Raw genomic sequence first — 395,022 nt, forward strand, 5'->3', positions numbered from 1 at the left:
CGTACCCCGCCCCCTTTGGTTGTGTGTGGGGGGGGGGGGGGGGGGGGGGCGGCCCCCCCCCGGGCCCCCCCCCCACCACCGGTGCGGCGGGCGGTCCGCGTCAGCCGTGCGCCGAGAGGTCGAAGCCGATGTACTCGGCGGCGTCCTCGGGGTTGGCGAACAGCAGAGTGCGGTCGTCCAGGTGCACCATGCGCCCGTAGTGGGTCGAGCTGATCTCCTCGAAGATCGAGCCGTCGAACGGCTGGCCGAGGGCGTCGGTCAGTTCGGCGTAGTCGAATTCGAGCAGCTTCGTGCCGTCGACCCGGATCATCGACGGGTACTCGACGAGCTCGACGCCGTCCTTGGCGCCCATCACGTCCGCGACGACGCGGCCGATCGGCGTGTTCATCAGGGTGACGCCGCACATGTTCGACGACCCCGCCTGGGAACCGAACTGCAGGGGACTGCTCACTGGTCCAACTCCTTCGGAACGTCGAGCCCGATCTCCTCGAGCAGCTGGGCGAACTTCTCCTTGGTCGCGGCGAGCGAGTCGGCGAAGGTCCGCGTCTTCTCGGCGGGCTGCGACCAGATCGGCTGCAGCGCGTGCGCGGCGTCCAGGCACCGCGGCACCCAGGTCGAGAGCCACCGGCCGAACAGCTCCTTGTTGCCGTCGGCGAACTGCTCGTCGCGGGTGAGCAGGCGGAACAGCGCGCGGGTGTAGGCGAGGTCGCGGCTGTAGTCGTGCTCGCCCGTGCCGACGAGGGTCGGGGTGATGTAGTCGCCGTTCTTGGCGGAGATCTGCATCACCAGCTCCGAGCGGAAGAGCTGGCCGACGAGCTGCTCGAACACGACGTTGGTGGCGAAGAGCAGCTCGGCCCAGTCACCGACGGCGGTCAGCTCCTCGACGACGCGCCGGGTGGGCTGCCACTCCTCGGCCGACTGCCAGACCTCCTTGTGGACGCCGCCGTCGAAGGTGTCGAGCGACTCGGCCAGGTCGAGGTTGAACAGCGCGAGGTCCTGGGCGAAGCGCATCTTGTGGGCGGCGTTCACCGCGACCGCGGTGTTGATCATGTTCGTCGGACCCGACCGCTGGATCGAGGTGAACACGTGCAGCGCCATCCCGTTCTCCGCGTGCATCCAGGCGCCGAGGTTGCGGGCGATGAACTTCTGCCAGGCGGGGTTCCAGCCGTCGTAGGCGTTGGCGCGCTTGGCGTTCTCCAGCCCGAGCGCGACCTGCCGGACCACCGCGGAGTTGTTCCGGTAGAGGGTCTGCTCCCACTCCTCGTTCGGGTCGAGGAAGGCGTGCCAGTTCGACGACTTGGCCTGGGTCCACTCCTTCGGGTAACCGCCGGGCCCGTCGCCGAAGCCGTAGATCCAGCCCTGGGAGAGGTGCCGGTCGGGGTCGGGCTGCACGTCGACGGTCACGTCCTCGTACACCGTCGCCCGCAGCTTGGCCGGCTTGAAGTACGAGTACGCCCGGCTCTTGGAGCTCGGGAACTCCAGTGCGCCGGCTTCGGAGTCGGTGAACTCCACCTTCGGGAAGCTGCGCACCTTCGGCGCGGGTGTTGCCATCTGTTGTGTCCTCTCACTCATCGTCGTTGACCGAGGTCGTGAACTTGTCGTAGAACACCTGGTCGTCCGGAACGCCCTGGCGTGCGGCCAACGCCAGTGCGGCGTCGACCATCGGCGGTGGGCCGCACAGGTAGACCTCGCTCCGGTGCAGTTCCGGTTCCCCGGCCTCGGCGACGTCGGTGACCATCCCCCGTTCGGCGCGCACACCCAGCTCGCCGGCGCCGTCGCCGGATTCCGAAAGGGCGACGACGAACTCGAAGTCCGCCAGCCGCTCGCCCAGCGCGCGGATCTCGTCGAGGTAGAAGAGGTCCGCCGGGGTGCGGGCGCCGTAGTAGAAGCGGATCCGGCGGGTGTCGCCGGTTTCGCTCAGGTGCCGCAGCAGGGCGAGCACGGGGGCCATGCCCGCCCCGCCCGCCAGCAGCACCAGCGGCAGCACGTGCCCCTTCTTGAGGGTGAAGTTGCCGTACGGGCCGCGCAGGTCGATCGGGTGACCGACCTCGATGCCGCTGTCGAGCAGCGACGAGAACTTCCCGCCCGGGTACTTCTTGATGACGAACTCGACATGGTCCGTTGTGGACGGTGTGGTCGCCATCGAGAAGGACCGCTTTTCCCCGGTGCCCGGGATGGTCAGCTCGGCGTACTGCCCCGGCTTGAACTCCAGCGCCGCGGGTTCGACCGGCTTGAGCTTGAGACCGACGATGTCGTGCGTGTGCTCGACGATCTCGACGACCTCGGTCCGGACGTCCTGCAGCGGGGCGGAGTTGAGCAGCTCCTCCTCGTCGAAGTTCAGCAGCTCGATGGTGCAGTCGCTGAAGGCGTGCGCGCGGCAGAGCAGCACGTAGCCTTCCTCGACCTCGGCGTCGTTGCAGGCGAACGTCGAGTAGCGCTCCATCTGGATTTCGCCGTCGAGGACGTAGGACTTGCACGCCGAGCACTGGCCCTCGCGGCACCCGTGCATGAGGTGGATGCCCTGGCGGAAGGCGGCGTCGAGGATCTTCTCGTCCTCGCCGACCTCCATTTCGATGTCGACCGGTTCGAAGGAGATGCGGTGCTTGTCGGCCATCGTTCTCTCGATTCTCGGAGGCGGCCGGCGGGCGCGCCGGAGGCAGGCGCCCGCCGGCCGCCGGCCATCAGGCGACCGTGACGTTCGGGTTGGCGCGGTAGGCCGCGGCCCACTGCTCGCGCTCGGCGTCCGACATCACGTTGAGGGTCACGTTCGGGCTGGCGAACCGGATCCCGCGCAGGTCGTCGAGCGTCCACAGCTTCTTGGGGTCGTCGAGGTCCAGGTGCGGCTGCGGGATCAGCGTCCTGCCGTCGTCGCGGACGTACCCGAGGTCCTTCACGATGTCGGCCAGATCGCGGTCGTGGTGCAGCGTTTCCCACTCGCGCTGCCCGGTGAGCCGGCCCATGTTCGGCGTGGCCCGGCCCTCGTACTCCGGCCGGAACGCGACCTTGTCGGTCCAGGCGCAGGTCTCCGAGCAGTAGGTCCGCCACTGGTCGTCGACCTTGTCGACCACCAGGTCCTCGCGGACCAGGCACGGCACCATGCAGGTCCAGCAGCGGTGCGGGTACTCGTAGCCGACGTCCTCGAACGCGATCGGCTTGTTGCGGCCCGGGCGGCTCAGCCGGTTGTAGGCCTCCCACCACTTGCCGAACTGGTCGTACCAGCCCGGGTACTTGTGCTCGAACCACTCGAAGTCGGCGTCGGTCATGCCGTCGATCCGCCAGTAGTTCACCGGCCACCCGGTGGCGAAGAACTGCGCGACGCGGTGGACGTAGAACTTGTTGGTGATCCGGTTCCACGCCTCCTCGACCAGGTCGTGCGGGATCACGAGGCCGTACTTCTCCAGCGGCAGCAGGTAGCTGCGGTAGTAGTCGTCGTAGATCCAGCGGCGCCACATCTCCGCGTAGGACTCGCGGTCCTTGCGGCGGTCCTTGGTGCCGTACTCGATGAACGTCCCGATCGCCGCGTCCACCACGCAGTGGTTGTTCCACCACGCGTACCGCAGGTCGCGTTCGAGCAGCGGCCGGTTGCGCTCGTCGGCCAGCGCCATCAGCAGGATCGAGTAGCCGTTGCTGATGTGGCGCGACTCGTCGGACTGCACCGAGTGGAACACCGTCGGCAGCAGGTAGTCGCCGTTGGCGGCCGCCTCGTCGGGCATGGCGACGAACAGCGTGTTCGTGAACGCGGTTTCCGCGACCACCGTCAGGTAGATGTTCGCCGCGGTGATCGCGTCACCGGTGATGAACCCCTCGCCGAACTGCCGGCCGATCGTGCCCGCGTAGTTGTTCGCGAACGCCTTCTCCGTGATGTCGAAGCCCGCCGGGTCGATGTAGTTGTTCATGTACAGCTTCTTGAGGTTCATCTGGATCGTCGAGTGGCGGACCTCGTCGATCATCTGCACCGCGAGTCCGTTGTGGATCTCGGGGTTCGGCACCGCGTCGATCGCCATCGGCATCGCGCGGGCGGCCGAGATCTCCGGGAACGGGATGATCGAGAGGAACAGCTTCTGCCATTCGAGCCAGCGCTGCTGCACCTGCCGGAACATGTTGCCGCGGATCGCGCCGTCCATGGCGCCGAAGACCCGGTTGTCCTTCTCCTCCTCCATCGGGAAGTAGGAGCGCATGATCTGCTTCAGCGGGTCCTTTTTGGGCGCCTTCTCGAACGTGTAGTCCGTCCCGAACCGGGTCGCCGGCGTGGCGAACGTCGGCTCCCACGACAGTTCCGTGATCTTGTTGTGCGCTTTGGTGAGACTCTGCCTGCTCAAAATCGGCCTCCTCGAAACCGGGGTCTCTCAGCCCGGCCGGTCGTCTGACGGAGGAGAGTGTGTTGCCGATCGCACCCGGGTTCTGTCTCAATGTGAGATGGAGCGGGACGCGGTTGTGGGCGACGATGTCCGGAACGGGCAGGGCCACCACACTGTCCGAAGGCACCGACCGTCAAAGGAGACGCTGGTGACGACGCGAGGAGACCGGCCGGGAGCGCAGCCGATGCGCCGCCTGCGTGAGATGTTCCTGTCTTCCGCTCCCCTGCCCGAGGTACCCGGCGTCCGCGACGTCATCAGCGCGTCGTGGCGCCGCGCGCTCGCCAACCGGGTCGACAGCGAGGCACCCGACCCGGTGTTCGTCACCGACCGCGACGAAGAGAGCCTCCTGGTCCACAGCGCGACACCCGTATTGGCGAACCTGTCGGAGGAGATGGCCAACCACCCCGTGGCGATCCTGCTGACGGACGCGGACGGGCTCGTCGTCAGCCGGCTGAGCACGGATCGCGCCCTGACGTCCGGTTTGGACACCATCTCACTCGCCCCCGGGTACAGCTATGCGGAGGAGTCGGTCGGCACCAACGGCATCGGGACCGCCCTCGAGTGCCAGAAGTCCGTGCTCGTCTCGGGCTTCGAGCACTTCAACGGCCGCCTCACCGAGTTCGAATGCGCCGGCGCCCCGATCATTCACCCGATCCGGGGTCACCTGGTCGGCGTACTCGATCTCACGTCGTGGGCGGAAACCTCCGGTCCCCTGCTCCTGACGCTGGCCCGCACGACGGCGAAGCGCATCGAGGAGGCGATGCTGGCGAGCACCGGCGCCCGGGAGCTGAGTCTCTTCCGCGAGTACCTCGCGTCCTGCCAGCGCGGCTCCGGGGCGATCCTGGCCGTGAACCAGGACGTCGTCATGGTCAACAGCCACGCCGAGGAGCTCTACGACGTGACCGACCGGGCCGCCCTGATCACCCACACCGCCGACCTGGTCGGCTCGACGAAGCCGGTGACCGTGGTCGCCGACCTCCCGTCGGGAGTGGTCGCCCGGTTGGAGTACCGGCCCGTCTACAGCGGATCGACCCTCGCGGGTGGCGTGTTCCGCGTGAAGAACCAGGCCCACACCCGGCGCGGGGCCCGCCGCAGCGAGGTGCAGCTACCCGGCGTCGCCGGCAACAACCCGCAGTGGCGGCAGGCGTGCGCCACCGCGGACACCAGCTTCGCCGAGCGGAACTGGCTGGCGCTGAGCGGCGAGAGCGGCGTCGGCAAGGCCGCCATCGCGCAGGCCGTGGCGCTCCGGCACGGCCGCCGCGCGCTGGTGGTCGACTGCCAAGCCGTCGCCGGCGACCACGAGGAGTGGGCCGAGGACCTGGCCGACGACGTCGCCCGCGGCGAACCGCCGGTGGTCGTCATCCGGCGTGCCGACGCCCTCACCGGCGACGCCCTGCAGCGGCTCACGAGCCTGCTGACCAGCTGGCAGGGTGCTCCCCCGGAGCGCACCCCGGCCTGGGTCGTCATCACCCTCGGCGAGGAGCCCGCGGGCTCGGACGTCCAGGGTTGCCTCATGCCGTTCTTCGCGCACACCGTCGAGGTGCCGCCGCTGCGCCACCGGCTGGACGACCTGCCGCACCTGGTCCCCCACCTGCTCGCCCGCCACGCGACCAGCCGGCCCCTCACGATGTCGGACGCCTGCCTGCGCCAGCTCATGCGGCTGCCCTGGGCCGGCAACGTCCGCCGGCTCGACCAGGTCGTCGCCGAAGCGGCGCGGCGTCGACGCAGCGGCACGATCGAGATCCCGGACCTGCCCGCCGAGTGCCGCACCTTCACCCGCCGCCAGCTGACCAAGCTCGAGGCGATCGAACGCGACGCGATCGTGCACAGCCTGGCCGCCAACCGCGGCAACAAGGAACGCGCGGCGGCCGAGCTCGGCATGTCGCGCGCCACGATCTACCGCAAGATCCGCGCGTTCGGGATCGTCGCCGAGCACACCTAGGGTGGCTTGGTGCCGGGTCTGTTCTCGGGCGTCAGCGCCGTCCGCCCGCCGCGACGACGTCGTGTTCGACCCGGCGCATCCACCGCCAGAACTCCGCACCCCGGCCCGGGGCCAGCAGCCCCAGGTGGCGGCCGGGGACCGTGGCGGCGAGGAAGGCCGCGGTCGTCCAGTCGCACCACGCCCCGGTCGCGTCCTCGGTGGCGACGGGATCGTCCTCGCCGCACAGGGCGGCCAGCGGGCACCGCACCGGCGTCCCGGCCGGGCCCCGGTACGCGGCGGTGAGGGCGACGTCGCGCCGCAGCAGGTCCACCGCGTACGCCCAGACCTCGAAGGACGCGCGGTTTCCCCGGTCGGGAACGAACCCTTCGCCGCCCAGCACCTCGAGCAGGCTGTCCTCGCCGAGCCGCCGGTAGCGTCCGCGGACCCGCCGCTGCGGCGCCGGCGTCCCGACGGCGACCACGGCCGCGGGCAGCGGGCCGCAGCGGGTGCGCAGCCGCTGGGCCAGCTCCACCGCGACGAACGCCCCCATGCCGAACCCGGCCACGACGGTCCGCCGGACCCACGCGGGGTCCCGGACGAGCAGCTCGCCGGTGAGGTGCTCGGCCAGCTGCTCGAGCGACGCGGCCGGCGCAACGTGCAGCCGCTCGCCCCGGCCCGGGTACTCGGCGTCCCACACCTCGGCGCCGCCCGCGGCCCCGGCGACGTGCCGCAGCGTGCCGACAGTGCCACCGGCCGGCGGGAGAAGCAGATACCGGCACTCGTCCGTGCCACGCCGGTTCCCCGGGGACAACGACCTGATGGCAGCGGACATGACGAATCCTTCGGTGCACGGCGTCGGCACTTTCCCGGTTTCCGGAAAGGAAATCGGCAATCGAGGCACGGTTTTCGGATGTCGACCGATGTCGATCATCGTCTTCCCGAAAAGATACGACTCCGCCGGAGCGACGCGCGTAACGGTTCGGTCGCGTTGCCGGAAACGTGCCGGCCGTTCTCGGCGACGTAACTACATCGGCGACAGGTGGCACGAGGAGGCCGGATGGACCACGGACCAGACGACGAAGCGCGCTGAGCCGATGACCGGGCCGCTGCCGTTCGTCGGCCGGGAGGCGGTGCTGGCCGAAGCCGGCGCCGTGGTGGCGGGCGCGCGGGCCGGACGTGGCGGCCTCGTGCTGCTGACCGGGGCCGGTGGGGCCGGCAAGACGCGGCTCGCCGCGGAGATCGCCGCGGCCGCGGCCGGCTTCCGCACCGTGTGGGCGTGGTGCCCGCCGGGCGGCGACGCGGCCGCGCTCGGGCCGTGGGCCCAGGTGCTGCGCGACCTCGTCGGAGCCGACGTCCGCGGCGGCCGGGTCGCGCGGGGCTCGCCGGAACTGCGGGCCGTGGTGACCGGCCGGGCGGCCGACGACAGCGCGACCGACCCCGAAGAGGCCAGGAGACGGCTGGGGCGGGACGTCGCCGCCGTGCTGCGGGCCGGTGCCGCGGAAACCCCGCTGCTCGTGGTCCTGGACGACGTCCACGAAGCCGATGCCTCGTCGCTGCGGCTGCTGGCCGAGACCGCGGCGACGGTCCGGACGGCCCGGGTCGCCGTCGTGGCGACCGCCCGCGACGACGACCGCGCCTGGCGGGGCCGGGTCCAAGCGCGCGCGGACCTGCTCGGCCGGGCCCTGTGCCTGCCGATCGGGCCGCTGCGCGAGGACGACGTCGCCGAGCTCGTGACCGCGGCGACCGGGCGCCCGGCCACCCCCGCCGAGGTCGGGTCGATCGTGGCCCGCACGCGCGGCGAAGCCTTCTTCGTCACCGAGCTGGTGCGCCACGGCATCGGCACGACCGTGCCGGCTTCCGTGCGCGCGGTCGTCCAGGCCCGGATCGCGGCCCTGCCCACCGGCCACGCGGACACCCTGGACGCGGCGGCGGTGCTGGGCGTGCGGTTCCGGCTCGACCTGCTCGCCGAAGTCGTCGGCAGAGGACTCGCCGACATCCGCGCGATCCTGGGCGACTCGGCCGCGGCCGGGCTCCTCGGCGAGCTGGACGCGGGCTCGGCGACGTTCCGCCACCAGCTGCTGCGTGACGCCGTGTACGACGCGGTGCCCCCGGCCGAGCGAGCCGGGCTGCACGCCCGGGCGGCCGCGGTCCTGGCGCGCTACGCCGAACGCGGCCGCGACGCCGGGCCGGCCCAGGTGGCCTACCACTTCCTGCGGGCGGGGCCGGAACACGCGCGGGCGGCCGCCCGGTACGCGCGGCTCGCGGGGGACCACGCCGCGGAGCTGCTGGCCCACGACGAAGCTGTCGCGTGGTACGAGCGCTGCCGCGAGCTGCTCGGGGCGGCCCGCCCGGCGACCACGGACGAACCGGCACCGGCGGGCGGCGACCAGCCTGGCGCCGAAGGGGACCTCGCTTCCGGCACTGCGCGGCTCGGCGGGGGCACAACCGACGAGGACCTCGCGAGCCCACTCACTTCCAGCACCACCCGACTCGCCGCCGGCACCGCGGACGAGGATCTCGCCGGCCTGCTCATCGCTTCCGGCACCGCCCGGCTCGGCGCGGGCGACCGAACCGGCGCGCGCACCGACTTCCTCGCCGCCGCGACCCACGCCGCCTCCCGGCCCGAGCTGCTCGCCCGCGCCGCGCTCGGGCTGGGCGCCGGTGCCTCCGGGATCGAGGTCGGGCTGCTCGACCGCGATCAGATCGCCCTGCTCGAGCGGGCGCGGGCCGCGCTGCCCGCCGGGGACTCGGCGCTGCGAGCGGCCGTCACCGCGCGGCTCTCGGTCGCCACCACCCTGCTCGAACCGGACCAGCGGCGGCTCGCGCTGGCCGAGGAGGCGCTGGCGATCGCCCGCCGCGTCGGCGATCCGGCCGCCACCGCGCAGGCCTTGGCGGCCTTGTGCGACGCGAAGCCGGGCCCCGGGCACTGCACCGACCGGCTCGCCTGGGCGGGTGAGGTCGTCGAGCTGGCCCGCGGCTTGCGAGACCCGAAGCTGGAGCTGCTCGGACGGCGGCTTCGGCTGGTCGCGTTGCTGGAGACCGGCGCCGTGGCCGAAGCGGACGCCGAGGCGCTGGCCTTCGAAGGTGTCGCCGCGGGGCTGGACCAGCCGTTCTACCTCTGGTACGGCCCGCTGTGGCGGGGCATGCGGGCGCTGCTGGAAGGCCGGTACGACGACTGCCGGGCCACGCTCGCGCGCACCGAAGAGCTGGCTGAGGTGTCCGGCAGCGCGAACGCCCTGGTGCTCGCCGCGACCCAGCGGTGGTGCCTGCTCGCCGCCACCGGCGACCGCGACGGGCTGACCCGGCTGTTCGCCGAGGTGTCGCTCGAGGAGCTGCCCGGCGTCTGGCCGCGCGTCACCCTGGCGCTGGCCGCCGCCCAGTTCGGCCGCCTCGACGAGGCGCGTGACCGGCTCTCGGCGGTCGCACCACGGCTGGCGACCGCGCCCCGCGACTCGGAATGGCTGCCCATGCTGGCCCAGGCCGCCGAAACCGTCGCGCTGACCGGGCCGCACCCGGTCGCCCGGGCGGTCTACGACTGGCTCCTCCCCCACGCCGGCCGGTTCGTGGTCGAGGGCATCGGTGCCGCGGTCCGCGGGCCGGTGCACCGGCACCTCGCGCTGCTCGCCCAAGCACTCGGCGAACCGTCCGGCACCCACCGCGCGCACGCGCTCGCGGCGGCCAAGGCGATCGGCGCGACGGCACTCGCGGCCACGATCGAAGCGGAGTCCGGCACGGCGACCGTGCCCGCCGGGGACACGTTCACCCGGGACGGCGACCTGTGGGTGCTCCGGTTCGCCGGCCGCGAGGTCCGGCTCGCCGACGCGAAGGGCCTGCACGACCTCGCGTGCCTGCTGGCCCGGCCGGGCGTCGCCGTCCCGGCCGTCGAACTGGCGGCACCGGGCGCGCCGCCGCAAGGCGACCTCGGCGACGTCGTCGACGCGTCCGCGCGCGCGGCCTACCGCACCCGGCTGCGAGAACTCGAAGCCGCCGCGGACGCGGCGGACGAGGCCGGCGACGCCGCCCGTTCGGCGGAGATCGCCGCCGAACGGGCGGCGCTGCTCGACCAACTGTCCACCGCGTACGGACTCGGTGGCCGTCCCCGCCGCACCGGTTCGTCCGCCGAACGGGCCCGGACCGCCGTCACGGCCCGCGTTCGCGCGACCATCGACCGGATCGGCCGGGTGCACCCCGAGCTGGGCCGGCACCTGCGCGCCGCCGTCCGCACCGGCAGCCTCTGCGCCTACGAACCGGAGACACCGCACACCTGGCGGACCTGACCGCACATCGTGCGGCCGGATCTCACGCCTTCGGGGTGAGACCACTTCCGTCCGTGAGGAGACGCCATGCCCCGCACCACGAAAGCCGAAGCCACGCTGTCGGTCGACGAGCCCGCGATCGAAGGCCGTTACGCCGAACTCGGCGGGTACACCGTCGGCTACGAAACCCACAAGGCCGACCTGGACCCGGCGCCGCTGTTCCAGGGCCTGCCGGAGGACCGGTGCCAGTGCCCGCACTGGGGCACGGTCGTCCGCGGCAAGGTCGTGTTCCGCTACGCCGGCCACGACGAGGTCTACCAGGCCGGCGACACCTACTACGGCGCGCCCGGCCACCTGCCGCTGCTGTTCGCCGGCACCGAGGTGGTCGAGTTCAGCCCGACCGCCGCCCTGACCGCGACCATGGACGTCGTCGGCCGCAACCTGGCCGCCGCGAAGGCGCGGTGAACGTCGTGTACCTGGCTGCCTACCACTTCGACGGCGCGGCGGAAGACCTGCTGCCCGCCTACGACAAGCTCTTCGCCGCGTTCCCGCCCGACCGGATCCTGCTGCACACGTGCGTGGTGCGCGACGGCGGGATCACCGTCTTCGACAGCTGCCCGGACGAAGCCACGTTCACGGCCTTCAGCGGCGACCCCGGCTTCGCGGCCGCGATCGCCGGCGCCGGCCTGCCCCGGGCCAGGATCGAACCGCTCGGCGAAGTCCACGCCGTGCGCGGCACCCGGACGGTGGCACCGTGACCGATCTGTCCACTATGGACGCGACGGCGCAGGCCGCACTGGTCCGTCGCGGTGAGCTCACCGCGACGGACCTGGTGGAAGCCGCGATCGAGCGGATCGAGCGCCTCGACCCGGTGCTCAACGCGGTCGTCACGCCGATGTTCGGCACCGCGCGGGAAGCCGCGCGGACCGCGACCGGCCCGTTCGCCGGGGTGCCCTTCCTGCTCAAGGACCTCGTCGCCGAAGTTCCCGGCGTGCGGTTCACCGAGGGCTCGGTTTTCCTGCGGGACAACGTTTCCCGGTTCGAGTCCGAACTGGTCCGGCGGCTGCGCCGGGCCGGGCTGGTCCTGCTCGGCAAGACCAACACCCCGGAGTTCGGCATGGTGCCCGCGTGCGAACCGGTGCTGCACGGCCCGACGCGCAACCCGTGGGCCCCGGACCGGTCGACGAGCGGCTCCAGCGGCGGGTCGGCGGCCGCGGTGGCGGCCGGCCTGGTGCCGATGGCCCACGGCAACGACCTCGGCGGCTCGCTGCGCTTCCCGGCGTCCGCGTGCGGGCTCTTCGGCCTCAAGCCGACGCGCGCCCGGATACCGCTCGGCCCGGAGTACGGCGATGTGCTCGGCGGCTGGGCGGTCGAGCACGCACTCACCCGCTCGGTCCGCGACAGCGCGGCGCTGCTCGACGCCATCGCGGGCCCCGCGCCCGGAGACCCCTACCCGGCGCCGCCGCCCGCCCGGCCGTACGCCGCCGAAGCCGGCACCGATCCGGGCCGGCTGCGGATCGCGTTCAGCCCCCGGCTGCCGGACGGCTCGCTCGGCCACCCGGACTGCGTCGCCGCCCTGGACGACGCCGTCGAACTTTGCACGGAACTGGGTCACGAACTGGTCGAAGCCGACCTGCCCGGCCTCACGCCGGCGGTGGGCGACGCCATCGGCACGGCGTTCAACGCGGCGACGGCGTGGATCGTCGAATACTGGATCCGCCGGCTCGGCCGCCGTCCCGAACCCGGCGAGCTGGAACCGCTGACCGAGGCGTACTGGGCGGCGGGCCGGCGCGTCAGCGCGGCGCAGTACCTGCTGGCGACCGAGGACCTGCAGGCGTTTTCCCGGGTGGTGGCGCGGTTCCTGGGCGACTTCGACGCGTGGCTGACCCCGACGATGTCGGCGCCGCCGGCCCGCATCGGCGAGATCACGTCCACGCGCGAGGAACCGTTGCGCGCCCTCGAACGCGGCGCACCGACGGTGGCGTACCCGGCGGTGGTCGCGAACATCACGGGCAACCCGGCGATGTCGATCCCGTTGTGGCGCACCGAAGAGGGGCTGCCGATCGGCGTCCACTTCCTCGGTCGTTTCGGCGACGAGGCGACGCTGTTCCGGCTGGCCGGCCAGCTCGAAACGGCCAAGCCCTGGCCGGTCGTCGCACCGGAACTCGCGTCCCTTTGACCGGCCAGTGGCACAAGAAGGGACTCCCCGGGCAATCCGTCACCGGGTGTATCAAGCGCGATTCGCCTGTCTCCGTCCGGCAAGCGACCTCGCCAAGTCAGCGGCCGGCCACGAGGGCGGCCGCGACGCGGGCCACGGCCGGGTCCTCGTCGCGGGTCAGCTGCCGCAGGGTGTCGTGCGCGAGGGGTGGCGGCAGCTCGGCCAGTGCCTGGGTCAGGCGGATCCGCACCGCCGGGTCCGCGGTGTTCGCCAGCTCGGTGGCGAACGCGCTCATGACCTGGTCCGCGCAGCCGTGGTCGGTGGCGAGGGAACTCAGGACTTCGGCGGCCTCGACGTCGTTCGTCCCTTCGACGACCATGCCGGCGAGGATCGGGACGGCCGCGCTCTCGCCGCGGTTGCCCGCCGCCAGCGCGGCCGGACGGCGCACCGCCGGGTCCGGGTCGCCGAGCGCGCCGACCAGCGCCGACGCGGCTTCGTCCCCGGGCAGCTCGGCGATCGCCCGGATCGCGCGCCGCCGGATGCCGGCGTCCGGCGAGCGCAGGCCGGCGGCCAGGCTCGCCACGGCGTCGCCGCCGGCCCGCGCGAGCGCCCACCGGAGCGCGCCGGCGACGTTCGCGTCGGACTCGGCGAGGACCGCCTTGGCCAGCACGTCGGCGGGCACCGGGCCGTCCTCGGCCGGGGCGAGGACGGCCTGCTGCCGGCGCGCGGCGTGGGGCGAGTCGAGCCCGTGCAGCAGTTCGACGACGCGCAGGACGTCCTGCCAGCCGCCGGGTGCCGAGGAATCGATCGCCCGGAGCCGCTCGAGCAGCTCCTGTTCCCGCTTGAGCCGGTCCTCCGTCCGCCGGATGAGGTCGCCGACCAGCACGGCGGGCGGGAAGTCCGGGTCCGCCAGCGCGTCGCCGATCTGCCGCAGCGACAGCCCGAGGGAGCGCAGGCCTTCCACGTGGAAGATCCGGCGGATGTCCGCTTCGGAGTATTCGCGGTAGCCGCCGACGGTGCGGCCGGTCGGCCGCACCAGCCCGAGGGAGTCGTAGTGCCGCAGCATCCGCGTGCTCACCCCGGACCGGCGCGCCACCTCACCGATCAGCACGCCGCTCCCCCGGCGCGCTCCGGGCCGAGCGCGACGACCCGCTTCGCCTCGTCGACGGCCAGGTCGAAGCCGGCGTCCGGGTCGTGCAGGAGCCGTTCCGTGGCCCGGGCGTGGGCGCGCACCACGGGGTCGGCGGCGGCCAGTGCCGCCCGCAGGACCGGCTCGATCACGTCCCCGAGCGCGACGAGGGCCCGGCTGAGGCTCAGCCGCGTGTCCCGGTCGCCGCGGCCGAGCTGGGCGGTGAGCCGTTGTGCCAGCTCTTCGCGGTCTTGGTCCGGCACGAGGACGACGGCGGCCCGCCACGCGCTGCGCTTGACGTCGTCGTCGGCGTCGGCGAGCAGCGCCGGCGTGATCGCCGGCCACGCGGTGCGGTCGCCGATCTTCGACAGCGTGTGCAGCGCCTGGCTCCTGGCCTGCGCGCGCCCCGAACGGAGCTCGGCCAGCAGCCGGGGGACGGTGCTTTCGGCGGGCAGCCGGGTCAGCGCCCAGGTGAGCATGTCGCGCACGAAGAAGTCCGGCTCGACCGCGCACCGGGCGACGAGGGCGTCGGCCAGGCCGGGGTCGGCGTGCGTGCCGGCGGCGAGCGCCGCCTCCAGGCGCGTCGAGGAGTTGCCTGCCGCCAGCGCGGCGAGCAGGCGTGGGTCTGGGTTCCGGTTGATGGGGATCACCTCCTGCCGCCAGTGAAGACCTTGTCACAGTGTCAAGGTCAAGCGCGGGCAGGCGCCTCAGCCGAAACCGTTCAGGTGAACGTCGGTCAGGCGGGTCGTGCGGGTCGTGCGGGTCGCCCACGCCGACGCGTGGCCGGCGAGGGCCAGCGACTCCACCCAGCCCTCGATCGTCGCGTGCAGGGGGGCCAGTGGTCACCGTCCAAGCCGAACTCGCCGGCCGGTCCGATGACGAAGCCGTAGGGCGCCGGCGGGAGGGAGATCCCGCCCCAGCGATCGTGGAACGCCACCGCGCGGTCGATCTGCGCGGCCGGGATCCCGGCGCGCAGCCAGGGGGCCCGGTACGGCTCCAGCGAGCCCACGTCGAGCCGGACCCCGTGCCGGGCCACGAACCGGCGCGCGCGAGCGCTCAGTTCGGCTCCGGGCACGGACAGGTCCACGCGCCCACGCCAGCGCGGAACCGGTCACCCGGGAGCCGCGCGCTCCCGGGTGACCGGAGACCCTCAGCTCACCTGCAGGTCGATGCAGCTGTAGAACGCGTTCGTCGTGTCCGCGATGTTCCACACCGCCAGCACCGTCTGGCGGCCCGTGTGGTTGCCCAGGTTCACCTGGTGCGACACGCTCGCCGGCGGCTGCTGGTTGTTGCCGCTGATGTCGGCGACCTTGTCGTTGCCGATCCAGTACTCGTAGTTCGACGTGCGGTGGCGGGCGGTGAAGGTCCACGTGAACGTCGCCGTGCGGCCGACCGGCGAGGCCTTCCAGCCCTTGCCGTTGTCGTTCAGCTCGGCGAACTGGGAATTGCCGCCGTTGCAGGACTTCAGCCCCTTCGGGCCTTCGACGCTCTGGGGCTCGTACTTGATGTTGCCGCAGGACACCGTGCCCTGCGCGCACTGGGCCTGGCGGCTCGCCGGGGAGTTGACGTAGCCGTGCGCGCTCGCGATGCCGGCGGGGCTCACCACCACCAGGACCGGGGCCAGGAGTGCGCCCGCCGCGGCCGCGACCAGTTTGCGGTTCATACCAGCTCCTTCGGGGACAGGCTCGCTTCCCGGGCACGACGAAGTCGCGGCGGGGTTGGCCCACCACGGCCGGGAAGGGGGTTCGAGCGAAGGAAAATTGTGGTCTAGACCATACGGCGAATCGGACATCGGGTCAACAGCTGGCAAAGTCGCGGTTTCTGTTGGTAAGACGCCAACTGTCACCCGATGTTCCGGTCAGCGGGACCCGCCGGAGCGACCTTGCCGCACCGCGCGCCACGCCTGCCTCTAGGATTCGCCGGTGACCACCTACGACGACACGTTCGAGCACCTCGACGCCTCGGCCCTGCCGGAGCGGCAGCAGAAGATCCTGGTCGTGATCCGGGACTGGGTGGTCCGCCACGGCTACTCCCCCAGCACCCGCGAGATCGGCGAGGCCGTCGGCCTGCAGTCGACGTCGTCGGTGTCGAAGCACCTGGCGAGCCTGGAGGACAAGGGTTTCCTGCGCCGCGGCGCCACGGTGTCGCGCCCGATGGACGTGCGCGCGTTCCTGCACGGCAGCGCACCCGCGGCGGACGCCGACTCCGTGCCCGTGCCCGTCGTCGGCGACATCGCCGCCGGCACGCCGATCTCGGCGGTGGAGCACGTCGACGACGTCCTCAAGCTGCCGCGCGACCTCACCGGGCGCGGCACCGTCTTCGGTCTGCGCGTGCGCGGCGACTCGATGATCGACGCGGCCATCTGCGACGGCGACATCGTCGTGGTCAAGCAGCAGACCGAGGCCCACTCCGGCCAGATCGTCGCGGCGATGATCGACGAGGAGGCGACGGTCAAGGTGTACCGCCGCCGCGACGGTCACGTCTACCTCGAGCCCCGCAACCCGGCCTACGCCGTCATCGACGGCGACCGGGCGGCGATCCTGGGCGTGGTCGTCTCGGTGCTGCGCAGCGTCTGACTCACCACGTGACCGGCAGCTCGTAGACGCCGTACACGGACCCGTCGTGCTTGAACGGGACCCGCTCGACGTCGGTGGCCAGTGCGAGCGTCGGGATCCGGCGGTACAGCGTGCCGTAGACGACCTGCAGCTCGAGCGAGTCGCGGGTGAGGTCGAGCCGGTCGCCGTCGGGGAACACCTCGGGGTCGCGGTTGGCGACGTCGTTGGCCAGGATCAGGCCCTCCCCCGCGCGGATGGTCTCGCCGGCGACTTCGATGTCCTCGAGGGCGACGCGGCGGCGGCCGTTGTGCGTGATGTTCAAGTACCGCAACAGTTCCTCGACCGCCGACGCGACCAGTGCCGGGTCGGCGGACTCCCGCAGCAGCGCCAGCTGGTCGGGGTGCTCAAGCAGGGCCAGGGTGCCGAGCGCGATCATGTTCGCCGTCGTCTCGTGCCCGGCGATGAGCAGCAGCACGCCCATCTGCGCCGCCTCGGTCCGCGACAGCTCCCCCGCGTGGACGCGGCCGGCGAGCCCGGACAGCAGGTCGTCGCCGGGCGCCGCGAGCTTCTCCCCCATCAGCCGGTCGAGGTAGCCGACGAGCGCCCGGTGCCCGGCCGCCCGCTCCTCGGGCTTCGCGTCCCGCCGGATGATGACCTTGCTGTTCTCCTGGAAGAAGCCGTGGTCGGTGTACGGGACGCCGAGCAGCTCGCAGATCACCAGTGACGGCACCGGCAATGCGAACGCTTCGACGAGGTCGGCCGGTTTCGGCCCGGCCAGCAGCCGGTCGATCTGCTCGTCGACGATCCGCTGCACCGCCGGGCGCATCGCGGCGACGCGGCGGATCGTGAACGGCGCCGTCACCATCCTGCGCAGCCGCGCGTGTTCCGGGTTGTCCATCAGGATGAAGCTGATCCCGGTGCCGCCCTTCGGCAGCGGCGCCGGGCTCGGGTAGCCGGGGCGGGTGATGTCGGCGCTGACCCGCGGATCGGCCAGCAGCGACCGCTGCTCGGCGTAGCGCGTCACCAGCCACGGCGTGCTGCCGTCCCACAGCCGGACGCGCGCGAGCGGTGCCTCCGCCTGCAGCGCGCGGGCCGCGGGCGGCGGGTCGAACGGGCAGCCGGCGGCGCGCGTCATCGGGAACTCGGGGATCTCGGCGGTGCTCGTCATCGTTCCTCCGCGGTGGCCGTCGGTTCGTGATCAGTCAACCGAAGGCTGCTACGCTAAGTCAAGCGACTGATTTAATTCAGCTACCCCCGGAGGACTCTTCGTGCCCGACCCATCCACGCCCGCGAGAGAGGCGTCGCCGCGGGCGAACCTCGTCGTCGGGGTCCTCGCGCTCGCGGGCATCACCGTCTCGCTGATGCAGACGCTGGTCATCCCGCTGATCCCGGCCCTGCCCGGGCTGCTGCACGCCTCCGCGGCCGACGCCACCTGGGCGATCACCGCCACCCTGCTCGCCGGCGCGGTCGCGACGCCGACCATGGGCCGGCTCGGCGACATGTACGGCAAGCGGCGGATGCTGCTCGTCAGCCTCGGCGCGCTCGTCGCGGGCTCGGCGATCGGCGCGCTGTCGGACAGCCTCGTGCCGATGGTCGCGGGCCGGACACTGCAGGGACTGGCCGCCGGCGTCATCCCGCTCGGGATCAGCATCATGCGCGACGAGCTGCCCGCCGAACGGCTCGGCTCGGCGACCGCGCTGATGAGCGCGTCGCTCGGCGTCGGCGGCGCGCTCGGCCTGCCCGCCGCGGCGCTGCTGGCCGAGAACGCCGACTGGCACGTGCTGTTCTGGACCGCGGCCGGCCTCGGCGTGGCCGTCACGGCGCTGGTCGTCGCGCTCGTGCCGGAGTCGCCGGTGCGCACCGGCGGCCGGTTCGACGTCCTCGGCGCGGCCGGGCTGTCGGTCGCGCTGGTGTGCTTGCTGCTGGCCGTCTCCAAGGGCGCCGACTGGGGCTGGGGCAGCGGGGCCACGCTCGGCCTGTTCGCCGCGGCCGTGCTGGTTCTGCTGCTGTGGGGCCGGTGGGAGCTGCGCACCCCGCGGCCGCTGGTCGACCTGCGGACGAGCGCGCGGCGCCAGGTGCTGCTGACGAACATCGCGTCGGCCGTCTTCGGCTTCGCGATGTTCGCGATGTCGCTGGTGCTCCCCCAGCTGCTGCAGCTGCCGGCCGCCACCGGCTACGGCCTCGGGAAGTCGATGCTGGTGGTGGGCCTGGTGATGGCGCCGTCGGGGTTGGTCATGATGGCGCTGGCGCCGGTGTCGGCGCGCATCACGGCCACCAGCGGCCCGAAGACGACGCTGATGGCCGGCGCGGTGGTCGTCGCCGCCGGGTACGCGCTCGGCATCGTGCTGATGAGCGCGACCTGGCACCTCGTGCTGGTGTCGAGCGTCATCGGCGCGGGCATCGGGCTCGCCTACGGCGCGATGCCCTCGCTCGTGATGGGCGCGGTGCCGGTGTCGGAGACCGCGGCCGCGAACAGCCTCAACACGCTGATGCGCTCGATCGGGACGTCGGTCTCCAGCGCGACGGCGGGGCTGGTCCTCGCGCGGCTGACCATCCGGTTCGGGCCGGTGGACCTGCCGTCGCAGAACGGGTTCCGGCTCGTACTGGGCATGGGCTCGGCCGCGGCGCTCATCGCGCTCGGCGTCGCCGCGTTCCTGCCCCAGCGCTCGCCGGCGACGCCGGAGCCCGTCGCGGCCGGCCGCTGACGCTCGTCCGGGCGGGCGGTTCGCGCGCGGTGCGCGTCCGGTCAGCGCCGCGCGGAAACCTTCGGACAGCGCCGGGCCACGACGGCCCGGCACCGACCCGGAGGAGCCGGACATGACGAAGAACGCTTTGGTGACGGGGGCTTCGCGCGGGATCGGCCGCGCGATCGCGCTGCGGCTGGCCGCCGACGGCGCCGTGGTCGCGGTGCACCACGGCGGCAACGAGGTCGCGGCCAAGGAGACGGTCGCGCTGATCGAGGCCGCCGGCGGGCAGGCGTTCCCCGTGTGCGCCAGGTTCGGCTCGGACGGCGCCGTCGACCGGCTGGCCGACGCCGTCACCGAGGCGTTCGACGGCTTGGACGTCCTGGTCAACAACGCGGGCATCGGGTCCCACAGCCGCATCGGCGAGGTGACGGAGGAGGAGCTGGACCGGCTGCTGGCGGTCAACGTCAAGACGCCGATGCTGCTGATCCGGCGGCTGCTGCCGCTGCTGAACGACGGCGGCCGGGTGATCACGGTCGGCTCGATGGCTTCGCGGATCGCGGTGCAGAGCCAGATCGCTTACACGGTCAGCAAAGCGGCGGTCGAGGCGCTGGCGCCGACACTGGCCAACGAGCTCGGCCACCGCGGGATCACGGTCAACACGGTCGCGCCCGGCCCGATCCGCACCGACCTGACCGAGCCGCTGCTGGCGATCCCGGAGGCGGCGGCGGGGCTGACCGCGATGACGGCGCTGGGCCGGATCGGCGAGCCGGAGGACGTCGCGGGGGTGGTCGCGTTCTTGGCGGGACCGGACGGCCGGTGGATCACCGGCCGGACGCTCGACGTTTCGGGCGGCACGTACCTCGGACCGATCGGGTGAGCCGGTGTGGCCGCCCGGGTTTGGGGCGGCCGCTGCCCAGGTGTGTGGCGCCAACACTCGGGCGCCTTGGTGACAAGGCGCCCGAGTGTTGGCCGAGGCCGGGCGTCGCTTGACGGCTACTCGTTTTGGTCGCGGGCCGCGCGTTCGCAGGACCGGGGCGAGTCAGGATCGGGCGGCCAAGCCGTCCAGGTGCAGCACCCCATCCGTGTGGTGCGCGGCGACGAACTCCGGCCCCTTGGTCACGAGACGCGCGATCGCCGTCGCGTGGCCGTGGCCGAGGCCGTGCTCGGTCTTCAGCCAGGTGACGATTTCGCCGTGCTTCGTGAGGTTCTTCTCCGCGGCCAGGTCGAGGAAGGCGCGCGGGGTGATGCCGGTCTGCTGCTCGGCGTTGTCGAGGTAGGCCTGAAAAGACATCGGTGACTCCCAGTTCGGCCCGAAGGTTCTTCGGTCTGTCGTGCTTGCCACCAAGATCTCACCGACAACTTTTCTTGTCAAGCTTTCTTCGCCGCGACCGCCAACGTCGTGTACTCGAGCGTGAAGCCACCGCCGAGCGCGTCGATGGCCGCGCCGACGCCGCCGAGGACGTCCGCCAGAGCGTCGGGCTCGAGCCGGGTCAGGCCGCCGGTCGTGGGCAACAGATCGAGCCATTCGTCGCGGGTGTAGGTCCGTTCCCACGCGAACGACCACCGCTCGGGCGCGGCGAAACCACCAGCGTCCCGGATCCCGTCGGCGAACTTGGTGAACATGACCTCGTAGAGTTCCGCAGCCGTTCTCGACTCCCCGGCGAACGGCGAATCGGGCAGCACCCGCCGGATGCCGGCGGCGAGGGCTTCCGCCACCGGGGCCGGCGGCTGGAACACGTGCGCGAACACGGCGAGCAGGCCGCCGGGACGCAGGAGACCGGCCGCCTTGGCCGCGCCGGCGACGGGATCGACCCAGTGCCAGGCCTGCCCGGCGACGACCGCGTCGAAGGTCCGTCCGGCAGCGTCCCAGTCCTCGAACTTCGCGACCTCGACGTCGATCCCGGTGCCGCGCGCGAACGCGGCCATCCGCGGATCGGGGTCGACGCCGAGCACCCGGCAGCCGGCCGCACGGAACTGCCGGGCTTCGATCCCGGTACCGCAGCCGACGTCGAGGAAGCCGGTTCCCGGACTCGCGTCGACGACGCGCCGCACGAGTTCGGCGGGGTACTCGGGCCGGGCCCGGTCGTAGCGTTCGGTGTCGACACCGAAGGATTCGGCGAAGTGGCGGGCTTCATGAGGCTGAGTGGGCATGCGCCCATTCTAATGGGCAGTTGCCCACTAGGGCAACCGCCCGCGCGTTCGCCGCGGGCGTAACGGAGAATGGGGCCATGCCGACCGGTGTCCACTTGCGGGATGTACGCAAGCAGCTGTTCGAGGCGGCGGAGCGCGTCCTGCTCCGCGAGGGCCCGAACGCCTTGACGAGCCGGGCGGTGACGGCCGAGGCGGACGTGGCGAAGGGCGTACTCCACCGCCACTTCGCGGACTTCGACGCGTTCCTGGCGGAGCTGGTCCAGGACCGCATCGCCCGCCTGGCGGACCAGTCGGCGATCCTGGAGGCCTCGGCAGGAACGCGCACGGTGTCCACGAACCTGACGGACGCCCTGACAGAGCTGTTCGACCCAGTCTCGATAGCACTGACGAGCTTGGTGTTCTTCCGAGACGAGCTGCGAGAACGCCTTCGCCGCCCGGGCAACGGCCTGCCGTTCCTGACAGAGGCAAGGGAGATGCTGTCGGCCTACCTGACAGCAGAGCGTGCACAAGGCCGCATAGCGCCGGACGCGAACGTGGATTCCCTTGCCCTGTCACTGATCGGCGCAAGCCACCTGCTGTTCGCGGGCCGCAAGAAGCACACGCTCCCGGACGAGGAGGAACTGCAGAAGCTGGTGAACACGGTAATCGCCGACGTGATCCAGCGCCGCCTTCTCTGAAAGTCCACTAAGGACAAACCGCCGGCCGAAGTCGCCACTCGACCACACGCGGGGGGTCCGGGGGCTTGCCCCCGGCGGGGGTGTGGGGGCTCGGCCCCCACAAGACACAGAACGAGAGAGCCCCTGTTCGCGCATTCCGCGAACAGGGGCTACCCCGAATCGAGTGGGCGATACTGGGATCGAACCAGTGACCTCTTCGGTGTGAACGAAGCGCTCTCCCCCTGAGCTAATCGCCCGTGGTACGAACTTCCACGAGATCCCGGGGGTGGGCTCGTGGTGCGCGATACTGGGATTGAACCAGTGACCTCTTCCGTGTCAGGGAAGCGCTCTCCCGCTGAGCTAATCGCGCGCTGCGGAACTCCGTACTTGCTGAAGCATATCGGATGGTTCCGGAGCGTCAGCAGGGGGTCCCCTGTGACGGCGGGCACTGCGGAAACCGCCGTGACACGAAGGCGACGGAACGGGCAGACTGCAAGAAGACCGCACGCCTTCGCCCCGGCCGTCGCCGGGCCCGTGCGCCCGACCGAGAGAGCTTCCGCCCCGATGACCGACACCGTGTCCACTCCGCCCGCCGACCTGGAGCGCGCTCCGGCGCGGCCGGGGCTCCTCATCGGGGTCCTGGTGCTGTCCGCGTTCGTGATGATCCTGAACGAGACGATCCTGAGCGTCGCGTTGCGTGACCTGACCGTCGACCTGCGGGTGCCGACGACGACCGTGCAGTGGCTGACCAGCGGGTTCCTGCTGACGATGGCCGTGGTCATCCCGACGACGGGGTTCCTGCTGGAGCGGTTCTCGCCGCGGCAGGTGTTCTTGTTCTCGCTGTCGGCGTTCAGTCTCGGGACGCTGCTGTGCGCGCTCGCTCCCGGGTTCGGGATGTTGATGGCGGGGCGCGTGGTGCAGGCGTGCGGCACGGCGGTGATGCTGCCATTGCTGATGACGACGGTGATGCGGCTGGTGCCGCCGGAGCGCCGGGGCGCGACGATGGGGACGATCACGATCGTCATCGCGGTGGCGCCGGCGATCGGGCCGACGATCGGTGGCGCGGTGCTCTCGTCGCTGGGCTGGCGCTGGATGTTCTGGATCGTGCTGCCGCTGTCGGTGGCGGCGCTGGTGACCGGTGCGCTGCAGCTGCGGCTGGACAGCGAGACGCGGCGGGTGCCGCTGGACGTGCCGTCGGTGCTGCTGTCGGCGATCGGGTTCGGCGGGGTGCTGTACGGGCTGTCGTCGAGCGGCGAGCAGGCCGGGGCGGAGCCGCTGGTGCCGGCGTGGGTGCCGATCGTCGTCGGTGTGGTCGCGCTGGTGGTGTTCACGTGGCGGCAGCTGCGGTTGCAGCGCCGTGACCGGGCGTTGCTGGACCTGCGGCCGTTCACGCACCGGAGTTTCGTGGTGGCGCTGGTGCTGACGGCGCTGCTGTTCGTGTGCCTGATCGGCGCGGCGGCGATCCTGCTGCCGCTGTACCTGCAGACGGTGCTGCACACGAGCACGTTCGTGAGCGGGCTGGCGGTGCTGCCGGGCGGGCTGGTGCTGGGGCTGCTGGGCCGTCCGGTGGGGGCGCTGTTCGACAAGGTCGGGGCGCGTCCGCTGGTGATCCCGGGTGCGGCGGCGATGGCGGCGTCGCTGTGGCTGTTCACGACGCTGGGGCCGGGTTCGCCCCTGATCGCGGTGATCGGGATCCACGTGCTGCTGATGGCCGGGCTGGGGCTGATGATGACGCCGCTGTTCACGGAGTCGCTGGGCGTGCTGCCGGATCACCTGTATTCGCACGGGAGCGCGATCCTGTCGACGCTGCAGCAGGTGGCCGGCGCGCTGGGGACGGCGGTGTTCGTGAGCGTGGCGACGCTGTGGAGTTCCGACGCCGCCGCCTCGGGGCCGGACGCTTCCGGGCTGCGGGCGGCGTTCGTCGTGGCCGGGGTGATCGGGTTGGTCGCCTTCGCGGGTACTTGGCTGATCCGGAAGTCCGCGCCCGGCGCCAAGGCGGCTCCGCACCACTGACGGCGCCGGACCGTCCACTGAGGACAAAAGTCCCGCTTCCGCTCAGCGAAGGCTGGGGGGAACCTGCGAGCGGAAGCGGGAGTTCGAGGTCGGTACGGGGGTCGCCTCGCGGCGAGTGGCGCTACGCGGCTCCAGCCGGACTGGATCTCCGTGAAGGCAAGGGGTGAGGCCCGGGGACTCCTGTCGTACCGACACCCAGTACAACGCCACACGAACGCGGGTGTTCCCGACGTGACCGGGCTCATGCCAGCATCCGCCCCAGCAGGACGCCCAGCCGGTTGCGGTCCGCCGTTCCCAGCGCGGACGTCAGCGGTGCCATCTTCCGCGACACCTCCGCCGTCAGCTCCCGGGCCAGCGCCCCGCCCGACGGGGTCAGGCTGACGCGCACCGAGCGGCCGTCGTCGCGGCTCGCCTCGCGAGCGACCAGCCCGCGGCGGACCGCGCGGTCGACCAGGCCGCTCACCGACGACCGGTCCAGTCCCAGGTGCGTCGCCAGCTCCGCCATCTTCGGCGTGCGGTCACGCAGGATGCCCAGCACCCGCAGCTGCGTCAGGGAAAGCTCGTGCGCCGCCGCCACCTGGCTCAGCACGGCCATCACCGCGAAGGACACCTGGGCGAGGTTGTCCAGCACCTCGTCGGGTTCGGTCATGCCGTCGAGACTACCTTGAACTAGTTGGTATTGCCATCTAAAGTAGTGGGTATTACCAACTAACAGGAGCCGTCATGCGCGCAGCCGTCGTCACCGAGTTCGGTACTCCGCCCACCTTCCGCGAGTTCGCCGAGCCCCGGCCGCGCACCGAAGACGAGGTCGTCGTCGACGTCCTCGCCGCCGGGCTGCACCCACGGGTCCGTTCTCAAGCCGGCGGCGAGCACTACACCGGAAGGGGTGAACTTCCGCTCGTCCCCGGTATCGACGGCGTCGGCCGGGCCCCTGACGGCACGCTCCGGTACTTCGTCCTCCCCGACACGTCACTGGGCTCGATGGCCGAGCGCACGGTCGTGGACCTGAGACGCAGCGTCGTACTGCCCGAAGACGCCGATCCGATCACCGTCGCCGCCGGCATGAACCCGGCGATGTCCGCCTGGATCGCCCTGCGCCGGCGGATCGGGTTCGCCGCCGGGCAGGACGTCCTGGTCCTCGGCGCCACCGGCAACGCCGGACGGCTCGCCGTCCAGGTGGCGAAGCACCTCGGCGCCGGCCGGGTGATCGCCGCCGGCCGCGACCCGGAAAAGCTCGCCGGCGTCCACGCCGACGACGCCCTCACCTTCGGCGAACTGGCCAAGGCCGCCGACGTCGACGTCGTCCTCGACTACGTCTGGGGCCCGCCGACCACCGGAGCCCTGCGCACGATCGTCACCGAACGCGCCGACCGGGCCCGCCCGCTGACGTGGGTCGAGATCGGCTCGGTCGCCGGGCCGTCGATCGAACTCCCCTCGGCCGCGCTCCGGGCGGCGCGCCTGCAGCTCGTCGGCAGCGGTCAGGGCTCGGTGCCCACGAAGGACATCGTCGCCGAGCTGCGGGCGCTCGTGCCGGAAATCGAGAGCTTCCGGATCGACGCGCGCCCGGTGCCCCTCCAGGACGTCGGACCGGCCTGGCGGGACACCAGGAGCACTCAGCGCGTCGTCGTCACTCCTTGACCTTCGGCGTCGCCCGCACGCCGGAGTGCAGGTACCGCTCCCCCGTCGGCAGCGTGTAGAACGTCACCGACACCCAGCCACGCATGCCCGCCGGGCTGTAGGCGAAGTGCGCCGGGCCGACCGGCACCAGCTCGTCTTCGGTCGTCGGCTCCGGCACCAGCTCGGCGAGCGGGCCGGTGACGGTCTGCCGGATCCACAGCTTCCCGTCCCGGTCGAGGACCTCCGTGCGGACCGACTCCCGCTCATAGACGCCGAGGAACTCCGAAGCGTCGACGTCGGGAGCCGGCACTGGCGGTTCGAGCGGCTGCGGCATCGCGACCCCCGCCAGCTCGGCGAAGATCTCGCGGTAGAGCTCTTCGTACAGGTCGTGGGTGCTGCCGCCGTTGGTGAGCAGCGTGACCGCCAGCCCGTGCCCGGGCAGGATCCGCAGGAACGCCGCCTGCCCGATCGTGTTGCCGTCGTGGCCGTACACGCGGTGGCCGTCCCAGCCGAAGCGGATCCAGCCGAGGCCCCACGAGTCGCCGAGGGTGTCCTTGTCCGGCATCTCGAACTGCTCTTCGGTCATCGCCTGTGCGGACTCGGCCGAGAGCACGCGGGAGCCGTCCGGGCCGAGGCCGCCGGTCAGGTGCATGCGCGCGAACGCCAGGACGTCGTCGGTCGAGGCCGTGATGAGCCCGGCCGGGCCCGCCGAGCGCTGCAGCCCCCACACCGGAGCCGGCTCGGGCTCGGCGTCCCCGGCCGCGACGTGCCCCATCGCCGCGCGGTGCAGGAGCGCCTCCTCCGGCAGGGTGGTCGTCCGCTTGAGGCCCAGCGGGGTGAACAGCCGCTCGCGCAGGGCCGCGTCCCAGGTCTTGCCGGTCAGCTTCTCGATCACCCGGCCGACGAGGACGAACCCCGAGTTGCAGTAGGACAGCGTCGCACCGAGGGGGTGGGTCTGCGCGGCCTGGTCGAGGATCGCGACGTACTTCTCGAGGCAGTCGTCGCCGCGGCCGGTGTCGGTGAAGACGTCGCCGTCGATGCCGCTGGTGTGGGTCAGCAGGTGCCGCAGCGTCACCTTCTTCGTGACGTCGGGGTCGGCGAGCCGCAGCTCGGGCAGGACGTCGGCGATCGGCGCGTCCAGCTTCAGCAGCCCTTCGTCGACCAGCTGCATCGCGACGGTCGCCGTCCACACCTTGGTGATCGAACCGATCTGGAACACCGAGTCGTCGGTGACCGCGACGCCGGTCGCCTTGTTCAGCACGCCGTGGCTCACCTGGACGACCTCGTCGCCGTCGAGCCGCAGGATGCCCAGCGCCGCACCGGGAACGCGGTGCTTGCGCGCGAGCTCGGCCAGGCGCCGTCGCCAGTGCGCGGCGTCGAGCGGCACCCGCGCCGGCTTGCCCGGCTCGCCCGCGTACTGCTCGACCCAGTCGACGACGCGGCGGTTGAAGTCGACGCGGTGCGACGGCTTGCCTTCGAGGATGAACAGGTGCGACGCGCCGGGGTAGAGCACCAGGCGCGTGGGCACGCCCTGCTCGCGCAGCGCGGTGAACCACTGCTCGGCCTGGCCCGCCGGGCACCGGTCGTCATCGGCGCCGTGCACCACCAGCGTCGGCGTGCGCACCTTTTCCACCTGTGCCAGCGGGGAAAGCGCCGCGTAGTGCGCGCGGTTCTCCGACGGGACGGCGCCGAGTTCGGCGACACCGAGGTAGTGGCCGCTGTCGGACGTGCCCGCCATGCTGACCGGGTCGCTGACCACGCCGCCCGCGACCGCGGCGGCGAACCGGTCGTCGCGGCTGGTGAGGTAGCAGGTCATGAAGCCGCCGTAGCTGTAGCCGGTCACCGCGAGCCGCCGCGGGTCCGCGACCCCTTCGGCGACGAGGTCGTCGAGCGGTTCGAGGAAGTCCTTGGCGTCGGCCACGCCCCAGGCGCCGACCGCGGCGGTCAGGAACGCTTCGCCGTAGCCGTCGCTGCCGCGCGGGTTGAGCAGCAGCACCGCCCAGCCGCGGGCGGCGAGCTCCTGGTGGTGGACGTGCACGGCGTCGGCCGTGCCGTTCCACGCGTTGTGCGGCCCGCCGTGGATGTCGAGCAGCAGCGGGAGCGGGCCGGTGCGGGCGGGGTCGCGCAGCAGCCAGCCGTGCACGACCGTGCCGTCGGAGACGGTGAACTCCCGCTCCTCGCGGGTGAACAGCTCGAGCTCGGCCGGGCCGTGGGCGGTGTGCACCCGCGCCGCTCCCCCGGTGAGGTCGACCGTCGCGACCTCGCCGAACGACGTCGGCGTGGTGAGCACGACCGCCGCGGTGGTCCCGGCGACGCTCAGCCCGTCGACCGCGCTGCCGGCCTCGCCGAGGACGCGCCGCGGCTCCCCGCCGGTGACGTCGACGGCGTACAGGTGCGTGCAGCCGCGGTCCCGGACGCAGAACAGGACCGTCGAGCCGTCGCCTGCGAGCTGCGGGACCGCGCCGGGGTAGCCCGGGCCGCCCGGCATGACGTTGCGGTCGAGCGACGCGGCGAGGTCGACGGTCTCGCCGCCGTCCAGCGGCACGCGCAAGAGGCCGGCGTGGCCCGGCTCGGTGTCGCGCCTGCCGATGACGAGCAGCGCTTCGCCGTCCGCGGTCCAGGTGACAGTCCCGGCCATGCCGTCGGCCGAGCCGGCCAACCGGGGTTCGGCGGTGCGGTCGCCGGGGTCGAGAACGTAGACGCCGGAGCGGAACGTGAGGTCGGCGTCGGCGTCGCGCGCCGCGGGGAAGGCCAGCCTGCCGCCGTCCGGCGACCACGCCGGGTCGCCCGCGTGCCAGTCGCCCGCCGTCACCCGCCGGACCTCGCCGGTGGCGACGTCGAGGACGTGGACGTGCTTGCGCAGCGTGCGCAGGAATCCGGCGCCGTCGGCCTTGAAGTCGAGCCGGTCGGCGACGATCGGGGCGCTCGCGCGGCGGCCCTGCGCGCCGTCGTCTTCGCCTTCCTCGGCGGCGAGGTCGATCGGGGCGCTGAAGGCGATCTCCGCGCCGTCGGGCCGCCACACCGGGGTGCCCGCGCCGAGCGGCAGCGTGGTGACCTGCTCGGGCTCGCCGCCGTCGGCCGGCAGCAGCCACAGCTGCGCCGGGCCGTCCTGGGCGCGCAGGAACGCGATCCGCGTGCCGTCCGGCGACCACACCGGGGCCGCGTCGGCCCGGCCGCGGGTCAGCCGGCGGGCCTCGCCGCCGTCCGTGGCCACCTGCCAGAGCGAGCGGGTGTCGGTGTCCTTCTCGCGGTCGGCGGTGCGCACGGCGTAGACGATCCGGGTCCCGTCGGGCGAGATCGCCGGCTGTTCGGGGAACTCCAGTGCGTACAGGTCGTCGGTACCCAGACGTCGGGTCATGCGGGATCTCCTTGTGGGAAACGGGTTCACGCGGCGAAGTGGCAGGCCGCGCGGTGCGGCCGGTGGGCGGCGTCGGCGGCCGGGTCGGCATGGGTGCAGAGGGTGCGGTCGGTGTGCACGAGCGGGCCGATCGGGCAGCGCGGGTGGTAGCGGCACCCGGCGGGCGGGTGGTGCGGGTCGGCGGGTTCGGTGTCGGCGAGCGGGTCGTCGGTGTCGGCGAGCAGGTCGCGGTGCGTGGACGGCGCCGAGGCGAGCAGGTCCCGTGTGTACGGGTGCTGCGGGTCGGTGAGCACCTGCTCGGCCGGCCCGGCCTCGACGATCCGCCCGAGGTACATCACGGCGACGATGTCGCTGACGTACCGCACCACGGCGAGGTTGTGCGAGATGAACAGCATCGACAGCGCCAGCCGCCGCTGGACGTCGCGGACGAGGTTGAGCACCGCGCCCTGCACCGAGACGTCGAGCGCCGAGGTGATCTCGTCGGCGATCAGCACCTTCGGCTGCCCGGCCAGCGCCCTGGCGAGCGCGACGCGCTGGCGTTGCCCGCCCGACAGCTGCCCGGGCAGCATCCCGGCGCGTTCCGGGTCGAGGTGCACCAGCTCCAGCAGCCGGGCCACCTCGGCGCGGCGGGCCCCGCGGGCCGTGCCGCGGGGCATGGCCTCGGTGATCGACTCGCCGATCGCCATCCGCGGGTCCAGCGACGAATACGGGTCCTGGAACACCATCTGCAGCGGGCGGCGCCGGGGCAGCCGCCGCACGTCGGTGCCGTCGAGCAGCACCCGGCCCGCGCTCACCGGCGCGAGCCCGACCGCGGCCTTGGCGAGCGTGGACTTGCCCGAGCCGGACTCGCCGACCAGGCCGACGACCTGTCCGGAAGGGACGGTCAGGCTCACGCCGTCGACGGCGGTCAGCCTGCCGTACCGGACGCTCACCCCGGCGAACTCCAGTGCGCTCATGCCGCCCCCTCCTCGTGCGACTGTCCGGAAAGGACACTCACCTGCGGGTGCCAGCAGGCGACCCGGTGGCCTTCCGCGGCCGGTTCCAGCACCGGGTCCTCGGTCCGGCACCGGTCCGACGCCAGCGGGCACCGGGCGGCGAACGCGCAGCCCTCCGGTACCTGGTCCGGCTCCGGCGGGCGGCCGGGGATCACGGCCAGTGGCTCGTCGCGGTCGGTGTCGAGGTCGACCGTCGTGGCCAGCAGCGCCCGCGTGTACGGGTGCTGGGCCGGGCTCCCGGTCGGCAGGTCCTCGACCACGCGCCCGGCGTACATCACCAGCATCCGTTCGCACGTCTGGGAAACGACGGCGATGTCGTGGCTGATGAGCAGGATCGCCGCGCCTTCGGCTTCGCGGGTGCGGGCGAGCAGGCGCAGGACCTGCCGCTGCACGGTGACGTCGAGCGCGGTCGTCGGCTCGTCGGCGATGACGAGCTTCGGCTGTCCCATCAGGCCCATTCCGATCATCGCCCGCTGCCGCATGCCGCCGGAGAACTCGTGCGGGTACTGCCGGGCGCGCCGGGCCGCGGCCGGGACGCGCACGGCGGCCAGCCGGTCGACCGCGCGGGCGAACGCCGCCCGCCGCGACAGGCCGTGGTGCTGCTCGGACACCTCGGCGAGCTGCCGCCCGACCCGGCGGGCCGGGTTGAACGACGTCATCGGGTCCTGGAACACCATGGCGAGGGCCGTGCCGAGCTCCCGGTCCGGGGCCTTGTCCACGGGCTTGCCGTCGAACTCCAGCCGGTCCGCGGTGACCACGCCGGGTGCCTCGATCAGGCGCGACACCGCCAGCGCGGTCAGGCTCTTGCCCGAGCCGGACTCGCCGACGACGCCGATCGCCTCGCCCGGGCGGACGCTGAAGCTCACCCCGCGCACCGGCACGGTCCAGCCGCCCGGGCCCGGGAACGCGACCCGCAGGTTCTCGACGACCAGCACGGCGTCCCCGGCGGGTGCGGCCGCGACCGCCGGGGGGACGGACGGCAGCGGGCCCGCTCCGCGCCGCGACGTGCGGGTTCGGACCCCGACCACGCCGGCGACGGTCTCGCCCACCAGGTTGAACGCCAGCCCGGCCAGTACGACGGCACAGCAGGGCGCGAGCGCGGCCACCGGGTTGACGTAGATGCCGTCGAGGCCCTCGCGCAGCAGCCGGCCCCAGTCGAAGTCCGGGGCCTGCACGCCGATCCCGAGGAACGACAGCCCGGCGAAGGCGAGCAGCGCCGAGCCCGCCCCGATCGTCGCGTTGACCACCAGCGGTTCGCCGATGTTGGGCAGCACGTGCCGGGCCAGCAAGCGGACCCGACCGACGCCGGAAATCCTGGCCGCGGCGACGAAGTCGCGGCCGCTGACCGACGCGGACAGCGTCTGCACCAGCCGCGCGAACGCCGGCGCCACCGCGAACGCGATCGCCAGCACCGCGCCCTGGGTGCCGACGCCGAAGATCACCGCGAAGAACAGCGCCAGCAGCAGGCCGGGGAACGCCACCGCGATGTCGACCACCGCGGTGAGCAGCCGGCCCGCCCACCGCGGCAGCACCGACGGCAGCGTCCCGAGGACGACCCCGATGCCGACGCCGATCGCGGTGGCCAGCACGGCGAGCCCGACCGAGAGCCGGGTCGCCACCAGGGTGCGGAAGAACAGGTCGCGGCCGAGGGCGTCGGTGCCGAACCAGTGCGCCCCGGAGGGGCTCTGGCCGATCGCGTCGGTGTCGATCGCCGCGGCGGCGTCGCTCCACAGCAGCGGGGCCAGCACCGCCAGCACGACGACGCCCGCCAGCAGCACCGCCGAGCACGCGCCCACCGGCGTGCGCACCGCCGCCGCCCAGGCCGATCCGCGTCGCGCCATCTCACGCCTCCCGAATGGCCGAGCGCGGGTCCAGCAGCCCGAGCACGACGTCGACCAGCAGGTTCACCAGCAGCACGCCGACGCCGTAGACCAGCACGATCCCCTGCACCAGCGGGTAGTCCTTCTGCAGGATCGACTGCACGATCGTCGAGCCGAGGCCGGGCCAGGCGAACACGTTCTCCACGAGCACGGTGCCCGCCACCATCCCGGTCAGCATCAGCCCGCCGAGGGTGAGCGTCGCGGTCAGCGCGTTCGGCAGCGCGTGCCGGACGTACACCAGCCGCGCGGGCAGCCGTTTCGCCCGCGCGGTGCGGACGAAGTCGGCGCCCAGCACGGAAAGCAGCTCCACCCGGATCATCCGGGACAGCACCGCCGCCGGCCCGATCGCCAGCGCCGCCACGGGCAGGACGTACGCGCTCGGGTCGTCGCTGCCCGCCACCGGGAACCAGCCGAGGCCGACGGCGAGCAGCGCCACCAGCCCGACCGCGATCAGGAACTCCGGGACGGCGGCCAGGAACACGCTCACCGAGGTGAAGCCCAGCTCCGCGCCCCGCCGGCGGCCGCCGCGCGTGAGCACCGCGAAGCCGACGCCCACCGGGACCGCGACGACGACCACGACCGCGAAGGCCAGCACCGCCAGCTGCAGCGTCGAGGGCAGCCGGTCGCCGATCACCTGCGCCACCGGCTGCCCGCTCGCCATCGACGTCCCGAAATCCCCGGACAGCAGGTTGCGCACGTAGTGCCCGTACTGCACCCACAGCGGGTCGTCCAGGCCGAGCTCGGCCCGCTTCGCCGCCACCAGCTCCGCGGGCGCGGTCATGCCGAGCGCGGCGCGCACCGGGTCGCCGGGAACCAGGTGGATCATCAGGAACGCCGCGGTGAGCACCGCCCACACCGAGACGGCGAACCGGGCCAGCCGCCGCGCGGCGAACGCCGGCCAGGGGCTGCCCCGCACGCCGGCGGGCGCCGCCGCCGTGGTCATTTCGCGTACATCCGGATCGAGGACGGCGTCAGGCTGCCCTGGCTGAGGGTGAACTTCGCGCCGCTGGCGTAGAACGGGACGACGGAGTCGAAGTACGGCACCGCGTCCACCCGCTTGATGAGCGCGGTTTCCGCCGCGTTCCAGTCCGCGCAGCTGGCGTCGCCGGGCTTCGCCGCGGCCTGCTGCACCGCCTGGTCGTACGCCGGGTTGGCGACGTGGGCGAAGTTCGTGCCGTCGGGCGCGGCCGGGCCGGAGACGAACGGCACCAGCTGGCTCGGCAGCGAGAACCCGACCGGCCCGAGGGAGACCTCCCACTCACCGGTGCCGAACAGGACCTGGCTGAGGCCGGGGCTGTCGACGGCCTTGAGCGTCACGTCGGCGCCGAGGGACTTCCACTGCTGCTGGACCAGTTCCGCGGTCGGCGCCATCGTCGGGCCGAGCTGGGTGCCGTAGAGGACGGTGAGGGAAAGCTTCTTGCCGCCCTTGGCGCGGACGCCGTCCGCACCCTTCGTCCAGCCCGCGGCGTCCAGCGCGGACGCCGCCGCGGCCGGGTCGTGGGCCGGCAGGTTCCCGGTGACGGTGTCGCCGGGGCACACCTCCGGCTCGTTCGTGATCATGCCCTTCGACGGCTTGCCGGCGTCACTGGTCAGCACCTTGCCGAGCTGCGGCAGGTCGAGGGCCTGGGTGAGCGCGCGGCGGACGGCTTCGTCCTGGCCGGGCCGCCCGGTGGCCTGGTTGTAGAAGATTTCCCCCATCGGGGCCGTGAAGTCGGTGTGGAAGAGCTTGCGCGCCTCCAGCCGCTGGCGGTCCGGGCCGTTGATCTGGGCCGCGTTCAGCTCGCCGGACAGCAGCAGGTTCGTGGCCGTCGTGGTGTTCGGGATGACGCGCACGACGACCTTGTCCGGCAGGCCGGTTTCGGCCTTCCAGTCACCGGGGCCCCACGCGTAGTCCTTGCGGCGGGTGAACGTGTAGTGGTCGTTGGGCACGGACTCGGTGACGGTGAACATCCCGGTGCCCGCCTCGCCCTTGGCGAGCAGCTTGCGGTCCGCGAGCCCCTTGGCGCAGGCGATCGGCACGCCGCCGACGTTGCGGGCCAGGAACGCGTCCGGCTTCCCGCTGGTGACCTTGATCGTGCCGGCCGCGTCCGCGGTCGCCTTGGTGCCCGGCGCGATGTAGAGGCCGGCGATGGGCGACTTGTTCGCCGGGTCGCCGATGAAGTTGATGTTGGCCGCGACGTCGGCGGCGGTCAGCGGGGTGCCGTCCGCGCACGTGAGGCCCTGGCGGAGGGTGAAGGACGCCGTCGTCGTCGACGCCTCCCACTTCGCGGCGAGCCCGGCGACGGGCTTGCCGGCGTCGTCGAGGTTCAGCAGCGTGTCGTAGAGGAACCGGTCGACCTGGATGGCCACCGACAGCACGGTCATGTGGGGATCGAGGCTGCCCGGGTCGGAGCCGACGCCGAGGCTGAACGTCTTGCCGTCGACCGGCGTGCCGCCCCCGCTGCCGGCGCTGCCCGAGCCCCCGCAGGCGGTCGCAGTGAGGGCGAGCACCCCGAGCACGACCCCCGCCGTCCGAGTCCTGGTCATGGTGTTTCCTTCCGGAGGTGGTCCACGGCGAGGCGGGCGGCCTTGCCGATCGCGGCGTCGACGGCGGGCTGCCGCTCGGCGAGGGAGTCCGCGCGGGTGAAGACGGCGACGGCGAACCGGCGGCCGTCCGGGTAGGACACGACGCCGGCTTCGTTGCGGACCGCCGGGAGCGTCCCGGTCTTGGCCGCGATCGCGACGTCGGAGCCGAAGCCGGAGGAGATCCGGTGCGGCCAGATCTGCTGCGCCATGATCGTGCGCACCCGCTCGCACGCGGCCGGGTCCCCGGCGCGGTCGGTCCAGATCGCGTCGAGCAGGGTGGTGATCTCGCGGGGCGTCGACGCCGTCGTCCGCTCCGGGTCGAGCACCGCGAGCTTCCACGTCCGCTCGGGTGTCGCCCCGGCGAAGACGGCGTCGAGATCGGCGTCCTCGGCCGCGCCGAGGTCCGCCAGGACGGAGGCGAAGAGGTCTTCGCAGCAGCCGATCAGCCGGGTGCGGTGCAGGCCCAGGTCGGTGAGGACGCGGTCGACGGCTTCCTGGCCGACGCGGTGGTAGATGACGTCGGTGGCCGCGTTGTCGCTCATGGTCAGCATGAACAGCGCGAGGTCGCGCCAGCTCATCTCGACGTCGTCCGCGCAGCCCGCGGTGCCGATCCCGCCGATCCGGTAACGCTTTCCGACGCGGGTGCGCTCGGTCTCGTCCAGCCGGCCCGCGACGACCTCGCGGGCGTAGGCGACGGCGACCGGGATCTTGAACACCGACGCGAGCACCACCGGGTCGTCGGCGCCGACCGCCACCTCGCCTCCGCCGCCGATCTCCCGCGCGTGCACGAAACCCCGCGCGCCGGCCGCCAGGAAGGCGTCCGCGATCCGCCGTTCGACCTTGCTCACGCGCTCACCCGCCGGTCGGCGCGGCCGGTGTGGAGGTACAGCGCGCGGCCGGTGCCGTCGTCGCCGACGAAGGCGTGCGGCAGGTACATGCCCTGCATCGGCTCGGCCAGGATCAGCGTGTCGCCGTTCATCGCGACCAGCTCCGTCTTCTCCGGCTTGGCCAGCTCGGCGAAGATTCCCTTCGGCACGCGCTCGACCCAGATGCGGCCGTCGTCGTCCTGGCTGACCGTGATGTCCGCGACGGACGAGGAGTACTCGCCGACGTACCGGGTGGCGTCGATCCGCGGCGCGGCCGGGTCCGGCACCGGCGGCACCTTGAGCTCGATGCCGGTCAGCTCCTTCAGCAGGTGGCCGACGACTTCGGTGTAGACGGCGATCGGGTTGCCGCCGTTGGTCAGCAGCGCCACGGCGACGTCGTGCCCGGGCGCCAGCCGCAGGAAGGCCGACTGGCCGATCGTGCCGCCGTCGTGGCCGACGACCTCGCCGCCCTCCGACAGCGACCAGCCGAGCCCCCACGCCTCGCCCATCAGGCCGAGGTCGGGCAGCTCCACGACGCGTTCGCGCATGGCGCGGGCGCTTTCCGCGCTGAGCACGCGGGTGCCGTCCGGGCCTTCGCCGTCACGCAGGTGCATGCCGGCGAACGTCACCAGGTCGCGCGGGCGCATCGCGAGCATCGAGCCGGCCGGGGCGTTGGACGCCGCCAGCGCCCAGACGCCGGCGGGCTGCGGGTCGGCACCGGGCTCGGGCGTGAGGTGACCGAGCGCGGCCCGGAAGCGGATCGCCTCGTACGGGCTGGCCGCGGCGTGCGTCAGTCCCAAGGGGACGAACAGGTGGTCGGCCAGGCAGTCGTTGTAGGACTTGCCGCGCAGCACCTCCACGACCCGGCCGAGCACGCAGAACGCGGCGTTGTTGTAGGAGAACATCTCGCCGGGCGCGAACAGCTGCGGGACGTCGCCGAGGGTGGCGACGTACTTCTCGACGCAGTCGGCACCCCGGCCGGTGTCGGTGAAGATGTCGCCTTCGAAACCCGAGGTGTGGCACATCAGCTGCCGGACGGTGATCTTCGCGGCAGCTTCCTCGTCGGCGATCGTGAACTCGGGCAGGTACTTGCGCACCGGCTGGTCGAGGTCGAGCAGGCCCTCGTCGGCGAGCTGCAGGGCCAGCGTGGTCGTCCAGATCTTGGTGATCGACCCGATCTGGAACAGCGAGTCGGTGTCGGCCTCGACACCGGTGCCCTTGTTGAGCACCCCGGCCGCGTGGTCGATGATCTCGCCGCCGGCGTACACGGCCACGGCCGCGCCGGGCACGTCGTGCTCGGCCAGGACGGCGGGGAGCCGGCTTTCGAGCCAGGCGGCGAGTTCGGTCAGTTTCGACATGGTTGCCTCTCGTGGCGACGGTGGGGAACCGGCGTTGCGGGGATGCTAGGACTGCGACCGGGGCGGCCGATTCGTCGAAACCGACGAGACCCGGCGGAACTTTCATCGTGGGGGACGAATCACCGCGGGTCGCGCGGCCGGAACCGCCGCGGCGGCGCGGCGCGCACCGCCGCGCACGCCACCGCGACCCGGACCCGCACCTTCGACGTGGCGACCGCCGCCTTGAGCGCGTACTCCCGGACCCGCGCGGCCACCGCGTCCACTGTGGTCACGACGCCAGCCAGGACTTGGCCGTGGTCACCTCGGCGAGCCGCTCCGGGATCGGCGTGACACCGAGGCCCGGACCGGACGGCACCGGTAGCCGGCCGCCCTCGAGGACGAACGGCTCGGTGATGTCCCTGGTGTAGAAGCGGTCCGACGCCGAGGTGTCGCCCGGCAGGGTGAACCCGGGCAGCGACGCCAGGGCGACGTTGGCCGCCCGGCCGAGCCCGGTCTCGATCATCCCACCGCACCACACCGGGACGCCGTGCGCGGCGCAGACGTCGTGCACGCGCCGCGCTTCGAGGTACCCGCCGACGCGGCTCGGCTTGATGTTGACGATCCGGCAGGCGCCGAGCCTGATCGCGTCGGCGGCCGAGCGCGCGGAGACGACGGACTCGTCCAGGCAGATCGGCGTCCGGATGTGCTTCGCGAGCTCGGCGTGGCCGAGCACGTCCTCCTCTTCGAGGGGCTGCTCGATCAGCAGCAGCTCGAAGGGGTCGAGCCGCTGCAGCTGCGGCACGTCCGAGAGCGTGTACGCGGTGTTCGCGTCGACCTGCAGCAGGACGTCGTCGCCGAAGCGTTCGCGGACCGCGCGCACCGGCTCGACGTCCCAGCCCGGCTCGATCTTCAGCTTGATCCGCACGTACCCGGCGTCCAGGTAGCCGCCGACGACGTCCAGCAGGCGCGGGATCGTGTCCATGATGCCGACCGACACCCCGCACGGTACCGAGTCCTTTGTGGACCCCAGCGCCGTCGCGAAGGACACGCCGTGCGCGCGGAGTTCGGCGTCGAGGACCGCCATCTCCAGCGCGCCCTTGGCCATCCGGTGGCCCTTGAACTTCGCCAGCAGCGGCGCGACCTTGTTCGCCGTGAGGTCGTCGGCGGCGAGCAGCGCGGGCACGAGGAAGGTGCGCAGGACGTGCTCGACGCCGTCGACGTACTCCGACGAGTACAGCGGGTCGACCATCGCCCCGCACTCGCCCCAGCCCTCGCCCTCGGACGTCACCGCCCGCAGGAGCAGGAGTTCGCGTTCGGCCTGCGTGCCGAACGACGTCCGGAACGGTGCCACGAGGGGCATCCGGACGCGCAGGAGTTCCACCCCGGTGAGTTTCACGACGACTGCTCCTTCGCGACGACGTACCAGCCGGCCCGATCGAATCCGATGACCGAGGCGCCGCCGGCGAGCAGGCCGCCGAGCACCTCCCGCAGTGCCACCCGCCACGCCCGGCCCCGCCCGGGGTCGGCGCGCCGGAGCGCCTCGATGTCCGCCGGCACGGCGACGAGCACGACCGGCGCGTCGGCGGGCCCGGTGACCGGGCCGCCGCCGGCGTCCGCCGCCAGCGCGACGGCGGCGCCCTGCCGCCGCAACGCGGCCGCGTCGAAGGGCGCCGGCGAGCCCTCGGCCGCCGACCGCACGGCCGGGCTCGCCAGGTCCCAGACGGCCATGATCCGGTCGGTGTCGCCGGCGCCGTTGATGCCGTCGTGCATCGGGCCGTAGAAGTCGGGCAGGTACTGCTCCGGGCGGGCGGCGAGCTTGGTCAGGTTGAAGTGGGCGTTGCGGCGCACCAGCGGGTCGAACGTCCAGGAGATCACCGGGACGTCCTGGCGCAGCGCCCATGCGCGCTGGTGCAGCTTGAGCGCGAAGCCGATGCCGCGGCCGTGCCCGGCGGTGGCGACGCCGGCGATGTGGCTGTGCAGTCCCCCCTTCGCGGGTCCGCCGAAGAACCCGAAGCAGGCGCCGAGCAGTTCGGGGCCGTCGAAGGCGCCGGCGACGTAGTTGCCCGCCGAGACCATGGCCCGCAGCAGCTCCGACGTCACCGGCTGGTTGCCCGGCGCCGGGCGCCAGATCGACTCGAAGAGCCGGGTCACGGCGGTCAGGTCGGCGACCTCGGCCAGGGTCCGGACTTCGACCCCCGAGGCCGTGGCGGCGGCGGTCGCCGCGGCGGCCGCCTCGTCCCGCAGCGGCGGGGCTGTGTTCGTCACGACTTCTGTCACCCCCCGATCCTGTCCGGTGCGCATCGGCGGGTCACCGTTGTCCCGCACCGGTTTCGCCCCGCGCGTTGGTCGGCGCGGACGAACTCCGTTGCGACAGCACGGTTTCGGCGAGCGCGGCGAGCAGCGCGGTGCGGCGGGGCAGCTCGGCGACGACGACGTGCTCGTCGTCGGCGTGGGCACCGCCGCCGACCGCGCCGAGGCCGTCGAGCGTCGGAATGCCCAGTCCCGCGGTGAAGTTGCCGTCCGACGCGCCGCCGACCGCGGCTTCGACGAGGGTCCCGCCCGCGAGTTCGTTCGCCAGCGCGAAGAGGTCTTTCGACGCGGGCGCGTCGAGCGGTGGCCGGTTGATGCCCCCATCGATGTGGATCCGCGCCCCTTCGTGCACCGGCGTCAGGTTTCCGATGGCCCGGTCGACGCGTTCCTGTTCGGCCGCGTCCCACACCCGCACGTCGACGGCGACGCTCGCCTTGGCGGGCACGGTGTTCGTCGTGGTCCCGGCGGTGAGTGCGGTCGGGACGACGGTGGTGCCCTTCGCCGGGTCGGCGAGCGCGGCGATCGCGAGGATCTGGTGGGCGACCTCGATGCCCGCGTTGACGCCCTTCTCCGGTTCGAGCCCGGCGTGCGCGGCGCGGCCTTCGACCTCGACGCGGTACAGGGAAACACCTTTGCGGCGCGTCTTCAGCGCGCCGCCGTCGGCCGAGGCTTCGAGCACGAAGACCGCGTCGCAGCTCTTGGCTTCCTCCTCGATGAGGGGCCGCGACAACGGCGAGCCGATTTCCTCGTCGCCGGTGACGAGGATCGAGAGGCCGTCGCGGTCGGGCAGCGCCGCGGCGGCGTGCAAGGCCATCACGACCCCGGCCTTCATGTCGAAGCAGCCAGGCCCGCGCAAGATCCCGTCGCGGACTTCGCAGGGGTGCGTGCGCAGGGATCCCAGTGGCCACACGGTGTCGTGGTGGCCGAGCAGCAGCACCCGCGGGTCGCCGTCGCCGAACCGCCAGCGCAGGTGCGTGCAGCCGTCGGTGACGATCCGTTCGGGCTCGACGCCGAGCAGGCGCCGGCCGATCGCGGCGACGACCTCGGCGCTGCGGGCGACCGCCTCGTGGTCCTTGGACGGCGATTCGCAGCGGACGAGCGTCTCGATGTCGTCGATCACCGCGGCTCACCTCGCAACGGCTGTCCGGGCAGCGCGTCGGTGTTCAGGTTTCCTTCGCTGACCACGGGAACGCCGGCGACGTAGAGGTGCCGGACGCCCACCGACGGGCGGGTCGGGTCGGTGTAGGTGGCGGTGTCGGTGATCGCGGCGGGGTCGAGGACGACGAGGTCGGCGTCGGCGCCGGCACCGAGGTGGCCCTTGCCGCGCGCGGCGGGCGCGACGTCGTCGAGGAGCCGCGAGGGCAGGTACGAGCAGCGGCGGAACGCTTCGAGCCAGCTCCACTCCCCGGTTTCGCGGACCATCAGGCGCAGGGTCTTCGCGAACGTGCCCGCGGTCCGCGGGTGCGTCGTGCCGCCCGGGGGCAGCGGCCACTCGGTGCTCTCGGTGCGGCCGTCCTTCCAGTACACGGGCATCGCATCGCTGGCGACGACGGCGTCGGGGAAGGCGAGGGCCTGGTGCAGCAGCCCGCGATCGCGGGGGTCGGTCTCGTCGAGGAACTCGAGGAGGCAGGGCGCACCCGGGTCTTGTTTTCGCAGCTGCCGCAGGCGGGCTTCGTCGCGCACCCGCTCCCCCGTCTCGAGGATGACGACGCTCGACGGCTTCAACCCCTTGAGCCGCAAGCGGTCCGGCTCGATGAAGGCGGCACCGACGGCCGTGCTGCCCGCGCCGTAGGGATAGGCCTCGACGGTGACGCGCGAGCCTTCGCTCCGGGCGGTTTCGAGCGTGGCGAGCACGCGGTCGATGTGGTGGCCGGAGGTGCTGTTGACGTGGCAGTGGTGCATCGCGGCCCCGGTCTCGCCCGCGGCGGCGACGATCTCCACGGAGCCGTCGACCGGGATCGCCGGGTCGACCTCGACCAGCTCGCGGACGTGGGTGTAGGTCGGCACGCCGGCCTTCGCGGCGAGGTGCGCGACGGCCAGGAACTCGCCGGGGTCGGTGGCGGGTGCGTAGCCCATGAGGATGCCGATGCCGAGAGCGCCTTGCGCCAGCTCGCCTTCGAGCAGCGCGAGCCACGCGGCGAGTTCCTTCTTCGACGAACTCCGTTGCCACTGCGGGTTTCCGAGGATCGCGAGCCCGCTGTCGATGCCGGCGTCGGGGGCGATGTTCGCGAGCACCTGGGCCCGGGCGGCGCCCCAGGAGGCGGAGAAGCCGTAGTGCAGCGGCCGTCCGGCTCGCGCGGCTTCGGCGTAGGCCCGCTCGATGGGCATGAGCCCGGCTTCGAGGTCGAGGGCGGTGGTGACGCCGTCCATGGCCTGCAGCCGCTGCCCGGCGACGGAGTGCACGTGGCTGTGCAGGTCGACGAACCCGGGCCCGACGACGAGCCCTTCGACGTCCACCTCGGTGGCCCCGGGGGCGTGGAGGCCGGGTCCGACGGCTTCGACGCGGTCGCCGTTCAGCAGGACGTCGGCGACGCCGTCGAACCCGCTCCCGGGGTCCACGACCCGGCCGCCCCGCAGAAGTGTGTGCACCCGTCCGCCTCCTCGTCGTCGCTTCCGGGCGACGTTAGGAGGATTTCGGGCCAGGCCGTTCGTCCGCGGCGACGAACCGGAGCGGCGCGGTTCAGCCGGGCGGACGAACCGGGGTCACCGGGGCCAGGAGCAGGCCGGTGATCGCGTCGATCAGTCCCGTCCCCGCGTCGTCCCACGTCGCCCTGGGGGTCGCCGTCCCCTCCGCCAACGCGCGCTCGCGCTCGGCCACCATGTGGATCATCAGCTGGCGGGCCATGTCGCTGCGCTCCGCGCGGACGTCCGGGGGCAGGTCGCCGAGACAGCGGTTCAGCCCCTCGACCGCGCGGGCCAGCGCCGGCGAAGCCAGTGACTCCTCCGCGATGATCTTCCGCAGCGCCGGGTCGGTCATCACCTGGGCGCTGAACCGGGCGAACCACGTCGGGGCGCCCAGCTCGCGCAGGTACCTCGTGCTCGGGAGGACCAGGCAGGCCACCCAGCCGCGCAGGTCACCGTCGCCGTCGATCGACTCGACGAGCTGCGCGCGCAGCCGTTCCATGGGCTCGGCGTGCCGGCGGACGATCGCCCGCACCAGGTCGACCTTCGTGCCGAAGTGGTAGTTGACGGCGGCGTTGTTGCCCTGCCCGGCGGCCTCGCTGATGTGCCGGTTGGACACCACCTGCACCCCGTGCTCGGCGAACAGCCGCTCCGCCGTCACGAGGATGCTTTCCCGCGTCGCACTCGCGCGGGCGGCCTTCACGTTCATTTTCGAACCCACCTGATCATCCACTGGCCCCCCACTTTACGGAGCCGCCGCGATGGCGAGAAACCGGCGGATCCTGGCCGGACGGCCACTGGCCGGCCCGAGCGGTCCTTCCTAGCGTGGTGGATCATGATCGCAGTGCTCGCGCCGATCCTGATCGGCCTCCTCTACGTCGTGCTCAACTCCCTCATCGCCGAGCCGCACCGGCGGAAGTTCAACGCCGTCATGGTCGGCGGCGCCGGCGCGGCCTACCTCTCCGGCGGCGCGCTCGGGCCGTGGGAAGTCCTGTTCTGCGCGGTCATGACCTACGTCGCCTTCCGCGGGCTCGACTCGTGGACGTTCATCGGCATCGGCTGGCTGCTGCACACCGGCTGGGACGTCGTCCACCACCTCAAGGGCCAGCCGATCCTGCCGTTCGCGCACGACTCGTCGTTCGGCTGCGCCTTCTGCGACCCGGTGATCGCGATCTGGTGCTTCACCGGCGGCCGCTCGGTGTGGTCCCGGCTCCGGCGGGTTGGCGCGCCGGAGCCGCGGGTACCCGAAGGAGCATGAGCACCGACGTCGAACGCGCCGCGCACGCCTTCTGCCCGCGGTGCCACCCGGACCCGCGACCGGGCGAAGTGCTCACCGCGCTGTGCGGTGCCCGGCACCCGTACCACGGGCGCCGGGACCGGCCGGTGAACACCTGCCCGGCGTGCGTCCGGCTGGCGTCGGCGTCGGTCTACGCGTGCGGTCACCCCGGCGGCTGAGGGGCGGTTGTGTGAGCGCGAACAACCGGCTAACGTGAGAATCCTTCACGATCCTGCCGGCTGTTCCCGCTCCCCCGCCACGGAAGGAACACCGCCTTGCGCAGAGTGTTCACCGCCTTCGCGACGGCCCTGCTGGCCGCCTCCGGGCTCGCCGCGACCACCCTCCCCGCGGCCGCCGGCGGTACGTTCGGCGTGCTGACCTACAACGTCGCCGGGCTGCCCGAGGGCATCTCCAGCGCCCCCACCCCGCGGGCGCCGAGCACGACCGCGATCGGGCAGCGCCTCGGCCCGTACGACGTGGTGCACGTCCAGGAGGACTTCAACTACCACGCCAACCTGTACGCGGCCGACGCCCATCCCTACCGGACGCCGACCAGCGGCGGGGCCGGGATCGGGAGCGGTCTCAACAGCCTGTCGTCCGTGCCGTTCGACGAGCTGGAGCGCGTCCGCTGGGACTCATGCCAGTTCGACTCCGGCGACTGCCTGACGCCGAAGGGCTTCACGTTCACGCGGCTGCGGCTCGCCGAGGGCGTCTACGTCGACGCGTACAACATCCACACGAACGCGGGCACGAACGACGGCGACCTCGCGTCGCGCGCGGCGAACCTGCGCCAGCTCACGGCGTACATCGCCACGCATTCGGCGGGCAACGCCGTCATCGTCATGGGTGACACCAACACGCGGTACACGCGGGCCGCCGACACGATCCGGGCGTTCGCCGCGGACAACGGCCTGACGGACGCGTGGGTCCGGCTCGAACGCGGCGGCGTCCCGCCCGCGGCGGGCAGCGATCCCCTGGTGTGCGACGAAAGCGCGGTTACGAACGCCTGCGAAGTCGTCGACAAGGTGCTCTACCGCGGCAACAAGCAGATCTCCCTGGACGCGACGTACTACAACAACGAGCACAACGCGTTCCTCGACGCCTCGGGGGCGATGCTGTCGGACCACGATCCGGTGACCGTCCGGTTCGGCTGGTCCGCCGACCCCGCGTACCGGCTGAGCGACCGCTTCGGCGGCCCGCACGGAACGCCGTTCACCGACCTGGACGGCGTCCCGCCCGCCGCGCGCGCCACGACGCTGACCTTGAGCGCGGGCAGCCGGGTCGACCGGATCGGCTTGACGCTGGCCGGCGGCACGACGTTCAGCCACGGCGGAACCGGCGGTACCGCACGGAGTTACCAGCTGGCCGACGGCGAGTACGCGGTGTCCGCCGAGTTGTGCCGCGGCACCTACAACGGGCACACGCGGATCTTCTCCGCCCGCATCACGACCAACCGGGGCGGCGTGCTGGCGGGCGGCACCACGACATCGGACTGCACCACGGCCACCGCCCCGGACGGGTGGCAGATCGCGGGCTTCCACGGCCGGGCGGGTGACGAGGTCGACCAGCTGGGCCTGATCTACACGCGCCGCTGACCGGCGTACGTCCACAAGGGACCGCGCAGCGACCGGACCAGGACGGGCAGCACCGCCAGCAGGGCGATCCCGCGCACGGCCGCCGCCACGAGGTACGGCGCCCGCAGCCCCAGCTCGTGGGCCACCAGCCCGCCGGCCAGCGTGCCCACCGGGATCAAACCCCAGGCGAGGAGGCGGTACGCGCTCGTGACCCGGCCCAGCAGCTCGGCCGGCACGAGCTGCTGGCGCAGGCCGACGGTGACGATGTTCCACAGCGTCGTCACGAAGCCGGTCACGGCGAGGAACCCGCCGAGCACCACGGGATCGCTGCTCAGACCGGCGCCCGCGAACGCGCCGACGTTGGCGGCCAGCGCGACGAGGAGCGCGGCCCGGGCCCCGATCCTGACCAGGATCCGGGCGTTGACCAGGCCACCGAGCACGCTGCCGAGCGCCGCCCCGGCGAGCAGCAGCCCGTAGCCGCCGGCGTCGAGGTGCACGACCTGGGTGGCGAGCAGCACCAGCGTCGCGCCGGCGAGCTGCCCGCAGAAGGTGTTGACGCCCACCAGGATCGCCAGCGTGCGCAGCAGCCGGTGCCGCCAGAGCCACCCCAATCCCTCCCGGACGGCGGAGCGCGTCCGGACGACGTGGGCTCGCCGGGGCAGCGTCGCCACCAGCACCGCGGAGAACGCGAAGGAAACGGCGTCGAGCGCGAACGGCAGCGCCGCCGCGACGCCGAACAGCAGGCTGCCCAGCGGCGGGCCGGCGAACTGCTCGGTGACCGTCATGACCGCCTGTTGCCGGCCGTTGGCGCGGGGCAGCAGCGCCGGCGCGACCAGGTCCGGCAGGATCGCCTGGGCCGCCATGGTGAAGACGACCTCGCCCGCGCCGAGCCCGAACGCCGTGACGACGAGGACTCCGACCCCGGCCGCGCCGCAGGCGGCGAGGACCGCGGTCACGGCGACCAGCGCCGCCTGCACGGCCTGCGCGCGCCACATCAGGCCGGCCCGGTCGTGCCGGTCGGCCAGCGCCCCGGCCGGCAGGGACAGCAGCAGCCACGGCAGGTAGGCGGCGGCCGAGACGAGGGACACGAGCCTCGGGTCGCGGGTCACCGTCACGGTCAGGAGCGGCACCGCGGCGGTGAACGCGCCGGTGCCGAGGTTGTCGATGCCGGTGGCCCACCACAGCCGCCGAAACGCTTTCGGCAAGGTCATGATCTCCGACCCTGCCGACCCACGCCGGACCCGGACACCGTTTAGCGGAGTGCTACATACTCGGGACCATGGCCCTGACGATCGAACTCGGCGTCGCGGAGCTGGCGGCGACGCGCGTCGCGATCTCCCCGCTGTCGGAGACGGTCGCGTGCCTCCGGCAGCTGGGCGGGTACGAGCGGCAGGCGACCACGCTGCCGTGGCTGCGCTGGGCGGCGGAAGAGCTCGCCCGCGTGCCGCTGGACCTGCCGTGGACGTGGCCGCTGATCGTCAACGACCGGCCGAACTGGCCGGAGTTCCTGGTTCCCGCGCCCCGCGGTTCCGGTCCGTCCATAGAGGACGATCTGGCCGCGCTCCGGCGGACCACCGCACGGCAGGTCCGGCGCAGTCTCGGCCGGGTCTTCGGCACGGAACTGTCCGGAACGACCGCCGACCTCGCCGAGCGGCCGGCGGCGGGGTTGAAGGCGATCGCCGCGGAGCTGCGCGAGGCGCACGACCGGCTGGTCGCCCCGCACTGGCCGCGGATCCGGGCCGTCCTCGACGCCGACGTCGCCCACCGCGCCCGGGTGCTCGCCACGGGCGGCGCCGCGAAGCTGTTCGACGGCCTGCACCCGGACCTGCGCTGGTGCGACGGCGGGCTGCTGCTGTCCGGCGACCGCCCGGTGCACCGGGGTCCCGGCGGGCTCGTCCTCATCCCCGTCGTGCTCGGCTGCTCCCACGTCCTGGTCAAGCGGAACACGTCCACGCAGACGACGGTCCGCTACCCGGCGCGCGGCCGCGGCGCCCTGTGGACGGCGGGGACGCGGCCACCCGCCGGCGGCACGGTCCGGCTGCTCGGCCGGGCGCGGGCCGGGCTCCTCGAAGCCCTGCGCTCCCCCGCCACGACGACCGAGCTGGCCCGCGCGCTCGGGGTGACGCCCAGCGCGGTGGCGCAGCACCTGACGGTCCTGCGCGAAAACGGCCTGGTCGAACGGGAACGTTCCGGGCGCCGGGTGCTGTACCTGACCACGGCGCTCGGAACGTCCCTGCTCGACGGCTAGCCCAGCGAGCTCAGCGGCACCGCGAACACCGCCCGGCCGCAGACCTGGTCCTTCGCCGCGCAGTCCGCGGTCGACCACTCCGACTGCGACCACACCAGCCCGGTCGACCAGTCGTACGTCAGCGCCTCCGGGTGGATCGCCCAGCAGGCCGTCGTGGCACCGCAGGTCGCGGACGTGCTCGCCGCCGTCGTCTGGGCCCAGAGCTGGCCGTTGATCGTCGCGGAGCTGTGGGCCACGTACCACTTGCCGTCGTGGGACAGCACGCCCTGCATGTTGCCCACGGAGCTGCGGAACGCCTCGGACGCGGTGCCGGTCAGCAGGTAGTCCGTGCCCGTCGGGAAGCGGTAGAGGCGGCCGTGGAGGCTCTGGTCGGAGAAGTACTCCGTCGTCACGATCGACGCCGGGCTCGTGCTGCGGTCCAGCGACAGCGACGAGAAGCACGGCACCCCGGTGTCGGACGCCATGCTGCACGTGCCGCCGGCGTAGGTGTAGTAGCCGATCTGCATCATCGCGTACTTGTACGTGTACGCCGCATACCCGCCCGAGGTCTTGCCGATCGCGTTGGACGTCGTGTCGGTCAGCTGCAGGATGTGCTTGGTGCTGAACACCCGGATCGCGGTCGAGGTGTTGCCTTCGGCCGTGACGTAGATCTTGTCGCCGTACCAGGCCATCCCGCCCATGTGGGCCTGCGCGGCGGAGAAGCTGCTGCCGGTGCTGTTCGGCACGGCCAGGTACATCATCCGGTGCGCGGCCGACGCGGGGTCGTCGTAGTTGATCGCCTGGATCCGCGCGTCGTTGTAGCGGCCGAGCGCGTCGGTGCCGTGCCAGCCGGACAGGATGATCTTGTCGGCGCCCCACATGCCGTCGTCGTCCGCGTCGCCGGAGGTCGTGATGCCCTGCGGGACCCAGGTGGTGCTGCCCGCGCGGTCGGCGTCCCAGCACAGCGACTTCGTGGCCACCGGCGCCTTGGGCAGCGCGGCCTTCTCGGCGGTCGTGCAGCCGGTCATCGCGTAGCTGGGGTCGTTGACGACGGTGTTGAGACTGACGTTCGGCAGGGCGTTGTCCAGCGCCGTCAGCGCGGCGGCCGGCGTGGCGTGCCAGACGAGGTTCTGCTTGGTCGTCGTGGTGAGGGGGTCGCTGTAGGCGGCGCTCGCCGCCCCGGGCAGCGCCAGCGCGCCGGCCGCCACGGCCAGCGCGAGGAGGAGGACTCTACGGATTCGCATGGGTGACAGTGCGCCACACGCGGATCCAAAATTCGTACAACGCTCGTACTAGTGGGTGGTGGTCAGGGAACCAGCACCACTTTTCCTTCGACTTCGCGGTTTTCCAGACGGCGGTGGGCTTCCGCGGCTTGCTCCAGTGGCAGCGTGACGACCTCGGGCTCGATGGCGCCGGTGGCCAGTTGCCCGACCAGCGCCGCGATGTCGGCCCGGAATCCGGCCGGATCCTTGTCCACCGCGCTTGCCACGGTGTGCACGGCCACCCGGGGACCCGGCGTGAGCTTTGCCCGCAGGAGGGCGCCGACGGTGCGCGCCATGGCGCCGGCCTTCGAGTAGCCGGCTCCGGTGGCGAAGCTGAACCCGTACGACACGACCACACCCGACGGTTTCGTGACACGCCGGGAGCGCGCCAGCGAAGGGCCGCCCACCGGGTCGAACGCGGCCGCGACCGGCACGGGCACCGCGGCCTGGTCCGCGACCCAGGTGGCGCCGCCCGCCTGAACCCGGCCGCGCCGGCCCGGGCTGGAGGTGCCGTAGACCTCGACCCCCGCCGACCTGGCGATCTGGGACAACGCCGACCCGACTCCTCCGGCGGCCCCGAGCACCAGCACGGCCTCGCCGGGCACCGGCCTGGCCACCCGGTGGAACATCTGCCAGGCCGTGAGGTAGTTGAGCATCAGCGCGTCGAGGTGTCCGGCGGGAGGTCCCTCGGGCAGTGGGGCGCTCCGCAGCGCCGGCGCCAGCACGTGCGTCGCGTACCCGCCGGCACCGGTCAGCGCACCGACGCGCTGGCCGACGGTGAATTCCGCGACGCCCGCGCCGACCCGTGCGACGTGCCCGACGACATCGAACCCTGGGACCTCCGGGAGGGCACCGGGGGTGAGACCCCGGCGGGTCGAGATGTCGTGGAACGCCACTCCCGCGGCCTCCGTGGTGATCAGGATCTGTCCGGGGCCCGGTTCGGGCACCGGCATGGCCTCCACCCGGAGCACCTCGGGACCTCCCGTGGAGGTCAGTCGTACCCGTCTCGCACCTGCCGTAGTGGTCATGCTCTCAAGATACATGAGAATCTCAAGGAACTGCTCAACTAGTCTTGCCTACCGGTCGGCGAGTGCCTTGGCCAGCAGGGACTGCAGGAGCAACTGTTCCTCTTCGCCGAGGTGAGCGAAGGGCGAGTGCCGGGCGACGACGGCGAGGAGCCGCTCGCGCACCTTCCGGCCTTCGGCGGTCGGCACCAGCGTCCGGACGCGCCCGTCCCGGGGATGCGGGCGCCGCTCGGCGAGCCCGCGTTCCTCCAGTTGCGCGCTGAGCAGGCTGATGTTGGAGGGGTCGCATCGCATGAGGGTGGCCAGCTTGCGCAGCGGCTGCGGCTCGGCATCCGGGTCGAGGATCCACAGCAGGTTCGCCGTCGGCCCGGTGAGCTCCAGCCGCTCGAGGCCGTCGTGCATCCGGCCGGCGACCTCTCCGGCCAGGGCCATCACCTGGTACAGCAACGAAGCCGCGAGCTCATCGACCGCCATGCACCGAGCTTAGCTTGAGATACTCCTGGAGTTGCTTCACCACTAGTCGGCCAGCGACAGCACCGTCCGCGCCTGCTCCACCATGGCGACGTCGAGGAAGGTCCCGTCCGGCAACGCGATCGCGCCGACCCCGGCGGCCGTCGCGCCGGCGACGCGCGCGATCACCTCCCGCGCCCGCGAAACCTCTTGCGGCGTCGGCAGGAACGCCGTCCGGATCGTGTCGAGCTGGACCGGGTGGATCGCCGTGCGGCCGCGGAACCCGAGCGCGCGGCCGGCCCGGCAGGACGCCGCGAGCCCGTCGAGGTCGCGGACGTTCGCGTAGGCGGACATCGCGGGCGGCGCGAGCCGGGCCGCCCGCGCCGCGACGATCACGCGGCTGCGCGCCCACGTCAGCCCGGCGTCGTCGGCCACGCCGAGGTCCGAGCGCAGGTCCGCCTCGCCGAGCCCGATCGACGCGATCGCCGGGGACGCCGTCGCGATCGCCAGTGCTCGTTCGACACCCAGCGCCGACTCGATCAGCGGGTGCAGCGCCCGGCCGGGCAGCACGGCCTCGACGGCCAGGATCTCTTCCGGTGTCTCGACCTTTGGCAGCCGCACGCCGACCGCGAGCGGCAGGCGCGCGACCGCCGCCAGGTCGGCGTCGTGCCACGGCGTGCTGGGGTGGTTGACGCGCACCTGCACCGGCCTCGCCACGTCGGCGAGCAGTTGCACGGCGTTGTCCCGTGCTTCGCCCTTGCGGGCCGGGGCGACCGCGTCCTCGAGGTCCACGAGCACGACGTCGGCGGCCGAGTCCAGGGCCTTGGCCACCCGGTCGGGGCGGTCGGCCGGCGTGTAGAGGAAGGTCAGCGGCGGGCTCACACCGCACCCCGCTCGCGCAGTTCGGCGACCCGCTCGGGCGAGAACCCCAGCTCGTCCAGCACGGCGTCGGTGTCCGCGCCGTGCGGGCGGCCGGTGAAGCCTATGACGCCGTCGTGCCCGGACAGCCGGAACAGCGGGCCCTGCATCAGCATCGGGCCGAGTTCGGCGTCGTCGATCTCGTGGATCGTGCCGAGCGCGCGGAACTGCGGGTCGGCGACGATGTCGGCGGCGTCGTAGATCGGCGCGACCGCCGCCTGCGCCCGCTCGAACGCGGCCACGACCTCGTCGCGGGTGCGCTGCCCGATCCACTTGCCGACGGCCTCGTCGAGTTCGTCGGCGTGCCGGGCCCGCTCGGCGCCGGTGGCGAACCACGGTTCGTCGACCAGGTCGGGCCGGCCGACCATGCGGACCACGCGTTCGGCGATCGACTGGGCCGAAGTGGACACCGCGACCCACTGGCCGTCGGCGGTCCGGTAGGTGTTGCGCGGCGCGTTGTTGGTCGACCGGTTGCCGGTGCGCGGCTGGACGGTGCGCAGCTGGTCCCAGCGCGTGATCTGCGGGCCGAGCATGGCCAGCATCGGCTCGATGATCGCGGTGTCGACGACCTGGCCGCGCCCGGTGTTCGCGCGGGCGGCCAGCGCGACCATGATCGCGTACGCGGTGGCCAGCGACGCGACGCCGTCGGCGAGCCCGAACGGCGGCAGCGTCGGCGGTCCGTCCGGTTCGCCGGTCGTCGCCGCGAAGCCGCTCATCGCCTCGGCGAGCGTGCCGAAGCCGGGCCGGGACCGGTACGGACCGAGCTGCCCGAAGCCGGTGACGCGGGCGAGCACGAGCTTCGGGTTCCAGCTCGCCAGCTCGTCGTAACCGAGGCCCCAGCGTTCGAGGGTGCCCGGGCGGAAGTTCTCGATCACCACGTCGGCCGTGGCGGCCAGCGCGAGGAACACCTCACGGCCGCCTTCGCTGCCGAGGTCGGCGGTCACCGTGCGCTTGTTGCGGCCCAGGGTCTTCCACCACAGGTTGACGCCGTCCTTCGCGGCGCCGTGCGTACGCGACGGGTCCGGCTTGCGGGGGTGCTCGACCTTGATGACGTCGGCGCCCATGTCGCCCAGGTGCATCGCGGCCATCGGGCCGGCGAAGAGCGTGGACGCGTCGACGACGCGCAGCCCGGCCAGCGCCCCGGCCGAGGGGTCACGGGAAACGGTCACGCCGGCACCTCCCACGCGCAGCGGAAGCCGACCGTCGCGCTCCGCGCCAGCCCCAGACCGGGCAGGAGGAGCTTCACGGTGTAGTCCGGGGCTTTCCGCCCGCCTTCGACGTACCACTCGGAGCCTTCGGCCACGTAGTCGCTGCCGCCCTTGAGCATCACGAAGCGCGTGCGGCCGTCGGAGTGTTCGCTCTCGGTCCAGTTCCACACGGCGGGGGTGCCGCGGCGGAGCTTGTCCCCCGCCAGCTGCCATTCGTCCTCGGTGGGCAGACGGCCGCCGCGCCACGCGCAGTACGCACGGGCGTCGTCGAGGTCGACGTGGGTGACGGGCTCGTCCGGGGCGCCCGTCGGGGTCCAGTCGTGGCCGGTGGCGGCCGCGAACTCCGCGTACTGCGCGTTGGTCACTTCGGTGGCGGCGACCGCCACCGCGGTGGTCAGTTCTCCTTCGCGTTGCAGGGTTCGGGCGTCGTGCAGGCGCGGCGGGAGAGGCTTCCATTCGTCCACATAGGGCGCTCCCTGGTACATGCCGGTCTCGCGGGCGCGGTACCGCACGGTCAGCACGTACGGCCCGGCCGGGACGACGACGGCGTCCGCGTCGGGCTCACCCTTTGTCCGCTGTGGACTCACTCTTTTCGCGATCCGGTGCGGGAACCGGGCATCCGGGTCGTGGGGCAACGGCGGGAGGTCCGGCAGCCACCCCTCGACGGCGGCGCCGATGCCGTGCGCCGGTACCCCGCCGAAGAGGTCCGTGCCGGGCAGCGGGCCGTGGTAGTCGGTGTCGCCGCGGTTGACGAGTGTCCACAGTGTCCGGCCGTCGCGCTGCCAGCTCGACGCGTACACGCCGGCCGCCTCCGCCTCGGGCGGCAGTTCGGCCAGCGGTGTCCACTCCCCGTCGAGGAGCAGGTCCTTGGCCGCGCGCTGGAGCGTGACCATGCGGCGGACGGTGGCGGCGTCGCGGGGTGACCAGCCGACCCACACGCCGAAGACGACCTCCCAGACCATCACGCCGACGCCGTTGAGCCACGCGGACTGGAGTTCCTCGCTGTGGTCGCGGTGCCAGCGGCGGACGTGGTGCTGCATGTGCCGGCGCTCGTACCAGTGGGCGCGCAGGACGCCGGGCACGGGCGAGTCGGCGAAGAACTGGGCCCACGACGCCGCGTGGTCCTCGATCCGCTCGACCGGCAGCTTGGACTCGCCTTCGAGGACGATGCCGGGCCGGGCGGCTTCGAGGCGGTCGACGAAGTCGGGTTCCGCTTTCTTGAGCGTGTCGAGGAAGACGCCGTCCGCCTTCAGGTCTTTCACGAGCGCGGCCAGCTCGGTGAGATCGTCCTCGCCGCGGCGAGTGCCGACGTCCCAGGGGTTGTAGTCGACGAAGACATGGAGTCCTTCGGCGTGCAGGGTCTCGACGAGGTCGGTGAGCCCGGGGACGTCGCGGTAGAAGTCCCACTGGTTGCGGTCGTCGAGGCCGATCACCGGGTAGGCGTGCCAGAGCACGACGGCGTCGAGCCCGCCGAAACGCTCGCGGGCGTCGGCGAGGAAGCGGTGCGGGGTGAACGCGCGGTCCTCGAAGGAGTAGAGGAGTTCGTCCCAGAGCCAGACCTGGGTGACCGCGTAGCACGTCGCCGCCCAAGTCGATTGTGGACGGTCGTACGCCGCGCCGGTGTAGCCGTGGCGGCGCCGGGCGTCCGCACGCCACTCGTGGAGTTTCGCGCGCCACGCCGGGCGGTCCGCGGGATCGGCCGGCGCGGCGAAGATCTTGGCGTCGTCGAGGTCGGCGAGCGGGCCGCGGACCTCGGTGGGCCGGTCGATCGGCCGCGGGACGAGCGGGTCGAACTGGTAGGTCATGACGTCTTTCCTGCGACCTCGGCTGCGGTGGGGACGGCGGCTTGGGCGCCGGGTTTCGTGACGGCGAGCGCACCGGCGGTTCCGGCGCGCCGAGCGGCCTCGGGAAGGCTGTGCCCCTGGGCCAGCGCGGCCGCGAGCACGCCGCAGAAGGTGTCTCCGGCGCCGGTGGTGTCGACCACGTCGACACGGATGCCGGGGACCCGCACGGGTTCGCGGTTCTTCTGCAGGACAACGCATCCTTCGCCGCCGAGGGTGACGACCACGGCGGGCACGCGCTCGAGCAGTTTCTCGGGTTCCCCGGCGAGGTCGGCGGCTTCGTGCTCGTTGACGACGAGCAGGTCGACGGCGTCCCACAGCGAATCCGGGAGTTCCCGCGACGGCGCGGCGTTGAGGATCATCAGGGCTTGCGGTTTCCTGGCCGCGGCGGCCGCCGCCACCACGTCGAGCGGGATTTCCAGCTGGGCGAGCACGACGTCGGCTTCGGCGATGCGGTCGGCCTGGGCCGCCCCGATCTTGACGTGGTCGTTCGCGCCGGGAGCGACGACGATGGCGTTCTCGCCGTCGGGGGCGACGGTGATGAAGGCGGTGCCGGTGGGAGCATCGGCCCGCTCGACGAGGTCGGTCCGGACGCCGGCACCACCGAGGGAGACGAGGAGGAGGTCGGCGCCTTCGTCTTCGCCGAGCGCGCCGACGAAGGTGGTGTCGGCACCCCCGGCCAGCGCGGCGGCGACGGCCTGGTTCGCGCCTTTGCCGCCGGGACTGCGGCGCAGTCGGTCGCCGAGGACGGTTTCCCCGGCCTTGGGTGGCCTGGGGACATCGACGGCGAGGTCGACGTTGGCCGACCCGACGACCACAACGCGGCCGGCGGCCGAGGTCACGTGGTCGGAAGCAAATTCTCCGCCCTCCCGGACGCTGGGCACCGCTCGGCCAGCTGCCGGGCCATCGGGCACCGCCCAGCTGGTGGCCTGGGCCACATCCGTGCGGCCCGAACCGGAGCCGCTGGCCACCGCACCACCCTCCGGCTCGCCGGGCGCAGCCCGGCCGTCGGGCACTGGGCGGCCGGTCATCGCTCCACCCCCGCCAGCGCCGCCGTGCGGGCCGCCAGGTCCGCGATCCGCCTCTCCCCACCCGGCAACGATGTCGCGATCCGCCCGTCCAGCGGCTTGCTCCAGTACTCGTCCACCCCGCTCACCGCGCCGACCACTCCCCCGACCGTCGCGGCCGCGGAGTCCGTGTCCCAGCCCGCCGTAACCGCGATCGAAACGCTCCGCCCGAAGTCTCCGCCACCCGCCGCGAGCGCGTACGCGATCACCGCCGCGTTGTTCAGCACGTGCACCCAATGCAGGTGCCCGTAGGCCTCGTGCAGCCGGTCGAGTCCACTTGCGACAGTCCCCGAGGCAGCCGCCGATCGTCCGAAGTGGACCGCCGTTGCCAGGTCGCAGCCGGCCGGGAGCACCGTCGATGCCGCGTCGAGCACCTCGTCCACCGTGTCGCACACCATCGCCGCCGACGCCAGGGCCGCCGCCCACATCGCGCCGTACACGCCGTTGCGCGTGTGGCTCAGCCGCGCGTCCGTCCACGCCAGGCGCGCCGCCGAAACCACGTCGCCCGGGGACACCCAGCCGAACACGTCCGCGCGGATCAGCGCGCCGATCCACTCGCGGAACGGGTTCCGGAACGTCGCCGTGTCGGAACGCGCGTCCAGCAGGTTCCGGTACGCCGCCCGCTCCGCCGTGAACACCCGCCCGGCCGGCAGGTTGTCCAGCCACAGCTGCGCGACGTCGTCCGTCGTGAACGACCGGCCGTGCGCCTCCAGCAACGACAACGCCAGCATCGGGTAGTTGAGGTCGTCGTCCTCCGGCATCCCGTCGATGTTCTCCTCGAGGGACGTCGGCGCCGACCGGCGGTTCCACGGCCACCGCGCGGCGACGTCGGCCGGCAGACCCACCGCGGTGAACCAGCCGGTCAACGGCCAGCGCCCGGTCGCCCGCAAAATCTCCTCGATGCCCTCCCGCGGGATCTTCTCCACGGGCTTGCCGAGCAGGCACCCCGCGGCCCGGCCGGTCCACGCGGCCGGCTCACGCCCGCGCGATCCGCGCGGCAGCGAAGCCACCGCAGGCAACTCCAGTTCGTCCCACGACGGATCGGCGGGCGGCGCACCCAGCGAGTCCAGCAGTTCCCGCGCCAAGGGCCGCAACCCGGAAGCCGCCGGGCCCGCGCCGCTCACGGCCGGCGTCGGCGAACCACCTGCGGCGATCCACCGCTCCCGCACCGCCGTCACGTCCTTGCCTTCGGCGGCGGACTGCACCAGTTCGTGCGGGAGCAGGTCCTCGGGCTGGGCCCAGGTGAGCCTCACGCCGTCGCCTCCAGGAACTCGGCCCGGGCCGCGGCGCGCTCGCGGTCGGCCTTCAGGATGTCCGCGGCCGCCGAGGCGAGCAGCTGCCCGGTCTCCCGCAGGTCCATCCGGCTCGCCTCACCGATCTCGTCGACCCACTCGGCGGGCACGACCGCCGTCCCGCCGAGGCCGGCGCACACCGCACCCGCCATCACGGCGATCGAGTCGGCGTCCCGGCCGTAGTTGACCGCGGCGAGCACCGCGCCCCGGAAGTCGCCCCGGTGCGCGAGCACGAACGCCAGGGCCGCCGGCAGCTCCTCGATGGACTTGGTCCGCGACGGGCGCCGCGCGTCCATCGACATCTCCCGGTAGTGCGGCCCGACCGAGTCGAACGGCGCGACGGTCTCGCGGACGAGCGCCGCCAGCGCGCGTTCTTCCCCGTCGGTGGCCGGGGGAACGGACCGGCCACCGAACGTCTCCACCACCGCGCGCAACGCCGCCGCGGTCCCGTCGTGGGCCACGCCCAGCGCGGCCTTGACGACGTCGTCGAGCGACGCGCCCGGGGCGACCGCGGCCGCCACCATCGCGGCCAGCACGCCCGCCGCCTCCCGGCCGTAGCTCGACTGGTGCGCGCCGGTGAGGTCGATCGCCTCGGCGTAGGCCGCCCGCGGGTCACCCGCGTTCACGACGCCCACCGGGGCGACGTACATCGCCGCGCCGCAGTTGACCACGTTGCCCACACCCGCTTCGCGCGGATCGACGTGTCCGTAGTGGAGTCTCGCGACGATCCACTTCTCCGCCAGGAAGACCCGCTGCAGCAGCAACGCGGTCGACTCCAGCTCCGGCACCCAGCGCGGCTCGCCGATCATCAGCGGCACCAGGTCCTCGGCCATCGCGTACGCGTCGAGGTGCGCGCGGCGCTTGGCGTACACCTCGACGAGCGCCCGCGTCATGAGGGTGTCGTCGGTGATGTGCCCGTCGCCCTTGTGGTACGGCGCGATCGGCCGCGCGGTCCGCCAGTCGGGGTACCACGGCCCGACGACGCCGGTCACCCGGCCGCCGTGCCGCTCTTCGATCTGCTCCGGGGTCCACCCTTCGGTGGCGCCGCCGAGGGCGTCCCCGACGGCCGCACCGGTGATCACCGCGACGGCCCGGTCTTCCAGCCAGGTCACCAATCCGCTCCTGTCACTTGCTGACGCTCTTCCAGCCGTCCTCGAGCTGCTTGGCGAGGCCGGCGGCGTCGATCTTCTGCCCGAGGAACTGCTGGTACGCCGGGGTCGCAACGGTGTCCTTCCACTGCGCGTACTTGCCGGCGAACAGGTAGGGGGCCGAGGTCAGGTACTCCCCCGAAGCGAGGATTTCCTTCCAGCCGTTCTTCGCGCCGAGCTTGGTGGTCAGCGCCTGCCGCGCGGACGTCGTCGGCGGGATCAGCGCGTCGGCCTCGTTGATCGCGGCGAGGTTTTCGGTGCTGGTGAAGAAGTCGACGAACTCGGCGGCCTCCTTGACGTGGCCGGAGTCCTTGTTGACCGACAGCGTCTGCGGGTTGGCCGCCTGCTCGGGGCCGGCCGAACCGGCCAGCGGCGGCAGCACGACCCAGTCGAAGCCCTTCGGCGCGTCCTTCGCGATGTTGGCGGCCTGGTAGGACCCCTGCACGGTCATCGCGATCTGGCCGGCGTAGAACGGCGCGAGCGCCTTGGTGCCGGACTGCGTCAGCGTGACCGGGAGGATCGAGTGGTCCTGGTGCGCCATCGCGTCGACGAGCTGCGGCAGCGCCTGCTCGCCCTGGCCGACGCTCAGCTGCGCCTTGTCGCCGGTGCCCTCGAAGTACTTCCCGCCGAAGCCGGGGGCCAGCGCGACGAACGCCGCCGTCGGGCTCGACAGGCCCCAGCCCAGGCCGAACTTCCCGTCCTTTGTGGTCGCCTTGGCGATGTCGCGCAGCTGGTCCCAGGACATCGTGGCGCCGGTCGGGATCGTGACGCCCGCCTGCTGCAGCAGGGTCTTGTTCGCGAAGACCACATAGGACTGCAGCTCGGTCGGGACGGCGATCACCTTGCCGTCGACGGTCACCGAGTCCAGCACGCCCTTCGGGATGTCGGCGCGCTTCTGCTCCGGCAGGTACTGCGAGAGGTCCGCGAGGTAGCCGTCGGTGGCGAAGGGTGCGATGCCGGCGGCTTCGTAGTGCACGATGTCCGGCGCGGTGCCCGCGTTGAACTGGGTGATCAGCTTGTCGTAGACGCCGTCCCAGCCCGCCTGGACGATCTTGACCTGGACGTCGGGGTGGGCCTTGTTCCAGTCGCCGACGATCTTCTGCGTCGCGGCGATGGCGGCGGGCTGGTCCGACAGGGACTGGAAGGTGAGGGTGACGGGCCCGTTCCCGCCGTCCCCGCTTCCGCTGCTCCCGCACGCGGTGAGCAGCAGGCCGGCGACCGTCAGTGCGGTGGCGGCGATCATGCGTCGTGTCTTCATCGACCGACCTTTCGAGTGTTCCTTGGTGGGGTTCATCCCTTCACCGCCCCGGCCATCAGGCCGCTGGTGAGCTTCCGGCGCAGGATGCCGAAGAAGACGATGCTGGGGATGGCGGCGAGCACGGCGCCCGCGGCGAGCGGGCCGAGGGCGACCTTGCCCTCGCCGCCGACGAACATGTTGAGCGTGATGGGCAGGGTGTAGTTCTCCGGCGACTGCAGCAGCACCAGCGCGAAGAAGAATTCGTTCCACGACGAGACGAAGCTGAACATCGCGGTCGCGACGACGCCCGGAGCGAGCAACGGGAAGACGATGGTGCGCAGCACCGTCAGCCGGCTCGCGCCGTCCATCGCCCCCGCTTCCTCGAGTTCCACCGGGATCGCGGCGACGTAGCCCTGCAGCATCCAGAGCGCGAACGGCAGCATGTACGTCGTGTGCACCAGCGTCAGGCCGGCGAGGTTGTCGGCCAGCCCGAGCGCCCGCAGGATGAGGAACAGCGGCAGGATGATCAGCACCACCGGGAACACCTGGCTGACCAGGATCCAGCCGACGCCGGCCGCCCGTACCTTTCCCTTGAGCCGCGCGAGCACGTAGGCCGCGGGCACGGCGATCACGACCGACAGCGCGGTCGAGGTGAGCGCGACGATCAGGCTGTTGGCCGCGGAGCGCACCAGGCCCTGCTTGTTCAGCGCCTCGGTGTAGTTGTCCCAGTGCCACTCGCTCGGCAGCAGGCCGACCGTCAGCGAGTTCAGCTCACCCGACGACTTGACCGACGCGGAAATCAGCCACAGCAACGGAAAACCGAGGAACAGGATGTAGAGCGCGAGGGCCGCGTACTGGGCCGGGCGCACGAGGACCCGCATCAGCGCACCTTCCCGGCAGCGCGGTCGTCGCGGAACTGCGACCGCAGGTAGACGGCGAGGATGAGCACGACCACGACGACGAGCACCAGGCCCATCGCGGCGGCGTAGCCGATCTCGCGGTTCTTGAAGGCCTCCAGGTAGATGAACAGCACCGGGACCATCGTCTTGCCGCCCGGCCCACCCGCGGTGAGGACGTAGACCAGCGAGAACGAGTTGAAGTTCCAGATGAAGTTCAGCGACGTGATCGACGTGACGATCGGGCGCAGGCTCGGCCAGGTGACCGCGGTGAACCGCCGCCACGCGCCCGCGCCGTCCACCGACGCGGCTTCGTGCAGCTCGGCCGGGATCTGCTGCAGGCCGGCCAGGAGCGTCACCGTCGTCTGCGGCATGCCGACCCAGACGCCGACGACGATCACCGCGGGCAGCGCGACCGAGAAGTCGCCGAGCCAGTTGATGTCGTCGGGCAGGCCGACGCTGCCGAGGAAGGCGTTGAGCGGGCCGCCGTTGGCCGAGTAGATCATCTGCCACATGATCGCGACGACGACCGGCGGCATCGCCCACGGCACGAGCGCCAGCACCCGCGTCAGGCCCTGCAGCCGCAGGCCGGAGTTGAGCAGCAGGGCGAGACCCATCGCGGCGGCCAGCTGCAGCAGCGTCACGCCGACGGTCCAGATCATGCCGATCCGCAGCGAGTCCCAGAAGAGGTTGTTGCCGGCCAGCTTCGTGAAGTTGTCGATGCCGGCGAAGCCGTAGTCCGGGTGGCGGACGAGCCGCGCGTCGGTGAAGGCGAGGAAGATCCCGACGACGAGCGGGGCCACGCTGAGCACGAGGATCGGGATCAGCGACGGCAGCACCAGCGCGATCGCCTCGCGCCGTCGCGTGCGGGCCAGCGCGGGCTTCTTCTTCCCGGTCGCCGGCGCCGGACGGGTCAGGGTCGCGGTCACTGCGCACCTCCGGTCGACTCGCGCACGCGCAGCTCCGGGCCGACGGCCACCTGCTGCGCGGCGTGGTCCGGGTCGTCGGCGAGCCGGAGCATGATCCGCGCGGCCGCGCGGCCGCGCTCGGTCGAGCCGAGGGACACGCTGGTCAGGCTGGGCTGGAAGACCTGGCCGAGCTCGGTGTCGTCCATGCCGGTGATCGCGACGTCCCCGGGCACCGACAGGCCCGTTTCCCGCACGGCCCGGATCGCCCCGATGGCGAGCAGGTCGTTCGCGGCGACGAGGGCGTCGAGGCGCCCGCGGGCGAGCAGCCTCCGCGCGGCTTCGAGCCCGGCGGTGACGGTGAAGTCGGCGGCGACCTCCTGGTCGGTCCGGTCGAAGACGGTGGTTTCGGTGGCGGCGTCGAACCCGCGCTGCCGGGCGGCGCCGGGCGTGGTGTCGAGCGGGCCGTTGAGGAACCCGACCCGCCGGCGGCCGAGGGAGTGCAGGTGGCGCACAGCCGCGCCGATCCCGCCGGCGGAGTCGGTGGAGACGGAGCTGATGCCACGGTCGTCCAGGGCCCGCCCGATCACCACGACCGGGACGGGGGCCTGCTGGATCTCCTCGATCAGCCGGTCGTCGGTGCGCAGCGGGCTGACGATCATGCCGTCGACGAACCCGCTGTTGAGGCTGCGCACGAGTTCGGTGGTCGAGCGCGCGGTGTCCCCGGTGGACATGACGACGACCCGGTACCCGTGCGGCGCGAGGACTTCGTGGATGGCCCGCATCATTTCGACGTAGACGGGGTTCCCGATGTCGGCGACGGCGAAGGCGACCTGAAAGGTCTTCTTCAGCCGCAGCGACCGCCCGATGGCATCGGCGCTGTAGCCGAGCTCGGCGGCAGCGGCCCGGACACGCTCGACCATGGCCGGGCTGGCACCGGTCCCGTGCAGGGCGCGCGAGGTCGAGGCCAGGGAAACCCCGGCCCGCTCGGCGACCTGGAGCAGCGTGGCCCGTGTTGACGTCATCGGCTACCTCGGTGTGCGGGTTTGGAAACGTTTCCAAGTGCGGATCTTGGGGTGGAAACGTTTCCAATCGGATTAATCCTGATACTGACACTCGCTTGGCGGGCGTGTCAACATGGCACGGAGAGCACTCGGCCGGTCACCGCGGCGCGGGTCGGCGGGGCACTTGCGGGCGCGGCCTGCGGTCGACAGGTTGGGCACCGGGGCGGCGAGCATGCCGCCGGCGGTCGGCAGGGGGCAGCGGGCTCGCACCCGGCGGTCGGGCACAGGGCGGAGCCAGGGGCGCACGAGGGCGGCGGGGGCCGGAACTCCCGATTCGCGGCGCGCAACCGGCAGCCGAACAGAGCGGCGGGCCCAGCGCTCGCAACTGACCGCGCGCAGCCAGCGGTCGCACAAGAACGGCGCACGCTCGGCACTCACGAATCGCAACCGGCGGGCGGGCGCGGTCCGCTGGGTCCGCCACCCCGCGGCCGAGCCGGAACTCGACGCCGGCCGCGTCGCGGCGAGGGGCATTCGGCAGGCGGCTATCTCGCGGCCAAGCCGGCAGTGACCGCGGACGGCCGGCCTTCGAACGCGACCGGCGGCGCGCGATCGCGTGGTGTGCGCCGGCGAACTGCACACAATTCCGGCGGATTCGGTGTTGCACAACAGCAGTCACGACACGCGACTGGCTCCACGGGCCGACAGCGAGCCCCCGACCGTCCCCTCGCCGTCGGCGGTGACTTCCGCGGCTGCCCAGAACAAGCCGGTGCTCCTGAGCGGTGCTCAGCCGACGATGTCGATGTCGAACTCCTCCGCGGCGCTGTACTCGAGGTCGGCCCACACCGCGCCCGGCAGGGCGAAACGGCGGTGGGACGTCAGCCGGTCGTCGTAGTTGGGGTCGGACTTCGGGTTGTGGCCGACGCCCGTCTTGTCGGAGCCCCACGCGAAGATGTTGCCTACCCACATCGGCTTCGACACGCCGTCGCGGTTGATGCGGGGGCGGACGACGATGGCGGCGCCGGCGCTGCCGGACAGGTTGAGCCGCACGGTGTTCTGCCCGGCGTTGGGCGGGGTGACGGTGATGCGTTCCATGAGCTCCACTTCCGGTTCGGTGGTCAGCGACGCCGACGTGTCCACGCCGGGCCAGTAGTCCGCGACGACGGAGATGTCGATGCCGGGCTCGACGTCGAGCAGGTACTGCGCGGCGATCGCGCCGGCGGGGATTTCGGGTTTGCCGGTGGCCGTGGCGATCCAGTACAACGGCGGCTCGACGCCCTGGTCCGCGAATGCGGCCCGCACCTTCGGCCAGGTCGACCGGTTGCAGTAGATGACCGGGTGCGCGAACCCCGACTGGCGCCGCATCCGGGCCCAGCCCGGCGCTTCGGCGGGCGTGGCGTCGCCCGGCTCGACGTCGAGAACGTGCCCGTCGTTGGTCGACGCCTTCTTGACGATCCGCACCTTCAGCGCGTCGGGGAAGAGGTCCCAGTCCGCGGCGCTCCACGGCGCCAGCCTGATCCGGTCGATGTACCCGGCCACGAGCGCCGGCCGCCGGTCCTTCTTCAAGATGTTTCGCGCGGTGACCGCGTCGTACATGATACGCATCGGATCGCCTCGGAATCGTGGAACGGCGAATATCGGCGTATTCAGGATCGCCCAAAACGGAAAACGGCACCAGGGCGAATGGGGCGCCTTTTCGGGCAGGATCTGCTTGCCCGAAAAGGCTTTCCGCGTGACGGCCGGTCCCGGAAACAACCGGACCGACCGCCTTGCCCGCTCATTCCTCCCGCAGATTCTCCAGGCTCGTCGTCCGCCACAATGCGGGCAGTGTCAGCGCGGTGACGAGCAGTACCGCCGCGATCGCCGTCGCCGTCAGAACCGCGATGGCCGGACCGTCGACCAGCATCGGCCGGTGCACCACGAGGGTCAGCACCAGCCAGTCGAGGGCGAGCCCGGCCGGCACCGCGACGGCCACCGCGACCGCCACCGGGATCGCCAGCTGCCAGATCAGCGACCGGGCGAGCACTCCGCGTCCGACGCCGTTCGCCATCAGCGCGGCGAGGCTGCGCCGCCGTTCCCGCAGCTGCTCCCACGCGGCGACCAGCAGGCTGCCGGCGACGAACAGCAGCACCAGCACGGAGCCGACCGACAGCGCGCGGGTGATGAGCGCGTACGTGCCGTCGCTTTCCGTGCCCAGCGAGTACACGGTTCCTTGCCACCCCACCGTGTTCCGGACGCGCTCCACCAGATCCGCGTCGGCGGTGGGGACATCCGCGTTGACGGTCAGCGCGACGCCGGCCGCCGTCGCCAGCGCGGCCGGGGTGACGAGCAGCGCCGCCGTCTCGCCTCGGGCGCCGGCCACGCGGTGGACCGCCGGGACCGTCCACTGTGGAAGGGCGGGCGGGCCGGTGCGGCCGGCTTGGGAGAACCACACGTGCTCGCCGGGCGCGGGCAGGTAGCTCCCGGCCCCGGTGGCGTAGACGTCGCCGTCGCGGCAGTCGGCGAGCCCCGCCCGGGTACGCAGGTCGGCGCACGTCCCGACGGTGATCGAGGCCCGCTCCCCCGCCGCGTTCTCGATCAGTCCGTGGTTCCGCAACGGCGCGTCGCGCTGGCCGGGCAGCGCACGGAAGGCGGCGGCGAACGCCAGGGCGTCGGCGTAGCCGGTGGCGGAGTAGCTCGCGAGCACCTTGACCTCCTGCGGGGCGGGCCGGTCGCTCTCGGTGCGCGAGTAAACGCCTTGCAGCGCAATGGATCCGGCCAGCACGACGGCGACCCCGCTGACCAGGCGCGCGGCGGTCGCGCTGTCCAGCTGGAGGCGGCGGACGGCCAGCAACCAGGCGGGCGACCCGCCGCGCAGCAGGCCGGCGACCCGCTCGACGACCCATGGCAGCACGAGGGGCACGGCGGAGAGGATGAGGACGATGCCGGCGATCACGCCGGGGCTTTCGGCGCCGTCGGTACCGGTGAACAGCAGGGCCCAGCCGGCGGCCGCGGGCAGGAGGCGCCACCACAGCCGGCGCCGGATCCGCGTTCCCCGCCGCACGACGCCCAGCGGCTCGATGACGACGGTCCGCAGCGCGAACACCGCCGCCGCGCACGCGAGCACGGGCAGCACCAGCAGGGCCGGGACGCCGAGCCGCCAGTCGGGGACGACGTCGGTGCCGAAGAGGCCGCCGCGGAAGGCGCTGACGGTGATCCGCGGGACGAGCACCCGGACGAGCTGGAACAGCGCCAGCCCGGCGAGCAGGCCGGCGAACGAGCCGAGCAGGGCCTCGCCGGCCGCGATCCGGCGGACCTGCCCGCGGTCGGCGCCGATGAGGCGCAGTGCGGCGAGCCGCCGGTCCCGGGCCGCCGCCGCGAGCCGGGTGCTGGTGACGACGAAGACGAACACCGGGACGAGGCAGGTCGTCGCGCCGACCACGACGAGCAGCAGCTCGAGCGAGGTGAGGGCGCGCCGGTGGGTGTCGGCGCCGAACCGGCTCACCGGCGCGGCGTCAGGAAGCTGCGCGACGGTGGCGGAGCCGACGTAGAAGTAGAGCTCGTGCGGCCCGGTCAGCCCGGCGTCGCCGATGGTGCCGACGACGCGTTGGGGGAACCGCGGGCGCAGCAGTTCGCCTTCCGGCGATCGCAAGAGGTCCACGAGCGCCGGGGACAGGACGGCCTCCCCCGGCCCGGGCAGCCGATCGACGCCGGGCGCGGCGGGCGGGTGCGGCCCGGTGTGCTGCACGAGGTAGCCGCCGAGGCCGCGGCCGCGGTATTCGTCGGCGCGGGCGAGGAGGTACACGGGATCGACACCCGGAGCGGTGGCTTCCAGGTCGAACACGCGGGCAGCGGCCCGGTCGTCCCGCGCGCCGATGAGGTTCGGAATGGAGGTCGCGGTGAGCAGGACGACCACGCCGAACCCGACCCCGACGGCGGTGAGGGCGAGCCGCACGAGTGCGGTGCGCGCACCACCGCCGCCGAGGGCGAGGCGCATGCCGAGGAGGAGATCGGAAGTCCAGCGGCGGATCACCGGACCACCGCCGAGGTGAGGGCGCTGCTATCGCACGGGGCGATGCCGGGATGCGCGGCCGCGCGAGGTTCGCGCGAGGCCGCGGCGGCTGCTGGGCCTGGTATCTGGGCCGGCCCGCCTTCGCCGGGCTCGTGCGGAACCACCGCCGCACCCCGCGACCGCCGCCAGCCATCGCCACCGGACCCCCGCGAACCCGCCGCCGCACCCCGCGAGCGCGGCCAGCCACCACCGCCGGACTCCCGCGGAACCACCGCCGCACCCCGCGAGCGCGGCCAGCCACCACCGCCGGACTCCCGCGGAACCACCGCCGCACCCCGCGACCGCGGCCAGCCACCACCGCCGGACTCCCGCGGAACCACCGCCGCACCCCGCGACCGCGGCCAGCCACCACCGCCGGACTCCCGCGAAACCGCCACCGCACCTCGCGACCGTCGCCAAGCACCGCCGCCGGACTCCCACGAGCCCGCCACCGCACCTCGCGGCCGCCACCAGCCACCGCCGCTGGACTCCTGCCGAGCCGCCGCTACCCGCTCCCGGCTCCGGCCGCCGCGCCGCACGGCTCGCGGCCCCCTCACCGGGTCACCTCCAGCTCGCGGGTCCGCCCGTCCCGGACCACGACCTCGCGGTCCGAGTACGCCGCCACCCGGGGTTCGTGCGTTACCAGGACCACTGCCGCCTCGCGGTCGCGGGCCGCTGTGGTCAGCAGCTGCATCACCTGCTCGCCGTTCAGGGAGTCCAGTGCTCCCGTCGGCTCGTCGGCGAACACCACCCTCGGGTCCGTCACCAAGGCCCGCGCCACCGCCACGCGCTGGCCCTGACCGCCCGACACCTCGCCGGGGCGGCGGCCGGCGATGTCGGCCAGTCCCAGCTCGGCCAGCACCTCCCGCGCCCGGCGGGCCGACGCCCGGCCGCGCTCGCCGTTCAAGCGCAGCGGCAGGGCCACGTTCTCCAGGCACGTCAGCTCGGGGACCAGCTGGCCGAACTGGAACACGAACCCGAAGTCGGTGCGGCGCAACGCCGACCGGGCGCGGTCCGTCAGCGCCGCGAGGTCCTGGCCCTGGTAGCGGACCGTGCCGTCGTCCGGCCGGACGATCCCGGCCAGGCAGTGCAGCAGCGTCGACTTGCCCGCCCCGGACGGCCCCATCAGCGCCAGGACCTCGCCCGCGCACACCCGCAGGCTCGCCGCCGTCAACGCGTCCGTGTGGCCGTACGCCTTCCGGACGCCGACGGCTTCCAGCAGCACGGTGCTCACGCGATCTCCTTCGCCAGCTGGTCGAGCCGGGCCGCGGTCAGCTCCAGCCAGCGGAGGTCGGCCTCCAGGTGGAACAGCGCGTGGTCGCAGACCAGCTGGTCGACCAGGTCGCCCCCGGTCTTGCGGCGGGTCAGCTCGCGCATCGCGTCGAGGTGGGCCGTGCGCTGGACGTCGAGGACGTCGGCGGCCGGGCGGCCGGACAGCAGCGCGAGCACCACCTTCGTGTAGAGCGTGTTCTGCAGGTACGCCTCGGGTTTCTCCGGGGTCGCCAGCCACGCGCCGACGTCGGCGACCCCGGCCTCGGTGATCGCGTACCGCTTCCGATCCGGCCCGCCGCCCGCCTCGGTGCCGTCGGCCTCGACGAGCCCCTGCTTGAGCAGCCGGGCCAGGGTCGAATAGACCTGGCCGTAGTGGACGCGCCGGTCGTGCCCGAACCGGTCGTCGTAGGCGCGCTTCAGGTCGTAGCCGTGGCGCGGCCCGTTCTCCAGCAACCCGAGCAGGGTGTGTCCGATCGACATGCGGCCGACTGTACACGAGGTGTATAGCCGGAGTGCATAGTGATCACCCGATCAGGGAGCGCAGCGAGGTCGCGGGCCGGCCGAGCAGCTCTTCCAGCTCGGGACCGGTGGCGGCGAACTCGCCCCGGCGGGCCGCGCGGAACATGCCGAGCAGCAGCGTGGCCCGGTCTTCCGGAACCCCGTGCCCGACCAGGCCGGCCACCCATTCGTCGTCGTCGGCGACCACCCGGCGGATCGTCCGCCCGGTGAGATCGCTCAGCATGTCCGCGACGTCGGCGAGGTCGTGCGCGACCGGGGCGGTCAACGGCGGCGTCGCACCGTCGAACCGGCCCTCGTCGGCCAGGATGACCGCCGCGGCTTCGGCGAGATCGGCGTGCGCGGTCCACGAAACCGGCCCGTCCGCGGGCGCGACCAGCTCACCGGTTTCCCGGGCCCGGCCGAGCAGCAGCGGAACGGTGCTCGCGTAGAAACCGTTGCGCAGCGCGGTGAACACCCCGGCCGCGAGGTGCCGCTCGGTCGCCGCGTGGTCGGGCATCGGCGCGAAGAGCGAGTCCTCGGCCGCGGCCTGGTGACTGGTGTAGAGAACGCGCTTGGCACCCGCCTCCCGCGCGGCGTCGATCGCCGCGACATGACGGCGAACTGCCGTCTCCCCCGTTTCGTCCGTCGAGACGACGAGCACCTGAGAAGCACCCTCGAACGCGTGGGCAAGCGACTCCGGATCGGCGAAGTCGCCACGCCGGACGCGCACCCCCCGGTCGGCGAGGCCGGCAGCCCGGCCGGGCTCCCGCACGCTGACGCCGATCCGCTCGGCCGGCACGCGCCGGAGCAGCTCCTCGACGATCCCCGACCCCAGCTTGCCGGTTCCCCCGGTGATCACGATCATGGTCGATCCCTTCACGTTGGTTACCGACGATAATAACCACGTTAGTACCAGAGATAGCAAGTATGCGTTACCATTGGAACCATGTCAAAGGACCGGAGCGAAACGCGGGCGCACATCCTGGAAACCGCCGCGCGGCTCCTGCACGACGACGGCGCGGCCGCGCTCACCATCCGCGCGGTCGCCCAGGCCGCCGGCCTGCAGGCCCCCGCGCTCTACCGGTTCTTCGAGGACAAGGACGCGCTGCTCGACGCGGTCGCCGAGCACGTCTTCGCCGCCTACGTCAGCGAAAAAGCCCCCGACGAGGACCGGGACCCGGTCGACGACCTCCGTGCCGGCTGGGCCGCGCACATCGGCTTCGGCCTGGCCAACCCGGCCCTGTTCGGCCTGCTGGTGACGCCGGGCCGGACGTCGCCGGCGGCCGAAGCCGGGCTCGCCGTCCTGCGCGCGCGGGTGCGCCGCGTCGCGGAGGCCGGCCGGCTCCGCGTCCCCGAACCCTTGGCCGTCGAGCTGGTCCACGCGGCCGGCACCGGTGCGGTGCTCGCCCTGCTGACCCGGCCCACCGAAGGCCTCGCCGACGCCATGTACGACGCCGTGGCCGCCCGGATCCTGACCGGCGCACCGGCGCCGCCGGCCGTCCCGCCGGACCTGCCGATGCTCACCGGTGCCGAGCGCGCCCTCCTGCGGGAGTGGCTCGACCGCGGCTGAGCGGTTCGTGTGCATTTTCCGTCGCGTTGTAACAACTATCGGACTTCCGGCGCCATAGGGGACGGTCCGGTCCCCGCGCACCAGGAGTTCGCATGCTGCCTTTCCCGTTCCCCCGAAGATCGCGCCGCGCCTTGGCCGCGGCCGTCGTGGTCCCGGTCGCCGCCGCACTGGCGGTGGCCGTCGCGGCACCCGCCGCCGCGGTGCCCACCGGCTTCGCCGACACCGTCGCGATCGGCGGCCTGACCTCGCCGACCGCCGCCGCGTTCGCGCCCGACGGGCGCGTGTTCGTCGCCGAGAAGAGCGGCCTGGTCAAGGTCTTCGACTCCCTCGCCGACCCGACGGCGACGGTGTTCGCCGACCTGCGGACGCAGACCCAGGACTTCTGGGACCGCGGCCTGCTCGGGCTCGCCGTCGACCCGGCGTTCCCGGCCCGGCCGTACGTCTACGTCTCCTACACACTCGACGCCGTGCCCGGCGGGACCGCGCCGCGGTGGGGCGACACGTGCCCGACGCCGCCGGGCGCGACCGACCAGGGGTGCGTGGTCACCGGCCGCGTCTCCCGGCTCACCATGGGCCAGGACGGCACCGCCGTCAGCGAGAAACCCCTCGTCACCGGCTGGTGCCAGCAGTTCCCCAGCCACTCGGTGGGCGCTCTCGCCTTCGGCCCCGACGGCGCCCTGTACGCGGGCGGCGGCGACGGCGCCAGCTTCAACTACGCCGACTACGGCCAGACCGGCAACCCCTGCGCCGACCCGCCGTCCCCGGCCGGGACCAACCTCGCCCCGCCGAACGCCGAAGGCGGCGCGCTGCGGTCGCAGTCCCCGCGCCGCGCGGCCGGGCAGCCCGTGCTGCTCAACGGCACGCTGCTGCGCATCGACCCCGACACCGGCGACGGCTTGCCCGGCAACCCCTTCGCGAGCAGCACCGACGCCAACGCCCGCCGTGTGATCGCCTACGGCGCGCGCAACCAGTTCCGGTTCGGGTTCCGGCCGGGGACCGGCGAGCTGTGGGCCGGTGACGTCGGCTGGAACACCTGGGAGGAGATCAACCGCGTGGCGAACGCCGGCGACGCGGTGGCGGAGAACTTCGGCTGGCCGTGCTTCGAAGGTACCGCCCGCCAGGCCGGCTACGACGGCGCCAACCTCGACCGCTGCGAATCCCTGTACAGCTCCGGCGGGCAGACCGCGCCGTACTACGCCTACAACCACAACGCCAAGGTCGTCGCGAGCGACCCGTGCCCGACGGGCGGCTCGTCGATCAGCGGGATCGCCTTCGAGTCGGGCAGCAACTACCCCGCCGCGTACGCCGGCGCGCTGTTCTTCGCCGACTCGTCGCGCGGGTGCATCTGGGCGATGCAGACGGCCAACGGCCAGCCCAGCCCGAGCCTCCTGGTGCCGTTCGTGACCGGGGCGAACACGCCGGTGCAGGTCCTCACCGGCCCCGGCGGCGACCTCTTCTACGTCGCGCTGGGCAGCGGCGAGCTGCGTCGCGTGAGCTACCCGGGCGGCACCAACCGGCCGCCGGTCGCGGCGGCCACGGCGACGCCGTCGAGCGGACCGGCCCCGCTGACCGTCCAGTTCGACGGCACCGGTTCGACCGACCCGGACGCCGGGGACGTGCTCGCCTACGCCTGGGACCTCGATGCCGACGGCGCCTACGACGACTCGGCGGCCGCCAAGCCCACGTGGACCTACACCACGGCGGCCGCGGTCGACGCCGGGCTGCGGGTGACCGACTCCCACGGCGCGACGGCCACGACGACGGTCCGCGTGACGGTCGGGACCCCGGCCGGGCTCGACCCGGTCCCGGTCATCGACGCGCCCGCCGCGTCGCTGACCTGGTCGGTGGGCCAGACCGTCGCGTTCTCCGGCCGCGCGATCGACGCACAGGACGGCGAGCTGCCGCCCGCGGCGCTGTCGTGGCGGCTCGCGATCCGGCACTGCGCGGCCAACGGCACCTGCCACACGCACAACGTCCAGGACTTCCCGGGCGTCGCGGCGGGCACGTTCGTCGCGCCGGACCACGAATACCCGTCCTACCTGCAGCTCACGCTCACGGCGACGGACTCGACGGGCCGCACCGGCTCGAAGACGATCGACCTGCAGCCGAAGACGGTGACGCTGAACTTCACGTCGAGCCCCGACCAGGCACTGCTGACGGTCGGCGGGACGCAGCAGCGGACCCCGTTCTCCCGGACGGTGATCGCCGGTTCGACGAACTCGATCAGCGCGGACAGCCCGCAGAACCTGCCGCCGCTCAACCTCAAGTACGCCTTCTCGAGCTGGGCGCACGGCGGGGCGCGGACGCAGAACATCGTCGCTCCGGCGACTTCCGCGACCTACCAGGCGAAGTACCGGCTCTGCTGGCTGCTGCAGCCCTGCTGAGCGGGTGACCCGGCCCCGGTGCGGGGCCGGGTCAGCCCTCGGGGTTCTTCGTCTTGTCCGCCTTCTTCGACGCCTTGGCGGACTCCTTCGCGGCCTTGGTGGATTCCTTCGCCGCTTGCTTCGACTCCTTGGCGGCCTGCCTCGACTCCTGGGCCGCTTCCTTGTCCTTCGTGGCGTTTTCGTTCGCCTGCCCGGCGGGTCCGTTCCCCTGCGCGGCTCCGGACCCCTCGGCGGGCTCGTCGCCGGCGGCCGGTTCGCCGGACGCGGCGGCCGGAACGGAGGTGAGCTGCGGGTCGGCGGCCGCGGTCCCCCCGTCGCCCCCGGTCGTCCCGGGCCTCGCGGGCCGCGTGCCCACCGGCTGCGTGGTCGAGCCGTCCGCGCCGGTCGCCGGGGGCGAGGGCGCGACGTCGGACGTGCTCGCGCCGATGGTCACCGTCGTCACCAGAGCCGCGCTCGCCGCGGCCACCTTCGCCGCGGTCGCCCACGAGAGCGCGGAGGCCCCGGTGCTCGCGGCCGCCCCCGAGGAAGCGACGGTGCCGCCGGTCGTCAGCCAGTGCGTCACGACCGGGATGCCGAGGATGAGCGGGGCGACGGTGGCCGGCAGCTCCGCGTTCAGCTCCTTCAGCCCGACGGCCAGTTTCCGGCAGTCCGCGCAGCGGTCCAGGTGGGTCGTGATCCGGTGGCTCTTGTGGTCACCGACGCCGTCGCGCACCCACCGGGCGAGCTGGCCGGAGACGATCCGGCAGGTGCGGCGCCGGGCCTCCGGGACGTGCTGGTCCAGGTAGGCCTGCCGCAGCCCTTCCCGGGCGCGGTAGGCCAGCGCGGCGACGCTGTTCGGCGTCATGCCGAGGTCCTGGGCGATCCGGGCGGGCGACTCGCCCTCGATCTCGGTGCGCCACAGCACGGTCCGCCACCGCTCCGGCAGGCTCGCGAACGCGTCCGCGGCGACGGTGGCGTGCAGCCGGCTGCCGACCGGTTCGTCGCTGCCCTCGCCCGGCAGGACGTCCGGGACCTCCGCGACCAGCGAGACCGCCGAGTCGCGCCGGCGCCAGCTGATCATCGTGTTCCGGATCGTCGTCAGGAGGTAGGGCCGGAATTCTTCGTCCGGGCCCTCCCCGGCACGCAGGATCCGCAGTACGCGGGTGAACCCTTCGGCGATGAGGTCGTCCCGCTCCGCTTCGCCGGACGCGATCGCGGCCGCCACCCGGCGGGCCGCGACCAGGTGCCGGTCGTAGAGCCGGCCGTACGCGGCGAGGTCCCCACCACGCACCGCCTGGATCAAGACCGCGTCGCTCGGGACGTCCGCCGTCCCGGCCACCGCCGGTGCCACCTCGGTCACCCACACCCCCTCGCCCGTGCGCTTGCACGTGCAGAACGTCCCGCGATATTCGTCCACCGAGAGGCCCGGCGCAAGGTTTCGGCGCCGAAAGCCCATTTTCTTCCGCGGTGAGTGTCCCGCACCCCCGTCTTGTCAGGTGACTGAGCACTCCGGCGCCGTTTCGTTGCGGGCCGCCGGCCGGTCGTTGCCCCGGTGCCGCCGCCCCGGTAGAGACGAAAGGCGGTGGCCACCGCATCCTTGTCCATTGTGGACGGTCGCCGTCCACCGCCAGGAGGGTCTCCGAAATGCGCAGAGCAGCCTGCCTGCTGCTGACCTTGCTCCTCCCCGCCGTCGTGGCCACCGGCGTGGCCGCGGCCGCCCCCGCGCCCACCGTGACGCCGGTGCCCGCGAACGCCGGCCGGGGCTGGCCGGTCAGCGGCGCCGAAGGCGTCCTCGACCTCGCCTCCCGCGGGTACGTCGAACAGGAGTACCTGCTGTCCGGACAGGCCGACACCTACGCGCAGGACGGCCTCTGGACCGACGACGGCCGCTGGGCCACGCACGTCGCCACCACCGGAAACCCGTACACCACGCGGATGGTCGTGGTGCGGCCGGACGATCCGGCGCGCTTCAACGGCACGGTCGTCGTCGAATGGCTCAACGTCAGCTTCGGCGTCGACATCCCGGTCGACTTCTCCCAGTCGTACGAGCACTTCCTCCGCGAGGGCTACGCCTACGTCGGCGTGACGACGCAGAAAGCCGGTGCGGACAAGCTGAAGAGCCTCGACCCGGCGCGGTACGGCGCGGTGAACTTCAGCTCCGACGCGCTGTCCTACGACGTGTTTTCGCAGGCCGCACAGGCGGTCCGGACGCACCCGGAGCTGCTCGGCGGCCGGGCGCCGGCGGTCGTCCTCGGCACCGGGCACTCGCAGTCCGCGTTGCGGCTCACGACGTATGCGAACGCTGTTCAACCGGTACGCGGGGTCTACGACGGCCTGATGATCCACGGCCGGGCGGCCCTCGCGGCCCCGATCGGCGAGGGCGTCCTCGGCGCGCTGTCCGCGCACATCCGCACCGACCTGGCCGCGCCGGTGTTCGTGCTGCAGTCGGAAACCGACGTCATCGCCTCGAACTCGGTGCGGCAGGACACCGCGCGGGTCCGCACCTGGGAGGTCGCCGGGACGGCGCACGCCGACCAGTACGGGCTCGACCTGTACAACGCGGCCAACGCCCGGGACCGGTCGATCAACGACGGCGCGCCCACGACCTGCGACAAGCCCGTGAACAGCATGACGTTCCGGTACGCGGAGAACGCGGCGTTCGCCCACCTCGACCGCTGGGCCCGCGGCGGCGCGGCACCCCCGACGGCCACGCCGATCTCCCTGCTGCTGGGCCTGTTCATCCGCCGCGACGCCGACCAGAACGCGCTGGGCGGCATCCGCCTGCCCGACTTCGACACCCCGGTGGCCGCCTACTCCCCCAACAACAGCGGCGGCAACGTGGCGGGCGCCTGCCTGCTGCTGGGCACGACGACACCGTTGACCGCGGCGCGGATCCGGCAGCTGTACCCGGACCACGCCACGTACGTCGCGAAGTTCACCGCCGCGGCGGATCGGGCGGTTCGCGACGGGTACCTCCTGCCGGCCGACCGCGACGAAGCCGTCGCCCGCGCCCAGACCGCGCCGGTTCCGTGACCTGCCCCGTCGGTGAAACCTGTTCCCCTTCCCCGCCGCCGGGCACCAGCCCTTGCGTCAAGCCGGTTCAGCGCATAGAACTATAACGTGTTCTAGTCAGACGGCGGGGAAGGGACTCCGATGGGCGAATCGGCGATGCGGTATCCGAACCACCTCGGGCATCTGGTCGTCTCCGCCCTCAAGCGCCACCGGGACGCGCCGGTGATGGTGCTGGGCGAGACGACGATGACCGGGGCCGGGACCGCCGCGCAGGTCAGCCAGTACGCCCAGGCCTTCGAGGAGCTCGGGGCGGGCACGGGCGCGGCGGTGGCCCTGCTGTCGCTGAACCGCCCCGAGGTCCTGCTGATCATCGCGGCCGGCCAGCTGCAGGGGTCGCGGCGGACGGCACTGCACCCGCTGGGCTCGCTCGACGACCACGCCTACATCCTCGGCGACGCCGGCATCACGACGCTGATCATCGATCCGGTGCCGATGTTCGTCGAGCGGGCGCTCGGCCTGCTCGAGAAGGTCCCCGGCCTGCGGCAGGTGCTCACCATCGGGCCGGTGCCCGAGCCGCTGGCCCACGTCGGGCACGACCTGACCGCGACCGCCGCGAAGTTCGAGCCGGGCCCGCTCGAGCCCGCCGCCCTGCCGCCGGACCAGGTCGTCTCCATCACCTACACCGGCGGGACGACCGGCAAGCCCAAGGGCGTCATGGGCACCGCGCAGGCGATGGCGACGATGACCCAGATCCAGCTCGCCGAGTGGGAGTGGCCGGAGGCGCCGAAGTTCCTCATCTGCACCCCGCTTTCCCACGCGGGCGCGGCGTTCTTCGCGCCGACGCTGCTGAAGGGCGGCTCCCTGGTCGTCGTGCCGAAGTTCGACCCCGCCGACGTCCTGCGGATCATCGAGGAGGAGCGCATCACGGCCACCATGCTGGTGCCCACGATGCTCTACGCCCTGCTGGACCACCCCGACTCGCGCACGCGCGACCTGTCGTCGCTGCAGACGGTGTACTACGGCGCCGCGTCGATCAACCCGGTGCGCCTGCGCGAGGCGATCGACCGCTTCGGGCCGATCTTCGCGCAGTACTACGGCCAGTCCGAGGCACCGATGGCGATCAGCTACCTCGCCAAGGGCGACCACGACGACGCGCGGCTGTCCTCGTGCGGGCGCCCGTCGGCGTTCCTGCGCACGGCGTTGCTCGACTCCGACGGCAACCCCGTGGCCCCCGGCGAACCCGGCGAGATCTGCGTCGCCGGCCCGCTGCTGGCGGCCGGGTACTGGAACCTGCCGGAGGTGACGGCGGAGACGTTCCGCGACGGCTGGCTGCACACCGGCGACGTCGCCCGCGAGGACGAGGACGGCTTCTGGTTCATCGTCGACCGCGTCAAGGACATGATCGTGACCGGCGGGTTCAACGTGTTCCCCCGCGAGGTGGAGGACGTCGTCGCCGAGCACCCGGCGATCGCGCAGGTGGGCGTGATCGGCACCCCGGACGAGAAGTGGGGCGAAGCGGTGACGGCCGTCGTCGTGCTGCGCCCGGACGCGGCCGCCGACGACGCCGCGGTCGAGAAGCTGACGAGCGAGATCCAGGCGTCGGTGCGGGAGCGCAAGGGACCGGTGCACGTGCCGAAGCAAGTGATCATCGCCGAGTCGCTGCCGATGACCGGGCTCGGGAAGCCGGACAAGAAGGCGCTGCGGGCGAAGTACCAGCCCCGGCGCGCGAGCGTGTAGCGCGCCGGTATCGACAAGTCGCCCACCCCGCATCGGCGGAACCGGCCTGATCGGCACGAACGTGGTCACCCGGCTGGCCGAGCACGGCCACGAGGCGGTCGCCGCCGCCCCCAGCACCGGCGTGGACACGGTGACCGGCGACGGGCTGAAGGAGGTGCTGCAGGGCGCGGACACCGTGATCGACGTGTCGAACTCGCCGTCGTTCGCCGACGACGACGTGCTGCGCTTCTTCCGCACCTCGACCGGGAACCTGGTCGCCGCGGCGAAGGAAGCGGGTGTGACGCACTACGTCGCGCTGTCGGTGGTGGGCACCGACCGCCAGCCGGACGTCGGCTACTTCCGTGCCAAGGTCGCGCAGGAGCGGCTGATCGCGGAGTCGGGCCTGCCGTATTCGATCGTGCGCGCGACGCAGTTCTTCGAGTTCGCGGGCGGGATCGCGGACACGTCGACGACGGACGGCGTGGTGCGCCTGCCGGGCGCGGGCGTCCAGCCGATCGCGGCGGCCGAGGTGTCCGCGGCGGTCGCCCGGACCGCGGCCGGGCAGCCGGTCGGCGGCCTCACCGAGATCGCCGGCCCGGAGGTCTTCGGCCTCGACGAGTGGGTCCGGCGGGTGCTGACGGCGCGCCAGGACCCGCGCGAGGTCGTCACCGACCCGGCGGCGCCGTACTTCGGCGCGGTACCGGGCGCGGCGGACCTGCTGCCCGGACCGGGCGCGCGGCTCGCGGAGACGAAGCTGGCCGACTGGCTCGCCAAGTCGTGACGCCGGCCGCACGGGTGGCCGTCGTGCCACCCGCGCGGCCCTGCGCGCTAGACGCCGTCATGGTCCGGGTCGGCGTTGAGCACGATGCAGCCGACGTACCCGTCGCGCGCTTTGGTGACCTTGAGCAGCATGCTCGGCTGGTAGATGGAGTCGTTGTCGTTGAACGTGTCCCGGCCGGTGCGCTGCGCGTACGGCTGGGTTGCCAGCACCTCGGAGTTCAGCGCCTCGTCGAACATCAGCTGCGTGGTGAGCGTCTTTTCGTTGCCCACGTGCACCATCACGTGGACGTGGACGGTGCGGCCGCGGTACCAGCCCGGCCAGATGGTGGTGAACTCGACGATTCCGCGCTGGTCGGTGACCTGGGCCCCGCGCAAGAAACGCTTGTCGTCGGTGGGCTCGAGGTCGGCGTCACCGCCGGGCGGCGGGGTGCGCGTGGGCGGGGTCCCGGTCGGCGGTGGGCCGGTGGGCGGCGTGCCACCGCCACCGGACGCCGCCTCCGCGCCCGAGTACAGTCCGCCCGCGTCACAGTGCCAGATCTCGACGACCGCGTGCGGGATCGGCTTGCACGTCTCGCTGTCCTGCACTTGCAGGGCGAGCCGCAGCTTCGCGCCCTGCTTGTCCTCGCGGACGTCGCTGCGAATCTTGTCCGCGTCGAAGTAGTACGGGCCCTGTGTGGTGGCGGCGGTGAGGGTGCACGTCCGCGCGCCCGTGAACAACGCGGTGAGGTCCGCGTCGGTGACCGCCTGCAGGGCGACGGTCTCACCGGTGGACGTGGTGACCGGGCTCTTGCCCGCGCACGCCGTGACGAGCGCGGCCAAGCCGACCGAGCTCACACCGGTGAGCAGCCTTCGCCTGCTGACGCGTTGTCCCTCGTGGTCGTGATCCATGTGTGTCCTTCCGGGTAAAGACCGGTTGACGGTCGTCTGATCCGGCCTTGACTCAAGGTGACGCCCGGCCCTGTGCTGCGGCTGTGGTGAGGCTGTGGGTCGCCGAGCGGTCACGGACGGGGTACGCTGCTACTAAACTTTTTGACTAGGTGAGGTGAGGCATGACCAGCTTCCGGAAGGCCGTCGAGGCCCGTGACCCCGAGGCCATGGCCGCGACGCTGGCGGAGAACGTCGTGTTCCGCAGCCCGGTGGCGTTCAAGCCCTACCCAGGCAAGGCGATCACCGCCGCGATCCTGCGGGGCGTGCTGCGGGTCTTCGAAGACTTCCGGTACGTGCGCGAACTCAGCGGCGGCGAAGGCCGGGACCACGCGCTCGTCTTCGAGGCCCGGATCGGGGACACCCGCGTCGAAGGCTGCGACTTCCTGCACTTCGACGCCGACGGGCTGATCGACGAGTTCACGGTGATGGTCCGGCCGCTGTCGGCCGCGCAGGCGTTGTCCGAGGCGATGGCCGCGCAGTTCGACCGGATCCAGCGCGAGGCAATCAACTAAGTGAGTAGGTCGCTGCGGCACGCGCTGATGGCGGCGCTGCTGGAGGGCGAGGCGTCGGGCTACGACCTTGCGAAGGTGTTCGACGCGTCGGTGGCGAACTTCTGGCCCGCGACCCCCCAGCAGCTCTACCGCGAACTGGACGCGATGGCGGCGGACGGCCTGGTCCGCGCCCGCGTGGTCCACCAGGAGAAGCGCCCGGACAAACGCCTGTACGCGCTGACGGAGGCGGGCCGCCAAGCGCTGCGCGAGTTCACCGCGCGCGCCCCGCGCCCGGGCGTGATCCGCGACGAGCTGCTGGTCCAGGTTCAGGCGGTCGACGACGGCGACGGGGCAGCGGTCCGCCGGGCCCTGGACGAGCGGATGGCCCGCGCGGAGGCGAAGATCGCCCGCTACGAGCGGCTGCGGGCGGGCCTGCTGGACGGCCGCTTCGAGGACGACTACCTGGCCGAGGCCGAGCGGGTCGGCCCGTACCTGACGCTGATGCGGGGACTGGCGTTCGAGCGGGAGAACCTCCGCTGGTGCGAACAGTCCCTCAAGATCCTCGAACGCCGGGCGGCGCGCTAGCCCAGACCGGCGTCGTGGACCAGCAGCGCCACCTGGGTCCGGTTGGCGGCCTCCAGCTTGGCCATGATGTGTCCGATGTGGACTTTCACGGTCGACTCGCTCACCACCAGCGAGCGGGCGATCTCGGCGTTGCTCAGCCCGCGTCCGATGTGGACGGCCACGTCGTGCTCCCGTGGCGTCAGCACGGCCAGCCGTGCCCGGGCCCGGGCCCTTCCACCGCCGGAAGCGAAATCCGTCAACAGCCGCTTCGTGATCTTCGGCGACAGCATCGCCTCGCCCCGCGCCGCGACGCGCACCGCGTTGACCAGCTCACGGGGTGGCGTGTCCTTCAGCAGGAAGCCGGCCGCGCCATGGCGCAGGGCCGCGTAGACGTACTCGTCCACGTCGAACGTCGTCAGCACCACCACCGCCGGCGCCGCCGGGTGCGCCGCGAGCCGGCGCACCACCTCGATGCCGTCCACCTTCGGCATCTGGACGTCGGTCAGCACGACGTCCGGCCGGTGGAGGTCGGTCAGCTCGACCGCCCGCGCGCCGTTCGTGTCCTCGGCGACCACCTCGACGTCTTCGGCCGACTCGAGGATCATCCGGATGCCGCTGCGGACCAGCTCCTCGTCCTCCAGCAGCACGACCTTGACCGTCACTCGCCCTCCCCGACCGGGAACCGCGCCGACACCCGGAAGCGGCCGTCGCCCGTCGGGCCGGTGCGCAGCTCGCCGCCGGCCAGCTCGACGCGTTCGCGCATGCCCACCAGCCCGTACCCCGCCCCCGGGACGGCGCTGCCGTGCGGGGTCAGCCGGTTGGTCACCTCGACCGCCAGCCACTCCCCGGTGACGGCGAGCCGGACGTCGACGGCCGTGTGCGGCGCGTGCTTCCCCGCGTTGGTCAGCGACTCCTGCACCACCCGGTAGACGGCCCGGCCGACCTGGCCGGGCACCGCGGGCAGCGGGTCCGGCAGCGTCAGCTCGACCCGCGCGCCGGTCGCGACGACCTCCGCCACCAAGTCCTCCAACGACGCGAGAACGCCCGGCCCCGCGTCCGAGGACGGGGCGTCGTCGCGCAGCACGCGCAGGATGCCGCGCAGCTCGTCGAGCGCGGTCGCGCTGGTGGCCCGGATCGTCTCGGCGGCCTGCTCGGTCTCCTCGTCGGGCGCCCGCAGCGACAGCGCGCCCGCCTGCAGCGCGACCGCGGTCACGCGGTGGGCGACGACGTCGTGCATCTCCCGCGCGATCCGCCGCCGCTCGGCGAAGACGGCCTGGTCGGCGAGCAGCGTCCGGGTCCGCTCGGCCTCTTCGGCGCGCTCGCGCAGCACGGCCAGCAGCGCCGCGCGCTGGTGCATCCACAGCCCGGCCAGCACCGGGCCGAACACGAAGAACCCCAGCACGAGCACGACCTGGGTGACGCTCTCCGGCGCGCTCAGCGCCGGCACCACTTTCCCGGCGAGCACCGCGACGACGACCCCGAGCCCGGTCACCCAGTGGACGCCGTGCCGGGCCGCGACCGAGTACTGCGCCACCGTCAGCGGCAGCAGCGTCACCCCGGCCGGCAGGCACGCCACGGCGACCAGCAGCACCAGGAACGGCCACCGCCGCCGCGCCAGCAGCGCGAGCCCGGAGACGAACACCGCGGGCACGTAGAACGCCGGGTGCGGGTCACGCGGGTCGCCGCCGGTCAGCGTCACCACGATCACCGCCGCGGCCACCGCGACGTCGAGCGCGAGCAGGACGACGCGGCCGTCCCACCAGCTCAGCCACCGCTTCACCGTGCCCAGGTTAGGGTGCGCCGGATCAGCCGTCACGGCGAGCCAGGGTGAAGGTCGCCGCGCCCAGGGCGAGGACGACGAGAACGGCGAACACCGCGGTCCCCGGCAGCGCGGACGAGGCCGTGCCGCTGACGGGCAGCGCGGTCACCGGCACGCGGCCGAGCGCGGCCAGCGTCGTCTCCCCGACGAACGTCCACACCGCGAACGCGCCGACGGCGAGCCCGGTGTGCCGCAGCAGCCCGCCGAGGGCGACCCCGGCGAGTCCGGAAAGGACGGTCAGCGGCAGCACCGGGGCCACCGCCCTGCCTGCCGCCCCCGCGCCGGCAGGCAGGGCACCCCCGCCGGTCAGCACCCCGGCGGCGGTCAGCACCACCATCAGCACCCCGCCCAGCACCGCGAGCCCGGCGGTGACCAGGGCCCGCGCGGCGACGATCCGGAACGGCGAGCGCAGCACCAGCCGGGTCGTCGCGAGGGTGCCGTGCTGGTGGTCGAGCCCGAACGCGGCGATCCCGATCGCCGCGACCAGCACCGCGCCCAGCCGGTCGGCCGGCCCGAACGCCGAGGTGAACGCGTCGAGCGTGCCCAGGTCGCGCTTGCGGCCCCAGTACAGGCCGGACGCGAACTGCAGGACTCCCGCGCAAGCGAGCAGCAGCCACGTCGACCGCAGCGAGCGGGCCCGCACCCATTCGTAGGCCAGCGCGTGCTTCACGGCAGCTCCGCCCGGTGCCGGACGGCGGCCGCGGTCGCGGCGAGGAAGGCGTCCTCCAGCCCGCTGCGCCGCACGAACAGCTCCCGCACCGCGACCCCCGCCCGGACGGCGACCGCCGCCACCCTCTCGGTGTCGGCGGTCTCGACGACCAGGTCGGCGGCTTCCTGCCGCACGCGCACCCGGCGCGGGCCAGCGCGACCAGGAGCGCGCTGGGCCGGTCGGCGCGCACCACGACGTCGGCGTGCGCGTGCCGCCGGACGAACTCGCCGAGGGGACCGGCCGAGACGAGCCTGCCGTCGCCGATGACGATGAGGTCGTCGGCGAGCAGCGACATCTCGGCCAGCAGGTGCGACGACGCGAAGATCGTGCGGCCCTCCCCCGCCAGCCGCCGCAGCAGGTCGCGGATCCACCGCACGCCTTCGGGATCGAGCCCGGTGGCCGGCTCGTCGAGGACCAGGTACTCCGGGTCGCCGAGCAGCGCCGCGGCCAGGCCGAGCCGCTGCTTCATGCCGAGGCTGAACCGGCCGGCGGGCCGGCTCGCGACGGATTCGAGGCCGACGGCCGCCAGGACCTCCCGCACCCGCCGGGCGCCCACGCCGCCGCCCGCGGCGACCATCCGCAGGTGCGCGGCGGCCGGCCGGGCGGGGTGCACCGCGGCGGCGTCGGTGAGCACGCCGACCGTCCGAAGTGGACCGGGGACGTCCGCGTAGACCCGGCCGCCGAAGGTGGTGCGACCTCGGCCGCGGGTCAGGCCGAGCATCAGCCGGATGGTCGTCGACTTGCCGGCGCCGTTGGGCCCGAGGAAGCCGGTCACCACGCCGGGCCGGACGGTGAAGGACAGTTCCTCGACGCCGGCACCGCCGCGGTAGGTCTTCGCGAGCCCGTCCGCGACGATCACCGGCACGCCGGGAGGTGGGCGTCGCGGCGGCCGACCGCGAACCACAGCAGGCTGCCCAGGAACGGCGCGCAGAAGGCGAAGATCACCCAGACGAGCTTCATGCCGCCGGTGAGCCGCGAGCCGAGGATGCTGACCAGCGCGGCCACGAACAGCACGGCGAAGGCCAGCAGGACGGCGCCGGTCAGGCCGAGCACGAGCCAGGACCAGGTCTGTTCGTGGCCTTCGATCAGGGCGGCCGGATGCATGTTCCCTCTCCTCACGTCGGTGGTGCCACCCAAGATCGCCGATCGCGCGCGCCCGCACATCGGATCTTCGGCGAGTCCGGGATAGGCGGAAAGTACTAGGCCGGCCTGCCGCTTGTACGGCTCTTGTACGGCCGCCGCCCACGATCGCACCGGACATCCCGATGGAGGAAACGTGAGAACCACACTGAAGGCGGCGGTGGCCACGATCGGCCTCGGCGTCGCGCTGACCGGGTTGGCCGCGCCCGCGGCCCACGCCGCGTCGGCCTACCCCGTGACGACCACAGTGGACGGTCGGACCGTCAAGGACCCCGACGTCGCGGTGGGCGGGCAGCGCATCGCGAACATGTACCCGGCGGGCACTTCGGTGACGCTGGCGTGCCAGGACACCGGCCCGGCGTACGGCGGCAGCAGCATCTGGGACCTGACCACCGACGGCCTGTGGGTGCCGGACGCCTACGTCAAGACCGGCTCGACGGCGATGGTCGCCCCGCAGTGCACCACCCCGCACGCGTACCCGGCCAAGGCCGACCTCAACGGCCGCGCGCACAAGGGCGACGCGGCGGACGCGGCGGGCAGCGTGGCGGACAAGTACCCGGCCGGCGCCTCGGTGCCGGTGGTCTGCCAGGCCACGGCGTCGGACGAGATCTGGGACTTCACCGGCGACAACCTGTGGGTGCCGGACGAGTTCGTCAAGACCGGGACCGAGGGCTTCGTCGGCGGCGTCCCGCACTGCGACACCGACGGCCTCAAGCCGGGCGGCACGGCCTACCCGGCGGACCCGCGCGCCGACAGCGCGATCGCGTTCGCCAAGGCGCGCCTGGGCCACACGGACTGGAACAACCAGTGCGAGCTGTTCGTGGAACGCGCCTTCGGCACCAGCGGCCGGTTCGCTTCGGCCACCACGCACTACCAGTGGCAGAAGAACAACGGCCGCATCCACAGCGGCTCGGTCGCCCCGGCCGGCGCGGCCGTGTTCTTCACCAGCACGACCAGCAACGGGCACATCATGCTCGCGCTCGGCGGCGGTGTCGCGATCAGCACCGGCCCGTCGGTGTACCAGACGAGCACGTACGCGCAGCGCTCCGACTACCTCGGCTGGGCTTACGTGCCGTCGAGCTGGTAACGCCGTCGTCCTCGAAGTCGATCTGCCAGCCGGCGGGCACCAGGGCGCGCTCGAAGCACACGCGGTGCTCGCCGGGTCCGGGTTCGGGTTCGGGCTCCATGGCCGCGATCACAGCACGTCACCCGGGCCCCGCAGGTCTCAATGTGAGACGTCGCGAAAAGATCTTGCCCTTTTCACCGAGAAGCTGTTGCCCATTCACCCAGCCCGGTTCTACCGTGTTCCGGGCATTGATCGGACTACTGGGGGTCTCATGTCATTGCGCCACCGATTGCTGAACGCCGCCGTCGGCGCCGGCGTCCTCGCGGGCCTGGTCGCCGCGCCGCCGGCGGCCGTCGCCGCGGCCGGGCCGACCACCCTGCCCGCCTCGCAGTACACCCTGGCCGCGAACTACAACCAGTTCGACGCCGTCAACTCGGCGCTCGTCTCGACGCTGGGCACCGCGGCCGTGCACACGGTCATGGACAACGCGAACCACGACCGCACGGCGCTGCCGTCGTCGTTCTCCGTCGCCGGGCTCTCGACCGGGTTCCGGTTCGACAGCGGGGACAACTCCGACTGCACGAACTACCCGCAGGGCATCACCACCAGCCGGGACGCGGTCGGCACGGCCAACAGCGGCAACTACGACGGCCACCAGCTCGTCGTGGTCAGCTGGTACACCAAGGACGGCTGCGACGGCGGCCAGACCCGCAGCCGGATCACCCTGGTCGACTGGGACGCCACCTACCCGAACAAGTACCGCAAGGTCCTGCTGGTCGAGCCGACCGGCACCGCGGCGGCCCCGGACTTCAAGGACATCCCGATCCACGCCGGCGGCGTCTCCTGGTACGGCGACTACCTCTACGTCGCCGACACCGGCAAGGGCATGCGGGTCTTCGACATGCGGAAGATCCTCAAGACCGACACCGGCGGCACGGCCGACCAGATCGGGCACCAGAGCGGCAGCACCTACTACGCCCACAACTACGCCTACGTCCTGCCGCAGGTCGGCTCGATCACGTCGAAGACGACGTCCGGCACGAACCTCGCCTGGTCGTCGATCTCCCTCGACCGGGTGAGCAAGTCGATCGTGATGACGGAGTACACGTGCTCGTCCGGGTGCACGGACTACCCGAACCGCGCGCCGCGGGCGATCCGCTACCCGTTCGCGTCGACCGGCACGTTCGCGGCGACGACGACGGCGAGCCAGGCGTTGCAGCTGCCGTGGTACAAGCTGAACGGCGTGGCGTCGCACAACGGGCGCTGGTGGTTCAACTCGTCCGGCTCGAAGCAGCTCTACTACTGGACGCCGACGGCCGGGTCGTCGACGTTCGCGTGGGTGGGCAGCGGCGAGAGCCTGTCCTACTGGGAGGACGACACCGCGGCCGACCTGCTGTGGTCCCTGCAGGAGGGCGCGGGCAACCGCAACGTCTTCGCGGTCACCCAGGCCACCTACGGCGGTGGCTGAGGTAGCCTGACCACATCGGACGATTCGGACAGCGCAGCAACCCGGGGCGGTACCGCCGCCTCGGGTTGCTGCTTGCCGTCCTGCTGTTCTTCGGCGGGGCCCCCGTGGTCCAGCCGTGGTCGTCGTCGTCCGACGGCCCGGCGGTGGCGACCGCACCGTCACACGACCTCGTCTCGGTCCGCCCGGCTGCCCCACGCGGCCCGGCCACCACCCCCGTGCCGTGGGCGCTCACCCCGGCCTCGTCCACCGCCGCGCCGGTCCCGGCGTGGTGGCGCGCCGAATCCCCCGGCCCGGCACTCCGGGCCGTCGCACTTCCGGCTTCGCGGTCCACCCGCGCTCCGCCTGCCTTCGCGAGCTGAACCCGTTTCCACGGCGCCGTGCCCGGCGTCGTGCCCACTGCTGCGCGCGAAGGATTTTCGATGGTGTCTGTTGTCGTGTTGGCTCTGCTCCTCGCCGCTGTCGCGGTCTCCGTCGGGTTGATGGTGAAGATGTACCGGGACGACGAGCCGTTGCTCGGCGGGCTGGGGATCTGCCTGCTCGTCGGGCCGGGTTCGGTGCTGGCGTTCCTGTACGTGGGCTTCGCCGGCTAGCCCGGCCGTCCGGCGGGGCGGACAGCGGCGGGTCCGGTAGCCTGTGTTCACGAAGTGAACAGCCGTACCCACTCCCGGCGGAGGCTCCCGTGACCAAATCGACGCGGTCCCCGGATGCCCGCGCCGACCAGGCGGACATCCAGGCGGTGAGCCGCGTCAGCCAGATCCTGTCGCTGTTCGACCCCGCGACTCCCGAGGTCACCGCCACCCAGGTCGCCGAGCGGCTCGGCCTCAACCGCACGACGGCGTACCGGTACTGCACGTCCCTGGTCGCGGCCGGGCTGCTCGAGCGCAGCAACGAAGGCGGGTACGTGCCCGGCGGGCTGCTGCTGCAGCTCGGCGCGTTCGCCATCGGCCACCGCCGCGTCGTCAACCTCGCGCCGCGGCACATGCAGGCGCTCTCGCGCGCGACGCAGACGAGCGTCGTGCTCAGCCTGTGGGGCCTCACCGGCCCGGTGGTCTCGCGGGTCGAAGAGAACGCCTCGACGATCGTCATCGTGTCCGTGCGGGTGGGCAGCCACCTGCCGCTGGACACCGCGCAGAGCAAGGTCTTCCTCGCCTACCACGCCGACCAGCTGTCGATGGAACGGCTGATCGGCAACCTGTCCGGCACCGCGCGCGACGAGCTGCGCGCCGACGTCGACCGGGTCCGCGCGGTCGGGCACTGCTCGGCGATGAGCACGCCGGGGATAGTGGCCGTGGCTGCGCCGGTGTTCGACGAGTACGGCATCTGCGCGACGATCGCGATCGTGGGCCCGGACAACACGTTGTCGATGGGCGACGACACGCCCGAACTGCGGGTTGTCGTCGACACCGCGCGCGAGTTGACCCTGGAGCTGGGCGGGCACTACCGGCCCGACGACCTCCAGCGCGCGGTGTAGGGCAGCCACGCCGGCGACGGCAGCGGCGGGATGTCCGCGTACTCCCGCGTGTCGGGCAGCGCACTGCCGACGAAGTCGTCGGTGACCCCGGAAACGCCGTCGACCAGCTCCCGGAGCACGGCGGGGCCGCCGATCCACAACGCCGTCACCACTTCCACGGCCCGGGCACCCGCGGCGAGGAACCGCCGGACGTCGGCGGCCGTGCGAGCGCCGTTCGTCCCGATCAAGGGCACGTCGAGCCGCTGAAAAGCCTTGCCCACCCAGTAAAGGCTCATCGGCAGGCACCCGGGTGAGCTCCACGCGCCCCACGAGCCGAGCACCGAACCGCCTTCGAGGTCGGGCAGGAAACCCGGGTAGCGGCCGACCAGGCCGACCGCGTCCGCACCGGCCGAGCGGGCCGCACCGGCCAGCGCGACGACGTCCGACGCCTGGCCCGGCAGCTTCACGAACAAGGGGACGTCGACGGCGGCCCGCACGGTCCGCACCGCGTCGGCCACACCGTCCACTTCGGTCAGTTGCCGCACCGCGCGGGCCTCGCGGCCGTGCGGGGCGCCGATGTTCAGCTCGACCGCCGGGACGACCGAGGCCAGCGCACGTCCGATCCGCGCGGCCGCGGCCGGGTCGCCCAGGGTGATGCTGCCGAGCACCGGGCAACCTCGTACGGCGCCGTGGGAAACGGCGGAGGCCAGCATCGCCAGCCAGTCGTCGAGGTCCACGGCCGCGAGCCCGGACCGGTTGAGCAGGCCGTCGCCCGGCCGGCCCGTGCCCGGCGGCCGTACCTCTCCGCCGGCGGAAACGAAGGCGTAGTCCGCGATGGCCAGCTGCTCCCGGGCCGCCGCGCTTTCGTTCACCGACTTGGCCACCACCGCCCCGGCGCCCGCGTCGACGCACGCGGTGATCCCCTCCAGGGTCATGGTCAGCTCGGACGAGCCGACCCACACCGGGTTGGCGGTGGCCAGTCCCCCGACCTCCACACCGTCCATTCAGGACAGCTTCGGGATCGTGCTGTCGTCGGCCATGTCGACGTCCTTGGTCTCCGGGCCGAGGAAGCCGCCCAGGCTGATCAGCAGACCGGCGAGCACGATCAGGACCCCCGGGGCGAGGTGCGCCGGCATGAAGCCGTCGAACTGCTGCAGGTAGAACTGGTAGAACGCCGGGGCGATCAGCGCGAGGCTGTAGCCGACGCCGTAGCCGGTCGACCGGATGCTCGCCGGGAACCGCTCGGTCAGGTAGGCCGCGATCGGGCCGAACGTGCCGACGGTGAACACGCCGATGAGCACGCCGAAGCCGAGCGCCGCGCCGAAGCCGCCGTCCGAGGCCATCAGCAGCGTGTAGGAACCCGCGCCGAGCACGACCATCGCCAGGCCGTAGCCGATGTAGAACCGCCGTCGCCCGATGCGCTGGGACAGCATGCCGAACAGCGGGTACGACAGCGCCGCGGACGCGTTGATCACCAGCATCGTCAGCGTGACCTCTTTGCTGGACAGCTCCAGGTGCGCCTTCAGCTGCGCGGGTGTCACGGCCGCTTCCATGTTGGTCGCGAGCCAGGTGCCGGTCATCAGGATGAACACCTGACCCAGCGCCCGCGGGTACTTCTTCAGCAGCCGGACGAAGGGGAGCTTGTGTTTCTCGCCGGTCAGCTGGGCCGGGGGCTCGTGGACCTGCTTGAGGTAGTAGCGGAACAGCACCGCGGCCAGCAGCGCGCCGACGAAGAACGGGATCCGCCAGCCCCACTGCACGTACGCGCTGTGCAGGCCGGCGGCGGGCAGCAGCTGCAGCATGAGCAGCGTGATCGCGGCGATCACCGCGTACGCGGCCGGCGAGGTCGAGGTGATGATCGAAGCGTAGAGGCCGCGCTTGTGCTTCGGGCTCCACTCCATCGCCAGCGGCACCGCCGTCGTGTACTCGCCGCCGAGGAAGATCCCGTCGACGAACCGCAACGCGATGAGGGTGCCGACCGACCACATCCCGATCGTCTCGTGCCCGGGCAGGCACGCGGTCAGCAGCGTGATGGTGCCGAAGCCGCCCACCGCGACGAGCGTCGTGCGCTTGCGGCCGACCGTGTCGGCGAAGTGGCCGAAGATGATCGCGCCGAGCGGGCGGCCGATCAGCGTCGAGGCGAACACCAGGGACGCCAGCAGCGCCGTCGTGCTCGCGCTGAGGTTCGCGGCCTGGAAGTACGCGGTCGCCGGGGCCAGCACGACGATCGGCAGGTAGATGTCGAACTGGTCGACGAAGTACGCGAGCGTCCCGCCGCGGACCGCGGCGCGCACCTTCGCGGGGTCCGGGCCGTGCGGGGTACCGGGGCGAACGGCCGCCTCCGCGGCGTCGGGCGGTGTGGACATCGGTGTCCTCCGTTTTCGAACCTGGTGTTCACGAAGCGAACGTCAGACACTCTAAATACCGCCAACGGTGAACACAAGAGCGGTCACAGGGTTGACAGCCGGTCTTATAGTGAACTTTGACTTCATAATGCGAACGAGAGGCACGCTGATGAGCCCCGCCATCGCCGCCGTCCTGGACGGCCTGGTCGACATGCACGTCCACTCCGGCCCGAGCCCGTTCCCCCGGCGCTTCGACCACGTGGAGGCCGCTCAGGACGGCGCCCGCATCGGGATGCGCGCCATGGTCGCGAAGTCCCACCACCACAACACCCAGATGGACCTCCTCGCGATGAAGGGCCGCCTGGCCGACGTCAAGGCGCAGGCCTTCGGCGGGATCGCGCTGAACAGCACCGTCGGCGGGCTCAACGTCCACGCCGTCCGGATGACCCTGCGGATGGGCGGCAAGGTCGTCTGGTTCCCGACCATCTCCTCCGGCCGGCACATCGACTGCCACCCCGAGGACGGCGCCTTCCCGACCACGACCGTCCCGCTGACGCTGGAGCGCATCGACATCGTCGACGGCGAAGGCGCGCTCAAGCCCGAGGCGCTCGAGATCCTCGACGAGATCAAGGAGCAGCAGGCCGTCCTCAACGGCGGGCACATGTACCCCGAGTACATCAAGACGCTGTTCCAGGAGGCGCACGAGCGCGGCATGAAGCGGATGGTCGTCAGCCACCCCGACTTCGTCATCGGCGCCGACCCGGCCCTGTGCCGCGAGCTGATCGAGCTCGGCGCGTTCATCGAGCACGAGGTCGGCATGTACGACCCCGAGGGCACGCAGAAGTGGGACCCGAAGAACCTGCTGACCTGGATCGAGGCGCTCGGCCCGGAGCACACCGTGCTGGCTTCGGACTTCGGCCAGAAGGCCAACCCGAAGCCGGTCGACGCGTGGCTGCGCGTCGGCGAAGCCCTGCTCGACCTCGGCCTGCCGGAGAAGGACCTGCGGCGGATGGTCCGCGACAACCCGACGTACCTGCTGAACCTCGACGCCTGAAAGGACCCGCTCGTGTACGAAAAGGACGATCCCCGCTCCGGCCTGGCCACCGCGGCCCGGCCCGACAGCGGCGACGCCATCGCGGCCGCGCAGTACCTCGACCTGCGGGATACGCCGGTGGTGCGGGCGCAGAACGTCATCCTCATCCACACCGAGGCCCGCGACGGCGACGACCTCGACAACGGGACCCTCGAAGGGGAGCTGGCGATCGTCGTCACCGGCGCTTCGCCCGCGTTCACCGTGCTCACCGCCGATGGTGCGACCAAAGTGGACTCGCCAGGGCTCGTGGTGGTCCCACCCGGCGCGTCCCGGATCGGCGTCCACGGCGACGGGCCGCTGGTCCGGCTGGTCGAAGCGAGCGAACCCGCGTGGCGGGACCGCGTCGCCAATGCGGACGCGTATGCCCAGGACCACCCGCGCGTCGCGCTGCTGGAGCGCTGGCCGGCGCCCGCCGAAGAGCGCGTCCGCTTCTACCCGCTGTCGGACGTGCCGGACGACCCGAAGCGGTTCGGGCGGATCTTCCGCACGCGGTCGTTCATGGTGAACTTCCTGCCCCTGCAGAACGGGCCGCGCGACCCGCGCAAGCTCTCGCCGCACCACCACGACGACTTCGAGCAGCTTTCCCTGGCCGTGCAGGGGGAATACGTCCACCACATCCGCACGCCGTGGCTGCCCGACAGCACGACGTGGCGCGAAGACGAGCACGTGCGGATCGGGAGCCCGTCGGTGACGATCATCCCGCCGCCGACGGTGCACACCTCCGCGGCGAGCGACCCGGGCGTGAACCAGCTGATCGACATCTTCAGCCCGCCGCGGGTGGACTTCTCGGAGAAACCGGGCTGGGTCCTGAACGCCGACGACTACCCGATGCCGTGAGCGGGCGCACCGGGGGTGGGCTGTTCACCCGCCCGCGCACCCCCGTCGGGACGTGGCTGAAGATCGCGTCGACCGAGCCCGCCGAGATCATGGCGTTCGCCGGGTTCGACTTCGTCGTCATCGACCTGGAGCACTCGCCCCTGGACCTGGTGACGGCGTACCGGCTGATCAACACCGCCGCGGCGCTGGGCCTGACGCCGCTGGTGCGGGTGCCGGACAAGACGCCGTCGACGATCCAGAAGATCCTCGACGCGGGCGCCATGGGCATTCTCGTCCCGCACGTCGACACCGTCGAGGAGGCGGCCGCCGTCGGACGGGCGTGCCGGTTCCCGCCGCACGGCGTCCGCGGCGCCGGCGGAACCAGCCGGGCCGGGGCGTGGGGCCTGCGCCCGAACGCGGAGTACCTCGCGGCGGGCAACGACGACGTGCTGTGCATCCCGCAGCTGGAAAGCGTCGAAGCGGTCAAGGCCGCGCCGGAGATGCTCGCACTGGACACAGTGGACGCGGTGTTCGTCGGGGCCGCGGACCTGTCGATGTCGATGGGGTCGACGCCCGCGTCGCCGGACGTGCTCGACCTGATCGCCTCGGCGATTTCGGCCGCGCACGACGCCGGGAAGAAGTGCGGGCTCGCGTTCGGCGGGGTGCCGGAGAAGGCCGCGCGGGCGGTCCGGGACGGCTGCGACTTCGTGCTGCTCAGCAACGACACGACGATGCTGGCCGAAGTCGCCCGCGGGCTGGTCCGGGCGTTCCGGGACGCGACCGCATGACGCTCTCGCTGCCGCGCACCGCGTTGTCGATCGCCGAGCTGGACGACCTCGACCACGACGGGGTCGTCCGGTTCGTGCGGGCGCTCGAGGAGTTCGGCCACCGGATGGTCTGGATCCCCGAGGTCAACGGGCGGGAGGCCTTCACGACGGCGGCACTGGTCCTGTCCGCCACCGAACGGCTGGTCGTCGGCAACGGCGTCGCCCGGGCCCTCGAGCGGGTGCCGAAGTCGGCGGGCTCGGCGGCGCGGGACCTCGCCGACGGCTACCCCGGGCGGTACGTGCTGGGGCTCGGAGTGAGCGGGGCGGTCCGCGAACGCGGGGTCGGACCGCTGCCGTTCCTGCGGGAGTACCTCGACGGCGTCGACAAGGTGGCGTCCGGGGTGCCGAAGGTGCTCGGGGCGTACTCGGCGGGGATCACGCGGCTGGCCGCCGAGCGCGCCGACGGGCTGATCACGTTCCTCGTCACGCCGGAGCACACCCGCTGGGCGCGCGAGACGGTCGGGGACCTCTTCCTGTCGGTCGTCCAGTGGGCGGTGGTGGGCCGGTCGCGCGCGGCCGCCCGCGAGGTCGCCCGGGACCGGCTCGCCTACTACCTGACGCTCCCCCACCAGCTCGCGAAGCTGAAACGGCTCGGCTTCACCGACGCCGACCTCGCGCCGCCGGGGTCCGACCGGCTCGTCGACGCGCTCGTCGCCTGCGGCACGCCGGCCCAGGTGCGCGAAGCGGTGCAGGCGCAGTTCGACGCCGGCGCCACCCAGGTCGCGTTGACGCTGGCCGGCCCGCTCGACGACGCGAAGCTCGACGCCTACCGCGCACTCGCCTTGGAGGAGAACTGATGCGCCCGGCCGAAAAAGTCATCATCACCACCGCGATCACCGGCTCGGTGAACATCCCGTCGCAGAGCCCGTACCTGCCGCTGTCCGCCGACGAGGTCGCCGACGCCGCGCTGGAGGCGATCGAGGCGGGCTCGGCGATCGTCCACCTGCACGCCCGCGAGCCGGACGGCCGGCCGACCCCCGATCCGGACGTCTTCGAGAAGATCGTCGGGCGGATCACCGCGGAATCCGATGCCGTCGTCAACATCACCACGGGCGGCGCGTCCTCGATGACGATGGACGACCGGCTCGCGGCCGCCTACCGGCTGCGGCCCGAGCTCGCGTCGATGAACATGGGATCGATGAACTTCGTCTACTCCGGCATCGCCGACAAGGTGACGGAGTGGAAGCACGGCTGGGAAAAGCCGTACGTGCTCAACACGTACTCGAAGCCGTTCGTGAACACGTTCGACAAGATCGAGCACACGCTGCGGACGCTCGGCGAGTCCGGGACGCGGTTCGAGTACGAGTGCTACGACATCGGGCACCTGTATTCGCTGGCGTACTTCGCCGAGCTGGGCCTGGCGAAGCCGCCGTTGCTGATCCAGGGCGTGTTCGGCGTCCTCGGCGGGATCGGCGCCGATCACGCGAACCTGGAGCACATGGTGCGGATCGCGGACAAGCTCTTCGGCGACGACTACTGCTTTTCGGCGTTCGCCGCCGGCCGCGACCAGCTGAGCTTCGGCACGCACAGCGCGTGGCTCGGCGGGCACGTGCGGGTCGGCCTGGAGGACAGCCTGTGGATCGGCAAGGGGCGCCTCGCGGAGAGCAACGCCCAGCAGGTCCGGAAGATCCGGGCGGTGGTGGAGGATCTGGGCAAACCGATCGCCACGCCGGCCGACGCGCGCACGATGCTGGCACTGCGAGGAGGAGCGGCATGAGCTTGCTGACGGGCAAGGTGGTTCTGGTGGTCGGCGCCAGTTCGGGGATCGGCGCGGACGCCGCGCGGGTGTTCGCTTCGGACGGTGCTTCGGTGATGCTGGTGGCCCGGCACGAAGAGCCACTGTCCAAACTGGCGGCGGAGCTTTCCGACCACGACGTCGCGTACACGACGGGCGACGTATCTTCGGCGTCCGATGTGGACGCGTTCGTCTCGGCGACGGTGTCCCGCTTCGGCCGGCTCGACGGCGCGTTCAACAACGCGGCGATGGGCGGCGGCGGGCGGCTCGACCAGGTGTCCGAAGCGGACTTCGACCGGATCATGGCGGTGAACGTCAAGGGCACGTGGCTGTGCCTGCGGGCGGAGGTCGCGGTGATGGAGCGCCAGGGCGCGGGCTCGATCGTGAACGTGAGCAGCATCGGCGGGCTGCGCGGCAGCCCGGGCATGGGCGCGTACCAGGCGACGAAGCACGCGGTGATCGGCCTGACCCGCACGGCCGCCCACGACTTCGGGCCGCTGGGCATCCGGGTCAACGTACTGGCCCCGGGCCCGACGGAGACGCCGATGCTGGACGAGCTGCGCCGCACGATCCCGGGCGGCGTGGAGGCCCGGATAGCGGCAACGCCGTTGCGGAAGGCGGGCACCGGAACGGAAGTGGGCTCGACGGCGGCGTTCCTGTTGAGCGACCGGGCAAGCCACTTGAGCGGAGTGGTGGTCCCGGTGGACGGCGGCTTCACGGCGTGAGCGGTGGGGCGGCCCGGTGCCGCCCCACCCGGGAGTCATGCCAGGTCGGGGATCAGCTCGCCGACCAGCCGGATGCTCTTCAGCACCTTCTCGTGCGGGATGCCGCCGATCTGCTGGAGGCACATCATCCGGTCGATGCCCAGCTCCGCGTACGCACGCAGCTTCTTGCGGCACGTCTCCGGGCTGCCCACGATCAGCGAGTCCTGCGCGCTCAGCACCTCGAACACCTCGTCGTCCGGGACCTGCTCGCCCTGCAGGATCCGGGCGATCAGGAGGTTCGCCTCCGACGGCGCGTTCGCCGCCTCGCCGCGCAGGAAGTCGCCCGTCAGGCCCGGGGACTTCACCAGCTCCTCGTTGCGTGCGTTGGCTCGCACGAACTCCGTCGCCGCTTCGAAGAACGTCAGCGCCGTCACCGTGTACCAAGCCGCGGCCGCCGCCGCGCCGTTGCGCATGGCCTCCTCGTCGGTGTCCGCGCAGTGCACGAACGTGAAGAAGCCGACCTGGTCGTTGACGAACGCCCCGACCGGCTCGGTGCACTCCGCGGCCGCCGCGCGGTACAGGCCGACCAGGCGGCCCGCACGTTCCAGGGACTCCCACATCGTCGTGCCCAGCACGCCCACCCCGCGCCGGCCCGCCTCCTCGAACGACGCCGGGCTCGCGGCCGCCTGCCACAGCGGCGGGTGCGGCCGCTGCAGCGGCTTCGGCCCGATCCCGACGCCGTCGACGCGGTAGGCGTCGCTCTCGTAGGAGAACCGTTCGGAGGTCCACATCTTCGGCACCATCTCGAACGCCTGCTGCGTCTGGGCGCGCGCGTCGTCCGGTTCGATGCCGAACAGGCGCCACTCGGGGATCGTCGAGCGGGTCAGGCCCAGCTCCACGCGCCCGCCGCTGAGGTGGTCGAGTGTCGCCGCCCGCTCGGCGACGCGGATCGGGTGGTTGAACTTCCCCGGCGCGAGCACCGCGGAGTGCCCGAGCCGGATCCGGCTGGTGCGTTGCGAAAGCGCGGCGAGCATCAGCTCGGGCGCGGACGAGAGGCTGAACTCCCCCGCGCCGTGGTGCTCGACCTGCCACCAGCACCCGTAGCCGAGTTCGTCGGCGAGGACGGCCTGTTCGATGGCCTGCCGGAACCGCAGCTGTTCGTGCCCTTCGGGCCAGGGCCGCGGGTTCTGGATCTCGTTGAACAGGTCGATCTTCATCCACGGCTCCTCTTCATCGGGGTCACCGGAAGGTCAGTCTCCGAGAGCTACCGGGTCGTTACGGATGGTCACCCGGACGGAGCAGCTTGGTTCACGCGCCACCCCGGTGGCACGCTTTCCCGGACGAAGGGCGGTGCCCATGGCGATGCAGCCGAACGGGCCGCGGCGGGCCGAGGTGCTCGCCGCTCTTTCGCTCGCCATCGATCTCGGGCTCGGGCAGCCCATGGAGCACATGCTGCGCTCCGCACTCATCGCCACGAGGCTCGCCGACCGGCTCCGGCTCGACGACCACCAGCGCGGCACCACCTTCTACGCCACCCTCGTCGCCTGGATCGGCTGCCACGCCGACTCCCACGAACTCGCCGCGTGGTTCGGCGACGACATCGCCTTCCGCTCCGCGACCTACCGCGTCGACTGGGCCGGCCTGCCGTTCCTGCGGCTGCTCGCCACCCACGCCGGCCGGGACCGGACGCCGGTCGCGCGGGGTGTCGTCGCGGCCGCCTTCCTCCTGCGGGCCCGCGGCCGGCTCGCCGAGCTGATCCACTCCCACTGCTCGTCCGCCGGGCGGCTCGCCGGCCGGCTGGGGCTGGACGAGACCGTCGGCCGCGCGCTCGCCGGCACCTTCGAACGCTGGGACGGCAGCGGCCTGCCCACCGGCGCCCGCGGCGACCGCCTCCCGATCGAGGTGCGCGTCGTGCACCTCGCCGAGGTCGCCGAGGTGTACCTGCGGCGCGGTGGTGTCGCCGCCGCGCGAGCCATGGCCGCGGCCCGCAGCGGCAGCCAGTTCGACCCCGCCGTCGTCGCCGCGTTCACCGGCGCCGCAAGCGAAATCCTCGACGGCCTGCTCGACGCCGACGTCTGGACGGCCGCCCTCGAGCAGGCCCCCGACCGCGACCGGACGCTCACCGACGACGAGCTCGACGACCTCCTCACCGCGATCGGCGACTTCGCCGACCTCAAGTGCCCCTTCGCCATCGGGCACTCACGCGGGGTCGCCGACCTCGCCGCCGAAGCCGCCCGCCACAGTGGACTGTCCGAACCGGACGTCCGGCTCGTCCGGCGGGCCGGGCTGGTGCACGACCTCGGCCGGATGGGCGTGCCCAACAGCATCTGGGAGAAGCCCGGGCCGCTGTCGGAGGCCGAGCGGGAACGCGTCCGGCTGCACCCCTACCTGACCGGCCGGATCCTGTGCCGGGTGACGGGACTGGAGCAGGTCGCCGCCATCGCGGCGGCGCACCACGAGCGGCTCGACGGCTCCGGCTACCCCCTCGGCGCGCCCGGCGCGGCGCTGACCCCGCACGCCCGGCTGCTCGCCGCCGCCGACGTCTACCACGCGCTGCGCGAACCGCGGCCGCACCGCCCGGCGCGCGACGCCGTGGACGCGGCCGAGATCCTGCGGCAGCAGGCGCGGGAGTCCCGGTTGGACGCGCACGCCGTCGACGCCGTGCTGCTCGCCGCCGGGCACGCGCGCCGCCGGCCGGCGCACCCCGCGGGGCTGACCGGGCGCGAGGTCGAGGTGCTGCGGCTGCTCGCCGGCGGTGGCTCGAACCGGGAGATCGCGCGGGCGCTGTCGATCAGCGAGAAGACGGTCCGCAACCACGTCGAGCACATCTACGCCAAGGCCGGCGTGTCCAACCGGACCGGCGCCGGGCTGTTCGCGCTCGAACACGGCATCGCCGGCCTGCCCGGAAGATGAGGCATCCGCCCCATGCGCGGACGGCCGGGCGGGCCCGAGGCTGAGGCACACCGAAAGGAGCCCCCCATGCCCACCCGTGCCGTCGTCAGCCTCACCACCGGACTCGAAGACCCCGAAAAGGTCACCGTCGCGTTCCTCGTCGCGGTCGGTGCCGCCGAACAGCACCGACCGACCCTGATGTTCCTGACCAAGGAGGCGGTCCGGCTCGCCCTCGACGGGTTCGCGCGGGCGACGGCCTGCGAGGGCTGCCCGCCGCTGGCCGACCTGGTCAAGCGCTACGAAGCCGCCGGCGGCCGGTTCCTGGTCTGCCCGATCTGCTTCACCGCCCGCCACCTCGCCGACGAAGGCCTGGTCGCCAACGCGTCCCTCGGCGGCACCGTGCCGATGTGGGAGTGGATCGGCGACGAGCCCGTCACGACGTTCAGCTACTGACGCCATGACCACCGCAGGCGAGAAGTTCGCCCACGCCCTGGCGGCCCGTGACTCCGCCGGGCTGCGCGCGGTACTGGCCGGCGAAGTCGACTTCGCCGCGCTCACCCCGGGCCGGCACTGGAGCGCCACCGACCCGGCGGAGATCGTCGACGACGTGCTCCTCGGCCGCTGGTTCGGTCCCGGCCGCACGATCCACGAGCTGTGCTCGGTGACCACCGGCCGCGTCGCCGACTGCGAACACGTCACCTACCGGCTGCGGGTCGAGCGCGACGGCGTCGACCACCTCGTCGAACAGCAGGCGTACTACACGGCGCACAACGGCGAAATCGGCTGGCTGCGCGTCCTCTGCTCCGGCTACCGGCCACTCGCCGGCTGAGAATCCGATCACGTCGGCGTGGCTCACCGCGCCGCGGGGCCGTCCGCCTGCCATCCTCTTGCGATCAGGAAGACAGGCGGACGGAGGCACCCGTGGGCGTCATCAGCTGGATCGTGCTCGGGCTCATCGCGGGACTGATCGCGAAGGCCCTCATGCCGGGCAAGGACCCGGGCGGCTGCATCATCACGATCCTGCTCGGCATCGGCGGCGCGTTCGTCGGCGGCTGGGTCGGCAAGACCCTGTTCCACACGGATCTCGGCACGTTCTTCGATCTCCGCACGTGGGGCCTGGCCGTCCTCGGCGCGCTGATCATCCTGGTCATCTACCGGATGGTCTTCGGGCGAAGCCGCCGCGACTAGCCCCGCACTTGGTCGCCGCGGCCCGGGCGGCAGGTGATAATCCACGCCCATGAGCGCGGAACTGGACATCCTGCTGGTCGAGTACCAAGCCCTGCGCGAGGACGACCGCGGGACCTCCGGCAGCCAGAGCGCACTGGCCAGCGTGTTCGTGGCCCTGCTGGCGGGGCTGTTCGCGATCTTGGTCGGCGACTGCCGGTTCCGTGGCACGGCGATGACCGCGGCCAAGACCGCCGGAAGCTGTTACGACCTTCCGGAGCCCGTTTACGTAGCGGCTCCGGCCTTACCGTTCGCCGTGCTGTGCTACATCATCATGCTCGGCACGCAGGTGACCATCAAAAGCTTCTACATGCGCGCCATCGAGAACGAACTGCGGCGCCACCACATCGAGCTGCGCGCCATCCCGGGGATCCTGGCCGGCTCGGCGACCGAACTCGTCCTGGCGATCACGAGCCCGAGGCGCGGCAGGCGCTCCTACTTCGTCATGCTGCTCGTCCTCACCTTGAGCTTCGCCGTCGCCCTCGGTGGGTGGGTCGTGTTCGTGGCCCTCAGCCTGTCCGTCCCGGCCATGATCGCGATGTTCGCGCTCTACGGTCCGCTGCTGGCGCTCCTGCTACAGCAAGGAATCCTCACCAACACGGGTGGCCGGAAACTCCTGCACGGCGCGGCGGAACACCTGCGGAACAGCCGGGACTACCCCCTGACCCCTCTGGCACCGGAAGCCGGGCGGATCCGCCGGCCCGGCGAGCGATCACTGCTTTCCTACCTGGTGCTCCCCCGCCCGCTCGATACGGTCAAATGGACCTTCATCCCGATCGCCTACGCCGTGGGAGCGGTCACCGCCGGCCAGGGGCCAGGCGGGTCCGGCCTGGCGGCGGCGGCCGTCGGCTGGCTGGTCTTCGAGTACCTGATCTACCAGGGCCGCTACCAGTGGAACGACATCCGCGGCCTCGCCGACGACCAGAACCACCCGGCCCGCCGCGAACGCGGGCGGCTACCGGTGACCCGTCGGGGACCACTCCACTCCGTGGCGCTGAGCACCATCGTCATCGTGACCCGTGCCGTGCTGGCCGTGGTCATCGCGGTCACGGTCGTTCCGGCACCGGTCTCGGCCGTCGTCCTGGTGTCGTTCGTGGGCGTCTGGGTTCCCGCCTGGCTCTACGAGTTCCTCCGGGCCGGGACCTCGCGCCCCGGCAGCCGGGCCGCGGCGATCTGGCTGGTGGTGGGCGCCGGGTACGCCGTGCGAGCTGCGGCCGGGTTGGCGCTGGCCGGCGTTGTCCCCCATGGGCGAACCGTGGGCACGTTCTTCTTGTTCGGCGCGGCTGCCTGGGCGTTCGGGATCGTCTTCGTGACGATGACGTGGGTGTTGGAGGCCACCGGCCATTGCGGCCAGGCTGCCGACGGGACGCTCGAGAAGCCGGCCGGCCTGGTGGCGAAGCCGCATCTGGAGCGTCTGTTGCCCTTCACACCGTTCCCGTCGCGGCCGGTGCCGAATGCGGACGGTTCGGCGGCGTCGCTGCGCGCTCTGGCCGGGAAAACCGCGGTCGTGACGCCGTGGAACGCGGGACTCGTCGTCGCCACGGTGTGCGGGATCGCCGCGTGCGCGCACGGCGGGCAGCTGCTCCTCGCGGTGGTGGGTGGTCTGTCCGCGGGGTTCGTCGTCTTGACGCCATCGGTCCCGGCACGCTGGGTCGTCGCCGCGGTGACGGTCGCGGCGCTCGGCCTCACCGCTGCCTCGGTCGGCGACGGGCGCGGAACGGCCGGCGCGACCGCGGTGGCAGGGCTTTTCTTCGCCGTGTACTGCTTCTTTCGCCAGTCGGCGTACCAGGACCTCCGGGACGCTCTCAAGAAAGCGGGCGCAGCAGTCGCTTCGCTGAAGAACGGGGCGGCGAAGGCCGCGACCTGGCTGGTGATGCGGTTGATCGGCCGCCGGACGTGGGCGCTCGTGACCGGCTCGACCCCACCCGCGGAGTGACCCATGGCCGAGTGTCCGGCGGCCGACCTGACCGCGGTCAGTTCAGGCTGACGCCGTAGGCGCTCATCGCCTCGCCGACCGGCTGGAAGAACGACGTTCCCGAGCCCTTGCCGGACGTGATGCCGAGGCCGACGCTGCCGGCGAACAGGCAGCCGCCCGAGTCGCCCGGGTTGACCAGCGCGTTGGTCTGGATCAGCTGGGACACCGAGCCCTCGGCGTAGTTCACCGTCACGTTCGTCCGCGTGACCGAGCCCGACGTCAGGTGCGTGGTGCTGCCGCTCTTGCTGATCCGCTGGCCGACCGTCGCGGTACCGGCCGAGCTGATCCGCTGCGTCGAGCCGTTCCACAGGGTGACCGCGCCGGGCGCGCTGCCGGTGGTGTTGCGGATCAAGCCGTAGTCGTTGCCCGGGAAGCTCGAGCCCTGCGACGGGCCGACGTTCCACTGCGACACCGCGCGGGTGCAGTGGCCGGCGTCGAGGATGTAGTTCTGGCCGCCGCGGTTGGTGTTGAAGCCAACCGAGCAGCGCGTGCCGCCTCCGGTGATGGCCTCGCCGTTGTAGATCGCCGTGTGCATCTCGCCGGCGACCCGTTCCACCCGGACGCGGTCGCCGAGCGCCGCCGCGGCCGCCAGCAGGGCCTCGGTGCCCTTGGCCGCGTCCGCGACCGTCAGCACGACCTGGTTGGTCTTCGGGTCGAGCCCGACCGACGTGTGCGCGACCGCGGGCAGCGCCTGCAGGGCGTTCTGCGCGCTCGCGAGCGCGGCGCTCGAGTGCTTGACGAGCCGGGCCTGCGCGCCGGCCGCGGTGACCCGGTCGGCGGCCGCCTGGTCGAGGACGTTCACCACGGGTTTCGCGGCGGCGTCGAGGTAGCCGTCGGCCGCGCGGGCGCCGAGCGCGGCGGTGACCTGGTGCAGGGTTTCGACGCTCGCCGCCTGCGTCCGCAGCAGCGCGACCGCGGCGGACTCGCTGATCCCCGCCTCCGCGGCGAGGGACGCGACGGCGTCGCGCTGGACGTCGGGTGAGTAGCCGTCGACGGTGACCGCGCCGGCCGGGCTCGTCAGGAAGCCGGCGACCGCGGCGGTGGCCACCAGCGCGGTGGCGGTGCGGGCGAGCAGGTGTCTTGTGCGCATGCCGGTACTCGCTTTCACGGGGGAACCGGCACGAGGGATGGCCGCGCCGGTCGGGGTGGGGGTCCGGTGATCCGGTGGGCCCGAGGGTGATCCCGCGGCGTGGACCCGCGGTACCGACTTTCGTCGTACAGGACAAAAGATAGGTACCGGGCATTCCGGACACCGCACAGTAACCCCTGCGAACCACTCCCCGGCCGCGGTCCACTCGACCGTCCACATGCGACAGGCCGGCACGGCCCGGCGTGGTACCCACTTTCGACCATCTTCAAACAACGCACGGCTCGCGCCACGCCGTCGCCGCGCGGGTGGCAGGATGTGACCGGTGAGCATGCGGACCAGGAACAACGTCGTCGAGACCGGGCGCGAAGACGGGCCGGTCGTGCTGCTCGCCCACGGCTTCGGCTGCGACCAGAACCTGTGGCGCCTCGTCGTTCCCGCGCTCGCCGAGCACTACCGCGTCGTGCTGTTCGACCACACCGGCGCCGGGCGCTCCGACCTGTCCGCCTGGACCCCGGAGCGCTACGGCACCCTCGACGGCTACGCCGACGACGTCCTCGCCCTGTGCCGCGAACTCGACCTCACCGACGTCGTGCTCGTCGGGCACTCGGTCAGCGCGATGATCGCCGTCCTCGCCGCCAACCGCGAGCCGGACCGGTTCGCGAAGCTGGTGCTGCTCACGCCGTCGCCGTGCTACCTCGACGACGACGGCTACCGCGGTGGCTTCAGCCGCGAGGACATCGACGAACTGCTCGAAGCGCTGGAGTCCAACTACCTCGGCTGGTCGGCGACGATGGCGCCGGTGATCATGGGCAATCCGGACCGCCCGGAGCTGGGCGAGGAGCTGACCAACAGCTTCTGCCGCACCGATCCCGCGATCGCACGGGTCTTCGCGCGCGCCACCTTCCTTTCCGACAACCGCGCCGACCTGGCGGAGGTCTCGGTGCCGACGCTGATCGTCCAGTGCGCGCAGGACGCCATCGCACCGCCCGAGGTCGGGCAGTTCACCCACGACCGGATCGCCGGCAGCCGCCTGGTGACGCTCGACGCCACCGGGCACTGCCCGCAGCTCAGCGCGCCCGAAGCCACCGCGGCCGCGATCACCGCGTTCGTGAGCGGCCCATGATGTGCGCCGCCGGCGGCCGGGAGGACGCGGACCCGGCGTTTTCCGCGCTGCTGGAGGACAGCGCGGAGGACCTCTACGAGAACGCGCCCTGCGGCTACCTCTCGACGCTGCTGGACGGCACCATCGCGAAGATCAACGCGACCCTGCTGGGCTGGCTCGGCCACGAGCGCGAGGAGCTCGTCGGGCGGCGGCGGTTCTCCGACCTGCTGACCGTCGGCGGCCGGCTCTACCACGAAACGCACTTCGCGCCGCTGCTGCGCATGCAGGGCGAGCTCGGCGGCGTCGCCTTCGAGCTGAAGACGGCGAGCGGCGGCCGGCTGCCGGTGCTGGTGACCTCGACGGTCAAGACCGGCTCGGACGGCACGGCCCAGCTCATCCGCACCACGGTGTTCGACGCGCGCGACCGGCGCGCCTACGAGCAGGAACTGCTGCGGGCGCGCGACGAAGCCGAGCGGGAACGCGACCGCGTGCAACGGCTGGCGCGGACGCTGCAGCAGACGCTGCTGCCGCCGTCGCCCGCCGAGGTGCCCGGCATGCAGGTGGCGGCGTACTACCACCCGGCGTCGGCCGACCAGGTCGGCGGCGACTTCTACGACCTGTTCCCGGTCACCGGCGACACGTGGGGGTTCTTCCTCGGCGACGTCTCGGGCAAGGGCGCGCCGGCCGCGGTGGTGACGTCGCTGGCGCGCTACACGCTCCGGGCGGCCGCGGTCCACGCCCCGGACCCCGCCGTCGCGCTCGGCACCCTCGACACGTTGCTGCAGCAGGAGTTCCACAGCACCGACCCGCGCTACTGCACGGTGATCAACGGCCGCATCCGGCCGGACGGCGACCGCGCGACGGTCACCTTGGCCGGCGGCGGCCACCCGCCGGCGTTGCTGATCCCCGCCGACGGCGCCGCGCGGTTCGTGCCGCTGCGGGGCGGCCAGCTCGTCGGCGCCCTGCCCGGCGCGCGGTTCGTGTCGGCCGAGGTGCGCCTGGGGCCCGGCGACACGCTGCTGCTCTACACCGACGGCCTGACCGAAGCCCGCGTGAACGGCCGCACCCGCTACAGCGAAGAACAGCTTCGCGAGGACCTGGCCGGCCTGGCCCCGACGACGGCCCCGGCGGTGGTCGAAGCGGTCACCGCCCTGCTGGCCGGCTTCGGCGACGGCGTCGAGGACGACACCGCCCTGCTGGCGTTCAGCATTCCCCTGCCCGGAGGCGATCAGCGATGACGAGTCCGTTCTCGACCTCGACCGAGCCCGCCGACACGGGCCCGATCCTGACCGTCCGGGGCGAACTCGACGTCGCGACCGCGCCCCAGCTGCGCACCCGGATCGCGGAGCTGGTGCTGGCGGCCGGGCAGCTGCTGGTGGTCGACCTGGCCGGCGTGACGTTCTGCGACTCCAGCGGGATCTCGGCGTTGATCGCGGCGCGCAACGCCGCCGAGGCGGCCGAGGCCTCGATCGCGCTCGTCGCCGTGCCGGCCCGGCTCACCAGGACGTTCGCGCTGACGGGCCTGTCGGACTTCTTCCCGACCTACGCGACGGCCGAGGAGGCCGTCCGTCAGAGGCAGGGCGGCCGGTAGCCGTCCACGCGCAAGCCGCGGAACTCGAGCCGGTTCGGCGTCTTGCCGACGAAGACCAGGCCGCGCGCCTCGGTCAGCGCCGACGCGAACGAGTACGCCGGCGTCCCCAGCTCCGGCAGTGAAGTCCAAGCCCGGGGCCGGAAGCCGAAGAACTTCGTGACGAGCTTCCCGTGCGTCGACGGCACCGGGGTGAGCCACTTGTCGCCGCCGCTCCAGTGCGACGCCGGGCGCAGCTGGACGTAGAGGTCGTCGGTGGCGCGGTAGGTCAGCCAGAAGCCCGCCGACCGGGAGAGGTCGGCCTGCGCCTCGAACCGGTTCCCGAGCCAGACGACGGCCACGTGCCACTCGTCGTTCACGAAGTCGATCTTCGCCGTGTACCGGTGCCCTTCGCGCACGAGAAGACTCCCGGTGGCCGGGACGGTGGTGCCCTCACCGCTGGCGAGCCACTGCTGCAGCCGGTCGATCGACGGCGTCGCGCACTCGCACGGCGCCGCCGGCGACGCGTCAGCGGCCGGGGTGACCAGCGAAAACAGGAGGAGGGATGCGATGACCGCGAGCGTCCGGGCGAAGGCGAGGCGCATGCCGGGAAGCTAGCACACCGGATGTGCGCCGCGTCACGGAATGCGCGTCGATCTTGGGCGCTACACAGGGGTAGGAACCGATCGAACCCCAAGGAGGGCCATGTCCGCCACCAGCACGCCGGCCGAAGCGCCGACCACCCCGGTGGTCCCGGTGCTCGACGACTTCGACTTCGACCTCACCGACGGTGCGGCCTGCCGCATCGACGACCCGGACTGCGAAGCCTGCCAGTGAGCCGGCGTCCCCGGTGCGGTCCACTCCGCGCCGGGGACCGCGTCACCGCGGGTGGCCCGTAGCGGCCACCTGGACGAAGCCGCGGACCAGCGGGCTGCGGCCCGTCTTCGGCCAGGCCACCACGAGGTCGCTCGGCGGCCGGTCCGCCAGCGGCACGACGACGAGGCCGGCCGGCAGCGGCTGGTCGACCGGGGCGAGCGCCGCGGTTCCGTTCCACAGCACCGCCTGCAGGCATTCCTGGACCGTCCGCAGCACCGGCGCTTCCGCGTCCGGCGCACCGCCGGTCCAGTAGGCGGTCCACAGTGGATCGGTCCCGTCGGGCAGGCGGACCCACCGGCGGCCGGCCAGTCCGTCCGTCGCGATCGAGGACCGGCGGGCGAGCGGGTCGTCGTCGCGCACCACCACCCCGACCGGCACCGAGCGCAGGACGTGCGTGCCGATTCCCGTGGTGTCGAAGGGGGTCCGTGTCAGCGCGACGTCGACGAGGCCGGTGCGCAGGCCCGCCGTCGGGTCGCCGAGGCCGGCTTCGTGCACGCGGACGTCGACGTGCGGGTGGCGCTCCCGGAACAGCGGGACCAGCCGGGTGCCGACGTGCTCGGCCGCGTCGGCCAGGGTGCCGACGGTCAGGCTCGCCGCGCCCGCCGCGGCGGTGACCCGGCCGCGGATCCGGTCGGCCTGCTCGAGGAGCGCTTCGGCCTCGGCGTAGAGCGCCGTGCCGGCGGGAGTGAGGGCGACGCCCTTGGGGGTGCGCTCGAAGAGGGCGACGCCCAGCTCGTCCTCCAGGTGCCGGATCGCCCGGCTGAGCGGCGGCTGCGTCATGTGCAACCGGCTCGCGGCCCGGCCGACGTGCCGCTCGTCGGCGACCGCGACGAAGTACCGGAGCGCACGCAGGTCCACCACGACACGATACCCGTGCGGTATCGAGTGGACCGAGCCGGACTTGGACGCCCGGGGCCCGGGTGGCGAACGATTCGGGTATGGCTTTCACGATCGGGTGCTACCGGTACGACACGACGCGGGCGCTGTTCGACCGCACCGACGTCACGGTGAAGACGGCCGCCACGCTGCCGGAGATCTTCGAGCGGACGGTCCGCGACCACGAGTTCGACGTGGCCGAGCTGGGCTTGACGTTCTACCTGCGGTTGCTGGAGTCCGGGCTGCCGTACGTCGCGCTGCCGATCTTCCCCAACCGCGTGTTCCGGCATTCGTGCGTCTTCGTGAACAAGCGCTCCGGGATCACCGGGCCGGGCGATCTCGTGGACCGGACGATCGGCGAGTTCGGCACGTACGGGCAGGACTCCGGCGTGTGGGCCAAGGGGATCCTCATGGACGAGCACGGCTTCGCGCCCGCGCGCAACCGGTGGGTGATCGGCGGGCTGGACCGGCCGGCCGCGCCGTTCGGGTTCGTCCCCCACCCGCACCCGGACGACGTCCCGGTGACGACGTCCGACCGGGCGCTCGGCGACCTGCTGGTCACGGGCGAGATCGACGCGCTGTTCTCGGCGAACGTCCCGCAGTGCGTACTGGACGGCGCTCCGGAGGTGGGCCGTCTGTTCCCTGACTTCGAGCCGCTCGAGCGCGACTACCACCGGCGTACGGGGATCTTCCCGATCATGCACGCCATGGTGATCCGCCGTGAGCTGCTGGACGCCGCGGACGAGGTCTACCGGCTGTTCACCGCGGCCTTGTCGTCGGCCGCGGACGGCTACCGCCGTGACCGGCGGCTGTACCAGGTGCCGACGATGGTGCCGTGGATGAACGCGCTGGTCGAGCGCAACGAGGCCCAGTTCGGCGCGGATTGGTGGCCGTACGGGGTTTCGGCCAATCGTGCGACCTTGGAGACGTATCTGCGCTACCACTACGAGCAGGGGCTTTCCTCGCGTTTGTGGGCGGTCGAGGAAGTCTTCGCGCTACCCGACACGTGATTTTTTGTCGGTGGGGGCCGGTAGCGTCGGGCGCATGGCTCTTTCGACGGAGGAACGCGAACAGTTTCTGGCCGAACCCCACATCGGCGCACTGTCGGTGGTGGAGCGCCCGGACCGGGCCCCGCTGACGATACCGCTGTGGTACCAGTACACCCCGGGCGGCGAGCTGTGGGTGCGGACGCTGCCGGAGTCCCGCAAGATGAAGGCGATCTCGGCCGCCGGGCGGTTCAGTTTGATGGCGCAGCGGACTTCCCCGACGGTCCGGTACGTGTCGGTGGAAGGGCCGGTGGTCCGGACGGAGGAGGACACCCCTTCACGCGCGTGGGAGATGGCGGCCCGGTATTTGCCGGAGGAGAAGGTGGCGGGATATCTGGAGTTCGAGCGGAGCCGGATCGGGGAACACATCGTCGTGTTCTTGCGGCCCGAGCACTGGTTGTCGTTGGATATGGGGGCGGTTTGAGGGGTCCACTTCGGACTGATTCGGGGGCCGGGGTGCGCGGCTGCGCCCGGGAACAGGGGAAGCCGGGCAGCACGCAGTGACATGCCCGACAGCGGCGGCCGCCGCGCCTCTGGGCTTACATCGGCGGCGCCGGCCCTGGCGCTGGGCTGACAACGGCCGCGGCGGCCCTGCATCCCGGTCGCGTCGGCGGACGCCGCTCAGCGGTAAGGCGCTCCGCCCGGCGCCTGTCGTGCCCGTGGCGCCTGCGGCCGTGGCAGCTGTCCACGCGGGGGCACCTGCCCTCGTGGCGCCTGCCCTCGTGGCGCCTGGGCTCTCGGTGCCTGGGCTCGCGGTGCCTGGGCTCTCGGTGCCTGGGCTCGCGCCGCCTGCGTCCGCTGCGCCGCCGGTGGGGCCGTCCGCCGCACCGGTCGGCGCTCCGGCTCCGGGCGGGCCGATCCGGTCTCCTCCGGTGCCCGGGATGGCCGGTTCGCCCACGAATCGAACAGCAGGATCAAGCCCGCGAACGCCGCGCAGCCCAGGCCCAGTGCCACGTTGACCAGCGACCCGATGATGCCGGCCACCAGCAGCACCGGCAGTACCGCCATCAGGCAGTACGGGTCGATCCTGCCGAACTTCGGGCGGGACGGCCCCTCCCGGGGACTCACCGCGCGACCTCCGCTTTCCCTCGCGCCATGGTCGCAGTATGCAACTCCGGGCGCGGTGCGGCCACCTTCCCACGGCAAAAAACCGGACAAAGCGACCGATCACGCACGATCCCGCAGTGCGATCCCGGCCTCAGTGCCCGTCCGGCGGCCAGGGCGGACAAGAACGGACAGAATCCCCACTCCGCCGGGGACAAATCCGCCTTCCGTGGTGCACTGTCAGCGGTCCCCCGGCGCCGGAAGAGGTACGCGCAATGAGGAAACGGGTCCGTTCGGCACTCTTCGCGACGGTGATCGCGTGCGGCTCGATCGCCACCCCGGCGTCCGCCGCCGCGGCGCCGCCGGGCCTCGAGTTCGCGAACCCCGCCAGCCAGGCCCTGTTCGGCATCGCCTACCAGGAAGCGCTGGACAACCTGCTGCGCACCAACACCATCGGCTACGACGCGAAGTACGACAAGAGCGGCCTGCTCGACCCGGCCACCGGCATCGTCCGCGCGGGCGGCGGCTACCACCAGCCGTGGACGCGCGACGCGTCGGTCAACAGCTGGAACGCCACGAGCCTGCTCTCCCCCGCGCTCGCCCGGAACACGCTGTGGGCGGTCGTCGACAAGGACGCCGGCGGCGCCCTGCGCGTGCAGCAGGACGACCAGCAGTGGGACCAGGTCGTCTGGGCGACGGCGGCGTGGCACCACTACCTGGTCACCGGCGACACCGCGTTCCTCGCCGACGCCTACCGCACGACCGCGAACACGCTGGCCATCCGCGAACACGCGACCACGGCCGGTTACAACGCGAAGTACGGGCTGTTCACCGGCGCGTCGTTCTTCAACGACGGCATCGCCGGCTACCCCGCGCCGCCCGCCGACGCCACGGAGTCGGTCAGCACCGGCAGCATGCCGTGGCCGGGCGTCGCGAGCGGGATGTACCTCAGCACCAACGAGGTCTACTACGCCGCCTACGTCGACGCCGCGAACATGGCGGAGAAGCTGGGCCGGCCGGGCGCGGAGGTCGCCGGCTACCGGACCAGGGCGAACGCGCTGAAGACCGCGATCAACGCCCACTTCTGGAACGCGAAGACCGGCCTCTACGACTACCAGCTGCTCGCCGACGGCTCCCGCGGCGCCTACCAGGAAGGCACCGGGCTGGCCTTCGCCCTGCTCTTCGGCATCGCGAACCCGGCGCAGGCCCGGTCGATCGTCGCCAACGCCAGGGAGATGACCTGGGGCATGCCCGACACTTTCCCGAACTGGGCCCGCTATTCGGACGCACAGCCGGGACGGCACAACGCGATCGTCTGGCCGCTGGTCCAGGGCCTGTGGGCGAAAGCGCTGGCCGGGCAAGGCAACCAGAGCGCCTTCGCCGCGGAGGTGGCGCGGCTGGCCAAGCTGGCCGGCGGCAACAGCGGGTACTGGGAGATCTACAACGGCGGCACCGGTGTCGTCGACGGCGGTTACCAGCGGCTCGGCGACACCGTGAAGTTCCACTGGGGTTCCGAGCCGGACCAGACCTGGTCGGCCACGGCGTTCCTCGACATGATCCACACCGGCCTGTTCGGCCTGACGTTCACCGACCGCGGCCTGGTGTTCGCGCCCGATCTGCCGGCGGGCTGGGGCGACGTCACGCTCCGGAACCTCCGCTACCGCGATGCCACCCTGACGATCGCGCTGCACGGCGCGGGCACCGAGGTCGGCTCGTTCACCATCGACGGCCGGCCCGCGCCCGGCAACGCCGTCCCGGCCACGCTGACCGGCGACCACACCGTCGCGATCACGCTCACCGGCGCCGCCGCCGGCGACCGCGACGGCGACGGCGTGCCCGACGCCGCCGACCGCTGCGCCGACACCGCGGGCACCGTGAGCGGCTGCCCCGCCCCGAGCCACCTCGAAGCGGAGGACGCGCTCAACACCGGCGGCGTGAAGACGAACGTGAACCACACGGGCTACTCGGGCCGCGCGTTCCTCGACGGGCTGTGGGCGCAGGGCGCGGCTTCGTCGTTCACCCTGCACCGCGCGACGAGCGACCCGGCGACGACCGCGCTCACCGTGCGCTACGCCAACGCCAACAGCGACACCCGCACGATGACGCTGTCGGTCGACGGGCACCGGCTGCGGCAGGTGAGCTTCCCGAAGGTCTCCGACAGCTGGGACGCCTGGGGCACGGTGACCTTCGCCGACGTCCCGCTCACCGGCCGGGACCCGGTGGTCACGCTGTCCTACGCACCCGGCGACACCGGCGCGATCAACCTCGACTGGCTGGCCGCCGGCTGACGCCTCACCCGAACCAGTGAACTCCCGGCCCGGCCGTCACAGCCGGGTCCAGGTGCCCCTCTCGTTGTTCGTCGCGGTGGCCGGGCGGCACGCCCCCCGACCGGCCGGCCACCGCGCACACGCTCTGCGTGCGGCCGGCGCCGCGCCGACCGGTTAGGTCCGGGCCGGCCGGGTACTTCGCCGGGATGACGGAGAACCGAGACGCCGGCGCGTCGGTCCGGCAGTTCACCGCCGAGCTCGTCGAGGCGGCGACGGCAGGCGCGTACGACGACGTCGCCGACGCACTGGGCGTGCTCGCCGGGGCCCGCTCCTCCCGGGTCGCCGGCGAGGTACTCGCCGAGCTGGCCGGCCGCTGCGCTTCGGTGGTCCGCGCCCGCCACCCGGCCGATCCCGGGTCGGTCTTCACCGTGGCCGTGACCGACGACGAAGCCCGGCCGGTCGAGGTGGACCGGCTGCCGCCCGGGCCGCTCGCCGCCCTGCGAGCTCTGCTCGCCGACCTCGGCGAGGACCACGAGAGCCGCGACATCCAGCTGGAGCTGGCGGCCCGCGGCGAACCGGACGACGTCGTCGGCGTCGTGATCCACCTGCTCGTGTGGCTCGTGGAACTGTCCGGCAGCGAGGCGGCCACCCTGCCCCCGCTGAGCTGCTTCGCCCGATGAGCCCGGCCGGAGACGGCGCGGTCGAGGTCAGCGGCCCGGTGGACGGGACGGTGACCGTGCGCGCGCAGGGCGCCCCCGAGGCGACGGACCTCGCGGCCGCGCTGGCCGGCGCGACCTGCGGCGCGGCGACGGTGCTGCTGGACCTGGCCGGGGTCGACCACTTCACCACCGAAGCCGTCGCGGCGCTCATCCCGCACCTGCAGGACGCCGGCTGCCGGGTGATCGTCACCGCGTCGGCCGCGGTGGAGACCAAGCTCTCGCGGCTCGGCCTGGCCGGGATCGTCGCGCCCGCGACGGATTCCCGGCTCTGAGCCCGCCCGCGGATTGAGCCGCGGCGCAGCGGGTAACCGTCCTTTATGGGACCGGATGCCCTGCTCCAGAGCCTGACGCGCGTGGTGACCGCCCTGGACGGGACCGGTCTCCGGTTCGCCGTCGCGGGCGGCCTGGCCGTGTATGCCCGCGGCGGGCCGCCGTCGGACCACGACGTGGACCTCTTCCTCAAGCCCGGCGACACCGAGCTGGCCGCCGAGGTCCTCACCGCGGCCGGGCTGCGGCGGGAGCACCCGCCCGAGGACTGGCTCACGAAGGTCTACGACGGCGACGTCCTCGTCGACCTGATCCACCGGCCCAACCACCGGCCGGTGACCGACGAGCTGCTCGACCGCGCCGCGCTGATGCGGGTCGGCCCGACCGCGGCACCGGTCCTGTCCGGCACCGACCTGCTCGTGGACAAGCTGCTCGTGCTCGACGCGCACCGCTGCGACTTCGAGCCGCTGCTGCGGATCGCGCGCGATCTGCGCGAGCAGGTGAACTGGACCGAGGTCGCCGTCCAGGTGTCGGCTTCGCCGTACGCGCGGGCGTTCCTCGGCCTGCTCGGCGACCTGTCCGTGATCGACCCGAAGGAGGCTCTCGTGCCCGAACCGCCGCAGTACCTCGTCGCCCGCCTGAGCCGGGCACTGGCCGAAGACACCCGCACCGCCGAACTCGGCGTGCACGTGACCGTGCGCGGCGAGCACGTCCACCTGACCGGGGAGGTCACCTGCCCGGCCCGGAAGGCGGAGGTGGACGCGGTCGTCGCCGAGTACCTGACCGGGGAGCTGGTGCACAACGACGTCCGGGTCGCCGACGTCCGGGAACCGGCGAGCGCGGAGGAGATCAGCCGATGAGGATCGCCGCCGTCGGAGACGTGCACCTCGGCGAAGATTCGCGGGGCCTGCTGCGCCCCGCGCTGGAGCACCTGGCCGGCACCGCGGACGTGCTGCTGCTGGCCGGCGACCTGACCCGGCACGGCACGTGCGCGGAGGCCCGCGTGGTGGCCGACGAGCTCGCCGGGCTGGGCGTGCCGATCGCCGCGGTGCTCGGCAACCACGACCACCACAGCGACGAGGCCGAGGGGATCGCGGAGCTGCTCGGCGAGGCCGGCGTGGTGATGCTGGAGGGCACCGCCGCGCGGTTCGGCCTGCCGGACGGATCGCTGGGCGTCGCCGGCGTGAAGGGGTTCGGCGGCGGGTTCGCCGGCAAGTGCGCCAGCCGGTTCGGCGAGCGCGAGATGAAGGCGTTCGTCGAGACGACGATCGCGTCGGCGGATTCGCTGCGGTCGGCGCTGGCGTCGCTGGAGACGGACGTGGTCGTGGCGTTGACGCACTACGCGCCGATCCCCGGGACGTTGCACGGCGAACCGCCGGAGATCCACCCGTTCCTGGGGTCGTACCTGCTGTGCGAGCCGATCGACGAGGCCGGCGCGGACCTGGCGCTGCACGGGCACGCCCACTTCGGCTGCGAGCAAGGGGTGACACCGGGCGGGGTGCGCGTGCGGAACGTGGCCCAGCCGGTGATCCGGAAGGCCTACGCGCTGTACGAGCTGACCCCCGCGAAGCAGCCGGCTCGCCGCTGACCCCGGCTCACTTCCCGCGCCGGGCCCGGTCCGTGCGCCGCCGGTTCTCCTTCTCCAGCGCTGTCACCAAGTCCTCTTTGGACATCCGCGACCGGCCGGGGATGCCGAGCTGCTTGGCCCGTTCGTACAGGTGCTGCCGGCTCGCCGTCGCGTTCACTCCCCCGCGCGTCGGCTTGGCCGGCTGCCCCGCGCCGCGGGCGGCCTGCTCGTCCGAGGGGCCGCGTTCGGGCTTGGGCTCCCAGTGGTCACCGACCTTTTCGAAGGAGTGCTTCAACGCCGAGTACGCCGTCTGCTGCGCGCGGCGGCCGGGGCCGTAGGTCTCCAGCGCCGAGTCGTGCGCCGCCACCCACGTGTCCTGGGCCTTGCGTGGCGAACGCAGGAGCGTGCTGGGCAGGTCTTCGCGTCCGGGCATGCCGGCTCGGCTACCCGCGGGCGCGGGGCGCCAAACCGGCGATCTCCTCGTCGATCAACGGATCCGTGTCGAACAGCATCCCGGCGAAGTGCCCGGCCAGCTCGAGGGAGAGCACGCCGTGCAGGCGCGTCCAGAACGCCAGCGCGCGGTGCAGCACCGCGGCCGGCGCGGGGTGCCCGCGCGCCCATTCGCGGTGGTCTCCGAGGTGCGCGTCGAACGGCGTCTCCGGCCCCTCGCTCCCCAGCGCCCCGCACGCCTCGATGAGCACGGCCATCACCTCGAACGAGATCGCGGTCGTGTCGTCCGGAGCGTGGTAGCCGGGCACGGGCGTGCCGTAGATCAGGAAGTACCGCTGCGGGTCGCTGCGGGCCCAGTCGCGGATGACGCGCGCGAGCCCGGCCAGGTCGGCGCCGTCGTCGTAAGCCGCGCGGACCGTGTCGGCGATGCTCCGGTACGCGTCCCGGATGAGCGCGGTGATCAGCTCGTCCCGGCTCGCGAAGTACCGGTAGAGCGCCGGGCCGCTCATACCCAGCTGCTTGGCGATCGCGTTCAGCGACAACGCCGGCACGCCCGCCGTCGCGATCTGCTCCCACGCGTGCTGCTTGATCTCCGCGCGCACCTGCGCCCGGTACCGCTCGCGCGAAGTCGGTCCTGCGTCCGTCATGGCGGCCCCTTCCTGGCGAGTTAGAGACTATCACTTTTCTTATTGACACTAAGCGAGCCTTGGTTATAGCTTCTAACTACAGCGAGAAGCACTAACCAACCGAAAGGGAAACGCCATGTCCACCGTCAAATCCGCCCTGCTCGCCGTCCCGCTGGCCGCCGCGGCGCTCTTCGCCGCCGCGCCGGCGGACGCCGCCACGACGAGCCCGCTGACCTGCCGCGGCCAGGGCATCGACCCGGCGGCGCAGCTGCACTACGGCGCCGAAACGTTCGTCAAGGCGCCGGCGAGCACCGTCTGGAAGGTGCAGACGGGCGTCGCGGGGTGGCCGGCCTGGCAGTCCGCGGTCACCAGCGCGAAGCGGCTCGATCCGGGCCCCCTGCACCCCGGCTCGCGGTTCCGCTGGACGACGCCCGCGCCCGCGACGCCGTCCTCCCCCGCCACCACGCTCGTCATCACGTCCACGGTGCACCAGGTCCAGCGCGACCGCTGCGTCCGCTGGAGCGGCCCCGCGATCGGCGAGGGCCTGCGCATCGACCGGGGAGTCCACGTCTGGACGTTCACGCCGGTCCGGGGCGGGGTCGTCGTCCGCACCGAAGAGAGCTGGACCGGCGCGCAGATCGAAGCCGATCCCGCGACGGCCGTCCAGTACCTCGCGCCGGGCCTCGACCGCTGGCTGGCCGACCTCAAGACCGCGGCCGAAGCCGCGTGCTGACCCCCATCACCGAGGAGAAGAAGATGATCGCACCCACTCGCCCGTCGCGCGGCGTTCTCGTTGCCGCGTGGGCGTTTCCCGTCATGGTGCTCGGCCAGTTCGCGTTGCTCGCCGGCATCCCGGCGGCGATCGTGGTGGCGCGCGCGCCGCGCTCGGCGCCGGCGCGCTGGTGGACCGCGCTCGTGGCGACGGCCTACGTCGTCCCGCTGGCCGTCTGGCTGCTCGGCCCGGGCACGGCACCGAGCCTGTCGAAGTCCTTGAGCCCGGCGGCGACCGGCATCGTCGCCGCGGCCGGAGCCGCGGCGGCCGTCGGGCTGCACTTCGCCCGGCGGCGCGCCGCGGCGCCGTTGCCTACTTCGTGAACGTGAGGCAGTTGGCGGAGTGACCGCCTTCGCCCGGGCCGACGCGCACGCTCGACGCCGTGCACTCCAGCGCCGAGTTGTGCCGGCAGTCGGCCCGGGAGCAGGCGCCCACCTGGGCCACCACGCGGTCGAGCCCGCCCTTCGTGTTCAGCGGGACGAACGTGCCGCAGTCGGCCGACCCGTTGTCGCCGCCGACGGTGATCGCGAAGGCGTGGCAGCCGTCGTGGTTGTAGGAACAGCCGCTGACCGTGCATTCGTGCACGGCGGGCATCTCGGTGGTGGTCATGCGCGACTCCTGGATCCGTGGCGGGAAAGCAGTTCGGTCTCCCGACGCTGCCACCGGGTCCGGGGTCGCGCAATCCGCGGCAACTCGGCCGGGTGATCCACTCCGCACGCCCGGGTGAGGCGTCAGCGCAACGGCTCGAGCGCCTTCGCCAGCGGCTCCAGCACGGCCGGGGTGTGCGGCGGCGGGAGGTACACGATCGCGAGGTCGAGACCGGCTTCGCCGAGTGCCTCCGCTTCGGCGGCGACGTTGGCGTAGTCCCCGTCCGGGCTCAGCCGGACGTGCGAGGACAGCGTGATCTCGGCCGGGTCGCGGCCGATGTCCGCGCAGTGGCGGTGCAGGACGTCGCGCTTGTGGGCGAACTCCTCCGGCGTGCCGCCGACGAAGTTCCAGTGCTGGGCGTACTTCGCGGCCGTGCGCAGGGTGCGCTTCTCACCGCTGCCGCCGATGCAGATCGGCGGGTGCGGCGTCTGCACGGCCTTCGGTTCGCAGCGGGCGTCGGTGAGCTGGTAGTGCTCGCCCTGGAAGGTCGTCGTCTCCTGGGTCAGCAGGCCGACGAGCACCTCGCAGGCTTCCTCGAAGCGGTCGCTGCGCTCCTTGACCGAGCCGAGCCGCATGCCGTACGCGCCGGACTCCTCCTCGTTCCAGCCGGCGCCGATGCCGATCTCCAGCCGGCCGCCGGAGACGATGTCGAGGGTCGCGGCCATGTTCGCGAGCAGCGCCGGGTGGCGGTAGTGGATCCCGCTGACCAGCGTGCCCACGCGCAGCCGCTTGGTGGCCTGCGCGAGCGCGGTGAGGGTGACCCAGCCTTCGAGGCACGGACCGGTCGGGTCGGAGAAGATCGGGTAGAAGTGGTCGAAGGTCCAGCCGGACTCGAACAGCTCGATCTCGTCGGCGGCCTGCCACACGGCGAGCATGTCCGCCCAGGCGGTGTCCTGGGGCGAGGTCTTGATGGCGAATCGCATGATCGTGATCGTAGACCCGGAGTTCCTCCAGGTAGCGGCCCGAACGCCGGTCGCTCGATCCGGTGAAGCTCCTCATCGCGCCGCCCGCCCCGGGTACCCCGTCGTAAAGGAGGAGGAGACGATGCCCGACAACGAACTCCCGGGGTTCCTGATCATCGGCCTGATCTTCGTGGTGGCCGACGGCCAGATCCTCTACCGCGGCGGCCGCCGCTACCTGAGCGGCCCGGAAGGCGGCGAAGGCACCGGGTCGATGGCCTGGATGGTGGTGACGGTCTTCCACCTCGTCGCGTTCGGCGTGCTGGCGCTGCTGTCGGTGGTGGGCCCGGGCTGGTCGGGCACGACGGCGGCGCTGGTCGGCCGGCTGGGCGTGTTCCTCCTGCTGCTCGCGGTGGCCCACGCGCTGACCTTGGCGGTGCTCGGCCGCCGCCGGCAGGACACCATCGTGGAGACGCACTTCCAGGAATCCGAGCGGCCGTCCGAGGTGTACGTCCAGCCGGTGGGCGAGCGGCCGTCCGAGGTCTACGTCCAGCCGGTGCCGGAGCCGGCGCTCGAGCAGACGACCGTCACGCCGGTTCCCGGACAGAGCGGGCCGGCCCCGCGCGTGAGCCCGGACATCGCCAACCGCGGGCCCTACCGCGCCTGAAACCGCCGTGGTGGTCACATGACGCTGCGTGTTCGCCGCCGCCCGTCCAGGTAATCACTCTTCCGTGTGCGATCGGGCGCCGGCCCGCCTCGAATGCCGCAACGCGGGCTACTCCCCGGCCGGACGCGGGATCGCCGGTCCGAGCGTGACCGCTTCGGGTTGCCCACGGCGCCGGTGATCACTTTTCGCGATCCACGGGGATCGACGGCGCCGCAACGGATCCTTGCCCCGCGTAGCGATTTTGATAGCGTGGCCGGGCTTTCCCCGCCGCCGGGGCACGACCCCGCCCGCGGCTTCTCCCCGTTTTCCGTTCCGGCGAAAGGACTTTCCCCATGCGCACGACCCTGCTCCGAGCCGGGAGCCTGGCCGGGGTGACCGTCGCCGTGCTGGCCGGCTCCGCCGGTGTCGCCACCGCGGACGACACCGTCACCGGGTCCGCCTACGGCGCCTCGGCGAGCGTCTCCCTGCTCCCCGGCGTGCTCACCGGCGGCAAGGGCCTCACCGTCGACACCGGACGGCTGGCCGAGTCGAGCAGCGGCGGCCCCACCGAAGCGAGTGTCGCCGACGTGCCGCTCGAGGGCCTCGTCACCGCCAAGGCCGTCAGCAGCTCCGTCGTCGGCGGCGCCGGTTCCCTGGCCGCCAAGGCGAGCGTCGCCGAGGCGACCCTGCCGCTGCTCGCCGCGGCCGCCGGGCGCGTGCCGTCGATCCGGCTGATCAGCGCCCGCTGCGGGTCCGCCGACGGGCACGTCACCGGCAGCAGCGACCTCGCCGGCGTCTCCCTCGGCCGGCTCGGCACGCTCCCCGCCGCGACGTCGCCGAACCAGAAGCTGGGCATCCCCGGCGTCGCCGAAGTGACCGTCAACGAACAGCTCCAGCGCTACGACGGCGCTCTCGAAGTGACGGCCCTGCACATCAAGCTGCTGGGCGGCAAGACGGCCGGCGCGCTCGGCAGCGGTGACGTCAAGCTCGCGTCAGTCACCTGCGGCCCGTCGAAGGAACGTGCGCCCGAAGCGCCGCCGCGCGGGCCCGCCCAGGTCGTCGTCATCCCCGCCGGCGCGCCGCAGACCGGCGACGGCAGCCTGGCCGAGGGCTGAGCCGATGCCGCGTCGCGCACTCCTCGTCGCCCTCTCCGCGCTGCTGCTCGCCGGCTGCGGTGCGACGACTACCCCGGCCGCCGCACCGCCGCCGGCGCCGGCCGCGGCGGGCCTGACGCGGTCCCTGCCGACCGCGCTGGACGTCCCGGCGATCGACGCGAAGTCGACGCTCGTGTCACTCGGCCTGAACCCCGACCGCACGGTCGAGGTTCCGCCGGTCGACCAGCCGCTGCAGGCCGGGTGGTACGAGTACGGCCCGACGCCGGGCGAGGTCGGGCCGGCGGTGATCCTCGGCCACATCGACGGCGACCACCGCAAGGGCATCTTCTGGCGGCTGCACGAGCTGAAGCCCGGCGACCCGGTGCACGTCGCCCGCGCCGACGGCGGCGAGCTGACCTTCGAGGTGACCAAGGTCGACCAGATCGCGAAGAAGGAGTTCCCGACGGAAGCCGTCTACGGCAACACGAGCGAACCCGAGCTGCGCCTGATCACCTGTGGTGGCAAGTACGACGCGGCGAACCGGAACTACCTCGACAACGTCATCGTGTACGCCAAGCTGAAGCGCTAACGGCGGCCTGAGCGGCTCGCCTTCCGGAACTCCCGGTTGAGACTCGCGATGCTCGCGAAGGGAATCCCCTTCGGGCAGGCCGCGACGCACTCGCCGGTGTTGGTGCAGCCGCCGAAGCCCTCGGCGTCCATCGTGTCGACCATGTCCAGCACGCGTTGCGCCCGCTCGGGTTGTCCTTGCGGGAGCAGCGAAAGGTGCGTCACCTTCGCGGCGGTGAACAACGTCGCCGAGCCGTTCGGGCACGCCGCCACGCAGGCGCCGCAGCCGATGCAGGTGGCGTTGTCGAAGGCCAGGTCCGCGTCCGGCTTCGGGACGGGGGTCGCGTGGGCGTCCGGGGCGCTGCCCGTCGGGGCGCTGACGTAGCCGCCGGCCTGGACGATCCGGTCCAGCGCCGAACGGTCCACGACCAGGTCCTTGATCACCGGGAAACCCTTGGCGCGCCACGGTTCGACGTCGATGACCTCGCCGTCGCGGAACGAGCGCAGGTGCAGCTGGCACGACGTCGTGCGCTCCGGCCCGTGCGCCTGCCCGTTGATCACGACGCCGCAGGAACCGCAGATGCCTTCGCGGCAGTCGTGGTCGAACGCGACCGGCTCCTCGCCGTTCTCGATCAGCTCCTGGTTGAGCACGTCGAGCAGTTCGAGGAAGGACATGTCGGGGCTGACGCCGTCGACCGGGTAGGACACCAGCCTGCCCTCGGCCGCCGGGCCCGCCTGCCGCCAGATGCGGACGGTGAGGTTCATGTGTAGCTCCGCTGGGTGGGGTGGACGTGTTCGAAGGTGAGGTCCTCGCGGTGCAGCACCGGCAGGCCGTCCGGCCCGCCGTACTCCCACGCCGCGACGTAGGAGAACCGCTCGTCGTCGCGCCGGGCCTCGCCTTCGGGGGTCTGGTGTTCCTCGCGGAAGTGGCCGCCGCAGGACTCTTCCCGCGCGAGCGCGTCGACCAGCAGCAGCTCGGCCAGCTCCAGGAAGTCCGCCACCCGGTTGGCCTTCTCCAGCTCCTGGTTCAGCTCCGCGGCACCGCCGGGGATGCGGACGTCCCGCCAGAACTCCGCGCGCAGCTCGGGGACGCGGTCCAGGGCCTTCCGCAGGCCTTCGCGGCTGCGGGACATGCCGCAGTGGTCCCACATCAGCAGGCCCAGCTCGCGGTGGAACGAGTCGACCGACCGCGTCCCCTTGACCGCCATCAGCCGCGCGATCCGGTCGCGCACCTCGGTTTCCACCCGCGCGACCGCGTCCGGCGGCACCTCGCCGAACCGGTTCCCGCCGAGGTAGTCGTTCAAGGTGGCCGGGAGCACGAAGTAGCCGTCGGCGAGCCCCTGCATCAGCGCCGACGCGCCGAGCCGGTTGGCGCCGTGGTCGGAGAAGTTGGCCTCGCCGATGACGAACAGCCCGGGGATCGTGCTCTGCAGGTCGTAGTCCACCCACAGGCCGCCCATCGTGTAGTGGATGGCCGGGTAGATCCGAATCGGCACCCGGTACGGGTCTTCCGCGGTGATGCGCTGGTACATGTCGAAGAGGTTGCCGTAGCGGGCTTCGATCGCCGGGCGGCCCATGCGCTCGATCGCGTCGGCGAAGTCGAGGTAGACGCCCAGCCCGCCGGGCCCGACGCCGAGCCCGGCGTCGCAGACGTTCTTCGCCGCCCGCGACGCGATGTCCCGCGGCACCAGGTTGCCGAAGCTCGGGTACAGCCGTTCGAGGTAGTAGTCGCGCTCGTCCTCGGGGATCTCGGCGGGCGGCCGGGTGTCCCCTTTCCGCTTCGGCACCCAGATCCGGCCGTCGTTGCGCAGCGACTCGCTCATCAGCGTCAGCTTCGACTGGTGCTCCCCCGACCGCGGGATGCAGGTCGGGTGGATCTGGGTGAAGCACGGGTTCGCGAAGTAGGCACCGCGCTTGTGCGCCCGCCAGATCGCGGTCGCGTTGGAGCCCTTCGCGTTGGTGGACAGGTAGAAGACGTTGCCGTAGCCGCCGGTGGCGAGGACGACGGCGTCGGCCAGGTGCGTCTCGATCTCGCCGGTGACCAGGTCGCGGGCCACGATGCCGCGGGCCCGGCCGTCGACGACGACCAGGTCGAGCATCTCCGTCCGCGGGTGGAGTTCCACGTTCCCGGCGTCGATCTGCCGGGACAACGCCTGGTACGCGCCGATCAGCAGCTGCTGGCCCGTCTGGCCGCGCGCGTAGAACGTCCGCTGCACCTGCACCCCGCCGAACGAGCGGGTGTCGAGCAGGCCGCCGTACTCGCGGGCGAACGGGACGCCCTGCGCGACGGCCTGGTCGATGATCTGCGCCGACACCTGGGCCAATCGGTACACATTGGACTCCCGGGACCGGAAGTCGCCGCCCTTCACCGTGTCGTAGAACAGGCGGTAGACGGAGTCGCCGTCGTTGCGGTAGTTCTTCGCCGCGTTGATCCCACCCTGCGCCGCGACGGAGTGCGCCCGCCGGGGCGAGTCCTGGAAGCAGAACTGGACCACGTGGTAGCCCTGTTCGGCCAGGGTCGCGCCGGCCGACCCGCCGGCGAGACCGGTGCCCACGACGATCACGCGGTGCTTGCGCCGGTTGGCGGGGTTCACCAGTTTCGCGGCGAACTTCCGTTCGTCCCAGCGGTTTTCCAGCGGGACGGCCGGGGTCTTCGTGTCGGCGATCGGGTCGCCGGTCAGGTAGCGGTCCATCAGTCCACCAGTCCTGTCATGATCGCGACCGGGACGAGCGCGTAGCCGCCCGCGATCACGACCGCCGTCGCGTTGCCGAGGATCTTGATCGCCCGTTCCCGCCGCGCGCTGGTGACACCCAGCGTGCGTGCGGCGCCGGCGAAGCCGTGCTGGATGTGCAGGCCGACCATGACCAGTGCCGCCAGGTAGATCAGGTTGACCCACCAGACCTGGAAGTCCGCCACGAGGTTGTGGTACGGGTCGCCGGGGACGAAGTCGCGGTTCACCGTGCCGACGGTGAAGTCGAGGATGTGCCACACCACGAACAAGGCCAGCGTCGCCCCGCCCCAGCGCATCGTGCGCACGGCGAAGGTGGCGCGCACCGGCCGCCGGTGCACGTACGGGACCGGCCGGGCCCGGCGGTCGCGCCGCACCAGCTGGACGGCCGCCGTGACGTGCAGGACGAGCGCGACGAGCAGGACCACCCGCTGGATCCAGAGGAACCACGCGTAGTGCAGGACCGGCTCGCCGATCGTCCGCAGCCAGTGCGCGTAGTGGTTGAGGTCGTCGGCACCGAGGAACGTCTTCAGGTTGCCGACCATGTGCGCGAAGACGAAGGCGAGCAGCAGCGCGCCGGTCACCGCCATGACGATCTTCTTGCCGATCGTCGAGGCCCAGAACTGCCGGACGGGGCGCCGGGTCGCGAGGTCGTTCACCACCCGATCGACGTTAGGAGCGCGTCCACCAGAGGTCAAAGACATGATAACTCTAATGTCGATAGGCTGTGGCTATGCAGTTCCAGCAGCTCGCCTACTTCGTCGCCGTTGCCGAGCACCGGCACTTCACCCGCGCGGCCGAGGAGATGCGGGTCGCGCAGCCTTCGCTGTCCCAGCAGATCCGGGCGCTGGAGCACGACCTCGGCGCGCCGCTGTTCCACCGGATCCGCGGCAACGTCTCCCTCACCGAGGCCGGCGAAGTGCTGCTGCCGATCGCGCGGCGGATCCTGGCCGAGACCGAAGGCGCCCGGCTCGCGATCCGGGAGCTGGACGAGCTCGACCGCGGCCGCGTCCGGCTGGGCGCGCCGCCCAGCCTGTGCACCGGTCTGCTGCCCGCGATGCTCTCGGCGTTCCGCCGCCGGTACCCGGGTATCCAGCTGGAACTGCAGGAAAGCGGCTCGCGCGACCTCCGCCAGCGGCTGTCCGAAGGCGCGCTCGACCTGGCCCTGCTGGCCGGCGCGCCGGCCGACCCGAACCTGGCGGCGACGCCGTTGCTGCTGGAAGAACTGGTCGTGATCTCCCCGGCGGACGCGCCGGTGCGGCAGGGCAGGCTCGACGTCCGCGAGCTGGCCGACGTCCCGCTGGTGATGTTCCGCCGCGGCTACGACGTGCGGGAGGCGACGGTCAACGCCTGCCGCGCGGCCGGGTTCGAGCCGTCGTTCGCCATCGAGGGCGGCGAGATGGACGCCGTGCTGGAGCTGGTGCGCGCCGGCGTCGGGTCCGCGGTGGTGCCCAGCACCGTGGCGGGCGACCGGTTCCGGCGGACCCGGTTCTCCCCGGATGCGGGCATGACGCGGATCGTGCAGCTGGCCCACCGCAAGGAAGTCGAGCCGACGCGGGCGGTCCGCGCGCTGCGCACCGCGCTCGTCGGCTTCGTGGCCGACCGGGCGAGCCTGCCGCCCGGCATCGAGTCCCTTGTGGACAGAGGCGGCCCCCGACCATCGGGGGGTTGACCGGGGCGTGGTTCCGGAGTGGCATGGACGCCGTGAATCGTCTGCGCTCGGCCGCCGTGCTCGCCGCCCTCGCCGGTTCCCTCCTGGTCCCGGCCACCGCCACCGCCGCGCCCGCACTGGGGTTCGACCTCGACGCGGCCACCATCCCCGAACTGCAGCAGCGGATGGACCACGGCGGCCTCACCGCCGTGCGGCTGACCGCCGCCTACCTCCGCCGCATCGAAACGCTCGACCGGAAGATCCACTCGGTGGTCGCCGTCGACCCGGGTGCGCTGCGCGCGGCCGCCGCCAGCGACGCCCGCCGCCGCGCGGGCCGCACGCTCGGGCAGCTGGACGGGATTCCGGTGCTGCTGAAGGACAACATCGACACGCGCGCGCAACCGGCGACCGCGGGGTCGCGGGCGCTGCCGCGCAGCCGCCCGGCCGCCGACGCGGCGCTGGTGGACCGGCTGCGGCGGGGCGGCGCCGTGATCCTCGGCAAGACGAACCTGTCGGAGTGGGCCAACTTCCGGTCGACGCATTCGACGTCGGGCTGGTCCGGGATCGGCGGGCAGACGAACAACCCGTACGTCCTCGACCGCAACCCGTGCGGCTCGTCGTCGGGCTCCGGCGCCGCCGTCGCGGCCACGCTGGCCCAGGTCGCGATCGGCACCGAGACCGACGGCTCGATCGTCTGCCCGGCCGGCGCCAACGACGTCGTCGGCGAGAAGCCGACGCTCGGGCTGGTGAGCCGGACCGGCGTGGTGCCGATCTCCGCGGAGCAGGACACCGCCGGGCCGATGGCGCGCCACGTCGTCGACGCGGCCGTCACGCTGTCGGTGCTGCAGGGCCGCGACCCGGCCGACCCCGCGACGGCCGCGATCCCCGCGGGCCGGCCGCGGGACTACGCGGCGCTCCTGCGTCCGGACGCCTTGCGCGGCGCGCGAATCGGCGTCTGGCGGCTGGCGGGGTTGGACGCCGACGTCGACCGGGTCACCGGCGACGCCGTGCGGACGCTGACCGCCCACGGCGCCACGGTCGTCGACGTCGATCTGCCGTACCAGGACCGGATCGGGGCCGCGGAGACGCCGGCCCTGCTGACCGAGTTCAAGCGCGACCTGAACGCCTACCTCGAGCACCGGCCGGGGCACCCCGCGACGCTCGACGAGCTGATCGCGTTCAACCGCCGGGACCCGGTGGAGCTGTCGAAGTTCGGGCAGGAGCTGTTCGAGCAGGCCGCGGCCGCGCCGGCCCCGAGCGACCCGACGTACCGGCAACAGCGGGCGACGGCCACTTCGCTGGCGCAGCGGTCGATCGACGAAACCCTGGCCCGGCTGCACCTGGACGCGATCATGGCGCCCACGAACAGCCCGGCGTGGAAGACCGACTACGCGGCGGGCGACGCGTTCGTCCTCGGCTCGTCGACCCCGGCGGCCGTCGCGGGCTACCCGAACGTGTCGGTCCCGGCCGGGTTCGCGGGCCCGCTGCCGATCGGCGTGTCGTTCTTCGCCGGCCGTTGGGCCGACGCCCGGGTGCTCGCGTTCGCCGCGGCGTTCGAGCGGGCCGCCCCGGCGCGCCGGGCTCCCGCCTTCCTGCCCAGCGTTGGTTGAGGGCCGGCCGCGCTCACAGCCGCGGGGCGAGCCACTCGACCACTTGCCGCCAGCTCTCGTGCACCGGGTCGATCACCTGGAAGTGGTCCGTGCCCGGCACTTCCCGGTACTCCCCCTCCGCCACGCGGGAGGCGTACGTCCGGCTGAACACCGGCGGCACCACGTCGTCGGCATCCCCGTGCAACGCCAGCACCGGCACGCCTGCTCGGCCCATTTCGCTCGGCGAGGTCGTCGCGTACCGGTCGGGCAAGTCGGCCGCCCGACCGCCCAGCAGCAGGTTCACCACGCCCTCCCCGACCCCCTCCGCGACCGACGGCCAGAACTCCGGGTACGCCGGTTTCGGCGCCCCCGCCGGCCGCGACGCACCGAGGTCGGCCAGCACCGTGCCGAAGCCCGTCCGGTCGGCCGCCACCAGGTCCAGCACCCCCGCCAGCGAAACCGCCGCCACCGGCACCACCTTCGGGTCCGCGCCGACCGCGCCGGCGGGCAGGGCCGGCCGGTGCGCGGACCACGCCGCGAGGTGGCCGCCCGCCGAGTGGCCGATCACCGCCACCCGCCCGGGGTCGAGGGCCGGGCCCAGGTCCGCGACCGCGTCGACCGCCGTCGCGATGTCCTCGAACGTCGACGGCCAGCCGCCGCCGTCGCCGAGGCGGCGGTAGTCGGCGTTCCACACCGCGTACCCGCGGGCGAGGAGGTCGTCGGCCAGCGGGGTCGCCGTGCGGCGGTCGAACATCGCCGTCCAGTACCCGCCGTGCAGCAGCACGACCACCGGGAACGGCCCTTCGCCCGCGGGCACGTACAGCTCCCCCACCTGCGCCGGGTGCGGGCCGTACGCGACGGTGCGCACCGGACCCGGCGGGTCGTCGTAGCGGACGCCCCGGCGGGAGCTCACCAGCGCGTCGATCGTGGCGAAGAACTCCGCGATCCGCGGGTCGTCGCCGCCCTTGGCCTTCGACTCGTCCCACGCCGTGTCGTCGATCCACTCGACGACGTCCAGCCACGTCTCCGCGTCCAGGCGCACGAGCTTCGCCGAAACGAACCCGCGCCGCCCCTCGCGGAACGCGGCCAGCATCCCGGGCCGCGCGGCGAGCATCGCCGGGGTCCGCTCGGGCCGGACGGTGAAGGTGGTCAGCTCGATGACGGCCATGCCCTGCCCTTCGGTCGGTGCACAGTCACGACTGCGATTTTGGACTACTTGTCACCCGGACGTGCGCCCGCTCGCCCTGCCGCCCGACGAGGCTGAGGAACTCGACCGGCCCGGCGCTCGTCGCCCCGAACCAGTGCGGCGTACGCGTGTCGAACTCCGCCGCCTCCCCCGGCCCGAGTACCAGGTCGTGCTCGCCGAGCACCAGGCGGAGCGTCCCGTTCAGCACGTAGACCCAGTCGTGGCCCTCGTGCGTGCGCGGCTCGGGTTCGCGCTCCCCGGCCGGCAGCACGAACTTGTACGCCTGGATCCCGCCCGGCCGCCGGGTCAGCGGGATGATCGTCGAGCCGTCGCCGCACGCCAAAGGCCGCAACGTGACGCGCGGGTCGCCCGTCGGCGGCGCGTCGACCAGCTCGTCCAGCGTCACGCCGTACGCCCGCGCGAGCGGCAGGAGCTGCTCCAGCGTGGGCCGGCGCAGTCCGGCCTCGAGCCGGGACAGCGTGCTGGCCGAAACACCCGTCTGCTCGGCCAGGGCGGTGAGCGTGGTTTCCCGCTGCTGGCGCAGGCGCTTGAGCCGCGGCCCGACGGCGTCGAGGGCCCGGTCGATCGAGTCGTCCATGCCCGCCATTTTGCCGATCGGCAAGATACTTTGCCAGACCGTCGACGACACCGGCACCGTGGTCGGCGTGAACGACTTCGACCGGCCCTACTGGGACCAGCACTGGCGGCACGCCCGCCACCACGGCACCGCACCGAACCCGCACCTCGTCCGGGAGGCCGCCGGCCTCACCCCGGGCACCGCACTGGACGCCGGCTGCGGCCGGGGCGCCGAAGCCGGCTGGCTCGCCGCCCGCGGTTGGGCCGTGACGGCGGTGGACATCTCCGCCGAAGCCCTCGCCCACGCGGCCGCGAACACCGTGGCCTGGGTCCGGGCGGACCTGACGACCTGGACGCCCAGTACGCGGTTCGACCTGGTCACCACCCACTACGCCCACCCGGCGATGCCGCAGCTCGCCTTCTACGAGCGCATCGCGGGCTGGGTCGCGCCCGGTGGCACGCTGCTCGTCGTCGGCCACGCGCGAGGACACCACGTCGCCGAAGCGTCGGCCACGGCGGCGGACATCACCGCGCTCCTCGACGGGTGGGAGATCGTCACGGCCGGCGACCACGGCCACGACGTCGTCGTGCGGGCCAGGAGGACGGCATGAGCACCGTCGTCGACGACCCGCGCCGGCGCCGCGCGATCCTGCTCGGGGTCTGCCTCGCCCTGATGGCGGTGGTCGCGTCCGTCTCCGGGCTGAACGTCGCCCAGCCGCAGCTCGCGGTCGAGCTCGGCGCGTCGCAGACCGTGGTCCTCTGGATCGTCAACGGCTACGCCGTCACCCTGGTCGCGCTGCTCCTGCCGCTCGGCGCGGCCGGCGACCGGCTCGGCCGCAGACCCGTGCTCCTCACCGGGTTGGCGCTCTTCGGGATCGCCAACCTCGTGGCGGCCCTGGCACCGTCCGCCGGAACCCTGCTGGCGGCCCGGTTCCTGGCCGGGGCGAGCGCGGCGATGATCATGCCGGTCACGCTCGCGGTCATCACCTCGACCTTCCCGGCCGCGGAGCGGTCCCGCGCGATCGGCGTCTGGACCGGCGTCGCCGGCGGGGGCGGGATCCTCGGCATGTTCCTGTCGGCGGTCCTCGTCGACCTGGCCACCTGGCGGTGGCTGTTCGCGCTGCCGATCGCGCTGGCCGCGGCGGCCGCCGTCGTGACCCTGCGGTCGGTGCCGGACTCCCGCTCGGAAGACCGGCGCCGGTTCGACGCCGTCGGCGCGGGACTGTCGTCGGTCGCCGTCGTGGGGCTGGTCTTCGTCCTCCACGAAGGCCCGGACCGCGGGTGGACCGCGCCGGCGACCCTGCTGAGCCTCGCCGCCGGGGTCCTCGGCGTCGCCGGGTTCGCCGCGTGGGAACTGCGCCACCCGGCACCGCTGCTCGACGTCCGGCTCTTCCGGGGCCGCGGTCTGGCCGGCGGGTCCGGGACCCTGCTGGCGGTCTTCGGCGTGCAGGCGGGGATCTTCGTGGTCCTCTTCCCGTACCTGCAGGCGGTGCTCGGCTGGTCCGGCTTCCGCGCCACGTGCGCGCTGATGCCGACGGCGCTGCTGATGATGGCCGCGTCCGGCCTCGCCCCGAAGGTTGCCGCCCGGATCGGCGGCCGCCCGACCATGGCGGCCGGGCTCGTCGTGAGCGTGACGGGCCTGGGACTGATGGCCGCGTTCGTGTCCGTCGACGGCGGCTACGTCTCGATCCTGCCCGGGATGCTGCTCATGGGACTGGGCATGGGCCTGACGATGACCCCGGCGACCGAGGCCATCACCGGCTCGCTGCCCCGCGGACAGCAGGGGGTGGCGTCCGCGCTCAACGACGTCACGCGGGAGCTGGGCACGGCACTCGGGGTCGCGTTGCTGGGCACGATCCTGACCGCCGGCTACCGCGGCGGCGTCGAGTCCCGGCTGAGCGGAGCGGCGGCCGAGGTCGCGGGCCGGGGCGTCGCGACCGCCGTCGCGGCCGGTCCGGCGGTGGCCGACGCCGCCCGGGAGTCCTTTGTGGACGGCTGGCGGCAGTCGATGTGGGTCGGCGCGGGCGTTCTCGCGCTGATCCTCCTGCTCGTCAGCTGGCCCTTATCGATTCAGAAATCCTCTGCTAGCCTGCCTCGCGGGACGGCTCCGGCCGGCACCCTGGGGACCGACTCCGAGGAGATGGAATGACGGCAATCGCCCGTGTCCGTGGCCGTGAGGTGCTCGACAGCCGGGGCAACCCGACCGTCGAGGTCGACGTCGTGCTGGAGGACGGCTCGGTGGGCCGCGCCGCGGTTCCCTCGGGCGCCTCGACCGGCACGCGGGAGGCCGTCGAGCTGCGTGACGGCGACAAGGCGCGCTACCACGGCAAGGGCGTCCGCAAGGCCGTCACCGCGGTCAACACCGAGCTGGCCGAGGCGGTCGTCGGGCTGAGCGCCGAAGCCCAGTCCGAGGTCGACGCCGCGCTGATCGCCGCGGACGGGACGCCGAACAAGGCCCGCGTCGGCGCGAACGCGACGCTCGGGATCTCGCTGGCCGTCGCGAAGGCCGCCGCGGCGGCGAACACGCTGCCGCTGTACCGGTACGTCGGCGGGGTCTTCGCCCACCAGCTGCCGATGCCGATGATGAACATCGTCAACGGCGGCGCGCACGCCGACAACCCGATCGACTTCCAGGAGTTCATGATCGGCCCGGTCGGCGCGGAGACCTTCGCCGAAGCCGTGCGGATGGGCTCGGAGGTCTTCCACACGCTGCGCGCGTCGCTGAAGAAGGCCGGGCACGGCACCAACGTCGGCGACGAAGGCGGCTTCGCGCCCAACCTCGCCTCGGCCGACGAAGCGCTGGAGTTCGTCGTCCGCGCGATCGAGGAGAGCGGCTACACCCCCGGCGAGGACATCGCGCTGCTGCTCGACCCGGCCGCGTCGGAGTTCTACGACAACGGCGTCTACGACTACCGCGGCGAGGGCATCAAGCGCAGCGTCGAGGAGCACGTCGCCTACCTCGACGAGCTGACCAGGCGGTTCCCGATCGTCTCGATCGAGGACGGCCTCGCCCAGGACGACTTCGCCGGCTGGAAGCAGCTGACCGACCGGATCGGCGACCGGGTGCAGCTCGTCGGCGACGACGTCTTCTGCACCAACGTCAAGCTGCTGCAGGACGGGATCGACCGCGGGATCGGGAACTCGATCCTGATCAAGGTCAACCAGATCGGCACGCTGACCGAAACGCTGCTCACCGTCGACACCGCGCACAAGGCCGGCTACTCCGCGGTGATGTCGCACCGCTCCGGCGAAACCGAGGACACCACGATCGCCGACCTCGCCGTCGCCACCGGCTGCGGCCAGATCAAGACGGGTTCGCTGTCCCGGTCCGACCGCACGGCCAAGTACAACCAGCTCATCCGCATCGAGGAGGAGCTGGGCGCCGAGGCGCGCTACGCCGGCCGGGCGACCCTGCGCGGCGCCCGCTGATCGGCGAACCGGGCCGATCTGTAGTCACATAGGACGGGTGAGCTCTTTTCACTCTTTCGTGGACAAGGTGGACGACCGGCTCGGCGACGGGCTCGAGCACGTCCTGTGCGCCCACCACCGGCGGCGGCTGCGCCGGCTCGGGTGGCGGGACGTGCTCGAACCGGGTGGCGCGGAGGACCGCCTCGGCGGGCGGGCCGCGGTCCGCGACGGCAACCGCGTCGAGGTGCTGATCGACGGCGAGGAGACGCTGCCGTCGGTCGAGGCCGCGATCCGGCGGGCGAAGTCCCACGTGCACATCGCGAACTGGCACGCGAGCGCGGACTTCCGGCTGACGCGGGAGCCCGGCTCCCTCAGCCTGCGGGAGCTGCTCGCCGAGACCGCCGACCGCGGCGTCGAGGTGCGGGTGCTGCTGTGGGCCGGGCCGCCGTTCCCCGCGTTCCAGCCGTCGCGGAAACTGGCCCGCGGCGAGCAGCGGAAGTTCACCGACGGCACCGCCGTGCGCTGCGTGCTGGACGCCCGGGAACGGACCATGCACTGCCACCACGAGAAGGTCGTGGTGGTCGACGACGAGGTCGCGTTCGTCGGCGGTGTGGACTTCACCGCGCTGGAGGGCGACCGCCACGACAGCCCGGACCACCCGCCGCGGCCGATCGGCTGGCACGACCTCGCGTCCCGGCTCGAAGGGCCGGTCGTCGCCGACGTCGCGGACCACTTCCGGCGCCGCTGGACGGAGGTCGCGGGCGAGGACCTGCCGGCGCCGAAGGTGCCGGGGCCGGCCGGCGAAAGCCGGGTCCAGCTGCTGCGCACGATCCCGAACTCGACCTACGGCTTCGCGCCGAAGGGCGAGTTCACGCTCCTCGACGGCTACCTGCGCGCGCTGCGATCCGCGCGGCGGCTGGTCTACCTCGAGAACCAGTTCCTGTGGTCGCCCGAGATCGCCGAGGTGCTGCTCGACAAGCTGCGGAACCCGCCGGACGACCGCTTCCGCGTGGTCCTGCTGCTGCCGCGCAAGCCGAGCAACGGCTCCGACACCACCCGCGGCCAGCTGGGCCGGCTCCTCGACGCCGACGACGGGAACCGCCGGCTGCTCGCGACCACGATCAGCGCGCACGACGGGGAATCCGCCGCGCCGGTCTACGTCCACGCGAAGCTGGGCATCGTCGACGACGAGTGGCTGACCGTCGGGTCCGCGAACCTCAACGAGCACTCGCTGTTCAACGACACCGAGGTCAACATCGCGACCGACGACCCCGGCGTCGTCCGGGCGACGCGGCTGCGCCTGTGGGCCGAGCACCTCGGCCGGGACGTGGCGGAAGTGGACGGCGACCCCGCGGACGTCGTCGACCACCTCTGGCGGCCGCTCGCGCAGGAGCAGGCGGAGCGGGAACGGCGGGGCGAGCACCGCACGCACCGGCTGGTGCTGCTCCCCGGCGTCTCGCGGCGGGCCGGCCGGCTGCAGGGACCACTGCGTGGACTCCTCGTCGACGGCTGAAGCGAAGATCGCCCGCCCGCTCTAGATTGGGCGGCATGACTTCCACCGCCGACAAGGCCACCCGGCTGCAGGAGCTGCACGCCGCGCCCGAGCTGCTGCTCGTCGTCAACGTCTGGGACGCCATCACCGCCAAGGTGGTCGCCGAGACGCCCGGCACGCAGGCCCTCGCGACCCCGAGCCACGGCATCGCCGCCTCGCGCGGCTACCCGGACGGCGAGAAGATCCCGCGCGACGAGATGATCGCCGAGGTCGCGCTGATCGTGCGGACGGCGGGCGACCTGCCGGTCACCGCCGACCTCGAAGCCGGCTACGGCGACCCCGGCGGCACCATCGCCCGGGCCATCGACGTCGGCGCGGTCGGCGCCAACCTCGAAGACCAGATGAAGCCGCTGGGCGAAGCCGTGAAGGCGGTCGAAGCCGCCGTGGCGGCCGCGCAGAAGGCGGGCGTCGACTTCGTGCTCAACGCCCGCACGGACGCGTTCCTCAAGACCGACCCCGAAACCGCGCTGGAAGAGGCGATCACCCGCGGCCGCGCGTACCTCGACGCGGGCGCGTCCAACTTCTTCGTGCCCGGCAAGCTCGACGAGGACCAGGTCGCGCGGCTCGTCGGGGAACTGGGCGAGCGCAAGGTCAACCTCATCGGCATTCCCGGCTCGATCCCGCTGAAGCGCGCGCAGGAGCTCGGCGTCTCGCGCGTGTCCTACGGGCCGTGGAGCCAGAACGTGGCGCTGACCGCGCTGGCCAAGCTCGCCGAAGACGTCTACGCCGGCGGCGGCCTGCCCGCCGACACCCGCAAGCTCAACTGAGCTAGCGGATCCGCAGCTTCCGCATGAGCTTGAGCCCGGACAGCATGCTTTCGACGTACCTGTCGTAGCCCTGTCCGGGCCGCGGGCCCATCACCTGCTTCTTCAGCACGGCCAGGTTCTGGCCGTCGGTGTACTTGAGCAGGCCCTGGTCGCCGTGGCGGGCGCCGACCCCGGAGCTCTTGACGCCGCCGGACGGCGTCCCCTTGGCGGCGAAGGCCGTCGCGAGGATGTCGTTGATGTTGACGTTGCCGGATTCCAGGCGGGCGGCCACGGCCCGCGCGGCGCCGACGTCCCGGCTCCAGACCGAGGCGTTGAGGCCGTAGTCGGTGTCGTTGGCCAGCTCGACGGCTTCGTCGACCGTGCGGTACTTGTGCAGCGCGATCACGGGCCCGAAGGTTTCCGTGACGCCGCAGAGCATGTCCTTCGTGACGCCTTCGAGGATCGTCGGCTCGAAGAACGCCGGGCCGAGGTCGGGGCGCGGCTTGCCGCCGCACAGCACGGTCGCGCCCTTCGCGACGGCGTCGTCGACGTGCTCCTTGACCCGGCGCAGGTGGTCGGGCGAGACGAGCGAACCCATGTCGGGCCCGAAGTCGTAGGCCGCGCGGACGTCCAAGGCGGTCGTGGCCTTCACGAAGGCGTCCTTGAACTCGTCGTAGCGGGACTCCGGCAGGTAGATCCGCTCGATGTGCATGCAGATCTGCCCGGTGTTGCCGAACGCGCCGAAGATCGCGCCCCGCACGGCTTCGGCGATGTCGGCGTCGTCGAGGACGATCATCGGGTTCTTGCCGCCGAGCTCCAGGCAGCAGCCGATGAGGTTGCGGCCGGCCCGTTCGCCGATCACCCGGCCGGTGGCCGTGGAGCCGGTGAACATCACGTAGTCGGCCTGGTCGATCAGCGTCGGGCCGACGTCCGGGCCTTCGCCGCAGACGACCTGGAACAACCCCTCGGGCAGGCCGGCTTCCTCCAGCATCCGGATGCCGTACAGCGGCGAGAGCGCGGTCTTGTTGTCCGGCTTCAGGACGACCGCGTTGCCGGCCATCAGCGCCGGGATCGCGTCGGAAATGCCGGTGGCGAACGGGAAGTTCCACGGCGCGATGATCCCGACGACGCCCTTGGGCTGCCGGACCTCGGTCGAGCTCGTCAGCAGCGGCACCGGGCCGCCGCGCTTGACCGGCGCCAGCAGCTTGGCCGCCCGGCGCAGGTAGTGGCTCATCACCATCGCGGGGTCGCAGGTCTCTTCGATCGCCATCCGGCGGTTCTTGCCGCTCTCGACCTGGATGAGGTCGGCGACGTCCCGCGCGTGGTCGACGAACAGCGCGTGCGCCCGCTTGAACACCGCCAGCCGCTGCTTGAGCGGGGTGGCGGCCCACTTCCGCTGTGCCGCGCGGGCGGTGGCGAAGGCCTGCTCGATGTCGGCCGGCGTCGACTGCGGCAGGTCGACGAGCGCCTCGCCGGTGTAGACCTCGGTGAGCTGCCAGGTTTCGCCTGCCGAGCCGGGCACCCTGGCGACCAGTTGCTTCAGGAAGTCGTCGGTCACCGACGCCGGGCGGGTGAGCTGCAGCGGAGTCACGGTCACGATGCGCTCCCGAGGACGAGCCGCGCGCCCATCTCACCGATCATGATGGCGGGCGCGTTGGTGTTGCCGCCGGTGATGGACGGCATGATCGAGGCGTCGCAGACCCGCAGGCCCTCGACGCCGCGCACCTTCAGGTCGGGACCGACGACCGCGAGCTCGTCGACGCCCATCCGGCAGGTGCCGACGCCGTGGTAGACCGACGTCGCGCGGTTGAGGATCGCGTCCCGCAGTTCCTGGCCGCGCAGGTCCTTGCCCGGGTGGATCTCTTCCTTCACCGCGCCCTTGAACGCCTTCGACGCGAAGATCTCGCGGACCATTTCCGAGCCTTCGGCGAGCACTTCGAGGTCGGCCGGGTCGGAGAGGTACTGGAAGTCGATCAGCGGCGCGGCTGTCGGATCGGCCGAGGCGAGCCGCAGTGTTCCGCGGCTCTTCGGGTAGATGAGCGTCGACAGCACCGTGAGCGCCGGGCGCTTGTCGACGTCGTGGCGGATCGGTGCGTCCTGGTTGGGCGAGACGTACGCCCACGGCAGGAGGTGCAGCTGGAGGTCGGGGACGGCGCCGGCCTGTGACGTCCTGAGGAACGCGACGGCCTCGAAGACCGAGTTGGCCAGGAACGTGCTGCCGGGCTTCAGCAGCTCGCGGGCGAGGCCGCGGGCGAAGTACGGCGCCGAGCCCTTGTTCTTGCTGGAGGACACGTGGAACGTCAGCGCGTGGAACATGTGGTCGTGCATGTTGTCGCCGACGGGCAGGTCGGCGAGGACGTCGATGCCGTGCTCCCTGAGGTGCTCGGCGTGGCCGATCCCGGACAGCATGAGCAGCTGCGCGGAGCCGGCGAACCCGGCGGAGAGGATGACCTCCTTGCCGGCGCGGACGACCCGGCTCCCCCGGCCGTCGGCGACCTCGACGCCGACCGCGCGGCCGTTGTCGAAGAGGACCTTCTTGACGAGCACCCCGGACTGCAGCTGCAGCGTCGGCGGGGCGAGGTGGTGGATGTAGCCGCGGGAGGCGCTGTAGCGCAGGCCGTCGGCAGCGTTCTGCTGCATCCGGCTGACGCCTTCCTGCGATTCGGCGTTGTAGTCGTCGAGGATCTTGCAGCCGAGCGCGTCGGCGGTGGCGTCGACGAACTGCAGCGAGCCCTCCTGGGGGTTCTTGGCGCGGGTGACCCGGATGGGGCCGCCGGCGCCGCGGAACGCGTTCTCGCCGTCTTCGAAGTCCTCCATCCGCTTGTAGGCGGCGTTGACGCTGTCGGCGTCCCAGCCGGTGTTGCCCTCGGCGGCCCAGGAGTCGAAGTTGGCGCGGTTGCCGCGGACGTAGACCATGCCGTTGATGGAGCTGGAGCCGCCGACGACCTTGCCGCGCGGCACCGGCATCCGGCGATCGAGAACGTGTTTCTGCGGGATGCCGTAGAAGCCCCAGTCGAAGGGCTTCTTGAGCTGCGGCACGGCGTGCATCGGGCCGACCAGTCCGGGCTTCTTGATCAGCAGCCGCTCGTCGGTCTTCCCGGCTTCGAGCACGATCACGCTGGCCCCGGACTGGGCCAAGCGGCCCGCGATCGCCGCCCCCGAGCTTCCCGACCCGACGACGACGTAGTCGGCTTCGTCGCCGCGCGGCGCCCTGTTCGCCATGTCCGCTCCTCGGTCCCGCCCGCCACAAACTATAACCTGTTCTAGTTTGCTCACGGTATAGCGTCGCCGCCTCGGAGCGCAACGGGTACTCCTAGGACCCCTCCATGGCCTTCTTGATCTCCGCGACCAGCTTGCGGACCCGGCCGGTGTCCAGGCTGCCGTAGCAGAACGTGTTCATGTCGACCCGGTCGCCGCCGCTCGCGGGGTTCTCGACGACATCGGTGGACGCGCCTTCGACGGTGAAGGTCAGCCGTCCGGGGCGCGAGAACCCGGGTTCGGAGTTGCTGATGTTCTTGATCTTCGTGACGCTGAAGGTGTGCTTGCGGTCGTTGCCGAACAGACCGTCCTTGACCGCCGCGCTGATCGTGACTTCCGTGCCGCTGAACCGGATGGACCGCCGTCTGGCGCGCATGCTTCCTCCCCGCGGAAACCGGAGGAAAACTGTAAGCAGTCACCCCATCGAGCGACAAGCGGCCGGGTGTGACACCAGGTCACGATCCGCCACTATGCTCAGGCCGGGCGTCCATCCGGCGGCGTCCGGACGAGGGGGGCCGATGTCCGAGCAGCACCCGCTGAACCCACCGCAGTGGATGGTCGTGGCACCAGGGCCGCCCAAGCCACAGGGGCGCAACACGTTCGCGGTCGTGTCGCTGGTCATGGGGATCCTCGGCATCTGCGGGTTTTCGCTGGTGCTCGGGTTGATCTTCGGCATCGTCGCGCTGGTGCAGATCAGCCGCACCGACCAGCGTGGCCGCGGGATGGCGATCGCCGGGATCGTGCTGAGCCTGCTGTGGGTGGGCGGGCTGACGATCGGGGTGATCGCGGTGGTCAAGCGCGCGGAGCTGCTGGGCTCGACACCGACGCTCGTGGCGTTGAAGCCGGGCGAGTGTTACACGACCCCACCGGCGTACAGCCTGGACGCGACCAAGGTGCCGTGCACCGCGGCGCACGACGGGGAAGCGTTCGCGACGGTGCCGTTGAAGGGGTATTTGGAGGGCGAGTACCCGGGCGAGGACACGTTGGAGGCGCAGGCCAAGGCAGGGTGCGAGGCCAAGCGGGCGGCGGTGTTCGGGCCGGGGTACGCGCCACCGGTCGAGGCATCGGTGGGGGTGTTCTACCCGGACAGCAAGGCGTGGGCGGCGGGTACGAGGGCCGCGGTGTGCACCTGGCAGGCCACTTCGGAGCAGCAGTTCACGGGACCGCTGCGCCACTGACCGCGGGTGGCTTCCGGCGGCAAGCCAGTTACCGCAGGGTGCTCACCGACCGCCTGCCGGCGTCCTCGCCGACCGCGGCTGGAAGTGGTCAGGAGGCCGGCGAGCGGTGCCGGGCGACGTAGTCGTTGACGAGCCCGGCAGCCGTCTGCGCCCCGTCGACGGTCACGACGAACGCGCTTCCGGAACGCAGGCGCAGCACCAGGCCGTCACCGGCCCGGACCACGACCGCGGACCGGCCGGGACGCCGCCGCCAGCCCCAGCCGCCGTAGGCCAGCGGCACGATCCGATCGGCGCGCGCTTCGGCGATCTCGTCGTACGTCAGCGAACGGCGCGGCCACCCGAGCACCCCGATCCGCACGCGGACGCCGGACGGCCCGACGAGCACCCGCACCGACGAGAACACCAGCGCCACCAGCGAAACCAGCAGCCCGGCGAGCCACACGTGCGTACTCCCCAGCGCCGCGGCGAGGGCGGTCACGAGCGGCGCGATGGCGATCAGAGCGAGGTTGTGCGCGGTTCCCGACCAGACCGCTTGTTCGCTCGCCCCGAGACCGGCCGACGGCGCCGGACCCGTCGCCGCCGCCTCGGCCGGTTTCGCGGGTGCCAGGACCCAGCCAGCCGCGACGCCGGCCAAGCCCACCGCGACGATGCCGAGCGCCAGGGCCCAGCCGACGTGCCGGGCCCGCTCCCACGACGGCGCGTCGAGGTTGGCCCACAACCCCACCGAATGCGCGGTCAGGAGGACGCCGCCGAGGCCGTAGACCCCGCTCGCCGCCGACGCGGTCCGCGCCACGGCCGTCCACGCCACGCACCAGAACACCGCCGCGCCCGTGGTGACGAGCCACCACGGCGCATGGCCGTTGGGCACGCCACCCCACGCCCAGTGCACGGCGATCGGGTCGGGCAGCCGCGGCGCGAGGACGAGCGCCGGCACGACGATGGCGAGCAGCACCACGGCCGGAATCCCGTACCGCAGAACGGCGGACTTCATCGGGCCTCCCTGATCATGGCGACCAACTCCTCCCGCTCGATGCCGAGCCGTCGCGCCTCGTCGAGCAGCGCGCGGATCCGGTGGTGCAGCTCCGCCCGCTCCGGTCCCGCGGCCAGCACGGTCACCCCGCGCCCGCGCCGCATGGCGACCAGGCCTTCGTCCGCGAGCTGGGCGTAGGCGCGCAGCACGGTGTGCATGTTGACGCCGAGGGAGGCGCCCAGCTCCCGAGCGGCGGGCAGCCGCTCACCGACGGCGACCTCCCCCGCCGCGAGCGCACGCCGCAACCCCGCGGCGATCTTCTCGTGCAGCGGCGCGGTGTCCCGGTCGTCCAGTCGCAACAGCATTGTTCTACAGATACTAGAACAAGCCTGCACTCATCGCCAGGGTGGGTGGCCGGGCACCAGCGTCCAGGCCGCCCGTCGGCCGAGTCGGCCGCGGGGTTCCCGAGTCCGCGCACGAGCGCTCGCGCGGTGATTAACCTCCACCACGAAGAATCGGCAAACTTCGCTCAATTTGTCACATCCCGGATTTTCGGAACGATAGAAGTGTGACCCGATCGACGCCACCGAGGATGTGTTCATGACCGACCCGGAAAATGCGAAGAAGCCGACATCCGGCGGATTCGTCAAACGGTGGGCGGCCGCGCTGGTGCCGTCGACCACGGCTGCGACATTTCTGGGCGTCGTCTCCGCACTCGACCAGCTCTTCCAGCACCCGGCCACCGGAAGTTACCTGACCCTGTGGCTGGCTTCCGCCGCAACTCTCCTGCTCGCGCTCGGTTTCTCGGTCGTGCGGGCGGTGCGCCGGAAACGTCAAGGCAGGCCGATCCGCGTCAAGCACGTCGTTTTGTTCACTTTCGTGGTCGCGATCTCGCTCGGAGCCGGATTCGCGGGCGGAAGGTTCTTCTTCCCGCCGGCCGCCGACGCAAGCGACAGAACGGTGCCGCCGGCGCCCACGGCCGCGCCGACCTCGCCGATTTCCCTCACTTCCCCGCCGTCCTCGACGTCGGCTCCGACGACTCTGCCGTCCCCGCCCACGACGCTGCCGGGCCCGACCTTCGAACCGCCGACCACGAGGACGTCGAAGCCGGCTCCGCCCGCGCCGCCCGGCCGCGCGCACATCGCGGTCAGCGGCGACCACCCCGGCGGGTGCAACACGGAGTACGAGCTGTCCGGTGGCACGGACGGCGACCCGGCCACCGCGGGAAGCACACTCTGGCTGGTCACCCTGCTGCTGGCCGACGACGCGAACGGGAACAAGGACCACTTCTACGCCAAGGCACCGGTCGGCGACTCCTTCGCCGTCCGCATCGCGGCCAACACCGAGCCCGGCGCACGGAACAGCCGGTTCCTGCTGGTGGCCGCCGACGCCACCGCGGATGCCGAGCTGCGCGCCAACTACGAATCCGACCGGTACCACACAAACACCTACTCGGACGCCCAACGCGAAACACTGCCGCCGGGCAGCCGGGTCGTCGCGGAGACGCCGACGATCGGGCAGCGCTGCTGACCGCTACTCCGCTACCGGGTCCGGCTCCGCCCCGAGCACGTCGTCGGTCAGGCCGGCCGCGAGGGCGCGCAACGCCGCGTCCAGGTACACCACCAAGTCCGCGTCCGCGCGAGCCGACCAGCGGTCGTACGCCGCCCGGCAGGCCGCCAGGACCGCGCGCCCCACCACCAGCGGGTACAGCGATTCCTCCGGTTGACCCGAGCGGCGGGCGACGAACGCGCTGATCGCCCGCTCCCACGCGTCGTAGTGGACCGCCGCGCTCGCGGCCAGCTCCGGGACCGTGCTCAGCAGCGTCATCCGGCGGCGCAGCTCCGGGACGTCGGCCGCGCTGTAGTGGTTGGCCGCGAGGACCGCCCGGCGCACCGCTTCCAGCACCGGCAGGTCCGCCGGCGTCTCGGCGAGCAGTGACCGGATCGTCTCGACCTCGGTGTCGAACTCGTTCCAGAGGACGTCGGCCTTCGCGTCGTAGTAGCGGAAGAACGTGCGCCTGCTGACGCCGGCCGCCGCGGCGATCTGGTCGACGGTCGTCTCGTGGAAGCCCTGTTCGCCGAACAACCGCAGCGCGGCGACCTCGAGTTCGCGGGCACTCGTGCCCGGTGGACGGCCGCGGCGGTTCGCGGGGCGGGCGAGCACGTCATCGGTCATTCGGGTGCCGTTCCCTCGGGAGCCTTGATTATCGACACGCGGTGACATTACTCTCCCTGCCATTCGTCACTGAGTGCCGAAAATCATCTCTGCCGAAGGAGCCAGGATGAGCGAGAACCAGACCACGCCCGAAGCCGACGAACCCCTCACCGAGGAACTGCTGGTCGAAGAGGTCTCCATCGACGGCATGTGCGGTGTCTACTGAGGACGCGCCGGCGGGTTTCGACCTCGACGCCGCATGGCGCCTGGACGACCGGGTGTCGATCCGGCCCGAGCGGTTCGGCGCCCTGCTGTACCACTTCGGCACCCGCCGGCTTTCCTTCCTGAAGAGCCCGACGCTCCTGGCCGTCGTCCGCGGCCTCGCCGCGCAGCCGGACGCCAGGGCCGCGTGCACCGATGCCGGCGTCGGCCCCGGCGAGCTGCCGCGGTACCGCGCGGCACTGGCCGCCCTCGCCGACTCGCGCATGATCCAGCCGAGGAGTGCCTGATGTCCCTTGTGGACGAATTCCAGTACGGGCTCGACGCCCCCATCTGCCTCACCTGGGAACTGACCTACGCCTGCAACCTTTCCTGCGTGCACTGCCTTTCCTCCTCCGGGCGGCGGGACCCGCGCGAACTGTCCACGGCGGAGTGCAAGGCGCTGATCGACGAGTTCGAGCGCATGCAGGTCTTCTACGTCAACATCGGCGGCGGCGAACCGACCGTCCGCCCGGACTTCTGGGAACTCGTCGACTACGCCACCGAGCACCACGTCGGCGTCAAGTTCTCCACCAACGGCGTCAAGATCACCCCGGAGGTGGCGCGCCGGCTGGCCGGCAGCGACTACGTCGACGTCCAGATCTCCCTGGACGGCGCCACCGCCGAGGTCAACGACCACGTCCGCGGCCCCGGCTCCTACGCCACCGCGATCCGCGCCATGGAACACCTTTCCGCCGCCGGCTTCGAGAACTTCAAGATCTCCGTGGTGATGACCCGCCACAACGTCGGCCAGCTCGACGCGTTCAAGGCCATCGCCGACCGCTACCGCGCCCAGTTGCGGATCACCCGGCTGCGCCCGTCCGGCCGCGGCGCCGACACCTGGGACGAGCTGCACCCGACCGCCGCCCAGCAGCGGGAACTGTACGACTGGCTGGTGGCCCACGGCGAGAACGTCCTCACCGGCGACTCGTTCTTCCATCTCGCCGGCTACGGCGACGGCGGCCTGCCCGGGCTCAACCTCTGCGGCGCCGGACGCGTCGTGTGCCTGGTCGACCCGGTCGGCGACGTCTACGCCTGCCCGTTCGCCATCCACGACACCTTCCTGGCCGGCAACGTCCGCGGTGACGGCGGCTTCACGTCGGTCTGGCGCGAATCGGAGCTGTTCACGTCGCTGCGTTCGCCCCAGAGCGGTGGCGCCTGCACGTCGTGCTCGGCGTTCGACGCCTGCCGCGGCGGGTGCATGGCCGCCAAGTTCTTCACCGGGCTGCCGTTGGACGGCCCCGACCCGGAGTGCGTGCGCGGCCACGGCGAACTCGCTCTCGCCGGCGTCACGAGCGTTCCTAAGCCCTCGCTGGACCACTCGCACCGGCGGGGCCCGGTCCCGGTCACCATCGGGCTGCGCCGTCCGCCGGAACGCGCGTGCGACGAGAACCCGCTCGCCGGCTTCAGGCGCTGACCGTGCGGCTCGCGGATCTGTCCTGGCCGGACGTCGCCGCACGCGCGGCGATCCTGGCGGTGCCGGTGGGCGCGACCGAGCAGCATGGCCCGCACCTGCCGCTGTCGACCGACACGGACATCGCGCTCGCGTTGTGCGATCGGCTGGCGGCGGCGCGCACAGACGTGCTGGTGGCGCCGCCGGTGGCCTACGGCTCCAGCGGTGAGCACGCCGGGTTCGCCGGCACGCTGTCGATCGGCCAGGAGGCGACCGAGCTGCTCTTGCTGGAACTGGGCCGGTCGGCGGCGGAGACGTTCCCGCGGATGCTGTTCGTCTCCGCGCACGGCGGCAACGCGGCACCGGTCGCCCGGGCCGTCGCGCGGCTGCGGGCGGAGTCGCGGGACGTCGGGGTGTTCCAGCCCCGCTGGGACGGCGACCCGCACGCCGGGCGCCCGGAAACCGCGCTGCAACTGACGTTGCGGCCCGCCGGCGTCCGGATGGACCGGGCGGTCGCGGGCGATCGGCGTCCCCTCGCCGAGGTTCTGCCGCTGTTGCGGGAAGGCGGGGTCCGCGCGGTGAGCCCGACCGGCGTGCTCGGCGACCCGACCACGGCGACGGCGGCGGACGGCCGGGCGCTGCTGGCCGGCCTGACCGCACAGCTGCTGTCCTATGTGGACGGCTGGACATGAGGACCGCGCTCGTCACCGGTGCGGCGCGCGGAATCGGGGCGGCGACCGTGCTGCGGCTGGCGGAGCAGGGTTACGCCGTGCTCGCGGTCGACGTCGCCGCCGATGATCCTGCGCTGCCGTACGCGTTGGGGAGCGAGGCGGAGCTGAGGGCGGTCGCGTCGAAGTCGGGGGCGGAGCCGTTCGTGGCCGACGTGCGGGATCCCGAGGCACTGGCCGCGGCGGTGGCCTGGGCGGAGGACCGGTGGGGTGGCCTCGACGTCGCGATCGCGGCCGCGGGGGTGATCGCCGGGGGCGTGCCGCAGTGGGAGGTGCCGCCGGAGCAGGAGGACGCGGTACTGGACGTGGACCTGCGCGGGGTGCTCAACCTGGCGCGGGCGGCGATCCCGGCGTTGCTGCGCCGTCCGGCGCCGAGGTCGGGCCGGTTCCTCGCGGTCGCCTCCGCCGCCGCCACGCGGGGGTTGCCGATGCTGGCGGCCTACTGCGCCGCGAAGGCGGGGGTGGCGGGACTGGTGCGCGCGCTGGGTGCGGAACTGGGCGGGACGGGGGTCACGGCCAACGCGGTCAGCCCCGGCTCGACCGATACGCCGATCCTCGCCGAGAGCGCCCGCTTGTACGGACTGCCGGGTGCGGCGGATTTCGCCGCGCAGCAGCCGGTCGCGCGGTTGCTGGAGCCGGCCGAGATCGCGCGCGTGCTGGCGTTCCTGGCCGCCCCGGAGAGCGGCGCGACGACCGGTGCGGTGGTGCCGGTGGACGGAGGGTTGGCCCTGTGACCGCACCGCCGACTCCCGGCTTCCGAGTCGCCGAGGTCGCCCGCCAACCGAGGCCTGGCCGGGTCACCGCGCTGCCGACCAAGGCCGCCGCTTCCCCGCACGGAGGGCCGGCTCGATGACCACCGCTCCCCTGCCCACCGGCTTCCGGATCGTCCTCGATCCCGACACCAAGCAGCTGCGCGACGACCTCTGGTTCGGTGGCTCGCCCGCCCGCGTCCTCCGGCTCACCCCGACCGGCCGGAAAGCCTGGCAGGAACTCGCGGCCGGGCCCGTCACCTCCCCCACCGCCGGGGCGCTCGCGCGGCGGCTCACCGATGCCGGCTTCGCCCACCCCGTCCCGCCCGCGCCCAGCGGCCCCGCCGATCTCACCTTCGTCGTCCCCGTCCTCGACCGGCCCGGCTCCCTCGCCCGCTGCCTGGCCTCGCTCGGCAACCGCCACCCCGTGCTCGTCGTCGACGACGGCTCGCGAGACCCCGAAGCGATCGCGAAAACAGCCGCCGCGCACGGAGCCACCCTCGTGCGCCGGAACGAAAACGGCGGTCCCGGCGCCGCCCGGAACACCGCGCTGGACCACCTCCACACCGAACTGGTGGCCTTTGTGGACAGTGACTGCACCGCCCCCGGTGACTGGGCCGACCGGCTCGCGGCCCACTTCGCCGATCCCCTGCTCGCCGCGATCGCCCCCCGCGTCCGCGCGCTGGCGCGGGACACCACGGCCGGCCGGTACACGAAAGCCGCCGGCAGTCTCGACCTCGGGGACCGGCCGGCGCGCGTCGCCCCGCGGACCCGGACCTCGTACGTCCCCACCGCCGCGCTGGTCGCCCGCCGGGCCACCCTGCACGAGATCGGCGGGTTCGATCCCGGACTCCGCGTCGGCGAGGACGTCGACCTCGGCTGGCGGCTGCACGCCGCCGGGCACCGCGTCCGGTACGCCCCGGACGTCCACGTCGGCCACCACGAACCCGGGACCTGGCGCGAACTCCTCGGCCGCCGCGCGCGGTACGGCACGTCCGCCGCCCCGCTCGCGCGGCGCCATCCCGGGAACCTCGCGCCGCTCGTGCTGCACCCGTGGCCGGCCCTGACCGTCGGCGCGCTGCTCGCCCGGCGGCCCCTGCTCGCGGCCGGCGGCTTCGGCGGCGCCGTCCTGAGCATGCTCAAAACGCTGCAGGACAACGACATCCCGACCGAGGGCGTGGTCCGCGCGATGGGCGCCGCCGTCCACCAGACCTGGCTCGGCGCCGGCCGCTACGGGACGCAGTTCGCCGCGCCCGTCCTCGCCGCGCTGCTGGTCCCCCGCGGGTGGGGACGGCGGGCCGCGGTCGCGTCGCTGCTGCTCGGGCCGCCGCTGACCGCGTGGGCGCAGCGCAGACCCGCCCTCGATCCCGTCCGCTACACCGCCGGCGCCGTCGCCGACGACATCGCCTATGGCGCCGGCGTCTGGGCCGGCTGCCTGACCCACCGCACCGCCGCGCCGGTGCGGCCCGAGATCGCCTGGCGCCCGTTGCGCGTCGACAGCAAGGAAAAGCGAGGCCCCGCATGAGCAACGCCTGGTTCGAATCGATCGCCGAAGCGCAGCGGCGCGCGAAGAAACGCCTGCCCCCGTCCGTCTACTCGGCACTGATCGCCGGCTCCGAAAAGGGCCTGACGCTCAAGGACAACCTCGACGCGTTCGACGAGCTGACTTTCGCCCCGCGCACCGCGGGGCAGTCGGGCGAACGCGCGCTCGCCACCACCGTCCTCGGCCGCGAAATCGCGCTGCCGGTCGTCATCTCCCCCACCGGCGTGCAGGCCGTCCACCCGGACGGCGAAGTCGCCGTCGCCCGCGCGGCCGCCGCCCGCGGCACCGCCATCGGCCTGAGCTCCTTCGCCAGCAAGCCGATCGAAGACGTCGTCGCCGCCAACCCGGCCACGTTCTTCCAGGTCTACTGGACCGGCGGCCGTGACGACATCCTCGGCCGGCTCGACCGCGCCCGCCGCGCCGGTGCCGCCGGGCTCATCCTCACCCTCGACTGGTCGTTCTCGCACAGCCGTGACTGGGGTAGCCCGCACATCCCCGAGAAACTCACTTTCCGCGAGCTGCTGCGCTTCGCACCCGAAGGCCTGAGCCGCCCGCGCTGGCTGCTGGACTACGCGCGCACCCGGCGGCTGCCCGACCTCGGCGTCCCGAACATGGCCGAACCCGGCACCCCGGTCCCCACGTTCTTCGGCGCGTACGGCCAGTGGATGCAGACGCCGCCGCCCTCGTGGGACGACGTGGCCTGGCTGCGCTCGCAGTGGGACGGGCCGTTCCTGCTCAAGGGCGTCATCCGCGTCGACGAGGCCCGGCGCGCGGTCGACGCCGGCGTCAGCGCGATCTCGGTGTCCAACCACGGCGGCAACAACCTCGACGGCACCCCGGCCACGATCCGCGCGCTCCCGGCGGTCGCCGACGCCGTCGGCGACCAGGTGGAAGTCCTGCTGGACGGCGGGATCCGCCGCGGCAGCGACGTCGTCAAGGCGCTCGCCCTCGGCGCGCGGGCGGTCCTCATCGGCCGCGCCTACCTGTGGGGCCTGGCGGCGAACGGCCAGGCCGGTGTCGAAAACGTCCTCGACGTCCTCCGCAACGGCATCGACTCGACGCTGCTCGCGCTCGGCCACCGCAGTGTGCACGACCTGAGCCGCGACGACGTCCGGATCCCGGAGACGTTCGTCCGCGCATTGGGCGCCGGCACACGAAGTTCAGTGTGAGTGGGCTTCTTCCAGCGTCGCCCCGGCGAGGCGGGCCGCGACGCCGCGGCGGAAGTTCGGGCAGTCGTGGACGTCCTCGTGCGGGCAGTCCAGGCCGTGCGCGATCGCCGTGCGGGCGGCCTGGGCGCGGGCGATCCGGGCGTCCAGTTCGGCGAGCTTGCGCCGCTGCAGTTCGCGCCAAGCCGGCGCGGCCGAGGTGCGCACGGCGAGCAGCGTCTTGAGTTCGCGCACGGTGAACCCGACGTCGCGCAGGATCAGGATCTCGCCCACCTGGTCGACGGCCGAAGGCGGGTAACGCCGCTGGCCGGCGACCCGCTCGGGCGCGGCGAGCAGGCCCTGATCCTCCCAGTAGCGCAGCGCCGAAGTGGCCACGCCGGTGCGGCGGGCCAGCTCGCCGATCGTCAGCAGCTCCTCGGGCATTTGACTTCGAGCGTACTTGAAGCCGTTCACTCGCGGCATGGCGAAGACAGGTCTCAAGCACCGGATGATCGGGCAGTTCCACCACCCGCGCGGGCTCGGCGGGCGGGTGGCCGGCTGGGTGATGGCACACCGCGGATCCAACCGGCGGCGCAACATCTGGGCGGTCTCCCTGCTGGACGTCCGGCCGGACGAGCGGGTGCTCGAAGTCGGCTTCGGCCCCGGGATCGCGCTCGGCGAGCTGGCCGCCCGCGCGACCCGCGGCCGCGTCTACGGCGTCGACCACTCCGCGGTCATGGTGGCGCGGGCGGCGCGGCGCAACCGGGCCGCGGCCGACCGGATCGAGCTGGTGCACGCCTCGGTGGAGCACCTGCCGTCGTTCGGCGAACCGCTCGACGCGGTCCTCGCCGTCAACAACGCGGGCTTCTGGCCCGACCCGCCGGAGCGGCTGCGCGAACTGCGCGGCGTGCTGAGGCCGGGCGGGCGCATCGCGCTCGCGTCCCAGCCGCGGTGTCCCGGCGCCGACCGGGGCACCACGGCCCGGGCCGCCCGCGAGCTGCAGGACCTGCTCACCGAAGCCGGGTTCACCGAGGTGCGGGTCGAGACGCTCGACCTCGACCCGCCGGTCGCCTGCGTCCTCGGCGTCAACCCGCGCTGACCAGACACTCCGCGGCGGTCACCCCACGGTGAAGCTCGCCGTGAGCGTGGCCGCCGAGCTGGTGCCGACGTAGATCTCGATCTTGCCCGGCTCGACCCGGAACTGCGCGGCGTTGTCGTAGAAGCCGACGTCGTCCGGGGTGAGCGTGAACGACACCGTCCGCGACGCGCCCGCGGCCAGGGTCACCCGCTCGAACCCGCGCAGCCGCCGGACCGGCTGCACGATGCTCGCGACCGGGTCGCGCAGGTAGAGCTGGACCACCTCGTCACCCGCGCGGGAACCGGTGTTGGTGACGGTCGCGCTCACCTGGACCCGGCCGCCGCGCGGGGACATGCGGGTGCTCGACAAGCGCAGGCCGTCGACGCGGAACGTCGTGTACGACAGGCCGAAGCCGAACTCGTAGAGCGGGCCGGTCTCCAGGTCGAGGTACTTCGACGTGTACTTGTTGTCCGGATCGGCCGGGCGGCCGGTGTTCTCGTGGTTGTAGTAGATCGGGATCTGCCCGACCGCGCGCGGGAAGCTCACCGGCAGCTTGCCGCCCGGGTTGACCGTGCCGAACAGGACGTCCGCGACCGCGTGCCCGCCCTGCACGCCCGGCGCCCACGCCTCGAGGATCGCGGGCGCGTTGTCGTGCAGGTACGGGATCGTCAGCGGGCGGCCGTTGACCAGCACCACGACGAACGGCTTGCCGGTCTCCTTGATCGCGGCCACGAGCTGCTGCTGCACGCCGGGCAGGTCGATGCTGCTGCGTGCGGCCGCTTCGCCGCTCATCGCCGCGGTTTCGCCGACCACGACGACGGTCACGTCGGCCGCGCGGGCGGCCTGCTGCGCGGCGGCGAACCCGCTGGTGTCGGTGCCCTCGACCGGGCACCCGGCGGTGTAGGTGACCTTGGCTCGGGGTGCCGCGGCCCTGATCCCGTCCACCACGGTCACCGGCGGGGTCGTGCCGGCACCGGTACCCAGGCCGGCCCAGGTGCCGTTGAGGTCGTAGGTCGCCGCGCCGAGCGGGCCGACGACGGCCACCGAGCCCACGGACCGGGCCAGCGGCAGCACCGGCCCGTCGTTCTTGAGCAGCACCATGCACCGCCCGGCGGCCTGCCGCGACGCGGCCAGCGCGGCCGGCGAAGGCGCTTTCACCTCGCCCGCTTCGTCGACGTACGGCCGTTCGAAGAGCCCCAGCTCGACCTTGACCAGCAGGATCCGGCGGACGGCGTCGTCGAGCTGGTCGAGGGTGATCCGGCGCCGGTCCAGCAGCTGCCGGCCGTAGGTGACGTAGTTGGTGCTGACCATTTCCATGTCGACCCCGGCGGGCAGCGCCGCCGCCGCGGCGTCCGCGCCGTCGCCCGCGAGGCCGTGGTTGATCAGCTCTTCGACGCCGGTGTAATCGCTGACGACGAACCCGCGGAACCCGTAGGCGCCCTTGAGGACGTCGTGCAGGACGTAGCCGTTGCCGTGCGCGGGAACCCCGCTGATCGTGTTGAAACTGGCCATCACGGTGGCCACGCCGGCTTCGACGCTCGCCTTGAACGGCGGCAGGTAGAGGTTGTGCAGCCGCTGGAGCGAGACGTCGACGGTGTTGTAGTCGCGGCCGCCTTCCGCGCCGCCGTAGGCGACGAAGTGCTTGGCGCAGGCGGCGAGGCGGTCCGGGGACGAGTAGTCGCCGCCCTGGTAGCCGCGGACCTTCGCCACGGCCATTTGCGAGGCCAGGTAAGGGTCTTCGCCCGATCCTTCGGCGATGCGCCCCCAGCGCGGCTCGTGGGTGACGTCCATCATCGGCGCGTACGTCCAGTGGATGCCGCTGCGGCGGGCCTCCTTCGCCGCGACCGTCGCGTCGGCGGCGGGCACGCCGGGGTCGAAGCTCGCGCCCTGGGCCAGCGGGATCGGGAAGTTCGTGGTGTAGCCGTGGATCACGTCCAGGCCGAAGATCAGCGGGATGCGCAGCCGCGTCCGCTCGACGGCGATCTTCTGCAGCGCGTTGAGCTTCGCGGCACCCACGACGGAGAAGACCCCGCCCAGCTGCCCGGTCGCCAGAGCCGTCCGCGCGAGGTCTTCGGTGCCGACCAGCTGCAGCTGCCCGAGCTTCTCGGCGACGGTCATCTTCCCGAGCAGGTCCTCCACCCGCGGGTTCCGTTCGGGCCGGGCGGCGGGGTCCGCGGCGGCGGGCGGGGCGAGCGCCGAAGCGACTCCCCCGGCGGCGAGGAGACCGCCGACACCGGCGAGCAGGCTGCGCCGGTTGACGCCGTCGGCGGTCGAAGTGGCTGCGTGGCTCTCGGGCTGTTCCATGGCGGGGACCCTTTCGCGAGAGAACGAAGGCCGCCAGCATAAGCACGATCGACGGGGCCGGCCGGGTGGTTTTTCCTTCCCACGAAGGGTTGTGGTCCGGACCCGGGCGTCCTACGGTCGGATCCGGACCGACACGTGGAGGGGGCGCCGTGCGGGCGTTCGGAGCTGTCCTGGCAAGCGCTTTCCTGCTGACCGGGGCGACCCCGGCCCTCGCGGACGCGGCCTGGTCGCCGTCCCCGATCGCCTGGACGACCTGTCCGGACGACCCGGACAACCCCGGCGCGCCCGACGGCGAATGCGGGACGCTGCGGGTGCCGCTCGACTGGGACCGGCCGTGGGGGCCGTCGATCGGCCTCGCGGTGGCCCGGCACCGCGCCACCGATTCCGCCCACCGCCTCGGCGTCCTGTTCGCCGACGCCGGCGGCCCCGGCTCGTCCGGTGCGGAGATCCCGCTGTCCCCCGGCTACTTCGGCGCGGAGATCCGGGCCCGGTTCGACGTCGTGGGCTTCGACCTGCGCGGCACCGGCAACAGCGGGCACATCGACTGCGATTTCCCGGCGCCCCCGCCCGACAACGAACCCGCCGACCGGACGAGGTTCGCCGAGCTGCGGGCGATCAACCGCCAGGTGGTGGCCGGCTGCCGCGCCCGGAACCTGCCCGTCTTCGACCACGCCGACACCGCCACCAACGCCCGCGACCTGGACGCCGTCCGCCGCGCGCTGGGCGAGGAGCAGCTCAGCTTCCACGGCGCCTCCTACGGCACGCTGCTGGGCCAGCAGTACGCCGAACGGTACGGCGACCACGTCCGCGCGATGGCGCTGGACGGGATCATCGACCACAGCGTTGATCTCGTGCACTTCGTGGGTGACCGGGCCGCCGCCGTCGACGAGCTGTTCGGGCAGTTCACCGCCTGGTGCGACCGGACGACGACCTGCGCGTTGCACGGCCGGGACGTCCTCGCGACCTGGCGGCGGGCCCGGACCGCCGCCGACGGGATGCCGTTGCCGCACAACTGGTTGCGTGACCAGGTGTACGAGGACATGCGCATCCCGGACTGGGACGACGTGGCGAGGGTGATCGCCGAGACCACCGGCGGCGATCCGCCGGTGCGGGCGCGGTTCGTGCCCAACTACGAGTCGGTGCGGCCGGCCGTCGTCTGCCAGGACTTCGACCTGCGGATGCCGGACTTCGCGCGGTATTCGGCGATGTACGCCGAAGAGCTGCGCCGCTCGCCGATCATGCGCGGCAGCACGATCGGCCACGACGAAGCCACCGCCTGCCTCGGCGTCACCGGTCCGCCCGCCAATCCGCCGCACCGGCTGGACAGCGCGCGGGCGCCGCGGATCCTGCTGCTCAGCAGCCGCTACGACCCGGCGACGCCGTACGCCTGGGCCGTGAACGTCCACCGCCAGGCGCCGGCCAACACGACGCTGCTGACCTACGAAGGCGCGGGACACGGGGCCTACCGGCGCACCGGGTGCACCCGGGCGGCGGTGGACCAGTACCTGCTGACGCTGAAGACACCCCACCACGACTTCAGCTGCCCGGCCTGAGCCACCGCCGGCCGGTCCGGCTCAGCCGAGGTGCGAGCTGATGACCGAGTAGTCGTTGCCGACGTTGGTGTACACCCCCGGGAAGTCCCTGCGGGCACAGCCTTCGCCCCACGAGACGATCCCGGCGAGCTTGCCGTCGACGTAGGCCGGGCCGCCCGAATCGCCCTGGCAGGAGTCCTTGCCGCCTTCGGGGACGCCCGCGCAGAACATCGAGGCCTTGTCGTACTTCGCCCCGCCGGTACGGTACTTCTCGGCGCAGGTGTCGTTGTCCACCACCGGCACCGACACCTTGAGCAGCGTGTCGGAGACGGCGCCGCCCTCCGACGTCGTGCCCCAGCCGACCACCGTGACGTCCTTGCCGGCCTGGTAGGCCGCGTCCCCGGCCGACTGGACCAGCATGGCCGGCTCGTACGGCAGGTCCTTGTCCAGCGTCAGCACGGCGTTGTCGTGCTGCATCCCGCTCATGTCGAAGTCCGGGTTCTGCCAGACGTCGCTGACGCCCGCCTTCGTTCCGGAGGTGTCGCTGAACTTCGTCTGCCCGCCGATGATCTCCATCTGCGCCGCCTCGACCCGTCGGTGCAGTGCGCGGCGGTCAGCACCTTGTTCTTCGCGACCAGGGTGCCGGCGCAGTGCTGCGCGCCGTTGACGTTGAAGATCACGGTGGCCGGGAACTCCTCGATCGTGGTCGGCGTGCCGCCCACGATCCGCGGGTCACCGGCCGACGCACCGGGGGCGGCGACCACGACGACGGCGGCGGCCACGGCGAGGGCCGTCGCGGCCCGCCGGACCACGGAACGTCCGTCTACCTGCATGAACATCTCCCTTCGGGGACCTGGAAGTGGTACCCGGGAGCAGACCAGACCGGCCGTGACCGCGGTTAGCTACGAAAGTCGCTTTCTGACGTCTTGACGATGATGGTTGGTTTTTGTCCGACCTGAGTGGCGAATAATCACCGGGCACGGTAGCTCGCGGGTCAATCCTTGACATGACGCCAACAGGGTTCTACCGTTTGCTCACCGCCGCCGGGTTGTCCAGACCAGTTATGTTCTGCGAGAGGACACCTCGATGCGCGTGCGTTCCCTGCTCGTCCTGCTGGCGGTGCCGGCCCTCGTGGCCACCGCGGCCCCCGCGCGGGCGGCCGACCCCTCCGTGGCGCCCGGCGGCAACTTCGACCTCGGGATCTGGCAGCTGCAGGAGCCGGTCGGCTCCCCCGGTTCGCCGACCACCATCTCCTCGTCCCGGCTGCAGGGCCCGAACGGCTTCCAGGACAGCTACTTCTACACCGACACCCGCGACGGCGCGATGACGTTCTGGGCACCGGAAAAGGGCGTCACCACCCCGAACTCGAACTACGCGCGGTCCGAACTGCGCGAGATGAACCGCGACGGCTCGGCGGCGAACTGGTCGTTGAGCGGGTCGCACAAGCTGAGCGCGACCCTGCGGGTGGTGTCGGTGACGAAGAACGTGTGCGTCGGCCAGGTCCACCTCGGCACCGGCGGCTCGTCGACGAAACCGTTGCTGGAGCTGTACTACCACTCGAACGGCGACATCGTCCTCGGCACGGAGAACTCCCCCGACGGCGGCCAGACGGCGCACACGGTGGGGCACGTGTCGATCGGCAAGACGTGGACCTACACGATCGGGATCTCCGGCGGGAACACGATCGACCTGACCGTCAACGGCAGTACGACGCACTACTCGATCCCGTCGTCGTTCAAGGCGTACAAGCAGTACTTCAAGGCGGGCTCGTACAACCAGTCCTCTTCGGACAGCACGACCAAGGGCGCGCGGGTGGCGTTCTACGGCCTGACCGTCTCGCACGGCTGACGCCGTCCGGCCCGGTGGCCGCCACCACCGGACCGGCTCGCCGTCAGCGCCAGCCCAGCTCCGGGGCCACGTGGGTGAGGATGCTCTCCAGCACGTGCGCGTTGTAGTCGACGCCCAGCTGGTTCGGGATGGTCAGCAGCAGGGTGTCCGCGGCCTGGATCGCCTCATCCTCCTTCAGCTCCCGCACCAGCTCCTCCGGCTCGGCGGCGTACGACCGGCCGAAGATCGCCCGGGTGTTCTCGTCGATCATGCCGACCTGGTCGCGCGAGTTCCGGTCGCGGCCGAAGTACGCGCGGTCGGTGTCGTTGGTCAGCGCGAAGATGCTGCGGCTGACCGACACGCGCGGTTCGCGCTCGTGGCCGGCCTCCTTCCACGCCTCGCGGTAGGCCTCGATCTGCTTGCGCTGCTGGACGTGCAGCGGCTCGCCCGTCTCGTCGTCCTTGAGCGTGGAGCTCTGCAGGTTCATGCCCAGCTTGGCGGCCCAGACGCTCGTCGCGTTGGAGCTCGACCCCCACCAGATGCGGTCGCGCAGGCCCTCGGAGTGCGGCTCGAGCCGCAGCAGACCCGGCGGGTTGGCGAACATCGGCCGCGGGTTCGGCTGCGCGAAGCCCTCGCCCTCGAGCAGCTTGAGGAAGACCTCGGTGTGCTGCCGGGCCATGTCGGCGTCGGTCTCCCCCTCGGCCGGGGCGTACCCGAAGTAGCGCCAGCCCTCGATCACCTGCTCGGGGGATCCCCGGCTGATGCCGAGCTGGAGCCTGCCCCCGGAGATCAGGTCGGCCGCGCCCGCGTCCTCGACCATGTACAGCGGGTTCTCGTAGCGCATGTCGATCACGCCGGTGCCGATCTCGATCTTCGACGTGCGCGCGCCGATCGCCGACAGCAGCGGGAACGGGCTCGCCGCCTGCCGCGCGAAGTGGTGCACGCGGAAGTACGCGCCGTCGACGCCGAGCTCCTCGGCCGCGACCGCCAGGTCGATCGACTGGTGCAGGAAGTCGGCGGCGGAGCGCGTCTCGGAGTGCGGGCTCGGCGACCAGTGGCCGAACGAGAGGAAGCCGATCTTTTTCACGCCCGGTTCAGCGTCCGGCGGCCGGGTTTGATTCCCCGGTGTGAGCGGGCCGACCGCCGCCGCACCCCGCGCGCGGCGGCGGCCGGGGCACTCAGCCGCAGTGCTCGGCCTTCTCCTGGTCGGTCATCGGCGCGGTGTGCTGCGTGATGTCCCCGGTCGAGCCGGGCACGGGGCCGTCCGCGTCGAAGTCCTGGTACCAGATGTAGTGGTCGTAGAACCTGTCCGGGAAATGCATTTCGTAGGTGCCGTGCACCCGCTGCATCTTCGGCGCGCGTTCCACCCAGCCCTTTTCCCCCGGCCGGACGTCGACGTTGGTCGCCTGCCCTTCGGTGTGCGAAGACTCCCACGTGTGCTGGTAGGACGTTTCGATCGACACCTTGAACACTTCCGAGAAACCGTATTCGGCCGAAAGGGAAACGCCGAAGCTGTTCGACTCCCCCGTCGTGTCGGACCAGTTCACCGTGCTGCGCTGCAGATCACCGGTGCAGTTGTAGGCGGCTTCGCCGACCTGGTGGCCGGGTCCGGTGTGCTCTTCCGGCGGCCCGGCCGGGTGGAACACGCACGAATCGGTACCGTTGTCGCACTTGTCGAGCAGTTCGCGCGCCGTCGGCCCGCCGTCCGCCGAGGCGCCGGGTGCCGTCAGCACGAGGCCGGCGGCCGTCAGCAGGCCGAGGCCCGCCGCCGTCCACGCGTTTCGCTTGCCGGTCATGGTCACTCCTTCGCTCAGCTGAACCCGATGGACTGCGTGCGGTTGTCCATGAAGGACCCGACGTTGCCGGTGTTCTCCTTGAACGGGCCGTCCCGGTCCCCGCCGAGGTTCGGCTCCGGGTAGAGCCAGACCCAGCAGTCGCCCCACGGCTGCACGGACGAGATCTTGTTCTTCCAGTCGTCGCCGAGGTCGAACTGCCAGTTGACCCAGCCGTCCTTCTTGCACAGTTCGGGTCCGGTGATGGTCAGCGAGTTCCCGGTGTAGTCGGGGCCGTCGAAGAACGTGCCCTGCACGACCTGACCGGCCCCTTCCGCGACGAGTGCCGAACGCTCGGCGCCGCATTTCCGAACCCCGGTTTCGGAGTTCAGCACGCAGTGCCGGGTCGTCGTCGCGGCGACCGCCGGAACGGCACCGAGCAGGCTCACGCTCGCCGCCGCGGCGGCCGCCATGGTGGCTGTTCTGGTCCAATTGCGCGCCATTGTTTTCCCCTTTCCAGGGAATCGGGAAAGATCTTCCCTTCCGAACGTACGACGCTCCCGGCGGATAGGCGCGCGTGTTGCCCATCGGGGCATCGGGGTCTGCCCCATTCCCTCGTGGGCCCCGGAGCCGCCGTGCGGACCACCCGGGTTCGCGGTACAGTACGCCGTCCCGGTGACAGCCCCCGTCGATCTCGTCACCCTCGGTGACACGATCATGAAAATTCATCCCGCCATAACTTGACTCATTCCAGAGAAGGCCCCTAGGGTGGCCGACGTGATGACCGACTTCGAGGCGCAGCTGCGAGCGGTCTCGTTGCGGGTGACGCGGCCGAGGCTGGCCGTGCTCACCGCGTTGCGGGACCACCCGCACGTGGACACCGAGACGGTGATCGAGCTGGTGCGGGCCGAGCACCCGACGGTGTCGCACCAGACGATCTACGACGTCCTGCGGGCGCTCACCGACACCGGCCTGGTGCGGCGCATCCAACCCGCGGGCGCGACCGCCCGGTACGAGTCCCGGGTCGGGGACAACCACCACCACGTCGTGTGCCGCACCTGCGGCGCGATCGCGGACGTCGACTGCGCCGTCGGCCACACCCCGTGCCTGACCGCCTCGGACGACCACGGTTTCGTGATCGACCAGGCGGAGGTCGTGTACTGGGGCACCTGCCCCGAGTGCGCGGCCACCCGAACTCCCGAATGATCGCCGGCTCCGGAAGGAAGTAGATGAGCAACACCCAGGACAACACCCCCTCGAGCGCACAGGGTGTGGACCAGAAGGCGGCGGCCGGCTGCCCGGTCGCACACGACTCGGTGACCTCGCGCGGCAGCGAGAGCGAGAACCCGGCGATCGACTCGCCGACGTCGAAGACGGGTGGCCGTCCGCGCTCCAACAAGGACTGGTGGCCCAACCAGCTCGACCTGACGGTGCTGCACGCGCACTCGTCGAAGAGCAACCCGCTCGGCGAGAACTTCTCCTACGCCAAGGAGTTCGCGAAGCTCGACGTCGAGGCCCTCAAGCGGGACATCACCGAGGTGCTGACCACCTCGCAGGACTGGTGGCCGGCGGACTTCGGCCACTACGGCGGCCTGATGATCCGGATGAGCTGGCACGCCGCGGGCACCTACCGCATCTACGACGGCCGCGGCGGCGCCGGTGACGGCGGACAGCGCTTCGCGCCGCTGAACAGCTGGCCGGACAACGCCAACCTCGACAAGGCGCGCCGCCTGCTGTGGCCGGTCAAGCAGAAGTACGGCCAGAAGATCTCGTGGGCCGACCTGCTGGTGCTGGCCGGCAACGTGGCCCTGGAGTCGATGGGCTTCAAGACCTTCGGCTTCGGCTTCGGCCGCGTCGACACCTGGGAGCCCGAGGAGATCTTCTGGGGCCCCGAGGACGACTGGCTGGGCGACGAGCGCTACGCGAGCGACTCCGAGATGGTCCCCGAGCTCGGCGCGACCGAGATGGGCCTCATCTACGTCAACCCCGAGGGTCCCCGCGGCAGCGCGGACTTCGAGGCGGCGGCCCACTTCATCCGCGAGACCTTCGCCCGGATGGCGATGAACGACGAGGAGACCGTCGCCCTCATCGCCGGCGGCCACACCTTCGGCAAGACCCACGGCGCCGGCGTCGCCGACGACCACGTCGGCCCCGAGCCCGAGGGCGCCCCGCTGGAGGCCCAGGGCCTCGGCTGGCTGAGCACGCACGGCTCCGGCAAGGGCCCCGACGCGATCACCAGCGGTCTCGAGGTGACCTGGACGGACAAGCCGACCCAGTGGAGCAACCGCTTCTTCGAGATCCTGTTCGGCTACGAGTGGGAGCTCACCACGAGCCCGGGCGGCGGCAAGCAGTACGTCGCCAAGGACGCGCCGGAGATCATCCCGGACCCGTTCGACCCGAACAAGAAGCACAAGCCGACGATGCTCACGACGGACCTGTCGCTGCGCTTCGACCCGGTGTACGGCCCGATCTCGCGCCGGTTCATGGAGAACCCGGACGAGTTCGCGCTGGCGTTCGCCAAGGCCTGGTACAAGCTGCTGCACCGCGACATGGGCCCGGTCAGCCGCTTCCTGGGCCCGTGGGTGGCCGAGCCGCAGCTGTGGCAGGACCCGGTGCCGGCCGTCGAGGGCGAGCTCGTCGGTGACGCCGACATCACCGCGCTGAAGGCGAAGGTGCTGGAGTCCGGCCTCACGGTCTCGCAGTTGGTTTCGACGGCGTGGGCGTCGGCCGCGAGCTTCCGCGCCACCGACAAGCGCGGTGGCGCGAACGGCGCCCGGATCCGCCTGGAGCCGCAGCGCAACTGGGAGGTCAACCAGCCGGAGCAACTGGCGACGGTGCTCTCGAAGCTCGAGGAGATCCAGCGCGAGTTCAACGGGGCGGGCGGCGCGCAGATCTCGCTGGCCGACCTGATCGTGCTGGCGGGTTCGGCGGCGGTGGAGAAGGCGGCGCGCGACGCCGGCGTCGAGACCACGGTGCCGTTCCACCCGGGCCGCACGGACGCCTCGCAGGAGCAGACGGACGTCGACTCGTTCAAGGTGCTGGAGCCGCGCGCCGACGGGTTCCGCAACTACCTGCGCGCGGGCGAGAAGCTCCAGCCGGAGACGCTCCTGGTCGACCGCGCGTACATGCTGAACCTGACGGCCCCGGAGATGACGGTCCTGGTCGGCGGCATGCGGGCCCTGGGCGCCAACACGGGCGGCAGCCAGCACGGCGTCCTGACCGACCAGCCGGGCGTGCTGACCAACGACTTCTTCGCCAACCTCCTCGCGCCGGGCACGAAGTGGAAGGCATCGGAGTCCGAGGAGAACGTGTACGAGATCCTGGACGTGAGCACGGAGAAGCTGAAGTGGACGGCCACGGCGGTCGACTTGGTCTTCGGAGCGAACTCCCAGCTGCGGGCGCTGGCCGAGGTGTACGCCAGCGACGACGCGCGCGAGAAGTTCGTGTCGGACTTCGTGGCGGCGTGGACGAAGGTCATGGAACTGGACCGGTTCGACCTGGTCTGATGTTTTTTAGTGACGGGCCCGGCCGATCTTCGGCCGGGCCCGTTCGTTCGTCAAGATCGAGCGGCTTGTACGGCGGCGAAACGGTTCTTGACGTTGTCGGTGAGACGCTTCAAGCCGAGCAGTTCCAGTACCGCCCGCTGCAGAGCCTCCTCACCGACGTTCCCGTCCCTCTCCTCGACGTGGTCGAGCAGCGCCGCCAGCTCGCTCGGAGGAACCTCGTCCAAGGAGCGCGGTCCCAGCATCCTTAGGCGCACCTCCGGTTGGTCGGGAAGCCGATACGTGCGCGGCTTGATCCCGCGCTCACCGAGGGGGTTGTCCTCGACAAGCTGCCCTTCGCGGACGGCCTGAGCGATCGCCTTGTTCAATTCGCTCGCGACCAGCTTGGTGACCCGGACGGCACCGGATGCTCGGACGTAGGCGGTCTGCAGCCGACCGCCCAGTACCGGCCCCTCGGCCTCGACGATGTGCACGAGACCTTCCAGCAACTCCCTGCGTGACGCGGAACCGATTTGGCTCACCGTGCCGTCGAAGTGGCCGTAGGCCGCCAGCAGCGAGCCCGCGGCCGACGACACCGGCTCCTCGACCGTCACGGACCTCGAAGGGTCCTCGTGGGTCACGACTTCCTCGGCCGCCGCCGGTGCCGCCACTACCTGCTGGAGAGCCACCGGCTCCACCGCGATCGGTTCGGACTCCTCCGGTTCCGGCAGGACCTCGAGCCGCGGCGTGAGCACGGGCTCGACGACCGGCACACGTGGCTCGGCGGCCGAAGTGTCAACGGTGTCCGGAATCCATCCGGAGGGATGGATGTCGAGTTCCTGCAACGACTCCCACAACCGGGCCAACGCCGCCGGCCGGTCGGCGTAGAACTCCGACTCGCGGATGCGGAAGAACCGCCAGCCACACCTCTCGAGGTCACGTTGCCGGGCGAGATCGTGCTCGTACACGTCCGGCCCGTGCCACGCATCGCCGTCGCACTCGACCGCCAGCCGCGCCTTCCGGCCGACGACCACCAAGTCGATCCGGTAGCCCTCGACCGGGAACTGCGGAACAACGCTGTACCCGCGGTCCACGAGGCGGTTGAACACCCGTTGCTCGAACAACGAGTCGAAGGGCTCCACCCTCCGGTCTTCGGGCACGGCGGTGTGCCTCGCGTCGTCGATGCCCTCCGCGCGCCCGGACCACGCGTAGCAGTAGTCCAGCAACTGGAAACGCATGTCCTCCGGGTTGCCGAGGTCGGACAGGCGCAGGGAGTGGAACACCCACATCTGGTCCTTGGCGCGCGAAGCAGCGACGTTGAACCGCTGGACGTACATGTCCTGCGTCAGCGAACCGATCCGCTTTCCCGGCTCCGGCGCCTTCACCATGGACAGGAACATGACGTCGCGCTCCGAGCCCTGGAAATCCGCCGAGTCCCCGCACCGCAGCTCGCGCGCCTTCCACTCCTCGGGCGGGATGCGCTCCAGCAAACGCTTCTCGATCCGCTTCGCCTGAGCACGGCCGAGCAACGACACGACACCGAAGGTGAGCCCGTCGTACCGCGGGTCGGTGACGCACTTTTCGATCTGGTCGACGATGGCGTCCGCTTCCACCGGGTTCACCTTGTCGGTCACACCGCGCTCGTAGCCCGCCTCGAGGAACACCGCCTTGATCGGCTCCAGGCGATCCGCGCCGTACTGGCGTACCGGCACCAGCCGGATGCCGTCGGGCTCGTAGGCGATCCGGTTGGAGAAACCGATGATCTCGGGCACGCAGCGCCGGTGCTCGACCAACGTGGTCATGCCCTCGAAGCGCATCTTCGCCTCGTCGAAGAGGCTTCGCTTGGGGTCCTGCCAGGACGCGCGGTACGGGTCGTCCCACAAGTACTGCTCGGCGAGATCACGCAGTTGCTGCTGATCGGTGCCCACCGCTGAGGGTGAGACCTGCTTGTCGTCGCCGATGACCACGATCTTGGGCGCGAGGTACTGGAGGAACGTAGCTTCCAGACCCGCCTGCGACGCCTCGTCGACGATCACGACGTCGAACATGTCCGGTTGCACCCGGAACTGTTCGGCGATCCGGTAGACCGGCATGATCCAGACCGGCACCGCGGGACGGCAGCGGTCCATGGCCGCCTTGATGTCGGCCCGGCGCTTGTCGGCGTACATCCCGGTGCCCTTGCCGAGCAGCTTGACCAGCTGGGCGTACTGCAGAAGGTCGGCACGGGCCTTGCCGGAAAGCCGCTCCGGCGAGACGGCGTGCCCCCAAGCGCGTTCGGCGGCCAGCCTCTCGACGCGGCCGCGCAGCTGTGCCTCGAGCTCCAGCACTTCGGCCTGCAGGGTGTTCACGTCCTCGCCGCCGCGCCCGAGCACCCAGCCCCGCACCTCGGCCCAGACCCATGCCGCGTCCCAGTCCGCCAGCCGGTTGGCCCACACCGGATCGCGGGGATCCGCCGACACGGCCTCGTACAACCCAGGCAGGGACTCGGTCATGGCCGCCGCGATCTCGTCGCGACGGCGTACCAGCCTCGCCACCTCGCTCAGCCGGGCCAGGCGGTGGTGGGCGACCGCGTACCGCTCGTGGGCGCGCTCCTCCACAGCGGCTGCCAGGTCCTTCACGCACGGCGCGGCATCCGCCCACCGCGCCACGTCGCCGACGGTCCGCGCGAGTTCCACGAGCGGCGAACTGGCGGCCGTCCGGGCGTCCGACACGGCCGCGGCGTCGACGAGCCGCGCGTAGGTCTGGACGGCATCGAGGTCGGTCCAGTTCGGGCGTGGGAGTCCCAGTCCGGCGAGGCCGCGCTCCTCGGTCTCGAGGGTCTCCCCCAGTGCCAGGACGCGGCGCAGCTGCGCCAGTTCCGTCACGTGCCACTGCAATCGTTCGCTCAGCGTGTCTTCGGCGGGGATCCGCACCGAGTCCGGCCACGCCCGGTCCAACGCGTCGAGCATCCGAGACGCCTCGGCCCAGGTCAGGAACGAATCGAGCTGGGTCGCAGCGGTCGGCGGCACACCGTTGACCCGCACCGCTTGGAACAAAGGCTGCGCCTGTTTGACGGCCTTGGCGGCGAACGCTCCCGTCTTGGGTGATCCGTCCGGGTTCGTCTTGAGGGTGTTGCCGCCTCCGATGTGGGCGCGCAGCGCCTTGGCCAAGCCGACGAGCGCACCCATGTCGGAGGGAGCGACCCGTACGTCGGTGAGCGGGCCGAGACTGGTCACCAGAGGCCCCGCGTAGCCGATGAGCTGAGCGATCTGGTCCGCCCGCGACCGCCAATGGTTGGCTCGCCCGGCGAGCACGTCGGCGAGCGAATCGTTCATCCACGCTTCACGACGGCGCGAGAGTTCTTCAGCCTCTCGAGCGAACCCGTTGAGCCGCTGACGCAGCACAGTCCGCGTCGAGGGGTCCAGCCGGCGCACGCCCTCGAACGCGGTGTGGTGGGTCAGGGTGCGGTGGCTTTCCTCGACCGAGATGGCCTGCCGTTCCCCGGCCACCAGCGACGAGAACGCCTCCGGCGAGGGCACGTCGGCCAGGGGGATCAGCCGGAGCCGGGACTCGGGCTCGTCGCCCGCGAGCTCGTCGTCCACGACGCTCCGGTGCCACTCGACGAGGTCGCCGGCGGGGACCGGAGAAGGGGCGAAATCACTCGGGGAAACCAGATCGGCCACCCACCCGAACCGGTCCTGCTCCGCTTCGACGCGTTGCGCGATGGCAGCGACCGTGCCGTGGTAGCCACCCACTTCGAACTTCACGACCTCTTCCCCGCGCGCGTCGAGCAGGCGCCGGTACAACGCGGCACGTCGCAGGCGGAGGTCCTCGATCGCCGTGAGTTGGTCGTCGACGACCCGACGGGCGGCTGCCGCGTCGTATTCACCGGCCACGTGGCTGATCCGCTCCACCGCGACCTTGAGGTCTGCCAGGTCGGAACGCGAGGAGCCGACAACCGAGACGGCCAGCGGTGCGATCGCCGGTGGGAGTTTCGCCCGCACCTCCTTGAGGGCACGATCGGTGTGCGCGGTCACCAGCACGCGTTTGCCCTGCGCGAGCAAGTGGGACAGCAGAGCCGCGACGGTGTGGGTCTTGCCGGTTCCCGGTGGGCCTTGGACGAGGGTTTGCGCCTTGGCGTCGACTTGCGTGAGCACGCGCAACTGCCGCTCGTTGACCGGCAATGGCAGGAACGGGTCCGCATCGACCTCCACCAAGGCACCTGCCTCGGGCGAACGTTCCGAGACCGGCCGGTGATCGGGGTCCACCAGCGGGAGCAGGCCGTCCGGGACGACGCCGGACTCGCCGAGCTGGTCGGCGACCGCGTCGAGTATTTCGACGATCCCCTGCGTCGAGCGCCTCCGCAGGATCAACGCCGGAGCGAACGCCGCGACGGCGTGTGCGCCCGGCTTCTGCGGCTCGTCCTCATCGAGGTAGGCGGCGTCACTGTCGAGGGCGTTCACCAAGCGGCGCACCACACCGCCGACGCCTTCGCGGTCCACCACGGAGGCGTCGAATTCGCGAGCTTCGTTCCTGATCTGGACGACGTGCGGCGGATTGGCCACCCGGCCGGGATCGAGCATCTCCAGCTCGACGGTCAAGCCGGCCGCGACCTCGGTCTGGTGGACGGTCAGCCGTCCGGTGCCGTCGTCGAAGTTGATCGTGGCGGGCACCGTGACCAGGTGCCGCCGCACGACGTAGTCGCCGGGCGGCGCCCACGACAGGCAGCCCACCCCGACGACCAGTTCGAGTTCCTCGGCGTGCCCGGTGGCGGTGACGTACGCGGAGAAGAGTTCGTTGTAGACGTTTCGCGCCGGTCGGTCGGTGCGCTCGCGCTCGGCCCAGGCAGACCAAGCAGCTTCCCATTCGGCATGAGCCTCACGGATTCCCGGCGCATCCTCGAGGGCAGTGCTGTGCTCCCCTTCGGCCAGCGAGTCCCGCAGTGCCGGCGGAGTGACCGGGTCGTCCCACTCACCGTCCAGCCAGGGCCGCAGGTGCGCTTCGGGTTCCGGAGGCTCGTGGTGCGCGACCCGCTCGATCGTCAGCAGAGCAGCTGAGTCGTCACCGCCGGCGGAGCGGATTGCGGGATGCTCGGGCAAGCGCCCGAACCACAGCACGGACTCGTAGCTGTCGGTGGTGCGAGGCGGGTGGGACTTGAGCTGCTGGCTCCGGGCGAGGAACCGGAACAACCGCACCGCTCGATCGACCGCAGCACTCTGCTGTGCTGAAGCAGCGCCATCGTTCGCCACTGCCGCCCCCATTTCTTCACCGCCGAACAGACCATCGTGCTCATCGTTTCGGACGCGCCGGGCGATACGGCCGACATCACACCGTTACAAAATGCGCTCCAAAGCCACCCGATAGTGATCGACCCGGACCTCGAGCCCACACCGGTAAATCGGCCGGAGCCGTTCCGTGAAAGCGTGACTCAAACCGCCGTGATCAGCGGCGCGGCCTCGGCCGGCTTCCCCTCGGAGTCACTTCGCGCTGCGGCGAAGCAGGTAGTCGTGGCCAAGCCCGCCCGGCGGCTGTCGATAGGCCGTCCGGTTGAGATAGCACCTCAGCGGTTGTCCAAGTGGGTCATGCTGGGATATCCCCTTAACTCCGGAGGGCGAGGGAGGGGCGGGGTGACGTCGTGGAACGGCTCTGACTACCCCAGTTCCCTGGGGTTCCTCATCGACTGCCTGGAGCAGATCCCGTCACTGCGCGATCCCGGGAGCCGGCGCCTCTGCCTGGAGCTGCTGGCCGACCACCTCGGCATGCCGCTGGTCGTCGAAGAGCTGCCCACCACCCGGGCCAGCCTGATCGGCATCGTGCAGGCCTGCCGGCGGCAGCACCCGCGGGCGCTCGCCGCCTTCGTCGATGCCGTCGAGCAGATGGAGCCCGGTTCCATTCCCGTGCAGCGGGCTCGGTCCGCCGTCGAGGACATGGCCACTCTCGACCTCGTCACCGAATACGACCGCCAGGAACTGCTGCACCTGCTGGGCGAAAACCCGAGCAGCCGGCTGGCCGAGCTCGTGCGGGCGGCCGCCGGGCCCGCGGCCGAGCTGACCTCGGCCGACCACCGGCCGGCGGACGCGCTCGCCACGCTGGAACGGATGAACGCCCAACCCGACGGTGTTCCGCCCCTGCTGCTGTTCGTCGAGTACCTCGCCGCCTCCGCCGATTACGAGCGCGCCGAAGGGCTGCGCAATTGGAACGACCGCCAGGCCGAGCGGCTGGGGGTGACCGAGCAGATCCAGGCCGTCCGGCTGGCGCAGGCCACCGAACCCACCGCCCCCGAAGAGGTCGTCGCCTACCTCGTGATCCGGATCGAGCCGGACCTGCTGGACACGGGCATGTTCGTGGTGGTGCACTGGCGGCACAACGATCCGACCGGGTGGCGGCCGCGTCGGAGCGAGCCGTTCACCGGCGATCTCCAGGACGTCCGCGCGCACGTCGCCGACCTCGTCGCCGAGGCCGAAACCGGCTGGGCCAAGGACGCCGCGGCGATCCGGATCGAGTTCCTGCTCCCTTATTCGCTGCTGAACCTGCCCGTCGACCAATGGGACCTGGAGGCGGGCAGTCCGCTGCCGCGCCCGCTCGGCCTGCACTACCAAGTCGTCGTCCGCAGTCTCGACCGCGCGCGTTCGCCCCGCTGGCACCGCGAATGGCGGCGACGCTGGGACCTGCTCAAGAAAGTGCCTCCCGGGCTGACCACGCCGGAAGAGCACTGGTTGTGGAGCGACGGCGCCCGACGGCGGCACCTGACCGCGCTCGACGCGAAGCTGGCCGAGCAGAAGAAAGTCGTTTCCCTGGTGCTGCGCTCGCCGCCGGAGGGCCCGGACCCCGGCGAACTGCTCGTCGGCGTCCGGACGGGAATCCCGGTGATGATCTGGCACCGCACAGAGGGCGCGCGCGCGGCGTTCGAGGCGGAGATCAAGTCGCTGCAGGAATTCCTGCCCGAACTCGTCGAAAAGCTGCGCCTGCTGCGCAGCCGGGCCCGGCAGGTGGCCCGCCCCGATTCCCACGTGGGCAGCCGGGTTTCCCTCCTGTGGGACGACCCGGACAGGCCCGTCGAGCCGCAGGATCCCCCCGCGGCCCCGATCGAGGAGGTGCCCGCACGATGAGCGGTGCCGAGATCCCGCCCTGGTGCGTCTACCGCGGTCACGGGCTGCCGCCGCCCGCCGGCGAGGACGCCCCCGAGCTGCCGGCACCGCCCAGCTGGCGCACCTTCGACGGTGGACCGGCACTACCGGTCCCGACGGCGTCCGACGCCGAGTTCGTCCGCCGGCTCGGCGTGCCCGCCGTGGCGTCCGCGCGGGACGCGATGCTCGAAGAGGTGCTGACCGTGAACGCGGCGTTGTACCTGCGGCGCCCGCTTCTGATCACCGGCAACCCCGGCACCGGCAAGTCCAGCCTGGCCTACAAGATCGCGCGCGAACTGGGCCTGGGCCCGGTCCTGCGCTGGCCGATCAGCAGCCGCACGATTTCCCGGGACGGGATGTACACCTACGACGCCATCGGCCGGGTCCAGGCCGCCGCGGCCGAGGAGGGCGCCGACATCGGCGGGTTCGTCCGGCTCGGCCCGCTCGGCACCGCGCTGCTTCCCTACGACCGGCCGCGGGTGCTCCTCATCGACGAGCTGGATAAATCGGACATCGACCTGCCCAACGACTTGCTGGCGGTGTTCGAGGACGGCGACTTCGAGATCCAGCCGCTGGCCCGGATCGCCGCCACCCAGCCCGAGGTCACCGTCTTCACGCACGACCGCGGCGGCCGGGCGGTCGTGCGCGACGGGCACGTGCAGTGCCGCGCGTTCCCCGTCGTCGTGGTGACGAGCAACGGCGAACGGGACTTCCCGCCCGCCTTCCTGCGCCGCTGCCTGCGGCTGGACATGCCGCAGCCCGGCTTCGAACAGCTCGTGAGCATGGTCGCGGCGCACTTCCGCGACGTGCCGCCCCGCAGCGACGACCTCATCCACGAATTCCTCGCCAACAGCGGGCAGGAAGGCGGCCTGGCCAACGACCAGCTGCTCAACGCGCTGCACCTGACGACGTCGGGTGCGCACCAGCACGACGCGAACTGGGAGGTGCTGCGCGGCACTTTGTGGCGGCGGCTCAACGTCCTGGGAACGGACTGAGCCGATGGCCGACCCGGTCGACCGCCTCGCCACCGAGGCGCTCAACGCGGACGAGATCGCCGACGCGATCTGGCTCGCCGCCCGTATCGCGGCGAGCGAATCGCCAGCGCGCGCGGCTCCGCGTCCCGTTCCCCCGCCGCCACCGCCCCCGCCCCCGCCGGAACCCGAACCGGAACCGACGCCGCCGGTGGAGTCCCGCGTCGACCACCTCCCGCCGGGTCGCCCGGACCCGGCCCGGCCGGGCGATCACCCGGAACCTGCTCCGCTTCCCCTCGAAGCCATCCCGGTGCGGGCGCGAGCGCGCAAGCCCGCGGCGGCTTGGCCGGTCCGCACCGTGCCGCCGAGCCTGCCCCAAGGTCTGGCGAAAGCGCTGCGGCCGTTGAACCGCCTCGTCCGCCTGAAGCACAAGACCGAATTCGATGAAGAAGAAACGGCGGTCGCCGCGGCGGAGACGAAGGTCTGGCTGCCGGTGCACCGGGCCTCGCGAGGTCACCCGTTCGAGGTCGTGCTGGTCGTCGACCGCGGTTCCTCGATGGTGTTCTGGGAACGCACTTCCCGCGCTTTTCGCGCCATGCTGGAAAGGCAAGGCGCGTTTTCCGACGTCAAGACGGTTTCGGTGGACACCGACGAGCCGGTCGTGCGTTTCGTGGAAACCGCACCGGGCGCCGGCTGCGAACCGGCGCAGCTGGCCGATCCGACCGGGCGGCGCGTCGTCGTCGTGCTCAGCGACGGCGTCGGCCCCGCCTGGCGCAGCGGGTCGATGTTCGAGCTGCTGTCGTTGTGGGCCAAGACGTGCCAGGTCAGCCTGTTCCACCTCCTGCCTGCCGAACGCTGGAGCTGGACGGGTGTACGTGTGGTGTCACGGATTTTGCGCGGTGCCCGCCCCGGCACCGCGAACCCGATCCCGGTGCTGGAACTGGAACCCCGGCACGTGCGCCGCTGGGCCGAACTGATCTCCGGGACGCCCGCCGTGCGGCTCCCGGTGCTGGTTCCCCCGACGGAGGAAGACCTCGCGGACGACGGGGAACAGACCGAAGAACCGCCGTCACCCACCGAGCGGCTCGACCAGTTCCTCGCCACGGGCACCTCGCCCGCCATCCGGCTGGCCGGACTGCTCGCGGCGGCGCCGCTCACCCTGCGCGTCATGCAGGCGGTGCACGGTACCTTGATGCCCCAGGCCCGACCCGCGCACCTGGCCGAAATCCAGCTCGGCCGGTTGCTGCACCGCGTACCGGCGGACGGGGAGAGCCCGGTCGAGTACGACTTCGCGCCGGGACTGCGCCGCCGGCTGCTGGCACTGGTGTCGCGCGCGGACACCGCGCGGGTCCAGCGGGTGGTCCAGGACGTCCTCGGTCCGCAGGAGCCTGCGGTCGCGAATCTGCGTAACGCTCTTGAGGCTCCCGACGACGCCACTCTACCGGTGGTTACGTCGCGCACTGAACCGTTGTTGACTGTCCAACGTGACGTTCTAAGAGCACTGTCGGGGCCTTACACACGTCGAGCTAACCGATTGGGTGATGCCTTGGAACGGTTTAGGGGGTCCCGTAACGATGGCGGCGCGCGCGCGACTAGGACGTCGGAAGGCCTAGGGGCACCTCCAGGCCAACATCCGGTAGGGTCCGACCCGCAAGCTGAACCGATCAATCGAGGGATCTCAGTGACTACCACGAGATCGGAGCCGGGCACCGAGGTCCGCCACTCCGGCCAGCAGACCGCCGTCTGGGGCGGCGTTCCGCTGCGCAATGTCAACTTCATCGGGCGCGGGGACATCCTGCAGGCATTGCACGGTGAACTTTCCAAATCAACCCGTACAGCCGTACTGCCCGGCGCGCTGCACGGGATGGGCGGCATCGGCAAATCGCAGATCGCGGTCGAGTACGTCTACCGCCATGCCGATGAATACGATTTGATCTGGTGGATTCCCTCGGAGAACCAGTCGGAAATCCAGGCCTCGCTCGTGAAACTGGCGCAGCGGCTGGATCTTCCGGTGGAACAGTCCGTCGACACCGCGGTGCCCGCCGTCCTCGAGGCGCTCGGCAGCGGCGAACCGTACCGCCGCTGGCTGCTGGTGTTCGACAACGCCGACCGGCCCGAGGACGTCCGCAAGTTCTGGCCGCGGCGGGGTGAGGGCCACATCCTCGTGACCTCCCGGAACCCGCAGTGGTCCGAGGTCTCCCAGGCGGTCGAGGTCGACGTCTTCCGGCGGTCGGAAAGCCGCGAACTGCTCCAGCGCCGTAACAAGGACCTGGCCGAAGAGGATGCCGACCGGTTGGCCACCGTGCTGGGCGACCTTCCGCTGGCCGTCGAACAGGCTGCGGCATGGCGTGCCGAGACCGGCATGGCCACCGACGAATACCTCGCATTGTTCGAGAGCAAGCGCGCCGAGTTGCTCCGGTCGCGGCCGCCGGCGGACTACGACGTCGCGGTCGAAGCTGCCTGGAACGTCTCGTTGGACCGGCTGCGTGAAGACAACCCGGGTGCTCTGGAACTGCTTGAGGTTTGCGCCTTCTTCTCGCCCGAACCGATCCCGCGGGCCATGTTCAACGTCAGCGGTATTCGTGACGTACCGACCTCCGAGGCGCTGGAGCAGACGCTCGGTGACCCCATTCAGCTGGGCCGCGCGATCCGGGAAATCACGCGCTACAGTCTCGCCAAGATCGACCACCGTACCAACACCCTGCAGTTGCACCGCCTTGTGCAGCTGGTGCTGCGCAACAAGCTCTCGCCGGAGGAGCAGGAGCGGGTGCGCCACACTGCCCATCTCCTGCTCGCGGGCCGAGACCCGAAGCAGCCCGACTCGGTCGAATACTGGTCGCGCTACGCGGAATTGCTGCCGCACATCCGCGCCGTCGACGCCCGAAACTGCACCGATCGCTGGGTGCGCCGCATGGCGATCAACGCGGTCAATTACCTTTTCGCGTTCGGCGACCCGGCCGGCGCTCTCGAGATGGCTCAGGACTACGCGCAGTTCTGGAAGGAAAAGCTCGGCGAAAAGCACGCCGACACGCTTGTCGTTTCGCGCTGGTGGGGTCGCATGTTGCGGGCGCTCGGCCGATTCGAGGAAGGCCGCATCGTCGCCGAGCGGACGCTCGCGCTGATGCAGGAGACTTTGGGCGAGACCCACGAAGAAACGCTGCTCACGATGCATGGTGTGGCTTCGGACCTGCGGGCGAAGGGCGACTTCGAGCGGGCTCGCCAGATGAACGAGTTCGCCTACCTGAGCGCACTGGATCGGTTCGGCGACGAAGACCCGGACACCCTCGCCGCGGCCAACAACTACGCACTGAGCCTGCGGTTGGTCGGCGACTTCGCCGGAGCGCGCGACCTCGACGAACGTACGGCGCAGCGCAAGCAGATCGTCTTGGGACCTGATCATCGGCACACCCTGCTGACGCTGGACAACTGGTCGGTCGATCTGCGGGAAACGGGTGACTACCTGCGGGCGCGGACCGAGCAGGAGGACACCGTCCGCCGCATGCGAGCACAACTCGGCAGCCGGCATCCCATGACGCTCTCGGCCATCAAGAACCTCGCGATCGCGTACCGCAAAGCGGGTCAGCACCGCGACAAGAAGGCGCTCACCCTGGCCATGGAGGCCACCGACGGGCTGGTCACCAAGTACGGGGAATCCCACCCTGACGCGATGTCCGCGGCGATGGACCTGTCGATCGAGCACCGCCAAGACCGCAACCTCGTCGAAGCGCGGCGGCTAGGCGAACACGTCAAGAGCCTCTACGAAGCGAGCTGGGGCGAGAAGCACCCGTTCAGCGTGGCCGCCGCGACCAACCTAGCCGTCACGTTGCGCCTGCTCGATCAGGTCGGGCAGGCGCGGGAACTGAGCGAACGCGCAGTGGCCGACATGACCGAGGCGCTGGGCGAGGATCACCCGTTCACGCTCGTCTGCGCAACCAACTATGCGAGCGACCTGGCCGAATCGGGTGATTACGAAGCCGCGTATGCGCTCGATGTCGCAACGTTGGAACGCTCCGAGCGCGTGCTCGGAGCGGACCATCCTTCGACGCTGGCGCTCCTGGTCAACCAGGCGCTGGACCTGCGCGGGCTCGACCGCAGGGAAGAGGCGGACGCTCTCCAGCTGAACGCCGTCCAGCGCCTGCGCAATGTTCTCGGCTCGGAGCACCCGGCCACGACGGATGCGCAGTTCAACCATCGCGCCAACTGCGACATCGACCCGATGCAGATCTGACCCGCACACCGCAGCACGAAGCCCCTGACGGGGAAACCGTTAGGGGGCTTCGTGCGCCTGTCGGTCAGCCGAGCCAGCGAGCCAGCCGATCCGGATTCGGCGCCGCTCCTCGCTGATGCCGCACTTCGCGGTGCACAGCCGACACCAGTTCCGGACGGCTCACCAGCACTGGGTGCCGCGTGGCCAGCGCGAATCCGGCCCACGCGGCTGCGGAATCGGGCGTGGTCGTGAGCTGATGGCGGTAGCGCTCGGCCGCGGTCGTCGTGTCACCGTCCACGAGTGCCAGATCCGCGTCGGACATCCCGGCGATCTCGGCCATCGCCAGTTCCGGCTCGGCGCGGTAGACGTCGTACAAGTCCGGATCGGTCAGCCATGTCCGGGTGAGTGTCAACCGGGCGTTCCCGGCCGGTCCCGCTGCCGGCACCAGGCTCGGAGGTGTGGTCGGCACGAGCGGGCAGCGCCGGCCTCGCAGCCAGGCCTCGGTCAGCTCGGCCACGACCCCGTCCGCGACCCGCAGGTGCCGAAGGCGCCAGTACAGGCGGTGGTCGAGGTTCGCCCGGCCGGCCGCGTGCGTGATGTCGGCCGGCAGCGGCTCGGTCCCCCATTCGCGCAGCTTCTCCTGTGCCGTGGTGAGGAACCGGCGGCCCAGCGCCGAGGGCACCGCGTCGGCGAGCAATGTGCTGACGGCGTGCGCCGTCTGCTCGCGCCGGTACGCGAACTCGAACTGCGCCGCCCGGGCCGCCAGTCCCTTCGCCACCGGGTAGTGCTCGCGGTAGAACGCGGTCACGCCGAGGAACGAGTAGGCGCCGTGCAAGAGCCCGAGAGCCGGGCGCGGGTCGTCGCGCCAGGGGGCGTACAGCCGCGCGGAATCGTTGTCCCCGGCCGGATCGAGCAGATCGACCAGCACCAGCAGCACGCCGAGCTTGCTGTGCTGGAACTCGTGGACGAGGGTGGCGGCGAACGTCGTCGCGTCCGGCGGCCGGGACAGCACCAGGGAGCCGAAGACGTCGTTGTGCGACGCGCTGTAGGGGGTGAAGCGGTCGACCGCAGCCCTCGGCACCAGGGTGGTGAGCCCCGCGGCGAGCTCCGCCGCGATCGCCGGGTGGTGCTCGGTCAGCAGCCGCCAGGTGGCGTTCAGGATTTCCGCCCACCGCGCCACTTCCGCGGCTTCGAGCCGCCGCGGCGGAAGCGGTCCGTCGAACTCGCGGTACGGATCGATGTCGTCGAGGAACACCTCGCCGTCGCCGAAGGGCAGTGAGCGCAGGGGAAGCCAGCCGGGGCCTTCGGCCGAACTGTCGTCGGGCAGCTGCACGCTGCCGAAGGGACCCCGCACGAGGACGTGTCCCCGTTCGGCGTGCACCTGGGCGAAATCCCAGTCCCGGCGGCTGCGGACGTCGGCGAGACCGAGGGTCGGCAACATCAGCCGGCCGCGCCACACCGGGACGCGGAACCGGAAGTCGTGTCCGGCGCGGATCGCCGCGGCGGTCACCAGCCGGTGGAGACCGCCGAGGTCCGCCCACAGCGGCGGGTCGCCGGCCCCGCCTTTCCCCAGTCGCTGCAGGACGTTCGCCGCCCAGAGGCCCGTGTGCGGGTGCGCGAGGACGCGATCAGTCGCGGCCGGATCGCGTTGCTGCGCCTCGATCAGCAACGTCCACGCCTCGTCGAGCGGCGGCAACGGGGACATGGGGGGGTTCAGTTCCCCCGCGGCGTCGAGGACCGCCCGCAGCAGCGTCAGCCGCCGGCTGCGGTCGGCCTGACCGAGTTGCTTCACGACGGCCGCGTCACTCCGGCCCGCGGCCATCGCGTCGAGGTTGGTCAGTGACACCCGGTGGGTGTCCAGCATCGGGTCGTGGGTTCCCTAACCCCCCGCTCAGCGCGCGTCCGGCGCCTGGTTCTGGAGAACGCCGGTGCGGCTGCACTCGGCCCGCCCGGCGACCAGGCGAAGCGAGCGACGGAGCGCCGGATCGTCGCTCAAGCGCAAATCGGCCAGGGAAACGGTGGACAGATCGACCATCCTGGTGGTGACTTCGCCCCGCGCCTGTCCCATGTCAGGTCCTCCCTCACGACGAGCCCCGCGATCGGGGGGAGTAATCATCATGCAACAACAAACCGGTTTTGTGACCGTCCGCATGGCGGATCAATCCCGCCGGTCCGGATACTGTGCGTTTCCGGAAGGCGGCCGGTTCCGCTTGTCCGTCAGCTTCGAGCGGGGACTGCGGTGTGCTCACCGGCGCGCGGTGGTTCCCACTGCCACCGCGAAAACCGCCAGCACTACCGCCAGTCCGCCCAGGCCGAGACCGAGCGAACCGGCCGCTGCCAAAGCTCCGACGAACAACGGGCCGCCCGCGTCGCCCAGTTCGCGGCCCACCTCGGCCGCTCCCATCGTCTGGCCCAGTCTCTCCTTCGGGGTCGATGCCGCCAGGTGGGCGAACGCTATCGGGGTTGCCAAGCCCGTTCCCGCTCCGATCGTCACCGCCGCCAGCAGCAGTCCGGTGATTCCCGGGACCAGCGTTGCCGCCGCCAGGCCCGCTGCCGCGGCCGTGAGTCCCGCCGCCATGCCGGGTGCCGCGCCGATGCGGCCCGCGTCGTGGGCTCGGCCCGCCCAGGGTTGGACCAGTGCTCCCGTGGCCGCCAGCAGGGACACCACCGCTCCCGTCACGAGCGCGCCGCGGCCCGCGCCCGCCACCGGCAGGAAGCCCACGCCCACCGCCACCGCCGCCGTTGCCGCCGCCAGGGTTGCCGTCGGGCGCAGGAAACCGCCTGCCGTCAGGCGGCGGGCCAGGTCCAGGACCGTCTGGCGGGTGCGGGGCAACGGCGGCGCGACCGGGACCACCGCCGCCGCCCAGCCGGCGACCGCCACTGCGAGCCCGCCGAGCGTCGCGAACAACAACGCGTAGCCGCCGAAAGTGATCAAGACTCCGCCCAGGACCGGGCCCAGCGTGTAGCCGAGGCCCTTCCACGCGCCGTAGCCGCCGAATGCGCGGCCGTGGCCCGTTTTCGGCGTCAGGCGGGCCACCAAGGCTCCCGCCGCCGGGGAGAACGCGGCCGCCGCGGCGCCCTGGCCGAACCGGGTCACGCCGACCAGCGCCGGGTCGCCCGCGAGCACGAACGCCGCCGACGCGACGGCGAACGCCACCAGCCCGCCCAGCAGCACCGGACGCGGGCCGACGCGATCGGCCAGCGCGCCGAACACCGGCTTCAGCACGACTTCGGCGCCGTCGTAGACCGCCAGCAGCAGCCCCAACGTCAGCAGCGACGCGTGTTCGGCCTCGGCGTAGCCCCCGAGCCCGGCGGCGATGCTGTGGGCACCGAACGCCGTGACGAATCCCGCCGCGTACACCGGGGCCAGCTGTCTGGTCATCCGGCGTCACATCTGGTGCAGGGCACGGAAAACCCGGTCCGTGTACTCGGCCAGCCGGCCGGCGCAGTGCGCCAGCCGCTCGTCGGCGTCGGCCGCGGCCGGGGCGCCGAAGACGTCGCGGGCCTTGATGTCGCGGTGCCAGCGCCGCAGGCGCTCCAGGCTCTGCTCCTCCTCTTCGAGCTCGGCCATCGTGAACTTGCCGACGCGGATCTCCTTGTCGATCTCGGCGTCGAACTTGCCGCAGTCGGCCAGGAACTCCGCCCACTCCTCGGCGCGCTCGGCCGTGAACAACGCTTCCAGCCGGGCGCCGTCCGGCTCCGACCGGCCCGCGGCGTCCAGCACCAGCACTTCGCCGTCGCCGCGCCCGGCCAGCTCGATCACGCGCGCGACGCCGTCGGCGAACACCGGCACGTCCGGCACAGCCCAGACGCCCTGCCCCAGCGACAGCGCTCCGGCCCGCCGCAGCTCGCGCCACACGGCGACGCGGTGGCGGCTCGGTTCGGCGGGGACCCGCACCACGAGCACCGACCAGTGAGAAGACGTCACATCGAGAAATGTAGCACGTGTTACTTCGTCCGCAGTGCGTCGACGATCAGGTCGAGCAGCCGGCCGACCCGGGCCGCGTCCTGGTCGGCCGACGTCGACAAGAACACGCCGAGCAGCATCAGCGTGACGTCTTCCGGATCGGTGCCGGCCCGGAACACTCCGTCCCGCGCCCCCGCGGCGAGGATCGTGCCGATCGCCTCGGTGATGCGCCGCCGCGTCACCGGGGTCGTGATGCGGCCCGATGCCAAGCTCGCGCGGAGGACGTCGGCCATTCCGCGCTTGGTCTCGACGAACGCCGCGTACCGGTCCATCCACGCGCGCAGCGCCGCCTCGGGCGGCAGCTCCGCGAGCAGCGCCGGGGCGCTCGCCGTGACGTCGTCCAGCTCGGCCGCGTAGACGGCTTCGACGAGCGCCTCGCGAGTCGGGAAGTGGCGGTAGAGCGTGCCGATGCCGACGCCGGCCTCGCGGGCGATCGCTTCCAGCGCGACGGTGCCGTCGGCGGCGGCGAACGCGGCCCGCGCGGCCGCGACGAGCTTCTCCCGGTTGCGGCGCGCGTCGGAGCGCACCGGCCGGTCCAGGTCCGGGGAAGGCAAAGCGGAGGCACCTCCGGTTGTGCTACGGTCGGCTTAGCGGAGGTTCCTCCGCTTCACCATCATCGCACAGGACGGGATCACGCATGCCTTCCACGAAAACCGCCCGGCTCGCCGGCCGCACCGTCTCCCGCGTCGGCTACGGGGCGATGCAGCTCGAACGCCTCGACCGCGCCCAGGCCGTCGCGCTCCTGCGCCGCGCGTTCGACCTCGGCGTCGACCACGTCGACACCGCCCAGTTCTACGGCAACGGTTTCGTCAACGAGGTCATCCGCGAGGCCCTCCGGCCCGGGGACGACGTCGTGGTCGTCAGCAAGGTCGGCGCCGACCCCGACCCCGGCGCCCCGATCCCGCTGCGCCTCGCGCAACGCCCCGAGCAGCTGCGCGCGAGCGTCGAGGACAACCTCCGGGCGCTCGGGCTCGACCGCATCCCGCTGGTGAACCTGCGCCGCGCCGACCGGCGGCCCGGCGTGCTCGCCGAGGGCGACCAGGTGGTCGACCTCGACGACCAGCTCGCCGTCATGACGGCCCTGCGCGACGAGGGCAAGATCGGCGCGATCGGGCTCAGCAGCGTCACCCTCGACACCCTGCGCCGGGCGCTCCCGGCCGGCATCGCGTGCGTCCAGAACGCCTACAGCCTGGTCGGCCGCGACGACGAGGACATGGTCGAGCTCTGCGTCGCCGAGGACATCGCGTGGGTGCCGTTCTTCCCGCTCGGCGGCGCCTTCCCCGGCCTGCCGAAGGTGACCGACGAGCCGGCGGTCCAGGCGGCCGCCCGGGACCTCGGCCGCACGCCGGCCCAGATCGGCCTGGCCTGGCTGCTGCACCACGCGCCGAACGTCCACCTCATCCCCGGCACGGCCAGTGCCGAGCACCTGGAGGCCAACATCGCCGCCGGCGACCTCGAGCTGGACGCCGGCACCCTGGCCGCCCTGGACGCCGTCCCGACGCGGTCGATGGACGCCTCGCTCGGCTGACCCCGTCAGCGCCAGGGCAGGACGGCTCCGTCGCGGACGAGCTCGCCGTACTGCGCCGGGTCGACCGGCCGGAACACGAGGTCCAGCAGGGCATCCGCCGCTTCGGCGGGGCTCGGCGCGGTGCTGACGTCCCACCACAGCGCGGACGTCGGCGTGTTCATCATCCCGGGGCAGACGGCGGCGAGCAGGATTCCCCGCGCCAGGTCGTCGTCACGGCGCTGGGCGGCGAGCGCGCGCACGGCCGCGACCTGGCCGATCTTCGACGGGATGTTGACGAAGCCAGGCCAGTCGCCCGCACGGGCGCTGCCGTCCTCGACCGCGTCGCGCCAGGCGGCCACCTGCTTGTCCACCTCGTCCAAAGAGGACAGTTCGGCGAACCGGTCGTGCAGCGCGGGCGCCAGGTGCCGCAGCGTGCCGAACGAGCTGGCGACGACGAGGAGCCGGCCGCCGTCGCGCAGCAGCGGCGCGAAGGCGCGGAGCAGGCGGGTGGTGCCGAAGTTGTTGACCTCGGCGTAGTCGCGGACGATCGCGCGCGGGTCGTCGTCCGGGCCGACGCGCATGACGGCGTTGCCGATGACGACGTCGACGCCGCCGTGCCGCTCGGCCAGCTTCGCGGCGAGGCGGCCGGGCGCCGCGGGTTCGGCGACGTCGAGGACCTCGCCGCGGACCTCGGCCCCGCCGGCGGGCAGGGCTTCGACGGCCTGCGCGACGCGCCCGGCGTCGCGGCCGGTCAGGTAGACGGTGTCCTCAGTGGACAGGCGCTGGGCGAGCCCTTCGGCCAGCGCGAGGCCGAGGCCCTGCGTGGCACCGGTGACGAGGGCGACCTTCGGGGTCATGCGATTCCTTTGGCGAGCAGGGTTTCCGACAGGGTCCAGAGGCGCTCGGCGCCTTCGGGGTCGAGGGCGTAGCGGGCCACGCCCTCCAGCCGCGGTGCTTCGCCGCGGCGGTCGACGGTCATCGTTTCGTTGCAGTTCACGAAGTAGCGGCCGCCGATCCCGTCGAGCAGCGGCGACGTCGCGAGCAGGACCGACGTCGCCGCGCCCTGTTCCGGCGTCTTGATCAGCTCGGGCGGGACCTGACCGCTGCCGCGGCCGCCGGTGTGGCGCTGCAGGTTCGTGTGGATCGCGCCGGGCATCAGCGCGTTCGCGGTGATGCCGTCGCCGGCCCAGCGGCGCGTCGCCTCGACGGCGAAGAGCACGTTGGCGGTCTTGGACTGGCCGTAGGCGAGCCACGGGTCGTACGGCCGGAAGGCGAAGTCGACGTCGTCGAAGACCACCGGGGACAGCTGGTGGCCGCTGGAGCTGACCACGACGATCCGGGCGGCGCCGTCGGCGGCCAGCGCGTCGTGCAACCCGGTCGCGAGGGCGAAGTGCCCGAGGTGGTTGGTGGCGAACTGCAGTTCCCGGCCCTGCGACGTGTGCTGCTCGGGCGTGGCCATGACGCCCGCGTTGGCGACCAGGACGTGCAGCGGGCCGTCCCACGCGGCGGCGAACGCGTCGATCGAGGCGGGGTCGGTCAGGTCCAGCGGCGCGACGCGGACCGCTCCGGCGATGTCCGCGGCGACGCGTTCACCGGCGGCGACATCGCGGACGGCCAGGGTGACTTCGGCACCGGTGGCGGCCAGGGCGCGCGCGGTTTCGACGCCGAGGCCGGAGGACGCTCCGGTCACCACGGCCCGGCGACCGGACAGGTCGGCGCCCGCGACGACCTCGGCCGCGGTGCTGCTGAATCCGAAAGGGGTTTGGAGCAATGTCATAACTCGAAGCTAGGACGACCGGGGTCCATGCGGAAAGCGAAAGAACAGCAGACCTGGTATGCGTAGACGTCATGGCCTTCTCCGACGCCTCCCTCACCGCCCTGCGGGTCTTCCGCGAGGTGGCCGAGCGGGGCACGCTCACCGCCGCGGCCGCCGCGCTCGGGTACACCCAGTCCGCGGTCTCGCGGCAGATCGCGTCACTGGAGCGCGCCGCGGGGACGCCGTTGCTGGAGCGGCGCCACGACGGCGTGCGGCTCACCTCGGCCGGGCAGATCGTCGTGCGCCGGGCCGCCGGGGTGATCGACGCGCTCGACGCCACCGCGCGCGAGCTGGCCGGACTGCCCGGCGAGCAGGGCACGGTCCGGCTGGGCTGGTTCCCGACCGCCGGTGCCGACCTGGTGCCCCGGGCCCTGACCGCGTTGCGGCGGACGCACCCCGCCATCACCGTGCTCAGCCGGGAAGGCGGGACGCCGGCGCTCGTCCGTGCGTTGCGGGCCGGCACCCTCGACCTCGCGCTGGTCGCCTCGGCGCCGCCGTTCCGCCCGCCGGACACCGAAACGCCGGCGCTGGCGGTGCGGGTGCTCACCGAGCGCAGCCTGCGCGTGGCCGTGCCCGCGACGCACCCGCTCGCGCGTCGCGACTACATCGACGTCGCCGACCTGCGGGGGCAGCGCTGGATCGCCGGCTCGGGCGACGACCGCGTGCTGGGCGTGTGGCCCGGCCTCGACGAACGGCCCGAGATCGCCCACACGGCCCGCGACTGGCTGGCCAAGCTTCGGCTCGTCGCGGCCGGCTGCGGGATCACGACCGTGCCGGGCTCGCTCGACGCCGTCGTGCCGCCCGGGGTGCGCGTGCTGGCCGTGCGCGGCGGGCCCGGGGAGCAGCGGCGCGTGCTGCTCGCGCACCTGCCGCGGCCGCTGTCCGACTCGGCGAGCCGCGTCGCCGCCGCGCTGCGCGACGCCGCCGTCAGCGAGTGAGGGCCGGGCTACGGAAGCCCCACCACCACCCGCGGGGTCAACCGGCCCTTCTCCGGGACCCGGGTGATCTCGCCCGCCGTGATCGCGGAACCCAGCGCGCCGATCGCGTCCTCCGGGCGGTAGATCGTCTCCAGCAACGTGAACCGCTGCAGCTCCGCGACCGAACAGCTCCCCCGCCGCCTCAGCTCCGCCGACAACGCCCGGCGCAGCGGCAACAGCTGCGGCGTCAGGGAAATGTCGACCAGTGTCCGCTCCGGGTCGCGCGGGTCGCGGTAGCGGATGCCCGCGAACTCGTCCACCGCCCACAGCTCGCTCTTGAACGTCGCGAGGTGCTTCTCGTCCGGCGTCAGGAACACCAGCAGCCGCGCTTCGCCGTCGTCGGCGACCAGTTCGACCGCGCATCCCGCCGAGACCCGGTGGTCCCCCGCCGGCGCGGTGACCACCACCTCACGCCCCTTGCCGCGGGCCATCGGGGCGACCAGCGGCCACGCTCCGGGACCGTCCAAGTGGGTCAGCACCGGCCCGCTCAGCGCCAGCTCCGCCACCTCGGCGACCGTTCGCACGGAGAGTCCCGGCGGCGCCCCGGACGGCGCGGCCGAACCGACGACCACCAGCTCCAGGTGGTGCCCGTCGAGCCGGTCGGCGAACTCGCCGAACACGCGCAACGCGTCGGCCGCGAAGCCGCCGCACTCGACGTACGTGCCGCCGCGCTGGGACCGCAGTGCCTTCGCCGTCCACGCGTCGAGGTACCGCACCAGCACGTCCCGCTCCACCGCGGCATGCCCGGCCACGTATCCGGTTGTACTCCGGTGGATCGCTCGGCACCAGGGTCGCGGTGGGGGGGTTCAGCCCTCCGGGTAGAACAGGAACAGCGTGCAGCCGGCGGCGCTCGCGGGCACGTGCCACGAGCCGGCCGGCGCGTGCAGGAAAGTGCCCGCCGGGTAGTCGCGTGCGCCGTCGTTGAAGGTGCCCGAAACGACGAACACCTCCTCCGGCCCCGGTTCGTGGACGTCCCGGCGCGGCCACGACGTGCCGGCGTCCATCTCGAGGACCCCCGCGTGCGCGCCGGCCGGGCTGGTCCACAGTGGACGGAAGCGGATGCCGGGGAACAGCTCGCGCACGGGTGCTTCCCGTACGGTGGCGGAGGTGTAGCCCGGCTGGTCGAGGATCTCGGGGTGCATGACCGTCACGATGCCGCCGTCGAGGGAGGCTCGGCCAGTGTCCCGGAAGACACCTTGGGGTACTTTTCTGCCATGCATCGCGTGGTGGCACTGGTGCGGCCGGTGCAGTCGACGTTCGAACTCGGTTGCGCCGCCGAGGTCTTCGGCACGCCGCGCGACGGCGTGCCGCGGCACTACGAGTTCGAGGTCTGCGCGGAGACGCCCGGCCCGGTGCCGACGACCGCCGGGTACGCGATGGCCGTTTCGCGCGGCCTGTCGGCGCTGGACTCGGCGGACACCGTGATCATCCCGGGCTGGGCACCGGTGGAGGCACCGCTGCCGCCGCGCGTCCGCCGGGCGCTGCTGCGGGCCCACGCCCGGGGCGCGCGGCTGGTCACCATCTGCTCCGGGGTGTTCGCGCTGGCCCGCACGGGCCTGCTGGACGGCCGGTCGGCCACGACCCACTGGGGCCGCGCCGAGCAGCTGCGGCGGGAGTTCCCGCGGGTGCGCGTCGAGCCGGACGTGCTGTACGTCGACCACGGCGACGTCGCCACGAGCGCCGGGGCCGGCGCGGGTATCGACCTGTGCCTGCACCTCGTCCGCAAGGACCACGGCGCCGCGCACGCCGCGCTCGTCGCGCGGCACATGGTGATGCCGCCCCACCGCGAGGGCGGTCAGGTGCAGTTCGCCCCGCCGCCCCCGCCGCCGGAGGCCCTCGACGGGCTCCTCGGCTGGGCGGCCGAGCGGCTCGCGACGGTGTCGGTGACCGACCTGGCCGCGCACGCCGGCGTCTCCCCGCGCACGCTCGCCCGTAGGTTTGCCGACCAGCTCGGCACCAGTCCCGGGGCGTGGCTGCTGGGCCGGCGGGTGGCCGAGGCTCGTGCCCTGCTGGAGGACACCGACCTGCCGGTCGAAGCCATCGCGGCCCGGGTCGGCCTCACTTCGGCAGTCAACCTGCGCCGCCGCTTCCGCGCTCAGGTCGGTACGACGCCGGGCGCCTACCGGCGGGCGTTCCGGATGCGCTAACCGGTGGGTCACCTCCGGCTGACCACGGCCGCGGCGGTCAGCGCGACCGCGAACACCGCATACGAAGCGAACAACCCGCCCGCGGAGCTCAGTGCGCCGCCGATCGCACGGCCGAGCAACTGCCCGACGCACTCGGCCGTGATGACGGCGGTGGCCAGCTCCGTCGCGGTGAGCCCGCTCGACCCCGGCGTGCTCGCCCGGATGTACAGCGCGGGATACGCGAGCCCGACGCCGATCCCGGCCACCGTCCACGCCGCCAGCACCACCGGGAACGGGCCGCCGCCGATCGCCAGGACCGCCGTGCCGAGCGCCGTCAGGCCCAGGCCCGTCGCGGGAAAGTGGCGCCGGGCCAGGAGGCTCGTCACCGCCCAGGCGAGCGGGGCCGCGCTCAACACGATCGCCGCCTGGCCGAGGCCGACGTGGAAGCCCTTCGTCAGCAGGACCGTGATCAGGCTGTCCGCGCCGAAGTAGCCGACCGCGAACAGCACCATCGCGGCGAGCGCGGCGGGCGTCCCCCGGCGCAGGCGGGCGGTGCCCGCCGGGAGGATCGCGACCATCCCGGCCACGGCGACGACCGCGCCCGCGAGGGCGGCCGGCCACCAGCCTTCGCTCAGCACGACGCCCGCCGCGCCGAGGGGTACCAGCAGCGTCCGGCCGAGCGGCCGCGGCGACGGCTCCGGCTCGTCGGCGGCGGCGCGCACGACGAGCAACCGTCCGAAGAGGACGAACGGAACGGGCAGCAGCAGCGTCCAGCGCCAGCCGACGAGGTGCGCGAGGCCGAGCGTCACGGCGGGGCCGGCGAGGGCCGGCAGGATCCACATCGCCGACGACGCCGCGACCACCTTGACGCGCAGCCGGTCGTCGAGGTGGCGGATGGCGGAACTGACGCCGAACACCGCGAGCAGACCACTGGCGAGCCCGGTGGCGAGCTGGCCCAGCGCGAACGTCCAGGCGCTCCCCGAAGTGGCCGCCACGACGAGCCCGCCGACGTAGGCGAGCATTCCGGCGGCGAGGGTCGCCCGCGTTCCCAGCTTCGCCAGCACCCGGCTCGCGAGCGGCAGGGCGACGAACAGCCCGAGGGTCGAACCGGCGATGAGGAGGCCGAGCCGGTCCTCGGCCTTCAGGTCGCCGGCGACGAGAGGCAGCAGCGTGGAGGCGACGAAGCTGGTGACGGCGGCGGCGAATTCGAGCGCGACGATCCCGGCGGCGAGGGACCGCGGCCCGGCCCGGGTCACGTGTAGAGGTCGCGGTCGTAGACGTTGATCTGCACGGGCACGCCGTCGGGGTCGGCTACCCGGAGCGACTGGCCGAAGCCTTCGTCGATCACGGGTCCCGGGTGGTATCCGGCTTCCTGCAGGCGTTTCTTGACGTCTTCGAGGGGCTCGTCGGTCTCGAAGGCGAGTTCGCACCGGCCGTCTCCCCTGTGGACGGCCAGGGTGCCGCCGTCCGCCGGGAGCTCCACCCAGCCACCCGGCCGGGAAACGGCTCCGGTTTCCAGACCCAAGGCGGTGTAGAACCGCGTCAGGGCTTCGACGTCCGAGGTGTAGCGGATGGGCAGCACGCGCATCATGGGCGCTCCTCCGTGCGTCGCAGGTGGTCTTCGAGAACGCGTTCGACGTAGGCGGAGAGGGACTCGTCGGCGTCGACGGAGGCGTGTTTCACCCGCCGGATGAGGTCGACCGGCAGGTAGACGCTGAACTGCCGCTTGGCGTCGGCTGACATGCCCACATGCTAGCAAATGAGCAAACCCGCAGGAGGTGCGGCAACGGGCTCAGGCGGCCGCCACCGCCCCGGAGATCAGCAACGTCAGCCCGTGCGCGAGCGCCGGCGCCAGGTCGAGGTGCAGTGCCCGCAACGCCGGGTCCGCCTCGTACGCGGCGAGGGCGCTCGGCGACGGACGGCAGTGCGTCCACAGGCCGCCGGTCAGGATCATCGCCAGCATGCAGATCGACCCCGCCCGGTCGCCGACCTCCGGGACGTACCGGCACATCAGCTCGGCCATCGCGTCGAGTCCGGCGAGGGCGGACCGCTTGAAGCGCACGACCGCGTCGGTCGACACGTTGTGCTCCAGGACACCGGCCTGCGCGCCGATCAGGTCGCACAGCACCGTGCGCCGGGCCAGCGAGTGGGCGACCACGGAGGAGAACCGCTCGCCCCGCTCCCCCACGGACAGCTCCCGGTCGACGCCCTCGGCGAGTTCGTCCACCACTTCGGCCAGCCAGTCGCGCAGGGCCCGGTCGAGCAGTTCGAGCAGGACGGCTTCGCGGGATTCGAAGTAGCGCAACACGTTCGACTTCGCCAACCCGACCCGGCGGCTGAGCTCGTTGAGGCTCACGTCGGCCACCGGCATCTCGTCGAGCATCGCCAGCGCCGTGTCGAGGATCGTGCGGCGCCGCTCCTCCCGCTGCTCGGCACTGCGGGCTCGCTGGAACGTCATGCCACCCAGCGTAACGCCCGCCGCGCGAAATTGAAGACCGGCAGTCTCTTGACAACAGACCGCCGGTTCCTTACCGTCGGGGACATAACAGACCGCCGGTCCGCAAGGGCCGCCACGGAGGGAACCACCATGGGCGAGAACTGGACCGAGCGCGACGTGCCGAGCCAGAAGGGCCGCGTCGCCGTCATCACCGGGGCCAACACCGGGCTCGGGTTCGACACCGCGAAGACGCTGGCCGAGCGGGGCGCGACGGTGGTGCTGGCCGTCCGCGACGTCGAGAAGGGCAAGCAGGCCGCCGCCCGGCTCGGCTCGGCCGCCGACGTCACCGTGCAGGAGCTGGACCTCTCCTCGTTGGAGTCCGTCCGCGCCGCCGCGGCCGACCTGCACGGCTCGCTCCCGAAGATCGACCTGCTGGTCAACAACGCCGGCGTGATGTATCCGCCGCGCCAGACCACGCGCGACGGCTTCGAGCTGCAGTTCGGCACCAACCACCTGGGGCACTTCGCGTTCACCGGCCTGCTGCTGGACCTGCTGCTGCCGGTCGAGGGCTCGCGCGTGGTGACGGTCGCCAGCATCGCCCACCGCATCCGCGCGGCGATCCACTTCGACGACCTGCAGTGGGAGAACTCCTACGACCGCGTCGCGGCCTACGGGCAGGCCAAGCTGGCCAACCTGATGTTCGCCTACGAGCTGCAGCGCCGGCTCGCCCCGCACGGCACGACGGCGTCGCTCGCCGCCCACCCGGGCGTGGCCCGCACGGAGCTGATGCGCAACTCCCCCGCCATCGCCCGCGCGCTGTTCCCGGTGGTGGCCCCGCTGTTCACGCAGAGCTCGGCGGCCGGCGCGCTCCCGATCCTGCGCGCGGCCACGGACCCGGCGGCTCTCGGCGGCCAGTACTACGGCCCGTCGGGTCTCGGCGGCTACCGCGGGCGCCCGCAGGTGGTCGCGTCGACGCCGCAGTCGTACGACGCCGCCATCCAGCGGCGCCTGTGGGCGGTTTCGGAGGAGCTGACCGGTGTCAAGTTCCCGGTCGGCTGACGGCGAAGCGGGTCACCTAAAGCCAGTCGTGTTCGCGGGCGTAGCGGGCCGCTTCGTGGCGGGTGCGGGTCTGGGTCTTCTGCATCGCGTTGGACAGGTAGTTGCGTACCGTGCCCTCGGCCAGGTGCAGCCGGCCCGCGATCTCCGCCACCGAAAACCCTTCCCGCGTCGCGCGCAGGACGTCGATCTCGCGGTCGGTCAGCGGGCAGTCGTCCACGACCGCCAGTGCCGAGACGTCCGGGTCGATCCAGCGCTTGCCCGCGTGCAGCGTCCGGATCACCTCCGTGATGTGCGCCGGTTCCGCCGCCTTGCTCACGAACCCCTGCACGCCCAGCTTCAGCGCCTTCCGCAGCACTCCCGGCCGGGCGTGCCGGGTCAGCATCAGGATCACCTGGTCCGGCCGCGCGCGCCGGATCTCGGCCACGGCGCCGAGACCGTCCACTGTGGGCATTTCGAGGTCGATGACGAGCACGTCCGGGCGGTGGCGCAGCGTCGCCGCCACCGCCTGCTCGCCGTCCTCGGCCTCGGCGAGCACGGAGATCTCGCCCTCGAGCGGCAGCAGCGCCGCCAATGCCTTGCGGAGCAGGGCTTCGTCGTCGGCGAGCACCACGGTGGTCATCGGCCCTCCTCCCACGCCGGGACCGCCGCCGCGGTCAGGAAGCGGCCGTCCGTGCGCGCCACCCGCAGCTCGCCGCCGTGCTGGGCCAGCCGTTCGCGCAACGCCGAGAGCCCGCTCAACGGCGGCTCGCCGTCCTCGGCCGCGCCGTCGTTCACGATCTCGATACCCGACCGCGTCAGGGTGATCCGCACCTGCCGGGCCTGGGCGTGGCGCAGGATGTTGGTCGTCGTCTCGCGCAGGACCTGGCCGAGCAGCTCGCCCGCGCGGGCGTCCACTTCGGACTCCCGCGCGACGCGGACGTGGATGCCCGCCGCTTCGAACAGGTTCTTCGCGTTCTCCAGCTCGGCCGACAGGTTCAGCCGCCGCCGGCCGTGGGCGAGCTCCTTGGTCTGGACGATCGTGTCGCCGACCAGGTTGCGCACCTCCGCCAGCTCCGCGCGCGCCCGGTCGAGGTCGCTGTCCAGCAGCTTCTCGGCCAGCGCCACCTTCAGCTTCACCACGTGCAGCGTGTGGCCTTGGATGTCGTGCAGGTCGCCGGCGAAGCGGACGCGCTCCCGGGTCACCGCCAGTTCCGCCTCCCGCTCGCGCGACTGCTCCAGCTCGGCGATCAGGTCGAAGAACCGCTGGCTGACGAACATGAGCCCGGTCGAGACGAGCACGGCGACCGCGGGGATGGCGGCGTACTAGATCAGCCGGGGTCCGACGCGGTCGTCGTAAACCAGCACGTTCGCCGCGCCCAGGACCGCGACCAGCGCGGTGAACCCGGCCAGTGCCGCGACCCGGCGGCGCGGCAGCGGCGGGATGAGGAACGACCCGACCACGGACACGCCGAAGAACGCGGAGGGGTCGTTGGTCAGCGCCCCGGCCAGCCAAACCACCGCGGCGACGGCGAAGCTCGGCCGCGCGACGCGCAGGTAGTCCCCCGCCGTCCAGCGTTCGGCGGTCGCCAGCGCCGCGACCAGCCCGACGACCTGGACGGCGACGTGCCACCAGGTCCGGGCGGTGAGCAGGAGCAGGAGCAGGCCGATGATGGCCAGCGGCGGGATGGTGGTGATCAGGTTGAGCCGCCGCAGCCGTTCCTGGACCGCACCGCCGGTCCAGGTGCTCCTGCGCGCGATCGCCGGTACCTCCACGGGTCCGAGCGTATCGGGCCCGGCGGGCCGCACCAGTGACACCACGTCATGTTTCGGGGTGACGTCGGCACACTGCCGGGCGCGCGCCGATCCGGCTGGAATCGGGGCATGTCCACGACACCCGTCATCGACGTCGACCGCCTCACCCTCGCCTACGGCGGCTTCCCCGCCGTGAAGGACCTTTCGTTCCAAGTGGAACGCGGGGAGCTGTACGCGCTGCTGGGCACCAACGGCGCCGGCAAGACCTCGACCCTGGAAACCGTCGAAGGCCACCGCGCGCCGACGTCGGGGGCCGTGCGCGTGTTCGGCAAGGACCCGCGCGACCGCGCCGCCGTCCGGCCGCGGATGGGGATCATGCTGCAGGAGAGCGGGTTCTCCCCGGACCTGACCGTGCGGGAGACCGTCCGGCTGATCGGACGGCTCACCGAGCGCACCGACGACGCCGGACGCGTGCTCGGCCTCGTCGGCCTCGGCCCGAAGGCCACCACCAAGGTCGGGCAGCTCTCCGGCGGCGAGAAGCGGCGGCTGGACTTCGCCACCGCGGTGTTCGGCACGCCCGAGCTGGTCTTCCTCGACGAGCCCACCACCGGCCTCGACATCCAGTCGCGCGACGCGCTCTGGGACGCCGTGGACCGGTTGCGCGAGGACGGCGCCACCGTCGTGCTCACCACGCACTACCTCGAAGAGGCCCAGCAGCGCGCCGACCGCATCGGGCTCATGCACCAGGGCGTGTTCCACCGCGAAGGAACCGTCGCCGAGCTGACGCGGACCCTGCCCGCGACCATCCACTTCGGCCTGCCGCCGCGCGCGCCCGCGCCCCCGCTGCACGCCACCCGCCAGGCGGACGGCCAGTTCCTCGTCGAGACCTTCGGCCTGCAGAAGGACCTGCACACCCTGCTCGGCTGGGCGCAGGACCACGCCGTGGAGCTGCACGACCTGCGCGCCGGGCCGACCCGGCTCGACGACGTCTTCCGCGCCATCGACAACTCCTGAGAAGAGGACATTCCCATGTGGACGATCGCTCGCGGCGAGCTGATCCAGCTCTTCCGCAACCGGCTCGTGCTGGTCACCGCGCTCGTGCTGCCGGCCGGGCTCTGCGCGTTCTTCATCGCCAAGCACGACCTGTTCACCGAAGCCGGCAGCCTCGGCTACATCGCGACGCTCGCGCTGTTCTTCGTGGCGGGCATCGGGCTCTACACGACGTCGGTGACGACCTTGGCCTCCCGCCGCCAGAACCTGTTCCTCAAGCGCCTGCGCTCCACCGCGGCGCGGGACGCCGCGATCCTCGGCGGGCTGCTGCTGCCGATCACCGTGCTGTCGGTGCTCCAGATCGCCGTCGTCCTCGGCGCGCTGGCCGCGGTCGCCGGGGCGCCGGCGGACCCGGTGCTGCTGGTGGCGGCCGTCGTGGCGACCGTGGCCATGATGCCGGCGCTCGGCCTGGCGACGGCCGGGCTGACGAACTCCCCCGAGCACGCGCAGGTCACGACGCTGCCGGTCAGCCTCGGCGTCATCGCCGTGGCCGGCTGGGTCGGCGTGACCGGCACCGGCGAGCTGACGCTGCTCAAGCGCCTGCTCCCCGGCGGGTCGGCGACCGAGCTGGTGCTGAACGCCTGGAACGGCGGCAAGCCGCTCGCCGATTCGCTGGTCCTGTTCGCCCCGACGCTGGCCTGGGTCTTCGTCGCGATCGTGCTGGCGGCGCGGCTCTTCCGCTGGGAACCGCGCCGCTGAGCGCGGTGCGAACGAAAGGAATTCCGATGCGCAAAGCCATGCTGGTGGCCGCGATCGCCGTGCTCGGCGCGACGACCGCCGTGCCCGCGGCCTCCGCCGCACCGAACACCTTGACCTGGGGACCGTGCCCGGCGGGGGCGTTCCCGACGCCGGACCTGCAGTGCACGACCCTGAAAGTCCCGCTGGACTACCGCGAGCCGGGCGGGCGGACGATCGACGTCGCCGTGTCGCGCCTGCCGAGCAGGACCCCGGAGCGGCGGCGGGGCGTGCTGCTGACCAACCCGGGCGGCCCCGGCGGCGGTGGCCTGGACTACCCGCAGCTGCTGAAGTACGTGAAGCTGCCCCAAGAAGTGCTCGACTCCTACGACATCATCGGGTTCGACCCGCGCGGGGTCGCGCACAGCACCCCGGTGACGTGCGACCTGACGCCGGAGCAGATCGCGGTCGGCAACCTGCCCTACGCGAACGGCCCGGCCGACGTCGTGAAGCAAGCCGCCATCGCGAAGCGGGAAGCCGAGCAGTGCGCCGGGTCGAAGACCGCATCGATGCTGCCCTACGTCACCACGGCGAACACCGCGCGGGACATGGACCGCATCCGGACGGCGCTCGGCGAGCCGAAGGTGTCGTTCCTGGGCGCGTCCTACGGGACTTACCTGGGCGCGGTCTACACGACGCTGTTCCCCGAGCGCAGCGACCGGATCGTCCTGGACAGCAATCTCGGGCCGGGCGGCTACGACATCGACGCGATGCGCGGCTTCGGGCGGGGCATGGAGGACCGGTTCCCCGACTTCGCGGCCTTCGCGGCGAAGCACCCGGAGTACGGGCTCGGCACGACGCCCGCGCAGGTGACGGCCAAGTTCCACGAGCTGGCCGCGCGGCTGGACCGCACCCCGGTCGGCGGCGTCACGGGCTCGGTCTTCCGCGGCCTGACGTTCGAAGGCCTGTACTCGACGGACCTGACGAAGCTCGCCGAGGACTGGCAGGGGCTCGAGCAGGGCCGGGCCCCGAAGCCGCCGGCGGAACCGGTGACCGGGGTGGAAAACCTGCTGGCGTCCCGGTTCGCGGTGATCTGCGGCGACTCGGCGTGGCCGCGCTCGATCGCGAGCTACCAGCTGGACGTGGCCGTCGACCGGGTCCGCTACCCGCTGCTCGGCGCGGCGAGCGCGAACATCGCGGCGTGCGCGTACTGGGCGCCGCCCGCCGAGCCGCGGGTGCGGATCACCGGCCACGGCCCGGCGAACGTCCTGATGGTGCAGAACCAGCGTGATCCGGGCACGCCGCTGTCCGGGGCCCGCAAGCTGCGGGCGGCGTTCGGCGACCGGGCGCGGATGGTGACGGTCGACCAGGGCGGGCACGGGGTCTACCCGTTCACGCCGAACCGCTGCGCGAACACCGCGGTGACGGAGTTCCTGGTGACCGGGCAGCGCCCGGCGCACGACCTGGCCTGCGCCGCGGAAACCCCCTGACGAGGGGGTGGGGCCGTGCGGTGAGCGAGGGCTCGCCGCACGGCTCGTCAGTCCGCCGCCACCCGGATGATCGTCTTGCCCGGCACGCGACGGCGCCGGGTGAAGGCCTCCGGCGCCTCGGCGAGCGGGAGCACCTCGCCGACGAGGGGCTTCAGCCGGCCGTCCCGCACCCGCTGGGCCAGCTCCCCGAGCCGCACCCGGTCGGGCTCGACCACGAAGAACACCGCGCGCCCGTGCTCCGGCCACACCGTCGGCGGCTCGGCGATCGTCACGAGGGTGCCGCCGGGGCGGACCAGCGCCGCCGAGCGCGCGAGGACGTCGCCGCCGAAGACGTCGAACACCACGTCGGCGGGTTGCTCCCACTCGTCGCCCGCCAGGTCCGCGAACGCGTCGGCACCCAGGCCGAGCACGAGGTCGCGGTCACGGGCCCGGCCGGTGCCGACCACCCGGGCGCCGGCCTCCCGGGCGAGCTGGACGGCGAGCGATCCCACGCCGCCGGCGGCGCCGTGGATCAGCACCGTCTGGCCGGTGGTGAGCCCGGCGTGGTCGAACAACCCCTGCCACGCGGTCAGTCCCGAGATCGGGAGCGCCGCGGCCACGGTGTGGTCGAGGTCGGCGGGCAGCGGCGCGAGGTTGCGCGCCTCCACGGCCGTGTACTCGGCCAAGGAGCCGTCCCGCGCCCAGTCGGCGAACCCGAACACGCGCTGGCCGACGGTCAGGCCGGTCGTCCCGTAGCCGAGCTCGGCCACGACACCGGACAGCTCGTGCCCAGGCACGCTGGGCGCGCGGTCGTGGCCGGCGCGGTCGGTCCAGGTGGCCGGCCAGGACAGCTCGCCGGGCGTGAAGCCGGCGGCGTGGACCTCGACGACGACGTCGTTTTCGGCGGCGTGCGGGTAGGGCAGCTCGGCCGGTGCGAGCCCGCCGACGCCCGCTTCCCGATCACTCGCGGTGATGGCACGCATGTCAGCTCTCCCAAGCGGAACCGAGGATGCGCTCGACGGTCGTCGTGCGCTGGAAATCGGGCAGGAAGTGCGCGAGGACGTCGGCGTTGACGGTGCCGTTGGTGGTCTCCGGGCGGTCCTTCTGCCCCTCGAAGTAGGCGGTCAGGAACTCGTGCTTGAAGTCGCCCCGCGGGTGCGCGGCGACGATCTCCGCCACCCGGCCGGGGTCCAGCTCGCCGAGGCCGAACCCGACGACGTCGGTCAGCACGCCGAAGTGCGTCGCGGCGATCTCCGGGCCCATGCGGCCGGGGATGCCGGGGGTGGTGTGCAGCGCGATCGCCGTCCACACGGTGTCCGCGGCCGCGGCGGGGAAGCCGTGCTCCAGCAGGAACCGGCGCCCGTGGTCGGCGCCGTCGACCTCGAAGCGCTGTTCGACGTCGGAGAACGGCGTCGCCAGGCCGGTGTCGTGGAACAGGGCGGCCAGGTAGAGCAGCTCGGGATCGGGGTCCACGCCGAGCCGCTCGGCGTGGAGCCGGGCGAAGAAGTAGACCCGGCGGGAGTGGTGGTAGACGAGCGGGCTGGTGATGTCCCCGACGAGCCGTGCCGCTTCCGCGACCGCCGCCGTCCCGGGGACGTCCACTCCCGCGATGACCTCCGTCATGACCGTTGCCTTTCCTCCTCGAGAACCGCGACGAAATCGTCGGGACGGACCAGGAACGCTTCGTGATCACCGGGCACGGCGACCGGCTCGACCCCGAGCCGGCCAGGGAACCGCGGGCACCAAGCGTATTCGCCCGGCGGCATGGCCAGGTCGGCTTCGCCGGCCAGGTAGCTGACCGGGACCTCGAGCGCCGGCGCCTTCATCGGCTGCTCGAAGTAGCTCATCGGCTGCGGCACGAGCAGGTCGTACAGCAGCCGCCGCGCGGGTTCCGGGGTCTCCTGGGCGAAGGCGTTCTGCCAGACCTCGTACGGGAGGACGACCGAGTGGTCGCCCGACTCCCGGGCGAGCCGCCGGAACAGGTCGGCGTGCCCGGGCGGGACGTCGTCCACGAGGGCGACGCCGTCTTCCGGCACGAAGGCGCTGTAGAAGACCACTCGGCGCAGCCGTCGCGGGACTCGGTGGGCCGCCCCGAAGACCGGGTAGCCGCCCCAGCTGTGCCCGACGAGGGTGACGCCGGTCAGGTCGTTGCGCTCGAGCACGTCCGCGACGAAGTCGACGGTGTCGGCGAGGTCGAACCGGCGGGGGTCGTCGCCGTCCGCCAGCCCGGGCAGCGTGAGCGCCAAGACCCGGTGCCCGCGGGCCCGCAGCCGGTGCGCGACCGGGCGCCAGGACCAGGCGCCGTGCCAGGCCCCGGGGACGAGCACGTACGTCTCCATCGAGCGAACCACCTTCCCGCGGCACCGTTGCCGCGCAACCTGGGACCGACGCTAAGCCGATGTTTCGTTACAGTCAAGTACTGTAACCTATCTAACGCGGACCGCGGCGCCCGCGCACGGGGTCGCCGCGTGCGGGCGCCGGGCTCACTTGGTGGACGCGATGAAGTACACGACCACGCCGATCAACGCGAGGACCTCGCTCAGCACGAACGTCGAGTACCCGATCGTCTGCAGTTTCCCTCGCATTTCCGGCTGCCGGGCGGTACTATTGATAACGGCGGCGAAAATGAGGCCGACACCGATTCCCGGGCCGATCGCACCCAGCCCGTAGCCGATGGCGGCGAGGCCGGGGTTGAGGTTGACGGTTTGCGCCAGAACAGCATTGTTCATGGACATTCCCCTTCACATCGGTCCACGCGCACGCTCGCGTGGAGCAGCGGCTTCTGGTGTCGCACCGAACAAGCGAAGGCGCCGGAAAACGGCGGCCGGGTCAGGTCGAGGGCACTCGCCGGGCAGAATAATCGACGGGGCGGGAATTCACCGGAACCGATGGTTCGAACACGGCAAGGATATCAGAAAAAGGCATGGTCCGCCCCTGCACGGAATGCGTTACGCCGGTTCGCCGACAGCGAAGAAGCCGCTCAGTCCTCTTCGGCCGTCGCCGACAGGAACGCCGCCAAGTCGTCGGTGAACCGCAGCAGCAAGTCGTAGAACGTCCGGCGATCCTTCGGCGACCACCCCGACAGCGCTTCGCCGAACCAGCCGAGCAGCGTGGTGACGTACCGGTCGGCCAGCTCGGCGCCATCCGGGGTCAGCTCGACCAGGCGGGCGCGACGGTCGTCCGGATCGGCCAGCCCGCGCACCAGGCGACGGCGTTCGAGCACGTGCAGGTGGCGCGTGACGTGCGGCCCGGCGACCTGCATCCGGTCGGCGATCTCGCCGACGCGCATCGCCTTCCCGCCCGTGTGCAGGGCGAGGATGATCGACAACCCGGGGCGGTCGAGGTCGGCGCCGACCCGCTTCATCGCCCGCTCCCCCAGTCCGCTGCGGTTCATCAGGGTGCCCAGCTGCATCAGCCGGGGCAGCACGGAGCGCAGGTCGGACCCGTCGCCGGCGTCGGTGTCGGCCATCACACTCCCTTAGATAGCTAACTTAGGTATATAGTTGCGTCATGCCGCAACGTCCTCGCGGCATTGTCGCACCCACAATATAGATACCTAACTTAGCTATCGGGGGTTTCCATGAACACGGTCCTCATTTCCGGCGCGAGCATCGCCGGTCCCGCACTGGCCCACTGGCTGCGGCAGTCCGGCTATGCGGTCACCGTCGTCGAGAAGGCACCCGTCCTCCGCGACGGCGGCTACCCCATCGACGTCCGCGGGACGGCCCTGGACGCCGCGCGGCGGATGGGGATCCTCCCCCGCCTGCGCGACCTGCACGTCGCCACCCGCCGGCTGGTCTTCCTCGACACCGACGGCAGCGAGATCGCGGCGCTGGACCCCAACGCGGTCGCCGGCGGCACCGACGGCGAAGACGTCGAGGTCCGCCGCGGCGACCTGACCCGCACGTTGTACGACCTGATCCGCGACGACACCGAGATCCGCTTCGGCGACAGCGTCGAGACCCTGGCGCAGCACGCCGGCGGCGTCGACGTCACCTTCCGCAGCGGCCGGCAGGAGACCTACGACCTCGTCTTCGGCGCCGACGGCCTGCACTCGCGGACCCGCGGGCTGGTCTTCGGCGACGAAAAGCAGTTCCACCACTACCTCGGCTACAGCTTCGCCGGGTTCACCATGCCCAACGTCTTCGGCCTCCGCCGCGAGGGTCTCGCGTGGAGCACGCCGGGCAAGGGTGCGGCGCTCTATTCGGTCCTCGACAGCGAAGAAGTCCACGGTTTCCTGGTGTTCGCCCGGCAGGACCCGCCGATCGAGGCGTTCCGCGACCCCGCGGCGCAGCGCGACCTGGTCGCCGAGACGTTCGCGGGCGAGGGCTGGGAGACCGCGCGGATGGTCGCGGCGATGCGCGAGGCCGACGACCTTTTCTTCGACGTCGTCAGCCAGATCCACCTGCCACAGTGGACGGACGGCCGCGTCGCGCTCGTCGGCGACGCCGCCCACGCGCCGTCCTTCCTGACCGGGCAGGGCACCAGCCTCGCGCTCGTCGGCGCGTACGTGCTCGGCCACGCCTTGGCGACGATTCCCGACCACACGGCGGCTTTCGCGGCCTACGAGAGCCGGCTGCGGGACTTCGTCGAACGCAACCAGGCCACGGTGTCGGAAGGCAAGTCGACGCTGTTCCCCGCGACGGCGGCCGACCTCGAACGCCGCAACGCCGCCCTCCGGCAGCTGGCGAAGTCGCCGTCGGGGAGTCCGCGGCCCGAGCATTCGGCGTTGACGCTGCCGGACTTCCCCTGACCGGTCACCGGTGCAGGTGGGCGGCCAGGGTTTCGGCCGCTTCCCGGGGCGGGCACGCGCCGATCAGGACGTGCGCGGCGAGGCCGTCCACCAAGGCCGAAGCCGCCCGTGCTTCGGTGCCCGGCACGGGTCCGGTGGCGACGGCGCGCGTGCGGAGATCCCGGTGGAGCGCGCCGAAGCGTCGGCGCACCGGGTCGGCGAGGTCCGGGCCCGCGGCCGAGCGGACGAGCAGGCCCAGCCACGGCCGGTGCACGGCCAGGTCCGGCACCGGCTGCCCGGCCAGCGCACCGAGAAGGCCGGTCTCGTGCCGGGCGGCGGCGATCCGGCGATCGACGGCGTCGACGGTGTTGGTGAGGGTCAGCCGCAGCAGCAGCTCTTCGGCGGCGGCGTGGCGCACGGCCCACTCCGCGGGGCGCCGGACCTCGGCGGCAACGGCGGACGCGGTCACCGCCGCCAGCCCGTCCCGCGCGATGATCCGCACCACCGCGTCGGCCACTTCGGTCCTGCGCATTTCCCCGGCCCTCCCCGCCCTCGCTGCCTGTCCATGGTGGGTGCGGCGTCGGGGGTGGCGCGACGATTAGGGCAGCACCGAATCGTCGTGCAACAAGCCGGCGCCGCGCGCGGTGCGCTCGTACAGCACCACCCGGCCGCTCCGCCGCGAGCGCACCAAATGGTTCAGCCTCAGCACCGCGAGGTGCTCGCTCACCGTCGCCGGTGTCACTCCCAAGTGCTGCGCGAGTTCCGTCGTCGACCGGGGCAGGTCGAGCAGGGCCAGCAGCGCGGCCCGGCTGCGGCCGACCAGCTCGGCCAGCGGCGCCGGGGCCACCGGCGCCTCTTCCCAGAGCCGGCCGACTCCGCGGGCCGGGTAGCCGATCGAGACCTGGTCGTGGCCGTCGCACACGCTGAGCCGTGGCCAGATGAACGCGCTCGGCTTGAGCAGCACGCCGACGCCGTTCACCGTGTGCCGGACGTCGTGGTGCGGCAGCAGGACGCGCAGCACGTCGCCGGCGTACTCGATCCGCGGGTGGAGGTCCTCGAAGAGCCGGGCGAGGCCGCCGCCGGTCAGGGTGGCCGACCGGTGGGCGAGGTCGGCTTCGTGCAGCGCGCACAGCCGGGGCCAGACCGGCTCGATCGCCGCGCGCCAGTACGCGGCGAGCAGATCGCACAACGGGCCGAGTTCGCGCCCGGGGTCCTCGTACAGCGGGCGCAGGATCGCCGGGATCTCGCCGGGCGCCCAGCCTTCGTCGAAGTAGCACCGGACCCCGGCGTCGTCGGTGGCGCGCACGCGCTCGAGCTGGTCCGCGAAGGTTTCCCCGGGTTCGGTCAGCGGGTTGAGGAAGCCCGGGAAGCCGTGGTCGAGCGACAGCAGCGTGACGAGCACGGTGACGTCGAGGCCGGCCAGCCGGGACCGGGCCATCGTCACCCACGGGCGGTGCAGATCCACGCCGCGGCGGCCCGCCAGGACGTAGACGCTGTTGCGCAGCTCCTCCATCGGCGAGCGCGCGAACCGCACCTTCGCCAGGTCGAGCGTTCCCAGCACCAGCTCGATCACGGCTCGATGTTACGTCAGCGGCGCCGAAATCCGGTCGGGCGCGGACGCCTCCGTCGCGGATCCGCCGCAGTTCACGCCGTGGTCCCGGCCGATCGGGCAGCGCCCCGGCAGCGCACCGATCACGCCGACGTACCGAGCCGCTCGACGAGCATGCGCCGGACCTCGTCCGCGGTCTCCGTGCCCGCGGCCTGCGTCACCGCCTCGGTGACCGCCGGGACCAGCTCGGCGACCAGCTTCCCTTCGAGCGCCGTTGCGAGGCGGTCGGGGTCGACCGGGTGGGCCGGGCTGTCGGTGATCAGCTTCGTCACCGCGTCCAGCGAAGAGCCGAGCGCCGTGATCTTCGCGTCCATGTCCTTGATGAACTGGGCGTAGTTGCGGTTGCCCGCGCTGTCGAACGTGTTGCCCCACATCAAGCGGACGAAGTCGTCGTTGCTGAATGGCATGTCACCCTCCGGGTCGAGGTGGTTTCCGGTGTAGGACTCGTCGAAGTCGACCGCGCCCGCCGAGCCGGGCAGGCTGCCGCTGCTGGTGTACTGGTGGACGTCGTAGCGGCCCGGGTAGCGGCCCGCTCCCGGTGCTTCCGGCCGGGCGCCGTAGCGGGCGATCACGATCACCAGGTCCGGGACGTCCCACAGGTCCGGCCGCAGCGCGGCGGCGAACGACGCACTCAGGTAGACGGCCGGCCGGAAGCCCGCGGCCGCGACGCGGCGGCAGAACGCCGTCCCGAACGCCCGGGCCGCGCCGTCCGGGCGGAACGGCGCCTCGAGGTCCAGCATCGGCGCGACGCCGGTCGCGCCGAGCCGCCGGACCTCGGCCAGCAGCAGGTCGGCCTGGGCCTCCGGGCCGAGGGTCAGCTGGGCGTAGTGGTAGCCGCCGACGGGGATCCCGCGCGACTTCGCCCCCGCCACGTGCGTGTCCGGCCGGTACACCACACCCCCTTCCGCGCGCGTGTAGGGCGCTCCCCCGTCGGAGACCTTGACCCACACGAACGCGAGGTCGCTGACCTGGTCCCAGCGCACGCCGCGCTGGTAGAACGGATGGACGTCGGTTCCTCTTGCCATGGTCGGCACTCCCTTCGCGGACAACACCTTCCTTCACCAGAAGAAGATCCAGCGGCCGTCGAGGCGCACCCCGTGGCCCTGGTAGGTCACCCGGCGCTGGCCGGGCGAGAAGCACTTGGACGCCGAAATCCGGTGCCACAGCTCGGTTTCGGTGAACACCACCGTGCCGGCGCGGTAGGGCACCGTGACCGGCTCGCCGCCGCCCCGCCGGGCGGGCGGGGCGCCGGGCGCGTCGGCCTCCAGGTCCAGGCCGCTGCCGCCGTCCGGCAGGACGATCGGCACGGTGAAGTTGACCACCGCGGTGATCGCGGAGCGCCGGGCCACGAGCGACGGCACCTGCGTCTCGAGGGCGTCGACGTGCCAGCCGCCGCCTTCGTACTCGCCGGGGGCCGGGAAGCCGAACACGTGGAACCCGGGGACGGCCAGCTCCTCGGCGTACACGACCGGCAGTGCGTACCGGTGCTCGAAGAAGGCGGCCACCCGCTCGTGGACGAGGCGGAAGTGCCGGTACAGCACCCGGTTCTCCGCACGGGCGCGGGCCGCGTAGTAGTCCGGGCGGTCGCGGTTGCGGTAGAACGGTTCGCCGATGGTGAGCAGGCCGCCGGGACCGTCCCCGTGCCGCAGCCCGGCCGGCACCGCGTCCACGGCGGCGGCGATCTCCGCCACCTCCGCGGGGGTGAACAATTCGGCGGCGAAGGCCCGCGCGCCCCCGAACCGGACCTCCTCGACGGTGTCCATCGTGGTCATGCCGGACGCTCCTTGCACAACGCCGCCGCGGCGAGCAGCCCGGCGATGGCCGCCGCGATCGGCTGGCCGGTTTTCGATTCGTAGTAGGTGAACCCGGGCGACGGGTTGACCTCGAAGCAGTACCACTCGCCGTCCGGGGTCCGGCGCAGGTCGATGCCGGCCACCGGGAGCCCGAGCCGCTTCGCCAGGTCACGGCAGCGGGCGGCGACGTCGTCCGGCAGGTCGATCCCGGTCAGCACCGGAGGGCGCAGCCCCTGCGCGCGGGCGTAGCGGTAGTCGTCGGCCTCGCTGTCCACCTCGACGGCGAACACGTCGGTGCCCACGACGTGCACCCGCACGTCGGTGCCCGGCACGTGCCGCTGGAACTGGGTCGGGCAGGTCCGCACGTCCGGCAGCCGGACGGTGTCGGCAGGCCCGACACGGCGCACGCGGCTGCGGATCCCGCTGGTGGACTTGACGATGACGTCCCCGTGCTCGCCCAGGAACGCCGCGACCCGGGCCGGGTCGTTGGTGACGACGGTCGGCGGCACGAGGAAGCCCGCGGCCGCGACGATCCGCAGCTGGTAGGGCTTGGAGCCGTTGCTCGCCCCGGCTTCCGGCCGGTTCAGGACGTAGGCCGGGGTGCGGTCGGTCCAGGCGTTGAGCACCTGGTCCACCTCGGCCGCGTGCCGCCATTCCGGGGCGGCAGGCGGCCGCGTGCGCACGGCGGGCAGCCGCGTGCTGTCGTGCGGGCGCACGTAGGCGGCCCGGACGGCGTCGAGGTCGAACTCCTCCCCCGCGACGGTCACCCGGGTGCGCCCGGCCGAGATCCGCACGGTCGTGTCGAGCACGCGCCGCTGGTCGAGGAAGCGGACGGGGGCGTTCAGTTCCCGCAGCCGCGCGTGCACGGCGGCCATCGGGTCGTCGGCGAGCAGGCCCCAGAGCAGGATCGTCATCCGGCCACCGCCATGGCGTCGGGGACCACACCCAGCGCGGCCAGGACGGCGTCGGCCACCCCCGGGTCGGCCAGGTCAGGCCACGCCGAAATGTCCCGCACCCGCGCATGCGCCCCGCGACCGGACACCGTCGCCGTGAGCAACGGCGTGCGTGCCAGACGGCCCAGCTCGCACAGCCGCCGGCCCAGCTCCGGGTGGACGTCGCCGACGCAGACGTCGCCGACCACATGCGCGCGCACCGCGCGGTCCCAGTCCGGAACGGCGGCGGCCGGCGGTGCGGCCGGCAGCCCGACGCGGCGGCCGGCGGCCTCGACGCGCAAGCCTGCCGACGCCGCCACCTCGGCCCACTGCTCGGGGAACCACGGTGGTCCGTTGAGGCTGCGCGGGTCGGGCGGGTTCAGCACCGGGACGGGACACGCGTCGAGCCAGGCCAGCAGGAACGCGGTCAGCTCGGCCCCCGCGTACGCCCGGTCCGCCGAGCGCACCTCCGGCACGTCCGCCGCGGTGACCACGCCGAGCCGGTTCACCACGCCCGTCGCCGGGATCGGCGTTCCGGCGGCGTCCGCCAGCCCGGTGCGGACGCCGCCGTCGCGGTCCACCTCCAGGTGCCACCGGGTCTCGGCCAGTGCGCCGGGGGTGAGCAGGAGCGCCTCGCTCCCCCACCGCCGCGCCAAAGCCCGGGCGGAACCGTCGTGGGCATGGGCGAGGATCAGCAGCATCTCAGCCGTCCTCGCCGGCCAGCGCGTCCCGGCCCACCTCGGGCCGGTCTTCGAGGGAAATGAACGTGCGCTCGTCGCCTTCCGCCTGGTCCGGCGCGGGCGGCGGGGTGCCGGGCGCGGCGGTGCCGGCGAGGTCGACGAACTCCTTGCGCCCGTCCTTGCCGCGCTCCTTGTCGTCCTTGTCCTTGCTCTCCTTGCCCTCCTTCTCCTTGCCGTCCTTGCCTTCCTTCTCCTTGCTCTCCTTGTCGTCCTTCTCCTTTTCCTTTTCCTTCGTCTCCTTGGTCTCCGCCTTGTCCTTGAGGGGGTCGATCCGGCGGTCGATCGCGGTGATCTTCACCTGCAGCTCCTGGACCACCCCGAACAGCTCCAGCCGCAGCTCCTTCATGCAGTTGCTGACCGTCCGCAGGGCGTCGGCGATGCCGGCCAGGTCGTCTTCGATCGCGTGGAACCGGTGGTTGAAGCCGATCTCGGTCGGGGTCTCCCCGGCCTGCACCACGGTCACGCCGTCGATGAAGTCGGGGTGGCTGAACGTCGGTTCGAAGTGCAGCTCGCACTGGGGCGCCTGCTGGGGAACGTTGGTCTGGAACACGAACGGCGGCGTCACCGTCGTCGTGAGGCCCGGGCCCGACTGCCGGGCGATGGCGCGGCCGAGCACCGCGATGACGTCGTCCTCGGCGATCCCCGCGCCGCGCAGGGCGTCGACGATCGTGTGCGCCGGGACGCCGTAGACGAGCTGTTCGTCGTCGCTCATGAGCTTTCTCCCTGTCCTGCCCGCGCCGACGGCGCCAGGCGGTAGTGCCGGTAGGCCCGGGCGGCGGCGATGCCGAGGCCGGTGAACGCGCCGGAGCCGTCCACGTCCACGTGCCGCCGCCGGATTTCGAAGGTGTCGGCCCGCACTCCGACGGGCGTCACCAGCTCGACGATGTTGAGCAGGTGCTCGTACTGCCGCAGCGTCAGGAGCGTTCCGTCGGGCAATGAAGGCCGCCAGGTGTAGGGGTTGGTCCTGCCGGAACGCTGACCGACCACACAGGACACGACGCTGATGCCTTCGTTGACCACCGGGATCGTGACGACGGCGCCCCGCCGCGACGACAGGGTCGCGTGCTGCGGCCCGAGCCCGCGGACCTGCCAGCGGTGGATCAGGGTGTGTTCGCCGGCCAGGTTGCTGCCCGCCAGCGGCAGTCCCGCGACGCCGAACATCAGCGCCAGCGTTCCGCCGCCGGTGACCAGGGCGACGACGCTGCTCGCGCCGGCCGCGGCGGCCGTGGTGAACAACGGGCTCAGCAGCGTGGAGTTCGCGAGCACGGCCGAGGTGCGGGTGGCGCCGAGGTCGAAGAGCACGTAGTCGCGGGGCGAGACCGTGCCCAGCTGACGGCGGAACGCGGCGACGTCGGCCACCTTCGGCACGCTCCGGCCGTCCAGCGCGGCGTCCAGGCCGGGGACCGTGGACGTCGCCCGCGCGGTCGCCAGCACCGCGGCGGGGTCGGCGACCGGGGTCAGCTGCGCACCCGCCAGCGCGGTGATCACGTTCACCACCGGCACGTCGTGGCCGGGGTCGGCAGGCGAGACCAGCCGCGCGGTCAGCGTCAGCGGGACGTCGCCGTCGGAGTCGGGCTCGACGTCCACCACGAGCGGGCCCATCGGCGCGGTGCTGGTGAACACCGTGCCGTCGGCGTCGCGCTCGACCGTCCGCAGCCCGCACGCCTTGAGCAGCCACGCGCCCGCCGGGTCGGCCGAGCGCGGCACGGGCACCAGGTCCGGGTCCTTCAGCTGGGTGGCCGCGGTGACCGCCGCGTCGAGCTGGGCGGCGACGGGCGCGGCGAACAGCGCGCCGAACCCCAGCTCGAACCGCGAGCCGCCCGCGTTGTCCTGTCCTTTGAGGACTCGCGGCCACGGCCGCGCCCCCAGCTGGACGCAGCGCCGGTCGAGCGTGGCCAGCGCTTCGGCCACGGCGGGCGCCACGGGCTGGAAGGGCTGCACCTGCCAGGTGGCGAGCGCCGCGCGCTGGACGTCCACGCGGGCCACCTCGGCCGGGGGCAGCAGGCGGTGCGCGTGCGCGTCGTCACCTTCGGTGCTGCCCGCCGGCCAGATCAGGTGCACCCGCCGGACCGCGTTGAGCAGCTCGGGGATCTTGCCCGGCGCGCCGGGGGCGACCAGCCGCAGCGCGATCAGCTGCGGATCGGTCGCCTCGTCGACGGTCACCTTGCCCGACACGCCGACGTCGGCGAGGAAACCGCCGCCCAGCACGGAATCGATCCACGGCGTGCTGGGCAGCCGCAGCCCGCGCAGGACCCGCAGCCGCGCGCGGTAGGACGCGTCGTCCTCGCGGGTTCCGTCCGGCTGGAGCGGCCGGGTGGCGGGGGTCTGGTCCTCGGCGTCCCAGAACAGCTCGTCGGAGAACCGCGGGCAGGCGAGGTCGGCGCCGATCCGGTCGAGGGCGTTGCCGCTCGCCACGGCCAGGGTCCGCATCGCGCGGATCTGCCGGGCGGTGCGCCGGATCCGGCCCTTCTCGTCGAGCAGCACGGTGAGCAGCCGCCCGAGCGTGCCCTGGACCAGGTCGAACCGCACGGCGGCGAGCAGCTGCGCCGAGCTGAGCCCGGTACCGGTCTCGCCGCCGCGGATCCCGCGCGCCAGCACGGAAAACGGCGCGACGTCGGCGCCCTTGCCCGGCGCGGGGATCGCGGCCACCAGTGCGGTCCCGGCCGCGGTGTGCGGCGCGAACGTCAGCACCGGCAGGGTCTGCGGTGTGCCGTTGCCGGACTTCAGCGCGGGCAGGACGGTCAGTCCCTGGGCGTCCACATCGGACAGTACGGTGCACAGCACCAGGGCCTGCCGGGTGGGGACGTCGACGACGGCCTCGACCTGTCCCGGTGGTCCGGAAGCGTGCGACGGCAACGGTTTCGGGGTGGCGGCCGGGGACAGCGGGCCGATCAGCTCGGCCGCCGCCGCGGCGAGCACGCCAGCGCCGAGGCCGGCCGGGTCGAGCACGGAGGCGGGCACGGGGTTCGTCATGGCTCACCGCACCGTCAGCCGGCCGGGCGAGGAGACGAAAACCGCGATCTGGTCGGCGCCGATGATCAGGTTCTCGTCGACGTCGAGCACGTCGGGCGAGGTGTCGCTCTCCCCGCCGGAGCCCACGGAGTCGACCGAGTACGGGAAGCGCACCAGCTGCAGCCCGGTGACGTCGACGACGCCGGGCTCGGCCATCATCGCCGCCGACAGCGCCGCCGCCCGCACCGGCTCCGCGAGGGACAGCCCGTCGACGACACCGCGCAGCCGGGCCGCCAGCCGCTGCTTGAGCGCGAGCGCGCCCGGGCTGAGGTTGCGGACGGCGACCGAGCCGGACGGCAGCGGCACGCCCGAGGTCACCACGTCGGCGTCGACGGTGAAGAACACCTGCTCGGCCCGCACGACGTCGGGGAAGATCCCGACCGGGCGGACGTCGCGGATCGCCTGCTCTACCGCCGCGTGCAGCCCCGAAGCCCCCTCCCAGACCGCGGCTTCGGTCGGCGCGACGAGCACGGTGACGAAGAACGGCGACGACATGTCCCGGTCCGCCGCGAAGAGCCGCTCCAGGAAGGTGAACTGGCCGAAGATCGACTGGGACAGGTCGAGCCCGCCCCACCCGTCCCGCACCAGGACCTGCCGCACGCCGGGTACCAGCGCCACGGTGGCCGCGATGGCGTCCGCGGTCCACACCGACCGCGGCGCGTTGAGCAGCAGCGCGCGGTAGCGGTCGTCGTCGAACTGCGCGTTGCCGCCGGTCAGCGCCTGCGTGTGCTGCACACGCACCAGGCCCTGGCCGATCGAGGCGGCCGTGTCGAGGAAGCCGGCCGCCACGTCGGCGGCGATCATCGCGGTGAGCTTCGCGTCGGCGATCTCCCACCGGTCGATCCGCTGCGGGTGCCCACCACCGGCGTCGGTGGCGGCCGGGTCGAGGTTGCCGACGGGTCCCGGGTCGAAGCTCGTCACCGGCACGGACGCCGACGTCACGCCGGCGGTGAACTCGACCGCCGCGGCGAGCGCGACGCGGTGCCCGCCCGGCGTCGCCAGCCGGGAACCGCGCGGCAGCACCAGTTTCGGCACGCTCGCGGGCAGCGCCTCCGCCAGCGTCAGCGTGACCGAACCGGTCGCGGTGAGGAACGGCCGCGTGATGCCGAGTTCCGCGCCCAGTTCCGACAGCGCGCGGCCGCGGGCGGTGCTGACGAAGCTGTCGTCGTACTCCGCCGCCAGCGCCGCCCAGGTCCGCGCGTCCTCGAGGGCGGTGACCTCCAGGAGCTTGCGCAGGACACTGCCGCTCGACAGGTCCACGGCCGGGTCGATCAGCTGCTGCGCGAGGGCGATCTTCTCGGCCAGCAGCCGGGTGAACGGCTTGGGCAGGAACCCCGCCGGCGTCACGCCGAAGCTGCCGCTGCCGGTGGACCGCGTGACGGAGTCGTCGACGGCGAGGACGTCGGTCAGGTCGATGCTGCTGTCGGAGCTCATGGCGTCCTCCCGGTGGTCCCGGCCGCCGCGACGCCCGGGGTGTCGAGGGCGCCCCACTCGGCGCCGGTGGCGAGGCCGCCGGTGGCCAGCGTCGCCGGGTCGCCGGTGATCGCCTCGAACGAGACGGTGATGTCGAACGACCGCGAGGCGCGGCCCTCCGTCGGCGTCGGGGTGGTCAGGTCGACCACCCGCCGCACCCGCGGGTCGGCGGCGACCATCTCGATCACCGCGCTGCGCAGCCCTTCCCGCGCGAGCACCGGCGAGGTCTGGCGCACCAGCGGCGTCAGGCCCAGGAAGCCGAACCGCACGTTGAACGGGTCGCTGCCGCGCAGCGTGGTGAGCCCGATCGCGAGGTCCTGGCAGAGCGCGTCCACGCCTTCGACCAGGTCGAGGTCGACGCCGGTCGCCGTGGCGCGCAGCACCAGGTCGCGGGCGGTGTCCCCGGGGTCGGCCAGGTCGGCGCGTGGGCCGAACCCGAGCAGCTGGCGGCGCCGGACGGCGGAGTCGTCGCCCGGGGGCGGCGGGAGTGCGGTGGTCATGGTCGTTCCTTCACGAAGCGGTGAGCTTGTCCTGGCCCGCGGCGACCGTCACGGTGTTCGCGGGGTCCGGCGGTGGGGTGAACGGCGGGTTCTCGGTGGCCGCGTGCAGCGCGTCGAGCAGCACGGGATGGCCGTCGACGGTCAGCTTCCCGGCCGATCCCGGGTTGGGTGCGGCGGCGGGAGAGGTCGTCTTGCACGGCGTGGGAGGGGCGCCCTGCGGGAACGTGCACCCGACGTAGGTGGCGGGTGCGGCGGCGTCGGCGAAGAGCAGTACGGCCTGCTTGCCGACCGTGAGTTTCGCTTCGCCGGTCGCCGGCGTGCGGATCCCCTGGTGGGCACACGTGAACGTGCCGGCGATCGTGACGGGGAAGGCCATCAGCTCACGTCCATCGTTCCGCCGGCGAGCGCGACCCGGACGTCCTTGGCCTTGAGGTCGATCCGCCCGTCCCCGGCGTCGAACGTGATCGACGAGCCGGTCACCGACACGCTCCCGTCGGCGCGGAGCGTGATCCGCGCCGGTGTCCCGGATTCGGGCTTGGTCTCGATCACCACGCTGCCGGCCGGGCCGCCCGCGGCCGGGTCCGGCCGGTCCGGCACGTTCGTCAGGTTGGCCGGGTCGTCGACGACCCGAAGCACGAACCGCGCCGTCTCGATGACCCGGTTGCCCACCGCGTCGATCAGGTCGTGCGCGGCGGGGCCGTCCGGCGGCTGCTGATCCACTTCGGACGGTGGGCCGCCGTCGCGCGGCAGGTGCTCGGTGGCCGCGGCGTTCGCCGGCAGCGCCAGCCAGTAGTCCCCCGGTTCCGCGGCCGGGCCCGCGTTCACCGCCCACAGGGCGCCGACGTCCACGTACTCCCCCGGCCCGCCCGCGCCGTCGACCAGCAGCACCCGGGTGGCCGGGTAGCGCGGCAGCACCAGGCCGAAGTTGCCCCACGCGAACGGGGTCGCATAGGGCACCCGGTGCGCCTCGGCGGGCCGGTCCCGGCCGACCGAGGCCCGCTGCGCGGTGCTGCCCGAACCGTCGCCCGGGTCCCGGGACACCCAGAAGTCGCTGGTGTGCCGGGTTTCGGTGGCGGCGGCGCCCACGTGGTCGTGGACCAGGCCGACGTGCGAGCGCGCCCGCTGGGCGACCCCGGCGGTGAGGCTGGCCGTGGCGCTGCGGAGGCTGACGGCGAAGGCCTGTGCCGGGTCCGCGGCCGGCTCGCCGATCGGCGGCACCGCGCGGGAATCGGGCGCCGGGGTGACGCCGCCGACGTCCCAGCCGTCGTCGCCGTCGGCCAGCACGAAGGCCTTCGCGACGGTGATGAAGCCTTCCTCCCGCGAGATCCGGTGGGTGACCTCGGTGATCCGGCAGCGCACCGGCGTCGGGTCGGGGGCGAGGTCACCGAAGGGCCGCGTGTTCAGCGAGCCGAGCAGGGTCGCGCCGATGCTCGGCGGCTCGACCTGCGGGAAGTCCTCCGGCGGCAGCTCGACGACGAGCGTGTCCCCCGGTTTCAGGTCCGGCCGCCCGAGGGCGGTCACCGACACCGTCAGCCGCGACTGCGGCGCGTCCGGCCGGTCGCCCGCCGCCTGCTCCCGCGGGCGGGCGGACCCGCGCTCGATCGCGAGCAGGCCGCTGTCGTCGTCGAGCCGCCGGTCGACCGGCAGCCGCGGTCCCGCGGCGCCCGCCCACACCCCGACGTGCAGGACGCCGTTGCGGATCAGGGCGAGCGGCTGCCCGTGGAGCCGCAGCAGCTTGCGCGCCTGGTCCTCCAGCACCGCCGTCAGTGCCTGCAGGCAGGTCCCGTGCTGGACGGGGACCTTCACCGGCGCGAGCACCCCCGGCGGCGGCTGGAAGTCCGCGAGACCGTACTCCTGGACCAGCCGCACGCCGGCGCGCCCGGCGATCGCCCGCACGGCGTCCCGCAGGCCCGGCTGGGGTACCGGCACGACGTCGGTGCCCGAAAGCTGCGCCGTCACCAGCTCGCGCGCGCTGACCACGACCTCGAAGCGGCGCGGGCCCGAGCGGCGCCACAGCCGGTCGACGCGCAGGACGGCGACCAGGCTCAGCGGCGGCGGGTCCGGGGTGATCGCCCCGAGCGGGTGGTCGAGCCCGGTGAAGCGGGCCAGGTCGCCGGCCAGGCCGGTCGGGGAATCCTTCCACCACAGGTAAAGGGACGCGGCCAGGTGCCGCCCGCCGCGGACGTGGATCTTCTCGTAGTCCGCGTCCGTCATGCCCTCGAACACGACTTCGTAGGCACCGCCGGTGAGATCGGCGGGCAGGACGGCGGAAACCGAACCGGCGTAGGTCTCGCTGCCGATCGTGGCCAGCGCGGTCCCGGACTCCTCTTCGAAGAACACGACCGCCCAGGCGGGCACCGTGCCCGGCGTGACGTCGGGCCCTTCCGCGGTCGCGATCAGGGTGCCGAGGCTCATCGGTGACCTCCTTTCTCAGTCGCTGTCAGGCGTTCAGGGCGGGGATGCCGGGGTCGCCGGCCGGGCGCGGCGGGCCGGTGTCCGGTGCGGGCCCGAGGTCCCGCCAGCGCAGCGCGAGCCTGCTGGCGAACTGCCCGGGGCTGCGCAGCGTGCCGATCGTGACGACCAGCAGGTCGACGGTGACCTCGACGACCGCCACCGCGCCGAGCCGCAGCGCGGCCGGCACGCCGGCCACCACGGGGACCGTCTCGCCGATCACCCCGTCGGCCACCAGGGTCAGGCGGGGCCACGCGGCGCCGGCGTCCCGGGCGGCCGCCGGGTCGCCCGGCACCCGGGTGTCGAAGACGACGGCCTGCGGGTCGGCGGCCAGGACACTCCGCGCGACGCCGAGCGGGACGGCGAGCACGAGACCGCGCGCGCCGTCGAGGTCCACCCGGACCGGCAGGCCGGCGGTGAGCTCCTGCTTGAGCACCCGGGGCGCCGCGGGTCCGCTCGCCGGCACGTCGGGGCCCGGCAGCGGTGGCACGTCGAACGGCGGCCGGCCGATCAGGCCCGGCAGTGCGGGAAAGGTCATCGTCGCCATCCTCAGATCGGCAGCGCGTCGGTCAGGGCGCCCACCCCGACGGACGCGACCTCGAGCAGCTTGGCGAGGCTGCCCGGCCGGGGCAGGTGGATCAGCTGCATGGACACGTCGATCGCGTCGCGCCGGCCCGACGCCTGGGTGAACGTGAGCGCCTGGACGGCGAGGTCGGTGCGGATCGTGGCCGCGGTGATCAGCACCAGCCCGCCGACGGCGTTCTTGGTTAGCCGCGACAGCGCGGTGCCCTGCCGGCCCGACTCGGCCAGGTTCTCCAGCGCGACCTTCCACGCGAACCGCGACGGGCCGAGCAGCACGGCGCTGAAGCTCAGAGTGTCGTCGTGCGTGACGACGGCGACCCGCCGCCGGCTGCCGCCGATCTGCGGCACGAAGTAGGTCGAGGCGATGGACAGCTGGGTGACGGCCCAGAGCGGAACCGGCACGATCCCGTCGGACAGGATGGCGCTCGGCGTGTGCAGGCCGGGTTCGTAGCCGCTCACGGGGCACTCCCTTCGGGCAGTTCGATGCGGCGCTCCGGCGGGTAGGGGCCGGGCTCTTCGAGGTTCTTGAAGGCGAGGTATTTCTCCGCCGCGCCGGTCAGCCACGACAGCTCGCCGCCCGCGTTGGTGACGACCCGCCCGACGCCCTTGCGGGCGAGGATCTTGGTGATCCGGCGCTGCACCGCGTCGGTGGTGATGTCTTCGGGCCGGACCCGCGCGGCGTACGCGCTGACTTCGGCGGACGCCTCCCGGGCCCGCTGGATCGCGTCCGCGAGCTTCGGCGGCAACGGGACTTCGTCGCGCTGGAGCCAGGTCCCGAACTCGGCGACGTCGGCGGCCATGTTGTCGACGATGTTGTCGAGGAGGCTGCTGACCTCGCCGAGGCCGCGGGCGGACAACGCCTTGTTGTCGCCGAACCAGACCTCGCCGGTCCGCAGGTCCACCGCGGCGAAGTCGGTCCCGCCGACCGTGACGCCCAGGTCGGGCACCTTGATCACCCAGGCGTCGTCGGCGAGCTGGAAGGCGGCGGTGAGCTCGCCCAGCAGGCCGCGCACGTGCGACCGGGCCAGCGCCCGCGCGTACCGCTCCAGGGTCGCGACCGGCTTGCCCTCCCGCCGCTTCTCCACGGCGTACCGCAGCCACTTCTCGGCGAGTTCGGCCAGGTGTCCCGGGCTGCGCGCGGCCAGTTCGACGACGGCGGAACTGCGGCCCAGCCGCCGGGCGATCTCGTCCTGCGTCGGCAGCCCGATCTCGGTCGCCGCCCGGTCGAGGACGGCCGCCCGCGTCCGGGCCTGGACACCGCCGGTCTCGCCGGGTCCGGTGTCGTGCAACGATTCCCGGTGCACGTCGTTGAGGCGGCGCAGGGCGGCTTCGAGGTCGGTCCGCTGCTGCCCGGTGATGCCGTGCTCGGCGCAGAAGCGGTCGACGAGCCGGACGAGCTCCCCTTCGCTCTCCCGCAGCACCGCGAGGCGCAGGAAGTCCGGGTCGAGGACGTTGGCCCGGTTCACCAGGTCCCGTTGCGGCACCGGCAGTTCCCGGTAGGCGGCGTGCACCCGTGCCGTCGTGGCCTGCTGCCGGCCCGGGCCGGCGCCGAACGCGAAGTCCAGCCCCGGGTTCCGGATCTCGTCGAGTGCATCGGCGAGGTGCCCGAGCGACTCCTCGTCCATCCCCTGCTTCGCCAGCACGTCCCGCAGCGCCGCCTCCGCCCCGCGTTCGTCGCGCAGCGCGGCGTCCAGCCGCTCGGGCGCCAGGAGCTTGGCGCGCTCGAACGCGGCCCGCCGTTCCACGGCCAGCGCGCGCACCCGGGTGTCCCGCCGCGGCGGGGCCTGCGCCGGCGGGGCCGCGTCCGGCGCCCGCCGCTTGTCCGGCAGGTTCGGCCGGTCGCGGGCCCAGCGCTGCGGATCCGCCAGCGCCAGGACGTCCTCGGCCAGCGCCGCTTCGAGACCGCGCAGCTCCTGCAGGTCCGCCTCGGTCGCCGGGCCCGCGAAGAGCCGTTCGTAGATTTCGTGCACCCGCTCGCGCAGCCGGCCCACGCTCGCCATCGCCGCCTCGAAGTCCTCGACGTACCCGAGCCCGAGGACGTCCAGCGACGAGCCCACCGACTCGGTCCAGAGCTCCCGCAGGCGTTCCTCCGGCAACCGGGTGCGGCGCCGCACCTCCGCGAGGCCTTCCCGCAGCCGCGGGTGGTCGCGCAGGACGGCGGGGACCGGGTGCGGCCCGGTTCTCGTCGTCACGGCGTGTCCCGCCCGGCGGCGCGGGCCGCCTCGGCCATGACCGCGCGCAGGTACTCACGGGAGACCTCGCCGTGCGGGTCCTCGCGCACGACGGCGTCGATGAACCGGTCGATGGCCGAGGACAGCACGAGGTTCAGCACGTACCCCTTGACCGCTTCCCGCAGGAAGGCGCTCACCAGTTCTTCGGTGGTCGCCAACGCGAACACGTGCGCCGCCTCCTTCTTGGCGAGCCGGATCGCGGCGATGGCCGCGGCGCGCCGTTCGGCCCCCGGCAGCGCCAGCCGCACGGCGCCGGAGAGCCCGCGGCCGACCGGTTTCACCAGCGGGAGGAACGCGAGCGCGGCGCCGATCCAGGCCGCCCACAGCTCGGCCTCCACCTGCGCCCGGGTGATGATCTCGTCGCCGCCGAGCAGCGCCTTCCGGATCCCGCGGTGCTCGTACGCGGTCGCCAGCGCGCCGATCGCCTGGCCGGCGCCGACCAGGAACGCCGCCGGCGGGCAGAACACCGCCAGGAACGCGATGCCCCAGACGTTGAAGAACTCCGTCAGCTCGGCCTTCCCCTGTTCGGCGTCCGCGAGGGCGTGCAGGGCGTCGACGTACACGGCCTGGTAGGCGAACATCGGGCGCAGGCGCTGGTCGGCCAGCCGATGGATGCCGGTCAGCCGAGCCCCGATCTCGTCCGTGCGGTCCTCGGTGAAGCTCGCCAGGCCGAGCGCGATCGAGCGGTCCCGGCGCACCCGTGCCGTCCGGTCGAGGTTCTCCTGCCGGACTTCCTTGAGGACGGCGGAAAATTCGGCGTCCACGGCTTCGGTGACGGCGTCGCCCTGTTGCTCGCTGCGCGCGTCGTCGCGGCGCTGCGCGTCCTTGAGCCGGCTCACGACGTCGGACAGGTCCTTGATCTTCTCCAGGAAGGGGTCGATGCGGAACGCCTCTTCCCGGGCGGTGCCGATCGCCAGTGCCAGCTGGTTCTCGTTCCACCAGCGGCCCTGCGCGTCCTTGGCCCAGTACGCGCCGTCGAGGACGACCACCGCGCCCGCCGGCCGGCTGTCCGGCGCGGCCTCGCGGATGGCGGCCACGACGTCGGCGCTCGCCTGGCGCCATCCGGTGTGCACCAGGTTCGGGGCGCGCCAGGCGAGCGCGGGGTTGTGGTCGCGTGCCTTCGCGGCCCCGATCCGGCGGCGCAGGTCCTCCAGCTCGACGCTGCGCGAGAGGACGATCACCAGCAACGCGCGGGTGAACCGCATGTACCGCGGGAAGTTCGTACGGTCGAGCCTGCGGTGCAGCTCGGCCAGGCTCTGCTCCAGCACCTCGAGCAGGACGTCCTGGCAGGCCGACACGAACAGCTGACCGACGGCGTCCCGCCGCACCCGGAAGAACAGCTGGTGGAAGTGCAGCGCCCACTGTCCGCTGTGGCCGGCCACCGGGCACGGCAGGGACCGCGCGCGGTCGCCCGCGTACATCGCGTCGACGTACGCGGCCGCGAGGTTGGTGACCAGCACCGAGATCTCGGCCAGCCGGCGCAGGTCCGCCTGCCGGCCGCGGGTGCCGCCGCCGAGGAAGCCGAGCCCCTCGCTCTGCCTGCCGATCTCCTGCGTGGCGACGAGGACGAACGAGCCGACGTAGCCGCCGCTGTCCGGCAGTTCCAGCCGGGCGGTGATTTCGTCCATCAGTTCGGCGAAGTGGTCGCGGTCGGCCGGCCACTGGTCCAGGTGGGGCTCGCCGAGGTAGGGCACGCCGAGTTTCGCTTCGCCGTCGGTGGTGAGGTCCAGCGGCGCGCAGTCCTTGCCGTACTCCCCGGCCGCGACGTCTTCGGTGAGCACCGCGACCGGCAGCGTCCCGGTCGTCAGGCCCGCCGGTCCCCGGTACCAGCCGACGCGGGTCGGCCCGTCGAGGAACTCGTACCACGCGCCGGGTCTGGTGAACGGGAATCTCTTGGCCGCGGCCAGTGCCCGGTCGGCCAGCCGACGGGCGGGCACCGACTTCCGGAGTCCCGCGAGGTCTTCCAGGATCAGCTCGGCCAGCACCGCGTGCCACTGCGCTTCGGTGCTGAACCGGCGCCAGAACCGCAACCCGTCCGCGACGAGGCCGCCGGCCGGGCGCTCGGCGCTCCCGTCGCGGGTGTACTCGGTGAAGGGCGCTCCGGCCCGCACCAGGGGCGAGCGGGCCGGGCCGCTGAAGTCCACGACCCACTGCCACGGCCGGCCCCGCAGGCGGGCGAGGACGAGCAGTTCCCCCGGCGGCGCACCGCCGTAGAAGGCCACTACCGCGCTCCAGACGTCGGCTTCGTCGGCGAAGTCCCGGAGCCGCAGCTTCCTCGGCGCGCGTGCCGGCGCCTTCGCCGGCGGACCGCCCGCGGTCGCGGCCTGCAGGCGGGTGGCGGCGGCGTGCAGGCCGCTGCGGGTGGCGACGGCCAGCCCGGTGGCCAGCGGCGGCGGCAGCGGATCGCCGGTGAAGCGGACGGTCGTCGCGGGCGGCCCGCCGTCCCAGGTCGCGTCGCGGACCGCGGGCACTGCGCGGGCCCGCTCGGCCGCGCGGGTGGTGGCCCGCTCGGTCGCGTCGCGCAGCAGCCCGGCCACTGTCTCCGGCGACCGGGCCGGGTCGACGTCGAGCCGGACCCGCACCGGGATGCGCACGGTCGTCATGCCAGTCCCTCCAATGCCGCGGTCAGCCGGTGGATGGTGGTGTCGGCGAGCAGGTCGGGCCGCTCCGGCGAGACGAGCCGGACCTCGACCTCGACGGGGAACTCGAGGACCAGCTCGCCGGAGCGCACGGTGGGGTGCGCGCCCGTCTCGTCCCACCAGTCCCCGGCGGGCGACAGCAGCGCGCCGGCCGCTTCCAGGTCGTCGGCCACGAAAACCCCTCCCCTACAGCGAGGCCTGCAGCGGGCCGGACGTCTTGGCGCCGCCGGCGTCGGTCGCGTCGACCTGCATGGAGAAGCCGGAGAACGTCGCCTGCGGCGCGCCGAGCACGGTGGCCGCGGTCGGCGAGGCGCTGGTGATGACGCACCGGCTGAGCACGATCGTGGAGAACGACCAGTCGTCGCCGGAGCGCTCCTGCATCGAGATGCTGAACTCGGTCGCGTTCAGCGCCAGCGCGGTCAGCTGCGCGGTGGCCGGGCCGATCGCGTTGACCGTCATCGAAAAGGTCAGCGCGTACGGCTGGGTCACCACGCCGACGTGCGTGCGTTCGATGCTGTGCAACGGTTCCGCGGTCGTGGCGAAGGTCGGCGTGAACGACTGGATCGGCGAGATCTCGTGGTCGGTGCCCTTGTCGTCGGTGTAGTGCACGGCGAGGCGGGTGTTCCAGCTGGTTTCGGGACTCGACATCGTGGCTCCTGGTCGGTGCTCAGAACTGGGGGGCGAGGGTCACGTTGAGCCGGTGCACGGCGGGCCCGTACGTGACGCTGATGAGGACGGACACCTGCCGGGTCTGGCGGGCGGCCACCACCTGGGCCTGCTCGGCGGCGCTGCGGGCGCTTTCCGGAAGCGCGAGGATCGGCAGCAGCGGGATGGTGACGGAGAAGTCGTCGATCACCGCGCCGAGCCGCAGCGGGCCGAGGATGCCCTCCACCCGGACCCGCACGGCGGTGAGGCCGGCCTTGGTGATCCGCGCGTCCCCCACCGTGCCGATCAGCCCGGCCCGCAGCCGGAACTCGATGTCGTCGAGCACCCGGCAGATGTCGACGTAGTTGCGGGCCGGGTCGGCCGAGAACGTGCCGCCGTCGGCCAGGAACAGCCCGGTGCCGGGCACCAGCGCCGGGTCGATCAGCGGGATCACGCCCTGGCTCGCGAGCCCGGTGACCTCGGCGGGGACGTACTGCTGGGTGACCGGCACGGTGAAGCCGCGCACCTGCTTGAGCACGACGCTGGTGGCCGGGGCCTGGCCCGCGATCGCTCCCATCACGGCGGCGGCCGCGTCGGCCACCGGATTCGGGCTCGCCGTCTCGTCGGTGGTCGCGCCCCGCGCGGCGACGAGGATCATCCGGCCGGTGGCGCTCTTCAGCGCCCCGTAGGAGTTCGCCGCCAGCACGGTGTCCACATAGGTCGCGGTGCGGGCGATCGCCGGGTCGATCATCGCGACGGCCATCCGCCGGTTCCCCGCCGCGGACATGTTCTCGACGTGCTCGGCCAGCGCGCGCAGCCCGGTCGCCGGGGTGCCACCGCTGGTGGCCGCGCCGACCGCGGTTTCGCCGGCGAGGCAGACGAACGTGACGTCGTCCGCGGCTTCGAGACCGGCGAGCGCGGCCGCGTAGTTCCCGGCGGCCGGCGTGCGGACGCCGCAGACCTTGGTGGGCCGGGGATCCTGGGCCAGCACCAGGTCGAGGCTGCGGCTCAGCGCGGTCGCCGCGCCCGCCTTGCCGAACAGGGCGAGCGCGTCGGCGTGGCCGGTGACGACCAGCGGCGTCGACGCGGGCGCGGCGGCGCCGTCGGCGTTGCCCACCACGGCGACCACGCCGGGCGAGCGCTGCGCGGCCGGGACCAGCGCGCTGGTGTCGATGATGACGTCGACAAAGGGGAATGCCGGTTGCACGAGCGTGGCCATACCGATCTCCGTACTGGGTCGCGACGTGGTCGATGCGCGCTTGGCGCGGGACTTGGTGGTCATGTGGGCTCCGTGGTGGTGATGACGGCGACGCCCTGGCCGGCGAGCCAGCTCCGCGCGGCGCGCAGCCGGTCGGCTCGCCGCTGCTGCGGCGTCGTGTCGTCCGCCGCTCCCGGCCAGCCGGGGTCGTCGAACGCCGATTCGGGCACGACCCAGCAGACGAGCCGCTCGAACCGGCGGACCGGACCACCGGCGGGCAGGTCGGCGACCGGGTACCGGCCCGCGCCGAGCCGGGCCGCCGTCGTCGCCCGCAGCAGTTCCCGGGGGGACGGGGCCTCGCCGGCGGCGAGGAAGGCCACGAGGACGGGCAGCGGCACCGGCACCGGCGCGGGGTCTGCTTCCGGCGGGCTCATCCGCACCGTCGCGCCGAGCGCGACCGGACTGTCCACACCGGACTGATCGGCGGTGACGGCCACGATGGTCCCGTCCAGGACCGCCGTGCGCACCACGACCGCGCCCGCCCACACCGCGTCGGCGGCGACGGGCGGGATCTGCGCGGTGTCCCAGGACGCGGCGACCTCCCACGGCACCGGTTCGCCGGTGCGCCGGAACTGGGCCATCGCGGACGCGCGGGCGTCGAGCGGCACGGCGAGGTCGAAGCGGTCGAACACCGCCGTCACCGGCTCGGTCACCACGGCCGGGTCGAGTTCGTAGGCCACCACGGCGATCGCGAGCAGCGCGTCGGCGGTCAGCACCGACGCCCGCGCCACCGGATCGGCGAGCCGCACCACCGTCTCACTGGCGACGTCCATGTCCTCACCCCCGCGGTTTCCCTCGCTGTCACCCGAACTCTGCCCGCCGCGGACCCTCGGCGGCATCGGGTGACTCCCTCGACTGCGGCGTGCGCCCGTCCGGGAGCCCACCGTGGTCGCCCCGCGCGTTCAGCGCGTTCGTCAGTTGCGTGCGGGAGCGGACGCCGAGCTTGCGGTAGACCTGCGTCAAGTGGGCTTCCACGGTTTTGCGGGACAGGAACAGCATTTCGGCCGCTTCGCCGTTGTTGTGGCCGGCCGCCACCAGGCTCGCGATGCGCAGCTGCTGCGGGGTCAGGACGTCCGTCGCGACCGGCCCGGGTTTCGCGCCGGGGTGGTCGCCGGCGGCGGACAGCTCGGCGGCCGCCCGCTCGGCCCAGACCTCGGCGCCGAGGCCTTCGAACACCTCCGCCGCCTGGCGCAGCGCCGGCCGCGCGGCCGCGGGCCGGCGCAGCCGCCGGAGCACTTCCCCTTCGCAGAGCAGGGTTCTGGCGTACTCGAAGGGTGCCGTCCGGACGTCACCGGCGTCGCGGGCCGTCGCGAACGCGGCCGTCGCCTCGGCCGCGTCGGTGGCCAGCAGGCCCCGGCACCGCCACGCACCCGCCAGCTGGCCCCGCAGCCCCGCCCCCGCGGCCCGTTCTTCCAGCCAGGCGAGGACTTCCCGCGCGCGGGCGGGATTTCCGGACCGGGCATGGGCTTCGGCGAGGTCGGCCGCGAACGGCACCACGGCCGGGTTGCCGACCCCGCCGGCTTCGGCGTGCGACCACGCCGATTCGAGTGGCTCCAGCGCCGTTCCCGGTTCGCCCGCGGTCAGAGCGGCGAGGCCCCGCACGGCCGGCTCCAGCAGCAGGCGCAGGTCGACGCCGAGCGGGCCGGCCTCCTTGCGGCTGCGGGCCAGCAGTTCCGCGCACCGGTCCGGCCTGCCGCGCGCCGCCTCCAGCCGGGCGAGGGTCAGCAGCCCGAACGCGATCACGCCGTTCGGCGGTGTCCGGGCCGCGACGGCGACCGACTCGGCGGCGTCGGCGGCCGCGGCCGCCCAGCCGCCGGTGCGGAAGCCGAGATCGCCGCGGACGGCCAGCGCGACGGCGAGCAGGGCGGGCGCGTGGCCGCGGCGCAGCCGGCAGAGCGCGGCGTTGACCGCTGTCCGGGCCGGGTCCGGCCGTTCCGACCACAGCTGCGCCAGTGCCAGCCAGACCAGTGCCGCCGGGTCGCCCACCGACTCCGGCGGCGGGAGCTCGCCGGGCGGCAGGCCGTGCATCACGCGGGCGGCCGCGGCCGCCGGGCGCGCCCGGACGGGGAGGGGGACGCCGGCCAGTGACTCCGCTTCGGTGACGGCCACGCACGCCAGGCGTGCCTCCCCCAGCGCCAAGGCGGGCCCGGTCGCGGCGCACAGCAGGTCCGCCGCGCGTTCGGGGTCCCGGTGGGCGAGCCACGCGGCCGCGCCGGCCAGTTCGTCGAACGCCTGGCGGTGCCGGCCGGCGAGCCCCAGTCCCCGCGCGCTCCGTCCGGCCGCCGCGGCCAGGAACGCGGGATCGTCGCGCAGGGAGACGGCCTCGCGGCACCACGACGCCGCTTGCTCGCCGCGGCCGGCTCGCAGCGCCCCGGCCGCGGCCGCGAGCAGGCGCATCGCCCGCCGGTGCGGGTCGGCGGTCAGGTCGGCCGCGCGCCGCAGGAACCGGGCCGCGGCAACGGGATCGGCGGTGCCGCGGGCCAGCGCGGCCAAGCGGGCGGCGAGGTCGTCCGCCGGGCCGGTCACCGCGAACGACTGGTACCAGATCCGCTGGTCCCGGCGGGCGTGGGCGGAAAGCGCCGCGTAGACCGCCTTTCTGGCCGGCTCCGGCGCGTCGGCCAGCAGCACCGGGCCGAGCAGCCGGTAGCGCAGCCGCAGCCGGCCGCCCTCGGCCGCGGTCACCAGGCCCAGCCGTTCGCCCGGCACGATGTCGCGCACCGAGAGCCCCAGCTCGGCCAGCGCGGCCTCGACGGTGGCCGGTTCGGCGGGGCCGGCGACGGCGAGCACGGCCAGCGCCCGGCGCGCCGGCTCCGGCAGCCGGGCGAGCACGCCCCGCCACGCCGGCAGCGCCGACCGGCCGACCTCCACCGCGAGGTCGGCCGCCTGGTCCGGCGTCGCCAGCCGCCGCAGCGTTTCCACGACGGCCAAGGGGTTCCCGCCCGCCGCGTCGACGATCGCGTCGACGTCGTGGTCCGGCGCGAGGAACCCGTGCACCCGGGCCAGCCGGCGGCCGTCGGCGCGGTCGAACCCGGCCAGCCGCACGGCGGGCAGGTCCGGCGGCTCGGCGGCGGCGCCCGGCTCGTCGCGCAGGGCCATGACGAGCGCGACCCGCTCGCGGTCCAGCCGGCGCCCGAGGTACTCGAGCACGAGCCGGGACTCCGGGTCGATCCACTGCAGGTCGTCCACCAGCACCAGCACGGGCTCACGCGCCGACGCGGCGCCGAGCACCCCGAGCACGCCGGCGCACACGGCGAGCACCCCGGCGGCCGGGCCGTCGTCGAGGGCGAGCGCGACCTCCAGCGCGCGCCGCTGCGCCGCGGGCACCTTGCCGAAGTGGTCGGTGAACCCGCTCAGCAGCCGCGCGGCGGCGGCGTAGGGCAGCTCGGCTTCGGCCCGGCTCCCGCGCACCCACACGACCCGGTGCGGCGAGCGGCCGGCGAGGTGCTCCAGCAGGGCGGTCTTCCCGATCCCGGGCTCCCCGACGACGACCCGCGCGGACCCGTGGCCGGCCACCGCCCGGCCGAGCAGGCCGCTCTCCCACCGCCGGCCGGCGAAGGGAGCCGGGCGGTCGTCCCCCGGTCTCCGCCGCCACACCCGCCCGGCATCGGTTCTCCCCACCGCACACCCCCAGCTCGGCTCCCGCGGCCTCCGGCCACGTCGTCCGGCCCGGGAGGGAGGTCCCCTCGCGACCACCCGGACGATCCGGCGACGCTTGCACGGGCCGTCGACAATCCGTCGACAGTGGTACGCAGGGTGCTCCGGGAGCTACGCGATGATGCGGGGCCGGCCGGTCGAGGTGCGCGGCTCGGCGCGCGCGGAAATCCCGTCAGCCTCACCTCGTCAGTCAGCCCAGCTCGTTCTTGAACGGGCGGCGACCGGGAACATTGGGGGTGGTCGGCCGCCGCCCGTCCGGGAGCGGCGATCCCGGGAATGGGGGTGGTGGGATCGCCGCTGGTCCGCGGGCCCGCCGGGTCAGTGGTTGGGCCGGCCCGGCGGGGGTCCGGCCGGGTGCGTGGCCGGCGGGCCGTTCGGGTGCGTGGCGGCCACGTGGTCCTTGCCGTTGTCCGCATTGCCCTGGCCGACGCCGTGTCCCCGGGCCGGGGACTCCTGGTCGAGCACGGTCGCGCAGTAACCGTCGACCTTGGTCCGGCCGCCCGCCGCCGTGATCAGCGCCGTGAACGCGGGGCTGTCCAGCGCCTTGCCGTGCTCGTCCTTGCCGCCGGCGACGTAGGCGTGGCACAGGCCCGTCGGCGACGGGGACGGCGACGCCGGGCTCGCCGCCGGGGTGCCCTCGCCCGGGTGCGCCGAGGTGGTCGCGGACGACGGGCCGGCCGCCGGACGGGCGTGGTCGGACGCCGCCGGGGCCGGGGTCGCGCCGCCGCCCGGCAACGGCAGTACGCCGGTGGCGGCCGCGGCGACTCCGCCGACGGCGAAGACCGCCGCCGCGACGGCCGCGACCTGCACCGGGCGCAGCCTGCTCTTGCTCATCGAGGGGCTCCGGGGTCGAGGGGCTCGGTCGTGACGAGCCGCCTCGAGGAACGCCGTCACGGCCGCGGGCTCCCCGTCCAGCTCGCCGTCGCGCGGTGGGGCGGCCGCGGCGGCGAGCAGGCCGGCCAGCGCGTCCGAGGTGTCGGCCGGCGCACCCCGCAGCAGCTGCTCCGCGGTGTGCCGGTCGAGCCGGCGCCCTTCGTGCTTGCTCATCACACCTCCCTCAGCGTCGGGCGGCCCGAAAGTGTCACACCTGACCGCCGAGGCGGTCGGCGAGCGTGCGAAGGCCCCGGTAGGCGGCGGTGCGCACGGCACCGGGGCGCTTCCCGAGCACCGCCGCGGCGGCCTTGGCGTCGAGCCCGACGACGGCCCGCAGCACCACGGCTTCGGCCTGGTCACGCGGCAGCGTCGCGATCAGCGCGAGCGCCGCGTCCGTGGTCGTCGCCTCGATCGCCGCGGCGGCGGTGTCGTCCGGCGCGGGGCGCTCGGGGAACCACTCGGCGGGCGCGTCGGCGACCGGGCGACGGCGGTGGTGGCGCAGGTGGTCCAGCGCCCGGTGCCGCCCGATCGTGGCCGTCCACGCCCGGAACCCGTCCAGGTCACCCCGGAACGACGTCAGGTCGCGGGCGATCTGCAACCACGCTTCGGAGGCGACGTCCTCGGCGTCCTGGCCCACCAGCACCCGCAGGTACCGGTGCAGCCCGGGCTGCACCGCCCGGTACAGCACCCGGAAGGCTTCCTCGTCACCCCGCCGCGCGCGCTCGAGGGCCGTCGACGGATCGGTGTCCTCCGCCGCGCGGCGAGGGACCGACTCCAGCTCCACACATATCCTTCGCGGTCTGCCCCACCGCATTGGTCCCGGCCATCATGGGCCATCCGCCGGACGGGCGAAAGCCCGCCCCGCCGGGCCCTGGTCACAAGGCCGCATCGGATCACTTCGACGCGTAGCGCCCCCGCCGGATATCGATCGCCCGCGCGCGTAACACGGCCGCGCGCCCGCGATCAAGTGACATCGGCCCCCTTTGTCCGGGCCGGTCGCCCGGGGACCACACGGGCCGGTCGCCCGGAGTGACGAACGTCTCCGATTCCGCACACTCTTCGTGACGGTCCTCCACGGACCAGCCGGTGCGCCCCGCCCCGGCACTTCCCTCCCGACGTAACAGCCAAGGAGCTTTCCCATGCGCAAGATCAGCAAGCGGTCCGCGGTCGTCCTGGGCGCCGCCGGCGTCGTCGTCGTGGCCGGTGTCGCCTACGCGGCCTGGACCAGCACCGGCGCGGGCTCCGGCTCCGTCACCTCGACCACGGCGTTCAACTCGACGATCGGTTCCGACACCACGGGCACGCCGCTCTACCCGGGCGCGGTCAAGACGTTCACCGTGAGCATCGACAACCCGAACGACTACCCGGTCGTGGTGAACGGCATCAGCGCCGGTTCCTCCACCGCGACCTCCGGAGGCTGCGCGGCGGGCACCGTGACCAGCGCCGCGGTCACCAACCCCGGCAGCACCATCGCCGCGCACGGCAGCGCGGTCTACACCCTCACCGCCACGATGAGCGGCTCCGCCACCGACGCGTGCAAGGGCCAGACGTTCACGCTGCCGCTGACCGCCACCCTCTCTTCGAACGCCTGATCGCGGCAGATGTCCAGGTGGCGGTTCGCCCTTCCGGCCGGGGCGCTGGTGGTCTGCACGTGGCTCGTGGTGGGCCCGTCGGCACCGGCGCCGGCCGCGAACGGCAACGGCATCAAGCAGTTCGCCATCACCGACGTGCCCGGCCGGGCCACCGCGCTCGTCCCCGGCGCCACCGGGACGCGGTGGATCCGGCTGGGGAACGCCGAGAACTTCCCGATCCTCGTCCAGACCGTCACCACGACGGTCGGCAGGCCCGTCGACGGCGGCGGGCGGCCCGTGCCGGCCTGCCCGGCGTCGTCGGTGCGGGTCGACGCGCTCGCCGCGCCCGTCACGGTCGCCGGGAACGGCACCGCCGACGTCGCGCTCACCACCCACCTGCTCGCCGGCGCGCCCGACGCGTGCCGCGGCCTCACCTTTCCCCTGACGTACACAGGAACGGCGGTCAAGCCATGAACAGCCCCACCCTGCGCCGCGCGGTCGTCGTCACCGCGGTGGTCGGCGCGACGCTGGGCGGCGGGATCGCCGTCGCGGCCTGGACGAGTTCGGGCTCGGGCTCGGCCACGGCGAAGGCCGGCACGGCCACGGCCCCGACGACCGGCGCGGTGGACGCGTCGGCGATCACCGCCGGCCTGCTCTACCCCGGGGGCACGGGCACCGCGAAGCTCCTGGTGACCAACCCCAATCCCTATCCGGTGACGGTCACCAGGGTGGCCGCCGGAACCGGTGCGCCGACCGGTTCCGGCGGTATCGGCACCTGCACGACGACCGGCGTGTCGTGGCGGGCGGACCAGACGCCGGGCACGGCGATCGCCGCCGGCGGCAGCACGACGCTCACCCTGCCCGGCGCGGTCGCCATGGATTCCACTGTGGACGACGGCTGCCAGGGTGCGGCGTTCTCGATCCCGGTCGTCGTGACGGTGGCGAGCGCATGAGCCGCGTCGTGTTCGCCACGAGCCTGGTCGCCGCGGCGTGGGCGCTGGCGATCAGCGGACTGGTCGCGGTCGGCGACGCGAAGGCCGAAGCCGCCTGGCTCAAGAGCGGACCGGGGTCCGGAATCGCGCGGGCCGACGCCCTGCCGGCGCCGACCGGGGTGAGCCTCACCAACACGGTCTGCAACAACGGAAACCCGCGGACCTCGATCTCGTGGACCAACCCGGCCGCCGGTCTCTGGACCGGCCTCGAAGTGGTGGCCACACCCAGCTCGACCAGCACCGCGGTCACCGTGCTCGGCACCCCGTCGGGCACCTCGCTCACCAACGTCCAGCTGCCCTACCGGCCCGCCTACCTCAGCGTGCGGACCGTGCGGAGCAGCTGGCGCGGCAAGTCCCCGGTGGTGGTCGCGTGCTGACCGCCGAGACCGCCGACCGCGGCCCGCCGGGCGGCGGGCACCACCGCGACCCGACCGAAAACCCGACAACCGAAGGAAATCCCATGCTGCAGAGACTTCGCGCCGCCCGGGCGAACCAGGACGGCTTCACCCTCATCGAACTGCTCATCGTCGTCGTGATCCTCGGTGTGCTCGCCGGGGTCGTCGTGTTCGCCGTGTCGGCGTTCAACGGCGACGGCAAGGCCGCCGCCTGCCAGGCGGACTTCAAGGCGGTCGAAACCGCCACCGAAGCGCAGTACGCGAAGACCGGGACCTACCCGGCCGACGTCACCGAACTGGTCACCAAGCACTACCTGCGCGATCCGCTGGCGCCGTCGGGCACGAGCGGCTACTCCATCACCACCGCCGGCGGCGTGGTCACCGCCACCGGTGCCTGCTCCAAGAGCTCCGGCTCCTGAGCCACCCCGCGGGGCGGGCCTCGCGCCCGCCCCGCCACCACCGTCCACAGAGGACCCTCGTCCGGAGGAAACCATGCCCACCCTCATCGGCAGCCGCGTCGACGGCCTGCTCGAAGCGCTGTGGCAGGCGCGCGGCACCGACCTGCTGCTCACCGCCGGCCTGCCGCCCCAGCTGCGCGTGCACGGCGACCTCTCGGCGGTTCCCGGCCACGCCGTCCTCACCGGCGAGGACACCGACGCGCTGCTCGCCGAGCTGCTCTCCGACGACCAGGCCCGCACCTGGCACGCGGCGCACGAATTCGACTTCTCCTTCAGCTGGCGCGACCACGCGCGCGTCCGCGGGAACGCCTTCACCCAGCGCGGGGACACCGTCGTCGCGCTGCGGATGATCCCCCGCCGCATCCCGGACATGACCGAGCTCGGGCTGCCGCCGGTCCTCACCGACTTCGCCCGGCGCCACCAGGGTCTCGTGCTCGTCACCGGGCCGACCGGGTCCGGCAAGTCCACGACGCTCGCCGCCGTCATCGACCGGATCAACCGCGAACGCGCCTGCCACATCCTCACCGTCGAGGACCCGATCGAGTACGTCCACGAACACCGCCGCTCCGCGGTGAACCAGCGCGAAGTCGGCACCGACACCGAGTCGTTCCCCGCCGCCCTGCGCAGCGCGCTGCGGGAGGACCCCGACGTCCTGCTCGTCGGCGAGATGCGCGACCTCGAGTCCATCCGGTTCGCGCTCACCATCGCCGAAACCGGGCACCTCGTCTTCGCCACCCTGCACACCAACGACACCGCCCAGTCCCTGGCGCGGATGGTCGACGTCTTCCCGGCCGGCCAGCAGGAGCAGGTGCGCGTGCAGCTCGCCGCGGCACTCACCGGCATCGTGCACCAGCGGCTGCTGCCGCGGGTCGGCGGCGGGCTCGTCGCCGCCTTCGAGGTGCTCGTCGCGAACACCGCCGTGCGCAACCTCGTCAAGGAGGGCAAGCCGCACCAGCTGCGCAACGTGCTGGTGACCGGGCAGCGCGAAGGCATGGTGACGCTCGAACAGTCCCTCTCCGCGCTCGTCGCCGCCGGGCTCGTCACGCCCGCCGACGCCGCCGCCCGCAGCCTCCACCCCCACGACATCGACCCGCGTCCCCGGCCGCGGAGCGTGCCGGCATGAGACTCCGCACCCAGCCCCGCACCGTCGACCTGCGCACGGTGACCCCGGACCGCGCCGCCGCCGACCTGCTCGGCGAGGCGAAGGCCCGCGAGCTCTGCGCCATCCCGCTGGCCGTCCGCGACGACTCCGTGCTCGTCGCGGTCGCCGACCCGGCGGCCGCGCCCGCGCTGCAGGACGCCCTCGGCCGCCCGGTGACCGTCGCCGTGGCCGCCCGGGCCGACATCCTCGCCACCATCGCCCGCACCTACCGCGCGCTGACCGGGATCGAGCAGCAGGTCAAGGCGTTCGAGGCGCGGGACTCCGTGCGCCGCGACGCCGTGCGTGCCGACGCTCCCGCGGCCGCGAACGACGACGCGCCGGTCGTGCACGTCGTCTCGCTGATGATCACCCAGGCGCTGCGCGACCGCGCGTCCGACGTCCACGTCGAGCCCCAGGACGACCGGGTGCGGGTGCGCTACCGCATCGACGGCGTGCTCCACGACGTCCTCGACCTGCCCGGCTCGATGGGACCCGCGGTGGTCAGCCGGATCAAGATTCTCGCCGGGATGAACATCGTCGAGCGCCGGCGCCCGCAGGACGGGCAGATCAGCATGGACGTCGAGAGCCGGCCGGTGGACATCCGGGTGGCGACCACGCCGGTCGTCGGCGGCGAGAAGGTCGTGCTGCGGCTGCTGGACAAGAGCCGCCCGCTGTTCCGGCTGCCGCAGCTGGGCATGCCCGCGGACATGGCCGCGCGGTACTCGGCGGTGCTGCGCTCGCCCTACGGCATGGTCATCTGCGCCGGGCCGACCGGCAGCGGCAAGACGACCACGCTCTACGGCTCGCTGGGCGAGCTCGACAGCGCCGAGCGCAACATCATGACCATCGAGGACCCGGTGGAGTACACCATGTCCTCGATCAACCAGATCCAGATCAACGAGCAGACCGGCGTCACCTTCGCCGACGGGCTCAAGTCGATCCTGCGGCAGGACCCGGACGTCATCCTGGTCGGCGAGGTTCGTGACGCCGACACCGCGCGGATCGCCGTGCAGTCGGCGCTGACCGGGCACTTCGTCCTCTCGTCCCTGCACGCCACCGACGCCGCCTCGGCGCTGCACCGGTTGCTGGACATGGGGATCGAGAACTTCCTGGTCGCCTCCTCGATCACCGCGGTGCTGGCGCAGCGGCTGGTCCGGCGGATCTGCCTGCGCTGCCGCGAGTACTACCAGCCCTCGGCCGAGGAACTGTCCTTCCTGGACTCGATGGGCGCGGACGGGCCGGACGGCGGGTTCGTCCGCGGTGCCGGCTGCAACTTCTGCGCGCACACGGGGTTCCTCGACCGTACCGGCGTCTACGAGCTGATGCCGGTCGGCGAGGGAATCCGCTCGCTCGTGCTCGGCAACGCGCCGCACCACGAGATCCACGAGCTGGCCCGCAAGGAGGGCATGCGGACGCTGCAGGACGAGGCGCTGCGGCTGATCGCCGAGGGCGTCACGACCCCGGCCGAGGTGCTGCGGTCGATCTACCTCACCGGAGGGGCACGATGAACCGGTACGCCTACGTCGCCACCGGCCCGGACGGCACGCGCACCCGCGGCGTCCAGAAGGCCGCCGACGCCGATTCGGCCGTCCTCGCGCTGTACGAGCGCGAGCTGCGAGACATCGAGCTCACGCAGAAGAAGAGCGTGCTGCGGCTGGAGCTGACGGCGCCGCGGGTCAAGCGCGAGGTCGTCATGCACCTCTCGCGCCAGCTCGGGGCGTTCGTCCGGGCCGGGCTGCCGCTGATCGACGCCGTGCGCATCCTCGGCGACGAGGCGTCGAACTCGACCGTGGCGCGGATGCTGCGGCAGGTCGAGCAGGGGCTGCGCGGCGGCGAACGGCTCTCGGACTGCGTCGACCGCCACCCGAAGATCTTCCCGGAGTTCTACCGGGAGATCCTGCGCTCGGCCGAGCTGAGCGGTCAGCTCGACGTCGTCCTCGACCAGCTCGCGAACTACCTCGAACGCGACCTCGAAGCCCGGCGCCGGATCAAGGCCGCGCTGATCTACCCGGCGATGATCGCGCTGATGTCGGTCGTGACGGTCGTCGTGCTCGCCACCTTCGTGCTGCCGCGGTTCAAGGCGTTCTTCGCGAGCCTGCACGCGGTCCTGCCGCTGCCCACGCGGATGCTGCTGGCCGTCACCGACTTCCTCGGCGAGTGGTGGTGGGCGCTGCTCGCCGGCGGGTTGGTCGCCGGCCTGCTGTACCTCGCCGCGGTGCGCACGCCGTCCGGCCGGTACGCCCGCGACCGCGTGGTGCTGAGCCTGCCGGCGATCGGGCCGACCGTGCGGCACGCGCTGGTCGAGCGGTTCTGCCGGATCCTGTCGTCGATGGTCGGGGCCGGCGTGCCGCTGCCCGAAGCGCTGCGGGTGGCGACGGAGTCCTTGCGCAACCGCGTGTTCCTGCGGGGGCTGGCCCGGGTCGCCGAGGCCGTCCTCGAAGGCGAAGGCCTCGCGCGCCCGCTCGCCGGGTCCGGGCTGCTGCCGGTGACGGCCGCGCAGATGATCCGCGTCGGCGAGGACACCGGCACGCTCGACACCCAGCTCGAGATCACCGCCCAGTACTACGAGGGCGAGCTCGACTACCGGCTGAAGAAGCTCACGGCGTTGTTCGAGCCCGCCGTCATCGTGGTGATGGGGCTCCTCGTCGGGTTCGTCGCCGTCGCGCTGGTGTCGGCGATGTACGGCATCTTCAACCAGGTGCACATCTGATGAGCGCCGACGACCGGGGCGAGAGCCTGCTGGAACTGCTGATCGCGGTCGCGATCATGGGGATCGCGGTGGTGGCGATCGTCGGCGGCATCGGCGTCGGCGTGCTGATGTCCGACGTCCACCGCAAACAGGCGACCGCGGGCACCGCCGTGCGCGACTTCGGCGAAGCCGTCGTGACCAAGGCGATGGCCGGGGGTTACGTGCTGTGCGCTTCGCCGGCCAGCTACGCGGCTCCGCCGGGGTACACCGTGCCCGCGGGCTTCACCAGCTCGGTGGCGTCCGTGCGGTACTGGTCCGGCGGCGCGTGGACGAGCACCTGCGGCGCCGACAGCGGCCTGCAGCAGGTGACCGTGCGGGTCGCCAGCACCGACGGGCGCGCGAGCGAACAGCTGGTCGTCGTCGTGCGGCGCGGCTGCGGCATCAAGGACGCGCTGTGCTGAGCCGCCGCCCAGACGCCGGGTTCACCCTGGTCGAGCTGCTGATCGTGGTCGTGCTGCTCGGGGTGGTCGTGGCGCCCGCCGCCACCGCGGTCGTCACGGCCGTCCGCACCAGCGACGCCACCTCCGCGCGGCTGGAGCTGTCGCACGACGCCCAGCAGAGCGCCGCGTTCTTCGCCCAGGACGTCGCCACGACGGGCCTGCGCGACTACTCGGGCGAGATCACCAGCGGTGTCGTCAACTTTTTCCCGTCGGTCCAGCTCGATGCGGCCTACAACGCGGGCGGCCAGGTGTGCGGCACGGCCGCGACCCCGGTTTCGGTGCTGCGCCTGCTTTCCGACGACTGGGACACCAGCACCCCGGCGGCGACCCGGCGCACCGCCGTCGTCGCCTACTACCTCGCCGGCACCGAGCTGCACCGCCTGCGCTGCCTCGGGTCCGCGCCGGTGTCCGACTCCGTCGTCGCCCACCACGTCGACCCGGCCACCCCCACGGTCACGTGTTCCACCACGTGCACCTCGGCCGACGTGCCGCTGTGGGTGAAGCTCGTCTTCACCGCGGCCTCCGACCGCGCCGACCCCTACCCCGTCACCCTCTTCGGCCAGCGGAGGCAGTCATGAAACGCCACGACGACAGCGGCGCGGCACTGCCGCTGGTGCTCGTGCTGGTCACGGTGGTCGCCGTGGTGCTGGGCGCGGTGCTGTCGTTCGCCGAGACCAGCGTCCGCACCACGGTGAACCTGCGCGACCAGGCGTCGTCGGCGTACACGGCCGACGGCGCGCTCCAGGCCGCGATCAACGAGATCCGCAACAGCGGTTTCACCGGCGCTCCCGGCCAGCACTGCTTCGGCGCGTCCGACACGCTGACGCTGCCGTCGTTCACCGGCACCGATTCCGCGGCGGTGTCGTGCACCGCCGACCCCGCGAAGGTGCTGATCCAGTGCCCGTCGCTGAGCACGTGCAACCGGCCTGGCAACGCGATCCTGACCCTCGGCAAGGGCGGTGAGGACGGCGTGACCATCACGCAGCCGACCGGGTCGTCGTTCCGGGTGCACGGGATCGTGTACTCGAACTCGACCATCAACGTGGTCAACGGATCCCTCGACACCAACACGGCGGTCTACGCCCGCGGCGGCTGCACCGGGACGATCCGCAGCACACCCGCGCCGGCGTGCGGCTACGGCGGATCGAGCCTCGGCGACGACCCCGGCTACGCGCCGGCGCTGACGTCGGTGCCGCCGCGCCAGGCGCTGCCCGCCTGCACGGCCGCCGGTTCGGTGGTCACCTTCGAGCCGGGGTACTACGACGACGCGGCCGGGCTGTCGGCCATGATGTCCAGCAGCAGCAAGTGCAAGGACAGCACGTGGTGGTTCAAGCCCGGCACGTACTACTTCGACTTCCACAACAGTTCGGCGGTCCGGCCGCCCTCGCTGCCCGGCGGCGACGACGTGTGGACGGTCGACAACGGCTTCCTGGTGGCCGGCACGCCGGTGGACGCGGCCGGCCGGGCCGTGGCCAGGCCGGCGGTGCCGGCGGCGATCCCGGGCGCGTGCGACAACCCGATCGACGACGCGAAGGCACTCGGCGTCCAGTTCGTCTTCGGCGGCGACAGCCGGCTCGCGGTCAAGGCCGGGCAGGCGGAGATCTGCGGCACCTACAGCGGGACGAAACCGCCGGTCGCGCTGTACGGGCTGACCTCGGGCGCGGAAGCGCCGGTCACGGCGACTTTCCCGCCCACCGCGGTCACGCCCGGGGACTTCGCCGACGCCACCGTCCCGCTGTTGTCCACTGTGGACGGCAAGGGCACGACCTGGACCACCACCGCGAAGAACGGCGGTTCGGCGACGCTGGCGGCCACCGGCTTCGCCCCAGCCACCGCGCCGCCGGCCGGGACGATCCTCAAGTCCGCCAAGCTGCGGGTGGTGCACGGCAACGACCGCGGCGCCAAGAACGACGCGCGGACGGTCCAGTTCACCCCCGCCGGCGGCTCGGCGGCGCTCTTTCCCCTGGCCACCCCCGCCGACGGCTCGGTGAGCACCGAGGAGTTCGACGTGACCGGCCAGCTGGCGCAGGCCGTCTACAACGGAACCTTCACCGGGGCCCAGGCGAACTACGCCGTGACCGTGAAGCACGACGGCACCGAGTCCGTGGACGCGCTGCAGCTGGATTTGAACTACACCCCGCCGGCCCTGCGCGCCGAAAGCGGCTGCACCCAGCTGCCGTACACGAGCAGTTCCGCGTGCGCATTGGTGACGTCGGTGAACAACTCGGGCAACCGCTTCTACGTGCAGGGCACCACTTACGCCCCCAAGGCGGTCCTGGACGTCACGCTGAACAACGCCACCGAGCCGATCTTCCGCTTCGGCGTCGTCGCCCGGTCGCTGCAGGTGAAGCTGACCGGCAGCGTGACGTTCACGGGCGCGGTCATCGAGGTGCCCGACGACTCCCCCGGCTTCGTGTTCGGCGTCTACCTGAGCGCATACGTCTGCCCGGGCGCGGGCACCTGCGCGCCGGGCGGGACGGCGGCCGCGCGGGCGCGGGTGGCCTTTGTGGACGGTGATCCGGCGCGGCCGGTGCCCGGGTCGCGGCAGGTGTCGGTGCTGAGCTGGTCGGGTGCCCGGTGATCGCCGCCGTCGCGGGGGTGCTGGGCCTGCTGGTCGGTTCGTTCCTCAACGTGGTCGTCCACCGGGTGCCGCGCGGCGAGTCGGTGGTGCGCCCGCCGTCGCGGTGCCCGGGCTGCGGGCAGGGGATCCGGGCGCGGCACAACGTCCCGGTGCTGGGCTGGCTGGTCCTGCGCGGCCGCTGCGCCGGCTGCGGCGACCGGATCAGCCCGCGCTACCCGCTGGTCGAACTCGGCACGGCGGCGGTGTTCGTCCTGCTGGCGGCGCGGATCGCGCCGCCGGACCTGCCCGCCTACCTCTACTTCGGGGCGATCGGGATCGCGCTCGCGCTGATCGACGTCGACACGCGGCGGCTGCCGAACGTGCTCGTGCTGCCGTCCTACCCCGTGCTCGCGCTCCTGCTGACGGCGTCGGCCTGGTGGCAGGGCGACTGGGGGTCGCTGGTCCGCGCGTTCCTGGGCGGCGCGGCGCTGTTCGGGTTCTACCTGCTGCTGACGGTGGTGTACCCGGCGGGCATGGGCTTCGGCGACGTCCGGCTGGCGGGGCTGATCGGCGGCGTCCTGGCGTACGTGTCGTGGGAGGCGCTGGTGTTCGGCGCGTTCGGCGGGTTCCTGCTGGGCGCGCTGGCGGGCGTCGCGGTACTGGCCGGGGGCGGCGGCCGCCGGACGGCGCTGCCGTTCGGGCCGTTCATGCTCGCGGGTGCGCTCGCCGCGCTGTTCGTGGCCGGTCCGCTCGCGCAGGCGTACCTGCGGTTCACCGGGCTGGCGTGATCACTCCGCGGCGAAGGTCTCCGTGCCGAGCACCGTGAGCAGGGCGAGCTTCTCGTGGCTTTCCGTCCCCGGCGTCGCGGTGAAGACGAGCAGCGACTGGCCGTCGTCGGGCTCCAGCAGCACCTGGCAGTAGAGGTCGAGCGGGCCGACCCGGGGGTGCGTGAACCGCTTGGTTTCGCTCCACCGCAGGCCCACTTCGTGACGCTCCCACAGCGCGGCGAACTCGTCGCTGGTGCGCCGCAGGACGGCGGCCAGCTCCGCCGCCGCCGAGCCGGGCCCGTCCCGGGTGACCGCTCCGCGCAGCTGCGCGACGGTGATCCGGCTGTTCTTCTCGTGCTCTCCGGGGTCGTACCGCTCGCGGGCGGCGGGGTCGGTGAACCAGCGGTACGCCGCACTGCGGGCATTGCCCGTGTACCGGGTCTCGTCGCCGAGCAACGCCACCGCGGACGGTGTCTGCAGCAGCGTCTCGCCCAGCGGGCCCATGACCTGGGCGGTGGCGCCCGCCAAGCCGTCCATGATCCGCAGCAGCCCGGGGCTCACGTGCCGGGACCGCAGGTCGCGCCGGGTGGTGCGGTAGCCGGCGAGCAGGAACAGGTGGTCGCGCTCGTCGGGGGTCAGCCGCAGGCCCCGGGCGATCGCCGCGACCATCGGCTCCGACGGCTGCGGTCCGGTGCCGCGTTCGAGCCGGGCGAAGTAGTCGGCGGACATGGCGCACAGCTCCGCCACCTCCTCGCGCCGCAGGCCCGGCGCGCGCCGGCGCGGCCCGCGCCGCAGCCCGACGTCCTCCGGTTGCAGCGCCGCGCGCCGCGTGCGCAGGAACTCGCCCAATGCCGCGAGGTCGACGTTCATGGTTCCCATCGTCGACGGCCGTGCCCGGCTTGGCCACGGTCTGCGAGTCAGTGGCTGAGCGGGTCCTTCCTCCGCTCGTCACCGCCGCGTTCACTGGGGCGGCGATCGAACGACGAGCGAGGAGCCGAAATGGGCAACTGGACGACGGCCGACCTGCCGGACCAGGCCGGGCGGACGGTGGTGATCACCGGCGCCGGGCGCGGCCTGGGGCTGATCACGGCGCGGGAGCTCGCCCGCGCCGGCGCCCGGGTCGTGCTGGGCGTGCGGGACGTCGCCAAGGCCGGTGCCGCGGTCGCCGGGCTGCCCGGCACCTTCGACGTCCGGCCGCTGGACGTGGCGGACCTGGCGTCGGTGCGGCGGTTCGCGGGCTCGTGGTCCGGCCCGCTCGACGTCCTGATCAACAACGCGGGCGTAATGGACGTCCCCGCCGCGCGGACGGCCGACGGGCTCGACCGGCAGACCACCACCAACCACACCGGCCCGTTCCTGCTGACGGACCTGCTGCTCGGCCACGTCACCGACCGGGTCGTGCACGTCACCAGCCAGCTGCACCGGCGGGGCGAGCTCGACCTCGGCGACCTGGACTGGCGGATCCGCCCCTACCGCGGGATGGCCGCGTACCAGGCGTCGAAGCTGGCGGTGGTCCTGTTTTCCCTGGAACTGCAACGCCGCCTGGACGCGGCGGGCAGCCCGGTCCGCTCGGTGCTGGCCAGCCCCGGGATCGCGCGCACCGCGCTGGCCGCCCATTCGCGGTCGAACGTCGTCAACCGCCTCAAGTTCCTGACCAACTCGCCGGAGCAGGGCGCGCTGTCGGTGCTCTACGCCGCCACGGCGGACGTACCGGGCAACGCCTACGTCGGACCGGACGGACCGGGCGGCCTGCGCGGCGGCCCGGCCGTGCGCCGGGCCGGCAAGGCCGGGCTCGACGCGGCGCTGGCCCGCCGCCTCTGGGACGCGACCGCCGACCTCGTCGAAGCGGCGGCCCGGTAGGGAATTCCGCGTTTTCTCGTATCCGCGAGCGGTACCTCCTACTCTCACAGGAGTGGACGGCATCGACAGTCTCCGGCACGCCATCGAGACCATTCCCATTCCCGGCGCTCCGCCCCGCCTGTCGCGGCAGGGTGCCGCCGTCGGGCTGGCCCTGCTCGACACCTCGTTGCGGCTCAACCACGTGCGCCGGCTGACCGAGCGGCTCACCGTCGTCGAGCACGGGACCGCCCGGCGCAGCACCGAGGTCGACGTCAGCCTCAAGCTGCTCGACGAAGGCCAGCGGCAGGCGACCGCGCAGCTGCAGGACCTCATCGGCCGGGAACACGGCGAGCGCGCCGCCTCCAGACCCGCGCGGCAGCGGTCGCTGTGGGTGCCGCTCGCCCGGCTGCCGCGCCGGGACGTCTCCCCCGTGGACGTCTTCGACAGCTCCGGCCAGAAACTGCCTCGGCTGACGCAGCACGAGGCGTCCCGGCTCGTCGCCGCCGGGCTCTACCGGCTGCTGCGCGGGATCCTGGCCAGCGACGAGAACGCACAGACCGCCAAGCACGAGCTGAACACCTTCCTGTTCCAGGTGCACGAACCGCGCTGGCTGATCCAGCAGGCGCTGCTGACGCTGCTGACCGAACGGAACCACCCGGAGGAGGAGTTCACCCTGGCCCCGGCGGGCGGCACGGTCCCCGGGTACGGGCGTCAGTGCCGGGAACTGGCGCTGGACATCCTCGCGGGCTGTTCCGAGCTGCTCGTCGAATACGCGTACCTGCTCAACGTCGCGGTCCGGGACTACATGCTGGTGGTCGCCCTCGACGACTCGGTCGAGGAACACCGGCTCAGCTACGAGACCCCGCTGCACGTCGACGCTCGGCGGCCCGCCGCGCGGGAACAGTGGCGGCGGCTCGCCTCCAGCCGCCGCGGCTACGTCGTGAGCTACGAAACCACGATCCCGGCGACGCTGAAGTCCTACCACCTGGTGGCCCGCACCGCGCCGGAGGCGGAGATCTCGCGGATGTACCTGTCCACCGACGCCGACCAGCACCAGGTCGACGGCCTGGCCGAAGACCTGGTCTCGCTGGCCGAACGGCAGGACGCCGCCCCGCTGCAGGAGGCCGACGGCGCGCGGCACAAGATCCTCGAACTGCAGGCGCAGACCGTGTTGCGCCGGCTCGCCGACCTGCTGCGCCGCCGCAAGTGGGAGGCCGGCCAGTCCGGGGTCGAGCTGTCCCCGCGCAGCCTGCCCGCCTGCCACCGGCTCGCCGCCGCGGCCACGACCGGCGAGGCGGTCCGGATCGACACCGGCGAGCTGGACAACTCGCTGCGGCGGCACCCGGAGTTCACCGCCGCGAACCTGCGCGAGGCCGCGTGCGAGCTGACCGAGCGGGAGTTCGGGCAGGACCTCGTGCTGCACAGCGGGATCGCCGACAACGAGGCACGCGCGTACTGGCGCCGCTCCGGCGGGCGCGACCCGCGCGGCGACCACGTCCGGGTGCGCGCGACGCTCGTGCTCAAGGACTCCACGAAGTCCGGGCCGCTCAACGTGACCTTCTACGCGCTGGCCGTCGCGGCGGTTTCGTTCGTGCTCGGCTGGATGCTCGTGGGCAGCCCGTGGCCGTACGGCCGGCCCGCCACCGAGGCGCTCGGCCACATCGGCGACGGCCAGTCCGTCATCACGATGCTGCTGCTGTTGCCGGGTTTCCTCTACAGCCGCCTGTCGCTGCCGCCGCGCCGGACCGTGCTCGGCTACCTCGGGACGCTGCCGCAGGCGCTCGTCCAGCTGAGCATCGCGGCCGTCGCCGCGTTCGCCGCGGCCGTGGCGACGCAGAGCCGCGGCGAGGTCGTCCAGACCACGCTGACCGTCGCGGTGGCGCTGCCGGTGCTCGCCGCGCTGGTGCTGTTCGGCCAGGTGTCGTGGCGCGAGTCGGCGATCCCGTTGTCCCGCATCGGGGCGCCGCGCTGGGCGGGCACCGGCGCGTGGGACCGCCGCGAGCCGCTCGAAGCCGACGTCCGGTTCGACTCGTCCGGGGGGTGGTGAAGGTGCGCAGCCAGCGCGTCTCCGTGCGGAACGTGGCCGACCTCGCGCGGGCCGGCTTCGAAATCGCGCGACAGCCGGTGACCAAAGTGGACTTCGAGGTGCACCACGCGCTGGCCCGCCACGGCTACCTGCGCGACCTCGTGTCCGCGGACGTCGAAAACGCGGTCTTCCTCGAGACGCTGTGCTCGGCCACGAACGGGGCCGGCGTGGTGATCGGCACCCGCACCCGCAAACCCCTGGACGGCACCGAAGCCGTCGAGCACAGCGACGGCGGGCAGCCGGCGGAACGCCCGGAGCAGAACGCGGGCGGCTGGGTCTTCCACCAGACGACCTCGCCCAACCCGACGTTCATCTACGAGTCCGCGCAGACCTTCGAAGGCCTGATCGCGATCGACCCGGGCGCGCGCGAGGTGTGCGACTGGCACGGCCTGGCGGTCCGCGACCTGGTGCGGGAGATTTCGGACGCGGCGTCGGCGTTGATCGACGCGCCGCTGCTGTCGCTGCAGTGCCCGGCCCAGCTGCCGACGATCGTGAAGACCCGCAACCACGACCTGCGCACCCGCAAGGAGGTGGCACCGCCCTGTTCGTCGCTGGCGGTCCGGTTCGCGATCGCGCTGCGGGACGTGTCCGCGGCCGCGCGGTTCGAGCTGGCCGACCGGTTCCGCGAGCTGTGCGAGAAGCACGGGTACAGCTTCTGGCTGGCGGACACGCGGCCGGGCCACCGGCAGGGCAACTGGTTCGAGGTCTACCACGCCGACGGCGAGTTTTCCCCGCTGTACAAGGGAGATCTCCGGTCCCGCCAGCGGATCGGCACGTGCCTGCCGGTGACGTTCGTCGGCCCGGCGCGGATCGGCTCCACGCACGCGATCGCGTCGTTCCTGCAGCGGTACCCGCAGGTGGGGGTGGTCGGCTGCGCGGGGACGACGCTGGCGGACGTGGCGTTCGTCCACCTGCAGCTGTCGGTACAGGGCGTGGCGGCCGACCGGCTCAACCGCATCCTGACGAAGCTGCTCGGCGAGTCGTCGACCCCGGCCCGGCCGCACAAGCTGCTGCGCGAGCTGTTCAAGCGGCTCGGCCTGCCCCCGGACCCGGAGGAGGTGAGCAGGCCGTCCGCCGACCCGACGGCGGACTACCAGACGTTCGCGGGCCCGGCGCTGCCGTACCGGCCGTACCAGATGCCGGAGAGCATGGCGGTGTGGGTGTCGTGGGAGATCGCCCGCCAGCACCGGGGGTTGGCGGCGCCGCTGGAGTGCCTGTACCGGGCGCTGGCCCAGGTGGCGTCGGCGGACGAGCTGGCCACGGTCGAGTACCTGATCTGCCGCGCGACGGAGCAGTCGGTGGTCCGGGGCAAGGCGAAACTGGCGGTGCCGAAGTCGGTGTTGAAGAAGTTCACGGCGGGCGGGGTGGAACTGCCGGCGGCCAAGCTGTGCGCGTCGCTGGAGGAGGCGTGGAAGGCGCAGGTGGACCAGGCCGGGGTGGACGGGGTCGGCGAGTTGACGGTCGCGTGGCGCGAGTCGTGGCTCGGCCATTGGACGTACTCGTGACCCTCACAGGGTCAGCACCACCTTGCCGTGCACATGGCGCCCCGCCTGCAGTTCCACCGCCTCGCGCACCCGTTCGAGCGGGAACGTCGCCGCGATCGGGACGACCAGCTCCCCCGCCACGATCGCGTCCGTGATCCGCTTCAGCTCCGCCGGCCCCGCGTCGATACCCCCGGTCGCGCGGACTCCGCCCGGTGGGTTCGGGCCCGCCGCGATCGTCGAGATCCGGGAAGGCGGCACCCCCAGCGACAGCGCCGCCGAGGCCGTCTCCGTGCCGAACAAGTCCGTCGCCGCCGTCACCCCGGCAGATCGGACGCGCTCCGCCAAGCCCGGCCCGTACGCCACCGGCTCCGCGCCCAGCTCCCGCAGGAACTCGAACGTCCCCGGAGAAGCCGTTCCGAGCACCCGGGCGCCCGCCAGGCGCGCCAGCTGGACCGCGAACACGCCCACCCCACCGGCCGCGCCGCCGATCAGGACCGTGTCGCCCCGGGTCAGGCCGATCGCCGACAACGCCGCCGCCGCGGTCAGGCCCGCCACCGGCAGCGTCGCCGCCACGAGATCGGAGATCCCCTCGGGCGTCGGCCAGAGCGTCTCGGCCGGTGTCGGCACCACCGCGAAGTCCGCCGCCGCCCGCGCCATCACGCCGCCGAACACCCGCTGCCCCACCGAGAACCCCGTCGCGCCCGGGCCGACCTCGTCGACCACCCCCGCCAGGTCGTAGCCGAAGCCCGCCGGCACCGTCACCCCGAATCGCGCCGCCAGGTCCGGGTGCGTGGCGAGGCCCCAATCCATCGGGTTCACGCCGGCCGCCGCCACGCGGACGCGGATCTCGCCCGGCCCCGCGTGCGGCTCCGGCACCTCGCGCACCTCCAGGACTTCGGGACCACCGAACTTCGAGTAGCCGACCGCACGGCTCATGAGCCACCTCCACAGTGATGAGACTTGGTCCCATCACCGTACACGAGGTGACGGGACCAAGTCCCGTACACTCGGAGACATGGCCCGCTGGCAGCCCCACGCCCCGGAGCGGCTCGTCGTCGCCGCGCTCGACCTGTTCGAGGAACGCGGCTACGAGAACACCACCGTGATCGAGATCGCCGAACGCGCCGGGCTGACGAAGAGCACCTTCTTCCGGCACTTCCCGGACAAGCGCGAGGTGCTCTTCGGCGGCGACGCGATGGCCGGCCTGCTCGCCGGCGGCATCGCCGACGCCCCGGCCACCGCCACCCCGCTCGAAGCCGTCTCCCACGCCCTGGACGCTGTCGGCCAGGCAGCCTTCACCCCCGAACGCCGCGAGTTCAGCGCCCGGCGCCGGGCCGTCATCGCCGCCAACCCCGAACTGCGGGAACGCGAAGCCCTCAAGGGACTCGGGCTCACCGCGGCGATGGCCGAAGCCCTGGAACGCCGCGGTGTCCCCGACCCGGCCTCGCGCGTGGCCGCCCAGCTCGGCGCGCTCGTCATGACGCTCGCCTACGAACGCTGGTGCGACCCCGCCGAAGAAACCGATTTCGGCGAGGCCGCCCGGCAGGCCTTGCGTCAGGTGCGGGCCGCTACAGCAGCTTCCTGACGTCACCGGCCCGGGCGCCGGCGGTGGGAGCGCCGCCGATGTCCGACTCGATCGCCGCCGTCACGATGCGGTTGCGGTCACCCGACGACAGCACGCCGCCGCCGACCAGCTCCTGGGTCACGGCCTTCACGTGCTTGACGAACCGGTCGTGCGACGCGTACTCCGCGTTCGCGTCGATGACGTCGTTGATCGTGCAGCCGTTGCCGATGTCGATGTTCTCCACCTGGCTGTCGATCTCGCCGATCACCACGGTCTCGCGGGTGTCCGAGTCCGGGCAGGCATCCGGCGGCGGTGGGGCCGCGACCACCGTGAACGTCCCCGGCGCCTCCGCCGAGACGTTCCCGGCGACGTCGGTGGCCCGCGCCCGCACCGTGTGCTCGCCGAGCGCGGTCAGCACCACCGGCGCGGTGTACCGCGTCCACCCACCACTGTCCACTTCGTACTCGATCGAGGCCACGCCGGACTCCGGGTCCACGGCGGACAGCGTCACGGTCGCCTGCCCGACGAAGTCCCAGTTGCCGTCCTGGTTCCCGGTCACCTGCATCGAGACCACCGGCGCCGTCGTGTCCCCGCCGGTGACCACGGTGAACGCCACGCTCCCCTCGGCCGACGCGTTCCCGGCGACGTCCCGGGCGCGATAACCCACCGTGTGCGCCCCGGCCGAAGCGACCTGGACCGGCGCGGAGTACGCCGTCCACGCGCCACCGTCCACTTTGTACTCCACCGCGGCGACGCCGGACCCGGTGTCCGAAGCTGTCACGGTCACGACGGCCTTGCCGACGTAGTTGCCGTCCGCGTCCTGTGTCCCGGCCACCGAAGCCGACACGGCAGGCGGGGTCGTGTCGCGCTTGACCACGGTGAAGCTCGTCATGCCCTCCGGCGAGGTGTTGCCGGCGGCGTCGGTCGCCCGGAAGTGGACCATGTGCGCACCCGCCCCGGTCACCGCGACCGGCGCCGAGTACGGCGTCCACGCGCCCCCGTCGAGCTGGTACTCGACCGACCGGACCGCGGAGTCGGCGTCGGTCGCCGTCAGGGTGACCGTGGCGACGTCGAGGTAGTTGCCCGCGGAATCCCGGTCGCCGGAAAGAGAAGCCGTCACCGTCGGGGGTGTCGTGTCACCTTGGCCCTCGACGATCGTGAAGTGCGCCATCCCCTCCGGCGACGTGTTCCCGGCGACGTCGGTCGCCCGGTAGTCCAGCATGTGCATGCCCACCGCGGAAACCACCACCGGTGCCGAGTACGTGGTCCACGTGCCGCCGTCGAGCTGGTACTCGACCGAGGCCACGCCGGAGCCGGCATCGGTCGCCGAAAGCGAAACCGTGGCCGACCCGATGTAGTTGCCCGACGGGTCGCGATCGCCGGCCACGGACGCGGTCACGACGGGTGCGGTCGTGTCGCCGCCGCCGTCGGAGACGACGAACTCCCCCACCATCGCCGTGTGGCCGGGGATCGTGCAGAAGTACCGGTACTTGCCCGGGGTGAGCGTGACGACGGCTTCGTGCCGCCCGTTCTGCGGGTCGAAGGGGTTGGCCAGGATGTTGAGCGAGACGTCGTGGTTGTAGCCCGGCGTCGAGGTGTCGAACGTGAGCGTGTGCGACATCCCCGTCGTGTTGCCGGTGGCTTCGCTGTTCTCGAAGACGATGGTGGTTTCACCGGGCAGGGCGCCGGTGGGCGCGGACGCGTATTCGGTGGTGCTGTTGTTCCCGGTCCAGGTCAGTGTCTGGACCGGGAACGCCAGTGCCGCCGCCGGGACGGCCAGCCCGAGCACCGCCAGAAGAGCCGTCAGCAGCACGGCTATCGGTCGTGGGGACATCGCGGGGAACCCTTCCTCGGAGAGGGATGGGGGCCGGCCGCGCACGCCCGGCCCCCATCGCGCTACAGCTGCCGCACCCGGATGTTGCGGAACTCGATCAGGTCGTTGTCGCTGTGGTTCTGCAGCCCGATGAACCCGCTGACGAACTGCCGCAGGTCGGTCGGCGGGTCACCCGCGCGCGACGACTGCTGGCCCGGCGTGTTGTCGAACTCGTTGATCACCACGCCGTTGCGGATCATCGTGTAGTGCTGCCCGACGACCTTGATCTCGTACTCGTTCCACGTTCCCTTCGGCCGCGCGCCCGCCTGGTCGAGCGGGCGCGGGTCGAAGTTGTAGACCGACCCGGTCTTCTGCGGTTCGCCGCTGTCGCCGTCGTAGATCTGGATCTCGTGGCCGCAGTAGATCGCCACCCACGCCTGCGACGTCCGCGCCGACCCGACCGTGCCGCAGCTGCCCGGCGGCCGCTGCTCCAGCGGGGTCCGCGGATCCGGGAAGCGGACGAACACGCCGCTGTTGGCGCGGTTCGGGTCCGGTGCGATGTCCTTGAACTGCACCTTCACCGAGAAGTTGCCGAACTGCCGCTGGCTGTACCACAGCATGCCCAGCCCGCCGGCCGAGCGGATCGACCCGTCGGGTTGCAGCGTGAACTGCCCGGACGGCGCCTGCTCCCAGCCGCGCAGCGACGCGGCCGTGCCGTCGAACAGCGCCTCGTAGCCCGTCGTGCCCGGCTTCCCGATCGGCGACGCGTCGGCGGCCGCGGTCAGCTCCGCCACTTCGTCGTCGTTCAGCACCCCGAGGTCCGACAGCGTCTCGGTGGCCTGCTCGACGTGGTTGACGAACGCCGCGTGCGTGGTCCACACGCCTTCGTCGTCGATGAAGTCGTCGACCGTGCAGCCACCGCCGGCGTTGCGGTTGACCACCTTGGTGACGCTGTCGCCCAAGGTCACCACCGGGCTCGGATCGGCCACCACGCACCCGACGTTCACCGCGGTCCGGGTGGTCACCGCCTCACCGTCGGCGTAGGTCACGGTCAGCTTGGCGGTGAAGATCCCGGTGCGCGGGTAGGTGTGCCGCGGGTCGGCCTGGGTGGACACCGAGCCGTCGCCGAACTCCCAGCGGTAGGACACGCCACCGGACTTCGACCCGGTGAACGCCGCCGTCAGCGCCTTGTTCTGCACCATCGTCGACGACGCCGCCGGCGCCGGGGTCGGCGCGCCACCGGTGTAGCTGATCTTCAGCAGCTTCTGGTTGGCGTCCAGCGAGAAGAACCCGTTGCCGTAGTCCAGGACGTACAGCGCGCCGTCCGGCCCGAACTTGGCGTCCATCCAGCTCTGCACCCGGGTGTCGCCCGAGCCGCCCGGGATGATCTGCCGGAACGTCTCGGCGAACACCGGCGGCTGGTGCGTCGGCACGCCCGCCGGGTCGACGGTCACCGCGACGCGGTTCTGCGAGTTGGACTCGTCGCCGATGAACCACTTGTTGTCCCAGTACGCCGGCCACGCGACGCCGCTGTTCGTGTTGACCAGCGAGCGGTGGTACGTCGGCCCGGACATGACCGCCTGGCCGCCGCCCCGCAGGTACGGCTGGGTGTAGGTGGCGTCCGCCGCGACGTACGTCGGGATGGACGAGCCCGGCCGCTTCGGGAAGACCGGCCCGCCGCCGTCCGGCGAGTACCAGATCATGTTGTCCTTGATCGGCGGCAGGTTCACCAGGCCGGTGTTGCGCGGCGAGGTGTTGACCGGGTTGTCGCAGTCGTACCAGCCGGTCAGCTCCGCGGCGTTCGTGCTGCTGCGGTCGCGGTAGGGCTGCCGGTTGCCCATGCAGTACGGCCAGCCGTGGTTGCCGGCTTCGGTGATGATCGTCGCCGTCTCGTACTTCGCCGGGCCCAGTTCGGGGCTCGGTGAGGACGCGTCGGGACCGACCCAGCCCGCGGTCATCCAGTTGTGCACCGGGTCGATCTGCAGGCGCGAGATGTTGCGGACGCCCATCACGTAGATCTCCGGCCGGGTCTTGTCGGCCGGTCCGTTCGGGAACAGGTTCCCCTGCGGGATCGTGTAGGTGCCGTTCGCCTCCGGGTGGATGCGCAGGATCTTGCCGTCCAGGTCGTTCGTGTTGCCCGCCGTGCGGCGCGCGTCCTGGAACGAGATGCCCTTGTAGTCGAGCGTCCAGTTGTTGCCCGAGTAGCCGTTCGAGCCGCCCGAGGAGTTGTTGTCCCCGGACCCGATGTAGAGGTTGCCGTCCTTGTCGAAGGCCATGCCGCCACCGGCGTGGCAGCAGCTGTGGATCTGCACGTCCCAGGACAGCAGGTCCTTGCGGGTGGCCTGGTCGATCGTCTGCTTCGCCAGGTCGTAGGTGAAGCGGGAGACCGTGCGCTTGCCGATCCGCTTGTCGCGGTCGATCGACTCGTGCGGCATCCAGTAGGCGTAGAACCAGCCGTTCTCGGTGAACTTCGGGTCCAGCGTGATGCCGAGCAGGCCCTCTTCGTTCTTGACCAGCTCGTCACCGCTGCCCCGGTTGCCCATCACGCGCAACGTGGTGAGCAGCTTGACCTTCTTGGTGACCGGGTCCCACTGGTGGATCGTGCCGCAGCCGAGGCCGACGTTCGGGTCGTCCCAGCTGACCACCGGCCCGGTCGGGCAGGCCGCCTTGCCGATGTAGAACACCTTGCCGTCCGGGGCGATCGTCAGCCCGTGCGGCTCGCCGATCTGGTCGAGCTGCCCGGCCGCGTTCTTGCCGGTCAGCCGCTCGACCTTGTAGTTGGCGGCGATCCCGGCCTGGCAGTCGCCGCGCACCATGCCGGTCGTCCAGCGCAGGGCGCCGAGCAGGTGCTTCCGGAACTGGTCTTCGCCGTAGGACCCTTCGGTGCGGCCCATGCCGGTGTAGAAGGAGCGGCCGCCGTCGTAGTCGCGGCACCACGAGATCGGGTGGAACGGGCCGTTCGCACCGACGCCCGGGGTGTAGCCCTTCTCCTCGACCTGCGCGACGGTGTGGACGGTCCCGACCGGGTTGGTCTCCCAGTTGAGCCACCGGTCGGTGCGCGTCCAGTTCTGCGGCAGCCCGGCGGTGGCCGGGTGCTGCGCGTCGAGGACGTCGACGACCGCTTGCTGCGGCGCCGGCTCGGGCGGCGGCGGGGTCGTCGAGGTGTCCTTGAACAGCTTGAGATCGGCGAGCTGGATGAGCGGCTCACCCGAGTTCGCGGTGATGTTCAGCCGGTAGTTCGGGTACACCGTCGTGTTGGCGAAGGTGAAGGTCCGGGTCTGGAACCGTTCCTGGAACACCTCGTTGGTGCGCGTGTCCAGGTCGACCCAGGTGCTCCCGTCGGCCGAACCCTGCAGGGTCCAGTTCTTCGGGTCGCGGCCCGGGAAGTCGTTGGCCGACACCAGGGAGTAGCTGCTGACCGCGACCGGCGTGGCCATCTTGTAGGCCGCCCAGCCGGTGTTCGCGAACGTCAGCCACTTCGTGTTTTCGTTGTTGTCGGCCAGCTTTTCCTTGGTCTCGTTCGGCGGGTTCTCCGCGCTCGCGGTCACCGACGCCACCGCTTCCGGCGTCGGGCGGGCACCGACCGGGCGGGCGCCGATCAGGCCGGTGAACCACTGGGAGGAGTCCTGCGCGCGGGCGGCGTCGGAGATGCCGAGGAACCCGCCACCCGCCTTCATGTAGGCCTGCAGCGCGCCTTCCTGCTCACGGCTGAGCGTGACGCCCTGCGCGGACAGGTAGACGACCCCGCGGTACTTCGCGAGGTTGGCGGTGCTGAACACGGCGGGATCCGAGGACGCCGTCACCGTGATGCCGTTGTCCGTGCCCAGCCGCGCGATCGCGTCCGCCGCGCGCAGCACCGGGTCCTTCTGATCCGCCGCCGCGCCGTGGAAGACCAGCACGTTGACGGGCACGTTCACCGCGGCGGGCGCGGCCTGCGCCACCGGCATCGTGATCAGCGGGGCCCCGGCCGCCAGGACCGAGCCGATGGCGAGCACGAGCGCCCCGCGCCTTCCGAACCACCGTTTTCTCATAGCTCCCGTCCTCATGCGTGCGTCCGTCCATCCGGGTTCATGTCGTGCCCGGAGTGGTCATGCAGCTTGAACCGGTCGATCGCGTCCTGCGCTCCCTCGGGGAGGCTGCCGTCGGCGTTGCGGACCAGGAACAGGCCCACCATCCCGCCGTCGGAGTGGGTCTGGACGTGGCAGTGGTACATCCACGCCCCAGGGCCGACGCCTTCCCCGGCGATCACCTGGAACCCGAACGAGCTGCCGGGGTCGAGGTTCTTGTTGTCGACGATGGCAGCGTTGTCAGCGGCGCCGCTGAGCATCCCCGTGCGGGTGTCGGCCCAGCGGTGGGCGTGCAGGTGGAACGTGTGCGGCAGGCTGCCGTACCCGATGCACACCCATTCGACGCGCTCGCCGAGCCGGGCCTCGAGGATCGGCGTGTCGGGCGCCGTCTTGTGGTTGATCATCATTTCGTTGAACACGACGGTGTACTGCCTGCTCGGCAGCAGGTCGCCGCGCTTGCGCACGATCAGCCCGCCGTAGAGCCCGCGCGCCAGCCCGGCGGTGCCGTGGTCGGTGCCCATCGCGTGGTCGTGGTAGTGCCAGTAGCCGGCGTTGCCCGGCATCCAGAACCCACCGCCCGCGTCGTAGCGGGCGCGCGTCTTCCAGGTGTAGGTCCGCGTCTCGCCGGGCTTGTTGAACGACGCGTTGAGCGGGGCGCCGTCGGACCCGGTGTCGTAGTTGACGCCGTGCGGGTGGATCGACAGCCGCTGGTCGGTCCGGTTGACCAGCTCGATCTCGAGGGTGTCGCCCTCGTAGATCTCCAGCAGCGGCCCGGGGATGGTGGCCTTGCCCGGCTCGAGGCCGTAGCCGTAGAGGCCGCCGGGCAGGGCTTCGGCGTAGATCGTGATCTGGCGGGTCAGGCCCGCCGCGTAGGCCGAATCGGCCATCCCGACCGCGGGCGCGAGGACGCCCGCGGCGGTTCCGGCCAGCATCGACCGACGTGACACTCGCATGCGACTTTCCCCCGGGGTCTCAGAAACGCACGGTGCGGAGGTACTCGAACCCGACCTTCGCGGTGTTCAGCGGGTCGGCCGGCTGGTCGTGCTCGACGATGTATTCGCCGATGTTGTGGCAGGACGCGGCGAAGATGCGCGGGAAGTTGATGATGCCCGCGCCGGGGTCGACCATCTGCCCGTCCGCGGTCCGGTCCTTCACGTGGTACTGCGTGACGCGCGGGTAGTTGCGCCGGAACAGCTCGACCGGGTCCGCGCCGCCGTTCACCGCCCAGAACAGGTCGATTTCCAGGTGCACGAGCCGCTTGTCCGTCTTCGCGGTGAGCACGTCGTAGGGCACGACGCCGCCGATCGGGGCGAACTCGTGGTCGTGGTTGTGGTAGCCGAGCTTCAGCCCGGCCTTCTTGAACGCCGCCGCCGCGGTGTTCATGCGGCCCGCGAAGGCCTCCCACTCGGCGATCGTGCCGAAGTTCGCGTACGGCACGACGGCGGAGGTGTTGCCCAGGATCTTCGCGTCGGCGATCGTCTGGTTCAGGTCGCCGTCGATGCCGACGTGCGTCGAGGAGGCCTTGATGTGGTTGCGGTCGAGGATGGCGCGGAACTCGGTCGCGCTGCGGCCGTAGGTGCCGGCCAGCTCGACCTTCCGGTAGCCGATGTCGGCCAGCGCGGACAGCGTGCCTTCGGGATCGTTCTGCAGCAGCGACCGCAGGGAGTAGAGCTGGATGCTGATCCGGTCGAGCGGGACCCGGCGCCGGGCCGGGGAAGCGTCCGCGGTGCCGGGCAGCGCGATGGCCGCGGCCCCCACCGTGAGGGCCGCTGTCGCCACGTTCAGGAACGTTCGTCGGGAGTGCTGCTCTGGCCTGTCACCGCACATGGAACTCCCTCATCTCTGGTTGCTGAAAGCCGCGTCGAAAGCCGCCGACGGCTGGTCGAACAGGTGCTCGCGCAGGTACTTCACCGCCTCCGCCGCGCCCCGGAGCCGGTCCATCCCGGCGTCTTCCCACTCCACCGAGATCGGGCCGGTGTAGCCGATCGAGTTCAGCGCCCGGAAGCAGTCCTCCCACGGGACGTCGCCGTGGCCGACGGACACGAAGTCCCAGCCGCGCCGCGGGTCCGCCCAGGCCAGGTGCGACCCGAGCCGTCCGTTGCGGCCGTCGAAGCGCTTTCTCGTGTCCTTGCAGTCGACGTGGTAGATCCGGTCGGCGAAGTCGAGGATGAACCCGACCGGGTCGAGGTCCTGCCACACGAAGTGCGACGGGTCCCAGTTCAGCCCGAACGCCGGCCGGTGGTCCACGGCTTCGAGCGCGCGCTTGGTCGTCCAATAGTCGTACGCGATCTCCGACGGGTGGACTTCGTGCGCGAACCGGACGCCGACCTCGTCGAAGACGTCCAGGATCGGGTTCCAGCGCCGGGCGAAGTCCGCGTAACCGTCATCGATGTCACCGCGCGCGACCGGCGGAAACATCGCCACGTACTTCCAGATCTTCGACCCCGTGAAGCCGATGACGGTGTCCACGCCGAGCTTCGCCGCCGCCCGCGCGGTGTCGGCCATTTCGGCCGCCGCCCGCTGCCGGACGCCCTCCGGTTCGCCGTCGCCCCAGATCCGGGACGGCAGGATCGCGCGGTGCCGGGCGTCGATCGGGTCGTCGCAGACGGCCTGGCCGACGAGGTGGTTCGAGATCGCCCACACCTTGAGCCCGTGCTCGGCCAGCAGCGCCAGCCGGGCCGGCACGTAGTCCTCTTCGGACAGTGCGCGGTCGACCTCGAAGTGGTCGCCCGAGCAAGCGATTTCCAGGCCGTCGTAACCCCAGTCGGCGGCCAGCTTGCAGACCTCCGTGAACGGCAGGTCCGCCCACTGGCCGGTGAACAACGTGACGGGACGGCTCATTTCTCCTCCACCGAAGTCCAAGCCGCCTGCGCGGCCGCGCTCTTCTCGACGGCGTCCAGCACCCGCTGGACGCGCAGGCCGTCGTCGAAGCTCGGCGCGGGGTCGGTGCCCGCGCCGATGGCTTCCAGGAGGTCGGCGACCTCATGGGTGAACGTGTGCTCGTAGCCGAGCAGGTGCCCCGGCGGCCACCACGCGCCGACGTACGGGTGGTCGGGCTCGGTGACGAGGATCCGGCGAAACCCGGCTTCGGTGCCGGCGCCCTCGTACCACTGGAGTTCGTTCATGGACTCGAAGTCGAACGCCAGGCTCGCCTTCGACCCGTTGATCTCCAGCCGCATCGCGTTCTTGCGGCCCAGCGCGAACCGGGTCGCCTCGAAGGTCGCCACCGCTCCCCCGGCCAATCGGGCCAGGAACAACGCGGTGTCGTCGACCGTCACGTCGTCCGTGCCGCCGTTCTCGGCCGGCCGCTGCTTGACGAAGGTGTTCGTCAGCGCCGAGACGCCGGTGATCAGGTCACCGGTGACGAACTGGGCGGCGTCGACGATGTGCGCGCCCAGGTCGCCCAGCGCCCCCGAGCCCGCGCTTTCGCGACGCAGCCGCCAGGTCATCGGCGCTTCCGGATCCGACAGCCAGTCCTGCAGGTACACCGACCGCACGTGCCGGATCTCGCCGAGTGCCCCACTCGCGACCAGGTTCCTGGCGTGCGCGAGCGCGGGCACCCGGCGGTAGTTGAACGCGACCATGGCCCGCACCCCGCGCTCCCGAGCCCGCCGCGCCGCCTCGGCCATCGCCTCGGCCTCCGCGACCGAGTTGGCCAGCGGTTTCTCGCACAGCACGTGCTTCCCGGCCTCCAGCGCGGCGATCGCGATCTCCGCGTGGCTGTCCCCCGGCGTGCAGACGTCGACCAGGCCGACGTCGTCCCGGGCGACGAGCTTCCGCCAGTCGGTCTCGACGGCCTCCCACCCGAACTTCTCCGCGGCCGCCCTGGCCCGGGTTTCGTCGCGGCCGCCGAGCACGGCGAGCCTCGGCACCAGCGGCGGGTCGAAGAACCGGTGCACACTGCGCCAGGCGTGCGAATGCACCGCACCCATGAACGCGTGCCCGACCATGCCGATCCCGATGGTTTCCCGGCTCATGCCCCTCCTTGTGTTCTGGCGAAAAGTCCGGTCAGGAGTCGAAGCCGACGTCGAGGTACTGGTCGACGTTCTCCTTCGTCACGACCGCCGAATACGTGGTGATCTCGGCCGGGATGTCGTGCTCGGCCAGGTCGCCGATCCCCTTGCGCTGCCCGAGCAGCCGGGCCAGCGCCACCGCCGTCGAGGCCATCGACGGGCTGTAGAGCACGGTCGCCTTGATCGGCGAGGAGTCGGCCTTGATCAGGTTCATCATGTTCTTCGAGCCGGCCCCGCCGACCATGATGAACTCCTTGCGGCCCGCGGTGTCGATCGCCGCGTTGACGCCGATGCCCTGGTCGTCGTCGTGGTTCCACAGGGCGTCCAGCTTCGGCGCGCTCTGCAGCAGGTTCGCGGTCTGCTGCTCCCCCGACTCCGACGTGAACTGCGCCGACACCCGCGGGCCCACGCTGAACCCGGCGCGCCCCAGCGCGTCCTTGAAGCCCTTGCTGCGTTCCTGGGTCAGCGGCAGCGAGTCGATCCCGGCGACCTCGCCGATGATCGGGTTCGCGACGTTCTTCTTCTTGAGCTCCGTGGCGATGTAGTTGCCCGCGTTGACACCCATCCGGTAGTTGTCGCCGCCGATCCACGTTCTGTACGCCAGCGGAGTGTCGAAGACGCGGTCGAGGTTGATCACCGGAATGCCCGCGTCCATCGCCTGCTGGCCGACCGCGGTGAGCGCCTTCCCGTCGAAGGGGAGGATCACCAGCACGTCGACCTTGGCGTTGATCAGCGTCTCCACCTGGGAGATCTGCTGGTTGACGTCGTTGGTGCCCTCGGTCGCGTTGAACTTCACCTCGCTGAACTTCTGCGCCTGCGCCTTGGCGTTCTTGGTGATCGCCGCGATCCAGCCGTGGTCGGCCGCGGGCGCGGAGAAGCCGATCGTGACCGGCTTGCCGGGCTGGGCGTTGTTGCCCGCGTTGGCGACCGGCGCGTTCGACTCCGAGTTCGCGGGCGTGTTCGACGTGCAGCCCGCCAGCAGCGCGCCGGCGCCGACGGCGGCCCCGCCCAGCAGGAATCCTCGGCGGCCGAGGAAGGGTTGTTCGGCCATGGTGACCTCCATCGGTGGTTACTGACTACCGGTCCTGGCTTTCCTGGCCCGGAACTGCAAGAGCACGGCGAGCACGATGATCACGCCCTTGGCGATGTTCTGGATGTCGGTGTCCAGGTTGTTCAGCGTGAAGATGTTCGACAGCACCGTGAAGATCAGCACGCCGATGAGGGTGCCGATGAGCGAGCCGCGGCCCCCGGTCAGCAGCGTGCCGCCGATGACCACCGCCGCGATCGCGTCGAGCTCGTAGAACATGCCGTTGGTCGACGCGCCCGCCGTGGTCCGCGCGACGACCATGAGCGCGGCGATGCCGCAGCACAGCCCGGCCACGCCGTAGACGAGCGCGAGGTGGCGCTTGACGTTGATGCCGGCCAGCCGCGACGCCTCGGCGTTGCCGCCGACCGCGTACGTCCGGCGGCCGAAGGTGGTGCGGTTGAGCACGACCCAGCCGACCGCGAACACGAGGGCGAACAGCCAGATCAGCGTCGGGATGCCGAGGAAGCCGCCGCGGAAGAAGGCGAGGAAGTCCTGGTCGGCGACGACCTGGGTGCGCCGGCCGCTGATCCGCTCGGCGAGCCCGCGCGCCGAGACGTACATCGCGAGCGTGGCGATGAACGGCACGACCTTGCCGTAGGCGACGAGCACGCCGTTGATCAGCCCGCAGCCGAGCCCGACCGCGAGTCCACAAAGGACCATCACCCACGGCCCGTACGACTGCGTGGCCAGCGTCGTCAGCCAGACGCCGGCCAGGCCGACCATCGAGCCGACGGACAGGTCGATGCCACCGCTGATGATCACGAACGTCATTCCGACGCTCACCACGCCGATCGCCGCGGCCAGCCGCAGGATCGTCGAGATGTTGCTTTCGGTGAAGAACAGTTCCGGCCGGGTGAACTGGCCCACCAGGCACAGCACCACGAGCACCCCGGCCAGGCCGAGCAGCCGCGGGTCGGCGACGAAGGCGAACCGCCGCTTCCGTTCGGCGGGAAGCGCTTCCTGTGGCGGTGCTTGCGTTTCGGTCATGCCGCGCTCCCCTCGAGAATCACGTCGAGCACCTCGGCCTCGGTCAGCCCGCCGGAGCGCCGGTCGGCGAGGACACGGCCCTCGCGCAGCACCAGCACCCGGTCGGACAGCCCGAGCACCTCGGGGATTTCGCTGGACACCAGCACGATCGCGACGCCGGTCGCGGCCAGCTCGTCGATCAGCCGGTACAGCTCGGCGCGGGCGCCGACGTCGACGCCGCGCGTGGGTTCGTCGAGCAGCAGCACCTTGCAGCCGCGGACCAGCCACCGCGCGAGCACGGCCTTCTGCTGGTTGCCGCCGGACAGCGTGCGGACGATCCGCCGGGGATCGGCGGGCCGCAGGTCGAGGCGCCGCAGGCTGGCGCCGGCGTCGTCCAGTTCCTTGGCGCGCTCGGTGAAGCCGAGCTTCGCGTACCGGCCGAGGCTGGCCAGGGTCACGTTGTGCACCACCGGGAGGTCCAGCAGCAGGCCCTGGCTCTTGCGTTCCTCGGGCGCCAGCCCGATCCCGGCCTTGACGGCGGCCAGGACGTTGCCGGTGCCGAGCGGTTTCCCGTGCACGGCGACGGTTCCGCGGTCGGCCTTGCGTGCGCCGAAGATCGTCTCGAGCAGTTCGCTGCGGCCGGAGCCGACCAGCCCGGCGATGCCGACGACCTCGCCCGCGTGCACGGTGAAGCTGACGTCCTCGAACTCGCCCGCCCGCGAGAGGTGCTCGACTTCGAGGGCCACCTCCGGCCGGGCGTGGCCGTCGTGGCGCGGGCCGAAGACGGTCTCCACCTTGCGGCCGGCCATCAGCGCGACCAGGTCGGCGGTCGGCGTCTCCCGGGCGTCGAGGCCGGTACCGACGGTCCGGCCGTCCTTGAGCACGGTCACCCGGTGCCCGATCCGGCGCAGTTCCTCGAGCCGGTGGGAGATGTAGACGACCGCGACACCGTCGGCGGTCAGCTCGCCGACGATCCGGAAGAGGTTGTCGACCTCCTCACCGGCCAGCGCGGCGGTGGGTTCGTCCATCACCAGCAGGCGGGCGTCGTGGGCGAGGGCGCGGGCCATCGAGACGAGCTGCTGCCCGGCGGCCGACAGCTTGCCGACCTCGGTGGACGGCCGGATGTCGGGGTGGCCGAGCCGGGCCATCAGACGGGCGGCTTCGTCGCGGGCCTGCGAGATGCGCGTGAAGCCGAAGCGGGCGCGTTCGTGGCCGAGGAAGATGTTGTCGGCCACCGAAAGCCCGGGCACGAGGTCGAGTTCCTGGTACATGGTGGCGATGCCCAGGCGCAGGGCGTCGACCGGCGAGCCGAGCGTGACGGGTTCGCCCTGCCAGGTGATCTCCCCGGTGTCGGGCTGGTGCGCGCCGGCGAGGACCTTGATGAGCGTCGACTTGCCGGCGCCGTTCTGCCCCAGCAGGCAGTGCACCTCGCCCCGTTCGACGTCGAGGTCGACGCCGTCGAGCGCGCGGACGCCGGGAAAGGTCTTCACGATCCCGCGGACGGACAGCAAGCTCATACCGAGGCCTCCTCGACGAGCGTCGGGTTCGCGAACAGCCGTTCGGCGGCCAGGTGCGCGGCGCCCCGCAGCGGCGCGCCCAGGCCGAGCCGGGACGGCACGATCCGGGCGTGGCCGAGCGGCCGGGCGGCGAGCTCGACGCGGACCGGTTCCACCAGCCAGTCGCCGAGCTCGGCGAAGTAGCCGCCGAGCACGACGACGTCCGGGTCGAGCACGTCGACCACAGTGGACAGTGCGACGCCGAGCGCGACGCCGAGTTCGTGGACCGCCGTGCCCGCGCGCTGGTCGCCGAGCCGGACGCGCTGCCTGAGCAGCGCGACGCGGCCGCCGACGCCGAGGGCGGGGTCGTGGAGCGGGTCGCCGGGCGGGGCCGCCGCCCGCAGGACCGCGGCCAGGTTCGCCTTCGTCTGCAGGCAGCCGGTCCGGCCGCAGGAGCAGCGTTCGCCGGAGGGGTCGACGGCGATGTGCCCGACCTCGCCCGCGAAGCCGCGCGCGCCGCGCAGGACGGCGCCGCCGGAGACGAGTCCCCCGCCGACTGCGGTACCGCCGCTGAGGTAGAACAGCTCGCTCCCGGCCCCGTCGAGCGACTCGGCGAGTGCGCCGAGGTTGGCGTCGTTGTCGACGGCGACGGCCTCGGCGGGCAGGCCCAGCCGGGCGGCCATCAGGCCGGCGATCTCCGCGTCGCGCCACCGCAGGGCCGGGGCGAGCCGCAGCACGGCGGCGGCCGAGTCGACCAGCCCGGGCACCGAGACGGCGACCCCGACCGGGGCGCCGGGCAGCACCCGGTGGGCGAGGTGGGCGAGTTCGTCCATGCAGCGCGGCAATCCGAGCGCGGCGACGTCGACGGTCTCGGTTCTTTCGGCCAGCGTGCGGCCGGTGAGATCGGTGACGACGGCGGAGAGCCGGTCGGCTTCGATGCTCAGCGCCAGGGCGTAGGCGTCTTCGCCGTGCAGTTCGACGAGCCGGCTCGGCCGCCCGTTGCCGGTCCGCACCCCGGCGGCACGCACGAGCCCGCGTCCGGCGAGGTCGGCGAGCAGGCCGGGAAGGGCCGACTTCGCGATCCCGCAGCGGGCGGCCAGCTGGGTGCGCGAGAGGGGGCCGGCGCGCAGGGCGCGGAGGACGGAGGCGAGGTTGGCCGTCCGCGGGCTCGCCGGGTCGGCTCGCCTGGTCTCGGCCACGGTGCCCCCAGTTGTGTCGTGTCGCGACGGACTTTGTCGCTCAGGCAGCGAAAGTAGGGTGGCGCGCATCACTCGTCAAGGTGATGGAGTCGGGGTTTGGGTGGTTTTCACCCGGATAGACGTGCGAAATCGGACAGACTTTCGATCGTTTGATGCGAAAGTCTGTCCGATTTTGACGCATCGAGCCACGGAGATGCCGGCTGCGGACCCGCGCGGGCGGACGGGCTCGGCGCCGTTGAGCACGACCGGCACGTCCGCTCGGCAATACCCGCGGCTGCAACGGCGCGCCACGCGCCGAGGGCTCGGCCGGTGGAGGCGCTCGCGTCCCGTCGCGCAAGGCAAGGAGCGCCCGCGACCTCAGCTGCTGAGCGTGAACGCCCGATCGGTCGCCGACCACGCCGCTCCGATGACCCCCGCCGTCTCGCCCAGCTCGGACAGCACGATCGGCAGGTTCCCCGTCGCCAGCGGGAGCGACCGCCGGTACACCGCGCTGCGGACCTCGGCCAGCAGCTGGTGCCCGAGCTGGGCCACGCCGCCGCCGATCACCACCATGCCCGGGTTGATGAAGCACACCAGCGAGGCGATCACCTGGCCGAGCCGGCGGCCGCCGTCGCGGATGAGGTTCACCGCGCCGAAGTCGCCCGCCGCCGCGGCGAGGCCCACGTCGCGGGCCGTGATCGCGCCGCGTTCGGCCGCCGCTTCCGCCAGGTGCGCCGAGCGGCCGCTGCGGGCGAGTGCCAGCCCGTCGCGGGCCAGTGCCGCGCCGCCGAAGTAGGCCTCCAGGCAGCCGACCTCGCCGCACGCGCAGGTCGGGCCGTAGTCGTCCAGCCGGATGTGCCCGATGTCGCCCGCCGTGCCCGCCACCCCGCGGTACACCTTGCCGCCGAGCACGATCCCGCAGCCGATCCCGGTGCCGATCTTGACGAACATCAGGTCGTCGGTCGACCGCGCGACCCCGGCGTGCCGTTCCCCGAGCGCCATCGCGTTGACGTCGTTGTCCACCGCGACCGGGCAGCCCCACAGCCCGCCGAGGTGGTCGCGCACGTTGAACCGGTCCCAGCCGGGCATGATCGGCGGCGCGACGGCCATCCCCTCGGCGAAGCTGACCGGCCCCGGCAGGCCGATCCCCGCGGCGACCAGCCGGCCGGGTGCCTGGTCGCGGACCTTCGCCGCGAGCTCGGCGACCCGCCGCAGCACCGGGTGCGGCCCCTGCCGGACGTCGCAGTCTTCGACGGTGTGCGCGAGCACCTCGCACGAAGCGTCGGTGACGGCCAGCCCGACCGACGTCGCCCCGACGTCGACCGCGAGCACCCGCAGGTCACCGGCGAGGCGGACGAGCGTGGACCGCCGTCCGCCGCGGCTGGCCGACGGCCCGGCGGTCTCGACGAGCCCGACCTCCGCGAGCCGCGTCACCTCCGCGCCGACACGCGCCCGCGGCAGCTCGAGGCGCTCCCCCAGCTCGACCCGCGACATCGGGCCCTCGTCCCGCAGCAGGGTGAGCAACCGGGTCTGGTGCCGGGTCTCGACCATCGACTGCTCCGGGCTGGATACCGCGCTCATTCGGCCCAGCGTAGTGCGTCGGCACGCGCGGCCGGGTCACTCCGGCCAGTGCACCACGTCCGGGTGCTCGTGGAACTGCCGCAGGTGCCGCTCCTCCGTGCGGCCCTGGAGCGGGAACTTGAAGCGCGAACCGTCCGGCCAGGTCAGCGTGCGCCTGCGGAAGCTGACCTCCGGCGCCGCGCTCCCCCGCGCCTCCCACACGATCCGCGGCTCGGGCGCGTCGGCCGGGTCCAGGTACGTCGATCCCGTGTCCACGAACGCGACCGACGACGGCGAACACACCAGCCACGGTCCCTTCGCCCGCCGGAGCCGGTCGAGCGGGTCGAGGACCTGGGCGCCGGCCGGACCGGTCACCTGGGCCTCGCGCTCGCCCTTGCCGCCGCCGCTGCCAGCCGCGCTCGCCAGGTACGCCACGTAGCCCACCGCCGCGCCGATTCCCCGGGCGACGGTCAGGAAACCCTGGCGCACCAGGCCTTCGCCCTCGACCGTGCCGTCCGGGCGACGGCCCGGGACGGCGAACCGCACGTCGGTGTCGCCCAGGCGCAGCACGATCACCGGCTCCCGCCAGTGGTCGCGCAGCAGCGCCTCCACTCGCTCGCGGAAGCCCGGGCGCACCAGAGCGGCGTCCTTGGCGGACTCCATGCGGTCGCCGAACCCGACGGCCTTCCGGGCTAGATGTCCAAGTTCCGCCGGGTCTCCTCCGGCGTCCGGTCGCCACCGATCCGGCTCTTGTCGAACCACGGTTCGTCCTCCTCCGGGGTAACGGCTTCCTTGCCTTCGCCGAAGGCCGTCTTGCCCGCGGCGATGCCGGCCTTGACGCTCGCGCCGGCGACCAGCGGGCTCGCGCCGACCGACGTGCCGAACATCGTGGAGAGCATCCGGTTCCCGGGCGTGAACGCCACCCCGGCCGTGTTCTCCAGCGTGTCCAGGCCGAACCGCGACTCCCCGGCGTACCGGCCGAGCCGGAACTTCCGGGTCATCTCCACGACCTTCGTCGAGTACTTCGCGAGGAACTCGATGAACGTGTCGAGCAGCTTGCCGAACTTGCCGAGGTAGCGCGTGACCTTCTGCAGCACGCTCGCGGCCTTGGCGATGGACGCCGTCATCGCGGCGGCGACCGAGCTGCCGAAGCTGATCACCGACGCGGCCAGCGCGGGCAGCCAGATGGTGATCAGCCAGGACACCAGCTCGGTGATGATCGCCTTGATCACCTCTTCGATGACCTGCATGACCATCGACCACATCTGCAGCACCTCGGCGACCGACCCGGCCGCCGAGCCGACGCCGCGGATGCCCGAGGAGAAGTCGCCGAGCGCTTCCTTGGCCGCCTTGCCCGCTTCGTCGACCCACTCGGCGAGCGCCGTGTCGCCGGTCTTCTCGAAGTCCTCGGCGAGCGCGACGAAGCCGTGCGCGATCGAGGCGAAGTTCTCCGACGCGTGCCCGATGGCCGGCCCGTCACCGGTGACGGCGTGCAGCGCGTCCTGCAGCGGCTGGACCAGCTCGAGCAGCATGTTCAGCCCGTGGCTGACCAGCCAGCCGATCGGGTCCATGGCGAAGGTGACCATGTCCGTCGCGGCGCCGGCGACGAACCCCGCGCCGTCGGCTACCAGTGCCTTGCCCGCCGAGGCCAGTTCGCCCGCGCTGTCCGCTTCGGCCGCTTGCTGGGCGTGCTCGGCGATCGACTTGCCGGACTTGTAGACGGTACCGACGACCGGCGTGGCCTCGGCCGCGCGGTCGAGGTTCGCGCTCATGCTCTCGTCGTACGGCTGGACGTCGAGGGCGTCGGCGATGCTCTTCTTGGGCTCGGTCACTTGCCCTGCCCCCCGATCGCGTCGATCTCCGCCTCGTACCGGCCGAAGGCGATCACGCCGGCCTCCTCGGTCCCGCGGTACATCTCGGCGGCCTTGGTCATCTTGGTGGTGAGCCCGTCGACGCCGTCCTTCAGCTCGCCCAGCAGCGACCGCAGTTCGCCTAGGCGCTCGGTGTACCCCTGCTTCGCCCAGATCCCGACGACGCCCCAGGCGGTGTCGGTCACGTCGGCGGCGTCGATCTTGGCCCCGAACTTGTCCGCTTCCTGCTCGTAGAAGGGCAGCTGGCGCGCGTATCCGGAGATCGCGTCGATGTTGGTCTGGATTCCGTCTGGCATCGCGGAGAGTTCCCTCGGTCGGATCAGGAGCGGCGGAGGATCGGGCCTTGGTCGAAGTCGTCGTCGTCCCCGGGATCGGGACGGCGCCGCGGCCGCGGCTCCTGCGGTTCCGACGCGGGCTCGGGCGCGGCGGTTCCGAACGCTTCGGCCTGCGCCTGCCGGACCTGCCCGCTGATGTCGGAGCCGAAGGCCTCGTCGACGATGCCGGCCTGCTGCTGCGCGGCCCCGGCCACGGCCTGGCGCAGGGTGGTCATGATCCGCTGAGCGAGCTGGCCCGCCTCCAGGTGCATCGCCCCGGCGGTGAGCCGCAGGTCGGTGACGGTGCCGCCGGCCCCGGCGGTGACGGTCACGGTGCCGTCCGGCGAAGTCACCGAGGTCGAGACCTGCGCGACGCGCTCCTGCATGTCCCCGACCTCGGCGAACCGGGCCTCGGCCTGGCGCACCTTGGCCTGGAAGGTCTCGAACTGGGCGATCAGCTGGTCCATCTCGGCCGACATCGTCACTTCCTTCGCGGTACGGGGGCTTGGCCGGATCATGACAGATCCGGCGCGTCCGGCGCGGCATTTCGCCGGAATGCGAAGATCAGCCGATGAAGCCCGCCGTCTTGGGCCGGGCCGCGAACCGCTCTCGGAAACGCAGGCGAAGGCCGCGCCCGCCGAAACAACCACGGCGGTGAGCTGGTTCGGCCACCGGCTCGGCGCGGCGAGCGGCCGGAAGCCCCACCCGGTCAGCCGATGCGGCCGACGCGACCCACCGGATGCCTCGCGCGCAGGCCCGGCCGTCGCGCGGTCCTGTCCGGCGCCGCCGCGCCGGCTGGAATGCGATGTCAGCCTGGGAAGGCGACGGCCGAGCCGGACCCGACCACACGCCCGGCGGCGGCCGGAAGCCCCACCCGGTCAGCCGATGAAGCCCGCCGCCTTGAGCCAGTCGTGGGCCACCGTCGCCGGCTTCTGGCCGTCCACGCTCACCTTCTTGTTGAGGTCCGTGAGCGTCGCCGTGTCGAGCTTCGCGGCGATCGGCGTGAACACCTGCTCCAGCTGCGGGTACTTCCGCGCGACCCCGGCGGCGATCGAAATCGCCGGGTTGTACGTCGGGAAGAAGTGCTTGTCGTCCTCCAGCACGGTCAGCTTCTGGCCGGCCACCCGCCCGTCGGTGGACGCGACCGAGCCGAAGCCGCACGGATCGCCCTTGCCGACGCTCGGGTAGACGACGGCGTCGTTGAGGAGGTGGACCTGCGGCTCGGGCAGCGTGAACCCGTAGGCCCTGGCGAGCCCGGGAAATCCGTCGTCGCGGCTCTTGAACTCCGGACCCATGCAGGTCGACGCCGCCGCCGGATCCCGCTTCACCAGCGCCGCGTAGTCCGAAATCGTCTTCACGCCGGTCCGCTCCACCACGGCCGGGTTGCCCGCGATCGCGTAGGTGTCGTTGGCAGGCGAACGGGCCCACCACGTGACGCCGTTGGCCGCGTCGGCCTCCTTGACCGCGTCGTACTGCGCCTGCGCGTCGGCGATCGGCTTCGTCTCGTGGAGGTAGCTGATCCACGCGGTGCCGGTGTACTCCCAGTACAGGTCGACCGCGCCGCTGGTGAGGGCCTGGCGCACGTTGCTCGACCCGGTGATGTTCGTCTTGTCCTGCGGGCTCGCCCCCGCCGCCTGCAGGGCGACCAGCGCGATCTGGCCGAGCAGCAGCTGCTCGTCGAACTCCTTGGAGCCGACGCGGAGCTGCGCGCCGCTCAGCGCGTCGATCTTCTTGATGGACCCCTCGCCCACCCCGGCGCCGGGCTGGTCCTTGCCGATCGTGCACCCGGCGGCGAGCGCCGTGACGAAGGCGAGGACGACGGCTGTCGTGCGTCGCATGGCTTGTCCTCCTTGGGGTTCACAGTCCGCGCGGGTGCAGGACCTCCTCGGCGACCAGTCCCAGCCAGTCGGCGAAGAGCGCCAGTGCGGCGACGACGATGCCGAACGTCAGGCTCAGGACCGGCCGGTACAGCCCGATCCCGGCGACCAGCCCGCCGCCGAGGCCGCCGCCGTCGATGAACGTCGCCAGCGTCGCGCTCGCGACCGTGAGCACCAGCGCCGTCCGGATCCCGGCGAGGATCACCGGGACGGCGAGGGGCAGCTCGATCCGCCACAGGATCGCCGTCTTCGTCATGCCCATGCCGCGGGCGGCGTCGACGAGCGTCGGGTCCACGCCGTCGAGCCCGGCGATCGTGTTGCGCAGCACCGGCAATGTCGCGTAGACGACCAGCGCCGCCACCGCCGTCGCGGTGCCCGTGCCGATCCAGAGCGCGAGCAGGACGACGAGCCCGATCGACGGGATCGCCTGGCCGAGGTTGCCCAGCCCGAGGCCGATCGGACGCGCCCACCGGGCGCCCGCGCGGGTCAGCAGCACGCCGAGCGGCAGGGCGATCGCGATGGTGCAGACCGTCGAGAGCAGCGTCAGCCGCAGGTGCGCGCCCAGTTCGGTGAAGATCTCGCCGGCGTTGAGGTAGCGCTGCTCGATCGAGTCGAGCGGGTACGCGCGCACGGCCAGGAACAGCGCCAGCAGCGCGAGGGCGAGCAGGACCGGGCGGACCAGCAGCCCGAGCCGGCGACGGCGCGGCCGTTCCGGGACGGTCGTCCGCGGGGCTTCCGCGACGGCCGCCGGCGGCGTTTCGGCGGCGGGCTGGAGGGCAGCGAGCAACCGCGGGAGGTCGAGCGTCCGCCCGTCGACCGAGACCGCGGTGCTTCCGGTGCGCACCATCGTGTCCAGCGCGTCCCGCAGGGTGGCTTCACTCGGGATCGACGGCAGCCCGTCCGCCGCCGGCCCGAGGTCGAGCTCCGCGACGGGGATCAGCGCCAGCCGCTTCAGGTTCCGCTTCGAACCGGCGAAGGACGCGACGTAGTCGTCGGCCGGCGCGGCGAGAATCGCCTGCGGCGTGTCGTACTGCGCGATGACCGAACGCGGGCGCAGCACGGCGATCCGGTCGCCGAGCTTGAGCGCCTCGTCGAAGTCGTGCGTGACGAACACGATCGTCTTGCGCACTTCCCGTTGCAGGCGCAGGAATTCGTCCTGCAGCCGCGCGCGCGTGATCGGGTCGGTGGAGCCGAACGGCTCGTCCATCAGCAGGACCGGCGGGTCCGCGGCCATCGCCCGGGCGACGCCGACGCGTTGCTGCTGGCCACCGGAAAGCTCGCGCGGGTACCGGTCGCCGTGTTCGCGGGTCAGGCCGACGACGTCGAGCAGTTCGCGCACGCGGCCGGCGATCCGCCGCCGCGGCCAGCCGAGCACCCGCGGCACGACGCCGATGTTGGCGGCCACCCGCAGGTGTGGGAAGAGCCCGACCTGCTGGATGACGTACCCGGTGTGGCGCCGGTGCTCGTCGAGGTCGAGCTCCGAGACGTCGGTGCCGCCGACCGTGACGACGCCGGACGTGGGTTCGACGAGCCGGTTGATCATCCGCATGGTCGTCGTCTTGCCGCACCCCGACGGGCCGGTCAGCACGACGATCTCGCCGGCGGGGATCCGCATGGTGAGGTCCTCGACCGCGGGCGCGGGCCGGCCGGGGTAGTGCTTGCGCAGGTTCCGCAGCTCGATCGCCGCGCCGGCGGCGCCGTCCGTCTCGGGCGCGGTTTCGCCGAGTGGCTGCGGGCGCCGCCACGTCGTGAGCTTGCCGACCACCACGAAGGCGAGGTCGAACAGCAGCGCCAGCAGCATGATCCCGAGCGTCCCGGTCAGTACCTGGTTCAGGGAGTTGACCGAGCCGAACCGGCCGAGGCCGTCGAAGATCTCGTTGCCGAGTCCCGGCCCCTTGACGTAGGCGCCGATCGCCGCGATCCCGATGGTGATCTGCGTCGAGACGCGGATGCCGGAGAGCACGACCGGCCAGGCCAAGGGCAGCCGCACCCGCCACAGGATCGCGGTCTTCGTCATGCCCATGCCGCGGGCGGCGTCCACGACGGCCGGGTCGACGCCCCGCAGCCCGACGATGGTGTTGCGCGTGATCGGCAGGAGCGCGTAGAGCACGAGCGCGAACAGGACGTTGGTGAGGCCGAGCCCGAACGGCCCGATCAGGATGCCCAGCAGCGCGATGGAGGGGACGGTGAGGAACGCGGCGGTGGTCGTGGTGGCGAGCTCGCCGAGCCACCGCCGCCGGTAGGTGAGCAGGCCGAGCGCCATGCCGGCGAGCACGGCCAGCGCCACCGCGGCGAGCGTGAGGTCCACGTGGAGGATCGCGTCGTTGACGACGTCGATCCAGTTCTCGCGGAGGTACTCCCACAGGCTCAGTGCCGTGCTCCTCGACGTCGGTGAATAACCGCCCGGCTGCCAGCCCAGCACGTCCGTGGGCCTCTTGTCCACCGTCCGCTGCGGAATCCGGGTGTATCACCGGCCCCGCCCGCGGCTCGGTCTCGGTGAGGAAGGGGGGTGACCGCGGCTTCTACCCGCGCGTGCCGCACGAGCAGCCGGTCGAGCCGAACCGGTGGTACCGCAAGGCGGCCGACGTCCACGAGGAGTGGCCGCGCGGCACCACCGGCGGCGAGCGGTGGTCGGCTTTCCGCCGGCGGCGAGGAACCGCCGCCGACGTGCGTCCGCGACGGGAAACCGGTGCGGTACCTGCCCTCCCGGCCCTAGCCTGCCGGGAGGATGCGGCCGCGGACCTCGCCGAAGGCGATGCGCTCGCCGTTCGCGCCCGGGGCCGTCGCCGTGATCACCACCTCGTCGCCGTCCTCGAGGAAGCTGCGCTCCTCGCCCTTGACCGTCAGCGGTTCCTTGCCGCCCCAGCTCAGCTCGAGGAACGCGCCGCGCTGGTGCTTCTCCGGGCCCGAGATCGTGCCGGACCCGTAGAGGTCGCCGGTGCGGGCGGACGCGCCGTTGACCGTCAGGTGGGCCAGCATCTGCGCCGGCGACCAGTACATCTCGCGGTACGGCGGGCGGCTGACCTCCTGGCCGTTCCACTCGACCACCAGCTCGACGTCCAATCCCCACGGCCGGCTTTCCCGCAGGTACGGCAGCGGTTCCGGGTCCTGGCCGGGCAATGGCGTCCGCGCGGCCTCCAGAGCCAGGATCGGCACCACCCACGCCGAGATCGACGTCGCGAAGCTCTTGCCCAGGTTCGGGCCCAGCGGCACGTACTCCCACGCCTGGATGTCGCGCGCGGACCAGTCGTTGAGCAGCACCGCGCCGAACACGTGCCGCGGGAAGTCGTCCGGGGCGATCGGGGTGTTCCGCGGCGTGCCCGTGCCGACGACGAACCCCAGTTCCGCCTCGATGTCCAGGCGCGTGCTCGGGCCGAACACCGGCGCCGGGTCGCCCTTGCGCTGCCCGCTCGGGCGGACGATGTCGGTGCCCGAGACCAGCACGGTCCCGGACCGCCCGTGGTAGCCGACCGGGAGGTGCTTCCAGTTGGGCAGCAACGGTTCCGCGTCCGGCCGGAACAGCCGGCCGACGTTCGACGCGTGGTGCTCGGACGCGTAGAAGTCGACGTAGTCCGCGACCTCGACGGGCAGGTGGAGGGTGACGTCGGCGAGCGCGTGCACGGCGTCGTCCGGGACCTCGCCGGCCACGAGCGACGTGATCCGCGAGCGGACGGCCACCCAGCGGTCGTACCCCTGCGCCATGAACGGGTTCAGCGTCGGCGCGGCGAAGACGTCGTCGCCCAGCGCGCGGGCCAGGTCGAGCACCGAATCGCCGACGCGGACGCCGACGCGCGGGGCGTCGCCGCCCACCGAGAACACGCCGTAGGGCAGGTTCGCCGTGCCGAACGGGGAACCGGCCGGGATGTCGATCGTGGTCATGCCTCTCCTCGGGGCAGCAGGCCGAGGCCGGCCAGCTCGGTCAGGGGGTCGCTGATGCTGCACGTGCCGAACGACGTGAACCGCGTCCGGACGCCGTCGTCCAGGTCCCGGACCAGCGCCGCGACGACCGCGCCGTCCCGCTCGGCCAGGTGCGCTTCGGCGTGGTCGGGGTCGCCGGCCGCGAGCAGCAGGTTGAGGAAGCCGTGCTGCTCGAAGCCGGTCTCCGGGTCGGTGTTGCGCAGCGCGTGGTGCAGTCCCGCGGTCGCCTTGAACGGGACCCCGGCGTCGACGGCGTCGCAGATCGCGGCGGCCAGCTCGGCCTCGGACGGGTACAGGTCGGCACGCACGCCGCCGGTCCGGAACTTCGCCCGGTGGCCCGTCCCGGCGAGCGCCCGCAGCAGCGGGACGCGCCGGTCGTCGCGCGGGATCTCGACGTACACCGGGGCGGTCGCGGCGGACACGGCGTCGAGGACTTCGGCCGGCCCCATGCCGTCCGGCACGGCGATCTCCAGCGCCCGCAGGTCGACCGGCAGGTCCGGGACGGCCTCGAGCACGCCGGCCAGCTGCGCCGGACCACCGGGCAGCGTCACCGCGACCGGCAGCGGGGTGGCGCGCGGCCCGAGCAGGTCACCCAGTGCGTCGAGCGCCGGGGCGGCGAGCACCAGCGGACCGACGAGGTCGGCGTACCAGGCCTTCGTATACGCGTCGTGCGCGGCGACCGCGTCCGGCAGCGGTGCCAGGCCGGGCGGGAAGACCGCGGCGTCGTCGCACAGCCCGGCGAAGAGCGCGGGGATCACGCCACCGGCCCCCGTCCGGACCAGGTCCACGCGTAGCCGGGGTCCTCGCTGGCCAGCCCGCCCTCGCCGAGTTCGAGCGGGCGGAACGTGTCGACCATGACGGCCAGCTCGTCGAAGAACTCCGCGCCGAGCGACCGCTCGACGGCGCCGGGCTGCGGGCCGTGGCTGTGCCCGCCCGGGTGCAGGCTGATCGAGCCCTGGCCGATCCCGGATCCCTTGCGGGCCTCGTAGTTCCCGCCGCAGTAGAACATGACCTCGTCGGAGTCCACATTGGAGTGGTAGTACGGCACGGGCACGGCCAGGGGGTGGTAGTCGACCTTGCGCGGCACGAAGTTGCAGATGACGAAGTTGTGGCCCTCGAACACCTGGTGCACGGGCGGCGGCTGGTGCACGCGGCCGGTGATCGGCTCGAAGTCGGCGATGTTGAACGTGTAGGGGTAGAGGAACCCGTCCCAGCCGACGACGTCGAAGGGGTGGGCCGGGTAGACGTACCGGGTGCCGGTGATGCCGCGCGAGCCGCGGTGCTTGACCAGCACCTCGACGTCCTCGCCCTCGGCGAGCAGCGGCTCCTCGGGCCCGTGCAGGTCGCGCTCGCAGTAGGGCGCGTGCTCCAGCAGCTGCCCGAACCTGGACAGGTACCGCTTCGGCGGCGTGATGTGCGAGTTCGCCTCGACGACGTACGCGCGCAGCGGCTCGTCGCCGGTGGGCACCCAGCGGTGCGTGGTCGCGCGGGGCAGGATGACGTAGTCCCCTTGCCGGGCTTCCAGCAGGCCGAACACGGTCTCGACGCGCGCCTCGCCGGCCTCGACGTAGACACATTCGTCGCCGACGGCGTTGCGGTAGAGCGGGGAGGCCTCCCCCGCCACGACGTAGGAGATCCGGACGTCACCGTTGCCGAGGACGAGCCGGCGCCCGGTGACGACGTCGGCGCTCTTGTAGTCGTTGCCCGGGAACAGCTCGTGCAGCTTCAGGTGGCGCGGCACGAGCGGCCGGTTCTCGGTGAGCGTCTGGTCGGGCAGCTCCCACGGCGTCGCGCCGACGATCGCCGACGGCACGCCGCGGTGGTAGAGCAGCGAGGAGTCCGACGAGAAGCCCTCCTCGCCCATCAGCTCTTCGTAGTACAGGCCGCCTTCGGGGGTGCGGTGCTGGGTGTGCCGCTTCGGCGGGATGGTGCCCGCTCGACGGTAGTACGCCATGGTTCGCCTCCTGACCGTTCCGGCCAATATAGTTCAGACTTTTACTACCATCAATGCCGACGCAGGGCTGCTCAGCGCCGGCTGCGGGTGTCGGCCGCGGTACGGCTGGTGATCAGCTTGCCGAGCAGCATCACCAGGATCCGCTGTTCTTCCTCGGTGAGGGCGCCCGTCCAGCCGAACTCGCGCTCGTTGTGCTCGCGGAACACCGAGACCATCTCGCGGTGGCCCGCGTCCGTCAGCGACAGCCGGACCGACCGGCCGTCGCGCTCGTCGGGGGCACGATCGAGCAGGCCGTCCCCGACCAGCGTCTTGACCAGGTTCGAGACGGCGGCCCGGCTCATCCCGGTCAGCCGGGCGGCGGCCGACGGGTCCAGCGGCCCGGCCAGCCAGACCACGAACAGCAGCCGGAACCCCGACCACGACCGCCCACGCGGCCGGTGCACGGCGGCCTCGAGGTCGTAGGTGACGAGGTCCGACGCCCGGTTCAGGGTCAGCAGCACCTCGGTGGCCAGCTGGTGGCGGAAGCCGTACTCCGTGGCGAGCCGGCGGTTGGCCAGCTCGACGAACGACCAGAAGTCCAGCTCCGCGTCCATGGCCCGCAGCCTAGCAACTAGTCAAACTCGAAACTAGTTTCGTTCGCGGGGCACCTTGAGGAAGGCGAGCATGATCGCCGAGAGCACGAGGCAGCCGATCGGGAAGTACAGCCCGACCGTGACGTCGCTGTCGGTCGCCGCCAGCCCGATCGCGTAGGGTCCGAAGAATCCGCCCAGCGCCGCGATCGAGTTGATCGCCGCCAGCCCGACGGCGGTGTGCTCCTTCGACAGCACCTTCGCCGCCATCGCCCAGTACGGCGCCAGGTAGCCGAGCACGCCGATCGCCGCCAGCGACAGGCTGATCAGCGACAACGCCGGCACGGACTTGAACTGGATGGCGCCGAAGAAGCCCAGCGCCGCGACGAGCACCAGCGCGATCACGTGCCCCTTGCGTTCGCCGGTCCGGTCGGAGTTGCGGGCGAGCAGCAGCATCCCGACCGCACCGACGACGTACGGGATCGCGCCGAGCAGGCCGATGTTCGTCGAGGAGTACTTCGGGTCGAGCTGCTTGACGATCAGCGGCAGGAAGAACGTCAGCCCGTAGAGCCCACAGGCGATGAACAGGTTCGAGAACGCCAGGTGCAGCACCTTGCCGTTGCGGACCGCCTTCAGCTGTCCGAGGAAGGTCTCCTTCTCCTCCGGCACGTACTCCTTGTCGATCTCGGCCTGCAGCCAGCCGCTCTCCTCCTTGGTGAGGAACTTCGCCTCGGCCGGCCTGTCCGGCAGCCACAGGAACGTGATGACGCCGATCAGCACGGCCGGCGCGCCCTGCAGCACGAACACCCACTGCCAGCTGCTCATCCCGAGCCAGTGCGCGTGGTCGAGGATCCAGCCGCCGGTGAGGCTGCCGAGGATCAGGGCGATCGGCTGGGCCAGCGCGAGCGTCGCGATGGCGCGGCCGCGCTCCTTCCCGCGGAACCACAGCGTCAAGTACAGCAGCAGGCCCGGGAACAGCCCCGCTTCGGCGATGCCGAGCACGATCCGCGCGATGAACAGGTGCGTCGTGCTCGCGACGAACCCGGTCACCACCGTGACGATCCCCCAGCTGACCGCGATCCGGCTCAGCCACAGCCGCGCGCCGACCCGCTTCATGATCATGTTGCTCGGGACCTCGAACACGACGTAGGCGAGGAAGAAGATCGCCGACGCCGCCCCGAAGGTCGCCGCGTTGATCGCGAGTTCCTTGCCCATGCCGAGCTGGGCGTAGCCGATGTTGGCCCGGTCCATGTAGTTGAAGATGTAGAGCAGGCCGACGATCGGCATGATCCGCACGGCGACCTTGCGGACGGTGCGTCTCCCGACCGCGCTCGGCGCGGATCCGGTGTGGACGGTCATGGGGTGCTCCTCGGCGTTGAGTGAGTGGTGGCGGTGCGGCCGGCGACCCGGCCCATGGTGATGGCGTTCGCGACGGCGTTCCCGCCGCCGACGTACCGGGGCCCGAGCACGCCGGCTCCGGCCTCCCCCGCGGCGAACAGGCCGGACACGCGCTCCCCGCGCGCGTCGAGGACGGCGGCGGTGCCGTCGATCTCGAGCCCGGCGTGGGTGCAGACGAGCTCGGCGGGCAGCGTGCGCGCCGCGTAGAACGGCGGCGTCCCCAGCGGTTCCGGTGGTTCGGTGCGCCCCTTGGCTTTCAGGGTTTCGTGGCGCAGGAAGTCCGGGTCCTCGCCGGTGGGCAGGTGCGCGTTCCAGCGGTCGACCGCCGCCCGGAGCGCGTCGGCGGGAACGCCCAGTTTCCCGGCCAGCTCCTCGACGCTGTCGGCGCGGATCGTACGGCCGGCTTCGGCTTCGGCGAGGACGTGACCGGCGTCCCAGTGCGCGTACCCGGCGGGCAGGCCCAGGCGGGCGCGCTCGTCGAAGACCGTCCACACCGGACCGTCCTGGACGTCGATGATCCCGCCCGACACGGCGTAGGAGGCGTCCTCGTCCATGAACCGGCGGCCGTGGGCGTTGACCATGATCCGCGAGACCGGCGGGAACCCGGACTGCCAGTGGTGCAGCCGCTGGAAGTACGCGGTGGGCAGCAGCAGACCCCAGCCGTCCCCGGCGACGGCGGCGTCGACCTGCTCGCCGAACGCCAGGTGGTCGCCCCTCGATCCGGGGGCCGCGACGACGAACAGGTCGTCACCCGCGGCGTCGGCGGCCGGGTAGTACCGCGTGACCAGGGCCGGGTCCCGGGCGAACCCGCCGGTCGTGACGATGACGGCCTTCGCCGGCACCTCGATGCCGTCGGCGACCACGCCGGTGACGCGCCCGCCGTCGACGAGCAGCCGCTCGACCCGCGTGTTCAGCACGGCTTCGACGCCGGCCCGGCGCCGGGCCCGGTCGAGCACCTGGACCAGGCCGTAGCCCTGGTCCTTCGGGACGTGCGCGCGCCAGACGTCCTCGACGCCGGCCCGGGTGAGGCCCGGCGAGTGCGCGTTGTGCGACACCTTCGCCGGGATCTCGGCGCCCAGCCCGATCAGCCACTCCAGCGCCGGGCCCGCCTCTTGGCAGAACGCGCGGACCAGCCCGGGCTTGAGCTGCCACTGGTTGAGGTCCATGTAGTGCTGGAAGAACTTCTCCGGCGTGTCGTCGATACCGAGTCCCTTTTGGACACTGGTGCCGGCGGCGGTGAACATGCCCGCGGACAGCTGCGTCGAGCCGCCGAGTTCCTTCTCGGCCTCGAACAGCAGGACGGACGCGCGGTGCTCGGCGGCGGACACGGCGGCCGCGAGGCCCGCTCCCCCGCCGCCCACGACGACGACGTCGTATTCCTCGGCGCTCATCCGAGGTCACCTCCCGACTCCGCGACGATGCGGTGGTAGAGCCCGTTGGAGACGAGGCCGCCGTCGACGGTGACCTCACTGCCGGTCATGTAGGTGGACTTGTCCGAGAGCAGGAACAGCACGGCGTCCGTGATCTCCTCGGGACGGCCCATGCGCCCGGCCGGCACACTGTCCACAGCGGACTGGACGAAACTGTCGGCACCAGCCAGCAACGGCGTGCCGACCAGTCCGGGGTGGACGGAGTTGACGCGGATGCCCCAGCGGGCGAAGTTTCCGGCGGCCGATTTGGACAGTCCCGTCAGGCCCCACTTGCCGGCCGAGTAGGCGGGCGAGAAGTAGCCGATCTGCCCGGAGATCGACGAGATGTTGACGATCGAGCCGCCGCCGGAGTCGCGGATCAGCGGCGCGGCCGCGCGCATCCCGTGGAAGGGCCCGGACAGGTTGACCGCGAGGACCTGATCCCAGACGTCGGCGGTGGTGTCCATGAACTCCAGCCGCCGCGAGATCCCGGCGTTGTTGACGAGCCCGCCGAGTTTCCCTTGCCGATCCTCGATTTCGCCGATCACACCGGCCCATTGAGCGGCATCGGTGACGTCGAGGTGGTGGGCCGAGGCGGAGCCGCCGTCGGCGACGATCTCGCCGGCCACTTCGGACGGATCGGCGACGTCGGCGACGCAGACGTGGACGCCCAGGGCACCGAGCGCACGGGCGTGGGAAGCACCCATGCCGCCCGCCGCGCCGGTGACCAGGACGACGTCCGGGTACTCAGACATGGCGGGACCCGCCGTCGACGGCGATGCTGTGCCCGGTCACGTACCGGGCGCTGTCCGACAGCAGGAACAGCAGCACCCCGGCGACCTCTTCGGGCGAGCCGATCCGGTGCAGCGGGACGGCGTCGAGGGCCTTGGCCAGCGCCGGGGCGTCGTCCTGGATCCACCGGGTCATCTCGGTGTCGATGTAGCCGGGCGCGATCGAGTTGACGCGGATGCCCTGGTCGCCGAGCTCGACGGCGAGCGACTCGGTGAGGTGCGCGACGGCGGCCTTGGAGCTGCAGTAGGCGCCGCGGCCCTTGCGGACGCGCACAGCCGATACCGAGGACATGTTGACGATCGCACCGCCGGGCTTCATGTGCTTCGCGGCGGCCTGCGCGCCGAACAGCACGCCCTCGACGTTCACCGACAGGGTCGCGCGGATCTGCTCCGGTGTGATCTCGGGGACCTCGGCGAAGGGGAAGATGCCGGCGTTGTTGACCCAGAAGTCGATCCGCCCGAACTCGTCGATCGCCTTCCGCGCGAGGGCGAGGTGGTCCTCGGCCTCGGTGACGTCGAGGGTGGCCGGCACGATCCGCCCGGGCTTGGCCTCGAGGGACTTCTCGCCGCTCAGTTCGGCGGCGGTGGCGGCCATCGCGTCACCGTCGATGTCACCGCCGACGACGTCGACGCCGCGCGTGGCGAGCGCGGCGGTGAAGCGGGCGCCCATCCCGCGGGCGGCGCCGGTGACCACGGCGACCTTGCCGGGGAACTCGGGGTAGAGCGTGGTGACCGGCTGGTGCAGGACCCGCCCGGGACCGGTGGGCTCGTGGGTCGTCATGCTCGTTCTCTCTTCTTCCGTGGTGGATCAGGAGTCGCGGCGGACGGTGCGCCGCCGGACGCGCCAGCCGTCGCCGGTGCGGACGAGGTCGTCCTCGACGACGGTCAGCCGCACCAGGTGGGTGGGCGCGACGATCTGCAGGTAGGCGTCGGCGCGCAGCGTGTCCGGGGTGTCACCCGGGCGGACGTGGACAGTGCTGATCACGTGCCTGAGCGTCTCCCCGGAGGCGTGGAACCGCTCGGCGAAGGCGGTGAGCTCCCCGGTGCCGGCGGCGGGCTCGGGGTAGGTCGGCGAGTGGAATTCGCCGTCCGAGGTGAAGGTAGCGGCCCAGTCGGCGGCGCGACCCGAGTCGATGGCGTGACTCTGGCGGCCGTAGAGCTGGTGCACGGCCACGACGTCCTCGGTCGCCACCATTTCGGAACCTCCGTTGTTCCCGCTTGCCCTAACGTGCTATATTCGCACGCAGTGTGCGAATATGTGTAGGACAGTAGGTCGCCACTTTCGTGTCGTCAAGGGAGCCGTGTGTGGAATCGACGCTGCCCGCGTCCGGGACTTCGAAGACGTTGCACCACGGGCTGCAGGTGCTGGAGCTGCTGGTCCAGCACCCGAGGGGCCTGACGCTGACGGAGATAGCGGACGGGATCGGCGTGCACCGCACGGTCGCGCACCGGCTGGTCCGGACACTGGAGGCGCACTACCTGTGCCGCCGGGACCGGTTCAAGCGAATTTCGTTGGGAACGGGCCTGGTCCGCCTGGCCGAGCCGGTGGAGCAGGACTTGCGCACGCTCGCGAGGCCGGTGCTGGAGGAGCTGACGGACTCGGCCCAGGCATCGGCGCACCTGGTGGTGCGAGAGAACGCGGACCAGGTCCGCATGCTGATGATCGTCGAGCCGAGGCGGGCGGCCATGCACGTGGCATTCCGCTCAGGCCAGCTGGACCCGATCGGCCGAGGCTCGGCAGGCCTGGCCCTACTGGCGGCAGGGCCACCGATGGAGGGCGAGCGCGAAGAGGTGACGTTGGCGCGGGAGCGGGGGTACGCGGTATCGAAGGGCGAGATAGCCCCGGGCATAACGGGTATTTCGGCAGTGGTCCACACGGGAACCGACCAGCCGGAGACAAGCATCGGCTTGTCCCTGTTCGAGGCACCGGACCCAGAGAAGCTGGGAAGAATGGTGATGGCGGCAGCACAGAGACTGAGCGCCCAGCTGGGTTGAGAACGCAAACCGCACGCCCGCCACGAAAACCCAGCCCCGGCAAGAAGAGCCAGACCCCGCCAAGGAGCAGGCCCCCGAAAACCCAGCCACGATCGGAGCCCAGGCCCCCGCAACCCCGATCCGAAGCCAGAACACGGCCGGCAGCGCCGGGTCAAGGCACGCTTTCCCGCCTTGACGCGGTGCTGCCGGCCGTAGTCACAATGACGGCTTCGGGTTTGCGGAGACCAAACCCCCACTCACGACCGGCTACGGGCCAAAGTCTCCGAGAGAGCATGAGCCTCCCGCAGCAACAAGGCACCCAGCTGCGGAACCCGATCCGCCCCGAACCGATGTTCCACACCAGTCAAGGTCAACGCCCACCGAGGCGAACCCCCCTGATCGAAAACCGCGGCGGCAAGCCCCCAGCTACCCTCCACCACAAGCCCCGGGTTCACCGAATACCCCCGCTGCCGGGTCAACCCGATGTGCCGCCGAATCTCCCCGACCGCGTGCTGCGCCCCGAACTGAGCGACCAGATCCACCCTGTCCAGGTATTCGTCGATCTCCCGATCCGGCAGATGAGCGAGCACGACCATCCCCGCCGACACCACCCCCAGCGGAAACCGGGCCCCCTCGAAAAGAACATGGCTGCGGATCGGAAACGCACCGTCCTCCCGGATCAGGCAGATCGTCTCCTCCCCGCGCCGCGCGGAAAAGAACGCGCTCTCCCCCGTCGCCAAAGCCAACCGCCGCACGACCGGCATCGCGGCCTCGGTGACGTCGTACCGCCGAGCGGCCGCCACCCCGAGGAAGTACAGCTCCGGCCCCAGCACCCACCGATCGGCGTCGCGCTCGACCAGCCCGACCCCCTGCAGCGACATCAACAACCGGTGCACGGTAGGCCGGGGCAACCCGGCTTCCCGGGCCACAGCGGTCGTCGTCGCCCCACCAGGCTCGTACGCGGCAACGGCACGCAAAGCCCGGTGCGTCCGGCCGACAAGATCCGCGGGTGCGTCCACTCACCGAACACTACCCCACCGAAACCGACCACCAGACGAACAATTCGCTGGTCGACCGCGTTCACTGGTTGACCACCCCGCAGCTCCCATCGTCTGATGACCGGCATGGACAAAGTGTTCGCTTCAGCCGGGGAAGCCATCGCCGACATCCCCGACGGCGCCACGCTGGCCGTCGGCGGGTTCGGGATGTGCGGTGTCCCCGCCGTCCTGGTCGGAGCCCTCTTCGAAGCCGGGACCACGGACCTCGAAGTCGTGTCGAACAACGCCGGCGTGGACGGCTGGGGCCTCGGCGTCCTGCTCGGCGCGGGCCGCCTCCGCCGGGTGGTCGCCTCCTACGTCGGGGAGAACAAGGAGTTCGCACGCCAGTACCTGGCCGGCGAGCTGGAGGTCGAGCTGACGCCGCAGGGCACGCTCGCCGAGCGGCTGCGGGCCGGCGGCTCCGGCATCCCCGCGTTCTTCACCGCCACCGGCGTCGGCACCCAGGTCGCCGACGGCGGCCTCCCGTGGCGGTACGCCGCCGACGGCACCGTCGCCAAGGCGAGCCCGGCGAAGCAGAAGCAGACGTTCGACGGCCACGAATACGTCCTCGAACGCGCGATCGTCGCCGACTACGGGCTGGTCCGCGCCTGGCGCGGCGACCGGCACGGCAACCTCGTCTTCAAGGACGCGGCCCGCAACTTCAACCCCCTCGCCGCGATGGCCGGCCGGATCACCGTCGCCGAAATCGAGGAGCTGGTCGAACCTGGCGAGCTGAACCCGAACGACGTCCACCTACCCGGCGCGTTCGTCCACCGCGTCGTCGCGCTCACCCCGGAGCAGGCCGCGGACAAGCCGATCGAAAAGCGCACCGTGCGCATCGCCGAGGAGGGCGCCTGAGATGGCCTGGACCCGCAACCGGATGGCCGCCCGCGCCGCCGCGGAGCTGCGCGACGGCGACTACGTCAACCTCGGGATCGGCCTGCCGACCCTGGTGCCCAACTACGTCCCGGACGACGTCGAGCTCGTCCTGCAGTCGGAGAACGGCATCCTCGGCGTCGGCCCCTACCCGGCCGAGGACGAGGTCGACGCCGACCTGATCAACGCGGGCAAGGAGACCGTCACCGTCCGGAAGGGCGCGTCGTTCTTCGACTCGGCGCTGTCGTTCGGGATGATCCGCGGCGGCAAGATCGACGCCGCCGTGCTCGGCGCGATGCAGGTCTCCGCCTCCGGCGACCTCGCGAACTGGATGATCCCCGGCAAGATGGTCAAGGGCATGGGCGGCGCGATGGACCTGGTCCACGGCGCGAAGAAGGTCATCGTCCTGATGGAGCACGTCGCCCGCGACGGCTCGCCCAAGATCCTCGACGAGTGCACGCTGCCCTACACCGGCCGCGGCGTCGTCCAGCGGATCATCACGGACCTGTGCGTCCTCGACGTCACACCGGCCGGGCTGAAGCTCGTCGAACTGGCTCCGGACGTCGAGTTCGACGAGGTCCGGGCCAAGACCGGAGCGGCGATCAATCACTGATTGAATCAATGCTTGAACACCGGGCCGCGCGGTGGTGTACTCGGCGGATGGCGGAAACGATCGACTCGACGCGGGGCCGGCTCCTGACCACGGCCGAACGGCTGCTGCTGGACGCCGGCTACGACCGCGTGTCCGTCCGGTCGATCTGCACGGCGGCCGGGCTCAACCCGGCCGCCGTCCACTACCACTTCGGTTCGAAGGACGCGCTGGTCGCGGCGATGCTGGAGGACCGGCTCGCGCCCGTCTGGCGGGACGTGCTCGACGACGTCGAGCGCCGCCGGCGGGAGGGCTGGGTGCCCGCCGCGGCGGACCTGGCCGACGCCGTCCTGGAGCCGCTGGCCGGGCTGGCCGCCGACCCGGTCGGCCACCTCCGGCTGCACCTGCTCGGCCGGGTGCTCCTGTCCGGGCAGCGGATGCGCTGGCAGTCGCCCTGGTTCAGCCTCGAACCGTGGATCGACCTGCTGCGCGCGGCCCGGCCGGACCTGACGGCGGAGCAGGCCGCGGGCCGGTGGACCCTCGCGTTCCAGCTGCTGCTGCAGGTGTTCGGCACACCGACGGCTGCCGCGCCCCGCCCGCCGGGGCTGCCGCTCGCCGCGGTGCGGTCGTTCGTCGTCGCCGGGCTGGACGCGCCGTGAGCGCGCCCGACGTGTTCGCCCCGGCCCGCCTCGGTCCGGTCGAGCTGCGCAACCGCGTCATCAAGGCGGCCACCTTCGAAGGCCGGACGCCGGACGCGCTCGTCACCGACGAGCTGATCGAGTACCACCGGCGGCCGGCCCGCGGCGGCGTCGGGATGACCACGCTGGCCTACTGCGCGGTGTCGCCGGAAGGCCGCACGGACCGTCACCAGATCTGGATGCGTCCCGAGGCCGTCCCCGGGCTGCGCCGCTTCACCGACGCGATCCACGCCGAAGGAGCGGCGGCCTGCGCGCAGATCGGGCACGCGGGGCCGGTGGCGAACGCGGCGTCGAACCGGCTGCCCGCGCTGTCGCCGACCCGCCGGTTCAGCCCGCTGGGGATGCGCCCGACGCGCGCGCCCACCCCCGCGGACCTCGACCGCGTCATCGAAGCCCACGCGGCCGCGGCCCGCACCGCTTTGGAGTCCGGCTTCGACGCCGTGGAAATCCACTTCGGACACAACTACCTCGTGAGCGCGTTCCTCAGCCCGCGCCTCAACCACCGCACCGACGCCTACGGCGGCAGCCTCGCCAACCGCGCGCGCCTGGCCCTGGCGATCGCCCGCGCGGTGCGCGACGCGGTCGGCGACCGCCTGGCGATCACCGCCAAGCTGAACATGGACGACGGCGTCCCCGGCGGCTTCTGGCTGAACGAAAGCATCCAGGTGGCTCAGTGGCTGGAGGCGGACGGCACGGTCGACGCCCTGGAACTGACCGCGGGGAGTTCGCTCCTGAACCCGATGTACTTGTTCACGGGCGACGCCCCGGTCCGCGACTTCGCGGCGGCGTTCCCCCAGCCGGCCCGGCTGGGCCTGCGCCTCGGCGGCCGGTTCTTCCTGCGCGAGTACCCGTTCCGCGAGGCGTACCTGCTCGACCGGGCCCGCCAGTTCCGTGCCGCGCTGGACCTGCCGCTGATCCTGCTGGGCGGGATCACCACGGTGGAGACGATGAACCTGGCGATGGCGGAGGGGTTCGCGTTCGTCGCGATGGCGCGGGCGTTGCTGCGCGAACCCGACCTCGTCCACCGGATGCGCGCGGACGCGGGTGCCCGCTCGCTGTGCGTCCACTGCAACCGCTGCATGCCGACCATCTACCGCGGAACGCGCTGCGTGCTCACGCACCCGATCGCCATTGGATAACGTTCCAGGAACGAAACCGGCGCTGTTTCCCCTTTTTGTTGTCAGTCCGCACGGCGCGACGACTCCGACAGTGACGACTGCCGGGGAGGCCATTCATGAAAAGAGCATTCTTCCTTCCTCCCGTCCTCGGCTGCGTCGCACTCCTCCTGGTCCCCGTACCCGCACACGCCGCGTCGGCTTTGGAGATCCGCGACACGCCGGACGGAAAGCCGAACTCGACCGTGCTGATCGATATTCCCCGTGGCGGCACCGCGACGAGCCGCACCGTCTTCCTGGCTTCGGCCGACCCGGGTCCGCTGAGCATGACCACGAGCCTGTCCACCGCCGACGCGAGGATCACCCGACCGGCAGCCGACCAAGTGGTGACCCTACCCGGCGGTGGCAAGGCGGTTCCGCTTCAAATCTCCGTCGACAACGTCATCCTCCCGGGCACGCGTACCGGATCTCTGCTGTTTTCGGCGGGCGGGACCGCGGTCGGCTCGATCGAAGTCAAGATCACCAAGGCCGCTTCACCCAGCCTCGTCATCGAGCGGATCTCCCCGGCGACCGGGACAATGCCCTGGGGATTCCAACCCGCGACCGTGGACCTGCACCTCCAGCTGCACGAAACCAGCGGCTACCCGGTCACCCTCAGCCGCCCGGAGCTGCTCTCCCTGGTGAACGACACGGACGGGGCACAAACGAGGTACGCCTCTCTCGACGTGGTCGGTGGCGCCGACGACCTGGTTGTCCAAGGTGGACAGCGGCAGGAAGTGGTGGTCCGGGTCACCGAGGTGGCTTCACCCGCCAAGTACAGCGCTCAGCTCGGCGTCGTCACCAACGCGGGCGACGACGTCGTCGTACCGATTTCCTTCACCGTTGCCCGGCCGTGGTGGCTGGCGGCGCTGTTGATCGCACTCGGCGTGGCACTGTCCGGATTCGTACGCTACTTCGTGATCAGCAAGCAAACCCTCACTCAGCAGTTGCAGTTGCAGTTGCTGACGGAGGACCCGGACGCCCTGCTGGACCAATTCGAACCACTTCGGGACTCCGAAAAGGGGGTTGTCGGCGTCGTCCGCTCGCAGGTGGGAGACCTGTCGCGGAAGATGGCCGCCGGGATACTCCCGAAGAACGAACAGCTCGACGGCGCGGCAGCGAAGATCAGGGTTCTGCCACGCTATCTCGCCGCCCATCGCAAATCCAAAGACGCCGGGACGCATCCGGCCGAACTGGAGACGGTGGAGACCTACCTCCGCACCCCGCTCGACGACGCCAAGCTCGCTTCCCTGTGCAGTGAAGCGAATGCGGCCCTCGACGAAGGATCCCGGAAATTCGTGGCAGCACGCATCGAGGCGATCAACCTGGAACCCGGTGCCACTCCCGCAGCTGCCGAGACGCACACCGAGGCCGCCAGGAAAGCCGCCGACAAAGGCAACTTCGTCCGTGCGCAGAACGAGCTCGAGGCCGCTCATCGGGTTGTCGCCGGCGACAAGCTGAAGCACCTGGTCGAGGCCGGCCCGCCGGTCGGGGTCAACGAGGTCGACTGGCAGGCGCTTCAGGAACGGACGATGAGCGCGCTCGAAGACGACGGTCTGCGTGACGCGACGCGCGACTACCTCACGCTGGTGACGGCCGGGCTACGCAAGGACGTCACCGGCAAGATCGCCGCCCGCCCGGCCGACGCCGCGGTTGCGGCGGCCTTCGAACCGGTCTTGGCTTCCCTCACCGAGGCGCAGATCGCTCTGGCGGGCGACGACATCGCCAAAGCCACCGAGCAGTACGACCGGGCGAAAACCGCCTACTCCACCGCAGTCGCCGGGGCCGACACCCAGGCCGCCAACGGAAAGACGGCCGCGGTGGCCGGCGCCCCCACGGCGCCGCCGCCACCACCCCCTCCGATTCCGCCGACGCTGGGACTCACCTGGCCGGCCAAGAAGATCCGGCGCCGCCAGCGAGCCATGGGCGTGGTCGTCACCCTGATGCTCGCCGTCGTGGCGGTCCTGCTGGGCCTGCAGATCCTCTACCTTCCCGAACCAGCCTGGGGTACGCCGGGACAACTGCTGATCGCGGTCCTCTGGGGGCTGGGCCTGCACCCGGTCGGCGGTGCCGTCTTCGGCGGTCTGCAGGGCTTGCGCGACCGATTCACCGGGACGACGTCGCCACCCGGCCCGACCGGAGCGCAGACGTGACCCCGGGCCGGAGCGTATCGCCCACCGGAACGAACGATCCGGCGTCACCGCCACGAAGTGCTATGCTGACCTTGAACTGTTCCCGTCAGCGAAACGATCCGGAGAAGCCGCGATTAACAGTACCGCCGGGCGCAAGCCCGCCACGCCGTCGGACAACGCCGGCACCGAGGCCGCCGCGCGGGTGGCCGATGTGCTGCTGCTCTTCACCGGTGGTCCCCGGTACCTGGGCGTCAGCACCATCAGCCGGGAACTCGACCTGTCCAAGGCCGTCGTCTACCGGATCCTGCAGTCACTCGTCTCGCGCGAGATGCTCGCCACCGATCCCCACGTCGCCGGCTACCGGCTCGGGCCCGCGGCCGTCGCGCTGGGGGCGAGCGCCCTGCGGCGGTTCGACGCCCGGGTCGCCGCCACCCCCGTCCTGCGGCGGCTGCGGGACGAAACCCAGGAGACCACGACCCTGTCCGGCCTGGTCGGCGACGAACGCGTGTACCTCGACCAGTTCGAGAGCCCCCGCGAGATCAAGATGACCGTCGAGCTGGGCCGCCGGTTCCCGCTGCACGCCGGTTCCTCCGGCAAGGTGATCCTCGCGTCGCTGCCCGAGGACCGCCGGGAAGCCGTGCTGCACCGGGAACTCCCCGCGCTGACCGAGCACACGATCACCACCGCCGAACGGCTGCGCGAGGCCCTCGCCGAGGTCGCCCGTGACGGCGTCGCCGTCTCGCACGGCGAACGGCAGCCCGGCGCGGGGTCCGTCGCCGCTCCCCTGTTCGGGCCGGACGGCGAAGTCCACGGCTCCATCAGCATCTGCGGTCCGCAGTACCGCTTCACGCCCGACGCCGTCGGCCGCTACCGCGATCTCGTGCGCGAGGCCGCGGCCGAAATCCGGCAGAGCTGGGCCTGGCTGCAGGAGCCGGGCGGCCGGTGAGGCACCGGCCGCCCGGGCCTCAGCGGCCGCGCTTGAGGTAGCGGCCCACCGGGTCGCCGTCGATCTTGCCGTCGGCGAACACGTGGTGCCCGCGCACGAACGTGTCGGTCACCTTCGCCGTCATGTCGAAGCCCTCGAACGGCGTGTACTCCTGCGTGGACTCGGACTCCGCCGCGCGCACGGTCCACCGGACGTCCGGGTCGACGAGCGCGAAGTCGGCGTCGAAGCCCTCGGCGATGTCACCCTTCTTCAGCAGGCCGTAGCGGCGCGCGGGGTTCCGCGATGTCAGTTGCGCGATCTTCTGCAACGACAAGCCCCGCTTGGTGCCCTCGCCGACCAGCCCGGGCAGCAGGTACTCGGCGCCGCCGAAGCCGGACTTCGCCAGGAAGACGTCGTCGCGGTCCGCACCGAACTTCAGCTCGTCGCGGCAGCAGGCGTGGTCGCTGACGACCCAGTCGACCTCACCGGCGAGCACGTGCCGCCACAGCGCCTCGACGTCCTCGCGTTCGCGCAGCGGCGGGTTGACCTTGCCGCCGATACCCGCCGCCGTGTCCACATCGGCCAGCAGGTGCCCGATCGTCACCTCGCGCCGGAAGTCGATGTGCGGGAACGCCTTCGCCATCGTCAGCGCGGCCGACAGCGCCTTCTCCGACGACAGGTGCAGCAGGTTGATGTTCGGCAGCCCGGTCTCGTGCGCCAGGTAGGACGCGATCGTGACGGCCAGGCCTTCGGAGTGCGGCGGCCGTGACGCGCTGTAGGCCCGCAGCCCCGACAGCGAGCCGTCCTGCTCGACCAGCTTCGTGTACGCGGTCATGATTTCGGCCGTTTCGCAGTGCAGCGACAGCGAAAGGTGCGGCGCGTACTCGGTCAGCACCTCGCGCGCGTGCTGCACCCCGCGCATGACGAACTCGAAGTGCGCGATGTCGTAGCGCTCGTCGGGCGGGATCATCAGGAAGTCGCTCTGGCTGCTCGAGCGCCCGTGCAGGCCGTGGCTGCCGTAGAACATGAAGATCTTGAACGACGTGACGCCGAATTCCTCGACCAGGTAAGGGATCTCGGAGATGTGCTGCGAGCTCATCGGCGCGAGGTGGAAGGCGTAGTCCACATAGGCATTGCCTTCCGACGCGCTGAGCACCTCGGGGAAGAAGTCCCGGTAGCTGCCGCCCTTGTTCAGGTAGTACTGGCCGGTGCGCATGTACGTCAGCGACGTCGTGACGCCGCCCTGCGCGCTCGCGCGGCTCTCGGTGCGGGTGTCGGTGGCCAGCTCGTTGTAGATGCCCCAGTGCTGGTGCGCGTCGACCACGCCGGGGAAGGCGAGCAGCCCGCGGCCGTCGACGACCCGTGCGGCGTCGTCGCTGAGCAGGTTCGGCGCCACGCGCGTGATCGTGCCGTCGTTCACGGCGATGTCCAGCAGTTCGGGCTCGGACCCGTCGGCGTCGCCGGGGCGGACGACCCGGACGTTCTTCACGAGCAGTTCCGTGGTGGCCATTTCTCTCCTCAGCTTGCGGTGTTCGAAGTCAGGCGCCGGGCGACGGCGCCGGCGGCCAGGTAGGCCAGCCCGAAGGCGGGCAGCAGCCCGTTGCCGGGCAGGTAGCCGGCGGCGCCGTGGCCGGAGATGCTCGCCGCGGCGCCACCCGCGGCGTACAGCCCGGGGATCGGGCGGTCGTCGTGGTCGACGACCGCGGCGTGCTCGTCGACCAGCAGTCCACCCTGGGTGTGGAACAGCGCGGGCACCACGCGGACGGCGGCGAGGCGGCCGGAAAGCGGGCGCTCCCAATGGGTCCGGCCGTGCTCGTCCGCACCTTCGCCGCGGGCGATCGCGGCCGCCGCGGCGATTTCCGCCTCCAGTGCGTCCGGCGGCAGACCGGTCGCCTCCGCGAGCCCGAGAGCGTCGTCGGCCCACACGAGCGCGCCCGCCGAGACGACGTCCCGGAAGTCCTGGAACGGCTGGCACTGCTCGAAGATCGTCTCGTCGAGGACGATCCAGCCGGTCGACCCGGGCCGCGCGGCCAGCTCGGCCGCGTACTCGGAATAGCCGCGGGTTTCGTCGCCGAAGCGGCGGCCGTCGAGACCGACGAGGAACCCGCCGTGGATGATCGTCGCCCAGCCGACCAGGGTGCCCGCGGAGGCGGACACCGCGCCGTGGCCCTGGTAGGCGTCGAGGAAGCCGGTCGCCGCCCCCAGCTTCTCCCCGATGCGCAGCGCGTCTCCGAGCGACTGGTCGCTCCCCTGGTACAGGGCTCCCGAGATCTCCGGCAGGTGCTGCGCGACGAGGTCCGCGTCGGCACCGAAGCCGTTGGTGGCCAGCAGGACCGCGCGGGTCGGGATCTCCTCCTCGGTCCCGTCGGGGTACCGGACCACGACCGCGCACACACCGTCCACATCGGACAGGATGTCGACGAGCCGGGCGGGCGCGAGCAGCTCGATGTTCTCGTGCTCGGTCACCCGGCGGGCCAGGTGGTCGACGACGCCGGAGCCGTGCCGGCCCGGGATCGTGTGGCAGCGGGGCACGGCGTGGCCGGGGTAGTTGAAGTCCGTCACCAGCGACAGCGGCAGCCCGGCGGAATCGGCGAGCCATTCGACCAGCGGGGCGCTCACCTCGGCCAGGGTGCGGGCCAGGCGCGGGTCGGCCTGGCCGTGTGTCTTGGCCATGATGTCGGCGACGAACCGCTCGGGAGAGTCGTCGACACCCTCTTCGGACTGCCAGCGGGAACCCGCACCGGGGAACATCGCCGTGGACATCGACGTGTTGTTGCCGCGCCGGAAGTGCTCGCTCGCCTCGACGACCAGGACGGAGAGCCCCAGCTCGGCGGCCCGCAGCGCGCCCGCGAGGCCGCCGCCCGCTCCGGCGACGACGAGATCGGGTCCGTCGGTCACGATACCTCCACAGCCAGCAGCCGCAGCGCGAGCCCGGTCGGGTCGACGATGCGCGCGGGCAGGTCGGCGGGCTCGACGTCGACGGCCGAGCAGCCGTTGATGACCGCCGTCGCGCCCAGGGCGGCGAGTTCGCGCACCGCCGTGCCGAGCGCCGCGTTCCACGTGGCGGTCTCGGCGATCGCGGAGAACGGCAGGTCCAGCACGCGCACGCCGGCGAAGTACTCGGTCAGCCGATAGGCGGCGATGCGTTTGGCGAACTCCTCGGCGATGGCCTCGTTGCGCACGACCGCGCCGAACCGCACGCCCTTCGCGGCGAGGTAGGTCGCCGACAGCTTCAGCAGCCCGTGCACCGGCAACGGCGGCTCGGCGACGGCGTCCGGCACCGCCGGGTCCAGCACGCAGTCCGGGAAGGCCAGGTCCCAGCCGTCGCCGGCGGCCACGAGCACGGCGGCGACCTCGCGTTCGGACGCACGCACGGACTCGTCGGTGTCCAAAGTGGCCGGAGCGGCCGGGCCGACGTCACGCAGCTCGATCTCCAGGCCCGGCGGGGCGAGCCGGTCGTAGCGCTCCTGCCGCCGCCGGATCTCGTCGGCCGGCAGGTGGATGGGCGTCACCGCGAGGGCACGCATCAGTTCGGCTCCTTCTCTTCGGTTCCGGCCAGCTCGCGCAGCGCCGCGCCGACGCGGGGCAGGCCGGGCAGCGCGTGGCCCAGCGCGGCGGCACGGCCGACCAGAGGGCCGGGCAGCCACGCTTCGAGCATGCCGACCACAGCGGGCTCGGTCAGCGGACGGTGGTCGGCGTCGCCGACCGGGTTGGGCACTTCGCAGGTCAGCGACGTGCCGTCGGCGAACGCGACCGTGACGCGGGCGGCCCGCTCGTCCGGGAGGCGTGCGGTGAGGTCCGGGGCCTCGACGAGCCGCACCCGGCTCGCCAGCGCCCGCACGTCCGCGTCGCAGAGCGGGCTTTCCGGGCCGATCTCGCCGGTCAGCGCGGCGGTCGCCACCACGAACGGCGTCGAGAACATCGCCGACAGCCGGTTCGACCAGTCCACATCGGACAATCCGGCGCCCAGGGCGTGGGTCTCCACCAGGACGCGGGTGATCTCGCCGGCCCGGAACCCCGGGCGCGAGCGCAGGTCGAGGACGGCGTCGGCGGCCGGGTGCGTGAAGGAGCACGACGCGTGGCGCTTGAAGTAGCCGCGCGTGATGTCCCAGCGGGTACCCAGGTCCGCGGCCAGCTCCCCGGCGTCCAGCGAACCGAGCAGCGTGCCGAGGGAGAGCGCGGCGGTGCCGGTCGTGCGGGCCATGCCGGCGGCCGCCATCCGCGCGGCGGCGAGCCCGGACGTCGCCGAAGCGCCCAGCCAGGCGTTGCGCACCGGGTTGCCCTGGGTGGCCGAGGCGAAGTGCCCGGCGATGCCCAGCCCGGCCGCGGTGTCGATGGCGGCCGCGACCGCGCCGGGCGGGAGCCCGAGCAGCCGCGCGCAGCCGGCCGCCGCCCCGGGGACGCCCCAGCTGCCGTGCGGGTGCGCGCCCGCGCGCAGGGTGGTCGCGCGGCCGAACCGCGCGGCGACCTCGTAGGCGGCCAGCAGCGCCGCCGCCGTGTCCGCGCCGGTGCTGTCCAGCTCGGCCGCCAGCGCCAGCACGGCGGGAAAGCCGTGCGCGGCCGGGTGCCCCTTGGCGTACTTGTGGCCCTCGTCCAGCTCCAGCGAGACGAGTGCGACGCCGTTGAGCCAGGCCGCCGCGTCGGTCGTCACCAGCCGTCCGCCGCCGATCAGCGGTGCCGGGCCGGCCGGCGCGCGCCAGGCGTCCACCAACGCCCGCTGCTCCGGCAGCGAAGCACCCAAAGCGGTGACTCCGACGATGTCGAGCAGGACGAGGGACAGCCGGTCGAGCACCGCGGCCGGCACGCTCGCGACGTCCAGTTCGGCTACCCACGCTCCCAGCGCCGCGGTGGCGGAAGCGGCTTGTTCGGTCTTCACAGTCCCAGGTACGCCTTCCGGACGCGCTGGTCGCCGGCCAGCTCGGCACCGGTGCCCTGCAGGACGGTCGAGCCGCTTTCCAGCACGTACGCGCGGTCGGCGATGGCCAGCGCCTGCTTCGCGTTCTGCTCGACCAGCAGCACCGCCACGCCGTTGTCCCGGATGCGCTGCACCGCCTCCAGCACCGTCCAGGTCAGTTTCGGCGACAGCCCGGTCGAGGGCTCGTCGAGCATCAGCAGCCGCGGCCCGGCCATCAACGCCCGGCCGATGGCGAGCATCTGCTGCTGGCCGCCGCTGAAGGTCTGGGCGAGCTGCGTCCGGCGTTCGGCGAGCACCGGGAACAGCTCGTAAACCTCGTTCAGCGACGAGGCGGCCTGCGCGGGCGTGCGGGTCCACGCGCCCATCCGCAGGTTCTCCTCGACGGTGAGCGTGCCGAACAGCGCCCGGTCCTCGGGGACGTGCACCAGGCCGTCGCGCACCAGCTGGTCCGGACGGCGCCCGGCGGTCGGCGCGCCGTCCAGGGTGACGCGGCCCGAGGACGGCTTGAGCTGCCCGCAGATGCTGCGCAACGTCGTGGTCTTGCCCGCCCCGTTGGCCCCGACGAGCGCGACGATCTCGCCGGCGTCGAGGTGCAGGTCGACGTCGTGCAGGATCCGCATCCGGCCGTACCCGGCGCACACCTTCTCAAGCGTCAGCATGGGTCGGCTCCTCACCGAGGTAGGCGTCGATGACCCGCGGGTCGCTGGTCACCTCGGCGGGCGAGCCGACGGCGAGCACGCGGCCCTGGTCGAGCACGAGGACGCGGTCGGCCAGCCGCATCACCGCGGCCATGATGTGCTCGATGAACACCAGTGTGACGCCCTCCTGCTCGCGCAGGGCGGCGAGCAGGTCGAGCACCGGCTCGCGCTCGGCCGGGACGAGTCCGGCCAGCACCTCGTCGAGCAGCAGGACCTTCGGCCGGGTCGCCAGCGCGCGAGCCAGCTCGAGGCGCTTGAGCCCGGCGGTCGGCAGGTCGGTGGCGTTGCGGTGGGCCCATGGCCCGAGCCCGACGCGCTCCACGACGTCGAGCGTGTGCTCCCGCAGTTTCTTCGCGCTCAGCCGGTGGTGCTGGGCGGCGAGGCCGACGTTCTGCGCCACCGTCATGCTCGCGAACGGCCGCATCAGCTGGAAGGTGCGGACCATGCCGGCCCGCGCGATCCGGTCCGGAGCGCGGCCGGTGACGTCGGCGCCCGCCAGGCGCACCCGGCCGGTGTCCGGGGTCAGCGCGCCCGAGATGACGTTGAACAGGGTGGTCTTGCCCGCGCCGTTGGGCCCGATGACGCCGACGATCTCGCCGTCGGCTACCGACAGGTCCACATCGGACAGTGCGTGCACGCCGCGGAACGCCTTGCCGACGCCGCTCACCTCGACGATGCTCATCGACGCCACCTCGCGGCGAGAGTTCCGACGATCCCCTTGGGCAGCAGCCGGACGATCAGGATCACCAGCACCGCGTACAGCACGACGTCCAGGCCGCTGCGCCCCTGCAGGAAGCTCAGGAACTCCGGCGGGGTGCGCAAAAGTGTCGCGGTGACGTCGGTGAGCGAGCCGATGATGATCGCGCCGACCACCGGACCCCAGACCGTGCCGATGCCGCCGATGACGACGGGCACGATGGCCTGGATCGAGATGGCCGAGCCGAACCCGAGGTCGGGGTTCACGAACAGGTAGTACTGCGTGTAGAAGGCGCCCGCCACGGCGGTGATCGCCGCGGACAGCGCGACCGTCAGCAGCTTGTGCCGCAGCACCGGCGCGCCCAGGGACGCGGCCGCCAGCTCGTCGTCGCGGATCGCGGTGACGTACCGGCCGGCGCGGGAGTGCAGGAAGACGATGCTGACCGCGACCGCCGCGCCGGCCAGCACCAGGGCCACCCAGAAGTACGCGGGCGAGTCGGCCGGGAACTGGATCAGCCACAGCGACGAGTCCTGGATCAGCGGCACGCTGAAGCCGACGGCCTTGTTCGCGAACGCGCTGCTGGTGACGATCAGCCGCAGCATCTCGGCGAACGCGAAGGTGGCCAGCGCGAAGTAAGCGCCCTGGAGCTTGTAGCGGAAGGAGAAGTAACCGACGAGCACGGCCGCCGCGGCGGCCACCGCCATCCCGGCCAGCATCCCGATCCACGGCGACACGTCGTGCTTCACCAGCAGGTACGCGCTGGTGTAGGCGCCGAGGCCGAAGTAGGCGGCGTGGCCGAAGCTGAACATCCCGCCGAAGCCGCTCATGATGTTCCAGCCGACGGCCATCAGCAGGAAGATCAGGATGCGGACGGCGACCGCGCCCTGGGCGGCGGGCAGGATCAGCGGCAGCGGGATCGCGACCAGCACGAGCACCGCGAGGATCGCGAGCTGCTTGTTCTGCGGCCGCAGCGGTGGTGCTTTGACAGTGTTTTCGGAGCCGGTCGGCGCCTCGATCGTGATGCTCACGCGCGCCTCCCGAACAGGCCCTGCGGACGGAGGAACAGCACGAGCAGGAACACCACGAAGACACCCAGCAGCGAGCTTTGGCCGCCGAGGTAGATCGTCGTGAGCTGCTCGACCAGCCCGATCAGCAGGCCGCCGACGAGCGCGCCGACGACGTTGCCCATCCCGCCGAGCACCACGACCACGAACGCCGTGATGTTGAACTGCTCGCCCAGCGTCGGGGTCACCGTGACGAGCGGGCCGGCGAGCACCGCCGCGGCGCCCGCGCAGGCCGTGCCGATGGCGAAGGTGAGGGTGTGCATGCGGCGGACGTTGATACCGACGAGTGACGCGCCGGGTGCGTTCGCGGCGACCGCGCGGATCGCCGTGCCGAGCCGGGTGCGCCGCAGCAGCCAGTACAGCAGCCCGCCGAGCACGACGGCGCCGAGGAACGCGTACAGCCGCGAACCCGCGACGACCGCGCCCAGCAACGGGAACTGGAAGTCGCCGGGCAGGTCGATGGTCTTGGGCTCGGCGCCGAAGAACATCAGCAGCCCGTTCTCCAGCAGCAGCGAAAGGCCGAGCGTGATCAGCAGCTGGTTCTCCAGCGACCCGCCGCCCGCGCCCGACAGCAGTCCACGATGGACGGCCGCGCCGAGCAGGAACAACACGGGCACCGCGACGACGAGCGTCAGGTACGGGTGCAGCCCGGTAGCCTGGATCACCCCGAACGACAGGAACATCGCCACGGTGAGGAACGCGCCGTGGGCGAAGTTGACGATGTCGAGCACGCCGAAGATCAGCGTCAGGCCCATCGCGATCAGGCCGTAGAGCCCGCCGGTCAGGATGCCGGTGACCACCGACTGCCAGACCACCAGGCCGCTGCCCGACTGCACGAGCGCGAGCACGATCGCGACGACGAGGACGGCGGCCACGATGCCGGCGCGGCCCAGGAAACCCCGGTCCGCCTTGGTCTTCCGGTCCGGTGGTGCGGTATCGGGGACGACGGGCGCCCCGGTGTCGAGTTCGGTCATGGTCGCCACGCCACCCTGTAGTCGGGCCGGGATTCGGCTTTTTCGGGGGGATACACCTGCTGGACGCGCCCGTCCAAGACCTGCATCAGGACGGGGAAGGCGTTGCTGTTGTCGCCGTTGGGCGCGAACCGGATCGGCCCTCGGCCCACGGTCAGGGGTGCGACCTGGGACGCGGCGATCGCGTCCCGCACCTTCCGCGGGTCGGTGCTCGCGGCCTGCTCCACGGCGTGCGCGATCACCTGGACCGCGTCGTAGGACAGGACCGCGCCGGTGCGCATCGGGTCGCCGTAGAGCTTCCGGTACTTCTCGCGCAGCGCGACGGTCTCGGGGTTCGTCGCGTCGTAGTGGTAGTTGGTGCTGAAGTAGAGGTTGCCGAGCGCGGCCGCGTCGGCGACGAACTTCGGCTGGTCGTAGGCACCGTTCGAGACACCCCAGACCGCGTTGAGGTCCGGCTTCACCGAGGCGATCGCCTTGGCCGCCAAGAGGCTGTCGCGGTAGTAGCCCGCGACCGCCAGCACGTCCGCGCCCGCCGCCTTGACCTGCGTGACCTGGGCGGTCAGGTCGCTGACGGTGGTGGCGTCGTAACTGATGTCCGGGCCGACCTCGATGCCGAGCTGCTTGGCCGCGGCGGCGAACGCGGTGGCCGCGCCGCTGCCGAAGTCGCTCTGCTCGTGCAGGAACGCCACCTTGCGCACGGGCTTGCCCGCCTGGTCCGACACCGCCTTCAGGTACTGGGCGGCGGCCGTCGCGATCGCCTTGCTGCCCGGCTGCACCCGGAACGAGTACCGGTAGCCGTGGGAAAAGATCGCGTCGGAGGCGGTCACGTCCATCACGAACGGGACCCGGTTGCGTTCGGCGACGACGGCGACGTTGGTGCTCACCGCGCTCTGGTAGGTGCCGACCAGGCTGACCGCGCCGGCCGAGATCAGCCGCTGGGCCTCGCTCTGCCCGATGTCGGCCTTGCCCTGCGTGTCCCCCGTGAGCAGCTCGACCTTCCGGCCGCCGAGCGACTTGATGCCGCCGGCCGCGTTGATCGCGTCGACCGCCAGCTGCGCGCCACGGCGCATCTGCAGGCCGTCGACCGCGTTCGAGCCGCTGACCGGGTGCAGCGCCCCGATCTTGACCGGGCCCTCGTCCCGCCCCGCGGCGGCGCCCCCCGCCCCCATCGGGGCCGATCCCCCGCACCCGGTCACGAGCAGGGCCAGCGCCCCGAGCCCCGCGACGAGCATTCGTGCGGACATGTCACCTCTTCCCTTCGGCAGGGCCGCCGTTCCGCTAAGCGAAACGCCAGGTTTGTTGCCGGTCATCGTGACACCCGGCCCGACGCCAGGTCAACATCTGCGCATAACTTGACGGACACGTGCGATCAGTGCGAACTTGGGAAACACCGAAGGACGTCGCTACGAAACCGGACGTTCACAAGTGTTCCTCCCGGCGAAACGATGGTCCGCCTCCGCTCGCCGGACGAGAAAGGCAGGTAAGCCCCATGACGGGCGCTTTGTCCGGGATCCGGGTGCTCGACACCGCCACCCTGTTCGCCGGCCCGCTGGCCGCGACCCTGCTGGGCGACTACGGCGCCGAGGTCATCAAGATCGAGCACCCGAACGGCGACCCGGTCCGCAGCCACGGCGCGCAGCGCGACGGCGTCGGCCTCTGGTGGAAGATGCTCGGCCGCGGCAAGAAGGCGATCACCCTCTACCTCGGCTCCCCCGAGGGCCAGGAGATCTTCAAGAAGCTGGTGGCCGACGCCGACGTCGTCGTGGAGAACTTCCGGCCCGGCACGCTGGAGCGCTGGGGCCTCGGCTACGACGAGCTCAGCAGGATCAACCCCGGCCTGGTGCTCACCCGCGTGACCGGGTTCGGGCAGATCGGCCCGTACGCCAAACGGCCCGGGTTCGGCACGCTCGCCGAGGCGATGAGCGGGTTCGCCGCGATCACCGGCGAGCCGGACGGCCCGCCGACGCTGCCGCCGTTCGGGCTCGCCGACGGGATCGCCGCGCTCACCACCGCCTACGCCGTGATGACCGCTTTGCGGGCCCGGGAACAGACCGGCCGCGGCCAGGTCGTCGACCTCGCCATCATCGAGCCGATCCTGACCCTGCTCGGCCCGCAGATCATCGCCTACGACCAGCTCGGCACGCTGCAGCCGCGCACCGGCAACCGGTCCACGAACAACGCGCCGCGCAACACCTACCGCACCCGCGACGGCAGCTGGGTCGCCATCTCCACCAGCGCGCAGTCGATCGCCGAGCGCGTGCTGCGGCTGGTCGGGCGCCCCGAACTGATCGACGAGCCGTGGTTCGCCAGCGGCGCCGAGCGCGCGCAGCACGCCGACCTGCTCGACGACGCCGTCGGCTCGTGGATCGCCGACCGCGACCGGGACGAGGTCGTCAAGGCGTTCGAGGAGGCCCAGGCCGCCGTCGCGCCGATCTACACCGCCGCCGACGTCATGACCGACCCGCAGTTCGCGGCGCTGGGCACCATCGCCACGGTCGACGACGAAGAGCTCGGGCCGGTGAAGATGCAGAACGTGCTCTTCCGGCTGTCCGAGACGCCCGGGCGGCTCACGAGCGCCGGGGCGCCGCTCGGCGCACACACCGCCGAAGTCCTCGGCGGTCTCGGCCTCGGCGAGCCGGAACTGGCCGCCCTGCGCGAAAAAGGCGTGATCAAGTGATCCCGCGCAGCTGGCTCTACGTCCCCGGCGACCGGCCGGACCGGATCAGGAAGGCCCTCGAAGGCCCGGCGGACGCGGTGATCATCGACCTCGAGGACGCCGTCGCCGCGGCCGCGAAGGACGAGGCGCGGCGGAACGCGGTGTCCGCTTTGGACGGTGGCGCGACCGCGTACGTCCGGATCAACGCGCCCGGCACCCCGGCCGGAGAAGCCGACATCAAGGCAGTGCGCGGGGCCGCGGGCGTCCGCGTGCCGAAGTGCGAGGACCCGGGTGAGGTGCGCCGGGTCGCCGACGCGCTCGGCGTCCCCGTGTACCCGGTGCTGGAATCCGCGCTGGGCGTGGAAAACGCCCTGGACATCGCCACCGCGCACCCGCTCGTCGCCGGAATCTCGCTCGGTGAAGCCGACCTCGCCGCGGATCTGCGCGTCGCCGGTGGGGACGCGCTGGCCTGGCCGCGGTCGCGGGTCGTCGTCGCCGCGCGGGCGGCCGGGCTGCCGAGCCCGGTGCAGAGCGTCTGGACCGCCGTGCGCGACCTCGACGGCCTGCGCGCCAGCACCGAAGCCGGGCGGGCGGCCGGGTTCTTCGGCCGGTCGGTGATCCACCCCGCCCAGATCCCCGTGGTGCACGAGGTGTGCGCGCCCGACCCGGGGGAAACCGCCTGGGCGAGCGACCTGCTCGACCACCTCGAAACGACCGGCTCGGCGGCCTGGATCGACCGCCACGGACAGTTCGTCGACGCCGCGATCGTGGCGCGCGCCCGCTGGGTGCTCGCGATCGCGGGCTCGGAAGCAAAGGAAGGCCAGCACTCATGACGCGTCCCCAGGATCCGCTGCTGTCGGCGGTCGCCGGCGGGGTCCGGCTGATCGAGCTCGGGCAGCCGTTCTTCACCGGCATGCCCTGCTCGCCGAACCACCCCGGGTTCCGGATGACCCTGATCCGCCGCCACGGCGACATGCGCCGCCCGGACGGCGGGTCGGCCGCCAACGAGATCATCGTGACCGGCGGGCACGTCGGCACCCACATCGACGCGCTCTCGCACGTCAGCCACGACGGCAGGCTGCACGGCGACGTCGACGCCGCCGAGGCCCAGCAGGGCGGCGTGTTCCGCACGCACGGCGCGGAAAACCTGCCCGGTCTGCTGCGGCGGGCGGTCCTCCTGGACGTCGCCGCCGTCCACGGTGTCCCCACGCTGGAGCCGGGCTACGGCGTCACGGCCGAGGACCTCGACGCGGCGGCGAAGCGGGCAGGCACCGAGCCGGGCCCCGGCGACGTCGCGCTGATCCGCACCGGCTGGGCGCGGAGGTTCGACGACGCTGTTTCCTACCTGGGCAAGGAAACCGGTGTCCCCGGCGCGACGGAATCGGCGGCGGAGTGGCTGGCGGCGCGGGGGGTCGTCGCGACCGGCGCGGACACCACGGCCTACGAGCAGATCCCGGCCGGCGCCGGGCACGCGGTGCTGCCGGTGCACCGAATCCTCCTGGTGGAGTCGGGCATCTTCATCATGGAGCACCTGAACCTGGAGGCCGTGGCCGAGGAAGGCGTGCACGAGTTCGTGTTCGTGCTGGCGCCGCTGCGGATCGTCGGCGGCACCGGCTCCCCCGTGCGTCCCCTCGCGGCGGTGAGCGCATGAGCGCCACGATCGTGCAGCAACTGGCCGCGTTCGCCGCGTCGGTGCGGGCCAAGGGACTGCCGCCGGAGCTGCGGGACGACGCCGCCCGGCGTGTCCTCGACGTCCTGGGCAACAGCCTGGCGGCCACGGCCGAGCGGCCCGCCGTGGCCGTCGGCGCGCTGGTCCGTGAGTGGGGCGGCGACGGCCGGGCGACGGCGATCGGCACCGGCGACCGGCTGCCCGAGCCGAGCGCGGCCCTGCTCAACGGCACCCTCGCGCACTCGCTCGACTTCGACGACACCCACCTGCCGTCGGTGCTGCACCCGTCGGCGTCCGTGGTGCCGGCGGCACTGGCCGTGGCGGAGGCCCGCGGCGCGACGGGCGCCCAGCTACTGGACGCGATCGGCGTCGGCGTGGAGATCACGGTCCGGCTCGGCATGGCGGGCTACGACGAGGAACTGGGCAACTCGGTGTTCTTCGAACGCGGCCTGCACGCGACGGCGATCTGCGGCGCGCTCGGCGCGGCGGCGGCCGCGGCCATGCTGTCCGATGTGGACGAGGCGGGGATCGCCGACGCGCTGGGCATCGCCGCCAGCATGGGGTCCGGGCTGCTGGAGGCCAACCGCACCGGCGGCACGGTGAAACGGGTCCACTGCGGCTGGGCGGCCCACGGGGCGGTGACGGCGGCGGGCATGGCGCGGCACGGCATCACGGGACCGCCCACGGTACTGGAGGGCCGCTTCGGCCTGCTGCAGGCGTTCTGCGGCGACCAGTCCGATGTGGACGCGATCGTCGACGGCCTGGGCGAGCGGTGGGAACTGCCGGGGATCTTCTTCAAGCCCTACCCCTGCAACCACTTCACCCACGCGGGGATCGACGCGGCCCGGCGGCTGCGGTCCCGCGGCGTCGACCCGGCGGAGATCTCGCAGATCGAGCTGGGCGCGCCGACGGCGGTGCTGCGGACGATCGGCGAACCACGGGAGGCGAAGATCCGGCCGCGGTCCGGCTACCACGCGGCGTTCTCGGGCCCGTACACGGTGGCGGCCGGCCTCCTGGGCGGCGGCGGGCTCGGCGTCTTCCACGACGACTTCACCGACTCGGCGGCGGCGGACCCGGCGCGGCTGGCGCTGGCGGCGAAGGTGCGCTGCGTGCCGGACGCCCGCTGCGACGAGATCTTCCCCCACCAGTTCCCGGCGGTCCTCCGGGTGCGGCTGCGGGACGGTACCGAGCTGGAGGAGCGCGTCGACGCCAACCGGGGCGGGCCGCAGAACCCGCTGTCGGCCGACGAGCTGGCGACGAAGTTCCGCCTGAACGCGGCGCGGGTGCTGCCGGAGGAGATCGGCAAGCGGATCACGGAGCTTACCTACGGGCTCGCGGAGCTGGGTGACCTGGCGGAGCTGACCGAGTTGTTGAGGGTGACCCGGACCACAAACTGACCAACTGAACGATTTGGTCAGTACGGTTGGCAGCATGACGGACCACAAGACCGGCCGGGTGCTCGTCGTCGGGATGGGCGTGAGCGGGCTCGCCACGGCGGGCCGGCTGCACGCCGCGGGCTGGACCCCAGTACTCGTCGAACGAGCGCCCGCCCGGCGCTCCGGCGGCTACTTCGTCGCGCTGTTCGGGGCGGGCAAGGCGGCCGCGCGCCGGCTCGGCATCGACGGTTCCCTGCACGACCGCGCCGGCGACCGGCCGCCGCTGACCCTCGACCGGCACGGGCGTGTCCGAGCCGGTGCCGGGCTCGCCGACCTGCCGGGCAAGCCGTGGCTGATGCTGCGCGGCGACGCGGAAAAAGCCGCGTACTCGGCGCTTCCGGACGACGTGGAGATCCGGTACTCGACCGTCCCCACCGCGATCGAACAGGACGACGACGGCGTCGACGTCACCTTGCGGGACACCGCGGCCGGCACCTCGGTCACCGAGCGGTTCGACCTCGTCGTCGGCGCGGACGGCCTGCGCTCGACCGTCCGGTCGCTGGTGTTCGGGCCGCACGCCGAGCACCTGCACCGGCTCGGTTACGTGGTCGCCGCGTTCGAGTACGACGGGACGCCCGCCGGTCTCGCCCCCGGCCAGGGCGCGACGCTGCTCGAACCGGGCCGCTCGATGTGGGTGTTCGCCTTCGCCGACCACAACCCGACGATCATGCTGACCTACCGCGCCGACGACGTCGACGCCGAGTTCGGCGAGCCGCCCGCCCGGCGGCTGCGGGCCGCGTTCGGCCCCGAGCCGCTGGGCCGCACGCTCGCCGACGTCCTCGACCACCTCGAGACGACCGGCGAGGTCCTGTTCGACTCGGTGGAACAGGTACGGATGCCGCGGTGGCACCGCGGGCGCGTCGTGCTCGTCGGCGACTCCGCCTGGTGCGTCACCCTCTACGCGGGCATGGGGGTCTCGGCCGGGCTGACCGGCGCCGATCTGCTCGGCGCGATGCTCGAACGCCACGACGACCTCGAGACCGCGCTGACCGCGTGGGAACGCGCGCTGCGGCCCTACCTCGACCACTACCAGGACGGCGCGTTCGCCGACCGCAAGATCTTCATGGCCGACACCCGGCTGGAGGTCCGGCTCCGGCGGGTCCTGCCGAAACTGGGCCGGACGAAGCTGGGCGGCCGCCTGCTGCGGCGGATGATGCGGGTGGACGACATCGAGCGGTTCAAGAACGCCGATATCGTCGCGGGCAGCACCGACGAGAGGACGAGCGTTGCCGGACCTGCCTGAACACAGCTCGCCCAAGGCGGCGCGCATCCTCGCCGCCGCGGGCGAGCTGCTGCTCGGCCGCGGCAGCAAGGGCGTCACGATCGCCGACGTCGCCGCGAAGGCCCACATCGGCAAGGGCACCGTCTACCTGTACTGGAAGACCAAGGAAGACCTGCTGCTCGGCCTGATCTGCCGCGACTTCCTGGCGCTGGCCGACGACGTCACCGAAGCGGTCACCGCCGACCCGGACCTCGCCCGCCCGTCCCGGCTGCTGCCCCACATGCTGCGGACGGCGTCCCGGCACCCGTTCGTCAGCGCCCTGCGCGGCGGCGACGACGGCCTCCTCGGCGCCCTCGCCGAGGACCCGCGCTCGGCCGCACTGCTCGACGCGCTCGGGCCGGACGCGGTGATGTACGACGTGCTGCCGATCTGGCGGCGCCACGACCTGGCCCGCACCGATTGGGCGCTCGACGAGCAGGCGATGGCGCTGCACGCCCTGCTCACCGGGTTCCTCGTGCTGACCACCGAAGGCCGGTTCCGCCCGGGGGCGACCGCCCCGGACACGGCGTTCGCCGCCGCGGTCACGGCCTTGCTCGGTCCGGAGCGCGCCACGGCGGACCAGGTGCGGGCCACGGCGGCCGAGGGGCTGCGGTCACTGGCCGAAGGCCGCGCGACGGCGCTGGAGCTGATCAGCCGGCCGACGCTCGGCTGACCAGGCGCGGGAACAGCTCGCGGACGCCGCGCCGGAAATCGTCCAGCGCTTCGGGCGTCTCGGAAAGGTGGCGCAGCAAGGCTTGCTGGAACAAGCCGTCGAACAGCGCGTACGCCTCCGAAGGCGAGCAGTTCGGCTCGGCACCGGCCAGTTCGGCGTACGCCGAGACGTTGCGCCAGATCATCTCCTGGAGGCCCTCGTCGATCTCGGCGACGTCGGCGCGGAACGCCTCCTCGAACATCGACTGCGTGCGCAGGTCGTACCAGAGCCGGTGCATGAGCGGGGCTTCCTCGAGCGCCGCCGCCAGCCCGTCGGCGCACGCCGCGGCGAGGGCCGACGGCGTGTCCGCGGCTCCGACCCCGCCTTCGTACCGCTGGACGCACGCCTCCTTGTAGCGGCGCACGCAGTAGGTGATCAGCTCGACCTTGTCGGCGAAGTAGTAGTGCAGCAGCCCGTGCGAGAACTTCGTGTGCTCGGCGATCGTGCGCAGGCTCGTGCGGGCGTAGCCGAGGTCGGCCAGCGCGAGCAACGCCGCGTCGGCCAGTTCCCGGCGGCGGTCCTCGAACTTGTCGACTCGGCGCCTCACGGCGGCTGCGCTGGTCACCGGCCGAACATACCATCGAGCGCTTCTCTGACCAATCGTCCAAGAAAATCTTGACATTCGTCCAAACGGCGGCCAAGGTCGTCACCAGCCGCCGGCGGAGTTCGGGAGGGACGACGATGTCTCTGTTCTTCTACCTGGAAAAAGGCGCCTCCCTGGACCCCGGGGCGCCCTGCCTCACCCTCGACGGGGTCTCCCGCTCCTACGGCGAAGTGGTCGAGCTCGCCGAGGCCGTCGCCCGCGCCCTACGCCGGTCGGGGGTGGCGCCCGGCGACAAGGTCGGCATCCTCTCGGCCAACGACCCGACGGCGTTCACCTGTGTCTTCGGCATCTCCCGGGCGGGCGCGGTCTGGTGCCCGATCAACCCGCGCAACGCCGCCGGCGAGAACGCCGAGCTGCTGGACCTCTTCGACTGCACCACCCTGATCTTCCAGCCCGCCTTCGAGGACCTGGTCGGCAAGATCGCCCCGCGGCTGCCGAAGCTGACCACGCTCGTCCGGCTCGGTGACGGCGACGGCTTCGCCCCGGGCTTCGACGACTGGCTCGGCCAGGCGAAGGACGACCCGTCCGCCGCGGCCGCCCCGCCCGGCGACGTCGTCGCGCTCGTCGGCACCGGCGGCACCACCGGCCGCCCCAAGGGCGTCATGCTGACCGACCGCAACCTCGAGGTGATGTCGGCGATCACGCTGATGAGCTATCCCTTCGAGGGGCGGCCGGTGTACCTGGCGCTGGCGCCGCTGACCCACGCGGCCGGCGTCCTGTGCTTCCCGGTCCTCGCCCGCGGCGGCGAGGTCGTGATCATGCCCAAGCCCGACGTCGGCCGGTTCCTGGAGCTGATCGAACGCCACCGCGTCACCCACACGTTCCTGCCGCCGACGCTCATCTACCTGGTGCTCGGCCACGAGGCACTGGACACCACGGACCTGTCGTCGCTGCAGTGCTTCTGGTACGGCGCGGCGCCGATGTCGACCGCCCGGCTGACCGAAGCCCTCGACCGGATCGGGCCGATGGCCCAGCTCTTCGGCCAGTCCGAGGCCCCGATGATGATCTCGACGATGTCGCCGGCCGAGCACCGGCACCCCGACGGCACCGTCCACACCGGACGGCTGTCCTCGGCCGGCCGTCCGTCGCCGCTGGTCACCGTGGCGATCCTGGACGCCGCCGGAAACCCGCTCCCGCGAGGGGAACGCGGCGAGATCTGCGTGCGCGGCTCGCTGGTGATGGCCGGCTACTACCGCAACCCGGAGGCCACGGCGGAGGCGTCCGCCCACGGCTGGCACCACACCGGTGATATCGGCTTCCTCGACGGCGAGGGCTTCCTCCACATCGTCGACCGCGCCAAGGACATGGTCATCACCGGCGGGTTCAACGTCTACTCCGCCGAGGTGGAGCAGGCCGTGATGGCCCACGACGCCGTCCGCGACTGCGCCGTGATCGGCCTGCCCGACGACAAGTGGGGCGAGCGCGTCACCGCGGTCGTCCAGCTGAGACCGGGCGCCGACCTGGACACCGGCGAGCTGATCGCGTTCGTCAAGGACCGCATCGGCAGCGTCAAGGCGCCCAAGCAGGTCGAAGTGTGGCCCGAGCTCCCGCGGTCCACTGTCGGCAAGGTCCTCAAGGCCGAGATCCGCACCTCCCTCACCGCCAGCTGAAAGGGAACACCCATGAAACTCGCCCTCTACCTGCCGAACTTCCGCGACAAGGTGACCGTGCCGGAACTCGAGGACCTCACCGCCCTCGCCGAGGACCTCGACTTCGACTCCGTCTGGACGCTCGACCGGATCATCGTGCCGGAGACGTCGGACACCGAGGAGATGCAGTACGCCTTCGGCATGATCGACGGCTTCCCCAAGGGGCTCCCGGTGAGCTCGCGCGGCGAGTTCCTGCAGGGCATGCCGCTCATCCCCTGGCTCGCGGCCAAGACGTCGAAGGTGCGGATCGGGATGAGCATCATCGACACGCCCTACCGCTCCCCCGGCGTCCTCGCCGCGGAGCTGGCGACCATCGACCACCTGTCGGGCGGCAGGCTCAACGTCGCCGTCGGCTCCGGCTGGATGCCCGAGGAGTTCGCCGCCGCGAGCGCGTCGCACATCTTCCCGAAGCGGCACAAGCACGTCCGCGAAACCCTGGAGATCATGCAGGGCATCTGGACCAACGACCTGTTCGAGTACCACGGCGAGTTCGCCGACTTCCAGCGCAGCGGGTTCGGCGCGAAGCCGGTGCAGAAGCCGCACCCGCCGATCTTCTTCAGCGGGCTCAAGGACCCCAAGCGCTCGGCGAGCCGGATCGCGAAGTACGGCCTGTCGGGCTGGATCGGCATCCAGGACTCGCCCGACGACATCCGGAAGTGGCGCACCGAGATCCAGCGCGAGCTGGACGCCCTCGACACGCCGCGCTCGGTCGACGACCTGGAGATCGCCAGCATGATCTGGTTCGTCATCACCGACCAGGACATGGACCAGTCGCCGATGGGCAAGGGCACCAACCTGCTCGTGGGCTCGGCGGCGCAGATCACCGACCAGCTGAAGCGGTACCGCGAAGCCGGGTTGACGATGCCGTTCCTGTGGCCGCCCTTCCAGGACGTGCCGGTGGCGAAGACACTCGACGACATGAAGCGGCTGAAGGAAGAAATCCTGCCCAAGATCGAAGCGATGTGAGAGGAACCAGCATGTCCGAACTCGAGGGAAAGCGCGTCTTCGTCACCGGCTCCGGCGCAGGCATCGGCAAGGCGATCGCGGCGCTGTTCACCGAACGCGGCGCGAAGGTCGTCATCAGCGACCTGAACGCCGACGCGGCCAAGCAGGCGGCCGACGAAATCGGCGCGGCCGGCGTCGCCAACTGCGACGTCACCGACGAAGCCCAGGTCCAGGCGGCCATCCAGCAGGCGGTCGACCTCCTCGGCGGCCTCGACGTCCTGGTCAACAACGCCGGCATCGAGGTGTCGTCGCCGCTGCTGCAGCAGTCGACGGAGAGCTTCGACAAGATCTTCGCGGTCAACGTGCGCGGCACGTTCGTGGCGATGAAGGCGGCGACCCCGCACCTGGTGGAGTCGAAGGGCAACATCGTCAACATCGCGTCGATCGCGGGCATCGGCGGCAGCCCGCTGCTCGGGTCGTACTGCGCGACGAAGGCCGCGGTCATCCAGCTGACCCGCGTCGCGGCGGTCGAGATGCGGCCGGCGGGCATCCGGGTCAACGCGGTGTGCCCGGGCTTCGCGGACACGGCCATGGTCGAGCGCCTGGTCCCCGACTTCGAGGCGGCGACCCAGGTCCCGTTCGGCGACCTGGTCGCGGCGAAGCAGGGCCGGCTGGGCACGCCGCAGGACATCGCGGAGGTGGCGGCGTTCCTGGCGTCCGACCGCGCGACCTGGATCACCGGCAGCCACTACGTCCTCGACGGCGGCCTGACGGCGTCGCTGGTGTGAGGAACCGGCCGGCGGGCCATGCCCCGGCCCGCCGGCCCCCTCATTCGAAGAACTTCAGGCTGAACCCGGTGTCGGTGTTCGCGCCCGGGACGTTGGCCCGGCTGTACGTCGTCGAGCCCCACCAGCAGAACGAGCCGGTGTACCAGTAGCGGTTCGCCCAGGAGTACGGCGTTCCCTTCGGGACGGCGTGGAACATCAGGGGGAACCTCGGGCCGGCGGGCGGGCTGGTCGCGATGTCGCCGTTCAGCAGCACGAAGGTGTTGTGGCCGGGGCCGTTGACGTAGAGCGTCGGGTCCCAGCCGGTCATCATGGTGGCGCGGTTGGAGCCGAAGAGGCAGCCGTTCGACTTGTACCAGTCCCACACGTAGGTCGGGTCGCCGCCGGCGCGCAGGCGGAGCTCGGCGAGGCAGTACTGGTCGCTCCAGCTGCCGTTGGCGGAGTAGACGATGTGCAGCTGCCCGTTGGGGTCCTTGATGGCTTCGGGCGCTTCGTTGATGTACGGGTTGCCGACGACCCGCTCCCAGCTTTCCCGTGGCTGCGAGATGATGTACCGCGCACCGGTCGGCTGGGTCGGGCTGCTCATCCGGGCGATGTAGAGGTTCTGCTCGACGTTGGTGTCCCCGGCCCACCCGGACCAGACGAACCAGCGCTGGCCGTTGAAGGTGAAGAGGGTGCCGTCGATGGCCCACTTGCCGTCGGGCAGGGCGAGCTGCGTTTCGCCGGTGTACCCGCTGTCGGCGGTGGTGGAGCTGATGACGTACATCCGGTGCGCGGAGCCGGTACCGGCGGTGAAGTAGACGTAGAAGCGCCCGCCGTCGGTGACGATCTCCGGCGCCCAGACTTCCCCTCGCCCGCCGGTGTCCGACCAGATCCGCTTCGCCGTGGCGCTCGCGAGGCCATCCGGTGAGGACGCTTGCCTGACGACGATCCCGCCGCCGGCCGACTGCACGGCGACGTAGGTGGAGCCGACCCGCAGGACACTGGGGTCGGCGGCGTTGAGGGAGGTCTGGCCGGCTTCGGCGGGTTGGCCGGTGAGGACCATCGTGAGGAAGAGCAGGAACGCGGCGGCGAGTTTCATGACCCCACCCCTCGGTCGAGTGCGGTCCCGGGGAGCGGGAACCCTCAGGCAGGATCACCGGTGATCGAGAGGAATGGGTAGGGCCGCGGGTACTTGCTCGATCCAGTGGCGGCGAAATTGGTCTGAACCGGTGACCGGGACGTCGAGGCGGGCGCTGAGCCGTCCAGGTGACGTCGGCGGCGGCCTACTACACCGGGAGGTTGTGCTGAGGCGCCTCAGTCGAGGCAGAACTCGTTGCCCTCGACGTCCTGCATCACGATGCACGACTCGTTGAACCCGTCGGCGTACAGCGTCTGGAAGTGGCTCGCCCCGAGCGCGATCAACCGGTCTCGCTCGGCTTCCAGCGCGGCCAGCCGCTCGGCGCCCACCAGGCCCGTGCCCACCCGGACGTCCAAGTGCACGCGGTTCTTCACGACCTTGCCCTCCGGCACCCGCTGGAAGAACAACCGCGGCCCCACCCCGGACGGATCGGCGCACGCGAACGCCGCCCCCTGACGCTCAGCAGGCAACGACGCGTCGAACTCCGCCCACGACGCGAACCCCGCCGGCGCCGGCGGGACCTCGTAGCCCAGGACCTCGCACCAGAACCGGGCCACCCGCTCGGGTTCCGCGCAGTCGAACGTGATCTGCACCTGCCTGATCGTCCCCATCCGGCCACCCTAGACGGCCCGGGGCCGGCACCCCGCCCCGGGCCGCCAGGCGCTCAGCGGACCATCGCGTCGTGGCCGAGGAGGTCGCCGAACACCGTGATCGCGCGGTCGACCGCGTCGTCGTCGATGCCCGCGTGCGTCACCGCGCGGATGCGGTCGGTGCCCAGCTCCTCCACCCGGATCCCCCGCCTGCGAGCCGCCTCGATCAGGGTGCGGGTCGTGTAGCGGTCGTCGCGGACCTTGAAGAACACCATGTTCGTCAACGGCGGGCCCGGGTCCAGCCGGACACCGGGGATGCGCGACAGGCCACGGGCCAGCCGCGCCGCGCGGGCGTGGTCGTCGGCCAGGCGCTCGGTCATGTCCGTCAGCGCCACGATCCCGCACGCCGCGATCATCCCCGCCTGGCGCATGCCGCCGCCGAGCATCTTGCGCATGCGGCGCGCCGCCGCGATCGTCACGCGGTCGCCCACCAGCACCGAGCCGATCGGCGCGCACAGGCCCTTGGACAGGCAGATCTGCACGGTGTCCGCGTGCTTGGCCACCTCCGCCGCGCTGACGCCGAGCGCCACCGCCGCGTTGAACAGCCGGGCGCCGTCGAGGTGCAGGGCGATGCCGTGCGAGCGGATCAGCCGCGACACCTCGCTGAGGTAGTCCAGCTGCAACGGCAGCCCGCCGCACCGGTTCTGCGGCGTCTCCAGGCTGAGCACCGCCGGCGGCGCGATCTGCGGGTCGCTGCGGTCGACCGCGCACGCCTCGGCGATCGCCGCCGGGTCGATCGTGCCGTCGGCCAGGTTCGGCAGCGGGTCGTAGACGATGCCGCCGCACAGCGACGCGCCGCCCGCTTCGTAGACGTACACATCGGACTCGTGCCCGACGATCGCCTTGCCGCCACGGGGGCAGTGCGCCAGCAACGCGGTCAGGTTGGCCATGGTGCCGCTGGGCATCAGGCAGCCCGCCTGCTTGCCGAGCAGCTCGGCGGCGAGCTGCTCCAGCCGGTCCACGGTCGGGTCCTCGCCGTAGACGTCGTCGCCGAGCGGGGCGCGGGCGGCGGCCTCCAGCATGGTCGGTGTCGGCAGGGTGAAGGTGTCGCTGCGCAGCTCGACGTAACTGTCCTGAGTGGACGGTGTCTCCGGGCGGAGGGTCGCGAGATCGTCGGCGAAGGTGGTCACAACGGGCTCCTCAAGGGTCAGCGGGTGGCCATGCGCTCGCGGAGGCTCCGCGGGCGCATGTCGGTCCAGACGGTGTCGATGTGCGCGAGACACTCCTCGCGCGTGCCGGTCACGCCGGCGCTCAGCCAGCCCGGCGGCAGGTCGCGGCCGGCCGGCCAGATCGAGTACTGGTCTTCGTCGTTGCGGACGACGGTGAACGTCACGGCGTGCTCCGGGGTTCGGTGAGGGATCGGACGGCGTCGTCGAGGCCGACCTCGGCCTGGCTCCAGCGCCAGCGGCGGTCCTCGGCCGCGGCGCGGATCCGGGCGAACGCCGTCTCGGCTTCGGTGACGGCCGCGAGCACGGACGCCCGCGCCGGGCCGCCACCGTGCGCCGCGTGCTGGGCGACCTCGGCCGGGTCGAGCGCGTGCTCGAGCCGCCCGCCGAGGCGGGCCCGGGCGACCTCGTGCAGCGTGCGCCCGGAAGCGAGGGCTTCCTTCGCGATGGCGCCGACGTCGTGGTGGGCCTGTCGGAACGGGACGCCGGCGTCGACGAGCCGTTCGGCGAGGTGGGTGGCCGCGGTCTGACCGTCGACGGCCCGTGAGTACATCCGCTCCGGCACCGGTTCGGCGCCCTCGACCACCAGCCGCAGCAGGACGACGGCGTCGGTCGCGGCTTCGAGCGCCGACCACGCCGGGGCGACGGCTTCGGTGCCGACGGCGATGGCGTTGGTGAACCGCGCGGTGGCCATCGCGCTCGCCGACGCCGTGAACGCCCCGAGCGGCGCGAGCGCCCGGCCCTGGACGTGTTCCAGCAGGAACGGGTTGCGCTTCTGCGGCATCATCGAGCTCGACCCGACGACGTCGTCGGCCAGCCGCAGCAGCCCGGCCTCGGCGCTGGTCCACGCCTGCAGGTCGTGGGCGACGCGGCAGAGCAGCACGCCGAGCACGGTGGCCGCGGAAAGCTGGCGCAGCACCAGGTCCCGCGACGCGACGGCGTGCAGCGAGTTCGGGATCGGCGAGGCGAAGCCGAGCAGCGCGGTGGTGCGGTGCTGGTCGACCGGCAGCGACGTGCCGCCGACCGCACCCGCGCCGAGCGGGTTCTGGTCGATCTCCGCACCGGCCTGCCAGAGGCTTTCGACATCCCGGACGAGCGCGCCCGCCACCCCGGCGAGGTAGTGGCCGTAGGTGATCGGGACGGCGGGCTGGTGGTGGGTGTAGGCGGGCATGGTGACCTCCGCCCAGCGCCGGGCCCGGTCGAGCAGGGCGCGGCCGAGGGCGTCGGACTCGGCGAGCAGGCGTTCGTGCGGTTCGCGCAGCCGCAGCCGGACGACGGTGGCGTTGAGGTCGTTGCGCGAGCGTCCACTGTGGAGGATGCCGCCCACCTCGGCGCCGAGGGTGTCGATCAGGTGGGATTCGTAGGCGAGGTACCGGCCGCGCGGGGCGGGGACGTCGTGCAGCGGCGCGAACCGCTGGGCCCGCAGGGTTTCGATGCCGCGCAGCAGGTCGGCCGCGGGTCCCGGTTCGACGATGCCGCGTTCGGCGAGCATGACGACGTGGGCGCGGTCGACCTGGCTGATCAGCCCGAGTTCCGCGGCGACGGGATCGGGCGCCGGGGCGGTGTCGCGGTCGAAGAGGATCTCGCGGGCCGCGGCGGAGATGGGGCTGGTGAGCCGGCCGGTCCCGCCTGGGGCGATGGTCATCGGGGTGCTCCTTCCGGGGTGTCCGGGTGGGGTTCGGGACGGTCTTCGTCCCGGTCGTCGCGCGCACGATCGGTTTGCGCCACGGTGGCGATCAGGAACCTCAAGGTCATCGGCTTTCTCCCTTCGGCACCAGCGCCGCACGCAGGCGGTCGAGGCCGGCGGCCGCCGCCGCGCGGGCGCCGCGGGGACGGTCGGACACCGCCAGCACGTGCCCGGCCCGGTCGCGGTAGTCGCGCGCCGGGCGGACGAGAGTGCCGTCCGCGCGGTACAGCCGGGCCTCGGCCACGCCCGGCACGCACGACGCCTTCCCGACCGCGTCCCCGGCAGCGACCACCGAGGACGAAGTCGCCGTCAGGAACCGCAGCGACGCACACGCCCGCCGGGAAGCCCGCAGGTCCGGGGAAAGCCCGAGCACCGCGGAAACCTGCGCCGCCACCAGGTCGACCCCCGTCGCCGCGCGGACCAGTTCCGGGATCATCCCGCCCGCCGGGCGCGGGTTCACCTCCATCAACCGCGGCCCGTCCGGCGTCAAGCGGATCTCGACGTGCGCCGCGCCGAAGCCCAGCCCCAGCGCGGTCACCGCCGCCCGGGCCGTGTCGATCAGCGCCGTCTCGTCGGGAGCGGGCAGCGCCGCCGGGGCGTCGTGGCCCACCTCGACGAAGTACGGCGCCGGGCCGAGGTGCTTGCGCACCGCCGCGACCACGACGTCGCCGAACAGCTCCACCGAGTACTCCGGCCCGCTCGCGTACGGCTCCACCAGCACCTGCGCCGGCACCGGCAGCCCGCGTTCGTTGTGCGTCACCGAAAGCAGCGCCGCCGCCTGGGTGGCCACCGCCTCCGGCGTCTCGCACCGCAGCACGCCGACGCTGCCCGAGCCCTCGGCCGGCTTGAGCACCACCGGGAACTCGGCGGCGGCCGCCACCGCCTCCGCGACCGAGGTCGCCACCGTGCACGGCGCCCCGAGCACCGCCCGCTGGTGGGCCTTGTTCCGGCAGTCCGCCACGGCGACCGGATCCGGACCGGGCAGGCCCAGCTTCGCCGCGAGCCGCGCCGCCACCGGGATGAAGTACTCCGAACTGCTCGTGACCCCGGCGGGCTCCCCGATGTCCGACTCCAGCACCGCGCACGCGTCCGCCGTGTCGCACCGGACCACGCGCACGCCGTCCTCGGCCGCGTACGGGTACCGCGCCGGATCGGCCGCGGCCAGCACCGGCTCGTACCCGAGCGCACGGGCCTGCCGCGCGAACAGCCGCCCGGTCCCGGTCGTGTTGCTCTCGACGAGCAGCAGCGTGCGCGTCATGACGCGTCGGCCAGCGAACGCCGGCCCCAGTTCAGCCACGTCCACGACCCGCCGGGCTCGGTGGGCGTGACGACCTCGTACGGCTCGGCCGCCCCCGCGTGCGCCAGCCCCTGGGCGCGCAGCCACTCGTCGGAGTAGACCGTGTCCTGGTAGCGGTAGCCCTCGTCCGGGAGCAGGGCGACGACCGTGGCGTCCGGGTTGCGGCGGGAGAACCAGTCGGCGACCTTGAACGACGCGCCGCTCGTCGGGCCCATGAACAGGCAGTGCCGGGCGTACAGCTCCCGCGTCGCGGCGAACGCCTCGGCCGCGCCGATCCAGTGCACCTGGTCGTAGCTGGCGTGGTCGACGTTCGGCGGCACCAGGCTGTTGCCGAGCCCGCGCAGCACGCGCGGCCCGTCCGGCTGGCCGAAGATGGCGCTGCGCTGGGTGTCGACGCCGATCAGCGTCAGCTCCGGGACGAGCATGCGCAGGAACGAACTCGTCCCGGACGTCGAGCCGCCGGAGCCGACCGCGCCGACCAGGCAGTCCGGGACGCCGATGGTCTCGGCCAGCTGCTCGGCCACGAGCGCGTACGACCGCGGGTTGTCGGGATTGCGGTACTGGCCCGGTACCCAGTGGTTCGGGTACTCGGCGCGCAGCTCCTCCAGCCGGTCGAGCCGCGCGCGCTGGTACCCGCCGACCGGACTGGGCTCCGGGCAGATCTCGACGCGGGCGCCGAGGTGTTCGAGACGACGGCGCAGCGGCTCGTCGATCGCCGGGTCGCCGACGATCGTGAGCGGGTAGCCGCGCAGCCGGCAGACCATGGCGAGGCCGAGGCCGAAGGTGCCCGACGACGTCTCGAGCACGGTCGTGCCGGGACCGACTTCCCCGCGCTCCTCGGCGCGGTCGAGCATGAACCGGGCGGGCAGCAGCTTCATCAGGCCGAAGGCGGCGACGTGGAAGTTCGGCCGGATCCGGATGATCCGGGGCAGCTCGGTCGCCTCCACGACGGACCGGCTGACAGTGTGGCTGACGGGGGCGGCAAGGGTCATCGGACGCACCTTTCGGTTTCGAACTGCCAGGTCTCGGTCACGTCGAGCCTCGCCGCGGCGTACTCCAGCCGCGCCGGGGTTTCGGCGTCGGTCGCGTCGAAGAGCAGGCCGGCGACGTCGCCGCTGTGGGCGACCTGCACGCCGGCGGCCCCGGCGGCGCGGGCGACGGCGAGGATGCGGTCCAGCCCCGGCACGGGCAGGTGACGCTGGTTGAGCAGGGTGCTGGCGGTGGCGACACGGCCGAGCAGGCCCGCGTCGCCGTCCCGCACGGCCCGCCGCAGCAGGCCGCGCAGCGGCCGGAACGCCTCGATCTCCCACGACGTGTAGCGCGCGGGCGTGAGTTCGAGGGTGTCGACGCCGCGCCCGCCCGGGCTGGTGCCGAACCCCAGCACGGACAACGGCATCAGCTCGCCCAGGTCCTCGATCGGTTCGCCTTCGCGGTGGGCGAAGACCACCGCGCGGCCGCCGTACATCAGCGAGTCGGACGCGGTTTCCGCTTCGACGGCCAGCGCGCCGACCTCGGCCGCCGGGAGGTCGCGGCCGGTCGCGGCGAGCACCGCGCCGATCGCCGACGTCACGTCCGCCGTCGACGAGCCGAAGCCGCGGCACAGCGGGATGTCGCTGGTGATGTCGAGCAGGCCGCCCGGTACCGGCCGGCCGAGCCGCGCCAGGGTGAGGTCGGCGGCGCGGCGGGCCTTGCCGCGCCACGCGGGCCGCACGGTCGTGCCGGTGTCCTCGGTGGGCAGGAAGGTCGCGCGGGTGCTGTAGAGCGGGCACGGCAGGGTGACCAGGCCGCGGCGCAGCCGGCCGCCGTCGACGAACACCCCTTGCAGGATCTCGCCGTGGTGGGCGTCGACGCGGAAGCTGCCCGCGCGCGGGTCGGTGACGGTGGCCGGGGCCGGTGCGGCGACGGCGAGGTCTTCGGTCATGGCGTTCTCCTTCACTCGTCGGCGGTCACGGCGAGCCCGGCCAGCACGGCCCGGGCCAGCTCCGCCACGTGCGGCGGTTCGACCATGTCCCAGTGGTGGCCCGAAACCGGCGTCACCGTGAGCTCGCCGCGCGTGCGGGCGCGCCAGCTCTCCGGCCGCACTTCCGGGCGGCCCTTCACCGGGTGGGTGCCGGTGGAGGTGATGAGGTGGATGCCGGTGTCGACGACGGCCCGGCAGCGGTAGGCCTCGACGGCGTCCTTGCCCGCCAGGTAGACCCGCGCCATCCACTCGACGACGGCGTTGCCCGCGACTTCGCTCACCATGCCGCGGTCGCGGGCTTCGGCGAGCATCTCGTCGAGCGTGTCGACGGCGCCCGGGGCCAGTTTCAGCACGGCTTCGCCGAACCACGCGAGGGGGTCGCTGGTGTCGACCTCCGGCAGCGGGTTGCCGTAGTCGTCGACGCCGAGCACGGTCGCGTCGATGATGCAGAGGTGTTCGACGGCCCGGCCGGCCTTTTCCAGCTGGGCAGCCATTTCGAAGGCCACCGAGCCGCCCTGGGACCAGCCCGCGAGGCGGATCGGCCGGTCTCCCACCACCGGCAGGAGATCCGCGACGAACGCCGCGGCCAGCTCTTCGATCGTGTGCACCGGGTCCTCGCCGGGCCCGAAGCCGGGGGCCTGCAGGCCGAACACCGGCAGGGCGGGGTCCAGCTCGGCCACCAGCTGCAGGTACGGGAACGGGCTGCCGGCCGTCGGCGGCAGCAGGAACAGCGGCGCGACGCCCGCCCGGCCCGGCGACAGCGGCACGACCAGTCCCCCGCCGTGGTCCCCGGCCCGGATGAGGTCGGCCAGCGCCCGGATCGTCGGGGCGCGGAACACCTCGGCCAGGCCGACGGTCGCGCCCAGCTCGGCCTTGATCCGGTCGACCAGCACAACCGCCAGGAGCGAGTGGCCGCCGACGTCGAAGAAGCCGTCGGTGACCCCCACCCGGCGGCCGAGGAGGTCCTCCCACAGCTTGGCCAGCGCCATCTCCAGCTCGTCGCGCGGCAGGACGCCGGACGTCGACACCGGAGCCGCGTCCGGCACGGGCAGGGCGACGCGGTCGATCTTGCCGTTCGACGTCAGCGGCAGGGTGTCCAAAGTGGTCAGGGTCGCCGGGACCATGTACTCCGGCAGCCGTTCGGAGAGGTGCGCCCGCAGCACGTCGGCGTCCACAGTGGACGGCGACACGTACCCGGCGAGTGCGCCGTCGCGGACCACGGCGACCGCCTCGGTGACGCCGGGGCCGCCGACCAGCGCGGCCTCGATCTCGCCCAGTTCGATGCGGTAGCCGCGCACCTTGACCTGGTGGTCGGTGCGGCCGACGAACTCCAGCCGCCCGTCCGGGAGGTAGCGGGCCAGGTCGCCGCTGCGGTAGAGCCGGCCGGGCCCGAACGGGTTCGGCACGTACTTCGCCGCGGTCAGGCCGGGATTGCCGGCGAAGCCGCGCGCGACCCCGGCACCGCCCGCGTACAGCTCGCCGGTGACGCCGACGGGAACCGGCCGCAGGTGCTCGTCGAGGAGGTAGACCTCGGTGTTCCAGATCGGGCGGCCCACCGAGATCGGCGTGCTCACGCAGTCGGCGGCGGGCAGCAGGTTGATCACGTTGGCCACCGACGTCTCGGTGTGGCCGTACTCGTTGGCCACCACGACGTCCGGAGCGTGCTCCCGCCAGAACTCCAGGGCTTCGGCCGTCAACTGTTCGCCGCCGACGACCAGATGCGCGGCCGCGGCCGCCGCCTCGGGCGCGAGACACCGGCGCAGGGGTTCGAGGTGGGCCGGGGTGAGCTTGACGAAGCTGAACTTCCGTCCGCTCGACAGGACGTCGGCCAGCCCGGCGACCGGGTGCTCGTCCTCCGGCACCAGCGTCACCGTCGTGCCGCACAGCAGCGGCACGAACAGCCCGGTGACGGTCAGGTCGAAGGCGAGCGACGAGTGCACCGGGGCACCGTCCCCCTCGTCGGCGCGGTAGGCCTGGCGGCACCAGTCCAGGTAGTGCAGCACGCCGCGGTGGCTGATCATCACGCCCTTGGGGCGGCCGGTCGAACCGGAGGTGTAGATGACGTAGGCGAGGTTCTCCGGGTCGACGACCGGGTCGGTCCACGGCACCGGGTCGTCGGCGACCGGCTCGTCGGCCAGGAGCTTGACCTCGCCGAGGTTCTCCCCGGCGTACCGGCGGGTGGTGACCAGCACGCGCGCGCCGGCCTGGCGGAGCATGTACTCCTTGCGGTCCCGCGGGTAGGCCGGGTCGAGCGGGATGTAGTGGCCGCCGGTCTTGAGGATGGCCAGCAGCACCGGCAGCAGCAGCGGACCGCGTTCGCAGAGCACGCCGACCGGGGTTTCGACGCCGACGCCGTGCGCCCGCAGGCGCTGGGCCAGCCGCGTGGCACGGTCCTCCAGCTCGGCGTAGGTCAGCTCGGTCTGTCCACAGCGGACGGCGATCGCGTCCGGGGTGGACGCGGCCTGCGCCGCGATCCGGCCGTGCAGGGTGCCGCGCAGGTAGGGCTCGGCGGTGGCGTTCCAGGTCTCCAGCAGCAGCTTCCGCTCGTCCGCGCCGAGGACGTCCACTTCGGACAGCCGGACGCCGGGCTTCTCGGCGAGTTCGGTGAAGAGCCGGACGAAGTGCTCGCCCATCCGCGCCATCCGGACCTCGTCGAACAACGCGGTCGCGTACTCCAGCACGCCTTCGACGGAACCGTCCGCCTGGCGGACGAAGGAGATCATCAGGTCGAACTTCGCCGTCGTCGAGGGCAGATCCACCGGCGACACCCGCAGTTCGCCCAGGTCCGGCGAGCCGGACGAAGAGTCGTAGACGGCGAACATGACCTGGACGACCGGGGTGTGCGCGAGGTCGCGCTCCGGCGCCAGCTCCTTGACCAGCCGCTCGAACGGCAGGTCCTCGTGCGCCTGGTCGGCCAGCCGCGCCACGCGGACGCGGTCGGCGAGGGTGGCGAAGTCCGGGTCGCCGGACAGGTCGCCGCGGGCGACGACGGTGTTCACGAAGAACCCGACCATGTGCTCCAGCTCGGCCCGGCCGCGGCCGGCGACCGGCGTGCCGACGGCGATGTCCGTACGCCCGGTGTGCCGGCCCAGCACGACGTAGGCGGCGGCCAACAGGGTCATGAAGGGCGTCGCGCCGGCTGCCTTGCCCTGGTCGAGCACGGCGGAGGCGGCGGCCGCGGGGATGGTGAAGCGGACCGACGCGCCGTGGTGGTCGCGCTGCGCCGGGCGCGGCCGGTCGGCGGGCAGTTCGAGGGTTTCCAGCCCGGCGAGCCGCTCCCTCCAGTACGCGAGGTCGGCCGCGTGGGCGTCCACCCGGGACTGCTCCCAGACGGCGAAGTCCGCATAGGACAGTTCGACCGGAGGCAGTTCCTCCCCGGTGTAGAGCTTGCGGAGGTCGTCCATCAGGATCGGCAGGGACCAGCCGTCGCAGGCGATGTGGTGGACGTTCAGGGCGAGCACGTGCCGGTCCGGCGCCTCGCGGACCAGCAGCGCGCGGAACACCGGCCCGGCGGCGAGGTCGAAGGGACGGCCGACGTACTCGGTCAGCACCTCCTCCGGGTCGCCCTCGACCACCGGCAGGTCGACCGGCGCCGGGGCGTTGATCACCTGGCGCGGCTGGTTGTCCTCCGCGGTGTACGTCGTGCGCAGGATCTCGTGCCGCGCCACCAGTGCGTCGAGCGACCGGCGGAGCGCGTCGACGTCGAGCGCGCCCTCCAGTCGCAGGAGCAGCGGCACTGCGTACTCGGCGCTGTCCGGGTCGAGGCGGTCGAGGAACCACAGGCGCTGCTGCCCGGCCGACAGCGGCAGCGGGGCACCGCGGTCGGCCCGGCCGAACGCCCGGGCCGGCGCCGCGGCCCGGCCGCGCAACCGTTTCGCGAGCACCGCGGCCCGCAGCCGCGCGGCGCGCTCGGCGTCGGCCTCCGGGCGGATGTCGAACGTGGTCATGCGCTGGCCTCCTCGGTGAGGGAGTCGAGGAGCTCCTGCTCGGACATGCCGGCGAGCTCGGCCTCGATCTCGGTGTGGACCACGGCGGCGAGCGCGGCGACCGTGGTGGTCTGGAACAGCACGGGTAGGGGCAGGTCCACCCCGAACGCGGCCTGCAGCCGCATGCGGACCTTGGCGGCGAGCACGGAGTGCCCGCCGAGGGCGAAGAAGTCGTCGCCGAGCCCGACGCGGGGCACGCCAAGGACCTCGGCCCAGATGTCGGCGATCAGCTGTTCCTCCGGGCTGCTCGGGGCTACGTAGTCCGCCGTCTCCTCGGCCGGTTCGGGCAGCGCCGCCCGGTCGAGCTTGCCGCTGGCGTTGACCGGCAGCGCGTCGAGCACGACGAACGCGCTCGGTACCAGGTGCTCCGGCAGCCGCTGCCCGAGGAACGTCCGCAGCTCGGCGGCCGTGACGTCGCCGGCGACGTAGGCGACCAGGCGTTTCTGGCCGGCCGGGTCCGGCTTGGCCAGCACGACCGCCGCGGTGAGCGCCGGGTGCGCCCGCAGCGCGGACTCGACTTCGCCGAGTTCGATGCGGAAGCCGCGGATCTTGACCTGGTCGTCGGTCCGGCCGAGGAACTCCAGGTCACCGGCGCGGGTGCGGCGGACGAGGTCGCCGGTGCGGTACATCCGCCCGCCCGCCGGGTTCGCCACGAACCGGCTCGCGGTGAGGCCCGGCCGGCCGAGGTAGCCGCGGGCCAGGCCCGGGCTCGCGACGTACAGCTCGCCCGCCACGCCCGGCGGCACCGGCTGGAGCCGGTCGTCCAGGACGTACGCCTGCGTGTGCCGCAGCGCCTGGCCGATGGTCACCGGGGCGCCGACCACCAGGGGCTCGGACACCGTCGAGACGACCGTGGCCTCGGTCGGGCCGTACATGTTGAGCATCCGGCGGCCCGGCGCCCACGTCGCGACCAGGTCGGGCGGGCAGACGTCGCCGCCGACGACGACCGTCCGGAAGTCCGGCAGGTCCGGGGCCTCGACGGTGGCCAGCGCCGCGGGCGGGATCAGCGCGTGCGTCACGCGGCCCTCGGCGAGGACGTCCCGCAACTGGTCGCCCAGCAGCGGGCCGGGCGGCGTGACGACCAGCGCGGCGCCGGTCATCAGGGACGCGCACAGCTCCAGGATCGACGCGTCGAAGCTCGGGGACACGTACTGCAGCACCCGGTCGCCCGGGCCGACCCGGTAGGCGTCGACGGTGTTGGCCACCAGCGTGCCGAGGCCGGCGTGGCTGACGACGACGCCCTTCGGCCGTCCCGTCGAACCCGACGTGTAGATCACGTACGCCGCGTTCTCCGGCGCCACCACGACGTCCAGCGGTCCGTCGTCCATTGTGGACTCCGGCAGTTCCCGCAGCGTGAGCACCGGGTTCGCGTCCTCGAGCATGTACCGGATGCGCTCGGCCGGGTAGCCCGGGTCGATCGGCAGGAAGGCCGCGCCGGTCTTGACCACCGCGAGCTGCGCCACGACCAGGTCGGCCGAGCGCGGCAGCAGCAGCGCGACCACCTGCTCCGGACCCGCGCCCCGCGCTCGCAGCAACCGGGCCACGCGGTTGGCCGCCCGGTCCAGTTCGGCGTAGGTGAGCGAATCCGGCCCGGCCACGACGGCCGGGGCGTCCGGGGTCCGCCGCGCCTGGGCCTCGATCAGCCCGGCGAACGTGCCACCGGGGGCGCTGGCATCCGCCGGGGCCGGCGCGCCCGCGTCGAGCATCGGGACGCGGTCGACCGGACGCCGCGGGTCGGCGGCGAACCCTTCGAGCAGCCGGAGGTAGCGCTCGGCGAACGCCGCGACCGTGTCCTCGTCGAACAGCGCGACCGGGTACTCGAGGACGCCGCCGACCGCGCCGTCGGCCTGCTCGCGCAGCACCATGGCGAGGTCGAACTTCGCGGCGCCCGTCTCGATCCCGACGGCCTCGCAGTCCAGCCCGGCGAACTCCCAACCGCCTTGCGCCACCGTCTGCAGCGCGAACATCAGCTGCACCAAGGGGTTCCGGCTCGGGTCGCGGTCCGGCCGCAGCTCGGCCACGACCCGGTCGAACGGGACTTCCTGGTGGCTGAAGGAGTTCAGCGCCGTCTCGCGGACCCGCTCCAGGAGGTCGGTGAAGCCCGGCGAGCCGGTCAGGTCGGCGCGCAACGCCAGGGTGTTGACGAACTGGCCGATCAGCCGCTCGGTGTCCGGGTGGTCGCGGCCGGCGACCGGGCTGCCGATCGCGAACTCCCGCAGCCCGGTGTGCCGCGCGACGAGCACCTGGAACCCGGCGAGCAGGGTCATGAACAGGCTGGCCCGGGCTTCCGCACCGACCTCGCCGAGCCGGGTCGCCAGCTCCGCGGGCACGCTGAACTCGTACCGCGCCCCGCGCGGGTCGCGCACCGGCGGCCGCGGCCGGTCGGTGGGCAGCTGCACCACCTGGGGCACGCCCGCGAGCTGCGTCCGCCAGAACTCGACGTCCGCTTCGCCCGGCCGGGACCAGGCCGCGACGTCGGCGTACTGCACCGGCAAAGGCGGCAAGTCGACACCGGCGTAGAGGTCGCGCAGCTCCTCGGCGAGGATGCCCTCGGACCAGCCGTCCAGGACGATGTGGTGCGCCGAGAGGACCAGCACGTGGTCGTCCCCGGCCAGCCGGCCGAGCGCGGCGGCGAAGACCGGCCCGGTGGCGAGGTCGATGCCCCGCAGAGCCAGGAACGGCTCGATCGCGTCGATCTCGGTGACGGGCAGCGGGACCGGGCCGGCCGCGTCGACGACCTGCCGCGGCTCGCCGTCGATTTCGACGAACCGGGTCCGCAGGATCTCGTGCCGCTCCACCAGCTTCGTGAGGGCGGCGGCGAGAGCGTCGACGTCGAGGGGCCCGCGGAGCCGGACCGCGTTGGGCACCAGGTACTCGGCGCTCGACGGGGCCATCCGGTCGGCCAGCCACATGCCGACCTGGACGCCGGCCAGCGGCGCGGGGCCGTCGGGCCGCTTCGGGATGGCCTCGAACTCGCGCTTGGTGGCGCGGGCGACGGCGTCGGCCAGCTCCGCGACCGTGGGCGAGTCGAAGATCAGCCGGATCGGGATGTCCGCCGAGAGCCGTTTGCGCAGCTCGGCGACCACCCGGACACCCAGCAGCGAGTGCCCGCCGAGGTCGAAGAAGTTGTCGTCGGTACCTACTCGCCCGACCCCGAGGACGTTCTGCAGCACCTCGGCGACGAGTTCCGCGACCGGGCCTTCGGGTGCCCGGTACTCGGCGCCGGCCGCGGCCGGCGCCGGCAGCGCCTTGCGGTCGATCTTGCCGCTGGTGGTGGTCGGGAACTCGGGCAGCACGCTCAGCGCCGTCGGCACGAGGTAGACCGGCAGCCGCTCGCGCAGCTGCTCGCGGATCCCGGCCTCGGTGAGCGTGACGCCGGCCTGCGGGGTGACGTACCCGGCGAGCCGCTTGTCGCCCGGCACCGGCTGCCACACCGTGACGGCGGCTTCCCGGACGCCGGGCAGTTCCAGGAGGACCTGCTCGACCTCGCCGGGCTCGACGCGGATGCCGCGGATCTTGACCTGCGAGTCCTGGCGGCCGAGGAAGGTCAGCGCGCCGTCGGGGGTGCGCAGGCCGCGGTCGCCGGTGCGGTAGAGCCGCTCCCCCGGGTCGAACGGGCTCGGCAGGAACGCCGCCGCCGTCTTGGCCGGGTCGCCGAGGTAGCCGCGGGCCAGGCCGACGCCGCCGATGAACAGGTCGCCGGGGACGCCGACCGGGACCGGCCGCAGGTGCTCGTCGAGGACGTGGATCCGGTTGTTGGCGATCGGCGAGCCGACGCTCACCGAGCCCGCACCGTCCAGATCGGACCGGCGGCACTCACGCATGGTCGAGTCGATCGAGACCTCGGTGGCGCCCCACTGGTTGTGCAGCGTGGCGGTGTCTCCCAAGCGGTCGAAGAACAGCTTCAGCAGCTCCGGCTGGAGCGCTTCGCCGCTGGTGATGACGTTGCGGACGGACTTGAGCGCGGCGCGGTCGGCCGGCGTCAGCTGCTCCAGGAACAGCGTCAGCATGCTCGGGACGAACTGCAGGTTGGCGACCCGGTGCCGGATCGCGCCGTCGAGGATGGCGGCCGGGTCGCGGTGCAGGCCCGGCGGGATCAGCGCGACTCGCCCGCCGACGATCAGCGGCCACAGGCATTCCACGGCGGCGTCGTCGAAGACCAGGGTCGTCTTCTGCAGGACGCCCTCGCCCGGCTGGAGCCGGTAGGTGTCCTGGTGCCAGCGCAGCCGGTTGACCCAGCCGCGGTGGGTGCTGGCGACGCCCTTCGGTTTGCCGGTGGAGCCGGAGGTGTAGTAGATCGAGACGAGGTTGTCGGGGTGGGTGGTGTCCGTCCACTTCGGCGCCGGTCCGTCCAGATCGGACACTTCGAGGAAGGTGACCTCCTCGCTGTGCGGGGTCGGCGCTCCTTCGTTGACCAGGCAGACCGGCGCATGGGCGTCGCCGAGGATGCCGAGCACCCGCGGTTCGGGGGCATCGGTCTCGATCGGGACGAACGCGCCGCCGGCCTTGAGGATCGCGACCAGGCCGACGATCAGGTCGATCGAGCGGTCCATCCGCAGGCCGACCGGGACGTCCGAGCCGACGCCGTGGCCGGTCAGGCGCGCGGCGAGGACTCCGGCGCGGCGGTCCAGCTCGGCGTAGCCGATGTGGTCGTCGAGGTATTCGACGGCGATCGCGTCCGGGGTCTTTCGCGCCTGCTCGGCGATGAGGTGGTGGAGGCAGACATCCTCGTCGTAGGCGACCTTCGTGTCGTTCACGCCGTGGACGAGGTGCTCCCGCTCGGCTTCGGTGAGCAGGTCCAGCTCGCCGACCGGGGTTTCCGGTGCGTCGGCGATCCGCTCGAGCAGGGTCGTGAAGTGCCCGGCGAGGCGCTCGATGGTGGTGGCGTCGAACAGGGCGGTCGGGTACTCGAAGATGCCGGTCAGGGCGCCGTCGGGAGCCTGGGCGAGAGCGAGTTCGAGGTCGAACTTGCTGACCCGGGTGTCGACGGCGAGCTTGTCGACCGTCAGCCCGGGCAGTGCCCAGCCGGCCTCCTCGGTGTTCTGCAGGGCGAACACGATCTGCACGAGCGGTGTGCGGGTGAGGTCGCGCTGCGGGCGCAGGAGTTCGACGATCCGGTCGAAGGGGACGTCGTCGTGGTCGAACGCCGCGAGGGTGCCGGTGCGGACCCTCTTCAGCAGGTCCGTGAACGCCGGGTCGCCGGTCAGGTCCGCGCGCAGCGGCACGGTGTTGACGAAGTGCCCGATCAGCGGCTCGGTCTGCGGGTGGCCGCGGCCGGACACCGGGGTGCCGATCGCGAAGTCCCGCATGGCGGTGTAGCGGCCGATGAGGACTTCGAAGGCCGCCAGGACGGTCATGAAGAGGCTCGCCCCGTGCTCGGCACCCAGCCGCTGCAGGCGGTCGACGACTTCCGCGGGGACGCGCACCGGCGTCTTGGCGCCGGCGATGTCCCGGGTGAGCGGCCGCGGCCGATCGGCGGGCAGCTCGGCGACGTGCGGCATGCCGTCGAGGGCCTGGCGCCAGAAGTCGAGCCCGGCTTGGTCGTCGGCCGCGGCCTGCCAGGCGGCGACGTCGCCGAACTGTACCGGCAGAGCGGCGGGCTGAACCCCGGCGTAGTGGTCGCGAAGTTCCTGTGCCAGGACACCCATGGACCACCCGTCGGCGACGATGTGGTGCATGACCAACACCAGCACGTGGTCACGCTCCGACACGCGGGCCAGTGCGGCGCGGAGGACGGGGCCGTGCTCCAGGTCGAGCGGGATGTCCAGCTGGGCGCGGACGAACGCCTCGACATCGGACTCATCGGTGACCGGCACCGGCACCGGGCGCACCGGGTCCACCACCTGGATCGGCTCCCCGTCGACCTCCACGAACCGGCTGCGCAGCACCTCGTGCCGGGCCACCACCGCCGACAGCGCGCCTGCCAGGGCCGCAACGTCGAGGTCGCCACCGATGCGCAACGCCAGCGGTACCAGGTACTCCGCCGAACCCGGCGCGAGCCGTTCGGCGAACCACAATCCGCGCTGCACCGGCGAAAGCGGCGTGCGAGCCCAGTGCGCCCGCACCGGGATCGGCGCGAAGTCCACAGTGGACGCCGCCGGCACCAGCCGGGCCAGCGAAGCGATCGTCGGGGCCTCGAACAGCGCCCGCACGCCCAGCCGGACGCCGAACTCCGTGCGCATCCGGCCGGTCACCTTCGCCGCGAGCAGCGAGTGCCCGCCCAGCGCGAAGAAGTTGTCCGCCACGCCCGGCGACGGAATCCCGAGCACGTCGGCCCAGATCGCCGCGAGCGCGGACTCCACCGGGGTACGCGGAGCCACGTGGCCCGCCACCACCCGCTGCGGCGCGGGCAGCGCCGCCCGGTCCAGTTTCCCGTTCGCCGTCCGCGGCAGCTCGGCCAGCGGCACGATCACGGACGGCACCAGGTACTCCGGCAACCGCGCCGCGGCGTACTCCGAAAGCACCGCGGGATCGGCGGTTCCCACGACGTAGGCGACCAGCAGGCCGTCCCGGACCACGACGGCGGCCTGCGTGACCCCGTCGTGCCCGGCCAGCACGGCCTGCACCTCACCCGGCTCGACGCGGAACCCGCGGATCTTGACCTGGTCGTCGGCCCGGCCCGCGTACTCGAGGACACCGGAAGCGTTCCACCGCGCGAGGTCGCCCGTCCGGTACATCCGCGCACCGGAACCGAACGGCGAGGCGACGAACCGCTCGGCCGTCGCCCCCGGCGCACCGAGGTACCCCAGCGCCGTGCCGACGCCGGCCAGGTACAGCTCGCCGACGACCCCGGCCGGCACCGGCCGCAGCCGCGCGTCGAGGACGTACGCGTGCTTCCCGGCGAGCGGCCGTCCGATCGGTACCGGCCCGTCCACCGCCGTGACCTCGTGGAACGTGCTGAAGCCCATCGTCTCGGCCGGACCGTAGCCGTTGACCACCGCGACGTGCGGGTACTCCCGCAGCACCTTCGCCAGGTGCGCGGGCGAGGCCGCCTCACCGCCGGTCATCGCGCGGCGGACCGTCGCGAACACCGCCGGGTGCTCGTCGACCAGGAAGTTGAACAGGCTCGCCGAGACGTCCAGGACCGTGACACCGTGCGCCACGACCAGGTCCTCGATCAGCGCCGGCTCGGGCCGCTGGCCGGGCTGGAGCACGACGGTGCCGCCCGACAGCAGCGGACCGAGGAGCTGCGTGCCGAAGGCGTCCCACGACACCGGCGCGCACTGCAGCCAGACGTCGTCCGGGCCGAACCCGGCGTAGTCCTGGCCGGTCAGCGTGCCGACGACCGCGCGGTGCGGGGCCGCGACCGCCTTCGGAACGCCCGTGGACCCCGAGGTGAACATGACCACGGCGAGGTCGTCCGGGCTGCCGGGCACGCCGAGGGCACCGCCGTCGCGGACGGCGATCGCGGCCGCGTCGGCGACGACGTCGATCCGCCGCCAGGGCAGCTCACCGCCGTCGGTCAAGACGACCGCGGCCGACGTCCGCCGCAAAGCGGCGACCAGGCGTTCGGCGGGGAAGTCCGTGTCCAGCACCGTGTACGCGGCCCCGGCCTTGAGGACGGCGAGCAGCGCGACGGCCAGCCGCGGTGAGCGTCCGATGTGGACGCCGACCAGGTCGCCGGGCCGCACACCCTCGGCCACCAGGTGCCGCGCGAGCCGGTTGGCCTCGGTGTCGAGCTGCCGGTAGGTGAGGGTCGAGCCCTCGAAGACCAGCGCGGTCGCGTCCGGTGCCCAAGCCGCCTGCCGCTCGACCAGCTCGTGCAGCCGCATCGCCGGTGCCGTGGCCTGCGTCGAACCGAGCGCCAGCAGTTCCGCCCGTTCGCCGGCGCCGAGCAGGTCCAGGTCCACAACGGACACGTCCGGCGTGGCGACGGCCGCGGTGAGGAACCGGGCGAACCGCTCCGCGATGGCGGCCGCCGTGGCCGCGTCGAACAAGTCGGTCGCGTACTCCAGCTGACCGCTCAAGCCGGCCGGGGTGCCGTCGGGAGCGTGGTTCTCCTCGATGCCCGCGGTGAGGTCGAACTTGGCGACGTCCCGGCGGACCGCGACCCCTTCGGTGGCCAGCCCGGGCAGGCTGACCCGCGCGCTCGCGTTGTTCTGCAGCACCAGCATCACCTGGAACAGCGGGTGCCGGGCGGCCGACCGCGCCGGGTTCAGCTCCTCGACGACCCGCTCGAACGGGACGTCGGCGTGCGCCAGCGCGGCCAGGCCGGCGTCGCGGACACGGGCCAGGAGCTGCCGGAACGTCGGCTGCCCGGAGACGTCCGTGCGCAGGACCAGGGTGTTGACGAAGAACCCGGCGAGGTCGTCCAGCGCGGTGTCCCCGCGCCCCGCGACGGCGGTACCCAGCGGCACGTCGTCCCCGGCGCCGAGCCGGGACAGCAAGGCCGCGAACCCGGCCTGCAGGGCCATGAACAGCGTCGCGCCGCTGCCCCGGGCCAGGTCGGCCAGCGCCGCGTGGACGTCCGCGCCGAGCGCGAACTCCACCGAGCCACCGCGGTGGCTCGCGACGGCCGGGCGGACCCGGTCGGCGGGCAGCGTCAGCTCCTCGGGCGCGCCGGCCAGGGTGTCGCGCCAGTACGCCAGCTGCCCGGCGATCTCCGGCTCGTCGAGGACTTCGCGCTGCCACAGCGTGTAGTCCGCGTACTGCACCGGCAGCGGCGCCCAGTCCGGGGCGTGCCCGTCGAGGCGGGCCGCGTACGCGGTGGCCAGGTCGCGCCACAGCGGCGCGGCGGACCAGCCGTCGGAGGCGATGTGGTGCAGCACCAGCAGCAGCACGTGGTCGTCGGCGGCGACCCGGACCAGGTGCGCCCGGATCGGCAGCTCGGTGCGCAGGTCGAACAGGTGCGCCGCGGCCTCCGCGAGCACGTCCGCCAGACTGTCCTCAGTGGACTCGACGACCGTCCACGGCACGTCGAACGCGGTCAGGATCTCCTGCCACGGCTCGCCGTCGCGGGACGGGAACACCGTTCGCAGCGACTCGTGCCGCTCGACGACGTCGGCCAGCGCCGCTCGCAGGGCAGGCACGTCGAGCGGGCCGCGCAGGCGCAGGGCGCGCGGGACGTCGTAGCCCGCGTTGGCCTCCTCGGCCTGGTCGACGAACCACAGCCGCTGCTGCGCGAACGACAGCGGCAGCCGGTCCGGGCGCTCGCGGCGGGTCACCGGCGGCCGCGCCGGCGCCGCGTCGCCGAGCACCTCGGCGAGGCCGGCGACGGCCGGCGTGCGGAACAGGTCCCGGATGCCCAGCTCGACGCCGAGCACCGCCCGGACGCGGCCGATCAGCCGGGCGGCCAGCAGCGAATGCCCGCCCAGGTCGAAGAAGCCGTCGTCCAGCCCGACCTCGGGCAGGCCGAGCACCTCGGCGAACAGTCCACAGAGGACGTTCTCGGTGACCGTCCGGGGACGGCGGCGCGAACCGGCCGCGAAGTCGGGCGCGGGCAGCGCGCGGCGGTCGAGCTTGCCGTTCGCGGTCCGCGGCAGCTCGGCCAGCGGCACGATCGCCGACGGCACCAGGTAGTCGGGCAGCCGCTCGGCCAGGTACGCCCGCAAAGCCGCGGGCTCGGCGTCGCCGACGACGTAGCCGATCAGCCTGCCGTCGCGGACGACGACCGCGGCCTGCTCGACGCCGTCGTGCCGCGCCAGCACCGCCCGCACTTCCCCGGGCTCGACGCGGAAGCCGCGGACCTTGACCTGGTCGTCGGCGCGGCCGACGTACTCGAGGACACCGTCGGCGCGCCAGCGGACGAGGTCGCCGGTGCGGTACATCCGCTCCCCCGGGGCGAACGGCGAAGCCACGAACCGCTCGGCCGTGGCGGCGGGCAGGCCGCGGTAACCGTCCGCGAGACCGTGGCCCGCGAGATACAGCTCACCCGTGACACCAGGAGCCACCAACGCCAGGTGGGCGTCGAGGACGTACGCGCGCTTGCTCGCGACGGGCCGGCCGATCGGGATGGCCGTGCCGCCGAGGTCCGCCTCGGTGATCGGGTGGAACGTCGTGTAGCCCATGCTTTCGGCCGGGCCGTAGCCGTTGATCAGCCGGACGTCCGGGTACTCGCGCAGTGCCTTGGTGACGTGCTCGACGGACGCCGGCTCGCCGCCGGTCATCGCCCGGCGCAGCACGGTGAAGACCTGCCGTTCCTGGTCGAGGAGGTAGTTGAACAGGCTCGCCGACGCGTGCAGCACCGTGACGCCGTGCTCGACGACCAGCGCGGCAATCCGCTCCGGTTCGGGGTTCTGGCCGGGCTGCAGGACCGTCCGGCCGCCGAAGAGCAGCGCCCCGAACAGCTGGAGCGCGAAGCCGTCCCACGAGACCGGCGCGCACTGCAGCCACACCTGGCCGGCGTCGAAGGTCGCGTAGCCCTGGCCCATCGTGGCGACGACCCCGCGGTGCGACGTCGCGACGCCCTTGGGGACACCGGTCGAGCCGGAGGTGAACATGACGCAGGCCAGGTCGGCCGGGGTCAGCTCGACGTCCGGGTTCGTCCTCTCGGCGTGGCTCGGCAGGGACTTCAGCACCCGTTTGACGCCCGCCTGCTCGGTGACCGCGGCCAGCCGCTCGGCCGGGTAGCTCGGGTCCAGCAGCGTGTAGGCGGCGCCGGACTTGAGCACGCCGAGCACCGCGATCGCGAAGTCGAAGCCGCGCTCCATCAGGACCCCGACCACTTCGCCGCGGCGGACTCCGTCGTCGAGCAGGTGGTGGGCGACCTCGTTGGCACGGGCGTTCAGCTCGCCGTAGGTCAGCGACTCGCCTTCGAACAGGAGCGCGACGGCGTCGGGGTCCTGCCGCTCGACGATCGTGTGCAGGCAGTCTTCGGGCGCGTCGCTCACCTCGACGGCGTTGCCCGCCGCCAGGACGAGGTCGCGCTCGTCGGTGGTGAGCACGTCGTACGCCGTCACCGGCTTCGCGGGTGCGTCGGCGATCTGCGCCAGCAGCCGCACGAACGCCGACGCCAGGCGCTCGGCGGTGGCGGCGTCGAACAACGCGGTGGCGTACTCGAAGGCGCCGGTGATCCCGCCGCCGTCGCCGTGCTCCTCCAGTGCGGCGGTGAGGTCGAACTTGGCGACCGCGCGGGCCACCTCGTACGGCTCGCACTCCACTCCGGACAGTGCGGGCGCCGGGGCGTCCTGCTGCAGGACCAGCATCACCTGGAACAACGGGTGCCGCGCCGCCGAACGGGCGGGGTTCAGCTCCTCGACCAGCCGCTCGAACGGGACGTCGTCGTGCTCGAACGCGCTCAGGTCGGCTTCGCGGACGCGGTCCAGCAGCTCGATGAACGCCGGCGCGCCGCTGACGTCGGTGCGCAGGACGACGGTGTTGACGAAGAACCCGACGAGGTCGTCGAGGGCCGGGTCGGGCCGGCCGGCGACCGGGGTGCCGATCGGGATGTCGTCGCCGGCGCCGAACCGCGCCAGCAGCGTCGCGAGCGCGGCCTGCAGGACCATGAACAGGGTCGCGCGCTGCCCGGCCGCCAGCTCCAGGAGCCGCGCGTGCAGCTCGGCCGGGATCACGACGGCCGCCGACCCGCCGGTGTGGTCCGCGGTGGCGGGCCGGACGCGGTCGTAGGGCAGCGCCAGTTCCTCGGGCAGGCCGGCGAGCGCGTCCCTCCAGTACGCGAGGTCGCTGTCGAGTTCCCGTTGCCACAGCGTGTAGTCCGCGTACTGCACGGGCAGCGGGGTCCACTTCGGAGCGTCGCCGTCGAGCCGGGCGGCGTAGGCGGTGGCCAGGTCGCGCAGCAGGACCGGGATCGACCAGCCATCACCGGCGATGTGGTGGGTCAGCACGAGCAGGACGTGCTCGTCGCCCTCGCTGAACAGCCACGAGCGCACCGGTGGCGCGGCGGCCAGGTCGAACGGCGTCCGGGCGGCCTCGGCGACCGAGCCGGTGCCGGCCTCGAACGGGACCTCGAAGGAGTCCAGGACCACCTGGTACGGGCCGGACTCGTCCTCCGCGTAGTACGTGCGCAGAGCTTCGTGCCGACCGGCCACATCGGACAGTGCGGCGGAAAGGGCGGCCGCGTCGACGTCGCCGCGCAGCCGCAGCGCGATCGGCATGTGGTAGGCGGTGTCCCCGGGGTCCATCCGGGCCAGGAACCACAGCCGCTCCTGACCGGGCGCCAGCGGCAGGCGGTCCGGTCGCGAGCGCCGCGTGACGGCCGGGCGCTCCGCGACGGCGTCCCCGAGGCTCTCGCTGAGGCCGGCGACCGTCGGCGTCGCGAACAGCGCCCGCACGGTGACGTCGAGGCCGAGGACCGCGCGGATGCGCCCGGCCAGCCGGGTGGCCAGCAGGGAATGGCCGCCCAGGTCGAAGAAACCGTCGTCGATGCCGACCTCGGGCACCCCGAGGACCTCGGCGAACAGCTCGCACAGCGCGTGCTCGCGCGCGGTCCGCGGGACCCGGCCGGTGCCGCTCTCCAAGGCCGGCGCGGGCAGGGCCTTGCGGTCGAGCTTGCCGTTCGGGGTCCGGGGCAGCTCGTCGAGCAGCACGAACGCCGACGGGACCATGTAGCCGGGCAGCGCGGCCGCCAAGTGGCGTCGCAGGTCCTCGACGTCGACCGGCCCGCTGGGCACGACGTAGGCGACCAGGCGCTTGTCGCCGGGCCGGTCCTCGCGGACGACGACCGCGCGCAGCGCGACCGCCGGGTGCGCGGCCAGCACGGCCTCGATCTCGCCCAGCTCGATGCGGAAGCCGCGGATCTTGACCTGGTGGTCGACGCGGCCGAGGAACCGGAGCTCGCCGTCGCGGCGGCGGGCGACCAGGTCGCCGGTGCGGTACATCCGCTCCCCCGGCCGATGAGGCGACGCGACGAACCGGTCCGCGGTCAGGTCGGGCCGGCCGAGGTAGCCGCGCACGACACCGTCCCCGGCGATGTACAGCTCACCGGGAACACCCGGCGGCACCGGCCGCAACATCCGATCGAGCACGTGGACCTGCGTGTTCGCGATCGCCGTGCCGATGGTCGGCGAGCCGTCGCCGACGCGGGCGGTCGTCGACCAGATCGTCGTCTCGGTCGGGCCGTACATGTTGGTGACCGACGCGGCCCGCGCCCGCAGCGCGACCGCGAGGTCGTCGGGCAGGGCTTCGCCGCCGACCAGGACGTGCACGCCGGAGAGGTCGACCGGCTCGGCCAGCAGCGCGTGGAACAGGCTCGGCGTGGCCTGCAGGAGCGTGACGTCCTCGGCGAGCGCGGCCAGCGCGCGGGTGTCGCGCACGTCGTCGCGGCTCGCGAGCACGACGGTCGCCCCGGCCAGCAGCGGCGCGAAGATCTCCAGGCCGGCGATGTCGAAGCCGACCGTCGTGACCGCGAGGAGCCGATCTCCCGCCGTCATCCCGAACCGGTCGACCATGTCGAGGAGGAAGTTCAGCAGCGGCCGCCGGGGCACGACGACGCCTTTGGGGCGGCCGGTCGAGCCGGAGGTGAAGATGACGTACGCCGGGCTGTCCGGCGACGCGGTGTGCGGCAGGTTCGCGGTCTCGTCGGCGAAGACGAGGTCGTCACCGCGGAGGACCAGGGCCGGAGCGGCGTCCTCGAGCATCATCGCCAGGCGGTCGGCCGGGTACTCCAGGTCGAGCGCGAGGTAGCCGGCGCCGGTCTTGAGCACGGCGAGCATCGCGACGATCAGCTGCTCGTCGCGCGGCAGGGCGAGGGCGACGTACCGCTCGGGGCCGGCGCCGCGGGCGGCCAGGTGGTGGGCGAGCCGGTTCGCCCGGGTGTTCAGCTCGGCGTAGGTCAGCGTCGTCGCGCCGAACTCCAGCGCCGGCGCGTCCGGCGTGGCCGCGGCCCGGGCTTCGAACAGCTCGATCACCGACGTGTCCGGCAGCGGCCGCACCGTTTCGCGGTGGGCGGTGTCGATGGCGGTGCGCTCGCCGTCCGACAGCAGGTCCACAGTGGACAGGGCGCGGTCGGGCGCGGCGACGGCGCCTTCGAGCAGCCGGACGAACCGGGCGGCGAGGTCGGCCGCCGTGCCCGCGTCCAGGAGGTCGGTCGCGTACTCCAGGTACCCGCCGATGCCCGCCGGCTCCCCGTTGGTGCCGGTGTTCTCCTCCAGGTTGAGGGTGAGGTCGAACTTCGCGGTCTCGGTCGTCACCGGCACGTCCGCCGCGGTCAGGCCGGGCAGGGTCAGGTTGCCGGCGACGTTGTTCTGCAGCGCCAGCATGACCTGGAACAGCGGGTGCCGCGCGGTCGAGCGCGCCGGGTTGAGCCGTTCGACGACCCGCTCGAACGGGACGTCGGCGTGGTCGAACGCCGTCAGCGCGGTTTCGCGGACCCGCCGCACGAGTTCGGCGAAGCCGGGGTCGCCGCTGAGGTCCGTGCGCAGGACGAGCGTGGTGACGAAGAAGCCGACGAGGTCGTCGAGCGCGGCGTCGGGCCGGCCCGCCGACGGGGTGCCGACGGCGACGTCGTCCCCGGCGCCGAGCCGCGACAGCAACGCCGCGAAACCGGCCTGCAGCACCATGAACAGCGTCGCGTGCTCACCGCGGGCGAGCTCCAGGAGCCGGGCGTGCAGGTCCGCGTCGATGTGTACCGGCAGCGTGGCGCCGCGGTGGCTCGCGACCGGCGGGCGCGGGCGGTCGAAGGGCAGGCTGATCTCGTCGGGCAGCCCGGCGAGCGCCTCGGCCCAGTAGTCGAGGGAGTCGTCGGACAGATCCTGTTGCCACAGCGCGTAGTCCGCGTACTGGACGGGCAACGGCGTCCACTTCGGACTCTCACTGGCGACACGGGCGGCGTAGGCCGTCGAGAGGTCACGCAGCAGCGGCGCGAAGGACCAGCCGTCGCCGGCGATGTGGTGGGTGACGACCACCAGCACGTGGTCGTCGTGCTCGCGCCGCAGTGCCGCACGAATCGGCAGCTCGCCGGCCAGGTCGAACTCGCGGGCGACGAACTCGGCGAGGTCCACGTCGCCTTCGGTCCACGGCAGCTCGGCGAGCGGGCGGACTTCCTGACGCGGCACGCCGTCGGTGTCCGGGAACACCGTGCGCAGGGCCTCGTGGCGCTCGAGCACGTCGGCGAACGCCTGACGCAGCGCGGCGACGTCGAGGGCGCCGGTCAGCCGCAGCGCGCGGGGGACGTTGTAGGTCGCGCCGGCCTGGTCGAGCTGCTCGACGAACCACAGGCTGCGCTGCGCCGACGAGAGCGGCAGGACGGCCGGGCGTGGCCGCGCCACGACGGCGGGCCGGGCGGCCCGGGCGCTGTCCAGAACCGCGGCCAGGCCGGCGACGGTCGGCGCGCGGAAGACGTCCGCGACGCCGATCCGGGCGCCCAGCACCGACCCGATGCGGGCGACGAGCCGGGCGGCGAGCAGCGAGTGCCCGCCGAGGGCGAAGAACCCGTCGTCGACCCCGACGGCCTCGACGCCGAGCACGTCGGCGAACAGTCCACAGAGGACTTCCTCGCGCGGGGTGCGGGCCGCGCGGCTCGTGCTCGTGCGCTCGGGGGCGGGCAGGGCCCGGTGGTCGAGCTTGCCGTTCGGGCTCAGCGGCAGCGCGTCGAGCAGGACGAACGCGCTCGGCACCAGGTGTTCCGGCAGCCGCTCGGCGAGGTGGGCGCGGAAGTCGGCGGGCTCGCCGACGACGTAGGCGACCAGGAGCTTCTGGCCCGGCCGGTCCTCGCGGACGACGACCGCCGACTCGGTGACGGCCGGGTGGGTGCCCAGCGCGGTCCGGACCTCGCCCGGCTCGACGCGGAACCCGCGGATCTTGACCTGGTCGTCGGCCCGGCCGACGTACTCGAGGACGCCGTCGGCGCGGCGGCGCACGAGGTCGCCGGTGCGGTACATCCGCTCCCCCGGCTGGAACGGACTGGCCACGAACCGCTCGGCGGTCAGGGCGGGGCGGCCGACGTAGCCGTCCGCGATGCCACCGCCGGCGGCGTACAGCTCGCCGACGACGCCGGGCGCGACCGGCCGCAGCCGCTCGTCCAGGACGTACGCGCGCTTGCCGTTCAGCGGCACGCCGATCGGGATGGCCGCCCCGAGGTCGGCGGGCGTGACGCGGTGCGAGCTGACGAAGATCATGTTCTCGACCGGGCCGTAGGCGTTGGTGAACACCACGTCCGGGAAGCTGTCCAGGGCCTTCCTCAGGTGCGTGACCGAGGCGACCTCGCCACCGGTGTAGACATTCCTGACCCGCGTGAAGACGGCCGGGTACTCGTCGAGGAGGAAGTTGAGCAGGCTGGCCGAGAGGAACAGCGTCGTGACGCCGTGCCGCTCGACCAGGTCGGCGATCAGCGCGGGCTCGGGCTTCGGGCCGGGCTGCAGGACGCAGGCGGCGCCGGTGAGCAGGGCCCCGAACAGCTCGAACGCGAAGGCGTCCCACGAGACGGGCGCGGTCTGCAGCCAGACGTCACCGCCGTAGCCCTGGCCGAGGACCGTGGTGACGACAGCTTCGTGAGAGGCGACAACACCCTTCGGCGTCCCGGTGGAGCCGGAGGTGAACATGACGCAGGCCGGCCCGGCCGAGCTGACCGCGCGGCCCGGCGCGGCCGCGATGGCGTCCACTCCGGACAGATCGTCGAGCACGACCGGCGCGTCGACCAGCTCGGCCAGGAGCTGACGGCGGTCGGCGGGGAACGACGGGTCCAGGAGCGTGTACCCGCAACCGGCCTTGAGCACACCGAGGATGGCGGCGACCAGGTCCGGGCCGCGGTCGAGGCAGATGGCGACGATCCGGCCGGGCTCGACACCGGTCAGGAGCGCGGCGACGCCGTTGGCGCGGGCGTCCAGCTCGGCGTAGCCGACGGTCCGGTCCTCGAACAGGAGCGCGGTGCGGTCCGGCGTGCGGCGGGCGTGGCCCTCGACGACTTCGTGCAGGGTGCCGGCCGGTGCGGCGGGCGCGAGCAGGCCGCCCGTCTCGGCCTGGCGCCGCTCGGCCTCGTCGAGGAGGTCGAGGTCGCCGATGCGGGTGTCCGGGTTCGCGGCGACGGCGGCCAGGACGCGCAGGAGGCGGCCGGCCAGCGTGGCGGCGGTGGCGCGGTCGAACAGGTCGCTCGCGAACTCCAGGAGGCCGGTCAGCTCGCCGTCGCGTTCCTCGAAGATCGCAGCCAGGTCGAACTTCGCGTACCCGATGTCGACGCGCTCGCCGGTGGCGCGGACGCCGGGCAGGTTCAGCTCGGCGGCGAGGTTGTTCTGCAACACCAGCAGCACCTGGAACAGCGGGTGGCGGCCCAGCGAACGGGCCGGGTTCAGCTCCTCGACGACCCGCTCGAACGGCACCTCGGAGTGCTCGAACGCGGCCAGGCAGGTTTCCCGGGCGCGGTCCAGCAGCTCGCGGAAGGTCGGGTCGCCGCCGGTGGCGGTGCGCAGCACGACGGTGTTGACGAAGAAGCCGACGAGGTCGTCGAGCGCGGCGTCCGTGCGGCCCGCGACCGGCGAGCCGACCGGGACGTCGTCGCCCGCGCCGAGGCGGGTGAGCAGGGCGGCGAAGGCGGCCTGCAGGACCATGAACAGCGTCGCGCCTTCCGCCGCGGCCAGGTCGGCGAGCTTGCGGTGGACGTCGGCGGGGACGTCCATCGGGACGACGCCGCCGCGGTGGCTCGCGACCGCGGGACGGGGGCGGTCGGCGGGCAGCGGCAGTTCTTCGGGCAGCCCGGCCAGGGTGTCCCGCCAATACGCGAGGTCGCGCTCGACGGGGAGTTCTCGTTGCCACAGCGTGTAGTCCGCGTACTGGACCGGCAGCGGCGTCCACTTCGGAGGGTTGCCGGTGGCGCGGGCGGCGTAGGCGGCCGACAGGTCGCGCAGGAGCGGGGCGAAGGACCAGCCGTCGCTCGCGATGTGGTGCACGACCAGCAGCAGCACGGCGGTGTCGCCGGGCAGGGTGAAGAGGGTGGCGCGGATCGGCAGTTCGCGGGCGAGGTCGAAGCCGGCCTCAGTGGCGGCGGTCAGGTCCTGGCTCAGTATGTCCTCAGTGGACTGTTTCGTCGCCCACTGGACTTCGCCGGAGGACAGGACGTGCTGCACCGGCTCGTCGCCGTCGCGGGTGAAGATCGTGCGGAGGGCTTCGTGGCGGGCGACGACGTCTTCGACAGCTCGGCGGAGCACGTCCGCGTCGATCGGGCCGGTCAGGCGGACGGCCTGTGGGACGTGGTAACTGGCGTTCCAGGTGTCGGCCTGGTCGAGGAACCACAACCGGCGCTGCGCGAACGACAGCGGCATGGGCTCGGGGCGGCGGCGCGGCGTCAGGGCCGGGCGTGCGTCGGACGCGTCTTCGAGGAGCTCGGCCAGGCCGGCCGGAGTCGGCGCGCGGAAGACGTCGCCGATGCCGGCCTCGACGCCGAGCGTGGCGCGGATGCGGGAGACGAGCCTGGCGGCCAGGAGGGAGTGGCCGCCGAGGGCGAGGAAGCCGTCGTCGATGCCGACGCCGTCGACGCCGAGAATCTCGGAGAACAGCGCGCAGAGCGCGGCCTCGCGCGGGGTGCGCGGGGCGCGGCCGGTGCGGGCGGCGGACCAGTCCGGGGCGGGGAGGGCCTTGCGGTCGAGCTTGCCGCTCGGGGTCAGCGGCAGGTCTTCGAGCACCACGAACGCGGCCGGGACCATGTACTCCGGCAGGTTCTCGGCCAAGGCTGCGCGCAGGGCCTCGACGTCCGGCGGGGCACCGTCCGGGACGACGTACCCGACCAGGCGCTGGTCGCCTTCGCGGTCTTCACGGGCCAGCACGCACGAGCCGCCGACCCCGGGCTGGCGGTCGAGGACGGCCTCGATCTCGCCCAGCTCGACGCGCAGGCCGCGGATCTTGACCTGGTGGTCGGTGCGGCCGAGGTAGTGCAGGGCGCCGTCGGCGGACCAGCGGGCGAGGTCGCCGGTGCGGTACATCCGCTCCCCCGGCTCGAACGGGCTCGCCACGAACCGCTCGGAGGTCAGGCCGGGCCGGCCGTGGTAGCCGCGGGCCAGCTGGACCCCGGCGAGGTACAGCTCGCCGGCGACGCCCGGCGCGACCGGCTTCAGCTCGGCGTCGAGGACGTACGTGCGGGTGTTCCACACCGGACGTCCGATCGGGACAGTCGTTTCTCCGGGTTCGCAGGCCCAGTACGTGACGTCGACCGAAGCTTCGGTGGGGCCGTACAGGTTGTGCAGCTCGACACCCGGGAGCGTGGCGAAGAACCGGGCCTGCAGCTCCGCGGGCAGGGCTTCCCCGCTGCACAGCACGCGGCGCAGGCCGGTGCAGGTCGCGGCGGCGGGGTCGAGCAGGAACGCCTGGAGCATCGACGGGACGAAGTGGACGGTCGTGATCCGCTCGGCGCGGATGATTTCGGCGAGGTAAGCCGGATCGCGGTGACCGCCGGGACGCGCGACGACGAGCGTGGCGCCGGTCAGCAGCGGCCAGAAGAACTCCCAGACGGAGACGTCGAAACTGGACGGCGTCTTCTGCAGCACGCGGTCTTCTTCGGTGAGGCCGTACTGGGCCTGCGTCCAGGCGAGCCGGTTGACGATGCCTTCGTGCGGCACCAGGACGCCCTTGGGGCGGCCGGTGGAGCCGGAGGTGTAGATGGCGTATGCCAGGTCCTTTGTGGACACAGCCGGTTCCGGCGCCGGGTGGGCGGAGAAGTCCACGGCGTCGAGGAGGATGGTCTCGGCGTCGATTCTTCCGGCGAGGTGGGTCTGGGTGAGGACGACCGGCGCGGCGCTGTCGGCGACCATGTAGGCCAGCCGGTCGGCCGGGTAGTCCGGGTCGAGCGGGACGTAGGCGCCGCCGGCCTTGAGCACCCCCAGCAGGGCGACCACCAGCTCGAGGCTCCGGTCGGCGCAGACGCCGGTGAGGACACCGGGGCCCACGCCCCGCTCGGCCAGGAGGTGCGCGATCCCGTCGGCCCGGCGGTGGAGTTCGCGGTAGGTCAGGGACTCGCCTTCGAACACCAAGGCCGTCGCGTCCGGGGTGCGGGCCGCCTGCTCGGCGAGCAGCCGGGTGAGCGTGCGGCCCGCTCCCGGGACGTCGGTGGTGGTGTCGTTCCAGGCCGCCAGCAGCTGCCGGGCGTCGTGGTTCACGGTGATCAGCTCCAGTTCGTTACCGACGGCGGGGAGGGGGTCAGCGCATCGCGGCGACGAGGCTCGCCGGGCGCAGGTCGGTCCAGTTCTTCTCGACGTACTCCAGACACGCGGCGCGGGTGTCCTCGCCGTGCACCTTCGTCCAGCCGGCTGGGATGTCCACAGTGGACGGCCAGAGCGAGTGCTGGTTCTCGGCGTTGACCAGGACCAGGAAGGTGCCGTTCTCGTCTTCGAAGGGGTTCGTCATGACTGCTTCTCCTCTGTGAGTGCGGCCCGGCCGAGTGCCGGGGTGGCGACGAGCAGGGCGAGCGCGACGAGCGCGACCGCGGCGTGGGCGAGCATGGTGAGCGGGACGCCGAGCGTCTCGACCAGCACGCCGATCAGCAGGTTCCCGATCGGGGTGGCGGCGAGGGTGAAGAGGGCGAGGATCGACATCACGCGGCCGCGCATCTCCTTCGTCGACCACCGCTGGGCGAGGCTCACGAGCACGAGGGCGGTGAGCCCGGCGACCAGGCCGAGGGTGAAGAAGGCGGCGATGCCGACGGCGAGGTTCCCGGTGGCCAGCAGGGCGAGGCAGCCGACCTGCGCGGCGAGCCCGGCCGTCGCGAGCCGCCCGGCCTTCTCGCGCGGCGGCCACTTGACCGAGACGACGAAGGCGAGGGACGCGCCGAGCGTCATGGCGGTGAGCAGCCAGCCGGCGCCGGCGTTTCCGCCCAGCAGGACCAGGCCGAGGTTGATCGGGCCGGCCCCGCTGAGTTCGAGCAGGCCGGTGACGATCATGGCGGTCCTGAGCGCGGGTCGTCGGGCGACGTACCGTGCGCCTTCGGCGATTTCCGCGCCGAGCTGTTCGACCTTGACGCGCTGCCGGGGTTCCTTGCTGGTCAGGGTCTTGGTGTTGCCGGCGGCGAGTGCGGAGACGGCGAAGCTGACCCCGTTGACGACGGCGACGGTGACGAGTCCCCCGAGCCCGGCCAGCCACGACCCGAGCGCACCCCCGGCGGCCTGCCCGCCCCGCACGGCGGCGAGGTAGACGGCGTTGCCGCGCACGAGGTGCCCGGGCGGCAGGAGGTTCGGCCGCAGGGCATCGGAGGCCGGGATGAAGAAGGCACTGGCGACGGCCATGACGACGATGAGGGCGGTCAGCAGGGGTAGCCGGGGTCCGACGAGCAGGACACCGGCGGCCCCGGCGAGCATGGCCCCGGCCCGCACGAGATCGGTGGTGACGAGGACCCGCCGCGGCCCGGCCCGATCGGCGACGGCACCGCCGACGAGAAGGGTGAGGACCTTGGGGAGCGAACCGAGGGCGAGGACGAGGCCGGCGAGGGCGGGGCCCGCGGTGCCGACGAGGGTGACGGAGAGGGCGATGAGCCAGACGGCATCCCCGAAGGAGGACAGGCCCATGGCGAGGACGAGCCCGAGGAAGGGCGCGGGCAGGGCTTTGCTCGGAGGGCCGGTGGTGCCGGGCCCAGCCGCTGTGGCGCGCGGCTCAGCCGCAATGGCACTCGGCCCGGCAGCGGCGGCGCCCGGCTCCGCAGCCGCGCGCGGCTCCTCTACGGCGGTCATGACAGCACCTCTTCCGCCACCCGCTCCGCCTGGCCCGGGAACCACACGTCCTCCGGCGTCAGCGCGTCCGCCCGGTACTGGCCCAGCGCGCTCAGCAACAACCGCAGCTCCAGCGCCAGCGCCTCGGCGAACCGGACCAACCCCTCCGCGGGATCCGTGTCCACCGCCAGCAGCGCCGCCCGGCCCAAGCCCGCCGCGCGCGCACCCAGCGCCAGGACCTTCGCCACCCGCGTCCCCTCCCACATCCGGCCCGAAGCCAGCAAGCAGCCGGCCGGCGTTCCGATGCGGGACAGGCACTCCGCCAGCGGCAACCCCACCGAAGCGAACGACAGCGGCGCCCAACCCGAGCCGCCCTCGGCACCGTCCACCGTGACCGCGGACGCGCCGGCCGCCCAGGCCACCGAAGCCGCCACCCCGACGTCACGCCCCGGCGGGAGCTTCACCCACACCCCGGCGCGCGGGAAGTTGTTGCGCATCAAGCGGATCTGCTGGCGGAGGATCTCGTCGGTGAACGTCCCCGGCGAACTGCTGCGCAGCACCTGCGAGCCCAACGACAGATCGACCGCGTACTGCGAAGCCAGCGAAGCAGCGTCAGAAGGCGAGACCAGCGTCATCCCGCCCAGTCCCGGCTTCGCGCCCTGGCCGACCTTCAGCTCGAACGCCAGCCGCCCGGACTCCAGCAGCGGCAGCGCCGACGGGTCCGAATACACCAGGTTCCACACCTCGGCGTCCGCGTCCTCCGTGCTCTGCTGCACGACCACGCCGCCGAGCCCGTCCGGCACCGCGTCCGCGTACGCCCGCAGCCGCTCCAGGAGCGTCCCGGCCGACGCCCCGTCCACGCGGCCGTGGCCGTGCATCGGGACGACGTTCTCGCCGATCACCATCGGGATCCCGAGCCGCGCGGCCTGCTCCGACGCCGCCGCGCCGAGCCCGCGGCCCGCCGCCTGCGTCGAGCCGAACGCCGACAGGTACAGCGGCAACGCGGAGGCGAACCCGCCGATCGACGTCGACAGCGAAACGTCGCCGTACCACGGTTCCCGGCCCAGCTCGATCAGCTTCTCCAGCCGCCGCGGCACGAACACCGGCGGCACCAGCCGAGCCGACTCCAGGACATCCGCGGAAGAGACCGAACCGGCACCGAACAAGGAAGTCCCGTAGGAAGAGGAGTCGGGGAACACCGCCGAAGCGCCGCGCCGGGCGCGCTCCCGGACCCGGTCGGCGGGAAAACCGGAAGCCTGCAACGCGGTCACGGCGAGACCACCCCCGGCAGCTTCGGGAACGCCGTCGCCTGCCACACCGCGTCCAGCCCGGCCACGTACCGGGTGAACCGCTGCACGCCCAGCCCGAACCCGGCGCTGGCGGGAATCCCCGAGCGGACCAGGTCGAGGTACCACGCGTACTTCGCCGGGTTCTCCCCCGTCTCGCGCATCCGCGTGACGATCCGGCCGTAGTCGTGCTCGCGCTCGCTGCCGGAACACAGCTCGCCGTAGCCCTCGGGGGCGATCAGGTCGAAGTTCCGCAGGACGCCCGCCACGGAAGTGCTTTCCCGGTCGTAGAACCCGCGCGACCCCTTCGGGTAGTCGACCAGGAAGAACGGCCGGGCGTGCTTCTCCGACAGGATCGCCTCGCCGGCCCAGTCGATCTCGGCGTCCGCGCTCTGCGGGTGCCCGAGCTCGCGCAGCGTCTCGACGGCGGTCGCGTGCGACAGCCTGCCGAACGCGCCGCCCAGCAGGTCGGCGAACGCGCCCGAGTCGCGTCCGAGCGCCTCCAGCACGTCGCCCGCGTCCTCGACGACCCGGCGGACCACGTGCGCGACCAGGTCCTGCAGCAGGTCGAGCACGTCGTCGCGGGACGCGCCGGCCACCTCGACGTCGAGCTGGTGGAACTCGGCCAGGTGCCGGCTCGTGTTCGCCGTCTCCAAGGGCTCCAGCCGCACGTTCGGCGCGACGTAGAAGATCTTCGAGAAACCCAGCAGCGACGCCTGCTTGTACAGGATCGCGCTGGTCATCAGCTTGTACCGGTGCCCGTAGAAGTCGACGTCGACCTGCTTCGCGCCGCGGCCGCCCGGGTCGGTGACCGGGCCGATCACCGGGGGCAGCAGCTCGGTGAAGCCGCGGGCCGCGAGGAACGCGCGCGCCTCGGCCAGCATCCGGTGCTGCAGGCCCAGCACGTGCCGCGTGGTCTCCGACGTCAGGTGCGTGCGCGGGTCCGGCGGATCGGTGTACTCCATGGCGTTCTCACTCCCAAGCTGGTCGGTGCGGATCAGGACAGGACCGGGTCGAGCCTTCGGCGGTGGTAGGACAGGTCGGCGAGCAGCCGGGTCGCGGTGACCCGGTCGTGGCCGCGGCGGCCGCCGAGCGCGGCGGGCAGCGGCATCCGCCCGGTGTGCCACCACTGCAGGCGGCCGTCGTCGTCGAGCACGCACCGGGTTTCGCCGCCGTTGTCGGGGTGCAGGCAGTACGGGACGTCGAGCAGGCCGCGCTCGAACGCCGCCGGCAGCGCCTCGGCGAGCGTCGGCGCGAGCGAACGCACCTCGTCGACGAGCAGCCGGGCCTGCAGGTACACCTCGGTGTCCCCCGGCGGCGGCGGAACCGGCGGCGGCTGGTCCAGCGCCGTCGCGTGCGCCAGCCGCAACGCCTCGACGTTCTCCTCGACGGTCGGGATCCGGTGCGCCTCCGCGGTGGTCTTGACGATCAGCCGCTCGGTGCCGGTGCGCACGGCGAGCCGGACGCTTTCGGCGACCAGCTCCCGCGCCCCGGCCGCGGACTCCGGGAACAGGCCCATGTGGGTGTAGAGCACCAGGTGGTGGTCCACAGTGGACAACTCCTCGGCGCACAGCCGCCGCATCGCCCACAGCGCTTCGGCGTCCTGCTCCGGGCTGGTCTGCTGCGCGTAGCTGGCCGAGACGCTGCGCACGCCGTGTTCGGCGAAGAACAGGCACTCCAGCACCGACAGCGCGACCAGCAGCCCCGGCGGGCACAGCTGGCCGAGCATGCAGCCGCCGAAGCTTTCGAGGTGGCAGTCGACGGCCTGCTCGGCGAGCAGCGACGCCGACCGCGACCACGACCGCGTCGCCGTCCGCAGCGGGACGCTGCTGTAGGGCAGGCAGTAGGACACCGGCCCGCCTTCGGAGGCGTCGAGCCCGGCTTCGAGCATCACGGCGAAGATGTCCTCCGGCTGCGCCGACCCGTGCCGCACCTGGACCGGGAAGCCGGGCAGCCCGGCCACCAGCTCGGCGGTGGCGGCCGGCCCGAGCGCCACCAGCGGGTAGCCGTTGAGCGGGACGCCGGAGGCGACCGACATGGCGGCGAGGTCGTGCTGCCCGGTGCGGGTGTAGCTGTCCAGGGTCACGGTGCCCACGGCCGGCACGCCGGCCCCGGCCACCGCGTGCAGCCCGCGGCGCATCACGACGGGGTCGGAGAACCCCATCCGCGGCTGCACGACCAGCGTCCGGCGGCGCCGGTGCTCGGCCACGAAGCCGCTGAACACCGACCGGGCAGCGGTCACCGCGAGGTCCGGACGTTCGCGGCGACGAACTCGCGGAACGACTCGATCGCCTGGCCGGAGTCGCCGGCGCCGACGTGGAACACCGCGTCGTAGCCCAGGGCCAGCAGCTCGGTCTCCAGTTCGGCGTCGGCGTCACCCCGCACGCCCAGCTTGCCGCCGATGACGGCGGGCAGGCCGGCCAGCGCGGGGTCGGCGCGCAGCGCGGAGATCACCCGGGCGCCGTCGACGTGCCCGTGGCCGTTGATGGTGCTGATCACCAGGCAGTCGGGGCGCTCGGCGCGGCAGGCGGCCAGCAGCCGCTCGACCGGGACGCACGCGCCGAGGTTGACCACCTCGTGCCCCATCTCCTCCATGATCAGCTGGAGGGCGACGAGGTTCCACATGTGCGAGTCGGACTGGACGCTGGACAGGACGAACTTGAGCGGGGACCCGGCGGCCACGCCGGGCCCGTCGGGGGTCTGCTCGATCTGGAACGTGGTCATCGTGCGTCGCTCCCTGTGCGTTCGGGGAACGTCCGCGGGGCGAGCCGCGAACTTCTCACGACGAATCGTCATCGGCCGGCAGCCGCCGCACATGGGTGCGACGGACCCGCATTCCCCCGCCGCACCCGGCCCGTGGTCCGCCTCGCGCGCGGGCGACGCGGCCGCGCGCGCGACCGCGGAGTCCGGTGGGGTGCGGGTGCCCCGCATGGGGGATCGGTGGTTCGGACCCGGTCGTCAACCCCTGCCGCGCCCGCCCGCCGAGCGGTGCAACCGCCACGTCCGAACGGCGCAACCACCCAGTCCGCGACCAGGCGTTTTCCCGGCGGTGCCCCCATGAACCCCTAGGAAGCCCCCATGCCGCGCGGGAATGCGGGCGCGGCGCCCCCATGTAACCCACGTCACCCGCTGGCATGCTCGATCCCGTGATTCCCCCGCAGCCGAACCCGGCGACCACGACGCTCCCGCCCACCTGGTGGGCCGCGGCGCTGACCACGCAGGAACGCCGCCCCGGCGGCGCCCGTCCCGCGTGGGTCGACTTCGCGGAAGCGGCCCTCTCCCGGGAAAGCGCCCCGACGGAGCTTTCCCGGGACGGCTGGCGCACCGCCTTCGCCGCGGTGTTCCGCCCCTTCACCGACGCGGCCCGCGCCGCGATCGCCGGCGCCGCAGCGGCTTCGCCCGCCGTCGACGCCACCGCGGTCGCCGACGGGTGCGCGACGCGGCTGGGGCACCAGCTCGCCGGGCTCGCCGCCCGCAGCCTCGTGCTGGAGCTGGGCCGGGCCCGCCGCGCGGGGATCCTGGCCGGGGACACCGGGGAAGAGCGGTTCGCCGACTTCGTGCGGCGGACCGGCACCCCGGCCGGGCTCACCGAGCTGCTGCACCGCTACCCCGTGCTCGCCCGGCTCGCCGCGCAGGCGTCGCTGCACGCGATCGCGGCCGTCACCGAGCTGCTCGACCGCTTCGACGCCGACCGCGCCGCCCTCACGGCGTTCACCGGTCCGGAACCCGGCGCGCTGGTGGAGATCAGCGGCGGCACCGGCGACGCGCACCAGCGCGGCCGCTCGGTCCGGGAGCTGCGGTTCGCCGGTGGCGCGCGGGTGATCTACAAGCCGCGCCCGCTCGACCTGCACGCGGCGTTCACCGGCCTGGTCGAGTGGCTCAACCCGCGCGTGCCCGGCCTCGAGCTGAGCACGGTGGACGTCCTGGTGCGCCCCGGTTACGGCTGGCTCCGGTTCGTCGAGCACCGGCCGTGTGCCGACCTCACCGAGGTCGACCGGTTCTACCGCCGCCAGGGCGTCCTGCTCGCGTTGCTGCACGCCCTCGACGGCACCGACGTGCACTTCGAGAACATCATCGCCGCCGGCGACCAGCCGGTGCTGATCGACATCGAGACGCTCTTCCAGCCGGTGCTGCCCGCCGACGCCGGCGAGGTCGACCCCGCCGCCGAGCTGCTCGCCCGGTCGGTGCACCGGACCATGCTGCTGCCGCAGATGCTCGTCGGCGAGCACGGCGCGGTCGACATCTCCGGGCTGGGCGGCGGCCGCGCGGCGGCCCCGGCGCTCACCCGCGTCGACTGGCTCGACGCCGGCACCGACCGGATGCGGCTGACCCGGGTGCCCGGCGGCGTCGGCACCGGCGTCAACCGGCCCACCCTCGGCGGCGTCGACGTCGAGCCCGCCGAGCACGGCGCCGCGCTGCTGGCCGGGTTCCGCGCCGGGTACGACGCCATCGCCGCCGGCGCCGGGGAGTTCCGGCCGCTGCTCGACCGCTGCGCCGAGGCCGGGATCCGCGTCCTGGTCCGCCCGACCAGCTTCTACACGCGGCTGCTCGACGAGACCACGCACCCGTCGCTGTTGGCCGACGCCGCCGCGCGCGACGAGGCCTTCGGGCTGCTGCACGACGACAGCACCGACGACGTCCGCCGCGGGCTGGTCGCCGCCGAGCTGACCGACCTGTGGGCGGGTGACGTCCCGATGTTCACCGGCCGGCCCGGCTCCACCGATCTTTGGGACGCCGAAGGCGGCCAGCTGCCCGGGCTGCTGGCCGAACCGCCGCTGGAGACCGTGCGAGCGAAGGTCGCCGGGATGACCACGATCGACCGCCGGGACCAGGAATGGCTGATCTCCGCCGCGCTGGCCACCCGGCCCACCCCCGAAACCCACACCGGTACCGGGGTCACCGACACCGTCCTGCCGAGCAAGAGCCCCGAACCGGCGCACCTGCTCTCGGCCGCCTGCGGCATCGCCGACGCGATCGTCGCCCGCGCGGCCTCCGGCGGCGGGCGCGTCAACTGGGTCGGGCTGGAGCTCGTCGACGAGAAGTACTGGACCGTGCTGCCGATGGGCGCCGGGCTCGGCGAGGGCTACACCGGGGTCGCGCTGTTCCTGGCGCAGCTGGCCGAGCTGACCGGCATCGACCGCTACCGCGAACTGGCCGGGAAGGCGCTTTCCGGGCTGCCCGGGCTCGTCTCGGCGCTGGAGGCCGATCCGGACCTCGCCGCCGCGGCCGGTCCCGGCGGGCTGCTCGGCCTCGGCGGCGTCGCCTACGCGGCGGCCCGGCTTTCGCGGCTGCTCGACCGCCCCGACCTGCTCGACCTGACCGCCCGCACGGTCGCCGTGCTGCCCGCGCCGACGCCCGAGACCTCTCCGCGGTACACCACCGGCCTCGCCGGCGGGCTCGTCGCCCTGCGCTCGGTCGCCACCCAGACCGGGCTCACCGGCGCGACGCTGCTGGCCGACGCCTACGCGGCCGAGCTCGCCGTCCGCTCGATCGACCCCGACCTCGCCGACCCCGGGTTCGCGCACGGTGCGGCCGGCGTCGACTGGGCGCTGGCCGGGTACCCGCGGGAAACCGCGACCCTGCCGCCCGCCAAGACCGCCACCGGGCACGGCTGGTGCTCCGGCCTGGCCGGCCAGGTCCTCGCCTACGCGGGCGAACCCGCGCTGCTCGGCCTCGACGAGCAGGTCGCGGCGCTCGCCGGCCAGGACCCGCTGCGCGACCTGAGCCTCTGCCACGGCGAAACCGGCATCACCGACGTCCTCGGCTTCCTCGCCGAAAACGGCCACCAGGGCGCGGCCGCCGCGGTCGCCACCCGCACCGGGCAGCTGCTGACCGCCGTCGAACAGGACGGCGCCCGCTGCGGCACCCCGGACGGCGTCGCCTCCCCCGGCCTGCTCACCGGCCTGGCCGGCATCGGCTACGGCCTGCTGCGCCTCGGCTTCGGCCGCCGCGTCCCGTCCGCCCTGCTCTTGCAACCTCCGGCCCGCTGATCCCTTCCCCACCCGAGGAGAGAACGAAACGATGCGCGAAACCACCGCCGAGACCGTCGAAGCCACCATCGGTGCCCTGGTGCTGCCCCGCGCGAACCGCGCCGGTGCCCGCAACCAGGCACTGGCCGGCACCCGGCCCCGCGTCTCCGGGATGACCCTCGAGACGCTCGGTGGACCCACCGTCGTCACCAACGGCACCTTCGCCCTCTGACGTCCGTCCCCCTGCCCGATCGCGACCGAAAGCGGAGAACACCCCATGAGCGAGCACGACTTCACCGGCACGGACAACCCCGTCGGCGACCCCACCCTGCCGGTGCCGACCCGGACCGGCGCCCGCAACCGCGCCCTCGCCGGCCGGACCGCGCGGCTGAGCCACCACGGCGCCGACACCCTCGACATCACGCCCGTCTTCACCGTCAGCATCGGTTTCGCCGAATAACCGTCCGACCCAGCACTACCGAGAGTGGAGCCACCAGCATGACCGAGCACGACCTCGACAACCCGATCGGCGACTTGACCCTCCCGACGTCGAGCCGAACCGGCGCCCGCAACCACGCTCTGTCCGGCCGCGCGGCGCGGGTCGGCCGGAACTCCCTGACCACGATGGACATCACGGTCGTCACGGGCGGCTTCACCGAACAGTGAGACGCGGCGGGCGTCGGTAATTCGACCTACGTCCGGAGGTGGCCGGTCCGGTTATAGTGACCGCGATGGGCATCCGGTCGACGCGTCTCATCGGACGCGACAGGGAGCTCGGCGCGCTGTCCCAGGCTCTGGAGAAGGCCCGCACCGACCACGGTGGGGCCTTCTTCCTTGTCGGTGAAGGCGGGATCGGGAAATCCCGGCTCGCCGCCGACATCGCCTCGCGGGCGTTGGCGACCGGGCTCCCGGTGCTACGCGGCCGAGCCAGCTCGATCGGCCCCATGGTGCCGTTCCGTCCCCTGGCCGAAGCCCTGCTGTCGCACTTCCGCGGCGGTCTGCCGCCCGCCGCGCCCGAACTCGACCCGCTCGTGCCGGTGCTCGCCCGGCTCGTGCCCGACTGGTACCGCGGCGACCGCCCGCACGACAACGGGAACCTCCTGGTCCTGGCCGAAGCGGTGTTCCGGCTGCTGTCGGTCGCCGGCCGCGACGGCGGCTGCCTGATCGTGCTGGAGGACCTCCACAACGCCGACGCCGAGACGCTGTTCATCGTCGAGTACCTCGTCGACAACCTCGCGGCCGGCCGGGTGATGCTGATCGGCACCCTGCGCGGCGAACCGGGCGAGGCGCTGCGGCTGGCCTCGGCCGCGGCGCAGCGCTCGTCCAGCCACACCTTCGAACTGACCCGGCTCGACGCCGAACGCACCCGCGAGTTCGCGGCCGCCTGCCTGGAGACCGAGCCGGCCGCGGTCCCCGCCGCCGTCGCGAACCTGTTGTGGCAGAACAGCGAGGGCGTGCCGTTCGTCGTCGAGGAGCTGCTGCACGGCATGGTCAGCGACGGCCTGCTCGTCGGCGGGCCGGGCGGCTGGCAGGTCGTCGGCGAGCTGCAGGCCCGCGTGCCCGAGGCGCTGATCAGCAGCATCGCCGCCCGCGTCGACGCACTCGGCGAGGACGGCGAAACGCTGCTGTCGGTGGCCGCCGTCCTGGGCAGGCGGTTCCCGCTTTCGGTCGTGCAGGCGGTCACCGACATGGACGACCGCATGCTGCACAACCACATCAGCGCGAGCGTCGCCGCGCACCTGATCACCACCGACGAGACCACACCGGGCTGGTACGCCTTCCGGCACCCGCTGACCGCCGAGGCGCTGCTGGCCCGGCTCGTGCCGTCGACGAAGGCGAACCTCGCGCGCCGGGCCGCGGACGCCGTGGAGCAGCTGCACCCCGGCCTGCCCGGCGAGCTGTGCGCGCTGGCCGCCGCGCTCCGGCTCACGGCGATGGACCACCCCGGCGCCGGGCGGCTGTTCGCCGAAGCCGGCCGCCGGGCGCTCGACGGCGGCGCGGCCGACTCGGCGGTGACGATGCTGACCCGCGCCGTCGAACTGCTGGCCACGGCGAGCCCCGACGACCGCGCCGACGCCCTCGAAGCCCTGCTGCACGCGCTCGGGCAGACCGGGCAGTTCGACCGGGCCGTCGAGTTCTCCGCCCGGTTCGCCGAGATCGGCAGCCTCGAGCGGGCGGTCGACCTGCACATCCAGCTGGCGTGGGCGGCCTACATCGGCGGCCGCCACGACGAGTGCCTCAACCAGATCGAGCAGGCCCGCGCCCCGCTCGGCGGCGAGATGACCGAAGAGCAGAACGCGGCGCTCGACGCCGTCGAAGCGACGCTGTGGCTCGACATCCCCGGTCCGGCGCACACCGAGCGGGCCCGGAAGCTGGCCGAGCAGGCGTGGGAGGTCGCCGAGCGCGCCGGCGTGCCGTTCGTGTCGTGCCAGGCGCTGCAGGTACTCGGCATGGTGGCGCTGGAGTCGGACCTGGCCGAGGCCGAGCGCCACCTGCAGCTCGCGCGGCGGGTGGCCGAGCGGCACCAGCTGACGCACCTGCGCACCCAGGTGCTGGTCCGCCTCGGCGGCCACCGGATGCTCGCCGAGGGCGACATCCGGACGTTCGACCTGGCGCGCGCGGAGGCCCAGCGCACCGGTGCGATCACGCTGACCTGCGCGGTCGACGCGAGCCTCGCGGTGCACGCGGTGATGCGGGGCGAGTTCGCGCAGGCCGATCGCATCCTCGACGAGAACCTCGCGGTGCTGGGCAGGCTCCGGCTGGTCGCGCTGCTGCAGTACACGCACATGACGCGCGCGATGGTGGCCGCCCACCAGGCGGACCGGCCGCGGATGGAGCGCGCGCTCGAGGACTTCCGCGCGGAGGGCGGCGCGACGGCGCAGGAGCTCGTGCTGAGTGTCGGGCTGGCCCAGGTGTTCTGCTCCCTGCTCGAAGAGGACGCCGAACGCGCCCGCCGCGAGCTGGCGCAGGTGCTGGCGCTGGAGGAGCGGCAGCCGAGCCGCTTCCACCTGGCGGGCCAGCACGGTCTCCGGCTGCTGATCGAGGCGCTCGACGGTTCGCCACCACCGGACCGGCCCCCGGCGGCGGTGAGCGGGATGCGCTGGAACCGCCAGTTCGTCCTGCTGGGCGACGCGGTCCGCCACGGCCGCGCGGGCGACGTGGAGCAGGCCGACGCCGCCGTGGCCGCCGCGATCGAGGCGGCGGCCCCGTTCCCGGTGAGCAGGCACCTGGGGCTGCGCATGGTGGCCGAGTCCGCGGCGGCCGACGGCTGGGGCAACCCGGTGACGTGGCTCAAGGAGGCCGAGGAGTTCTTCCACCAGGCGGAGGTGACCGCGGTGGCGAGCACGTGCCGCGGGCTGCTGCGCAAGATCGGCGCCCCGGTCGGCCAGCGCCGCACGGGCTCCGACCGGCTGCCGGCGGAGCTGCGCTCGGCGGGTGTGACGGTCCGCGAGTACGAGGTGCTGCAGCTGCTGGCCGACAACATGGGCAACAAGGACATCGCCCGCCGGCTGCACATTTCGCCGCGCACGGTGGAGAAGCACGTGGCGAGCCTGATGGCGAAGTCCCATTTGGAGAACCGCAGCGCGCTGACGGAGTACGCGCGCAACACTCCACAGTAGACTTCCGCGGCACCCCCGGCGGCAGCGCGCGGACGTGCGATGATCGGAGGGGACAGGAGGTGGTGACCCACCGTGGACCTCGACCTGCGCAAGCTCCGGTACTTCGTCGCCGTGGCCGAAGAGCTGCACTTCGGGAGGGCCGCCGCTCGGCTGCACATCGCCCAGCCCGCCCTGTCCCGGCAGATCCGCGCGCTCGAGGACGAGCTGAAGACCGTCCTCTTCGCGCGCGACCGTCGCAGCACCGTCCTCACCCCGGCCGGCGAGCAGCTGCTCGAAGACGCGCGCGGCCTGCTGTCCGCGGCCGACGCCGTCCGGCGGCGGGTCACCGCGGCCGCGAAGCCGGTGCTCACGGTCGGGTTCATGCCCGGCATCGTCGTCACCCCGGCGGTGCGGCTGCTGGCCGAACGGCAGCCCGATCTCGCCGTCCGGCTGCTGCGCACCAGCTGGCACGACCAGGTCGAGGTCCTGCACGACGGCCGCGTCGACGTCGGCGTGGTCCGGCTGCCCTTCGACCGGCGCGGGCTGACCGTGCGGCCGCTGTTCGAGGAGCCGCGCGTGGTCACCGTGCCGGCCGGGCACCGCCTGGCGGGCAAGGAATCCGTCTCGGTCACCGAACTCGCCGACGAGCACCTGCTGCAGGACCCCGACGCCGTCCCGGAGTGGCGGGACATCGCCGTCGAGCTGCGCGGCACCGAACGGTCCGAGGTCCCGCCGATCCACAGCGTCGAAGAGAAGCTGGAGCTGGTCGCCGCCGAGGCGGGGATCAGCATCATCCCGCTCTCGACCGCGGCGTTCTACACCCGGCCGGACGTGGTCGCGGTGCCGGTGGACGACATCGCGCCGAACCGGGTGTGCCTGGCGTGGCTCGCCTCGCGCCGGTCGGCGCTGATCGATGCGTTCGTCGACGCGGCGGCGAGCCTGGTGCCGCACGAGGGCTGACCGGTCAGGCCCCCTCCACCGCACCCGGCGGCAGGAACTCGACGTCGTGCAGGGCCGACAGCCGGACCACCTCGGCCGGGTCCGTCAGGTCGTGCAGCCGGTCGAACAGCTGCGCCAGCCGCCCCGCCGGGCTCACCCAGAACAGCCCGCGGGTGCTGCCCTCGCCGCGGTTGTAGTACGCGTGCGGAAGCCCCTTCGGCATCCGCACGGTGTCGCCCGGCCCCGCCGTCTCCCATTCGCCGTCGAGGTACAGGGTGAACACGCCTTCCAGGACGTAGATGTGCTCGTCCTGGGTCGGGTGCACGTGCGGCGGGACGCCGGTGCCGGGCGGGTCGTAGGTCTCGAACGCGAAGCTGGACTCGCTCGCCGCCTTCTGGTGGTAGGTGTGCCCGAGGACGTTCCACACCTTCCCCTCCCCCGCCGGCGTGATTCCCTTCGGCAGCGGGCCGAGCACGATTTCTTCGCCGGTCATGGCCTCTCCTCCTGGTGGACCTCGGCCAGCCGCTCCTGGACGCGGGCGTGGCGGAACTGGTAGACGCCGCCGGCCTGCCGGAGCACGCCGCGGCGGTGGGCGTCGTCGAGGAAGTGCATCAAGCGCCACGGCAGGCGGCCCGTCGCCGCGAGCCAGAGGTGGTGGACGAAGTAGTTGCCCCACGCCCGCGTCACCAGGACCGCCAAGCCGATGCCGCCGCCGAAGCAGACGCCGGCCACGAACGGCAGCACCGGGTTCGTCGCCGCCGGGAACACCTGGCCGCCCGCGATCGCGCCCGCCAGGCCGTAGCACACCGCCGCGACACCGCGGGCCATGAAGAACCCGAACGAGGCGCCCGCCAGCCCGGCCGCGATCGCCAGCGCGAGGTCGAAGCGCCCGCCCAGCACCGGCAGGAACCGCGTCTGCGCGGTGAACGCGAACGCCATCCCGTCGAACAACCCGAGCGACACCAGGAACGACACCGACAATGCGATCGTCCCGGTGCGCTCGTTGCGCAGGATCGTCCGCGGGCTCGACACGCGGCTGGCGTCGACCGGCTTGGCGAGCCACACGTGCACCGCGAACACCAGGCCGAACACCAGCGCCAGGAAGACCACCAGGCCGGTCGCCAGCGACCAGCCCAGGCCGAGCAGCACGCCCACGACGGCCCCGATCGCGAACCGGCCGGCGAACTTCCGCGCGGCCCCGGCGAACCGCACTTCGGTGCGCAACGGCTCGGGCGCGCGCCCGAAGCGGTGGGTCAGGCAGGCCGCGCCGCCGAACGACACGCCGTAGATCGCGGCCAGCGCCGGGCCGTCGTCGACCCAGCCGGTGACGACGAAGAACAACGCGACCAGCACACCGGCGAGCGCCGACCGGGTCCGCACCGGCACCGCCCGGTACAGCTGCCACCACGCCAGGTCGCGGCTGCGCGCCTGCTCGAGGTGCCGGGCCAGGAAACCCAGCCAGCGCGTCGCCTGCGCCGCGGTGTACCGGCCGGACGGGCTCGTCTTCGGGTTCCGGCCCGGCGGCTGCGGCACCTGCGCGTAGGCGTTGGGGACGAACGAATCCAGCAGCTGCCCCTCGAGAGCTTCGGCCTCCGACGCGCCGAGCAGCTCCGCCGGATCGGCGTCGGGACGGCCGTAGCCGATCCGCGCGAGGTCGACCATCAGCGGCGTCCGCAGCACGCGGGCCAGGGCCGCGTCCGGGTCGCGGCGCAGCCGGTCGGCCACCGGACCCCAGCGGTCCCGGCCGTCTCGCGCCGACAGGTACGTGATCGCCTCCTGCCGGGCGACCGGTTCGAGCCGCACCACCGTGGCGGCGGTCAGCACGGCGCCGGCTTCGCGCACGACCTGGTCGTACTCGGCGGAGCGGCACGTGAGCACCAGCGCGCGGCCCGTCCCCATGGTCTGGTCCAGTGCGTCGAGCGCCGCGACGCGCAGATCGGCGGGCATCTCGTCGAGGCCGTCGAGCACCGGCAGGACGTGCCCGCCGAGGACGAGCCGGGTGGGTGCGTCGCGCCCGTATTCGCGGGCGTTGAGCAGGGCCGGGTGGTCGTCGGCGAGCCGCGCGGCCAGCCACCGGTCCAGGTGGTCGCGCCGCGGGTCCCACGACGCCAGCGAAAGCAGCACCGGCACCGGGCCGCCCGGCGCGCGGGTGCGCAGCAGCTCCAGCGTCAGCATCAGGGCGAGCACCGACTTCCCGGAGCCCGGTTCGCCGAGGACGACCAGCTGCGGCACGGGCAACGCCGTGTAGGTCTCGGCGATGTCGTCGAGGTCGCCGCGCAGCCTTCCCCGAAGGGCCGACCAGCGCAGGGCGATCGGCTGCGGCCGGTGCAGCGACCGCAGTTCGGCTTCCGCGCGCCACTGCCACGTGACGGCTTCGGCCAGCTCGGTGACCGCGCGGTCGAAGGAATGGCGCAGCGGCGCGGGTTCCGGCTCGGGCTCGGGTTCGCTCGGGGTGGCCTCGGCCAGGATCTGCTCGTGCAGCCGCCGCAGTTCGGGGTTCGGGTCGACGCCGAGTTCGTCGGCCAGCCGCCGGCGCAGACCGTGGAACAGCGTCGAGGCTTCAGCGTACCGCCCTTCCTTCGCGAGGGCGCGCATCAGGAGCAGGTGGGACTGCTCGCGCATCGGGTGCTCGCCGCAGAACTCGGTCAGCTCGCGGACGACCTCGCCCGTTTCGCCGAGCCGCAGCCGCCATTCGGCGCACAGTTCCACGGCGTCGGCGCGCTGCTCGTCGAGCACCGCCGCCCGGCCGGCCAGCGTCGTCGTCCGTAGCCCGTCGAGCGCCGGGCCACGCCACAACCCCAGTGCCGCCCGGATTTCTTCGACGGCGTCGACGAGTTTCGCCTGCCCGGCGAGTGTCCGCGCGGCCGCGACGTGGCGGCGGAAGCGGAGGGAGTCGAGATCGTCGACGCCGGTCTCCAGGCGATATCCCGGACCGTCGGTGACGATCGACGCGCCGGCCTCGCCGAGCCGGGCCCGCAGGGCGGAAACGCAGTTGCGCACCTGCTTCACGGCGGTCGCGGGCGGCTCGTCCTCCCAGAGCGCGTCGATCATGCGCTCCACCGGCACGACGGAGTTCGGACTGAGCAGCAGAACGGCGAGCGCGCGCTGCTGGCGCGGGCTCGCCAGGGTGACCCGATCCCCGTACGCCCGCACTTCCAGCGTCCCGAGAATCCGGAACCTCATCGCATCCCCCCTCGTGCCCCAGGCTAGCGCCGCGCGCCCCCGCTCCGAAACACGCAGGTCGCGCCCCGGATGCCGGCGCGAGGACGAAACGAGGACGGCGTCGGGAACCCTAGGGGCACGGCGAAAGAGGGGGAATGCCGGGGCGACCCGGTGGCGGGCGCGTCGTTGGGGGTCGCGCCCTCCACCGGGCCACCGCCCGGGCAACGGAACCCAGGGCATGATCGCACCATGACCTCCTCTCGCCGGACTTCCTCTCGCCGGACTTCCTCTCGCCGCGACGGCGACACATGGGACCTGGCTTCCAGCGTCGGCGCGACCGCGACCATGGCCGCGATGACCCGCGCGATCGCCACCCGCGCGGACGACGAGCTGATCGACGACCCCTTCGCCGAACCGCTCGTCCGCGCGGTCGGCATCGAGCTGCTCACCCGGCTGGCGACCGGCGAAGAGCCACCCGGCGACCTGGTCGGCCGGGCGGCGATCGACGGCGCCAAGGTGCGCACCCGGTTCTACGACGAGTTCTTCCTCGACGCGGCCGACACCGGCATCACGCAGGCCGTGATCCTGGCTTCGGGACTGGATTCCCGCGCCTACCGGCTGCCCTGGCCGGCCGGGACCGTGGTGTACGAGCTGGATCAGCCCGAGGTCGTCGAGTTCAAGACACGCACGCTGGCCGGGCTGGGCGCCGAACCCACCGCGCGGCGGCGCGTGGTGGCGGCCGACCTGCGCGACGACTGGCCCGCCGCCCTGCGCGCCGCCGGGTTCGACCCGGCGCGGCCGGCGGCGTGGAGCGCCGAGGGCCTGCTCGGCTACCTGCCGCCCGAGGCGCAGGACCGCCTGCTGGACACCATCACCGAGCTGAGCGCGCCGGGCAGCCGCGTGGCCACCGAAAGCCGGCCCAACCCGCGTCCGGGTGAGGAGGACCGGACGAAGCAGAGCCTGAACCGCATTTCGGAGTTGTTCCGGTCGGCGGACTTCGACCCGGACATGGCCAAGCTGCGCTACTTCGGCGAGCGCAACGAAGCGGCGCCCTACCTGGCCGGGCTCGGCTGGGCGGTGACGGGCCGCACGGTTCGCGAGCTGCTCGCGGCGCACGGCCTGCCGCCGCTCGAAGAGGACGACCTGCGCATGGGCGAGGTGCGGTACGTCCGCGGCGAACTCACGAAGTAGCCGCGGCCGCTCGGTCCGCGCCGAACGCCCGCAGGAACGTGTCGACGATGACGTCGGCGGCCTGCGCGTCGCTCAGCTCGGGCAGTTCCCGGGTGGACAGGTGCATCAGCTGGCCGAGCACGTTGCCGGGCCAGCGGGCGGGCAGCCCGGGGCGGAGGAAGCCCTCGTCGGTGGCGCGCTGGAGAAAGCGATCGACCTCGTCGATCGCGCGCAGGCGCCGGGCCCAGATCTCCGGGTCCGAGCGCATGCGGCTGACCTCGGTCGGCCACTTGCGGTTGACCCCGACGATCTCCTCGACGTACCGGTGCAGGGCCACCGGCACCGGCGCCTCGCGGAGGCGGGCGGCTTCGATCGCCGCCTCGATCGCGTCGAGCCGGGCCTGGTACACCGCCGTCAGCAGCTCCTCGCGCCCGGTGAACCGCCGGTAGACGGTCCGGCGGTCCACGCCGGCCTCCGCCGCGATCGCCGCGATGCTCGTGGCCGGGTCTTCGGCGAGCATCCGGGCGCCCGTGGTCAACAGGAGTTCGAGGTTGCGCGCGGCGTCGGCTCTCACGTCCTCAACCTACCCTCCGGTGTCGCTTTCCCCGCCGCAACCGCCACCCGGCTGAGGCCGCTCAGCGGTCCGCCGGCGGGAAGTCGGCCGAGCGGCTCGCCTCGGCCCACCGCTCGGTCTCGGCGGCCCGCTCCTCGCCGGCCTTCAGCGCGGCCACGACGGCGTCGCCACCGAGGATCAGCCGCCGGGGCGGGTCGTCCGAGCCGACCACGTCGACGACGACCTTCGCGCCACGGGCCGGGTCGCCCGGCTGCTTGCCGTCGTGCTCCTCCCGGTAGCGGTGGATGGCGCCGACGGTCTCCTCGTAGTCGGCGCCCACGGTGTGCCGGGTCATCGACGAGCCCTGCCAGTCGGTCCGGAACGCTCCCGGCTCGACGATGATCACCTTCACGCCGAAGGGAGCCGTCTCGCTCGCCAGCACCTCGGAGAAGCCCTCCACCGCGAACTTCGCGGTCTGGTAGGCGCCCATCCCGGGGGTGCCGCCGACGCGGCCGCCGATCGAGGAGAACTGCACGAAGGTCCCGGACCGCTGCGCCCGGAAGACCGGCAGCGCGGCCCGCGTGACGTTCACGACGCCGAAGAGGTTGGTCTCGATCTGCGCGCGGAAGTCGTCCTCGGCCATTTCCTCGATGGGCGCGCCGTTCGCGTAACCGGCGTTGTTCACGACCACGTCGAGGCGCCCGAAGACGTCGACGGCTTCCTTGACGGCACCCGCGGCCGCGCCGGCGTCGGTGACGTCGAGGGCGAACGGCCGGATCCGGTCGCCGTACCGGGCCACCAGGTCCTCCAGCTGCCCGGGCTGCCGCGCGGTGGCGAGAACGGAGTCACCCGCCGCCAGCACCTCCTCGGTGAGGCTTCGGCCGAAACCCCGGGAAGCTCCGGTGATCAACCAGGTCCTGCTCATCGCCTTGCTCCTGTTCACTAAGTGCACCATCGATGTGCCAATTAAAGCACCTAGTGACACAGATTGCGACGCGATGTGACGGCCGCGACAGCGCTCCACATCTCTGTGCACCGCCTCACACATGCGCCACTTACTCGCGCTAATTGCTACATTGATGTGGCAGATCGAGACACCAGGAGGCATCCAGTGATCACCCACGACCAGCTCTTCATCGGCGGCGCGTGGACCGCCCCGAGCAGCACCGAGCTGCTGGACATCGTTTCCCCGCACGACAATTCGGTCATCGGCCGTGCCGCGCAGGCGCTGCCCGCCGACGTCGACCGCGCCGTCGCGGCGGCCCGGACGGCCTTTGACGAAGGTCCGTGGCCGCACACCACCCCCGCGGAGCGGATCGCCGTGCTTCGCCGGCTCGCCGGCCTCCGCGAGAAGCGCGCGGACGAGATCGCCGCGCTCATCTCCGCGGAGAACGGCTCGGCGCTGTGGTTCACCAAGGCCGGTCAACCCGGACTGGCCCGGCAGGCGAACGCCTACCTGAAGGCGGCCGCGGAGTTCGACTGGGAGAAGACCCTCGAACCGTCGGACCCGGCGCTGCCGTTCCGGTCGGTCGTGCGCCGGGAGGCGATCGGCGTGGTCGCCGCGATCATCCCGTGGAACTCGCCGTTCTCCTCGGCCATGGCCAAGATCGTCCCGGCGCTGCTCGCCGGCAACACCGTCGTCCTCAAGGTCTCGCCCGAGAACACGCTGAGCATGAGCCTGCTCGCCGACCTGCTGGCCGAGACGGGGCTGCCCGACGGCGTCATCAGCGTCCTGCCCGCGGACCGCGAAACGAGCGAACACCTCGTCAAGCACCCGGACGTCGACAAGATCGCCTTCACCGGGTCGACCCGCGCCGGGCGCCGCATCGCGTCGCTGGCCGGTGAGCAGCTCAAGCGGGTCAGCCTCGAACTGGGCGGCAAGTCCGCCGCGATCATCCTGCCCGACGCCGACGTCGACGCGGCGGTCCAGGGCCTCAAGTTCGGCTCCCTGCTCAACAACGCCGAATCCTGCATCGCCCAGACCCGCGTCCTCGCGCCGCGCAGCCGCTACGAAGAAGTCGTCGCCGGGCTGAAGGAGCTGATCGAGTCCCTCGGCGTCGGCGACCCGGCCGACGACGCGACCTTCATCGGCCCGATGATCCGCCGCGACCAGCAGCAGCGCGTCCTCGACTACATCCGCGTGGGCCTCGAAGAGGGCGCACGGCTCGTCACCGGCGGCGCGGAAGTCCCGGCGGGGCTGGAAAAGGGCAACTACGTCTCGCCGACGCTGTTCGCCGACGTCGACAACTCCATGCGCATCGCGCGGGAAGAGATCTTCGGCCCGGTCCTGGTCGTCATCGCCTACGACGACGAGGACGACGCCGTCCGCATCGCCAACGACTCCGAATACGGCCTCTCCGGCGGGGTGTGGTCGGCGGACCCGGCGCACGCGCTGGCCGTCGCGCGCCGCGTGCGGACCGGCACCGTCACCGTCAACGGCGCGCCGATCGGCTTCGACGGCCCGTTCGGCGGCTTCAAGGCCAGCGGCCTCGGCCGCGAATACGGCGCCGTCGGCCTCGGCACCTACACCGAGTACCAGACCATCACGATTCCGGAAGCGACCGGCCGATGACCCTCGACGTCCCCGTCAGACCCGCGGCGCGCCCGGCGATGGCGGCACTCGTCCTCGCCGTCCTGCTGGCCGCGCTGGACCAGACCATCGTGTCCACGGCCCTGCCGAAGATCGCCGCCGACCTCGGCGGGTTCCGCGACATCGCCTGGATCACCGCGTCCTACCTGCTCGCCTCGACCGCCGCCACCCCGCTGTGGGGCAAGCTCGGCGACATGCTCGGGCGCAAGCGCCTGTACCTCGCCGCCACGACGGCGTTCCTCGTCGCGTCCGCGCTGTGCGGGCTGGCCCAGGACCTCCCCCAGCTGATCGCCGCCCGCGCCGTCCAGGGACTGGCGGGCGGCGGGATGATCGTCCTTACGTTCGCGCTCGTCGGCGACATCGTCGAGCCGGCCGAACGCGGGCGCCACCAGGGCCGGTTCGGCTCGGTGTACGGCGTCGCCAGCATCGCCGGCCCGCTGCTCGGCGGGCTGTTCACCGACCACCTGTCGTGGCGGTGGGCCTTCCTGGTCAACGTGCCGGTCGGGCTGGTCGCGCTCGTCCTCGCGGCACGCGCCCTGCCGGCCCCGGTCCGCGGGCCGGCGGCACGCATCGACTACGCCGGCGCGCTGCTCCTGGCCGGCGCGGCCACCGCACTGGTGCTGATCACCTCGTTCGGGCCGCGCTGGGGCTGGACGTCCCCGGGCACGCTCGGGCTCGCGGCCGCGGCGCTCGTGCTGGCCGTCCTGGTGATCCCGGTCGAACGCCGGGCCGCGGCGCCGGTGCTGCCGCTGTCGATGTTCGCCTCCCGCACGGTCGTCATCGCCTCGCTCGTCGGGTTCATCGCCAACGTCGCGATGTTCGGCGTGCTGGTTTACCTGCCGACGTACCTGCAGGTGGCCGACGGGGTGTCGGCCACGCTGTCCGGCGTGCACATGCTGCCGCTGGTGATCGGGCTGGTGGTCAGCCAGTCGCTGGCCGGCCGCTGGGTCGCGAACCCGGCGCGGCTGCGGGTGGTCCTGGTGTCCGGCATGGCGCTGAACGTCGCCGGGCTCCTGCTGCTGAGCACGCTGGCCCCGGGCACGGCCCAGGCGGCGCTGGTCGCCTACTTCCTCGTCGCGGGCATCGGCATCGGCATGGTCCCGATGGTGGCGCTGACGGCGGCGCAGAACGCGGTGCCGCCGGCCGACATCGGCGCGGCGAGCGCGGTGGTCACGTTCGCCCGCTCGATCGGCGCCGCGTTCGGGGTGGCGGTGTTCGGCACATTGCTCGGCGAGGACGTCGCGCACACGATCGGCGGGGCCTTCCTCGCGATCACCCCGGTCGTCGTGCTCGGGACCGTCCTCGCCGGGCTGCTGAAGCGTCCACAAGCGACAGCCTGAGCCGGCCACCGGACGAGGCGCCCCTTGCCACGGGGCGCCTCTCCGGCGTTTCAGTCGCGCATCTCCGCGAACATCCCGGCCTCGTAGGAACCGCCCTGCTGGTGCACGATCACCGCGAGCCGGTTGGCGGCGTTGATCAGGGCCACCAGCGCGACGAGCGCGGCGATCTGCTCGTCGTCGTAGTGCTTGCGCACGTCGGCCCACGTGTCGTCGGAGACGCCCGTGGCCGCGTCGGCGAGGCGGGTGCCCTCCTCGGCCAGTGCCAGCGCGGCGCGCTCGGCCTCCGTGAACACCGTCGCCTCCCGCCAGGCCGCGACGAGGTGCAGCCGGACGGCCGTCTCCCCGGCGGCCGCGGCCTCCTTGGTGTGCATGTCGATGCACCAGCCGCAGCCGTTGATCTGGCTGGCCCGCAGGCTCACCAGCTCCTGCGTGGACTTCGGCAGCGGCGACCGCGCGACCACCTGGCCGAGGTTCGCGAACCGCTTGCCGAGCCGGGCGCCGGTCTCGGTGGTGAACAGGTCGATGCGGGGTTCCATGGCTTCGTCCTCACTCGTGTCGTGGCGGGTGAACGACCTCAAGACACCGGGTGCGCCGGCCCTGTGACAGCCACGTTTCGACGGCCGGTTCCCGGGTATTCCGGCCGGGTGCGGACGTCCACCAGCTCGCGTCGTCAGGCGGCCGGGGTCGCGTTGGCCGTGCTCGCCGTGTTCTGCGCGGCGGGCTGCGGCACCTATCCCCAGGCGGAAACCGTGCACGCCGGCCGGGAGATCCGCGGCCAGCTCGAGCTCCTCCGCCTCGTCGTCACCGCCGACCGCGACTCGGTGCCGCCCGTGCCCAGCCTGTCCATCACCGTCCGGGACGCCGCCGACGAGCTCGGGGCCGCGGGCAAGGACGTCGGCCGGCTGACCGACGACCGCGCCCGCGCGGCGCTGGCGTCCATCACCGACCGCGCCGTCGGGCTGGCCCACCAGCTCGACGACGGCCTCGGTGACGGCAACGACGACGGCCTCGACCGGATCGACGCCCAGCTGCAGGGACTCGTGCGCGAGCTCGCCCAGTGGGGCGTGACGTCGTGAGCAAGAAGTTCCTCGCCATCACCCTCGGCATCCTCACCGCGGTCGGCGGCTTCGTCGACATCGGCGACCTGGTCGAGAGCGGGGTCGTCGGCGCCCGCTACGGGATGGCGCTGGTCTGGGTGACCGCGCTGGGCGTGCTCGGGATCTGCTTGTACGCCGACATGTCCGGGCGGATCGTCGCCGTCTCCGGGCGTCCGGTGTTCGACCTGATCCGCGAGCGCCTCGGCCCGCGGATGGCCCTGCTCAACCTCGTCGGCTCGTTCCTGATCACGCTGCTGACCGTGAGCGCGGAGATCGGCGGCGTCGCACTCGCCATCGAGCTCGCGTCCGGAGTGGACCGGCTGATCTGGGTGCTCCCGATCGGCGTGCTGGTATGGCTGGTGGTCTGGAAAGTCGGGTTCGAGAAGATGGAAACCGGCTTCGGGATCGGTGGTCTCGCGATCGCCGTGTTCGCCGTCGCGGTCTTCTTCCTGCACCCCGACTGGTCTTCGCTCGGCGCGCAGATCGCCGGGATCGCCCCGCCGCCGGACCAGGCGCTGCCGACCTACGCCTACCACGCGGTCGCGCTGTTCGCGTCGGCGATGACGCCGTACGAGGTGTTCTTCTTCTCCTCCGGCGGTGTCGAGGAAGGCTGGACGGTCAAGGACCTGCCGGTGCAGCGCGCCAATGTCCTGCTCGGCTTCCCCCTCGGCGGCCTGCTCGCGCTCGGCGTGATGGCCTGCGCCGCCGTGGTCCTGTTCCCGGCGGGCGTCGACGTCAGCCAGCTGAGCCAGATCGTGCTGCCGGTGACGCTCGCGCTGGGCACCGCGGGCCTGGTGATCGTCCTGATCGGGATCTTCGCCGCCACCTTCGGCGCGGCGCTGGAGACCGGGCTGTCGTCGGGGTACATGCTCGCGCAGTACTTCGGCTGGGAGTGGGGCAAGCGCCGCCGTCCCCGCGACGCCGCCCGGTTCCACGTCGCCGTGGCCGGCGGCCTGCTGCTCGCGGTGATCGTGGTCCAGACCGGGATCGACCCGGTGGGGCTGACCGAGATCTCGCTGATCTTCTCCGCGGTCGCCCTGCCGTTGACCTACCTGCCGGTGCTGATCGTCGCCAACGACCGCGAATACCTCGGCGAGCACGCGAACAAGCGCTTCAGCAACGTCGTCGGCTTCGCCATGCTCGTCGTCATCGCCGTCGCGGCGGTCGTGGCGATCCCCCTGATGATCTTCACCGGAGCCGGCCAATGAACCCCTGGGACGAGGTCCACCCGATCGACCTGAGCGATGCCCTGCTCGACCGCCAGATCCTCGGCGAGGACGGCACCGTCGTCGGCAAGGTCGACGACCTCGACCTGCGCGCCGAAGGGGACACCTACGTCGTCGACGCGCTCCTCGTCGGTCCGGACGCGCTCGCCGACCGCATAAACGGCCCGATCGGGAAGCTGCTGCGGCGGATCGGGCGCGGCTTCCGCACCGGGGCACCGCAGCGGATCCCGATGAACGCCATCCGCCGCGCCGAGCCGGCAATCGTCGTGACCACCGCCGTCGCGCACGCCACGCGGAGCCCCTCCCAGGAGTGGCTGCGCCGCAAGGTGATCGACCGGATCCCGGGAGCCGGCCGTGCGAGCCGGTGAGCTGCTCGGCCGGCCCGTCCGCGACGGCACCGGCCGCAGGATCGGGGCGATCCGGGAAATCCGGACCATGGCGACCCCCGGCGCCGACGGGATCCCGCAGTTGGTGGTGCGCGGGCTGGTCGTCGGCCGCACCCGGGTCCGCCTCTTCGGCTACCAGCGCCACGACCAGCGCGGCCCGGTACCGCTCGTCGCGCTCGTGCGGTGGCTGCACCGGCACAGCCGGTACGTCGAGTGGGCCGACGTCGACCTGTCGGGCCCGGAAGTCCGGGTGCGGCGGCCGTACGCGGAGCTGGCACCGCTCACGCGCGGCTGAGGGGCTACGGCCGGGCCGGCTGGATCAGCTCGATCAGGTTGCCCTCGGGGTCTTTGACGTACCCGTACCTCGCGCCCGGCTGGACGGCGTCGGCGGGCGGCCACACCGCCTGCGCGCCCGCGCCCGTCAGCCGGGCGTAGGCGGCGTCGAGGTCGTCGACTTCGAGGGCCCAATGGCCGTACCCCTGGGCGCGCAGGACGTCCATCGGGTCCGCGAACGTTTCCGCGCGCCGCGAGCCCGCGCGTTCGATCAGCTCGAGCCGGGTACCGCCGCCGGTCCGCACGACGGCCGTGCGGACTCCGGCGTCGGGCACCTCGAACTGCTCGATCACTTCGGTGAAGCCGAGCGCGTCGGCGTACCAGCGCCGCTGCGCGTCGAGGTCGGCGACCGAGACGCTGACGTGGTGGAAGCGGAAGGGAAAGGACATGGCGGCTCCTCTATGGTCTGGCCGCCAATGTAGGCACTGCCCATATTGTTGTCAATGACCACATTGTGGGCAGTGACTACACTGCGGGCCATGGACAAGGCCGCGCCGTACCACCACGGCAACCTGCGATCCGAGCTGCTCGACCTCGCCGAGCGGACGGTGGAGCGAAACGGGGTCGCGGGCTTGTCGCTGCGCGGCCTCGCCCGCGAGCTCGGCGTCAGCCACAACGCGCCCCACCAGCACTTCGCCGACAAGCAGGCCCTGCTCGACGCGCTCGCCGTGCGCGGCTTGCGGCGCCTCGGTGACGAACTCGACAAGGGCCTCGGCCGGGCGCGGGGCGGTTTCGAGGAGCGGCTGACCGCGTTCGCGCGGGTCTACGTCGGGTTCGCGACGCGGTACCCGGCACTGCTGGCCCTGGTGTTCGCGCACAAGGACGATCCGGCGCGGCCGGAGCTGCGCGAGGCGAACGAGCGGGCGTTCGCGGCACCGGTGGCGCTCATCGAGGGAGCCGCGGAGTGCGGCGAGATCGTCGCCGACGAACCCGACCGGGTGGCGATGGCGGTGCTCGCGGTGCTGCAGGGCCTCGCCGCGATCATCACCGGCGGCCTGATCGGCGACCGGTCCCCGGACACCGTGGTGACCGGGACGGTGCACAGCCTCGTGCAGGGCCTGCGGCCGCGCGGTTAGTCCACTGTGGACCTCCGCTCGGCTACCCGGCGGTCACCGCGCCGAGGACGAAGTCGACCAGCTCGCCCGCGTAGTCGGTCAACCCGGCGGCTACCCGGGGCCGCAGGTGGGCCGGCGTCGCCAGCGCGTGGTTGAGGCAGCCGCCGACGATCGCGTCCAGCAGGAGCGTCACGCTCGTTTCGCCGTGCAGCTCGCCGCGGGCGATGCCGCGGCGGACGATCGCGCGCGCCGCCAGGACCTGGGACTGCCTCAGCCGGGCCACTCTTTCCGCCACACCGGGAATCCGGTCGGCCTCCAGCAGCAGCCTCGTCGTCGCCCGGCCCGACTCGCCGAAGAACGCCGTCAACATCTGCTCGGCGAGGCGGACCAGATCCTCGCGCACCGAGCCGGTGTCGATGTCCGCGACCGGCGTCACCCGCGCTTCGAGGCAGCTGGCCAGCAGCTCCTTCTTGTTGGGCCAGCGCAGGTAGATCGACGCCTTGCCCACGCCGGCGCGCCGGGCCACGGAGTCGACCGTGAACCGGCCCCAGCCGTCCTCGCCGAAGACCTCCGCGGCCGCGCTCAGCACCCGGCGGTCGACCTCGGGGTCGCGGGGCCGCCCGGCCTCGCCCGCCATGCGCCTCACCCCCCGTGATCGGGGTCATTGCCGACCGGAATCCGCCCACTATAGAGTCGGACCATTACTGGACGCACCTTGTTCAGTATCTCGCGGAAGGTGCACACATGCCGGGAATCGAGGTGCTCGGCACCGAGCAGCAGGCGGCGTGGCGGGCCCGGCGGCGGCCGCCGGTCGAAAAGCTGCCGGGCGGGCTGTGGTCGGTGCCGGTGCCGATCCCGGACAACCCGCTGCGCTACACGCTCTCCTACCTCGTCCCCGCCGACGAAGGGCTGGTCGTCGTCGACCCCGGCTGGGACACCGACGAGGGCTGGACGGCCCTGCTCGACGGCCTCGCCACCGCGGGCGCGTCGCCCTCGGACGTGGCCGGGATCGTCACCACGCACGTCCACCCCGACCACCACGGCCTGTCCGCCCGGCTGCGCGCCGAGTCCGGCGCGTGGATCGGCATGCACCCGGCCGAACGCGACACGCTCCCCCAGCGCCGCCGCGACGAGCACGGCGACACCCGCGCAGAGATCACGACGTGGCTGCGCGGCTGCGGCGCCCCGGAAGCGGAGATCGCCGGCCTCCTCGGCGATCTCGAAGCCGCCCCGCGCCCGGCGGCCGAGCTGCCCGACCCCGACGTCCTGCTGGAGGACGGCGACCTCGTTCCGGTGCGCGGCCGCCGGCTGCGTGCCGTGTGGACGCCCGGGCACACCCCCGGGCACCTGTGCCTGCAGGAGCCGGACGCGCAGCTGCTGCTCACCGGCGACCACGTACTGCCCCGGATCACCCCGGCGATCGGCTCGTGGCCGGGCGCCGCGGAGCCGCCACTGGGGCAGTTCCTCCGCTCGCTGGACCGGACGGCGACGTTCGACGACCACGACGCGCTCCCCGCGCACGAATACCGCTTCCGCGGCCTCGCCCGGCGCAGCGAACTGCTGCGCGAGCACCACGACCAGCGGTGCGCGGAGATCGTCGCGGTCGTCGGCGAGCTCGGGCGGCCGACGCCGTGGGAGATCGCGACGCGGCTGACGTGGTCACGTCCGTGGCCGGAGATCGGCTTCATGCGGCTGTCGGCGGTGGCCGAGACCGTCGCCCACATCGAGTACCTGGCCGGGCAGGGCCGCCTCGCCTGGCCCGGTTACGGCCCCACGCCGGCGCGAGTCACCACGCCCACCCGCTGACCGGCCTCGCTGCCCCGTCACAGGTCCAGGGCACTCATCAGCAGCGCGGCGACGGCCGCCCGGTGCTCGGCGCTGTCCTGCCACCGCAGCCGCCGCCCGGTTTCCACGACGACGCCGAAGCCGGCGTGCACCAGCACCCGGGCCTGGCGCGTGTCGAGGTCCGGCCGGGCCCGCCGAAGATGCTCTTCCCACACCGCGATGTGCTCGCGCTGCGCGGCGACCAGCGGACGGCGCAGGCCGGCGGGCAGGCCGGCGACCTCGGCGTTGGCCACGCTGTTGAGGGCGCTGTGCTCGAAGCTGTACGCCACGTACGTCGCGGTGAGGACGGTCAGGGCCGCGAAGGGATCGGTCACCCCGCGCAGGTTGTGTTCGACCGCATGGGCCAGCAGGTCCGCGGCCTGCAGGCACGCCGCCGCCAGGATGTCGGCCTTGCCGGGGAAGTACCGGTACAGCCCGGACGGCACCAGCCCCACGGCCTCGGCGATCATGCCGTTGGTGACGGCGGCGAACCCGTCCCGTTCGAACAGCGGGATGGCGGCCGCGAGGATTTCCGACCGCCGCGTGCGCGGCACCGGCCGGGCGGGCAGTTCGACGAGGCCCGCGTCCGCGGCCACCGCCGTCGGATCGGTCGCGACCACGCGCAGCGCGGACGCCCGCAGCAGGTCTTCGACGCGACGGCGGCCGATCGTGTTGTGGTGCATGGTGATCGACCCGATCGCGCCCAGGGCGGCCACGGCACGCAGGTGCTCGCCGGGCAGCGGGTATTCCTGCCGCGCGAGGTCCGCCACCCGCCCGACGACGTGCGCGAACTTCGCCTTCAGCAGCCGCCGGTCGTCGCGGTCGAGGTAGCGGGCTTCCCACCGGTACACGCCACCGGCCGCCCGGTGGGCGACGGTGACCCGGGTGACGGCGGCGAGCACGTCCGCCAGGGCCGCGTCCGGCGGCACCTCGTCGAGTGCCGCGACGAGCCGGTCGGCCATGACGTTCGCGCACTCGGCGAAGAGCGCGTACTTGTTCGGGAAGTGCCGGTACAGCGCGGCCGCGGTGATCCCGACCCGGGCCGCGATCTCCTCCATGGACGCCGCGTGGTACCCGCGTTCGCTGAAGACCGTGGCACCCGCTTCGACGATGAGCTGCTTGCGGTTGCGCGGCCGGACGGCCGCGGCCGGCTCGGCGGTCACCGCGGCCACCAGGCGGGGTGGAGCGCGAGCGGGGCCATGCGTGCCAGTCAACCACGACGAGCGCCGAACGCCCTGCGCACGCCCTCTTGCCGACCGGCGACCCGGGTCGTTATGTTAATGGAGAATCTCTGCTTGTACGTGCGCGGCTCATGAATGATCCTTCCCGTCGGGTCCCGGCTCGACGCGGTGGGTGCCTACCAAGGAAGCTAGGTAAGTTAATGAGCAATCTCAGCAGGAGGAACGTCCTTTCACTCGGCGTCGCGCTGGGCTTGGCGAGCGTCGTCCCGGCCTGGCCGGCGGCGGGTGCCGCCATCACGGCGGGCACCGACCCGTGGTGGGTCTGGGACGACGAAGTCGACCGCCTGATGGCCGGCATCCTCGACACCGGCGGGGTGCCCGCGCTCAACACGGCGCTGCGGCCGTGGGTGAACAACGACGACCCGCTGCCGGCCGGCCTGCCCACCGACCTCGCGAGCCACCTCCAGCGGGCCAACCGCCTGCCGTCGTGGGCCGACCCCGCCAAGCTGCGCCGCGCCGCGGACTTCAACCGGCGCAAGGACACCTACCTGTTCATGCTCTACGGCCTCGGCAGCGGCATCATGAGCACGGTCATCCCGCGGGAGGCCAAGTCGGTCTACTGGTCCGCCGGCGGGGCGAACATGCAGGACCGCGCGGCCAAGACGTTCACCTTCGGCTACGACCTGAGCGACCTCGACGCGTTCGAGCCCACCGGCCAGTTCGTGGTCACGGCCAACAAGACGCGCCTGGTGCACGCCGCCGTGCGCCACCTGCTGCCGCAGTCGCCGCACTGGCGCGCGGTCGCCGACGAGCAGATCCCGATCAGCAACGGCGACATCCTGGTGACCTTCCACAGCCTCGGCACCTACGTGCACCGGAAGCTGCTCGAATGGCGCGTCCCGATGTCGGCCGCCGACGAAGAGGCCTTCCTGCACCAGTGGCAGGTCGCGATCCACCTGCTCGGCGTGCGCGACGAGTTCATCCCCAAGACGTGGGCCGAGGCCGACGCGCAGTCGACGCGAGTGCTCACGCCGCTGCTCTCCCCCACGACCGAGGGCAAGGAGCTGGCCGCGGACCTGCTCGGGCTGACCGCGCAGATCGACCTGGGCGTCACGCGCGGGTTCCTCGACGAGTTCGTGCGGTACGTGCTCAGCGACGCGGTCGGCGACTGGCTCGGGCTGCCCCGCGACTACGCGGCGGCCACGCTGGTCCGCACCGGGTGGCCGGCCTACATCGCCTTCCGCGAGGGGCTGCTGCCGATCGCCCCCGCCGGGTTCTACCTGTTCGACCAGTTCATCCGCGCGATCGCGATGCTGTTCCTCAACAAGGTTTCCTCGCCGACGACCACGCCCATCACGATCCCGACCGGCAACCGGCCCGGCGCCTGACGCGGGCGCTCCGGGGATCGGCGCCCGGGGGCGTCACGCCCGGGATCGGCCGGCGGGGCCCGCCCGGCGCGGAATCCACCGCCACAACGCCCCGGCGGCCAGGAAACCCACCACGCCGCCGGCCACGATCCCCGCGCCGAGGCCGGCCAGCGCGGTCACCGCGGACAGGATCAGCGGCCCCACGCCGGTGCCGATGTCCGCGAGCTCGTTCCAGATCCCGAGGTGGGTCGGCCTGCCGACGGCCGGGGACACGTCGGCGCCGAGCGTCATCACGATGCCCGAGCCGATGCCGTTGCCGAAGCCCATCACCATGGCCGCGACCGTCAGCAGGACCGCGCCGTCGGTGAGCGGCACGAGGAGGAAGGACGCGCCGAGCACGAGGGTCGAGGGCACGGCCACCCAGCGACGGCCGTGGCGGTCCATGACCTTGCCTGCCGGGTAGAAGGTCAGCGCGTCGATCGCGCCGGCGACGCCGTAGATGATCGAACTGGTCGTCGGCGACAGCCCGATGTGCGCCGCCCACAGGGGAACGACGGTCTGGCGGGTCTGCCGGATCGCCGACAGCAGCAGGACGCCGACGCCGAGGGTCGCGTACACCCGCCACTGCCGCCCCAGCATCTTCCGCGTCGTGACGGCGGAGGCGGCGGCCCGGTCGTCGGCGGTGACCGCCAGGTCGGGCACGCGCAGCACCAGCGCGGCCGCGGCGACGATCGCGGCCAGGCTCACGTAGTAGGCGCCCGGCAGCCCGGCGGCCCGCATCGCCGCGGCCCCGGCGAACGGCCCCAGGAAGACGCCGATCCGCATGCTGCCGCCCAGCGTCGACAGCGCCCGGGCACGCAGGTGCGGCGGGACGATTTCGGTCAGGTACGACTGGCGGGCCAGGCCGTAGACGGCGCTCGCCGCGCCGATCAGCACGACGCCGCAGCCGTAGAGCAGCAGCGACCACGGCCCGCGGCCCAGGTCGACCAGGCAGGTCACGACGCCGGCGACCATCACGCCCGCGGCCAGCAGCATCGACCGGCGCTCCCCGATCCGCGTCGCGAGCACCCCAGCGGGGATGTTGGCGGCCAGCGACCCGACGCCGAGCATCGCGGCGATCAGCGCGGCCGTCGAAGTGCTCGCGCCGCGATCGATCGCGCTGAGCGCGATGACCGGCAGCACGGCTCCTTCGGACAGCCCGAAGAGGGCGGCCGGCCCGTACGCCGCCGCGGCGACCGAGCGCAGGCGGAAGTTCTCGACCATCTCGGGGCCATCATGCGCGGCCGACGGGACGGCCGACGCCGGGAGTGATCATTGTCGCGTCCCGGAATCGCACGCCGGCCCGGCATTCCGGACTTACCGGTGGGATCGGGCGGTCTTGTCCGGCCTTGTCCCCGCGGCGGGTGTTCCTTTTTGCGCTGTCCTGAGCGATAGTGGTCGAGCCTGTGTTTTACAACGTTGTAAATCTCTCGCGGAGGCGTGATGCGACGGTCCTGGAGACGCACCCGAGGCGTGGTCACCTGGCTGGCCACGGCCGTTCTGCTCGGCTTCCCCGGTGTCGCGACCGCGGCCGGGAACGCCCCCGCGCCGGCGGGCGGGACGCACTTCCTCGACCACGCCGCCGCCCTCGCCGGCTACGCCGATCCCGCCTGGTACGAAGCCAACATCCCGTTCGTCGACCTGCCGGACGCCACCATGCAGAGCGTCTACTACTACCGGTGGCGCGTCTGGAAGGAGCACCTGCGCTACACCGATCCGGCCAACGGCTGGATCTCGACGGAGTTCCTCGACTGCTGCGGCTACGCGGCGCCCTACCAGGCGATCAACGCCGCCGCCGGGCACCAGCTGACCGAGGGGCGCTGGCTGCGCGACCCCGGCTACGCCCAGGACTACCTCCGGTTCTGGCTCACCGGCCCCGGCGCCGGCCCCAAGCCGGCCACCGACGACGTCAACGCCGACACCACCGACTGGGCGCACGAGTACAGCGTCTGGCTCGCCACCTCCGCCTACGGCCAGGCCCAGGTGACCGGCGACTTCGCGCCGTTGCGCGAACTGCTGCCCGCCCTCGTGCGCCAGTACCGCGGCTGGGACAAGCAGTTCAACGCCGAGCTCGGTCTCTACTGGTCGGTTCCGGTCTGGGATGCCATGGAATTCTCGGCCTCCTCCTACGAGTCGCCCGAGCCCTACCACGGCGGCGCCGGGTACCGCCCGACGCTGAACTCCTACCAGTACGGCGACGCCGTCGCGATCAGCCGCATCGCGGACTCCGTCGGCGACCACCGGCTCGCCACCGAATACGCCGAGCGCGCCGCCGGGCTCAAAGCGTCGCTGCAGAAGTGGTTGTGGGACCCGGCCCGCGGCTTCTACTACGCGATGCCCCGCGACGACAACCCGGCACACCGGCTGTCCGGCAGCCGCGAGCAGATCGGGTTCGTGCCGTGGATGTTCGGCGCCGCCGGCACCTCGAACGCCGGGGCGTGGTCGCAGCTGCTCGACCCGAACGGCTTCGCGAGCGCCTACGGCCCGACCACGGCGGAGCGCCGCAGCCCGTTCTTCATGAAGGACGCGGGCAGCTGCTGCCGCTGGGACGGCCCGAGCTGGCCCTTCGCGACTTCGCAGACCTTGACCGGCATGGCGAACCTCCTGGACGACTACCCGGCCCAGTCCGTCACGTCCAAAGAGGACTACGCGGCGGCGCTGGCCACCTACGCCCGGACCCAGACCAAGAACGGCAAGCCGTACGTCGCCGAGGCCCACGACCCGGACCGGGATTCCTGGATCTACGACGGGCAGAACCACAGCGAGGACTACAACCACTCGACCTACACCGACCTCGTCCTTTCCGGACTGCTCGGCCTCCGCCCGCAGTCCGGGACCACTTTGGACGTGCGGCCGCTGACCCCGTCCACCTGGGACCACTTCGCCGCCGAGAACGTGCCGTACCACGGACACGACGTGACGGTGCTGTGGGACCGCGACGGCCGGCACTACGGGCAGGGCGCCGGGATGCGGCTCTACGTCGACGGCCGGCTCGTCCAGCACTCGGCGACGCTGCGGAACACCACCATCGACGTCGGCCCGACCCTGCCCCCCCGATCCGACGACCTGGTGAACGACGCCGCGAACCCGCTGCGCACCGGCTACCCGCGGCCGATCACGTCCTACACGTGGACGTACGACAACGCGTGGAACGCCCTCGACGGCAAGGTCTGGTACAACGAGGTGCCGGAGAACACGCGGTGGACCAACTACGCGTCGCCGAACGCGAACGACTTCTACGGCGTCGATTTCGGGGTCCCCACCCCGGTTTCCGACATCCGGTGGCACGGTTACGACGACGGCGGCGGGGTCAGGCCGGCCGCGGCCTACCGCCTGGAGTACTGGACGGGCTCGGCCTGGCAGGAGGTTCCCGGCCAGGTCCGCGCGCCGGCGGCACCGGTCGGCAACGGCGTCAACCGCATCACCTTCCCCACCTTGACGACGAGCAAGGTCCGGCTCGTGTTCACCAATCCCCCGGGCGCGTTCGTCGGCGTGACCGAGTTCCAGTCCTGGGCGCCGTCGAGCCCGGACGCCCGGATCACCGTCGGGCCCGGCACCGGGGTCGTCACGGTCAAGGGGAACACGCCGGTGACCGTGACGGTGCGGAACACGACGCGGAGCCCGCTCGTCGCCCCGCGCGTGGCGGTCGCCGTGCCGGCCGGCTGGTCGGCCGTCCCGGCCGGGCAGTCCGCCGCGGCGATCCCGCCCGGCGGGTCCCGGACGTGGACGTACACGCTGACGGCCCCGGCGGACGCCGAGCCGGGCAGCGCGGCGACGCTGACCGCGACCGCGTCCTACCGCGGTGGCGCCGGCTGGTCGGCCACGCACCAGCGGCAGAACCTCCAAGTCGCCCACGCGGCGGGGCAACACGACCCGGTCGGCGCGTGGACGTTCGACGAAGGCACCGGCACGACCGCCCACGACACGGCCGGCGCCCACGACGCGACCTTGACCGGCTCGTGGGTCCCCGGCGTGACCGGCAACGCGGTGCAGTTCGACGGCTCCGGCCAGTACGGGCAGACCGGCGGGCCGGTGCTGGACACCACGGGCAACTACTCGGTCGGCGCGTGGGTCCGGCTGGACCGCACGGGTTCCTGGGCGACGGCGGTCAGCCAGGACGGTGCCCCGAGCAGCGGGTTCTACCTGCAGTACTCCGCCGCCGACGACCGCCTGGCGTTCTCGACCAGCTCCGGGCGGGCGTTGTCGGACGTGGCGCCGCAAACCGGGCGCTGGTACCACCTGGTCGGGGTCCACGACGCCGACGCCGGCACGTACGTGCTGTACGTCGACGGGGTGGCGCAGGCCAAGACGTGGACGCAGCAGGCCGGCGACGCCGCGCCCGGGCCGCTCGCGATCGGGCGCGCGGTTTCCGGTGGCCGGTACAGCGATTTCTGGCCCGGCAGCGTCGATGACGTGGTGGTTTGGAATCGAGTGCTGACTTCCGCCGAGGTCGCGGGGAGGTAGGCCGCCTCGCCGCCGGGTGGTGCTCCTGCCGCGGGAGCACCACCCGGTGCGTTCCCGGCCGCGACCGCGAGAGGCGGGTCACACGCGGCATCTGTGTCCACTGTGGACTTTCCTACGCCGCCACGTCCACGGCTCGGCGACCGTCCGCCCGGGAACCCGCGGAAGGGACTTCCGGGCAAACTTCCGTCACCCCTCGTCATCACCCGATGGTGTGGTGTTAACTGTCCGGACAGACAGAGAGCGTTTCCCCGACCTCGGCTGCGACGGCACGACGCTGTACCGGTTCGCCCGCCCCGCCAGGAAAGGCCGTCCTCGATGCGAGTGTCCGCCCCGCTGTCGTCCGGCCAGCAGCGCCTTTGGACCGTTTCCCAGCTGGACGGGGCCGGACCGGCCTACAACGAGACCATGGCCTTCGCCCTGCGGGGCCCGCTGGACCGCGAAGCCCTCCAACGGGCTTTCGACGCCCTCGCCGATCGGCACGAAGCCCTGCGCACCCGGATCGTCGTCGAGGACGGCCGGCCCCTGCAAATCGTCGAACCCGCCGGTCAGGGCTTTCCTTGTGCCGTCACGGACGTTGCCGGCCGGCCGGGCGAAGCGGCCGAGTTGCGGCGGACCGATCCCTTCGAGCCGTTCGACCTGACGCGGGCGCCGCTCGCGCGGGCTCGGTTGCTGGCCGGGGCCGGGGCGCCGCCCCCCGGTATTCACGCTACCGGGGACCACCGACAGTTCCACGTCCTGCTGATCACCGTCCACCACGTCGTCTTCGACGGCTGGTCCCGGACCCTGCTGGTGCGCGAACTCGGTGTCCTCTACGCCGCTCAACTGAGCGGTACGGCACCGGATCTGCCGCCTGCCCGGCCCTACCGCGACCACGCCGAGACGCAGCAGGACTGGCTCGCCGGCGCCCGCCCGAAGCCGCACGAGGCCTACTGGCGGGAGCGGCTCGACGGCGTCACGCCGGTGCTGGAGCTCCCCACCGATCGGCCGCGGCCGGCCCGGCAGGACTACCGGGGCGCGCGGGTGCCCGTCTCCCTCGGGCCGGACCTCACCGCCCGGCTCAAGGCAGTGGCGCGCGAGCACGGTGTCACGCTCTACTCGACCATTCTGACCTGCTGGTTCATCCTCCTGCACCGGCTTTCCGCGCAGGCTGACATCGTTGTCGGCGTCCCGACCGCCAACCGCGGGGCCGGCGGGGAGTACCCGGACACGATCGGGTTCTTCGTCAACACCCTCGCCGTGCGCGCCGACCTGAGCGGTTCGCCCACCGGAGCCGTGCTGCTCAAGCAGGTCCGGGCGGCCCTGCGGGGTGCGATCGACCACGTCGAGCTGCCGTTCGAACGGGTCGTCGAGCTGGTGAACCCGCCCCGCAGCCCGGCGCACACCCCGCTCTTCCAGACGATGTTCGCCTGGGTGCCGACCCTGCACGACGTCCTCGACCTGCCGGGCGTCGAAGTCGAATCCCTCGACGTCGAGCACGCGCCGGCGAAGTTCGACCTCGCCCTCGGCCTCGCCGACGAGGACGGTGACGTCGCCGGGCACCTCGACTACGCCGTCGCCCTCTTCGACCACGCCACCGCCGAGCGGTACGCCCGTTACCTCGTCCGACTGCTGGACCAGCTGGCCACGCGACCGGACGCCGGCATCACAAGCTACGAGCTGCTCGACGAGGCCGAACGCCGCGAGATCCTCACCGCCTGGAGCACCGGACCGCGCCCGAACCGGCGGCCCGGCGGCCTCGTCGAGCGGTTCACCACCCACGCCGACACGACCCCGGAGGCCCCCGCGCTCGTCTGCGACGACCGGACCCTCACCTACCGCGAGCTGGACCGCCGCAGCACGAAGCTCGCGAACGCCCTGCGCCGCCGGGGAGCCCGGCCGGGCGGGATCGTGGGCATCCACAGTGGACGGTCGGTCGAGCTGGTGGTCGCGGTGCTGGGCGTGCTGAAGACCGGCGCCGCCTACCTCCCGCTCGACCCGGCCCAGCCGGCCGCCCGGCGGGCGGCGATGGTCGAGGACGCGCGGCCGGTGCTGGTCCTCGGCGACGACGTCACGGCGCTGGAAGCCGAAGGCGACGAGACCCGGCGACCGGGCACGACCGGCCCCGGCGAGACGGCCTACGTCATCTACACCTCGGGCTCGACCGGGCGCCCGAAGGGGGTCGCCGTCACCCACCACAGCGTCCTCGCGCTGTTCGACCAGTGGCTCGACCGCTTCGGCGCGACGCCCGGCGAAGCGACGTCGGCGTGGTCGAGCATCGGCTTCGACGCCTCCGTGCACGAACTGCTGCTCCCGCTGACCACCGGCGCCGTGCTGCACGTGGTGCCCGAAGACGTCCGGCCCGATCCGGCGGCGCTCATGGCGTGGCTCCGGGAACACCGGGTGGTCCAGGCCTTCCTGCCGCCCGCCTACGTCCGGTGGGTCGACGAAGACCCCACCCGCCTGCACGGGCTCGCGCTGCGGCAGCTGCTGACCGGCGTCGAACCGCTGACCGACGCCGCGCTCGCCCGGTTCGCCGCCGCTCTGCCCGGCCTGCGGATCTGCTTCGGCTACGGGCCGACCGAGGCCACGCTCTACGCCACCGCGCACTTCGACCCGCGGCCACGCGACCGCCCGGCGCCGATCGGGCGGCCGCTGCCCGGCTCCCGGCTCTACCTGCTGGACGAGCGGCTGCGCCCGGTGCCGCCCGGCGTCGTCGGCGAGGTCTTCCTGGCCGGCGACTGCCTGGCCCGCGGCTACCTGCACCGGCCGGGGCTGACCGCCGAGCGGTTCGTCGCGGACCCGTTCACGACCGGCGAGCGGATGTACCGCACCGGGGACCTCGCGCGGTGGCTCCCGAGCGGGGAAGCCGAATACGCCGGCCGCCGCGACGACCAGATCAAGCTGCGCGGGTTCCGCATCGAGCCCGGCGAGGTGACGGCCGCGCTGCTCGCCGTTCCCGGGGTGAAAGAGGCCGCCGTGCTGGTGGACCGCGAAGGCGAGCCGCGGCTCGTCGCCGGTGTGGCGGGCGGCGGGGGCCGCACCCCGCACGAATGGCGGGCCGCGCTGGCCGGGCGGCTGCCGGACTACATGATCCCGTCGGTGTTCGCCGAGTTCGACCGGCTGCCGTTGAGCCGCAGCGGCAAGCTCGACCGCGACGCCGTCCTGGCGCACGCCCGCACCAGCGCCCCCGCCGCGGTCAACACCGCCGCCCCGCGCGACCACGTCGAGCTGGCGCTGCTGCGGATCTGGCGGAACCTGCTGCTGCACCCCGCGATCGGCGTCTCGGACGATTTCTTCGACGTCGGCGGCACCTCGATCTCGGCGATCAAGCTGGCCGACGCCATCGGCGCGGAGTTCGGCCGCGAGCTGCCGATCCGGGACGTCATCCTGCACCCGACCATCGAGGCGCAGGCCGCGCTCCTGCGCGCGGACCGCCCACCGGAGACCGGCAGCCTGATCGAGTTCCGCCGCGGCGACGGCACGGCCCGCGTCGTCTGCGTGCACCCGGCCGGCGGCACGGCGTTCTGCTACCTGCCGCTCAGCGGCCTGCTGCCCGACGACGCCGGCGTCGTCGGCATCCAGTCCCCCGGGCTCAACCCCGGCGAGGAGCCGCTGCCGAGCGTCGAGGCGATGGCCGAGGAGTACCTGCGGCTCGTCGAACCGCACCCGGAGGAGACCCTGGTCCTTTGTGGACTTTCGTACGGCGGTCTGGTCGCCTACGAGATGGGCCGCCGGCTCGCGGAGCACCACCCGCGCGTCAGCGTCGTCCTGCTCGACACGACGGCCACCGACGACCCGGCCGCGAAGGCGGCGATCGAACCCGTGCCCGCGGCCGAGTTCCGCGAGAAACTCGTTCGCTTCAACGGGATGTACCCCGGGATCGAGGACGCGCAGATCGAGCGCTACCACCGCACCTACAACCACAACCGGCTGACCGCGCGCGAGCACGACCCCGGCGAGACCGCGGCGCGGGTGCTCTTCGTGCAGGCCGTCGGCGAGGACCCGATCCCCGGCACCGCCGAGTTCTGGCGCCGCCGCGCCCGCGGCGAGTTCGAGGTGGTGCCCGCGGGCTGCGGGCACTGGGACATGCTGGAGAGTGACGCGTTGCCGCTGGTCGCCAAGCTGATCGCGGCCGAGCTGGCGGCCCGATGACGTCGATCGCCCGCCGCGTCCACGACCGGGCCCTGCGGCACCCGGACGCCCTCGCCGTGTCCGACGGCGACCGTCGGCTCACCTACGCCGAGCTGAACTCCGGTGCCGCGGCGGTCGCGGAGTCGTTGGCCCGCAAGGGAGTCCGTCCGGGTGACGCGGTCGCCGTCAGCCTCCCGCGTTCGGCGGACCTCATCCTGGTGATGCTGGGCGTGCTGCGCTTGGGCGCTCAGGTCGTGCCGCTGGATCGGCAGAGCCCGCCCGCGCGCCGCGACGCCATCCTCGAAGACGCGGGCGCGGTCGTCGTCTGCGACGAGCTGCCCGCCTTGACGCCGGCCGCGGCCGGGACGCCCGCCGAGCCCGCGCCGGCGTCGTTCCTCTTCTCCACCTCCGGCACGACCGGCAGGCCCAAGGGCGTCGAGGTCCGCGACGCCGGGGTCCTGCGGCTGGCCGAACCCGGCTGGCTCGACATCGGCACGCGGTTCGCCTGCCTGGCCAACCCCGCGTTCGACGCGATCAGCTTCGAGGTGTGGGTGCCGCTGCTGACCGGCGGCACGTGCGTGGTCCTCGACGACGAGACCGTCCGCGACCCGCAGGCGTTCGCCGACGCGCTGGTCCGGGAACGCATCGACACGATGTTCGTCACCGCGACGCTGTTCAACGCGGTCGCCGAGACCGTGCCGGGCAGCTTCGCCACCGTGCGCCGGGTCGTCATCGGCGGCGAGCAGCTCAACGCCCCGCTGATCCGCCGCTGGTACCGGGCCAACCCGGAGTCGCCGACGCGGCTGCAGAACGGCTACGGCCCGACCGAGACGACGACGTTCGCGCTCAGTTACACCATCCCGCGCGGCTTCGACGGCGACGTCGTGCCGATCGGCCGCCCGCTGCCGGGCACCGGCGCGGTCGCGGTCACGCCGGACGAGCGCGTGGCCGCCGAAGGCGAGGTGGCCGAGCTGTACATCTCCGGGGCCGGCGTCGCGCTCGGCTACCGCGGGCTGCCCGCGGAAACCGGGCAGCGGTTCGTCCGGCTGCCGTGGCTGGACGAAGGCCGCGCCCGGTTCTACCGCACCGGCGACCTGGTCCGCGTGCTGCCGGGCGGCCGGTACGCCTACGTCGGGCGCACCGACCGGCAGGTCAAGGTCCGCGGGTTCCGGGTCGAGCCCGGCGAGCTGGAGCAGCGGCTCCTGGCCCACCCGGAGATCCGGCAGGTGCACGTGGCCGTGCGCCGCGCGGCCACCGCCGAGCTGCTCGCGTTCGTCGTCGCCGGCGACCTGTCCTTCGACGCGTTCGAAGCGCACCTGAGCGAAACCGTGCCGGCCTACATGCGGCCGCACCACGTGTTCCGCGTCGACGAGCTGCCCCGGAACGCGAACGGGAAGGTCGACGAAACCGCGCTCCTGGCCGGCGGGTTCCGGGCGTGGCGGCCGGACACCGGCGGCGCGGCGACCGCGTGGGAACGCGAAGTCCTGGACGTCGTGTCGGAGACCCTCGGCGTCCCGGATCTCCGTCCCGGCGACACGTGGCTGCGGTCCGGGGGCGACTCGCTCAAGGCGCTGCGGCTGCGGTTCGCCATCCGGGAACGCTGGGGCACCGACCTCGCGCCTTCGGTCGTGCAGCGCGGCACCTTCGCCGACCTCGCCGCGGCGGTCTCCGGGGCGGGGCGCGCGGTCTACCCCGAGCCGGGCGCACCGACCGCCGCGACCAGCGCACCCGCCACGAGTGAACAGCAGCGGCTTTGGCTTCTGCAGCAACGCAATCCGGCGTCCACGGCGTACCACGTGCCGCTCGCGTTCCGGCTCACCGGCACACCCGACATCGACGCGCTGCGCCGGGACGTGCGCGGCCTGGTCGAGCGGCACCCGGCGCTGCGCACGGCGTTCGAGGCCACCTCCGACGGCCTGCGGCAGGTGACGAAACCGGCGTACGACCCGTGGACCGACCCTTCCGACGACTTCTTCACCGCGCCCTTCGACCTGGCCTCGGGCCGGCTGCTGCGCGCGGCCTGGCGTCCCGACGGCACGTTTTCGCTTTGCCTGCACCACATCGCGGTCGACGGCTGGTCGCTCAACATCCTGTTCCGGGAACTGTCCGGCGCCCGACCTCGACCGGACCCGCACACACCACTCGACTTCGCCGCCTGGCAGTCCCGCTGGTTCGCCTCCCCGGGCTACCGCGACCGGCTGACCGACCGGTCCGACGACGCCGAGCCCCTCGGTCCGGCGGCACTGGCCGGGCGGCTGCACACGACCCGCATCGACCGCGAGCGCGTCGACCGGTGGGCCGCCGAGCTGGGCCTGACGCGGTTCCAGCTGCTGCTCGGCGTGTTCGCCTGGAGCCTCTACGCCGTGACCGGCCGGACCCGGCCGCGGATCGCCGCGCCCGTGGCGAACCGGCCGGTGCGGGAGTTCGAAGACAGTGTCGGGATGTTCGCCAACACCGTCCGGCTGCCGCTGACCGTGGACCCGGACGAGGACCTGGACAGCCAGCTCCGCCGGCTCGGCGCCGCGGCGGGCGCGGCGCTGGACGGTCAGGACGTCGCGTTCGCCGACCTCGATCCCGGCTACGCGGCCTTCGACTACCTGTTCGTCTTGGAGAACACCGACTTCGGCGCGCTGCGCCTGCCCGGCTGCTCGGTCAGTCCACAGTGGATCGAGGCGGCCGAGGCGAAGTGCGCGCTCACGCTGTCGGTCGTGGAACGGCCGGACGGCTTCGACTGCCTGTGGGAGTACGGGGCAGGCCACTTCACCGAAGCCGAGGCGGCGGCCCTCGGCGACGTCTTCGACCGCGCCCTGCACGGCGACGCGCGGACACCGGACCGGCATGACCACGGCCGCGGCGCTTCTGTGGAGCTGACCTGGGAAACCATCGCCGAAGGCTTCGCGCGGCAGGTCGCGCTGACGCCGGATGCCCCGGCGCTGACCGGCGACACGACGCTGACCTACGCCGAGCTGGACGCGCACGCGGCCCGGCTCGCCGCCACGCTGCCCGAGGACGCCACCGACGTCGCGCTGTACTTCCGGCCGTCGGCCGAACACGTCGTCGCGCTGCTCGCGCTCGCGCGGCTGAACATCACCGCCGTGCCGCTGGACCCGGCTTACCCGCCGGAACTGCTGCGCGCGATGCTCGCCCGGGTGCGGCCGCGCTGCGTCCTGCTCGCGCCGGGCGAAACGTTCGACACCGACGTCGAGCAGCGGTTCGTGACGCTCACCGGCGGGCCGGTGCCGGACGTCCCGGCCCGCCACGCCGGACGGCCGCTCTACACGCTGTTCACCTCGGGCTCGACCGGCGCGCCGAAGGGGGTGCGCGTCCCGGACCGCACCCTGGCCAACCTGCTGCAGTGGCAGGCCGCGCCGCCCGCGGCGACCCAGCAGTTCTCGATGCTGTCGTTCGACGTGTCGTTCCAGGAGATCTTCACGACCCTCTGCGGCGGCGGCCGGCTGCACCTGATCCGCCCGGAGTGGCGCCACGACGTCCCGGCGTTGCTGGCGCAGCTGGACAGTGCGGGGATCGAACGGATCTTCCTGCCGTACGTGGCGTTGCAGCTGCTGGCCGAGCACGGTGTCCGGTTGGGACGGTACCCGGCGAGGCTGCGGGACGTGCTCACCGCCGGCGAACAACTGGTGTGCACACCGGCGATCCGCCGCTGGTTCGCCGGACTGGCCGGCGCGCGCCTGCACAACCACTACGGGCCGACCGAAACCCACGTCGTCAGTGCGCTGACCCTCGACGGCGATCCGGCTTCGTGGCCGGAGCGGCCCGCCATCGGGCGGCCGGTGGCGAACGCGGTCCTGCGCGTCGCCGACGCCGCGGGCGCGCCGCTGCCGCCCGGGCAGGTCGGCGAGCTGCTCATCGGCGGGCTCGCGGCGAACCGCTGCTATCTCGGCGAAGCGGCTCCGGAGAAGTTCGCGGAGCTCCCGGAGCTGTACTACCGCACCGGCGACCTCGCCCACTTCGACCGCGCCGGGCTGCTGCACTTCGACGGCCGGGCCGACCGGCAGGTCAAGGTCAGCGGGCACCGCCTCGAACTGGGTCAGGTCGAGGCGGCGCTGCTGCGGCACCCCGACGTCGTCAACGCGGTCGTCACGGTGCAGGGTGACCGGCTCGCCGCGGTCCTGGAGTGCCGCCGGACGCCTTCCGCGGCGGAACTGGCGGATTTCCTGGCGCCGCTGCTGCCGCCGCACGCGCGGGTCGACCGCTTCCGGGTCGTGGCCGCGTTGCCGCGCACGCCGAGCGGGAAGCTCGACCGGGACGCCGCTCCCCTGGTGGCGGGGACGGATCTCCACCGGGTGGCGGGGACGCCGTCGAGCGAGCTGGCGGCGTTGTTCGAGGAGGTGACCGGGGCGCCGATCGGCCCGGACGAGACGTTCTTCGCGGCCGGCGCCAGTTCGTTGTCGCTGATGCGGTTCCACCTGCGGTGCGCGGAAGCCGGCTACCGGTTCACCGTGGCGGACCTCTTCGAGCACGTCACCCTCCGGGACCTGACGCGGCACCTCGAGAGCGGCCCGGCCGCGGCTGCCTCGGCTTCCCGGCCGTCGGCCGGCGAGCCGGTGGCGGTCGTCGGCATGGCGGTGCGGCTGCCGGGTGCCCGGGACCTGGCGGCGTTCTGGGACCTCGTCGTCTCGGGTCGCCGGGGGATCGAGGAGTTCCCGGCGGCGGAGGGCATGGTCGGCGCACGCAGCCTCCTCGCCGATCCCCTGGCGTTCGACCCGGAGCACTTCGGGATCAGCCACCGGGACGCAGGTCTGATGGACCCCCAGCAGCGGCAGTTGCTGATGGCGTGCGTCGAGGCGTTGGCCCATGCCGGGATCACTTCGGGTGCCGGAGTCGGGGTGATCGCGGGCTGCGGCGAGAACACGTACTTCCAGCAGATGCTGCGCGAGGCCGACCCGGCCGCGCTGCCGGACGGGTTCCAGCTGGCCTTGCAGCACGAGAAGGACTTCCTGGCGACGAAGGTCGCCTACCACCTCGACCTGACCGGTCCCGCGCTGACGACCCAGACGGCGTGCTCGAGTTCGCTGGTGGCCGTCCACCAGGCGGCGGCGATGCTGCGCGGCGGCGAGGCGGAGGTGATGCTGGCGGGCGGGGTGCTCGTCGACGTCACCCTGGCGGCCGGCTACCGGTACCGGCCGGGACACATCTTCTCGCCGGACGGGCACTGCCGCCCGTTCAGCGACGACGCGGACGGCACGGTGGGCGCGAGCGGCGTCGGCGTGGTGGTGCTGAAGCCGCTTTCGGCGGCTCGCCGCGACGGCGACACGGTGTACTCGGTGATCACGGGTTCGGCGCTGACCAACGACGGCGCGGTCAAGCAGGGGTACAGCGCGCCGTCGCCGGCCGGGCAGCGCGCGGCCATCCGGGCGGCACTTCGGCGGGCCGGGCGGTCGGGCGCGGACGTCGGGTACGTGGAGACGCACGGAACGGGAACCCGCCTCGGCGACCCGATCGAGGTGGCGGCGTTGCGCGAGGCGATGCCCGACGCGTCGGCGTGCGCGTTGTCGTCGGCGAAGAGCCAGCTCGGCCACCTCGGCGCGGCGGCCGGCGTGGTGGGGCTGATCCGCGCGACCCTTTCGCTGTACCACGGAGTGCTGCCGCCGACGGTGGACTTCCGGGCGCCCAACCCGGCGCTGGACCTGGGGCCGTTCCGGGTGCCGGGTGCCGCCGAACCGTGGCCGGCGGGCCCGCGGGTGGCGGGGGTGAGCAGCTTCGGCATCGGCGGGACGAACGCGCACGTGGTGCTGGAGTCGGTCCGGCCGGTAGCCCCGGCCCGCCCGGACCCGGCACGGTGCTTGGTGCTGTCGGCCCGCAGCGAGGCGGCGTTGCGTCTCGAGGCGGACCGGGTGGCGGAGTACCTGGCGACGCACCCGACGTCCTATGTGGACGTGCTGCGGCACTTGCAGTCGGGGAGGCCGGAGGGCAGCTGGCGCATGGCGGCGGCGTGCGAGGACGCAGCGGCGGCGGTCGAGTGGCTCCGCACGGCTGAGCTTCGCGAGGTGGCTGAGCCGGCGCCCGCGGACTCCCTGCCCGCCGCACCGGATCCGGCCGCACTGGCCGCCGCTTGGCTGGCCGGCTCCGCCGTCGACTGGGGACACTCCCCCACCCCCGCACCATGGGACTTCCCGCCGCCCGCCTTCGCCGCCCGGGACTTCGACTTCCCGCGGAAAGCCGCCGCGGCCCGGCTGCCCGAAGGCGACTGGCTGCACCAACCCACCTGGGTCCGGCTCCGCCGGGCAACGGCCGCCGCGAAGACCGACCGCATCCTCGTCGTCTCCGGCGAAGGCCCGCTGACCGCACCGGCCCTCGACGCCGTCTACCCGCGTGTCGTGCGGGTCCACGCCGCCGACCACTTCGCCCGCCGGAGCCCCGACACCTTCGAAGCCGACCCCACCGACACCACGCACCTCCGCCAGATCCTCGATGCCCTGCCGCACGACGAAATCGACTGGCTGCACGCCCTCCCCCTCGGCATCGCCGGTCCCGTCGGCGAAAAGTCACTGACACAAGCACAATGGGCCTGCCTCGACACCCCCGCCGCCCTCCTGCGGGCCGCCCGTGACCGTCCACTCAGGACGTGGTGGCTCTCCGCCGGTGCCGCGCCCGCGAACGCCGGCGTCACCCGTCCCGAAGCCGGGCTGCTCGCCGGGATCACCGCCGTCGGCCCACAGGAAACCGGCGTGCCCGGCCACTGGGTCGACCTCGAACGCCCGGACCTCGACGCCCTCGCCGACCTGCTGACCGGCCCCACCCCGCCGGAACGGGTCGCCCTCCGCAACGGGTTCTGGTGGGTCCAAGGCAGTGCGCCCGTCACGCCAGGTGAACCCGGAACACCGGACGGTGGAACGTACCTCGTCCTCGGCGGCACCGGCGGCATCGGCACCGCCGTCGCCGAAGAGCTGCTCGCCCGCACCTCCGGCCGCGTCATCCTGCTCGCGCGCGAACCCCACCTGCCCGAAACGCTCAAACCGTGGGCCGACCGCGTCGACCTGCTCGCCGCCGACCTCACCACCGTCACCGCCGACGCGATCCGCGCTCCCATCACCGGGATCGTCCACGCCGCCGGCACCCCCGACGGCGGCCTGATCGCCACCCGCGGCGAAGGCACCCAGTCCGCCAAACTCGCCGGTGCCCTCCTCACCGAGCGGCTCATCGACCGCGACCGGCCCGCCTTCGCCGTCTACTGCTCGTCGCTGTCCGCGCAGTTCGGCGGTACCGGGCAGCTGGACTACGCCGCCGCCAACGGGTTCCTCGACGCCCTCGCCCACCGCGACGGCCCCACCACCCGGCTCTCGATCGGCTGGGACGTCTGGCGTGACAGCGGCATGGCCGTCACGGCCTTGGAAACCGACGCCCGGCACCAGGCACACCTGGCGGTCGGCCTGAGCGACGACGAAGGCCGGCGCACCTTCGCCCGCGCCCTCGGGACCGGCCTCCCCCAGCTCCTGGTTGCGACGACCGGTCTTGACGCCGCCCGGGCGTTCCACGAACGCGAAACCGAGCCGAAGCCGGCCGAAGCGGACCTGACCGAGGAAGTCCGCGCTCTCCTCGGCGTCGCCGAACTCGACCCCCACGTGCCGCTCTACGACCTCGGTGCCGACTCCCTGACCCTGCTGGACGTCGTCGAGTCGGTGAAACGCCTCTACGGCGTCGACCTCGACCTCGCCTGGCTCGGCCCGGAGGTCACGATGTCGGCGTTGCTGGCGAAGCTCGAGAAAGCCGCCGACGCCGGCGAAGTGGTGCTGCAGGTCTGGCGCGAAGGGACCACCGAGGAGGTCGTCTGCCTCGTGCACCCGGTCGGCGGGGACGTCCACGCCTACCGCCCGCTCGTCGCGGCCCTCCCGCCGGAGCTCGGCGTGTGCGTGATCGCCGATCCGGCCTTGAGCCGCCCGGAACCCCCGGGGTGGTCCATTGTGGACCGCGCGCGTCGTTACCACGCGGCTCTGGAAGAGCGGTTCCCCCACCGGGGAAAACAGCTGGCCGGGTGGTCGTTCGGCGCCTGGGTCGCGGCCGGCATGGCCGCCGAAGCCGAGGCGGCCGGGCAGCCGGTGCGGGCACTGCACCTCATCGACCCGCCGCCGCCCGGCGCGAGTGCCGCCGACTACGACGACACGCAACTGGAGACGGTGTTCGAGCGTGAGCTCGGGGTCGCCGCCGCCGAACACGCGCACAACCTCGCCCGCGCCACCCGGGCCAACCTGCGCAGCATGGCCGGGCACGAACTGCCCCGCCTGACCGCGACGCCCAGCCACGTCTGGCTCGCCACCGAACCCGAACCGGGCTTGCCGGTGGCTGACCGCGGCGGCTGGCGAACCCTGCTGCCCGAGCCGAGCCACTGGCACGAACTGCCCGCCACCCACTACGGCATCGTGCGCGCCCCGCACGTCACCGCGGTGGCCGCCGCCATCGGACTGTGAGACCCACAGAGGGAAGGAAACCATGGAGCAGTACGAACTCGACGCCGTCAAGCGGATCACGACGCGGCCGGCGCGCGACTACCGGACCCTGGCCGTGCGGGGCCTGACCCCGGTCATCGGCGCCGAGGTCACCGGCCTCGACCTGACGCGGGAACTGACGGACGAGCAGCTCACCGAGCTGAAGACGGCCTTCCTGGACCACCACGTGCTGGTGTTCCGCGACCAGGACATCACCCCGGACGACCACCAGCGGCTGGCCGCGCACTTCGGCGAGCTGCGCCCGGTGAACCCGCCGCCCGAGCACGGGAACCCCTACATCCTCGAGGTCGCGACGGCGCCGGAGGCGGCCACCGTGTTCGGCAACGGCTGGCACGCCGACGGCACCGCCGACGCCGAGCCGTCGCTCGGTTCGATGCTGCACATCACGCGGCTGCCGGCGCCGGGCAGCGGCGGCGACACGCTCTTCGCGAACATGCACCTCGCGTACGACATGCTTTCGCCCAAGCTGAAGGAGTTCCTGACCGGACTCACCGCGATCCACGACGGCGCGCACGCCTTCCGCGGCCACAAGATCCCGGACGGCTACGAACCACCGGTCAGCGAGCACCCGGTGGTCGTGCGGCACCCGGAGACCGACCGGCCGCTGCTGTACGTCAACCCGGCCTACACCTCGCGCATCCCGCAGCTGTCGGCCGACGAGAGCCAGGCACTGCTCGAGCTGCTGTTCTCGGTCGTGCCGAACCGGCCGATGCTCGCGTGCCGCGTGCGCTGGGAGCCGAACACGCTGGTGTTCTGGGACAACCGCTGCGTCCAGCACCACGCGACGTACGACTACTACCCGCACACCCGCTTCGGCCACCGCGTCGCCATCAACGGCGGCCCGCTCAAAGGCTGACAGGAGACCCATGTCCTCCGAACCCGTGGTGGACGTCCGCGATCCGGCCGTCCTCGACGACCCGATGGGCGGGTACGACCGCGTGCTCGCCGAAGCACCGGTGTGCTGGGCCAAGCTGCCGAACGGCGGGGAAGGCTGGCTGGTGACCGGCAGCGACGCCGTCCGCGCGGTGCTGTCGGATCCGGCCGTGCGCAACGACCCGACCGGACTGCCGGGGCAGGGCGCGCAGACGCAGGAGGAGGCGTTCCTCGCGCTGGGCACGCCCCCGGAGCACCTGCCCTACCTGCGGGCCAGCCTGCTCAGCCTCGACGGCGCCGAGCACGCGAGGCTGCGCCGGAGCATCAGCCACGCGTTCAGCGCGTCGCGGGTAGCCACGCTGCGCCCACGGGTGCAGGAGATCGTCGACGGACTGCTCGACGGTCTCGGCGAAACGGCGAACCTGCTCGACGAATATGCCTACCCGCTGGCCATGGCCGTGGTCTGCGAACTGGTCGGAGTCCCGGAGCCGGACTGGGCGGACTGGTGGCGCTGGGGCAAGGTGCTGGTCGACGGCGACCCGGCGCGGATCACCCCGACGCTCGGCGAGATGTTCGCCTACTGCCACGCCCTGGTCGACCGGCGCCGGGCCGAGCCGCGCGCCGACCTGCTGAGCGAGGTCGTCGCCCAGGACGACCTGACCGACGTCGACGTCGTGGCCCTCGTGGTGTTCCTGGTGCTCGCCGGGCACGAAACGATGGCGCACATGCTGTCCAACGCGGCGCTCGCGTTGATGCGCGACCCCGCCCAGCGGGAGCTGCTGCGCACCGAGCCCGGGCTGTGGCCGGCCGCGGTGCGTGAGCTGGTCCGCACCGACGGCCCGGTCCAGCTGGCCCGGTTGCGGTACGCCGCAACGGATCTGGAGGTGGCCGGGGTGTCGATCAAAGCGGGCGACGCGGTGCAGGCCGTGCTCGGCGCCGCCAACCGCGACCCGGCGCGGTTCGCCCACCCGCACGCGGCCGACGTGCGCTGGCAAGCCGAGCACGGCGGCCGCGAAGGCAGCGTCGGATTCGGCTGGGGGCCGCACTTCTGCCTCGGGGTCGCCTTGGCGAAGCTGGAGGCGGAGGTGGCGTTGCGAACTCTCTTCGACCGCTTTCCCGCGGTGGCGCCGATCGGCGAGCCGGCGTGGGTGCCGCTGCCCCGGGGCCGGCACCGGGTCGCGCTGGAGGTGCGGCTGCGGTGAGCGACCCCGACGTTTCGATCATCCTGCCCTGCGCCGGTTTCGGGACGCGCTTCGGAGCGCCGTACGCGAAGGAGCTGCACTGCCTGGCACCCGGGGTCACCGTGCTGGACCGCAGCCTGGAGCCCGCGGCCGAGCTGGTGAAGAGCGGCCTCACCGTGCGGGTGGTCGTCGTGTTCGCGCCGCACAAGCTCGACACGGTGAAGTACCTGGCGCGCTACGCCGGGGTGTTCCAACTGGTCTTCGTCTACCAGGACGACGTGGCCGAGCCGGGACTCGACGGCGCGATCCGCTGCGCCCTGCCGATGACGCGCGGACCGGTGGCCCTCGTGCTGCCCGACATCGTCGTCAGCGACGTGGGCAGCCTGCTCGCCGCCCTGCGGCAACCGGGCTGGACGGTGGTGGCGGCGAAGGAAAGCGACCCCGTGGTGCTGCGGCAGATGGGCGCGCTCACCGTTTCCGGCGGGGACGGCGTCGTGACCGTCGAGGCCGCCGCGGAGAAGCCCGCCGATCCCTCGGGGTTCAACGCGCTGTGGGGCACGGTGGTGGCCGCCGAGGAAGAGGCCCACCGGTTGCCGGACGTGGCGCGGCGCGACGCGGACAGCCCGCTGGCCGGGGCGCGCGCCTTCATGGTGGAGCGGATCGTCAACTACAACACCACCGAGGGATGAGCATGCTCGACGACGTGATGGGGGCGCTCGACGCCGTCCTCCCCCGGCTGGCCGCGGTCACCGGCACGCCCGGGGTCGCCGTCGCGGTGACGACGAGCGACGAGCTGCGGACGGCCGCGACCGGGTTCGCCGACCTGGCCGCGGGCACCCCGATGACCGCCGAAACGCCCGCACCGGCCGGCTCGCTCACCAAACCCGTCACGGGCCTCGCCTTCGCGCAGCTGGCCGAGGCGGGTGCCGCGGCCTGGGACACGCCGGTCGACGACGTGCTGCCCGCGGGACTGCGCGGCGACGCGCCGCCCGTCACCACCGCGATGCTGGCCTCGCACCAAGGCGGCTACTACAGCGACATCGTCACCGCCACGGCATGGGGAGCGCCGGCCGAGCCGATCCTCGACTACGTCCGGCGGCGCCACGAAGCCGGGCGCTCGGTCGAGTACGGCGGGGCACTGCCGCTGCTGACGGCGCCCGGGCCGTACTCCTACTCGAGCTTCGGCGTCGGCGTGCTGGGCGGTGTGGTCGAGCACGTGACCGGCGAACCCTACGCCGCCCGTGTCGGCCGGGAGGTGTTCGCCGCGACCGGGATGACGGCCACGAGCATCGACGACGGCACCCGCGAGACCGGTGGTGCCACCGGCTACCTGGCGTTCGGCGACTTCTGCGTGCCGAGCCCGCCCCTGCGCACCGCGGCCTATCCGGGGGTCGGGATGTACACCAGCGCGGCGGACTTCGCGCGGCTGCTGCAATCCCTGCTGCGCGGCGACCACGGCCTGGTCGCGCCGGACTCGCTGGCGGCGATGGTGACCCCGCGGGTGGAGCGGCCGAGCCCGCACGGTGTCCGGTCGTTCTCCGGTCTGACGCTCGAACTCGCGGACCCGGACCTGGGCGAGGACTGGTGGTGGGGGCACACCGCGGCGTTCCCGTGGGGGTTCTGGTGGGAGGCGCGGGTCTGGCCGCACCGCGACCTGGCCGCGGTGGCGGTCGGCACCCGCTGGGACATGGCCCGGTTCCACAACCCCGCCTCCCGCAGCGCGCCGGGCCTGGCCGTGGAGTGGGCGGGCCGCTGGGCGGTGTCCGGCGCGCCCGCGAAGCTGCCGGACCTCGACGAGCGGCCCCGGTGGACCGGGCCCCGGCCGACCCCGGAAACCTCCCGCTGGATGGGGGTCCTGGTGGGCGAACGCACCCACGGCCTGCTCGGCGTCCCCGAGGCGCTGCCCGTCGCGGCACTGGCCGGCGGGGCGCGGTCCCTCGGCGACGGGGACACGAGCGGCTGGGACCCGGACGCGTTCGCGCGCGGGGTGGCGCAGGCGCGGGCGGTCGCGCCGGACCCGGCCGCGCTCGGGGTGCTGGGCCGGGAACTCGGCCCGGCCGCCGCGTTGTGGATGCTGGAGTGCGGGGCTTCGAGCGCCGACGTCACGATGCCGGTCGGCTTCTACGCCGGGGCCGCGCGATGACGCGGGTGCTGCTGTCGACCTACGGAACGCTCGGGGACGTCGAGCCGCTGGTGGCCCTGGCGGGGCAGTTGCGGGGATTCGGCGTGGACGTGCGGATGTGCGTTCCACCGGAGTTCGCCGACCGGCTCGCCGGGCTCGGGATCGAGGCGGTGCCGGTCGGACCGCCGGTGCGGGCGGTGACGCGCGGAGCCACCGCGGCCGAGCTGACCCGGTACCGGGCCGAACTCCTCGAAACGCAGTTCGACGTTTTCCCTCCGGCGGCCGAGGGGTGCGACGCGCTGGTCGTGGCCGGCCTCGCGCAGGTCGCGGCGCGGTCGGTGGCCGAAGCCGCGGGCATCCCGTACGTGTACGTGACTTATGCCGCAGTCAACCTGCCCTCGCCGCACCACGCGCCGCCGCCGCGGCCGGGCTGGCCCGAGGGGGAAGGCAGCGGCCACGCGGCGTTGTGGGCGGTGGACGCCGAGAGGGTGAACGCGCAGTTCCGCGAGCCGCTCAACCGCCACCGCGCCGCGCTCGGTCTGGCCCCGGTGGAGAACGTGCGCGACCACGTCTACTCCGGCCGGCCGTGGCTGGCGGCGGACCCGGTCCTGGGCCCGGCGGTCCCGGGTCTCGACGTGGTCCAGACCGGGGCGTGGACCCGGGTGGACGAGCGGCCCCTGCCGCCGTCGCTGGTGGACTTCCTGGCGGCGGGCGAGCCGCCGGTCTACGTGGGCTTCGGCAGCATCGGCCCGGCGCCGGACATCGCCCGCTGGTCGGTCGAGGCGAGCCGCGCGCGGGGGTACCGCGTGCTGGTGTCGCGCGGCTGGGCGGACCTGGACCTGGCGGACTGCTTCACCATCGGCGACGTCAACCACCAGCGCTTGTTCGCCCGGCTGGCGGCGGTGGTCCACCACGGCGGCGCGGGGACGACGCAGGCCGCCGCGCGGGCGGGCGTGCCCCAGGTGGTGGTGCCGGTCCGGGTGGCGGACAACCCGTACTGGGCCGGGCAGGTCGCGGCGCATGGCGTCGGCGCGGCCCTCAACGGGCCGACGGCGACCGCGGAGTCGCTGAGCGCCGCGTTCGACACGGCGCTGGCCCCCGCGACCCGGGCGCGGGCGGCGGCCTTGAGCGCGCGGATGCGCACCGACGGAGCAGCGGTGGCCGCGCGCCGGCTGCTCGACGAAGTTCTGCCCTCGTGAGTGGTCCGGGCGGTCAGAACCGCCCTAACCACTCACGACCGGCTCCCGGGCACCCGTCCGCTCGGCACCGACCCCCGCCACCACGACGAACGCCACCCCGGCCACCGCGGCCGCGTCCGGGACCTGGTGCAGCACCACCAGCCCGATCACCAGCGCGATCGCCGGCTCCAGGCTCATCAGCGTCCCGAACGCCGACGTCGTCAACCGCCGCAGTGCGAGCATCTCCAGGCTGAACGGCACCACCGGCAACAGCACCGCCAGCCCGAGCCCGGTCAGCAGCAGCTGCCACGTCAGGTGCCCGATCACCGCGGGCCCGTACGCCAGCGTCGCCACGATCCCGGCCACCGGCATCGACACCGCCAGCCCGCGCACGCCGGACACCTCGTCGCCGACCCGCTGCGTCAGCAGGATGTAGCCGGCCCAGCAGACCGCCGCACCCAGCGCGAACCCCACGCCCAGGAGGTCCGCGCCGCCCTGCCACGGCTGGGTCAGCAGCACCACGCCGACCGCCGCGAAGACCGGCCACCGCCGCTTGCCGCCGCGACCGCGGGCGATCGCCACCGTCAGCGGCCCGAGGAACTCCAGCGCGCTCGCCGTGCCCAGGGGCAGCCGCGCCACCGCCTCCATGAACAGCATGGTCATCCCGGCCGTGACCACGCCCAGCGCCACGCAGGCCGCGAACGTCGTCCGCCGGAACGACGACGGCCGCGGCCGCACCAGAACGACGAGCAGCACGCCGGCCCACGCGAGCCGCAGCCACGCGGCTCCTTCCGGGCCGACGCGGTCGAACAGGCCGACGGACACGGCGAGACCGAGTTGCACGCACAGCATGGACGCGACCGCGAGGGCCGCTCCGGATCGGGTCGTGGGAGGCACGGCTCCAGGAAATACCGCCGCCACCGTTCGTGTCCACTTGCCGATACTGGACAGTCCATTCAGGAATCATGGACAATCACGGCATGGACACGCGCCGGCTGCGGTACCTCCTGGAGCTGTCCAGGCACTGGTCGATGCGGGCCGTGGCGGACGTGCTCGGCGCCACTACGTCGACGGTCTCCCAGCAGATCGCCGTGCTGGCCAGGGAGGTCGGGACGCCGCTGCTCGAACCCGACGGCCGCCGCGTGCGGCTGACCCCGGCCGGGCGGCGGCTGGCCGACCACGCCGTGACGATCCTGGCCGCCGTCGAGGCCGCGCACGCCGATCTCGACCCGCACGCCGAACCGGCGGGGACCGTCCGCGTCGCCGGGTTCGCCTCCGCGGTCCGGCGTTCGGTGCTCCCCGCCGTGGCGCGCCTCGCCCGCAGCCACCCCGGGGTGCGGGTGCTCGTCAGCGAGTACGAGCCCGCCGAAGCACTGGCCGCGCTGCTGGCGGACGACACCGACCTCGCGCTCGTCTACGACTACGACCTCGCACCCGCCACGGTGGACCCCGCGGTCGCCGCCAGTCCACTGTGGACCACGAAGTGGGGCCTCGGGGTCCCCGCGGCCGACGCGCGGCGGGTGCGCGGCGAAGGGACCCTCGCCGTCTTCGACGCCTTCCGCGACCACGACTGGATCGGCAATTCTCGCAACACCGCCGACGAGGACGTGCTCCGCACGCTCGCGTCCATGGCGGGGTTCACGCCGCGCGTCGCGCACCGCGCGGACAGCCTCGAACTGGTCGAAGACCTCATCACCGCCCCCGGCGGGGGTGTCGGCCTGCTGCCGGAAGGGCGGCCCACCCGGCCGGGAGTCGCCCTGCTGCCGCTGGCCGATCCGGCCGTGCGGCACCGGGCCTACGCGTGCACCCGCCGGGGCCGCGCCGCGTGGCCGCCGTTGGCGCTGGTGCTCGACCTGCTGACGCACTGAAGCCACTCGGCCGGTCGCGATCGCCCGGATGGTCCACCCCGGCCCGCTCGCCGGCGCGCCGACTCCCCAGCGTCACAACGCGCTCCGCCGGTCGTGCCGATGCACGCCCATTCGCAGGTCCGCGGGACGACGTAGAACCGTTGAGGCGCAACGAACATTCCGGCCATCCGTCAGGTGACGGATGTCTGATCCACGCCCGGAAGCGAAACATTGTTCCACGGGGCCCGCCGCTCCGACCTCGACACCGAGGAGGAGCGATGACTCGTGCTACCACCACCGCCTCCACCGTTGTGATCTTCCTCTTGGCCATCAACCTGCGGCCCGCCGTGACGAGCCTGGGTGCGGCTCTGCCGGACATTTCCGTCGCCGGAAACCTGGTCGCCGCGGTGCTCGTCGCGTTGCCCCTGTGGGCCATCGGGCTCGGCGGCTGGGCGACGCCGTGGCTGTGCGGCCGGGTGGGCACCCACCGGACCGTCACCGTCGGCCTCGCCGGCCTCGTGCTTTCGCTCGCCGGCCGGGTGCTCGGAGGTTCGGCGCAGCTGCTGGTCGGGACGGCCCTGGCGTGCCTGTCCATCGCCGTGCTCGGCACGATGCTGCCGTTGCTGGCCAAGGGTTCCGCCGCCTTCACGTTCGGGCTCGGGCTCGGCAGCACGGCCGGCGCGCTGGTCACGCCGGCCGTTGTCATGTCTTCGTCGTGGCGGTACGCGCTCGGCCTGTGGGCGATCGTGGCGCTGCTGGCCATGCAGCTGTGGCAGCGCACTCCCGACGAATCCCTGCCGGTCCCCCGGCGCGCCACCGGGATGGTGCCCGCCGGCGCGCTGACCATCCACTTCGGACTCATTTCGACGGTGACGTTCCTGGTCATGGGCTGGCTTCCCGGCATCCTGCGCGACGCCGGGGTCGCGCCGACGACCGCGGGCACGTGCCTCGCCGTGTCGATGGCCATGGGGTTGCCGATGATGCTGCTGGTGCCGGGCTGGACACGCCGGTGGCGCAACCAGACCCTGCTCGTCGTGGTACTGGCCACGCCCAACGTCATCGGGGTGACCGGCCTGCTCGTCGCACCGGCGGCGGCGCCCTGGCTGTGGGCCGTGGCCACCGGCGCGGGCATGGGGTCGCTCGCGTTCGTGCTGACGACCATCTCGTTGCGCAGCAAGGACAGTTCGCTCGCGCTGTCGGCGGTGGTCCAGGGCGTCGGGTACGTCATCGCCGGCTTCGGCGTCCTGGCCTGCGGCTGGCTGCACACGCACACCGGCACGTGGCAGACGCCGCTGCTGCTGGTGCTGGCGATCCTGCTCGGCCAGATCACCAGCGGGCACGTGGCGGTGACCCGCCGGACCTCGGTGGCGCCGGTCAAGCGCACCCTCACGGTGCGCCCGCAGGGGAACGCCCCGGAGGTGGGGGTCTGACCTCAGTCCGAAGCGGACTGGTGACCAGCGGCTTCCCTCGCGATGCCGACGCGCGGGAAGCCGCACCCAAATCGGATCCCGGGGCCGAGGTCACGGCCGCCGCCTGGTGCCCACGCCGGCGGCTACGCGCGAACGCGGACGCGCGGCCCCGCCCGCGCCGGGCAAGCCGGGCCCCGCACCGCTCCGGCTGCCCGGCTCAGCCCGACGCGGACTGGTGCCGGGCCGCTTCCCGGGCGATGTCGATCCGCGAGTGCACGCCCAGCTTGTTCAGGATGTGCGAAACGTGCGTGCCGACCGTCCGCGGGGACAGGTACAGCCGGGCCGCGATCTGCGGGTTGGACAGGCCTTCCACCACCAGCGCCGCGATCCGGCCCTCCGTCGGGGTCAAGCTGTCCCAGCCGTGGGTGGCCTGGCGGTGCTTCACCGTCGGGCCCCGCCGGATGCCGAGAGCCCGGAACATCGCGCGCAGCCTCGCCACGTCCCACTGTGCGTCCAGCTCCGCGTACATGTCGGTGGCGTGGGTGAACGCGGCCCGCGCCGAACCGCGGTCGTCGTCGCGGGCCTTGGCGAACGCGATCGCGGCGGCTTCGAGCGCCCTCGCGCGGGACAGCGGCCGGCCCGCGTCGCGGTAGCCGTCGGCGGCTCGCAGCAGCATCGTCCCGTCCTGCTCCAACAGACCGCGGCAGTACAGCGCCAGGGCGCGGCGGTGCGGGATCGCGGACTCGGCCGCGAGCGCGCGCACCCGGGCCTCGATCGCCGCCACCGTCCGCTCGTCGCCGGTCGCCGCGGCCAGCCGGGCCGCGTCGGCCAGCAGCTCCTGGCTCGCGTCTTCGCCGCCCTGCGCGGCAGTCAGCACGGCGAGCGCCCGCTCCGGCGCGCCGGCGTGCTCGAAGGCGAGGCCGCGGGCCCGCGCCAGCGGATCCACGACCCGGTCGCCGATGCGTTCCGCGTACAGCGCCGCGACGTCGAGGTGGCGGCGGGCGTCGGCCGTTTCGCCGCGGTGGAAGTGGATGATCGCCGCGACACCGTGATCGGCGCACACCACGGCAGGCTCCTTGCGGTCGTCCGGGACGACGTCCACCTCGGCCAGGGCGTCGTCCCACCGGCCGGCTCCCAGCAGCACCTGCCCGATCGCGCTCTGGGCCTGGGCCAGGCGCACGGCGCTGCCGGTGCGGTCGGCCAGTTCCCGCGCCTGCCCGGCCGCGGCGAGCGCGTCGCCGAGGCGATCGAGCGCGCCGAGGGTGACCGACTGGTTGATGCGCAGCAGCAGGGTGAGGTCGATCAACGCGGGGTCGCCGCGCACGATGGCCATCGCGCGCTCGAACAGCGGCAGCGCCCCGGCCCAGTCACCTCGCGACATCGCCGCCAGGCTCAGCAGGTGCAGTGCCCAGCCGGTCGCCCAGCGGTCTTCGGCCGGGCCGAGCTCCACCAGCGCCGCCGTCGCGACCTCGCCCGCGGTCTCCACGTCACCGAGGTCCTGGTGCGTGCGCGCGATCAGCACCAGCAGCTTCGCGCGGTGCCGGGCCTCCAGGCCGGGTTGCGTCAGCGCTTCGTTCAGCGCGGCGAGGGATTCGGCGGCACGGCCGGTCGACCCGCGGCACTGGACGACCGTCGTGTGCAGGTCGACGCGCACGTCGGGGTCGCGGACGCGGTCCAGCGCGCGGCACGCGATCCGCTCGGCCTGCGCGATGTTGTCGACGCGGTAGTAGGCGTCGGCGAGCCGGCAGGCCAGCGCGCCGGTCACGGCGTCGTCGAGCGGGGCGTCCCGCACCGCCCGGCGCAGCAGCGCGACGGCGACCACGGGCGCCTGCCCGATCAGCAGCGTGGCCACCTCGAGCAGCCACCGCACGGCCCAGGCGGGCACCGGCACGCGGCTGTCGGTCGTCGACACCATGGGCAGCAGCTGCCGGGCGACCCGCTCGACCGGCGCGCTCGCCTCGGCCAGCGCCCACGCGGCGGCCTGGTGCCAGGCGACCCGGACCGCCGTCGGCATCTCGTCGTAGAGCGCCTGGCGGATCAGCGGGTGCCGGAACGCCAGGTCGTCGCCCGCCGCCACCAGCACCCCGGCGGCGCGGGCCTCGTCGAGGGCGGGCAGCAGGTCGGCGAGCGGGGTGTCGGTCACCGTCACCAGATCCGCGACCGAGAAGCCGACGCCGAGCAGCGCCGCCGCGCGCAGCACGCCCTGCGCCTGCTCCGGCAGGAAGCCCAGCCGGTCGGCGATCGCCTCCGGCAGCGAGTCCGGCGTGGCCGCGCCGGTCAGCTCGACGACGCCCGCGGTGTCGACCGCCAGGCACGAGCTCCGGTTCAGCGCGTCGACGAGTTCGGTGAGGTACAACGGGTTCCCGGCCGCGCCGTCGGCCAGCTGCGCCAGCTCCTCGCCCGGTTTGCCGCCGGCCAGCGCGGCCACCAGCTCGAGCACCGCGGGGTCCGCCAGCCTGCCCAGCCGCAGCCGCTCGGCGGGCCCGACGAGCCGGAACAGCGACCGCAGGTCGTCCCGGCGCGGCACCGGCCGCAGCACGCCGATCAGCAGCAGCGGGAGCTGCCGGACCGAGCGGGCGAGCCTGCTCCACACCGCGACCGTGGTGCGGTCGGCCCACTGCAGCTCGTCGACGACCAGCACGGCCGGGCCGGCCTGGCAGAGCTCGTCCACCAGCGCGATCAGCTGCTCGGAGGCCGCGGCCGCCAGGTCGGCGCCCTGGCCCGCGACGGCGCCGCCCCGCAGCAGCTTGGAGATGGCTTCCCGGCGGGGATCCCGCGTGCCCGGCGTGATCCCCAGCGCGTCCAGGAGCGGGAGCAGCGGCAGGGCCTGCCCGAGCTCGTCACCGGCTCCCCAGTACACCTGGCAATCGGCCGCCTCGGCGGCGGCGCAGGCGGCTCGCACCAGTGCGGACTTGCCGATGCCCGGTTCGCCGTCCACCAGCACGGCGTGGCCGCGGCCCGCGGCGAGATCACGGATCCAGCCGACCAGCCAGGACAGCTCACCGTCCCGGCCGACCAGCAGTTCGGTACCGTCCGTGAGCGGCCGCACACCGGAATAATAGAAGTAAAAGTTGTTCCCCAACAAGAGGTATATCGGGCCAACCCCGATCACCTGGGCTTCTCCCGCGCCAAACATCGATTTCGGGAAATTCGCCGATCCGTGATCCGAACGTGATTCCACCGGCCCGGCGACGAAGGATCACCAACCGCCGGTGCGCCGTCGGGGAATGGCTCGTCGTCGACCATTCTCACAGTGGGCGTCCCGGGTGCCTGCGCAGTGTACGCCACCGTCAGCAAAACGCGGAAGATCCGCAGAAAACGAGGGGAAACAGCGTTTCCGCCGACGATCGAGAGAAAATTTCCCGGCCGGACCCCGCCTCCGGCGTTTCTCGCTCGCGGTCGAGACGTGCCCACCACACGCGGCATTCGATGATTTCGACACGACCACCCTCCGTCGCACGATCTTTCCCCGTGCGCGTCCGGGAATACCAAGGCGCCGCCGAACACCGAGACCGGAGCCGATCGGCGGCGGCCGGTTTCCAAAAAGTGAACGTTCCGGGTTTCGCCGCCGCGAGGTGCCGCCGACCTGTTGTTTTCCGCGTCGGCAGCGGGTATCTGGCAACGTTTTCCGCACCGCGGCGGTAAACGCCGGGCAGCCGATTGACGTCGTCACCGAAGATCGCCGGACCCACCCCGCCCGCCAGTCCGATGTCACTGTCCGCAACCGGGAACCGGCACCGGCGGCCGCCGAATGGCCGACCCCCGGACTCGCCGGATTCCCGCGTCCGACGACCCGCATCCCGAGAATTCACCGGCCGCACCACCTTTCCGCCGCATTGATTCGTAGCATCCGGCGAGCGCCCGGTCGCAAAAACAAGATCGTCGATCAAGAATTGGTGCGGCCATTCTGGTGAAATCCCGTTTTCGCGCGCATCCCGCGTTGTCAAGCGATGGTCCGGCTCCTACAGTGGCCTGCCTGACGCCGGGGAATATTTCACACGAATCCCCTGGATTCGGTACCTCAACTCACCTCCTTCTAGGAGCAGGCCTTGTTTGGAATCGTCAGGAGTGGTGGCCGGGCTCGCGCTCGCCACGCCGCGCTCGCCCTCGCCGCCGCGATGACCGTCACCGGCTGCGGCGCCCTCGGTTCGGCCGACCCGAACGCCGCGGCGAGCAGCGACCTGGAGAAGTCGACGCTGAAGGTCTCGATCTTGCCCACGACCGACCTCGGGCCGTTCTGGCTGGCCCAGGACGACGGCTTCTTCAAGGCCGAGGGCCTGACCGTCGACTCGGTCATCGCCGCCAGCGGCCAGGCTTCGCTGACGAAAGCGATTTCGGGCGAGGCCGACATCGCGTTCTCCACCTACCCGCCGTTCTTCACCGCGACCGGCACCGGCGCCGCCGACATGCAGCTGGTCGCCGACGCGACCTCGGTCAACGCCAAGAGCAATGCGATCGTCACGGTGCCGAATTCGCCGGTGAAAACAATCAACGACCTCGCGGGCCGGAAGATCGCCATCACCGCGAAGAACACCGCGTCCGATCTGCTCACCCGCTCGGTGATGCAGGACCACAACGTCGATTTCAGCAAGGTCAAATGGGTGCTGATCCCGCTGCCGAACATCGCCGCCGCGCTGCAGCAGGGCGAGGCCGACGCCGCCTACCTGCCGGAACCGTACATCACCCAGGCCGCCAAGACCGCCGGCGCGATTCCGGTGATCGACATCAACACCGGCGCGACCCAGGACTTCCCGCTGACCGGTTACGGAGCGACGCGGAAGTGGGTCCGGGAGAACCCGAAGACCCTCGCCGCCTTCCAGCGCGCGATGCAGAAGGCCACCCACGAGGCCCTGATCGACCGCGCCAAGGTCGAGCCGCTGCTGGTGCGGTTCGCCAAGATCGACGAGGACACCGCCAAGCTGCTCACCCTGCCCGGCTACGGCTCGATCCTGGACGCGCGGCGCCTGCAGCGGGTGCCCGACCTGCTGCTGCAGCTCGGCGCGATCCCGAAGCCCATCGACGTGAACTCGATGATCGGGCCGCAAGCGGGAAGATGACCGCGATCCACCTCGTCCGCGCGGTCGTGCGATCCTCACCCGGGACCGGGCGCCGGAAAGTTTTTCCTCTGCCGTGTTGATCCGCGCGTCGCCCGTTCGACAAGAGGGGGCGAGGGCCGAGAGGCGGCCCCGCGGACGAGGAGAGCGCGATGCCGCAGTACATGCTGATCATGCGGGGCACCGACGAGTCGAACGCGGCCATGATGGCGAACATCGACGAGATGATGGCCACCAGCCGCCGGTTCATCGAAGACCTGTTCAAGGCCGGTGTCTACGTCGCGGCCGAGGGGCTGGACGACCCGAGCCAGGGCGTCGTGGTCGACTTCGGCGGCGAGACCCCGGTGGTCACCGACGGGCCGTACGGCGAGACCAAGGAGCTGTTCGGGGGCTTCTTCCTGATCGACGTCGCCTCGAAGGCGGAGGCGGTCGAGTGGGCCAAGCGGGTCCCGGCGGCGCCCGGGGCCAAGGTCGAGGTCCGGCGCGTGCCCGGCAGCGACGAAACCCCGGACTCCGACGGCCGGAACTGATGGGTCCGGCCGACGTCGAAGCCGTCTGGCGGATCGAGTCGGCGCGGATCGTCTCCGCGCTGACCCGGTTCACCGGCGACTTCGGGCTGGCCGAGGACGCCGCCCAGGAGGCGGTCGCCGAGGCGCTGGTGGCGTGGCCGCTCGACCCGCCCGCCAACCCGGCGGGCTGGCTGCGGGCCACCGCCCGGCGGCGGGCGATCGACGCGATCCGCCGCCGGGCCGCCCTTCAGGACCGGTACGCCCTGCTGGCGGCCGACCCGGAACCCGAGGAGGAGGCCGACCCCGACCGGATCGACGACGACGTCCTGGCGCTGATGTTCACCAGCTGCCACCCGGTGCTCTCCCCCGAGGCCCGGGTGGCGCTGACCCTGCGCGTGGTCGGCGGCCTGACCAGCGAGGAGATCGCCCGCGCGTTCCTCGTGCCGGTGCCGACGGTGCAGGCCCGCATCACCCGGGGCAAGAAGACGATCGCCGCGGCCGGGGTGCCGTTCGAGCTGCCGCCGCCCGAACAGCGCCGCGAACGGCTGGGCGGCGTGCTCAGCGTGCTCTACGTGATCTTCACCGAGGGCTCGACGGCCACGTCGGGCGACCGGCTGCTGCGCCCCGACGTCGCGTACGAGGCGATCCGGCTGACCCGGACGCTGGCCGCGCTGCTGCCGGACGAGCCGGAGGTGCACGGCCTGCTCGCGTTGTGCGAGCTGACGGCGGCGCGCTTCCCGGCCCGCACCGGCGCGGACGGTTCGCCGATCCTGCTCGAGGACCAGGACCGGCGGCGGTGGGACTTCTCGGCGATCCACCGAGGGCTGGCCGCGCTGGCCAAGGCATCGGCCCGCGGCCTGGGCCCGTACGGCCTGCAGGCCGCGATCGCGGCCACCCACGCGACGGCGGCCTCGGTCGAGGCGACCGACTGGGACCGGATCGTGGTGCTGTACGAGGCGTTGGGCCGGGTGGCGCCGTCCCCGGTGGTGGAGCTCAACCGGGCGGTCGCGGTGGCGATGGCGGCGGGGCCGGCGGACGGGCTGGCGATCGTGGACGAGCTGGTCGCCACCGACCGGTTGCCGGGATCGCACCTGGTCCCGACGGTGCGCGGCGAGCTGCTGACCCGCCTCGGCCGGCGGCGGGAGGCACGCGCCGAACTGGAACTGGCCGCGCGGCTGTGCACCAACGAACGCGAACGCTCGGTGCTGTTGAGGAAGGTGTCCGCACTGGACTGAGCCGTGGGGCCGGGTGGCGCGGTTACTGGTGGTGGAGGTCAACCGGGCGGTCGCGGGTCGGCGGAAAGGCTGGCGATCGTCGACGAGCTGGTCCCGACAGTGCGCGGCGAGCTGCTTACCCGCCTCAGCCGACACCGCGAGGCACGCGCCGAACTGGAACTGGCCGCCCGGCTGTGCACCAACGAGCGCTCGGTGCTATTGGGGAAGCTGGCCGCACCGGACTGAGCCGGCCGGCGCGGTTACCGTCGGGGCATGAAGCCGAGTACATCGCACTGGGGCGCCTTTTCCGCCGAAGTCGACCCCGACGGACGGCTGCGGGTCGAGCCGCACCCGGCCGACCCCGCGCCGTCGCCGCTGCTGGGCAACCTGGCCGCCGCGCTGGACCACCCGAGCCGGGTGGCCCGGCCGGCGGTCCGCCGCGGCTGGCTCGACCACGGCCCCAGCCCCGACGACCGCCGCGGCCGCGACGAATTCGTCGAACTGCCCTGGGACGACGTCCTCGACCGGCTCGCCACCGAACTCGACCGCGTCCGGACCCGACACGGCAACCAGGCCATCTTCGGCGGCTCCTACGGCTGGGCCAGTGCCGGACGCTTCCACCACGCCCAAAGCCAGCTCCACCGCTTCCTCAACACCATCGGCGGCTTCACCGCCTCCCGCAACACCTACAGCAACGGGACCTCGTCGGTCCTGCTACCCCACATCGTCGGCGACACCCACGCCGTACTGCGCCAAGCCTCGACCTGGCCCACGATCGCCGAGCACACCGAACTGCTCGTCGCCTTCGGCGGGATACCGGAAAAGAACGTCTACGTCACCCCCGGCGGAGTCACTGTCCACGGAACACCCGGACACCTCGCGCGGCTACGAGCCCGCGTCGCGCTCATCAGCCCACTGCGCGACGACCTACCGTCCACAATAGACGCCAAGTGGTACCCGATCCGGCCCGCCACCGACACCGCGCTGATGCTCGCCCTAGCCCACACCCTCGTCGTCGAAGGACTGCACGACAAGGAGTTCCTGGACCGCTACTGCGTCGGCTACGCGGAGTTCGAGCGCTACCTGCTCGACAAGGACCCGAACTGGGCCGCCGGGATCACCGGCATCCCCGCCGCAGACATCGTCGCACTGGCCCGCGAAATGGCCGCCAAACGCACCCTGATCACCGTGACCTGGTCACTGCAACGCACCGAACACGGCGAACAACCGGTCTGGGCAGGCATCGCACTGGCCGCCATGCTCGGCCAGATCGGCCTGCCCGGCGGCGGATTCGGCCACGGCTACGGCTCGATGGGCGACGTCGGCGACACCGGCCCCGAACTACCCATCCCCCACCTGCCCCAAGGCACCAACCCGATCGACGAATTCATCCCCGTCGCCCGCATCGCCGACCTCCTGCTGCACCCCGGCGAAACCTACGACTACAACGGCGAAACCCGCCACTACCCCGACACCCGGCTCGTCTACTGGGCCGGCGGCAACCCCTTCCACCACCACCAGGACCTCAACCGCCTGCGCCACGCCTTCACCCGCCCCGACACCGTCGTCGTCCACGAACCCCACTGGACGGCCACCGCACGCCACGCCGACATCGTCCTACCCGCCACCACCGCACTCGAACGCGAAGACCTCGGCTCCGGCCGCCGCGACACCCACCTCATCGCCATGCACCGGATCGCCGAACCCGCCGGAGAAGCACGCGACGACTACGCGATTTTCGCGGCACTGGCGTCCCGGCTCGGGGTTGCCGAAGCGTTCACCGAAGGCCGCACAGCCCGGCAGTGGCTGGAACACCTCTACAACGGTTGGCGCGGCGAACCATCGTTCGAAGAGTTCTGGGCCAACGGCGAACTGAAGCTGCCGCCCGGCCGCAACCACCACACGCTGTTCGCCGACTTCCGCGCCGACCCCAACGCCCACCCGCTCAAGACACCCAGCGGCCGCATCGAAATCACGTCCACGACCATCGCCGGGTTCGGCTACCCCGACTGCCCCGGCCACCCGGTCTGGCTGCCGCCGACCGAAACCGGGCCGCTGTGGCTGATCGCCAACCAGCCCCACACCCGCCTGCACAGCCAACTCGACGCCGGCGAAACCAGCCAGGCCGGCAAGGTAGCCGGCCGCGAACCCGTCCGCCTCAACCCCGCCGACGCAGCGGCCCGCGGCATCACGACCGGCGATATCGTCCGCGTGTTCAACACCCGCGGCGCCTGCCTGGCCGGCGCCGTGCTCGACGACGCACTCCGGCCCGGCGTCGTCCAGCTCGCGACCGGCGCCTGGTTCGACCCGATCGACGACCACCCCACCGGCCCCCTGTGCGCACACGGCAACCCCAACGTGCTCACCGCCGACATCCCGTCGTCCCGGCTGTCACAGGGCTGCGCCGGCCAACACGCCGCCGTCGACGTCGAACGCTTCGACGGACCGGCCCCGCGCGTGCGGGCACTCCATCCCCCGGTGCGGGAAACCGCTTTCCGGCGGACGGCACAGCGCTAGACTGACGTGCCCTGACCGGCACCGCCGCACCTGAATCCGCACCACGGACAAAGGAGTTCGCATGGTCACCGCGTTCAGCCGTCGCACTGTCCTGCTCACCGGCGCGGGCGTCACCGCCGGCCTCGCCTTGCCGAGTACCGCCCTCGCCGCCCCGGCCCCCGGCGTGGGGTTCACCCTCGACGCCGAAACCCTCGACGGCGGCGAACAGATCACCTCGCTCACCCTCGGCACGTCCCGGACCGGGCCGATCGACCCGGCGAGCCTGACCACCGGCACGTTCGGCGTGCACGCCAAGGCCACCAGCCCGATCGACACCGGCGGCCAGGACATCGGCTACGACCTCGACCGGCCCGTCACCGCCGCGCGGCTCGACCACCGCGGCAACATCGTGCTCGAACTGAGCCACGGCGAAGGCCAGACCGGCGGCGGCACGCTCGGTTATGTCAACAGCAAGAGCCGCAACGTCCGGCTCGACCTGGTCTACACCATCACGCAGAACACCCCGCTCCGGCGGCACGGCCGCCCGGTCACCTTCACCCGGTTCACCCAGGGCCGGCTGGTCAACCCCGAAGTCGACGCCTTCACCTACCACGCTTCGCGTTCCGGCATGAAGTACCGGCTGTACTCCCCCGTGGCCGGGCACGGCCGCCGTCCCCTGATCGTCTGGCTGCACGGCGGCGGCGAAGGCGCCTCCCTGCCCGACGGCTACTACGACAACGAAACGACGTTGCGCGCCAACCGCGGCGCGCTGGGCTTCGCGACCCCGGAGGCGCAGGCGATCTTCGGTGGCGCGTACGTGGTGGCCCCGCAGTGCACGGCCGCCTGGATGGACGACGGCCCCCGCTTCGCCCCGCTGATCCGGGAAATCATCCGGGACGTGCTCCGCACCCGGGACGTCGACCCGCGCCGGATCCACGTGGCCGGCTGCAGCAACGGCGGCTACATGAGCCTCAAGATGACCACGGTCTACCCGGGCACGTTCGCGGCGTCGGTGCCGATCTGCGGAGTCGTCGCGGGCCGGAAGGAGGGCGACCCGCCGCTGATCCCCGACAGCGAGCTGACCGCGATCCGCACGCCCACGTGGCTGGTCGCCTCCCGCGACGACGACACGGTGGACCCGCAGGCCAACTCCGTCCACGCGCACGACCTCATCCCCCGCTCGACTCTGACGCTCTACGACCACGTCGTCTGGAACGGCCACCGGTTCCCGGGGCACTGGTCGTGGATCTACGTGGCGCGCAACGATCCCAGCGCCGGCGGCACCCACGTCTGGCAGTGGATGGCGCGCAAGCACATCTAGGCCACGGTGCCGGTGATTGCCGTCGCGCCGCCCTCGGCCATGCCGGACAACGCGAGCTTGCCGCCTTCGCGGCGTCCGTGGGTCAGCACCGTCGCGCCGGCGAACACCGGGCTGGACAGGCGGTAGCCGAACGACGTCACCGGCCGGTCGGCGTGCCGGCGCGGGATCTCCAGCAGCAGCAACGCGAGCAGCGGGCCGTGCACGACCAGCCCGGGGTAGCCCTCGACCTCGGTCGCGTACGGCCGGTCGTAGTGGATGCGGTGGGTGTTGTAGGTCAGCGCGCTGAACCGGAACAGCAGCTGCGGCCCGGTCGGCGTGCTGGTCTTCCACTCGTGCGGCGGCTCGGCGGCCGGTTCCGGCTCGGCGAGCCGCCGCCGCTGCCCGGCGGGCTGCGACCGGTAGACGACGTCCTGGTGTTCGGTGAGGAGGAGTTCGCCGCCGCGCCGGAATTCGTGGCGGACGGTCACGAACGCCAGCTGCCCGCTGCGGCCCTCCTTCACCGCGACCCCGGCCAGCTCGCTGCGGCGGTCGATCCGGTCGCCGATGCGGATCGGCGACCGGATCTCCAGCCGGCCACCGGCGATCATCCGGCGCCGGTCCGGGATCGGTGGCAGGAAGGGCCCGTCCGCCGGGTGGCCGTCCTCGCCGAGCGCGGCCTGCGGGGTCGGCTCGAGGAAGTGGAACCAGTGCCACAACGGCGGCAACGGCCCGGCCGGCGCGGGCCGGTCGAGCAGCGCCGAGAACGCCGTGGCCGGCCAGGAGCCGATCACCTCGGACGTCTCGACGGCGGCGGGCCGCCAGCCGTCGACCGCGTCCCGCAGGTTCATTCCAGTCCCCCGCGGGCGACGAGCCTGCCGACGATGACGTTCTGCTGGATCTCGTTGGTCCCTTCCCCGACGATCATCAGCGGCGCGTCCCGGAAGTAGCGTTCGACGTCGAACTCGGTGGAGTACCCGTAGCCGCCGTGGACGCGGATCGCGGCGAGCGCGACCTCCATCGCCGTCTCCGAGCAGAACAGCTTCGCCATCCCGGCTTCCAGGTCGGCACGCTCGCCGGAGTCGTACCGGCGTGCGGCGTGCAGCAGCAGCTGGCGGGCGGCGGTCAGCTTGGCCGCCATCGTCGCGAGGTGGTTGCCGACCGACTGGTGCTGCCAGATCGGCTTGCCGAACGACTCGCGTTCCTGGGCGTACTTGAGGGCGTCGTCGAACGCGGCCCGCGCGACGCCGGTGGCACGGGCGGCGACCTGGATGCGGCCGATCTCCAGCCCGCGCATCATCTGCGCGAACCTCTCCCCCTCGGTCTCGCCGAGCAGCGCGTCCGCCGGCACGTGGCAGTCGTCGAAGGTGATCTCGCAGCTCTCGACGCCCTTGTAGCCGAGCTTGGGCAGGTCCTTGGAGACGGTGAACCCGGGAACCTTCTCCACCAGCAGGATGCTGATACCGCGGTGGGCGGGCTCGGCTTGCGGGTCGGTCTTGCACAGCAGGGCGACCAGGCCGGACCGGCGGGCGTTGCTGATCCACGTCTTGGTGCCGTCGACGACGTACCCGCCGCCGTCCTTGCGCGCGGTCGTGCGCAGGGCCTGCAGGTCGGACCCGCCACCCGGTTCGGTCAGCGCCATGGTCGCGCGCAGCTCGCCGGTCGCCATGCGCGGCAGGTAGCGCTGCTTCTGCTGCTCGGTGCCGAAGGTGAGGATCAGCTTCGCCACGACGGTGTGGCCGCCCATGGCACCGGCGAGGCTCATCCAGCCGCGCGCCAGTTCCTCGGTGACGAGCGCATAGCACTCGGTGGAGACCCGCAGCTCGCCGTAGGGCTCCGGAATGGCCAGCCCGTAGACGCCGAGCCGCTTCATCTGCTCGATGAGCTTCTCGGGGTAGGTGTCGGTGTGCTCGAGTTCGCGCACGACCGGCCGGACGTCGCGGTCGACGAAGTCGCGGACCGTGTCCACGATGGCGTGTTCGGCGTCGTCCATGGGCTTTCTCCTCGGAACGGGTTCGCGCCCCGAGCTTCCCACCGAACCCGAGCCGCCGCGCGGCGGGGTGCCGGGGGGGGCGCCCCCCCGCGGCCCCCCCCCCCACACCCCCGGGCGCCCGGGCAGAACCCCCACC

Annotated in this window: 336 protein-coding genes, 2 tRNA genes and 4 pseudogenes; 149 read left to right on the forward strand and 193 right to left on the reverse strand. The window is 72.7% G+C overall.

Annotated features, from left to right (window positions below):
- Positions 1-100: 100 nt before the first annotated feature.
- The 4 genes from mimD to AB0J40_RS19565 all read right to left on the reverse strand — a co-directional run bounded on the left by mimD (position 101) and on the right by AB0J40_RS19565 (position 4,319).
- Complete coding sequence (gene mimD, locus AB0J40_RS19550) at positions 101-451, reverse strand: propane 2-monooxygenase effector subunit MimD (protein WP_229902428.1); 351 nt, start codon at positions 449-451, stop codon at positions 101-103.
- Complete coding sequence (locus tag AB0J40_RS19555; RefSeq protein ID WP_364454766.1) at positions 448-1,551, reverse strand: aromatic/alkene monooxygenase hydroxylase subunit beta; 1,104 nt, start codon at positions 1,549-1,551, stop codon at positions 448-450. The genes mimD and AB0J40_RS19555 overlap by 4 nt, the downstream gene beginning before the upstream one ends.
- A 13-nt stretch (positions 1,552-1,564) precedes the next feature.
- A complete protein-coding gene (locus tag AB0J40_RS19560) occupies positions 1,565-2,614 on the reverse strand; it encodes an FAD-binding oxidoreductase (RefSeq protein ID WP_364454769.1) in 1,050 nt (349 codons plus the stop codon).
- A 67-nt stretch (positions 2,615-2,681) separates the two neighbouring features.
- Entirely contained in the window at positions 2,682-4,319 is a 1,638-nt protein-coding gene (locus AB0J40_RS19565; protein ID WP_364454771.1) for a methane monooxygenase, read from the reverse strand.
- 187 nt (positions 4,320-4,506) lie between these two features.
- Here AB0J40_RS19565 and AB0J40_RS19570 point away from each other — a divergent pair, with 187 nt between their 5' ends.
- On the forward strand, positions 4,507-6,300 hold the full coding sequence (locus AB0J40_RS19570) for a helix-turn-helix domain-containing protein (RefSeq protein WP_364454774.1): 1,794 nt from the start codon (positions 4,507-4,509) through the stop codon (positions 6,298-6,300).
- Positions 6,301-6,331: 31 nt separating this feature from the next.
- Here the strand turns inward: AB0J40_RS19570 and AB0J40_RS19575 are convergent, their stop codons facing one another.
- A complete protein-coding gene (locus AB0J40_RS19575; RefSeq protein ID WP_364454776.1) occupies positions 6,332-7,111 on the reverse strand; it encodes a thioesterase domain-containing protein in 780 nt (259 codons plus the stop codon).
- A gap of 262 nt (positions 7,112-7,373) precedes the next feature.
- Between AB0J40_RS19575 and AB0J40_RS19580 the strand changes: the two genes are divergently transcribed.
- The 4 genes from AB0J40_RS19580 (at position 7,374) to AB0J40_RS19595 (ending at position 12,714) form a co-directional block, all read left to right on the forward strand.
- Positions 7,374-10,556 carry an AAA family ATPase gene (locus AB0J40_RS19580; protein WP_364454778.1) on the forward strand — a complete coding sequence of 1,061 codons (3,183 nt, stop codon included), beginning with the start codon at positions 7,374-7,376 and terminating at the stop codon, positions 10,554-10,556.
- 66 nt (positions 10,557-10,622) lie between these two features.
- Positions 10,623-11,000 (forward strand): hypothetical protein, encoded by a 378-nt coding sequence (locus AB0J40_RS19585; RefSeq protein ID WP_364454779.1) that lies wholly within the window; start codon positions 10,623-10,625, stop codon positions 10,998-11,000.
- Complete coding sequence (locus AB0J40_RS19590; protein WP_364454782.1) at positions 10,997-11,293, forward strand: hypothetical protein; 297 nt, start codon at positions 10,997-10,999, stop codon at positions 11,291-11,293. The genes AB0J40_RS19585 and AB0J40_RS19590 overlap by 4 nt, the downstream gene beginning before the upstream one ends.
- Positions 11,290-12,714: an amidase gene (locus AB0J40_RS19595; RefSeq protein WP_364454784.1), complete on the forward strand. Its 1,425-nt coding sequence runs from the start codon at positions 11,290-11,292 to the stop codon at positions 12,712-12,714. The genes AB0J40_RS19590 and AB0J40_RS19595 overlap by 4 nt, the downstream gene beginning before the upstream one ends.
- Before the next feature lie 97 nt (positions 12,715-12,811).
- Here the strand turns inward: AB0J40_RS19595 and AB0J40_RS19600 are convergent, their stop codons facing one another.
- From AB0J40_RS19600 to AB0J40_RS19610, 3 genes are all read right to left on the reverse strand, one after another.
- The gene (locus AB0J40_RS19600; protein WP_364454787.1) at positions 12,812-13,804 is read right to left on the reverse strand and encodes a HEAT repeat domain-containing protein; all 993 of its coding nucleotides are present in this window, start codon (positions 13,802-13,804) and stop codon (positions 12,812-12,814) included.
- Positions 13,798-14,472 (reverse strand): HEAT repeat domain-containing protein, encoded by a 675-nt coding sequence (locus tag AB0J40_RS19605; protein WP_364454789.1) that lies wholly within the window; start codon positions 14,470-14,472, stop codon positions 13,798-13,800. The genes AB0J40_RS19600 and AB0J40_RS19605 overlap by 7 nt, the downstream gene beginning before the upstream one ends.
- A 500-nt stretch (positions 14,473-14,972) precedes the next feature.
- A complete protein-coding gene (locus AB0J40_RS19610) occupies positions 14,973-15,485 on the reverse strand; it encodes a lytic polysaccharide monooxygenase auxiliary activity family 9 protein (RefSeq protein WP_364454792.1) in 513 nt (170 codons plus the stop codon).
- 259 nt (positions 15,486-15,744) lie between these two features.
- Here AB0J40_RS19610 and lexA point away from each other — a divergent pair, with 259 nt between their 5' ends.
- Positions 15,745-16,398: a transcriptional repressor LexA gene (gene lexA, locus AB0J40_RS19615; protein WP_364454794.1), complete on the forward strand. Its 654-nt coding sequence runs from the start codon at positions 15,745-15,747 to the stop codon at positions 16,396-16,398.
- A 1-nt stretch (position 16,399) separates the two neighbouring features.
- Here the strand turns inward: lexA and AB0J40_RS19620 are convergent, their stop codons facing one another.
- A complete protein-coding gene (locus AB0J40_RS19620) occupies positions 16,400-17,545 on the reverse strand; it encodes a cytochrome P450 (RefSeq protein WP_364454797.1) in 1,146 nt (381 codons plus the stop codon).
- Positions 17,546-17,645: 100 nt separating this feature from the next.
- On the opposite strand from AB0J40_RS19620, the gene AB0J40_RS19625 reads away from it, so the two are divergent.
- Complete coding sequence (locus AB0J40_RS19625; RefSeq protein WP_364454800.1) at positions 17,646-19,082, forward strand: MFS transporter; 1,437 nt, start codon at positions 17,646-17,648, stop codon at positions 19,080-19,082.
- Positions 19,083-19,194: 112 nt separating this feature from the next.
- Complete coding sequence (locus AB0J40_RS19630; protein WP_364454802.1) at positions 19,195-19,941, forward strand: SDR family oxidoreductase; 747 nt, start codon at positions 19,195-19,197, stop codon at positions 19,939-19,941.
- 162 nt (positions 19,942-20,103) lie between these two features.
- On the opposite strand, the gene AB0J40_RS19635 is transcribed toward AB0J40_RS19630, so the two are convergent.
- Positions 20,104-20,355: a DUF4287 domain-containing protein gene (locus AB0J40_RS19635; RefSeq protein WP_364454805.1), complete on the reverse strand. Its 252-nt coding sequence runs from the start codon at positions 20,353-20,355 to the stop codon at positions 20,104-20,106.
- Between the two features lie 77 nt (positions 20,356-20,432).
- Entirely contained in the window at positions 20,433-21,215 is a 783-nt protein-coding gene (locus AB0J40_RS19640) for a methyltransferase domain-containing protein (protein WP_364454807.1), read from the reverse strand.
- 77 nt (positions 21,216-21,292) lie between these two features.
- On the opposite strand from AB0J40_RS19640, the gene AB0J40_RS19645 reads away from it, so the two are divergent.
- Entirely contained in the window at positions 21,293-21,892 is a 600-nt protein-coding gene (locus tag AB0J40_RS19645) for a TetR family transcriptional regulator (protein WP_364454810.1), read from the forward strand.
- 164 nt (positions 21,893-22,056) lie between these two features.
- Here the strand turns inward: AB0J40_RS19645 and AB0J40_RS19650 are convergent.
- A tRNA-Val gene (locus AB0J40_RS19650) sits at positions 22,057-22,128 on the reverse strand.
- A gap of 38 nt (positions 22,129-22,166) precedes the next feature.
- A tRNA-Val gene (locus tag AB0J40_RS19655) sits at positions 22,167-22,241 on the reverse strand.
- Between the two features lie 194 nt (positions 22,242-22,435).
- Here AB0J40_RS19655 and AB0J40_RS19660 point away from each other — a divergent pair.
- Positions 22,436-23,884: a DHA2 family efflux MFS transporter permease subunit gene (locus AB0J40_RS19660; RefSeq protein WP_364454813.1), complete on the forward strand. Its 1,449-nt coding sequence runs from the start codon at positions 22,436-22,438 to the stop codon at positions 23,882-23,884.
- A gap of 241 nt (positions 23,885-24,125) precedes the next feature.
- Here the strand turns inward: AB0J40_RS19660 and AB0J40_RS19665 are convergent, their stop codons facing one another.
- Positions 24,126-24,533, reverse strand: a complete 408-nt coding sequence (locus tag AB0J40_RS19665) for a MarR family transcriptional regulator (protein WP_364454815.1) — start codon at positions 24,531-24,533, stop codon at positions 24,126-24,128.
- A 74-nt stretch (positions 24,534-24,607) separates the two neighbouring features.
- Between AB0J40_RS19665 and AB0J40_RS19670 the strand changes: the two genes are divergently transcribed.
- On the forward strand, positions 24,608-25,522 hold the full coding sequence (locus AB0J40_RS19670) for a zinc-binding alcohol dehydrogenase family protein (protein ID WP_364454817.1): 915 nt from the start codon (positions 24,608-24,610) through the stop codon (positions 25,520-25,522).
- Here AB0J40_RS19670 and AB0J40_RS19675 read toward each other — a convergent pair.
- The 13 genes from AB0J40_RS19675 to AB0J40_RS19735 all read right to left on the reverse strand — a co-directional run bounded on the left by AB0J40_RS19675 (position 25,512) and on the right by AB0J40_RS19735 (position 42,143).
- Positions 25,512-28,859, reverse strand: a complete 3,348-nt coding sequence (locus AB0J40_RS19675) for a serine hydrolase (RefSeq protein WP_364454820.1) — start codon at positions 28,857-28,859, stop codon at positions 25,512-25,514. The two genes, AB0J40_RS19670 and AB0J40_RS19675, sit on opposite strands and share 11 nt — an antisense overlap.
- Before the next feature lie 26 nt (positions 28,860-28,885).
- A complete protein-coding gene (locus tag AB0J40_RS19680) occupies positions 28,886-29,815 on the reverse strand; it encodes an ABC transporter ATP-binding protein (RefSeq protein WP_364454823.1) in 930 nt (309 codons plus the stop codon).
- Positions 29,812-31,695, reverse strand: coding sequence for a dipeptide/oligopeptide/nickel ABC transporter permease/ATP-binding protein (locus tag AB0J40_RS19685; RefSeq protein WP_364454825.1), 1,884 nt, complete (start codon positions 31,693-31,695; stop codon positions 29,812-29,814). The genes AB0J40_RS19680 and AB0J40_RS19685 overlap by 4 nt, the downstream gene beginning before the upstream one ends.
- 1 nt (position 31,696) lies before the next feature.
- Complete coding sequence (locus tag AB0J40_RS19690; RefSeq protein WP_364454828.1) at positions 31,697-32,677, reverse strand: ABC transporter permease; 981 nt, start codon at positions 32,675-32,677, stop codon at positions 31,697-31,699.
- Positions 32,674-34,260, reverse strand: coding sequence for an ABC transporter substrate-binding protein (locus AB0J40_RS19695; protein ID WP_364454829.1), 1,587 nt, complete (start codon positions 34,258-34,260; stop codon positions 32,674-32,676). The genes AB0J40_RS19690 and AB0J40_RS19695 overlap by 4 nt, the downstream gene beginning before the upstream one ends.
- Entirely contained in the window at positions 34,257-35,147 is an 891-nt protein-coding gene (locus AB0J40_RS19700; RefSeq protein ID WP_364454831.1) for a serine hydrolase, read from the reverse strand. Before AB0J40_RS19700 ends, AB0J40_RS19695 begins: the two co-directional genes overlap by 4 nt.
- Positions 35,144-36,523 (reverse strand): serine hydrolase domain-containing protein, encoded by a 1,380-nt coding sequence (locus AB0J40_RS19705; RefSeq protein WP_364454834.1) that lies wholly within the window; start codon positions 36,521-36,523, stop codon positions 35,144-35,146. The genes AB0J40_RS19700 and AB0J40_RS19705 overlap by 4 nt, the downstream gene beginning before the upstream one ends.
- A 119-nt stretch (positions 36,524-36,642) precedes the next feature.
- Positions 36,643-36,795 carry a hypothetical protein gene (locus AB0J40_RS19710; protein ID WP_364454836.1) on the reverse strand — a complete coding sequence of 51 codons (153 nt, stop codon included), beginning with the start codon at positions 36,793-36,795 and terminating at the stop codon, positions 36,643-36,645.
- Positions 36,792-37,898: an o-succinylbenzoate synthase gene (gene menC, locus AB0J40_RS19715; RefSeq protein ID WP_364454838.1), complete on the reverse strand. Its 1,107-nt coding sequence runs from the start codon at positions 37,896-37,898 to the stop codon at positions 36,792-36,794. Before menC ends, AB0J40_RS19710 begins: the two co-directional genes overlap by 4 nt.
- Entirely contained in the window at positions 37,895-38,803 is a 909-nt protein-coding gene (locus tag AB0J40_RS19720) for a GNAT family N-acetyltransferase (protein WP_364454840.1), read from the reverse strand. Before AB0J40_RS19720 ends, menC begins: the two co-directional genes overlap by 4 nt.
- 7 nt (positions 38,804-38,810) lie before the next feature.
- On the reverse strand, positions 38,811-39,932 hold the full coding sequence (locus tag AB0J40_RS19725) for a M20 family metallopeptidase (RefSeq protein ID WP_364454843.1): 1,122 nt from the start codon (positions 39,930-39,932) through the stop codon (positions 38,811-38,813).
- Positions 39,929-41,401 carry an amidohydrolase family protein gene (locus tag AB0J40_RS19730; protein WP_364454845.1) on the reverse strand — a complete coding sequence of 491 codons (1,473 nt, stop codon included), beginning with the start codon at positions 41,399-41,401 and terminating at the stop codon, positions 39,929-39,931. The genes AB0J40_RS19725 and AB0J40_RS19730 overlap by 4 nt, the downstream gene beginning before the upstream one ends.
- A gap of 91 nt (positions 41,402-41,492) precedes the next feature.
- A complete protein-coding gene (locus AB0J40_RS19735; protein WP_364454847.1) occupies positions 41,493-42,143 on the reverse strand; it encodes a TetR family transcriptional regulator in 651 nt (216 codons plus the stop codon).
- 126 nt (positions 42,144-42,269) lie between these two features.
- On the opposite strand from AB0J40_RS19735, the gene AB0J40_RS19740 reads away from it, so the two are divergent.
- The 3 genes from AB0J40_RS19740 to AB0J40_RS19750 all read left to right on the forward strand — a co-directional run bounded on the left by AB0J40_RS19740 (position 42,270) and on the right by AB0J40_RS19750 (position 44,305).
- On the forward strand, positions 42,270-42,692 hold the full coding sequence (locus AB0J40_RS19740) for a DUF6010 family protein (protein WP_364454850.1): 423 nt from the start codon (positions 42,270-42,272) through the stop codon (positions 42,690-42,692).
- Positions 42,689-42,889: a hypothetical protein gene (locus AB0J40_RS19745; RefSeq protein WP_364454852.1), complete on the forward strand. Its 201-nt coding sequence runs from the start codon at positions 42,689-42,691 to the stop codon at positions 42,887-42,889. Before AB0J40_RS19740 ends, AB0J40_RS19745 begins: the two co-directional genes overlap by 4 nt.
- A gap of 105 nt (positions 42,890-42,994) precedes the next feature.
- A complete protein-coding gene (locus AB0J40_RS19750) occupies positions 42,995-44,305 on the forward strand; it encodes a jacalin-like lectin (protein WP_364455648.1) in 1,311 nt (436 codons plus the stop codon).
- Here AB0J40_RS19750 and AB0J40_RS19755 read toward each other — a convergent pair.
- Entirely contained in the window at positions 44,290-45,495 is a 1,206-nt protein-coding gene (locus AB0J40_RS19755) for an MFS transporter (protein ID WP_364454854.1), read from the reverse strand. The genes AB0J40_RS19750 and AB0J40_RS19755 overlap by 16 nt on opposite strands.
- Before the next feature lie 68 nt (positions 45,496-45,563).
- Between AB0J40_RS19755 and AB0J40_RS19760 the strand changes: the two genes are divergently transcribed.
- Positions 45,564-46,532 (forward strand): DUF5937 family protein, encoded by a 969-nt coding sequence (locus AB0J40_RS19760; RefSeq protein ID WP_364454856.1) that lies wholly within the window; start codon positions 45,564-45,566, stop codon positions 46,530-46,532.
- Here AB0J40_RS19760 and AB0J40_RS19765 read toward each other — a convergent pair.
- From AB0J40_RS19765 to AB0J40_RS19850, 18 genes are all read right to left on the reverse strand, one after another.
- Positions 46,529-47,755: a hypothetical protein gene (locus AB0J40_RS19765; protein ID WP_364454859.1), complete on the reverse strand. Its 1,227-nt coding sequence runs from the start codon at positions 47,753-47,755 to the stop codon at positions 46,529-46,531. The two genes, AB0J40_RS19760 and AB0J40_RS19765, sit on opposite strands and share 4 nt — an antisense overlap.
- Before the next feature lie 62 nt (positions 47,756-47,817).
- Positions 47,818-48,726 (reverse strand): zinc-binding dehydrogenase, encoded by a 909-nt coding sequence (locus AB0J40_RS19770; protein WP_364454861.1) that lies wholly within the window; start codon positions 48,724-48,726, stop codon positions 47,818-47,820.
- 123 nt (positions 48,727-48,849) lie between these two features.
- Positions 48,850-49,272: a MarR family transcriptional regulator gene (locus tag AB0J40_RS19775; protein WP_364454864.1), complete on the reverse strand. Its 423-nt coding sequence runs from the start codon at positions 49,270-49,272 to the stop codon at positions 48,850-48,852.
- Positions 49,273-49,314: 42 nt separating this feature from the next.
- Positions 49,315-50,130, reverse strand: a complete 816-nt coding sequence (locus tag AB0J40_RS19780; RefSeq protein ID WP_364454867.1) for a CoA ester lyase — start codon at positions 50,128-50,130, stop codon at positions 49,315-49,317.
- On the reverse strand, positions 50,127-51,335 hold the full coding sequence (locus AB0J40_RS19785) for a CoA transferase (protein ID WP_364454870.1): 1,209 nt from the start codon (positions 51,333-51,335) through the stop codon (positions 50,127-50,129). Before AB0J40_RS19785 ends, AB0J40_RS19780 begins: the two co-directional genes overlap by 4 nt.
- Positions 51,332-53,179: an SUMF1/EgtB/PvdO family nonheme iron enzyme gene (locus AB0J40_RS19790; protein ID WP_364454873.1), complete on the reverse strand. Its 1,848-nt coding sequence runs from the start codon at positions 53,177-53,179 to the stop codon at positions 51,332-51,334. Before AB0J40_RS19790 ends, AB0J40_RS19785 begins: the two co-directional genes overlap by 4 nt.
- Complete coding sequence (locus tag AB0J40_RS19795; protein ID WP_364454876.1) at positions 53,176-54,246, reverse strand: ribokinase; 1,071 nt, start codon at positions 54,244-54,246, stop codon at positions 53,176-53,178. Before AB0J40_RS19795 ends, AB0J40_RS19790 begins: the two co-directional genes overlap by 4 nt.
- Positions 54,243-55,535, reverse strand: coding sequence for an ADP-ribosylglycohydrolase family protein (locus AB0J40_RS19800; protein ID WP_364454879.1), 1,293 nt, complete (start codon positions 55,533-55,535; stop codon positions 54,243-54,245). Before AB0J40_RS19800 ends, AB0J40_RS19795 begins: the two co-directional genes overlap by 4 nt.
- Positions 55,532-56,686 carry an ADP-ribosylglycohydrolase family protein gene (locus tag AB0J40_RS19805; protein ID WP_364454881.1) on the reverse strand — a complete coding sequence of 385 codons (1,155 nt, stop codon included), beginning with the start codon at positions 56,684-56,686 and terminating at the stop codon, positions 55,532-55,534. Before AB0J40_RS19805 ends, AB0J40_RS19800 begins: the two co-directional genes overlap by 4 nt.
- A 13-nt stretch (positions 56,687-56,699) precedes the next feature.
- Positions 56,700-57,980 carry a sugar ABC transporter substrate-binding protein gene (locus AB0J40_RS19810; RefSeq protein ID WP_364454884.1) on the reverse strand — a complete coding sequence of 427 codons (1,281 nt, stop codon included), beginning with the start codon at positions 57,978-57,980 and terminating at the stop codon, positions 56,700-56,702.
- A gap of 32 nt (positions 57,981-58,012) precedes the next feature.
- A complete protein-coding gene (locus AB0J40_RS19815; protein WP_364454886.1) occupies positions 58,013-58,840 on the reverse strand; it encodes a carbohydrate ABC transporter permease in 828 nt (275 codons plus the stop codon).
- Positions 58,840-59,784: a sugar ABC transporter permease gene (locus AB0J40_RS19820; protein WP_364454888.1), complete on the reverse strand. Its 945-nt coding sequence runs from the start codon at positions 59,782-59,784 to the stop codon at positions 58,840-58,842. Before AB0J40_RS19820 ends, AB0J40_RS19815 begins: the two co-directional genes overlap by 1 nt.
- Entirely contained in the window at positions 59,781-60,785 is a 1,005-nt protein-coding gene (locus AB0J40_RS19825; RefSeq protein ID WP_364454891.1) for a LacI family DNA-binding transcriptional regulator, read from the reverse strand. The genes AB0J40_RS19820 and AB0J40_RS19825 overlap by 4 nt, the downstream gene beginning before the upstream one ends.
- A 762-nt stretch (positions 60,786-61,547) precedes the next feature.
- Positions 61,548-62,366, reverse strand: a complete 819-nt coding sequence (locus tag AB0J40_RS19830) for a hypothetical protein (protein ID WP_364454894.1) — start codon at positions 62,364-62,366, stop codon at positions 61,548-61,550.
- Between the two features lie 172 nt (positions 62,367-62,538).
- Entirely contained in the window at positions 62,539-64,773 is a 2,235-nt protein-coding gene (locus AB0J40_RS19835) for an FtsX-like permease family protein (protein ID WP_364454896.1), read from the reverse strand.
- A gap of 571 nt (positions 64,774-65,344) precedes the next feature.
- On the reverse strand, positions 65,345-66,025 hold the full coding sequence (locus AB0J40_RS19840) for an ABC transporter ATP-binding protein (protein ID WP_364454898.1): 681 nt from the start codon (positions 66,023-66,025) through the stop codon (positions 65,345-65,347).
- Positions 66,022-66,543 (reverse strand): PadR family transcriptional regulator, encoded by a 522-nt coding sequence (locus tag AB0J40_RS19845; protein WP_364454900.1) that lies wholly within the window; start codon positions 66,541-66,543, stop codon positions 66,022-66,024. Before AB0J40_RS19845 ends, AB0J40_RS19840 begins: the two co-directional genes overlap by 4 nt.
- Positions 66,544-66,586: 43 nt before the next feature.
- Entirely contained in the window at positions 66,587-67,426 is an 840-nt protein-coding gene (locus tag AB0J40_RS19850; protein ID WP_364454903.1) for an NmrA family NAD(P)-binding protein, read from the reverse strand.
- 81 nt (positions 67,427-67,507) lie between these two features.
- On the opposite strand from AB0J40_RS19850, the gene AB0J40_RS19855 reads away from it, so the two are divergent.
- Together AB0J40_RS19855 and AB0J40_RS19860 are read left to right on the forward strand one after the other, a co-directional pair.
- A complete protein-coding gene (locus tag AB0J40_RS19855; protein WP_364454905.1) occupies positions 67,508-68,131 on the forward strand; it encodes a helix-turn-helix domain-containing protein in 624 nt (207 codons plus the stop codon).
- 92 nt (positions 68,132-68,223) lie between these two features.
- The gene (locus AB0J40_RS19860; RefSeq protein ID WP_364454908.1) at positions 68,224-70,515 is read left to right on the forward strand and encodes a PQQ-dependent sugar dehydrogenase; all 2,292 of its coding nucleotides are present in this window, start codon (positions 68,224-68,226) and stop codon (positions 70,513-70,515) included.
- A 31-nt stretch (positions 70,516-70,546) separates the two neighbouring features.
- On the opposite strand, the gene AB0J40_RS19865 is transcribed toward AB0J40_RS19860, so the two are convergent.
- Positions 70,547-71,854, reverse strand: a complete 1,308-nt coding sequence (locus AB0J40_RS19865; RefSeq protein ID WP_364454909.1) for a sigma-70 family RNA polymerase sigma factor — start codon at positions 71,852-71,854, stop codon at positions 70,547-70,549.
- Positions 71,855-72,138: 284 nt separating this feature from the next.
- On the opposite strand from AB0J40_RS19865, the gene AB0J40_RS19870 reads away from it, so the two are divergent.
- The 3 genes from AB0J40_RS19870 to AB0J40_RS19880 all read left to right on the forward strand — a co-directional run bounded on the left by AB0J40_RS19870 (position 72,139) and on the right by AB0J40_RS19880 (position 76,003).
- Positions 72,139-73,527 (forward strand): alpha/beta hydrolase domain-containing protein, encoded by a 1,389-nt coding sequence (locus tag AB0J40_RS19870; protein WP_364454912.1) that lies wholly within the window; start codon positions 72,139-72,141, stop codon positions 73,525-73,527.
- Positions 73,528-73,662: 135 nt separating this feature from the next.
- Positions 73,663-75,243, forward strand: a complete 1,581-nt coding sequence (gene fadD8 / locus AB0J40_RS19875; RefSeq protein ID WP_364454915.1) for a fatty-acid--CoA ligase FadD8 — start codon at positions 73,663-73,665, stop codon at positions 75,241-75,243.
- 31 nt (positions 75,244-75,274) lie between these two features.
- Positions 75,275-76,003 (forward strand): NAD(P)H-binding protein, encoded by a 729-nt coding sequence (locus AB0J40_RS19880; RefSeq protein WP_364455653.1) that lies wholly within the window; start codon positions 75,275-75,277, stop codon positions 76,001-76,003.
- A gap of 47 nt (positions 76,004-76,050) precedes the next feature.
- Here the strand turns inward: AB0J40_RS19880 and AB0J40_RS19885 are convergent, their stop codons facing one another.
- Positions 76,051-76,890 (reverse strand): protocatechuate dioxygenase, encoded by an 840-nt coding sequence (locus tag AB0J40_RS19885; protein WP_364454918.1) that lies wholly within the window; start codon positions 76,888-76,890, stop codon positions 76,051-76,053.
- 161 nt (positions 76,891-77,051) lie between these two features.
- Between AB0J40_RS19885 and AB0J40_RS19890 the strand changes: the two genes are divergently transcribed.
- On the forward strand, positions 77,052-77,441 hold the full coding sequence (locus AB0J40_RS19890; protein ID WP_364454920.1) for a nuclear transport factor 2 family protein: 390 nt from the start codon (positions 77,052-77,054) through the stop codon (positions 77,439-77,441).
- A 27-nt stretch (positions 77,442-77,468) separates the two neighbouring features.
- Complete coding sequence (locus AB0J40_RS19895; RefSeq protein ID WP_364455655.1) at positions 77,469-78,005, forward strand: PadR family transcriptional regulator; 537 nt, start codon at positions 77,469-77,471, stop codon at positions 78,003-78,005.
- Here AB0J40_RS19895 and AB0J40_RS19900 read toward each other — a convergent pair.
- From AB0J40_RS19900 to AB0J40_RS19925, 6 genes and pseudogenes are all read right to left on the reverse strand, one after another.
- A complete protein-coding gene (locus AB0J40_RS19900) occupies positions 78,002-78,646 on the reverse strand; it encodes a response regulator transcription factor (protein ID WP_364454923.1) in 645 nt (214 codons plus the stop codon). The two genes, AB0J40_RS19895 and AB0J40_RS19900, sit on opposite strands and share 4 nt — an antisense overlap.
- Positions 78,643-79,764 (reverse strand): sensor histidine kinase, encoded by a 1,122-nt coding sequence (locus AB0J40_RS19905; RefSeq protein ID WP_364454926.1) that lies wholly within the window; start codon positions 79,762-79,764, stop codon positions 78,643-78,645. The genes AB0J40_RS19900 and AB0J40_RS19905 overlap by 4 nt, the downstream gene beginning before the upstream one ends.
- A 25-nt stretch (positions 79,765-79,789) precedes the next feature.
- Positions 79,790-80,473, reverse strand: a complete 684-nt coding sequence (locus AB0J40_RS19910; protein ID WP_364454929.1) for a hypothetical protein — start codon at positions 80,471-80,473, stop codon at positions 79,790-79,792.
- Positions 80,470-80,646, reverse strand: a complete 177-nt coding sequence (locus tag AB0J40_RS19915; protein WP_364454932.1) for a hypothetical protein — start codon at positions 80,644-80,646, stop codon at positions 80,470-80,472. Before AB0J40_RS19915 ends, AB0J40_RS19910 begins: the two co-directional genes overlap by 4 nt.
- A 227-nt stretch (positions 80,647-80,873) precedes the next feature.
- A pseudogene (locus AB0J40_RS19920) lies at positions 80,874-81,416 on the reverse strand (ATP-binding cassette domain-containing protein); the annotation flags it as partial.
- Positions 81,368-81,616 carry a PLD nuclease N-terminal domain-containing protein gene (locus AB0J40_RS19925; protein ID WP_364454935.1) on the reverse strand — a complete coding sequence of 83 codons (249 nt, stop codon included), beginning with the start codon at positions 81,614-81,616 and terminating at the stop codon, positions 81,368-81,370. The gene AB0J40_RS19925 and the pseudogene AB0J40_RS19920, both read right to left, overlap by 49 nt.
- A gap of 172 nt (positions 81,617-81,788) precedes the next feature.
- Here AB0J40_RS19925 and AB0J40_RS19930 point away from each other — a divergent pair, with 172 nt between their 5' ends.
- The 4 genes from AB0J40_RS19930 to AB0J40_RS19945 all read left to right on the forward strand — a co-directional run bounded on the left by AB0J40_RS19930 (position 81,789) and on the right by AB0J40_RS19945 (position 85,657).
- Entirely contained in the window at positions 81,789-82,739 is a 951-nt protein-coding gene (locus AB0J40_RS19930) for a hypothetical protein (RefSeq protein ID WP_364454938.1), read from the forward strand.
- Between the two features lie 250 nt (positions 82,740-82,989).
- The gene (locus AB0J40_RS19935) at positions 82,990-84,186 is read left to right on the forward strand and encodes a hypothetical protein (protein ID WP_364454941.1); all 1,197 of its coding nucleotides are present in this window, start codon (positions 82,990-82,992) and stop codon (positions 84,184-84,186) included.
- A gap of 419 nt (positions 84,187-84,605) precedes the next feature.
- Positions 84,606-84,776, forward strand: a complete 171-nt coding sequence (locus tag AB0J40_RS19940) for a hypothetical protein (protein ID WP_364454944.1) — start codon at positions 84,606-84,608, stop codon at positions 84,774-84,776.
- An 89-nt stretch (positions 84,777-84,865) separates the two neighbouring features.
- Positions 84,866-85,657: an IclR family transcriptional regulator gene (locus AB0J40_RS19945; RefSeq protein WP_364454947.1), complete on the forward strand. Its 792-nt coding sequence runs from the start codon at positions 84,866-84,868 to the stop codon at positions 85,655-85,657.
- Here the strand turns inward: AB0J40_RS19945 and AB0J40_RS19950 are convergent.
- Together AB0J40_RS19950 and AB0J40_RS19955 are read right to left on the reverse strand one after the other, a co-directional pair.
- The gene (locus AB0J40_RS19950) at positions 85,624-86,640 is read right to left on the reverse strand and encodes a hypothetical protein (protein ID WP_364454950.1); all 1,017 of its coding nucleotides are present in this window, start codon (positions 86,638-86,640) and stop codon (positions 85,624-85,626) included. The genes AB0J40_RS19945 and AB0J40_RS19950 overlap by 34 nt on opposite strands.
- Positions 86,641-88,002: an MFS transporter gene (locus AB0J40_RS19955; protein WP_364454953.1), complete on the reverse strand. Its 1,362-nt coding sequence runs from the start codon at positions 88,000-88,002 to the stop codon at positions 86,641-86,643.
- Between the two features lie 148 nt (positions 88,003-88,150).
- Here AB0J40_RS19955 and AB0J40_RS19960 point away from each other — a divergent pair, with 148 nt between their 5' ends.
- From AB0J40_RS19960 to AB0J40_RS19985, 6 genes are read left to right on the forward strand one after another with little or no spacing between them, the layout of a single operon-like run.
- On the forward strand, positions 88,151-89,035 hold the full coding sequence (locus AB0J40_RS19960; protein ID WP_364454956.1) for a DUF6282 family protein: 885 nt from the start codon (positions 88,151-88,153) through the stop codon (positions 89,033-89,035).
- A 12-nt stretch (positions 89,036-89,047) separates the two neighbouring features.
- Positions 89,048-89,911, forward strand: coding sequence for a hypothetical protein (locus AB0J40_RS19965; protein WP_364454959.1), 864 nt, complete (start codon positions 89,048-89,050; stop codon positions 89,909-89,911).
- On the forward strand, positions 89,908-90,678 hold the full coding sequence (locus AB0J40_RS19970) for an aldolase/citrate lyase family protein (protein WP_364454962.1): 771 nt from the start codon (positions 89,908-89,910) through the stop codon (positions 90,676-90,678). The genes AB0J40_RS19965 and AB0J40_RS19970 overlap by 4 nt, the downstream gene beginning before the upstream one ends.
- Complete coding sequence (locus AB0J40_RS19975; protein WP_364454965.1) at positions 90,675-91,514, forward strand: LLM class flavin-dependent oxidoreductase; 840 nt, start codon at positions 90,675-90,677, stop codon at positions 91,512-91,514. Before AB0J40_RS19970 ends, AB0J40_RS19975 begins: the two co-directional genes overlap by 4 nt.
- Complete coding sequence (locus tag AB0J40_RS19980; protein ID WP_364454967.1) at positions 91,514-92,434, forward strand: 3-keto-5-aminohexanoate cleavage protein; 921 nt, start codon at positions 91,514-91,516, stop codon at positions 92,432-92,434. Before AB0J40_RS19975 ends, AB0J40_RS19980 begins: the two co-directional genes overlap by 1 nt.
- Positions 92,431-93,177, forward strand: coding sequence for an SDR family NAD(P)-dependent oxidoreductase (locus AB0J40_RS19985; protein ID WP_364454970.1), 747 nt, complete (start codon positions 92,431-92,433; stop codon positions 93,175-93,177). Before AB0J40_RS19980 ends, AB0J40_RS19985 begins: the two co-directional genes overlap by 4 nt.
- A 35-nt stretch (positions 93,178-93,212) precedes the next feature.
- On the opposite strand, the gene AB0J40_RS19990 is transcribed toward AB0J40_RS19985, so the two are convergent.
- Positions 93,213-94,373: an LLM class flavin-dependent oxidoreductase gene (locus tag AB0J40_RS19990; protein WP_364454972.1), complete on the reverse strand. Its 1,161-nt coding sequence runs from the start codon at positions 94,371-94,373 to the stop codon at positions 93,213-93,215.
- 139 nt (positions 94,374-94,512) lie between these two features.
- On the opposite strand from AB0J40_RS19990, the gene AB0J40_RS19995 reads away from it, so the two are divergent.
- The 5 genes from AB0J40_RS19995 to AB0J40_RS20015 all read left to right on the forward strand — a co-directional run bounded on the left by AB0J40_RS19995 (position 94,513) and on the right by AB0J40_RS20015 (position 99,208).
- Complete coding sequence (locus AB0J40_RS19995; RefSeq protein WP_364454975.1) at positions 94,513-96,069, forward strand: HD domain-containing phosphohydrolase; 1,557 nt, start codon at positions 94,513-94,515, stop codon at positions 96,067-96,069.
- Between the two features lie 66 nt (positions 96,070-96,135).
- The gene (locus AB0J40_RS20000; RefSeq protein ID WP_364454978.1) at positions 96,136-96,501 is read left to right on the forward strand and encodes a DsrE family protein; all 366 of its coding nucleotides are present in this window, start codon (positions 96,136-96,138) and stop codon (positions 96,499-96,501) included.
- A 4-nt stretch (positions 96,502-96,505) separates the two neighbouring features.
- Positions 96,506-96,877: a hypothetical protein gene (locus AB0J40_RS20005; RefSeq protein WP_364454981.1), complete on the forward strand. Its 372-nt coding sequence runs from the start codon at positions 96,506-96,508 to the stop codon at positions 96,875-96,877.
- 92 nt (positions 96,878-96,969) lie between these two features.
- Positions 96,970-97,236, forward strand: a complete 267-nt coding sequence (locus AB0J40_RS20010; protein WP_364454984.1) for a GlsB/YeaQ/YmgE family stress response membrane protein — start codon at positions 96,970-96,972, stop codon at positions 97,234-97,236.
- Between the two features lie 49 nt (positions 97,237-97,285).
- Entirely contained in the window at positions 97,286-99,208 is a 1,923-nt protein-coding gene (locus AB0J40_RS20015; protein ID WP_364454987.1) for a hypothetical protein, read from the forward strand.
- A gap of 37 nt (positions 99,209-99,245) precedes the next feature.
- Here AB0J40_RS20015 and AB0J40_RS20020 read toward each other — a convergent pair whose 3' ends face one another.
- Positions 99,246-100,337 (reverse strand): S1 family peptidase, encoded by a 1,092-nt coding sequence (locus AB0J40_RS20020; protein ID WP_364454990.1) that lies wholly within the window; start codon positions 100,335-100,337, stop codon positions 99,246-99,248.
- A 322-nt stretch (positions 100,338-100,659) separates the two neighbouring features.
- On the opposite strand from AB0J40_RS20020, the gene AB0J40_RS20025 reads away from it, so the two are divergent.
- Genes AB0J40_RS20025 through AB0J40_RS20035 form a run of 3 tightly spaced genes read left to right on the forward strand, consistent with a single transcriptional unit; the run spans position 100,660 to position 103,030 of the window.
- Positions 100,660-101,460, forward strand: a complete 801-nt coding sequence (locus AB0J40_RS20025; protein WP_364454993.1) for an alpha/beta hydrolase — start codon at positions 100,660-100,662, stop codon at positions 101,458-101,460.
- Positions 101,457-102,677, forward strand: coding sequence for a SpoIIE family protein phosphatase (locus AB0J40_RS20030; protein ID WP_364454995.1), 1,221 nt, complete (start codon positions 101,457-101,459; stop codon positions 102,675-102,677). Before AB0J40_RS20025 ends, AB0J40_RS20030 begins: the two co-directional genes overlap by 4 nt.
- Positions 102,674-103,030 (forward strand): STAS domain-containing protein, encoded by a 357-nt coding sequence (locus tag AB0J40_RS20035; RefSeq protein ID WP_364454998.1) that lies wholly within the window; start codon positions 102,674-102,676, stop codon positions 103,028-103,030. The genes AB0J40_RS20030 and AB0J40_RS20035 overlap by 4 nt, the downstream gene beginning before the upstream one ends.
- Here the strand turns inward: AB0J40_RS20035 and AB0J40_RS20040 are convergent.
- Positions 103,009-103,611, reverse strand: coding sequence for a hypothetical protein (locus tag AB0J40_RS20040; RefSeq protein ID WP_364455001.1), 603 nt, complete (start codon positions 103,609-103,611; stop codon positions 103,009-103,011). The genes AB0J40_RS20035 and AB0J40_RS20040 overlap by 22 nt on opposite strands.
- Positions 103,612-103,711: 100 nt before the next feature.
- Between AB0J40_RS20040 and AB0J40_RS20045 the strand changes: the two genes are divergently transcribed.
- Positions 103,712-103,843: a hypothetical protein gene (locus tag AB0J40_RS20045; RefSeq protein ID WP_364455004.1), complete on the forward strand. Its 132-nt coding sequence runs from the start codon at positions 103,712-103,714 to the stop codon at positions 103,841-103,843.
- A 42-nt stretch (positions 103,844-103,885) separates the two neighbouring features.
- Here AB0J40_RS20045 and AB0J40_RS20050 read toward each other — a convergent pair whose 3' ends face one another.
- Positions 103,886-104,740: a LysR substrate-binding domain-containing protein gene (locus AB0J40_RS20050; RefSeq protein WP_364455007.1), complete on the reverse strand. Its 855-nt coding sequence runs from the start codon at positions 104,738-104,740 to the stop codon at positions 103,886-103,888.
- Between the two features lie 80 nt (positions 104,741-104,820).
- On the opposite strand from AB0J40_RS20050, the gene AB0J40_RS20055 reads away from it, so the two are divergent.
- The 7 genes from AB0J40_RS20055 (at position 104,821) to AB0J40_RS20085 (ending at position 111,689) form a co-directional block, all read left to right on the forward strand.
- Positions 104,821-105,768 carry a 4,5-dihydroxyphthalate decarboxylase gene (locus tag AB0J40_RS20055; RefSeq protein ID WP_364455010.1) on the forward strand — a complete coding sequence of 316 codons (948 nt, stop codon included), beginning with the start codon at positions 104,821-104,823 and terminating at the stop codon, positions 105,766-105,768.
- Between the two features lie 34 nt (positions 105,769-105,802).
- A complete protein-coding gene (locus AB0J40_RS20060) occupies positions 105,803-106,228 on the forward strand; it encodes a pyridoxamine 5'-phosphate oxidase family protein (RefSeq protein WP_364455013.1) in 426 nt (141 codons plus the stop codon).
- A gap of 895 nt (positions 106,229-107,123) precedes the next feature.
- Entirely contained in the window at positions 107,124-109,136 is a 2,013-nt protein-coding gene (locus tag AB0J40_RS20065; RefSeq protein WP_364455016.1) for a glycosyl hydrolase family 65 protein, read from the forward strand.
- A 185-nt stretch (positions 109,137-109,321) separates the two neighbouring features.
- Positions 109,322-109,795 carry a hypothetical protein gene (locus AB0J40_RS20070; protein WP_364455019.1) on the forward strand — a complete coding sequence of 158 codons (474 nt, stop codon included), beginning with the start codon at positions 109,322-109,324 and terminating at the stop codon, positions 109,793-109,795.
- The gene (locus AB0J40_RS20075; RefSeq protein WP_364455022.1) at positions 109,792-110,106 is read left to right on the forward strand and encodes a hypothetical protein; all 315 of its coding nucleotides are present in this window, start codon (positions 109,792-109,794) and stop codon (positions 110,104-110,106) included. The genes AB0J40_RS20070 and AB0J40_RS20075 overlap by 4 nt, the downstream gene beginning before the upstream one ends.
- A 45-nt stretch (positions 110,107-110,151) precedes the next feature.
- The gene (locus AB0J40_RS20080; RefSeq protein WP_364455025.1) at positions 110,152-110,961 is read left to right on the forward strand and encodes a nucleotidyltransferase; all 810 of its coding nucleotides are present in this window, start codon (positions 110,152-110,154) and stop codon (positions 110,959-110,961) included.
- Positions 110,958-111,689, forward strand: coding sequence for a metallophosphoesterase (locus AB0J40_RS20085; RefSeq protein ID WP_364455027.1), 732 nt, complete (start codon positions 110,958-110,960; stop codon positions 111,687-111,689). Before AB0J40_RS20080 ends, AB0J40_RS20085 begins: the two co-directional genes overlap by 4 nt.
- A gap of 7 nt (positions 111,690-111,696) precedes the next feature.
- Here the strand turns inward: AB0J40_RS20085 and AB0J40_RS20090 are convergent, their stop codons facing one another.
- Together AB0J40_RS20090 and AB0J40_RS20095 are read right to left on the reverse strand one after the other, a co-directional pair.
- Positions 111,697-112,101: a ChaB family protein gene (locus AB0J40_RS20090; protein ID WP_364455030.1), complete on the reverse strand. Its 405-nt coding sequence runs from the start codon at positions 112,099-112,101 to the stop codon at positions 111,697-111,699.
- 10 nt (positions 112,102-112,111) lie between these two features.
- Positions 112,112-112,765 carry a TetR/AcrR family transcriptional regulator gene (locus tag AB0J40_RS20095; RefSeq protein WP_364455033.1) on the reverse strand — a complete coding sequence of 218 codons (654 nt, stop codon included), beginning with the start codon at positions 112,763-112,765 and terminating at the stop codon, positions 112,112-112,114.
- 115 nt (positions 112,766-112,880) lie between these two features.
- On the opposite strand from AB0J40_RS20095, the gene AB0J40_RS20100 reads away from it, so the two are divergent.
- Together AB0J40_RS20100 and AB0J40_RS20105 are read left to right on the forward strand one after the other, a co-directional pair.
- Positions 112,881-113,477 (forward strand): SRPBCC family protein, encoded by a 597-nt coding sequence (locus AB0J40_RS20100; protein WP_364455036.1) that lies wholly within the window; start codon positions 112,881-112,883, stop codon positions 113,475-113,477.
- 23 nt (positions 113,478-113,500) lie between these two features.
- A complete protein-coding gene (locus AB0J40_RS20105; protein ID WP_364455039.1) occupies positions 113,501-113,839 on the forward strand; it encodes a hypothetical protein in 339 nt (112 codons plus the stop codon).
- Here AB0J40_RS20105 and AB0J40_RS20110 read toward each other — a convergent pair.
- Positions 113,829-114,125, reverse strand: coding sequence for a DUF1540 domain-containing protein (locus tag AB0J40_RS20110; RefSeq protein ID WP_364455042.1), 297 nt, complete (start codon positions 114,123-114,125; stop codon positions 113,829-113,831). The genes AB0J40_RS20105 and AB0J40_RS20110 overlap by 11 nt on opposite strands.
- Positions 114,126-114,247: 122 nt before the next feature.
- Complete coding sequence (locus tag AB0J40_RS20115; RefSeq protein ID WP_364455045.1) at positions 114,248-115,087, reverse strand: LLM class F420-dependent oxidoreductase; 840 nt, start codon at positions 115,085-115,087, stop codon at positions 114,248-114,250.
- 121 nt (positions 115,088-115,208) lie between these two features.
- Here AB0J40_RS20115 and AB0J40_RS20120 point away from each other — a divergent pair, with 121 nt between their 5' ends.
- The 3 genes from AB0J40_RS20120 (at position 115,209) to AB0J40_RS20130 (ending at position 117,392) form a co-directional block, all read left to right on the forward strand.
- Positions 115,209-115,730 carry a hypothetical protein gene (locus tag AB0J40_RS20120; protein ID WP_364455048.1) on the forward strand — a complete coding sequence of 174 codons (522 nt, stop codon included), beginning with the start codon at positions 115,209-115,211 and terminating at the stop codon, positions 115,728-115,730.
- Positions 115,731-116,062: 332 nt separating this feature from the next.
- Positions 116,063-116,824 carry a choice-of-anchor P family protein gene (locus AB0J40_RS20125; RefSeq protein ID WP_364455050.1) on the forward strand — a complete coding sequence of 254 codons (762 nt, stop codon included), beginning with the start codon at positions 116,063-116,065 and terminating at the stop codon, positions 116,822-116,824.
- Positions 116,825-116,828: 4 nt separating this feature from the next.
- Positions 116,829-117,392, forward strand: a complete 564-nt coding sequence (locus tag AB0J40_RS20130) for a class F sortase (RefSeq protein WP_364455053.1) — start codon at positions 116,829-116,831, stop codon at positions 117,390-117,392.
- Here the strand turns inward: AB0J40_RS20130 and AB0J40_RS20135 are convergent.
- Genes AB0J40_RS20135 through AB0J40_RS20145 form a run of 3 tightly spaced genes read right to left on the reverse strand, consistent with a single transcriptional unit; the run spans position 117,389 to position 120,761 of the window.
- Entirely contained in the window at positions 117,389-118,135 is a 747-nt protein-coding gene (locus AB0J40_RS20135) for a succinate dehydrogenase/fumarate reductase iron-sulfur subunit (protein ID WP_364455056.1), read from the reverse strand. The two genes, AB0J40_RS20130 and AB0J40_RS20135, sit on opposite strands and share 4 nt — an antisense overlap.
- Complete coding sequence (locus AB0J40_RS20140; RefSeq protein WP_364455058.1) at positions 118,132-120,063, reverse strand: fumarate reductase/succinate dehydrogenase flavoprotein subunit; 1,932 nt, start codon at positions 120,061-120,063, stop codon at positions 118,132-118,134. The genes AB0J40_RS20135 and AB0J40_RS20140 overlap by 4 nt, the downstream gene beginning before the upstream one ends.
- On the reverse strand, positions 120,063-120,761 hold the full coding sequence (locus tag AB0J40_RS20145; RefSeq protein WP_364455061.1) for a succinate dehydrogenase cytochrome b subunit: 699 nt from the start codon (positions 120,759-120,761) through the stop codon (positions 120,063-120,065). The genes AB0J40_RS20140 and AB0J40_RS20145 overlap by 1 nt, the downstream gene beginning before the upstream one ends.
- Positions 120,762-120,832: 71 nt before the next feature.
- On the opposite strand from AB0J40_RS20145, the gene AB0J40_RS20150 reads away from it, so the two are divergent.
- Both AB0J40_RS20150 and AB0J40_RS20155 read left to right on the forward strand, forming a co-directional pair.
- Complete coding sequence (locus tag AB0J40_RS20150) at positions 120,833-121,771, forward strand: LysR substrate-binding domain-containing protein (RefSeq protein ID WP_364455063.1); 939 nt, start codon at positions 120,833-120,835, stop codon at positions 121,769-121,771.
- A gap of 23 nt (positions 121,772-121,794) precedes the next feature.
- Entirely contained in the window at positions 121,795-123,360 is a 1,566-nt protein-coding gene (locus AB0J40_RS20155) for an amidase (protein WP_364455066.1), read from the forward strand.
- Between the two features lie 13 nt (positions 123,361-123,373).
- On the opposite strand, the gene AB0J40_RS20160 is transcribed toward AB0J40_RS20155, so the two are convergent.
- Both AB0J40_RS20160 and AB0J40_RS20165 read right to left on the reverse strand, forming a co-directional pair.
- Complete coding sequence (locus AB0J40_RS20160) at positions 123,374-124,507, reverse strand: alpha/beta hydrolase (protein WP_364455068.1); 1,134 nt, start codon at positions 124,505-124,507, stop codon at positions 123,374-123,376.
- Between the two features lie 25 nt (positions 124,508-124,532).
- Positions 124,533-125,123, reverse strand: a complete 591-nt coding sequence (locus AB0J40_RS20165) for an XRE family transcriptional regulator (protein ID WP_364455070.1) — start codon at positions 125,121-125,123, stop codon at positions 124,533-124,535.
- Here AB0J40_RS20165 and AB0J40_RS20170 point away from each other — a divergent pair.
- The 5 genes from AB0J40_RS20170 to AB0J40_RS20190 are packed head-to-tail and all read left to right on the forward strand — an operon-like array spanning position 125,122 to position 130,828.
- On the forward strand, positions 125,122-125,712 hold the full coding sequence (locus AB0J40_RS20170; protein ID WP_364455072.1) for a class I SAM-dependent methyltransferase: 591 nt from the start codon (positions 125,122-125,124) through the stop codon (positions 125,710-125,712). The two genes, AB0J40_RS20165 and AB0J40_RS20170, sit on opposite strands and share 2 nt — an antisense overlap.
- Positions 125,709-127,250, forward strand: coding sequence for an MFS transporter (locus AB0J40_RS20175; RefSeq protein WP_364455075.1), 1,542 nt, complete (start codon positions 125,709-125,711; stop codon positions 127,248-127,250). The genes AB0J40_RS20170 and AB0J40_RS20175 overlap by 4 nt, the downstream gene beginning before the upstream one ends.
- The gene (eno, locus tag AB0J40_RS20180; RefSeq protein WP_364455077.1) at positions 127,247-128,530 is read left to right on the forward strand and encodes a phosphopyruvate hydratase; all 1,284 of its coding nucleotides are present in this window, start codon (positions 127,247-127,249) and stop codon (positions 128,528-128,530) included. The genes AB0J40_RS20175 and eno overlap by 4 nt, the downstream gene beginning before the upstream one ends.
- Positions 128,531-128,567: 37 nt before the next feature.
- Positions 128,568-130,022 (forward strand): phospholipase D family protein, encoded by a 1,455-nt coding sequence (locus AB0J40_RS20185; RefSeq protein WP_364455080.1) that lies wholly within the window; start codon positions 128,568-128,570, stop codon positions 130,020-130,022.
- Positions 130,023-130,057: 35 nt separating this feature from the next.
- The gene (locus AB0J40_RS20190) at positions 130,058-130,828 is read left to right on the forward strand and encodes an isocitrate lyase/phosphoenolpyruvate mutase family protein (protein WP_364455083.1); all 771 of its coding nucleotides are present in this window, start codon (positions 130,058-130,060) and stop codon (positions 130,826-130,828) included.
- Between the two features lies 1 nt (position 130,829).
- On the opposite strand, the gene AB0J40_RS20195 is transcribed toward AB0J40_RS20190, so the two are convergent.
- The 3 genes from AB0J40_RS20195 to AB0J40_RS20205 form a co-directional block, all read right to left on the reverse strand.
- A complete protein-coding gene (locus AB0J40_RS20195) occupies positions 130,830-132,404 on the reverse strand; it encodes a succinic semialdehyde dehydrogenase (protein WP_364455085.1) in 1,575 nt (524 codons plus the stop codon).
- Positions 132,401-134,029, reverse strand: a complete 1,629-nt coding sequence (locus tag AB0J40_RS20200; protein WP_364455087.1) for a GMC family oxidoreductase N-terminal domain-containing protein — start codon at positions 134,027-134,029, stop codon at positions 132,401-132,403. Before AB0J40_RS20200 ends, AB0J40_RS20195 begins: the two co-directional genes overlap by 4 nt.
- Before the next feature lie 91 nt (positions 134,030-134,120).
- Positions 134,121-134,441 (reverse strand): hypothetical protein, encoded by a 321-nt coding sequence (locus tag AB0J40_RS20205; protein ID WP_364455090.1) that lies wholly within the window; start codon positions 134,439-134,441, stop codon positions 134,121-134,123.
- Positions 134,442-134,583: 142 nt separating this feature from the next.
- On the opposite strand from AB0J40_RS20205, the gene AB0J40_RS20210 reads away from it, so the two are divergent.
- Positions 134,584-135,243, forward strand: a complete 660-nt coding sequence (locus tag AB0J40_RS20210; RefSeq protein WP_364455093.1) for a DUF4190 domain-containing protein — start codon at positions 134,584-134,586, stop codon at positions 135,241-135,243.
- Between the two features lie 88 nt (positions 135,244-135,331).
- On the opposite strand, the gene AB0J40_RS20215 is transcribed toward AB0J40_RS20210, so the two are convergent.
- Both AB0J40_RS20215 and AB0J40_RS20220 read right to left on the reverse strand, forming a co-directional pair.
- Positions 135,332-136,234, reverse strand: coding sequence for a DUF1648 domain-containing protein (locus tag AB0J40_RS20215; protein ID WP_364455096.1), 903 nt, complete (start codon positions 136,232-136,234; stop codon positions 135,332-135,334).
- Complete coding sequence (locus AB0J40_RS20220) at positions 136,231-136,578, reverse strand: GntR family transcriptional regulator (protein ID WP_364455098.1); 348 nt, start codon at positions 136,576-136,578, stop codon at positions 136,231-136,233. The genes AB0J40_RS20215 and AB0J40_RS20220 overlap by 4 nt, the downstream gene beginning before the upstream one ends.
- Before the next feature lie 235 nt (positions 136,579-136,813).
- Here AB0J40_RS20220 and AB0J40_RS20225 point away from each other — a divergent pair, with 235 nt between their 5' ends.
- Positions 136,814-137,743, forward strand: a complete 930-nt coding sequence (locus tag AB0J40_RS20225; protein WP_364455101.1) for a hypothetical protein — start codon at positions 136,814-136,816, stop codon at positions 137,741-137,743.
- A 3-nt stretch (positions 137,744-137,746) separates the two neighbouring features.
- On the opposite strand, the gene mftR is transcribed toward AB0J40_RS20225, so the two are convergent.
- Entirely contained in the window at positions 137,747-138,388 is a 642-nt protein-coding gene (mftR, locus tag AB0J40_RS20230; protein WP_364455104.1) for a mycofactocin system transcriptional regulator, read from the reverse strand.
- Between the two features lie 106 nt (positions 138,389-138,494).
- Here mftR and mftA point away from each other — a divergent pair, with 106 nt between their 5' ends.
- From mftA to mftD, 7 genes are all read left to right on the forward strand, one after another.
- A complete protein-coding gene (mftA, locus tag AB0J40_RS20235) occupies positions 138,495-138,593 on the forward strand; it encodes a mycofactocin precursor MftA (protein ID WP_364455107.1) in 99 nt (32 codons plus the stop codon).
- A complete protein-coding gene (gene mftB / locus AB0J40_RS20240) occupies positions 138,583-138,876 on the forward strand; it encodes a mycofactocin biosynthesis chaperone MftB (RefSeq protein ID WP_364455109.1) in 294 nt (97 codons plus the stop codon). The genes mftA and mftB overlap by 11 nt, the downstream gene beginning before the upstream one ends.
- On the forward strand, positions 138,876-140,042 hold the full coding sequence (gene mftC, locus AB0J40_RS20245) for a mycofactocin radical SAM maturase (RefSeq protein ID WP_364455112.1): 1,167 nt from the start codon (positions 138,876-138,878) through the stop codon (positions 140,040-140,042). The genes mftB and mftC overlap by 1 nt, the downstream gene beginning before the upstream one ends.
- Positions 140,043-140,044: 2 nt before the next feature.
- The gene (gene mftE, locus AB0J40_RS20250) at positions 140,045-140,710 is read left to right on the forward strand and encodes a mycofactocin biosynthesis peptidyl-dipeptidase MftE (RefSeq protein ID WP_364455658.1); all 666 of its coding nucleotides are present in this window, start codon (positions 140,045-140,047) and stop codon (positions 140,708-140,710) included.
- Positions 140,707-141,480 (forward strand): mycofactocin-coupled SDR family oxidoreductase, encoded by a 774-nt coding sequence (locus AB0J40_RS20255; RefSeq protein WP_364455115.1) that lies wholly within the window; start codon positions 140,707-140,709, stop codon positions 141,478-141,480. The genes mftE and AB0J40_RS20255 overlap by 4 nt, the downstream gene beginning before the upstream one ends.
- A gap of 115 nt (positions 141,481-141,595) precedes the next feature.
- Positions 141,596-143,020, forward strand: a complete 1,425-nt coding sequence (mftF, locus tag AB0J40_RS20260) for a mycofactocin biosynthesis glycosyltransferase MftF (protein WP_364455117.1) — start codon at positions 141,596-141,598, stop codon at positions 143,018-143,020.
- Positions 143,017-144,207 (forward strand): pre-mycofactocin synthase MftD, encoded by a 1,191-nt coding sequence (gene mftD, locus AB0J40_RS20265; RefSeq protein WP_364455120.1) that lies wholly within the window; start codon positions 143,017-143,019, stop codon positions 144,205-144,207. Before mftF ends, mftD begins: the two co-directional genes overlap by 4 nt.
- Here mftD and AB0J40_RS20270 read toward each other — a convergent pair.
- Positions 144,199-144,627, reverse strand: coding sequence for a MerR family transcriptional regulator (locus tag AB0J40_RS20270; RefSeq protein ID WP_364455122.1), 429 nt, complete (start codon positions 144,625-144,627; stop codon positions 144,199-144,201). The genes mftD and AB0J40_RS20270 overlap by 9 nt on opposite strands.
- Positions 144,628-144,664: 37 nt before the next feature.
- Between AB0J40_RS20270 and AB0J40_RS20275 the strand changes: the two genes are divergently transcribed.
- Positions 144,665-145,282: a methyltransferase domain-containing protein gene (locus tag AB0J40_RS20275; RefSeq protein WP_364455124.1), complete on the forward strand. Its 618-nt coding sequence runs from the start codon at positions 144,665-144,667 to the stop codon at positions 145,280-145,282.
- 18 nt (positions 145,283-145,300) lie between these two features.
- Here AB0J40_RS20275 and AB0J40_RS20280 read toward each other — a convergent pair whose 3' ends face one another.
- Entirely contained in the window at positions 145,301-147,565 is a 2,265-nt protein-coding gene (locus AB0J40_RS20280) for a glycoside hydrolase family 3 N-terminal domain-containing protein (protein ID WP_364455127.1), read from the reverse strand.
- 149 nt (positions 147,566-147,714) lie between these two features.
- On the opposite strand from AB0J40_RS20280, the gene AB0J40_RS20285 reads away from it, so the two are divergent.
- Positions 147,715-149,118: an alpha/beta hydrolase gene (locus AB0J40_RS20285; protein WP_364455130.1), complete on the forward strand. Its 1,404-nt coding sequence runs from the start codon at positions 147,715-147,717 to the stop codon at positions 149,116-149,118.
- Positions 149,119-149,139: 21 nt separating this feature from the next.
- Here the strand turns inward: AB0J40_RS20285 and AB0J40_RS20290 are convergent.
- Positions 149,140-149,936, reverse strand: a pseudogene (locus AB0J40_RS20290) (serine protease).
- A 247-nt stretch (positions 149,937-150,183) separates the two neighbouring features.
- On the opposite strand from AB0J40_RS20290, the gene AB0J40_RS20295 reads away from it, so the two are divergent.
- The gene (locus AB0J40_RS20295; RefSeq protein WP_364455133.1) at positions 150,184-150,945 is read left to right on the forward strand and encodes a polysaccharide lyase family 7 protein; all 762 of its coding nucleotides are present in this window, start codon (positions 150,184-150,186) and stop codon (positions 150,943-150,945) included.
- A gap of 43 nt (positions 150,946-150,988) precedes the next feature.
- Here AB0J40_RS20295 and AB0J40_RS20300 read toward each other — a convergent pair whose 3' ends face one another.
- The 3 genes from AB0J40_RS20300 to AB0J40_RS20310 all read right to left on the reverse strand — a co-directional run bounded on the left by AB0J40_RS20300 (position 150,989) and on the right by AB0J40_RS20310 (position 153,199).
- Positions 150,989-152,011 carry an LLM class flavin-dependent oxidoreductase gene (locus AB0J40_RS20300; RefSeq protein ID WP_364455136.1) on the reverse strand — a complete coding sequence of 341 codons (1,023 nt, stop codon included), beginning with the start codon at positions 152,009-152,011 and terminating at the stop codon, positions 150,989-150,991.
- 91 nt (positions 152,012-152,102) lie between these two features.
- On the reverse strand, positions 152,103-152,720 hold the full coding sequence (locus tag AB0J40_RS20305; RefSeq protein WP_364455137.1) for a hypothetical protein: 618 nt from the start codon (positions 152,718-152,720) through the stop codon (positions 152,103-152,105).
- A gap of 14 nt (positions 152,721-152,734) precedes the next feature.
- Positions 152,735-153,199: a hypothetical protein gene (locus AB0J40_RS20310; RefSeq protein WP_364455140.1), complete on the reverse strand. Its 465-nt coding sequence runs from the start codon at positions 153,197-153,199 to the stop codon at positions 152,735-152,737.
- Positions 153,200-153,476: 277 nt separating this feature from the next.
- Between AB0J40_RS20310 and AB0J40_RS20315 the strand changes: the two genes are divergently transcribed.
- Both AB0J40_RS20315 and katG read left to right on the forward strand, forming a co-directional pair.
- A complete protein-coding gene (locus AB0J40_RS20315; protein ID WP_364455143.1) occupies positions 153,477-153,902 on the forward strand; it encodes a Fur family transcriptional regulator in 426 nt (141 codons plus the stop codon).
- Positions 153,903-153,925: 23 nt separating this feature from the next.
- Positions 153,926-156,202 carry a catalase/peroxidase HPI gene (katG, locus tag AB0J40_RS20320; protein WP_364455145.1) on the forward strand — a complete coding sequence of 759 codons (2,277 nt, stop codon included), beginning with the start codon at positions 153,926-153,928 and terminating at the stop codon, positions 156,200-156,202.
- A gap of 50 nt (positions 156,203-156,252) precedes the next feature.
- Here katG and AB0J40_RS20325 read toward each other — a convergent pair whose 3' ends face one another.
- Entirely contained in the window at positions 156,253-161,352 is a 5,100-nt protein-coding gene (locus AB0J40_RS20325; protein ID WP_364455148.1) for an AAA domain-containing protein, read from the reverse strand.
- A gap of 432 nt (positions 161,353-161,784) precedes the next feature.
- Between AB0J40_RS20325 and AB0J40_RS20330 the strand changes: the two genes are divergently transcribed.
- The 3 genes from AB0J40_RS20330 to fxsT are packed head-to-tail and all read left to right on the forward strand — an operon-like array spanning position 161,785 to position 168,483.
- A complete protein-coding gene (locus AB0J40_RS20330) occupies positions 161,785-163,266 on the forward strand; it encodes a hypothetical protein (protein ID WP_364455150.1) in 1,482 nt (493 codons plus the stop codon).
- Positions 163,263-164,279, forward strand: a complete 1,017-nt coding sequence (locus tag AB0J40_RS20335) for a MoxR family ATPase (RefSeq protein ID WP_364455153.1) — start codon at positions 163,263-163,265, stop codon at positions 164,277-164,279. The genes AB0J40_RS20330 and AB0J40_RS20335 overlap by 4 nt, the downstream gene beginning before the upstream one ends.
- Positions 164,280-164,283: 4 nt before the next feature.
- On the forward strand, positions 164,284-168,483 hold the full coding sequence (fxsT, locus tag AB0J40_RS20340; protein ID WP_364455155.1) for an FxSxx-COOH system tetratricopeptide repeat protein: 4,200 nt from the start codon (positions 164,284-164,286) through the stop codon (positions 168,481-168,483).
- Between the two features lie 64 nt (positions 168,484-168,547).
- Here fxsT and AB0J40_RS20345 read toward each other — a convergent pair whose 3' ends face one another.
- The 5 genes from AB0J40_RS20345 to AB0J40_RS20365 form a co-directional block, all read right to left on the reverse strand.
- Positions 168,548-170,326 (reverse strand): HEXXH motif domain-containing protein, encoded by a 1,779-nt coding sequence (locus AB0J40_RS20345; RefSeq protein ID WP_364455158.1) that lies wholly within the window; start codon positions 170,324-170,326, stop codon positions 168,548-168,550.
- 27 nt (positions 170,327-170,353) lie between these two features.
- Positions 170,354-170,530, reverse strand: coding sequence for a hypothetical protein (locus AB0J40_RS20350; protein ID WP_364455161.1), 177 nt, complete (start codon positions 170,528-170,530; stop codon positions 170,354-170,356).
- 177 nt (positions 170,531-170,707) lie between these two features.
- Positions 170,708-171,844, reverse strand: a complete 1,137-nt coding sequence (locus tag AB0J40_RS20355) for an MFS transporter (RefSeq protein ID WP_364455164.1) — start codon at positions 171,842-171,844, stop codon at positions 170,708-170,710.
- A gap of 6 nt (positions 171,845-171,850) precedes the next feature.
- Complete coding sequence (locus tag AB0J40_RS20360; RefSeq protein WP_364455166.1) at positions 171,851-172,390, reverse strand: Chromate resistance protein ChrB; 540 nt, start codon at positions 172,388-172,390, stop codon at positions 171,851-171,853.
- Between the two features lie 20 nt (positions 172,391-172,410).
- On the reverse strand, positions 172,411-172,983 hold the full coding sequence (locus AB0J40_RS20365; RefSeq protein WP_364455169.1) for a TetR family transcriptional regulator: 573 nt from the start codon (positions 172,981-172,983) through the stop codon (positions 172,411-172,413).
- A gap of 83 nt (positions 172,984-173,066) precedes the next feature.
- Here AB0J40_RS20365 and AB0J40_RS20370 point away from each other — a divergent pair, with 83 nt between their 5' ends.
- Positions 173,067-173,957 (forward strand): aldo/keto reductase, encoded by an 891-nt coding sequence (locus tag AB0J40_RS20370; protein ID WP_364455172.1) that lies wholly within the window; start codon positions 173,067-173,069, stop codon positions 173,955-173,957.
- A 5-nt stretch (positions 173,958-173,962) separates the two neighbouring features.
- Here the strand turns inward: AB0J40_RS20370 and AB0J40_RS20375 are convergent, their stop codons facing one another.
- Both AB0J40_RS20375 and AB0J40_RS20380 read right to left on the reverse strand, forming a co-directional pair.
- Positions 173,963-174,793 carry an SDR family NAD(P)-dependent oxidoreductase gene (locus tag AB0J40_RS20375; RefSeq protein ID WP_364455174.1) on the reverse strand — a complete coding sequence of 277 codons (831 nt, stop codon included), beginning with the start codon at positions 174,791-174,793 and terminating at the stop codon, positions 173,963-173,965.
- Complete coding sequence (locus tag AB0J40_RS20380; RefSeq protein WP_364455177.1) at positions 174,790-175,713, reverse strand: SDR family NAD(P)-dependent oxidoreductase; 924 nt, start codon at positions 175,711-175,713, stop codon at positions 174,790-174,792. The genes AB0J40_RS20375 and AB0J40_RS20380 overlap by 4 nt, the downstream gene beginning before the upstream one ends.
- A gap of 71 nt (positions 175,714-175,784) precedes the next feature.
- Between AB0J40_RS20380 and AB0J40_RS20385 the strand changes: the two genes are divergently transcribed.
- Positions 175,785-176,690 (forward strand): LysR substrate-binding domain-containing protein, encoded by a 906-nt coding sequence (locus AB0J40_RS20385; protein ID WP_364455180.1) that lies wholly within the window; start codon positions 175,785-175,787, stop codon positions 176,688-176,690.
- An 8-nt stretch (positions 176,691-176,698) separates the two neighbouring features.
- Here AB0J40_RS20385 and AB0J40_RS20390 read toward each other — a convergent pair whose 3' ends face one another.
- Positions 176,699-177,481 carry a hypothetical protein gene (locus tag AB0J40_RS20390; protein WP_364455182.1) on the reverse strand — a complete coding sequence of 261 codons (783 nt, stop codon included), beginning with the start codon at positions 177,479-177,481 and terminating at the stop codon, positions 176,699-176,701.
- 54 nt (positions 177,482-177,535) lie between these two features.
- Positions 177,536-177,871 (reverse strand): cupin domain-containing protein, encoded by a 336-nt coding sequence (locus AB0J40_RS20395; protein ID WP_364455184.1) that lies wholly within the window; start codon positions 177,869-177,871, stop codon positions 177,536-177,538.
- Positions 177,872-177,943: 72 nt separating this feature from the next.
- Here AB0J40_RS20395 and AB0J40_RS20400 point away from each other — a divergent pair, with 72 nt between their 5' ends.
- Positions 177,944-178,876: a helix-turn-helix domain-containing protein gene (locus AB0J40_RS20400; protein ID WP_364455186.1), complete on the forward strand. Its 933-nt coding sequence runs from the start codon at positions 177,944-177,946 to the stop codon at positions 178,874-178,876.
- Positions 178,877-178,884: 8 nt separating this feature from the next.
- Here the strand turns inward: AB0J40_RS20400 and AB0J40_RS20405 are convergent, their stop codons facing one another.
- Genes AB0J40_RS20405 through AB0J40_RS20420 form a run of 4 tightly spaced genes read right to left on the reverse strand, consistent with a single transcriptional unit; the run spans position 178,885 to position 181,313 of the window.
- Entirely contained in the window at positions 178,885-180,111 is a 1,227-nt protein-coding gene (locus AB0J40_RS20405) for an MFS transporter (RefSeq protein ID WP_364455189.1), read from the reverse strand.
- Positions 180,108-180,446 carry a VOC family protein gene (locus AB0J40_RS20410; protein ID WP_364455191.1) on the reverse strand — a complete coding sequence of 113 codons (339 nt, stop codon included), beginning with the start codon at positions 180,444-180,446 and terminating at the stop codon, positions 180,108-180,110. Before AB0J40_RS20410 ends, AB0J40_RS20405 begins: the two co-directional genes overlap by 4 nt.
- Positions 180,443-180,598, reverse strand: a complete 156-nt coding sequence (locus tag AB0J40_RS20415) for a CopG family transcriptional regulator (protein WP_364455194.1) — start codon at positions 180,596-180,598, stop codon at positions 180,443-180,445. Before AB0J40_RS20415 ends, AB0J40_RS20410 begins: the two co-directional genes overlap by 4 nt.
- A 49-nt stretch (positions 180,599-180,647) precedes the next feature.
- Entirely contained in the window at positions 180,648-181,313 is a 666-nt protein-coding gene (locus AB0J40_RS20420) for a TetR/AcrR family transcriptional regulator (protein ID WP_364455197.1), read from the reverse strand.
- A gap of 129 nt (positions 181,314-181,442) precedes the next feature.
- Here AB0J40_RS20420 and AB0J40_RS20425 point away from each other — a divergent pair, with 129 nt between their 5' ends.
- Positions 181,443-182,351 carry an SDR family NAD(P)-dependent oxidoreductase gene (locus AB0J40_RS20425; RefSeq protein WP_364455199.1) on the forward strand — a complete coding sequence of 303 codons (909 nt, stop codon included), beginning with the start codon at positions 181,443-181,445 and terminating at the stop codon, positions 182,349-182,351.
- Between the two features lie 16 nt (positions 182,352-182,367).
- Here the strand turns inward: AB0J40_RS20425 and AB0J40_RS20430 are convergent, their stop codons facing one another.
- Both AB0J40_RS20430 and AB0J40_RS20435 read right to left on the reverse strand, forming a co-directional pair.
- Positions 182,368-182,970, reverse strand: a complete 603-nt coding sequence (locus tag AB0J40_RS20430) for a response regulator transcription factor (RefSeq protein ID WP_364455201.1) — start codon at positions 182,968-182,970, stop codon at positions 182,368-182,370.
- Positions 182,967-184,103 (reverse strand): annotated as a pseudogene (locus tag AB0J40_RS20435) (histidine kinase). The gene AB0J40_RS20430 and the pseudogene AB0J40_RS20435 overlap by 4 nt, the downstream one beginning before the upstream one ends.
- A gap of 108 nt (positions 184,104-184,211) precedes the next feature.
- Between AB0J40_RS20435 and AB0J40_RS20440 the strand changes: the two are divergent.
- Genes AB0J40_RS20440 through AB0J40_RS20450 form a run of 3 tightly spaced genes read left to right on the forward strand, consistent with a single transcriptional unit; the run spans position 184,212 to position 187,297 of the window.
- The gene (locus AB0J40_RS20440; RefSeq protein WP_364455204.1) at positions 184,212-185,096 is read left to right on the forward strand and encodes an ABC transporter ATP-binding protein; all 885 of its coding nucleotides are present in this window, start codon (positions 184,212-184,214) and stop codon (positions 185,094-185,096) included.
- Positions 185,097-185,111: 15 nt separating this feature from the next.
- Complete coding sequence (locus AB0J40_RS20445; protein ID WP_364455207.1) at positions 185,112-185,831, forward strand: ABC transporter permease; 720 nt, start codon at positions 185,112-185,114, stop codon at positions 185,829-185,831.
- Between the two features lie 26 nt (positions 185,832-185,857).
- Positions 185,858-187,297: an alpha/beta hydrolase gene (locus AB0J40_RS20450; protein WP_364455210.1), complete on the forward strand. Its 1,440-nt coding sequence runs from the start codon at positions 185,858-185,860 to the stop codon at positions 187,295-187,297.
- Between the two features lie 47 nt (positions 187,298-187,344).
- Here AB0J40_RS20450 and AB0J40_RS20455 read toward each other — a convergent pair whose 3' ends face one another.
- The 5 genes from AB0J40_RS20455 to AB0J40_RS20475 form a co-directional block, all read right to left on the reverse strand.
- Complete coding sequence (locus AB0J40_RS20455; RefSeq protein ID WP_364455213.1) at positions 187,345-188,259, reverse strand: NADP-dependent oxidoreductase; 915 nt, start codon at positions 188,257-188,259, stop codon at positions 187,345-187,347.
- Between the two features lies 1 nt (position 188,260).
- Complete coding sequence (locus AB0J40_RS20460; RefSeq protein WP_364455216.1) at positions 188,261-188,899, reverse strand: HD domain-containing protein; 639 nt, start codon at positions 188,897-188,899, stop codon at positions 188,261-188,263.
- A complete protein-coding gene (locus AB0J40_RS20465) occupies positions 188,896-189,615 on the reverse strand; it encodes an alpha/beta hydrolase (protein WP_364455218.1) in 720 nt (239 codons plus the stop codon). Before AB0J40_RS20465 ends, AB0J40_RS20460 begins: the two co-directional genes overlap by 4 nt.
- A 144-nt stretch (positions 189,616-189,759) precedes the next feature.
- Positions 189,760-190,005, reverse strand: a complete 246-nt coding sequence (locus tag AB0J40_RS20470) for an ATP F0F1 synthase subunit C (protein ID WP_364455221.1) — start codon at positions 190,003-190,005, stop codon at positions 189,760-189,762.
- Positions 190,006-190,256: 251 nt separating this feature from the next.
- Positions 190,257-190,745, reverse strand: coding sequence for a MarR family transcriptional regulator (locus AB0J40_RS20475; RefSeq protein ID WP_364455223.1), 489 nt, complete (start codon positions 190,743-190,745; stop codon positions 190,257-190,259).
- Positions 190,746-190,856: 111 nt separating this feature from the next.
- On the opposite strand from AB0J40_RS20475, the gene AB0J40_RS20480 reads away from it, so the two are divergent.
- Positions 190,857-192,029 (forward strand): FAD-dependent monooxygenase, encoded by a 1,173-nt coding sequence (locus tag AB0J40_RS20480; RefSeq protein ID WP_364455226.1) that lies wholly within the window; start codon positions 190,857-190,859, stop codon positions 192,027-192,029.
- 4 nt (positions 192,030-192,033) lie between these two features.
- On the opposite strand, the gene AB0J40_RS20485 is transcribed toward AB0J40_RS20480, so the two are convergent.
- The 23 genes from AB0J40_RS20485 to AB0J40_RS20595 form a co-directional block, all read right to left on the reverse strand.
- Positions 192,034-192,540 carry a TetR family transcriptional regulator C-terminal domain-containing protein gene (locus AB0J40_RS20485; RefSeq protein WP_364455229.1) on the reverse strand — a complete coding sequence of 169 codons (507 nt, stop codon included), beginning with the start codon at positions 192,538-192,540 and terminating at the stop codon, positions 192,034-192,036.
- A 66-nt stretch (positions 192,541-192,606) separates the two neighbouring features.
- On the reverse strand, positions 192,607-193,581 hold the full coding sequence (locus AB0J40_RS20490) for an ArsR family transcriptional regulator (RefSeq protein ID WP_364455232.1): 975 nt from the start codon (positions 193,579-193,581) through the stop codon (positions 192,607-192,609).
- 119 nt (positions 193,582-193,700) lie between these two features.
- Positions 193,701-194,642 carry a glycoside hydrolase family 25 protein gene (locus AB0J40_RS20495; RefSeq protein ID WP_364455235.1) on the reverse strand — a complete coding sequence of 314 codons (942 nt, stop codon included), beginning with the start codon at positions 194,640-194,642 and terminating at the stop codon, positions 193,701-193,703.
- A 33-nt stretch (positions 194,643-194,675) separates the two neighbouring features.
- Complete coding sequence (locus AB0J40_RS20500) at positions 194,676-195,389, reverse strand: hypothetical protein (RefSeq protein WP_364455238.1); 714 nt, start codon at positions 195,387-195,389, stop codon at positions 194,676-194,678.
- Positions 195,386-196,324 (reverse strand): RimK domain-containing protein ATP-grasp, encoded by a 939-nt coding sequence (locus tag AB0J40_RS20505; protein WP_364455241.1) that lies wholly within the window; start codon positions 196,322-196,324, stop codon positions 195,386-195,388. The genes AB0J40_RS20500 and AB0J40_RS20505 overlap by 4 nt, the downstream gene beginning before the upstream one ends.
- A complete protein-coding gene (locus AB0J40_RS20510; RefSeq protein ID WP_364455244.1) occupies positions 196,321-197,043 on the reverse strand; it encodes a hypothetical protein in 723 nt (240 codons plus the stop codon). Before AB0J40_RS20510 ends, AB0J40_RS20505 begins: the two co-directional genes overlap by 4 nt.
- Position 197,044: 1 nt before the next feature.
- Positions 197,045-197,794, reverse strand: coding sequence for a hypothetical protein (locus AB0J40_RS20515; protein WP_364455247.1), 750 nt, complete (start codon positions 197,792-197,794; stop codon positions 197,045-197,047).
- Positions 197,791-200,055 carry a hypothetical protein gene (locus tag AB0J40_RS20520; protein ID WP_364455250.1) on the reverse strand — a complete coding sequence of 755 codons (2,265 nt, stop codon included), beginning with the start codon at positions 200,053-200,055 and terminating at the stop codon, positions 197,791-197,793. The genes AB0J40_RS20515 and AB0J40_RS20520 overlap by 4 nt, the downstream gene beginning before the upstream one ends.
- Positions 200,056-200,058: 3 nt before the next feature.
- Complete coding sequence (locus tag AB0J40_RS20525; RefSeq protein ID WP_364455252.1) at positions 200,059-201,528, reverse strand: hypothetical protein; 1,470 nt, start codon at positions 201,526-201,528, stop codon at positions 200,059-200,061.
- Positions 201,525-202,067 (reverse strand): hypothetical protein, encoded by a 543-nt coding sequence (locus AB0J40_RS20530; RefSeq protein ID WP_364455255.1) that lies wholly within the window; start codon positions 202,065-202,067, stop codon positions 201,525-201,527. Before AB0J40_RS20530 ends, AB0J40_RS20525 begins: the two co-directional genes overlap by 4 nt.
- A 10-nt stretch (positions 202,068-202,077) precedes the next feature.
- Complete coding sequence (locus AB0J40_RS20535) at positions 202,078-202,443, reverse strand: hypothetical protein (protein ID WP_364455258.1); 366 nt, start codon at positions 202,441-202,443, stop codon at positions 202,078-202,080.
- Complete coding sequence (locus AB0J40_RS20540) at positions 202,443-204,482, reverse strand: hypothetical protein (RefSeq protein WP_364455261.1); 2,040 nt, start codon at positions 204,480-204,482, stop codon at positions 202,443-202,445. The genes AB0J40_RS20535 and AB0J40_RS20540 overlap by 1 nt, the downstream gene beginning before the upstream one ends.
- 25 nt (positions 204,483-204,507) lie before the next feature.
- Positions 204,508-205,056: a hypothetical protein gene (locus AB0J40_RS20545; protein ID WP_364455264.1), complete on the reverse strand. Its 549-nt coding sequence runs from the start codon at positions 205,054-205,056 to the stop codon at positions 204,508-204,510.
- Between the two features lie 11 nt (positions 205,057-205,067).
- Positions 205,068-205,559, reverse strand: a complete 492-nt coding sequence (locus tag AB0J40_RS20550) for a hypothetical protein (protein WP_364455266.1) — start codon at positions 205,557-205,559, stop codon at positions 205,068-205,070.
- Positions 205,556-207,292 (reverse strand): hypothetical protein, encoded by a 1,737-nt coding sequence (locus AB0J40_RS20555; protein ID WP_364455269.1) that lies wholly within the window; start codon positions 207,290-207,292, stop codon positions 205,556-205,558. The genes AB0J40_RS20550 and AB0J40_RS20555 overlap by 4 nt, the downstream gene beginning before the upstream one ends.
- The gene (locus AB0J40_RS20560; RefSeq protein ID WP_364455272.1) at positions 207,289-209,934 is read right to left on the reverse strand and encodes a hypothetical protein; all 2,646 of its coding nucleotides are present in this window, start codon (positions 209,932-209,934) and stop codon (positions 207,289-207,291) included. The genes AB0J40_RS20555 and AB0J40_RS20560 overlap by 4 nt, the downstream gene beginning before the upstream one ends.
- On the reverse strand, positions 209,931-210,143 hold the full coding sequence (locus tag AB0J40_RS20565; RefSeq protein WP_364455274.1) for a hypothetical protein: 213 nt from the start codon (positions 210,141-210,143) through the stop codon (positions 209,931-209,933). Before AB0J40_RS20565 ends, AB0J40_RS20560 begins: the two co-directional genes overlap by 4 nt.
- A 13-nt stretch (positions 210,144-210,156) precedes the next feature.
- Complete coding sequence (locus AB0J40_RS20570; RefSeq protein WP_364455277.1) at positions 210,157-210,618, reverse strand: hypothetical protein; 462 nt, start codon at positions 210,616-210,618, stop codon at positions 210,157-210,159.
- 19 nt (positions 210,619-210,637) lie between these two features.
- A complete protein-coding gene (locus AB0J40_RS20575; RefSeq protein WP_364455280.1) occupies positions 210,638-211,834 on the reverse strand; it encodes a hypothetical protein in 1,197 nt (398 codons plus the stop codon).
- A gap of 59 nt (positions 211,835-211,893) precedes the next feature.
- Positions 211,894-212,646 (reverse strand): hypothetical protein, encoded by a 753-nt coding sequence (locus tag AB0J40_RS20580; RefSeq protein ID WP_364455282.1) that lies wholly within the window; start codon positions 212,644-212,646, stop codon positions 211,894-211,896.
- A 28-nt stretch (positions 212,647-212,674) separates the two neighbouring features.
- Positions 212,675-215,491, reverse strand: a complete 2,817-nt coding sequence (locus tag AB0J40_RS20585) for a LuxR family transcriptional regulator (RefSeq protein ID WP_364455285.1) — start codon at positions 215,489-215,491, stop codon at positions 212,675-212,677.
- A gap of 354 nt (positions 215,492-215,845) precedes the next feature.
- Positions 215,846-216,574 (reverse strand): hypothetical protein, encoded by a 729-nt coding sequence (locus AB0J40_RS20590; protein ID WP_364455288.1) that lies wholly within the window; start codon positions 216,572-216,574, stop codon positions 215,846-215,848.
- A gap of 34 nt (positions 216,575-216,608) precedes the next feature.
- Positions 216,609-217,184 carry an RNA polymerase sigma factor gene (locus AB0J40_RS20595; RefSeq protein ID WP_364455290.1) on the reverse strand — a complete coding sequence of 192 codons (576 nt, stop codon included), beginning with the start codon at positions 217,182-217,184 and terminating at the stop codon, positions 216,609-216,611.
- Between the two features lie 355 nt (positions 217,185-217,539).
- On the opposite strand from AB0J40_RS20595, the gene AB0J40_RS20600 reads away from it, so the two are divergent.
- The 12 genes from AB0J40_RS20600 (at position 217,540) to AB0J40_RS20655 (ending at position 227,494) form a co-directional block, all read left to right on the forward strand.
- Positions 217,540-217,992, forward strand: a complete 453-nt coding sequence (locus tag AB0J40_RS20600) for an LEA type 2 family protein (RefSeq protein WP_364455292.1) — start codon at positions 217,540-217,542, stop codon at positions 217,990-217,992.
- 9 nt (positions 217,993-218,001) lie between these two features.
- On the forward strand, positions 218,002-218,445 hold the full coding sequence (locus AB0J40_RS20605; protein WP_364455295.1) for a hypothetical protein: 444 nt from the start codon (positions 218,002-218,004) through the stop codon (positions 218,443-218,445).
- Positions 218,442-218,924, forward strand: a complete 483-nt coding sequence (locus tag AB0J40_RS20610; protein ID WP_364455298.1) for a hypothetical protein — start codon at positions 218,442-218,444, stop codon at positions 218,922-218,924. Before AB0J40_RS20605 ends, AB0J40_RS20610 begins: the two co-directional genes overlap by 4 nt.
- Complete coding sequence (locus AB0J40_RS20615) at positions 218,921-219,340, forward strand: hypothetical protein (RefSeq protein WP_364455301.1); 420 nt, start codon at positions 218,921-218,923, stop codon at positions 219,338-219,340. Before AB0J40_RS20610 ends, AB0J40_RS20615 begins: the two co-directional genes overlap by 4 nt.
- An 83-nt stretch (positions 219,341-219,423) precedes the next feature.
- The gene (locus tag AB0J40_RS20620) at positions 219,424-219,777 is read left to right on the forward strand and encodes a prepilin-type N-terminal cleavage/methylation domain-containing protein (protein ID WP_364455303.1); all 354 of its coding nucleotides are present in this window, start codon (positions 219,424-219,426) and stop codon (positions 219,775-219,777) included.
- 73 nt (positions 219,778-219,850) lie between these two features.
- Positions 219,851-220,939, forward strand: coding sequence for a type IV pilus twitching motility protein PilT (locus AB0J40_RS20625; RefSeq protein WP_364455305.1), 1,089 nt, complete (start codon positions 219,851-219,853; stop codon positions 220,937-220,939).
- Positions 220,936-222,465, forward strand: a complete 1,530-nt coding sequence (locus tag AB0J40_RS20630; protein WP_364455308.1) for a GspE/PulE family protein — start codon at positions 220,936-220,938, stop codon at positions 222,463-222,465. Before AB0J40_RS20625 ends, AB0J40_RS20630 begins: the two co-directional genes overlap by 4 nt.
- Positions 222,462-223,667, forward strand: a complete 1,206-nt coding sequence (locus tag AB0J40_RS20635) for a type II secretion system F family protein (RefSeq protein ID WP_364455311.1) — start codon at positions 222,462-222,464, stop codon at positions 223,665-223,667. The genes AB0J40_RS20630 and AB0J40_RS20635 overlap by 4 nt, the downstream gene beginning before the upstream one ends.
- Positions 223,667-224,107 (forward strand): type II secretion system protein, encoded by a 441-nt coding sequence (locus AB0J40_RS20640; RefSeq protein ID WP_364455313.1) that lies wholly within the window; start codon positions 223,667-223,669, stop codon positions 224,105-224,107. Before AB0J40_RS20635 ends, AB0J40_RS20640 begins: the two co-directional genes overlap by 1 nt.
- Entirely contained in the window at positions 224,101-224,724 is a 624-nt protein-coding gene (locus AB0J40_RS20645; protein ID WP_364455315.1) for a prepilin-type N-terminal cleavage/methylation domain-containing protein, read from the forward strand. The genes AB0J40_RS20640 and AB0J40_RS20645 overlap by 7 nt, the downstream gene beginning before the upstream one ends.
- A complete protein-coding gene (locus tag AB0J40_RS20650; protein WP_364455318.1) occupies positions 224,721-226,727 on the forward strand; it encodes a hypothetical protein in 2,007 nt (668 codons plus the stop codon). The genes AB0J40_RS20645 and AB0J40_RS20650 overlap by 4 nt, the downstream gene beginning before the upstream one ends.
- Complete coding sequence (locus AB0J40_RS20655; protein WP_364455321.1) at positions 226,724-227,494, forward strand: prepilin peptidase; 771 nt, start codon at positions 226,724-226,726, stop codon at positions 227,492-227,494. The genes AB0J40_RS20650 and AB0J40_RS20655 overlap by 4 nt, the downstream gene beginning before the upstream one ends.
- Here the strand turns inward: AB0J40_RS20655 and AB0J40_RS20660 are convergent, their stop codons facing one another.
- Entirely contained in the window at positions 227,495-228,343 is an 849-nt protein-coding gene (locus AB0J40_RS20660) for a helix-turn-helix transcriptional regulator (protein ID WP_364455324.1), read from the reverse strand.
- A gap of 129 nt (positions 228,344-228,472) precedes the next feature.
- Between AB0J40_RS20660 and AB0J40_RS20665 the strand changes: the two genes are divergently transcribed.
- Genes AB0J40_RS20665 through AB0J40_RS20675 form a run of 3 tightly spaced genes read left to right on the forward strand, consistent with a single transcriptional unit; the run spans position 228,473 to position 232,903 of the window.
- Positions 228,473-229,333, forward strand: coding sequence for an SDR family NAD(P)-dependent oxidoreductase (locus AB0J40_RS20665; RefSeq protein WP_364455327.1), 861 nt, complete (start codon positions 228,473-228,475; stop codon positions 229,331-229,333).
- Positions 229,334-229,385: 52 nt separating this feature from the next.
- Positions 229,386-231,359 carry a hypothetical protein gene (locus AB0J40_RS20670; RefSeq protein ID WP_364455329.1) on the forward strand — a complete coding sequence of 658 codons (1,974 nt, stop codon included), beginning with the start codon at positions 229,386-229,388 and terminating at the stop codon, positions 231,357-231,359.
- 2 nt (positions 231,360-231,361) lie between these two features.
- On the forward strand, positions 231,362-232,903 hold the full coding sequence (locus AB0J40_RS20675; protein ID WP_364455332.1) for a hypothetical protein: 1,542 nt from the start codon (positions 231,362-231,364) through the stop codon (positions 232,901-232,903).
- Between the two features lie 3 nt (positions 232,904-232,906).
- Here AB0J40_RS20675 and AB0J40_RS20680 read toward each other — a convergent pair whose 3' ends face one another.
- Entirely contained in the window at positions 232,907-233,818 is a 912-nt protein-coding gene (locus AB0J40_RS20680; RefSeq protein ID WP_364455335.1) for an NADP-dependent oxidoreductase, read from the reverse strand.
- A 79-nt stretch (positions 233,819-233,897) separates the two neighbouring features.
- Here AB0J40_RS20680 and AB0J40_RS20685 point away from each other — a divergent pair, with 79 nt between their 5' ends.
- Positions 233,898-234,467, forward strand: coding sequence for a helix-turn-helix domain-containing protein (locus AB0J40_RS20685; protein WP_364455338.1), 570 nt, complete (start codon positions 233,898-233,900; stop codon positions 234,465-234,467).
- Here AB0J40_RS20685 and AB0J40_RS20690 read toward each other — a convergent pair.
- The 26 genes from AB0J40_RS20690 to AB0J40_RS20815 all read right to left on the reverse strand — a co-directional run bounded on the left by AB0J40_RS20690 (position 234,451) and on the right by AB0J40_RS20815 (position 265,922).
- The gene (locus AB0J40_RS20690; RefSeq protein WP_364455341.1) at positions 234,451-236,280 is read right to left on the reverse strand and encodes a copper-binding protein; all 1,830 of its coding nucleotides are present in this window, start codon (positions 236,278-236,280) and stop codon (positions 234,451-234,453) included. The two genes, AB0J40_RS20685 and AB0J40_RS20690, sit on opposite strands and share 17 nt — an antisense overlap.
- Positions 236,281-236,342: 62 nt before the next feature.
- Entirely contained in the window at positions 236,343-240,290 is a 3,948-nt protein-coding gene (locus AB0J40_RS20695) for a ThuA domain-containing protein (RefSeq protein WP_364455344.1), read from the reverse strand.
- An 11-nt stretch (positions 240,291-240,301) separates the two neighbouring features.
- Positions 240,302-241,279, reverse strand: coding sequence for a multicopper oxidase domain-containing protein (locus tag AB0J40_RS20700; RefSeq protein ID WP_364455347.1), 978 nt, complete (start codon positions 241,277-241,279; stop codon positions 240,302-240,304).
- Positions 241,280-241,298: 19 nt separating this feature from the next.
- Positions 241,299-242,153 (reverse strand): TIM barrel protein, encoded by an 855-nt coding sequence (locus AB0J40_RS20705; RefSeq protein ID WP_364455350.1) that lies wholly within the window; start codon positions 242,151-242,153, stop codon positions 241,299-241,301.
- A 9-nt stretch (positions 242,154-242,162) separates the two neighbouring features.
- Positions 242,163-243,167, reverse strand: coding sequence for a sugar phosphate isomerase/epimerase family protein (locus AB0J40_RS20710; protein ID WP_364455353.1), 1,005 nt, complete (start codon positions 243,165-243,167; stop codon positions 242,163-242,165).
- Positions 243,164-244,303, reverse strand: a complete 1,140-nt coding sequence (locus tag AB0J40_RS20715; RefSeq protein WP_364455356.1) for a Gfo/Idh/MocA family oxidoreductase — start codon at positions 244,301-244,303, stop codon at positions 243,164-243,166. The genes AB0J40_RS20710 and AB0J40_RS20715 overlap by 4 nt, the downstream gene beginning before the upstream one ends.
- 31 nt (positions 244,304-244,334) lie before the next feature.
- Positions 244,335-245,390 carry a substrate-binding domain-containing protein gene (locus AB0J40_RS20720; protein ID WP_364455359.1) on the reverse strand — a complete coding sequence of 352 codons (1,056 nt, stop codon included), beginning with the start codon at positions 245,388-245,390 and terminating at the stop codon, positions 244,335-244,337.
- A gap of 18 nt (positions 245,391-245,408) precedes the next feature.
- On the reverse strand, positions 245,409-246,413 hold the full coding sequence (locus AB0J40_RS20725; RefSeq protein WP_364455362.1) for an ABC transporter permease: 1,005 nt from the start codon (positions 246,411-246,413) through the stop codon (positions 245,409-245,411).
- Positions 246,410-247,909, reverse strand: coding sequence for a sugar ABC transporter ATP-binding protein (locus AB0J40_RS20730; RefSeq protein ID WP_364455365.1), 1,500 nt, complete (start codon positions 247,907-247,909; stop codon positions 246,410-246,412). The genes AB0J40_RS20725 and AB0J40_RS20730 overlap by 4 nt, the downstream gene beginning before the upstream one ends.
- On the reverse strand, positions 247,906-249,087 hold the full coding sequence (locus AB0J40_RS20735; protein ID WP_364455368.1) for an ROK family transcriptional regulator: 1,182 nt from the start codon (positions 249,085-249,087) through the stop codon (positions 247,906-247,908). The genes AB0J40_RS20730 and AB0J40_RS20735 overlap by 4 nt, the downstream gene beginning before the upstream one ends.
- A 357-nt stretch (positions 249,088-249,444) precedes the next feature.
- Positions 249,445-250,617 carry an ROK family transcriptional regulator gene (locus AB0J40_RS20740; protein ID WP_364455661.1) on the reverse strand — a complete coding sequence of 391 codons (1,173 nt, stop codon included), beginning with the start codon at positions 250,615-250,617 and terminating at the stop codon, positions 249,445-249,447.
- Between the two features lie 66 nt (positions 250,618-250,683).
- Positions 250,684-251,289 carry a hypothetical protein gene (locus tag AB0J40_RS20745; protein WP_364455371.1) on the reverse strand — a complete coding sequence of 202 codons (606 nt, stop codon included), beginning with the start codon at positions 251,287-251,289 and terminating at the stop codon, positions 250,684-250,686.
- A gap of 29 nt (positions 251,290-251,318) precedes the next feature.
- Entirely contained in the window at positions 251,319-252,458 is a 1,140-nt protein-coding gene (locus AB0J40_RS20750) for a hypothetical protein (RefSeq protein ID WP_364455374.1), read from the reverse strand.
- Positions 252,455-252,793: a hypothetical protein gene (locus AB0J40_RS20755; protein ID WP_364455377.1), complete on the reverse strand. Its 339-nt coding sequence runs from the start codon at positions 252,791-252,793 to the stop codon at positions 252,455-252,457. Before AB0J40_RS20755 ends, AB0J40_RS20750 begins: the two co-directional genes overlap by 4 nt.
- Before the next feature lie 23 nt (positions 252,794-252,816).
- Positions 252,817-253,290 carry a YbaB/EbfC family nucleoid-associated protein gene (locus AB0J40_RS20760; RefSeq protein WP_364455380.1) on the reverse strand — a complete coding sequence of 158 codons (474 nt, stop codon included), beginning with the start codon at positions 253,288-253,290 and terminating at the stop codon, positions 252,817-252,819.
- 399 nt (positions 253,291-253,689) lie between these two features.
- The gene (locus tag AB0J40_RS20765) at positions 253,690-254,649 is read right to left on the reverse strand and encodes a glycine betaine ABC transporter substrate-binding protein (protein ID WP_364455383.1); all 960 of its coding nucleotides are present in this window, start codon (positions 254,647-254,649) and stop codon (positions 253,690-253,692) included.
- 19 nt (positions 254,650-254,668) lie between these two features.
- Positions 254,669-257,131 carry an ABC transporter permease subunit gene (locus AB0J40_RS20770; protein WP_364455386.1) on the reverse strand — a complete coding sequence of 821 codons (2,463 nt, stop codon included), beginning with the start codon at positions 257,129-257,131 and terminating at the stop codon, positions 254,669-254,671.
- A gap of 269 nt (positions 257,132-257,400) precedes the next feature.
- Positions 257,401-258,567: a fumarylacetoacetase gene (gene fahA, locus AB0J40_RS20775; protein WP_364455389.1), complete on the reverse strand. Its 1,167-nt coding sequence runs from the start codon at positions 258,565-258,567 to the stop codon at positions 257,401-257,403.
- Complete coding sequence (locus tag AB0J40_RS20780) at positions 258,564-259,394, reverse strand: hypothetical protein (protein ID WP_364455392.1); 831 nt, start codon at positions 259,392-259,394, stop codon at positions 258,564-258,566. The genes fahA and AB0J40_RS20780 overlap by 4 nt, the downstream gene beginning before the upstream one ends.
- Positions 259,361-260,560 (reverse strand): cupin domain-containing protein, encoded by a 1,200-nt coding sequence (locus AB0J40_RS20785; protein WP_364455394.1) that lies wholly within the window; start codon positions 260,558-260,560, stop codon positions 259,361-259,363. The genes AB0J40_RS20780 and AB0J40_RS20785 overlap by 34 nt, the downstream gene beginning before the upstream one ends.
- Before the next feature lie 71 nt (positions 260,561-260,631).
- The gene (locus tag AB0J40_RS20790; RefSeq protein ID WP_364455397.1) at positions 260,632-261,153 is read right to left on the reverse strand and encodes a MarR family transcriptional regulator; all 522 of its coding nucleotides are present in this window, start codon (positions 261,151-261,153) and stop codon (positions 260,632-260,634) included.
- 33 nt (positions 261,154-261,186) lie between these two features.
- On the reverse strand, positions 261,187-262,488 hold the full coding sequence (locus AB0J40_RS20795) for an MFS transporter (protein ID WP_364455400.1): 1,302 nt from the start codon (positions 262,486-262,488) through the stop codon (positions 261,187-261,189).
- Positions 262,485-263,918 (reverse strand): FAD-dependent oxidoreductase, encoded by a 1,434-nt coding sequence (locus tag AB0J40_RS20800; RefSeq protein WP_364455403.1) that lies wholly within the window; start codon positions 263,916-263,918, stop codon positions 262,485-262,487. The genes AB0J40_RS20795 and AB0J40_RS20800 overlap by 4 nt, the downstream gene beginning before the upstream one ends.
- Positions 263,915-264,691: an SDR family NAD(P)-dependent oxidoreductase gene (locus tag AB0J40_RS20805; protein WP_364455406.1), complete on the reverse strand. Its 777-nt coding sequence runs from the start codon at positions 264,689-264,691 to the stop codon at positions 263,915-263,917. Before AB0J40_RS20805 ends, AB0J40_RS20800 begins: the two co-directional genes overlap by 4 nt.
- Entirely contained in the window at positions 264,684-265,508 is an 825-nt protein-coding gene (locus AB0J40_RS20810; protein WP_364455408.1) for an SDR family oxidoreductase, read from the reverse strand. The genes AB0J40_RS20805 and AB0J40_RS20810 overlap by 8 nt, the downstream gene beginning before the upstream one ends.
- A gap of 27 nt (positions 265,509-265,535) precedes the next feature.
- A complete protein-coding gene (locus AB0J40_RS20815) occupies positions 265,536-265,922 on the reverse strand; it encodes a nuclear transport factor 2 family protein (protein ID WP_364455411.1) in 387 nt (128 codons plus the stop codon).
- A gap of 110 nt (positions 265,923-266,032) precedes the next feature.
- On the opposite strand from AB0J40_RS20815, the gene AB0J40_RS20820 reads away from it, so the two are divergent.
- Positions 266,033-266,722, forward strand: a complete 690-nt coding sequence (locus tag AB0J40_RS20820) for a helix-turn-helix domain-containing protein (RefSeq protein ID WP_364455414.1) — start codon at positions 266,033-266,035, stop codon at positions 266,720-266,722.
- Between the two features lie 236 nt (positions 266,723-266,958).
- Here the strand turns inward: AB0J40_RS20820 and AB0J40_RS20825 are convergent, their stop codons facing one another.
- Positions 266,959-267,720 (reverse strand): IclR family transcriptional regulator, encoded by a 762-nt coding sequence (locus AB0J40_RS20825; protein ID WP_364455416.1) that lies wholly within the window; start codon positions 267,718-267,720, stop codon positions 266,959-266,961.
- 105 nt (positions 267,721-267,825) lie between these two features.
- On the opposite strand from AB0J40_RS20825, the gene AB0J40_RS20830 reads away from it, so the two are divergent.
- The 6 genes from AB0J40_RS20830 to AB0J40_RS20855 all read left to right on the forward strand — a co-directional run bounded on the left by AB0J40_RS20830 (position 267,826) and on the right by AB0J40_RS20855 (position 274,133).
- Positions 267,826-268,596 (forward strand): CoA transferase subunit A, encoded by a 771-nt coding sequence (locus AB0J40_RS20830; RefSeq protein WP_364455419.1) that lies wholly within the window; start codon positions 267,826-267,828, stop codon positions 268,594-268,596.
- Between the two features lies 1 nt (position 268,597).
- Positions 268,598-269,227 (forward strand): 3-oxoacid CoA-transferase subunit B, encoded by a 630-nt coding sequence (locus AB0J40_RS20835; protein ID WP_364455422.1) that lies wholly within the window; start codon positions 268,598-268,600, stop codon positions 269,225-269,227.
- Between the two features lie 47 nt (positions 269,228-269,274).
- Positions 269,275-269,862: a helix-turn-helix domain-containing protein gene (locus AB0J40_RS20840; protein ID WP_364455424.1), complete on the forward strand. Its 588-nt coding sequence runs from the start codon at positions 269,275-269,277 to the stop codon at positions 269,860-269,862.
- Entirely contained in the window at positions 269,859-271,040 is a 1,182-nt protein-coding gene (locus tag AB0J40_RS20845) for an NADH:flavin oxidoreductase (protein ID WP_364455427.1), read from the forward strand. Before AB0J40_RS20840 ends, AB0J40_RS20845 begins: the two co-directional genes overlap by 4 nt.
- Before the next feature lie 95 nt (positions 271,041-271,135).
- A complete protein-coding gene (locus AB0J40_RS20850) occupies positions 271,136-273,208 on the forward strand; it encodes a hypothetical protein (RefSeq protein WP_364455430.1) in 2,073 nt (690 codons plus the stop codon).
- Between the two features lie 181 nt (positions 273,209-273,389).
- On the forward strand, positions 273,390-274,133 hold the full coding sequence (locus tag AB0J40_RS20855) for an IclR family transcriptional regulator (RefSeq protein ID WP_364455432.1): 744 nt from the start codon (positions 273,390-273,392) through the stop codon (positions 274,131-274,133).
- Positions 274,134-274,152: 19 nt separating this feature from the next.
- Here the strand turns inward: AB0J40_RS20855 and AB0J40_RS20860 are convergent, their stop codons facing one another.
- From AB0J40_RS20860 to AB0J40_RS20900, 9 genes are read right to left on the reverse strand one after another with little or no spacing between them, the layout of a single operon-like run.
- Positions 274,153-275,622: a dihydroorotase family protein gene (locus AB0J40_RS20860; protein WP_364455435.1), complete on the reverse strand. Its 1,470-nt coding sequence runs from the start codon at positions 275,620-275,622 to the stop codon at positions 274,153-274,155.
- Between the two features lie 8 nt (positions 275,623-275,630).
- Positions 275,631-277,010 carry an FAD-binding protein gene (locus AB0J40_RS20865; protein WP_364455438.1) on the reverse strand — a complete coding sequence of 460 codons (1,380 nt, stop codon included), beginning with the start codon at positions 277,008-277,010 and terminating at the stop codon, positions 275,631-275,633.
- Complete coding sequence (locus tag AB0J40_RS20870) at positions 277,007-277,639, reverse strand: aspartate/glutamate racemase family protein (protein ID WP_364455441.1); 633 nt, start codon at positions 277,637-277,639, stop codon at positions 277,007-277,009. The genes AB0J40_RS20865 and AB0J40_RS20870 overlap by 4 nt, the downstream gene beginning before the upstream one ends.
- Positions 277,639-278,988: an MmgE/PrpD family protein gene (locus AB0J40_RS20875; RefSeq protein ID WP_364455444.1), complete on the reverse strand. Its 1,350-nt coding sequence runs from the start codon at positions 278,986-278,988 to the stop codon at positions 277,639-277,641. The genes AB0J40_RS20870 and AB0J40_RS20875 overlap by 1 nt, the downstream gene beginning before the upstream one ends.
- Positions 278,985-279,686, reverse strand: coding sequence for an ABC transporter ATP-binding protein (locus AB0J40_RS20880; RefSeq protein WP_364455447.1), 702 nt, complete (start codon positions 279,684-279,686; stop codon positions 278,985-278,987). Before AB0J40_RS20880 ends, AB0J40_RS20875 begins: the two co-directional genes overlap by 4 nt.
- Positions 279,673-280,407 carry an ABC transporter ATP-binding protein gene (locus AB0J40_RS20885; RefSeq protein ID WP_364455449.1) on the reverse strand — a complete coding sequence of 245 codons (735 nt, stop codon included), beginning with the start codon at positions 280,405-280,407 and terminating at the stop codon, positions 279,673-279,675. The genes AB0J40_RS20880 and AB0J40_RS20885 overlap by 14 nt, the downstream gene beginning before the upstream one ends.
- A complete protein-coding gene (locus AB0J40_RS20890; RefSeq protein ID WP_364455452.1) occupies positions 280,404-281,450 on the reverse strand; it encodes a branched-chain amino acid ABC transporter permease in 1,047 nt (348 codons plus the stop codon). The genes AB0J40_RS20885 and AB0J40_RS20890 overlap by 4 nt, the downstream gene beginning before the upstream one ends.
- Positions 281,447-282,460: a branched-chain amino acid ABC transporter permease gene (locus AB0J40_RS20895; protein WP_364455455.1), complete on the reverse strand. Its 1,014-nt coding sequence runs from the start codon at positions 282,458-282,460 to the stop codon at positions 281,447-281,449. The genes AB0J40_RS20890 and AB0J40_RS20895 overlap by 4 nt, the downstream gene beginning before the upstream one ends.
- Positions 282,457-283,701 (reverse strand): ABC transporter substrate-binding protein, encoded by a 1,245-nt coding sequence (locus AB0J40_RS20900; protein WP_364455458.1) that lies wholly within the window; start codon positions 283,699-283,701, stop codon positions 282,457-282,459. The genes AB0J40_RS20895 and AB0J40_RS20900 overlap by 4 nt, the downstream gene beginning before the upstream one ends.
- Positions 283,702-283,946: 245 nt before the next feature.
- Here AB0J40_RS20900 and AB0J40_RS20905 point away from each other — a divergent pair, with 245 nt between their 5' ends.
- From AB0J40_RS20905 to AB0J40_RS20930, 6 genes are read left to right on the forward strand one after another with little or no spacing between them, the layout of a single operon-like run.
- The gene (locus AB0J40_RS20905) at positions 283,947-285,134 is read left to right on the forward strand and encodes a CoA transferase (protein ID WP_364455460.1); all 1,188 of its coding nucleotides are present in this window, start codon (positions 283,947-283,949) and stop codon (positions 285,132-285,134) included.
- Complete coding sequence (locus tag AB0J40_RS20910) at positions 285,131-285,946, forward strand: CoA ester lyase (RefSeq protein ID WP_364455463.1); 816 nt, start codon at positions 285,131-285,133, stop codon at positions 285,944-285,946. Before AB0J40_RS20905 ends, AB0J40_RS20910 begins: the two co-directional genes overlap by 4 nt.
- Entirely contained in the window at positions 285,943-286,764 is an 822-nt protein-coding gene (locus AB0J40_RS20915; protein ID WP_364455466.1) for a cyclase family protein, read from the forward strand. Before AB0J40_RS20910 ends, AB0J40_RS20915 begins: the two co-directional genes overlap by 4 nt.
- Positions 286,761-288,179 carry an MmgE/PrpD family protein gene (locus AB0J40_RS20920; protein ID WP_364455469.1) on the forward strand — a complete coding sequence of 473 codons (1,419 nt, stop codon included), beginning with the start codon at positions 286,761-286,763 and terminating at the stop codon, positions 288,177-288,179. Before AB0J40_RS20915 ends, AB0J40_RS20920 begins: the two co-directional genes overlap by 4 nt.
- Before the next feature lie 34 nt (positions 288,180-288,213).
- Positions 288,214-289,461 carry an FAD-dependent monooxygenase gene (locus AB0J40_RS20925; RefSeq protein WP_364455472.1) on the forward strand — a complete coding sequence of 416 codons (1,248 nt, stop codon included), beginning with the start codon at positions 288,214-288,216 and terminating at the stop codon, positions 289,459-289,461.
- A complete protein-coding gene (locus tag AB0J40_RS20930) occupies positions 289,445-290,152 on the forward strand; it encodes a TetR/AcrR family transcriptional regulator (protein ID WP_364455475.1) in 708 nt (235 codons plus the stop codon). The genes AB0J40_RS20925 and AB0J40_RS20930 overlap by 17 nt, the downstream gene beginning before the upstream one ends.
- Here AB0J40_RS20930 and AB0J40_RS20935 read toward each other — a convergent pair.
- Positions 290,130-290,756, reverse strand: a complete 627-nt coding sequence (locus AB0J40_RS20935; protein ID WP_364455477.1) for a TetR/AcrR family transcriptional regulator — start codon at positions 290,754-290,756, stop codon at positions 290,130-290,132. The genes AB0J40_RS20930 and AB0J40_RS20935 overlap by 23 nt on opposite strands.
- A gap of 116 nt (positions 290,757-290,872) precedes the next feature.
- On the opposite strand from AB0J40_RS20935, the gene AB0J40_RS20940 reads away from it, so the two are divergent.
- From AB0J40_RS20940 to AB0J40_RS20950, 3 genes are read left to right on the forward strand one after another with little or no spacing between them, the layout of a single operon-like run.
- A complete protein-coding gene (locus AB0J40_RS20940) occupies positions 290,873-292,405 on the forward strand; it encodes a long-chain fatty acid--CoA ligase (protein ID WP_364455480.1) in 1,533 nt (510 codons plus the stop codon).
- Positions 292,406-292,417: 12 nt separating this feature from the next.
- Entirely contained in the window at positions 292,418-293,410 is a 993-nt protein-coding gene (locus AB0J40_RS20945) for an LLM class flavin-dependent oxidoreductase (protein ID WP_364455482.1), read from the forward strand.
- A gap of 11 nt (positions 293,411-293,421) precedes the next feature.
- Positions 293,422-294,177, forward strand: a complete 756-nt coding sequence (locus tag AB0J40_RS20950; RefSeq protein ID WP_364455485.1) for an SDR family oxidoreductase — start codon at positions 293,422-293,424, stop codon at positions 294,175-294,177.
- A 40-nt stretch (positions 294,178-294,217) separates the two neighbouring features.
- Here the strand turns inward: AB0J40_RS20950 and AB0J40_RS20955 are convergent, their stop codons facing one another.
- From AB0J40_RS20955 to AB0J40_RS21030, 16 genes are all read right to left on the reverse strand, one after another.
- On the reverse strand, positions 294,218-295,255 hold the full coding sequence (locus tag AB0J40_RS20955; RefSeq protein WP_364455488.1) for a glycoside hydrolase family 43 protein: 1,038 nt from the start codon (positions 295,253-295,255) through the stop codon (positions 294,218-294,220).
- Between the two features lie 215 nt (positions 295,256-295,470).
- Positions 295,471-295,905 (reverse strand): VOC family protein, encoded by a 435-nt coding sequence (locus AB0J40_RS20960; protein ID WP_364455490.1) that lies wholly within the window; start codon positions 295,903-295,905, stop codon positions 295,471-295,473.
- A gap of 53 nt (positions 295,906-295,958) precedes the next feature.
- Positions 295,959-297,074, reverse strand: coding sequence for a GntG family PLP-dependent aldolase (locus AB0J40_RS20965; RefSeq protein WP_364455493.1), 1,116 nt, complete (start codon positions 297,072-297,074; stop codon positions 295,959-295,961).
- A 17-nt stretch (positions 297,075-297,091) separates the two neighbouring features.
- A complete protein-coding gene (locus AB0J40_RS20970) occupies positions 297,092-297,277 on the reverse strand; it encodes an MbtH family NRPS accessory protein (protein ID WP_364455496.1) in 186 nt (61 codons plus the stop codon).
- Entirely contained in the window at positions 297,274-298,755 is a 1,482-nt protein-coding gene (locus AB0J40_RS20975; protein WP_364455499.1) for an argininosuccinate lyase, read from the reverse strand. Before AB0J40_RS20975 ends, AB0J40_RS20970 begins: the two co-directional genes overlap by 4 nt.
- Positions 298,756-298,861: 106 nt before the next feature.
- Positions 298,862-300,055: an ATP-grasp domain-containing protein gene (locus tag AB0J40_RS20980; protein ID WP_364455502.1), complete on the reverse strand. Its 1,194-nt coding sequence runs from the start codon at positions 300,053-300,055 to the stop codon at positions 298,862-298,864.
- Positions 300,052-301,086, reverse strand: a complete 1,035-nt coding sequence (locus tag AB0J40_RS20985) for a pyridoxal-phosphate dependent enzyme (protein ID WP_364455504.1) — start codon at positions 301,084-301,086, stop codon at positions 300,052-300,054. Before AB0J40_RS20985 ends, AB0J40_RS20980 begins: the two co-directional genes overlap by 4 nt.
- Positions 301,083-302,015 (reverse strand): kinase, encoded by a 933-nt coding sequence (locus AB0J40_RS20990; RefSeq protein WP_364455507.1) that lies wholly within the window; start codon positions 302,013-302,015, stop codon positions 301,083-301,085. Before AB0J40_RS20990 ends, AB0J40_RS20985 begins: the two co-directional genes overlap by 4 nt.
- Positions 302,016-302,026: 11 nt before the next feature.
- Positions 302,027-306,001 (reverse strand): amino acid adenylation domain-containing protein, encoded by a 3,975-nt coding sequence (locus AB0J40_RS20995; RefSeq protein WP_364455510.1) that lies wholly within the window; start codon positions 305,999-306,001, stop codon positions 302,027-302,029.
- Entirely contained in the window at positions 305,998-326,016 is a 20,019-nt protein-coding gene (locus AB0J40_RS21000; protein ID WP_364455513.1) for a non-ribosomal peptide synthase/polyketide synthase, read from the reverse strand. Before AB0J40_RS21000 ends, AB0J40_RS20995 begins: the two co-directional genes overlap by 4 nt.
- 40 nt (positions 326,017-326,056) lie before the next feature.
- Positions 326,057-326,263, reverse strand: coding sequence for an MbtH family protein (locus tag AB0J40_RS21005; protein ID WP_364455516.1), 207 nt, complete (start codon positions 326,261-326,263; stop codon positions 326,057-326,059).
- A complete protein-coding gene (locus AB0J40_RS21010; protein ID WP_364455519.1) occupies positions 326,260-327,579 on the reverse strand; it encodes an MFS transporter in 1,320 nt (439 codons plus the stop codon). The genes AB0J40_RS21005 and AB0J40_RS21010 overlap by 4 nt, the downstream gene beginning before the upstream one ends.
- Positions 327,576-328,829 (reverse strand): glutamate synthase-related protein, encoded by a 1,254-nt coding sequence (locus AB0J40_RS21015; RefSeq protein ID WP_364455522.1) that lies wholly within the window; start codon positions 328,827-328,829, stop codon positions 327,576-327,578. The genes AB0J40_RS21010 and AB0J40_RS21015 overlap by 4 nt, the downstream gene beginning before the upstream one ends.
- Positions 328,826-329,809, reverse strand: coding sequence for an asparagine synthetase A (locus AB0J40_RS21020; protein ID WP_364455525.1), 984 nt, complete (start codon positions 329,807-329,809; stop codon positions 328,826-328,828). Before AB0J40_RS21020 ends, AB0J40_RS21015 begins: the two co-directional genes overlap by 4 nt.
- Positions 329,810-329,841: 32 nt before the next feature.
- Entirely contained in the window at positions 329,842-331,086 is a 1,245-nt protein-coding gene (locus AB0J40_RS21025) for a methylaspartate mutase (RefSeq protein ID WP_364455528.1), read from the reverse strand.
- Positions 331,083-331,568 carry a cobalamin-dependent protein gene (locus AB0J40_RS21030; RefSeq protein ID WP_364455531.1) on the reverse strand — a complete coding sequence of 162 codons (486 nt, stop codon included), beginning with the start codon at positions 331,566-331,568 and terminating at the stop codon, positions 331,083-331,085. Before AB0J40_RS21030 ends, AB0J40_RS21025 begins: the two co-directional genes overlap by 4 nt.
- Positions 331,569-331,990: 422 nt before the next feature.
- Here AB0J40_RS21030 and AB0J40_RS21035 point away from each other — a divergent pair, with 422 nt between their 5' ends.
- From AB0J40_RS21035 to AB0J40_RS21060, 6 genes are all read left to right on the forward strand, one after another.
- Positions 331,991-334,834, forward strand: coding sequence for a type 2 lanthipeptide synthetase LanM family protein (locus AB0J40_RS21035; RefSeq protein ID WP_364455534.1), 2,844 nt, complete (start codon positions 331,991-331,993; stop codon positions 334,832-334,834).
- A 31-nt stretch (positions 334,835-334,865) separates the two neighbouring features.
- Positions 334,866-335,045 (forward strand): hypothetical protein, encoded by a 180-nt coding sequence (locus tag AB0J40_RS21040; protein ID WP_364455536.1) that lies wholly within the window; start codon positions 334,866-334,868, stop codon positions 335,043-335,045.
- A 45-nt stretch (positions 335,046-335,090) separates the two neighbouring features.
- Positions 335,091-335,273: a hypothetical protein gene (locus tag AB0J40_RS21045; RefSeq protein ID WP_364455539.1), complete on the forward strand. Its 183-nt coding sequence runs from the start codon at positions 335,091-335,093 to the stop codon at positions 335,271-335,273.
- 38 nt (positions 335,274-335,311) lie between these two features.
- Complete coding sequence (locus tag AB0J40_RS21050; protein ID WP_364455542.1) at positions 335,312-335,479, forward strand: hypothetical protein; 168 nt, start codon at positions 335,312-335,314, stop codon at positions 335,477-335,479.
- A 65-nt stretch (positions 335,480-335,544) separates the two neighbouring features.
- Positions 335,545-338,433 (forward strand): AAA family ATPase, encoded by a 2,889-nt coding sequence (locus AB0J40_RS21055; RefSeq protein ID WP_364455545.1) that lies wholly within the window; start codon positions 335,545-335,547, stop codon positions 338,431-338,433.
- Between the two features lie 72 nt (positions 338,434-338,505).
- A complete protein-coding gene (locus tag AB0J40_RS21060) occupies positions 338,506-339,372 on the forward strand; it encodes a LysR substrate-binding domain-containing protein (protein ID WP_364455548.1) in 867 nt (288 codons plus the stop codon).
- A gap of 4 nt (positions 339,373-339,376) precedes the next feature.
- On the opposite strand, the gene AB0J40_RS21065 is transcribed toward AB0J40_RS21060, so the two are convergent.
- Together AB0J40_RS21065 and AB0J40_RS21070 are read right to left on the reverse strand one after the other, a co-directional pair.
- Positions 339,377-339,844, reverse strand: coding sequence for a cupin domain-containing protein (locus AB0J40_RS21065; RefSeq protein WP_364455551.1), 468 nt, complete (start codon positions 339,842-339,844; stop codon positions 339,377-339,379).
- On the reverse strand, positions 339,841-342,534 hold the full coding sequence (locus tag AB0J40_RS21070; protein ID WP_364455554.1) for a BTAD domain-containing putative transcriptional regulator: 2,694 nt from the start codon (positions 342,532-342,534) through the stop codon (positions 339,841-339,843). Before AB0J40_RS21070 ends, AB0J40_RS21065 begins: the two co-directional genes overlap by 4 nt.
- A gap of 228 nt (positions 342,535-342,762) precedes the next feature.
- Here AB0J40_RS21070 and AB0J40_RS21075 point away from each other — a divergent pair, with 228 nt between their 5' ends.
- On the forward strand, positions 342,763-343,704 hold the full coding sequence (locus AB0J40_RS21075; RefSeq protein WP_364455557.1) for a class I SAM-dependent methyltransferase: 942 nt from the start codon (positions 342,763-342,765) through the stop codon (positions 343,702-343,704).
- On the opposite strand, the gene AB0J40_RS21080 is transcribed toward AB0J40_RS21075, so the two are convergent.
- Both AB0J40_RS21080 and AB0J40_RS21085 read right to left on the reverse strand, forming a co-directional pair.
- Positions 343,694-344,257 (reverse strand): helix-turn-helix domain-containing protein, encoded by a 564-nt coding sequence (locus AB0J40_RS21080; RefSeq protein ID WP_364455560.1) that lies wholly within the window; start codon positions 344,255-344,257, stop codon positions 343,694-343,696. The genes AB0J40_RS21075 and AB0J40_RS21080 overlap by 11 nt on opposite strands.
- 61 nt (positions 344,258-344,318) lie before the next feature.
- Positions 344,319-345,161: an oxidoreductase gene (locus tag AB0J40_RS21085; protein ID WP_364455563.1), complete on the reverse strand. Its 843-nt coding sequence runs from the start codon at positions 345,159-345,161 to the stop codon at positions 344,319-344,321.
- Positions 345,162-345,347: 186 nt separating this feature from the next.
- On the opposite strand from AB0J40_RS21085, the gene AB0J40_RS21090 reads away from it, so the two are divergent.
- Both AB0J40_RS21090 and AB0J40_RS21095 read left to right on the forward strand, forming a co-directional pair.
- Entirely contained in the window at positions 345,348-346,808 is a 1,461-nt protein-coding gene (locus tag AB0J40_RS21090) for an aldehyde dehydrogenase (RefSeq protein WP_364455566.1), read from the forward strand.
- Entirely contained in the window at positions 346,805-348,166 is a 1,362-nt protein-coding gene (locus AB0J40_RS21095) for an MDR family MFS transporter (RefSeq protein ID WP_364455569.1), read from the forward strand. Before AB0J40_RS21090 ends, AB0J40_RS21095 begins: the two co-directional genes overlap by 4 nt.
- 50 nt (positions 348,167-348,216) lie before the next feature.
- On the opposite strand, the gene AB0J40_RS21100 is transcribed toward AB0J40_RS21095, so the two are convergent.
- Positions 348,217-348,702, reverse strand: a complete 486-nt coding sequence (locus AB0J40_RS21100) for a carboxymuconolactone decarboxylase family protein (RefSeq protein WP_364455572.1) — start codon at positions 348,700-348,702, stop codon at positions 348,217-348,219.
- A gap of 108 nt (positions 348,703-348,810) precedes the next feature.
- On the opposite strand from AB0J40_RS21100, the gene AB0J40_RS21105 reads away from it, so the two are divergent.
- The 4 genes from AB0J40_RS21105 to AB0J40_RS21120 are packed head-to-tail and all read left to right on the forward strand — an operon-like array spanning position 348,811 to position 351,170.
- Positions 348,811-349,242: a hypothetical protein gene (locus tag AB0J40_RS21105; RefSeq protein ID WP_364455575.1), complete on the forward strand. Its 432-nt coding sequence runs from the start codon at positions 348,811-348,813 to the stop codon at positions 349,240-349,242.
- The gene (locus AB0J40_RS21110; RefSeq protein ID WP_364455578.1) at positions 349,239-350,471 is read left to right on the forward strand and encodes a divalent metal cation transporter; all 1,233 of its coding nucleotides are present in this window, start codon (positions 349,239-349,241) and stop codon (positions 350,469-350,471) included. The genes AB0J40_RS21105 and AB0J40_RS21110 overlap by 4 nt, the downstream gene beginning before the upstream one ends.
- Positions 350,468-350,857 (forward strand): hypothetical protein, encoded by a 390-nt coding sequence (locus tag AB0J40_RS21115; RefSeq protein WP_364455581.1) that lies wholly within the window; start codon positions 350,468-350,470, stop codon positions 350,855-350,857. Before AB0J40_RS21110 ends, AB0J40_RS21115 begins: the two co-directional genes overlap by 4 nt.
- Positions 350,844-351,170, forward strand: a complete 327-nt coding sequence (locus tag AB0J40_RS21120; RefSeq protein WP_364455584.1) for a hypothetical protein — start codon at positions 350,844-350,846, stop codon at positions 351,168-351,170. The genes AB0J40_RS21115 and AB0J40_RS21120 overlap by 14 nt, the downstream gene beginning before the upstream one ends.
- Before the next feature lie 4 nt (positions 351,171-351,174).
- Here AB0J40_RS21120 and AB0J40_RS21125 read toward each other — a convergent pair whose 3' ends face one another.
- On the reverse strand, positions 351,175-351,597 hold the full coding sequence (locus AB0J40_RS21125) for a VOC family protein (protein WP_364455585.1): 423 nt from the start codon (positions 351,595-351,597) through the stop codon (positions 351,175-351,177).
- Between the two features lie 72 nt (positions 351,598-351,669).
- Here AB0J40_RS21125 and AB0J40_RS21130 point away from each other — a divergent pair, with 72 nt between their 5' ends.
- Positions 351,670-352,284, forward strand: a complete 615-nt coding sequence (locus AB0J40_RS21130) for a TetR/AcrR family transcriptional regulator (RefSeq protein ID WP_364455588.1) — start codon at positions 351,670-351,672, stop codon at positions 352,282-352,284.
- 22 nt (positions 352,285-352,306) lie between these two features.
- Here AB0J40_RS21130 and AB0J40_RS21135 read toward each other — a convergent pair whose 3' ends face one another.
- A complete protein-coding gene (locus AB0J40_RS21135; RefSeq protein WP_364455591.1) occupies positions 352,307-352,900 on the reverse strand; it encodes a TetR/AcrR family transcriptional regulator in 594 nt (197 codons plus the stop codon).
- A gap of 107 nt (positions 352,901-353,007) precedes the next feature.
- On the opposite strand from AB0J40_RS21135, the gene AB0J40_RS21140 reads away from it, so the two are divergent.
- The gene (locus tag AB0J40_RS21140; RefSeq protein WP_364455593.1) at positions 353,008-354,069 is read left to right on the forward strand and encodes an MBL fold metallo-hydrolase; all 1,062 of its coding nucleotides are present in this window, start codon (positions 353,008-353,010) and stop codon (positions 354,067-354,069) included.
- Positions 354,070-354,086: 17 nt separating this feature from the next.
- On the opposite strand, the gene AB0J40_RS21145 is transcribed toward AB0J40_RS21140, so the two are convergent.
- Positions 354,087-355,250, reverse strand: coding sequence for a TetR/AcrR family transcriptional regulator (locus tag AB0J40_RS21145; RefSeq protein WP_364455595.1), 1,164 nt, complete (start codon positions 355,248-355,250; stop codon positions 354,087-354,089).
- 218 nt (positions 355,251-355,468) lie between these two features.
- On the opposite strand from AB0J40_RS21145, the gene AB0J40_RS21150 reads away from it, so the two are divergent.
- On the forward strand, positions 355,469-356,656 hold the full coding sequence (locus AB0J40_RS21150; RefSeq protein WP_364455598.1) for an oxygenase MpaB family protein: 1,188 nt from the start codon (positions 355,469-355,471) through the stop codon (positions 356,654-356,656).
- Between the two features lie 33 nt (positions 356,657-356,689).
- Here the strand turns inward: AB0J40_RS21150 and AB0J40_RS21155 are convergent, their stop codons facing one another.
- Positions 356,690-357,898 carry an MFS transporter gene (locus tag AB0J40_RS21155; protein WP_364455601.1) on the reverse strand — a complete coding sequence of 403 codons (1,209 nt, stop codon included), beginning with the start codon at positions 357,896-357,898 and terminating at the stop codon, positions 356,690-356,692.
- A 219-nt stretch (positions 357,899-358,117) separates the two neighbouring features.
- On the opposite strand from AB0J40_RS21155, the gene AB0J40_RS21160 reads away from it, so the two are divergent.
- The 8 genes from AB0J40_RS21160 (at position 358,118) to AB0J40_RS21195 (ending at position 379,088) form a co-directional block, all read left to right on the forward strand.
- Positions 358,118-361,138 (forward strand): LamG-like jellyroll fold domain-containing protein, encoded by a 3,021-nt coding sequence (locus AB0J40_RS21160; protein WP_364455602.1) that lies wholly within the window; start codon positions 358,118-358,120, stop codon positions 361,136-361,138.
- 315 nt (positions 361,139-361,453) lie between these two features.
- Entirely contained in the window at positions 361,454-365,269 is a 3,816-nt protein-coding gene (locus AB0J40_RS21165) for an amino acid adenylation domain-containing protein (protein WP_364455604.1), read from the forward strand.
- Positions 365,266-373,674: an amino acid adenylation domain-containing protein gene (locus tag AB0J40_RS21170; protein WP_364455606.1), complete on the forward strand. Its 8,409-nt coding sequence runs from the start codon at positions 365,266-365,268 to the stop codon at positions 373,672-373,674. Before AB0J40_RS21165 ends, AB0J40_RS21170 begins: the two co-directional genes overlap by 4 nt.
- Positions 373,675-373,696: 22 nt before the next feature.
- Positions 373,697-374,569, forward strand: coding sequence for a TauD/TfdA family dioxygenase (locus AB0J40_RS21175; RefSeq protein WP_364455609.1), 873 nt, complete (start codon positions 373,697-373,699; stop codon positions 374,567-374,569).
- A 10-nt stretch (positions 374,570-374,579) separates the two neighbouring features.
- The gene (locus AB0J40_RS21180; RefSeq protein ID WP_364455612.1) at positions 374,580-375,788 is read left to right on the forward strand and encodes a cytochrome P450; all 1,209 of its coding nucleotides are present in this window, start codon (positions 374,580-374,582) and stop codon (positions 375,786-375,788) included.
- On the forward strand, positions 375,785-376,456 hold the full coding sequence (locus tag AB0J40_RS21185; RefSeq protein ID WP_364455615.1) for a hypothetical protein: 672 nt from the start codon (positions 375,785-375,787) through the stop codon (positions 376,454-376,456). The genes AB0J40_RS21180 and AB0J40_RS21185 overlap by 4 nt, the downstream gene beginning before the upstream one ends.
- A gap of 2 nt (positions 376,457-376,458) precedes the next feature.
- Positions 376,459-377,910, forward strand: a complete 1,452-nt coding sequence (locus AB0J40_RS21190) for a serine hydrolase domain-containing protein (protein ID WP_364455664.1) — start codon at positions 376,459-376,461, stop codon at positions 377,908-377,910.
- Positions 377,907-379,088 (forward strand): glycosyltransferase, encoded by a 1,182-nt coding sequence (locus AB0J40_RS21195; protein ID WP_364455617.1) that lies wholly within the window; start codon positions 377,907-377,909, stop codon positions 379,086-379,088. The genes AB0J40_RS21190 and AB0J40_RS21195 overlap by 4 nt, the downstream gene beginning before the upstream one ends.
- Before the next feature lie 24 nt (positions 379,089-379,112).
- On the opposite strand, the gene AB0J40_RS21200 is transcribed toward AB0J40_RS21195, so the two are convergent.
- Positions 379,113-379,964, reverse strand: a complete 852-nt coding sequence (locus AB0J40_RS21200) for an EamA family transporter (RefSeq protein WP_364455619.1) — start codon at positions 379,962-379,964, stop codon at positions 379,113-379,115.
- 83 nt (positions 379,965-380,047) lie between these two features.
- Between AB0J40_RS21200 and AB0J40_RS21205 the strand changes: the two genes are divergently transcribed.
- Both AB0J40_RS21205 and AB0J40_RS21210 read left to right on the forward strand, forming a co-directional pair.
- Positions 380,048-380,935, forward strand: coding sequence for a LysR family transcriptional regulator (locus tag AB0J40_RS21205; RefSeq protein WP_364455622.1), 888 nt, complete (start codon positions 380,048-380,050; stop codon positions 380,933-380,935).
- A 257-nt stretch (positions 380,936-381,192) separates the two neighbouring features.
- Complete coding sequence (locus AB0J40_RS21210; protein WP_364455625.1) at positions 381,193-382,344, forward strand: MFS transporter; 1,152 nt, start codon at positions 381,193-381,195, stop codon at positions 382,342-382,344.
- 196 nt (positions 382,345-382,540) lie between these two features.
- On the opposite strand, the gene AB0J40_RS21215 is transcribed toward AB0J40_RS21210, so the two are convergent.
- Positions 382,541-385,372, reverse strand: coding sequence for an AAA family ATPase (locus AB0J40_RS21215; RefSeq protein WP_364455628.1), 2,832 nt, complete (start codon positions 385,370-385,372; stop codon positions 382,541-382,543).
- A gap of 1,000 nt (positions 385,373-386,372) precedes the next feature.
- Between AB0J40_RS21215 and AB0J40_RS21220 the strand changes: the two genes are divergently transcribed.
- The 6 genes and pseudogenes from AB0J40_RS21220 to AB0J40_RS21245 all read left to right on the forward strand — a co-directional run bounded on the left by AB0J40_RS21220 (position 386,373) and on the right by AB0J40_RS21245 (position 392,917).
- On the forward strand, positions 386,373-387,380 hold the full coding sequence (locus tag AB0J40_RS21220) for an ABC transporter substrate-binding protein (RefSeq protein WP_364455630.1): 1,008 nt from the start codon (positions 386,373-386,375) through the stop codon (positions 387,378-387,380).
- 149 nt (positions 387,381-387,529) lie between these two features.
- Positions 387,530-387,907, forward strand: a complete 378-nt coding sequence (locus tag AB0J40_RS21225; RefSeq protein WP_364455633.1) for a YciI family protein — start codon at positions 387,530-387,532, stop codon at positions 387,905-387,907.
- Positions 387,907-389,121, forward strand: coding sequence for a sigma-70 family RNA polymerase sigma factor (locus tag AB0J40_RS21230; RefSeq protein WP_364455635.1), 1,215 nt, complete (start codon positions 387,907-387,909; stop codon positions 389,119-389,121). The genes AB0J40_RS21225 and AB0J40_RS21230 overlap by 1 nt, the downstream gene beginning before the upstream one ends.
- An 87-nt stretch (positions 389,122-389,208) precedes the next feature.
- A pseudogene (locus AB0J40_RS21235) lies at positions 389,209-389,346 on the forward strand (RNA polymerase subunit sigma-24); the annotation flags it as partial.
- Positions 389,347-389,373: 27 nt separating this feature from the next.
- Positions 389,374-391,617: a molybdopterin-dependent oxidoreductase gene (locus tag AB0J40_RS21240; RefSeq protein WP_364455638.1), complete on the forward strand. Its 2,244-nt coding sequence runs from the start codon at positions 389,374-389,376 to the stop codon at positions 391,615-391,617.
- A gap of 61 nt (positions 391,618-391,678) precedes the next feature.
- Positions 391,679-392,917: a PHB depolymerase family esterase gene (locus AB0J40_RS21245; RefSeq protein WP_364455640.1), complete on the forward strand. Its 1,239-nt coding sequence runs from the start codon at positions 391,679-391,681 to the stop codon at positions 392,915-392,917.
- On the opposite strand, the gene AB0J40_RS21250 is transcribed toward AB0J40_RS21245, so the two are convergent.
- On the reverse strand, positions 392,914-393,744 hold the full coding sequence (locus AB0J40_RS21250; protein WP_364455642.1) for a MaoC family dehydratase N-terminal domain-containing protein: 831 nt from the start codon (positions 393,742-393,744) through the stop codon (positions 392,914-392,916). The two genes, AB0J40_RS21245 and AB0J40_RS21250, sit on opposite strands and share 4 nt — an antisense overlap.
- Positions 393,741-394,886, reverse strand: a complete 1,146-nt coding sequence (locus tag AB0J40_RS21255) for an acyl-CoA dehydrogenase family protein (RefSeq protein WP_364455645.1) — start codon at positions 394,884-394,886, stop codon at positions 393,741-393,743. The genes AB0J40_RS21250 and AB0J40_RS21255 overlap by 4 nt, the downstream gene beginning before the upstream one ends.
- Positions 394,887-395,022 lie beyond the last annotated feature (136 nt).

The sequence above is a fragment of the Amycolatopsis sp. NPDC049691 genome (genome assembly GCF_040675005.1).
In the GTDB taxonomy this organism is placed as follows: Bacteria; Actinomycetota; Actinomycetes; order Mycobacteriales; family Pseudonocardiaceae; genus Amycolatopsis.

Excerpts from the sequence above, each read along its gene's own strand:
- AB0J40_RS21045 (WP_364455539.1), top strand. The coding sequence starts at position 335,091 with ATGAGCGAGCACGACTTCACCGGCACGGACAACCCCGTCGGCGACCCC.
- AB0J40_RS20685 (WP_364455338.1), top strand. The coding sequence starts at position 233,898 with ATGGCCCGCTGGCAGCCCCACGCCCCGGAGCGGCTCGTCGTCGCCGCG.
- AB0J40_RS21150 (WP_364455598.1), top strand. The coding sequence starts at position 355,469 with ATGAGCAATCTCAGCAGGAGGAACGTCCTTTCACTCGGCGTCGCGCTG.
- AB0J40_RS20150 (WP_364455063.1), top strand. The coding sequence starts at position 120,833 with ATGCAGTTCCAGCAGCTCGCCTACTTCGTCGCCGTTGCCGAGCACCGG.
- AB0J40_RS19950 (WP_364454950.1), bottom strand. The coding sequence starts at position 86,640 with ATGGACGGTGTGGAGGTCGGGGGACTGGCCACCGCCAACCCGGTGTGG.
- AB0J40_RS20925 (WP_364455472.1), top strand. The coding sequence starts at position 288,214 with ATGACGGACCACAAGACCGGCCGGGTGCTCGTCGTCGGGATGGGCGTG.
- AB0J40_RS21225 (WP_364455633.1), top strand. The coding sequence starts at position 387,530 with ATGCCGCAGTACATGCTGATCATGCGGGGCACCGACGAGTCGAACGCG.
- AB0J40_RS19775 (WP_364454864.1), bottom strand. The coding sequence starts at position 49,272 with ATGGCGGTCGATGAGCTCGCGGCTTCGTTGCTGTACCAGGTGATGGCC.
- AB0J40_RS20605 (WP_364455295.1), top strand. The coding sequence starts at position 218,002 with ATGTCCAGGTGGCGGTTCGCCCTTCCGGCCGGGGCGCTGGTGGTCTGC.
- AB0J40_RS21020 (WP_364455525.1), bottom strand. The coding sequence starts at position 329,809 with ATGGAGTACACCGATCCGCCGGACCCGCGCACGCACCTGACGTCGGAG.
- AB0J40_RS20200 (WP_364455087.1), bottom strand. The coding sequence starts at position 134,029 with ATGGCGAACAGGGCGCCGCGCGGCGACGAAGCCGACTACGTCGTCGTC.
- AB0J40_RS21175 (WP_364455609.1), top strand. The coding sequence starts at position 373,697 with ATGGAGCAGTACGAACTCGACGCCGTCAAGCGGATCACGACGCGGCCG.
- AB0J40_RS20105 (WP_364455039.1), top strand. The coding sequence starts at position 113,501 with ATGATCGCACCCACTCGCCCGTCGCGCGGCGTTCTCGTTGCCGCGTGG.
- AB0J40_RS20115 (WP_364455045.1), bottom strand. The coding sequence starts at position 115,087 with ATGCGATTCGCCATCAAGACCTCGCCCCAGGACACCGCCTGGGCGGAC.
- AB0J40_RS21210 (WP_364455625.1), top strand. The coding sequence starts at position 381,193 with ATGACTCGTGCTACCACCACCGCCTCCACCGTTGTGATCTTCCTCTTG.
- AB0J40_RS19855 (WP_364454905.1), top strand. The coding sequence starts at position 67,508 with ATGTCAAAGGACCGGAGCGAAACGCGGGCGCACATCCTGGAAACCGCC.
- AB0J40_RS19940 (WP_364454944.1), top strand. The coding sequence starts at position 84,606 with ATGGTGTCTGTTGTCGTGTTGGCTCTGCTCCTCGCCGCTGTCGCGGTC.
- AB0J40_RS20625 (WP_364455305.1), top strand. The coding sequence starts at position 219,851 with ATGCCCACCCTCATCGGCAGCCGCGTCGACGGCCTGCTCGAAGCGCTG.
- AB0J40_RS20540 (WP_364455261.1), bottom strand. The coding sequence starts at position 204,482 with ATGAGCCTCGGCACCCTGATCGCGACCGCGGAAGGGCCCGACGTCACG.
- AB0J40_RS20745 (WP_364455371.1), bottom strand. The coding sequence starts at position 251,289 with ATGGAGTCCGCCAAGGACGCCGCTCTGGTGCGCCCGGGCTTCCGCGAG.
- AB0J40_RS20790 (WP_364455397.1), bottom strand. The coding sequence starts at position 261,153 with ATGGACGCGGAGCTGGACTTCTGGTCGTTCGTCGAGCTGGCCAACCGC.
- AB0J40_RS20125 (WP_364455050.1), top strand. The coding sequence starts at position 116,063 with ATGCGCACGACCCTGCTCCGAGCCGGGAGCCTGGCCGGGGTGACCGTC.
- AB0J40_RS20510 (WP_364455244.1), bottom strand. The coding sequence starts at position 197,043 with ATGCTGCTGATCCTCGCCCATGCCCACGACGGTTCCGCCCGGGCTTTG.
- AB0J40_RS20985 (WP_364455504.1), bottom strand. The coding sequence starts at position 301,086 with ATGACCCTTGCCGCCCCCGTCAGCCACACTGTCAGCCGGTCCGTCGTG.
- AB0J40_RS19790 (WP_364454873.1), bottom strand. The coding sequence starts at position 53,179 with ATGACCTACCAGTTCGACCCGCTCGTCCCGCGGCCGATCGACCGGCCC.
- AB0J40_RS19960 (WP_364454956.1), top strand. The coding sequence starts at position 88,151 with ATGAGCCCCGCCATCGCCGCCGTCCTGGACGGCCTGGTCGACATGCAC.
- AB0J40_RS19770 (WP_364454861.1), bottom strand. The coding sequence starts at position 48,726 with ATGCCGGTGCCCGAACCGGGCCCCGGACAGATCCTGATCACCACGGAG.
- AB0J40_RS21135 (WP_364455591.1), bottom strand. The coding sequence starts at position 352,900 with ATGGCGGGCGAGGCCGGGCGGCCCCGCGACCCCGAGGTCGACCGCCGG.
- AB0J40_RS21180 (WP_364455612.1), top strand. The coding sequence starts at position 374,580 with ATGTCCTCCGAACCCGTGGTGGACGTCCGCGATCCGGCCGTCCTCGAC.
- AB0J40_RS20470 (WP_364455221.1), bottom strand. The coding sequence starts at position 190,005 with ATGAACAATGCTGTTCTGGCGCAAACCGTCAACCTCAACCCCGGCCTC.
- AB0J40_RS20915 (WP_364455466.1), top strand. The coding sequence starts at position 285,943 with ATGACGCGTCCCCAGGATCCGCTGCTGTCGGCGGTCGCCGGCGGGGTC.
- AB0J40_RS20000 (WP_364454978.1), top strand. The coding sequence starts at position 96,136 with ATGCCCACCCGTGCCGTCGTCAGCCTCACCACCGGACTCGAAGACCCC.
- AB0J40_RS20350 (WP_364455161.1), bottom strand. The coding sequence starts at position 170,530 with ATGGGACAGGCGCGGGGCGAAGTCACCACCAGGATGGTCGATCTGTCC.
- AB0J40_RS19735 (WP_364454847.1), bottom strand. The coding sequence starts at position 42,143 with ATGAACGTGAAGGCCGCCCGCGCGAGTGCGACGCGGGAAAGCATCCTC.
- AB0J40_RS20525 (WP_364455252.1), bottom strand. The coding sequence starts at position 201,528 with ATGAGCTCCGACAGCAGCATCGACCTGACCGACGTCCTCGCCGTCGAC.
- AB0J40_RS19980 (WP_364454967.1), top strand. The coding sequence starts at position 91,514 with ATGCGCCCGGCCGAAAAAGTCATCATCACCACCGCGATCACCGGCTCG.
- AB0J40_RS20155 (WP_364455066.1), top strand. The coding sequence starts at position 121,795 with ATGGACGCCGTGAATCGTCTGCGCTCGGCCGCCGTGCTCGCCGCCCTC.
- AB0J40_RS20815 (WP_364455411.1), bottom strand. The coding sequence starts at position 265,922 with ATGGTGGCGACCGAGGACGTCGTGGCCGTGCACCAGCTCTACGGCCGC.
- AB0J40_RS20850 (WP_364455430.1), top strand. The coding sequence starts at position 271,136 with ATGAAAAGAGCATTCTTCCTTCCTCCCGTCCTCGGCTGCGTCGCACTC.
- AB0J40_RS20880 (WP_364455447.1), bottom strand. The coding sequence starts at position 279,686 with ATGCTGACGCTTGAGAAGGTGTGCGCCGGGTACGGCCGGATGCGGATC.
- AB0J40_RS20980 (WP_364455502.1), bottom strand. The coding sequence starts at position 300,055 with ATGACGCGCACGCTGCTGCTCGTCGAGAGCAACACGACCGGGACCGGG.
- mftA (WP_364455107.1), top strand. The coding sequence starts at position 138,495 with ATGAGCGAGAACCAGACCACGCCCGAAGCCGACGAACCCCTCACCGAG.
- AB0J40_RS19870 (WP_364454912.1), top strand. The coding sequence starts at position 72,139 with ATGCGCAGAGCAGCCTGCCTGCTGCTGACCTTGCTCCTCCCCGCCGTC.
- AB0J40_RS19860 (WP_364454908.1), top strand. The coding sequence starts at position 68,224 with ATGCTGCCTTTCCCGTTCCCCCGAAGATCGCGCCGCGCCTTGGCCGCG.
- AB0J40_RS20315 (WP_364455143.1), top strand. The coding sequence starts at position 153,477 with ATGACCGACTTCGAGGCGCAGCTGCGAGCGGTCTCGTTGCGGGTGACG.
- AB0J40_RS20455 (WP_364455213.1), bottom strand. The coding sequence starts at position 188,259 with ATGCGTGCCATCACCGCGAGTGATCGGGAAGCGGGCGTCGGCGGGCTC.
- AB0J40_RS20515 (WP_364455247.1), bottom strand. The coding sequence starts at position 197,794 with ATGAGCGACGACGAACAGCTCGTCTACGGCGTCCCGGCGCACACGATC.
- AB0J40_RS20535 (WP_364455258.1), bottom strand. The coding sequence starts at position 202,443 with ATGGCCTTCCCCGTCACGATCGCCGGCACGTTCACGTGTGCCCACCAG.
- AB0J40_RS20100 (WP_364455036.1), top strand. The coding sequence starts at position 112,881 with ATGTCCACCGTCAAATCCGCCCTGCTCGCCGTCCCGCTGGCCGCCGCG.
- AB0J40_RS20960 (WP_364455490.1), bottom strand. The coding sequence starts at position 295,905 with ATGGGGACGATCAGGCAGGTGCAGATCACGTTCGACTGCGCGGAACCC.
- AB0J40_RS20415 (WP_364455194.1), bottom strand. The coding sequence starts at position 180,598 with ATGTCAGCCGACGCCAAGCGGCAGTTCAGCGTCTACCTGCCGGTCGAC.
- AB0J40_RS19610 (WP_364454792.1), bottom strand. The coding sequence starts at position 15,485 with ATGAACCGCAAACTGGTCGCGGCCGCGGCGGGCGCACTCCTGGCCCCG.
- AB0J40_RS19645 (WP_364454810.1), top strand. The coding sequence starts at position 21,293 with ATGCCGACCGGTGTCCACTTGCGGGATGTACGCAAGCAGCTGTTCGAG.
- AB0J40_RS19620 (WP_364454797.1), bottom strand. The coding sequence starts at position 17,545 with ATGACGAGCACCGCCGAGATCCCCGAGTTCCCGATGACGCGCGCCGCC.
- AB0J40_RS21170 (WP_364455606.1), top strand. The coding sequence starts at position 365,266 with ATGACGTCGATCGCCCGCCGCGTCCACGACCGGGCCCTGCGGCACCCG.
- AB0J40_RS20210 (WP_364455093.1), top strand. The coding sequence starts at position 134,584 with ATGTCCGAGCAGCACCCGCTGAACCCACCGCAGTGGATGGTCGTGGCA.
- AB0J40_RS20035 (WP_364454998.1), top strand. The coding sequence starts at position 102,674 with ATGACGAGTCCGTTCTCGACCTCGACCGAGCCCGCCGACACGGGCCCG.
- AB0J40_RS20020 (WP_364454990.1), bottom strand. The coding sequence starts at position 100,337 with ATGCGCACAAGACACCTGCTCGCCCGCACCGCCACCGCGCTGGTGGCC.
- AB0J40_RS20560 (WP_364455272.1), bottom strand. The coding sequence starts at position 209,934 with ATGACGACCGTGCGCATCCCGGTGCGGGTCCGGCTCGACGTCGACCCG.
- AB0J40_RS19995 (WP_364454975.1), top strand. The coding sequence starts at position 94,513 with ATGGCGATGCAGCCGAACGGGCCGCGGCGGGCCGAGGTGCTCGCCGCT.
- AB0J40_RS20860 (WP_364455435.1), bottom strand. The coding sequence starts at position 275,622 with ATGGCCACCACGGAACTGCTCGTGAAGAACGTCCGGGTCGTCCGCCCC.
- AB0J40_RS19845 (WP_364454900.1), bottom strand. The coding sequence starts at position 66,543 with ATGTCGATCGGACACACCCTGCTCGGGTTGCTGGAGAACGGGCCGCGC.
- AB0J40_RS19890 (WP_364454920.1), top strand. The coding sequence starts at position 77,052 with ATGACCAGCTTCCGGAAGGCCGTCGAGGCCCGTGACCCCGAGGCCATG.
- AB0J40_RS21100 (WP_364455572.1), bottom strand. The coding sequence starts at position 348,702 with ATGGAACCCCGCATCGACCTGTTCACCACCGAGACCGGCGCCCGGCTC.
- AB0J40_RS20120 (WP_364455048.1), top strand. The coding sequence starts at position 115,209 with ATGCCCGACAACGAACTCCCGGGGTTCCTGATCATCGGCCTGATCTTC.
- AB0J40_RS19825 (WP_364454891.1), bottom strand. The coding sequence starts at position 60,785 with ATGACGTCAACACGGGCCACGCTGCTCCAGGTCGCCGAGCGGGCCGGG.
- AB0J40_RS20045 (WP_364455004.1), top strand. The coding sequence starts at position 103,712 with ATGTCCGCCACCAGCACGCCGGCCGAAGCGCCGACCACCCCGGTGGTC.
- AB0J40_RS19555 (WP_364454766.1), bottom strand. The coding sequence starts at position 1,551 with ATGGCAACACCCGCGCCGAAGGTGCGCAGCTTCCCGAAGGTGGAGTTC.
- AB0J40_RS21050 (WP_364455542.1), top strand. The coding sequence starts at position 335,312 with ATGACCGAGCACGACCTCGACAACCCGATCGGCGACTTGACCCTCCCG.
- AB0J40_RS19990 (WP_364454972.1), bottom strand. The coding sequence starts at position 94,373 with ATGAAGATCGACCTGTTCAACGAGATCCAGAACCCGCGGCCCTGGCCC.
- AB0J40_RS20920 (WP_364455469.1), top strand. The coding sequence starts at position 286,761 with ATGAGCGCCACGATCGTGCAGCAACTGGCCGCGTTCGCCGCGTCGGTG.
- AB0J40_RS20355 (WP_364455164.1), bottom strand. The coding sequence starts at position 171,844 with ATGACCAGACAGCTGGCCCCGGTGTACGCGGCGGGATTCGTCACGGCG.
- AB0J40_RS20700 (WP_364455347.1), bottom strand. The coding sequence starts at position 241,279 with ATGCGAGTGTCACGTCGGTCGATGCTGGCCGGAACCGCCGCGGGCGTC.
- mftC (WP_364455112.1), top strand. The coding sequence starts at position 138,876 with ATGTCCCTTGTGGACGAATTCCAGTACGGGCTCGACGCCCCCATCTGC.
- AB0J40_RS20005 (WP_364454981.1), top strand. The coding sequence starts at position 96,506 with ATGACCACCGCAGGCGAGAAGTTCGCCCACGCCCTGGCGGCCCGTGAC.
- AB0J40_RS20055 (WP_364455010.1), top strand. The coding sequence starts at position 104,821 with ATGGCTTTCACGATCGGGTGCTACCGGTACGACACGACGCGGGCGCTG.
- AB0J40_RS20990 (WP_364455507.1), bottom strand. The coding sequence starts at position 302,015 with ATGACCGAAGACCTCGCCGTCGCCGCACCGGCCCCGGCCACCGTCACC.
- AB0J40_RS19635 (WP_364454805.1), bottom strand. The coding sequence starts at position 20,355 with ATGTCTTTTCAGGCCTACCTCGACAACGCCGAGCAGCAGACCGGCATC.
- AB0J40_RS20095 (WP_364455033.1), bottom strand. The coding sequence starts at position 112,765 with ATGACGGACGCAGGACCGACTTCGCGCGAGCGGTACCGGGCGCAGGTG.
- AB0J40_RS20660 (WP_364455324.1), bottom strand. The coding sequence starts at position 228,343 with ATGAACGTCGACCTCGCGGCATTGGGCGAGTTCCTGCGCACGCGGCGC.
- AB0J40_RS20160 (WP_364455068.1), bottom strand. The coding sequence starts at position 124,507 with ATGGCCGTCATCGAGCTGACCACCTTCACCGTCCGGCCCGAGCGGACC.
- AB0J40_RS19895 (WP_364455655.1), top strand. The coding sequence starts at position 77,469 with ATGGCGGCGCTGCTGGAGGGCGAGGCGTCGGGCTACGACCTTGCGAAG.
- AB0J40_RS20765 (WP_364455383.1), bottom strand. The coding sequence starts at position 254,649 with ATGCGACGCACGACAGCCGTCGTCCTCGCCTTCGTCACGGCGCTCGCC.
- AB0J40_RS21160 (WP_364455602.1), top strand. The coding sequence starts at position 358,118 with ATGCGACGGTCCTGGAGACGCACCCGAGGCGTGGTCACCTGGCTGGCC.
- AB0J40_RS21250 (WP_364455642.1), bottom strand. The coding sequence starts at position 393,744 with ATGAACCTGCGGGACGCGGTCGACGGCTGGCGGCCCGCCGCCGTCGAG.
- AB0J40_RS19795 (WP_364454876.1), bottom strand. The coding sequence starts at position 54,246 with ATGACCGGCCGCCCAGTGCCCGACGGCCGGGCTGCGCCCGGCGAGCCG.
- AB0J40_RS21205 (WP_364455622.1), top strand. The coding sequence starts at position 380,048 with ATGGACACGCGCCGGCTGCGGTACCTCCTGGAGCTGTCCAGGCACTGG.
- AB0J40_RS20835 (WP_364455422.1), top strand. The coding sequence starts at position 268,598 with ATGGCCTGGACCCGCAACCGGATGGCCGCCCGCGCCGCCGCGGAGCTG.
- AB0J40_RS21140 (WP_364455593.1), top strand. The coding sequence starts at position 353,008 with ATGCCGGGAATCGAGGTGCTCGGCACCGAGCAGCAGGCGGCGTGGCGG.
- AB0J40_RS20450 (WP_364455210.1), top strand. The coding sequence starts at position 185,858 with ATGCGCAAAGCCATGCTGGTGGCCGCGATCGCCGTGCTCGGCGCGACG.
- AB0J40_RS20310 (WP_364455140.1), bottom strand. The coding sequence starts at position 153,199 with ATGGCGCGCAATTGGACCAGAACAGCCACCATGGCGGCCGCCGCGGCG.
- AB0J40_RS20530 (WP_364455255.1), bottom strand. The coding sequence starts at position 202,067 with ATGACCACCGCACTCCCGCCGCCCCCGGGCGACGACTCCGCCGTCCGG.
- AB0J40_RS20135 (WP_364455056.1), bottom strand. The coding sequence starts at position 118,135 with ATGAACCTCACCGTCCGCATCTGGCGGCAGGCGGGCCCGGCGGCCGAG.
- AB0J40_RS20725 (WP_364455362.1), bottom strand. The coding sequence starts at position 246,413 with ATGACCGAAACGCAAGCACCGCCACAGGAAGCGCTTCCCGCCGAACGG.
- AB0J40_RS20665 (WP_364455327.1), top strand. The coding sequence starts at position 228,473 with ATGGGCAACTGGACGACGGCCGACCTGCCGGACCAGGCCGGGCGGACG.
- AB0J40_RS20715 (WP_364455356.1), bottom strand. The coding sequence starts at position 244,303 with ATGAGCCGGGAAACCATCGGGATCGGCATGGTCGGGCACGCGTTCATG.
- AB0J40_RS20475 (WP_364455223.1), bottom strand. The coding sequence starts at position 190,745 with ATGGCCGACACCGACGCCGGCGACGGGTCCGACCTGCGCTCCGTGCTG.
- AB0J40_RS20220 (WP_364455098.1), bottom strand. The coding sequence starts at position 136,578 with ATGCTGTTGCGACTGGACGACCGGGACACCGCGCCGCTGCACGAGAAG.
- AB0J40_RS21230 (WP_364455635.1), top strand. The coding sequence starts at position 387,907 with ATGGGTCCGGCCGACGTCGAAGCCGTCTGGCGGATCGAGTCGGCGCGG.
- AB0J40_RS20225 (WP_364455101.1), top strand. The coding sequence starts at position 136,814 with ATGACCGACCCGGAAAATGCGAAGAAGCCGACATCCGGCGGATTCGTC.
- AB0J40_RS19830 (WP_364454894.1), bottom strand. The coding sequence starts at position 62,366 with ATGCGTATCATGTACGACGCGGTCACCGCGCGAAACATCTTGAAGAAG.
- AB0J40_RS20640 (WP_364455313.1), top strand. The coding sequence starts at position 223,667 with ATGAGCGCCGACGACCGGGGCGAGAGCCTGCTGGAACTGCTGATCGCG.
- AB0J40_RS20215 (WP_364455096.1), bottom strand. The coding sequence starts at position 136,234 with ATGAAGTCCGCCGTTCTGCGGTACGGGATTCCGGCCGTGGTGCTGCTC.
- AB0J40_RS19720 (WP_364454840.1), bottom strand. The coding sequence starts at position 38,803 with ATGCGCACCGGACAGGATCGGGGGGTGACAGAAGTCGTGACGAACACA.
- AB0J40_RS20950 (WP_364455485.1), top strand. The coding sequence starts at position 293,422 with ATGTCCGAACTCGAGGGAAAGCGCGTCTTCGTCACCGGCTCCGGCGCA.
- fadD8 (WP_364454915.1), top strand. The coding sequence starts at position 73,663 with ATGCGGTATCCGAACCACCTCGGGCATCTGGTCGTCTCCGCCCTCAAG.
- AB0J40_RS20065 (WP_364455016.1), top strand. The coding sequence starts at position 107,124 with ATGAGGAAACGGGTCCGTTCGGCACTCTTCGCGACGGTGATCGCGTGC.
- AB0J40_RS20060 (WP_364455013.1), top strand. The coding sequence starts at position 105,803 with ATGGCTCTTTCGACGGAGGAACGCGAACAGTTTCTGGCCGAACCCCAC.
- AB0J40_RS19705 (WP_364454834.1), bottom strand. The coding sequence starts at position 36,523 with ATGTCGAAACTGACCGAACTCGCCGCCTGGCTCGAAAGCCGGCTCCCC.
- AB0J40_RS20630 (WP_364455308.1), top strand. The coding sequence starts at position 220,936 with ATGAGACTCCGCACCCAGCCCCGCACCGTCGACCTGCGCACGGTGACC.
- AB0J40_RS20410 (WP_364455191.1), bottom strand. The coding sequence starts at position 180,446 with ATGATGCGCGTGCTGCCCATCCGCTACACCTCGGACGTCGAAGCCCTG.
- AB0J40_RS21155 (WP_364455601.1), bottom strand. The coding sequence starts at position 357,898 with ATGGTCGAGAACTTCCGCCTGCGCTCGGTCGCCGCGGCGGCGTACGGG.
- AB0J40_RS20705 (WP_364455350.1), bottom strand. The coding sequence starts at position 242,153 with ATGTGCGGTGACAGGCCAGAGCAGCACTCCCGACGAACGTTCCTGAAC.
- AB0J40_RS19575 (WP_364454776.1), bottom strand. The coding sequence starts at position 7,111 with ATGTCCGCTGCCATCAGGTCGTTGTCCCCGGGGAACCGGCGTGGCACG.
- AB0J40_RS20870 (WP_364455441.1), bottom strand. The coding sequence starts at position 277,639 with ATGCGTGCCCTCGCGGTGACGCCCATCCACCTGCCGGCCGACGAGATC.
- eno (WP_364455077.1), top strand. The coding sequence starts at position 127,247 with ATGACGGCAATCGCCCGTGTCCGTGGCCGTGAGGTGCTCGACAGCCGG.
- AB0J40_RS20620 (WP_364455303.1), top strand. The coding sequence starts at position 219,424 with ATGCTGCAGAGACTTCGCGCCGCCCGGGCGAACCAGGACGGCTTCACC.
- AB0J40_RS19690 (WP_364454828.1), bottom strand. The coding sequence starts at position 32,677 with ATGACCACGGCGGCGGCGCCCGCCGGCGTGCGGGGCAGCCCCTGGCCG.
- AB0J40_RS20730 (WP_364455365.1), bottom strand. The coding sequence starts at position 247,909 with ATGAGCTTGCTGTCCGTCCGCGGGATCGTGAAGACCTTTCCCGGCGTC.
- AB0J40_RS19885 (WP_364454918.1), bottom strand. The coding sequence starts at position 76,890 with ATGGATCACGACCACGAGGGACAACGCGTCAGCAGGCGAAGGCTGCTC.
- AB0J40_RS20805 (WP_364455406.1), bottom strand. The coding sequence starts at position 264,691 with ATGTCTGAGTACCCGGACGTCGTCCTGGTCACCGGCGCGGCGGGCGGC.
- fahA (WP_364455389.1), bottom strand. The coding sequence starts at position 258,567 with ATGACCACGATCGACATCCCGGCCGGTTCCCCGTTCGGCACGGCGAAC.
- AB0J40_RS20090 (WP_364455030.1), bottom strand. The coding sequence starts at position 112,101 with ATGCCCGGACGCGAAGACCTGCCCAGCACGCTCCTGCGTTCGCCACGC.
- AB0J40_RS21115 (WP_364455581.1), top strand. The coding sequence starts at position 350,468 with ATGAACCCCTGGGACGAGGTCCACCCGATCGACCTGAGCGATGCCCTG.
- AB0J40_RS19695 (WP_364454829.1), bottom strand. The coding sequence starts at position 34,260 with ATGACCAGGACTCGGACGGCGGGGGTCGTGCTCGGGGTGCTCGCCCTC.
- AB0J40_RS19975 (WP_364454965.1), top strand. The coding sequence starts at position 90,675 with ATGACGCTCTCGCTGCCGCGCACCGCGTTGTCGATCGCCGAGCTGGAC.
- AB0J40_RS20710 (WP_364455353.1), bottom strand. The coding sequence starts at position 243,167 with ATGAGCCGTCCCGTCACGTTGTTCACCGGCCAGTGGGCGGACCTGCCG.
- AB0J40_RS20940 (WP_364455480.1), top strand. The coding sequence starts at position 290,873 with ATGTCTCTGTTCTTCTACCTGGAAAAAGGCGCCTCCCTGGACCCCGGG.
- AB0J40_RS21065 (WP_364455551.1), bottom strand. The coding sequence starts at position 339,844 with ATGACCGGCGAAGAAATCGTGCTCGGCCCGCTGCCGAAGGGAATCACG.
- AB0J40_RS20905 (WP_364455460.1), top strand. The coding sequence starts at position 283,947 with ATGACGGGCGCTTTGTCCGGGATCCGGGTGCTCGACACCGCCACCCTG.
- AB0J40_RS20740 (WP_364455661.1), bottom strand. The coding sequence starts at position 250,617 with ATGGTCGAGACCCGGCACCAGACCCGGTTGCTCACCCTGCTGCGGGAC.
- AB0J40_RS20810 (WP_364455408.1), bottom strand. The coding sequence starts at position 265,508 with ATGACGACCCACGAGCCCACCGGTCCCGGGCGGGTCCTGCACCAGCCG.
- AB0J40_RS20570 (WP_364455277.1), bottom strand. The coding sequence starts at position 210,618 with ATGTCGAGTCCCGAAACCAGCTGGAACACCCGCCTCGCCGTGCACTAC.
- mftF (WP_364455117.1), top strand. The coding sequence starts at position 141,596 with ATGACCACCGCTCCCCTGCCCACCGGCTTCCGGATCGTCCTCGATCCC.
- AB0J40_RS20955 (WP_364455488.1), bottom strand. The coding sequence starts at position 295,255 with ATGAAACTCGCCGCCGCGTTCCTGCTCTTCCTCACGATGGTCCTCACC.
- AB0J40_RS20635 (WP_364455311.1), top strand. The coding sequence starts at position 222,462 with ATGAACCGGTACGCCTACGTCGCCACCGGCCCGGACGGCACGCGCACC.
- AB0J40_RS21070 (WP_364455554.1), bottom strand. The coding sequence starts at position 342,534 with ATGAGGTTCCGGATTCTCGGGACGCTGGAAGTGCGGGCGTACGGGGAT.
- AB0J40_RS21055 (WP_364455545.1), top strand. The coding sequence starts at position 335,545 with ATGGGCATCCGGTCGACGCGTCTCATCGGACGCGACAGGGAGCTCGGC.
- AB0J40_RS20800 (WP_364455403.1), bottom strand. The coding sequence starts at position 263,918 with ATGAGCGCCGAGGAATACGACGTCGTCGTCGTGGGCGGCGGGGGAGCG.
- AB0J40_RS20080 (WP_364455025.1), top strand. The coding sequence starts at position 110,152 with ATGGGACCGGATGCCCTGCTCCAGAGCCTGACGCGCGTGGTGACCGCC.
- AB0J40_RS19685 (WP_364454825.1), bottom strand. The coding sequence starts at position 31,695 with ATGGCGCGACGCGGATCGGCCTGGGCGGCGGCGGTGCGCACGCCGGTG.
- AB0J40_RS20335 (WP_364455153.1), top strand. The coding sequence starts at position 163,263 with ATGAGCGGTGCCGAGATCCCGCCCTGGTGCGTCTACCGCGGTCACGGG.
- AB0J40_RS19760 (WP_364454856.1), top strand. The coding sequence starts at position 45,564 with ATGGCCCTGACGATCGAACTCGGCGTCGCGGAGCTGGCGGCGACGCGC.
- AB0J40_RS20895 (WP_364455455.1), bottom strand. The coding sequence starts at position 282,460 with ATGACCGAACTCGACACCGGGGCGCCCGTCGTCCCCGATACCGCACCA.
- AB0J40_RS20610 (WP_364455298.1), top strand. The coding sequence starts at position 218,442 with ATGAACAGCCCCACCCTGCGCCGCGCGGTCGTCGTCACCGCGGTGGTC.
- AB0J40_RS21075 (WP_364455557.1), top strand. The coding sequence starts at position 342,763 with ATGACCTCCTCTCGCCGGACTTCCTCTCGCCGGACTTCCTCTCGCCGC.
- AB0J40_RS21040 (WP_364455536.1), top strand. The coding sequence starts at position 334,866 with ATGCGCGAAACCACCGCCGAGACCGTCGAAGCCACCATCGGTGCCCTG.
- AB0J40_RS21005 (WP_364455516.1), bottom strand. The coding sequence starts at position 326,263 with ATGACGAACCCCTTCGAAGACGAGAACGGCACCTTCCTGGTCCTGGTC.
- AB0J40_RS20280 (WP_364455127.1), bottom strand. The coding sequence starts at position 147,565 with ATGGAACAGCCCGAGAGCCACGCAGCCACTTCGACCGCCGACGGCGTC.
- AB0J40_RS19585 (WP_364454779.1), top strand. The coding sequence starts at position 10,623 with ATGCCCCGCACCACGAAAGCCGAAGCCACGCTGTCGGTCGACGAGCCC.
- AB0J40_RS20460 (WP_364455216.1), bottom strand. The coding sequence starts at position 188,899 with ATGACGGAGGTCATCGCGGGAGTGGACGTCCCCGGGACGGCGGCGGTC.
- AB0J40_RS20465 (WP_364455218.1), bottom strand. The coding sequence starts at position 189,615 with ATGGAGACGTACGTGCTCGTCCCCGGGGCCTGGCACGGCGCCTGGTCC.
- AB0J40_RS20380 (WP_364455177.1), bottom strand. The coding sequence starts at position 175,713 with ATGACATTGCTCCAAACCCCTTTCGGATTCAGCAGCACCGCGGCCGAG.
- AB0J40_RS20720 (WP_364455359.1), bottom strand. The coding sequence starts at position 245,390 with ATGGCCGAACAACCCTTCCTCGGCCGCCGAGGATTCCTGCTGGGCGGG.
- AB0J40_RS20255 (WP_364455115.1), top strand. The coding sequence starts at position 140,707 with ATGAGGACCGCGCTCGTCACCGGTGCGGCGCGCGGAATCGGGGCGGCG.
- AB0J40_RS21190 (WP_364455664.1), top strand. The coding sequence starts at position 376,459 with ATGCTCGACGACGTGATGGGGGCGCTCGACGCCGTCCTCCCCCGGCTG.
- AB0J40_RS20375 (WP_364455174.1), bottom strand. The coding sequence starts at position 174,793 with ATGACCCCGAAGGTCGCCCTCGTCACCGGTGCCACGCAGGGCCTCGGC.
- AB0J40_RS20015 (WP_364454987.1), top strand. The coding sequence starts at position 97,286 with ATGAGCGCGGAACTGGACATCCTGCTGGTCGAGTACCAAGCCCTGCGC.
- AB0J40_RS20030 (WP_364454995.1), top strand. The coding sequence starts at position 101,457 with ATGATGTGCGCCGCCGGCGGCCGGGAGGACGCGGACCCGGCGTTTTCC.
- AB0J40_RS20395 (WP_364455184.1), bottom strand. The coding sequence starts at position 177,871 with ATGCACCCCGAGATCCTCGACCAGCCGGGCTACACCTCCGCCACCGTA.
- AB0J40_RS20695 (WP_364455344.1), bottom strand. The coding sequence starts at position 240,290 with ATGAGAAAACGGTGGTTCGGAAGGCGCGGGGCGCTCGTGCTCGCCATC.
- AB0J40_RS20130 (WP_364455053.1), top strand. The coding sequence starts at position 116,829 with ATGCCGCGTCGCGCACTCCTCGTCGCCCTCTCCGCGCTGCTGCTCGCC.
- AB0J40_RS20295 (WP_364455133.1), top strand. The coding sequence starts at position 150,184 with ATGCGCGTGCGTTCCCTGCTCGTCCTGCTGGCGGTGCCGGCCCTCGTG.
- AB0J40_RS19935 (WP_364454941.1), top strand. The coding sequence starts at position 82,990 with ATGTCATTGCGCCACCGATTGCTGAACGCCGCCGTCGGCGCCGGCGTC.
- AB0J40_RS20690 (WP_364455341.1), bottom strand. The coding sequence starts at position 236,280 with ATGTCCCCACGACCGATAGCCGTGCTGCTGACGGCTCTTCTGGCGGTG.
- AB0J40_RS20500 (WP_364455238.1), bottom strand. The coding sequence starts at position 195,389 with ATGACCACGATGGACACCGTCGAGGAGGTCCGGTTCGGGGGCGCGCGG.
- AB0J40_RS19680 (WP_364454823.1), bottom strand. The coding sequence starts at position 29,815 with ATGAGCGCACTGGAGTTCGCCGGGGTGAGCGTCCGGTACGGCAGGCTG.
- AB0J40_RS20495 (WP_364455235.1), bottom strand. The coding sequence starts at position 194,642 with ATGGCAAGAGGAACCGACGTCCATCCGTTCTACCAGCGCGGCGTGCGC.
- AB0J40_RS20175 (WP_364455075.1), top strand. The coding sequence starts at position 125,709 with ATGAGCACCGTCGTCGACGACCCGCGCCGGCGCCGCGCGATCCTGCTC.
- AB0J40_RS20830 (WP_364455419.1), top strand. The coding sequence starts at position 267,826 with ATGGACAAAGTGTTCGCTTCAGCCGGGGAAGCCATCGCCGACATCCCC.
- AB0J40_RS21125 (WP_364455585.1), bottom strand. The coding sequence starts at position 351,597 with ATGTCCTTTCCCTTCCGCTTCCACCACGTCAGCGTCTCGGTCGCCGAC.
- AB0J40_RS21010 (WP_364455519.1), bottom strand. The coding sequence starts at position 327,579 with ATGACCGCCGTAGAGGAGCCGCGCGCGGCTGCGGAGCCGGGCGCCGCC.
- AB0J40_RS20445 (WP_364455207.1), top strand. The coding sequence starts at position 185,112 with ATGTGGACGATCGCTCGCGGCGAGCTGATCCAGCTCTTCCGCAACCGG.
- AB0J40_RS20795 (WP_364455400.1), bottom strand. The coding sequence starts at position 262,488 with ATGACCGTCCACACCGGATCCGCGCCGAGCGCGGTCGGGAGACGCACC.
- AB0J40_RS20385 (WP_364455180.1), top strand. The coding sequence starts at position 175,785 with ATGGCCTTCTCCGACGCCTCCCTCACCGCCCTGCGGGTCTTCCGCGAG.
- AB0J40_RS21085 (WP_364455563.1), bottom strand. The coding sequence starts at position 345,161 with ATGAGCAGGACCTGGTTGATCACCGGAGCTTCCCGGGGTTTCGGCCGA.
- AB0J40_RS19640 (WP_364454807.1), bottom strand. The coding sequence starts at position 21,215 with ATGCCCACTCAGCCTCATGAAGCCCGCCACTTCGCCGAATCCTTCGGT.
- AB0J40_RS20400 (WP_364455186.1), top strand. The coding sequence starts at position 177,944 with ATGCATCGCGTGGTGGCACTGGTGCGGCCGGTGCAGTCGACGTTCGAA.
- AB0J40_RS21255 (WP_364455645.1), bottom strand. The coding sequence starts at position 394,886 with ATGGACGACGCCGAACACGCCATCGTGGACACGGTCCGCGACTTCGTC.
- AB0J40_RS20505 (WP_364455241.1), bottom strand. The coding sequence starts at position 196,324 with ATGACGATCCTGCTCTGGGGCCTGCTCGCCGACGACCCGATGGCCGCC.
- AB0J40_RS21030 (WP_364455531.1), bottom strand. The coding sequence starts at position 331,568 with ATGACCACGTTCCAGATCGAGCAGACCCCCGACGGGCCCGGCGTGGCC.
- AB0J40_RS20995 (WP_364455510.1), bottom strand. The coding sequence starts at position 306,001 with ATGACCACGTTCGACATCCGCCCGGAGGCCGACGCCGAGCGCGCCGCG.
- AB0J40_RS19745 (WP_364454852.1), top strand. The coding sequence starts at position 42,689 with ATGAGCACCGACGTCGAACGCGCCGCGCACGCCTTCTGCCCGCGGTGC.
- AB0J40_RS20755 (WP_364455377.1), bottom strand. The coding sequence starts at position 252,793 with ATGCCAGACGGAATCCAGACCAACATCGACGCGATCTCCGGATACGCG.
- katG (WP_364455145.1), top strand. The coding sequence starts at position 153,926 with ATGAGCAACACCCAGGACAACACCCCCTCGAGCGCACAGGGTGTGGAC.
- AB0J40_RS19755 (WP_364454854.1), bottom strand. The coding sequence starts at position 45,495 with ATGACCTTGCCGAAAGCGTTTCGGCGGCTGTGGTGGGCCACCGGCATC.
- AB0J40_RS19660 (WP_364454813.1), top strand. The coding sequence starts at position 22,436 with ATGACCGACACCGTGTCCACTCCGCCCGCCGACCTGGAGCGCGCTCCG.
- AB0J40_RS20440 (WP_364455204.1), top strand. The coding sequence starts at position 184,212 with ATGTCCACGACACCCGTCATCGACGTCGACCGCCTCACCCTCGCCTAC.
- AB0J40_RS20040 (WP_364455001.1), bottom strand. The coding sequence starts at position 103,611 with ATGCGCCTCGCCTTCGCCCGGACGCTCGCGGTCATCGCATCCCTCCTC.
- AB0J40_RS19665 (WP_364454815.1), bottom strand. The coding sequence starts at position 24,533 with ATGACCGAACCCGACGAGGTGCTGGACAACCTCGCCCAGGTGTCCTTC.
- AB0J40_RS20575 (WP_364455280.1), bottom strand. The coding sequence starts at position 211,834 with ATGGCCACGCTCGTGCAACCGGCATTCCCCTTTGTCGACGTCATCATC.
- AB0J40_RS20170 (WP_364455072.1), top strand. The coding sequence starts at position 125,122 with ATGCCCGCCATTTTGCCGATCGGCAAGATACTTTGCCAGACCGTCGAC.
- AB0J40_RS20070 (WP_364455019.1), top strand. The coding sequence starts at position 109,322 with ATGACGGAGAACCGAGACGCCGGCGCGTCGGTCCGGCAGTTCACCGCC.
- AB0J40_RS20840 (WP_364455424.1), top strand. The coding sequence starts at position 269,275 with ATGGCGGAAACGATCGACTCGACGCGGGGCCGGCTCCTGACCACGGCC.
- AB0J40_RS20545 (WP_364455264.1), bottom strand. The coding sequence starts at position 205,056 with ATGACCTTTCCCGCACTGCCGGGCCTGATCGGCCGGCCGCCGTTCGAC.
- AB0J40_RS21095 (WP_364455569.1), top strand. The coding sequence starts at position 346,805 with ATGACCCTCGACGTCCCCGTCAGACCCGCGGCGCGCCCGGCGATGGCG.
- mftR (WP_364455104.1), bottom strand. The coding sequence starts at position 138,388 with ATGACCGATGACGTGCTCGCCCGCCCCGCGAACCGCCGCGGCCGTCCA.
- AB0J40_RS20075 (WP_364455022.1), top strand. The coding sequence starts at position 109,792 with ATGAGCCCGGCCGGAGACGGCGCGGTCGAGGTCAGCGGCCCGGTGGAC.
- AB0J40_RS20680 (WP_364455335.1), bottom strand. The coding sequence starts at position 233,818 with ATGAGCCGTGCGGTCGGCTACTCGAAGTTCGGTGGTCCCGAAGTCCTG.
- AB0J40_RS20110 (WP_364455042.1), bottom strand. The coding sequence starts at position 114,125 with ATGACCACCACCGAGATGCCCGCCGTGCACGAATGCACGGTCAGCGGC.
- AB0J40_RS20520 (WP_364455250.1), bottom strand. The coding sequence starts at position 200,055 with ATGACGAACCCCGTGCCCGCCTCCGTGCTCGACCCGGCCGGCCTCGGC.
- AB0J40_RS20165 (WP_364455070.1), bottom strand. The coding sequence starts at position 125,123 with ATGGACGACTCGATCGACCGGGCCCTCGACGCCGTCGGGCCGCGGCTC.
- AB0J40_RS19765 (WP_364454859.1), bottom strand. The coding sequence starts at position 47,755 with ATGCGAATCCGTAGAGTCCTCCTCCTCGCGCTGGCCGTGGCGGCCGGC.
- AB0J40_RS19850 (WP_364454903.1), bottom strand. The coding sequence starts at position 67,426 with ATGATCGTGATCACCGGGGGAACCGGCAAGCTGGGGTCGGGGATCGTC.
- AB0J40_RS20580 (WP_364455282.1), bottom strand. The coding sequence starts at position 212,646 with ATGGACGTCGCCAGTGAGACGGTGGTGCGGCTCGCCGATCCGGTGGCG.
- AB0J40_RS20590 (WP_364455288.1), bottom strand. The coding sequence starts at position 216,574 with ATGAGCAAGCACGAAGGGCGCCGGCTCGACCGGCACACCGCGGAGCAG.
- AB0J40_RS19815 (WP_364454886.1), bottom strand. The coding sequence starts at position 58,840 with ATGCGGGTCCTCGTGCGCCCGGCCCAGTACGCGGCCCTCGCGCTCTAC.
- AB0J40_RS21165 (WP_364455604.1), top strand. The coding sequence starts at position 361,454 with ATGCGAGTGTCCGCCCCGCTGTCGTCCGGCCAGCAGCGCCTTTGGACC.
- AB0J40_RS21245 (WP_364455640.1), top strand. The coding sequence starts at position 391,679 with ATGGTCACCGCGTTCAGCCGTCGCACTGTCCTGCTCACCGGCGCGGGC.
- AB0J40_RS19670 (WP_364454817.1), top strand. The coding sequence starts at position 24,608 with ATGCGCGCAGCCGTCGTCACCGAGTTCGGTACTCCGCCCACCTTCCGC.
- AB0J40_RS20975 (WP_364455499.1), bottom strand. The coding sequence starts at position 298,755 with ATGACCATCGCCCCAGGCGGGACCGGCCGGCTCACCAGCCCCATCTCC.
- AB0J40_RS20425 (WP_364455199.1), top strand. The coding sequence starts at position 181,443 with ATGGGCGAGAACTGGACCGAGCGCGACGTGCCGAGCCAGAAGGGCCGC.
- AB0J40_RS19560 (WP_364454769.1), bottom strand. The coding sequence starts at position 2,614 with ATGGCCGACAAGCACCGCATCTCCTTCGAACCGGTCGACATCGAAATG.
- AB0J40_RS21195 (WP_364455617.1), top strand. The coding sequence starts at position 377,907 with ATGACGCGGGTGCTGCTGTCGACCTACGGAACGCTCGGGGACGTCGAG.
- AB0J40_RS19630 (WP_364454802.1), top strand. The coding sequence starts at position 19,195 with ATGACGAAGAACGCTTTGGTGACGGGGGCTTCGCGCGGGATCGGCCGC.
- AB0J40_RS20205 (WP_364455090.1), bottom strand. The coding sequence starts at position 134,441 with ATGCGCGCCAGACGGCGGTCCATCCGGTTCAGCGGCACGGAAGTCACG.
- AB0J40_RS20945 (WP_364455482.1), top strand. The coding sequence starts at position 292,418 with ATGAAACTCGCCCTCTACCTGCCGAACTTCCGCGACAAGGTGACCGTG.
- AB0J40_RS19925 (WP_364454935.1), bottom strand. The coding sequence starts at position 81,616 with ATGCATCCGGCCGCCCTGATCGAAGGCCACGAACAGACCTGGTCCTGG.
- AB0J40_RS20485 (WP_364455229.1), bottom strand. The coding sequence starts at position 192,540 with ATGCGCAGGACCGAAGTGGCCGACGCGGTGGTGCGGATCATCGCGCGG.
- AB0J40_RS20140 (WP_364455058.1), bottom strand. The coding sequence starts at position 120,063 with ATGGACCGCTACCTGACCGGCGACCCGATCGCCGACACGAAGACCCCG.
- AB0J40_RS20430 (WP_364455201.1), bottom strand. The coding sequence starts at position 182,970 with ATGACCACCGTGGTGCTCGCCGACGACGAAGCCCTGCTCCGCAAGGCA.
- AB0J40_RS21240 (WP_364455638.1), top strand. The coding sequence starts at position 389,374 with ATGAAGCCGAGTACATCGCACTGGGGCGCCTTTTCCGCCGAAGTCGAC.
- AB0J40_RS20345 (WP_364455158.1), bottom strand. The coding sequence starts at position 170,326 with ATGCTGGACACCCACCGGGTGTCACTGACCAACCTCGACGCGATGGCC.
- AB0J40_RS20480 (WP_364455226.1), top strand. The coding sequence starts at position 190,857 with ATGAACACGGTCCTCATTTCCGGCGCGAGCATCGCCGGTCCCGCACTG.
- AB0J40_RS20085 (WP_364455027.1), top strand. The coding sequence starts at position 110,958 with ATGAGGATCGCCGCCGTCGGAGACGTGCACCTCGGCGAAGATTCGCGG.
- AB0J40_RS20275 (WP_364455124.1), top strand. The coding sequence starts at position 144,665 with ATGGCGAAGACAGGTCTCAAGCACCGGATGATCGGGCAGTTCCACCAC.
- AB0J40_RS19955 (WP_364454953.1), bottom strand. The coding sequence starts at position 88,002 with ATGTCCACACCGCCCGACGCCGCGGAGGCGGCCGTTCGCCCCGGTACC.
- AB0J40_RS20600 (WP_364455292.1), top strand. The coding sequence starts at position 217,540 with ATGCGCAAGATCAGCAAGCGGTCCGCGGTCGTCCTGGGCGCCGCCGGC.
- AB0J40_RS20900 (WP_364455458.1), bottom strand. The coding sequence starts at position 283,701 with ATGTCCGCACGAATGCTCGTCGCGGGGCTCGGGGCGCTGGCCCTGCTC.
- AB0J40_RS19675 (WP_364454820.1), bottom strand. The coding sequence starts at position 28,859 with ATGACCCGACGTCTGGGTACCGACGACCTGTACGCACTGGAGTTCCCC.
- AB0J40_RS20370 (WP_364455172.1), top strand. The coding sequence starts at position 173,067 with ATGCCTTCCACGAAAACCGCCCGGCTCGCCGGCCGCACCGTCTCCCGC.
- AB0J40_RS20305 (WP_364455137.1), bottom strand. The coding sequence starts at position 152,720 with ATGACCGGCAAGCGAAACGCGTGGACGGCGGCGGGCCTCGGCCTGCTG.
- AB0J40_RS19810 (WP_364454884.1), bottom strand. The coding sequence starts at position 57,980 with ATGAAGACACGACGCATGATCGCCGCCACCGCACTGACGGTCGCCGGC.
- mftD (WP_364455120.1), top strand. The coding sequence starts at position 143,017 with ATGAGCAACGCCTGGTTCGAATCGATCGCCGAAGCGCAGCGGCGCGCG.
- AB0J40_RS20420 (WP_364455197.1), bottom strand. The coding sequence starts at position 181,313 with ATGACGTTCCAGCGAGCCCGCAGTGCCGAGCAGCGGGAGGAGCGGCGC.
- AB0J40_RS20650 (WP_364455318.1), top strand. The coding sequence starts at position 224,721 with ATGAAACGCCACGACGACAGCGGCGCGGCACTGCCGCTGGTGCTCGTG.
- AB0J40_RS19985 (WP_364454970.1), top strand. The coding sequence starts at position 92,431 with ATGAGCTTGCTGACGGGCAAGGTGGTTCTGGTGGTCGGCGCCAGTTCG.
- AB0J40_RS20270 (WP_364455122.1), bottom strand. The coding sequence starts at position 144,627 with ATGCCCGAGGAGCTGCTGACGATCGGCGAGCTGGCCCGCCGCACCGGC.
- AB0J40_RS19740 (WP_364454850.1), top strand. The coding sequence starts at position 42,270 with ATGATCGCAGTGCTCGCGCCGATCCTGATCGGCCTCCTCTACGTCGTG.
- AB0J40_RS20615 (WP_364455301.1), top strand. The coding sequence starts at position 218,921 with ATGAGCCGCGTCGTGTTCGCCACGAGCCTGGTCGCCGCGGCGTGGGCG.
- AB0J40_RS20190 (WP_364455083.1), top strand. The coding sequence starts at position 130,058 with ATGACTTCCACCGCCGACAAGGCCACCCGGCTGCAGGAGCTGCACGCC.
- fxsT (WP_364455155.1), top strand. The coding sequence starts at position 164,284 with ATGGCCGACCCGGTCGACCGCCTCGCCACCGAGGCGCTCAACGCGGAC.
- AB0J40_RS20785 (WP_364455394.1), bottom strand. The coding sequence starts at position 260,560 with ATGGCGTACTACCGTCGAGCGGGCACCATCCCGCCGAAGCGGCACACC.
- AB0J40_RS20760 (WP_364455380.1), bottom strand. The coding sequence starts at position 253,290 with ATGTCGGCCGAGATGGACCAGCTGATCGCCCAGTTCGAGACCTTCCAG.
- AB0J40_RS20885 (WP_364455449.1), bottom strand. The coding sequence starts at position 280,407 with ATGAGCATCGTCGAGGTGAGCGGCGTCGGCAAGGCGTTCCGCGGCGTG.
- AB0J40_RS19580 (WP_364454778.1), top strand. The coding sequence starts at position 7,374 with ATGACCGGGCCGCTGCCGTTCGTCGGCCGGGAGGCGGTGCTGGCCGAA.